Consider the following 461373-nt stretch of genomic DNA (forward strand, 5'->3'; position numbering starts at 1 on the left):
GGCATCTCCGAGCACCCCGACCCGTTCGTCGGCCGGCCGGCCCGCTCCCTCGTCCTGATCCCCAAGGCGCTCCAGCCGAACGCCGACCGGGTCGATGAGAACGTGTACAGCTTCGTCGGCGCCTGCCAGGGCGACCGCGGCGCGGAGGGGGAGTGGCGGCGGCCGGCCGGTGCGCGGAAGGCCGTCCTGGTGTCGCTCGGATCGTCGTTCACCAAGCAGCCCGGCTTCTACCGGGAGTGCCTCAAGGCGTTCGGCGACCTGCCCGGGTGGCACCTGGTGCTCTAGATCGGCAAGCACGTCGACCCTGCCGAGCTGGGCGACGTACCGGCGAACGTCGAGGTGCGGTCCTGGGTGCCGCAGCTCGCGGTCCTCAAGCAGGCCGACCTGTTCGTCACCCACGCGGGCGCCGGCGGCAGCCAGGAAGGGCTGGCCACGGCCACGCCGATGATCGCCGTACCGCAGGCCGTGGACCAGTTCGGCAACGCGGACATGCTCCAGGCCCTCGGCGTCGCCCGGCACCTCCCGGCCGAGGAGGCCACCGCCGAGGCCCTTCGCACCGCCGCCCTCGACCTCACCGGCGACCCGGAGGTCGCCCGCCGGCTGAAGGAGATCTGGGCCGGGATGGCCGAGGAGGGCGGCACCCGCAGGGCGGCCGACCTCATCGAGGCGGAGCTGCCGCAGCGCGGCTAGCGAGAACGGGAAAGGGGCACGGCCGGAATGCCGTGCCCCTTCCCCCGCCCTCACCGCGGCCGCGGGATCAGACCCGCACCCGCTCGCCCTCGTCCGCACCGTGGTCCGTGCCCGTACCCCGGCCCGAGCCCCGGTCCACGCCGCCCTTCGCCACCGGCGCGCCTGCCCCCGCCCCTGTAGGCGACTCGTCGTGGGTCAGGTCGGGCATCCGGTGCAGCCACTTCGGCAGGTACCAGTTGCGCTCGCCGAGCAGCGCCATCACCGCCGGGAGCAGCACGCCCCGGATGATCGTCGCGTCGATGAGCACCGCCGCCGCCAGACCCACCCCCATCTGCTTCATGGACTGCATGGACAGCGTCCCGAAGATCCCGAACACGGCGACCATGATGACCGCGGCGCTGGTGATGACACCGGCCGTGGTGACCACACCGTGCTGGATCGCGTCCCGCGTCGTGCGGCCCCGCAGACGGGCCTCGCGGATCCGGGAGACCACGAACACGTGGTAGTCCATCGACAGGCCGAACAGGATGACGAAGAGGAACAGCGGCAGCCAGGTGATGATCGCGCCGACCCCCTCGGCGCCCACCAGGGACGCGCCCCAGCCGTGCTGGAAGACGGCCACCAGGATGCCGTAGGCCGCGCCCACCGACAGCAGGTTGAGCACGATCGACGTGATCGCGATCGTCAGCGAGCGGAACGACAGCAGCATCAGCAGGAAGGCGAAGACCACCACGAAGACGAAGACCGGGACGACCGAGCCGACCAGCTGGTCGTTGAAGTCCTCGGAGCCCGCGACCTGCCCGGTGACCGGCGCCTCCAGACCGTCCACCGTGCCCAGCGTGGCGGGCCGTACCTCGTCGCGCAGTGTGCGCAGGCTCTCGGCCGCCCTGTCCTGGTCGGAGCCGCCCACCAGCGGCACGTACACGAAGGCGACGTTCTGCCCCTCGTGCACCCTCGTCTCGACCGGGCCGTTCGAGGCGCCCGAACTCACCGCCTGCTCACGGAAGTCGGCCAGCGCGGCCCGCACCTGCGGGGAGTTGATGTCGTCCGCCCTGACGACCACCTCGGCCGGCTCCGCGCCGCCCGGGAACGCCTCGTTGACCCGGTTGTACGTCTGCACGATGGGCAGCGAGTCCCCGAACTCCTGGTCCAGCGTGAGGTTCTGGGTTTTCATGCCGACCGCGGGAGCGGCCACCGCCAGCAGCGCGCCGGTCGCCACCGCGGCGGCGAGCAGCGGCTTGGCGAGGACGCGGCGCAGTACGGCCGTCCAGATCCGGCTGTCGTTGCCGCTGCCCGAGGTGCGCCGGCGCAGGAACGGCAGCCGGCCCTTCTCGACCCGCTCGCCCAGCAGCGACAGCAGCGCGGGCAGCACGGTCACGGAGCCCACCATGGCGACCGCCACGACCATCAGCGAGGCCAGGCCCATCGCCTCGAACTCGGCGAGCCCGGTGAACAGCATGCCCGCCATGGCCACACAGACCGTCACACCGGAGACGACGATCGCCCGGCCGCTGGTCGCGGCGGCGATCCGCAGCGCCGTCTGCGCGTCGTGGCCGGCGGCCCGCTCCTCGCGCTCGCGGCGCAGGTAGAAGAGGCAGTAGTCGACGCCCACGGCCAGGCCGACCAGCAGCATCACGGAGTTGGCGGTCTCGCTCATCGGCTGCAGATGACTGACCAGGCCCATCAGGCCCATCGTCGCCATGATCGCGGTGATCGCCAGTGCCACCGGCAGCAGCGCGGCCACCAGTGCGCCGAAGGCGATCAGCAGGATGCCGAGGGCCACCGGGACCGCCGAGTACTCGGCCTTCTTGAAGTCGTCGCCGAACGCGTCGTCGAACGTCTTCATCATGCTGGCGCCGCCGATCTCCTCGATCCGCAGCGCGTCGTGGTCCTTCTGAACCCCCTCCACGGCCTTCAGCACCGGCTCGACCCGCTCGGCGGCGGTGTCGGAGTCGCCGCGCATGTCGAACTGGACCAGCGCGCTGCGCCCGTCCTCCGAGATCGTGCCGCTCTCGTACGGCGTGGTCACCTCCGTGACCTGACCGGTCTTCTCGACCGCCGTGACGACCGCGGTGACCGCGGCGCGGAACTCGTCGTCCGTGGCCGACAGTCCGTCGTCCTTGGCCTGCACCAGTACGGTCTCACCGGCCGGCTCCTCGATGCCGGCGTCCTCGACGATCCGGGCGGCGGTCCGCGTCTCCCCCTTGAGCTGGTCGCTGTCGCCGACGTCGACCCGGCCGGCCGCCGAACCGAGGCCCATCGCCAGCACCACGAACAGCACCCAGATACCGACGGCCGCCCATCGGTGCCGGGCGCTCCAGCCGCCGGCACGGGCGGCGAAACCCCTTACCCGCGCATCTCCGTTGCTCATGACGGGCTCGCTCCCTCGTGCACGACAGCGACCTGTGCCGCCGCCTTCCACGTTCGAAGGTAGGGGCCGGACAAGACCGTCTCGTCGTGCTGACCGGTGAGGCTCCGGGCGCGGAACTCCTCCCCTCGGACTTCGTTCCCTCCCCACTGGGGAGGAGGGGACCCCTACATCTACCGGGGGTTCTCCCGGGGGCGTGATCAGGGTGCGGGGCGGCCGTCAGGACGCCCGCGCCGCCGTACTTCACGCGGACACGGCCGCCGTGCCCACCCTCACGGGGCACCACGGTCGTCCTATCGTGTGCGGATGGCGACGACATACGCGGCACTGCTGCGCGGCATCAACGTGGGCGGCAGCAAAAAGGTCCCCATGGCCGAACTCCGCGCCCTGATGGAGGGCCTCGGCCACGACGCCGTGCGCACCCATCTCCAGAGCGGCCAGGCCGTGTTCACCACCGGGAGCAGCCGACCGGAAGGCAGGGACGCGGGCGAGGAGGCGGGAGAGAACGCGATCGAGGACGCACTGGCCGCCGAACTCGCCGACGCCGTCGAGCGGCGCTTCGGCTTCGCCGTCGACGTGATCGTGCGCGACCACGCCTACCTGCGGGCGATCGTCGACGACTGCCCCTTCCCGGCCGCCGAGTCGGAGCCCCAGCAGCTCCACGTCACCTACTTCTCCACCGCCGTCGACGCCGGCCGTTTCGCGGACGTCGACCGGGCCGCCCATCTGCCCGAGGAGTTCCGCCTAGGCGACCGCGCCCTGTACCTGTACGCCCCGAACGGCCTGGGCCGCTCCAAGCTCGCCGAGCGCCTGGCCGGGCCCCGGACCACCCGGGGCCTCATCGCCACCACTCGCAACTGGAACACCGTCGTCAAGCTCATGGAGCTCACCCGTGACTGACCCGCACACCGCCGCCCACACCACCGCCGCCATCGAGGCCGAACTGAAACTGCTGGACCCCGAGGTGCGCCGCTCACCCCAACGCGTCGGGGAGCTGCTGCACCCGGAGTTCGTGGAGATCGGCGCGTCCGGACGGATCTGGGACCGCGACGCGATCATCGCCCTGCTCGCCGGCGAACGCGATGCGGGGGGCCTCACCGGCACCGTCTCCCGGATGAAGGCCGTACAGCTCGCGCCCGACACCGTCCATCTCACCTACGACACGGACCACAACGGCCGGCGCGCCCACCGCAGCTCCCTGTGGCGCCGCACCGGCCGGGACTGGCTGCTCTACTTCCATCAGGGGACGCCGTACGACTCGAACGCGGTGACCGGCGGCTGACGCCCACCACCACCCCGAGGACTCAGGCCCCCACAGCAGCCGGCATCGGCACCCGTGCCGCGTCGTACCGCTCCAGCAGCACCCGCGCGACCTCCGGCGCCGGGCCGAGAACGTCCGCCAGGACGTCCGCCTCCACCGCGCCCCGTGCGATGCGGTCCGGGAGGAACCCCGGGGCCAGCACGTACGGGGCCACGGCGACGCGCTCGCAGCCGAGGGCGAGCAGTTCGCGCACCGCGTCCTCGGTGCGGGGCAGGGATGCGGAGGCGAACGCAGGCCGCACGGCGCACCAACCGGTGTGCCGCCACTCCCGCGCGATTGCTGCGATCACTGCGATCGCCTCCGGGTCGGTGGACCCCGCCGAGGCCAGGACGACCCCGGTCGAGGACTTGTCGGCGGGCGTGAGGCCCGCCTCGTACAGCCGGCGCTCCAGCGCGGCGAGGAGCAGGGGCGACGGGCCCAGCACGTCCGCCTGGCGGATGCGCAGCCGCGGGTCCGCGTCCGCGAGGACCGCCGGGATGTCCGCCTTGGCGTGGAAGGCGCGGGTCAGCAGCAGCGGGAGGGCCACCACGTCGCGCACGCCCTCCGCCGCGAGGGAGTCCAGCACCCCCGGCACGGAGGGGACGGCGAAATCGAGGAAGCCGGTCTCCACGCGCAGCTCCGGCCGCAGCGACCGTACCCGCCGCACCAGGGCGTGCACGGTCGCCGCGTGCCGGGGGTCGCGGCTGCCGTGGGCGATGACGAGAAGAACCGGACGGTGCATGATCGGATCAGTCCTTCACCAGCAGGCCGCGGCTGCGCAGCACCCACCGCTCCAGCGGACTGAAGATCAGCAGGTCGATGGCGATACCGACGGTCAGGATCAGCAGGATCGCCTCGAACACCATGGCCATGTCGCTCGCGTTGCGCCCGTTCTCCAGCAGCTGCCCGAGACCGACGCCGAGGTCGGGGAACGACGCGATGATCTCCGCGGCCATCAGTGAGCGCCAGGAGAACGCCCAGCCCTGCTTCAGACCCGCCACATAGCCGGGCAGCGCGGCCGGCAGCACGATGTGCCAGGTGCCCTTCAACCCCGTCGCGCCCAGTGTGCGGCCGGCCCGCAGGAACAGCGGCGGCACCTGGCTGACGCCGGAGACCAGGCCGTTGGCGATCGAGGGGACCGCACCGAGCAGGATCACCGCGTACATCATCTGGTTGTTCAGGCCCAGCCAGATCACGGCCGGCGGCACCCACGCCACCGACGGCAGGGACTGCAGCCCGGACAGGATCGGGCCGATCGCCGCGCGCACGAACCTCACCCGCGCCACCAGCAGTCCCAGCGGCGTACCGATCAGCAGCGCGAAGAAGAAGCCGAGCAGACCGCGCGAGACGCTGGTCCAGATGTAGCCGAGCAGCTCGCCCTGGAGCCACGCGTCCTGGACGACGCTCCACACGGCACCCGGCGAGGGCAGCTTGGTCGGATCGTCGACGATCCTGAAGGAGACCAGCGCCTGCCACACGGCCAGTACCAGGGCGACGGCGAGGACGGGCGGCAGGATCTTCTGGACGAAGGTCTGGCGCCACGGCCTGCGGGCCTGCTGCCTCGTCTCCAGTGCGTCGAGCCCCGCCTCGAGACCGGCGAGGTCGTTCACGTCCTTCGTGCGCGCGTCCTTCGCGGTGGTGTCAGTGCTGGCCATGTCGGCGGATCTCCCCACGGAGTTCTTCGGTGATCTCGACGGACAGTTCCGCGACCGCGGCGTCCTCGATACGGCGCGGGTGCTCGATGTCCACCGTCCACTCGCGGGCGATCCGGCCCGGCCTCGACGACAGCAGCACCACCCGCTGCGCCAGCCGGACGGCCTCACGCACGTTGTGCGTGACGAACAGGACGGAGACCCGGGTCTCGCGCCAGATCCGGGTCAGCTCGTCGTGCAGCACGTCGCGGGTGATGGCGTCCAGCGCCGCGAACGGCTCGTCCATCAGCAGCAGCTTGCTCTCCTGGGCGAGCGCGCGGGCCAGCGCGACCCGCTGGCGCATACCGCCGGACAGCTCGTGCACCCGCTTGCCGTGGGCGCCCCCCAGCCGGACCAGCTCCAGCAGCTCCTCGGCCCGGCCGCGCCGCTCGGCCTTCGGCACGCCCCGCAGCTTCAGGGCGAGTTCGATGTTCTTGCCCGCCGTCAGCCACGGGAACAGCGCGTGCTCCTGGAACATCAGCGCCGGGCGGCCGTCCGTGCTGATCGCGCCGGCGCTGGGCGCGTCGAGGCCCGCGACCAGGTTGAGCAGCGTGGACTTGCCGCAGCCCGAGGCACCCAGCAGGGTGACGAACTCGCCGGGGGCGACGTCGAGCGTGATGTCGTCCAGTACGAGCTGCTGCCCGGCCGGGCCCGCGAACGACTTCGAGACATGCTCGATCCGGGCGGCATGGGTGGCCGCCTCGGTGCCGTCGGCGGCCTTGGCGAGGGTCGTGGCCATGGTCGTCACCTCCTGGGACGTTTCTTCGGGGTTCCGGGATCAGCCGACGCCGAGACCGGCGTCGTCGACGGCGGGCGCGCCCTCGGCCGCGAGGACCTTGTTGAGGGGTTCGAGGTCGTAGATGCCGTTCAGGTCGGGCCGCTCGAGCAGGCCCGCGTTCACGGCGTGCTCCGCCTGGGCGCCGAGGGTGGCGGCCAGCGGGTCGTCGGTGAACCGGATCGACTTCCACGCCGGGTCCAGTACGCCGGCGGGCAGCGCCTTGCCGGAGTCGGCCGCCAGCTGCTCGTTGGCGGCGGCCTTCGCCTCGCCCGGGTGTTCGTTGATCCACCGGTTGGTGGAGACCGACGCCTCGAGGACCGCCTCGACGGCCTTCGGGTGCTTCTCCAGGAACTCCTGGCGCGCGACGAGGTTCGTGATGACGAACTGCCCGTCCGGCCACAGGGAGGCCTCGTCCAGCAGGACCTTCCCGCCCTCGGCGACCAGCTTCGACGCGGTGGGCTCCGGTACCCACGCGCCGTCGACCGACCCGGCCGCGAAGGCGTCCGGGGTGACCTTGTTGTCGCTGCGGACGACCGTGACGTCGCCCTTGCCGCTCTGCGCGTCGACCGTCCAGCCCTGCTCGGCTGCCCAGTTGAGGAACGCCACGTCCTGCGTGTTGCCGAGCTGCGGTGTCGCGATCCGCTTGCCCTCGACGTCCTCCACGGACTTCACCCGGTCCGGGTTCACCACCAGCTTCACCCCGCCGGACGCCGAACCGCCGATGATTCGCAGGTTCCTGCCCTGCGACTTGGCCCAGCCGTTCACCGCCGGTGACGGCCCGATCCAGGCGACGTCGAGGGAGCCGGAGTTGAGCGCCTCGATCGCGGACGGCCCCGCGTTGAACACCGCGTACCGGGCCTCGGTCGCGCCGAGCTCCTTCTGGAAGAAGCCCTTCTGCTTGCCCACCAGCGCGGTCGCGTGGGTCAGATTGCCGAAGTGGCCGATCCTCACCGCGTCGAGGCCGTCGGTCTTCCGCGCCCCGGCCGCGATGCCGGCGCCGGCGCTCTCCTCGGCCTGGGAGCCGTAGCCGCATCCGGCCAGGGCGAGCAGGACCAGCACGGCCGTCACGGCGAACGCGCGGCGCGGTGCGGCGGGGGTGGCAGGCACGGGAGGTTTTCCTCTCGGGGGCCCGGCGGTCACGTACTCGGCTGGTCGTACTCAGCCGGTCGTGGCCGGGGGATCGGCGGGTTTTCGGCGGTGGCGGCGCGGGACCGGGACACGCGAACGGTGCGCGCGCCCCCGGTGCTCCGGGAGCGTCACGCACATCGCGCGACCCCGCCCTGCCCGCTTCCGGTACGCCCGCCGCCGATCCGGCCGCCTTCTTTGGCGAAGGTGGCGAAGACGTCGAGGGGACGCGCCGCCGGCAGTCCCGTCGACGTCGTCGGGAGCCCTGGCACAGGCGGTTTCGCCGTAGGGAGTTCCATGGTCAGAAGTCCCATCCGTCGTCCTCGGACGCGTCCTTGACCGGGTCCGGCGCGGCGAAGGACTCGCCGGCCATGCCCGCGGTGAGCGTGGTGCCGTCGTTCGGGTCGATCAGGATGAACGAACCGGTGCGCCGCGAGTCCGCGTACGAGTCGGCCGGCAACGGCTCGGCGGTACGGATCTTCACCCGGCCGATGTCGTTGGCGACGAGCGTGCCGGGGTGCGGGTGCAGCGACAGGTCGTCCAGCGTCAGCCGGGCCGGAATGTCCTTCACGATCGCCTTGACCGTCCGGGTGCCGTGCTTGAGCAGCACCCGGTGGCCGACCGTCAGCGGCTGGTCGGCGACATGGCAGACGGTGGCCTCGACGTCCTGCGTGACGGCCGGCGCGTCCTTGCTCGGGACGAGCAGGTCGCCGCGGGAGATGTCGATGTCGTCCGCCAGCAGCAGCGTCACCGACTGCGGCGTCCAGGCCGCCTCGACGGGCGTGCCCAGCAGGTCGATCCCGGTGATCGTCGTGGTCCGGCCGGACGGCAGCACGGTCACCTCGTCCCCCGTACGGAACGTGCCCGCTGCGATCTGACCGGCATATCCCCGGTAGTCGGGGTGCTCGGCGCTCTGCGGCCGGATCACGTACTGCACCGGCAGCCGGGCGTGGCAGTGCGCCAGGTCGTGGCTGACCGGCACCGTCTCCAGGTGCTCCAGCACCGTCGGGCCGCCGTACCAGTCCATGTGCGCGGACGGCTCCACGACGTTGTCGCCGACGAGCGCCGAGATCGGGATCGCGGTGACCTCCGGGACGCCCAGCTCCGTCGCGTACGCCGTGAACTCCTCGGCGATCCGCGCGAACACGGTCTCCTCGTAGTCCACCAGGTCCATCTTGTTGACGGCGAGCACGACGTGGGGCACGCGCAGCAGGGCGGCGATGGCCGCGTGCCGCCGGGTCTGCTCGACCACGCCGTTGCGGGCGTCGACGAGGATGACGGTCAGCTCCGCGGTGGAGGCGCCGGTGACCATGTTGCGGGTGTACTGCACATGGCCCGGAGTGTCGGCGAGGATGAACCGGCGCCGCGGCGTGGCGAAGTAGCGGTACGCCACGTCGATGGTGATGCCCTGTTCCCGCTCGGCCCGCAGCCCGTCGGTGAGCAGGGCGAGGTCGGGAGCCTCCTGGCCCCGGCTCGCCGACACCCGCTCCACGGCCTCCAGCTGGTCGGTGAGGACCGACTTGGAGTCGTGCAGCAGCCGGCCCACCAGGGTGGACTTGCCGTCGTCGACGGAACCGGCGGTGGCGAACCGCAGCAGGGTGGTCTCCGCGAGCGCCTCGCTCGTGATCGTGCTCATGTCTAGAAGTACCCCTCGCGCTTGCGGTCTTCCATCGCGGCCTCGGAGAGCTTGTCGTCGGCGCGGGTGGCCCCGCGCTCGGTCAGCCGGGAGGCGGCGATCTCGGTGATCACCTTCTCGATGGTGTCGGCCCCGGAGTCGACCGCGCCGGTGCAGGACATGTCGCCCACCGTCCGGTAGCGGACGAGCCGCTTCTCGACACTCTCGCCGTCCTTCGGGCCGCCCCACTCGCCGGCGGTCAGCCACATGCCGCCGCGCTGGAACACCTCGCGGTGGTGGGCGTAGTAGATCTCCGGAAGTTCGATGTCCTCGCGGGCGATGTACTGCCACACGTCCAGCTCGGTCCAGTTGGACAGCGGGAAGACCCGGACGTGCTCACCGGGCGCGTGCCTGCCGTTGTAGAGGTTCCACAGCTCGGGCCGCTGGCGGCGGGGGTTCCACTGGGAGAACTCGTCGCGCAGCGAGAACACCCGCTCCTTGGCGCGGGCCTTCTCCTCGTCCCGCCGGCCGCCGCCGAACACGGCGTCGAACTTCTCGGCGGCGATCTTCTCGGTGAGGGGCACCGTCTGCAGCGGGTTGCGGGTGCCGTCGGGGCGCTCGCGCAGCACACCGCGGTCGATGTAGTCCTGCACCGAGGCGACGTGCAGCCGCAGCCCGTGCCGGGCGACCGTGCGGTCGCGGTAGTCGAGGACCTCGGGGAAGTTGTGCCCGGTGTCGACGTGCAGCAGCGAGAAGGGGACCGGCGCCGGGGCGAAGGCCTTCAGCGCCAGGTGCAGCATCAGGATGGAGTCCTTGCCGCCGGAGAACAGGATCACCGGGTTCTCGAACTCGCCCGCGACCTCGCGGAAGATGTGCACCGCCTCCGACTCGAGGGCGTCGAGGTGGGAGAGGGCGTACGGTCCGGCCGTGTCGCCGGTGCCCTCGTCGCCGGTCGCGACCGTGGCCACGGTGGTCATGCCAGTCCCCTTTCGCTCAGCAGGGCGTGCACCGCCGCGGCGGATTCCTGGACGGTCTGGTGCTGCGACTCGATGCGCAGATCGGGAGAGACGGGAGCTTCGTACGGGTCGTCCACGCCGGTCAGTCCGGTGAGTTCACCCGCGGCCTGCTTGGCGTACAGCCCCTTCACGTCGCGTACGGAGCACACCTCGACCGGGGTCGCCACGTGCACCTCGACGTACGACGTGCCGTTCGCCCCGTGCCGCCCCCGGACCGCGTCCCGGCTGTCCGCGTAGGGCGCGATGACCGGGACGAGCGCGGTGACGCCGTTGCGGGCGAGCAGTTCGGCGACGAATCCGATGCGCTGCACGTTGGTGTGTCGGTCCTCGCGGCTGAAGCCGAGGCCCGCGGAGAGGAACTCGCGGATCTCGTCGCCGTCGAGCAGCTCGACCCGGCGGCCCTGCTCGCGCAGCCGGCCGGCCAGTTCGTGGGCGATGGTGGTCTTGCCGGCGCTCGGCAGACCCGTGAGCCAGACGGTGGCTCCGGTCGTCACGTCGGTCTCCTGGTTCGTAGAGGGCGTGGGGGGCGCCGAGGGCGCGGGGGGCCCGGTGAGGGGCCGCGGAGGCGCGGAGGGCTCGGTCATGTCAGCCGTGCAGTCCGCACTCGGTCTTGCCGCGGCCTGCCCAGCGGCCGGCGCGGGCGTCCTCGCCCTCCAGCACGCGACGGGTGCAGGGGGCGCAGCCCACCGACGCGTACCCGTCCGTCAGCAGCGGGTTGGTGAGCACGCCGTGCTCGGCGACGTAGGCGTCCACGTCGTCCTGGGTCCAGCGGGCGATGGGGGAGACCTTCACCTTCCGCCGCTTCTCGTCCCAGCCGACGACCGGGGTGTTCGCCCGGGTCGGGGACTCGTCGCGGCGCAGCCCGGTCGCCCAGGCCACGTAGCCCCGCAGGCCCTCCTCCAATGGCCGCACCTTGCGGAGAGCGCAGCACAGGTCGGGGTCGCGGTCGTGCAGCCTCGGCCCGTACTCGGCGTCCTGCTCGGCGACGGTCTGCCGCGGGGTGAGCGTGATGACGTTGACGTCCATCACGGCCTCCACGGCGTCCCGGGTGCCGATGGTCTCCTCGAAGTGGTAGCCGGTGTCGAGGAACACCACGTCCACACCGGGCAGGGCGCGGGAGGCGAGGTGGGCGACCACCGCGTCCTCCATCGACGAGGTCACGCAGAACCGCCCGCCGAAGGTCTCGGCGGCCCACGCGAGGATCTCCGACGCGGAGGCGTCCTCCAGGTCGCGGCCCGCCTGCTCGGCCAGCGCCTTCAACTCGTCGGTGGTGCGCTTTTCCTGAACCGACGTCATATTCGGTCCCCTCCCGTTTCAGGTCCGGTGTCCGGCCGGTCGAGCCCCTGGGCGAGCAGCCCGAGGAACTTCAGCCGGAAGGCCCGGTTGCACGCCCCGCACTCCCAGGCGCCGTGCCCCTCCTCGCCGGGGCGCAGGTCCTCGTCGCCGCAGTAGGGGCAGTAGAACGGCGCGGCCCGCTCGCTCACGACAGGGCCTCGGCGTCGGCGCGGGCCGCCCAGGCGGCGAACCGCTCGCCGTCCTCGCGCTCCGCCTGGAAGCGCTTCAGGACCCGCTCGATGTAGTCCGGCAGTTCGTCCGAGGAGACCTTCAGACCGCGCACCTTGCGGCCGAAGGCCGGCTCCAGGCCGAGCGCGCCGCCCAGGTGCACCTGGTAGCCGCTGACCTGCCGGCCCTCGGCGTCGGTGACCAGCTGTCCCTTGAGACCGATGTCCGCGGTCTGGATACGGGCGCAGGCGTTCGGGCAGCCGTTGATGTTGATGGTGAGCGGCTCGCCGAAGTCGGGCAGCCGGCGCTCCAGCTCGTCGATGAGCTCGCTGCCGCGCTCCTTGGTCTCCACGATGGCGAGCTTGCAGAACTCGATGCCCGTGCAGGCCATCGTGCCGCGCCGGAAGGGCGACGGCTTGACCCGCAGGTCCAGTGCCTCCAGGGCGTCGACGAGCGAGTCGACCCGGTCCTGCGGCACGTCCAGGACGATCATCTTCTGCTCGGCCGTGGTGGAGACCCGCCCCGAGCCGTGGTCCTCGGCCAGCGCGGCGACCTTGGTGAGCAGCGAGCCGTCCATCCGGCCCACCCGCGGCGCGAAGCCGACGTAGAACCGGCCGTCCTTCTGGCGGTGCACCCCGATGTGGTCGCGCCACCGCTGCGCGGGCATCTCGGGCGCCGGACCGTCCGACAGCCTGCGGCCCAGGTAGTCGTCCTCCAGGACCTGACGGAACTTCTCCGGCCCCCAGTCGGCGACCAGGAACTTCAGCCGCGCCCGGTTGCGCAGCCGCCGGTAGCCGTGGTCGCGGAAGATGGAGATGACGCCTTCCCACACGTCGGGCACGTCCGCCTCGGACACCCAGGCTCCCAGCCGCACCCCGAACTTGGGGTTGGTCGACAGACCGCCGCCGACCCACAGGTCGAAGCCGGGGCCGTGCTCGGGGTGGACGACGCCGACGAAGGACACGTCGTTGATCTCGTGGGCGACGTCCAGCAGCGGGGAGCCGGAGACGGCCGTCTTGAACTTGCGCGGGAGGTTGGAGAAGCGCGGGTCGCCGAGGTAGCGGCGGGCGATCTCGTCCAGCGCCGCCGAGCCGTCGATGATCTCGTCCTCGGCGACCCCGGCCACGGGGGAGCCGAGCATGCCGCGCGGGGTGTCGCCGCAGGCCTCCGTGGTGGACAGGCCCACCGCTTCGAGCCGTTCCCAGATCGCGGGCACGTCCTCGATGCGGATCCAGTGGTACTGGATGTTCTGCCGGTCGGTGATGTCGGCGGTGCCGCGGGCGTAGGTCTCGGCGATCTCGCCGATCACGCGCAGCTGCTCGGTGGTGAGCCGTCCGCCGGTGATGCGGACCCGCATCATGAAGTACTCGTCCTCGAGCTCCTCGGGCTCCAGCACACCGGTGCGGCCGCCGTCGATCCCGGGGCGGCGCTGCGTGTACAGGCCCCACCAACGCAGGCGGCCGCGAAGGTCGTTGGGGTCGATCGAGTCGAATCCCCGCTTCGAGTAGATCGTCTCCACACGTGTCCGGACGTTGAGACCGTCGTCGTCCTTCTTGAACTGCTCGTTGCCGTTGAGCGGCGTGAAGTGTCCCGCGGCCCACTGGCCCTCTCCGCGGTGACGGCTCACCTTGCGGCGGGGGGTCGCGGCGGCAGGGTTCTGCGGGCTGGCGGCCATGGTTGACACGTCCTTCGGGACAGACGGGGATGCGGCTTTGACCTGCGCATGACGGGTATGGGCGTACATGCGCGTCATTGCGCGGGAGTTCGTGAAACGAAGCGGAACGGGGCGGAACCGGACGGTGCCGAGCGGGGTCGGACCGGAGCGGAGGGGAACTGTCGGGTGCTGCTGAACGTGCTCTCAGCGCGCCGGACAGATGGCGCTGGACATGCGGCCGAGGTCGACGTGCCGCCGACTCACCAAGGCGATTCCCGTTCCAGGCATGACGGAAGCGTGGCACGGGAATCTGGACACAGTCCAGCTTCTTCCACTATGCGGACACCTTCGTCTCGCCATGAGAGACCAGGTGGTCTTGGTCGCAAGCGGCGCGGGCGGCCCCGTCCGCGCCGCTCGGGAGCGGCTCGGGGGAGACGGACGCCGTACGGCCCGTACGCGGGGCGTCTGCGGGGCGTGGTGCTCAGACCGGGTGGGCCCCCGGCCACGGGCCCGGGGTGGCGATCTCGGGCTCGTCCTCGACCTTGGTGTCGAACAGCCGGAAGCCCCGCCGACGGTAGTTGTCCATGGCGTACGCGCCGTCCTTGCTGCACGTGTGCAGCCAGACCCGCCCGGTCGGTTTCCGTCCCGGCCACCGCTCCGCCAGATCCCAGGCCCGCGCGACGCCGTACGACAGCAGGTGCCCGCCGACGCGCCGGCCCCGGAAGGCCGGGATCAGCCCGAAGTAGACGATCTCCACGACCCCGTCGTCCTGTGCCTCCAGCTCCACGTACCCCGCGGGCGTTCCCCGGTCGTACGCCACCCAGGTCTCCACGCCGGGCCGGTCCAGGTGCTCCAGCCACTGCGCGTACGTCCAGCCCAGCCGGTCGGTCCAGCGGATGTCACCGCCGACCGACGCGTACAGGAAGCGGCTGAACTCCGGGGACGGCACCTCGGAGCGGACGACCCGCACGTCCCCCTCCGGCGCGGCGGCCGGCAGGAGATCGGTGGGCGCGGTCTGCTCCAGGGACCAGGTGGTCACGGCGATGGTCGTCATGCCGGAAAGGGAACCATCCGGCGCGGACGTCTGTCGAATGCCCGGTTCACGCGTCAACGGGAGTGGCGGCAGGTCCTAGTCCAGCGAGCCGTCGACGGAGGTCAGGGGCAGGGCGAAGAGCATGCGGCCGGTCTGGGACCACACCTCGCCGGTCTCCTGCCAGTAGGACAGGGACGCCGACGGGCCGCTCCAGCAGCGGTGCGTCTCGTCCGCCCCGCACCGGGTGGGCCGGGCCCCCTCCGTGTCCTGCCGCCACAGCGTCCCGCGCTCGTCCGGCGTCCCGGTCATCCGGCCCAGGTACCAGCCCGACCCGTACGACAGCACACTGCGCACATGGGTCAGCTTCGTCTCGTAGGCCGAGACGGGGTCCGCCCTCAGCAGCGGGTCCGTGGCCAGCAGCCCCGCGCGGGCCCTGTCGTCGTCGAACGCGTAACGCCACAGGCGGGTCGGCCCGTCGTGGTCCTCGGCGACCGCCTCGTGCGCGACCAGGCTGTCCGGCACCGTGCTGCGGTCCAGGGAGATGCCGCCCGGCTGCGGGGCGTCCACGTCGGCCGTCCGGTACACGGCGACGGCGGGCAGGACGTACCGCGCCCCGGCCGCCGACCAGCCACCGGGCACCCGCCCGACCGTCGAACCGTCCGCGGTGGCCCGCTGGACGCGGTCCACGTCGTACACGTACAGCGCGCTGCCGTCCCCCCGCCCGGCGGTGACCAGCAGCTTGTCCTGATACCAGACCATGCCCGTCACGGGGGAGACCAGTCCGCGGTAGTCCTGTCCCCCGGCGACCGGGACGGCGAGCTGCGCCCAGGTGTAGCGGAGGTCGGCGGGGTCGTCGGCGTCGATGAACGCGACCCGGGCCAGTCCCTGCCCCGCGCCGGCGCCCGTCACGGCAGGGCCCTGTGCGGCGGTGCCGTCCGCCGTGGCGTCGCCCTGGCTCCAGGCGGAGAGCACCACCCGGCTGGGACCCCAGAGGCCGTCGTCGTCCGCGTCCCCGGAGGTGGTGACGGCGCCGGGACGCCAGCCCTCGACGTCGGCGCCGTCCCAGCAGTACGCGCGCGTGGCGGAGGGTTCGACGGGCAGTGCGCGCTTGTCGTCGTCCGTACAGGACCCCGCGCCGCGCAGGGAGCCGTCGGTGTCGTCGAGCACGGCCCGGACGCCGACGGGCCGGCCCATCTCGGAGGAGAGCCGGTCGAGCCATTCCGGCGGCACATGGTCCTCGGACAGCCGCAGCGGCGCGGTCTCCGCGGACGAGGTGAGCGGCTTCAGCGCCCCGGGGTCGTCGGCGTCGGTGGCCTGCGACGTGCTGATCAGGGTGGCCGTCGCGGTGAGCGCGAGCGCGGTCCCGGCCAGCGTCGCCCGCAGCGCCTTGCCCCGCCTGCGCCGGCGATGTCTGCCGCGATGCTTCATAACGTCCTCCCGAGGCGGGCCAACTGCGTCCGGCGATCCGACCGTCCGACCGTGGAGCAGGTGAGGGTGGCCCGAGGAGCGATGCTACGGCAGACGACCCCGCAGGGGTACGAAGACCCCGCAAATCCGTGGAACGCTCGGCCCGATGGGTGCAGATGTGCTGTGCTCGGACGTCGGGCCGATGACACCGATCGACACCGATGACGCAGACCTCCGCCTTCGGGCCTCCCCGCAGGCCTCCGCCTCCTGCCCTCCGGGTTCAGAGCCCGGTGGCCGGCCGGTGCTCGCGGCCGCCCAGTGCCGGGGCCGTCGAGTGCGGCAGCAGGTCACGTGGGTCGTCCGGGAGCAGGACGTCGACCTCGGCGCCCTGCGCGAACCGGTACGGCCGGTGCTCCAGCAGGCCGCCCAGGTAGCGCCGCACCCTGGATATCTCGGCGCGCACCGTCACCGTACGGGCCGGGTCCCCGAACACGTCCTCGGCCAGGCCCGCGGCGCTGCGACCGGACCGCTGCACGGCCAGCAGATACAGCAGTTCGGCATGGCGGGGGCTCAGCTTCCGGGACCAGGAGCCCGCACCGCCGGACACCTCCACCGACGCGTCGCGCGGCTCCCGGAGATCCAGCACGATCCGGCTCGCCGCGCGGGTGCCCGGCTCGGCCGCCGCCCGCACCAGCCAGCCCCCGGCCAGCGGCTCCAGCGAGCACCGGCCCAGCGTCGGCAGCCACCGCGACCCGGCCGACGCCGAAGCGGGCAGCGCCAGCCGTCTCAGGTACGGCATCCCGGTCACCGCGGCCGTCCACCCGTACCGGTCCACCACCAGGGCCCGTCCGTCGAGCCGGGCCAGCACCGGCGCCGCCACCGACCGCAGCCGCTCCAGCGACTCCAGATGGCGCTCCCGCAGCCGGGCCTCGGCGAGCTTGGCCACCGCGTCGACCCAGGCCAGCGTGGACGGATGCATCGTCTCCAGCGGCCCGCTCACATCCACCACGCCGATCAGCCGCCCGTCCCGCGGGTCGGTCAGGGGCGCCCCCGCACACGTCCAGTCCGCGTGCGACTCCACGAAGTGCTCGGAGGCGAACACCTGCACCGGCCGTCCGGTCACCGCCGGGGTGCCCACACCGTTGGTGCCGACGACGTCCTCGCGCCAGTCCGCGCCCACCGCGAAACCGAGGCGGTCCGCCTTGCGCAGGACGGCCGTGCCGCCCTCCCGCCACAGCACCCTGCCGTCGGCGTCGGCCACCACCATGATGTGGCGGGTGGCGTCCGTGAACGGCAGCAGTCCTTCCCGCAGCACCGGCAGTACATGCCGCAGCGTCGAACTCTCCCGCCGCCGCTGCACCTCCGCGCGGGACAGCAGCCCGGTCCGGAAGTCGTGGTCCGGGTCGACCCCGCTGCGCAGCACCCGCTCCCAGGACTCCTCGATCACCGGCCGGGGCGCCATGGGGGCGCGCTGCCCGGAGAGCGTTGCGGAGCGGACCTCACTCAGCATCCTGGCCGCGCGCACCGTGTCCAGGCCGGCCAGGTGCGTCACGTCCATCGGCGAGAGCGGCACTGATCCTCCCGGGGAAAGCCTCGGAGGGCAACGCTCGGCCGGCCGGCCGCGCCCCCGAGATCCGTTCTGGCTGTCGTCGGTCCCCATAGTGCCGTGTGCCCGCCGCGAGGTCGCTCGGTGCGGAAACGGACAGCAGCGCACCGCGGCACGTTGCAACCCCCTGCAACCCTGGTGGATCGCCCCGCACTGCTTGAAAATTGAGCGACGCCGTCCCGAGCGGCGTCCACGGCTCCAAGGGGCCTGTGCGGCGGGGGTGGTGCCGTGTCGGCGCAGCACCACCCCCGCGTCACACCCGGGTTGCCGTGCCGGAGCTGTCAGAACCGGCTCGTCCCGGCCGGGTTGTCCCGCTCGAGCCGCCGTCGGGACAGCCCTCCGCCGTCCCACCCGGGGCAGCCCTCCGCCGTCTCACACCTGAGGCCGGGCGCGTTCCACCATCGCCGCGAGGTCGAGGGTGTGCGGCAGCGTCCCGAAGGCCGCGCCCCCGTCACCGCCCAGCCGTGCCGCGCAGAACGCGTCGGCGACCTGCGGCGGCGCGTACCGCACCAGCAGCGAGCCCTGGAGCACCAGCGCGAGCCGCTCCACGAGCCGCCGCGCGCGCGCCTCGGCACCCTCCAGGTCGGCCAGCTCGGTCAGCAGGCCCTTGATCGCGCCGTCCAGCCGGTGATCGGCCCCGCGCGCCTGCCCGACCTCGCCGAGGTACGCGTCCAGCACCTGCGGATCCCGGCTCAGCGCGCGCAGCACGTCCAGCGCCTGGACGTTGCCCGCGCCCTCCCACACCGAGTTCAGCGGGGACTCGCGCACCAGCCGGGGCATCCCCGACTCCTCCACGTACCCGTTGCCGCCCAGGCACTCCGCCGCCTCCACCGCGAGGGGCGCACACCGCTTGGTCACCCAGTACTTGGCGGCCGGCACCGCGATCCGCAGCAGCGCCCGCTCCCGCTCGCTCCCGTCGTCGTAGGCCGCGGCGAGCCGCAGCGCCAGCGTGGTGGCCGCCTCCGACTCCAGGGCGAGATCGGCCAGTACGTTGCGCATCAGCGGTTTGTCGATCAGCTTGCCGCCGAACGCCTCCCGGTACGCGCAGTGGTGCACCGCCTGCGCCACTGCCTGCCGCATCAGTCCCGCCGAGCCCAGGACGCAGTCCAGCCGGGTCGCCGCCACCATGCCGATGATGGTGCGCACCCCGCGCCCCTCGTCCCCGACCCGCCGCGCCCAGGTCCCCGCGAACTCGACCTCCGAGGACGCGTTGGACCGGTTGCCCAGCTTGTCCTTGAGCCGCTGGATCAGGAACACGTTGCGCGAGCCGTCCTCGAGCACGCGCGGCACCAGGAAACAGGTGAGCCCTCCGGGCGCCTGCGCCAGTACCAGGAACGCGTCCGACATCGGAGCCGAGCAGAACCACTTGTGCCCGGTCAGTTCGTACGTCCCGTCCTCGGCCAGCGGCCGCGCGGACGTGGTGTTCGCCCGTACGTCGCTGCCGCCCTGCTTCTCCGTCATGCCCATCCCGAAGAGCACACCGGGCTTCTCGTGGGCGGGCCGCAGCGCCCGGTCGTACACCACCGACGTCAGCCGCGGCTCCCACTCGGCGGCGAGCGCCGGGTCCGCGCGCAGGGCGGGCACGGCCGCGTGCGTCATCGACAGCGGGCAGCCGTTCCCGGCCTCGACCTGCGACCACACCACGAACCCCGCCGCCCGCCGCACATGTCCGCCCGGCCGCGTCCACGCGTTCGTCAGGCCCGCCGAGACGCCCTTGCCGAGCAGCCGGTGCCAGGCGGGATGGAAATCGACCTCGTCGATCCGGTGCCCGTACCGGTCGTGGGTGCGCAGCCGGGGCGGATTCTCATTGGCCTGCACCCCCCACTCCTGCACCTGGGCGGAGCCGGAAGTGCGCCCGAGCGCCGACAGTTCGGACAGGCCCTCGTCCAGCAGCGACGGGTCCAGATGCCGTTCGACGGCCTCCGTCAGCGCCCGGTCGGCGGTGAACACGTCGTACTGCGTCAGCGGCGGCGCCTGGTTGGTCACGGTGTGCGTGGTACCTGCCATGAACACGAACCTACCCGCCACCACCCTCCGCATCACCCCGAGGGCGCCTCGCGATCACCGGGCGGCCACCGCGCGACCCTTCGGGTGAGGCCGACCAGGCACGACGGATACCTTTGGTTCGTGCAGCCAGCAAGCGAACCCCCCGACGCGCCGTCCGGTCGACTTCACCGGGCCCGAGCCCTGTACCGCAATGTCTCCAAACGCAAGACCGCCTGGCTGCTGCTCAAGGACACCGTCAACTCCTGCATGGAGTACCGGATCCTGGGCCTGGCCGCGGAGGCGGCCTTCTTCACCCTGCTGTCGGTGCCCCCGCTGCTGCTCAGCCTGATCGGCCTGCTCGGCTACGTCGACACCTGGATCGGCGCCGAGACCACCCAGAGCCTGCGCACCAACATCATCGAGGCCTCCCGCGCGGTGCTGTCCGACCAGGGCGTGAGCCAGATCGCCGAGCCGATCCTGAACGACGTGATGAAGGGCGGCCGGCCCGACGTCATCTCCCTCGGCTTCTTCTTCGCCGTGTGGTCGGGCTCCCGCGCGGTGGACGTCTTCATCGACACCATCACCGTCATGTACGGCCTCGACGGTATGCGCGGCATCGTCAAGACCCGGTTGCTGGCCTTCCTGCTGTTCATCGTGGCCCTGCTGGTCGGCTCGGTCGCGCTGCCCCTCATGGTGGCCGGCCCCGACGCCGTGGTCAGTGTCGTCCCCTGGTCGACGACGCTCGTGCAGATCCTCTACTGGCCCGTGGTCATCCTGCTGTCGGTGGCCTTCCTGACCACGCTCTACCACGTCTCCGTGCCCGTACGGTCCCCGTGGGTCGAGGACGTGCCCGGCGCGCTGGTCGCCCTCGCCATGTGGGTGTTCGGCAGTTTCCTGCTGCGGATCTACCTGACCAGCGTCATCGAGGGCCCCACCATCTACGGTTCCCTCGCCGCCCCCGTCGCCGTACTGCTGTGGATCGGCGTGTCCGCCTTCGCCGTGCTCGTCGGAGCCGCGGTCAACGCCGCGATCGACCGGGTCTGGCCGGCTGCCGCGACCGCCGCCGCCCGCGAGGCGAACGAACGGATCCGGCAGGCGCAGGTCGCCGAGTACGTCGCCCGCACCGCCGCGGTGGACGACGAGGCCGACCCCGACATGCCCTCCGAGTTCCCCGAACGCTGGTCCCGTTTCCTGCCCCCGGAGGACGTCACGGCTCGCCTGCGCACCCATGCGAAGAACAGCCACCACCGTCCCTCGCGGAACGGGGAGGGGGAGGGGGCGACGGATCCGGCCTCCCCGCCGCCCCCGCCGTCTCCGCCGCCCCCACTGCCTCCGCCGCCCCCGCCGTTTCCGCCGTCTCCGCCGGACGAGGACAAGTAGAGCGGGCGGGGGCGGGCCGAGGGATCCGGAAGGCGTCGCCCGATTCCCCGGCCCGTGTCTACGCTGAAGCCCATGGACGCTCTCACCGGCCTGCTGGAAGGCCCCCGCGCCCGTGGCGCGTTCATGATCCGGGCCTGTTTCGACCCGCCCTGGTCGGTCCGGATCGAGGACCGTGCCCCGCTGACCGTGATGCTCCTCGTCCGCGGCGAGGCCTGGCTGGTGCCGGACGGCGGCGACCGGCGGCTGCTACGCCCCGGCGACCTCGCCATCGCACGCGGCCCCGACCCGTACACCTGCGCCGACGACCCCGGCACCCCGCCGCAGGCGCTGATCCTGCCGGGCGGGGAGTGCCACTACCCCGACGGACGCCCCCTGAACGGTGCCATGGACCTCGGCGTCCGCACCTGGGGCGACAGCACCGACGGCGCCACGGCCATGCTCATCGGCACCTACCGGATGCGGGGCGAGACCGGCGGCCGCCTGCTCGACGCGCTGCCGCCCCTGCTCTTCCTCACCGCCGACGACTGGAACTGCCCGCTCACCCCGATCCTCGCGGCGGAGATCGTGCGGGACGAACCCGGTCAGGAGGTCGTCCTCGACCGGCTGCTCGACCTGCTGGTCATCGCCGCGCTGCGGACCTGGTTCGCCCGCCCCGAGGCGGCACCGCCCGCCTGGTACGAGGCGCTGGGCGACCCCGTCGTCGGCCCGGCGCTGCGCCTCCTCCAGGGCGACCCGGCCCACCCCTGGACGGTCGCCGCGCTCGCCGCGAAGGCAGGCGTCTCGCGCGCCGCGCTGGCCCGCCGCTTCACGGAACTGGTCGGCGAGCCCCCGATGACCTACCTCACCGGCTGGCGCCTCGCCCTCGCCGCGGACCGTCTCCGCGACACGGAGGACACCCTCGGCGCGATCGCCCGCCACGTCGGCTACGGCAGCGCCTTCGCCCTGTCGACGGCCTTCAAACGGGCGTACGGCGTCAGCCCGCAGGAGTGGCGGACACGGGCCGCGTAGCGTCTCTGATCAGCTGAGTGAACCTATGCGGACCGTAGGGTCCGGTGGGGGTTCTGCCCACCTGGGCGGGGAGGCGTGAGCGTGGAGATGGAATCCCGCGCCCAGTGCTGCCCCGCGTGGCCGGTGGCCGGTGGTGGGTGTGCTGGTCGTCGTCACGTCCTGGTGCCGGTGGGCTGCGCGGGGCAGCCGGGTCCGGTCCGTGGGAGCGTGTCCCTCCGGACGCTTGCCCGCCGGGCCTTGTGGTCTGGTGGGGGAGGGTGTCCGGCGTCGCCTGGGCGTCGGACGTGCTGTCTGATGCCGGGTGGGTCCGGTCTTGGACCGGTCCCGGCCGGTGCCGGTGGTCGGGGTGATGGCGGCTTTGGCTTCGAGGTTGTCGACCACGGAGCGGATGACCATGGCACCGCCGGTGCGGTCCACCACGGTCTTGGCCTGGTGGGTCAGGCCGCGTGCGGCGATACGCTTCCACGCGCCCGTGTCGCGGTCGCCCTGGTATCCGCAGGACGGGCAGAGCGCCCATTTCCAGCCGGGGGTGGTGGGCCGGTCCGGTGCCTTGCGGTGCCGCAACGGCACCAGGCACTGGGGGCAGTGCCTGGAAGTGTTCCTCGCGGGCACGGTGACGACGGCGATACCCGCTTCGGCGGCGAGGTGCCGCATCCGGTTGACGATCCGCCCGCGCACCTGCTGGGAGAGCCGCGTGTTCATCGTGCGGCCCATGTCATGGGCCTCCATCGAGCGGAGATCTTCGACATAGATCACGCTCGCTTCGGCGGCGATGGCCTGGTCGACGGTCCAGCGGGCGCCGGCCTGTGCGAGGGCGTCGTTGAGGTTCGACCGCCGGGCGGACACGCGCCGGATCTCCTCGGTGAGTGTCAGAGTCCTGGCCGCCAGCGGGTGGTCGGTGTCGTCGCCGATGAGCCGCTGGTAGTGGTCGGCCTTTGCACGCAGGTGCTCGGACAGGCGGCGCAGGCGGTGCTGTTTTGCGAGCACGCCGGCCGTACGGAACATGCCTCCGGAGCCGGGCGAGGTGATGGTCTTGTCGGCGTGGAGGCGGGCGGTGCCGGCGGACAGCAGGGTGTTCAGGCCCCAGTCCACACCGAGCGCGACCGTGTGCCCGCTACGCCGGGTCTTCGGGACGGCGTGCGTGTAGGCGAGATCGGCCCGTACCGTGCCCTGGTGGATGCGCAGGGTGGGCAGGTGCAGCACCGCGCCTTGGGGGATCGTCGGCGGCAGCGCAACGGGGCAGGCGATCCACGTCCAGTCCCGGTAGGACCGCGGATCGGGCCGGGTGGGGAGTTGCAGGCGCAGCAGTGCCCGGCCCGGATCACTCTCGTGCCGTTCGATGGTGGCTTGCTGTCCGTCGCAGGCGGACAGCAACAGCATTCGGGCGACCCGGGGCGCGGCCTCCAGCTGGAACACATCGGCCGGCATCCGCCCGTGCTTCCTGGCGAACGCGGCGATCTGCCGGGTGCGGGACTTGATGACGCTGGACGGCAGATGCCGCCCGCCGGGTACCGCTTCGCGGACCGCGTCCCACTCCTGGGCGGTCCGCCTGGCCGGATCGGCGGGCCAGGACGTGAGCACCCCGCAAGTGAGACCCGCGCGCCACTTCGCACAGCGGAGCGTGCGGCCGGCCTGTTCCTGGGCCATGCGCACGATCCGGTCGTTGACCTTCACACCCCCCGGAGCGGTCACGGTCCAGCCCAGGCGGCGCAGCGCCATCCAGGCGTTCGACGGAAGCTTCCGGCCCCCCACATCCTCACCGGAGGCGAGGATGTCCACGTCGGTGGTATTCCAGCGCTCGGCAATCAGCTCGCTTGTCATGCCGGACACGAGGTCCACGGCCCAGCCGACCCGCTCGGCCAGCAAGGAGGCGGACATGAGTTCACCGGTCTTCTCGTCAACCGCCGCGCGCAGCAGGCCACGAACGCACGCTGTGCGGGAGGTCTCGCCCTCGCCGACCGGCAGCTTCCGGCTCACCAGCCCTCCTTCACCCGTGATGCTGTCATCCGATCAACGACACACCCGCGCAAAGGTCACACATTCGAACCCCACACTCGCCTGCCATACCGACACCGGTACCGGACACACGACACCACCAGATGCCACCATCACTACGGATACCAAAGGAAACGCGTGAGCCTGGACTACGTGTACAGCGAACGGGCGTCACGGCTGCCGGACGCGGTCGTGTGGACCAACACCCCGACCGGTACCGGAGCGGGCCGGGTGCTCCCCGACGGCTGCATGGACCTGCTCTGGCACGACGGACGCCTGTTGGTCGCGGGCCCCGACACCCACGCCCACCTCACCGAGGGCAGCGCGTCGAGTCCCTGGGCGGGCATTCGTTTCCACCCCGGGACCGCTCCCGCCCTGCTGGGCGTCCCCGCGCACGAACTGCGCGACCGGCGGCTGGACCTGACGGACCTGTGGCCGGCGGCGGAGGTCCGCCGCCTGACCGCCCGGGTGAACGCGGCGGCCGACCCGGCCCGCGGCCTGGAGGACCTGGCCCTGAGACGGGCGGCCGAGACGGCCACCCCACCCGACCCGGTGCTCCGACACGTCGTGGCCGCCCTGGACGCGGGCCGCCCGGTCGCCGAGACCGCCGACGAACTCGGCCTGAGCGCACGCCAGCTGCACCGCCGCTCCCTCACCGCGTTCGGTTACGGCCCCAAGACCCTGGCCCGCATCCTCCGCCTCCACCGAGCCCTCTCCCTGGCCCGCAGGGGCACCCCGTTCGCGGAGACGGCCACCCGCACCGGTTACGCGGACCAGGCCCATCTGTCCCGAGAGGTAAGGGACTTGACGGGTCTGCCCCTGGGGGAGCTACTGGCCGCTCGCGGTTAGAGCAGGTCTGCTTGCCGCCGCACACGCGAAGAGGCCGCACATGACGGCCTTGGCATCGCGTGCTCATCCGTCGAGTCGGGGTACCAGGCCGCCTTCCAGGATCGCCGTGTAGGCGGCCTCGGCAGCGCGGCCGGGGGCGGCGTCGCGCGGGGCGTGGGCCAGGAAGGCCCGGGTCTCGCCGGTGTGGACGATGCGGCCGTCGTACAGCACGGTGACCTGGTCCGCCTCCTCGGCGAGGTCGGCGACGTCGTGGGTGGACATCAGCACCCTGACTGTCGGGGTGAGTTCGGTGAGGATGTCCCGGAAAACGCGGCGTTGACGCGGGTCCATGCCCGCGGTCGGCTCGTCCAGGAGCAGGAGGCGTGCCCCGTGGACGAGGGCGCAGGCGATGCCGACCCGGCGCAGCTGTCCGCCGGAGAGCCGGTTCGTTTTCGTATCGGCCTGACTGGACAGTTCGACCCTGGCGAGGGCCTGCGGCGCTTGCCCCCAGGCATCGCGTCGGTTCATGCCCTTGAGCCAGCCGACGTAGGCGACGTACTCGCGGGCTGTGAGTGAGCGCATGGGGATGATGTTCTGCGGCATCCAGGCCACGGCCTGCCGGTACTGCGTGCTGCCCGCGTCCAGCCCGTCGAAGGTCACCGTGCCCCTGCGGGGCCGTGTCACCGACGCTGCCAGCTTCAGCAGCGTCGACTTGCCTGCTCCGTTGGGGCCGAGCAGGACGGTCAAGCCGTCCGGCAGGCGGTAACTGAAGTCTTTCAGAACGGGGGGCCTGCGGCGGCCGTAGCCGTGGGTGCAGGAGACCAGCTCCAGGGTCATGACACTCTCCGTGCGGTGAGGAACTGGGCGGCAAGGCCGGCGAGGAACATCAGAGCGGCACCGGTCGTGGCGTACCAGGTGCCGGAGGCTTCGGGGATGACGGTCCAGGGGTACGGGTCCTGGGGACTCCGGAAGCCGACCATGGTGACGGCCGTGGCCCACAGGACGGGGAGCATGGCCGCAGGCCGGCCCCACAGGGCCCGGCCGCACAGCATCAGGCCGAGGAGGAAGGCCGTGTTGCGGCCGAGCTGTTCGGGATGCACGGTGCCGTACCAGTGGCCGACGGCCGATCCGGTGGCCTGCGCCACGGCCACGGTGCCGACGCTGAGGGCGAGGTCGAGGACAGGGATCCTGCGCGTTCCGGTCAGCTCGGCGGCCGGGAGCCGGGACTCCAGGCACACCGTCAGACCCGCCAGCAGCGGTATCGGCACGAACAGCATGAGGGGCAGCTTGCTCTCACCGGTCAGACTGAAGCTGGGCAGGACGATGTGCAGGTCCTGGACAGCCATGACCAGGCTGAGCAGCGCGAACACGGCGAGCGGGAGATGTGTGTGGGCTTGCCTCGCCTTGAACCACCAGATCATGCCTGCCCCGCACAGGCAGCCGCGAGGTTCTGTTCGTACCAGTCGTTCTGGGCGGTCCGACTCAGGGCGAGGACCTCACCGACCTGGCTCTGCAACCGCTTCTTCTTGCGGACGGTGAAGTCGCCCTCGGTCTCCAGGCGTCGTATATATGCGCCCTCCGTACCGGTCTTCGTCGCGGCCCAGTAGTAGACCTGCCTGGCGATCTTGGTGTCGGGTTCCGCGCAGGGGTAGCGGACGGCGGCGCGCGTGATGAGGTAGGTGATCCTTCCGCGGTCCGCACCCTCCGTCAGGGGGATCCGCCAGGTGCCGTCGGTGGAACGGCGGCCGTAACGGCCGTCGGCGATGCTGTCGACGACGATGCGGGGCGCGGCGATGATGTCTGCCGACTCCAGGGCCGCGAGAGCGGCCGTCACGTCACGTCTGACCGCCGGCAGTCTGCTCGCGGTGTCGGCGGGCATGCACACCTTCGGCGACTCGCCCTGGCAGCTCCAGGTCACGTTGCCGGCGGAGACGGGCGGGTTGTGGTTCCAGTCCTTCACCCAGGTGTAGGCGCTGCCCGTGGTCGCCGCCACCAGGACACAGGCCACGAGCGACCGCAGTGTCCAGTGCCCCCACGAGGTCCAGAGCAGCGTCAGTGCCAGCGCCACACCGCAGGCGGGCAGGAGATGGGGAATCAGCGTGGTGGGCACGATCTGCTCCCCGTACGTCATCATCTCCGGGTACTGGCCGAGGATGTGCCGGAGCCAGAAGCTGTCCGTGGAGGCGGAGAACCCGACCAGCAGGTAGACGCCGAGGGCGGTCAGCGGTGCGGAGATCAGCGGCCGCAGCAACTGCCCCACCGCGAACCCGACCACCGTGTAGGCCGCGCTCACGGCCAGGCCCATGGCGAGGGGTGCCAGACTCGCCGCGGTCGGCAGCGCGGCGTTGCGTACGAGTGCGACAGTGACGGGGAGCAGCAGCATCAGCCACACGGTGCCCAGTACAGGGGCGAGTGCCAGCGCGGCGACCCGGAAGCGGGAGCGCGCGGGAGCCAGTTCCCATACAGCTGCCTGCCGCAGTCGGCCGGCCTCCCATGCGCCGAGGCACGCCGCCGTCGCGTAGGTGAATGCGTAGATCGGCCGCAGGGCGCTGCTGACCAGTGCCGGCGCGTAGCCGTACGTGCTGTCGCCGATGACGACACGCGTGAAGATCACGTAGTACAGGACGGTGAGCGCGATGACGAACGGCAGAGCCCACAGGGCGCTGCTGCTGCGCAGGGAGGTGCGGAGTCTCAAGTGCGGACCTTGGAGTGAAGGGGGACGAGTGCAGAGTTCCCGGGGAGCTCTGCCCGACCGGTGGTGATCGCTGCTCAGCTGTCGGCCTTGGTGGTGTCCCCGTAGACCACCCCGACGTTGAGGCAGCAGTGGCCGCCTTGGGTGACCTGAGTGGTCTGGAACTTGTAGGAGCCCTCGGCAGGACCGGTCCACTCGCCGGCGCTCACTTTGCCATGTCCTTGATCATTTTCTGATGATCAAGTTAAGGGGATGCGTGACGGCGTGTCAATCAAGAGGTGAATGCCAGGTGGGGATCGCGTGAACACGCCGCGCTTCTTGCGTCTTCGTGGTCGCACCACGGCCTGCGCGCACCCGCGGGCGCTGCTGGGGCGGGGAGAGGGCGGCAGGGTCTCTGTCCTGTAGAGGTAGGGCTGCTCCTACAGGACAGGTACGCGTACCGACTGGAGTTCGGGGCGCTTCGCGAGGCGGTGGTCGCCGGAGGAACGGCCGCGGAGGCGGCGGCCGAGCCAGGGGCCGAGGAACGTGGCGGCCCAGCGCAGTTCGGCGGCCGTGGCCCGCAGGCGGGTGGGGGTCGGCAGGAGCGGCAGCGGGCGGGTCCAGGAGTCGTCGGTGCCGGGCAGGCCGATCGCCTGGGCGGCGGCTTCGGCGATCCGTGCGTGGCCGAGCGGACTCGCGTGCAGCCGGTCGGTGCTCCACAGGCGTGGGTCGGTGGAGACGTCGTGCGGCTCGATCTCGGCGACCGAGACCCCGTGGCGGGCGGCCGCCGCGCGGATCCGGTCGTTGATGTCGAACAGCCGGGACCGCAGGGGCCGGGCCGCGGGCGCGATCCGCCCGATGTCGGGGAAGGTCAGGGTCACCACGTGGGCCCCGGCCTCCGTGAGCGCGGCGAACATCGCCTCCAGGTGTCCCGCCACCTCCGCGGCGTCGAACCGGGGCCGCAGCAGGTCGTTCACCCCGGCGACGACGGTCGCGAGGTCCGGGCGCAGAGCCAGGGCCGGGCCGAGCTGCTCCGCGCGGACCTGGCCGGCGACCCGCCCCCGTACGGCCAGATTGGCGTACTCCAGACCGGGATCGGCGGCCGCGACGTGTTCGGCGAGGCGGTCGGCCCAGCCGCGGAGGCCGGTGACGTCGTCGCCGTCACCGACGCCTTCGGTCTGACTGTCGCCCAGGGCGACGTAGCGGGTGTAACGGGCGCGGCGGGCGGTGTCGGTGGTGGGCACGTTCCTGGAGTTCTCGGTGATCGCGGTGATCGGGGTGATCGCGGCGGGTTCGACGGTGTCGGCGGTTTCGTGCGGCATGGTCTCCCCGGGCGGTGCGGCTTGCCCGGCCTGCTCGGCGCGTTCAGCGTTCGGCACGGGCCCGCCTCCTCTCGCGCAGGACCGCCGCCGTGCGCAGGCACCACGCGCGGTGCTCACGCTCGAAGGACAGGCCGCGCAGGCAGGTCAGGTACGGGCCGATCCGCTCGCCCGTGCGCAGGTACTCCTCCTCGTCCAGCGCGCCGCGCATCGTGTCCAGCAGGGAGGTGAGGAGCCCGGCCCTGGCCTCGGCGGCGGACGCCCGCTCCTCGAGCTGTTCGATCAGCGGGGAGGTGTCGATGCGGTCGACGGCGTGGATCTTGACGAGCAGGTCGTCGCGGATGAACGACGGTTTCGACACGGCGGCGGCGAACGTCTCGAGCTCGGCGAAGCCGGCGTCGGTCACCTGGAACAGGCGTTTGTTGGGCCGGGTCTCCTGGATCACCTGACGGCCCGTGATCAGGCCGTCCTTCTCCAGCTTGGCCAGCTCGGCGTAGAGCTGCTGGGGGAGGGCGTGCCAGAAGTTCGCCACGCCGATGTCGAAGGCCTTCGCCAGCTGGTACCCGCTGTACTCGCCGTGGAGGAGTGCTGCCAGTACGGCATGTCGCAAGGCCATCGCGGCAGCCCTCCCCTTCGCGTCCCGGACACCCGGCCGGACCCCGGCCGGGCCCGCCCCCTGCTGGGTTCTTCCCCCGCATCCTACTCAAGAAACTGACTAGTCACATTATTGAGTAGGTATCGAGGTGGACCGCCCGGGTGGGAGCCGCGCGCCGTGGCCGCCGCCGGCGCCCAGGCCGGGATCATCCGTCCAGCGGCGCGAACAGATCGACCCCGTTGCCGTCCGGGTCGAGGACGGTGGCGTACCGCTGCCCCCACACCGCATCCCACGGCTCGAGCTCGCTCCGGCAGCCGCTCGCCACCAACTCCTCGTGGAGGGAGTCCACTTCGGCGGGACTGTCGCACCGCAGGGCGAGCGAGGCCCGCCCTCCGCCCGAAGGCGGCTCCCACGCGGTGTGGAACGACCGGACGACCTCCTCGGTGTCCATCAGCAACCGCAGCCCGCCCGGCAGTTCCGCCTCGGCGTGCCCCTGCTCCTCGGCCCCCGCGGGAAACGCGAACCCGAGCCGCCGATAGAAGGCGACCGAGGCGCCCATGTCGGAGACGACCAACCCGATGGCATCGAATCGTGCACTCATGGGACCACCGTAGGCGCGCCCCGTCTCCTGGGTCTTGAAGGAATCGGACACGGCCGCGCACGGGTCAGCCGCGTGGCGGTGCCGTGCTCGCGCGTTCGACCAGGCGGGTGGACAGCTCGGTGCGGGTGCTCTCCGGGTGGTGGCCGTCCATGATGCGGAGCAGGAGGAGCAGGGCCGTCGCCGCCATCTCGGACAGGGGCTGGCGGACCGTCGTCAGCGGTGGGGCGAGCCAGCGGGCCTCGGGGAGGTCGTCGAAGCCGATCACGCTCATGTCGTCCGGCACGCGCAGGCCCCGCTCGGTCAGGGCCTCGTACACCCCGAGCGCCATCCGGTCGGAGCAGACGAAGACGGCCGTGGGAGGCTCGGGCAGATCGAGGAGTTCGCGCATGCGGCGCAGGGCTGCGGCCTCGTCGAAACCGGCGTGACGGACGTACTCGGCGCGCTGCCGGACGCCCGCCGAGGCGAGGGCCGAGCGGTAACCGGCCACGCGCGCACCGCTGGACGTGGTGTGCCGGTGGCCCGCGACGACGGCGATCCGCTCGTGGCCGAGGGACAGCAGGTGCTCGGTCGCCGTCACCCCGCCCTGCCAGTTCGCCGCGCCCACCGACACGACGCCCGGCGGGGGCTCGAGTACCGGGTCGATCATCACGAACGGAATGCGGTGCTGCTCCAGCCAGGCGTACTGGTGCCCGCCCAGCTCGGCCAGATTGAACAGGACCCCCGACGACCCGCGGGTCACCAGCTTGTCCAGCCAGCCCCGCTCGGGACGCCCGGACCGGCCGCGGGTCAGCGCCGCCGACACCACGATCTCCAGCCCCGCGTCGTGTGCCGCCTCCTCCGCGCCGTGGAGGACCGCGCCGGACCCCGAACTCTCCAGCGAGTCCACCACGAGGTCCACCCTGCGAGGCGCCCTCGCCCCGTCGAACCGGGGCCGCCGCACATAGCCGAGCCGGTCCAGGGCCTCCGTGACGCGGCGGCGGGTGTCCGGGGCCACGTCCTCGCGCCCGTTGACCACCTTGGACGCGGTCGGCACCGACACCCCCGCCTCGCGGGCCACGACCGCCAGCGTCGGCCCGGCCGCCACGCTCGTCCGTCCCGCACTTCCCGTACGGACCATCGGGACCCCACCTCTCCGGCCCAGCCGAGGGCCACCGTATAGAAAGCGCTTCCTACTGTAGGTCCGGGGCACCCCGGCGGGAAGAAGCCGACGTGATGCGCGGCGCATGGGTGCGGTTCGTCTCCGACGGGGAGCCGGGGTGGGAACGCTGGGACGCCAGGCACCTGGTGCGGAGGTTCGGCAACGGCGCGCCGCACACCGCGTACGGCCCACGAGACCGCGAACTCGCCCTGTGGACCACTGACACCGTTGACGCCCCCCAAGACCCCCCGCCCGGCACTCCCTCGGAACTCCGCCCGGGCATCAGCAGGTTGCGCCGCGACGGCGCGCTCCGGCGGCGCTGAGGGGCAGAATTCCGACGCACGCGGTCATCCACCCCTGGTGGTGTCGCCGTTCTCGCTCCGGCCCACCTCGGCCCGTGGTTCTGCGAGGCTTGGTCTCCCGTGCGGAGTGTCGAAGAGGAGCAGGGAAGCATGCGTGAAGTGAGCCGGGCCGATGTGGTGCTCTCCGGATACGGTCCGGTCGGTCGGGCCTTCGTCGAGTACCTGGCGCGGCAGGGGGACGAGCTTGCTCGCCGGCACGGTGTACGGGTGAGCGTGGGTGCCGTACGGGCGAGTTCCGCGCAGTGCCGGCTCCGCGAGGGCGAGCCCGTGCCGCCCCGCTCGGCGTGGACTCCGCCGGTCCCGCTGGAGGAGACGCTCGACCGGACCGCTGCCCGCGTGTTCGTCCAAGCGGTCCCGTCCTCGCCCGAACTCCGGCTGCACGCCGCGGAGGAGGCTCTCGTTGCCCTGCGCAGAGGGGTTCATGTGGTCACGGCCACCAAGAGCCACCTGCTCAGCCACTGGCGGGACCTCGACGAAGCGGCCCGCGCGGCCGGCAGCATGATCAGGATCTCCGGGGCGACGGGTGCCGCTCTGCCGGCGGGGGACCTGGCCGGGACCTCGTTGCGCGGGTTGGGCTGCACGACGATCCGGGCCTGCCCGAACGGCACCGCCACGTTCGTCCTCGATCGCCTCGCCGAGGGCGACTCGCTGGGGGAAGCGATCCGGGAGGCTCAGCGTCGTGGGACCGCGGAGGCGGATCCTTCGTCCGACCTGTCCGGCGCGGATGCCGCCACGAAGGTGCGGCTGCTGGCAGCGCTGGCCTGGGGATGGGACCCGGCGTCCGTACGGGTGCGGGCGGAGCCGGTGGAGGAGGGGACTTCCCGGGCGGCGCTGGACGCGGTCTCCCGGGCGCGCCGCCTGCGGGCCGTGGCGAGCGCGTCCGTGGACGAGCCCCGCCTCGTCCGCGTCCGGCTGGAGGAGACGGAACCCGGTGACCCCCTGCACGCGCTCGTCGGGCCGGAGAAGGCCGTGGTGTTCGGCTGCCCCGACGCCGGCGACGTGCTCGTGAGCGGGGGACGCTCGAGTCCCCTGGGCGCCGCGCTCGCCCTGGTGAAGGACACCATCGAGGTCACGGCTCCCCGCACCGGGTTCCTCTGACACATGACATGCGGGTACGGCGTGGTCACGGGAAGGGCAGGGTCTGGGCGAGGACGGTGACCACGATCAGGACCACGGGGAAGCAGGCGAGGAACATCGCGAACGTATATCCCATGATGTCCCGGGCCTTGAGGCCCAGCACCGCCAGCGTCGGAAGCATCCAGAACGGCTGCAGCAGGTTCGCCGACGCCTCGCCGAGGTCGTAGACGACCACCATCCATCCCTGGTTGACGTGCAGTTGGTTCGCCGCCTCCATCACATAGGGAGCCTCGATGACCCACTTGCTGCCGCCGCTGGGGACGAAGACGCCCAGGACCGCCGAGTAGACCGCGATGAGAGGTGGGAAGAGCAGCTCGTTGGAGACGCTCACCATCCAGCCGGCGATCTGTTTGGACAGGCCGGTGAACGCGATCATGCCGAAGATGCCGCCGTAGAAGGGGAACTGCAGCAGCACCCCGGACGCCGCGGGGGTCCCCCGCCGAACCGCCTCGACCATGCGGATCGGGCGCCAGTGGAGGCAGAGCGCCAGCAGGATCAGGACGAGGTTGACCGTGTCGAGGTCGATCGCCGCGACCGGGTTCCCCTCGACGCTCGTGAAGTGGCGCACCAGGTACCACAGACCCAGGATCCCGACCAGGACGGTGAGCAGCGGGCTGCGCTCCAGCCAGTCGCCGGGACGCGACCCGGTGGAGCCGGAGGCCGCGTCCTCCTTCCCGTCCTTCTCCGCCAGAAGCGGACGCAGCTCGATCCCCATCTCCTGGGCGGTCTTGGCGCGGGCGGGCGAGGGGGCGAGGAACCAGGCCATGACGACCGCCACCACGAAGACGACGAAGGTCGCCAGCACGCTCTGCCAGGTGAAGATCGTTTCGGTGAGCGGGATGATCCCCTCGCCGTTCCGCCCTTCGGCGATGACCTCCTGCACGGCTTCCGGGCTGGAGGCCGGGCCGGCCACCTGCAGTGCCGCGGAACCCGACAGCCCCTGGGCCCACACCGTGCCGAGTCCGAGGAACGCCATGGCGCCGAGCGCCCGGTAGTCGACGCCGCGGACGACACGGGCGATCTCCTTCGCCAGGATGGCGGTGAAGATCAGGCTGAACGCCCAGTTGAGATAGGAGCTGAGCATCGCCACCGCGGCGGTGAACGCGATCGCCGCGCGCGGCGACTCGGGGATCTGCGCCATGCGGGCGATCAGCCGGGCAACCGGAGCGGACACCGCGACCGCGTACCCGCCGATGATGATCATCGCCATCTGCAGGGTGAACTGGATCAGCGACCAGAAGCCCTGACCCCACGCGTCCACGAGGGTGGTGGGGCTCTCCCCCGTCGCGAGCCCCAGAGCGAAGATCAGGAACGTGCCGACGAGGACGAACCCGAAGGCGTCCGGAAGCCACCGCTCGGTGAAGGCGGTGAACCGCAACGCAACCCGCGCCAGCCAGGTGTCACCCTCAAGCACCTCGGCGTCCCGCTCGGTGTGGACGTCCCCGACCATGGTTCGTCTCGCTTCCTCTTCGGACGGCTGTTCACCATGCGTACGAACAGCGTCGTCTGACGGTTGATCCGCGACTCGGGCAAAGAGCTTCGCGGGTGGGAAGAAGGAAAGGGAAGGGGGTGCCTCCGATTCGTTATGCCTCGATCGCGCAGCGGGAAGGAACACGGCGGAAAGGTGGGGGCGCAAGCCACTTCGCCCATCGGTTTTATGGGCCTGATCGACATGGCAGCCCAGGGGTGATGTCGTGTAGGCGCCTCCTCGTGCGGGCGGTGTCGGTGCGCCCACGAACGCGGTAGCCCTCACACGATGGGTGCGAGGGAGACGACACGGACCGCTCCGAAGCGAGGTGGGCCGTCTCGTGCACCTGCGCCCGAGACGGGAAGTCCGGTACGTCCGTGGCGCCGGACGCTCGGGGCGGCTCTGAAAGCCGGGCGGACCGCGTCGCACCGGTTCCGGAACGCGCCGTATCGGCGAGGGAGGGTGACGGTGTGGATGCCGACGGCGAGGGGCCGAGGGGAGGGGCCGAAGCCTGCCTCGGTTCGCGGGCGGGCAGGGCGCCTGCGTCCGCGACCGTAAAGGGACGGCCCTGCGCCCGACGCGCAAAGCCGACCCGGTTCCTCGGGCGGCCCGCGCCCCCGGGAAGGTGAACGCGGTCCTACCCGGCAGTAAACGATCAACGTTCGCGCAGGTCTTGACCGACTGCCGGTGCGGGCCTAGCCTCACATCGCCGCTCATCCCGCTGCGGGAGAGCACCGGGTCAGCCAGACCCGGGCGCCGAAGGAGCAACACCTCCCCGGAAACTCTCAGGCACCCCTACCGCTCGGGCAGGCACCTCTGAAAAGCAGGCGCTCCCGCGCCTCGCCCACGGTGCAAGCCGCGGACTTCCGCGGCGAAGCTCTCAGGCTCCATGACAGAGGGGGAGGCTCCACTCGGCAGCGCGGGCTCCTGCCCGTGCTCGACCTTCGAGGACCCCCCCGATGACTCTCCTGTTACCTCGCCTCCGGCCGCCGACCGCCCGCCGGTACCCCGGCTGAGCTCCGGCTTTCTCATCCCCGCCCTCGTCGGCCAACGGCCCCTTGCAGGCATGTTCGGAGTACCCGGCACCATCCCGGCCGGCCGCCACCACTGGCGCCGGCTCCGCGTGCCCGCTCGTTCCCCCCTGCGTGTGCGGCTGCTTCCCGAGACACGCCTGCCGAGACACGCCTGTCACGGCCCGCACGCACCAAAGATCCACGAGGTTCGCTCATGCACGAAAGCAATAAACTCGGCCCGACCATCGCTCCCGTACCCGAGACGGAGCCCGGACAGACGCCCTCCCCCGCGGGCGAGCAGCACCTTTCCCGGCAGTTGTCCAACCGGCACATCCAGCTGATCGCGATCGGCGGGGCCATCGGAACCGGTCTGTTCATGGGGTCGGGCAAGACGATCTCACTGGCCGGCCCCTCGGTGATCTTCGTTTACATGATCATCGGCGCGATGCTGTTCTTCGTGATGCGGGCGATGGGAGAGCTGCTGCTCTCCGACCTGCGCTACAAGTCCTTCGCCGACTTCGCCTCGGACCTTCTCGGACCGTGGGCCGGCTTCTTCACGGGATGGACCTACTGGTTCTGCTGGATCGTCACCGGTGTCGCCGACGTCATCGCGATCTCCGGGTATGTGTCGTACTGGTGGGGAGGGCTCGCGCTGTGGATCCCGGCGCTCGCGGCGGTCGTCCTGCTGATCGTCCTGAACCTGCCCACGGTGAAGGCGTTCGGTGAGACCGAGTTCTGGTTCTCACTGATCAAGATCGTCGCCATTGTGACGCTGATCGTCGTCGGGTTCGGCATGGTGCTGGGCGGCTTCCAGGCGCCCGGGGGCGCCACCGCGAGCTTCTCCAACCTCTGGAACGACGGCGGCTTCTTCCCCACCGGCCCCATGGGGTTCGTCGCGGGATTCCAGATCGCCACCTTCGCCTTCGTCGGCATCGAACTGGTCGGCACCACCGCGGCGGAAACCAAGGACCCGGAACGGAACCTGCCCAAGGCGATCAACTCGATCCCGGTACGCGTGATGCTGTTCTACGTGGTGGCCCTGATCGCGATCATCTCCGTCACGCCCTGGCGTCAGATCAGCGCGGACCGCAGCCCCTTCGTCGTGATGTTCACGCTGGCCGGCCTCGGCATCGCCGCATCCCTGATCAACTTCGTGGTGCTGACCTCTGCCGCCTCGTCCGCGAACTCGGGCATCTACTCCACCTCACGGATGGTCTACGGCCTGGCCCAAGAGGGTGACGCGCCGGCGCGGTTCGGCCGGCTCACCTCCAGGAAGGTGCCGGTCAACGCCCTGCTCCTGTCCGGCCTCTTCCTGCTTCCCGGTGTCGTCATGGTCACCATGGGCGACTCGATCATCGAGGCCTTCACGCTGGTGACCACCATCTCGGCGCTGCTGTTCATATTCGTCTGGTCGATCATCCTGATCTGCTACCTCGTGTACCGCAAGCGCCGTCCTCACCTGCACGAGGCGTCGACGTTCAAGATGCCCGGCGGCATCGTCATGTGCTACGTCGTCCTCGCCTTCTTCGCGTTCCTCATCTGGGCACTGACCCAGAAGGAGGACACCCTGCAGGCGCTGCTGGTGACCCCGGTGTGGTTCGTCATCCTCGGCATCGCATGGGCGGTTCACCGTCGCCGTCGCCGCCCCGATCAGGTCCGGCAGGAGGCATCCCCGGTCGGCTCCGTCGAGTAACGGCTGGAGGGAGAAGCCGTTTCTCGACCGATCTCGGAACGTGCAAGTCGAACAGAGTTCCTGATCGGGTGTTCTTCCGGCCGTACGCGCAGGAAGGCAGGGCCTCCTGGTAGCTCGGGGCGCGACCCCGTTCCGAGCGGTTCCCGGAGGCCCTGTCGTCGTTGTCGTACGCACCCGACCCCGTTGACTTCAACTCGCCTGCGCGGTCGGGTGATTGCCTCGCGCACGTGTACGGCGACAAGGGCTGTCGCGGCAGCCCGTGCAGGGACGGCCAACGGCGATCACGGGCGGACGCCCACGCTCCCGTCCTCGTCCACGCCTCCGCCCGGCACCGGGCGGGCGAGGTCGGGGTCGCCGAACTCGGTGCGCAGGGCCTGGAAGGCGGTCACCTTCTCCTCGCCGAAGCGGCGGACCTGGGCGGCGTACTCGTCGGGGGAGAGGAACGCCGCCGGCCTGGACTTGCTGTGGAACTTGTCCGCGTACATCACCAGCCGCTCCTCCCGCGTCGCCGCCGTGTAGTCCGCGGGAGGCAGGGGGAGGCCCTGGCGCACGATGTCGTGCCGGGTGATCCCGACTCCGGTGTGGTGGGAGCAGAACCGGCACAGGGCCTCGGGGAAGCCCTCCGCTTCGAGGATCTCCTGGCCGAGCAGTCCATGGCGGACGTAGCTCTTGTGGTCCAGCCGGCCGTCGTCCCCGTAGAGGCGGTAGACGCCGATGTCGTGGAGGAGACAGCCGGCGCGGACCAGGCCGGCGTCGAGGTGGGCGAGGTGCGGCGCGGAGAGGAACTGCTCGGCGATGCTCCAGACGATCTCGCAGTGGGTGTGGACGAGCGCGAACGCCTCGGCGGTGGGCGCGTGCTTCTCGTGCAGCGCGCGGATCTCTTCGGGCCCTGGAATCCTCATCCCGGAAGCCTGGTCATCACTGTTCCGTTCACTTGATCGGGCACTCCTTCACGTCGAGCGGCTTGATGTCGCCGGCCGTTCTGCTGCACAGGACCTCCGCCTCCGAGACACCGGCCGGGGTCCTGCGGACCCGCTTGATGAGGATGCTGTGGCCGTGCCGTTCGCCGTACAGGGGCGCGTCGGTGAAGTCGATCGTCCCGGTGGCCATCCTGTCGAGCTTGACGCTCCTGAGGTTGACCCAGGTCGCCGCGCGGCTCTGGGGCACGTCCTCGCGGCTGGCCGCCCAGTACAGCGCACGCGTGGCGTCGTGGGAGAGAGCCGTCTGACCGCTGGCGAAGTCGGGGCTGGTGTACGGGAGCCGGTCCTGCTCGATCCAGGTGAGGTGGCGGGCGGCGTCCTCGTAGAAGGCGGTGGAGGGCGCGGCGTCCTCCAGCTCGGCCAGGGCCGCGTGGTACAGCGTGATCTGCGGGGCCACGCCGTCGCTGCCGCCCGTACCGGAGAACCTGGCCTTGCTCAGGTCGTCGCCCGTGAGGATCGAGATCTCCTGGTCCGCGCAGCCCGGCTGGGTGCTCAGCTGGGTCATCAGCGGTCCGACGTCCTCGACCCGTCCGGCGAAGTAGATCACCGAGGGGACGTTCTCCCCCTGGCAGATGCGCTCCGCGTGCAGCCGCAGCTCGGGATCGCCGTTCACCACCCGGTACTCCTGGGTGGGCAGCATCCGGAACCTTTCCCGCTCCAGCATCTCCCCGCCGTAGGCGGCCTGCTCGCTGGTGTAACGGTCCTGCGAGCCCTTGAGGTCGCGGGCCAGCACCAGGGCGTACGTGGCCCTGCCGGGGGTGCGCAGCTGCCGGGCGACGTGACCGAGTGCCTCAGCCTGGTGCTCGTCGGGAACCGCGAGACTGAACCAGTTGGAGAACTCCTTCGGAAGGTAGCTCGCCGAGTTGGTGCCGGAGACGATGGGCACCTCCGCCGTGTGGAGCCGGTCCGTCACGTCGGGGCTGCTCTGCAGGTCACGGCCGAAGCCGACGACACCGACGAAGGTCGGGTCGCGCTCGGCGTACGCGGCGATCGCCTCGGCCGTCTCCCTCTGGTGTCCCATGTCCGCGCCGCCGTTGGCGAGCAGCACCCGCATCTTCACCGTGTGGTTCTCGTTGACGACGCGCTGGGCGAGGTACACGCCGGTCAGCTCCTCGACGCCCTTGACCGGTGAGGGGTTCACCTTGGAGGAACTCAGCGGTCCCGCGTACACCACCGTGACGTGGGTGCCGGAGTGGTTGCGCAGCACCCTGGCGTTCTCGTCATGGATCCGGTTCTCCAGTTCGCGCAGTCTTTCGCCCTGCTCGTCGGCCTCCTCGTCGCCCGTGTCCCGGAGGTACGCGCCGAACCGGACGTCCCCGGTGGCTATCCCGACGCACTCCGTGCCGGTGCCGGGCGCGGAATACCGTTCGGTGTCGCGGTTGGCGGTCAGCAGGCCCGCCGAGCAGTACGTCCGGTGCAGTTCGTAGGAGTGGACACCGCCCGCGGTGCAGACGAGGACGAGGGCGAGGGCGAGGCTGTACGCCGACCACACCACGCGGACCAGGGGCAGCCGGTGCCCGGCCCTGACACAGCGCCGGTCCGTCTCCCGCAGCTGCACCAACTCCTCGCGGGGCAGCGGAATCCTGAGCACCCAGGGCAGGGCGTTCGTCCTGCTCGGCGACTGGTCGGCCCGGAGGTTGCCGGCCCATTCGTCGTACCAGTTCCGCAGCCGCTGCTGGAGCCGCGAGGGCTGGTACCGGGACGGTGACGGGGAGACCTGCGGACTTCCGTCCGCGCCGCGGTCGAGCAGCGGCGCGTCGTCCGCCGCCACACCCGCCACGATCAGCAGCGGGTCGAGTTCACTGCGCCGGCTGCGGACGTCGCTGACCGCCTTGATCAGTTCGATGCCGCCGTTCTCCCGCCCCGTCCGGCGCAGGAACAGCACCGGCGGACGCGTCCGCTTGAACCCCCGCAGATCCCAGCTGCCGCGCCGGTGGTTGCTCCGCAGGTCCTCGAGGAGCGCCAGTACGTACAGCTGGAGGGGGAACGGGCCGCCCTCCCGCATGGCCTCGGCCACGTCGTAGGCGCGGGCCGCGATGGCCTTCCAGGAGTGGACGGGCCGCAGCAGCCGCACACTGGTCGACTGACGGCGGGCGGCGGACTGGAGGAACGTCGTGGTCAGGAACCACCGGCTCTCCCCGCGCAGCCACAGGAAGAGCGGGGCGCGGCCGGGGACGTGGTTCAGGACGGCGAGCAGGACCATCAGCCCGATGCCCGCCAGGACGGCGATGTACCACTCGGGGCGGGTGAGCAGCGCGGTGAAGGCGCCCAGGACGCCCATGGGGAGGAACTGCTGCACGTCGGTGAGCAGGATCTGCCGGCGCGGAGGTCTGCGGGGACGCCAGCGCTGCCGGGCCAGGATGCGCAGCAACTGGGCCCGGGCCCGCTCCCGCTGGGCGTTTCCCTCCGGAGTGCCGGCGGGAGCGGTCGGCCAGTGCTCGCGCATCTCCGGGTCGTCGGTGGCCTCCTGGAGGGCACGGACCAGGCTGAGGCGGGGGAAGGAGTAGGGCCGGTAGGCGGCGGACCGGTCGCCCCACTTCCTGGAGTCGCCGAGATCGCGCACCAGCTGTGCGGCCCGCGCCGTGGGACTGCTGTTCCCCGGCTGCGACCGAGGCTGCGGCTCGGTCGAGGCGACGGCCAGGCGCATGCCGTGCTGCCGCTGCCCTTCGCGCAGTTCGTCGACGAGTTCGGTGACCCGGTCGTCGTCGGCGGGATCCTCGGCATGCAGCACGATCACCGGCATCGGAGGATCGCTCGTCCGGAAGTCCTGGACCAGCGACTCCAGTTGGCGTTGGACGTCGATTCCCGCCTCGGTCGACATACCCGGGTGGCCGCCCGAACAGTCCTGAGGGAAAATCTGATCACGGCCGTGCACGGACACCCCCCGGTGGTCGTCAGACGCATGTGTCACAAGCGCTCGGTGAGGATAGCGCTTGCCCCCGACAACCGCTCCCGACGGGACGGCGATCCGTCGGCGGCGGTGACGGTGACGGCGGCGCCCGGGACGGGCGGGCGGTACGCGGTACGGCGGCCCTCCCTCTCCTCGCCCGGCGGTGTGCTGGTGGGCCCGGCAGATCGTGGAATCGACCGATACCTTCCACGCGAAGTGACCGGCAGTATCGGCCTCGACCTGCGACTACTTCAGGACGCCGGCCCAGGTGCCGTCGATCTGCCGGCGGCGGAAGAGCGTGTATGCGGTCTCCCACGGACGGGACCGCTCAGGTATGTCCCGCCACGGCGAGCCCGTGCGAGTACGCCACCATTCCGTCGAAGACCTGCCGCCGATCCCGTGACGGTCGCCCCATCGTCGGTATCGGCGGCAACAGCCTTTCCCACCGCACCCACTGTTCGCCCGTCAGGTCGCCACGAGCCATTCCAAGATCGTTTCAGATCTTGATCAGCACCTCGGCACGCGCCCTAGCCCCGCGTCGGGTTGCCGTCCAGCTTGCGCCGTTCCCAACGGTTGGGGTGGCGGATGACCACTCCCGCCATGCCGCCGGACCCGGTGAGCCGGATCAGCGGAGTTCCCGGGAGCCGGTCGGGAGTGGTCTTGTCCCTCAAGCCGCCGACGCCGGGATCCATGCCGCTGGTGTCCGCGGCCCAGCCGTCGGGGATGACGATCGTGACACCGGATGTCTCCCCGTACGCCTCCACCGCGACCTCCGTGAGGCGGCACTCGGCCCGGGTGAAGTCAAGCTTCACACCCCCCAAGCCTCCGTGAGCGATCACGTGCCCGGGAACCTCCCAGCGCCCGGGGCCTCGAGACGCGCCGTACATGCCGCCCTTGAGGACCAGCGGCGGCAGGCTCCCAGAGGAATCCAGCCTCGGCAAGTCGGCGGTCAGGACGGCCAACTCGGCGTACGTCTTGGACTTCAGCGCCTGCTCCAGGCGCGAATCCAGCTCGTCGAGATCGATCCGTCCCTCGGCTGCCGCATCGCGCAGCTGCTCCACCACTGCTTCCCGGTCGTCGTGAGAGGCGCGGAGCTCTCCTGAGGGAACAGGGCGCGGAGAGGGCTCCGGAGGCTGGGCAGTCATGGCCACAAGGATAAGCAGCCGGCGGACTGAGCGGACTGTGACCGCACATCTCGAACACTGCCCCAGGGGCCGAGGTGCGGTCGAGACGGGTGCGGGGGAATGGCGGCTGTTTGCCTGCGGCGGCGACGAGGCGCTGTACTGCGAGCACCGTATGTCGTTCTCCGAGTGGCTCTACCGGTATCTGGTCGGTGAGGACATGTTCGATCGGGGCAGTGGTGTCTTCCACCCTGGCGCGATCGTCTTCAAGAGCATGCCGAAGAGCGAAACGGACATCATGGCCAGCCGGGAAGGCCCTGACCGCGGCAGGTGAGGGGCCGGCGCTACGCCTATGCCTACGCCGTGCTGGTGTGCTCCGACGGTACGGGCAAGAACGCGGTCCAGGTTTCCGGGGTGACGGTGAGGTGGGGTGCGTCCGGGGTCTTGGAGTCGCGGATGTGGATGGCGGTGGGGTGGGCGGCTACTTCGAGGCATTGCCCGCCTTCGCTGCCGCTGTGAGTGGACTTGTGCCAGGTGTAGGCGACTTCGATGCAGTTGCCGCCTTCACTGCCGCTGTAGCTCGACTTGAACCATCGAAGTGCGGTGCTGCTCATTGCTCTCCCAGGAGACGGTCCAGTAGGTCCCTTGTGTCCTCGGGGGTGAGGGCCTGTGACCGCAGCATCGCACATTTCTGCGTCAGGATCGCCACCTCGTGCGGGTCAGCGATGAGTTGGCTGCCGCGCTGATTCTCGGTGTACGCGAGCCGCTGATGCTCTGGTGTCTCCAGCAGGACGAATGGGCCGTCGAGGGAGGCATGAGAGGTGCGCTCCAGTGGCAAGACCTGAAGCATGAGCCCAGGGAATTCAGAGCATTCACGCAGGTGACTCAGCTGCTCGGCCCAGACTGTTCTCCCGCCGAACGGGGCCTGAAGCACAGGCTTCCAGACCACGAAACACGTGATAGGCGGCTCCTTTTCCTGCAGGATTTGCTGACGCTTGATGCGTGCCGTGATCAACTGCGAGATCTGTTCCTCGTCATACACCGGTACGCGGCTACGGAAGACCGCTCGTGCGTACGCCTCCGTCTGAAGCAGGCCCGGCACCACCTGATTCTCGTAGGAGGAGATGGCGATGGCTTCCCGCTCCCTATCCAGGAATTCCTCCGCCCACAGCGGCACCAGGTCCACCTCCGGCATGTGAGCCAGCGCAGCCGTCAACGCGCCCTTGGTGTCCAGGAGGTCGTCCAGTTGGTCTGCGAGGTCCGGCTTCAGGGGGCGTCTGCCCTGTTCGATCGACGCGATCTGCTGCTCGCTGACGACGAAGTGTTCGCCCAGGGAGCGCTGTGTGTGGCCCGCCGCTTCGCGGAAGGTGGCGAGCAGGGCTCCCACCATCTTCATCGCGGACGCGTTCCTGCGTGACCGGGACCGTGGTCTTGCCGTGGTGCTCATAGGGTCGAACTCCCCACCCGCGCGTGTACGTTCACTGTCGCGCAGGCGTACATGCAGGACGTACGGGTGCGCGGACTGTTTCAGGATGGGTACGGAGCGTGACTCTCGTCCTGTGAATCAGGAAACTTCACCCTTGTCGCAAGCTTCCCTCCCGCTTGAGCGGTTCTTTCGGCGTGAGCGTCGGTCCGTGCCCGACGCGCGGGCGTTCGCGTGCCGGGTGCTTGCGGAGTGGGGCATGCGCGGGCGCGAGGACGATGTGCTGCTGTGCGTCGGCGAACTCGCCACCAACGCGCTGGTACACGGTGTGCCGCCGGGCCGTGGCTTTCTGCTGCGGATGGTGCCGTACGGCGAGGGCGCCGGTGACCGTGGTGTGCGGGTCGAGGTGCATGACAGCGGGGGCGGTGTGCCGGCCGTACCGGAGGCCGGGGACATGTCGGAGCCGGGGGAGAGCGGGCGCGGGCTGCTGCTCGTGAGTGAGCTGGCGGACAAATGGGGAGTGGGAGAGCGGGACCCCGGGAAAGCCGTCTGGTGCGAGTTCGCTACGCCGGGCGTCGTAGCGTCGCGGCGAGCGCCGAGATCGTCTTCGGACCCACCCGGCAGCAGCCACCGATCAGCCGAGCCCCGGACGCGCGCCACCCCGTGACCTGCTCGGCGGTGAACGTGGCGGGGCCCGTCCACGCGCGTGCCCCGGCGTCCCAGGTCTCGCCGCTGTTGGGGTAGACCACGACCGGTTTGCCGGTGACACGGGCCGCGAGGGCGACCGAGTGGTCTGCGTCCTCCGGGGCGCAGCAGTTCACGCCGACCGCGATGACCTCGTCCACCTCGGCGGCGAGCGCGAAGGCGTCGGACAGAGGCTGGTCCGCGCGGGTGCGGTCGCCCGTCGCCGAGTAGGACAGCCAGGCCGGGATGCCGAGGCCGGGCAGGATCCGCAGCAGGGCCTCGGCCTCGTCGGTGTCCGGGATCGTCTCCAGGGCGAGGGCGTCGGGCTCCGCGGCGGCCAGGGCCTCCATGCGGGGGCGGTGGAAGCGCTCCAGCTCGGCCACGGTCAGGCCGTACCGGCCCCGGTACTCGGAGCCGTCCGCGAGCATCGCACCGTACGGGCCGACGGACGCCGCCACCCACAGAGGGCGGGCCGCCCCGGCTCGCCGGGCTGCCGTGCGGGCCGACTCGACGCTCAGGGCGAGCAGGGCGGCGGCCCGGTCGTGGTCGATGCCGCGTCGCGCGAAGCCTTCGAAAGTGGCCTGGTAGCTGGCGGTGATCGCCACGTCCGCGCCCGCCTCGAAGTAGGCGAGGTGCGCCTCGGCGATCGCCCCGGGGTCCTCGGCGAGCAGCCGCGCCGACCACAGCTCGTCGCTCAGGTCGTGCCCGGCTGCCGCCAGCTGGTTGGACATGCCGCCGTCGAGGACGACCGTGCCCCCCGCGAGGGCGTCGGTGAGGGACGGGGTACCGCTCATACCGACGACGGTAGCCGAACCGTGGGCCGGGGCCTGCCGCTCGCCCACCTGCCTCGCAGCTCTCATGGCTCTCGCAGCGCGCCTGTGCGGGAGGGCTGGGATCCTGAAGGGAGACGGCCCGCGGTCGGGAAGGCGGTGGACGATGTGCCGGTGGCTCGCCTACTCGGGCACCCCCATCCTGCTCGGCAGCATCCTCTACCGGCCGAAGCACTCGCTGATCGATCAGAGCCTGCACTCCAAACTGGGCGTCGAGACGACCAACGGCGACGGGTTCGGGGTGGGGTGGTACGGGTCCCACACCGACACCCCGGCAATCGTCCGGGCGATCGGTCCGGCCTGGAGCAACCGCAATCTGCGGGAGATCGCCGACCATGTCCGCTCGCCCCTGTTCTTCGCCCATATCCGGGCGTCGACCGGCTCGTCGGTGCAGGAGACCAACTGCCACCCGTTCCGTCACGGCCGCTGGATCTGGATGCACAACGGCGCGATCGAGAGCTTCGACCGCACCCGGCGCGACCTCGCCCTGGCCGTCGATCCGGAGCTCTTCCTCTCCATCGAGGGGTCTACGGATTCCGAGCTGATGTTCTACCTGGCGCTCACCTTCGGCCTGGAGCGGGACCCGCCGGGCGCGGTCGCGCGGATGGCGGGCCTGGTGGAGCGGGTCGGGCGGGAGCACGGTGTGGAGTTCCCGCTGCAGATGACGGTCGCGGTGACCGACGGCCAACGGCTGTGGGCGTTCCGCTACTCGACCCGGAAGGCGTCCCGTTCGCTCTTCTACAGCACCCGTGTGGAGACGCTGCGCTCCCTCCATCCGGACGTGGCGTTCCTGCGTGAGGTCTCCGACGAGACCCGCCTCATCGTGTCGGAGCCGCTCGGGGAGCTGCCCGGCGCCTGGAACGAGGTCCCCGAGGGCAGATACGGCATCGTTCAGCCCGAAGGCGACGTGATGCACCGCTTCGTCCCTCGGGCTGCGTAGGGGCGGGCCCCGGTGGGGGTAACGAGCCTTGGTGGGAGCGGGCGGGACGACTTCGTCCCGCCCGGCCCGTTGACCTGTCCGTGACACACCTTTACCTTGTCGGCGTTCGCCATACCAGATGTCGTTCGCAATATCGAACCATTCCGTGATCGCGAGCACCCTCCCACCGTGAGAGGCAGACCGCATGAGCCGCGCCGCCGACGACCTGCCCGACCCGCCCCGCTCGTCACCACCCCCCGCCCGCAGGCTGTTACTGAAGGGCGCCCTCGCCGCAAGCGCCCTGGCCGCCACCGCCCCCGCGGTGGCCCACGCGGCCGCCCCCGCCGATTCCGCCGCCCCCGCCGACGGGCCGAAGGCGGCGGCCCTCTACACGAACCCGCTCGTCCGCAACCGCGCCGACCCGCACATCACCCGGCACACCGACGGCTTCTACTACTTCACCGCCACCGCGCCCGAGTACGACCGGATCATCCTGCGCCGCTCCCGCACCCTGAACGGGCTCGGAAGCGCCGCCGAGTCCGTGATCTGGCGGGCGCACCCCACCGGTGACATGGGCGCCCACATCTGGGCGCCGGAGATGCACCGGGTCGCCGGCAAGTGGTACGTCTACTTCGCCGCCGCGCCCGCCGAGGACGTGTGGGCCATCCGCATCTGGGTGCTGGAGAACGCCCACCCCGACCCCCTCCGGGGCACCTGGGTCGAGAAGGGGCGGATCAGGACCGCCTGGGAGACCTTCTCCCTGGACGCCACCACCTTCACCCACCGCGGCACCCGCTACCTCGCCTGGGCGCAGCACGAGCCCGGCATGGACAACAACACCGCCGTCTGGCTCTCCGAGATGGCCGACCCCTGGACCCTGACCGGGCCCCAAATACGGCTCTCCACACCGGAGTACGCCTGGGAGCGCATCGGCTTCAGGGTCAACGAGGGGCCGTACGTGATCCAGCGCCACGGCCGGGTCTTCATGACGTACTCGGCCAGCGCCACCGACGCCAACTACTGCATGGGTCTGCTGACCGCCCCCGCCGACAGCGACCTCATGGACACCGCGAGCTGGTCCAAGTCGCCCGTCCCCGTCTTCACCAGCAACGACACGACCCGGCAGTACGGTCCCGGGCACAGCTGCTTCACCGTCGCCGAGGACGGCCGCAGCGACGTCCTCGTCTACCACGCCCGGCAGTACAAGGAGATCAGCGGGGACCCGCTCAACGACCCGAACCGCCACACCCGCGTCCAGACCCTTGGCTGGAAACCGGACGGCACCCCGGACTTCGGCATTCCCGTGGCCGACGGAACCGGAACGACCAGTGGCACGGGGGCGTGACATGAGACGCCTGTACGCGGTTCTGCTCGCCTTCTGCCTCGCCCTCGCCGGCGCCCTCGTCACCGCCGGGCCCGCGCAGGCCGCACCGCAGACGATCGGCAACGGCGTCCGGTTCACCGATGTCACCGGGAATCCCGTGCACGCCCACGGCGGCGGGATCATCAAGGTCGGCGCGTACTACTACTGGTTCGGTGAGCACCGCAACGACGACAACACCTTCCGGTACGTCGACGCCTACCGTTCGGCCGACCTGAAGAACTGGGAGTTCCGCAACCACGTCCTCACCGAGGCCAGCGACCCGGAACTCGCCACCGCCAACATCGAGCGGCCCAAGGTCATGTACAACGCGGCCACCGGCACGTTCGTGATTTGACATCCTCCTCCTCTTAAAAGAGGGGGATTCCGACCCGGGTGGGTCGAGGTTCACGGGTGCTCGAGCGGCCGGTGGCCGCTGTCACCCCTCCGGCACCGGCTGCACGCCGGGGGCGAGGGATCCCGCCCTGTCCTGCCGCGACGTTGACCGCTGCGTTCTCATCCGCGTGGCAACTGAACCCGCAGGACGCGCAGACGAACTCGGCTTGGTTCTTGCGCGAGTTCTTCTCGATCCATCCGCAGGCGCTGCACCGCAGCGAGGTGTAGGGGGCGGGGACGTCCTCCACCCGCCCGGGAGCCTTCTCCCCGGTCCGGCGGCGCAGCAGGCCCCAGCCCTGGGCGAGGATCGCCCGGTTCAGTCCGGCCTTCTGCCTCACCCGTGTACCGGGGTGTTCGATGGTCCCCTTCGCCGAGCGGGTCATGGTCGTGATGTTCAGCTTCTCGAACCGGATCAGACGGTAGGTGCGGGCGAGCATGGTGGAGGTCTTCTCGCACCAGTCCTTGCGCCGGGCCGCCTCCCGGGCCTTGAGCCCGGCCACCTTCGCGTACTCGGCGGCCTTGGCCTCGCTGCCCCTGGGAGCGCGGGTCGCTCTGCGCTGGTGCTTGCGGACCCGGGCCCGCTCGCGGGTGGTGAGCTGCGGGCAGTTCAGCTTTTGTCCGTCGGAGAGGGCGGCGGTGATCGTCACGCCCCGGTCGATACCGACGATCGTGTCCGTGCCGGGCGCCTCGATGGGGTCGGGGATGATCGCGAAGGCGATGTGCCACTGCTGGTTGCGGAAGGTGACCCGAAAGGTCTTCGCCACCGGCAGTTCGGTGCGGGTGAGGCGGAAGCGGACCCAGCCGCAGCCGGGCACCTTCACCCGCGCCCACCGCCGATTCAGCCTCTGCACCACCACCGAGCGGCCCATGACCTGCCTGCCCTGGGAGTTCAGCTTCGGGGTGCCGTCCGGATGGGACTCCGGGACCCGGTCGGTGCCGATCACGCGGAAGCCCTCGTGCACATGCTTCCTGCGCCAGGTCGGCTCACCGAACCCGGAAGCGAACCGGGCGTTCTTAGCCTTGGCGAAGTCCTTCAGCGCCTGCTGCTGCACATCCGCGTTCCCGGCACGCAGCCAGTCGTTGTCCCGCCGGGCCTCGGTGAGCTGGCGGCACTGCTCGGCGAACCCGGGAGCGGACCTGCGCCCCGGTTTCCAGTACGCGTGCTGCTCAACGGCCAGGTTCCACACGTACCGGGCGTGCGCGCAGTGCCCGAGCATGACGCCCGCCTGCTCACCCGTCGGGTACATCCGGAAACGTGACATGCCGCCCAACCTAGCCCCGCCACTCGCTCGCCTCTTCGTATCCGGCCCTGCTCACCCGAACGAGCGACCGACTCCACCACCCGCAGCCGCGCATGCCACACCTACCTTGAAGTCAAACCCACCGCCACCACCCCCGGAACGCCGCATCGCCCTGGAGACGTTGCGGCCACCTCTGCCCCGCTCCGCGGGACCGGGCATTCACCCCGGCCCCGAAGGACCGGGCACCCTGCCCGACAAGAAAGGTGGATGCACAAGGAGAACGGCTCCGACTACAGCGAGGCCCGCGCCGCCGTCGCCGTCTCCGACACCGTGGACGGCGACTACGAGTGGCGGGGCAGCTTCCGCCCGCTGGGACAGCACATGTCCCGCGACCTCACCGTCTTCACCGACACCGACGGCACCGGCTACATGGTCTCGGCCGCCCGCGAGAACTACGACCTGCACCTCTACCGGCTGACCGCCGACCACACCGGCATCGCGAGCCTGGTGGCCAACCCGTGGCCCGGCGGCCACCGTGAGGCGCCGGTCCTGTTCAAGCGGGGCGGCGTGTACTTCATGCTGACCTCCGGCGCCACCGGCTGGAACCCCAACCAGCAGCAGTACGCCACCGCCACCAGCCTCGCCGGCCCTTGGTCGGCGATGCGTAATGTGGGGGATGCGACCGCGTTCGGATCGCAGACCGCATACGTTCTACCGGTGCAGGGATCCTCGGGCACCTCGTACCTGTACCTCGGGGACCGCTGGGGCGACTCCTTCGGCGGCAGGGTCAACGACTCCCGGTACGTGTGGCTGCCGTTGACCTTCCCGTCCTCCACCTCGATGTCCCTGTCCTGGTCGCCCGAGATCACCGTCGACACGGCTGCCGGAACGGTCACCGGGACCTCCGCCACGTACCAGACGCTCATCGCCCGGCACAGCGGGAAGTGCGCCGACGTGACGAGCCAGTCGCTGTGGCAGGGCGCCCAGATCAAGCAGTACGACTGTAACGGCGGCGGCAACCAGCGGTTCTGGTTCAAGCCGGTCGGCAACGGATACCACCAACTCGTCGTGCGCAACAGTTCGTTGTGCCTCCAGGAGAACGCGAGCACCGTCACGCAGGAGAATTGCTCCGCCTCCACTGCGGCCACCGCCCAGCAGTGGTCGCTCTCCACCACCGGCTCCTATGTGTCCCTCGTGTCCCGGGCGACCGGCGAATGCCTCGACGTGTCCGGCGGCGCGACCGCCAACTCGGCCGCCCTCGTCACGTACACCTGCAACGGGGGGAACAACCAGCAGTGGACACACGGGGCATGAGTACGCGTCGGAGAGGGCCGGCCGGGGCTTTCGTCGCAGGCGCGGTGGCCGCCGCGAAGATCGCCGCGGTGCGGGCGGCGGCCCCCGGACTCTTCGTCAACGCCCGCACCGACACCTACTGGGCCGCCGGTCCCGACACGGGCGACGGCACCAGGCGGGAGGACACCTTCCGTCGGCTCGACGCCTATCGACAGGCCGGTGCCCACGGCGTGTTCGTGCCCGGTCTCACCGATCCCCGCGAGATCGCCGGCCTGGTGCGCCGGCTCGACGTGCCGCTCAACGTCCTCTACTCGCCCACCGGCCCCTCCGTCCCGCAGCTCGCCGGTCTCGGCGTGCGCCGGATCAGCCTCGGATCCCTGCTGTACCGGCGGGCGCTGGGTGCCGCGGTGGAGGCCGCGACCGACGTCCGGGAAGGACGCGCGCCCACCGGCACCGCACCGGCCTACGCGGAGATCCAGGCGCTGAGCAGGGACTCCGTACGGGGCGTGGCCGACGCCACTGCATCCCCCGAAGGGCCCTGGTACGGTTGACGCTTTCGCGGGTATCAGAACCCTTGTACTCATCTCCGGCGAGAGACCGAGGGACCGAGGAACCATGGGCATGGACATCCCCGGCGACAAACGGCTGGCGGCAGCGGTCGTGACGGATGACGAGGGGCGCGTGCTTCTGGTGCGCCGCAGTGAGCACGAGAGATTCCTGCCCCGGGTGTGGGGCGTCCCGTGCGGCAAGCTCGAACCGGGTGAGAGCGCCCCGGACGGTGCGCTGCGCGAGCTCAAGGAAGAGACCGGCCTGCTCGGTGAGATCGTGCGCAAGGTCGGCGAATCGTCCTTCCTGAGCGAGTACGCCGGGCACGAGGTCAAGAACTGGCAGGAGAACTTCCTGGTCCGCCCGCTGTCCCGGGACGTCGTGCTGCCCAGTCCGGACCAGGACCACGCCTGGCTCCGCCCGTCCGAACTGACCGGCGTCGACATCGACGCCTACAACCTGGACATCGTCCGGCAGGCGCTCACGGCCTCCTGAGCAGGTCCGCCAGGAAGCCGAGAGACTCCAGATAGCCCGGTACGTTCATCGGCGCCTTCGGGACCGCGCCCGCGTGCGGGCCGCCCGGGGTGAACACATCGGTGTGCCGGCGCCTCGCACCGCCCGTCTCGAGGAACAGGGTCACCGTCGGCCCCTCCGTGTCGCACCAGGCCCGGTGCAGGGTGTGCGCCGGCAGGGCGTACGTGGTGCCCGCCGCGTACCGGCCCAGATGCGTCAGCCGCAGCCGCGCCGGACCCGCCGGTTCCAGCAGCCAGTCCGCCGATCCCTCGGCCAGCGACTCCTCGAAGCGGGCCGCCGCGAGGGAGCCGCCCCCAGCCCCGGCCCGCCCCGCGTCCCGCCCTTCGGGCACTTCCTCGTACAACTCCGTCCACAGCCGGCCCCGCACGACATGTGAGGCCAGCACCGAGCGATGGTTGTGGATGTCCTCCCGGCCCGTGCCGCCCGCACCCGCGTGCCACACGTGGGCGCGCAGCATGTGCTGTGGTCCGGCGTCGACCAGCAGCAGTTTGTCGAAGCCGAGGACGTGCCGGTACGACAGCAGGGCCGCCGCCCCGGGATCGCCCTCGCCGCAGGCGAGTTCGGCGACCAGCTCCCACAGGCGCTCCGGCGAACCGAGTTCGTCGACGACCGCGTAGGCCGCGGCCACCTGGTCCCGCTCGGGCAACGCACCGTCCAGGGATTCGGCCAGTAACCGCCGTGCCGCCAGGACCTGTCGACCACCCATGCACACTCCGCCCTTCCGGCTCCCACTCGGCGCGCGAACCCGTTTTACGGGTCAACGCGCGGGAGCCGCTTCGTCCGGTCGGTACGTCCACACCGCGTGTGCGCGCAGTGCCGACACACCTTGATACGTCATCCACATGGGGCACCGCAGCTCCGTGCTCTCGCCCCGCCCCCAGGTCCAGATGCCGTCCCGCTGCCCGGCCCGTACACAGGCGGCCGCGCCGTCCAGCAGCTCCCGCCAGGTCTCCTCCCGGCCGTCCCGCCGGGCCACCTCCAGCGAGCCCCCGCACAGCAGGGCGCGCACGACCCAGGACGCGGTGAAGAGCCGTACGTTCAGCACCTCGTGGCGCGCCGGGTCGTCGGGGCGGGGACGGCGGACCTCCTCCCGGCTGTTCTCCAGGTCCCGGCAGACGTGGTGCGGTGCGTCGGGGCAGGACAGCAGCCAGCGCACGCCGTCCTCACGGGCGGCCCGCACCTCCGGGCTCTCGCCCAGGACGCGTGCTGCACGGTCGAGCGCGAGCACCGCCTGCGCGGTGTGCACCGCTGACGGGCGTCCGTGCGGCGAGTCGAGCCGGTAGCCCCAGCAGCGCAGACGGTCCCGGTGCGGATCGCTCACCGCCCCCTCGACGAGCGCCTCCCGCAGTACCGGCAGGGCGTCGCACTCGGGCGCGGCGCGCAGCAGCCCGCGCAGCACCGTCGTCATCACGTGGGTCGACTCGCGTCCCGCGCGGTCGGCGTCCTGGGTGAAGGCCGCCGTGCAGAGGTCCACCTCGCGCGCCAGCCGGCCGCCCCGGGACGCCCCCGCGCGGGCCAGCGCGCCCAGCACCAGCGCGGTCACCTCGGGACGCGCCCGCGCGCCCTGCGACCGGGCCGACCAGCCGCCGCCGGGAAGCCGCAACCGCCAGAGCGTGTCGGCGAGTTCGCCCGTGGAGAGGCGCCCGTCGGTCGTTCCCAGATCCAGCATGGTCTGCAGCCCGTACGCCGTCCCGACCGAGGTGGGGCGGGACGGGGAGCTCTCGCCCAGCGAGTGCGACCAGCCGACGAGCCGCCCGCGCTCCGGATCGTCGACGACCGACACCTCGCCGACGAGCGTGTCGTAGGTGGCCGCGAAGAGCTGCGGAAGCGGGCCGGGGGCGTGGCCGCCGGCCGGGGGAACGGTTCCGGGCGTGGGCTGTGGCAGCGGTCGCGGCGCCGGTGCTGTCGCGCGGGCCCGCAGCAGGGCCGCCGTGAACCATGCGGAGAGCGCGGTGCCGAGGCCGCCCACCGAGGCGATCAGGTACTTCGCGGCCTCCCCGCCGACGGAGGCGGGCAACACCTCGAACAGGAACTGGAACACGGCGTATCCGGCCGCCGCGCAGCCGAGTCCGCCCAGCGGGCCCACGGACCGGATCGGCCGGGATGTCCCGTCGTCCGGGCCGGAAGGGGTGGGACCATCCGGGGGAGTGGGCCGCAACGGACCGCGGCCGAGCTGCTGTGGGGACAAGGCGTGCTTCATCCCCCTCCCGCTGGGCGGCATAGGACATCCGCGTGCGTTCCATTTTAGGGAAACGGCTCCGACTCAACGTCCGTACCGCTGTTTTCGCCGTCTCACACCCGGCACGACCGCCCGATGCGTGACGGCAGCCCGTGACGGCGGTGGTGACGGCAATGATGACGAGGCGCGTGACCGGGATGCCTGCCGCCTGCCTCGTGCCGGTGCGCGGCACCGCATCTTCGGCGCGGGGCACGGAAAACGCCCTGCGCCCCACGGCATCCATGAGGTGCGGCCCGCGGTGTCCGGACCGCGACCCGGGGCGACCGGAGGGGCGGGCGCGGTGAGCCGCCGCACCAGGGGCATGTGCCGATCACCCCCATGTCGTACGACGTTCACGCGGTGCCCCCATCCTCCACACGCGGCGTGATCGCGCCGCGGAAGGCAGCCGCCCCCACCGGTGGCATCCAGGAGGCACGCACATGGGACACGGGCACACACACGAGCACGGTCACGCGCACGGCCACCACCCCCACCACCACGGGGACGACCACCGGCACGAGGCGACGGCGCCACTGCCCGCCGCCTTCGACACCTCCGTGCCCGACGAGGCCCTCTCCCCGGAGCAGAAGTCGCGCCGCACCCTCCTGCGCCGGGCCGGGCTGCTCGGCGCGGGCCTCGCGGCCGGCAGCGTGCTGTCCACGGGCACCGCGGCCGCCGCACCCGCCCGGTCCGGCGGGAACAGCCGCGGCAGCGGCCGGGGCAAGGACAAGGGCTTCCTGTGGCTGGCCGGTGACCACCACATCCACACCCAGTACAGCAGTGACGGCAAGTACCGCGTCGTCGACCAGGTCCGCCAGGGCGCCAAGCACGGCATGGACTGGCTGGTCATCACCGACCACGGCAGCGAGACGCACGCCAGGATCGGCGTGGAGAAGGTGAACCCGGACATCAAGGAGGCCCGCGCCGCCCACAAGGACACCCTGGTCTTCCAGGGCCTGGAGTGGAACATCCCGGCCGCCGAGCACGGCACCGTCTTCGTCCACCCCGGACGCAACGAGGTCGCCGTCCTCAAGCAGTTCGAGAACGACTACGACGGCAGCGTGAAGGGCACCTCCGACTCCACCCCGGCCAACGAGGCGCTCGCCGTCGCGGGCCTGGAGTTCCTCGCCGAGCAGGTGAGACGGCGCAGGATCGACGACGCCCTGATGCTCGCCAACCACCCGGCGCGGCGCGGTGTCGACTCCCCGCACGAGATCCGCGCCTGGCGCGACGCCACCCCGAAGAGCCACCAGATCGCCGTCGGCTTCGAGGGCGCCCCCGGCCACCAGGCCGCCGGTCTGCCGGGGCCCCTCGGCATGGGGCGCGCCCGGGGCATCTACGACAACAGCCCCGGCGCCAACTCCTTCGCCGGCTACCCGCTGGAGAGCTACCGCACCTGGGGCGGCTTCGACTGGATGACCGCCACCGTCGGCGGCCTGTGGGACAGCCTCCTCGCCGAGGGCCGCCCCTGGTGGATCACCGCCAACTCCGACTCCCACCAGGTCTACGCCGACACCGGGGCGCGCGGCACCGGCGGCGACTTCGCCACCGACGGCCGCTACCCGGATCCCGTGTACCACGGGCAGATCGACGTCACCCAGGGCGACTACTGGCCCGGCCAGTACAGCCGCACCCACGTCGGCGCCGACGGCTTCTCCTACGCCGCCGTCATGGACGGCATCCGCGCCGGCCGCATCTGGGTCGACCACGGCCGGCTCGTCAGCGGCCTCGACGTCCGGGTCTCCGGCGGCGGCCGCTGGGCCACGCTCGGCGGCGCGCTGCACGTGCGCAAGGGCACCAGGGTCACCCTGACCGCCGACGTGACGCTCGCCGGCGGCACCAACTGGGCGGGCTTCATACCCCAGCTGGCCCGCGTGGACGTCATCCAGGGCGACGTCACCGGCCCCGTCGCCGACAAGGACACCTTCACCGCGCCCACCGCGAAGGTCACCCGCTCGTACGACATCGGCAGGACGGCCGGCACGGTCCGCGTCACGTACGACCTCGGCCGCGTCGACCGCCCGGTGTACGTCCGGCTGCGCGGCTCCGACGGCAACCGGACCGCCGTCGGCGCGAGGGGCGCCGAGGTCGACCCGGCGGGCCCCGCCATCGACGTCGTCGGCGACGCCGACCCCTGGCGCGACCTGTGGTTCTACTCCAACCCGGTATGGGTCCTGCCCGCGTGACGCCCCACGCCCCCGCCCATGCCCACGCCCTCACCGTCGACGCGGACATCCGGGACCTGCGGGGCGCCGACCGCCTCCTCCGGCGGCTGGCAGCCGAACTGGACCTGCCCGAGGGGACGTTCGGCTGTACGCACCTGGTGCGCGGAGACCGCCCGCGCGTCGCCGTCTCCCTGTCCCTGCCCTCGGATCCGTACCTGCGCACCACGTGGGAGCGGCTCGAGGCGGACGGGCACGGAGAGCTGTCGGCCGGCCTGCCCGACGCGTTCGGCCGGGCCGTGGTCTACCCGGGGGCGTCGGCGCTCACCGGCACGACGACGGTCGCGGAACTGATCGCGGGGTCCGCGATCAGCCGGGTGACCGTCCTCGGCGCACCGGGCCCGCCCGACCCCGGGACCCGGATGGTGACACGGGACCACGTCCGCCCGCAGTGGCAGCAGGGAGAGCTCCTCCTCGCCGCCACACCGGCGAGGGGCGGCGTCCTCGTCCCCTTCGAGTCCCCGGACCCCACGCCCTGTTGCGCGGACCACTGACCGCACCGCACCCCGGCCCGCACACCCGCGCCCCCGTGCGGCCCCGCACCGCCGGGCCGCACGGGGGCGTTCGGCCGCGGACCCGGCCGGAACACCATGCGCCCGAGTGGCGGACCCGTCTCGCACCCCAAGCCCTTCTGCGGATGCCGGACCTCACCCCGGCGGTGCCTTGCTCCGGGGCGGCAGAGGTCCTGCGGAGACGGGCGTGGACTCTCCGCCTGAGACGCTGCTCGCCCGCCCGCCCGCCTCAGCCGGAACCTTGCCGCGCGGAGAAGACGAACGAGAACTCCGCGGGCCCGGCCCACAGCGCGTACTGCGGGAGCGGGCCCGGACCGCAGGACTGCGAGCCGATGCCGTGCTGGGCATGGTCGAGGTTCACCCACACCGTGTCACCGGGGACCAGGTCGGTGAGGTGCCGGGCCGCGTCGAGCTGCTCGCTCGTCCAGGGACGGGCGGTGAACCAGAACTCGGGGTCGCCCTCGATCCGGAGCCCGCCGAGCTCCACCCGGCGTACGTCGGCCCGTGCCCCGTTCTCCTGCGGGCGGACATAGGGCGTCTGCAGGTCCGGCACGCCGGCCTCCCACCGGCCCAGCCGCGACGCCGCCGAGGTGTCCGGATACGCCTCGCCGGGACCGCCGCCGAACCAGCGGACGCTCCCGGTGAGCGAGGCGTCCAGCCCGAAGCGGATCCCGAGCCGGGGCAGCGGCACCGTCCAGTCGCCCTCCGGCACGACCGACACGGCCAGCCGCACGAGGGCGCCGTCGGAGGTCCAGCGGTACGTCACCCGCAGCCCCGGCTCACGTCCGGCCGGGGCCACTCGTGTCCGCACGACCAGCGCCTCGCCGTCGCCTCCCCCCGCGCCGCCACTGCCCGCCTCCACGGCGACCGTCCGGTGCCGCATGCGGTGCAGCCCCAGCTCCCGCCAGAGCAGCCCGTACCGGGTGTCCGGCTGCCAGGGCGCGCCGTCGTCGTTGTCGGTCGTCGCCCGCCACACGTCGAGGCGCAGCCCGTCCACCGCGACACCGGCGATCGTGCGCACCGCGCCGGTACGGGCGTCGAAGGAGGCGGGGCCCAGCGTGATCCGGTCACCGTTGGCGACGGGCCGTACGCCTGGCCCGGCCCCCACGGCGGGCACGGCCGTCCGGTGGGCCACCGTTCCCTGCCCCCAGGCCACTTCGTGGCCCGCGCCCGCCCAGGGCGTGTCGTCGGCGAGCAGGGCGCGTACCGTCCAGTGGACCTCCGCGCCCCCGCCGTCCGGCGCCTCGGGCAGCTTGACCTCCGCCGACTCCCCGGGGGCGAGCGGTGCCACGGCGAGCCGGTGGGCGCCGGCCGTCTGCCCGTCCACCTGGTGGGAGCACGTGAACTCCAGGGCGGACAGGTCGGCGAAGTCGTACCGGCTGGTCACCCGCACGGTGCCGTCCACCTCACCGGCCTCGATCCGGACCGGCTCGATCACCTTCTTGTACTCGATCAGCCCCGGCGACGGCGTACGGTCCGGGAACAGCAGCCCGTCGCACACGAAGTTGCCGTCGTGCAGTTCCTCGCCGAAGTCGCCGCCGTAGGCGTAGCCGAGCTCGGGATGCCGGACGCCGTGGTCGATCCACTCCCAGACGAAGCCGCCCTGGAGCCGGTCGTACCGCTCGAACAGGTCCTGGTAGTCGGCGAGTCCGCCGGGGCCGTTGCCCATGGCGTGTGCGTACTCGCAGAGGATGAGCGGGAGCCGGCGCCTTCGCCGGGAGCCGCCGTCGAGCCCGCGGGCGACCCGCTCCACCTCGGTGTGCGGCAGATACATCCGTGAATAGACGTCCGTGTCACGGCAGTCGTGGTCGCCTTCGTAGTGCACCGGACGGGCCGGGTCCCGGGAGTGGATCCAGTCGGCCATCGCGGTCAGACCGCGGCCGGTGCCCGCCTCGTTGCCGAGCGACCACATCACGACCGACGGGTGGTTCTTGTCCCGCTCGACCATGCGGGCGGCACGGTCGAGCAGGGCGGGGGTCCAGCGTTCGTCGTCGGTGGGGTTGTCGCGCCAGTCCTGCTCGACGAAGCCGTGGGTCTCCACGTCGCACTCGTCGACGACCCACAGTCCGTACTCGTCGCAGAGGTCGAGGAAGGCGGGGTGCGGCGGGTAGTGGGAGGTGCGGACGGCGTTGACGTTGTGCCGCTTCATCAGCAGCACGTCCTCGCGCATGGTGTCCACGTCGAGCGCGCGGCCCCGCTCGGGATGCCACTCGTGCCGGTTGACCCCCTTGAAGAGGACCGCCTTCCCGTTGACCTTGATCAGGCCGTCCTCCAGGGCGACGGTGCGGAACCCGACCCGCAGCGGGACGCGTTCACCGGCCGTGGCGAGCACCCCGTCGTAGAGGCGGGGGGTCTCCGCCGACCAGGGACCGACCGGCAGCGTCACCGGCTCCCCGGTCGCGACGTCGATGCCCAACTCCGGTACGGTCACCCGCCCGTCGGTGTCGGAGTCGACGCACAGGGTGCCCTCCCCGGTGACACGGTCGTAGGAGGCGTGCACGAAGAAGTCGCCGGCGCAGCCCGCCGGCCGGTGCAGCAGCGTCACGTCACGGAAGATGCCGGGCAGCCACCACTGGTCCTGGTCCTCCAGGTACGAACCGGCCGACCACTGGTGCACGCGGACCGCGAGAACGTTCCCGGCCGGCTTCAGCAACGCCCCGACCGCGAACTCGTGGGGCAGCCGCGATCCCTTGAACTCCCCGATGTCCGTGCCGTTCAGCCACACCCGGGCACAGGACTCGACCCCGTCGAAGCGCAGCACGGCGTCGTCGCCCTCGGCCGGGGCGGGCCAGTCCTCCGGAAGGTCGAAGACGTGCAGATGGTCGCCGGTCGGGTTCTCGGTGGGGACGTAAGGCGGATCGACGGGGAACGGGTAGAGGTGGTTCGTGTAGGCGGGGGCCCCGAAGGCGCCGTCGCCCTGGAGGACCCAGTGACCGGGGACGGTCACCTCCGCCCAGTCGCCGGCGTCGTAGCCGGGAACGGCGAACGCGTCGTCCTCGGCGTCCGCCGTCGCCGACAGGCGCAGCCGCCACCTGCCGTTCAGTGAAAGGGACACCGCGTCCGAGGACGCGTACCGGGCGCGTGGGGGAAGGGTCCCGCGGCCGGGGGAGACGTCCTCGACGTAGTCGGTCGCGGTGGTGCGCAAAGACATCGGTCTCCTAGGGGCTGTCCGGCGGATCAGGCCGGAGGGTGCTTACGGTGCCTGTCCAACGAAGGGGAGCGGGGGCCTGTGCGTGCAGCCGCACGGCGGAGGAGGGAGTCGAGGGGATGGGGGTCCCCCCTGCTCATGGGGGTGCCCCCGCTCGAGCGAAGCCGAGAGTGGGGGAGGAGCCGAGAGCTCGGGGGAGTCGGCGAGTGACGACAACGCGGCAGCTGTGCGTGCCGGCCCCCGCGTCTCCGGCCTGAGCCGCCGGACAGCCCTTGACTCAGCCCTTGATGCCGGTCTGTGCGATGCCCTGGACGAGCCAGCGCTGGAGGAACAGGAAGACGCAGACCAGGGGCAGGATGGAGATGGCCGTGGCCATGAAGATCAGATGGAAGTTGACGGTCTGGTTGGTCATGTAGGAGGAGAGGGCGACCTGGACGGTCCAGGCACTCGGGTCCTGACCGATGACGAGTGGCCACAGGAAGGAGTTCCAGCCGCTGATGAAGGTGATCGTCGCGATGGCGGCGAAGAAGTTCAGCGAGTTCGGAACGACGACCCGCCAGTACGCGCCCCAGTAACCGAGCCCGTCCACCCGTGCCGCCTCCTCCAGCTCTCGGGGGAACCCCAGGAAGTACTGCCGGAAAAGGAAGCAGGTGAAACCGCTGAAGAGGCCCGGGATGATCAGACCCCGGTAGCTGTCCACCCAGCCGAGGGACGACACGAGGACGAAACTGGGCACGAAGGTGACCGCCGTCGGCACCATCAGGGTCCCCAGAACGGCGTAGAAGACCTTGTTGGCGTGCTGGTACGGGATGCGGGCCAGCCCGTATCCGGCGAGTGAGCAGACCAGCAGGGTGCCGACGGTATGCAGGATCCCGACGACCGCCGAGTTCCAGAGCGACCGGGCGAAGTCGACCGTCGGGTCGTCGAACGGCTCGGTGATGTTGCCCCACTGGATGTCCGACGGGAAGAACGCCCACTCCTCGCCGGTGATCTCAGGATCGGTGGACAGGGCGTTGCGGACGATCAGGTAGAAGGGGACGAGGAAGAGGAGCGCGGCGAGGCAGGTCGCGGCGTACAGGCCCGCGGACCCGAGCACGCTGCCGCGCGAACTGCCCGGCCTGCCCGGCTTGCCCGCCCTGCCCGTGGATCGTCCCGGTCTCCGGGGCGACCCCTTTGCCCCTGGTTCCGCCGCCTTCGGTGCGGGTGTGTCGGCGGTCACCTGGCGTCCTCCCCCCGGCCGAAGCCCATGAACCGGCCCTGCAGCAGCGTCACCAGGCAGATCAGCAGCGTGAGGATCAGCGCGCCCGCGCTGCCCGCGCCGTAGTCCTGGTTGTCGCCCAGGGCCTTGTAGTACAGCTCGACCAGCGGCGGGCGCCCCCACGTGGTCTTGTTCAGCAGGTTGAAGAACTCGTCGAAGGCCTGGTACGCGGCCACGAGCAGCAGCAGGACCACGGCCGTCGACGTCGCGCGCAACTGCGGCAGGGTGATGTACCGGAACGTCTGCCAGCCGGGCCTGGCCCCGTCGATGGCTGCCGCCTCGTACAGCTCGTGCGGGATGTTCTGCAGCGCGGCCAGGAACAGGATCATGTAGAAACCGGCCTGGAGCCACAGCCGTACGGTCACGATGACCAGCCAGTACCAGGGCGGGTTCGGGTCGGCCAGCCACGCGGTGTCGTCCACGCCGAACACGCCGAGCACGGTGTTCGCCAGACCGAAGCGGACCCCGTTGAAGAGGGACATCTTCCAGATGAGCGAGGCGGCGACATAACTCACCGCCGTCGGCAGGAAGAAGACCGAGCGGAAGAAGGCCCGCATGAACCGCAGCCGGTTCACCGCCAGCGCGAGCGCCAGCGACAACGCCCAGGTGGTCGGGACGATGAGCGCCGCGAACACCGTGAAGGTGCCGAGGGATCCCATGAACTGGTCGTCCGTCAGCATGACCCGGTAGTTCTCGAAGCCGATGAACTCGCTGGGCGTGACGGTGAACCGGGCCTCGAAGAAGGACAGCCACGCGCTCCACAGGATCGGCACGTAGACGAAGATCAGCAGGCCGAGGAGGAAGGGCCCGGTGAACAGCCAGAAGTTGAAGGTGCCGCTGGTCCGCAGCGGCCGCCGCGGCCGGGGGGAGCCCTTGGCCGGGGCGGGGCGGGCGGCACCGCGCGCGGTGGTGGTCGACATCTCGTCGCTGCCCGTCCGCGGTCTATCCGAACAGCTTCTGCAGCTCGCGGTCGACCGTCGCGTCGGCCTTGTCGAGCGCGCTCTCCGGGTCACCGCCCTTGCGGACGCAGTCGGCGAGGACGTCCTCCAGGGCGGTGATCATGGCCTGTGTCCAGCCGATGTTGTCGAAGTGCCCGAACTCGTTGAACAGCCTGACGCCCTCGGCCGGCAGACCCGACGTGAGCTTGTCGGCGGACCGGGCGATCGAGGTGCGCGGCGGGATGTGGAAGCCGTAGGAGAGCGACCAGTCCTCCTGGTACTCCTTCTGGTCGATCCACAGCCATTTCACGTACTCCTTGGCCGCCTCGACGTTCTTGCCCTTCGCGTTGACGAACATCGACCAGCCGCCGTTGGTGACTGCCTGCTTGCCCGTGTCGGTGACCTTCGGGAAGGGGAAGATCCCGAGATCGTCACCGAGCGCCTGCTGCATCTGCGGCATCGCCCACATGCCGCACCACTGGATGGCGGTGAGCCCCTGGTTGAGCGCGGAGGGGTCCCAGAAGTCGGTCGGCGCGTCGAGCAGCAGATCACCGCTGGTGAAGAGCTTGCGCAGGGTGCGGAACCCCCCGACCACCCCGTCCGTGTGGTAGGCGATCTCGTTCTTCTCGTCGAGGGTGTCGGCGCCGGATGCCCAGATCATCGGGTTGACGATCGGGTGCAGGGTGTTTCCCAGGTAGATTCCCTTGACTTTGTCCGTGGTCAACTCTGCCGCGGTCGCGAGGAGTTCGTCGAGCGTGGTGGGGACGCCCACGCCGGCCTTCTCGAACATCGACTTGCGGTAGAAGAAGAACTGCGGGTCGTCGATCATCCGGACCCCGTAGATCTTCCCGTCGACGGTGTGCGACTGGATGTCGGCCGGGTTGAAGTCGTCCTGCACCGGCTCGACCAGGTCGGTCAGGTCCGCCACCTGGCCGCTCTTGACGAGCTGGATCTGCGGATGGAACTCGAAGACGTCCGGGGCCTTGTCGGTGAGCAGGGAAGCGAACAGTTTGCTCTCGAAGTTGGAGCCCGTGATCCACTGCGTGGTCACGTCGGCCTCCTCGTAGGCCTTGGCGTAGCGCCTGATGGCCTGTTCGGTGCCGGCCTCGCCGTAGGCGTGGAAGTACTGGACCAGACGCTTGCCCGACCCCGGCCCGCCGTCCCGGCCGGTGTTGCCGCCGCACGCGGCGAGCCCGCCGGCGGCAGCCAGACCCATGGCCGCCCGCAGTACGGAACGGCGGTCCCAGTGGTGAGTACTCCATGCCGACATGTCGACGTCCTTGTCTCGAGTACGGCTCGAAAGGCAGGTGGGGCGGGCGGAGCAGGTGGCCCGGACGGGTGCGGGGAAGTGCAGGCGGCGCTGGCGGTACGGGGCGGTGCACGCGGAGCAGCGGGATCTGCGGTGAACGGCGGACGGCTTCCGGCGGTGGTGCGGCGGTGGTGCGGCGGAGGGCGCGGAAACGCCTGCGGTGCCGGACGTTAACCTTCGGCTAAGGCTTCGGCAAGGGGTTGGACAAAGCCCGCACGAAGCGTTGCGCACCGTTCGGGATGACGAACAAGCCGACGGGGCGGGGACGTTGAGGCTCGGGACGCAGGTGGTGCGAGGGACGCTACGGTCTGCCGCTGCCGCTGCCGCTGCCGCTGCCGCTGCCGCTGCCGCTGCCGCGGGTCCGCGCGGGTGCGGTGGCGTGCGTGCCGTTGCCGCCCTTGCGTGCCGCCTGCAACGCGCCCTCCAGCGCGAACGTCGCCGCGCCCAGGCAGACCGGATCGGTGGGAATGGGGGAGAGCACGATCCGGGTGGCGGCCAGCGGACGGCGCAGCGCGTGCCGGGTGACGGCCTCGCGCACCGCGTCGAGCAGGGGCTCGCCGAACGCGGCCGCGACCCAGCTGCTGAGCACGACCACCTCCGGGTTGAACAGATTGATCAGGCCGGCGATCCCGGCACCGACGTAACGGGCGGTGTCCTCGAGGACCTTGACCGCCACCGGGTCGCCCGAGGCCACCCCTCGCGCCAGGGCGTCGACCGTGGCCGTCTGGTCGCCGGGACGCAGCAGCGGGCTGCGCGGGCTCACCTCCCGCAGGTTCAGCATGATCCCCGGCGCACCGGTGTACGTCTCGACGCAGCCGCGATTGCCGCAGTGGCACGGGCGCCCGTCCAGGACGAGCGTGGTGTGTCCCCACTCGCCGGCGCTGTTGCTGACCCCCCGGTGCACCCCGCCGCCCAGGACCAGTCCGGCGCCCACCCCGGTCCCGAGGTTGACCACCACCGCGTCGCCGTGCCCGCGCGCCGCCCCGAACCACAGCTCGGCGACCGCGCAGGCGCGCAACGGGTTGTCCAGGTACAGGGGGTGGGAGATCCGCTCGGCGAGGAGGTCCTGCAGCGGCACGTCGTGCCAGTCCCAGTTCGGCGCGTACTCGGAGACGCCCGTGGCGCGGTCCACCTGGCCCGGCACACTCACTCCGGCCCCGAGCACCCGCGCGGACTCGATGCCGGCCCGCTCCACCACCGAGCCGACCGCCGAGGCCACATGGTTCACGACCTGCTCGGGCCGGTTCTCGCCGGGGCGCATCTTCTCTTCGGCGCGGGCCAGCACGTTCAGCGCCAGGTCGAACAGCTCGACCCGGACGTAGGTCTCGGCGAGGTCGACGCCGATCAGGGCGCCGCCCGCCGCGTCGACGGCCACCAGACCGCGCGGCCGGCCGCCGGCCGAGTCCTCGAACCCGACCTCGGTGATCATGCCGAGGTCGAGCAGCTCGCCGACGAGGGTGGCGACCGTCGCGAGACTGAGCCCGGTGGCGGCCGCCAGCTCCTGCCGTGAGGTGGGGGACTCGGCGATGATCTGGCGCAGTACCTCGTAGCGGTTGGCGGTACGGATGTCCCGCGAGGTGCGCTTCACCGGAGGTGCCCCCATCCCTGCCGTGCCGGGCGGCGTCGGCACCGGCGCGCGGCAAGGCTATGGCCGGTGCCGGTGTTCGACAAGGGGTTCGGAAAGGGGCTGTACGAAGGGGACGGGGCCGGTCGGACGGTCAGTCGCCCAGGACGTCCCGCACGAACACGTTGCTGAACTTGCCCTCCGGGTCCAGCGACCGGGCCAGAGCCCGGAAGTCGCCCAGCCGCGGATAGCGGGCACGGAGCTCGGCCACCGGGGTGGTGAACACCTTCCCCCAGTGCGGCCGCGCCTCGAAGGGGGCCAGCGCCTCCTCCAGCCGCCGGACCACGGGCAGCACCGCGGGCGTGTCGGCGACCCAGGTGAAGTGGGCGGCCACGGTGTCCCGGTCGTAGGAAGGGCTCAGCCACTGGCTGTCGGCGGCCACGGTCCGCACCTCGCAGGTCTGCAGCACGGGGGCGACCGTCTCCCGGATCCCGTCGATCGCGTGCAGCATGTCGACGGCGAACCGGCGCGGCAGCAGATACTCCGACTGCAGCTCCGCCCCGCTGCTCGGTGTGAAATCCGCGCGGAAGTGCGGCAGCCGTTCGTGCCAGGGACCCGGCATCCCGAACTGCTCCGTGCAGTTGACCGCCGGCATGCCCGGGACGGGATGCAGCTTCTCGGTCGCGGGCGCCGCCCAGGGGAAGTCCGGCAGCGGCCGGTCCGTACGCCGCTTCACCCACACCTGCCGGAAGCCCGGCGCCGCCCAGTCGGTGAACAGGCTCACGCTGTACGCGGCCGACATCACCGTCTCGAAGGCGGCGAGGTCCAGCCCGGCCGGCGGCAGCTCGGTGAAGAGGTGCTGCTCGACGTCGAACGCCGGCTCCAGGTCCAGGGTGAGCGTCGTGACGACACCGAGCGCCCCGAGGGAGGTGACCGCACCGCCGAACCGGGCCTCGTCCTCGCGGCCGATCCGTATCGCCGAACCGTCCGCCGTGACCAGCTCCACCTCGCGTACCGCCGAGGAGAGCGGGCCGTTGCCGACCCCGGAGCCGTGCGTGCCGGTGGCGACCGAACCGGCCACCGAGATGTGCGGCAGCGACGCCATGTTCGGCAGCGCGAGCCCCCGCTCGTGCACCCGGCGGGCCAGCTCCGCGTACCGCACGCCGCCGCCCACCCGTACCGTCCGGGCCGTCGTGTCCACGTCGACCTGGGCGGGCAGGGCGTCGAGCGAGAGCAGGACGCCGGCCTCGCCCGACTCGGCGATCCTGTTGAAGGAGTGCCCGCTGCCCAGGGCCCGGACCCGGCTGCTCCCGGCGACCAGCGCGCGCAGCGCGTCCAGGGTGTGCGGACGGTGCAGCTCCTTGGCGGCGTACGTGATGTTGCCCGCCCAGTTGGTCACGGTCCCGGTCATCGGTCGTCCTTCCCCGAGGTGCGGGACCGGAGAGGCCCCCGCCGGAATTTATCGCGGGGCCCGGGGTACGCGTCGCCCGGTCGTCCTTCCGCGAGGGACGGCCCGGGACCCGCACGGCACCGAAGCCGCGGACGCCCGGAAGACGTACTGTTCTCGCAGGTCCGAGGGAGTGCCCCACGTCACGTGGGGGCCCCGGCACCACGGACCGAGGGGCGGGGGCATACCGTGAGGAGTCGTACGTCCGAGCCGGGAGTCGTACGTCCGAGCCGGAAGGAGACACGGGATGGGCAGCGGCAGCCGTACCGCGCTGGTCGAGGATCTGATGGAGCGGTTCCCGCATGTGCCGCGCGAGGCCGTTTTCAAGGAGGACCTGCTCCGGGGCGGGGTCGCCTTCGATCCGTCCGCCCTCAGCGACAACGAGAAGGGCGAGGTCAAGCCGAAGTCGTACTTCATCTTCTCCTTCGACCACGGCACCCTGCCCGAGCTGGGTGAGGCCGCGCTGCGGCGCCCGCCCGAGGAGATCATCCTCACCGGCGGCCCCTACGACCTTCGCCGCACCGTGGTCTCGGTGCGGGTGAACCCCGCCTCCCCCTACCGGGTCGCCGCGAACGAGGACGGCGTGCTCGGTCTCTACCTCGACGGGAAGCGGATCTCCGACGTCGGCGTGCCGCCCATGCCGGAGTACTACCGGCACACCCTCTCCAACGGGAAGTCGGTCATGGAGGTGGCCCCGACCATCCAGTGGGGCTACCTGATCTACCTGACCGTCTTCCGGGTCTGCCAGTACTTCGGCGCCAAGGAGGAGTGCCAGTACTGCGACATCAACCACAACTGGCGCCAGCACAAGGCGGCCGGCCGCCCCTACACCGGGGTCAAGGACGTCGAGGAGGTCCTCGAGGCCCTGGAGATCATCGACCGCTATGACACGGCGAAGGCGTCCACCGCCTACACGCTGACCGGCGGCGCGATCACCAAGACCGTCTCCGGCCGCGACGAGGCCGACTTCTACGGCCACTACGCCAAGGCCATCGAGGAGCGCTTCCCCGGCCGCTGGATCGGCAAGGTCGTCGCCCAGGCGCTGCCCCGGGACGACGTGCAGCGCTTCAAGGATCACGGCGTGCAGATCTACCACCCCAACTACGAGGTGTGGGACGAGTACCTGTTCAAGATGTACTGCCCCGGCAAGGAGCGGTACGTCGGCCGCGACGAGTGGCACAAGCGCATCCTGGACTCCGCGGAGATCTTCGGCGCCCGCAACGTCATCCCCAACTTCGTGGCGGGCGTGGAGATGGCCGAGCCGTTCGGCTTCAAGACGGTCGACGAGGCCATCGCCTCCACCACCGAGGGGCTGCGCTTCTTCATGTCGCACGGCATCACGCCCCGCTTCACCACCTGGTGCCCCGAGCCGACGACCCCGCTCGGCAAGGCCAACCCGCAGGGCGCGCCGCTGGAGTACCACATCCGGCTGCTCGAGGCCTACCGCGCGACGATGGACGACTTCGGCCTGTCCTCGCCCCCCGGCTACGGTGAGCCCGGACCGGGGCGCGCGGTGTTCTCCGTCAGCTCCTTCATGGACAGCCTCCCGGCGCAGGAGCCCGCCGAGGCGTGAGACCCGAGCGGGCCGCCGAGAGGGCCGCGAGGGCCTGAGACGGCTCAAGGGGAAGAAGCGGAGAAGCGGAGAAGCGGAGAAGCGGAGAAAACAAGGAAGGCCGGAACCGAGACGTTCCGGCCTTCCTTGCGTATTCTCCGGCGAGGGGCGCGCGCGAGGGGCGCGTACGCGGGCGCCGTGCTGCCCGAAGCGGAGACAGCGCTTGTCAGTTGTGTCGGGAACGTGAAAAGCTCGTCCATCACCCCGAGGGTCCCCCCAACTATGCCGCCAATGTGGCGAGTTGACCTCGTTCGTGGATGCAGGAGACTCATGCCCGACCTGCCGACCCCCCAGGACGCCACCGAGACAGCGCTGTTCTCGGAGTGCTGGGACGCGGTGCTCTCGTACGCCGATCTCTGCACGGCCGGCTCCACCGCCGCCGCGCAACTCGCGCGGGAAGCGTTCGCACAAGGCATACGAGAGGTGCGCGAAGCGGAGGCGAGCACCGTACGCGGCACCGGCCGCCGTTCGTCCCGGCTGCCCCGAATACCCCTGTTGCTGACGGCCGTTCGCGCCACCGCGACGGACTGGGAGGACGCCGGGCAGGGACACCGGCTCGATCCCGACCTGAGGCTGTGGCTCCACTCCGACCAGGCCGCCCGTTACACCGGCCCGCCGCTGAGCCGTCCGGTCGCCCTGCGCGGACTGCGCGATCTGCAGCAGGCCGACGCCGAACTGCTCTGGCTGGCCGAGGCGGAGAGCCTGCCGCTTCCCCTGGTGGCCCGCCGGCTCGGCCTCGACCCCGCCCTCGCGGCCGACGAACTCGCCCAGGTCCGACGCCTGTTCCGGGACCGCTGCCACCGCAACCACCTCGACTCCCCGATGGACGCCGAGTGCCGCAGCTACGCCCGGCTGCTGGACGCCGTCACCCGCTCGCCCGCCGCGGACACCCCCGACGACCTGTCCCGGCACCTCGCCACCTGCGTGCAGTGCGCGGAGGCCGCGGCCTGCCTCCGGCTGCAGGGCGGCGGGCTGCCCGTCGCGCTCACCGGCGGGGTCGTCGGCTGGGGCGGTCTCGCCTATCTGGAGCGCCGCCGCCGCGCGACCGAGGCGCGCCTCGGCCCCGGCCGTCCCGACGGCTCCGACGCGGGCGGAGCTCCCGCCGACGGACCGGACCGGACGCGGCTCGTCCGGAGCGGGCTGATGGTCGCCGCCGTCCTGGTGTCGGGGCTCGCGCTCGCGGTCTCCCTCCTGCAGTTCGGCGGCGCGGAGGCCGACAGCGCGACCCGCCCCGACGCCGACCGCCAGGCGGTGGCCGACCCGGACCTGTACCCGCCCGCGGGACCCGGCGCCCCACCCGCCCCGGCCTCGGGCACCGCTCCCTCCGACGGCGGGGAACCACCCGCCGACACCACCCCCGACGACCACACCCCGGACCGGGCCACCCCCGACGACGACAACGACGCCGGCTCCCACCCCGATCCCGACCCCGAACCCCAGGGCAGCACCTCCGCCACGGCCTCCCCGCCCCGGAGCACCGCGCCCGACAAGCCGGCCGTCTGCCACGCCGTCTACGACCAGGGCAACCAGTGGCCCGACGGCTTCCAGGCCACCGTGACCGTCACCACGACGGAGCCCCTCGACTCCTGGCGTGTCGCCTTCACCTTCCGGGACGGCCAGCGCGTGACCCAGATGTGGGACGCCGAAGCGAGCCAGAAGGGATCCCGCGTCACCGCCACCGCCGCCGACTACAACAGGACGGCCCCGGCCGGCGGAAAACTCGCCTTCGGCTTCCTCGCGTCCTGGACCGGCAAGAACTCCCCGCCCACCGACATCACCCTCAACGGCCGCCCCTGCGCGACCGGGTGACCCGGTCGGCGGCACGTCCGGGACGTGCCGGGACGTGCCGGGGCGGGCGGCTCCCTTCCCGCGGCGGTGGCGTGGGTGCGGGTGCGGGTGCGGAAAAAGAGTTGGCCGCCCGGGCGGCTCTCCCTCTAGGCTGTGGTCAGAAGTGAACAGGAGCCGTCGGCTGCTGTTGTCGGCGTGTGGGGAAAGGGAGGTGTGACCGATGACTGTCTCCGTGATGGGTGCTGCCCGCATCCGGACGTTCGTTCATCCCACCTCCGTGGCCCTCGGCTGACACCTCTTCCTCTGCCGCGCCTGTGACGCGCGGTGCCGGGGCCGCCCTTCGAAGGGTTTCCCTTGAATCTCACCTCTTCCCTGTCTGCTTCCTCGCGTCCTCTCGCCCCCTTCGGCTGGGACGAGGAGTGGGAGGCCGTGTTCTCCTCGTACGGCGCGCAGGGGCTGCTGCCCGGCCGCGTGGTACGGGTCGACCGCGGTCAGTGCGACGTCGTCACCGATGACGGGACCGTGCGGGCCGACACCGCGTTCGTCACTCCGCACGACCCCCTGCGGGTCGTGTGCACCGGGGACTGGGTCGCCGTCGACCCGGCCGGGGGCACGCCGAGGTATGTGCGGGCGTGCCTTCCACGGCGTACCGCCTTCGTGCGTTCGACTTCCTCCAAGCGGTCCGAGGGGCAGATCCTCGCCGCCAACGTCGACCACGCCGTCATCGCCGTCTCGCTCGCCGTCGAGCTGGACCTCGCCCGGATCGAGCGGTTCCTCGCGCTCGCCTGGGAGTCCGGGGCACAGCCGTTGGTGGTGCTCACCAAGGCCGACCTCGTACCGGACCCGGTGACGCTGGGACACCTGGTCCAGGACGTGGAGACCAGCGCGCCCGGCGTGCCGGTGCTCACCGTCAGCGCGCAGGACGGGTCCGGGCTCGACGTCCTCACCGCGGTCGCGGCCGGCGTGACGTCCGTACTGATCGGCCAGTCCGGCGCCGGCAAGTCCACCCTCGCCAACGCGCTCCTCGGCGAGGACGTGATGGACGTACGGGCCACCCGCGACGTCGACGGCAAGGGCCGCCACACCACCACCACCCGCAACCTGCTCGCCCTGCCCGGCGGGGGAGTCCTCATCGACACCCCGGGCCTGCGGGGCGTCGGCCTCTGGGACGCCGGCAGCGGCGTCGGCCAGGTGTTCTCCGAGATCGAGGAGTTCGCCGAAGGCTGCCGCTTCCACGACTGCGCCCACGAGAGCGAGCCGGGCTGCGCGGTCCTCGAGGCCGTCGAGACAGGCGCCCTTGCGGAACGCCGGCTGGAGAGCTACCGCAAGCTGCTCCGGGAGAACCGGCGCATCGTCGCCAAGACCGACGCACGCCTGCGTGCGGAGATCCGCAAGGACTGGAAGCGGAAGGGGGCGATGGGCAGGGCCGCCATGGAGGCGAAGCGGGGCGGCGGCAGGCAGTTCTAGCGTCCCCCGGCAGGTTCCGGCTCCGGCGGCGCACCTCCGTCCGCGGCCTGGCCGCCTGCCGCTCACCTTCATGTCCGATTTCCGCCAGCCGGGGCCCTCCGGCCGGCGGAGACTGGACGGTGTGATGGACGAGGACAGCAGGTACGAGGCGGTGCGCAGCCGGGACGGGCGGTTCGACGGGGCGTTCTTCTTCGCCGTGGGGACGACCGGGATCTACTGCCGTCCCAGCTGCCCCGCGGTCACGCCCAAGCGGCGCAATGTGCGGTTCTTCCCGACCGCCGCCGCCGCGCAGGGCGCCGGGTTCCGGGCCTGCCGGCGGTGCCGCCCGGACGCCGTTCCCGGCTCCGCCGAGTGGAACGTACGCGCCGACGTCGTGGGCCGGGCCATGCGGCTGATCGCCGACGGCGTCGTCGACCGCGAAGGCGTCGCCGGACTGGCCGCACGGCTCGGCTACAGCGCCCGCCAGGTACAGCGCCAGCTCACCGGCGAACTCGGCGCCGGGCCCGTCGCACTCGCACGGGCGCAGCGCGCGCACACCGCGCGCGTGCTCCTGCAGACCACCGGGCTCCCGGTCACCGAGATCGCCTTCGCCGCCGGGTTCGCCAGCGTGCGGCAGTTCAACGACACCGTCCGGGCCGTGTACGCCGCCACTCCCAGTGAGCTGCGGGCCACCGCGCCCCGCAGCGGCCGGGCCGGCCGCCGCACCGCCACCCCCACCGCCGGCCTCCCCCTGCGCCTCGCCCACCGCGGCCCGTACCAGCCCGGCCCGGTCTTCGACCTGCTGGAACGCGAGGCCGTCGAGGGCATCGAGGACGTCACCGGAACCCCGGGCGCCCGCACCTACCGGCGCACCCTGAAACTCCCGTACGGCACCGGCATCACCGCCGTCGACGAACACCCCGGCACCGCGCGCACCGGCTCCGGCGCCCACCCCGGCGGCTGGCTCGACGCCCGGATCCACCTCACCGACCTCCGCGACCTGACCACCGCCGTGCAGCGGCTGCGCCGCCTGTTCGACCTGGACGCGGACCCGTACGCCGTCGACGAACGGCTCGGCGCCGACGCGCGGCTCGCCCCGCTGGTCGCCGCCCGGCCGGGACTGCGCTCGCCGGGCACCGCCGACCCCGAAGAACTCGCGGTACGGGCCCTGGTGGGCCGCGACCGGGCCGCACGGCTGGTCCAGCGGTACGGCAAGACGCTCGACACCCCCTGCGGCGCCCTCACCCACCTCTTCCCCGAACCGGCCGCCCTCGCCGGCGCCGAACCCGAAGACACCCTGGGCGCGCTCACCGCCGCCCTCGCCGACGGCGCCGTACGGCTCGACCCCGGCGCCGACCGGGACGCGGCCGCGGACGCCCTGCGCGGCGTTCCGGGCCTGGAGGCCCGTACCATCGCCGGGATCCGCACCCGTGCCCTCGGCGACCCGGACGTGGCCCCGCCCGGCCCCGCCCTGCCCGACAGCTGGCGCCCCTGGCGCTCATACGCCCTGAACCACCTGCGCACGGCAGGGGAGTTGGAGTACTCATGAACACCATGACACCCGCCACGACACCCATCCCGACGGGCACGACGACGAGCACGACGACCAGCGGTGCGGATGCCGTGGACACCTACTGGACCAGTGTCGACAGCCCTCTCGGGGTGCTGCTGCTCACCGCCGGCCCGGACGGGGCGCTGACTTCGCTCTCCGTGCCCGGGCAGAAGGGCGGGCGCAGCGTGCGGGACGACTGGCGGCAGGACCCGGGACCGTTCCGCGCGGCCGAGGAGCAGCTCGCCGCGTACTTCGCCGGTGAGCTCAAGGACTTCCGGCTGCCGCTGCTCACCACCGGCACCCCCTTCCGGGAGAAGGTCTGGGCCGCGCTCGACGACGTCCCCTACGGGTCGACCGTGTCCTACGGCGAGATCGCCGCGCGGATCGGCGCCCCCAGGGCCGCGGTACGGGCCGTCGGCGGGGCGATCGGCGCGAACCCGCTGCTGATCGTGCGCCCCTGCCACCGGGTGATCGGCGCCGACGGGGCACTGACCGGATACGCGGGCGGTCTGGACCGCAAGATCCACCTGCTCACCCACGAGGGAGTGCTCCGCCCGTAGCCGAGGGCCGAGGGCGAGGGCCGGGAGTCGAGGGCCGGGAGTCGAGGGCCGGGGGCCGGGAGCCGAGGGCCGGTGGGCTTCAGCCCCAGATCACCGTGCCGAGCCACGCCGCCGTGATCAGCAGGCAGGCGAACAGCTCGGTCAGCACGCTCCAGCCGCCCGAACGCATCGCCGTACGCGTCGCCGTCACCGCCTCGCCGTGGCGGCCCAGGCGGATCCGCTCGCAGGCGTAGATTCCGGCCACGAAACCCGGGACCGCGCCCAGCACGGGCACCAGCACGAAGCCCAGGAACGACCCCGTGCCCGCGTACGCCAGCACCCGGCCGTCGATGCCGCCGGCCTCCAGCCGGCGGGGCGGCAGGGTCCAGCGGACCGCCTGGGAGAGGAACAGGACGACCGTCGCCCCGACGAGCACCCACCACGCCACGGGCCGCGGGTCCTTCAGCGCCCACCACATGATCGCGGCCCACACCAGCCACGACCCCGGCACCCCGGGCAGCAGTACTCCGCACAGACCGAAAAGGATCACCACTCCGGCCAGCAGGAGATCCCACGCTCCCATCTGTCCAGAGTGCCGGAGGACGACCGGAGGCGCAGATCAGGTGCGGGGGACGCGCACCGGTCCCTCGCGTCGACCCCTCGTGTCGAACAGATGTGCCTCCGGGTGCCCCGAGTGGCCGGTGTGCCGTGTGTCGTGCGGTGCCGGGAACGGATTTCCCGATGCTCCGTTTTCATCGGGCCCGCGCGGTGGACAATTCAAGGTATGAGCGAGCAGGGAGGCAGGTCCACCGGTCACGAGGACGCCTGGTGGGGGCAGTTGTACGACGGCGCCACCGAGGACACGGGCCCCGCACCCGCACCCGATTCCCTGGACGACCGCTTCGACTCGGCGGCGGACACGGTGAACGAGGCGGTCGGCGGCCCGGCGGACGTGAAGCCCTCCGCAGGGGACTCCTCCGGCGCCCCGCCACCCGCTCCGAGGCCGGTGCCCGGGAGCGGGACGTCCCCCGGGCGGCCGCCCGGCACACCGCAGCCCGGCGGCCGGACACCCCGCCCGCCGGAAGGGCCACCGCCGGCATGGCCCCCGCCGGGCCGTACGACCTCGGCGACCGGCTTTCCCCTACCTCCCGTCCCGCCCCTCCCGCCCGTCCCGCCCGGCCCCGCCCCCACGCTCACCGACGCTCCCGCCGACCCCCGTGCCCCGCGTCCCGTCCAGCCCGTGGAGCCGCCGCCCTCGTCGCGCGGCCACGTGGGCTCCCGGCCGCCCACCTACGACGCCGAGCCCACCACGCTGCCCGCCGCCGACCCCCACGAACTGGACGACCTGGTCCCGGACACCGTGCTCGACGGAGCCCGGTACGGGGCCTGCACCCTGCGGGCCGCCTCCGTACGCGGCGACTCCGCGCGGTACCGGGGCGAACTGCGGCGGGACGCCCTGCTGACCGCCCGGTTCGGCAGCGGGGACCGGGCCCTGGTGCTGGTGGCGGTCGCCACCGGAGTACGGGGCACCCCCGGCGCCCACCGCGCGGCCGCCGAGGCCTGCCGGTGGATCGGCAAGGCGGTGGGCCTCAGCCACGCCCGCCTCGCCGAGGACATCAGGGCCGGCCGGCGCGGCGACCTCAAGTCGGGGCTGCACCGCCTCACCGACCGCACCCTCGGCAGGCTCCGGGCGGGCGCCGCCGAGCAGGGCCTCGAACCCGAGACGTACGCGGCCACCCTGCGCTGCCTGCTGCTGCCCGCGGACCCCGAATGCCGGACCCGGGTCTTCTTCGGCGTCGGCGACGGCGGACTGTTCCGGCTGCGGGACGGGGCCTGGCAGGACATCGAACCGAAGGCCGCCGAGGCCAGGGGCGGGGCCGTCCTCGGCTTCGGCTCGCCGCCCTCCGAGACGCCCGAGGGCGACCGGCTCACCATGGACCTCGGCATACCGACACCCCCGAGCCCCTACGAGCCCGCCCCCGAACCTCCGCGTGACCCCTTCCGCTTCCGTACGTCCGTCGCCCGCCGGGGTGACACCCTCCTGCTGTGCAGTCCGGGCCTCGCCGACCCGCTGCGCGGCGAGGACGAACTCGGCGCCCACCTGGCCACCCGGTGGTCCCGTCCCGAACCGCCCGGCCTCGCCGCGTTCCTCGCCGACATCCAGGTACGGGTCAAGGGATACGCGGACGACCGCACGGCCGCCGCCGTCTGGGAGGCGTGAGCGCTCCGGGTGTGCCTCCATGGAACCCGAACGGAGATCCAGGGATTCACGGACACCGAAGGGGCACCTGGGAACCATGGCCAAACAGAACGTCGCGGAACAGTTCGTCGACATCCTGACCCGCGCGGGAGTCAAGCGCCTCTACGGCGTGGTCGGCGACAGCCTCAACCCCGTCGTCGACGCGGTGCGCCGCAACTCCGCCATCGACTGGGTCCACGTCCGGCACGAGGAGACCGCCGCCTTCGCCGCCGGCGCCGAGGCGCAGATCACCGGCAGGCTCGCCGCCTGCGCCGGCTCCTGCGGGCCCGGCAACCTCCACCTCATCAACGGGCTGTACGACGCCCACCGGTCCATGGCCCCGGTCCTCGCCCTCGCCTCGCACATCCCGTCCAGCGAGATCGGCCTCGGCTACTTCCAGGAGACCCACCCCGACCAGCTGTTCCGCGAGTGCAGCCACTACAGCGAGATGATCTCCAGCCCGCAGCAGATGCCCCGGCTGCTGGACAGCGCCATCCAGCACGCGGTCGGCCGTTCCGGTGTCAGCGTCGTCACCCTCCCCGGCGACATCGCCGACCGGGCCGCCCCCGAGAAGGCCGCCGAGACCGCCCTGGTCACCTCCCGGCCCACGGCCCGCCCCGGCGACGCCGAGATCGACCGCCTCGTCGACATGATCGACGAGGCCGAGAAGGTCACCCTGTTCTGCGGCGCCGGCACGAGGGGCGCGCACGCCGAGGTCATGGAGTTCGCACAGAAGATCAAGTCCCCGGTCGGGCACGCCCTGCGGGGCAAGGAGTGGATCCAGTACGACAACCCGTACGACGTCGGCATGAGCGGGATGCTCGGCTACGGCGCCGCCTACGAGGCCACCCACGAGTGCGACCTGCTGATCCTGCTCGGCACCGACTTCCCGTACAACGCCTTCCTCCCCGACGACGTGAAGATCGTCCAGGTCGACGTGCGGCCCGAGCACCTGGGCCGGCGCACGAAGCTGGACCTGGCGGTGTGGGGCGACGCGCGGGAGACGCTGCGCTGCCTGATCCCGCGGGTCCGGACCAAGGACAACCGGAAGTTCCTCGACCGGATGCTGAAGAAGCACGCGGACGCGCTGGAGGGGGTGGTGAAGGCGTACACCCGCAAGGTGGACAAGCACGTACCGATCCACCCCGAGTACGCGGCCGCCGTCCTGGACGAACTCGCGGACGAAGACGCGGTGTTCACCGTCGACACCGGGATGTGCAACGTCTGGGCCGCCCGCTACATCTCGCCCAACGGCCGCCGCCGGGTCATCGGTTCGTTCTCCCACGGCTCGATGGCGAACGCGCTGCCCATGGCGATCGGGGCCCAGTTCACCGACCGGGGCCGGCAGGTCGTGTCGATGTCCGGCGACGGCGGATTCTCCATGCTGATGGGGGACTTCCTCACCCTGGTCCAGTACGACCTGCCGGTGAAGGTGGTCCTGTTCAACAACTCCTCCCTCAGCATGGTCGAGTTGGAGATGCTGGTCGCCGGACTGCCGTCGCACGGCACCGCCCTGAAGAACCCCGACTTCGCCGCCGTCGCCCGCGCCTGCGGCGCCCACGGGGTGCGCGTGGAGAAACCGAAGGAGCTCGCCGGGGCGCTGAAGGCCGCGTTCAAGCACAAGGGGCCGGCCCTCGTCGACATCGTCACCGACCCCAACGCGCTGTCCATCCCGCCGAAGATCAGCAAGGAGATGGTGACCGGCTTCGCCCTGTCCGCCTCCAAGATGGTCCTGGACGGAGGGGTCGGCCGGATGGCGCAGATGGCACGGTCCAACCTGCGCAACATTCCGCGCCCGTGACGGCGGCGGCCGAGAGCGCGGGCGCTCAGCCCGCGCGGGGCGCCCAGCGGCGGTGGGAGGTGTCGTACTCGTAGCGGGGCAGCCCCTCGATACCGCTGGTGCGGAACGGACGGCCGGCGTCGTCGATCCGGACGGTTCCGGAGCGGCCGCCCGAGGACCAGTCCAGCTCCAGGTACCAGCGGCAGTCGCAGTCCGCGGTCGTGGCGGTCACCTCCAGCACCTCCGGGTCCTTCGCGGAGACCCGGTAGGGCATGCGGACCGCCGGGACCGGCGTACCGGCGTCGTTCCCGGCCACCGCGCGGGCGATCGGCCGGTCCTTGTCCAGGTCCACCGCGAAGTACCGCGGGGTGAGGGCACCGCCGCACCCCTGGTCCATGGCGTACGCGTTGCCCGGAGCGGGATCGGTACGGCCGGCCACCCGGACCCGCAGTGCCGTGAGGACGACGGCCGTGTCCGACGTTCCCTGCACGGACAGTTTCACGATCGTCTCGCCTCCGTGCACCGCCGCCTGCGTCGCCGCCCAGGCACCGGCGTCCTGGGGGACCGGGGGCGGCGGCACCTGGGCGGGCGGCTTGGCGACGACGTAGTCGTGACCGCAGCCGAAAGCCCAGGCCTGGGAGTCGACGGTCCAGGCGAGAGGCGTACCGGCGGGCGTGGCGGAGCCCTCGGACGAGCCCCCGGACGAACCTTTGGAGCCGCTCCCTCCGGCACTCCCGGAGGTGTCACCGGAAGCGGCCGGGCCGGACGGCTCGCGTCCGGTTCCGGGGCCGTCCGGTGTGCGTTCCGGGCGGCCGGACGAGGGGGAAGCGGAGGCGGGCGGCGACGAGGCGCGCAGGCCCGGTGCCGTGGGGTCCGCGGAGGCGGTCGGCACGGAGTCCGCGGTGGCCCGGTCGCGGCCGTCGGGGGAGGAACGGTGACCGTCGGGCAGCGCGGCCAGCGTGCCCACGGTGCCGAGTAACGCACACGCGACGGCCAGGACCCCCGCCACGCGTTTGCGCCGGTACCAGGGGCGAGGGAGGGGGCGGTCGGCCGGGGGATGGGGGCCGGCCGGGGGGTGTGGGCCGATGACGACGCCCGCGTCCAGGAGCGGCCGATCGGCGCCGATGGTGGCGCCGGCGGCGGACGGCGGGTCCGTGCCCTCCGCCGCGGTCTTCGTCCCCGCTTCGGACGCGGCCTTCGTCTCCGCCCCCGCGGCCGTGTCCGCGTCGCCCTCCGCTTCCTGCTCGGTCCCCGTCCCCGCCTCCGCCGTCTCTCCCGTTCGCGGCCGTTGCCGTGCCGTGACGGCCGCGAGCCAGTGGCGGTGGAGTTCCAGGCGTTCCGTGCCCGACGCCCCGCACAGGGCGGCGAAGCGTTCCACCGGGGCGAAGTCGAGGGGGACCGCCTCGCCCGCACAGTAGCGGTGCAGCGTGGAGGTGTTCATGTTCAGACGGCGGGCCAGCGAGCCGTAACTGCGGTCCGTGCGTTCCTTCAGTTCCCGCAGCCGAGCCGCGAACTCCGCCACGTCGTCCTGTGCCGACACCTTCACCCCGCACACACTCGTTGGGCCGAACGGGCCCGGGACGGCATCCCAGGCACCTCATATACCTGCACGTCAGATGGGCTGGGATGGTTCCATGCCCCGGGAACGGCCGCCGACGCTTGCGCCGGCCACCCGGGACGGCGGATGCTCCTGGTGTCGCCCCGACGGCCACCGGACGGACCGTCCGGGCCATCCCGGCAGCACCCGCATCCCACCACGCACTCCTCACGAGGGACACCCATGCCCCTGCGCACCCGGGCCGCCGCGCTCTCCGCCGTCTCTGTCATCACCCTCGCCGCCATCACCTCGCTCACCGGGCCGGCCGGAGCCGCGCCGGCCGGAGCCGCGCCGGCCACGGACGCCGTTCCGAAGGTGAAGACCGCCGCGCCCAAGTTCCTCGCGGCGTCCCAACTGCCGCCGCACCCGTCGTCCGAGTGGACGGCGGGACCCGTCACCGACGGCTTCCCGGTCGAACTCGCCTACTGTCTGGGCGAAGACGGCATCCCGGCCTACGACTACCGGCACCGGGTCTTCCACACCGAGCTGGACGCGGGCGCCGTACAGGCCACGGTCGTGACGGGCTCGGCCGCCAAGGGCAAGGCGCTGGCCGCCCTGATCAACAAGAAGATCCGTTCCTGCGCGGACCGCATCGAGCGGTCCGACCCGGAGATCGAGGCCGAGGGCCGGTACTACGGCTCGCTGCCGGTCGAGGAGGGCGCGCAGGTCCACGGACTGCACACCCAGGCCTCCTGGGGCGCCACCGACATCCACCTGCTGTCGGTGGGACGGGACGGGAGGACGGTCACCCTTGTGAGCTGGGGGCAGATGGGCGACTTCGGCGACGCCCCGGTGGCCGCTTTCAAGAAGACGACGACCAAGGCCGTCGACAAGCTGTACTGACGCCGGAAAACCCTGTCCGAAACGCCGCTGTCCGGAAGGAACCGCCCGGAAGGGCATGGTCCGCATCGGGCCCTACGACCACCGCGAATCCGGGGTCGTCCTCTCGCCACGGGGGTCGGGAGGACGACCCCGCACACGTGTGTGGCCGTTGAAGTTCGGCCAATAACCGGCCTTGACGATGCCGCATGACTGGCGCGTGGGTGACGGGGCATGGATTTCCACGAACGTGTTCGAGCCGCAGGGGGAATCGACACCGGAACGCGGGCGGGGGCCATGAGAAGGCAGGTACAAGGGGGTTGTCCCGGCACGGCGGGGACCGGCTCGGTGACGACCGTGGAAGGGACGGCCGACGGGGGCGGGGAACGAGTGTCGGAGGCACAGCTCAGGCGCCGGCTGGGGCGCGCGGACCTGCGGGCGGTGCCCGAGTCCCGCCACGACCTACGACGACTGCTCAGGCACTGGGGAAGGCCCGGGCAGTCGGAGACGGCCGAACTGCTCACCACCGAGCTCGTCACCAACGCGCTGATCCACACCGACCGGGCGGCGGTCCTCACCGCCACCGTCGGACCCCGGGGATTACGGGTCGAGGTACGGGACTTCGTGGACCACGAGCCCCGGCCGCGGGTACCGGACGCCGACGACGGTACGCACGGCCGGGGGCTGGTCCTGGTCGAGTCCCTCGCCGACGCGTGGGGGATCAGGGCGCACGGGGTGGGCAAGGCGGTCTGGTTCGAACTCGACGCGGACGCGGCCTGACACGGGCACCGGTACAGGCATCGGCACCGACATGGAAACCGGCGCCGGCGCACTGAACGGGGCGGGGCACGGCCCGCACAGGCCGTGCCCCGCCCCGTTCAGTCGTCCCGCCGACGTCAGCCGAACTGCTGCTCCAGGTCCTTGAGTTTGCGCTCCAGGGAGTCCAGGCGCGGCAGTGCCTGGGTGTCGTCCTCCGCGGTGAGGTCGACGGTCGTCGGATCGGAAGCACCGCGCACCGGCTGCAGAGAGGGGCGCGAGCGTACGGGCAGGACGGCCTCCGGCGCCGCTATGGCAGGCTCCGCGGGCACCACGTCGTCCGCCCGCTCCACCGTCGGGGCCGCCACGGGATGGCCGCCGCCCACGAGGGCGCGATGGCCCCGGCTGATGGCTTTCAGCCGCGCCCGCTCCACTCGCTCCTGGCCACGCCGGCGCCGGCGCGTCTCGTCCTTCTGGCGCTGGTCCTCGCGGACCTCCTCGACCGCCTCGTCGAGGCTGCGTACGCCCTCCAGCAGCATCAGCGACCAGGCACGGTACGTCTCCCGGGGAGCCCGCAGCCAGCGGACGATGCGGATCTGCGGCAACGGGCGCGGCACCAGGCCCTGTTCGCGCAGGGCGGCCCGGCGGGTCTGCTTCAGCGCACGGTCGAACAGCACGGCCGCCGACAGGGACATGCCCGCGAAGAAGTGCGGAGCACCCGCGTGCCCTATGCCCCGGGGAGCATGCACCCAGTTGAACCAGGCCGCGGCGAACGCGAACGTCCACACGAGTATGCGGGAGCCGAGCGCCGCGTCACCGTGACTGGCCTCGCGCACGGCGAGCACCGAGCAGAACATCGCCGCGCCGTCCAGACCGAAGGGCACGAGGTACTGCCAGCCGCCGGACAGTCCGAGGTTCTGCTCGCCGAAGCCGACCAGACCGTGGAAGGAGAGCGCGGCCGCCACCGCGGCACAGCAGAACAGCAGGATGTAGGAGACAGTGCCGTACAGCGCCTCCTTGCGCCTGCGGCGCTCCTCGCTGCGCTCCCACGAGTCGTCCGCGCTCGTGTCCTTGACCGAGGAGCGCTTGCCGCGCGCGAGCACCGCCACCGCCGCCAGCATGCCCAGGAGCAGCACGGCGCCCGGAAGCAGCCAATTCAGCGATATGTCGGTCAGTCTCATCCAGGGGTCCCTTGCATTGGGATAGGGCGTAACGCCCGCCATAGTGGCCCAATCCCGCCGTCCTTCAGGGGATTTCGGGGCAAGTGGCCGCCATTGGAGCGCGAGGGAGTACCCGGGGCGGCGTTCTGCTCGAACTGACGTGTGAGGGACAGGAGTTGGGTTCGAATGAGACTACTCGTACGGGTGGTTAGGTGAATACACCTCGCGACAGGTGAGGGAATTGTGAAGTCCCTGTGACCTTCGCGGGGCTCGGAGCCGGGCGGGCGCGGCGGACGGGCGCGGGCGCACCGCTGCCCGACGCGGCGTCAACTCGCCTTGGCCACCGGCATGTCGATGTCTTCGACGGGCATGCTGATGACCTTGCCGCCGGCCGCCCTGCCGCTCGCCTTCCCGACGCCGCAGGTGCGCGGGCAGTTGGCGCAGATGTCGTCGGGGCGCAGGGTGTAGAACATGCAGCAGCTGATCCGGTCCCGGGTGTGCGTGGCTTCGCCGCCCGGCCCGGTGACCGGACGGAAGCCCGCCGCGCCGACGTACGGCTTGGTCGCACCCGGCAGCAGCAACTCCAGCTCCCGCAGGGCCCGCTCCTCCTCGCCCAGCAGTTGGCCGATGTACCGCAGGCTCTCCACCACCTCGTCGGTCGCCATGCCCCACAGGGCGCGGCCGCGACGGCGCATCCTCGGGCCGAAGCCCGTCAGGACGGGTTCGAGGTGCTCGGCGACGGAGGCGCGCACCTCGGCCCGCAGGGCCTCCTCGTCCGGAACCGCGCGGGCGCCGGGCAGCGCGGCCGCCGGGTCGTCCGGAAGGCAGGCGAACGATTCGGGGCGCACGGCCATGCGGCCCACGGCGAGTCCGTCGGCCGAGCGGTCGAAGGAGACGTGGGTCACCGGGTAGCGGGGCACGCGGCGGTGCAGGAACCACGGCACGGTGATCAGCAGGCAGGCGGGCCAGGCGTAGCGGTGCAGGCCGAAGCTGGCGACCACGTCGGGGCGAGCCTGCTGTCCGTAGTCCCGCAGCACCTGGCTGTCGTCCCAGGACAGGAAGGCGTCCAGGGCGGAGCCGCCGTCCCCCTCGGCGAGAGCGTCGGCGGACACCCAGGCGCCGCCTCTGGGCGCCTCCTCGCCGGGGGCGAGTTCCGTGACGGCGAGTGCCGGGAAGGCCTCCGCCAGACGGGCGTACGCGTCCGCGACGGCCGAACCGGGCGCTGCCATGGGACCACCCCTTCACGTCTCGCCGAACCGGCCCGACGCCGGAGCGGTAAAGGTAAGCCTCACCTTACCTAAGATCGTTGAGATGTGAACCGCGGGGCCCGTGCCCGTAAGGTGCTTGACGAACGGCTGACAAGCCGCCGTAATGACCCCAAGTACTGAAACATCCGGAGGAGGGCCCCGTGAGGCAGGGCACGAAGGGCTTCGCAGGGACGGGTGACACCGGAACCGGACAGGGCGGCCCGGCCGCAGGCGCGGACGGGGGCGCGCGCACGGGCGCGGGCAGGGTCAGGGCGCCCGCCCGGTCCGGCACACGGGGCCGGGAGGGCGACGCCGTACCCGGTCGGGACGACGCCGTACGCGGCGAGCACACCCACAGCGAACCGGCCGCCGTCCTTCCCCGGCCACGGACGCCCGTCCAGCGGTCCTCCGTGCGCGGGCAGGTCCTCGCCGCACTGCGCACCGCGCTGGTGACGGGTGACCTGCGGCCCGGCGTGGTGTACTCCGCGCCGGTGCTGGCCGAGCGGTTCGGGGTCTCCGCGACCCCCGTCCGGGAAGCCATGCAGCAACTCGCCCTGGAGGGCGCGGTCGAGGTCGTGCCGAACCGGGGCTTCAGGGTCGTCGAGCGGGGCGACCGGGAGCTGGCCGAACTGGCCGAGGTCCGGGCGCTGATCGAGGTCCCGATGGTGCTGCGGCTGGCCCGTACGGTGCCCGCCGAACGCTGGGCCGAACTGCGCCCCCTCGCCGAAGCCACGATCCGCGCGGCCTCCTCCGGCTGCCGGGCCACGTACGCCGAGTCCGACCGTGCCTTCCACTGCGCGGTGCTCGCCCTCGCCGGCAACGAACAACTGGTCCGGATCGCCGAGGACCTCCACCGCCGTGCCCAGTGGCCCCTGGCCGGCGCCGCCCCCGGCCCTCTCGGCCGGGTGGGACTGGTGGCCGACGCCCACCAGCACACGGCCCTGCTGGACGCGCTGATCGCGGGCGACCAGGACACGGTGCGGTCACTGCTGGAGGAGCACTTCACCGGCGCGGTCTGAACGGCGGCCCGTCCCCCGCGTTCGGAACCCGGTACGGGGTCCGGAGCCGCGGGCGTTCCTACGCCGTCGCCGCTCCCGGGGCCGGCGGGGCCAGCTGGCGGGACAGCCAGGTGGGGACACCGCCGAGCAGGCGCAGCAGCCGGCGGGCCTCCTCGCGCAGGCGGGACGCCTCCGGCTCGGTCTCCGTGTCGGCGAGGGAGACCAGGGCCGGGGCCGTGCCGACCAGATAGCCCAACTCCTCCCGGATCCGCAGAGATTCGGCGAAGCCGTGCCGTGCCTCCGCCAACTCGCCCTCCCGCAGGGCGAGTCCGGCGAGATGACGCCATGTGCCGGAGAGCAGCAACGGGTCGGCGTGCGCGGTGGCGCCCGCGTGGGCGCGGCGGTACGCGGCACGCGCCGACTGCGGGGAGCGGGACAGGTTCTCCGCGATCAGCCCGCGCCGGAAGTCCAGCAGCGCCCGGGCCGGAGCCTCGGGAGGGATCAGCGCCGCCGCGCGCCCGAGCGCGGCCCGCGCCTCGTCGGCCCGGTCGCGCACCGCGAACAGGGTGGCGGCGTAGGCCAAGTACCCGCGTTCACAAGCGGCGGCGCCCCGTTCGTCGTCGGTGTCGGCCAGCGCCTCGGCCGTACGCAGCGCGTCCTCGGCCTCGGCCCAGCCCGTCTCCGTGTACAGGCACCGCTCCACCAGGAGCGACGACCGCTGCAGCGCGGCGGCCGCGGTGTCCGGGGTGAGCAGAGCGGCGGCGTCGGCCCAGCAGGCACGTGAGCGCAGCCGCCATACCGCGGTCTGGAGGGGATCGTCACCAGCGGTCGTTCCGTTACCAGACATGGCGGTGTGCGCCACGTTGCCCTCCCCGAGCACGCCATCGAGCTGTTGAGTGGTGGCCGCATCTCAGCACGAACAACGGGGTCGGGCCAAGAGGGTGGGTGAAGGATTTCACAAAGTCGTGGATCAACGGGCACGAACGGGGGAGCGCCCGACGGCGCATATGACACCCCATCGGCGCACCCTCGGCGCGCGCGCCCCGCCCCGCGCGACTTCCACCGCCCCCGCCCCGCGTCCGCCGGGCCGTCAGCTCATGCGGAGGGCCAGGAAGAAGTCCAGCTTGTCCTCCAGGCGGGACAGGTCACGGCCCGTCAGCTGCTCGATGCGGCCCACCCGGTACCGCAGCGTGTTGACGTGCAGGTGCAGCCGGGCGGCACAGCGGGTCCAGGAGCCGTCGCAGTCCAGGAAGGCCTCCAGGGTGGGGATCAGTTCGGCGCGGTGGCGCCGGTCGTAGTCCCGCAGCGGGTCCAGGAGACGGGCGGTGAAGGCCCGGCGTACGTCGTCGGGGACGAAGGGGAGCAGCAGGACGTGCGAGGCCAGCTCATGGTGGCCGGCCGCGCAGACCCGGCCCGGCCGCGCCGCGGCCACGCGCCGCGCGTGCCGCGCCTCCTCCAGGGCCCCGCGCAGCCCCTCCGCCGAGTGCACGGCCGCGCTGACCCCGAGGGTGAGCCGCCCGTCGCCGTCCAGACCGGCCGTCAGCGGCTCCCTTATGGACTCCAGCAGGGCGTCGGCGAGGAGTCCCCGCCCGTCGGCGCCGTCGTGCTCGCCCGCCACCGCGGGCAGCGGAACGAGCGCGACCGCCTCGTCCCCGGTGTGCGCCACCGCGATCCGGTCGGAGTGCTCGGGCCCCGTCGACGCCGGGTCGACCAGGATCTCCTCGAGCAGCGCCTGCGCCGCCGCGCCGCCCTCGGCCCCGCCGCCGTCCCAGTCGACCCGCGCGACGACCACCTGCCAGTGCGGCGCGGTCCCGAGGCCGGGTACCAGCACCGGCGCCGCCACGCGCAGCCGGGCCGCGACCTCGGCCGGCGCGGCGCCCGCCTGCACCAGCTCCAGCACCTCCTGCGCGAGCCGGCGCCGTACCGCGCGCGCCGCGTTCCGGCGCTCCCGCTCCACCACGATCAGCTGGGTGACCCCGTACAGCAGGTCCAGCCGCTCCTCGGCCCAGTCCCCGGCGTCCGCCTCGACCACCAGCAGCCAGTCCGACAGCACCGTCTCCCGGCCGTCCCGCGGCTCCGGGGAGGCCGGTGTGCCGTGCCCGTCGTGCGCGGGCTGTGCGGCCTGCGGGGCGGCCGCCGCCGTCGGGGCCGTGGACCTGTCGCCGTGCACCGGGAAGAGGCTGTACGTCGTCCGGTCGTCCAGCGTCACCCGGTGCGGCTCGGGACGGCCGCCGCGGGCGGCCGCCAGATGCTCCGCCGCGATCCGCACGCACACGTCGCCGGGCAGCCGCGGCCCCGTCTTCGACCCCGCGATCAGCCGCCCGGTGGGCGAGAGCACCCACGCCCGCAGGTCCAGGTCGGTGCCGAGCAGGTCGAGCACCACGTCCGGGCCGCCGCCCGCCGGGCCCGACGTCATCAGTCGTCGGTGCCGGTCCACCACGGCCGCGAGGTCCCCGGCCCGCTCGCCGGACACCTGCCGCACGACATGTTCGGTGACCGTCGCGAAGGCCACCGACTCGTGCACCGCGAACAGCGGCAGCCGGTACCGCGCGCAGGCCACGACCAGGTCGTCCGGGACGGTTCCCAGCTCCGCCTCGCCGGCCGCCAGGGCCACGACCCCCGCCTGTACCAGCCGCCGTACGAACGGTTCGGAGTCGGCGGCGTCCCGGCGCCAGGCCAGGCCGCTGAGCACGAGTTCCCCGCCGGAGAGGTAGCGGCTGGGGTCCCTCAGGTCGGTGGTCATCACCCCGTGCACGGTGCGGTCCAGCTCGTCCTCGCCGCAGAGCAGCGCGAGCCCCAGCGCGTCGGTCTCCAGCAGTGCGCGCAGCCGCATTCTCGTCGCCGCCGTTCCCTGTCTCGATGTGTACCGATGTCTACGATGGGCCGTGGAAGGGCCCGTGGAGGGCCTTCCACACAGTGCCCGGGCGGGTCTTCCGCGCGGCGCCCGGGTGAGTGGCCGATCCGGCGCGGTCGGCCGTCTCCCGGACTGTGTACTCCGTGTCTTCCGGGTCCGCTGTTTCCGGAGGAAGACGAGGAGGTTACCGAGGTCCTCTTTTCATATGAATCTACAAGATGCCCCCGTTGGCCAGCCAACTCCTTCAGGTCTTTCGTGACTGACCCGGGTGGAGCAGCGGGCGGTGTACTGAACCCACTCCGCGTGAATCTCCCATGAAGGAGCCGGGCCCGCCGCACACGGATTGGCTCGATCCGTACGATCCACGAGACGAAGAAGAGAGCCGGTCATGGACTTCCTTCACCCCGCCAGCTGGCAGGAGGCGCTCGCCGCGAAGGCCGAGCACCCCACCGCTGTGCCGATCGCGGGCGGCACCGACGTGATGGTCGAGATCAACTTCGACCACCGCAGGCCCGAGTACCTCATGGACCTCAACCGCATCGCCGACCTCACCGAGTGGGAGGTCGGAGAGGACACCGTACGGCTCGGCGCCTCCGTCCCGTACGCGAGGATCATGGAGCACCTGCGGGCCGAACTGCCGGGCCTCGCCCTCGCCTCCCACACCGTGGCCTCCCCGCAGATCCGCAACCGCGGCGGAGTCGGCGGCAATCTCGGCACCGCCTCCCCGGCCGGTGACGCCCACCCGGCGCTGCTCGCCGCCGGGGCCGAGGTCGAGGCCGAATCGGTGCGCGGGTCCCGCCGCATCCCGATCGACGCCTTCTACACGGGCGTGAAGCGCAACGCGCTGGCGCCCGACGAACTGATCCGCGCCGTCCACATCAAGAAGGCGGACGGACCGCAGCAGTTCTCGAAGGTCGGCACCCGCAACGCCATGGTCATCGCCGTGTGCGCGTTCGGTCTGGCCCTGCACCCCGGCACCCGCACGGTCCGCACCGGCATCGGCTCGGCGGCGCCCACCCCCGTACGGGCCACCACCGCCGAGGAGTTCCTGAACGCGGCGCTCGACGAGGGCGGACTCTGGGACAACGGGAAGATCGTCCCGCCGTCGGTGGCCCGGCAGTTCGCCGACCTGTGCTCCGCGGCCTGCAACCCGATCGACGACGTCCGCGGCACCGCGAGCTACCGCCGGCACGCGGTCGGCGTCATGGCCCGCCGCACGCTGACCTGGACCTGGGAGTCGTACCGCGGCACCCGCCGCACCACCGAGGGAGTCGCGTGATGCGTGTCCACTTCACGGTCAACGGACGGCCCCAGGAGGCCGACGACGTATGGGAGGGCGAGTCCCTGCTGTACGTGCTGCGCGAGCGGCTCGGCCTGCCCGGCTCCAAGAACGCCTGTGAGCAGGGCGAATGCGGCTCCTGCACGGTGCGCCTCGACGGTGTCCCGGTGTGCTCCTGCCTGGTCGCGGCCGGCCAGGCCGAGGGCCGGGAGATCGTCACGGTCGAAGGGCTGGCCGACTTCGCCCGGCAGCGCTCCCGCTCCGCCGGGGGCGGTGAGGGAGCGCCGGACGCCACCGGCACTCCGCTCGACGCGGCCCAGCGGTGGCAGGCCCACGGAGTCCAGGGATCCGACGGCGCCCACGGCACCGGCTCGCAGACCGGCGAGGGAACCGAACTCGCCCCGATCCAGCAGGCGTTCATCGACGCCGGCGCCGTCCAGTGCGGTTTCTGCACCCCGGGCCTGCTGGTCGCCGCCGACGAGATGCTGGAACACAACCCCAGCCCGAGCGACGCCGACATCCGCGAGGCGCTGTCGGGCAACCTGTGCCGCTGCACGGGCTACGAGAAGATCATGGACGCGGTCCGCCTCGCGGCCGCCCGCCAGTCCGAGGGGACCCGACCATGACCGAGCACAGCTCCGGGCCCTCCCGCACCCCCACCGGACCCGGCCCCGCCGGAACCCCCCTCGGCGCACCCTCCACCCTCACCCAGGGCGCCCCGGCCAGCGGCGGAATCGGGGAGTCCACCCTCCGCCCCGACGGCACCCTCAAGGTCACCGGCGAGTTCGCCTACTCCTCCGACCTGTGGCACGAGGACATGCTCTGGGGCCAGATCCTGCGCTCCACGGTCGCGCACGCCGAGATCGTCTCGATCGACACCTCCGAGGCCCTCGCCCTGCCGGGCGTGCACGCCGTCCTCACCTACGACGACCTGCCGACCGGGACGCGCCACTACGGCCTGGAGATCCAGGACACCCCCGTCCTCGCCCACGGCAAGGTCCGCCACCACGGCGAGCCGGTCGCCGTCGTCGCCGCCGACCACCCCGAGACCGCGCGCCGCGCCGCCGCGAAGATCAGGGTCGAGTACCGGGACCTGCCCGTCGTCACCGACGAGGCCTCCGCGCTCGCCCCCGACGCGCCCCTCGTCCACGAGGACCGCGACGACGTCCCCCAAGGGCCTCCGACAGGCTCCGGTCCAGGGGGGACCCCCATCAGCCGCCACGTCGCCCACCCCAACATCGTCCACCGCCAGCCGATCGTGCGCGGCGACGTGGCACGGGCCCGCGAGCGCGCCGACGTCGTCGTCGAGGGCGAGTACACCTTCGGCATGCAGGACCAGGCCTTCCTCGGCCCCGAGTCGGGGCTCGCCGTCCCCGAGGAGGACGGCGGCGTCCACCTCTACGTCGCCACCCAGTGGCTGCACTCCGACCGGCGTCAGATGGCGCCCGTGCTCGGCCTGCCCGAGGACAAGGTACGGATGACCCTGGCCGGCGTCGGCGGCGCGTTCGGCGGCCGCGAGGACCTGTCCATGCAGATCCACGCCTGCCTGCTCGCCCTGCGCACCGGCAGGCCCGTCAAGATCGTCTACAACCGCTTCGAGTCCTTCTTCGGCCACGTCCACCGCCACCCGGCCAAGCTGTACTACGAACACGGCGCCACCCGCGACGGCAAGCTGACCCACGTCACGTGCCGCATCGTGCTCGACGGCGGAGCGTACGCCTCCGCCTCCCCGGCCGTGGTCGGCAACGCCTCCTCCCTCGGTGTCGGGCCGTACGTCGTGGACGACGTGGAGATCGAGGCCCTCGCCCTCTACACCAACAACCCGCCCTGCGGGGCCATGCGCGGCTTCGGCGCGGTCCAGGCGTGCTTCGCCTACGAGGCCCAGATGGACAAGCTGGCAAAGCGCCTCGGTATGGACCCGGTGGAGTTCAGACGGCTCAACGCCATGGAACAGGGCACGGTCATGCCCACCGGGCAGGTCGTCGACTCCCCGGCACCGGTCGCCGAACTCCTGCGCCGCGTCAAGGCGATGCCGATGCCGCCCGAGCGGCAGTGGGAGAGCAGCGAGGGCGCCGACGTGCGCCAGCTGCCCGGCGGCCTGTCCAACACCACCCACGGTGAAGGCGTCGTGCGCGGCGTCGGCTACGCGGTCGGCATCAAGAACGTCGGCTTCTCCGAGGGCTTCGACGACTACTCCACCGCACGCGTCCGGATGGAGGTGGCCGGCGGCCGGCCCGTGGCCACCGTGCACACCGCGATGGCGGAGGTCGGGCAGGGCGGGGTCACCGTCCACGCCCAGATCGCCCGCACCGAGCTGGGCATCGGCCAGGTGACCATCCACCCCGCCGACACCCGGGTGGGCTCGGCCGGTTCGACCTCCGCCTCCCGGCAGACGTACGTCACCGGAGGAGCGGTCAGGAACGCCTGCCGACTGGTCCGGGAGCAGGTCCTGGAGCTGGGCCGGCGCAGGTTCGGCTCGTACCACCCGGCGTGGGCGACGGCCGAACTGCTGCTGGAGGGCGGCAAGGTCGTCACCGACGGCGGCGAGGTACTGGCCGATCTGGTGGACGTCCTCGGGGACGAGGCCGTCGAGGCGGAGGAGGAGTGGCGGCACCGGCCGACCGAACCCTTCGACCCGCACACCGGCCAGGGCAACGGCCATGTCCAGTACACCTTCGCCGCGCACCGGGCCGTCGTCGAGGTCGACACCGGACTCGGCCTGGTCAAGGTGATCGAACTCGCCTGCGCGCAGGACGTCGGCAAGGCACTCAACCCGCTGTCCGTCATCGGCCAGATCCAGGGGGGCACCGTCCAGGGCCTGGGCATGGCGGTCATGGAGGAGATCGTCGTCGACCCGAGGACGGCGAAGGTGCGGAACCCCTCCTTCACCGACTACCTCATCCCCACCATCCTCGACACGCCGGACATCCCCGTCGACATGCTCGAACTCGCCGACGACCACGCGCCGTACGGGCTGCGCGGCGTCGGGGAGGCCCCCACCCTGTCGTCCACCCCGGCGGTCCTCGCGGCCGTCCGGGACGCGACCGGGCTGGAGCTGAACCGCACACCGGTCCGCCCGGAACACCTCACCGGAACCGGGTGACGCACCGTCGCCGCAGGGCGCCCGCCCGGGACGGGCAGGACCCGACCGATGCCGAGGCCGATGCCGAGGCCCGTGGACCCTTGTCGAGGGAGACCGACAGATGCTGGACATCGCCGAGGAGCTGCACCGGTGGGCGGCGCAGGGCCGTGACTTCGCCGTCGCCACCGTCGTGGCGGTCGCCGGCAGCGGACCCCGCGCCCCCGGCGCGGCGCTGGCGGTGGACGCCGACGGCACGGTCATCGGTTCGGTGTCCGGCGGCTGCGTGGAGGGCGCGGTCTACGAGCTGTGCCGGCAGGCCCTCCAGGACGGCGAAACCCTGCTGGAACGCTTCGGCCACAGCGACGAGGACGCCTATGCCGCCGGTCTGACCTGCGGCGGCGTCATCGGCATCCTCGTCACACCGGTGCGGGCGGCAGATCCCGTACGCCCGGTGCTCGCGTCCGCGCTCGCCGCCGCCGCGCGAGGAGAGGCGGTGGCGGTGGCACGGACCGTGGGCGGACCGGCGGACCTGACGGGCCACGCGCTCGTGGTCCGCCCGGACGGCTCGTACGAGGGCGGTTTCGGCGTCCGTCCGGAGCTGGACCGCACGGTGGCGGCGGAGGCCGGCGCGCTGCTGGACGCGGGCCGCACGGGCACCCTGGAGATCGGCGCGGAGGGCTCCCGCTGCGGAGCGCCGCTCACGCTCCTGGTCGAGTCGTCCGTCCCGCCGCCCCGGATGATCGTCTTCGGCGCGATCGACTTCGCGTCGGCACTGGCCCGGGCCGGTGCCTTCCTCGGCTACCGCGTCACCGTGTGCGACGCGCGCCCCGTGTTCGCCACGCGGGCACGCTTCCCGGACGCCGACGAGATCGTCGTCGAATGGCCGCACACGTACCTCGAGCGCACCGACGTGGACGCCCGTACGGTCCTGTGCGTGCTGACCCACGACGCGAAGTTCGACGTACCGCTGCTGCGGCTCGCCCTGCGCCTCCCGGTCGCCTACGTCGGCGCCATGGGCTCCCGCCGCACCCACCTGGACCGCAACGCCCGCCTGCGCGAGGTCGGCGTCACCGACCGGGAACTGGCCCGCCTGCGCTCACCGATCGGTCTCGACCTCGGCGCCCGCACCCCGGAGGAGACGGCCGTGTCCATCGCCGCCGAGATCGTCGCCGCCCGCCGGGGCGGGACCGGGGTCCCCCTCACCGGGGCCCCCGCCCCGATCCATCGCGACCGTGAACCCGATCACGCCTCCGGGGCCACGGGCAGAATCGGTTCGAGGGTGTGACGGAAGTGTCATCGGTGTGGGCGCGGCAGCGCCGGTGCCCCTCCTGGCGCCCCCTCCGTCACGGTTGCCGCAACAGGGTGTTCACCGCCCGGCCGAAGACCCCGCGGGAGACGGCCCGCAGGGCCGGGTCGCAGAAGCCGGGCAGGAACCGGACCCGCAGGTCCTCGCGCCACAGCACGCGGGTCCGGCCGCCCGGCCCCGGACGGACCTCGATCTCCGCCCAGCCCCTGACCAGACGACCCCGCTTCTCCAGCCGGCACAGGCCGGGGGAGCCGTCGACCGGGGGCTGCCAGACGGTCACCTCCATCGGATCGTCGAAGGCGACCGGGCCGAGGCCCGAGCGGGCGACGAACACCGTGCCCTCACCGGTGGGCGGGGGAGTGGTCACGGTGACCCGGGTGAGCGGGACCGCCGCCCCGTGCCGGGGCCACTCCGTGAGCCGACGCCAGGCCTCGTCGAGCGGGAGGGGTGCCGTGCGCTGGAGATGGAAAGTGGCCACGGGGGGATCCTAGGGAATCAGGACAGGCCGACGGCCCCGCCGGGGGCGCGTCACCCGCATGGCCCAGTCGGCACGGGGGATCACCGGGGGGCCGGGACGGGCGCGGGCCGGCCGTGGGGGCGTATCGGGAAGAACTGGCGCATCTGGTGCTCCGTGCGCTCGGCCACCTCGCGCGTCTCCGCCAGGACATCCCCGAGTTCGCGCACGAGGCCCTCGTAGACCGGGAGACGAACGGGTCCGGACTGGTGCCCCGGGGCGTGCCCGGAGCCATGGGCGGATCTGTCGGGTCCAGCGGTGCGATCGGTGCGACCGGTGCCGGTGGGATGGGAAGTCACTGAGGAGGCCCTTCGTTGTGGGGTTTTCCTGGTGCTGGCCTACGACATGGAAAAGGGGCCGCTTCTCGTGCCCCGTAGAACTCAGCGTCCGGTGCCCGTCACGGTGTTACACGTCCCGAAGGAATGTCCTGGATGGTGGGTTGTGTTCGTGACGGTGTTCCGGCCCTTGCGGACAGAGGATGGCCGCAAGCCTCGCTAACGTGCGGGTATGACGAAGGCGAAGCGCAGCATCACCCCGGTGCGGTGTCCGGCCGCCGTGCTCGGCACCCGGGCCCTGAACCGTGCCACCCTCGCCCGGCAGTTGCTCCTGCGGCGCTCACCGCTGTCCGCGGAGGCGGCCGTCGGGCATCTGGTCGGGCTCCAGGCACAAGAACGTCAAGCCGCCGTACTACGCGCTCGCCGCCCGGCTCGACGGCTTCACACCCGAGGCGCTGTCCCGGCCGATGGCCGACCGCGCCGTGGCCCGCCTCGTCACCCTGCGCTCGACCATCCACACCCACACCGCCCAGGACTGTCTCACCCTGCGCCCTTTGGTGCAGCCCGCCCGTGACCGCGAACTCGGCTCCTTCCGCAAGGGGCTGACCGGAGTCGACCTGGACCGGCTGACCGTCCTCGCCCGGGACCTCGTCGAGTCCGCACCGCGCACCATGAAGCAACTGCGCGAGGCCCTGCTCGAGGAATGCCCCGACGCCGACCCGCAGGCCCTGTCCGTCGCCGCCCACTGCAGGCTGCCCCTCGTCCAGATCACCCCGCGCGGACTGTGGGGCCGCAGCGGCCAGGTGACGCTCACCACCGCCGAGCGGTGGCTGGGCCGCCCCGCCGAGCCCTCCCCGGGGCCAGACGCCGTCGTGCTGCGCTACCGGGATTCATTCGCAGTGCATCGGGCTTCAGCCCGGTGGTGAAGCGAATCTGAGGGTGGTGACGCGGAGCGTCGCCGCATCTGGTCCGACGGGGCCGGACACGGCGTGTGCACCACCGCGGCGCGGAGCGCCGTGATCGCCTGGTCCGGCGGAGCCGGGCAGGGCTCACACCGGCCGGTTCTGCTGCTCGACGTACTGTCTGATCACAGAGAGCGGGGCGCCGCCGCCGGTCCCGGCGAAGTAGGAGCCCGACCACAGCTTGCTGGCCCGCCAGTAGTGGCGCACCAGGTCGGGGAACTCCTGACGCAGGCGGCGTGAGGAGACGTCCTTGAGAGAGTTGACGAGCTTGGCGACGGCGACCTTGGGCGGGAAGTTCACCAGCAGGTGGACATGGCTGGTCTCGCCGTTGAACTCCACCAGCTCGCACTCGAAGTCCGCGCAGACCGACCGCATGATCTCCTCCATCCGCACCAGGTGATCGTCTGTGAACACGCCGTGCCGAAACTTCGTCACGAAGACCAAGTGCACATGCATCACAAATACACAGTGCCGACCAGTTCTGATCTCCTGCATCTCTGCCATAGCCCAAGTATGTACGGTGGCTCTCATGCAGCTTCGGTACAGCTTTCGCCTGTACCCGGATCACGCCCAACGCAGTGCGTTGTCACGGGCATTCGGGTGCGCCCGCGTCGTCTTCAACGACGCCCTGCGCGCCCGCGAGGACGCCAGAGCGGCGGGAGCCCCATCCCGAAAGCCGGGGAGCTGTCCACGCGCCTGATCACCCAGGCCAAGCAGACCGAGGCCCGCTCCTGGCTGAGAGAAGCCTCCGCGGTCGTGCTCCAGCAGTCCCTGCGCGATGCCGAGACGGCCTACAAGAACTTCTTCGCCTCCCTCAAGGGTGAGCGCAAGGGCCCCAGACTGGGAGCGCCGAGGTTCAAGTCCCGCAAGGACGCCCGGCAGTCGATCCGGTTCACCGCCAACGCCCGCTGGTCGGTCACCGACAGCGGACGACTGAGCCTGCCGAAGATCGGGACCGTCCAGGTGAAGTGGTCGCGCACCCTGCCCGCCCCTCCCACCTCCGTCACCGTGATCAAGGATGCGGCCGGACGGTACTTCGCATCCTTCGTCATCGACACCGACCCGGCCGCCGACGCCGCCCGGATGCCCGACAGCGACCAGACCGTCGGCATCGACCTGGGGCTGACACACTTCGCGATCCTCGACGACGGCACGAAGATCGATTCTCCGCGTTTCCTGCGCCGCGCGGAAAAGAAACTGAAGAAGGCCCAGCGGGAGCTGTCCCGCAAACGGAAGGGATCCAAGAACCAGGAGAAGGCCCGCCTGAAGGTCGCCCGCGCGCATGCCCAGGTCGCTGACGCGCGCCGTGAATTCCACCACCAGCTCTCCACGAAGCTGATTCGCGAGAACCAAGCAATCGGCGTGGAGAACCTGGCGGTGCACGGACTGGCACGCACCCAACTGGCCAAGAGCGTGCACGACGCGGGCTGGTCGCAGTTCGTGGCCATGCTCGTCTACAAGGCCGACCGGTACGAACGCACCCTGATCAAGATCGGCCGGTTCGTGCCGACCAGTCAGACCTGCTCGCACTGCGACCATGTGGATGGACCCAAGCCCCTCCACATCCGGGAATGGACCTGCCCCGCTTGCGGAGCCCTCCTCGACCGGGACATCAACTCCGCACGCAACGTGAAAAAGGCCGCCGGACTGGCGGTATCGGCCTGTGGAGCGCCGGTAAGACCAGAATCCGTTCTGGCGCAGCGCAACGAAGCAGGAAGCCACGGATTCCCTCCCAAAACCTGTGCCGCGTAGCGGCACAGCAACGAGAGAGAAGGCCAGAATCCTCGGGCTTCAGCCCGAGGAGCAAGTCAACTCGCCGCCTTCGGACCGGCCTCCGTGAAGGACATGCAGATCTGGGCCGGACTGACCAGGCTGCGCGAAGCCTTCGACCGCCTCCGGCCGCGCCTGATCACCTTCCACGACGCACGCGGAGTCGAGCTGTTCGACCTCCCCGACGCGCCCCGGCCCGACCCGGACACCCCGGCCCTGCCGCGGTTCCTGCCCGAGTTCGACAACCTGCTCCTCTCCCACGCCGACCGTACCCGCGTCGTGCCCCACGAGCTGCGGGGCAGCACCTGGCAGGGAAACATCCCCTACCGCGCCCTCCTCGTCGGCGGCTTCCTGGCGGGGGGCGTCAGCTGCTTGCCGGGGAGCGTGCACGAGGGCGGTTTGACTCGATCGTGTGATGGTCGGCTTCCGGGCTTGCGGCGTCGTGGGCCGTCCGGGTTAACGTGATCGTGCGATCTGGGATGCCGGGTACGGTGCCAGTGAGCGGGGCCCCTGCTGCACCGGAGTGATGGTTCAGGGCCTCCCCGTCGCCTCCGGCCGTCCTCATGGGGCCGGGTCGTACAGGGAACCGGCCTCCTGGGCCCGGACCACGCACAGGATGCGTGTCGCCGCCCCGGGGCTGAGTACGCCGGGGACCAGTGCGCCCAGGACCGTTCGGGGCGTGCGGCTGAGCAGACCCACTCCTGCTCAGTCCAGAGGAACGGTGTGGCGGCTGGACGAACACGCTCTCGTGGTCAAGCCGTTCGGTCCGCTCACCAGGGCCCGGCGGGACGAGATCACCGCCGAGGGGGAGCGGATGCTCCGGGTGATGCACCCGGACACGCCGTACGACATCCGCTTCGGAGCCGTACGCCGGTGACCGGAGGGCGGGGCGAAGGGCCGACGGAGGAACGCGGTCGACGGGGGCATGGATAGGGGGCGTTGCGGGCTGCTCGTGGAAGCTCGCAACGCCCCCTGGTATTCACCTGAGGGGTGCTCAGGAATTCAGGTGGCGGCGAGCACGGCGGTGGTCGCGGCGGTCCTCGTACGGCGGGTGGGCCCGTACATCGGTCTCCTCATCGGTTGCCGGTGGGGCGCGCGGGGTGGGGGTCCAGCACGAGGACCGGGCTACCGGTCCCCGTGTGCCCGGCGAGCGGCACACCCTTACGCTACGAGCCGGAGCGCGAGCCCCCAATGAGGGAAGCCCCTACGGGAGTTGGGCAGGGAAAACCCTCGGTCCCGGCCGACCGCCCCGTACCGTCCGGCACCGCGTTCACCGACGGCCCCGCGAGGGCCCCTACGCGTACCCCGACCCAGGCCACCGTGCCCCTGCCGCCCCGCACCCGCTGTACCGTCCTGCACCCGCCGTACCGCCCTCTCCCCGGGGTCACTTGGTGCGGCGGCCCGCGGCCAGGCGGACGATGTCCACCCGTGACCGGATGCCCAGTTTCCGGTACACCCGGGTGAGCGTCGCCTCGACCGTCTTGACGCTGATGAACAGCCGGGCGGCGATCTCCCGGTTGGTGGCCCCCTCCATCACCAGCGAGGCGACCTGCCGTTCCATCGAGGCGAGGCCGTCCAGCGCCGCCGAGGTGGCCGCGGACACCGTGTCCGGTTCCACCGGACCGGCGGCCACGGCCGCGTCCACCTGCCGCAGCCAGGGCAGCGCGCGGCAGCGCCGGAACAACCGGGCCGCCTCGTCGTAGGGGGCATGGCCCGGGGCCGTCCCCGGGCGCCGGGCGCGCAGCCGGGCCAGCGCGAACGCGGCCCGTGCCTCCTCCAGCCCGTAGCCCAGCCGGCCCAGCCGATCCTGTGCCGACGTCAACTGCTTCTGCGCGGCCTCGTGCTGCCCGCGGGCCGCCCGCACCAGGGCCTCCGCGCGGTCCAGTACGGCGAGGACGCCCGCGCGGTCCAGCCGCAGCGCGTGCACTCGGGTGAGGTTGATGAGTTCCTGCGCCTCGCCGGGCTCACCGATCCGCACCAGGGCCTCGGCGAGATCGCCGTGCCAGCGGCCCCGCGCCGGGTCGGTGATGCCCATGCCCTGCTCCAGCTCCCGCACCCGGCGCAGCGAACGGACCGCGCCCGCCGCGTCCCCGGCGACCGACTGGGCATAGCCGAAGGCGGCCAGGGCGCGCGAGAGGTACATCTGGTCGCCGTCCACCTCGGCGTGGTCGGCGGCCTCCCGTGCCAGTGCCAGCGCCCGCTCCACGTCCCCGCCGGAGGCCTCCGCGAGCGAGGTGAGCATCGCCGAGGCGCCCTCCCCGATCCCGGAGTCCCGGGCCAATCGCAGGCTCTCCCGTGCCAGGTCCAGGGCGCGGCCGCAGTGCCCGGAGCGCAGCTCCGTGTCGGCGAGGAAGCGCAGGAAGTGCACCTCGCTCTCGACCATGCCGCGCCGCCGTGCCTCCCGCAGCAGCCCGGTGATGCTCTTGCGGGCCTCGGGCAGCTGGTCGCTCATGAGCAGCCAGCGGAACCTGGCCATGCCCGCGCCGTTGTGGTGGCAGGCCACATAGGGGTCCTGGGGTTCCCTCAGGGCCCGTTTGATGGTGGCTGGGGCGTCCGGGTGGCCCATCAGGGTCTCGGTGGACGACTGGAAGGCCAGTGCCATCAGCTCGGTGCGCCGGTCCGCGCCCCGCGCCGCCAGGTCCGCCGCGTGCGCGGCCTCCCGCCGGGCCTTGCCGAAGTCGCCGTCGACCACCAGTTCCCGCCAGGCCAGCTGGTAGTGGACCAGGGCGAGCAGCCGCGGGTCGTCGCCCGCGTCGGCCAGCACCTGCGGGAAGACCGCGTCGACCTCGCCGAGCGCCTGCCCGGCCGCCTCGATGACCACCATCCACGCCCGCACCCGCTCCGCGGGCACCGTGGCCCGGGTCAGCACCTCGCGCGCGATGTCCCGGGCGAGATCCGCCTCCCCCGCGGTGATGGCGTCCTCGGCGGCCTGCAGCCGCCGCTCGTCCGGGCCCGGCGTACGGTCGGCCGGGGTGTGGCGGGCGGCCAGCAGCCCCAGCGAGGCGGCGACCGAGGGTGCCCCGCGGTCGCGGGCCAGCGCGGCGGCCTCGGCGAGCCGGGCCGCCACCTCCGGGTCGGTGCCGGTCGTGGCGAGGGCCAGATGCCGGGCCCGCTCGATGGGGTCGGAGGCCGCCGTGGACAGCGCGGCGTGCGCGGCCCGCCGCTCGTGCGCGGGGGCCTCCGCGTACAGCGCGGCCGAGATCAGCGGATGCGCGAACCGCAGCGCCGGCTCCTCCGGGTCCGTCGCCAGCAGCCCCAGCGCGGCCGCCTGGGCCGTCTCCTCCTCGGCGTGGTCCCGGCCGGCCGCGTGCAGCAGCGCCGGCGTCGGGCGGGCGCCGGCGCTGGCCACCAGCAGGGTGCGGCGCGCGTCGTCCGACAGCATCTCCAGCCGGCTGAGCACCAGGGCACGCAGCGAGGTCGGCACCGGCAGCGGCTCGCCGGGGCGCGGCCGGGCCGGGCTCTCGGCCAGGGCACGGCCCAGTTCGAGCGCGAAGAGCGGGTTGCCGTCGCTGGTGCGGTGGATGTCGCGGACCGTGGTGCGGGACAGACCCGGGTAACCGCGGTGGTCGAGCAGCGCGGACACCTGGGTACGGGAGAACGGGCCCAGCCGGACCACTCGCGTGTCCGGCGGGCAGGCCCGCAGATGACGGTCGTACTCCTGCCCCTCCGTGCCCTCGGTCCGCACCGCGCACAGCATCTGCACCGGAGCGTCGCCGAGGCGCCGGGCGGCGAAGCCCAGCAGTTCCGCGCTGGCCGAGTCCAGCCACTGAAGATCGTCGGCGACGACCAGGACGGGTCCCTCGGCGGCCAGTGCCCGCAGGGTGGACAGCACCGCCAGGCGCAGCGCGAGCCCGTCCCGTTGGAGCGTGGACTCGCCGCGGCCGGTGAGCGCCGACTCCAGGGCGGTGCGCTGCGCGGCGGGCAGCGCACCGCAGACCCTTTCGAGGACCAGGCCGAACAGATCCGCGAGCGCCAGGAACGGAAGGTGGGATTCGGACTCCGTGGCGGAGCAGCGCAACACCGTGGGCGCACCGCCCGCGTTTTCCGCCGCAAGTGCCCGCAGCACGGTCGATTTACCTATTCCGGCCGGCCCGTGCAGCAGCACGCTGCCCCCTCGGGCCAGTTGCTCGCGCGCTTCGGCGAACGGCTCCTCCCTGCCGATGACCAGGTCGGGACGGCACCTGGCAGGATCCTTGAAGTCCCGGCGCACGGTCACCGCTCCCTCCTGTGTCGTGTCCTGACCAATATTAGGCAACGGGTCAGTTGAATTCGGAGGGGCGGCGTCGTGAGGCATTTAACAGCGCACACGCGGATGAAATCCGAAGTCCCGGCACACCGGCCGAAAACCGCGGACCACCGGTAATGCCGACCCCACGAGAACACCGCAAACCTACGGCAACCACCCCGCCCCGCGTGCGGAGACCACCGCCTCCCACCGCGTCCGGGCGCCCGGCTCGCACATCGCCGAGCGCGGACACGCCTTCACGGTCCCGTCCGTCACCCCCAGCCGCTCGGCCGCCCTCACCTCGGTCGCCCCCGCCCGGGTCAGCTGTCACCTGGTCGCCTCTCCGCCGCGGCTCCCGAATGAGCCACACCCCCTTCCAGGGGTGGTGAGACCTGCGTCACGGATTAGACGATGGCACAGAGGCACCCGGCAAGGTCCGGGACCGAGGAGGACGGAGCACCCATGACGACGGCGACGGAAGGGAACACATGACGACGGCGACGGAGGAGTTCCGCAGGGCCCGGGACTTCCTGCTGGAACACCGCGACGACTACACCACGGCCTACCAGGGCTTCCGCTGGCCGCGCCCCGACCGCTTCAACTGGGCGCTCGACTGGTTCGACGTGATCGCGGACGGCAACGACCGCACCGCCCTGCACCTCGTGGAAGAGGACGGCGAGCAGACCAGGCTCTCCTTCGCCGAACTGGCCCGCCGCTCCGACCAGGCCGCCAACTGGCTCCGGCAGCAGGGCGTACGGGCCGAGGACCGGGTGCTCGTCATGCTCGGCAACCAGGCCGAACTCTGGGAGACCGCGCTCGCCGCGATGAAACTGCGTGCCGTGGTCATCCCCGCCACCCCGCTGCTCGGCCCCGCCGACCTGCGCGACCGCGTCGACCGGGGCCGCGTCCGGCACGTGATCACGCGCGCCGCCGACACCTCGAAGTTCGACGAGGTGCCCGGCGACTACACCCGCATCGCCGTCGGCGGGGGCGCCACCGAGGCCTGGCTGCCCTACGAGGACGCCTACGGCGCCGCCGAGCACTACGCACCCGACGGGCCCACCCTCGCCGACGACCCCCTGATGCTGTACTTCACCTCCGGCACCACCGCACAGCCCAAGCTCGTCGAGCACACCCACACCTCGTACCCCGTCGGGCACCTGGCGACCATGTACTGGATCGGGCTCACACCCGGCGACGTGCACCTGAACATCTCCTCGCCCGGCTGGGCCAAGCACGCCTGGTCCAACCTCTTCGCCCCGTGGAACGCCGAGGCGACCGTCTTCCTGCACAACTACGCGCGCTTCGACGCGGCCCGGCTGATGGCCGAGATGGACCGCGCCGGCGTCACCACCTTCTGCGCCCCGCCCACCGTGTGGCGCATGCTCATCCAGTCCGACCTGACCGGGCTGCGTACCCCGCCGCGCGAAGTGGTCGCCGCCGGCGAACCGCTCAACCCCGAGGTCATCGAACAGATCCGGCGCGCCTGGGGCGTCACCGTCCGCGACGGCTTCGGCCAGACCGAGACCGCCGTCCAGATCGCCAACAGCCCCGGCCAGCCCCTGCGGACCGGCTCCATGGGCCGCCCGGGGCCCGGCTACCGGGTCGAGCTCCTCGACCCCGTCTCCGGCGCACCCGGCGCCACCGAGGGCGAGATCGCACTCGACCTGTCGGACCGCCCGGTGGGCCTGATGACCGGCTACCACGGCGACCCCGACCGCACCGCTCAGGCCATGGCCGGCGGCTACTACCGCACCGGCGACATCGGCTCCCGCGACCCCGACGGCTACCTCACCTACGTGGGCCGCGCCGACGACGTGTTCAAGGCCTCCGACTACAAGATCTCCCCCTTCGAGCTGGAGAGCGCCCTGCTGGAGCACGAGGCGGTCGCCGAGGCGGCCGTCGTACCCGCCCCGGACGAGCTGCGCCTGGCCGTGCCCAAGGCGTACATCGTGCTCGCGGAGGGCCACCGGCCCGGCCCGGACACCGCGAGGGAGCTCTTCGAGTACTCCCGCAAGGTACTCGCCCCCTACAAGCGGGTCCGCCGGCTGGAGTTCGGCGAACTGCCCAAGACCGTCTCCGGCAAGATCCGCCGCATCGAACTGCGCGAGGCCACGGCGGCGGGCTCCGACGCCGAGTACCGCGAGGAGGACTTCCGGTGACCCCGTCGACCCCGACGCCGACGCCCGCGCCGTCCCCGTCGTACAGCCACGGGACGAGCACCACCCCGCTGCTCGGCGACACCATCGGGGCCGACCTCGACCGCGCGATCGCCGCGTACCCGGACCGCGAGGCCCTCGTCGACGTGCCCTCGGGCCGGCGCTGGACCTACGCCGAGTTCGGCGCCGCGGTCGACGAGGTGGCGCGCGGACTGCTGGCGAAGGGAATCACGACCGGTGACCGCGTCGGCATCTGGGCGGTCAACTGTCCGGAGTGGGTCCTGACGCAGTACGCCACCGCCCGCATCGGCGCGATCATGGTGAACATCAACCCGGCCTACCGCGCCCACGAGCTGGAATACGTCCTGCGGCAGGCCGGTGTCGCGGTGCTGGTCGCCTCGCTCTCCCACAAGGGCAGCGACTACCGGGCGCTGGTGGACCAGGTGCGCGGGCGCTGCCCCGGACTGCGGGAGGCCGTGTACATCGGCGACCCGTCCTGGGACGCGATGACCGAGGGCGCCGCCGGCGTGCCACGCGAGCGGCTCGACGCCGTCGCGGCCGGACTGAGCTGCGACGACCCGGTCAACATTCAGTACACCTCGGGCACCACCGGTTTCCCCAAGGGCGCCACCCTCTCCCACCACAGCATCCTCAACAACGGCTACTGGGTGGGCCGCACCATCGGCTACACCGAGCAGGACCGGGTCTGCCTGCCGGTGCCCTTCTACCACTGCTTCGGCATGGTCATGGGCAACCTGGGCGTCACTTCGCACGGCGCCTGCATCGTCGTCCCCGCACCCTCCTTCGACCCGGAACTCACCCTGGGCGCCGTCCAGCAGGAGCGCTGCACCTCGCTCTACGGCGTCCCCACCATGTTCATCGCCGAGCTGAACACCCCGGGCTTCGCCACCTACGACCTCGGCTCCCTGCGAACCGGGATCATGGCCGGATCGCCCTGCCCGGTCGAGGTCATGAAACGGGTGGTCGCCGAGATGCACATGGAGCAGGTCTCCATCTGCTACGGCATGACCGAGACGTCCCCCGTCTCCCTCCAGACCCGCATGGACGACGACCTGGAGCACCGCACCGGCACCGTCGGCCGGGTCCTGCCGCACATCGAGGTCAAGGTCGTCGATCCGGCCACCGGCGTGACCGCGCCCCGCGGCACCGCCGGTGAGCTGTGCACCCGTGGCTACAGCGTGATGCTCGGCTACTGGAACGAGCCGGAGCGCACCGCCGAGGCCGTCGACGCGGGCCGCTGGATGCACACCGGGGACCTCGCGGTGATGCGCGAGGACGGGTACATGGAGATCGTCGGCCGCATCAAGGACATGATCATCCGGGGCGGGGAGAACATCTACCCGCGCGAGATCGAGGAGTTCCTCCACACCCACCCGAAGATCGCCGACGCCCAGATCGTCGGCGTCCCGCACGAGCGGTACGGCGAGGAGGTCCTCGCCTGCGTCGTCCTGCGCGACGCCGGTGACCCGGTCACCCTGGAGGACCTGCGGGCCTTCTGCGCCGACCGGCTGGCCCACTACAAGATCCCGAGCCGGCTCCAGGTCCTGGACTCCTTCCCGATGACGGTCTCGGGGAAGGTGCGCAAGGTGGAACTGCGGGAGCGGTACGCCCCGCAGGCGGCGGAGGGAGCCGAGGGGGCGGTCGGCGCGGAGAGCTGAGGCGCGCGGGCGGGTGTCAGGCGACGGTCCGGCGGAACACCTGCCGGGAACCGCCTTCCGGACCGGGTTCGGCCGGTTCGGCGGGGAGGAAGCCGAGGCGCTCGTAGAAGACGCGTGCGCCACTGGCCGCCGCCCCGGGGTGGTCGGCCCCGAAGGTGACCACCTCGATCCGGCCGGGACCCCGTACCCACCGGCGCGTCGCATCCGCCATCAGCGCACGGCCGACGCCCTTTCCCCGCGCCCGGTCCGAGACGACGAGCCAGTGGACGTGGTGGGCCGGCGGCTCGGCTCCGAACAGCAGCCCGCCGAGGAGACCCGGGCCCGGGCCCGGCCCCGGACCCGTGGGGCCGGGGCCGACGGCGACGAGCGCCATGGATGCGCGGAGGTGCGCGCGCACCGCGTCGTGGAAACCGGGTACCCCGACCATGGGGCCGAACCACTGCTCGACCTGGGACGCCAGGTCGAGGAACCCGGGGAGGTCCTGCTCTGCCGCTGTTCTGATCATCATGCGAGCAGGGTGGCAGGTGTGTGCCCCGGCGGTCACGGCCGGCCGAGGCTTCGGGACATGCACACGCGCGGCCACCGGTCGAGCCCGTGCCCGCCCTCCTGGGCGCGGATCCGGCGCAGACCGGGCGTGAGTTCGGCCTCGGCCAGCGTGCGGAAGCCGAGGCGGGCGTAGTACGGGGCGTTCCACGGGACGTCGGCGAAGGTGGTCAGGGTCAGGGCGCTCAGGCCCTGCGCGCGGGCCTGCTCGGCGGCGTGGGCGATCAGGGACCGGCCCACGCCCCGGCGGGCGGCGCGCGGGTGCACCGAGACCTGCTCGAGGTGGAACGCGTCGTCCACCGGTTCGGCGATCAGATAAGCGGCGGGCCGGTCCCGTTCGTCGGCGGCGACCCAGCAGCGGCCCGCCCGCCGGTAGTGGTCGAGGGTGTCGAGGGCGGGCGGCTCGTCGTCGGCGATCTCCGGCATGCCCAGGGCCCGGAAGGGTGCGCCGGCGGCCCGTTCGATGTCCTGGAGGGCGGACAGCTCGTCGGGGGCGGCGGGCCGGATGTGCGTACGCATGCGCCGAGTATCGGACGGCGGGGGCGGGAGCGCCCCCGGGTTCCCGGACTTCTCAGGAGCGGGTGGCGTCCAGCGCCTCGGCCGGGGCGTTCACCGGCTGCGGGGTGCCGGTGAGGTCGAGCAGGAACAACGGGACACCCAGGCGGTCGGCACGCTCCCGGGCGTCCGGGGCGTACCCGGCGAGGGTGAAGTACAGGCACGGGGCGGACTCCGACATGGACATGAGCCACAGGCACTCCACGTCCCGCGACGTCACCGGACGCGCCGACGGGTCGATCTGGGCGAGGACACCCCGGCCGGCCAGCCCGATGCCGGACGGGGGACGCCGGTGGGCGCGGCGGATGTCGTCGTGACCGAGCAGGCGCAGATACAGCACGGTCGCCGTGACCGCGTCCCGCGCGGTGCGGATCGGCACGGAAGGGATGTCGGGGCGGCGTGAAGCGGGTCCGGCGGCCCTCGGCGACTCCGGTGCAGGGGTGCCGTCCGGTGCAGGTGCGGAGTACGAGTCGGGTGTGCCGTACGAGTCAGGTGTGGCGCCCGAGGCGGGCGAGGGGGATCCGTTCGGGGCGGGAGGGGTGTCCGGGCCGGTCACCGGGATTCGCAGCACCGTCCCGCACGGGCAGCCGGACTCCGGTCGCGGCCACTCGCCGGGCCGCCCGCAGCGTCCGCAGCGCACGGTGACCCACTCCTCCTGCCAGGCGCGGTGGACGACCGGTGTCGGCGCCGCGTCCGGATCCAGTGGCGGCACGACCGGCGCGCCGCACGCGCACGGGTACGACGGCGCCGTGTAGCGGTGCTCGCTCCGGCAGGCCGGACAGCGTACGGACACGCTCTCGGGCATGGCCCACCCCTTCCGTTCCCGGACGACGTCCCCAGCTCAGGTCGGCGCCCCCATCGTCCTCCCACGACCCCCGGCCTGTCCGGCAGTTGCCGTTCCCGGATCCACGCATCCGGCACGGGGGCCGCACGCGCACCGCTCCCTTGACGGCCTTTGCGGGACCCACTTACATTCATTCCAGATAGCAGAAAGAGTTTTCCGCAATGTGGAAATCAGAGCGAGAGTTGATGCGGCCGGGAGGGGGTTCACCGCAGGGCGCGACGGGAGTGCGTATCCGAACAGTCGAATCAGGAGTGCTCCATGGCTCGAATGACCGCTGCCCGCGCGGCAGTCGAGATCCTCAAGCGTGAGGGCGTCACCGACGCGTTCGGTGTCCCCGGCGCGGCGATCAACCCGTTCTACGCGGCACTCAAGGACTCCGGCGGCATCACCCACACCCTCGCCCGCCATGTCGAGGGCGCCTCGCACATGGCCGAGGGCTACACCCGCACCCGGCCGGGCAACATCGGCGTCTGCGTCGGCACCTCGGGCCCGGCCGGGACCGACATGATCACCGGCCTGTACTCCGCGACCGGCGACTCCGTCCCGATCCTGTGCATCACCGGCCAGGCCCCGACCGCGGTGATCCACAAGGAGGACTTCCAGGCCGTCGACATCGCCGCCATCGCGCGGCCGGTCACCAAGATGGCGGTGACCGTCCTCGAGGCCGCACAGGTTCCCGGCGTCTTCCAGCAGGCCTTCCACCTCATGCGCTCCGGCCGGCCGGGCCCCGTCCTGATCGACCTGCCGATCGACGTGCAGCAGACGGAGATCGCGTTCGACCCCGGCACGTACGAGCCGCTGCCGGTCCACAAACCCGCCGCGAGCCGCGCCCAGATCGAGAAGGCGCTCGGCATGCTGAACGCCGCCGAGCGCCCGCTGATCGTGGCGGGCGGCGGGGTCATCAACGCCGACGCTTCCGAACTTCTTGTGCAGTTCGCGGAGTTGACCGGCACACCGGTCGTGCCGACCCTGATGGGCTGGGGTGTTCTCCCCGACGACCACGAGCTGAACGCGGGAATGGTCGGCCTCCAGACCTCGCACCGCCACGGCAACGCGACCTTCCTGGAAGCCGACTTCGTCCTCGGCATCGGCAACCGCTGGGCCAACCGCCACACCGGCCGGCTCGACGTCTACACGGCCGGCCGGACCTTCGTCCACGTCGACATCGAACCCACCCAGATCGGGCGGATCTTCGCCCCCGACTACGGCATCGCCTCCGACGCGCGCGCCGCGCTGGAGCTGTTCGTCCGGGTCGCGAAGGAACACGGGGCCGAGGGCGGGCTGCCCGACCGTTCCGCCTGGGCGGCGGCGGCCCAGGAGAAGCGGGCCACCCTCCAGCGGCGTACGCACTTCGACGACATCCCGATCAAACCGCAGCGCGTCTACGAGGAGATGAACCGGGCCTTCGGCCCCGAGACCCGGTACGTCTCGGCCATCGGCCTCTCCCAGATCGCCGGCGCCCAGATGCTCCACGTCCACCGCCCGCGGCACTGGATCAACTGCGGCCAGGCCGGCCCCCTCGGCTGGACCGTCCCGGCGGCACTCGGCGTGGCCAGGGCCGACCCCGGAGCCCGGGTCGTCGCCCTGTCCGGCGACTACGACTTCCAGTTCATGCTCGAAGAGCTGGCCGTCGGAGCGCAGCACAAGATCCCGTACATCCACGTGCTGGTGAACAACTCCTACCTCGGCCTCATCCGGCAGGCGCAGCGGGCGTTCGACATCGACTTCCAGGTCAGCCTGGAGTTCGAGAACATCAACGCGCCCGAACTGGGCGTCTACGGCGTCGACCACGTCCGGGTCGCCGAAGGCCTCGGCTGCAAGGCGATCCGGGTGACCGACCCCGGTGAGCTGGGCGCGGCCCTGGAACGGGCGAAGGAACTCGCCGCGGAACACAGGGTGCCGGTCGTCGTCGAGGTCATCCTCGAGCGGGTCACCGACATCGCCATGTCGACCACCAACGACATAAGTAACGTCGTCGAGTTCGAGGAGACCGCCACGGAACCGTGGCACGCTCCGACGTCCATCAGGACACTGAAGGCTTGAAGGCCTGATGGCCTGATGGTCTATGGGCGGGCCGGTGAGTTCGGTGCGTCGGTGCGCGGGTCGGTGGTGCGGTGGCCGTGCACCACCGAGCGGATCTTCCGTGGCGACCGGGCAGCGTGAGCCAGGACTCTCCCTCGTTCGTGAGGAAGGGCATTCACATCCCGCCGCCGCAACCGCCCCCGCCTCCGCAGTAGTGGAAGCCGCCGGAGCCGCCGTAGGTCCCGGAGCTGCGGGAAGGCCGGAGCATGCTCTTGTTCTCGATCCTGACCCGGGCGGTGAGCCCCGCCCGGAGGGCGAAGCGCGGCACGAACACCCGCAGGCCCTGCTCACCGTGGAGCGCGACGGCGAGCAGGGCGTCGTCCGGGGTGAGGCCGCGCCGGACGGCGGGGAGCGGGTGCTGTGCCCGCAGGGCCCGTACCTGGCGGCGGGCGGCGCGGGTCGGCCTGAGCAGGGGATAGGTCAGCAGTCCGGCCTCCGCGAGGCCGACGCGCACCTCGGCCACCGCCCAGCGCACCTCCGGGTGCCGGACCAACTCGCCCAGGCCGGTGGGTTCGTCGAGGGCGCCGTGCACCGCGCTCTCCAGGATCAGGGCCCGGTACGTGGTGTCGACGGCCCCTGCGGGGCGCGCGCCGTCCGTGGCCGGCGGGTCCAGCGGGACTCCGACGGGAGGGAGCGGCGGTAGGGGCGGCAAGGGATGCTCCGCGTCACCGGCCTCTGTCGGCCGGGAGGCCCGCACGGTACCCGGCGGACCCGCTTCGAGGACGCCCCGCAGATGGAGGGCGACGACGGCGACGGTGACCGCGGCCCGCGGGCCGCCGCGGAGCAGCGCGATCTCGTGCGGCGTCCGCCGAGCGTCGGCGCCGTGGACGCAGTCGCCCATGGTTCCCCCTGGAGCGGGGCCCGCCGCCCCCGTGCCGGCGGGCCCCGCGTGAGGGGTTTCTGCCCGGCGGCGGGGGTGTCCGAAGCCTCCGGGGCGCGGTTCAGAGGTTGATTTGAGGGTGCCGTAGCGGGTCTACGGCCGCTGCCGTAGACCGGTGGCGGTCAGGCCTCGTGATGCTCCTCCGACAGGCCCGGCCAGTCCTCGGGGCCGCCTCCCTGCCACTCGATGAGGTCCGCCCCCTCCACGTCGGTGACGTAGAGATCGGCGAGCCGCAGGATCTCGCCCACGTCGTCGATGTGCGAGGCGACGCCCAGCGTCTCGTCGCCGGAGGTGACCCGGCGCGAGCCGTCCAATGCCGGGGAGTGCACCACGATGTGCGGATGCTCCGTGCGATCTGCCATGCCTCCAGGCTGCTGCCCGTCGGGCGGATCCGCACCCGGAGGTCCCGGCGTCCTCAGACCCGGGTGCCGGACAGGCGCTCCACCGCGCGCAGCAGCGCGGAGTGGTCCAGTCCGCCGTCGCCCTGCGCGCGCAGGCTCGCGACGAGTTGCGCGACCACGGCGCCGACGGGCAGGGCCGCCCCGACGGTGCGGGCGGCGTCGGTGACGATGCCCATGTCCTTGTGGTGCAGGTCGATCCGGAAACCGGGCTCGAAGTCCCGGCCGAGGAAGTTGTCCTTCTTGCGGGTCAGTACGGTCGAGCCCGCGAGGCCGCCGTTCAGGACGTCCAGTGCGGCCGCCAGGTCCACGCCGGACTTCTCGAGGAAGACCACGGCCTCGGCGCACGCCTGGATGTTGACGGCGACGATCAGCTGGTTGGCGGCCTTCACGGTCTGCCCGCAACCGTGCGGGCCGCACCGGACGATGGTCCTGCCGAGCACCTCGAACAGCGGTTTCGCGGCGTCGAAGTCGGCTTGTTCACCGCCGACCATGATGGACAGCACCGCCTCGACGGCCCCCGCCTCACCACCGGACACCGGGGCGTCGAGCATACGGATGCCCTTGTCCTTCGCGGCGGCGGCCAGGTCGACGGACGTCTGCGGGGTGATCGAGGACATGTCGATCAGCAGGGCGCCGGGCCGCGCGTTCTCGAGGATGCCGTCGGGCCCGTACGCGACGGCCTCGACCTGCGGGGAGGCGGGCACCATCGTGATGATCACGTCCGCGTCCCGGACCGCCCCGGCGAGGGAGGAGGCCGGGGTGCCGCCCGCGGCGGCCAGCCGGTCCAGCTTCTCCTGCTCCAGGGTGTGGCCGGTGACGTCGTAGCCCGCCCCGATCAGGTTCTCGGACATGGGGGAGCCCATGATGCCGAGACCGATCCAGGCGACCCTGGGAAGGGCGTCGGGGATGTCAGGGATGTCGGGGGTGTCGAGGGTGCCGCGGGTGTGGCTCATGGTGGGAGTGCCTCTCCGTACACGTCACACGTCTGCACAGCGGATGGTCAGCGGGCGGCGCGGGCCTCGCGGGGCAGCCAGTCGAAGGCTTCCGCGCTCGGCCGGTCGCCGGGCTTGTACTCCAGACCGACCCAGCCCGTATAGCCCGCTGTGCGCAGGCGGCCCAGGAGGTCCTCCAACGGGAGCGCTCCCGTGCCGGGGGCGCCGCGGCCGGGGCTGTCGGCGATCTGCACATGGCCGGTCATCGAGGCGTACCGCTCGATCACCGCCGGCAGGTCCTCACCGTTCACGGCCAGGTGGTACAGGTCCATCAGGAACCGGGCGTTGCCGAGCCCCGTGGCCGCGTTCACCCGGTCGACGACTTCCACCGCCGCCGGGGCCGACACCAGTGGGTACCGCGGCGACTCGGGCCGGTTCAGTGCCTCGATCAGCAGCATCGCGCCGATCCGGTCGGCGGCGCCGGCGGCGAGGACGAGGTTCTCCAGGGCGAGCGCGTCCTGCTCGGCCGGGTCCACGCCTTCGACGCGGTTGCCGTACAGCGCGTTGAGGGCCGTACAGCCGAGGGCCCCGGCGAAGTCCGCGGCCACGTCGACATGGGCGCGGAACCGCTCCGACTCCTCGCCCGGGAGCGACAGGGCGCCGCGGTCGGGGCCGGGGAGCCGTCCGGCGTAGAAATTCAGGCCGGTGAGCCGGACGCCGGCGTTCTCGATCGCCTTTCTCAGCCCGTCGAGCTCGGACCGCGCAGGCGTCGGCGAGTCGGCCCAGGGCCACCACAGCTCGACCGCGGTGAAGCCGGCCGCGGCGGCTGCCGCGGGGCGCTCCAGGAGCGGGAGTTCGGTGAAGAGGATCGACAGGTTGACGTCGAAGCGCCGGTCTGCGGCGGCACTCCACTCAGTACCTGGTGGCATCGGGGCCGCACTCCCTTCCGGTCACGTCAATCGCTCCTTGGATTCCGAATTATGGAAACTTTCTTCTGTCTGATGGAAGATTGCCCGTGGAGCTCGGAGGCTGTCAAGGGGAGCGGGCGGCAAGAGTGCGGGAAGGTCGAAGACCTGCCGGGCCCGGCCTGCGCGCCCCTGCCCGTCACCCCCGCCCGGCTCCAGGGGCTTGGGCCGGGGTGGTCCCGGCCGGTGCGGGGGAGTGATCGGAGCGGCCGGGTCGAGCGTGCGCGAGGGTGAGTGAAGTCCTGTGGCGCGGCTCTGGCCTGCGAGAACGCTCCCCGGCCCGTGCCGGCCCGCAGAAACGCCCCTCACCTGTTCTCGCCGCTTCGCAGCGCTCTCCCGGCGCGTGTGCCCTGGATGCGCCCTGTGGGGAGGTGAGCGAGGGGCACCTTGCAGCCGATGCGGCATCGACCCGACCCGACCCGGCCCGACCCGACTCGGCACAGGTCACAGTCGGCGTCCTGTGCGGTTCAACTGATCCAGGCCAGGGGCTTGATCGCAGGTCAGGGCCCTGCCGTCCGAGGAGGTCGACACAGTGGGCGAGACCTGTGCGAGCGCGTGGGACGAGGAATCCCCCGCTGGTCTGCTCCGGCGGGGGTTCTGCGTGCGGCGGCGCGGCAGGCCGAGCTCGCGCCGTGGCCGGTTGAATTCCGGATCGAGCCCCCTCGTGGCGTACGGCGTCACGTCGTCCGAGTGGGGGGGGTGGTGCGAGCAAGGCGGCCGGCCCTTCATGTCTTCGGCTGGTTTGCCGAGAAATGTGAGGGGTATCCCGGAATGGCCGTAGGTCGGTGCCGGTGATGTCGGGGGCAGCCTGCGGCGACAGTCCTTCAGGCACGCGGGAGAGCGCTTGTGAACGCCGTTGTCGTCGGCTCCGCTCCGTGGCCCGTACTGGTCCTGGCACGCGCCGCGACCGAGGGGGACCTGTCGGCGGCGCGCGCGCAGATGGGCTTCTCCCTGGCCTGGCACATCGTGGTGGCCTGCCTCGGCGTGGGCCTGCCCGCGCTCACCCTCCTCGCCGAGTGGCTGGGCATCCGCAGGAACGACGCGGCGCTGAAACTGCTGGCCCGGCGCTGGGCGCGGGCCATGGGCGTGCTGTTCGCGGTGGGCGCGGTGTCCGGCACGATCCTCAGCTTCGAGATGGGGCTGCTGTGGCCCGGCTTCATGGGACGCTTCGGTCAGGTCATCGGGCTGCCCTTCGCGCTGGAGGGCATCGCGTTCTTCATCGAGGCCATCTTCCTCGGCATCTATCTGTACGCCTGGGACCGGTTGCCGCCGCGCAGGCACCTGCTGACGGGTATCCCCATCGTGATCGCGGGCACCGCCTCCGCGTTCTTCGTCGTCTGCGCGAACGCCTGGATGAACCAGCCCCGCGGATTCACCCTGCGCGACGGTGAGGTCGTACACGTGGATCCCTGGGCGGCGATGCTGAACCCGGCGAGCCCGCCGCAGACCGTGCACATGATCCTCGCGGCGTTCATGGTGGCCTCGTTCCTGACCGCCGCCGTGTACGCCGTCGCCCTGCTGCGAGGCCGGCGCGACGCCTACCACAAGGCGGGCTTCGCCATCCCGTTCACCGTCGGGGCAGTGGTCGCGCCCTTCCAGATCGTCGTGGGCGACTGGGTCGCCCGATTCCTGGCCGACTACCAGCCGGTGAAGCTGGCGGCCATCGAGGGCGTGTACCGCACCGGCTCCCACATCCCGCTCACCCTCGGCGGTGTCGCCGGGCAGGACGGACTGAAGTACGGGCTGGAGATCCCCGACGGGCTCTCCCTGCTGATCGGATACCGGGCGGACACGGTGGTGAAAGGACTGGACCAGGTGCCCCGCAGTCAGTGGCCCCCCGTCACCGGTGTGCACTGGGCTTTCGACCTCATGGTCGCCGTCGGCTTCTTCCTGCTGGCCCTCGGCCTGTGGCTGTTCCTGGCGTGGTGGCGCACCCGGCGCTTCGGCGGCGAACTCCTCGACCGGCGCGGGAGCCGCCTGCTGCTGGCGCTCGTCGCACTCGCCGGTCCGGCTTCCGTGGTCGCGCTGGAGAGCGGCTGGAGCGTCACCGAGCTGGGCCGGCAGCCGTGGATCGTCTGGGGGGTGATGAGCGTACGGGACGCCGTCAACCCGGCGCCCGGCCTGATGGTGGGGCTGTGGCTGGTGCTGGTGGTGTACGCCGCCATGACCGTCGCCACGGTCTACGTGCTCCGCCGTCTGGCACGTGGTACGGCCATTCCGGCCGCGCCCCAGGAGGCGGATGTGCGGGAGTATCCCGTGGTCTGACCGGGACACCGTCCTCGGCTCGCCGGACCGGTCCGGCCCCCGGGGTTCGCCTCTCGACTCCTCCGCTGCCGTCCTCACGAACGACGTCTGTCATGGAGGTCCCGTGCTCGCCGACACCGCCCTCGCCGTCATGTGGATCGGGCTGACCTGTTACGCCTTGTTCGGAGGCGCCGACTTCGGCGCCGGTGTGTGGGACCTGCTCGCCGGCGGCGCGCGCCGGGGCGCCTCGCAACGGCGGCTGATCGAGCACAGCATCGGGCCGATCTGGGAGGCCAACCACGTCTGGCTCATCTTCGTCGTCGTGCTGCTCTGGGCCGGGTTCTCACCCGTCTTCGCCGCCGTGATGTCCACCCTCTACCTGCCGCTGACTTTCGCCGCGCTCGGCATCATCGCCCGCGGCGCCGCCTTCGCCTTCCGCAAGGCCAGCACCGAACTGTGGCAGCGTCGGCTCTTCGGCGCGTGCTTCGCCGTGTCCTCGCTGGTCACCCCGTTCTTCCTCGGCGCCGTCGCCGGTGGAGTCGCCTCCGGCCGGGTACCGGCCGGGCTCGCCCAGGGCGATGTGATCACCAGTTGGCTCAACCCCACCTCCGCGCTCGGCGGCGTCCTGGCGGTCCTGGCCTGCGCCCATCTCGCCGCCGTCTATCTGTGCGCGGACGCCGACCGCGAGGGCGACCCCGAGCTGGCGCGGGCCTTCGCCCGACGGGCCGTGGCGAGCGGACTGGCGAGCGGAGCCGTCGCCCTGGCCGGCATCGCCGTGCTGCACGCGGACGCCCCCCAGCTCTTCCACGGGCTCACCCACCGGGCGCTGCCGCTGGTCCTGCTCAGCGCGGTCAGCGGTGTCGTGGGCCTCGGCCTGCTCGCCCGGCGGCGCCATGTCGTGGCGCGCGGAGCGGCTGCGCCGGCCGTTGCCGCGATCCTCTGGGCGTGGGGCGCGGCCCAGTACCCCGCCATGCTGATCGGCAGCCTTACCGTGGACCGAGCCGCCTCCCAGCCCGCCGTGCTCTCCGCCTGCCTCATCGCCCTCGCCTGTGGCGCCGTCCTGCTGATCCCGTCCCTGTGGCTCCTCTACGGCACCTTCCAGCGGGCACACACCGCCGAAGCACCGAGCACACACGGCCGTACAGCACCCTGACGACCTCACGAGGCGGCCCACCTCACCCCTGACGGCAGAGGCTCAGTACATGCGGCGAGCGCGGTCCGACGGGAGCTCCGCTCCCAGGGCCGGCCTCCGGTGAGGGTCGGACATCACCGGGCGGCGTGGCATCGTGGCCGTATGACGACGGGAACGGACGTGGCCGTGTTCGTCGGACTTCAGGCGTCCGGGAAGTCCACCTTCTTCGACCGGCGCCTGTCCGGCCGGTACGCGTTGGTCAGCAAGGACCTGTTCCCGCGGGGCGCCCGCAACAAGCAGCGGCGGCAGATGCGGCTGGTGGACGAGCACCTGGCCGCCGGGCGGCCGGTGGCCGTGGACAACACCAACCCGTCACCGCGGGAGTGGACCCCGCTGGTGGAACTGGCCCACGCCCACGGTGCCACTGCGACGGCGTACTGGTTCCCACCGGACGTGACCGGCTCGCTGCGGCGCAACGCCGCCCGCGAGGGCCGTGCCCGCGTCCCGGACGCCGGCGTCCTGGCCACGCTGGGACAGCTCCGCAAGCCCTCGACGGAAGCCGGGTTCGACGCGGTGCACGAGGTGCGGTTCGACGGCCGCGGTGGCTTCGAGGTACGTGCCGAGCCGCTGCACGCCCCCCGGATCACCGGATGACCCGGCTGATCACGGAGTGGCAGGGCAGGCGGCCTGCGGGCCGGGGCATCTGCGGATACCGGTCCGACGAGTTCGCCCGCGGTCCGTCGCCTCCGGAGGAAAGGCCACCCGACGGGAAGGCGACCCGGGCGGCCCGTGGATCCTCTCAATGCGCGCCTGTCTTCGTGCCGGCCACATAGACGGTGTTGGCCGACGTACCGCCCTGCAGGGGGTTGGTGAACTCGACGACATGTGCCGCCGACTCCGCGAAGACCTCGGTGAGGGCGGAGAGGAACCGTTCGTCGGGGGGATCGTTCGACCACAGGGCGAATACGCCGCCGGGGCGGAGATGCCCGGCGAGAGAACGGAGCCCGGACGGCCGGTAGAGCGCAGCGTGGCGCGGGTGGAGCACATCGCGCGGCGAGTGGTCGACGTCCAACAGGATGGCGTGGAACCGGAGGTCCGGTTCCTTCGGGTCCAGTCCGCCGGTGCCGCCGGCCCTCGCGAAGAAATCGCCGTGGACCAGGCGGCACCGGGAATCCGAGGCGAGCCCGGCCCCGAGGGGGACCAGGCCCCGCCGGTGCCAGTCGATGACTTCCTCGAGCGCGTCGATCACCGTGAGCCTGCGGACCCGGGGGTCGTCCAGTGCTGCCCGGGCCGTGTATCCGAGCCCCAGTCCGCCGACGGCGACGTCCAGTCCGGTGTTCGGCAGCCCGGCCAGCCCCAGCTCCGCCAGCGCGATCTCGCCGGCGGTGAAGAGGCTGGACATCAAGAACTCGTCGCCGAGCTTGACCTCGTACACCTCCTCGCCCGAGACCGGATGACGGCGCCGTCGCAGACTGATCTCACCGATCGGCGTCTCCTGCCAGTCGAGCTCCTCGAAGCGCAGGCTCATCCGCCCGCCTTTCTCATGTCCGCTGGGCACAGGGGCGCCGCTGAGGTGGCGCCCGGCAGCCCGCGCCCGGGGTGGTACGGGGCGCGGCCCGGTCAGGCGTCGATGATGACGGGGATGATGAGGGGTTTGCGGCGGTAGGTGCGGAACGCCCAACCGGCCACGGCGCGGGCGATGAGCTGTTCGAGCTGGTGTGCGTCGCCGATGCCTTCCTCGGCGGCGGTGGCCAGCGTCTTCTCGATGACGGGGACGACGGGTTCGAACGTGGTCTCGTCGTGGACGAAGCCGCGGGCCAGGAAGTCGGGTGCCTCGGCCAGCGCGCCGGTGTCGGCGTCCACGATCGCCACGACCGTGACCACGCCTTCCTCGGCCAGGGTGAGGCGGTCCTTGAGGGATGCCTCGGTCGCGCCGCCGACCTCCATGCCGTCCACGTAGACGTTGCCCGCGGGCACCTTGCCGGTGATGGACGCGCGCCCGTCGACGAGGTCCACGACGACCCCGTCCTCGGCGACGACGACCCGCTCGGGGGCGACTCCGGTGCGGATGGCGAGGTCGGCGTTGGCCCGCAGATGGCGCCACTCGCCGTGGACGGGCATGACGTTGCGGGGCTTGACGATGTTGTAGCAGTAGACGAGTTCGCCGGCGCTGGCGTGCCCGGAGACGTGCACCTTGGCATTGCCCTTGTGGACGACGTGGGCGCCCCACCGGGTCAGTCCGTTGATCACCCGGTAGATGGCGTTCTCGTTGCCGGGGATCAGGGAACTGGCGAGCAGGACCGTGTCGCCCTCGCCGATGCGGATCTGATGGTCGCGGTTGGCCATCCGCGACAGCGCGGCCATCGGTTCGCCCTGCGATCCGGTGCACACCAGGGTGATCCGGTGGTCGGGAAGCTTCTCCAGTTCCCTCGTGCTCACGACCAGACCGGAGGGGACCTTCAGATAGCCCAGCTCGCGGGCGATGCCCATGTTGCGGACCATCGAGCGGCCCACGAACGCCACCTTGCGGCCGTGCTGGTGGGCGGCGTCCAGGACCTGCTGGATGCGGTGCACATGGCTGGCGAAGCTGGAGACGATGACCCGCCGGGGCGCGGTGCGCATCACCTGCTCGATCGCCGGATTCAGTTCCCGCTCGGAGGTGGTGAAGCCGGGCACTTCGGCGTTGGTCGAGTCGGTGAGGAACAGATCCACACCCTCCTCGCCCAGGCGGGCGAAGGCGCGCAGGTCGGTGATGCGGTCGTCGAGGGGGAACTGGTCCATCTTGAAGTCACCGGTGTGCAGCACCAGCCCGGCGCCGGTACGGATCGCCACGGCGAGGCTGTCCGGGATGGAGTGGTTGACCGCGACGAACTCGCAGTCGAAGGGGCCGAAGCCCCGCCGGTCGCCTTCCTTCACCCGTACCGTCCGCGGCCGGATGCCGTGCTCCTTGAGCTTGGCCTCCAGGAACGCCAGCGTCAGCTTCGACCCGACGACGGGAATGTCGGACCGCTCACGCAGCAGATAGGGCACGCCCCCGATGTGGTCCTCGTGTCCGTGGGTCAGGACGATGGCCGCGATGTCGCCCAGACGGTCCCTGATCGACGTGAAGTCGGGCAGGATCACGTCCACCCCGGGCTGCGTCTCCTCGGGGAACAGCACCCCGCAGTCCACGACGAGCAGCTTGCCGGCGTGCTCGAAGACGGTCATGTTGCGGCCGATTTCGCCCAGGCCGCCCAAGGCGGTGACCCTCAGCCCTCCTTCGGGCAGGGGCGGGGCGACTTTGAGTTCGGGGTGCGGATGGCTCATACCCTGACGTTAGCCGAGGCGTCCCCGGCGGGCCGTTCCGCGTCCGTGTTCTTCGGCGCCGCAGTCTCCGACCTCGGCGTACGGCTGCTGCTGGACGCCGTCGTCGCCCTCGCCCCACCGCCCGGTCCACGCAGGCCCGCCCGGCACGCGTCGTCCTCGCCGCCCTGCCGATCGCCGCCGCACCCGCCGTCCTGTCGGCCAGGTTCCCGCACCCGGCCATGGACATCACACCGGGCCGGCCGGAGCCGCCGCCATGACGGTTCGACGTACGGGGAGCCGGCACCCCTGCGCGCGGCCTGTCCGCTTGGCGGCCCAGGGGGCGCGGTGACGCCGGTGGTGGGACCCGGCTCCTGCCGGGATTCCGGCCTGGTTTCTGTCTGCGGGCCAGGCGATGAGGTGTCTGCGGGCAGATGCCCGGAGCCGACGGACCGGTGCGCGCTCTACGGGGCAGCCGGATGCAGGACGACCGGCTAGGGGGCCATGGCGTTGCGCGGGCGGCTCGGGCAGGTGCAGGGCGAAGGGATACCCCGGTCGGTTAGGGTCCCCTCGTGGCGGACGAAGCGGCTCCGTCCCAGGGAAATGGATTGGTCCGGGGCGCATCGCGGTGGTGAAGCAGTCGACTGATGCGTCCCTGTCGTGCCCTGATGTGCCCTCGCGGTGGGTGATCCGGGTGAAAGTGCAGGTCAAGGGCGCGTTCGGGGAGTGCAATGCGATTGAGAGTGGAGTTCACGACCGAGCCCTTCGATCTGGACGAGGCGCCCGCGCACGCGGTGGTGGCCCGGGAGGTCGTGGAAGGGGCCGCGCTGGACTCGGTGGACGTCGGGCCGTTCGGGAACACCGCGGAGGGCGGCGCCGACGTGGTCCTCGCCGCCGTGGACGCCCTGCTGCGCCGCAGCCTGGAGGCCGGTGCGACCCGGGTCTCGCTCCAGGTCAACGTGATCGCGGAGGCCGAGGGATGAGCGGCAGGGCGGACGAGTCGTTCATCGCCGCCGTCAAGCCGCTCGTCGACGCCATGGGCGGGCGGCTGCTCCCGCCCGACGAGGCCGGTCCCGACGACGTCGTCCTCGCCTGGGAGGGCGCCGACGCCGTCGCCGTGCGCCTGCCCCAGCTCGCCGACTCCCTCGACCACCTCCTCGCCGCGCTGGAGCGCCGGCACGGCAGACCCCTCGCCGACCTGGACCGCAGGGCCAAACAGGAGATCGTGCGGAACCTGGAGGCGCGCGGCGCCTTCGTCGTCCGGCACGGTGTCGAGACGGTGGCGGGCGCGCTCGGCGTCAGCCGCTTCACCGTCTACAACTACCTCAACCGGGAGAAGGGCTCCTGAGGTGAGGGGCCTCTGAGGGTTTCCTGAAGGGCTTCGGCCGGCTTTCGAGGGTGGCCCGGCCGCCGCGTTTTCAACAAACTGTTGACGTGATGGTCCGGGGCGGCGTTAGCTGTTCGCACGCCCGTTCCACAGGACGGCCGGTCCCGGCCGGGGGAGGCTTCCGTGACGTCCGCTTCCACGCCGCAGGGCCTGGCCCGCTTCAACGACCTGGAGGAGAGCGCGGCCCTCGCCGCCCTCCACGAGGTGTGCGCCTCCACGGCGTGGGCCCGGCGGCTGCTCGCCGGCCGCCCGTACCCGACCGCCGGTGACCTGTACGCCGCCGCCGACGCCGCCACGAGCACGCTGACCGCGGCGGACCTCGACGAGGCGATGGCCGGGCACCCGCCGATCGGCGGACCCCGGCTCGGTGACCCGGCCTCGGCGCGGGAGCAGAGCGGCATGGCCTCCGCGTCGGACCGCCTCAAGGCGGAGATGCTCGAGCTGAACCTCGCCTACCAGGAGAAGTTCGGTCATGTGTTCCTCATCTGTGCCACCGGCCGGACCGGCGAGCAGATGCGCGACGCGGCCAGGGAACGCCTGGACAACACGCCGGAGCGGGAACGCGAGACCGTCCGCACCGAGCTGGGGAGGATCAACCGCATCCGCCTGGCCCGGCTTGTCGAAGCGGACCGACAGCCCCGACCTCTCTAGGAGCAGTGCCCGCATGAGCACCGAGACCACCGCTTCCGTCTCCACGCACATCCTGGACACCAGCGTCGGCCGCCCCGCCCGGGGTGTCGCCGTCCGGCTCTCCGCCCGCTCGGGCCGGGAGGGGCACTGGCAGGCGCTCGGCGGCTCCGCGACCGACGAGGACGGGCGGTGCAAGGACCTCCCGGCGCTGCCGGAGGGCACCACCCACGTACGGCTCGACTTCGCCGTGGAGCCGTACTTCGAGCCACATCCCACCGACAGGCGAGCCGAGGCACGGCAGGACGCCCCCGCGCACCGGGACAGCGGCACCGGAGTGTTCTTCCCGGAGGTGGCGATCACGTTCGCCGTCGTAGCGGGCGAGCACTACCACGTACCGCTGCTGCTCAACCCGTTCGGCTACTCCGTATACCGAGGGAGCTAGCAGACATGCCCACGATTCTCGGCCCGAACCAGTACGGCAAAGCGGAGAACCGCGTCGTCAGGATCACGAGGAACGGCGCCACCCACCACATCAAGGACCTGAACGTCTCCGTCGCCCTGTCCGGCGACATGGAGGACGTCCATTACTCCGGCTCCAACGCCAACGTCCTGCCGACCGACACCACCAAGAACACCGTGTTCGCCTTCGCCAAGGAGCACGGCATCGAGTCCGCCGAGCAGTTCGGCATCCACCTCGCCCGGCACTTCGTCACCTCCCAGGAGCCCATCCACCGGGCCCGCATCCGCGTCGAGGAATACGCCTGGGACAGGATCGCCACCTCCGGCACCCACCAGCGGGAGCGCGGCGAGCACTCCTTCGTCCGCAGGGGCCGGGAGACCCGGCTCACGCAGGTCACCTACGACGGCGGGCGGTGGGAGATCGTCTCGGGCCTGAAGGACCTGGAGGTGCTGAACTCCACCGACTCCGAGTTCCACGGCTTCGTCAAGGACAGGTACACGACCCTGAAGGAGACCCGGGACCGCGTCCTCGCCACCTCGGTCGCCGCCCGCTGGCGGTTCAACTGGACCGACGACGGGCAGCCGATGCCCGACTGGGAGACGTCCTACGTGCGGACGAGACGGCACCTGCTCCAGGCCTTCGCCGAGACGTACTCCCTGTCCCTCCAGCAGACGATGTACCGGATGGGCGCGCAGATCATCGAGCACCGTGAGGAGATAGACGAGGTCCGCTTCTCCCTCCCCAACAGACACCACTTCCAGGTGGACCTGGAACCCTTCGGGCTCGACGACGACAGCGCGGACGGCACCGTGTACTTCGCGTCCGACCGCCCCTACGGCCTGATCGAAGCCACGATCCTGCGCGACGGCTGCGAGGCGCTCATACCGGCGGACCTCACCAACCTCTGAGAACGAAGAGAGCGAAGAGAACAAAGGGAACGTGCGGAGCGAGTGGAGCGTGCGGAGCGAGTGGAGAGACGAACCATGGAAGCAGTCCAGCGCATCGTCATCGAGAACTGCGCGATCGCGACCGTCGACGCGAAGGACACCGAGTACGCCTCCGGACACCTCGTCCTCGCCGGCCACCGCATCGAGTCACTCGGCGCGGGCGGGGCCCCCGAGGGCCTGGAGAACGTCGTCCGCCGCATCGACGCCACCGGTCACCTGGCCACGCCCGGTCTGGTCAACACCCACCACCACTTCTACCAGTGGCTCACCCGGGGACTGGCCACCGACCAGAACCTGTTCCACTGGCTCGTCGCGCTGTACCCGACCTGGGCGCGCCTCGACGAGCCGATGGTGCACGCCGCCGCCCGGGGCTCCCTCGCGATGATGGCCCGCGGCGGTGTCACCACCGCCGTGGACCACCACTACGTGTTCCCGCGCGGCTCCGGCGACCTGTCCGGCGCCGTCATCCGCGCCGCCCGCGACATGGGCGTCCGCTTCACCCTGGCCCGCGGTTCGATGGACCGCGGTGAGAAGGACGGCGGCCTGCCCCCGGACTTCGCCGTGGAGACGATCGAGGACGCCCTCGCCGCGACCGAGGAGACCGTCCGGCAGCACCACGACACCTCCTTCGACGCCATGACCCGGGTCGCCGTGGCACCCTGCTCCCCGTTCTCCGTCTCCACCGAACTGATGTGGCAGTCAGCGGAGTTGGCGCGCGGTCTCGGCGTGCGCCTGCACACGCACGGGTCGGAGACGGTGGAGGAGGAGAAGTTCTGCCACGAACTGTTCGGGAGGGGCCCGACCGACTACTTCGAGTCCACCGGCTGGCTCGGCGAGGACGTGTGGATGGCGCACTGCGTCCACATGGACGACTCCGACATCGCCGCCTTCGCCCGCACCGGGACGGGCGTCGCCCACTGCCCCTCCTCCAACGCCCGCCTCGCCGCCGGGATCGCCCGCGTTCCCGACCTGCTGGCCGCCGGGGTCCCGGTCGGCCTCGGCGTGGACGGCACCGCGTCCAACGAGTCCGGCGAACTGCACACCGAACTGCGCAACGCCCTGCTCGTCAACCGCCTCGGTCCGCACCGCGAGGCCGCCCTGACGGTGCGTCAGGCGCTGCGTCTGGGAACCCACGGAGGCGCCCGGGTCCTGGGCCGGGCGGCGGAGATCGGCTCGCTGGAGCCGGGCAAGCTCGCCGACCTGGTGCTGTGGCGGATGGACACCCTCGCCCACGCCTCCATCGCCGACCCGGTGGCCGCGCTGGTCCTCGGTGCGCCGGCGCCGGTCACGGCGTCGTTCGTCAACGGCCGCCAGATCGTGGAGGGCGGCCGGCTGCGCACGGCCGACGAGGACGAGATCGCCCGCACCACCCGGGCGCAGGCCCGGCGGCTGGCCGCGATCGCGGCACAGGACTGAGCGCGGGTCCTGAACGGGGCACCGGCCCGCCCGGGTTGTCCCGGGAGGGCCCGCCATGTCCTCAGGCCGCCCTGTGGGGTGGGACTGTCTCACGCCAGGGCTGCCCACCTCGTCGCACAGCCGGGGCAGCACGGCGGGGAAGACCCCGGGGCGGAAGTGGCCTCCGCGCCACAGGTGACGTACGGCCCCGCCCGGGGACGATGCCTACGGCATGGCGGGAAGCCGGACCGTGACGAGGAGACCGCCGGCGGGGCGGGGGACGAGGCCGAGGGTCCCGTCGTGGGCGCGGACGATGCTGTGCACGAGGGCGAGGCCGAGGCCCACGCCGGCGTGCCCGTCGGTGCGTACGCGCTGCGTTCCGCGCTGGAAGGGTTCGGTGAGGGTCGGCACCAGTTCCGGCGGGAGCGGATGACCCGTGTTCTCGACCCGCACCACGCTCGCGTCGCCCCGCGCTTCGGTGTGGACCGTCACGGTGCCGCCGGCGGGGAGGTTGTGGACGATGGCGTTCTGGACGAGGTTCGTCATCATCCGCAGCAGGAGCTCCGCGGAGCCGCCGGTCCGTGCCGCTCCGCCGGTGACGTCGAGCGTGATCCCGCGCTGTTCGGCGAGGGGGAGCAGGGTTTCGGCGGCCTCTTCGGCGACGAGGGAGAGGTCGACGCTCTCGCGGGTGAAGGTCCCGCGGTCGCTGCGGCTGAGCAGCAGGAGGGCTTCGGTGAGGTCGATCGCGCGCGTATGGACGGCCTGCAGGCGTGCGAGGAGCTCGTCCCGGTCCCGCGTGGGGTCCCTGCGGGCGAGGTCGAGCAGCGTCTGCGAGATGGCCAGCGGGGTGCGCAGTTCGTGGGAGGCGTTCGCGGCGAACCTCCGCTGTTCGGCGACGTGCGACTCGAGTTGTTCGAGCATGCTGTCGAACGCGTCGGAGAGTTCACGGAATTCGTCCTGGCGGCCTTCCATGCGGATCCGGTGGGACAGCGACGCGTTCCCGGCTGTCCGCGCCGCGTCCGTGATCCGTGTGAGCGGTGCGAGCATCCGGCCGGCGAGGATCCATCCCCCGACGAGGCCGAACACGAGCAGGAAGGCCATCGCCACGGCCGCGGCGGGGGCGAAGACGCGCACCAGGAGGTAGCGGTTGGGTGAGACCCCGAGAAGGCCCTTGGGATTGTCGGGTACGTAGCGCAGCAGGAACACCCACACCACGGCCAGCAGGAGAGCGCCGGCGACGGCGAGGAACCCGGCGTAGCTGAGGGTGAGTTTCAGGCGGACGCTGAGCCCTGGGCGCCTATGCATGCGTACGGCCGGGGCGGGTGGTGCCGGGGCCGGGGCCGGTGTCCATGCGGTAGCCGACACCCGGCACCGTGGCGATGATCCATGGTTCGCCGAGCCGTTTGCGCAATGCGGAGACGGTGATGCGGACCGCGTTGGTGAAGGGGTCGGCGTTCTGGTCCCAGGCCCGTTCCAACAACTCTTCGGTACTGAGGACCCCGCCTTCGGCGGCGACGAGGACTTCGAGCACGGCGAACTGTTTACGGGTGAGCGCGACGTAGCGTCCGTCGCGGAAGACCTCCCGGCGGAAGGGGTCGAGGCGCAGGCCCGCGATCTCGCGGACCGGGGGCCGGGCGTACGCGCGCCTGCGGTCGAGCGCCCGCAGCCGCATGACGAGCTCCCGCAGCTCGAACGGCTTGGTGAGGTAGTCGTCGGCACCGAGCTCGAACCCGGACGCCTTGTCGTCGATCCGGTCGGCTGCGGTGAGCATGAGGATCGGGATGCCGCTGCCGGAGGCGACGATGCGCCGGGCGACCTCGTCGCCGGAGGGGCCGGGGATGTCGCGGTCGAGGACCGCGAGGTCGTAGGAGTTGACGCCGAGCAGTTCCAGGGCGGAGTCGCCGTCGCCGGCGATGTCGGCGGCGATCGCTTCCAGCCGGAGACCGTCACGGACGGCTTCGGCCAGGTAGGGCTCGTCCTCCACGATCAGTACGCGCATGCCTGAAGCCTAAGCAACACGTATAGCGCCGACGTGTGCACAGACGTGTGCACACCGGACACGCGACTCAGCCTGCCGGTGCCGGCACCGGCGCGGGGCGCGGCTGGTCCGACGACGCTTCCGCAGTGGTGCGCCACCAGCGGCGCGACGCCAGCGCGGCCAGCACGGCGCCGGCGGCGTTGACCAGGACGTCGTCCACGGAGGACACCCGGTCCAGCCGCAGGACGTACTGTGCGGTTTCGACCAGGACCGAGCAGCCCGCCCCGAGCGCCAGGATCCGCGGCACGGACGCCGGCGCCGCGAACCGCATCGGGGCGAAGAACCCCAGCGCCGCGAAGACCAGCAGGTTGCCGACGATCCCGAGCGGCCCCATCGTGAGCAGGTCCCGCAGCGGTACCAGGCTCACCCGGCCGGGGACGGTGCCGGCCCCGGCGCCCGGCATCATGGTCATCCAGACGAACGGCACCGTCCCGTGGACCATGCCCACCTCGGCCAGCGACATCCGCCACGCCGAGGTGACGCCGGCGGCACGCCGACGGCGCGCCAGGGCCCACACCACCAGCGCGGCCAACGGCAGCGTGACCAACGTGATGAGCACCACACCGTTGAACGTGTCGAAGCAGCCGTGCCACCGCCCGGCCATGCACATCGGAGCGGACATCATGAGCGGTCGCCGCATGACGAACGCGGCGCTCGCCACGCCGAGGAACGCCAGGCTGAGGAGCACGATCCCGCGCGTGCGGCGGGGCGGTGCTGACAGGGATGCGTTGTGGTTCACGCCTTCATTGGAGACGGAGGGGCGTTGCGGTGGCGTATGCGATTTTCGATACGCCCGCGATACACGGAATCCCCGGCACCAAGGAACCGGCGCAAGCCGGCGGTGAGACGGTCCCGCCGCTGGTGATCGCGCCGGCCCGGCTACCGCAGGTGCGGCGGAGCGGGAACCGGTTCTCGGTGAACGTGATGCCGGCGATCAGCACCAGGGCCGGACGCACTTCATGGTCCTCACCGGGAGCTTCACCGACGAGGTGGTGTGCCGTTTCCTGGACCGGCTCACCGGCCACTTCGACCCCAAGGTCCACCCGGCCCTCACCCCGGCCGGAACGACGTGCGGCCGTACCGGGAGGGGAGCCCCCGGTACGGCCGGCAGCCGTCCGACGGTTTGCCTGTCGGTACGTCTCGTACGTCTCGTACGTCTCGTCCGTCGCTTCCGTGGTTCTACAGGCCGAACAGGCCCGGATCCTCGGCCAGCTCCCGGAAGATGTCCTGCGGGTTCGGCAGCAGCTTGCGCTGCTTGAGGTCCAGCGCACCGGCGACGCCTGTGATCTCGGCCGAGACCGTGCCGTCCGCCTTGGTGATGACCTGCTCCACGCGGAACGTCTTGCCGGTGTTCCAGGAGAAGGCACAGGTCACATCGACCTCTTCGCCGGCGAGCAGCTCGCGCTTGTAGCGGATGGTGGTCTCCAGGACGACCGGCCCCACGCCCCGCGCGGCGAGCGCGGACTGCGTGATCCCCGCCTTGTGGAACAGCTCCCAGCGCGCGTGCTCCGCGTAGTTGAGGTACACGGCCTGGTTGAGGTGACCCTGCACATCGGTCTCGTATCCGCGCACGGTCACCCGGACGGAAAACGGCTCGCTCACTCCTGCCTCACTGCCCCTTCATGCCTGCTCGGTTCGCTGCGTCGAGCACCGATCCTGGCACGTCCCCTCATGCGCGGCGCGGGGAGGCCAGCAGGTACCGGGCCCGCGTCCGCGGCTCCGTGTACTCCCCGGCCTGCCAGCCCGCCGCCTCCAGGGTGGCCGCGCAGGCCCGCAGCGCCCCGCCGTCCGCCTCGTACACGGCGACGGCCTCCGGCTGCGGCGTCTCCCGCACCCGGTAGCCGCCGGCCCCGGCACCCTCTCCGGCGGGACGATGCCCCGCGGCTTCCAGGGCGAGCGCGGCGGCCTGTACGAGATGGCCGCGCTCCCAGCCGCAGGGCCGGTCGGTGGCACCGTCCGGGTGCGACATGCGCCGCAACTCCAGCAGTCCCTGCCACGCACTCCGTACCTCACGCAACCGCGCGGCCCCGCCCTCGGCCGCCCCCTCCTCCCCACCGACCCGAGCGGCGAACACCCCGCCGGAGGTCCCGCTGCCGGAGGCCCTGCCACCGGAGGCCCCGCCCTCTGGCTCCGGGCCGCTCTTTCCCTCCGCGTCGTCCTCCCCCTCCCGTATCCGGTGCCCCGCCGGCGTCAGGAAGTGACCGTGCGGCGCACGGGGGTGCCGGAACGCGAGCCCTCGCTCGACCAGCCCCGCAAGCTGGGCCTCGGTCCCCTTGAGCCGCCCACTGACCGGATCGGCCGCCTGCACCACCCGCCGCAGCCCCGCGCCCAACGCTCTCGTCACCGCACCCACCCCCGGTCCCCGACCGTCCGTCCGGCCTTTCCGGCCCTTTCGAAGACTACGACCGAACACTGACACTCCCGGCGTCCGGAGCTTCGGCGCGATGCGTGCCGCTTCCTGAGCCGGTCGTAGAATTCCGCTGTGGAGAACTCAGAACGTACGTCGCGGCCCGGAGCGAAACCGCGGAGCGCGGGCGGCAAGCCCGCGCAAGGCCTGGAATCCGTGGAGAACGCCCTCTCCCTGCTGCTCCTGCTCCGCAAACAGGGGCGCGTGCGGCTGAGCGAGGCCGCCGACGAGCTGGGTGTGGCCAGGTCCACGGCTCATCGTCTGCTCTCCACCCTGCGCGGCCGCGGCTTCGCGGTGCAGGGCGCCGACAAGGTGTACCGGCCCGGCCCCACGCTCTACCGCCTGGGGATGTCCCAGCGCTCCGAGTACGACCTCGTGGAAACCGCCCGGCCGCACATGCTCTGGCTCAACGGGCAGCTCGGAGAGACGGTGCACCTGTCGGTCCGGGCCGGGGCCGAGACGCGCATCCTGCACAGCATCGAGGGAACGCACGCACTGCGCGTCGGCAGCCGCACGGGCGTGAGCCTGCCCGCGCACCTCTCCGCCGGCGGCAAGGCGCTCCTCGCCGACCTGGGCGTCTCCGAACTCGCCGACATCTACGGCACCCGGAGCACCGCGCAGGCGGACACCGACCCCGAGACACTGCACCGCACGCTCGAGACCGTCCGCAGGCGGGGCTACGCCGTCAATATCGGAGGTACCGAGCGCGGCATCTCCGCGGTGGGCGCCGCCGTGCGGGAGCCGGGCGGCCGCGCCGTGGCGGCGATGATCGTCTCGGCTCCTTCGCTGCGCTTCACCCGCGCCCGCCTCGGTGACGCGGCCGCTGTGCTCGGGGAGGCGGTGCGCCGCATGGAGGCGGCACTCTGAGCCGGCGGCCGCCGACCGGCGTCCGGCGGCCGGGGTCCTCGTACGCACCCGGCCGAAGCGGGGGAGCATGGTACGGCGGCAGGCCCGTAGTGCAAAAAGATTCCTCCCCTTGTACCGCAGAGCGGAACTACTGGACAGTTTCATTGCTCTCTGCGCAACGGGGCTGCTTCCATTCTGGACACCGATGGGTCATTCGCTTGTCGCCGGGAGGACACCGGGGTCTGCGGAGCCGCCCACCGTGTCGGTGCTCCGCATCGCGGCCCGCCCGGCTCCCCTCCCCCCACCTCTCCGCGACAGGACGTGGCCGCATGACCACTGATGTTCAAGCACCCGCTCCCGCCCGCGCTTCCGCCCGGCCCCCCGCCCCGGATCCGACGGACCGGCGCACCCGCGCCCTGACCCGTGCGGTCGTCGCCCTGTGTACGGCGGCGATCACGGTCGAGGGGTTCGACCTCATCGTCTACGGCGTGGCGATGCCGTCGATGCTCGCCGACTCGAATCTGGGCCTCGACAAGTCCCTCGCCGGAACTCTCGGCAGCCTCGTCTATCTGGGCATGCTCATCGGCGCCATCGTCTGCGGGCCCCTCGCCGACCGTCTCGGCAGGCGTCGTCTCGTGCTGGCGTCGGGAGTGATCTTCACCCTGTTCACCGTCGGCTGTGCCGTCGCCGCCACGCCCTGGCAGTTCGGTCTCTTCCGGCTGCTCGCCGGCATCGGCATGGGCGGTGTGATGCCGTCCTGCGTGGCCCTCGCGAAGGAGTACGCGCCGCGCGGCCGCTCCGCGCTGGTCGCGACCATCGTCCTCGCGGGCGTTCCGGTCGGCGGCGTGCTCGCCGCGCTCACCGCCGCCGCGTGGGGCGATTCCCTCGGCTGGCGCGGCCTGTTCGGTGTCGGCGCGGCGCTGTCGACGCTGGTGTTCGCCGGCGTGTACGCCCTGCTGCCGGACTCGCGGCCCGGAGCGGCCGACGCCCCCGACCCCCGAGCCACTCCCTCGACGGCGTCCGTCGGCAGTCCCGGGACCGGCGGAAGCCTCGCGTCCGGCGGACCGACGGCCGAGGCGAAGAACCCCTCACCGGCCCGCTCCGTGCTGTCGGACGGCCGCGCCCGCACCACCGTGCTGTTCGTCGTCGCCAACTTCGCGGTGCTCCTGGCCTGGTACGGCCTGAACACCTGGCTGACCCAGCTGATGCGCGAGATGGACTACCCGCTCGGCTCGGCGCTGCAGTTCACGCTCGTGCTCAACCTGGGTGCCGTGATCGGCTCGTTCGCCATCGCCGCCGTCGCCGACCGGATCGGCCCGCGCTTCGTCACCATCGGCAGCGCGGCGCTCTCCTCGGTCGCCGTCCTCGGCCTGTCGCTGGGCGGCAACACCGTCGTGGTCCTCTGCCTGACCGCGCTCGCCGGTGTCGGTGCCCATTCGTCCCTGACCGTGCTCAACGACTGGGTGGCGTCCAGCTACCCGGCCTCGATCCGGGCCACGGCACTCGGCTACGTCTCGGGCTTCGGGCGCGCCGGCGCGATCGTGGCGCCGCTGCTCGGCGGCTGGATCCTGACGGCCTCCCTCGGCCCGACCACGGTCTTCTACGTCTTCGCCGCAGCCGCCGCCCTGAGCGCCGCGGCCCTCCTCGCCATCCCCCACCGCCGGGCCTGACACCCCCGCCGCGAAGCGCGACGCCCCGTCTCCAGCAGGAGGCGGGGCGTCCTCGTCAGGTGGGAGGAGTCTCACTGCCGGCGACCTGCCCGGACCGTACGGGAAGCCGTGTACGGCCTGAGCATGGCCGACCGGCCGCGCCACTGACGGTATCCGCTCAGGAACCGGCCGATGCGGCCGCCGACTCCTCGTCCGCGCCGTACGGCTCTACGCTCATGCCCCACACCTCCCTGTGCCGCCCGTGCTCAACTCGCCGCCGGTGCGGGGCGTCACGCGTCACGGCCCGGACAGAGCCGTACAGCGGGCGTACGGTGACGTCGTGCACCCGACGGCACGGTGTGAGGCCGCACCGGTCTCACCGGCACCCACCTGACTCCGCGTGCCTGGGAGCACCGCGGCCGGCCCGGGCAGGTGATCGCGCGGGGCCGGCCTGCCGGTCACGCAGCCGGTGGAGCGGGGCGCGCTGCCCCGGTTGCGCGCCGCGACCTGCCCCGGTGTGCGGGGCGGCCAGTTCTTCGGACCGTCCGGATTCGGGGAAACGCGCGGCCGGGTCACCGAGGCCCGACTCAGCCGGGAGGCGGCCGATCCGGCTGTAAGCGGGCGGTTCTGGGCGGTGGCCGAGGAACTGAGCGGCGTCAGCTACCTGCGAGCCGTCGCCGACCGGAAAGGGCCGCGAAGGCAGTCGGTGTGGTGCGAGGCCGTCCTGGGGGCGAGATGGCGAGGGCCTCGCCGGGACCTCGCCTTCCCGCGTCCCCTGCAGGGGTGCCTAACCCATGAACTCGGGTCGCTGGTAGGGCGTCCACCAGCTGAGCAGGCCCCAGATCCCGAGGGCGAGGGCGCTCGCCGCGATCACGGCCGAGAGCCAGGGGCGGCGCAGCGCACGCAGGGTGAGCAGCCAGACGGCGAGCGGGACGAGCGCGCCGCCGGCGGCGATGAGCGGGAGGTCGACGTAGAGGACGCTCAGGTCCCGGTGCATGCCCTCGAACCCGCCGTCGACGCTGACCCGCGCCCGCGGCGCCCAGGCGAGCACCGCGACCACGGCGCCCGAGGCCGCCAGGAAGATGCCCGCACAGCCCTGTCTTTCGTCTCTCATACCTTGATCCGACGCGGTCGTTCCGTCGGCGGTTCCCGCGTGCCCTACTGCCGGTATCCGCTCAGGAAGCGCCCGATCCGGCCGATCGCCGTCTCCAGGACATCCGCGTGGGGGAGGGTCAGGATGCGGAAGTGGTCGGTGGTGGGCCAGTTGAAGCCGGTGCCCTGGACCACCTGGATCTTCTCCCGCAGGAGCAGGTCGAGGACGAACCTCTCGTCGTCGTGGATCTTGTGGACCGCCGGATCGATGCGCGGGAACGCGTACAGGGCGCCCTTGGGCTTGACGCAGCTCACGCCGGGGATGTCGTTGAGCATCCGCCAGGCCGTGTCCCGCTGTTCGTGCAGCCGGCCGCCGGGGGCGGTCAGCTCGCGGATGGACTGGCGGCCGCCGAGCGCGGCCTGGATGGCGTACTGGGCGGGCGCGTTGGCGCACAGGCGCATGGAGGCCAGCATGGTCAGGCCCTCCAGGTAGTTCTTCGCGTGCTGCTTGGGGCCCGTGACCACCAGCCAGCCGGAGCGGAAGCCCGCCACGCGGTACGTCTTCGACAGCCCGCAGAAGGTGAGGACGACCAGGTCGGGGGCGAGCGCGGCGGCCGAGTGGTGCACGGCGTCGTCGTAGAGGATCTGGTCGTAGATCTCGTCGGCGAGGACCATCAGGCCGTGCCGGCGGGCCAGATCGAGGATGCCCTCGACGATCTCCTTCGGATAGACCGCACCGGTCGGGTTGTTGGGGTTGATGATGACCACGGCCTTCGTACGGTCCGTGATCTTCGACGCCATGTCGTCCAGGTCCGGGTACCAGTCGGCCTGTTCGTCGCACAGGTAGTGGACCGCCTTGCCGCCCGCGAGGGTGGTCACCGCCGTCCAGAGGGGGAAGTCGGGGGCGGGGATGAGGACCTCGTCGCCGTCCTCCAGCAGCGCCGTGACGGCCATCGACACCAGTTCGGACACGCCGTTGCCGAGGAAGACGTCGTCGACGTCGACCTCCACGCCCAGGGTCTGGTAGCGCTGGGCCACCGCGCGGCGGGCGGAGAGGACGCCCCGCGAGTCGGTGTAGCCGTGCGCCTGCGGCAGCATCCTGATCATGTCCTGGAGGATCTCCTCCGGCGCCTCGAAGCCGAACAGGGCCGGATTCCCGGTGTTCAGGCGCAGCACGCTGTGCCCCGCCTCCTCCAGCGCGTTCGCGTGCTCGATGACCGGGCCGCGGATCTCGTAACAGACCTCGCTGAGCTTGCTCGACTGCCGGAACTCCATGGGCCGCTTCCCCTCACGCCGATCTCGTGTTGCTTGGTTTTACCAAGTGACCACTTGGAAAGTCCAACGACTTGTCTACACTGCGTCGCATGTCACCTCGCCGAAGCTACGACCAGTACTGTTCCGCCGCCCGCGCGCTCGACGCCGTCGGCGACCGCTGGACCCTGCTGATCGTCCGCGAGCTCCTCGCCGGCCCGCGACGCTACACCGACCTGCACGCGGACCTCCCCGGCGTCAGCACGGACGTACTGGCCTCACGGCTGAAGGACATGGAACGCGAAGGGCTGACCACCCGGCGCAGGCTGCCCCCGCCCGGCGCGGCCTACGTGTACGAACTCACCGGCCGGGGGCGCGCATTGCTGCCCGTGCTGCAAGCGCTCGGTGCGTGGGGGCAGGCGGCGCTGGGGGAGCGGCGGCCCACCGACGCGGTGCGGGCTCACTGGTTCGCGCTGCCCCTGCTGCGCGCCCTGGACGCCGTGGGTGCGGGTGCGAGGGAGGGCGCGGGAGGGGGTGGCCTGGTCGAAGTCAGGCTGGAGGAGGGGCTGTTCCACCTGCGCGTCGGCGCCGAGGACGGGCCGGTCTACGGGGACGGGCCCGCCCCCGGCGAACCCGACGCCACGCTGGTCCTCGACACCGGCACCTGTACGGCGATCAGCCGCGGGGAGTCGACCGTCGCCGGCGCGGTACGCGACGGGCGGATCGCGGTGAGCGGCGACGGCACGCTCGCCAAGGCGCTGAGCGAGGCGTGACGGGCTGAGGGAGGCGTGCCGGGTGGCACGGTCGCGAAGGGGAGGCGCGGCCGTGAACGGGAGGAGGCCCGCACAGGGCGGGCCTCCTGGGAGAGCGTCACGCGCCGGGCGTCCCTCGGACGTCCCGCCGGAGGTCACGCGCCCGGCGGCACCCGGGACGGCCGTCCCGTTCCCCGCGTCAACCGGTAGCCGGCGACCCCGGCCAGTGCGGCCAGCGCACCGCCCACCGCGGTCCACACCCAGCGGCTGGACCACCAGCCCGAGGTCCAGCCGTCCTCGGGCTCGAGGTCGGCCAGTACGGCGGTCGGCGAGTCGTTCCCGTCACCGTCGCCGTCCTGGTCGTCCGCGGCGTTCCGCAGCGCGATACCCGGTACCAGCGGCTCGGAGAGCGAGCCGTCGACCGCCGCCGCACCGCCCATCTCCTTGGAGCCGGCCCGGACTTCGATGTCCACCGACTGGCCCAGGTCGGCCGCCGTGAGGTTCACCGCCGTGAGCCGGACGTAGTACGTGCCCGGCAGCGGGTCGTTGGCCCACGGCTCCGACCAGGCGCGGACCGTGCGCAGCACGCACTTCAGCTCCACGGAGGCCGCGTCGGCCGCCGCGGTGCGGGTCTGGGCGCCGTACTGGCAGGCCTGCCGACGGCGCAGACCGTCGTACACGTCGATCCGCCAGGTCTCGGCGGCGTGCGTCTCGGGCAGCTTCACCGACGCCTCGACGGTGGGGCGTTGCCCCGTACCCGCCGGGAACGACCAGTACAGGTAGTCGCCGACGGACGCACGCGCCGTCGCGGTCTGCCCCTGCTCGAACTCCGTCGCGGTACGGAACGAGGTGCCCGCGCGGGTCGGTCCGGCGCCGTCCTCGGACGACGCGCCGGGGGAGGGAGTGGAGTCGGCCGCGGCGGGGGCCACGGCGGCCGCGGACAGCCCGAACGTCAGCAGGGCCGCGCCCAACAAGCGGGTGATGCGCATCAGCTGGTCCTCCAGACCGCGAACCGCCAGCGTGACAGCCAGCCCCAGACGAGACCGGCGAGGAAGCCGGCGAGAACCAGCGTGCCGAGCAGCCACCAGCCCCGGCCCAGGCCGAAGGAGGCCACGTCGCTCGACCCGTCCGGGCCCTCCACGACATCGATGGTCAGTTCCAGCGGCAGGCCGGGCGTGGTCTTCACACCGGAACCCGGCGAGAACGAGTTGGTCACCGCCAGGCACACCGTCTCGGCGGCCGGCTTGTCGCCGTCGTCGTCGTCCCGCTCGGGCTTCGGATAGCGCAGGCCGGTGGACAGGACGTCCGTACGGCCGGTGCCCGCGGCCTCGCCGCGGACGATCTCCCGGTTGTGCACCGTGACGGCCCGCAGCAGCACGCCGTAGTCCGGGTTCACCGCCCGGTCCGCCGCCACACTCACCGACGCACGCAGTTCCTGGCCCGGCAGCACGTCCACCCGGTACCAGCGCTGCTGCCCGAACTCCTCACGGTCCGTGTAGAGACCGGACTCCAGCGTCGGCGCCTTCGCGCACGACGCGGCACCCTCGGTCGCGACCGGCGTCACCACCGGCTCCGCCGCGCGGTCCACCAACTCATTGACCCGGTCGGTCAGCTCGTCCTGGTGCTGGACCGAGGTGTAAGTGCCGCCGGTCGCCTCCGCGATGCAGCTGAGCTGCCGGCTCAGCTTGGCGTTCGGCACCAGGCCCAGGGTGTCGATGGTCAGGCCGATGCCCTTGGCCGCGATCTCCCGGGCCACCTCGCACGGGTCGAGCGGGGCACAGGTGTCCTCGCCGTCGCTGATCAGTACGATCCGCTTGGAACCGTTGCCGTCCTTGAAGTCGCCGGCCGCCTTCAGCAGGGCGGGGCCGATCGGTGTCCAGCCGGTCGGGCTCAGCGTGGCCACCGCCGTCTTGGCCTCCGTGCGGTCCAGCGGGCCGACCGGATAGAGCTGCGCGGTGTCCTTGCAGCCCTCCTTCTTGTCGTCGCCGGGGTAGTCGGCCCCCAGGGTGCGGATCCCCAGCTCGACCTCCTCCGGCGTCGCGTCCAGCACCTCGTTGAACGCCTGCTTCGCCGCGGCCATCCGGGACTGCCCGTCGATGTCCCGGGTCCGCATCGAGCCGCTCACATCGAGGACGAGGTCGACCTGGGGCGCGTCCTGGCCCGTGGGTTCACCGGCGACCGCCGCGGACGGGAAGGCGAGCCCCGCCGTCAGAGCGGCGAGCAGGACGCCGACGCCTGCTGCCGGCCATTTTCTTCTGATCATCGCCGGATCCTATTGACCGGAATCACCGCACTCCCCAGCGGGGTTCCGGGGCCGGCCCCACTCGGGCTCGCCTTGAAGGGGATTGGGCAGTTCCGCCCATTCGTCCCCGGCCGCCCGCGGTGAAAGCCGCATCAGCGTCAGCGCCTTCGCGGGCAGCGGTTCGCCGCACAGTGCCGCCAGGTCCGGGGTGCGCGGCAGATCCCGTACGGCACTCTCCAGCGCGACCCGCAGCGCCGGGCCGGAACCCGTCGTACCGGCCAGCGCGCCCGCCACCAGCGAGCCGAACACCTTGCGCCGCAAAGTCCGTTCGTCGTCCGTCACCATGCGGGCGGGCAACTCGGGCGCGGGGATGCCGTGCTGGGCGAGCCGCGCCGGGCTGATCCGCAGGTCGGCCAGATCGCGGTAGACGAGCCGCACCGGCTCCCCGTCCGGCGACAGCACGACCAGGAGATTCTGACCGTGCGCCTCCAACGCCACGCCCAGTTCGAGCAGCCGCAGTCCCACCGTCAGGGCGAGCCGCGCGAACCGGGCCGTCCAGGCGGGGGAGCGGGGCAGCCCGGTCGCCGCCAGGGCCGCCACCGGCACCACCCGTTCCCCGGCCGCCGCGTACTCCTGCGGCGACTCGCGCACCACGGCCGCCAGATCGGCGGAACCGGCCGCCGCGGCGCCCAGGGTGCGGGTGATGTGCAACAGCCCGTCGGCCCGTGCCGCCATCGACTCCCCGAACTCCGACAGCACCGCGGATGCGGCGACCGAACCGAGCGAGATGTCCCGCACCGACGACGTCAGCCGTGCGCTCAACGCCGTCTTCACATGCGGCCCGGCGGGCAGTGCGAGCGTCCGCAGCGCCATCAGCGGACGCGCCGCCATCCGCCCCGCGGGCTCCCGCTTGAGCACATGCGCCGCCTGCCAGGGATGCACCGGGATCACCACCTGCTCCCCGTCCCGCAGCCACTCCGGCCAGGCCCCCGTCACCAGGCAGTCCCCGGCCGGTACCGGAATCAGCCCCAGCTCCACGACGGGCCGGTGCTCGGGCCCGTACGCCAGCTGGTCGGCCACCGAGAAACCGGGCCGGGAACGGCAGTTGGGGTGGAACGGGTGCCCGTCGACCACTCGTTGCTCCCACTCCCAGTCCCACCGGGGCCACTCACCCGCGTCTTCCCCGCCCTCTTCCGGCGCTCCCGCCCGGGACAGCGCCAACGAGGCCACGCTGTGGGCGAGTTCGGCGGCGAAGGAAGCCGAGTGCGGTACGGCGAGTTCTCCCGTCAACCGCGCCGGATCGCCGTACGCCACCCCGTCCAGCCGCACGACGGTGACGTACGCGGCGGTCGCATACGGGTCCGGGCGCGGGCCACGCAGCCGGCGGCCGTCCGTCAGCCGCAGCGTGAGCCCGTCACGGTCCGGCTCCCGGCGCGTGACCCACGGCAGCGGATCGTGCGCGAGACCGCGCCACAGCCGGCTCAGCACGGCCGCGCGGGCCCCCGGCAGCGCTGCCGCGTACCGGGGCACCAGCGCGGGCCGTACGACGGCCAGCTCGTCGGCGATTTCGGCCTCGACGGCGGAGGGACGGTGCACGGGCGGACTCCTCGGGTACGAAACGTGCTGCGGAACGAACTGCCGGTCCGTGGCGGACACGCGGACATACTGATCGTCTCCGTCCGGACAGACCGTAGGGAACAGTGGAACGCGTGGACCTCATGCCCCCGACCGCAGACGACGACGCGGCGCCCCGCGCCTCCGAGGGGGCCCGACCGGCCGCTCACGCCGACGCGTACGCGACCGCACCGCTGCTGAACTGCCTGCTGCGCGAGGTCGCACTCCCGGTGCCGGACGAGAACGCGGACGAGGACCGCAACCGGGACCGCGACCGGCACCACAGGGCGGAGGCCCCCCGCACCTATCGCCTGCCCGGCACCGGCCGCCTGCTACGCGTCCACGGCACCCGGCGCCCCACCGCACCCGAGGTACGCGCGGAGGACGGCACGTGGCGCCGCCTGGGCCACCCGGAACTGGTGGAACTCGTCGCCGAGGAGCTGCGTCGGCACACCGGTGTGCCCAACCGGGAACTGCCGGCCGAGATGACCGACAGCCGCGACGCGGTGGCCACGCTGCTCGCCGCACGGGCAGGCGCCACCCCACCTGCCGACCCCTACCTCCGCTCCGAGCAGTCCCTGCTCACCGGCCACACCCACCACCCCGCCCCCAAGGCGCGCGGCGCCGGCCCCACGGCGAGCTGGCTGCCGTACGCACCGGAGGCGTACGCCCACTTCCCGCTGACGCTGCTGGGACTGCGCGAGGACGCGGTGGTGGAGGAGGGCGACACCTCGTCCCTGGATCGGCTGGGCTCCGCCCCGCCCGGCTACCGCCTCCTGCCGGCCCATCCCTGGCAGGTGGAGCTGGCGGCCCGGAGCCTGGCCCCCGCGTTCGCCGACGGCCGCCTGATCAGGCTCGGCACGACCGGGTTCCCGGTATGGCCCACGGCCGCGATCCGCACCGTGTACACCCCCGCACACGACCTGTTCCTGAAGTTCAGCCTGGACGTGCGCATCACCAACGACATCCGCCGCCTGTGGCGCCACGACCTGCGGAAGCTTCGTAGAACGGACCAGGCCACCGGCGAAGCCTTCACCGCCTCGGCCACCCCCGACGCCCCCGCGGCCTGGCTCAGCGACCGCGGATACCGCACCGCGGACTTCGCCTTCGAGGAACTGGCCGTCCTGGTCCGCGACGGCCTGCACCGCCACCTGCTGCCCGGCACGACCCCGCACCTCGCCGCGGCCCTGACCGAGGACTACGAGGGCAACCCGCTCGCCTCCACCACCGCCCCCGCCGCCTGGTGGGAGGCCTACCTGGCCCAGGTCGTCCCCCCTGCCCTGGATGCCTTCGCCCGGCACGGAGTCGTCGTCGAGGCCCACCTGCAGAACACCCTGATCGCCGTCGACCCCGGCGGCATGCCCGTACAGGCCCTGTACCGGGACGCCGAAGGCGTGAAACTACTGCCGGAAGTGACCAGGGAGGCAGGCTGGGAACGCCTCGTCTACTGCCTGATCGTCAACCACCTGACGGAAATCGCAGCAGCCCTGACCGAACACCATCCAGGTTTCGATCCCTGGCCCGCGGTCCGCCGGGAACTCTCCCGCCACCCCCTCCCGGAAGCCCAAACCCTCCTCACCGCCCCCACCCTCCCCGCCAAGACCAACCTCCTCCTGCGCTGGACCGACGCCGACGGAGCGGCGGCCCGCTACCTGCCGGTGCGCAATCCGCTGGCGGAGACGTAGGCACGGGCGGCATGCCGGTTGCGCCGCCGGATGCGGGATTCGCTCAGGCTGGGCTTTCCCCGTCGTCCAGCGCCGAGTTCCTTCAATGGGGCCTGAGGCCATGCGCTGGGCCCCGCCCCCTTGCCGATCATGAGCTGGACGCACGGACATCGCGAGGTGGACGGAGGCACTTCACCCCCACGGCATGACACAGCAACCCACACGAGAACCTGCCTTGTGCCTACCCTCGTAGTGACGAAGTTGCTAGGAGGGGCAAGGCCGTGAAGCTTCCAGAGGTATCCCCCGATCCATATGTCGACCCGCTGCGTTTCGGCCAGCGGGTGCAGATCCTTCGCGAGCGCCGCGGAATGACGCAGGCCCAACTCGCCGGCCTTGTGGGCATCTCGCCCCACACCATGCGGAAGATCGAGAACGGACAGCAGAAGGCACCGGCTCTCGGCATGGTGATACGGATCGCTGAGGCTCTGAGGGTTCGCGACCTGGCGGATCTGACGGGACGGCCGGATGGGCACGTCGATCTGTTCGTCGGGCCCGGCCACCCCCGTCTGGCCGCTGTGAAAGCTGCGGTCGACGCCTTTCCGCTCACCTCCGACACGGAGCCGCCGCCGGTGGCGCACGTGGAATCAAGGTTGCACGCGGCCTGGCGGGAACGACATAAGTCGCCCAACCATCGTGAGACCGTCGGCAAGTTGCTGCCCGACCTCATCCGGGACACGCAGTCGCTCGTACGGCACGCGGACACGGCCGCCGACAGGCGCGCGGCGCAGTGCCTGCTGTCCCAGACGTACTCCCTGTCGCAGTTCTTCGTCGCCTACCAGCCCGACAGCGATCTGCTGTGGCGGGTTGCCGAGCGCGGGATGATCGCCGCCCAGGAGAGCGAGGACCCGCACGCGATCGGAGTCGCATCATGGCTGCTGGCACAGGCGCACCGTGACCGTGGCATCCGCCACTACGACGCCGCCGATGCCGTGAACCGCGAAGCCCTGGCTTACCTGCGGAGCCTGTTGCCGGACGCCGGTGCCGATGTCCGCGCCATTGCCGGTGCGCTGGAGTTCGAGCTGGGCTACACCGCTGCACGCCGACGGGAGACGGGTACGGCGTGGCGGCACTGGGACCGGGCCAATGTCATGGCGGCCCGGCTGCCCGCGGACTACTTCCACCCGGTGACCAGCTTCTCGCAGGCCATCATGAGCGCCCACGCGGTGACGGTGGCCGTGGAACTGCATCAGGGTGGGGAGGCGGTGCGGCAGTCGGCGAAGGCGGACAAGGCCGTCATCAAGTCGAGGCCCCGCCGGGCCCGGCACCGCATCGAGGAAGCGCGCGGCTACCGGCTCGACGGCCAGCCGGACGTGGCGGTCGCCTCTCTGGAGAAGGCCTTCGAAGCCGCCCCGGAGACGATCCGATACAACGGCTACGCCCGGTCGATCCTTCTCGAAGAGATCGAGTCGACCCAGGCGGCCCGCCGCCGTCGTGCCGCTGACCTGGCCATGAAGGTAGGCATTCTCGCTGCTTGAGAGTAGCGACCGGATTACGGTCGGCGGCGGGGTACAGGTGCTTCTACGTTCGTAAGCGTCAGTCCCCGACGAGGTGGTGAGACCTCGCCGGGGTGCCACCGCTGCGTAGGAGCGCCGACGTCATGAACGCTACAGCCCGCAGAAGGCCGCGGGTCAGGATGACCATTCACGTCTACCGGGTTGATCGGAACGGGACCGTCATCGACGACCGGGGCAGCGTGAACGTCACGGACCGCTGGGGACAGGTGCCCGTCCGCAGCGTGTTTCCGCCGTGTCGCTGCCACCGCTGCGCCGGGCGGGCGGGGACGAGATGAACACCACCTCGCCCGACACGGGGAGCGGCCCGCGGGGCAGCATGTCCATGCGCGCTGCTGCCACCTGGTTCATCGACCGGACCACTTTGCCCCGCCATGGCGACACGGTTCGCTTCGGGCAGGACTTCGCTCGCTGCGTGGCGGAGCTGATTCCGCAGGTCGAGTACCTCGCCGGGCAGCGAGACATCGACGACGTGCCCGCGCGGGCGGCGCTCGCCGGAGTCGGGGAGGCCCGCTGTCGCCTGGACGAACCCGAGGCTGCGGGCCTCACCGGCGAAGTGGAACGGGTAAAGCGGCTCGCACGATCGGTGTGTGCCCTGTACGGCCACTACGACACCCTCACCCAGGCTCACCTGTGCTTGGTCTGCCGGCTGCCCCTCGAGGACGGCGAGGACTCCAGGCCGTACGACCGGGCGGGCCCCAGCGGCGACGCCGGTCGTAACGGACGCGTCCACGCCACGTGCATGCATATGGCCCGTCGTACCGGCGGCTGACCGGCTGTCCTTGCCTCTGGCGCAGGGGTCCCCACGGCGACCGCAGGGCCAGGAGCGCACCCCATGAATGCCCGTCCCGTCGGACGACCGCAAGCCTCCGGCGGGACAGCGCGCAAGACGCCCGCCCCGGGCCCTCACCTTGGTCAGGTCGAGCTCTGGGGCGGGCCGACACCACACCGAAACATCACACCAGAAGTGGAATACGGAATGTCTGTAGTAGTCATGGAAGCCACTCCGGCGCGGACGCTGGTCGATCCGGCGTTCTTCGAGCGACTGAGTCTGAGGGGCGCCCAGAGTCATGGCTTGGACCAGGAACGGGCGGAGGCCGTCACGGACCAGGCCATCGCCTACCTCGCCACTTGTGCACAGAAGCCCGAGGACGCACCGCCCCTGTTCATGAGCAGGGCAGTTGATCCGGCTTGGCACGCTTTCCTCGAGTACACCCGCGAGTACGACACCTTCTTCGCCTCGCACGGCTGGCCGAAGGTGAACCACAACCCGTGCGACGGGTTCGGTGGAAAGATTTACCCGCCCGCGGCCGACGTACTCCCCCTCACGGTCGCGGCCATCGAGTCCGCGGGCTTCCGGGTCGCCCCCGAGCTGTGGGAGGAGGGAGCCGACTGCGGGGACACGTGCGGAGATGACGGCGGTGGCGGCAACCCGCTCCCCACGTGCGAGCACAGCAACTGACGTCAGCACGATCAGGTAGGTGGTGCCGGTCCGCCCGTACAGTGGGCGGGCCTGGCGCCACGGTGAGAGAGGCGCATCGATGGCACACCTGTCGGGCCGCAGCAGGCTCATGCTCTTCCCGTTCCTGCACGACTGGGAGACCGGGTCGCACTGCGTCCTCGGCTACACCACGGCGGACGGCGGGCTGACCGCCGTGCTCGGGGTGGTTCCCGTCGGAGGCAACGTGCACGAACCGGGTGACCTGTTCGCCATGGCCGCCCGTCACGGCTTCATCGGCGAGTGGAAGGGCGCACAAGAGCAGCGGTGCGGCTGCTGGCTCGCCTGCACCGGGGCGGGCTCCCTCACGGTGAGGAAGCCCGGCACCATCGACGTCCCGGCCGCCGCGTGGTCGCTCGACATGGCGCGCACCGTCGACCTCGACAGCGCCTACTACGGGCACGCGCGGGTGACCGCCGGGCGGCTCGCCCTGGAGGACACCGGCCTGGCGGCGCGGGCACGCGTTCTCCTGCCGCGCCGCCCGGTCGCCGCGTAGCCTCCGCTGTTCGGCCCTGTTCGGCCCTGTTCGGCCCTGCTTGTCGCTGGTGCCGTGGCCGCACAGGTTCACCGGGTTGCCGGTTGGGGATATTGCTCTGGGCTGCCCGGTGGTCTCGGCGAAATCGAAAATCGCTTGATCGAACCGGGAGGCCTGCTTAGCGTGCGCAGAATGGATACGAAGCCTGCCATCCGGCGTTATCAGGCGTCCGACGAAGCCGTGGTAGTGGATCTGTGGTCGCGTGCCTCGAAGCTGGCACATCCGTTCGTCGAAGGCGAGGGCGAAGGGGAACGGGCTCGCAAGCTTCGGGAGATCTACCTTCGTGAGGCCGAGAACTGGGTCGCGGAGGAGGCCGGAGACGTCATCGCCTTGCTGGGCCTGCTCGGGAACGAGATCGGCGGCTTGTTCGTCGACCCCCGGGCGCAGGGGCGGGGCGTGGGGCGAGTGCTGGTGGAGCATGCCGCGACGCTGCGCGGCGAGCTGAGGCTTGGAGTGTTCGAGGCCAACGCCAGGGCCCGAGGCTTCTACGGACTCATGGGCTTTGAGGAGCGGGAACACCAGCTGGACGAGGAGAGCGGTCACCCGGTGATCATCATGGTCCGTCCGGCACGCTGACCGTCTCACCCGGCGCTGTGCCGCACCGGTCAGGCAACCGTCAGCAGGCGGCGTCCGCCCCGGCGGATGCCCTTCTCGCTGCGGATGCGGGCGCGTTCACCGCGTTGGGCGGCCGGCACGTCGGGGTGGCGGGCGTGGGCGTTGCGCCGGCGCATGTACCGGTGGAGTTCGCGAGTCTGGACGGTGTGGTCTCCGTCCGCACCGAAGTCGGACCCGATGCCCACGACGCCGTCACCCGGGCCCGCCGGGGAAGTCGACCTCTTCGCCCGGAACGGTGTTATGGCCACCCTGGAGGGCTTGTCGGCTACGGCGTCAAGGATTCCGTGCTCTCCGGCGTCCGCACATCCGTTCCTGGATCACCGGGTGAACGCAACGCCGTCGCAGGTGTGTCGATGACAGGGATCGGTTCGCTGGGGGCGGGGTGTTGCGCGCGTATGATCGGCCGTTATCTCACCCGGTGGGAGCGATCCGATCCAGTAGGGGCGATCACCGGCTCAGCCGTGAGGGTGGGAGCCCGCCGGTGGCGGTGAGGTCTGCGAGGGAGGGCGCCTCGTCGAAGGCACCCGCTGCCGGACCCATGGGCGGCCCGCCCTACCTTTCCCGATCACCTCAGGAGTTCGCCGGTGTCACAGTTCTTCCTCCTCCTCACCGTCCTGCTGGCGTTGCTCCTTGTGGCCGGTGGTGCGTTCGCCCTCGTCACCGGACGGGTCAGCGCCTTCTGGGTCCGACGGCCCGTGCACCCGCAATGGTGGGGTGCCGGCTTGCTGGTCATGGGTCTTGCCGTGGGCATGGTGAGACTCACGAACCTGACCGTCTTCATGGTGTTGTTCCTGTGTGCTCTGACTCTTCAGGGAATCGCCCTCGGTATCGACGGAGTGCGCAAGTAGCCGGGTGGTGAAGGTCGTTGCCGATGAGGGGTGAGAAGGGAACGCAAGTAAAGGTGCCAGGCTGAGGAACACCATTAGCTGTTAGGGACGTTGACCACCACATGACTGAAGAACGCCCGGGACCACGTCCGTTGTCCGACGAAGCCCTTTCCCGTCTGCTCGGCACACAGCAGTTCGGCACCCTCGCCACCGTGAAGAGCAGCGGCCACCCGCATCTGACCACCATGGCCTACCGCTGGGACGCCGAGGCCCGCGTCGTGCGGTTCTCGACGACGGCCGACCGCGCCAAACCCAAGCACCTGCGGCGCGACCCGCGTGCGGCGCTGCATGTGCGGGGCGGCGACGTGTGGTCGTTCGCCGTCGCGGAGGGCGAGGCGGAGGTCTCCGAGGTCACGAAGGTCCCCGGCGACGCGGTGGGGCGGGAACTGCTCGCGCTGGTTTTGGAGGCAGCGAAGCCGGAGGACGAAGCCGCGTTCCTGGAGCAACTGGTCGCCGAACGCCGGGTGGTCGTCCGGCTGAAGGTGGACCGGCTGTACGGAACGGCGCTCGACATCGCCGGGTAGGCGGGCCGGGGAAACCGGTACCTATCCCGCTTCGTGCAAACGTTCGAGGCGTTTGAGGCGTTCAAGGTGTGCCGGGGGCAGCCGCCGCAGGGCCTGGTCGACCTGGTCGCGCAGGAGGGCCGGCCGCCCGTCGAGCTTCCACTCGCCCCCGGGACCGGTGCGGGCGACCCCGACCTTGGTGGTGATCAGCAGATCATCGGGGTAGGGGTGCAGGGCCTCGGCCAGGAGTTCCTCATGGGCTCCGCCACCGTACAGATGCGCGGTGTCGATGAGCGTGACGCCCAGCTCGACGGCCCGCCGGGCGCCCGCGAGCGCGCCCGCGCGGGCCGGCCCCGGGTCCGGGTCCGTCGACAGGCGCATGGCCCCGAACCCCAGCCGCCGTACGCCCGGATCCCCGCCGATACGGAACTCGGTCGATGTCATCGCAGTACGGTCTCCCCCTCGCCCAAGGGGAAACGCCGGCAGCGCGGTTGGCCGCGGGCGCCGGCCTTTCACGCCTCCGGCGCCCGGACGTCACTCTGCGGGCGTCGCCCCCAGCAGGCGCTCGGCGAGGGCCTCCGCCTCGCGGGTCTTCGGCGCGTTGAAGAACAGCACCCTGCCGACGACCGGGTCGCCGGTGTAGTAGCGCTCGTAGAGTGCCTGGCGGGCGGCGAACGGGCTGCAGGTCATGTCCCAGACCATCCGCATCACCTGGAGGCGTCGCTCGGCGCCGACCCCCGGGCCGTGGACGTACTTCTCCACGAGGTGACCGATCTCCTCGTGCCGCAGCTCGCCCTCGGTCATCACGATCGCACCGCTGCCGGCGACCAGCCGGAGCACCTCGACCGCCCTGGCGATCGCGTGCGGGAAGAAGAACGTCAGCGCCGCGATGCCGACCCGCGACTCCTCGTCCGGACAGCCGTGCCCGCGCCGCACCGATCCGGGGTCGCGACGCTCGCCGATCCGGCGGCTCAGATCGACCGCGGCCCCGTCGAGTACGCCCTCGGCGACGTTCAACAGGCCCATGACCTCGCCGAGTTCCTCCTGATAGCGCGGCGAGTCCGCCCGGCCCGTGGTCCGCGCGGCCACGGTGGCGAGCCCGGCCAGGAACTTCAGTTTGGCGGTGCTGCGCGCCGCGCCCTGGAGCGGGCCGTAGCCGACCGCGTTGCGCACCACGTTGTTGTACGCGTCCAGGTCGCCGGCGACGACGACCCGGTCCTCGGGGACGAAGACGTCGTCGAAGACGAGGATCGCGTCGCCCTCGTCGAACCGGCCGCTCAGCGGGGTGTCGAAGAGACCGTCCCCACGGTCGTACGCCTGCCGGCAGACGATCTTGAGGCCGGGCGCGTCGAGCGGAAGCGTGCAGACCAGGGCGTAGTCCTCCTGGCCGGGCCGGCGCGGCACGTAGGGGCCGACGAAGACCTCGTCGGCCACCGGGGCGAGGGTGGACAGCAGACGGGCGCCCCGGATCACGATGCCGTCCTCGCGACGCTCCACGATCCGCACCGCCTCCGGCGGGGCGTCCTGCGTCGAGCGGTCGCTCTGCGGGTCCACCAGCGTGTGGGTGACCGCGAGGTCCTCCTGGCGCAGCCGCGCGAGGTAGGCCCCCATCCGGGCCGCCTCCTCGTGCTTGCCGACGTGCTCGAGGCTGCTTCGGACGTCGAGCAGGTAGGCGTTCATGAAGTCGGGGAGCCGGCCCATCATGCCGTAGGTCAGCTCGGTCCTGAGCCGGTCGCAGCGCAGCCTGGCCAGTACGTCCTCGTGGCTCCGCGCCTCGAGCAGGGTGGTGCTGTGGGCCTCCCCGGTCGCGTCGTCCCACACCGTCAGGACCTCGGCGAACTCCGGGTCCAGCTGGGCGTCGTAGAGCCCGGCGAGCGTCGTGAGCACGCCCTGGAAGGCGGGGTGGGCGGTGACGTCGTCGACCCGCTCACCGTTGATGTACAGGCTGCGACCGTCTCTCAGACCCTCCAGGTACGCGGCACCCGAACGAAGTCCCATGTCGTCACTCCTTGTGCTGAGGCTTGGCGAGTGCGTCCGAGCGGGACGCGACGTGGTGGCCCGGCTCCCGGGCCACGGAGCAGCAGAGGAGCAGAGGAGCCGGGGAGCAGGGGAGCAGGGGGGACGGCCGCCGGACCGTCGCGGTGACGGTCCGGCCGGGGGAGCGGAGGCCGAGCGGAGGTCAGCGGCCGAGCAGGAAGTCGAGCTGGATCCGGTTGAAGGTCTCGGTCTGCTCGTACTGGGGCCAGTGGCCCGCGTTCTCGATCACCGCGAGCCGGCCCCGCGGGATCAGGTCCGCGATCCGGCGCCCCTCGTCCACCGGACCCGAGGGGTCCTTGGTGGTCCACACGACCAGCGCCTCCGCCTCGATGGCGCGCAGGTCGTCGTCGGTGAGCATGTTGCGCCGCCGGGTCTCCAGGTCCTGCAGCGCCATGTTCATCCGGCAGGCCGTCTTCCAGCCCGGCTGCTCGAAGATCGCCTGCCGGGTCCTGATCAGATCGTCGGTGACCATCGACGGGTCGGCCATCAGCCATTCCAGACGGGCCTTGACCCGCTCCCAGGAGGGGTCCTCGGCGGCCTGGGTCGACAGGGTCAGCAGCCGCTCCATCACCTGGGGGTTCGCCATCGTGCCCCCCATCGTGTTGAGCACGATCCGCTCGGTGCGCCCGGGGTGCAGCTGCGCGAACCGCGCGGTCACCCAGCCCCCCAGCGACTCCCCGCTGAAGTACGCGCTCTCGTGACCCAGCGCGTCCAGCACCCGGTGGACCTGGTCGAGGTAGTGCGGGATCTCCAGCGGGTGCTCGGGCTTGGTCGAGTAGCCGTGGCCGATGAAGTCGATCGCGTAGACGTTGAAGTGCTCCGCGTGCGCGGCCAGGTTCCGCACGTACGCCTCGGCGTGCCCGGTGATCCCGTGCAGCATCAGCAGCAGCGGCTTGTCCGGGCTGCCCGACTGCAGGAACCGGGTCCGGTACGGCCCCGTCTCCAGGTATCCCTGACGGAACTCGACCTGTGCCAGGTCCGACCACACGCTCGTGTACGTCATCATCTTCTCCTTGGAACTCGGATCTCGGCCAGGCCCGGATCGGATCGTGGGTGCAGGGCGGAGGCCGGGCTCAGGCTGCGGTCGGGCCGGCCGGGTGCTCGGCGAGGAAGCCGAGGACCAGCCGGGTGAACTCCGCGGCCCGCTCGTACGGCACCCACAAGCCGGTGCGCTTGAACAGGTGCAGCTGGGCGTCGGGGATCTGCTTGAGCAGGAAGAGGGCGTTGTCGAAGCCCTGCACCCGGTTCTCGGTGCCCCAGACGATCAGCGTCGGCACCTTGATCCGGCCCAGCTCCTGCCACAGCGGCTCGGCCGGCACGCCCGCCGATTCGGCGCCGGCCCGGCGCTCCTCGCCGCCGGCGACCGACTCCAGGTACCGCTCCTCGACGAGTTCGTCGGTGACCAGCCCCGGGTCGAACATCATCATCCGCAGGTAGGCGCGCATCTTCTCCCGCGACGGGCCCTCGCCCGCGTAGTAGGAGCGGATCGCCTTCTGGCCCTCGGACGGCATCGTGCTGAACAGGGGGACACCGCCGGCGCTGGAGACCAGGACCAGGCGGTCCACGCGGTCGGCGTGGTGCAGGGCCATCGCGAGCGCGACCGCGCCGCCGGTGGCCAGACCGACCACGCTCGCCCGCTCGACGCCCAGCTCGGAGAGCATCGCGGCGAACACGTCGGCGTAGGGCCGGTACTTGCCGCCGGACAGCTCGATGGCGTCGGAACGGCCGTAACCGGGCAGGTCGACGACCAGGACCCGGGCGTGTCGGGACAGCTCGGCGATGTTGGTGCCGAAGTTGCCCCAGCCCGACGCCCCGGGCGCCCCGCCGTGGACGCACAGCAGGACCTCCGGGCCGGTGCCCGCCTCGTGGTAGTGGATACGGGTGCCGCCGACCGTGACGAACCGGGAGGTGGACTCGCGGGTGAGCGGCTCGTGGGCGGGCTGCTCGCGGGTGCCGGCCGTCATCAGACCTTCACCGCCGCCGGCATCTCGCCGCCGAAGTAGTTCATGCCGTAGGCCTGGTACAGCGGGCCCGCGTAGTTCTGCACGTGGTGCAGGGCACTCTGGCAGTCCCGCCACATCCGCTGCATCGGGTTCTTCGCGTGCAGCTGGGAGCCGCCGCTGACCTTGAAGATCTCGTCGGCGGCCGCGGCCGCGCGGTGCGAGGCGGAGACCTGGTTGCGGCGGATCTCGGCACGCTCGGACAGGGTGAGCAGCCGTCCGGAGGAGACGATGTCGAACGCCCGGTCCATGTCGTGCAGGACGTGGCCGATGCTGGCGTCGATGTCGGCGGCCGCCGGAGCCAGCACGGAGAGCTGGAACGGGTCGCGGCTGGCCGAGCCGAACCGGCTGCTGCGCTCCCGGGTCCACTTGACGTACGCGGCCAGGGTGCCCTGGGCCAGCGCGATCGTCGCCGTGGTGACCGCGCCGGAGAAGACCACGTTGCGCGGCATCGAGTACAGCGGCGCGTCCCGGCCCGCGATCGACCCGGCGCTGCCGTCGGTGACCGGGTTGGTCCGGATCAGCCGGTGCTCCGGCACGAAGGCGTCCTTGACGACGATGTCCTTGCTGCCCGTGCCGCGCAGCCCGATGACGTCCCAGGACTCGTGCAGGATCTCGTAGTCGCTGCGCGGGATGACGAAGTGGATCGTCTCCCGGTCGGTGACGTCGCCCTCCTGGTCGGTGATCAGGCCGCCGATCATCACCCACCGGCAGTGGTCGGTGCCCGAGGAGAACGGCCAGCGGCCGTTGAAGACGTAGCCGCCCTCCACCGGCCGCGCCCGGCCCATCGGGGCGTACGGCGAGGCCACCCAGGTGTCGGGGTCCTCGCCCCAGATCTCGCGCTGCATCCGCGGATCGCCCTGGGCGAGCTCGTGCGGGTGCACACCCACCACACCGGTGATCCAGCCGGCCGCGCCGTTGCGCTGCCCGATCTCGTAGGCGGTGCGCAGGAACTCGGTCGGGTGGGACTCGAAGCCGCCGAAGTCGCGGGGCTGGAGCATCCGGATCACACCGGACTCGCGCAGCACGGCAGCGACCTCGTCGCTGACCCGGCCGAGCTCCTCGGACACGGGTCCGTCGCTCTCCAGCAGCTCGGCGTGTTCCATCACGCGGTCAAGCACGGCGTTCATGGCGCCTTCCTCTCTGGTGGGGCAGTCGGGTCAGTGGTGGTCGACGGAGTGGTGGCCCCAGAAGTGCGCGGTGTCGTACCGCGTGGGCGTCCACGTCTCGTCGTCGATCTTGATGCCGCCGGTGCCGAACTCGAGCCCCACGTCGGACGGGGTCAGCAGGTAGAAGCTGACCATCCGGTCGTTGCTGTGCCGGCCGAACGTCTTCAGCAGCCGGTGCGGCTCGTCCTCGATGTGCTCCATCGCCCGGCCGATCACGTCGAGGTCGGTGACCTCGAGCATGAAGTGCCCCACGCCCAGCGGGCGGCCCCCCGTCTGCGGGGTGAAGGCGAAGGAGTGGTGGCGGGGGTTGCAGTGCAGAAACGTTGCTGCAAGGTCCGGGGCGAGGTCGATGTGGTCGGAGAGCCGGAAGCCCAGGACGTCGAGGAAGAGCGACTCGTAGCGGGCACGGTCCGAGACCACCTGCAGGACGTGCCCCAGGCCCTCGGTCCCGGCGACGAACTCCGCGCCGATCGGGGAGGCGAACCGCGCCGAGGAGGTGCTCAGGCCCCAGAAGATCTCGTGGTCGTAGCAGTCGTCGGGATCACGGAACCGGATCAGGTCCGAGACCATCCGCTCCTTGGCCACCGCCTCGCCCGGCCGGGTCACCTCGTACCCGGCGGCGACCAGGCGCGCCTCCAGCCCGGCGAGCTCGGCGGGCCCCCTGGTCTCCCAGCCGACCGTGCTCACGCCGCCCCGTTCGCCGGGACGCACCTCGAGCCGGTAGCTCTTCTCGTCCACGCGGAACAGCAGGCGGTCGTCACCTCTGCGGTCGGCCATCAGCCCGAGCACCCGCTGGCCGAAGTCCTGCCAGTGGTCGAGGTCGGTGGCCGTGAACCGCAGGTAACCCAGGGCGGTGACTCGGGCGGTCATGTCTCTCCTCGCAGTCGTTCTCTGTGCGTGTGGGGGCTCAGCCCAGCACACGATCCTGGCCGAACCGGATCTGGATCAGGTCGGCGACCTCGGCGGCCCGCTCGCGCACCTGCGCACACCACCGGGCGACGGTCCTGCCGTCGGCACCGGCCGGGGGGAAGGACATCCGGACCGCCAGGCGCGGGGTGCCGGCCATCGGCACCGCGACGGTGATCGAGCGGACGTCGTAGGTGCCGTCCGGGTCGAGGTCGGGTTCGTAGTAGTCGAGGTGGTCCAGGTGCATGCTGAGCACCTGGCGCCGGCGTCGCGGTGTCGGCTCGCCGTGGATGTAGCGGGTGACGTCCTGCCAGATCTCCTGGTCCGGGGCGTGGCCGACCAGGCAGAGCGAGTAGCCCTGGGCGGCGACCCGCTCCGCGATCTCCCGGCAGCGCTCGCGCGACGCCTCGTCCTTGCGCGGCAGCCGGTCGAGCCAGCGGGCGAGGCCGGCCTCGTGGTCGGGGTCGAGGTGGACCGCGCCGATGGGCGGCAGGTGCGGCAGTCGCAGGCCGATCTCGAAATAGGTGCGGATCGCCGAGCCGCGCTCGGTGCCGATCACCACGTCGTGGTCGCCGACCAGCGCGAGCAGCGAGACGTCGGCCGACTCCTCCGCGGCCAGAGCGGCCAGCGGCTCCATCGCCGCCTCGCTCAGCCGGGCGGCCCGGATCAGGTCGTGGTCGGCCGGGGCCAGGAACGACGAGGACGCGAAGCCGCCGAAGCCGCCCTGGAAGAAGAGCAGCGGAGACGTCGGCCGCTGCACGTCCAGCGAGCGGACCTCGCCGAGCACGATGTAGTGGTCACCGGCGTCGACCAGCTGGTGGTAGGCGCAGTCGATCCAGGCGACCGAGTCCTCGAGGATCGGCGCGCCGGACGGCGAGGGCCGCCACGCGACGCCGGCGAACGACTCCGGACCGCGCCAGCTCGTGACGAGATCGGCCTGGTCGGCGGCGAGCACGTTGACGCAGAAGGTGCTCGCCTCCCGCAGCCGGGCGAAGGTGCGCGAGCCGCGGTCGGGCAGGAACGCGACGAGGGGCGGGTCCAGCGAGACGGAGGTGAAGGTGCCGACCACCATCCCGATCTGCTCGCCGCTGTCGAGGGTCGCGGTGATCAGGGCCACCCCGGTCGGGTAGTGCCCCAGGGCCTCGCGGAGCAGGTGCGGGTCGATCGCGGTCGGGGCCGTGCCCGTGGTCGGCTCAGACATGGCGGATCAGACGGTAGACCTGGCTGCGCAGCTCGGCGAAACGAGGCAGCGCCTTGGTGGTGACCTGCTCGCGCGGGCCGGGAAGGTCCACGGTGAGCAGTTGCCGGATTCCGGCCGGCTTCCCGCCCAGGGCGAGCACCCGGTCGGAGAGGTAGACGGCCTCGTCGATGTCGTGGGTGACCAGCAGCACCGTGATGCCGAGGTGCTCGCGGACCCGCAGCAGCAGGTCCTCCAGGTCCGCCCGGGTCTGGGCGTCCACCGAGGCGAACGGCTCGTCCATCACCACCACGGCCGGCCGGTAGGCCAGCGCCCGCGCGATCGCGACCCGCTGCTGCATCCCGCCGGAGAGCTGCCAGGGGTAGGAGCCGGTGAAGTCGGAGAGACCGACCTCGGCCAGGGCCTCCCGCGCGGCCGCTTCCCGCTCGGCCTTCGCCATACCCGCCGAGCGCAGCGGCAGTACGACGTTGTCGAGCACACTGAGCCAGGGCATCAGCGACCGGCTGTAGTCCTGGAAGACGATGGCCAGACCGCGCGGCGGTGCCTCGATCCGCTTGCCGTCGAACAGCACCTGGCCCTCGCTGGGGCGGCGGAGTCCGGTCAGGCACTCCAGGAGCGTGGTCTTGCCGACGCCCGAGGGGCCGACGACGCACATCAGCTCGCCGCGGCCGACCTCGAAGTCCAGGTCCTTCAGGACCTGGCGCTCGCCGTAGCTGTGGCCGAGCCCGCGGACCTGCATGATCGGGTCGGTGACGCCGGCGTCCGGCGCGCCGGCGTCCGGCGCGTCCGTGTCCGGGGTGGTCTGCGCCTTCATCGCTGATCCTCCTTCTGCTTGGTGTAACCGCGGTGCCAGGCCAGCACCCGGGCCTCCACGAGTCCGAAGGCCTTGTTCGCCGCGTAGCCGATCAGGCCCAGCACGATCAGGCCGGTCCACATCGCGACGATGTCGAACGTGCGCTGCGAGTCGAGGACGAAGTAGCCGAGCCCGCCCGGACTGCCGACCATCTCGGTGAGCACCATCGCCACCACCGACATCGACAGCGCCACCCGGGCGCCGGCGAAGACCTGGGGCAGGGCGGCGGGGACGACGACGTAGCGGATCCGGTGCCAGGTGCTGAGCCGGTAGCCGGCCGCGACCTGGTGCAGGACCGGGTCGACGGACCGGACGCCCTCCACGGTGTTGAGCAGGATCGGCCAGGTGGAGACGAAGGCGATGGTGATCACCTTCATGTCGTCGTCGGTGCCGAGCAGCAGCATCATGATCGGCAGCAGCGCCACGCTGGGCAGCGCCCGCATGAACTCCACCAGCGGCCGGGTCGCGTCCTCCAGCGCCGGGACGGAGCCGAGCACCAGGCCGAGGACCACGGCGGCGGCGAACCCGATCCCGAAGCCGGTGACCAGCCGGACCACGCTGGGCAGCGCGTCCTCGAGAAGGTGGTCGAAGAACCACAGGTCGACGAAACGGCCGGTGATCTCCGAGAGAGCGGGCCAGTAGAGCGAGGTGCTGCCGGCGCTGAGCCACCACCAGGCGGCGACCAGCAGAACCGGGAGCCAGATTTCCCGGGCGACGAGCGTGGCGGCCTTCAGTGCCCTGCTCATGCCGCACCTCCCTTACGGACCGAGGGGTGCCACCACAGCACGCGGCGCTGCAGCAGCACGAAGACCAGGTTGAGCAGCAGGCCGAGGGTCGCCGCGGTGAACGAGTACACGAACGCCCGCTCGGTGTCGTTGATCTGCATCGCCTGCAGCAGGACGTAGCCGAGACCGTCGGAGCCGCCGAGGAACTCCGAACTGATCGCCATCAGCAGGGAGAGCGTCGCGGCGATCCGCAGGCCGACGAAGACGAACGGGAACATCGACGGCGCGATCAGGTGCCGCAGCAGGTGCCACCGCGTCAGGTGGTACGCCCGCCCGACCCGGCGCAGCTGGGGCGAGATCTCCCCGACCGCGTAGGAGGTCTGGATGATGACCGGCCAGACCGCCGAGACCAGGATCAGGACCAGGCCCAGCTCGCGGGTCGCGCCGAAGAGCAGCAGGAACAGCGGCAGCAGCGCGATCGCGGGAACCGTCCGGCCGAAGTCGAGGAGCAGCTGGGTGCTGCGCCGGGCGTGCTCGTTGGCGCCGATCAGCAGACCTACCGGAAGGCCGACCAGCACGGCGAGGGCCAGCCCCAGCAGGGCCGTCTCGACCGAGGTGGCGATGTTCGACCAGTAGGCGCCGGTTCCGGCCAGGTCGATGGCGGTCCGGAAGCTCTCCAGCGGTGTCGGGAAGTCGCTGGAGGCCCCGGGCCCGAGGGCGAACAGGTGCCAGACGACGAGCGCCACGAGGACGGCCAGCAGCCGGTTGACCAGCCGCCGGACGCCGGTGGGCACGGCCCCGGACCTCGCGTCGGCCGCGGCCCGCTCGGTCTTCGTGCCGGTCACGCTCGGTTCGGTCTTCGCGCCGGTCACGGCCCGACCAGCTTCGCGGCGTCCGGGGCACCCTTCTCGAACAGGTCGTACTTGTTCATGTACTCGACGGAGAACTCGACGTCCGCGGCGGTCAGCGGCTTCTCGGCGTAGACCGGGAACGCGGCCTTCTCCAGGAGGCCGGCGTCCGCCTCGAGGACCTCGGCGGCGGTCCTCACCAGCAGCTCACGGTCGTCGTTGACCGCCGCGTTGCCCTCGCGCACCGCTTCGCCGAAGGCCTTGACGGTCCCCTTGTTCGCCTCGGCGAAGTCCCGGGTGGTGACCCAGACGTACGCCACCCCGCCGCCGCCGGAGTTGACCGGCCCGAGCGGGCGCAGATCGCCCTTGGCGCGCTCCACGGTGCCCACCGGCTCGGGCGTGGTGGTCGCGTCGACCTGGCCGGACTTCAGGGCGGCCAGGGGGTCCGGGGACTCGATGAACTTGATGGAGGCGCTGTCGCCGCCGGCCTCGTCGACGGAACCGCGCAGGTCGACCCAGGGAGCGCTCTTGATCTGCGGCACCCCCACGGTCTTGCCGGTCAGGTCGGCCAGCGACTTGATCGGGGAGTCCTTCTGGACCCACACGTTGGCGAAGCTGAACTCCTCCTGGCCCTTGGGGATGCCGCCGTCGGTCGCGCCGGCGACATAGACCAGGTCCACGCCCTGCCCCGCCGCGACGAGCGAGGTGGCGGTGTCCAGCAGAGCGAGGTCCACCTTGCCGCCGAGCAGCTGCGGAACCATCTCGGTGGACGTCTTCGCCGTGCTGATCGTGACGTCCAGGTCGTGCTTCTCGAACACGCCCTCCTCGTCCGCGGCGAAGGCCGGGACGCCGTTGAGCGAGGCGAAGACGGCGAGCTTGAGCGGCCCGTCGGCCGACGCGTCCGAGCCGTCGGAGGAGCAGGCGGTACACAGGGCCAGCGCCGCGACGGCGGTCGCGGCGAGAGCGCGAAAACGAGTGGAAGCCATGAGGGTCCAGTCCTTCTGTCGTGCCCGGCAGTGCGGCTCGTTCGGAAGTTGCGTCCGTGGCGGGCATGACGACAGTGGCAAAACAGGGCCCTCGAGTGGCCCGATCCCTCACCAATCGGAATTTCAACTCGGCTCCCACGGAAACCTCGACGTAACGCAGGACGTCGCGTACGTTCCGTATACACATACGTTCTGGCTGAAAATGGTTGGCCGACGGACAGCGTCGGACATGGGCGGGATGGAGCCGAGATGAGCGAGATCAACGGCAAGCGCGGCGTGCTGGCGCGGGCCTTCGACATCCTCGGCTGCTTCACCGGCGGCGAGCCCGAGCGTTCGGTCGCCGACATCTGCGCGGTGACCGACCTGCCGCCGGCGACCGTGCACCGCATGCTGGCCACCCTCTCCGAGCACGGCGCCATCGAGCGGACCGGCCGCGGCCGCTACCGGCTCGGCCCGCGCCTGTGGCGGCTCGGCCACGGCGTCCCGGACATCCGGCTGCTGCGCGACTGCGCCCGCCCGGCCCTGGTCGACCTGCACGCGAGCACCCGGCTGCCGGTCGCCCTGGTGACCCGCGAGGGCGACCGGCTGCACATCATCGACAAGATCGCCGGGCGCAACACGGTCCAGGTCTGGGAGCAGCTCGGATCACCGGCACTGGACGAGCACCCCGCGGGCCTGGTCCTCCTGGCCTGGGGACGCGACCCGGACCGCCGACCCACGTCGCGCCCGTTGCGCAGCGACGAGCAGTTCGCCTGGCGGCAGACGCTCGCCCAGGTCCGGCAGATCGGCTTCGCGCACTCTCCCACCGGCGCACAGCACACCTCCCCGCTGGTCTGGGCGGCCGCGCCCGTCTTCGCCGAGGACCAGACGGTGAGCACCTGCGTGATGATCGGCGGTCGCCGGGGCCAGCACCCGCCGGTGTCACTGGGCCGCCAGGCCCGGACCACCGCCCGGGACATCTCCGCCGGCCTGCGCGGCAGCCTGGAGGAGCCCGCGCTCGGCAGAACGCACGCCTGAAGGGGCGGGCTCCCGCACTGCCGGGGCCACCCGGGCGAGCGACCTCGTCGCCCGGGCGAGCAGCGGGGGACGTCGGCGACACGGCCGGAGGTCCCGGACCCCCCGTTCCCCGGCGCACCGTGGCGGTAAGCGCTGCCCGGCGCGCCGGAGGCCGCGGCGCCGCAGGCCGTCCCGTCGGTCGTGCGCCGCACCGGCGCATGCCCGGGAGAGCCCGCGAACACGCATCCGTCGGATCGCTCGGACCCGGCCGGCCTCACGGCCGTTCCCGCAACGAGCCGATCGACCACGGTCTGTACCGCCGCGGCCTCCGCGCGAGGGGGCAAGGGGGCAGGCCCCCGCCGGGCAGCCGGCTCCTCCTCCACGGCCGGCCACCGGCGACCGCGCCTACGGCCGCTCCTCCACGGCCGGTCACCGGCGACCGCGCCCACGGCCGCTCACCCACGACCGGCCGCCGGCGACGGCATACGGTTTCGACGCCCGGCATCGCCCCACCCCACGGGCGGCTCTCCCACGGGCCGGGGAAAACACCGACCGGCGGGCATGCTCCCGTGCGGGCCGCCCCGGCCGGTGGCCACGCGCCCCGTGACCCGTTTCGGCCGGCAGCCGCGCGTGCCCGTCGTGCCGCCGCCGCCAACTCGCTTTCCGCTGGGTGCGAGCCACGGACCGCTCGGCGTCCGCTGCTCCGAGACTGGTCACCGCGGGCCGTCGGGCGGCCCGCGGGGTCCGGCCGACACATCCCCGCCCACCCAGCGGTGCCCGGGCGGACGACGGGGACGTGTCGGACAGACCCCGGGACCACCACCGAGAGGACAGCCGTGAGCGTCGCCTCCCCCACGCCGCAGCAGGTCGGCGCGACCGCGCAGCTGGTCGACTTCGTCCGCCGGCGGGACCGCCGCGCCGAGCCCGCCACCCGGGCGGCCCTGCGCGGCCTGACGGTCGACACCGTCGGGGTCGCCGTCGCCGGGCTCAGCACTCCGGCGGCCGTGCTGGTACGCGACTGGGTCGAGGACCAGGCGCCGTCCGACGTCGTCGCGCGGGCCGGGACGGCGGCCGTGTGGGGCTCGACGAGCAGACTCGGACCCGCCGACGCCGCCCTGGTCAACGGCACCGCCGCGCATGCCCTGGACTGGGACGACGCCGCTCCCTCGATGGCCATGCACCCCGCCGCGGTCCTGCTGCCGACGCTCTTCGCGCTCGCCGCCCGCCGTCCGGTGACCGGCGCCGAGCTCGACGCCGCCTACAGCGTCGGCTCCGCCGTCTTCCGAGCGGTCTCCGAGGCGCTCCCGCACGCCGTCCACTACGGCCGGGGCTGGCACAACACCTCCACCACCGGACGGCTGGCCGCGACCGCGGCCGGCTGCCGCCTGCTCGACCTGGACGGGAACGTGACCGCTCACGCCCTGGGCATCGCCGCCTCCCAGGCGTCCGGGAGCCTGGCGAACTTCGGCACGATGACCAAACCGATGCACGCCGGCCTGGCTTCCCGGGACGCCGTGATGGCCGTGGGGCTCGCCCGCCGGGGCTTCACCGCCCACCCCGCCCAGCTGGAGGCGCGCGGCGGTTTCCTGGACCTCTTCGGCGACCACGATCCGCGGCGCACGGCGGTCCTGGGGGAGCGGCTGGAGCACTGGGTGACCGGCTGGGTGGACGACTACGCGATCAAGGCCTATCCCTCCTGCTTCGCCACCCAGCGCGCGATCGACGCGGGACTCTCCCTGCGTGAGGAGCTGGGGGCCGGCGTCGGCCGGATCTCGCGGATCGAGGTGACCCTCGAGCACGGCGGCACCCGCCCGCTGCGGGACACCGGGCCGGGCAACGGGCTCGAGGCCAAGTTCTCCCTGGAGTACACCCTCGCCGTCGCCCTGCTGACCGGGAACGTACTGCTCGGCGACTTCACCGACGAGGCCCTGAAACGTCCGGGGGTGGCCGAGCTGATGGCCCGGATCGAGCTCGCCGAGCGGCCGCCGGCCGAGGAGCCGGGCCACACCGTCGTCCGGCTGCACACCGAAGACGGCCGGCTCCTGGTCCGCGACGTCCACCACTCCCGCGGCGACTCGCACCGGCCGCTCTCGTCCGCCGAACTGGCCGCCAAATTCCACCAGTGCGTGGGACGGGGACCCGAGAAGGCGGACTGGTTCGACGCACTGCACGCCGTCCCGGACGCCGACCAGCCCCGGGACCTGCAGACACTTCTCGCCGGTCCGCCCGTCCACGGCTGACCCGGCCCGCCTCCCCGGCCGCGACCCGCATCGCGCCGCCGTACCCGACACCAGGAGAAACCGGACCATGACCGACACCTTCACCGAGGAAGCGACCAGCCGCTTCGTGGAACTGCCGAGCGGGCGCGTCCACTACCACGAGTACGGCGAGGGCCACCCGCTCGTCCTGCTGCACGGCTCCGGCCCCGGTGCGACCGGCTGGAACAACTTCGCGGCGAACATCCGCGAGCTGGGCGAGCGGTTCCGCTGCCTGGCCGTCGACATGCCCGGCTGGGGCAAGTCCGACCCGGTCGGCTACGACGACCGCGACCACGCCGCGACCGCGCTGGAGTTCCTCGACGCCCTGGGGATCGAGCAGGCGGCGTTCATCGGCAACTCGATGGGCGGCGCCACCTCGGTCATGTTCGCCGCGACCCACCGGGAACGGACCAGCCACCTCGTCACCATGGGCGCCGGAGTCGGCGGCGCCCACCTCTTCGTCCCCGGCGGCGGGCCGAGCGAGGGCGTGAAGGTGCTGCAGCGGACCTACCGCGAGCCCACCGAGGAGAACTTCCGCGACCTGGTCGACGTCATGACCTTCGCCCCGGCGCACGCCTCGCCGGAACTGGTCCGCCGGCGCCACCGGGCCGCGGTGGAGCGCCCGGACCACCTCGCCAACTTCGCCGACGGCATCGGCAGGCCGCGCCCGCACATGGCCACCCACGCCCAGATCGCCGGCATCACCGCACCGTCCCTGTTCGTCCACGGCCGCGACGACCGGGTCGTGCACTACGAGAGCTCGCTGAAGCTCGTCTCGCTGGTGCCCCGCTCCCGGATGGTGCTGCTGGCCGGCTGCGGCCACTGGGCCCAGCTCGAGCACGCCGACGAGTTCAACCGCACCGTCACCGACTTCCTCCTCCACAACTGAGGAAGAAGAGGAAGAAAGGGCTTCTGCCATGCACGAGGTACACGAGCGGATCCTGGCTCGCGCCGAGGAGATCGCCGCCGAGGCCGCACCCAGCGACGAGCTGGGCCGGCTGACCGACAAGGCCGCCGCGGTGCTGCGTTCCAGCGGCGTCATCCGGATGCTCCAGCCGGCCGAGTTCGGCGGCCACGAGGCCGGTCCGGTCGACTTCTTCCGCACCCTGCGTGACATCGGCGTCCACTCCTCCTCCGCGGGCTGGGTGGCCGGTGTGGTCGGCGTCCACGCGTTCGAGGTGGCCCAGATGGACATCGCCCTGCAGAAGGAGATCTGGGGCGAGGACCCGGACACCTGGATCGCCTCGCCGTACGCCCCCCTGGGGCGCGCGACCCCGGTCGAGGGCGGGTTCCGGTTCAGCGGACGCTGGCCCTTCTCCTCGGGCACCGACCACTGCCGGTGGATCATCCTCGGCGGCCTGATCGTGGACGAGGACGGCAAGCCGGTCCCGGGCGGACTGCGCCACTTCGTCCTCCCCCGCGAGGACTACGAGATCGTCCAGGACTCCTGGGACGTCGTCGGGCTGCGCGGCACCGGCAGCAAGGACATCGTGATCGAGGACAAGTTCATTCCGGAGCACCGGATCCTCGACCCGGCCCCGATGGAGGACGGCGGCCTGGCCCACCGGGTCGGCCGCGGTGACTCGCCGCTGTACCGGATGCCCTTCCACCCGATGTTCACCGCGGGCATCACCACCGCCACGGTCGCGATGGCGCAGGGCGCCCTGGCCGCGTTCATCGCCTCGATGCGGGGCAGGGTCACCGCACGCGGAGTGAAGACCGCCAACGATCCGCACCAGCTCGCCGTGCTCGGCCGGGCGATCTCCGACCTGGAGGCGGGCGAGGTCCAGCTCTTCGACGACATCGAGCGGATGTGGGAGCAGGCACAGCGCGACGAGCGGTTCTCGCCCGAGGAACGGCTGAGGGTCCGCCGCAACCAGGTCCGCATCGCCCGGCGCGCGGTGGACGCCGTCGACGAGCTGTTCCTGCACGCCGGCGGCTCGGCGCTGCGCAGCGACTCCACGCTGCAGCGCTGCTGGCGCGACATCCACGCCGCGATGAACCACGCCAGCAACAACGCCGACCCGATCTACCAGGCCTACGGCCTGAACACCTACGGACACCCGCTGCCGGCGTCGGTGCTCTTCTGAGGGCAGGGGCAGGGGCAGGGGCAGGGGCAGGGGCAGGGCAGGGGCAGGGGAAGGAGCAGGGGCGGGACCGGACGGACACCCGGGGCCGTAAGGGGCGCACGCGCGTCGACGGGCCGCTCGCACCGCGAGCGGCCGCGGGGTTCCCGCGTGCCTTACCCCGAACCGGTGACATGAGAGGGGGCAGGCCGCGGTCGCGCTCCGGGACCGGGGTGACCAGTGCTTGTGTGGTCGTCTCGGCACCCGATCGCACAAGGAGTACCGCCATGCCGTCACAGCCGCCGGACATCTCGTACACCGTGCCAGGAATGAGCACCCAGGACAGCCGGGGAATCATCGAGATGCTGCAGATGCGTCTGCACTCCCTCAACGACCTCCACCTGACCCTCAAGCACGTTCACTGGAACGTCGTCGGACCGCATTTCATCGCCGTGCACGAGATGATCGATCCCCAGGTCGACCAGGTCCGCTCCATGACCGACGACCTCGCCGAGCGGATCTCCACCCTCGGCGGAGAACCCGACGGCACCCCGGGGGCGCTGGTGAACCAGCGCACCTGGGACGACTACTCGATCGGCCGTGCCGAAGCCATCGAGCACCTCGGGGCTCTCGACCTCGTGTACACCTCCGTCATCAAGGACCACCGGGAGGCCATGCAGGCCACCGAGACGTCCGACCCGGTCACCCAGGACATGCTCATCGAGCAGCTGCGCGGCCTGGAACTCTTCCAGTGGTTCGTCCGCGCACACCTGGAATCCAGTGGCGGACGGCTCAGCACCCGCGGTGCCTCCACGGAGAGCGGAGCCGCGGAGCAGGCGGCGGACCAGGCACGCACCCAGCCCTGACCACGCCGGGCGGCCACCCGGGCCGGCCGCATTCTTTTCGGCGCCGGACCCGCCGAGGCCAAGCCGGTCCGCGGTGGAACCGGCGGGCGTCATCGTCCGCCCGGCGGGCGGATCCGTTCCGCACGACCGAGCCACGACCGCGACACGACCGGCTGCGGGTCAGCCGCCGCGGCCGACCCGCCGCGCCGAACGGGCCCGTACCGCCCACCGGACGACGACGGCGGTTCCGACGAGAAGACCCAGCACCCGGCGGCTCGTTCGGGTGCCGGTCCACGGGGAGCGGACGGCGCGACGTCCGGCTCCCCCCACCGCACGAGGCCGGCGGACGGGCTCCGCGACCGGTGGCGGGGCCGCCTCCCCGGTCCGGGACACCTCCTGCGCGATCCGCCGCCATACCCGCTGCGGGGGCGCGACCGGCAGGTCGGCCTCCTCCACGCCGCGCGCGGCGGCCACGACCCGGGCCATCAGGGTCAGCTCCTCCCGGCAGGTGCGGCACAGGGCGATGTGGCGCAGGGCGTCGGCGTCGTCGCTCGAAACGCCGTTGCCCAGCGCCAGTTCCACCAGGTGCGCGGGCTCGACGTGTGCCACGTACCCTCCTGATCTCGTGCGCGGTGTCCTGTCCGCGTCCTGTTCGCGTTCCGTCCGCGCGTACCGGCCCGGTCTCAGGCAGGGAGAGGCTCCGCTGTGACGACCAGGTTGGCCTGGTAACCGCCCGCCTCGGGGACGAACGGGGGCGCGCAGGTGACGAGGGTGAGAACCGGGGGACCGGTCCGCCGGAACGTCGAGGACGGAAGGCCGGCCTTCGGTACCGTCGCACGCGCGACGACGCGGTAGACCGCCGACCCGGCGCCGGTCCGCCGCACTTCGACCCGGGCCCCGGGCCGCACGTCGTAGAGTGCGGCGAACTCGCCCAGCGCACCGGTGTCGCCGTCCACGTGTCCGACGAGCACGGCCGACCCCCGAGGGCTTCCCGGCGCGGGACCGAAGCGGTACCAGCCGGCGACGGCGGGATCCCCCGGAACGGCCATCGCGCCCTGTTCGGTGACGCCCACCGGCCGGACCCGGGCGTCCAGGCCCACGTCGCCCACCAGGACGCGCTCCGGTGGCGCCTCCCGCCGTTCGCCGCGCGGGGCGGGAGGCGGCGACGGCTCGGTGGCGCCGGGGATTTCACTCGCGGCGGCCGCCCGTGCCGGGGCCGCCGGCCCGAAGTCGGGCGGCGGGGTCCCCTGGTCCGGGGGCCCGGCGCGCAGGGTGGCGACCGCCGCCAGAGCGGCGGTCGCCATGACGAGACCGGTCAGCCGTCGCGCGGTGTCACCCACGCCGGCCCGCGGCCCGGCGGGCCACCAGGACGCCCGCCAACGCCGCCGTCCCGGCCGCGGCCGCCCAGGCCACCCACTGGTCGGAGGAGTTCGAGGAGACCGCGGCGCCGCCGCCGCCCGCGTCGACGCCGTTCGGCACGGATTCCATGCCGCCGAGCGTCTGGGTCGCCGGCGCCAGGTTCTTGTCCGCGGCGCTGCCCCAGGCGTAGACGACGTTGCTGGTGCCCTCCTTCAGATTCAGGTCGGCCGGGCCGATCGCCACGGTGTCCGTGCCGGCGAGCACCACGTCGGCCGGGACGGTGCCGGCGTCGACCACGGTGGTGTCCTCCTCGGGGTTCTCCAGTCCCTTGAAGAGGGGCTGCCCGCCCGCTCGGACGTCCACGGCCGGGGCGGCGGCGACGTGACGCACGGTCAGGCGCGCCTTGCCCGCGTCGACCTTGGAGACGTCGTTGACGAAGGCCGTCAGCCGGGGCTTGCCGTCGGCGGAGAGGTGGGCGGCGATGGTGGCGTTCGCTCCCGCGGGCACCTCGATCTTCTTCTCGACGGCCGGGGTGCCGTCGGGGCCCTGGCCGGCTTCGAAGAGCTGGATGTCGTAGGTGCCGGCGTCGAGGGACCGCGGGGCGGTCACCGTGCCGGGCTCGAAGTCGCCGAGCAGTTCGTCACCGTTGGCGTAGACGTCGACGGTCAGGCCGGGAACGCCGTGGAAGACGGACACCATGGCGGTGTCGTCGCCGTCGGCGTCGGGGGCCGCCAGGGCGGGCGCGGCCACGCCGAGGGCGAGGGCGCAGGCTCCGGCCGAGGCGGCGAGGGTGCGGGAGGTCCGAGAGGTCCGGGAAGTCATGAGGATCATTCCTTCGGTGAGGATTCCGCCGGTCGCGGGGTCTCGTGTCCGTTTCGCGCGGGGACGCCGACGCGGATGCGCCCGGCACCGGTGTTCCGGTCCGCCTACGCGGCGGTGTCGTCGGCGCGGCCCTGCTCGATGCCCTGGCGCAGCCGGAGCAGACCACGACGTGCGTGGCTCTTCACGGTGCCCAGGGGCATGCCGGTCCGCTCGGCGATCTCGGCCTGGGTCAGGTCCTCGTAGAAGGCCATGCAGAGCACCTCGCGCTGGGCGCGCGGCAGCCGGGACAGGGCGTCGACCAGGAGCACCCGGTCCAGGACCTCGTCCGGCGCCGGCTCCTCGTGCGGCCGGGTGCCGGCGTCGTGTGCCACCGAGTCGACCAGCGTGAGGCGTTTCGTCCTGGCCGCCAGGGCGTCGACGATCTTCCGACGGGTGATGCCGACGAGCCAGGCGCCGAGGGGGCCCCGCTCCGGACGGAAGCCCTCCCGTCCGCGCCAGGCGCCGAGGAACACCTGCTGGGTCACGTCGTCCGCCTCATAGGCGTCGCCGAGCGAGCGGGTGGCCATCGTGTGGACGAGCGAGCCCCAGCGCCGGTAGACCGCCGCGAACGCGTTCTCGTCCGCGGCGCGCAGACCACGGGCCAGTTCGCTCTCGTACAGCGCTTCGTCCGCCGCCGCGGGGCGGACACCGGTGGACCGTGTCTTCGTGCTCATGGCCTTGTTCCTCCTGCGTGCGTCCTGTGCGGGGCGGAAGGCCGACTGTCACGCCCGCCGGTCGGCACGCGCGCCCTGACCGAGTGCCTGGCCTACAGTGTGGAGAGCCGAAACGACGCAAACAACATGCGTCGATTGTGCGTCGGAAGAGGGAAGTATGGGCCCGGACAGAGACGTCGAGGAGAGCGGGAGCGCGCCGCGTGGCGGCGGGCTGACCACCGGTGAGGTGGCGCGGCGTCTGGGGGTGGCACCCACGACCGTCCGGACGTGGGACCGCCGCTACGGTCTCGGCCCCACCGCGCACACCGGTGGCCGGCACCGCCGCTGGACCGACGCGGACGTGGCCCGGCTGGAGCGGATGTGCGCGCTGACGGCGACCGGACTGCCACCCGCCGAGGCCGCCCGGCTGGCGCTCGACGAGGTGATGCCCGACGCGCCCGCGCCCCGGGCGGGCACCGCTCCCCCTCCGGCGCCGGCCGCCCGCCGACGCAGCCGGGCCGGCTCCGGTCTGCAGCTGGGCGACGTGCGTCAGGAGTGCAGAGGGGTCGCGCGCGCGGCCCTGCGCCTGGACGCCGCCGCCCTCGACGAACTGCTGAGGACGGCGATGGAGGAACACGGCCTGGTCACCGCCTGGACCGAGGTGATCGTGCCGACGCTGCAGGCGGTCGGCCGCAAGTGGGAGAGCTCGGGCGAGCGATACGTCGAGGTCGAGCACTTCCTGTCCTGGCACGTCTCCGGCGCGCTGCGGCGCCACGCTCCGCCCGTGGCCGCCGCCCGGCCCGGCGCCACCACGGTGCTCGCCTGCGTGCCCGCGGAGAACCACACACTGCCGCTGGAGGTGCTCGCCGCCGCACTGGCCGAACGGGGTCTCCCGGTACGCATGTTCGGCGGCGCGCTGCCCGTCGAGTCGCTCGTGGCCGCCGTACGCAGGACCGGGCCGGCCGCGGTGGGGCTGTGGGCCCAGTCGCGGACCACCGCGAGCAGACCCCTGGCCCAGCACGTGGCCGCGATGGAATGGGGGGTGCGCGGCGCGCGCAGGAAGCCGGTCGTCCTCACGCTGGGACCCGGCTGGGCCGGGCAGACCGTGCAAGGACTGCCGCGTCCGTCGGGGCTCGCGGAGGCGGTCACGGCGGTGGAGTCGGTCGCGCTCAGGTGATCCGGCGGGCTCGGCGGGTACCGGGTCGTGGTGGCGCCTGGCCCCGCCGGACGCGACGTGCTCGGGTGGACACGGCACGCGGTGGATCCCGCCACCGCGCACGGCGCCCGCCGGCGACACGTTCCGCACGCGTGGCGGGCGAGGTGGGACGGGTGCGGCGGTGCGGGCCGAAGCGCGCCCCAGGACGAGTACCGGCCCTCGGCGCAGAGGGAATCGCAGAGGGAATCGAGCGGCGGAGGAAGAGGAACATGAACACTCGGCACCACGGGTTCCCGGACACCGTCGTCGTCGGAGCAGGTCTCGCCGGCCTGGCCTGCGCGCTGGACCTGTGCCGTGCCGGACGGCGGGTGGCCCTGCTGGAGGCGTCCGACGGCGTGGGCGGCCGGATGCGCACCGACCGGCGGGACGGATTCCGGCTCGACCGCGGATTCCAGGTGTTCAACACCTCCTACCCCCAGGTGAAGCGACGCCTCGACCTGCGGAGTCTGCGGCTGAGGCCCTTCACACCGGGCATCACCGCGCACACCTCGACGGGCCCCGTCCACCTCGCCGATCCGACCCGGCGGCCGAGGTCGGCGGGGACACTGCTGCCCGGACGGGCCCTGCCGGCCCGCGACCTGGCCGCGATGGCGGCGCTCACCGCGCGGGACGCCCTTCTGCCCGCCGGACTCCTCACCCGGCGTCCGGACGGCTCGACCGCCGCCGCACTGTCCCGCGCCGGGCTGTCGGCCGGGACGGTCACCGAGATTCTGCGGCCGTTCCTGTCCGGCGTGTTCCTGGAGGACCGGCTGGAGACCTCCGCCCGTTTCTTCCACCTGGTCTGGCGCAGCATGGTCCGGGGAACGCTCTGCCTGCCCGCCGACGGCATCGGCGCCGTCCCCGGCCGGCTGGCCGACGGCCTGCCCGACGGCGTCCTGCGGCTGGAGACACCGGTCACCGCGCTCACCGCGGCGGGGGTTCTCCTGGAGGACGGCCGCGAGCTGCCGGCCGGGTCCGTCGTGGTGGCGACGGACGCCGCCACCGCGGCCCGCCTGCTGCCCGGCCTGGCCGTGCCCGAAAGCCGGACCGTCACCACGTACTACCACGCCGCCGCGCACACCCCCCTGGCCGAGCCGACCCTGCTGGTGGACAGCACCGGGGCGGTGCTGAACACCTGCGTCCTCACCGAGGTGACGCCCACCTACGCCCCGCCCGGCACCGCGCTGATCTCCAGCTCCGTCCTGGGCCCCGACCGGCCCGGGGCCGACGAGGCGGTGCGCCGGCGCCTGTCCGAGCTCTACGGCACCGACACGAGCGGCTGGCAGCAGGTCGGCACGTACACCGTGGCCGGGGCGCTGCCCGCGATGGAGCCGCCCTGGCCGCTGAGCCGCACGACGCGCTTCGCCCCGGGCCGGTACGTCTGCGGGGACCACCGGGCGACCGGATCCGTGCAGGGCGCGCTGGCCTCGGGCACCCGGGCCGCCCGGGAGGCGCTGAACGACCTGGCGCTCGATTGACCCGGACCGGACCGGGCCCGGCGCATCCACCGGCGGCCGGCCCACGGAACCCACAGTGCGGCACGCAGCGCCGCCGACCTGCCCCTGCGACCGGGAGTGAGACGTGGACATCGACGGCGCGCGCGTGCTGGTGGCCGGAGCCACCGGCGTCCTCGGCGGTGCCCTCACCGCGGAACTGGCCGGCCGTGGAGCGCGCCCGGCGCTCGCGGGACGCGACCCGGCCCGCCTCGCCGAGGCCGCCCGGGCGTACCCGGGCGCTCCGGCCCTCCTCTTCGACGCGTACGACCCCGCCTCCTGTGCCCGCGCCGTGCACGGTGCGGCGGATGCCCTGGGCGGGCTGGACGCGGTCGTGACGGCCTTCGGATCGGTCGCCTTCGGCCGGGCCGCCGGGCTCGGTGACGAGATCGCGGAGCATCTGACGGCGGTCAACGTCCTCGCACCCGCCGCCTTCTTCCGTGCCGCGCTCGCCCTCATGGCCCCCGGGTCCCTGATCGCCGCCTTCACCGGCGCGGTCGCCGAGCGCCCGCAGGCGGGGATGGCCGACTACAGCGCCTCCAAAGCCGCGCTGAGCGCCTGGCTCTCCGCAGCGCGCCGCGAGGCGCGGACCGCCGGCATCCGGGTCCTGGACATCCGGCCCGGACACCTGGACACCGGCTTCGCCGACCGGCCCGTCGCCGGCACCGCCCCGCCCCTGCCCCCGGGCGGCGACCCCCGCCGGGTCGTCGCCGCCGTCGCCGACGCGATGGCGGCGGACGCCGAACTGCTGCGCACCGCCCCGGACGGCACCCCCGTCGTCGAACGGCGCGCCCGGTGAGCCGCCGCGGCGACGCCCCCGCCGCGGCGTCCGATGTCGTCATCGTCGGCGGAGGGGCGTCCGGACTCAGCCTCGCGCAGCACCTGACGGCGACCGCCTCCACCACCGTGACCCTGGTGGAACCACCGGACGGCCCGCGGCGCCCGCCCGAACGGACCTGGTGCTACTGGGACGGCGGCGCCGGCGACTTCGACGAAGCGGTCGCGGCCTCCTGGTCCCGGCTGCGGATCCACGGCGCCGACGGCGACCGGATCACCGTGGACCCGTCCCCGCTGCGCTACCGCATGCTCCGCTCCACGGCGTTCGAACGGCTGGCGTACGCCCGCCTGGACGGCTCGCCCGGCGCCCGCGTCCTGCGCGCGACGGCGGACACGGTGGGCGACACGGCCGACGGAGCGGAAGTCCGGTGCACGGCACCCGACGGACGGACGCTGACCCTCCGCGCCCGCCACGTGTTCGACTCCCGCCCCCTGCCCGCCCTGCCCCCCGCCCGGACCCAGCTCCTCCAGCACTTCCGCGGCTGGTTCGTGCGCACGGACACGGACCGGTTCGATCCCGAGGTCGCCGACCTGATGGACTTCCGGGTGCCGCAGCCGCGCCACGGGCTCGCCTTCGGCTACGTACTGCCGCTGGCGCCCGACAGGGCGCTCGTCGAGTACACCGAGTTCTCCCGGACCCCCCTGACCACGACGGCGTACGAGGCGGCCCTCGGCCACTACTGCCGGGAGATCCTGGAACTCGGTGCGTTCACCGTCGAATCGGCGGAACAGGGCGCCATCCCGATGACCGACGCACGCTTCCCCCGCCGCGCCGGGAGCGCCGTCTTCCGCATCGGGACGGCCGGCGGCGCCACCCGCCCGGCCACCGGCTACACCTTCGCCGCCGTGCAACGGCAGAGCCGGGCCATCGCCGCCGCCCTGCGCGACGGCCGGGCCCTCGTGCCCCGACCGCACGGGCGGCGGGCCCTGGCCATGGACGCCGTCCTGCTGCGGGCCCTGGACACCGGGCGGATCGACGGCCCCGGCTTCTTCACCGGCCTGTTCCGCCGCGTTCCGCCGGAACGGCTGCTGCGCTTCCTCGACGGCGACACCTCACCCCGGGAGGAGTGGGGCATCGGCCTGCGCACCCCCATCGGCCCCATGCTCCGGACCGCCGTCGAAGTCCCTTTCCTGCCCCGTCGTACCCACCCCGCCCCACGCATCGGAGAGAGCCGGCGATGACCCTGCTGCGCGACCGCGACCTGGCACGCGCCTTCGACCACGCGTCGTACACCTACGACCGCCTCACGGCCCTCAGCCCCGGCTACCGCACCGACCTCCTGCGCTCGGCGCGACGGCTGCGGCTGCCCCGGGGCGGGGCCGGGCTGCACCTCCTCGACCTCGGATGCGGGACGGGCGCCTCCACCCGGGCCCTCCTGCGGGCCGCGCCCCACGCCCGGATCACGGCCGTCGACGCCTCGTCGGGAATGCTCCGGCGGGCCCGGGCCAAACCGTGGCCGGTCCACGTGCGCTTCCGGCACCTGACCGCCGAGGAAGTGGCCACGGCCGGAAAGGGACCGTACGACGCGGTGTTCGCGGCCTACCTGCTGCGCAACGTCACCGACCCGGACGGCGTCCTGGCCGCCGTCCGGAGCCTGCTGCGACCGGGCGGACGCCTCGCCGTCCACGAGTACAGCCTCAGCGGTTCGGCGGCCCACCGCGCCCTGTGGACGGCCGTGTGCCGGGGGGTGATCGTCCCCGCGGGCACCCTCGGCGGCAACCGTGCCCTCTACCACCACCTGTGGCGCAGCGTCCTCGACTTCGACGAGGCCCCCGACTTCGCCGACCGGCTCGAGGACGCCGGGTTCACGGGCGTGCGGGCCGTCCCCGTCGCCGGATGGCAGACCGGGATCGTGCACACCTTCCTCGCCCGCAACGGCTCCGCCACGACAGCGGAGGGCGACCGATGAGCAGCGCGCACCGTGCCGCCCGGCGGGGCCGGGACCGCAAGGCCGAAGTCCTGATGCCCGCGCCCGGCCGGGAGCGGTTCGCCCGGGCGGACGCGCCGGGTGTCGCCGTGATCGGCGGGGGGATCGCGGGTCTCGCGGCGGCCACCCTCCTGGCCGAACGAGGCGCCCGTGTGACTCTCTACGAACGGGAGGAGTCGCTCGGCGGACGTCTCGCGGGATGGCGCACCCGCCTCGCCGACGGCAGCGAGGCGACCATGAGCCGCGGCTTCCACGCCTTCTTCCGCCAGTACTACAACCTGCGCGGCCTGCTGCGGCGTACCGACCCCGCGCTCGACCGTCTCAGCCCGCTGCCCGACTACCCGCTACGGCACAGCGGAGGACTGACCGACAGCTTCGCCCGCGTCCCGCGCACCCCACCGTTCAGCGCCCTCGGGTTCGTCGCCCTCAGCCCCACCTTCGGCTGGCGCGACCTCACCGCCATGGACCCCCGGGCCGCGCTGCCCCTCCTCGACGTCCGGGTGCCCGAGGTCTACGAGCGCTTCGACTCCCTGAGCGCCACCCGGTTCCTGGAACGCGTCCGCTTCCCCGAAGCCGCGCACCATCTGGCGTTCGAGGTGTTCTCGCGCAGCTTCTTCGCCGACCCGCGCGAACTGTCCGCCGCGGAACTTCTGCTGATGTTCCACATCTACTTCCTCGGCTCCTCCGAGGGCCTGCTCTTCGACGTGCCGAACGAGCCCTTCCCCCAGGCCCTGTGGGAGCCGCTCGGCGACTACCTGGAGCGTCTCGGGGCGGACGTGCGCACCGGCACGCCCGTGCACGGCGTCCACCCGTGCGACGACGGGGGAGTGGAGGTGCGGGCCGCCACCACCGCGGACCGCCACGAGGCGGTGGTGCTCGCCCTCGACCCCGGGGCCCTGCGCGGCGTCGTCGCGGCGTCGCCCGGTCTGGGCACCCCCGCCTGGCGCGAGGACATCGCCGCCCTGCGCACCGCCCCGCCCTTCACCGTCTCCCGGCTCTGGCTCGACCGGCCGGTCCGTGCCGACCGCGCCGGGTTCCTCGGCACCAGCGGCTACGACGGCCTCGACAACATCAGCGTCCTGGAACGCTACGAGGGCGAAGCCGCGCGGTGGGCCGCCCGCACCGGCGGCTCGGTCGTGGAACTGCACGCCTACGCCGCCGAAGCGGAGCCCGAGGCGGTGCGGAGCCGGCTGATCGACAGCCTGCACCGGGTCTACCCGGAGACCCGGACGGCGCGGATCGTGGACGCCCGTCACGAACGGCGCGCCGACTGCCCGCTCTTCCCGGTCGGCACCCACTCCCGGCGGCCCACCGTCCGCACTCCCGACCCCCGGGTGGCCCTGGCCGGTGACGCCATCCGCTGCGACCTGCCCGTGGCCCTGATGGAACGCGCCGCCACCACCGGCTTCCTGGCGGCCAACACCCTGCTCGGCGACCGGGGCGTCCGGGGGCAGGTGCTGTGGACGGTCCCCCGGTCGGGCCGCTCACCCGCGCTGCGGGCACTCGGCGCCCTCGCCGGCCGCTGAGGCCGGGCCTCGCGAGGAGAGCGCCCGGGACCGGGGCGCACGAGCGGCCGGTGGGGGCGGGCGGCACCGCCCGCCCCCACCGGCCGCTCAGCCCGGAAACCGTCCGGTGCTGCGCAGCGCCCAGCGCCGCTCCGCGTACGCCAGGTCGTCGCGCCACAACCGGCCGGCCGTCCGGCGCATCAACGGGCGCAGCGCGGGCGCGGCGGCCCGTGCCAGCGCGAAACCCCGCCGGTCCGAGGCCGCGACGACCGCCTCGATCACGGCGGTCCGCGGCCGCTCGTCGGCCTTTCCGGTCAGCGGCGTGGCATGGGTCTCGACCACGGACGTGGTCCCCTCGCCCTCCGTGACGCGCATGACGACCGTACGCGGCCCGGGAGCGGTGAACTCCGCCCGGACCGGCACCACCAGTGCGCCGGTCACCCGGAAGGAGACGTCGACGACGAAGGCGTCGTCCTCCTCGCCCCGCGGCGGCCGGGCCACCGTCAGATCGACGAAGGAGTAGGGGTGGAACCAGGAGCCGTGCCACGGGTCCAGCCGGTTGGCGACCACGTCCTGCGGCTCGCACGCCCCCACCGCCGTGAACACGGCGTCCACCCCGCTGCCCGCGGCCGGCCGCACCGGCACCGAGGGACGCTCCGTCGGCTCCTCGCCGCCGACCGTGTCCAGCCGGACCCACACCAGTACGCCGTCGTCATGGACGGGATACGGATCCCAGCCGGCGAACGGGCCGCCGTCCAGGGCCAGTCCGTGCCAGTGGCACACCAGCGTGCCGCACACCACCCGGCTGTCGCGCAGGGGAGCGCCGAGGTGCGGGCAGGCCCCCGGCCCGGCGTGCAGCTCGCCCGTGTCCGACCGCCACAGCACGACCTCGACCCCGCCCACCGTCCTGCCGTACGGCCGGTCGCCGGCCCGCACGTTCCGGGAGGCCCCGACGACGAACCAGTTCCCGGACGGACGGGCGGACGCCCGCTTGAGGACGTCGGCGATCAGCGCGGGCCGCGCCTCCCGCCAGGTCGGCGTCTGCGCCGCCCAGCCGGACCGGCGCCGTCGTCGCAACGGCGGTGTCCAGCCGGTCCGGTTCGCTCGGTCCCTCACCGCACGGGTCCTTTCTCCCGGAGTGCCGTGCGGGACGCACGGGGCGCCCGGTCCGCGGTGCGGGCGTGCCGCCGCGCCCGCAGAATGTGGACGGCTCCCGCGGCGGCCGTGGCCGCACGGCGCCCGCGCGAGACCACCGCCCGGCGGTGCAGCACCGTGTACCCCTGGTCCGCGATCGCGTCGAGGATGCCGCGGTAGAGGGTGAACGCGGTGCGGATGCAGGGACGCACCCGCGGGTCGAGCATGGCGATGCCCGGCTCCGCAGCCCGGTACACCTTCCTGGTCAGGGCCTCGGCGGCGACGAGCGCCTCGCGGATCCTCGAGTCGTGACGCCCGGTGCGGCGGCTCCACTCCAGCAGGGGCCGGTCCACGCCGTGGGCGGCGAGCAGGTCCGTCGGCAGGTAGACACGGCCCCGGTCCAGGTCCTCGCCGACGTCGCGCAGGAAGTTGGTGAGCTGGAAGGCGACGCCGAGGTCCGCCGCGTGCGGTGCCGCCTCCTCGCGCGAGGTGACCGTGCCGAGCACGGGCAGCATCTGCAGTCCGATCACGGCCGCCGAGCCGTGCATGTAGGTGCGCAGGTCGGCGTAGGTCGGATAGGCGGTGACGTGCAGGTCGCTGCGCATCGAGGCCAGGAAGTCGGCGAACAGCGTGTGCTCGATGTCGTACCGGGCGGAGGTGTCGGCCACGGCCCGGACCACGGGCTCGTCCCCGCCGCCCGTACGCAGCCCGTGGGCGAGGTCGCTCTCCAGGCGCCGTAGCAGCAGATCCCGTTCCTTCGGCGCCCGGGGCCGGTCGAGGTCGTCCACGATGTCGTCCGCCCAGCGGGCGAAGCCGTACAGCGCGTGCACGGCGGAGCGGCGTTCCACCGGGAGCAGCCGGGTGGCCAGGAAGTAGGTTCTGCCGTGGCGGGCGTTGAGCCGTCTGCAACGGGTGTAGGCGGCGCGCAGCGCAGGATCGGTGATCCCGGCGGCGTCCAGTTCACGACGGGTCATGGATGCCTTCCTCGGCCGGGGTCGCGGCGGCACGGGCGACGCGCGGCGCCGGACGGGTACGGACGGCGCGGACGGAATCGCCGCGGACGCCGCCGGTGACGCGCGCGGCGGCGAGCTTGCCGCTGATGAGCACCGTCGGCACGCCCACGCCGGGGGTGGTCCCGCAGCCGGCCAGCACGACGTTCTCGAGGCCGCGCACCAGATTGCGCGGGCGGAACGGGCCCGTCTGGGCGAACGTGTGGGAGACCGAGAAGGGGCTGCCCGCCGCATGCCCCTGCGCGGCCCAGTCCAGCGGCGTCACCAGCATTTCCTCCTGGACGCTGTCCGCGAACCCGTCCAGGCCCCGGCGCTCCAGCTCGGCGACCAGACTGTCGCGGTAGCGCGGACCGAGCTCCCGCCAGGCGGCGGCCGAGGGCCCGACGGCGGTGTTCGGACACGGGGCCAGCACGTAGTGGAGGTGCCTGCCCGGCGGGGCCAGGGCGGGATCGTGCGTCGTCGGCCGGGTGATCAGCAGGGACGGGTCGCTCATCAGCCGCCCCGAACGGGTCAGCTCGTGGAAGGTGCGCTCCCAGGCCGCGCCGAAGGAGAGGGTGTGGTGGGCGAGACCGGGCCAGGTCCGGTCGGTCCCCGCGTGCAGGACCACGGCGGACGGCGAATGGCGCAGCCGCACCGGGCGCCGCGGGGCACGCCCCAGCAGCCGGTGCGCCGCGGACAGCTCGCAGGTCAGCACCACCGCGTCGCAGGGGATCCGCTCGCCCGACGCCAGCCGTACGGCACGCACCCGGCCGGCCGAGCGCTCCAGCGCGGTCACCTCGGACGACCAGCGGAAGTCGGCGCCCGCGCCGGCCGCCGCGTCCGCCATGCCGCGGGGCAGCGCGTGCATGCCGCCCCGGGGGAACCAGACACCGGCCACGGTGTCCATGTAGGCGATCACCGCATAGGCCGCGAGGGCCCTGGCCGGGGCGACCCCGGCGTACAGCGCCTGGAACGAGAAGACCCGCCGCAGCCGGGGGTCGGAGAGGAAGCGGCCGATGCGGCGGTCCAGCCGTCCGAAGCCGCCCAGCCCCGCCAGACGGGCCAGGTCCGGGTGCAGGAGCTGGAAGGGCGAGTCGAAGTTCGTGTCGATGAACCGGCGCATCTGCGCCCGGTACAGCCGCTCCAGCCATTCCCGCAGCCCGCGGTAGCCCGCCGCCTCGGCCGGCCCGGCGAACCGCCGCACCTCCGCCTCCATGGCCGCGCCGTCGGTGTGGACGTCGAGCGACGTCCCGTCCGCGAAGGAAGCCCGGTAGGCCGGGTGCAGGGCCGTCAGTTCGACGTGCCGGGCGAGGCTGTCGCCGACGGCGGCGAAGGCCTCGTCGGCCAGATGCGGCATGGTCAGCACCGTGGGACCGGTGTCCACCTCGTAGCCGCCGAGGCGCACGCGGCCGGACCGGCCGCCCGGACCGGCGTCCCGCTCCACGACCGTCACCCGACGGCCCGCCCCCAGCAGATGCAGGGCACACGCGAGACCGGACAGCCCGGCGCCCACCACGACGACGTGATCCGTCGCCCCCGGCACGGTTCTCACGCGGCCTCCCCGGTCCGCTTCGGGGCAACGCCCGACGCCCGTTCGACCAGCGCGGCGAACTCCCGCCGTACGACGGGGTCCGCACCGGCCTTCGCGAAGTGCCGCAGGCTCGTCGCCGCCAGCTCCGTGATCCTGTCCTCCACGACCGTCCACGCACCGGTCCGCTTCAGTGCCGCCCTCATCCGTTCCACGGTCTCGTCCGACCGGGCGGAGGCGTGCGGGCCGAGCACGTCGGCCGCCTCCCGGTCCCCGGAGGCCTCCGCGAGCCGGAGGCCGACGGCGAGCAGGTAGGTCAGCTTGCGGGCCCGCAGGTCGTCACCGGCCGGTTTGCCCGTCAGGTCCGGGTCGCCGAAAGTGCCGAGGAGGTCGTCGCGGAGCTGGAAGGCCAGCCCCGCACACCGTCCGGCGGAGCGCAGCGCGTCCAGGGTCTGCGCGTCGGCGCCGGCCAGGGACGCACCCAGCGCCAGTGGGCGCTCGACCGTGTACAGGGCGCTCTTGAGCGTGGCGATGCCCAGCGCTTCGTCGACCCCGGACGACCCGGCGGCCTGCGCGTGGATGTCCAGGTACTGTCCCGCGACCATCTCGCCGCGCATCGCCCGCCACTCGCGGTACAGCTGCGGGCCGTACGGCGAGCCGAGCGCCGTCCCGGTCAGCAGATCGTCCGCCCAGACCAGGGCCAGGTCGCCGGCGAGTACCGCGGCGGACGTCGCGAACGCCTCGGGCGGGCCCGTCATCCGCGCGGCGCGGTGCATGCGGGCGAGGTCGACGTGCACCGCGGGCGCGCCCCGGCGCAGCGGCGAACCGTCCATGACGTCGTCGTGGATGAGGGCGCACGCCTGCACCAGCTCCAGCGCGACGCCCGTCCGCAGGAGCGCCGTCGCGTCGCCCGAGCCGCCCGCCGCCCGCCAGCCGCACCATGCGAACGCCGTACGCAGCCGCTTCCCGCCCCGCAGGACGAACGCGGTGACCCGGCCGGCGACGTCACGCGCGAACAGCGGGTCCACGGCACGGGCCCGGCACAGTGCCTCGTCGAGGACGTGCCCGAGTTCCGCCTCGACGGCGTGGACGGCGTCGAGGGCCGTGAGCGGACCGTCTGCGGGCCCGATCGGGTCGGCCACGGTGGGCCCGAGTCCCCACATACACAACCTCTTCTCACTCTCGGTCACCTGCACACCAGTGCTTCCGCCGAGTGCCCTTGTGCGGATGCGCTGATGCCTGCCCGTTACGGGGCCCCTCCCGGAGGACAGTCACTCCACCGGCCCAGCGGCGTGGGCGTCATGGCGGTATGTCCCCCCGGACACGCTCCTGACGGCGCGCCCGTGAGACGCCGGTGAGCCGGTCCGGACGGCGCCCCGGCCGGGCGGCGCAGGCCCGCGGCACCACGTCGCCGACGCTGATCCCGACGGTCACGTCGGTGGTCCTGACCCTTCTCGGCCGGCCGCGCCCGCGAGCCCGGCACGATCCGAACGGGAGGCTCCAGTGCCCCAACAGGCGACGTTCGCCCCGTCGCGACGCCCGGCACGCGCCCCCAAGCTCTCGGCTTCGCTCGAGCAGGGAGGTACCCCCTTCGCCGCACCGGCCGAAAGTCCAAGTACGTCCAGTACGAGGACTTCCGGCCGGCACGCCGAGAGCACGCACCGGACGCCGCTCCTTGACGGGCGAACGTCGCCTGCCGGGGCACTAGCGATGCGGGGAACCGGCCTGGTCGGCCCGGCCACCGGCGCCGAGCAGCCCCGTGGCCTCGAACGGTTCCCCGGCGGCGAGACGAGGCAGTTCACGTCGCGACAGCATCGTCACCACAGGAGGCATCGCGGCGCGCACGAGCTGGGCCGACCGCAGCCAGCGGGGCACGTAGACGGACGGACGGCGCCGTTCGATCGCGGTGACCAGCCGGCCCGCCACGTACTCGACGGGGTAGACCTTGCGCGCCGGCAGTGGCATGTGGCCCCGGAGCTCCCGCAGCACCGCGTACTCGTCGGCGTCGCGGATCATGTCGGTGTCCGTCCAGTTGATGTAGGCGATCCCGACGCCCACACGCCGGTGGGCCACCTCCGCCCGCAGTGAGTGGGCGAACGATTCGACCCCCGCCTTCGACGCGCAGTACGCGCTCATCATCGGGGCCGCACCGAGGGACGCGAGCGACGCGACCTGGAGGAAGTAACCCCGGGTCTCGAACAGGTCTCCGAGGAACGTCCGGGCCGTGACGGCACTGCCGATCAGGTTCACCTCAATGACCCGGCGCCAGACCGCGGGATCGGACTCGGCGAACGGCCCGCCCTCGGCCACTCCCGCGTTGGCGACCACGAGGGAAGGCGATCCGAGCCGCGCACGGATCTCCGCGCGGGCCCGGGCCATGCCCCGGTCGTCCGTGACGTCGACCTCCCAGCACTCGGACGCACCCGCCGGCAGGGAGTCCCTGACCCGGGCCAGCGTTCTCTCCTCACGCCCGAGCAGCGCCACCTTCGCACCCCGGCCGGCCAGATCCCGGGCCATCGCCGCCCCCAGACCGCGTGCCGCTCCGGTCACGACAGCCGTCCGTCCGTGCAGCGGGCTCCCGGTGACCGGCATGGAACGGTTCCTCTCCCGTGACTGCGTTCCCCTTCCCCTCACGGTAGGGGCGGACCCTGTCGTCGGCATGCGGGGCGCCGCCACGCCGACTGCTTCCCCGTCCTCGGGTCCGGTGACGGGCGGCCGGGGCCCTGGGCCACCGGGCCCGAGGCCGGGCCTCGGCGCGGCAGCAGGAGGGAGCGGACCAGGAGGGCGACGAGCAGTACGCTGCAGCCGAGTCGTCACGGGGCGCCGAGCGGCTCATCGTTTCCGGCCACGAGCGGCAGCTCGGTCGCGCGACGGCCTCCGAAGCCGCTGTGCGATGTCCGCCGTCACTTCTCGCAGGTGGACAGGGCCAGACCGAGGGCGAAGAACGTGGGAGCCCACTCTCCGACGAAGATGCCCAAGCGGTCGGCGCGTTCTTCGCCCTTCTTCTCCACACTCAGGGAAGCGCACCAGGTGATGACGGACATCCCGATGGAGAGGAAGCCGGCGGTGTAGGCGTGCTCGGCACGGATGCCGGATGCGTGCAGCTTCTTGACGATCATGAAGAACCTCTGCTTTCGGGAGGCGGGGACAGGCTCAGCCGTCCAGCCCATCCGGGCACGCCGGGTGACGCGCCCGGATGACGGCCATGCGGCCCAATTGATCCACCCGCTCTTGAACCCACCCCCTGACACCGCCGCCGCCACGACAGCGACCGCGGAGACGGCATGCGGGAGGACGCCATGGCCGGCTCCGGCACCCCGACGCTCCCGGCTCCCCGTCGGACTCCCTCCACCGGTCGGCGGAACCCGGGACGGCCCTGCTGAGGCTGGAGACGACGCCGTTCTCATCACCCGAGGCCATCGGAACCACTTCTCCCTCCTGCCGGTCCCGCCGGAGCAACACATCCGATGACCTGCTCCCTCCATACTTCACTGACCGTGACCGGTCACGGATTGACTCTCACCATGGCGGTTCCCAAGCTGGTACGAGGGGCCGCGAAAGGGGCCGTAGCCGTGAGCGGTGGGCAGAGCGAATTTCCTCAGTTGCTGACGGCAGCGGAGACGGCGGCGCCGGTGGAGGCCGTCGACGTGGTTGCGGAGTACCTGCGGCGGTGTTTCGGAGCCACGGAGGTCTCCTTCCTCATCGTGGACCTGACGGGGAAGTCGGTGGCGCGGCTGTCCACCTCCCATACCGCGGAGGGTGGGAGAGAAGCGGAGCGGATCCCCCTGCCCGGCAGCGTCTACGAGGAGGTGATCCGTACCCAGCGGCTGTACCGGGAGACGACCGGCCGGGGACAGCGGGTGATCGTGCCGGTCACCAACCGGGGGGACGCCATCGGGTTGCTCGAACTGCTCCTGCCGGCCGGCGCCGGCGACGACGTCCTCGACGCGGTCGGGGAAGTCGGCCACGTCCTGGCCTACGTCGTGATCGCCAACGGGCACTTCACCGACCTCTACATCTGGGGCAAACGCTCCAGGCCCCCCACCCTGGCAGCAGAAATCCAGTACCAGCTGCTGCCTTCCTCGCTGTCGTGCGAGGCCGCGCAGTTCACGCTGTGCGGGAGCCTGGAGCCCTCCGAAGACCTCAGCGGCGACACCTTCGACTACACACTGGACCACGACACCCTGCACTTGTCGGTGACCGACCCCATGGGCCACGACATCTCCGCCGCGCTGGCCGCCACGGTCCTGGTGGGTGCGCTGCGTGGCGCCCGCCGCGCAGGAGCCGGCCTGGCCGACCAGGCCCACCGGGCCGACCGGGCCCTGGCCGACTATGGACACGGCCACGCCACCGGCCAGCTGCTGCGTATCAACCTCCACACCGGGCGGGCCCAGCTCGTCAACGCCGGCCACCCCTGGCCGCTGCGCCTGCGTGAGGGGGCTGCGGAGGAGATCACCTGCGAAGTGGACCATCCCTTCGGGCTGGCCGCGCTCGCGTCCCACCCCTACCGGGTGCAGGACATCGATCTGCGACCCGGTGACCGTCTGCTCATGCTGACCGACGGCATGCTCGAACGGCAGGGGGAGCAGGTCGACCTGCTCGACCTGCTCGAGCGCACCAGGAACCTGCACCCGCGGGAGACCGCGCTGATGCTGACGTCCGCGGTCCGGGACGCCGCCCCCGGCGGCCGGCTCGAAGACGACGCCACCGTGATGTGCCTGGACTGGCACGGCCCCCAGGAGACCCAGCGGCACGTCAGCTCCGGCGCGGACGTCCGGCAGGCCTCACCGGCCGCACGAAGCGACAGCTGATGACCGCCGCGAGCGGCCCCCCGGCGCTCCGCGACCGCGAGCCGGTCGACGGAGGCCGACGGAGGAGGCCGCCCGCCTTCGGACGATCGCCGAGGCGGACGGACCGTGGAAGCGGTTCGGGACTCCGGAGGAGAGGACGAGGCCGGTACTCCGGCCGACGTGCGGCGTGACTGTGGAGAAACGCGCCGTCCGCAGGGCGTCGGCGGTTGCCCAGGCCCTCTGCGCGAAGTGGATCCCCCACCGGGTGGGCCTCATACCGTCGCGGCAGAGGTTTTCCCCGATCGGCGAAGCAGTGGCGGTGGCAGTGGCAGTGGGAGGCGGCGCCGAGGGGGGGGATTCCACGTGCTGGAGGCGGGAGAGCCCGTGGTGACGTCGGCACGGTGGCTCGGGCACTCCTCGCCGCGGCGGTCACGCTGGTTACTATGCTCACTTCATGCCGGAGACCGGAGGGGCGGTCGTGGACGGTAGGAGCGAAGAGTCGAACGGCCTGGGAGAATGCTGACCGAAGTCACCGCCACCCGCTACATCACACCTCTGAGGTCCGGCGGTTCCGTGCCCGGGGTGTTCGAGGCCGACGACCTCGGTACGTACGTCGTGAAGTTCACGGGGTCCGCGCAGGGGCGCAAGGCACTGGTCGCCGAGGTGATCGTCGGGGAACTGGCCCGTGCGCTGGGGCTGCGGTTCCCGGAGCTGGTCCTGGTGGACTTCGATCCCGCGATCGCCGACGGCGAGCCGCATCAGGAGGTGCGCGAGCTGCACGCCGCCAGTGCCGGGACCAACCTCGGCATGGACTATCTGCCGGGGGCGCGGGACTTCACGCCCGAGGTCGCCGAGGTCTTTCCCGTCGACCCGGTGGAGGCCGGGCGGATCGTCTGGCTGGACGCGCTCACGGTGAACGTGGACCGGACCGTCCACAGCTCCAATCTGATGGTCTGGCCGACGCTCGGCGTCGCGCCGCCCCGGCTGTGGCTCATCGACCACGGTGCCGCGCTCGTCTTCCACCACCGCTGGGACGCGTCCGACCCGGCCAAGGCGTACGACTTCCGCCACCACGCCCTCGGCGGTTACGGGCCCGACGTCCGCGCCGCCGACGCCGAACTTGCGCCGAAGGTGACCGAGGAACTGCTGAGGGCCATCATCGCCGAGGTGCCCGACGCCTGGCTCGCCGGGGAGCCGGACTTCGCGACGCCCGACGAGGCCCGCGAGGCGTACACGGGGTATCTGCATGCGCGGGCGCGGGCCTCGGCCCAGTGGCTGCCGACCGACTTCCCCGGCGCGGCGGAACTGGCCGCGGAGAACGCCCGCCGGGCGGCGCGGACCCGGCAGGGGCGCCCGGCCTGGCTCAAGAACGTTCCCGATCTGCACGGCAGGCCCGCGGCGGAGCAGGACTGGTCGGTACACCTGGGGTGAACCGGGGCCGCGGGCCCGTCCCAGCCCCAAACCCACCCCCGCCACGGCGGGGCTGGGACCGGGGGTGACGGCTGCCGGGTGTCAGCCCTTGAGCTGTTCGTAGGCCGGCAGGGTGAGGAAGTCGGCGTAGTCCTCGTCGAGGGCGACCGTCAGCAGCAGGTCGTGGGCCTGCTGCCAGTGGCCCGCCGCGAAGGCCTCCTCGCCCAGCTCGCCGCGGATGTTCGACAGTTCCTCGGCGGCGACCCGGCGGGCCAGCTCCGCGGTGACCAATTCGCCGTTGTCGAGGACGACGCCCGCGTTGATCCACTGCCAGATCTGGGACCGGGAGATCTCGGCGGTGGCCGCATCCTCCATCAGGTTGAAGATGGCCACCGCGCCGAGGCCGCGCAGCCACGCCTCGATGTAACGGATGCCCACCTGGACCGCGTTGACCAGGCCCGCGTACGTCGGAGTGGCCTCCAGGGAGTCGATCGCGAGCAGGTCGGCGGCGTGGACGTCGACGTCCTCGCGCAGCCGGTCCTTCTGGTGCGGCCTGTCGCCGAGCACCCGGTCGAAGGATTCCATGGCGATCGGGACCAGGTCCGGGTGGGCGACCCAGGAGCCGTCGAAACCGTCGTTCGCCTCACGGTCCTTGTCGGCGCGCACCTTCTCGAACGCGACCTTGTTGACCTCCGGATCCCGGCGGGACGGGATGAAGGCGGCCATGCCGCCGATCGCGTGCGCCCCCCGCTTGTGGCAGGTGCGCACCAGGAGCTCGGTGTACGCACGCATGAACGGAGCCGTCATCGTGACCGCGTTGCGGTCCGGCAGGACGAACTTCTCCCCGCCGTCACGGAAGTTCTTGACGATGGAGAACAGGTAGTCCCAGCGCCCGGCGTTCAGCCCCGAGGCATGGTCGCGCAGCTCGTAGAGGATCTCCTCCATCTCGTACGCGGCCGTGATCGTCTCGATGAGGACGGTGGCGCGCACGGTGCCCTGAGGGATGCCCGCATAGTCCTGGGCGAAGACGAACACGTCGTTCCACAGACGGGCCTCGAGGTGGGACTCCGTCTTCGGGAGGTAGAAGTACGGGCCCTTGCCGAGGTCCAGGAGACGCTGGGCGTTGTGGAAGAAGTACAGCCCGAAGTCGACCAGGGCGCCGGGCACCCGGGTGCCGTCGGCGTCGGCGAGATGGCGTTCGTTCAGGTGCCAGCCGCGTGGGCGCGTGACGACCGTCGCCAGTTCCCCGTCCGGGCGCAGGGCGTACGACTTGCCGGACACCGGGTCGGTGAAGTCGATGGTCCGGGTGTAGGCGTTGATCAGGTTGAGCTGGCCGAGGACCACGTTCTCCCACGTGGGCGCGGAGGCGTCCTCGAAGTCCGCGAGCCACACCTTCGCACCCGAGTTGAGGGCGTTGACGGTCATCTTGCGGTCGGTGGGGCCGGTGATCTCGACCCGGCGGTCGTTCAGGGCCTCGGGGGCCGGGGCCACCCTCCAGGAGTCGTCCGCGCGGACGGCGGCCGTCTCGGGAAGGAAGTCGAGCGTGGAGGTGCGGGCGATCTCGGCACGGCGCTCCGCGCGGCGGGCGAGGAGTTCGTCGCGCCGGGGCGTGAACCGCCGGTGCAGTTCGGCCACGAAGGCGAGGGCCGCCTCGGTGAGGACCTCCTCCTGCCGGGGCAGGGGCTCGGCGTCGACGATGGCCAGCGGGTGCGGCGCTGGTGCGGACATCAGCTCTCACTTCCTTCGGCGGGCACGGCACCGGGTGCCGGTCGGCCCGAGGGCGGCGGAGAGCGCCCGGGGGAGGGGCGGGTCCGAGGGGCGCTCCGGGCTGTGGATAGTAGTTTCCTTATCGTGGAAGTTCAATGGTTTGTTGATGTCGGGGCGCCTCGGGTCGGACCGATGGCGCCCGCTCATCCGAGGCGGTTCAGGTCCTCCTTCGTGTCGATGTCATAGGGCTCGGCCACGTCCCCGCACTCGACGAGGGCGACGGCGTCCGCGTGTTCCTTCAGGTAGGCGCGTGCTCCCTGGTCGCCGGTCGCGGCCGCGGCGACCCCGGCCCAGTGCGCGGCCCCGAACAGGACGGGGTGACCGCGTACGCCGGCGTAGGTGGCCGAGATGAGGGGGTCCCGCACCTCCTGCCCCTCGCGCGCGTTCCGCGTGTCCTGCGAGTACCCCGTCTCCCGTGCCGCGTACGCGGCGAGTAGCCGCGCGACCGCCTGCGGGCCGATTCCGGGCTGGTCGACCAGCAGGACCAGGGCGGCCCGCGCTTCCGTACCGGCCAGCGAGGCGAGCCCGGCCCGCAGGGACGAGCCCATTCCCTGCTCCCAGTCCGGGTTGTCGACGAGCACGCAGTCCGGCAGCTCGGCGCGCGCGCGGACGACGTCCGCCCGCGCGCCGAGCACCACGTGCACGCGCTCGCAGCCGCCCGCGCGCAAGGCCCGTACCGCGTGCTCCACCAGCGGCCGCCCCCGGTGGGTCAGCAGCGCCTTGGGCCGCCCGCCCAGCCGCCGTCCACCGCCCGCCGCGAGCAGCAGCCCCGTCACCTCTCCGGTGGCCCGGCCCGGGTCCGGGCCCGTCCGACGTGTCGTCATGCGTTCTGCATACCTCAATACCCCGTGGACCGCCGGGCGCCGGAGGAACCCGGCGGGTGGCGCCGGGGTGGCGCGACGGGTGACGTGGCGGACGGCGCGGTGGGCGGCGCGGAAGGGGCGGAAAGGGCGGGAACGGGCGGAGGCAGGGAGCGCGAAGGGGCGCATCCGGCCTGCGATGTCACGCTGTGGAGCAAGCCGATGACGCAGCGGGCTGGCGCGGAGGGGGTGGGGTGGCGTTTACTGGCGCGCACCGGCCGACGGGGCGGCGGGGCCGGTGGGGAGGCGCACCACCGCGTGCGAGGGGGAGGACTGTGTTGCGGAGCGTAGAGCAGCAGCGTGCGACCGGCAGTCGAGAAGAGGATCCACGGGTGACGGAGCTGCGCTCCGCCGTGGCCAGGCTGCGTCGCCAACTGGCCGCCCATCCGGCGGAGTTCCCCGATCGGGTCATCGCGGAGGACGAACTCGCCGCACTGGACGCCCACGCGGCCTGCGGCGATCCCGAGATTCCCCGGTTACGCCGTTCCCTGCTGCTGATCGCCGGCGCGATCGGCTCGGTGAGCGCACTGGGCCGGGGGCTGGGCGAAGTGCGGGACGCGGTGGATCTGTTCGGACCGTCACCCAGGGCTTGACGCACACCCGTTCGCGCGCTCCTCGAAAGGGGGGCGTGCGCGGGCGCTGTGGTCGCGATGGGTGACCGGGTCGAGTCGGGCCGGGGCGGACCGTCGGGCCGGGTCAGACCGTCGGGCCGCCGCCCGGGGTGGTGAGCACTTCGGAGAGTTCCGTCGCCACCTGCTGGAGCACCGGCACGATCCGCTCCGTCGCCGCCTCCGTGACCCGCCCCGCGGGACCGGAGATCGAGAGGGCGGCCGGGGTGGGGGCGTCGGGCACGGAGACGGCGAGGCACCGTACGCCGATCTCCTGCTCGTTGTCGTCGATGGCGTAGCCCTGGCGGCGCACCTCGTCGAGCGCGGCCAGGAAACCCTCCGGCGTGGTGATGGTCCTGTCCGTCGCCGCGGGCATTCCGGTGCGGGCGAGCAGGGCCCGTACGTCCTGTGGCGGGAAGCCGGCCAGCAGGGCCTTGCCCACGCCGGTGGAGTGCGGCAGGACCCGGCGGCCGACCTCGGTGAACATCCGCATGGAGTGCTTGGACGGCACCTGCGCGACGTACACGATCTCGTCCCCGTCGAGCAGCGCCATGTTGGCCGTCTCGCCGGTCTCCTCCACCAGGCGGGCCAGATACGGGCGCGCCCAGGTGCCCAGCAGCCGGGAGGAGGACTCACCGAGCCGGATCAGGCGCGGGCCGAGCGCGTACCGGCGGTTGGGTTGCTGGCGTACGTAACCGCACGCGACCAGGGTGCGCATCAGGCGGTGGATCGTCGGCAGGGGCAGCCCGCTGCTCGCCGACAATTCGCTGAGGCCGACCTCGCCGCCCGCGTCCGCCATGCGCTCGAGCAGGTCGAAGGCGCGCTCGAGGGACTGCACTCCGCCGCCCGGAGCGGACCGGACGGAGCCGTTGGTGCTGGCGCTGGACGTCGGCACGGCGCGTTCCTTTCGGACTGGCGGGAAGGAGGAAGCCTACCCGGCAGTCGGGTCGACTGACTGTCTGCGCATTCATGCATTCTGCTTCCCGGAATTCTAATTCCGCTTTATGGAATAGTCCAGGGGGTGGTCGCCGGCGCCCGTGCGGGCAGGGCGCCCCTTGACGGCATCGGGGCGGGAGTGAAGACTCCTTCAACAGAACGTTGAAATCGGGTGAGGGGGGTGCGGGTGTCCGACGCCGGACTGGTACTGCGCTCGACGCGCGTCATCACTCCCGAGGGGACGCGCGCCGCGTCGGTCGCCGTCACCGGCGGCACGATCACGGCCGTCCTGCCGTACGAGGCGCCGGTCCCCGGGACGGCACGTCTGACGGACCTCGGCGACGACGTCCTGCTGCCCGGCCTGGTCGACACCCACGTGCACGTCAACGAACCGGGCCGCAGCGAGTGGGAGGGCTTCTGGACCGCCACCCGCGCGGCGGCGGCCGGCGGCATCACCACGCTCGTCGACATGCCGCTCAACTCCCTCCCGCCGACCACGACAACCGCCCATCTGCGGACCAAGCAGCGGGCCGCCGCCGGCCGGACCCATGTCGACGTCGGCTTCTGGGGCGGCGCCCTGCCCGGCAACGTCGAGGACCTGCGGCCGCTGCACGAGGCCGGCGTCTTCGGTTTCAAGGCCTTCCTGTCACCGTCCGGCGTCGACGAGTTCCCGCACCTCGGACGGGACCGGCTCGCCCGGACCCTGGAGGAGATCGCCGCCTTCGACGGGCTGCTGATCGTGCACGCCGAGGACCCCGACCGCCTCGCCGCCGCCCCGCAGCACGGCGGCCCCAGGTACGCCGACTTCCTCGCCTCCCGCCCGCGCGACGCCGAGGACACCGCCATCGCCCTGCTCCTCGCGCAGGCGAAACGCCTCGACGCGCGCGTGCACATCCTGCACCTGTCCTCCGGCGACGCGCTGCCGCTGATCGCCGGGGCCAGGTCCGACGGAGTACGCGTCACCGTCGAGACCTGCCCCCACTACCTGACTCTCGCCGCCGAGGAGGTCCCGGACGGCGCCAGCGAGTTCAAGTGCTGCCCGCCCATCCGCGAAGCCGCCAACCAGGGCCCGCTCTGGCAGGCGCTGGCGGACGGCGTCATCGACTGCGTGGTCACCGACCACTCCCCGTCCACCGCCGACCTCAAGACAGCCGACTTCGCCACCGCCTGGGGCGGCATCTCCGGCCTCCAGCTCAGCCTGCCCGCCGTCTGGACCGAGGCCCGCGAACGGGGGCACGGCCTGGAGGACGTCGTGCGCTGGATGTCGGCGCGGACGGCGGAACTCATAGGCCTCGACCACCGCAAGGGCGCCATCGCGCCCGGCCGGGACGCCGACTTCGCCGTCCTGGCCCCCGACGACACCTTCACCGTCGACCCGGCGGGGCTCCAGCACCGCAACCGCGTGACGGCGTACGCCGGCAGGACCCTGCACGGCGTCGTGAAGTCCACCTGGCTGCGCGGCCGGCGCATCATGGCCGACGGCGAGTTCACCGCACCACAGGGCCGGCTGCTGACCCGCGTCCCCTGACGGGGCGGGGGAGGGAGAACGGCCGGCGTCCGGCACCCGCCGACCGCCGGCCGGGAACGCGCCCACCGCCCACCGCCCACCGCCCACCGCCCACCGCCCACCGCCCACCGCCCACCGCCCACCGACCAGCGAAAGGCAGGACCGGACCACCGTGACCGCGCAGCACGCACACCCGGCGTCCCGCTTCACCGGCGCCGCGCGTCCCTACGGCGGCGGCGACCCGTACGCGGACTACCGCACCGCCGACTTCCCCTTCACCCGGCTCACCGACCTCGCCGACCGCCGACTCGGCGCCGGTGTCGTCGCCGCCAACGACGAGTTCTTCGCCGAGCGCGAGAACCTGCTGCTGCCCGGTCGTGCCGTGTTCGACCCCGAGCACTTCGGCCACAAGGGCAAGGTCATGGACGGCTGGGAGACCCGGCGCCGCCGCGGCGCCGCCGCCGGGGACCCCTGGCCGGCGGCGGAGGACCACGACTGGGCGCTGATCCGCCTCGGCGCGCCCGGAGTCGTTCACGGCATCGTCGTCGACACCGCCCACTTCCGCGGCAACCATCCCCGGGACGTGTCGGTCGAGGGCGCCTCGGTGACCGGCTCCCCGGGGCCGGAGGAACTGCTGTCGGGCGAGGTCGCGTGGACGACGCTGCTCCCGCGCACCCCGGTGGGCGGCCACGCGGCCAACGGCTTCGCCGTACCGGCCGACCGGCGCTTCACCCACCTGCGCCTGTCCCAGTACCCCGACGGAGGCATCGCGCGCCTGCGCGTGTACGGCGAGGTCGTCCCGGACCCGGTGTGGCTGGAGGCGCTGGGCACCTTCGACGTCGTCGCCCTGGAGAACGGCGGCCGGGTCGAGGACGCGTCCGACCGCTTCTACTCACCGCCCGCGAACACCATCCGGCCCGGCCGCTCCCGCCGGATGGACGACGGCTGGGAGACCCGGCGCCGCCGTGACCAGGGGCACGACTGGATCAGCTACCGGCTCGCGGGCCAGGCGGAGATCCGCGCCCTCGCGATCGACACGGCCTGTCTGAAGGGCAACAGCGCGGGCTGGGCCTCGGTGTCGGTCCGGGACAGCGAGGCCGGCGCAGCCGACGGCCGAGGCGGGGACGGCGGGGACGGTGGCTGGCGGGAGATCCTGCCCCGGACCCGTCTCCAGCCCGACACCGACCACCGCTTCGTCCTCCCCGCCCCGGCGGTCGGCACACACGCGCGCGTGGACATCTTCCCGGACGGCGGCATCTCCCGGCTGCGCCTGTTCGGTTCACTGACCGACAGGGGGTCGGCCGCCCTGACCGCACGCCACCGGGAACTGGGCGGCTGACCCACCGGGGTCCCGCGCGGTGCACCGGCCGCACCGCACCGGTGCGCCGCGTGGGACCTCGGCGTCCTACAGCGCGATCACGCCGCGTGGCCCCTTCCGGCACACCGACGGCCAGGTCACGGCCCCGGGCGTCTCCATCCAGACCTACGACCTCGCGGGGCGCCCCGCGTACGGTTCGTACGAGCTTCCGGAGGACGCCTGACAACGAACGGCACGGGGCCAAGAAGCCGGAGGTCCGGTCGATGATCAGCCGGACTTCGTGTTCTCCGCCGCGGCGAACAGGGCGACGGCCAGCGCCAGTAGGGCGAGGCCGGCGTAGATCTCGAAGCCCTCCAGGAACCCCACCCGCTGCACCAGGCCCCAGTTCCAGTCGGTGAACTGGTGCACCAGGCCCGCGACCCCCTGGATCAGGGCGATCACTCCGAGAATCTCCAGCAGCTTCTTCATGCCGAAGACGATCGCCCCGCGCGCTCGGCGCGTACATCGGCCGCCGGGCGGTTCCCCGAAGACGAAAGTATCGGTCCCCTCCGCGCAGGTACGCCGAAAGTCTGCGGCCCCAGCACTTTGGCAGGCGATCCCGCCCGCCCTGCGGTGGGACGGGCGGGCCCTGCGTACATTCGTCGGCTGTGACGAGTGGTGACAAGGCGGCGTGGACCGCCCCGGTGTTCCTGGGACGCAGATGGTTCTTCCCGTCCGCTCTCATCCACGAGCTCGACCCCGATGCCGCCCGGTCCGGGCGCCGGCCCCGGCGCACCGCGCGCGACTGGGTCGTCGACTTCACCTGTTTCCTGCTGGCCGTCGGCGTGGGCCTGCTGGGCGCCGACACGGTCACCGCAAACCCCGCCGCCCCGCATTCGCTGGCCGCCCTCGACCAGCTGATCGGGGCGCTGTCCTGGGGCGCGGTCTGGCTGCGCCGCCGTTGGCCGCTCGGGCTGGCCGCGGTGATGGTCCCCGTCAGCTTCGTCTCGGAGACCTCCGGCGGCGTGGCCGTGATCGCCCTGTTCTCCCTCGCCGTGCACCGCCCCTTCCGGTACGTGGCCTGGGTGGGTGGCGCGCACGCGGTGCTCGTCCCGCTCTACTTCTGGTGGCGCCCCGACCCCGAACTGCCGTATCTCGCCTCGATCGTCCTCCTCACGGTGCTGCTGGTCGCGGTCGTCGGCTGGGGCATGTTCGTCCGGTCCAAGCGGCAGCTGATGCTGAGCCTGCGGGACCGGGCACGGCGGGCCGAGACGGAAGCGCGGCTGCGGGCCGAGCACGCGCAGCGGGGCGCACGGGAAGCCATCGCCCGGGAGATGCACGACGTGCTGGCACACCGGCTGACGCTGCTCAGCGTGCACGCGGGCGCACTGGAGTTCCGGCCCGACGCGCCCCGCGAGGAGATCGTGCGGGCGGCCGGAGTGATCAGGGAGAGCGCGCACGAGGCGCTCCAGGACCTGCGGGAGATCATCGGCGTGCTGCGGACCGGCGAGTCCGAGGACGCGGGCCGGCCGCAGCCGACGCTCGCGGCACTGGACACGCTGGTCGTCGAGTCCCGGCAGGCCGGGATGAAGGTCATCCTCGACCAGCGCGTCCCCGGCTCCGCGGCCGTCCCCGCCTCCGTCGGCCGCACCGCCTACCGGATCGTCCAGGAGGCCCTGACCAACGCCCGCAAGCACGCCCCCGGTACGGAGGTCGCCGTGTCGGTCGCCGGCGGCCCGGGGGAGGGCCTCACCGTGTCCGTGCGCAACCCTCCGCCCCAAGGAGACGTGCCCCCCGTCCCCGGCGCCGGGCAGGGCCTGATCGGCCTCACCGAACGGGCTACCCTGGCGGGCGGCACCCTGGAGCACGGCCGCGCGCCCGACGGCGGGTTCGAGGTCCGGGCCCGGCTGCCGTGGGGGTGAGCAAAAGCCGACATCGCGACCGTGCGGCGGAGCTGAGCCTCCGCGCACCCCGTCACCCCCGTCCGACCGTGATGACGTAAGGCCCATGACTGCGATCAGACTGCTCCTCGTCGACGACGATCCGCTGGTGCGGGCCGGCCTGTCCCTGATGCTGGGCGGCGCCGGCGACATCGAGATCGTCGGCGAGGCCGCCGACGGCAGCGAGGTGGGGGCGCTCGTGGACCGCACCCGCCCGGACGTCGTCCTCATGGACATCCGGATGCCGGCGGTGGACGGTCTCACCGCGACCGAGCTGCTGCGCCGGCGGGCGGACGCCCCGCAGGTCGTGGTGCTCACCACCTTCCACGCGGACGAGCAGGTGTTGCGGGCGCTGCGCGCGGGCGCGGCGGGCTTCGTCCTCAAGGACACCGCGCCGGCCGAGATCGTCGACGCGGTGCGCCGGGTCGCGGCCGGCGACCCCGTGCTGTCGCCCACGGTCACCCGGCAGCTGATGGCACACGCGGCGGGCACCACCGCCGACGCGCGGCGCGCGAGCGCACGCGCGCGCCTGGCCGCTCTCAACGACCGTGAACGCGAGGTCGCCGTGGCGGTCGGCCGGGGGCACGCCAATGCCGGGATCGCCACCGAGCTCTACATGAGCGTGGCCACCGTCAAAACCCATGTCTCCCGCATCCTGGCCAAGCTGGACCTCAACAACCGCGTGCAGATCGCACTGCTCGCCCACGACGCCGGACTCCTGGACGACACCGAGGAGCGTTAGCGTCACCGGTGCCCCGTCCGATCCGCAGCCCGAAGGAGTCCCGTTTTCCATGACCGCGTCCTCCGGACTCGACCTGACCACGGCCCAGCGGACCCTCGACAGCCAGCCCTTCAGCCGGCTGCTCGGCGCGCGCGTGACCGCTTTCGGGGACGGCGGCGCCACCCTGGAGATCGACGTGCGCGCGGAGCTCCACCAGCAGAACGGCTTCCTGCACGGCGGCGTCCTCTCCTACGCCGCCGACAACGCCCTCACCTTCGCGGGCGGCACCGCGCTCGGCCCGTACGTCCTCACCGGCGGCTTCTCCCTTCAGTACCTCCGTCCGGCCACCGGGCGCACCCTGCGCGCCCGTGCCGAGGTCGTGCACGCCGGCCGCCGCCAGGCCGTCGTCCGCTGCGAGCTGCACACCCTCGACGACGACGGCACCGCGACCCTGTGCGCGGTCGCCCAGGGCACGGTCCTGCCGGTCTCCGTGCCCTGAGCCCCTGTCGCCCGTCGCCCGGGCGCCCGCACCCGGGGGCGGCGCTCACCCGTAGGCCGAGACCGCCCTGCCCGCGATCTCCATCAGCCGTACCGGCCTGCGCTCCCGCCGGGACAGCTCGCACGCCTCCGCGACGCGCAGCGCCTGGAGGGCCTCGCGCCCGTCGCAGGGATTGGCCCGCTCGCCCCGCACCACCTCGACGAAGCCGTTCAGTTCCGCCTCGTACGCGGGCCCGAAGCGCTCCAGGAAGCCCGTCCACGGTTTGTCCGCGGCCGGGGGCCCGGTCGGCTCGGTGGACGCGATCGGCGTACGGTCGTCCAGGCCGACCACGATCTGGTCCCGTTCCCCGGCGAGCTCCATCCGCACGTCGTAGCCCGCGCCGTTCATCCGGGTCGCGGTGAGGACGGCGAGCGTGCCGTCGTCGAGGGTGAGGAGCGCCGCGCCGGTGTCCACGTCGTCCGCCTCGCGGAACATCGCCGGCCCCGCGTCGGACCCCGCGGCGTAGACGTCCACGATCTCCCGGCCGGTCACCCAGCGCACGACGTCGAAGTCATGGATCAGCGTGTCCCGGTACAGCCCGCCGGACTGGGGCAGGTACCCGGCCGGCGGCGGCTCGGGGTCGCTGCTCATGGCCCGGACGGTGTGCAGCCGGCCGAGCCGGCCCGAACGCACCGCCTCCCGCGCGCCGGTGTAGCCGGGGTCGAACCGGCGCTGGAAGCCCATCTGCAGGACCGTCCCGGCCGCCTCGACCTCCGAGACCGCCTGTAACGTGCCCGCGAGGTCGAGGGCGATGGGCTTCTCGCAGAAGACCGGCAGCCCCGAACGGGCCGCCCGGCCGATGAGTTCGGCGTGGGCGGACGTGGCCGTGGTGATCACCAGGGCGTCCACCCCCCAGGTGTAGATCTCGTCCACCCCGGGCGCCGCCGTCTCACCGAGCCGGTGGGCGAGAGCCTGTGCCCGAGCGGGATCGGCGTCCGTGAGGATCAAGGATCCGACGTCGCGATGCCTGCTGAGTGTGTGGGCGTGAATGGTGCCGATACGGCCCGTACCGATGACCCCGATGCGCATGGGAACAAACTGCGGCCCGCGCTCCTCCCTGTCAATCCGTATGTCCGGACAATCGAACTACACTACTTCCCGTCCACCACGCACGGGGCTACGCTCGGGCCGTGCCCAAACCAGGAGTGGACCCGACCGTGCAGCTGGAGCTGAGCGTGGACCGCGGCTCCCCCGTACCGCTGTACTTCCAGCTGTCCCAGCAGTTGGAGGCGGCCATCGAGCACGGCAGGCTGACCCCCGGGAGTCTGCTGGGCAACGAGATCGAGCTGGCCGGGCGCCTCGGGCTGTCCCGGCCGACCGTCCGCCAGGCCATCCAGTCCCTCGTCGACAAGGGTCTGCTCGTGCGGCGGCGCGGAGTCGGCACCCAGGTGGTGCACAGCCAGGTCAAGCGGCCCCTGGAGCTCAGCAGCCTCTACGACGACCTGGAGTCCGCCGGCCATCGCCCCACCACGAAAGTCCTGGTCAACGCGGTCGTCCCGGTATCCCCCGAGGTCGCCGCCACCCTCGGGGTGGACGAGGCGGGCGAGGTGCACCGCATCGAGCGGCTGCGGCTCGCGCACGGGGAGCCGATGGCGTACCTGTGCAACTACCTGCCCCTCGGGCTGCTCGACCTGGACACCCGGCAGCTGGAGGCCACCGGTCTGTACCGGCTGATGCGGGCGGCCGGGATCACCCTGCACAGCGCCCGCCAGACCATCGGCGCCCGCGCCGCCGAGGCCGCCGAGGCCGAGCGGCTCGGCGAGGAACGGGGCGCCCCGCTACTCACCATGCAGCGCGTGACCTTCGACGACACCGGCCGCACCGTGGAGTTCGGCACCCACACCTACCGGCCCGACCGCTACTCGTTCGAGTTCCAGCTGCTCGTACGGTCGTGACGCCCCGGGTCGCGGAGTTCCTGGGTTTCGGGGCCTGTGGTCCGGGGGCCCGAGGTTCTCGTGCCCCCGACCTCCTCGTGCCCCGGCCCTCTTCCCCGTGCTGAACTCCCGGTGAAGTCCAGGCGATTCGAGGGACTTGAAGTGATCTTCGTCGCGTTGTCCGGACAATGTGACCAGATCATGGAGGGAGGCGCCGAAAAGCGAAGGTCCTCCTCTCGGGCGGAGTCGTCGGACCGCGCCGGGGGAGTCGTAGGGAAAGCTGTTCGAGAGCGGTCGGGACGCCATCGGGAAGCGGCCGGAAGAGCCCTGGAGGCGGCGTGCTTCACGCGTTCCCTTCGCTCCCGAGTACGCCACCCGGGGTCACCGTGAGGCAGAATCGGCGACGATGAGCACCTACCGCGACCTCACACTGCCCAGGGCGCTGAGTTCCGCCCGGGCGGGCGCCGCCCCCATCGGCTCCCGCCGCGCTCCCGTGCTCCGCACGGTCGGCACCAGGGAACGCCGCTCGCACCTGACGGCACCGCGCGTGCCGACCGTCGGCATCGACATCGGCGGCACGAAAGTGATGGCGGGCGTCGTCGACGCCGACGGCAACATCCTGGAGCGGCTCCGCACGGAGACCCCGGACAAGTCCAAGAGCCCGAAAGTCGTCGAGGACACCATCGTCGAACTGGTGCTTGACCTGTCCGACCGGCACGACGTGCACGCGGTCGGCATCGGCGCGGCCGGCTGGGTCGACGCCGACCGCAACCGTGTGCTGTTCGCCCCCCACCTTTCCTGGCGCAACGAGCCGCTGCGCGACCGCCTCGCCGGCCGGCTCGCCGTTCCCGTCCTGGTCGACAACGACGCCAACTCCGCCGCCTGGGCCGAGTGGCGCTTCGGTGCGGGACGCGGCGAGGACCACCTCGTCATGATCACGCTGGGCACCGGCATCGGCGGCGCGATCCTCGAGGACGGCCAGGTCAAACGCGGCAAGTACGGCGTCGCCGGTGAGTTCGGCCACATGCAGGTCGTCCCCGGCGGCCACCGCTGCCCCTGCGGCAACCGCGGCTGCTGGGAGCAGTACAGCTCCGGCAACGCACTGGTCCGCGAGGCGCGCGAACTGGCCGCCGCCGACTCGCCGGTCGCCTACGGGATCATCGAGCACGTCAAAGGGAACATCGCCGAGATCAGCGGCCCGATGATCACCGAGCTGGCCCGTGAGGGCGATGCCATGTGCATCGAGCTCCTCCAGGACATCGGCCAGTGGCTCGGTGTCGGCATCGCCAACCTCGCCGCCGCCCTCGACCCCTCCTGCTTCGTCATCGGCGGCGGGGTCTCGGCCGCCGACGACCTGCTGATCGGCCCCGCGCGGGACGCGTTCAAGCGGCACCTCACCGGCCGCGGCTACCGCCCCGAGGCCCGCATCGTCCGCGCCCAGCTCGGTCCCGAGGCCGGCATGGTCGGCGCCGCCGACCTCGCCCGCCTGGTCGCCCGTCGCTTCCGCCGCGCCAAGCGCCGCCGGGTCGAGCGGTACGAGCGCTACGAGCGGTATGCGGAGGCGGGCCGAGCCACCCAGGAGACGCCGTGACGGGCGACGTTCTCCACCGGACCGGCCGTCCCGGCGGGCCCCGGCCGCCCGAGGGCCGCGGGCACATGATCCGCCGCAGGGCGCTCACCCTGCTGATCATCGTGCTGCTCATCGGTGTTCCGGCCGGGTACCTGATGATCTCCGCGAACCAGAGCCGGGCCAGCGGCAAGGACAAGGAGGCCAGGTACTCGGCGAACAGCCTGACCCAGGGCTGGCCGTCGAAGGTGCAGCGCCGCCTCTACCAGGTGCCGGTCCCGCACCCCGCCTGGTGGGTGGCCACCTACGAGACGAACAACTGGAAGACCAGCCGTCTGTACGTCGAGTTCGAGACCACCGACGCCGGCCTGAGCGCCTTTCTCACCAGCATGGGCGTGCAGCAGGACGACCTGAAGCGGGACGACATCACCATCAGTGAGCGCGACCGGGAAGTCACCGGCTGGAAGTTCGACCGCCCCGGCATCTGGTCCGGTCTCGTCAACGAACAGAAGAACCCCGCGCCCACCCACGATGTCGTCGTCAACGAGGGCAAGCCGGGCTTCCCCAGGGTGTACGTCGTCTCCCGGACGGTCCCCTGATCCGCACCCCCGCTCCCGGCCCGTGAACCGGGGGCGCCCGGGCCGCCCGGGGCTGCTCGAGGCCGCCCGGGTCCGGCCGCGGAACCGGTTGTCGGTGCCCGCCCGTAGAGTCGAAGGCGGATGGTCCGACGACACGGGCGGGCATGCACGGGGACGGGGACGGGGACGTGCGGGAGGTGACAGGGCGCATGAGCGAGGGGACCGTGACGGCCGAACGGCACACGGCCGGGACGGGCGCGGGGGAGACCGGCCCGGCGGGTGCGGCGATCGCGGACGCCACCGCGGAGATCCCCGTCGGTCTCGCCGCCGTCTTCCTGCCGTCGGCCCTGCCGCGCGACGGACGCGTCGCCTTCTACGACCCCGGGAGCGGCCCCGCCGAAGACGTGCCGGAGCACGCCCCGCGTACGCGCCTCACCGTCACCCGCCCGCACGGCGACGGGGTCCGGCGGCGGACGGTCACCGCGTTCTCCCTCCCCCTCGACGAGGCCCTGCCCCTGCTGGTCCGCGCCCGGCACGACCCCGCGGCGCACCCCGCCACCACCTGCTGGGGCGCCGCCGCCCTGCACGCCCTGCGGCTCACGGCGCGCGGCCGGCTGCTGCCCGGCCTGACGGCCACCGGCCATGACGCCTGGCGGGCAGGGCCTCTCGACCCGGACGACGTGGCACACCTGCGCGCGGTGGCCGCGGCCCTGCCCTTCGAGGGCCACGCCGTCCCGCTGCCCGGCCCCGGCCCGCTCCGGCTGCCGCAGCCGGAAGCCCTGGTCCGCGCCTTCCTGGACGCGGTCGCGGACACCCTGCCCCGTACCCCGGCCGCTCCGTACGCCTCGGGGCTGCCGTTCGCCGCCCGCAAGGCCCAGCGGTTGCCCGGCGCCCAGGACTGGGCCGCCGAGGTCGCCGCCGGCATGGACGCCGGCGTGCGCGTCTCGCTCCGCCTCGACCTCTCCGCGTACGACCTGTTCGACGGCGCCGCCGAGGGCGCGGGAGGCACCGGCGCGCGCGGTGCGGGCGCGGCGGTCGTCCAGGTGCACAGCCTCGCCGACCCCACCCTCGTCGCCGACGCGGCGGCCCTGTGGGCGGGGACGGCGGACCACGCGTTCGGCCCCCGCGCGCGCGTGGACGCCGCCCTCGCCGTCCGCCGGGCCGCCCGTGTCTGGCCCCCGCTGGACCGGCTCTCCGACCAGGACGCACCCGACGTCCTGGCCCTGTCCGAGGACGAGCTGAACGACCTGCTCGGCGTCGCCGCCACCCGCCTTGCCGCGGCCGGTGTCGCCGTGCACTGGCCCCGGGACCTGGCCCAGGACCTGACCGCGACGGCGGTGGTCCGGCCGGCTCCCGGATCGGCGACCGACGGGAGCGGCTTCTTCGAGAGCGAGGACCTGCTGCGCTTCGGCTGGCAGATCGCGCTCGGCGGCGACCCGCTCACCGAGGCCGAGATGGACGCCCTGGCCGAGGCCCACCGCCCCGTCGTCCGGCTGCGCGACCAGTGGGTACTGGTCGACCCGGCCCTCGTCCGCAAGGCCCGCAAACGGGAGCTGGGCCTGCTCGATCCCGTCGACGCGCTGTCCATCGCCCTCACCGGCACCGCGGAGGCCGACGGCGAGACCGTCGAGGCGGTCCCCGTCGGCGCCCTCGCCGTCCTCCGGGACCGCCTCACCACAGGTGTCCGGCCCGCCGACCCGCCCCCCGGGCTCGACGCCACCCTGCGCGACTACCAACTGCGGGGCCTGGCCTGGCTCGACCTCATGACCTCCCTCGGCCTCGGCGGCTGCCTCGCCGACGACATGGGCCTGGGCAAGACGATCACCCTCATCGCGCTGCACCTGAAACGGGACCGCGCCGAGCCGACCCTGGTCGTCTGCCCCGCCTCCCTGCTCGGCAACTGGCAGCGGGAGATCACCCGGTTCGCCCCCGGCGTCCCCGTGCGCCGCTTCCACGGCCCGGACCGGACCCTGGAGGACCTGACCGGCGGCTTCGTCCTCACCACCTACGGCACCATGCGCTCGGCCGCCCCGACGCTGGCCGCGCAGCGCTGGGGCATGGTCGTCGCCGACGAGGCGCAGCACGTCAAGAACCCGCACTCGGCCACGGCGAAGGCACTGCGCACCATCCCGACTCCCGCCCGCGTGGCCCTCACCGGCACCCCCGTCGAGAACAACCTCTCCGAGCTGTGGGCCCTCCTCGACTGGACGACCCCAGGACTCCTCGGCCCCCTCACGTCCTTCCGGGCCCGGCACGCCCGCGCGGTGGAGGCCGGCGAGGACGACGAGGCCGTCGAGCGGCTCTCCCGCCTGGTGCGGCCCTTCCTCCTGCGGCGCAAGAAGTCCGACCCGGGCATCGTCCCCGAACTGCCGCCCAAGACCGAGACGGACCACCCCGTCCCGCTCACCCGCGAACAGGCCGCGCTCTACGAGGCGGTGGTGCGCGAGTCGATGCTCGCCATCGAGACCGCCCAGGGCATGGGCCGCCGGGGCCTGGTGCTGAAGCTGCTGACCGCGCTGAAACAGATCTGCGACCACCCGGCGCTCTACCTCAAGGACGAACAGGCACGGGCCGCAGGCGGCGGCCGCCTCGCGGCCCGCTCTGGCAAACTCGCCCTGCTGGACGAACTGCTGGACACCCTCCTCACCGAGGACGGATCGGCCCTGGTCTTCACGCAGTACGTCGGCATGGCCCGGCTGATCACCGCCCATCTGACCGAGCGCGCGGTGCCGGTCGACTTCCTCCACGGCGGTACGCCGGTACCGGAGCGGGAGCGCATGGTGGACCGCTTCCAGAGCGGCGCGACCCCCGTCCTGGTCCTGTCCCTGAAGGCGGCGGGCACCGGCCTGAACCTCACCCGCGCGGGCCATGTCGTCCACTTCGACCGCTGGTGGAACCCGGCGGTCGAAGAACAGGCCACCGACCGTGCCTACCGCATCGGCCAGACCCAGCCGGTCCAGGTCCACCGCCTGATCACCGAGGGCACGATCGAGGACCGCATCGCCGAGATGCTCGAGGCCAAGCGGGCCCTCGCCGACGCGATCCTCGGCTCCGGCGAGTCGGCCCTCACGGAACTGACCGACCGCGAGCTGTCCGACCTGGTCTCCCTGCGGAGGACGTCATGACCGCCCGACCGTCCGACGAGGCCCGGGAGGCCCTGCGGGCGGCCCGCAGGCATGCGAGCGGAGATCCGGGGCCGGTCACGGGGGAGGACGGAAAACCCGCGGGCGCCCAGGAACAACGCCCCGGTGACGTGGCCCGCGACGCCCTGCGCAGGGCGGTACGGGCCCGGCGCGCGACGGACACGGGGAGTCCCGGTACCGCCGACGGAGAAGGGGACGGGGGCGGGCTCGGGGACCTGAAGGGCGACACGAACCCGGAGCCGGAGCGGGCGCCGGAGACGGGCCACGAAGGGCCGGCGACCGGTGACGCCGGTACCGGCACCGGCGTGCAGACGGAGCGGCGCGCGGGGGCGGCGGACGGCGCCGCCCCGTCGTCGGACGCCGACGGCGTCCGGAGCCGTCCGAACCTCCCGGCCCACCCGGACCCGGAGCCCCGGCCTGCTCCGCGTCCCGGGGACATCGCGCGAGAGGCCCTGCGCGTGGCCCGTCGGGAAGCCCTGCGTGCGCGAACGGAGACCGGCGACCGGACAACCGGCGACCGCTCCTCCACCGACCGCTCCTCCGCCGGCCCGGCGACCGGTGACCGGAGGAATGACGGCCGGGACACCACCCCCGGCCCGCACACCAGCCGTACCCCGTCCCCGCCGGGCACGGCTCCCCGGGTTCCCCGCGTCCCCCGCACCACCCGGGGCGACCGGGCCGCCGGTGTCCGGCCGGGCGAGGCACAGGCCGAAGGGACGGGAGCACCCGCGGTACGGGATCTGCTCACCGGCGCGGTCCCCTCACTCCTGCCCTCATCCCCGTCCGCGCCCTCCGACACGGCCGAACCGCCCCCGAGGCCCGACGGCCACCCCCACAAGCCGTCGGTCGCCCACCAACCCCCGGTCTCCCCGACCCTCCCGGCGCCCTTGGCACCTCAGGAACCCTCGCCCCCCGAGGCGTCCCCCGCCACTCCCCGGACGCCCCCTTCCATGGCCGCCCCCACCCGGGACGGGGAACTGCGCCGCACCTTCACCGCGTTCCCGCCCCGCACCCCGGACGGCACGACGGGGTTCGCCGAGACATGGTGGGGCGAGGCATGGGTCACCGCGCTGGAGGAGGGCGCGCTGGACGCCGCGCGGCTCGCGCGCGGACGCGGGTACGCGGAGCGGGGGCACGTCGACGCCATCACCGTCACCCCCGGTCTCGTCCTCGCCTACGTCCAGGGCAGCCGTCCCCGCCCGTACCGCGTGCAGGTACGGCTGCGCACCTTCGCGGACGCCGAGTGGGAGCGGTTCCTGGACGCGGCCGCCGACCGGCCCGGCCACATCGCGGCCCTGCTGGACAAGGAGATGCCCCAGTCCCTCGCCGACTGCGGGGCCCCGCTGCTGCCCCACCCCGGCGACCTCGACCCGCGGTGCAGCTGCCCCGATTCCGGCCACCCCTGCAAGCACGCCGCCGCCCTCTGCTACCAGACCGCCCGGCTGCTCGACGCCGACCCGTTCGTGCTGCTCCTGCTGCGCGGCCGGGGCGAGCGCGACGTGATCGACGCCCTGTCCCGGCTCAGCGCGGCCCGCACGGCCCGTGCCGCCCGGGACAGGGAACCGGAGCCCCTCCCCGGCATGCGGGCCGGTGAGGCCGTCGTGCCGCGCGCGCTCCCGCCGCTTCCGGCACCGCTGCCCCCGCCCCCGCACCCGGAGCAGCCCCCGGCGTACCCGGCGGCCCCGGGCGGCCCGGACCCGTTCGCGCTCGACCAGCTCGCCACCGACGCCGCCGCCCGCGCGCACGCCCTGCTCACCACCGGCCGCGACCCCGTCGCCCGCCTCACGCTGTGGCAGGACGCCGTGCGGCTCGCCGCCGCCCGCCCCGGCTCCGGACTCACCGCCGCCACCCGCGCGCTGTACTCCTCCCTCGCCCGCGCGGCCGGGCGCACCACTGCCGAGCTGGCCCGCGCGGTCGCCGCCTGGCGCCAGGGCGGCCCGGCCGGGCTCGAGGTCCTGGAGGAACCCTGGGACCCGCCGGCCGGCCGTTTCGACCGGGCCCGCCCCCTCCTGCTCGCCGCGGACCTGCCCGCCTTCCGCCCCTGGCACAACCACCTCACCCACCCCCGGGGGCACCTCCAGCTTCGCCTCGGCCGTGACCACCTCTGGTACGCGTACGAGTCCGAGCCCGGCCACGACGACTGGTGGCCCCGCGGCACCCCCGACCCGGACCCCGTCGGAGCCCTCACCGGCCTGGACAGCCCGGACACTCCGTGACGCGCCGGGTGCCCGGGGCGGGTTCGCAGGCGGCCGTCGGGCCTGCCGACCGCGGCCGGCAGGCCCGACGGCCGCCCACGCCGCCCACGCCGCCCACGCCGGTCACCACCGGCCGTCACCGTACGCCTTCGTGCTGTCACCCGAGCGGTACGCGCCAATGCCCCCGGGCGCGGCGGTGCGGCCGCTCCGTACCGCCCGTCGCCCCCGGTTGTTGCACCGGGACCGCCCGTGGAGTGCGACGACGCCACCGGCCGGCGGGTGTCACGATGTGCGCACAACTCCTTCACGGCAGGTGCGCTTTCGGTCGGTGGGCGGGCGGGAGGCCGCGCGCGGGGGAGACGGTCGCCGGGGCGCCTGCTTAGCCTCCCGGGTCATGAGATCGCCACTGAGACGCCTCGGTCCCGCCGCCGTTCCGGCCTTCGTCCTCGCCTTCGTCCTCGCCCTGTTCGGCATGGCCCCCCAGGCCGCCGCGGCCGACCCCGCGCCCGCCGAGCTGACGTTCACCACCGACACCGCCACCACCACGCCCGGCGGCACGGTCCAGTTGTCGATGACCCTCACCAACAACAGGACGTACGACATCTGGTTCGTGTACCAGACGATCGACCCCACGTGGCTCACCACCCAGCGCCCCGACCTGAAGTACGGCTTCACCGGCTGCGCCCTGGCCACCGCGGCCGGCAGCACCCCCTGCGCGGGGACCGGGCCCGCAGACCTCGGCGCCAACTACGGCACCACCGTCCCGCCCGGGCAGAGCCGGACCGTCACGCTGACCCTGCAGGTCGCACCCGACTCCGGCTGCAACGGCAACATCGGCTTCTACTCGTACTACTACGCCGAGTTCAGCGACACCCAGAACGCCGGCGGCGGTCCGGTGCACACGCCCGAGACCCGGGTGCTCTGCGCCTGACGGGTCTGACGGGCCTGACGGGTCCGGCAGGCTTCTGACGGTCTGCCGGTCCCGACGCCGTTGACCGAATCCGGTTCGGCGAGGCACCGGCCAAGAGGTCCGGACCTCCGGCGGTCGCACCGGTGGGCCCCCGGCCCGCCGGGGGCCCGCTCACGTCTCCGACCTGCTCCGGTGTTCCACGCGCCCCCTGCGGCCTCCCGTGTCCCGAGACGCCGCACCGGTCGCTTGTGGACCGCCGACGCCTTGATGGACGCCCGCACTTTTCCGTCAGGTTTCGCAACTCACCCATAAAAAACACACAAAGGCATCACGATGTGAGGCGACGGATGTGTCGACGACTGGCTTCTGAGGGGGACGCCGGCGTCGCGCGGGGGGTGCGTCGGCTCCGGCGGAGCGGTGTCCACCCCTGCCCGTGGGAGGGGACTGCACCGCATGAAGCGGATCACACGCACCGCCGTGCTCACGGTGGGCGCACTCATCGCCGCCCTCGGTCCGCCGAGCGCGGCCGCGCACGCCGCCGACGACTTACCCCGCGTCGACCTGCGCGTCCTGGTCGTCAGCGACGGAGGCCCGGCCGTGGACGCGATCGCGGCCGAACTCGAGGCCGCCGGCACGCCGTACACCGAAGTGGACCTCACCCGGTCCGACCGCCCCGCCCTCGACGCCGGCTTCCTCGCCGACACCGTGGACGGGCGGCCCCGCGCCAAGTACCAGGCGGTGGTCCTGCCCAACGACAACCCGTTCCCGGTGAACTCGCCCGAGATGACGGCGCTCGCCGCCTACGAGCGGACCTACGACATCCCGCAGGTCGACGCCTACACCTACGCGCGTCCGGAGGCTGGCCTGCGGTACCCGGTCGACGGCGGCTACGCCGGCAGCATCGACGGGGCGCGGGCCGAGGTGACCGCCGCGGGCCGGGAGGGCCCCTTCGGCTACCTGGACGGCCAAGTCCCCTTCGAGGACAACTCGCCGACCGTGGGCGAGAGTTACGCCTACCTTTCGACCCCCGCGGCCGGCGCGGACTTCACCCCGTACGTCGAGGCCGCGATCCCGGGCCGGACCGGGCAGGGCTCGCTGGTGGGGGAGTACCGGCACGACGGGCGGCGGGAACTCGTCGTCACGTTCGTCTACAACCAGTACCAGCAGCAGTTCAGACTGCTGGCCCGCGGCATCGTGGACTGGATGACCGGCGGCGTGCACCTGGGCGCCTCCAGGAACTACTTCGCCGTACACGTCGACGACGTCCTCGCCGCCGACGACCGCTGGGACACGGAGCTGAACTGCACCCCCGGCGACGTCGACTGCCCCGAGGGCGAGGGCACGCCCGACCCGATCCGCATGCTCCCCGCCGACGTCGACCACGCCACTTCCTGGCAGAGCGACCAGGATTTCACCCTCGACCTCGCCTACAACGGCGCCGGGAGCGTCGATCACCGCGAGGACAACGGCGGAACCGACGCCCTGGCGGACCGGCTGATCGCCGAGCGCGACCGGTTCCGCTGGATCAACCACACCTACACGCATGCCTTCCTCGGCTGCGAACAGGACACCACGGTGGTCCCCTGGCGGTGCGCCACCAACGCCGACGGCAGCACCAAGTGGGTCGGCCGCACCGCCGTCTCCGACGAGATCGCCACCAACCGCGTCTGGGGAAGGACCGCCGGACTGCCGCTGCACGACGACGAGCTGGTGACCGGCGAGCACTCCGGACTCAAGGTGCTGCCGCAGCAGCCCGACGACAACCCGAACCTGGCCTTCGCCCTCGCCGACAACGGCATCACCTGGCTCGCCTCGGACAACTCCCGTGACCCCGTGCAACGTCGGGTCGGCCCGGCCACGACCGTGTCCCGTTACCCGATGAACGTCTTCTACAACGCCGGGAGGGCAGCCGAGCAGGTCGACGAGTACAACTGGATCTACACCAGCCGCGCCCAGGGCGGAAGCGGCATCTGCGAGGACAACCCGGCCACCACGACGTGCCTGCCGGCTCCGCTGGACACCGCGACGGGGTACACCGAGCACATCGTCCCCCTCGAGACCCGGATCGCGCTCGGCCACGTCCTCGCCAACGATCCCAAGCCGCACTTCATCCACCAGTCCAACCTGGCCGAGGACCGCATCGCCTACCCGGTCCTGGACGGCGTACTCGACGGCTACGAGGCCCTGTTCGCCGACAACACCCCTGTGGTGAACCTGCGGATGAAGGACATCGGCGCCGAACTCCAGCGCCGCGCCGCCTGGGCCGACGCCCTGAGGGACGGCCGGGTCACCGCCCACCGCACCGGCGGCACGGTGACCGTCGAGGCGCCGGACGGCACGAACGTCACCGTCACCGTGCCCACCGGAACCACCCTCGCGGGCGACGCGTTCGGCGAGGCGTACGCGGGCCGGGCGTCCGGCTGGACGCCGAAGGAGGGCCGGTCCCTGGCCTTCACCCTGCCGGAGTCCGCCACGACCGACGACGGACGGGCCCCGGACACGACGGCCCCGGGGACAAGGGCGCCGGACACGAACGCCCCGGCCGGAACGGCCCCCGCCACCGAGCCGGCCCCGGACACCCGGGTCCCCGCCGGCGTGAGCGACCCCGTCCCGTACACCGTGCGGAGCTGAACGGCGCACGACCCGTGAGCCCGGTCCCCGACGCGTGAGCGGGGGCCGGGACCGGGACCCGCACGACCCTCCCCGCACCTCACACCCGGCCGTGGAGCCCACCGATGCACGTTCACCACGGCGCGCGACGCCCCAGCTCGACGCGCGTCACCCTGCTCACCGAAGGCACCTATCCGCACAGTCACGGCGGTGTGAGCGTCTGGTGCGACCAACTCGTCCGCGGCATGCCCGACATCGACTTCGACGTCCTCGCCGTCACCGGCACCGGCCGTGAACCCGTCGTGTGGGACCTGCCCGCGCACGTCTCCAACCTCCTGACCGTCCCGATGTGGGGAACCCCGCCCGAGGGCCGCCCGCCCGGGCGGCGTCCGCGCGAAGTCCTGGCCGGCGCCTACGAGCAGTTCCTGACGGCGCTGCTCGACCCGTGCGCGGAGAGCGGATTCGCCCCGGCCCTGTACACCATGGCGCGGGCCGCCGCCGGCGGAACACTCGGCCCGTTCCTGCGCGGCGACCGGGCGATCTCCGTGCTGACCGCCGTGTGGAACCGCCGGGGCCTGGTCGTGCGTGAGGCCCGCCCCACGCTGCACGACGCGGTCACCGCCACCGGACTGCTCGAGCACGCCCTGCGCCCGCTGGCCGCGCCCCTGCCGAAGGACGGGGTCGCCCACGCGGTCAGCGGGGGTGTCGCCGTCCTGCCCGGACTGGCCGCCCTGGAACGGCACGGTGTCCCCCTGCTCCTCACCGAGCACGGCGTCTACCTCCGCGAGCGTTACCTCGGCTACCGCACCGGCCCCTACCGCTGGCCGGTCAAGGCGCTCGTCCTGGGCTTCTTCCGGCTGCTGGCCGAGGAGAGCTACCGCAGGGCCGCCCTGATCACACCGGGCAACCGCTACAACCGGCTGTGGGAGGAGGAGGGCGGGGCCGACCCGGCGTCGATCCGCACGGTCTACAACGGGGTGGACCCGGACGCCTTCCCGCCGGCCGGACCCGAACCGGACGTGCCGACCCTCAGCTGGGCCGGCCGCGTCGACCCGATCAAGGACCTGGAAACCCTCGTCCGGGCCCTCGCCCTGGTCAGGGCGGAACGTCCCGACGTCCGGCTACGGCTGTTCGGCGGGACACCCCGGGGCGGGGAGGCCTACCGGGAACGGTGCGAGGCCCTCGCCGCCGGACTCGGCCACGGGGACGCCGTCACCTTCGAGGGCCGCGTCGACGACATCAAGGACGCGTACGCCGCCGGCAACGTCGTGATGCTCTCCAGCATCAGCGAGGGCTTCCCCTTCACCCTGATCGAAGCCATGTCCTGCGGGCGGGCGACGGTGTCCACCGATGTCGGCGGAGTCCGCGAGGCCGTGGGGGACACGGGTCTCGTCGTACCGCCGCGGGACCCGGCCGCGATGGCCGCCGCCGCGCTGGAACTGCTCGGCGATCCCGCGCGGCGCGCGGCCATGGGGGAGGCGGCCCGGCTCCGGGTGATCGAGCAGTTCACCCTGCGCCGGACCGTCGACACCTTCCGCGCCGTCTACCAGGAGCTGTCCGGCACCCGGCGGCCGCCGGCCGAGGAGGGCACACGGAACGGCACGGGGACGTACGCACCGCGTCCGGCCGGTCTCGCCGCACCGTCCCCGGACGAGCGCGCACGGGTTCCGTCACCCATGGCGACAAGGGGGGTGGCCATATGAGCGGCCCCATGGCACTGGAGCCGGGCGGAGCCGAACAGGACACCCTCGCCCTCCGGCCGGCCACCGCCGCCCTACGGCTGCCGCGGGCCCTCCCGGCCGACGACCCCACCCTCGTCGTGCGATTACCGCGGCCCGCCGTGGACCCGGAGGAGGTGGACCGGCTGGCCGCCGGCCTGGCCGACCGCATCGGCCCCGCCGTCCACCCCTACGAGGTGGCCGCGCTGCTGGAGGCGGAAGGACTGTCCGCGGACGCCGTCCGGCAGCGGTACGGCCATCCGAACCTGTTCTCCCTGGCTTCCGCGCTGTACGAGCGCGTTCCCAGGACGTTCCCCGAGCTCGCGGCCGCCCCCGACCCCTGGCGCCCCGACACCGTGCGCTGCCTGCTGCGCGGCGTGCTGTTCGCCCTGCCGGGCCTCGCCTACCTGCTCGCCGCACCGCTGGGGCAGGCGGCACGGTACGCGCCCGCCCTCATCGCGGCCGGTGTCGTCTCCTGGGCCTGGGGCCAGGCACTGGGGCACCGCGCCCACCTGCGCCTGGCGACGGGGCGCCACGAAGCGGGCCGCACCCTCCTGACCGGGGCCGCCCTCGGCGCGGCCCTGGCCACAGCGACCGCGGCCGCGGTGGCCGGCGGCGGACCGGTCACCCTGGCCGCCGCCGCACAGTCGCTGTACCTGGCCGCCGCCTCGGTGCTGCTGGTCCTCGCCCGGGAAAGGCTGCTGCTGGCAGCCCTGACACCGCTGATCGCCGGCGCCGTGCCGCTGCCGTGGTGGGAGCCCGGCCCCGTGCCGAGGCTCGGTCTGCCCCTGCTGGCGCTGACGGCCACCCTCGCCGCCGCCGGCTGGTCGCTGCGGGGCGCGCTCGGCACCCCGCCCGCCCCCGGCGCGCGCCGGCCACCGCTGCCGGTCTCCCTGCCCTACGGACTGTTCGGCCTCGCCGCGGCGTCACTGGTCCTGCTGGAGGGCCGACAGCATCCGTACGCCGTGATCGTGCTGACCGTGAGCATGGGGCCGGCCGAGTGGCTGCTCTACCGCTACCGCGGCTGGTCGGTCGCGGCACTGCGGGCGACCGCGACGCCCACCGCCTTCCTCCTGAGGTCGGCCGGCCTCCTCGGTCTCTGCCTGCTCGCCTATCTCCTGCCGTTGACGCCCGCGGCACTCCTCACCGGAGCCGACCCGGCCGTGCTGCTGCTCCTCGCCGCGACGCTGTGGACGGCCCTGCTGCTCCAGGCGTTCGGCGTCGCCTGGCCCTCCGCCCTGATCTGCCTGACCGCCGCGGGCTGCGCCGCCCTGGTCACCCTGCTGAACCTGCCACCGGGGCCGGCCGTCCTGCCGCTGTGCTGCGGCGCCGCGGCCCTGTGCCTGTCGGTGTGCGTACTGAGGCTGCTCGGCCGGCCGTCGGTGCACGCCTGACCGCCCCCGCGTACCACCCGCACCCCGGCGCCACCGGGCGGACGGGCACCGCCCCGCCCCACGGCCCGGCACCGCGCACCACTCGGCACCGCCGCACACCACCCGTTCAAGCAACCGGAAGGACACCCGAGTTGACCTCCGCACCGCTCGCCGCCGTCACCGGGGCCGAAGGCTTCATCGGCTCACACCTCACCGAAGCGCTCGTCGCCTCGGGGCACCGCGTCCGGGCCATGGCCCAGTACAACTCCTTCTCCTCCTACGGATGGCTGGAGACCCTCTCCCCGGACGTCCTGGACCACGTGGACGTCGTCCTCGGCGACGTCCGGGACCCCGGATCGGTCCGCGGCCTGCTCGACGGGGCCGACTGCGCCTACCACCTGGCCGCGCTCATCGCGATCCCGTACTCCTACCGGGCGCCGCACAGCTACGTGGACACCAACGTCACCGGTACCCTCAACGTGCTCGAAGCGGTACGCCAGTTGAACACGCCGAGACTGGTGCACACCTCCACGAGCGAGACCTACGGCACCGCGCGAACCGTGCCGATCACCGAGGACCACCCCATCAACACCCAGTCCCCGTACGCCGCTTCGAAGGCGGGCGGGGACCGGCTGGCCGACAGCTACCACGCGAGCTTCGACACCCCGGTGGTGACGCTGCGGCCGTTCAACACCTTCGGGCCGCGCCAGTCGATGCGCGCGGTGATCCCCACCGTCATCGGCCAGGTCGCGGCGGGGGAGCGCACCATCACCCTCGGCGACCTGCGTCCCACGCGGGACTTCACCTACGTCCAGGACACGGCGCAGGCCTTCCTCGCCGTCGGCACCGCACCCGCCGAGCAGGTCGTGGGCCGCACCTTCAACGCCGGTACCGGCGGGGAGATCTCGGTCGGCGACCTCGTCGCGCTGATCGGCGAGGTCATGGAGACCGCCCTCGACGTGCGGGAGGACGCCACCCGGCTGCGGCCCGCCAACTCCGAGGTGATGCGGCTGGTCGCCGACGCCACCCGGCTCGCCGCCGCCACCGGCTGGAAACCCGCCCACACGCTGGAGCAAGGACTCGCCCGGACCGTGGAGTTCTTCCGCGACCCGGCCAACCTGGCCCGCTACAAGGCCGGCATCTACAACATCTGACCCGCCCCCTCTGACCCGCACCACCCGATCCGCGTCCGGCACGTCCCCGGGGAACACGAAGGATCCGAAGGAGAAGCCCCATGCACGCAGTGATACTGGCAGGAGGCAAGGGCGTCCGGCTGCGGCCCTACACCACAGCCCTTCCCAAGCCGCTCGTCCCCATCGGCGACCAGCACGCCATCCTGGAGATCGTGCTGCGCCAGCTCGCCACGTCCGGCTTCACCCACTGCACCATCGCCATCGGCCACCTCGGCGAGATCATCCGCGCCTACGTCGGCGACGGCTCCCAGTGGGGCATGAACATCGACTACGCCACCGAGGAGAACCCCCTGGGCACCATGGGCCCCCTGCTCACGCTGCGTGAGCGGCTGCCCGAGACCTTCCTGGTGATGAACGGCGACGTCCTGACCGACCTCGACTACGCCGACGTCCTGAACCGGCACCGGGAGTCCGGTGCCCCGCTGACCATCGCGACCTACGCCCGCAAGGTCCACATCGACTTCGGCGTGCTGACCACACAGGACAGCAGGGTCGTCGCCTTCACCGAGAAACCCAGCATGGACTACCGCGTCTCCATGGGTGTCTACGGGCTCTCCCGCTCGACGCTCGAGGACTACACACCCGGCCTCCCGCTGGGCTTCGACGAACTCGTCCTGGACCTCCTCACCGCCCGGCGTCCGCCGCACGCCTACGAGTTCGACGGATACTGGCTGGACATCGGACGTCCGGACGACTACGACCGGGCCAACGCGGAGTTCACCACCCGCAAGTCCATGCTGCTCAAGGGAGCCTGAGCACCCATGCGCATTCTCGTCCTGGGCCGCACCGGTTACCTGGGCCGTCATGTCGTCGCACACCTGCGCGGCCTGCCGGACACCCACCTCCCCGAGGCCGGCCGCTCGTCCACGGGGGCCGGCGCGGGTCTGCGCGTCGACCTGGCCGCCGACTCCCCGGACCGGCTGGCCAAGACCCTGGCGGAGGCGGCGCCGGACGCCGTGATCAACTGCGCGGGCGCGACCGGCGGGGACGCGGTCACCCTGGCCGAGGTCAACGCCCGCGGCCCCGCCGCCCTGTGCGCCGCACTGCGGCAGGCCGCACCCCGGGCACGTCTGGTGCATCTGGGGTCGGCCGCCGAGTACGGCCCCGGGGAACCCGGCACCAAGGTGACGGAGACGGCGGCGACCCGCCCGCTCGGACCGTACGGCGCGACCAAACTCGCGGGCACGGCGGCGGTGACGGCCTCCGGCCTGGACGCGGTGGTGCTGCGCGTGGGCAATCCGGTGGGACCGGGTGCGCCGCCCACCGGCCTGCCCGGCCGGGTCGCCGCCCTGCTGCGCGAGGCCGGCGCGGCGACGGGGACGGGGACGGGGACAGGGACGATGCTGCGGCTCGGTGACCTGTCCGCGTACCGCGACTTCGTCGACGTACGCGACGTCGCGCGCGCGGCGGTGCTCGCCGTCACGGCGGCCGGGCCGCTCCCGGCCGTCCTCAACATCGGCGGCGGCGAGGCGGTCCGCGTGCGCGACCTGGTGCACACGCTGGCCTGCCGGGCCGGTTTCGGGGGGCGGATCGAGGAGGACACGGGGACCGTGGGAGGCTCGGCCCGCTCGGCGGCGGTGTCGTGGCAGTGCTCCGACATCACGGCGGCGGGCGAGGCACTCGGCTGGCGTCCCTCGTACACCCTCGAGGAGTCACTGGCCGCGCTGTGGGCGGACGGCGGCGCGGGCACCGGTGACACGGACGCCCCGGGTAGGGACGCCACCGGCACGGAAGGCGACCGCGCGCCGTGAGCCTGCTGATCCCCCTGTACGTCCACCCGGCCGAGGACCCGGGCGCCTGGCACCGGCTCATCACGGCCGCCGACCGTACCTACGCGGTCGTGCTCAACCCCGCGAACGGCCCCGGGACCGGCCCGGACCAGGCCTTCACGGCGGTCGCGGACGCGCTGCGGACGGCGGGCGCCCGGCTGCTCGGCTACGTCGACACCGACTACGGCGCGCGGGACCCGTCCGCGGTCGCCGCCGACGCGCGCCGGCACCGGGAGTGGTACGCGGTCGACGGCTGCTTCCTGGACCGGGTGACCGCAGGGCCGGACGGCCTGCCGGGCTGCCGCAGGCTGGTCCGGTCCCTGCGCCGGACCGGCGCGCGGACCGTCGTGCTCAACCCCGGCGTGGACCCGGCGCCCGGCTACGTCCGCCTCGCCGACCTGACCGTCACCTTCGAGGGCCACTGGTCCACCTACGTCGCCGCGTTCAGCCGCTCCGCCAGGGCGAAGTCGCCCCCGCCGGAACGGCTCTGCCACCTTGTCTACGGTGTGCCCGAAGCGCTCGTGCCCCTGGCCGTACGCACCGCGCAGGACCGGGGCGCGGGGATCTGCGGCCCCGTGACGGGTGAACTGCCCAATCCCTGGGCAGAGCTGACCCCTGCCCTGACCGTGACCGGAGACGAGGGACGGACATGAGCGGGAGGAATCCTTCGCCGTACGCGCCCGCAAGGCCCGCGCGGCCCGCGATGACGGTGCTGGCCGTGCTGGCCGCACTGGCCGCGCTGGCCACCACGGCCCTGACCGGATGCTCCGGCCCGGACGGCGCCGGGGACACGAACGCCCGGACCACACCGCCACCCCGTGCCTCACCGGCCACGCCCGGCCCCTCCCGCACCCCTGACCGGACACTCTGGCGCCCGCGCCCCGGGCTCGCCTGGCAGTGGCAGCTCGACGGCAGGGCGGACCCGTCGGCCGAGGTGCCCGTCTACGACATCGACGGCTTCGAGAACACCGCCGCGGACGTGGCCCGCCTCCACCGCGACGGCCGCAAGGTGATCTGCTACCTCAACGTCGGCGCCTGGGAGGACTTCCGGCCCGACCGGGACGCGTTCCCGCGCTCCGTCCTCGGCAGGCCCAACGGCTGGCAGGGCGAGCGCTGGCTGGACATCCGCCGGATCGCCGTCCTGAAGCCGATCATGGAGCGGCGGTTCGACATGTGCCGGGACAAGGGCTTCGACGCGGTGGAGCCGGACCTGGTGGAGGGCTACGACCACGACACCGGGTTCCCGCTCACCGCCGCCGACCAGATCCGCTACAACCGCATGATCGCGGACATCGCGCACGAACGCGGTCTGTCGGTGGGTCTCAAGAACGACCTGCCGCAGATCCCGCACCTCGTGGACGACTTCGACTTCGCCGTCAACGAGGAGTGCGCGCAGTACGGCGAGTGCGCCGAGCTCACTCCGTTCATCGAGGCGGGCAAAGCGGTCTTCCACGTGGAGTACGCGGAGCCGACCGGAGAGTTCTGTGCCGAGTCCCGCGAGCTGAGGCTGTCGTCCATGCGGAAGAAGCCGGAACTGGGGGTGTGGCGGGACCCGTGCTGACCCGAGCGTGAGAGGGGGGAACGCGCAGAGCGTGAGGGAGACACCACCGAACACCCTGCAATACCGCTGAGACGGGCCGGAGAAGGCCCCGGTCCTGATTCCGGGCCCCTCGCCCGGCACGACGTGGCACAGGGTGCAACGGCCCTCCAGGGGCGTCCAGTCGATCCACGACAGGTGCATCGTGCCAGGCCGGAGAGTCGGGGCCCGGAGGCGTCCGCGCAGTCGGTGAGACCTGTGCGAGAGCGTGGGGGACGACGGAGTCCCACCGGGGCACTTCGGATCCGGTGGTCGTCGCAACACCCCGGCCCAAGGGGCGGGACGGACTTCGGGATCCGCAGGGAGCGGAAGCCGCGGAGGCCCGGGAAGCTCCGGCTCGTGCGGCAGGAGTGCTTCCGGCTCGTGCGGACGGGACGCGACGGCCCGAGTGGCGAACGGCCGGATCGTTGGTGCTGTGGCCGGATCGCACAGCGGAAAGCCGCAGGTGTGGGCCCAGGCGCCACAGCGGCCGGCCGTGAGGCCGGTGAGCCCGGGCACGTGCCTTTCCGCCGGACCTGGTCGCGAGCCACACTCTGCTCCGCCGGAAGGTGTCGGAAGCAGCCATACCGGTCGGCTGTCGTGCGTCCTTAAGGTCGTCGCGTTGCGGGAAAGGCCATGGCGCACAGGTCGGACGATGTGCGCGCCTGGGCCGTTCGGGGCGTACGCGCCCCTTGACGGAGAGGGGCAGTATGGGGCTGGACAAGACGGTCGACAGCATGGACGAGGCGGTGGCGGACATCCCCGAGGGGGCGTCGCTGGCTGTCGGCGGGTTCGGGTTGTGCGGCATACCGAGTGCGTTGATCGCCGCGCTGCTGGAGCAGGGTGCGGGTGGTCTCGAGGTCGTCTCCAACAACTGCGGAGTGGACGACTGGGGGCTGGGGCTCCTGCTGCGGGCCGGCCGGATCGCGCGCATGACCAGTTCGTACGTGGGTGAGAACAAGGAGTTCGCCCGCCAGTACCTGAGCGGCGAACTGGAGGTGGAGCTGGTGCCGCAGGGGACACTGGCGGAACGGCTGCGCGCCGGCGGGGCGGGCATCCCGGCGTTCTACACGCCGGCCGGGGCCGGGACGCAGATCGGGGAGGGCGGGCTGCCCTGGCGGTACGCCCCGGACGGGCAGGTCGCGGTGGCGTCGCCGCCCAAGGAGAAGCGGACGTTCGACGGCCGTGAGTACCTGCTGGAGGAGGGCATCAGGACCGATTACGCCCTGGTGCGGGCCACCATCGGGGACCGTCACGGCAACCTGGTGTTCCGCTCCTCGGCCCGCAACTTCAACCCGCTGGCCGCGATGGCCGGTCGCGTCACCGTCGCTGAGGTCGAGCACCTGGTGGAGCCGGGTGAACTGGATCCGGACGAGGTGCACTTGCCGGGAGTGTTCGTACAGCGGGTGGCCCGGGTCTTTCCCGACGATCCGGCCGCCGAGCGGCGGATCGAACGACGGTGTGTGCGTACCGAGCAGGAAGGCGGTGCCTGACATGGCGCTCACGCGCGAGCAGATGGCGGCCCGGGCCGCCCGCGAACTGGTGGACGGCACGTACGTCAACCTCGGCATCGGCCTGCCCACTCTCATCCCGAACCACCTGCCGCCGGGCGTCGAGGTGGTGCTGCAGTCCGAGAACGGCATCCTCGGCGTCGGCCCGTACCCGCTCGAGGAAGAGATCGACCCGGACCTGATCAACGCGGGCAAGGAGACGGTGACGGTGCTGCCCGGGGCGTCCTTCTTCGACTCCGCGCTGTCCTTCGGCATGATCCGCGGCGGCCACATCGACACCGCCGTGCTGGGGGCCATGCAGGTGGCGTCCTCCGGGGATCTGGCGAACTGGATGATCCCGGGAAAGATGGTCAAGGGCATGGGCGGTGCCATGGACCTGGTCCACGGGGCCCGCCGGGTCATCGTGCTGATGGAGCACACCGCCAAGGACGGCAGCCCCAAGCTCGTCGCGAAGTGCGATCTGCCGCTGACCGGCACGGGTGTCGTGCAGCGCGTCATCACCGATCTCGCCGTCGTCGACATCACCCCCGACGGGTTCTCGCTGGCCGAACTCGCCCCCGGAGTCGGCGTCGACGACGTGCGCACCGCGACAGGCGCCGACCTGCTCGTGCCCGCACATCTGGAAGCGCCTGCCGGTGTCTGACTAACAGATCCATGCCGGCGGCACAATCCCCGCGCGTTCCTGTCGTGGCAAGCGGGCTGTGGGGATCCCTGCCATACCGTGGCTCCTCGGCCACGCCCTACGGTGCCGGACACCGGGCCACTCCGGCCGAATCAAGCCAGGAGAGCGCCCGGTGTCCCCCCACGACACCGAGGGAGCCGCCATGCAGTCGCCGTACTGGGGAACCACCGCCCCGCTGTCCCGTATCCCGTCCGTACCGCCCCCGGTCGCGTCGCCGTGCCCGCCGGGGCGTGGGTGGCGCGGATCGCTGTCCCGCCTGGTGGCGGTCGTGGTCTTCGTCCTCGCCGCCGCCCTGGTCGGTCCGGCGCCCACGGCCCACGCCGCGGTCGGCCTGACCAAGGTCACCGACTTCGGCGCCAACCCGGGCCAGTTGAACATGTACATCTACCGGCCCGCGTCCCTGCCCGACCGGCCGGCGGTGGTGTTCGCGCTGCACGGCTGCAGCCAGGACGCCCAGACGTACGCCGACAACTCCGGCCTGCCCGAACTCGCCGACCGGCACAAGTTCCTGGTGGTGTTCGCCGAGACCACTTTCACGAACAACATGGGCAAGTGCTTCAACTGGTTCCAGCCCGCCGACAACCGCAGAGGCCAGGGCGAAGCCGCGTCGATCCGGCAGATGGCCGCGCACACGGTCTCCGCCTACGGCGCGGACGCCCGGCGGACCTACGTCACCGGCCTGTCCGCCGGCGGCGCCATGACGTCGGCGATGCTCGCCACGTACCCGGACGTCTTCCAGGCCGGCGCGGTCGTGGCGGGCCTGCCCTACGGCTGCGCCAACGACCTCATAGCCGCCGGCACGTGCATGAGCCCCGGAACCGACCTGACCCCGGCCCAGTGGGCGCAGCGGGTTCGCGACGCCCATCCCTCGTGGTCCGGCCCCTGGCCCCGCATGGCCGTCTGGCACGGTGACAAGGACACCAAGGTCGTCCCCCGCAACGCCGACGAACTGCGCGACCAGTGGACCGCACTGCACGGCCTGTCCCAGAAGCCGACCCGCACGTCCGTGATCGGCCCGAACTCCACCCGGCACGAGGAGTACGCCGCCGCGGACGACTCGGTGGCCGTCGAGGTGAACCGCGTCCCGGACATCGGGCACGCCACGCCGGTCGATCCCGGCGGCGGGGCTCAGCAGTGCGGCAGCACCGGCACCGCCAACTTCCAGGCCTCCATCTGCTCCAGCCACTGGATCACCCGGTTCTTCGGCCTGTCGGAGCCCTTCGAGGACAACAGGCTGCCCGCCCCGACCGGTCTGGCCGTGAGCGAGGCCACCGACACCACCGTCCGCCTGAGCTGGGACCCCGTCGACGGCGCCGACGGCTACCTCGTCCACCGCGACGGTGCCCTGCTCACCACGGCAGACGCCACGTCCTACGCCGACACCGGCCTGACCGCGGGCTCCTCCCACACCTACGCGGTCGCCGCCCGTGACGCCGACGGCGAGCCGGGACGGCTCTCCGGCGCGATCACCGCGCGGACCACCGGTGGCGTGACCGCCTGCTGGACCGCCACCAACTACGCCCACGTCCAGGCAGGACGCGCCACCACCAGCGGCGGCCACACCTACGCCAAGGGCTCGGAAGAGAACATGGGTCTGTACAACATATTCGTCACCCACACCCTGAAGGAGTCACCCGCCGGCCACTTCACCCTCGCGGACGGAACCTGCCCCTGACGCGGGGCCGGTCATGGCCGTGGACGCCTCCCCGCAGCATCCACGGCCCTGTGCCCGTCATGGTGGCGGCCCACCTGAGAGAAGCCGCCGTCATGGCGGGCACACACATGTTCCCGTGCCGGATGTGCCGCCTAGCCTCCAGCCCGTCCATCCACCGCCGTCCACTGGAGGCTCTCCATGGCTTTGTCCATCGGCGTCAGTTCGAGCTGGAGGGGGCGCACCGCACTCGGTGCTCTCGCCCTGGCCACTGCCGTAGCCCTGCTTCCCTCATCGGCCTCGGCCCGGCCGGCCCCCGACCGCGCCGCCGGCCACTGCGCCCACCAGTCCCACCTCCGCGTCCCGGGTGCCGCTCATCAGCAGGCCGACTGTCTGAACGAGCTGACCACGGCGGGAACCGTGGCATCCGGCCACACCGACCCGGCCGACTGGGCCGGCCTCACCCCGAAGGACCTCACCGTCCCCGAGGGTGTGCCGGGTATCCAGATCGACGGATACTTCCCCGACTCCTCGACCACCAACACCAACCACGGTTGGAACCACGACTCGCAGTTCGTCATCCGGCTGCCCGACCGCTGGAACGGCGGGCTGATCGTGGCCGGCACCCCCGGCAACCGCGAGCAGTACGCCAACGACCGGGCCATCGCCGACTGGGTGCTCGCCCGCGGCTACGCCTACGCGGCCATCGACAAGGGCAACACCGGTATCAACTTCCACCGCGACGGCTCCCGGCCCGGTGACGCCGTCGCCGAATGGAACACCCGGCTCACCCAGCTGACCCGCGCCGCCCGCGCGGTGGTCGCCCAGCGGTACCACCGGCCGCCCGTGCGCACCCTGGCCACGGGGATGTCCAACGGCGGCTACCTCGTGCGGTGGCAGTTGGAGAACCACCCCGAGCTGTACGACGGCGGCGTCGACTGGGAAGGCGCCCTCTGGCACGCGAAGGGCCCCAACCTGTTCACCTTCCTGCCGCCCACCCTGCGCCACTACCCCGCCTACGCGGCGGGCGGCCCCGGCGCCGAACCGGCACGCGAGGAACTGCACCGCGCGGGCTTCCCGGCCGGATCGGAGTTCCTGTGGCCCTTCCACCACCAGGTCTACTGGGACCTGACCCAGCGCATCTACCGTGAGGAGTTCGACCCCTCCTTCGACGGTGCGACGGAAGCCGGCACACCGTACTGCGCCCCCAAGACCCCCGGCTGCGACGCCGACTACGACTACGCCACCCGTCCGGCCGAGGTCCACAAGGCCGTGCAACGCGTCGCGCTGACCGGCCGCATCGGCAAGCCGCTGATCACCGTCCACGGCACGCTGGACGTCCTGCTGCCCAGCAGGGAGAACTCCGACGCCTACTCCCGCATGATCCGTGAGTCGGGCCGCGGCCACCTGCACCGCTACTACCGCATCGAGGACGGCACGCACACCGATTCCCTCGTCGACAGCTTCCCCGACCGGCTCCGGCCCCTGCTGCCCTGCCACCGCTCGGCCTTCACCGCCCTGGAGAGCTGGCTCACCACCGGGCATCGTCCGCCCGCGAGCCACACCGTCGTCCGGCCCGAAGGCGCCACCCCGGCGAGCCTGCTCACCAGCTGCCGTCTCGACGGGTGACCCCATGGCGGCCGCGGCCCTGCGCCACGGCCGCCGCATGCCCTGCCCGACCGAACACCTCGGTCTGTGGTGGAACCCGCTACAGACCGAGGTCTCATTGTGTCTGTCGAATACATAGGTGTGACGTGACGGTGTCCCTACTGTTTCCGGCCATGACAAGCGAATTCCGTCCACTCACCGTCCGCTCGGCGTCCACGGGTGCCGGCGTGGACCTGACGTCCCGGACCGCCCTGGTCACCGGCGGCGGCAGCGGTATCGGCAAGGCGTGCGCCGTGGCGCTGGCGGCGGCGGGCGCCCTGGTGTACGTGGTCGACCGGGACGCCGAGGCGGCCAAGGCGGTCGCCGCCGAGATCGGCGGCGAGGCGCGCATCGCCGATCTGGCCGACCCGGCCGCGATCGACGCGCTGCCGGCCGAGGCCGACATCCTGGTCAACAACGCCGGCCTGCAGCACGTGGCGCCGGTGACGGAGTTCCCGCCGGAGCGGTTCGCCCTCATCCAGCAGGTCATGGTGACCGCCCCGTTCCTGCTGATGCGCCGCAGCCTGCCCCACATGTACGCGCAGGGCTGGGGACGGGTGATCAACATCTCCAGCGTCCACGGACTGCGGGCCAGCGCCTACAAGTCGGCCTACGTCGCCGCCAAACACGCGCTGGAGGGCCTGAGCAAGGTGGTCGCGCTCGAGGGCGCCCCCCACGGCGTGACCAGTAACTGCATCAACCCCGGCTACGTCCGCACCCCCCTGGTCGAGAACCAGATCCGCGACCAGGCCACCGCTCACGGGATCAGCCCCGAAGACGTCCTGACCGATGTGCTGCTCACCCGCTCACCCATCAAGCGCCTGCTGGAGGCGGAGGAGGTCGCCGCGGCCGCGCTGTGGCTGTGCGCCGACCACAGCAGCTACATCACCGGCACCTCACTCCCCCTCGACGGCGGCTGGGGAGCCAACTGACCAGCCGCCCCGGGCGCCGCCCCCGCGCCGCCCCCGTCCCCACGACCGCCCCCCACGCCTGTCCCCGCACCCGCACCCGAGAATCGGTGAACCCATGACCGAGACCACAACCGCCAAGCCGGGCGAGCCCCGCTCCGGCGGCATCGCCCGTATCGTCGGCGCGAGCCTGATCGGCACCACCGTCGAGTGGTACGACTTCTTCCTCTACGGTTCCGCCGCCGCGCTGGTGTTCAACACCCTCTTCTTCCCCAACAGCGACCCGCTGGTGGGCACGCTGCTCGCCTTCATGACCTACGCGATCGGGTTCCTGGCCCGGCCGATCGGCGGCATGGTCTTCGGACACTACGGCGACAAGATCGGCCGTAAGAAGCTGCTCGTGCTCAGCCTGCTGATGATGGGCGGCGCCACCTTCGCCATGGGCCTGCTGCCCACCTACGGCACCATCGGCGTCGGCGCCCCGATCCTGCTCACCGTGCTGCGCCTGATCCAGGGCTTCGCCCTGGGCGGCGAATGGGGCGGCGCCGTGCTGATCGTCTCCGAGCACGGGGGCGACAAGCACCGCGGCTTCTGGGCCTCCTGGCCGCAGTGCGGCGTCCCCGCCGGCAACCTGCTGGCCACCGCCGTCCTCGCGCTGCTGGCCTCCGTCCAGTCCGAAGCGGCATTCCTGTCCTGGGGCTGGCGCATCCCCTTCCTGCTCTCCGGCGTCCTGGTCGTGGTCGGACTGTGGATCCGCATCTCGGTGACCGAATCACCGGTCTTCCTCGCCGCCCAGGCCAAGGCCGAAGCGGAAGCCGCCAAGGGGGCCAAGGCCGAGGCGCCCGTCATCGAGGTCTTCCGCCGCAGCTGGCGTGAGGTGCTCGGGGCCATCGGCGTCCGGTTCGGCGAGAACATCTCCTACTACATCGTGACCTCCTTCCTGCTGGTCTATGTCACCACCCACCTGGAGCTGCCGAAGAGCACCGCGCTGAACGCCGTCCTGATCGCCTCCGCCGTCCACTTCGTCACCATCCCGCTGTGGGGAGCGCTGTCCGACCGCATCGGCCGCAGGCCCGTGACGCTGATCGGCGCCGTCGGCATGGCAGTCTGGGCTTTCTTCTTCTTCTCCCTGGTCGACACGGAGTCCTTCACCGTGATCACCCTGTCGGTCACCGCGGGCCTGCTGCTCCACGGCGCGATGTACGGTCCCCAGGCCGCCTTCATCTCCGAGATGTTCGACACCAAGGTCCGCTACTCCGGGGCCTCCGTGGGCTCACAGCTCGCCTCCATCGTCGCCGGCGCCCTCGCCCCCATCATCGCCGTCGAGCTCCTCAGGCGTTACGGATCGTCGACTCCCATCGCCGTGTACCTCTGTGCCGCCGCGGTGATCACCGCCATCACCGTCGTCGTCATCAAGGAGACCCGTGGCCGAGACCTGACCGTCTCGACCACGGATGCGCCGCCGGAGCAGCAGCAGGAGACACCGGTCGCCAGTACCAACCGGGTCTGAGGAACCACCGTGCCGCGGTCCGCCCGCTCAAGGAGGAAACGGGTGGACCGCGGCACGTCCACTTCGGGCGCAGCGCTCTTCGGACCAGTCATCACAGCCCATGCACGCACCAGCCGCGGCGCCGGAGGGAAGACTGCCGTCATGACCACCGAGAACGACGCCTTCACCGCGGCGACGGCAGCACTCCGGCAGTTGCTCGCCCTGCTCGCCGCGGACGCTCCGGCCGAGCAACTGGCCCGGCCCGCGGCGCAGGCACGCGCCGCCGGCGCCGGCCCGCACGACCAGGACGTCATCGACGAGGCCACCCGGACCGCGCTGGACATCCAGCGGACTCTGGCCCAGCGCCGGCGACGGGAGGCCGAGCTCGCCGCCCTGTTCGACACCGCGAGCGACCTGGCCGCGCTGCGCGACCTGGACTCCGTACTGCGCGCCATCGTGCACCGGGCGCGCACCCTGCTGGGCACCGACGTCGCCTACCTCACCCTGAACGACCCCGCCGCGGGCGACACGTTCATGCGGGTGACCGCCGGCTCGGTCTCCGCCAAGTTCCAGCAACTGCGCCTCGGCATGGGAGAAGGACTCGGCGGTCTGGTCGCGCAGACCGCCCGCCCCTACGCGAGCCCCGACTACCGCACCGACCACCGCTTCAAGCACACCGGAACCATTGACGAAGGAGTCGGCGAGGAGGGCCTGCGCGGCATCCTCGGCGTACCGCTGCGCGTCGGCCGACGTGTGATCGGCGTCCTGTTCGCCGCGGACCGCACTCCGCGCGACTTCGCCCCCGAGGCCATCGCCCTGCTCTCCTCCCTGGCCGACCACGCCGCCGTGGCCATCGACAGCGCACGCCTACTGGAAGAGACCCGCTCCGCTCTGGTCGAACTGAACGCCGCCAACGGAACGGCTCGCGCCCACAGCGACGCCCTGCACCGCGCGGCCGACGCCCACGACCGGCTCACCGACCTGGTCCTCAGAGGCGGCGCCGTCGACGACGTGGCCCGCGAGATCGCGGCCCTCCTCGGCGGAGGCCTGGCCATCCACGACGCGGACGGCACCGAACTCGCCCGCCTGAAAACCGGTCCCGTCACCCTGTCCGAGCAGGGAATCGAAGCTTCCCGCAGAGGCGGGCGGGCCGTGCCCGTCGACGGCAGCTGGGTGTGCGCCGTCCTGGCGGGCCCGGAACTCCTCGGCAGTCTCGTCCTCACCGGCCGGGCCGATCTCACGGACGCCGACCGGCACCTGTTCGAACGAGCCGGTCTGGTCACCGCCCTGCTGCTCCTCCTGCGCCGGTCGGTGGCCGAAGCGGAGGACCGCGTCCGGGGCGAACTCCTCGACGACCTGCTCACCGCCCAACAACCGGGCGGCCATCGCACCACGGGCAGCCTGACGCTGCGCGCCAGAAAGCTGGACATCCATCTCGCCCGGCCCCACACGGTCCTCGTCCTCACCTGTGACCCGGCCCTGCGCTCACGCCTGCTGACCGAGGCCGCGCGCCGCGCACGCCTCCTCGGCGGCCTGGCCGGCACCCGCAGCGGGCACACCGTCCTGCTCGCACCCACCTCGCATCCGGGCGCACTCGCCCAGGAACTCGCCCACGAACTGACCCGCGGCCTCGGCACCCCCATCACGGTCGGAGCCGCAGGCCCCGCCACGGGCCCGGAACACCTTCCCCACACCCACGACGAGGCACACCGCTGCCTCCAGGCACTCGAAGCACTCGGCCGCACCGGCGACGGCGCCGCCCTGACCGACCTCGGCTTCCTCGGGGTACTCCTCGGCGACCGGACGGACATCACCGGGTACGTGGACCGCGTCCTCGGCCCCGTTCTCGCCTACGACGCCCAGCGCGGCACGGAACTCGCCCGTACCCTCACCGCCTACTTCCACCACGGTGCCAGCCTCGCCCGGGCCAAGGACGCCCTCCACGTCCACGTCAACACCGTGGTCCAGCGTCTCGACCGCGTCGCGCAACTCCTCGGCCCCGACTGGAACACCCCCGGCAAAGCCCTCGAAATCCAAGTCGCCCTGCGGCTGTACCGCCTCGCCGAACAAGGCAGGGACGGCTCCGTCCCGTAATCGGCGGCAGCGCCGTGCGATGATCACCGGCGGGGGACGCGGTGGCGGAGCAGGGGAACCCGGCCCGGACGCTCCGGACGCCCCGCGCCCGCGTGATGTTCGTGGCCGAAAACCGGGCCGGTCCACGAGACTCACGGACAGGACGCGCCGGGGCCCGCAGAATATGACCCGCAGATACCCGCAGACAGTGACGGGCCGCGCGTGCGCAGGACACCGCGGCCGGGCGGGAACGGACACCGGGGCAGGGGGCCATGGAACGCTGGGATCGCTGTGATGTGAAGCCGGACGCCGCGGATCTTTGCGAGGTCAGCACAATGTGGGGAGCTTCGCAAGGCTGCCGGACCCCTTCATGTGAGAAATCGTGAGATGTGAGAACGTGGCCCGCGTGAGTGAAGTGACGACCCCGACCCTGCAGTACCGCTGTGACGGGCCAGAGGAAGCGCCCGTGCTGATCCTGGGCCCCTCGCTCGGCACGACGTGGCACATGTGGGACCGGCAGATCCCCGAACTGACGAAGCAGTGGCGTGTGTTCCGGTTCGATCTGCCCGGACACGGAGGCGCCCCCGCGTACCCCGGGGGGTCGGTCGGCGATCTCACCGGACGGCTGCTCGCCACCCTCGAAGGCCTCGGCGTGCAGCGCTTCGGCTACGCGGGCTGCGCGCTCGGCGGCGCGATCGGCCTCGAACTGGCCCTGCGCCACCCCGAACGTCTCGCCTCCCTCGCCCTGATCGCCGCCTCGCCCCGGTTCGGCACCGCCGACGAGTTCCGCCAGCGCGGGGTGGTCGTCCGCACGAACGGGCTCGACCCGATCGCCCGCACCGCGCCCGACCGCTGGTTCACCAGTGGTTTCGCGGCCGCGCAGCCCGCGATCACCGAGTGGGCCGTGCAGATGGTGCGCACCACCGACCCGGGCTGCTACATCGCCGCCTGCGAGGCCCTCGCCTCGTTCGACGTACGGGCCGACCTCGGCAGCGTCGGCGTGCCGACGCTGGTGCTGGTCGGCTCGGACGACCAGGTCACCGGCCCCGCCGAGGCCCGCACGCTGGTCGCCGGGGTGCCGGACGCCCGGCTGGCCGTCGTGCCCGGCGCCTCCCACCTCGTGCCGGTGGAGCAGCCCGCCGCCGTCACCGACCTTCTGGTCCGGCACTTCTCCACCGCCTGGCAGCCCGCCTTCGAGGCCGCCACCGGACACATCGCCCTGCCCGCCGTCCAGGTCCAGGCGGGGCAGGTGGTCGTACCGCAGCAGGCCGGGCCCGTCGCCGAGATCGCCGCCGCCGTCCCGCCACAACCCGGGGGCGGCGCACCCGACCCGTACGAGGCCGGGATCAAGGTCCGCCGTGAGGTGCTGGGCGACGCGCACGTCGACCAGGTGCTGGCGCAGGCCGACGACTTCTCGGGCGACTTCCAGGAGTACGTCACCCGCTCGGTCTGGGGCGGGGTCTGGGACCGGCCAGGACTGGACCGGCGCACCCGCAGCTGCGTCACCCTCACCGCCCTGGCCGCAGGCGGCCACCTGGAGGACCTCGCCGTCCACACCCGGGCCGCCCTGCGCAACGGTCTCACTCCCGAGGAGATCAAGGAGGTCCTGCTCCAGGCGGCCGTCTACTGCGGCGTCCCCGCGGCGAACAGCGCGTTCCGGGTGGCCCAGCAGGTGGTCCGCGAGGAGACCACACCCCAGGAGTGAGGCCCGGGAGCGAGGCCGCGGAGCGAGTCCCGAGGAGGCAGGATGGACGTATGAGGCTCACGAAGAAGTCGCATTCCTGCGTCCGACTGGAGAAGGACGGCCGCACCCTCGTCGTCGACCCCGGAGGGTTCAGCGAGGAGGACGCCGTGCTCGGCGCGGACGCCGTCCTCGTCACGCACGAACATCCGGACCACTTCGACGAGGGGCGGCTCAGGGCCGCGCTGGAGGCCGACCCGGCCGTCCGGATCTGGACCCTGAAGTCCGTGGCGGACCAGCTCTCGGCCGCCTTCCCGGGCCGGGTGCACACCGTCGGCCACGGCGACACGTTCACCGCCGCGGGCTTCGAGGTGCAGGTGCACGGCGAGCTGCACGCCGTGATCCACCCGGACATCCCGCGGGTCACCAACGTCGGCTACCTCGTCGACGACGGCGCCCTCTTCCACCCCGGCGACGCCCTCACCGTCCCCGACCACCCGGTCCGGACGCTGATGCTCCCCGTCATGGCCCCCTGGAACAAGATCTCGGAGGTCATCGACTACGTCCGCGAGGTCCGGCCGGAGCGCGCCTACGACATCCACGACGCCCTGCTCACCGATCTGGCCCGTCCGATCTACGACCGCCAGATCGGGGCCCTCGGCGGCGCCGAGCACCTGCGACTGGCCCCGGGGGCGACGGCCGAGCTGTGAGTCAGGCCTTCGGCCCCCGACGGCCGGGCATTGTCACAGGCGCCGGGTAGGTTGTGGACCATGCGCATCGCCACCTGGAACGTCAACTCGATCACCGCCCGCCTGCCGAGGCTCCTGGCCTGGCTGGAGAGCAGCGGCACGGACGTGCTGTGCCTCCAGGAGGCCAAGGTCGCCGAGGAGAACTTCCCGGTGGAGCAACTGCGTGAGCTGGGCTACGAGTCGGCGGTGCACGCCACCGGCCGGTGGAACGGCGTGGCGGTGCTCTCCCGCGTGGGCCTCGAGGACGTCGTCAAGGGACTGCCCGGCGGCCCGGGCTACGACGGTTCGCTGGAGCCCCGGGCCGTCTCCGCGACCTGCGGCCCGGTCCGCGTCTGGTCGGTGTACGTGCCCAACGGGCGTGAGGTGGACCACGCGCACTACGCGTACAAGCTCCAGTGGTTCGAGGCGCTGAAGGCCGCCGTGGCCGGCGACGCGGCGGGCGGCCGCCCGTTCGCGGTCCTCGGCGACTACAACGTGGCGCCGACCGACGACGACGTGTACGACATCGCGGCCTTCGAGGGCCTCACCCATGTCACCGAGCCCGAGCGCGCCGCCCTCGCCGCCCTGCGCGAGACCGGCCTGGCCGACGTGGTCCCGCGCCCGTTGAAGTACGACCACCCGTTCACGTACTGGGACTACCGCCAGCTCGGCTTCCCCAAGAACCGCGGCATGCGCATCGACCTGGTGTACGGCAACGAGCCGTTCGCCAAGGCCGTTTCCGACGCCTACGTCGACCGCGAGGAGCGCAAGGGCAAGGGCGCCTCGGACCACGCGCCGGTCGTGGTCGACCTGGACGTGTGATCACCGGCCACCGAAGATCGGTAACCGGCCACCCGGCGGCAGTTGTCCGCGTGCCCTGTAGTGCGGACGGCGGTACGAATGTCACGCTGGAGGGATGAACATCCCCTTCCTGGGCCACCGACGCCAGAAGCCCGGAGTCCGCGATGCCGAAGGCCTCGCGGAACTCCTCGCCGAGTGCGAGCTGCTGCGCTCCCAGGTGTCCCGGGCCGGTGTCCGACTGGACGACTCCCCGGCCTCGTTGGAAGCGCTGGACCAGATGGTCCCGGGAAGCTGGCGGGACGACGAGGACACCCTGACCCGGCTGGGCAACGACGCCGGGCTGTATCTGGGCACGGTCATCGTGCGCACCGTGCCGGGAGCCGTCTGGGAGATCCGGTCCGACGGGCAGCCCGTCGTACGGCTCGCCTCCGGGCGGGAGTTCGACGTCGTGGACTCCGGGCACGCCTGGGCCGTCGCCGGCGTGCCCGAATTGTCCCAGTTGTACGGCGAGGTCGCGGAGGCGTGAGACGCCGGACGGGCGCTCCGGTCCCGGCCGGTCCGCGCCCCGGCGCCCCCGGGCGCAGGCCGGGCTCCCGGGCCGCGCGCCCTGCGGGGCATCGGCCTCGCCGTGGGCAGGGGAGAGGCGGTCGTCCTCATCGGCGCGTCGGGGCCGGGCGGTCCGCCCCCGTGCCGGGCGGGCAGCCGGCCGGAGGCCGTCGGGGCCGGCACGGTCGACGAGGCCCTGGACGTCATGCGGCACCTGGCCGGAGCGGACCTGGCCGTGATCATCGTCACGTACGGGAGGGCTTCGCCCGCCCTGCCGTCGGCCGGTCGGCTCCACGGCCGGCGGCTTCCTGGCCAACGGCCGTATCGCCGAGGGCTGTACGCCCTACGGGTGCTTCACGGATCCGAGTGGGAACCGGGCCGAGGGCTTCGTCTTCAGGGTTCTCGAACAGTGAGCGGGGTGACGCGGGGACGTCCGCCCCGCCCGGCCTCGACTACGATGTTTTCTCCATCCCGGTGGGGAGGGGGACTTCGCGGTCGGAGCGGGGGACGCCGCCGTCGGGAGGGGCCCACCGCCCCGCGTCCGCGGGGGCGGCGGTTCACATCGGCCAGTCCCGTCCGGCGGCAGTCGGAGATCACTGTCCGCGCGGCGAAGGCGGCCCGTGCCACGGGCTGTTCGCCGGCGAGCAGAAGGTCAGCTGCGCGTCGGGCGGGTTGTGTCCGGTCGCCCGCCCGTGCGCTTCCCCGGACGGTTCAGGACTTCTGCTGCCTCTTGCGCGAGGTGGGCGCCGGAGCGGGCGCCGGGGCGGCGGGGGATTCGGCGGCGGGGGCCGGCAGAGGGGTCTGCGCGGCGCGTGTCACGTCCCCGACCACCTCGACGACATCAGGGCCGTAGGCCTGCGAGTTGACGACCTTCAGCAGCAGGACGAAGGAATGGGAACCGTGCTTGCGGGCCAGCCGCTCGTGATGGCGGGCGAGGTAGCGGGTGGCGGCCTGGTTGGTGATCGCGCGCTGGCCGCAGAACAGGAACACCGGCCGGGTGCCGTGCTGTTCACCGACGGTGAGCCGGGCGAGCAGGACGTACTCCGTGACACCCGGCTCCATCCGGTAGAGCTCGGTGCCGATCCGGAAGGCGCCCCGGTCCGGGCCCGGTTCGGGATCTATGTTGATGCGCACCCCCGGCAGCATCGCCGCCATGTGGGCCACCATCCGCCGGTTCGACGCGGGTCCCCCCACGCAGAACTCCGTGCGCTCGCCGAAACCCTGGTGGGCCGCGTCCTGCGTGACCACCTGGACATGCGCCCCGCAGTCCTTGATCAGCGCCGAGAGCTCGAGCAGCGAGAACACGTCGAAACGATGCACGGCCGGTTCCGCCGTGGCAGGATCGCGGTTGACGACGAGGAGCGACTCGGAGTTGTCCGGCAGTCCGAAGAAGGCCTGCTTGCGCCTGAGCTTGCGCTTCCACAGGTAGGTACGGGCGATCCAGCCCAGCGCGGCGAAGAGGCCGGAGGCGACCACACCCAGAACAATGTTGCGTACGTCGTCACTCATGGGCGCGCATGCTAGCGGGCTCGAGCAAACCCGTGTTCGAGACGTCCGGGGAAAGGACGTCCGGGAGCCCGCGACGGCACGCCCCCGCGAGGTTCCTGACGCGAACATGGCAATGAATTAGGCTGCGCGGACAGCCCTTCAACGGAGGTGCGGATGCGTCCTCGTGTCAGACGGAAACTGGCGGTTCTGGCGGTCACCGCCGTCGTGGTCTCGTCGGGGGCGGCAGCGCCGTCATCGGCCGTCACGCCGCAGGGCGCCATGCCGCAGGGCGGCGGGCCCGGCCCGACCCCTGCCAAGACCCCGGTGGCCGTCGGCCACGGCGGAGCGGTCTCCAGCGTCGACGCCGACGCCTCCGCCGCCGGCATCGAGGTCCTCGAAAACGGCGGCAACGCCGTCGACGCGGCCGTCGCCACCGCCGCCGCGCTCGGCGTCACCGAGCCCTACTCGGCCGGCATCGGCGGAGGCGGCTACTTCGTCCACTACGACGCCGGGTCCCGCACCGTGCGGACGCTCGACGGACGCGAGACCGCCCCGCTGACCGCCGACTCCGGCCTCTTCCTGGAGAACGGCGCCCCCCTCCCCTTCGCCGAAGCCGTCAGCAGCGGCCTCGCCGTCGGCACCCCGGGCACCCCGGCCACCTGGCAGCGGGCGCTCGACCAGTGGGGCAGCAAGTCCCTGCGGACGGTCCTGGCGCCCGCACAGCGGCTCGCCCGCGACGGATTCACCGTGGACAGCACCTTCCGCGCCCAGACCGCCGCCAACGAGACCCGCTTCCGCCACTTCCCCGACACCGCCGAACTGTTCCTGCCCGGCGGCGAGCTCCCGGTCGTCGGCACCACCTTCAAGAACCCCGACCTCGCCCGCACCTACGCGGAGCTGAGCGGGAAGGGCGTCGACGCGCTGTACCGGGGCGGCATCGGCCGGGACATCGTGAACACGGTCAACAAGCCGCCCGTGGACCCGGACTCCGGCTGGAACGCCCGCCCCGGCGAGCTGTCCACCCGGGACCTCGCGGCGTACCGGACCAAGCTCCAGGCGCCCACCAGGACGTCGTACCGCGGCCTCGACGTCTACGCCATGGCGCCCTCCTCCTCCGGCGGCACCACGGTCGGCGAGGCCCTCAACATCCTGGAGCGGACCGACCTGTCCCGCGCCGACGAGACCCGCTACCTGCACCGCCTCATCGAAGCGAGCCGCATCGCGTTCGCCGACCGGGGCCGCTGGGTCGGCGACCCCGCCTTCGAGGACGTACCGACGAAGGAACTGCTCTCCCAGCGGTACGCCGACTCCCGTGAGTGCCTCATCCAGGACGACGCCGTCCTCACCAGCCCGCTCGCCCCCGGTGACCCGCGCGCCCCCGCGGCCTGCGCGACCGGTGGTACCGCGGCCCCGACGACGTACGAGGGCGAGAGCACCACGCACCTCACCACCGCCGACCGGTGGGGCAACGTGGTCTCCTACACCCTCACCATCGAGCAGACCGGCGGCAGCGGCATCACCGTGCCGGGCCGCGGGTTCCTGCTCAACAACGAGCTGACGGACTTCTCCTTCGCCCCGGCGAACCCGGCCGTGCACGACCCGAACCTGCCGGGTCCCGGCAAGCGGCCCCGGTCCTCGATGGCCCCGACGATCGTGCTCGACCGCCACGACCGGCCGGTCGTGGCGCTCGGTTCGCCCGGCGGTTCGACCATCATCACCACCGTGCTGCAGACCCTCACCGGGTTCCTCGACCGCGGTCTGCCGCTGGTCGACGCGATCGCCGCGCCGCGCGCCAGCCAGCGCAACACGGCCCGCACGGACCTCGAACCCGGCCTGTACGACAGTGCGGTACGGCGGAAGCTGGAGGCCATCGGGCACTCCTTCCAGGCCAACCCGGAGATCGGCGCGACCACCGCCGTGCAGCGGTTGCCGGACGGCCGGTGGGTCGCCGCGGCGGAGAAGACCCGCCGGGGCGGCGGCTCGGCGATGGTGGTGCGTCCGGGGAAGTAGGCCGCGGGCCCGCCCGGCGGGAAGGCGCCCGTGCCCCTGGAGGGGAACGGGCGCCCGTACGCTCACCGTCCGGGCGGTTCGGGCGCCGGAGGCTCCTCGCGACCGGTGGCGGAGTCGGCGCCGGGGACGCCGGTGCCGATCGTCGAACCGCCGCCGGATCCGGTCCCGGCCGTCGAGCCGGTCCCGGTCCCTGCGCCGGCGTCGTTCCCCGCCGCTGCGCCGGCGCCCGCCCCGGTCCGGAACGTGAGGTTCCCGTCCGCCGCGTCCACCGTCACCCGGTCACCGCTGCGGACACTGCCGTCCAGCAGCAGCCGGGAGAGCTGGTTGTCGACCTCCCGCTGGATGGTGCGGCGCAGCGGCCGCGCCCCGTACTCGGGCTCATGCCCGCGCCGCGCCAGCCAGTCCACGGCCGCCCCGGTGAACTCGACCGTGACGCCCTGCCCCCGCAGCCCGCGCCGCGTCGACTCCAGCAGCAGACCGGTGATCCGCCGCAGTTCCTCGGCGGTCAGCTGACGGAACACCACCACCTCGTCGATCCGGTTGAGGAACTCGGGTCGGAAGTGCTCCCGCAGCGGCCGCAGGATCTGCTCCCGCCGCGCCTCCTCGTCCGCTTCCGCGCCACCCGTCGCGAAGCCCAGCGTCCCGCCGCGCCGGGTGATGGCGTCCGAACCGAGGTTGCTCGTCATCACGATCACGGTGTTGCTGAAGTCCACCGTCCGGCCCTGGGAGTCGGTCAGCCGGCCGTCGTCGAGGACCTGGAGCAGGATGTTGAAGACGTCCGGATGCGCCTTCTCCACCTCGTCGAGCAGGAGCAGCGAGTACGGATGCCTGCGCACCACCTCGGTCAGCTGCCCCGCCTCCTCGTGGCCGACGTACCCGGGCGGGGCGCCGATCAGCCGGCTGACGGTGTGCCGCTCCTGGTACTCGCTCATGTCGAGGCGGACCATGCGCTCCTCGCTGCCGAACAGGGCCTCGGCCAGCGCCCGCGCCAGCTCCGTCTTGCCGACGCCGGTCGGCCCGAGGAACAGGAAACTGCCGATCGGCCGGTCGGGACTGGCGAGCCCGGCCCGGGAGCGCAGCACCGCCTCCGCGACCACCCGCACCGCCTCGTCCTGGCCGACGACACGCTGGTGCAGATGCTCCTCGAGGCCCAGCAGCCGGTCCTTCTCCTCCTCGGTGAGACGGCTGACCGGGATGCCCGTCTGCCGGGACACCACCTCCGCGATCGCCTCGGTGTCCACCACCAGACTCTGGCCCTCTTCGACCCGGCCCTCGCCGCCGACCTCGGCGATACGTTCCTTCAGCTCGCCGATGCGGTCCCGCAGCTGGGTCGCCTGCTCGTACCTCTCGTCGGCGACCGCCTGGTCCTTGTCGCAGGTCAGCTGCTCCAGCTCCTGCTCCAGGGCGCGTACGTCCGTTCCCTTGGTCCGGGACCGCAGCCGCACCCGGGAGCCGGCCTGGTCGATCAGGTCGATCGCCTTGTCCGGCAGATGGCGGTCGCTGAGATAGCGGTCGGACAGCTCCACGGCCGCCACCAGCGCCTCGTCGGTGTAGCGGACCTGGTGGTGGGCCTCGTACCGGTCCCGCAGACCGCGCAGGATCTCGATCGCGTCGGCCGGCGTGGGCTCCGGCACCATGATCGGCTGGAAGCGGCGGGCCAGTGCCGCGTCCTTCTCGATCCGGCGGTACTCCTCCAGCGTGGTCGCGCCCACGATATGCAGCTCGCCGCGGGCCAGCGCCGGCTTGAGGATGTTGCCGGCGTCCATCGAACCGCCCTCGCCGCCGCCCCCGGCGCCCACGACGGTGTGCAGCTCGTCGATGAAGACGATCAGCCGGTCCGAGTGGGCGCGGATCTCGTCGACGATGGCGGTCATCCGCTCCTCGAAGTCGCCCCGGTAGCGGGTCCCGGCGACCACGGCCGTCAGGTCCAGCGCGACCACCCGCCGGGCCACCAGCACGTCGGGCACGTCCCCGTCGACGATCTGCTGCGCCAGTCCCTCCACCACGGCGGTCTTGCCGACGCCCGCGTCACCGATCAGCACCGGGTTGTTCTTGCCGCGCCGGGAGAGCACCTCGATGGTCTGCTCGATCTCCTCCTCCCGCCCGATCACCGGGTCGACGCGGCCCTCGCGGGCCAGCTCGGTGAGGTCACGGCCGTACTTGTCCAGCGTCGGCGTGCCCGTCGCGGTGCGGGGCCGCTCGGTGCGGGGCTGCGCGGGGTCCGGTGCGTCCGGCGGCATTCCGGTGGAGGCGAACCGGGCCGCGTCCAGGATGTGCCCGGCGGCCGAGTCGGGGTTGGCGGCCAGCGCGCTGAGCACGTGCTCCGGGCCGATGTATCCGGCACCGGTCGACCGGGCCATCTCGTGCGCGTCCAGCAGGGCCCGCTTCACGGCGGGGGTGAGGGAGAGCGACGTCGGCGGCGGGGTGTCGTTCGGCCCGTACTGGACGGGACCGGACCGTTCGTCGATCTCCGACGCCATCGAGTCGGGGTCCGCGCCCGCCCGGCTGAGCAGGCCGCGGGTCGGCTCGGTGGCCAGCGCGGCGCGCAGCAGGTGCTGGGTGTCCAGATCCCGGCTGCCGTGCTCGGCGGCGTACTGCGCGGCACCGCGCACCAGCTCCCTGGCCGGCTGGCTCAGGAGCCGGCCGATGTCGACATGCCGGGGGCGTGGCCCGCCGAAGAAACGTGCGAAGAACTCTTCGAAGGGGTCCGAGCCGTAGCCCTCCGGACCCGTGAACCCGCTGCTCATGGACATCCGTTCCGGCGCCCCCGCGGGGTCTCCCTGGGCCGGGCGGAACCGGGAGCCCGAAGGAGGCCCGGGGCGCGCTCACTGCTCGACGTACGGTCCGGACGCGGGTGCCCGGCCGTCTCCCGGTTACACACATGCGTGTCCCCGCGGTGCGGGTGTCGCCTGCGGCGCGATCGAGATCACCCTCGCACGATCACTCCGGGGCGGCACCTCGGAGCCGCGCGCACCCCCGCGCGGGGCGCGTTCAGCGGGCGGTGAGGATGCGCGGGCCCGCGGTGGTGACGGCCACGGTGTGTTCGGCGTGGGCGGCCCGGGAGCGGTCGTCGGTGCGCAGGGTCCAGCCGTCGGAGGCGGCGTGGAAGCCGTCGGTGCCGCCGCCCACGAGCATGGGCTCGATCGCGAGGACCATGCCGTGCCGCAGGGGCATGCCCCGGCCCGGCCGGCCCTCGTTCGGGACCGACGGGTCCTCGTGCATGCGGCGGCCGATCCCGTGACCGCCGAAGCCGTCCGGGATGCCGTACCCCGCCGTGCGGCACACCGTGCCGATCGCGTGGGCGATGTCCCCGATGCGGTTGCCGACCACCGCGGCCCCGATGCCCGCCGCCAGGGCCCGCTCGGCGGTCTCGACCAGCCGCACGTCGTCCGCGCGGGGCGTGCCCACGATGAAACTCACCGCCGAGTCGCCCGCCCAGCCGCCCAGCTCCGCGCCGAAGTCCACGGAGACCAGGTCGCCGTCGCGCAGCCGGTAGCCGTCCGGGACGCCGTGCACGATCGCGTCGTTGACGGACGTGCAGAGGACGGCGGGGAACGGGGTCGGAGCGAAGGAGGGCAGGTAACCCAGGAAGGGCGAGGTCGCGCCCGCCCCGCGCAGCACCTCCCGGGCCACCTCGTCCAGCTCCAGCAGGGACACGCCCACGCCGGCGGTCTTCCGTACGGCCTTCAGGGCGTCCGCGACGACCTGGCCGGTCCTGTACATCGCGTCGATCTCCGTGTCGGTCTTCAGCTTCACCATGCCAATTACTATACCGGTATTAGAATGCCGGTATGGTACGCACCCCTCTCACCCCCGAAGAGCGCGAACGCGGCGAGCGGCTCGGCCGGCTGCTGCGCGAAGCGCGCGGCGACCGCAGCATGGCGCAGGTCGCGGCGGACGCCGGCATCTCCCCGGAGACCCTCCGGAAGATCGAGACCGGACGGGTCCCCACTCCGGCGTTCTTCACCGTGGCCGCCCTCGCCGACGCGCTCGACCTGTCGATGGACGACCTGGTGGGCCGCTGCGCGCCGGTCGCGTCACCGGTCGTGCCACCGGTCGCCGCCTGAGCCGAAGGCCCCGGGCCGGGTGCCTTCCGGGTGCCGCCGCGCCCGGCGGGCGCGGCGGCGAGGCGCGCCCTGCTCGCCGAGGCCGCGTCGTGGCCGGCCGTCCGGTTCCCGCTGCTCGCGGACGGGATGCGGGGCTGGGCGCCGACTGGACGACGCCGCTGTGGGAGGCCGCCTCCCTGCCCGTGGACCGGCTCGTCGCCGCGGCCGACGCACTGACCGCGGCGGGGCAGGCCGGCGACGCCGAGCAGATCCTGCGCCAGGGCATGGTGCGGCCGCCGAGGAAACCGGCCGGGCGGTCCTCGCTCCGGCGGCCGAGGACCGCCACCGTGAGGTGCGCACGCTGCTCGGCGCCTGCGTCAGGACGCGCACCCCCGAGGAGGCGGCCCGCGGCGCGGCTCCCGGCCCCGAGCGGCCCGTCCCGCTGCTCCTCGGCGCCACCCGGGGCGTCTCGGAGGAGCAGTACCGGGACCTGCCGCACGCCCTGCTGCACGCCCTGCGCGTCGCGGGATCCACCGCCTGACCGGCACCCGCCGGACAGGCCCCGACGGCGGGTGCCGGAACTCACCCACCGGAGTGCGAAACATGATCGACTCCGCGGCTTCACGACGATGGTCTTGGCAAGGCCGTCCGAGAGGCTTACGTTCGTCCCTCTACGACCGTTTCTACGTGCGTAGAGGCGCTGACGTCGCGTCGAAGGAGCAGCTCATGGCCAACGTCGTACGTGCCGCCCTGGTCCAGGCCACCTGGACCGGCGAAACCGAGTCCATGCTAGCGAAACACGAGGAGCACGCCCGCGAGGCGGCCCGACGGGGCGCGAAGATCATCGGGTTCCAGGAGGTCTTCAACTCCCCCTACTTCTGCCAGGTCCAGGACGCCGAGCACTACCGCTGGGCCGAGCCCGTGCCCGACGGGCCGACCGTCACCCGGATGCGGGAACTGGCCCGCGAGACCGGCATGGTGATCGTCGTGCCGGTGTTCGAGGTCGAGCAGTCGGGGTTCTACTACAACACCGCCGCCGTGATCGACGCCGACGGCACCGTCCTCGGCAAGTACCGCAAGCACCACATCCCGCAGGTCAAGGGCTTCTGGGAGAAGTTCTACTTCAAGCCCGGCAACCTCGGCTGGCCCGTCTTCGACACCGCCGTCGGCAAGGTCGGCGTCTACATCTGCTACGACCGCCACTTCCCGGAGGGATGGCGCCAACTCGGACTCAACGGAGCCCAGTTGGTCTACAACCCGTCCGCCACGCACCGCGGCCTCTCGTCCCACCTGTGGCAGCTGGAACAGCCGGCCGCGGCCGTCGCGAACGAGTACTTCGTCGCCGCGATCAACCGCGTGGGCCAGGAGGAGTACGGGGACAACGACTTCTACGGCACCTCGTACTTCGTCGACCCCCGCGGACAGTTCGTCGGCGACGTCGCCAGCGACAGCAAGGAGGAACTCGTGGTCCGGGACCTCGACCTCGGCCTCATCGAGGAAGTGCGGCAGCAGTGGGCGTTCTACCGCGACCGCCGCCCCGACGCCTACGAAGGGCTGGTGCGGCCGTGACCGACGACCTCCTGGGCCGCCACCGCTCCGTGCTGCCCGACTGGCTCGCCCTCTACTACGAGGAACCCCTCGAGATCACCCACGGCGAGGGCCGCCACGTCTGGGACTCCGACGGCAACCGGTACCTCGACTTCTTCGGCGGCATCCTCACCACGATGACCGCCCACGCCCTGCCCGAGGTGACGAAGGCGGTCGCCGAGCAGGCCGGGCGGATCATCCACTCCTCCACCCTCTACCTCGACCGACAGATGGTGGAACTCGCCGAACGGGTAGCCCAGTTGAGCGGCATCCCGGACGCCCGGGTCTTCTTCACCACCTCCGGCACCGAGGCCAACGACACCGCCCTGCTGCTCGCCACCGCCTACCGGCGCAGCAACACGGTCCTGGCGATGCGCAACAGCTACCACGGCCGCTCCTTCGGCGCCGTCGGCATCACCGGCAACCGCGGCTGGTCCCCGACCTCGCTGTCCCCGCTGCAGACCCTGTACGTGCACGGCGGTGTGCGCACCCGCGGTCCGTACGCCCGGCTCGGCGACGACGAGTTCATCGCGGCCTGCGTCGACGACCTCAAGGACCTGCTCGGCCACACGCGTCCGCCCGCGGCCCTGATCGCCGAGCCGATCCAGGGCGTCGGCGGCTTCACCTCACCGCCCGACGGACTGTACGCGGCGTTCCGCGAAGTCCTGCACGCCCACGGAGTCCTGTGGATCTCCGACGAGGTGCAGACCGGCTGGGGCCGCACCGGCGACCACTTCTGGGGCTGGCAGGCGCACGGCCGAGGCGGACCGCCCGACATCGTGACCTTCGCCAAGGGCATCGGCAACGGCATGTCCATCGGCGGCGTCGTCGCCCGCGCCGAGATCATGAACTGCCTCGACTCCCACAGTATTTCGACGTTCGGCGGCACCCAGGTCACCATGGCCGCCGGCCTGGCCAACCTCACCTACCTCCTCGAACACGACCTGCAGGGAAACGCCCGGCGGGTCGGCGGCCTGCTCATCGAACGCCTGCGGGCCGTCGCCGCCCAGGTGCCCGCCGTACGGGAGGTCCGCGGGCGCGGACTGATGATCGGCGTCGAGCTGACCGAACCGGGCACCGACGAGGCCGATCCGCAGGCAGTTTCCGCCGTACTGGAAGCGGCCCGCCGGGGCGGGCTGCTCCTCGGCAAGGGCGGCGGCCACAACACCAGTGCCCTGCGCATCGCCCCGCCCCTGTCCCTCAACGTCACGGAGGCGGAGGAGGGCGCCGCCATCCTCGAACAGGCTCTGCGAAGCCTCCCGTAGCGGTCCGGCGCCCACCCCCGGTTGCCCGCGTCCCCCGTGCGGGGCGAAGCCCTCGAGGGGCGCGGGGCCGGGATCGATGTGCGGCCACCGCCGCGCGGGCGCGACCGGCCACCGACGACCCGCACCTTTCGACTACGACCCAGCGGAGCGTGCACGCATGAGCCGTACCGTCATCCGGGGTGGCCTCGTCGTCACCGCCTCCGACGAACTCCACGCCGACGTCCTGATAGAGGACGGCCGCATTGCCGCCCTCGCCGCCTCGGGCACCCCGGCCGCCGAGACGTTCACCGCCGGCCGGACCATCGACGCCACCGGAAAGTACGTCCTGCCGGGCGGCGTCGACGCCCACACCCACATGGAGCTGCCGTTCGGCGGCACCTTCGCCTCCGACACCTTCGAGACCGGCACCCGGGCCGCCGCCTGGGGCGGTACGACGACCGTCGTCGACTTCGCCGTACAGAGCGTCGGCCGCTCCCTGCGCGAGGGACTGGACACCTGGCACGCCAAGGCCGAGGGCAACTGCGCCGTCGACTACGGCTTCCACATGATCGTCTCCGACGTGAACCCGGGCACCCTCAAGGAGATGGACCGGCTGGTCGAGGAGGGCGTCACCTCCTTCAAGCAGTTCATGGCCTACCCCGGCGTCTTCTACAGCGACGACGGACAGATCCTGCGCGCCATGCAGCGGTCCGCCGAGAACGGCGGCCTGATCATGATGCACGCCGAGAACGGCATCGCGATCGACGTGCTCGTCGAACAGGCGCTGGCCCGCGGCGAGACCGACCCCCGCTACCACGGCGAGGTCCGCAAGGCCCTGCTGGAGGCCGAGGCCACCCACCGCGCCATCCGGCTCGCCCAGGTCGCCGGCGCCCCGCTGTACGTCGTGCACGTCTCCGCCACGGAGGCGGTCGCCGAACTGGCACGGGCCCGCGACGAGGGACTGAACGTCTTCGGCGAGACCTGCCCGCAGTACCTGTTCCTGTCCGCCGACAACCTCGCCGAACCAAACTTCGAGGGAGCCAAGTATGTGTGCAGCACGCCCCTGAGGCCGAAGGAGCACCAGGCCGCGCTGTGGCGGGGCCTGCGCACCAACGACCTCCAGGTGGTCTCCACCGACCACTGCCCGTTCTGCTTCACGGGACAGAAGGACCTCGGCCGCGGCGACTTCTCGAAGATCCCCAACGGTCTGCCGGGCATCGAGAACCGCATGGACCTGCTTCACCAGGCAGTCGTCGACGGACACCTCACCCGCCGCCGCTGGATCGAGATCGCCTGCGCCACCCCGGCCCGCATGTTCGGCCTGTACCCGAAGAAGGGCACCCTCGCGCCGGGCGCCGACGCCGACGTCGTGATCTACGACCCGCACGCCGAGCAGGTCATCTCCGCCGAGACCCACCACATGAACGTCGACTACTCGGCCTACGAGGGCAAGCGCGTCACCGGCCGCGTCGAGACCGTCCTCTCGCGCGGCGAACCCGTCATCACCGAGCGGGAGTACACCGGACGCGCGGGGCACGGCGTCTACACCCCGCGGTCCACCTGTCAGTACCTCACCTAGGAGTGGTGCGCATGGACTTCGGACTCGTACTGCAGACCGACCCGCCGGCCTCGCGGGTCGTCGACCTGATGAAACGCGCCGAACAGGCCGGCTTCACCCACGGCTGGACCTTCGACTCCGCCGTGCTCTGGCAGGAACCGTTCGTCATCCACAGCCAGATCCTGTCCCACACGACGACGCTGACCGTCGGCCCGATGGTCACCAACCCGGGCACCCGCGCCTGGGAGGTCACCGCCTCCACCTTCGCCACCCTCAACGACATGTTCGGCAACCGCACCGTCTGCGGCATCGGCCGGGGCGACTCCGCGATGCGGGTCGCCGGCCGCAAGCCCAACACCCTGGCCCGCATGAGCCAGGCCATGAAGGTCATCCGTACCCTCGCCGAGGGCGGGGAGGCCGACCTCGGCGGCGGCACCGTCGTCCGCTTCCCCTGGATCGGGAAGGACTCCCGGCTCCCCGTGTGGATGGCCGCGTACGGGCCGAAGGCGCTGCGGATGGCAGGGGAGGAGGCCGACGGCTTCATCCTCCAGCTCGCCGACCCCTACCTCACCGAGACCATGGTCAAGGCCGTCAAGGACGCCGCCGTCGCCGCCGGGCGCGACCCCGCCGAGGTGACCGTCTGCGTCGCCGCCCCGGCCTACGTCACCGAGGACGACTCACCGGAAGCACTCGCCCACGCGCGGGAGCAGTGCCGCTGGTTCGGCGGGATGGTCGGCAACCACGTCGCCGACCTGGTGGCCCGGTACGGCGCCGACAGCGGCGTCGTCCCGCACGAACTGACCGACTACATCGCCTCCCGCCAGGACTACGACTACGCCCACCACGGCCGCAGCGGCAACCCCGCCACCGCGTTCGTGCCCGACCGGATCGTCGACCGGTTCTGCCTGATCGGCACGGCGGAGCGGCACGTCGAGAAACTGAAGGCGCTCCGCGCGCTGGGCGTCGACCAGTTCGCCGTCTACGACATGCACGACGCCCCGGAAGCCGTGATCGACGTGTACGGGACGCACGTGATCCCGGCGCTCAACGGCTGACCCGCGCCCCGAAGGCCGGTGTCCCGGACGCCGAGACGCCCCCCTGCCCCGGTCCGTCGTACCCGCCGGACTCAGCCCTTGCCCGCCAGCAGGGCCGCCACCGCTTCCTTGGCGGCCTTGATGGCGCCCTTGTTGATCTCGTCCGTGGAGGGGGCCTTCTTCGACTCGAAGTCGCTGCCGTTGTACGTCACGACCACCAGCGCGTTGGAGGCGCGGACCACCACCACGCCCTCCCGGGTCTGCTGCTTGTCCTCGGTGCTGAGGTCCACGACCGAGTACGCGGCGTCACCGAGCCCGGGGACCGCGCCCCCGCCGCTCCTGTCCTTCAGCCGCCCCTGGTACGACTTCTCGGCCGCGTCGTCCGACTGCAGGACTTCGAAGGACACGTCGAGCCAGCGGTACTCGTAGCCGTCGAGGGCGTTCCACGAACAGGTCCGGCGCAGCTCGGAGTCGGTGGACTTGATCTCCTTACCGGCCGCCTTCGCCCCCGGCACAAGGGACTTGACGGTCTTCTCGGCGACACTGCCGCAGGGTGCGGGAGCGGCGGTGTACGTCTTCGGCGCGGCCGTCGTCGACGGGGCGGAGGCGGACTGCGACGCCGTCGTCTCCGGCGGCTTCTTCTCGGCGGCCTGCGGCTCGGGGGAGGACCCGGACGACAGTGCCCAGCCCGCCGCGGCGAGGACGACCACCGGCGACAGACGCGCGGTCAGGGCTATCGGCAGAGGAAAGGAACGCACGGCGCACTTCTCGTGGGGGTCGGTGCGGAAGGGGGCCCGCACTGCGGACGGGACGCCAGTCTCACACGCTTCCCCGTGGGGCGGAAGGGCGAACTCGCTCCGTAGGCGCGGGGTGACAGGGGAGTGTCACGAGGGGGTGGTGCTTTGCCGTACTTCCCCTGGGTTCAGGCGATTTGAGGTGTCGCGGTGGCGTCACGGCACCGGCCGACGGGTGGGCGCGGAACGGGCCGCCGGGCGGGTCAGGGCACGCGTGCGGTCCACTGAGGGGTCGTGAACTTGGTCCGCGCCAACTCCCGGGCGTGGGCCAGTTCTTCGCCGGTCACCTTGCCGGCGGAGACGCCGTAGCGGGTGCGGAAGGAGTCGATCATGTTCTCGATGACCGTCTCGCGGGGCAGGCCGGTCTGTCGGCGGAGCGGGTCGACGCGCTTCTTGGCGCTCTGGGTTCCCTTGTCGGACATCTTCTCCTTGCCGATGCGCAGCACGTCGAGCATTTTGTCGGCGTCGATGTCGTAGGCCATCGTGACGTGGTGCAGCACCGCGCCGGGGCCGCCGTCCGGGCCCACCATCCGTTTCTGGGCGGCGCCGGCGATCTTGCCCTGGTCGGTGGCGATGTCGTTCAGCGGCTGGTACCAGGCCCGGATCCCCATGTCGCCGAGAGCGCCGAGCACCCAGTCGTCGAGATAGGCGTAGCTGTCCTGGAAGGACAGGCCCTGCACCAGGGCCTCGGGCACGGACAGTGAGTACGTGATGGTATTGCCGGGTTCGACGAACATCGCGCCGCCGCCGGAGATGCGGCGCACCACCTCGATGCCGTGCCGCTCGGCTCCCTCGGGGTCGACCTCGTTGCGCAGCGACTGGAAACTGCCAATGATCACCGCGGGGCCGCCCCATTCCCACACCCGCAGCGTCGGCGGACGGCGTCCCGCGGCGACCTCCGCCGTCAGCACCTCGTCCAGCGCCATGTGCAGCGCCGGGGGCTGCGGGCCCTCGTGGATCAGCTGCCAGTCGTAGTCCGACCAGTCGGTGGCGCGGGCGACCGCACGGCGCACCGCGACGGCGACGCCCGCCGAGGTCAGCCCGTACATCACGGTCCCCTCGGGAAGCGCGGCGTCGATCCGCGCGGCGAGCCCGGCCGCGTCCAGGTCCGCCGGGGCGCCGTTCAGGGCGTGGTTCACGGCGTCCAGCGCCTCGTCCGGTTCGAGGAAGAAATCGCCCGCGACCCGCGTGTTCCGCAGGACGCCGTCCGTCACCTCGACGTCCACGACGACCAGCTTGCCGCCGGGAACCTTGTACTCACCGTGCACGATTTCCGCCTTTCGTCCCGTCGCACGGGGAACGCCGGAGGCGGTCGTGCTGTTCCCGCCGGGCTCGCGCACGGGCGAGGGCCGGTACGTGCGGGGCCGGAGCCGGGGTCACAGGCCGCAGCGGCCTGTGACCCCGGCAGGGCGTCACGGCTTGCGGGCGAGGCCGCCGTGCTCGGCGATGATCGGAGCGTCGGACGCGTCGGCGTCCGGGCGCCACCGGGTGACCGAGACCACGCCGGGCTCCAGCAGCTCCAGGCCGTCGAAGAACGAGGTGATCTCCTCGACGGTCCGCAGGTTGTACGGGACGGCACCGCTCTTGTTGTAGCCGTCCTGGGCCTGCTCGAACCCCGGGTCGAAGCCCCGGGAACCGTCGTTGATGGACAGGTAGCTGCCGGACGGCAGCGCGTCCATCAGCCGCTTCACGATGGAGCGCGCCTCGTCGTGGTCGGCGATGTGGCCCAGGATGTTGCTGAGGATGAGGGCGGTGGGGCGGGAGAAGTCCAGGGTCGCGGCGGCGGCGGCCAGGACGCGCTCCGGGTCCAGCACGTCGGAGTCGACATAGGCGGTCGCCCCCTCGGGAGTGGAGTAGAGCAGGGCGCGGGCGTGCGCCAGGATCATCGGGTCGTTGTCGACGTAGACGATCCTGCTCTCCGGCGCGATGCGCTGGGCGACCTCGTGGGTGTTGTCGGCGGTCGGCAGGCCCGTCCCGATGTCCAGGAACTGCCGGATGCCGGCCTCGGAGACCAGATACGTGATGTTGCGTCGCAGGAAGGCCCGGCTGCTGCGGGCGATGGTCACGATGCCGGGGAAGACGCCGGTGTACGCGTCGCCAGCTTCCTCGTCGACCGGGTAGTTGTCCTTGCCGCCCAGCCAGTAGTTCCAGATCCGGGCCGAATGCGGCACCGAGGTGTCGATCTTCTGGTGTGCGGCGGTTCCGGGCGTCGTCTCGGGGTCGCTCATGGGTACGGTCCGTCTCTCAGCCGAGGCAGGCGTATTCAGCCAGCGGGTGTGTTGCCCCACAACTTACGTCTCAACAGGGTTGTTGCGCACTCCAGTTCGTCACTCATGCGGGGCATGGACGGATTCCGGTTGACGCCGTCCGGCGCTCGTCACGTGGCGCTCGCCGCGCTTTCCGGCAGGGATGCCGCGGCGGCGTCCTCACCGGGCGTCTGCGGGTGTACGCAGTGCCACCGTCGCCGCCGTCGGCCTGCCCGTGATCGGACTGTGGAAGGACGGCGACACCGGCGTCCACCTCACCCCGACCGTGCGCCACGCCCTCGCCCTCATTGAGTGCGGAGTCGGTGTTGTCTCCCTTCGCGGACGCCTCGGCCTGAGGCTTCGACACGCTCGGTTCGGGATGCTCGCCCGGGTCGTCCAGGATCGGAGACGCGCTCACACGTCGGTCCCAGTGGTGCAGTGTCTGCGGCCGGAGACCGACGTCACGCCCCACGTAGCCTCTGTCCCATGCCAGCCTCCCGCCTGCATCGCGTCGCCGTCCTCGTGCTCGAGGGTGCGAAGCCGCTCGATGTCGGAATTCCCGCGCAGGTCTTCACGACCCGCGCGAGCATGCCGTACGAGGTGCGGGTGTGCGGGGCGGCACCCGGTCTCGTGACCGGCGGCGACGGCCTGTCGTACTCCGTCGCCCACGGCCTCGACGCGCTCGCGTGGGCCGACATCGTCTTCGTCCCCGGCTACCGGTTCCCGGACCGCGACGACCCGCCGCGGGCCGTCGTCGACGCGCTGATCGCCGCCCACGCCCGGGGCGCACGGCTCGCCGCCATCTCGACGGGCGCCTTCGCGCTCGCCGCCACGGGCCTGCTCGACGGCAGGCGCGCCACGACGCACTGGCACTACACGCGGGAACTCATGGTCAGGCATCCGCTCGTCCAGGTCGACGAGAACGTGCTGTTCGTCGACGAGGGCAGCGTGCTCACCTCGGCCGGCGCCGCCTCCGGCATCGACCTGTGCCTGCACATCCTGCGCGGCGACCTCGGGGTGGCCGCGTCCAACCACGCGGCCCGCCGCCTGGTCGCGGCCCCCTACCGCAGCGGCGGCCAGGCCCAGTACGTGCCGCGCAGCGTCCCCGAGCCGCTCGGCGAGCGCTTCGGCGCCACCCGTGAGTGGGCGCTGCACCGGCTCGGCGAGCCCCTCACCCTCGACGTGCTGGCGCGGCAGGCCGGGGTCTCGCCGCGCACGTTCTCCCGGCGCTTCGTCGAGGAGACCGGCTACACGCCGATGCAGTGGGTGATGCGCGCCCGCATCGACCTGGCCCGCGAACTGCTCGAGCGGTCGCAGCGCAGCGTCGAACAGATCGCCGCCGACGTCGGCCTCGGCACCGGCGCGAACCTGCGCCTGCACTTCCAGCGCGTCCTCGGCACCACACCGAGCGAGTACCGGCGGACCTTCACCCGGGGCGCATAGCACCGTGGCGGGATCCTTTTGAACGATGGCGATCTCGCCACTGTCGGCGGCGCGAACCGCGGGCGAGCCTGGTGGCGAAGGAAAGGGACATCACTCATGACTCGCATCGCCATCAACGGATTCGGCCGCATCGGACGCAATGTGCTGCGCGCACTGCTCGAACGCGACAGCGCCCTCGAGATCGTCGCCGTCAACGACCTGACGGAGCCCGCCACGCTCGCCCGGCTGCTCGCCTACGACAGCACGGCCGGCCGGCTCGGGCGTCCGGTGACCGTCGACGGGGACGCCCTCGTCGTCGACGGCCGTCGGATCACGGTGCTGGCCGAGCGCGAACCGGCGCAGCTGCCGTGGGCCGACCTCGGCGTCGACGTCGTCCTGGAAGCCACCGGCCGCTTCACCTCGGCCAAGGCCGCCCGCGCCCACCTCGACGCGGGCGCGAAGAAGGTGCTCGTCAGCGCGCCGTCGGACGGCGCCGACGTCACGCTCGCGTTCGGGGTCAACACCGACGCCTACGACCCGGCCGTGCACACGATCGTCTCGAACGCCTCCTGCACCACCAACGCGCTCGCGCCGCTGGCAGCGGTCCTCGACGAACTCGCCGGCATCGAGCACGGGTTCATGACGACGGTGCACGCCTACACGCAGGAGCAGAACCTGCAGGACGGTCCGCACCGCGACGCCCGTCGCGCCCGGGCCGCCGGCGTCAACATCGTGCCGACCACGACCGGCGCCGCCAAGGCGATCGGCCTGGTGCTGCCGAACCTCGACGGCAAGCTGTCGGGCGACTCGATCCGCGTACCGGTGCCGGTGGGTTCGATCGTCGAACTCAACACGGCCGTCGCCCGCGACGTGACGCGCGACGACGTGCTGGCGGCATACCGCGCCGCGGCGGAGGGGCCGCTCGCCGGTGTCCTCGAGTACTCGGACGACCCGCTCGTGTCGTCCGACATCACGGGCAATCCCGCCTCGTCGATCTTCGACTCCGCCCTCACCCGCGTCGACGGCCGCCACATCAAGGTGGTCGCTTGGTACGACAACGAGTGGGGCTTCTCGAACCGCGTGATCGACACGCTCGAGCTCCTCGCCCCCCGCTGACCGGACGCCGGGGCGGTACCCCACCTCCAGCGACCGCTCCGGCACTTCCCTCGAGCGCTCCGGTCGGCCGGACGAGCACGACCCCGCCGAGGACGCCGAGCTGCACTGCTGATTCACCGAGATCATCCCGTGGCGGCTTTTGGACTCACCTTGGCCGGCTCCCCCCACGTACCGTGGCTGCGCATGACCGACTCCGAGATCGAGATCACCGCAGAGCTGGTACACGGTCTTCTCAAGGACCAGCATCCGGACCTTGCAGGGCTGGATATCCGCGAGGCAGCGGGCGGCTGGGACAACCACATGTGGCGCCTCGGGGATGAGTTGGTCGTGCGCATGCCGCGCACGGAACGTGCCCCGGATCTCCAGCGCAAAGAGCGCCGGTGGCTGCCCGTCCTGGCCCCGCGCCTTCCGCTCCCGGTTCCGACTCCTGTGCGGATCGGCGAACCGTCCGCGCGCTTCCCGAGGCTCTGGAGCATTATGACGTGGGTTCCCGGCGAGCCACTCGACTCCGCCTCGATCAGCCGCGGCGAGCACGCGGCCGACACTCTGGCGGGCTTCCTCAGGGCGCTCCATGTGGAGGCGCCCGCCGAGGCACCGACCGGTTCGGACCGCGGCGCTCACCCCGAGAAGTGCACGGACGGCTTCGAAAAGTTCTTGCAGGCCATTGCCCCAGGCGGCATCGCCGCCGACGTCCGGGCCGTCCGGGACGTCTGGGAGGATGCCGTTGCGGCCCCCGAGTGGGAGGGCCCGCCGGTATGGCTGCACGGTGACCTCCACCCGGCGAATGTCGTCGTCTCGGACGGGACGCTCTCGGGCGTGATCGATTTCGGCGACATGTTCGCCGGCGATCCGGCGTGGGACCTCGCGGCCGCGTGGCTGCTCCTTCCCGCGGGCGCGGGCTCACGGTTCTTCGAGGTGTACGCGCATGCGGACGAGGCGACGATCCGGCGCGCCCGAGGGCTCGCTGCTCTGAAAAGCCTCTTCCTCATCCTCATGGGCCAGAACGGGGAGCGGGGCCTTCCTGGCGGCAAGCCGGCATGGGGACCCGCAGGCCGGGCGGCGCTCGACCGTGTTCTGACATCCAGCTTGGGCCGGCCCTCTCGCGCACAGGCCCCGCTCCCGGATGGGGGCCGTAAGCAACGCTGATCAGTCGACCGCCCCTGTCCGGGGTGGTGATGCCGAGGACAGGGAGTTCTTGTGGTGGGGGAATTGTCCACGTGGTGCAGCAAGTGGCTGGGTTCACCGCCCGCCCGGACGCTCTTCGAACGCGCCCACCTGTCCACGGTCATGGGACTGCGGCTGGCGGACGGCCGTGAAGTCGTCGTCAAGGCAAGGCCCTTCGAGCACCGGCTGGCCGGCTGCCTGGAGGTGCAACGCCGCATGTACCAAGCCGGCTTCCCCTGCCCGGAACCGCTGGCCGGGCCGGAGCCCGTGGACGGCCAGGGGCCGTTGAGGGGCCAGGTCTTCACGGCCGAGGCATTGGTCCCCGATGGCACCGTGCTGCCGCCGCGTCCGGACGCGCCCGAACTGTTCGCGGCGGCGCTGGCCCGCCTGATGAGGGCGGCGCCGTCGGTTGCGGACGTGCCGTCGTTGGCTCCCGCGCCGCCGTGGAACGGCTGGGACCATGACGATCCGCGGCCCTGGCCGTGGCCGGACGACATGGACGTGGACCTCAACGACCGCCCCGGCCCCGGCCGGCTGGACGAGACGGCCCGCCGTGTGCGCACTCGGCTGCGGCGCGCCGCTCTGCCCGAGGTGGTCGGGCACGGCGACTTCGAGTCCCAGAACATCCGCTGGAACGGCGACAAGCTGCACGTGGTGCACGACTGGGACAGTGCGGTCGCCCGCCCCGAGGCGGCACTTGCCGGGCTGGCAGCCGCGGTCTTCCCCGCGGGCGGACCCGAAGACCGGCCTGCGACCGTCGCCGAGACCGAGCGGTTCCTGGCCGGATACGCCTGGGCCCGCAGGCGGCACTGGACGCGTGAGGAGTACGAGGTGGCCTGGGCCGCGGGGCTGTGGGTACTGGCCTTCAACGCCAAGAAGGCATCGGTCGCCCAGCTGAACGGCTCCGCCGCCGCCCGGCTGGCCGAAGAAGCACCTGAGCGGCTGCGCCGCGCGGACGCCTGATCAACCGGCCTTGCACGGTCACTGTCGGGCGACCGTGCTGGTCGCAGCCCTCGGCGAGCGGCTGTGACCAAGGGGGTCGGCATGCTGAAGTCTCCCCGAATGCCCTGCCCCACGGCCCGGCCGAAGGCAGGGTCCGGATGTGCGTTGATCTTCCGGGCGGCGGCCCTGCGCAGCCGCAGACGGTGCGGGCGCCTCTCAAAGAAGGGCCGCCCCAGCAGGCATCCCCGTCACCACCTCAGCGGAGATCCACACCATGACTGCTCAGCAGCCTCTTACCTACGACGCGTTCGTCGAACACGCCACCGCTGATCCAGCCGTCATCCTCCTTCGGACCCGCGTCCTCACCCAGCCCTGAGTCCCGGGGTCAGGAGAAGGCACCAGGCGACAGCACAGCATGTACGAAATCAGCCGGCGGCAAGTAGCTGTGGGCTTCGACATAGTGAGCAACCAGCTCAGGAGCAGCGTAGGCGACGTCGTTCCCCACGACGCGTATCTCTGCACTGCCTCGTGGACTGTCGCCCCGCGGTCCGAGCAGTCTCGAGGCACACCAAGGGCAGAAGTGATAGCCGCGCGTCTGCTGGGCCCGATGCGTCTGAGTCATACGCTGCAGCGCGTCTGCCAACCCCGAAGGTGGCGCCCCTTTCGAGTAGGTCTTACTGCGGCTGAGCCAGCCCACGTTCAGCAGCGGGACACCTCGCCAGCAGCCTGGCGCTGCTGGATCCCCATTGTCCCTGTCGTACGTGTACGGAGTCAGGTCTGCGTAGTAAGTCATGAGGTTGTCTATCACCCAGAGTCGATCGAATGGCATGTGCCGGGACCCGACCACGCCACAACGCGCTTGAGAACCACGGAACTGCGGACAGAGCCGTTTTCAAGGAGCCCGAACAAGTGCCGGGTGGTCGGCGAAGCCGAACCGCGGCCGGACATTTTGGACGTCTCCATTCGCCGCAACCCCCAGTCGTATGTGACCTTGAAGAGGGTGGCGTCGCGGTAGGCGGCGAGGGCGCCGTTGCGGTCCGCAAGCCGCCCTGCCCGCCCCGGTGACGGGACGCCGTCGGCGCCGTACCCGAACAACCCGACCTCCATCCAGCGGCGAAACGCCCGCGATGTCGGCCAGCGGACCTCGCCGCTCCGCGCGTTCTTCGCCCGAGCTGCCGGCACCAGAACCCGCTCGTCGTTCCTGCCGAGGAACGACCGCATGATCACCGGGTTGACCATCATGTCCTCGTGCTGCACCGCCCACTCGTACAGCCGGATCAGCGCGGCCTGCCCGCGGTTCCACCGCGCCCCACCGCTCGGGGCCGCTCGCGCGCGTCCGCGACGCTGTCGCTCCCGTGTCCCGGGCGGGTGTCGTAGGACGCGCCGCACCGTCCCCCGCGGGCGGGTGCGACGATCGTCGTCGGAGAGGTTCCCATCGGGGGACGCCGTGCCCGCCGACAGCCCGGCCTCATCCCGTACGCCGATCGTGATGTCCGTCGAAGGAGAGCACGTGGAAGACCCGACGCAGCAGGAGGAACAGGCGAGCGCCGAGGTGCGGGAACGGGTCCGGGACAGTTTCGAGCGCCAGGGGCTGATGGCCCACCTCGGCGCGCGGGTCACCCGCATCGGACCCGGCCGCGTGCACATCGAGCTCCCGCACCGGCCCGAAGTGACCCAACAGCACGGCTACTTCCACGCCGGCGCCACCAGTGCCGTCGCGGACAGCGCCGGCGGCTATGCCGCCTTGACGCTGTTTCCCGAGCACACCGAAGTGCTCACCGTCGAGTACAAGATCAACCTCCTCGCCCCCGCCGTCGGCAGCCGCATCGAGGCGATCGGGACGGTCCTGAAGTCCGGCCGCACCCTGACCGTGTGCCGGCTGGAGGTGTTCGGCGTCCAGGACGACGGTGAACGGAAACTCGTCGCCAACGGGCAGCAGACACTGATCCGCGTGGACCGACCCGAGGCATGAGCCCGCAGGAGTGAGCCCGTAGGAGTGGGCCCGCAGGAGGGAGCCCGCAGGAGTAGTCCGCGAGGCTGTCGCAGGTCTCACACCGGTTGCCACAGGTGGGCGAGTGCCGTCGGGGTGAGGAGCCGGTCCGGCGGCCCCTGGCCGGCCGGACGGCCGTCGCGGAGCAGCAGGCAGGTGTCCGCCGAGCGCGCCGCGTTCAGGTCGTGGGTGGCGTGGACGAGGGTCACCCCGTCGGCGGCCAGCTCCGTCAGCAGTGCCGCCGTGCGCTCCCTGCCCTCGGGGTCGAGGCCGGTGGCCGGCTCGTCCAGCAGGAGCAGGTCCGACTCCTGGGCGAGGCCCTGTGCCATGAGCGTGCGCTGCCTCTGTCCGCCGGAGAGCTCGCCGAGTTGACGGGCGGCGAGCGCCGTGATGCCGAGGCGCTCCATGGCCTCGTCCACCACCGTCCGGTCGCGCCGCGTGAGCCGGCGCCATGGTCCCCGCTCGCCCCAGCGCCCCATCTCCACGGTCTGCCGGACCGTCAGGGGAAGCGTGTCGCCGACGGCCCCGCGCTGCGGGACGAACGCCGGCGGCCGGGCTCCCTCGTGCCGGACCTCGCCCGCGGTGGGGCGGATCACGCCGGCCAGAACCGCGAGCAGCGTGGACTTCCCGCTGCCGTTCGGGCCGATCAGCGCTGTCACGGCCGACGCCGGTATCTCGCCGTCGAGTTGATCGAGCACGGGGCGGCCGGGGTAGCCGGCGGAGAGCCCGGTGAAGCGGACGCGGGGCGGCATCCGGTTCCCGAGGGCAGCGGAGGGGGTTTTATTGAACATGATTGTCATTGTAGTGTGCTCGCATGGAATGGCTGACGGGCCCCTTCGAGGTGACCTTCGTGCAAAGGGCCCTGTGGGGCGGGATGTTGGTGTCGGCGATCTGTGCCCTGGCGGGCACCTGGGTGGTGCTGAGAGGCATGGCCTTCCTCGGTGACGCCATGTCGCACGGACTGCTGCCCGGCGTCGCGCTCGCCGCGCTTCTGGGGAGCAACCTGCTGGTGGGAGCGCTGCTGAGCGCAGCCGTGATGACGGCCGGGGTCACCGCCCTCGGGCGCACCCCGCGGCTGTCCCAGGACACCGGGATCGGCCTGCTCTTCGTCGGGATGCTGTCGCTCGGCGTCATCATCGTGTCCCGCTCGCAGTCCTTCGCGGTCGACCTGACCGGGTTCCTCTTCGGCGACGTCCTCGCCGTCCGGGAACAGGACCTGGTGCTGCTGGGCGCGGCCCTGCTGCCGGCACTGACCGTCTCGGTCCTCGGCCACCGCGCCTTCCTCGCCCTGGCGTTCGACCCGCGCAAGGCCCGCACCCTCGGTCTGCGTCCGCGCGTCGCCCACGCCGTCCTGCTGGGCCTGCTGGCCCTGGCCATCGTCGCCTCCTTCCACATCGTGGGGACGCTGCTGGTCCTGGGCCTGCTCATCGCCCCGCCGGCGGCCGCGCTGCCGTGGGCGCGCAGCGTGCGGGCGGTGATGGCGATCGCGGCGCTGCTCGGCACGGCCGCCACCTTCTTCGGCCTGCTGCTCTCCTGGCACCTGAGCACCGCCGCCGGCGCGACCGTCTCGGCCCTCGCGGTGGGCCTGTTCTTCCTCTCCCACCTGGCATCGGACGTCCGCCGCCGCCGCCACCGCCACCGCGGGCGCGGGGAGGCCGGCCGCGCCGTGGCGACCGCCTGACGGGATCCGGCCGAAGAGGCCCGGTCCGAGAACCCGATCCCGATGCATGACCTGATCCGGAAACCTGATGGAGGCGATCCCCTTGCCCGTCCGAGGAAACGTCACTGCCGGAGCGTGCGCGCTCCTGGCCCTCGCGCTGCTCGCCACGGGCTGCGCGGGCGGCCGGGACGACGCCGCCTCCGCCCCACCGGCGAACCCGTCGGCCGCCGCCACCCCGCACGGACACGTCGAAGGGGCGCAGGAGAAGGCCGAGCAGCAGTCCAGGCTGCTCCTCAACGACCCGAGGAGCGGAGACACCCGCGTCCTCGACCTGATCACCGGAGAGACCCACGAGGTCTCCCGGACGCCGGGCACCTCGGCCCTCACCACGGACGGCCGGTTCGGCTACCTCCACGGTGCGGACGGCACGCGCGTCCTCGACACCGGCGCCTGGACGGTGGACCACGGCGACCACGTGCACTACTACCGTGCGGCGATACGCGACGTGGGCCGCCTCTCCGACGGCTCCGGCGCTTCCGACGATCCCGACGGCACCGGTGCGCGCGTCCGCGGCGATGCCGCGGTGACCGTCGTGACCCACGGCGACGGACGGGCCGAGATCCACCGCCGGGCCGACCTGGAGGCAGGGGACCTCGGCGCTCCCCGCCCGCTGCCCGGGAGGCACACGGGCGCCGTCGTGCCGTACGCGGAGCACCTGCTGACCCTCACCGGCGGCGCGAAGGGCGCCCCGAAGGCCGCGGTGTACGACCGCGAGGGCGAGCGCGTCCCGGCGCCGGACGCCGTGTGCGAGGAACCGCGGGGCGACGCCGTCACCCGGCGGGGAGTCGTCCTCGGCTGCGCCGACGGCGTCCTGCTGATCCACGCGGACGACGGCACGTTCACCGCCGAGAAGATCCCCTACGGCACGCGCGTCCCCGAGCGGGAACGGGCCACGGACTTCCGTCACCGGGCCGGCGGCGACACGCTCACGGCGCCGGCCGGAGACCGGGCGGTATGGGTCCTGGACATCGCCGAACGCACCTGGACACGGGTGGAGACCGGCCCCGCCGTCACCGCCGGCACCGCGGGTGAGGGCTCCCCCCTCCTCGTCCTTCGCACCGACGGGACCCTGCACGGCTACGACATCGCCACCGGCGAGCGGGTGTCCCGGACGAAACCGCTGCTGAAGGACGTACCCGGCACCGGACCGGACGCGACGGCGCCCCGGCCCGTCATCGAGGTCGACCGCAGTCGCGCCTACCTCAACGACCCGGCGGGCAGGCGCGTGTACGAGATCGACCACAACGACGGCCTGCGCGTCGCGCGCACCTTCGACCTCGACATCGAGCCGGCCCTGATGGTGGAGACAGGCCGATGACGACGACACCGAAGCTCGCCGTGCTGCGGCTGCGCCGCCTGCTCCTGACCCTGATCGCCTTCGCCCTCGCCGGCACGGCCACCGCGTGCGCGACCGGCGACGACCGGCCCCGGGTCGTGGTGACGACGAACATCCTCGGCGACGTCACCCGGGAGATCGTCGGTGACGAGGCCGACGTCACGGTGCTGATGAAACCGAACGCCGATCCGCACTCCTTCGGCCTGTCGGCCGTACAGGCCGCCGAGTTGGAGCGGGCCGACCTCGTGATCGCCAACGGGCTGGGCCTGGAGGAGAACGTACTGCGGCACGTGGAGGCCGCCCGGGAGTCCGGGACCGCCACGCTCGAGGTCGGCAGGGCGGTGGACCCGCTCGTCTTCCGGGCGCCCGCCGACGGAGGCCCCGAGGCGGCGGCCGGACAGCCCGACCCGCACTTCTGGACCGACCCCGACCGGGTGCGCACGGCCGCCCGCCTCATCGCCGACCGGGTCGTCGAGCACGTGGAGGGCGTGGACGAGAAGGCGATCCGCGCCCGCACCGACCGCTACGACGGACGACTCGCCGACCTGACCACCTGGATGGAACGCTCCTTCGCCCGCATACCCGAGCAGCGACGCGCCCTGGTGACCAACCACCACGTCTTCGGCTACCTCGCCGAACGCTTCGGTTTCCGGACGGTCGGCGCGGTCGTCCCGAGCGGGACGACGCTGGCCTCACCCAGTTCCTCGGACCTGCGCTCGCTCACCGGGGCCATGCGCGAGGCCGGGGTACGGACCGTTTTCGCGGACTCCTCACGGCCCACCCGGCTGGCCGAGGTCCTGCGCACGGAACTGGGCGGCCGGGTGCGGGTCGTCGCGCTGTACTCCGAGTCCCTGACCGAGCAGGGCGAGGGCGCCGGCACCTACCTGCAGATGATGCGCGCCAACACCACCGCCATGACGGACGGCCTGACCGGCGACTGAACCCCGAGCGCAAGCCCCGTTTTCGAACACCACCTCCCGAAGCCGCACCCGCGCGGCAGAAAAGGAACACGCACAGTGAACACGTCGATACGCAGCAGAGTCCTCACAGGTACGGCCCTCGCCCTGGCGGTCTCCGCGGTCCTGACCGCCTGCGGAGGAGGCGGCGACACCTCCTCGTCCTCCTCGTCCGACACGAAGGGGCAGAAGGAGCAGGAGGAGCAGAAGGCGGCGAAGGGTACGCGGGACACCGGGGCCGCCGCGGTCGAGGAGCCGCTGGTCGCCACCTTCGACGGCGGCCTGTACATCCTGGACGGCAAGACCCTGAAGCTCGCCGAAACGATCGAGCTGCCCGGCTTCAACCGCGTCAACCCCGCCGGCGACGACGCCCACGTCTTCGTCTCCACCGACTCCGGCTTCCGGGTTCTCGACGCCGCGAGGCGGACCCTCACCGACATCACGTACGAAGGCGCCAAGCCGGGACACGTGGTACGGCACGCCGGCAGGACCGTCCTGTTCACCGACGGCACCGGCGAGGTCAACGTCCTCGACCCCGCCGCCCTCGCCGGCGGCGAGAAGCCCGAGGGCCGTACCTACACCTCCGCCGAACCCCACCACGGCGTCGCCATCGAGCTGAGCAACGGCGAACTCCTCAGCACCGTGGGCACCGAGGACGAGCGCACCGGCGCCCTCGTCCTCGACAGGAACGACAAGGAGATCGCGCGCAACGAGGACTGCCCCGGTGTCCACGGCGAGGCCGCCGCCCGGGGCGAGGCCGTCGCCGTCGGCTGCGAGGACGGCATCCTGATCTACAAGGACGGCGAGTTCACCAAGGTCGACGCCCCCGACGACTACGGCCGCATCGGGAACCAGGCCGGCAGCGATGCGTCCCCAATTCTCTTGGGCGACTACAAGACGGACCCGGACGCCGAGTTGGAGCGGCCCACGCGCGTGTCCCTGATCGACACCGGAACGGCGGAGCTGCGCCTGGTCGACCTCGGCACCAGCTACTCCTTCCGCTCGCTGGGCCGCGGACCCCACGGCGAGGCACTCGTCCTCGGCACGGACGGCGCTCTGCGCGTCATCGACCCGGAGACGGGCAGGACCGAGAAGAAGATCCCCGTCGTGGACAAGTGGCAGGAGCCGCTCATCTGGCAGCAGCCCAGGCCCACCCTCTTCGTCCGCGACCACACCGCGTACGTCTCCGAACCGGGCACGCGCGAACTGCACTCCGTGGACATCGAATCGGGGGAAAAGGTCACCTCCGTGACCCTGCCGAAGAGCACCGACGAACTCTCCGGCGTCGTCGCGGGCCACTGACACCCGCCGGCCCCGCCCGGCCCGGCGCAGCGCCGGGCCGGGCGGAGAGGGGGAGCCCCGTGCGGTCACCGCCGGGAGGGCACCGGCCGCTACATCCCCGAATCCAGAGTCCCGGGATCTTCCTCGACGGAACCGGCGGAACCGGCGGAACCGGCGGAACCGGCGGACGGGGCGGCCTGCTGCGGAGCCGTCAGGTACTCGTAGGTACCGGTGATGTGGAGCAGACGCTCCAACCGCGGGCCCATGTTGTCCAGGTGGAAACCGGTTCCGTCCTCGGAGGTGTGGCGGTGGATCTGCAGCAGGACGGCCAGGCCCGCGGAGTCGACCGTTCCCAGACCCTGGCAGTCCAGCCGGAGGTCCCGTACGTCCTCGCCCTCGCGCAGAGCGTGCAGGACCTGGTGGAGAACCTCGTCGCCGACCTCGTAGTCCAGGTCGCCGACGAGGGCCAGGCGCACGGTGTGCGGGGCGCCGCCGGCGAGAGGCCGGACGGGCGGTGAGAAGGGGAAGGCAGCCACAGATGATTCCCACGGGTCGAGGTCGGGAGTGCCAGGCCGCGAGGCCTGTCGTTCGGATCAGGGAGCGGGAGCGGACCGGGGCCGGACGAAGGGCCTCAGCGCGTCGCGCCCGTCGGCGATCAGGCCACGGGCCCGCGGGAAGTCGCGCAGTTGCTCCTCCAGCAGGTCCAGACCCGGCAGCACGGCGTGAGCCGGGACACCGCGTGCGGTGAGGACCTCGGCGGTCCAGGCGAGGAAGTCCGTGAAGACGTCCGCGTCGTCCACGTAGAGGGCGGCGGCCAGGAAGTCGACGATCTGGGCGAGGTCTTCGGCGGTGCGTTCCCGCTGTTCTTCGGTGTAGTCGCGCATGGCGGGAAGGCGCTGCTCCAGGTCCTGGAAGGTCCGGCGCACCAGGCCGCGGGCACAGCGGGCGATCAGGGTGTACTCCTGGTCGGCCAAGTGAGGAAGGTCGTCGAGGGCCTGGTGGGGCGGCCGCGGCAGGGGCAGCGGGCCGGCGGCCAGCCGGTCCGCCGCGCCGCGCGCGTCAAAGGCCCAGGCGTCGGCGCCGAGCAGGCGGGCGTAGCGGCCGTCGGCCCCGAAAGCGCGGCCGCCGACCATGACCGGCACGCCGGTGGCCTGGACGGCGGTGACGGCGGCGTGGGCCACGGGCAGCCGGGTGGACAGCGAGCCGGACAGGCAGACGACCGTCGACCCGGCGCGGTGGATCCGGCCGACCAGGTGAGCGGTGGGGACCTGCGCTCCGAGGTGGTCCACCTGCCAGCCCCGCAGCCGCAGTACCTCGGCCAGGAGCCGTGCGGGCAGGGCGTGCCACTCCTTGTCCACGCACGCGACCGTCACCCTGCCGCGCGCGGTCGTGGGGCGGTGGACGGGCAGAGTGGCGACGGCGCGGTCGTTGATGGCCGTGGCGGCGTGTTCGTCGGCCACGCTCATGCGGTTGGCCGCCCACTCGACGCCCACCTTGCGCTGGACGGCGCCGATGACGTCCAGCAGTACCGTCTCCGCGTCCAGCCCGCCCCGGAGGGCGTTGGTGACGAGGTCGACGGCCGAGTACTCGTCCGCGGCCCGGACCGCGGTCCAGAGTCTGTCCGCGTATTCCCGGGCCCGCTCGTCGCCGTGCGGGGAGGCGGGGCGGGTACGGACGGGGGGATGACCGGTGCCGTGTGCGCGGTCCGTGGCGGGAGCGGCCGTCATGCGGTGTACCTGCCTCGGGTGGTTCCGTCCACAGCGCTGAGGTGCGCACCGCGGGGCGCGGTGATGGCCAGCACGGCGATGTCGTCGTGGACTCCTTCGCCGATCCACTCGTCGGCGAGCATCTGGACCCGCTCGACGACCGCGGACGCGGGAAGGCCGGCACACTCGGCCAGGGCGCGCTTGAGGCGCTGCTCCCCGAACATGGCGTCGCCCATCGGCCCGCCCTTGGCCTCGGTGACGCCGTCGGTGTACAGCAGGCACGACTCACCCGGCGTCAGCCGTACCCGGGCGGTGCGGGAGCTGACCGTCGGCAGGACACCGACCAGGGAGCCGCCGGTGTCGGCTTCCTCCACGGTGCCGTCGCCGCGCACGATCAGCGGCGGGGGGTGCCCGGCGGAGGTCAGCCGCAGTACGACGTCGCGGTCCTCGCGGCTGGCGGAGACCAGCACCAGGGTGGCGAAGCGGGTGCTGTGGCTGTTGCGCATGGCGTTGTTCAGCAGCCGCAGCATTCTGCCGTGGTCGTCCGCCATCGGCAGCAGGGCGTGCAGCGTGTTACGGATCTTGCCGGTGAGTACCGCGGCCTCCAGTCCCTTGCCGGCCACGTCCCCCAGGACGGCGAAGGTGTCGGCGGAGTCCTCGCCCGGCGGGTGGACGTCGTAGAAGTCCCCGCCGATGCGGTCGGTGTCGACGCTGGGCCGGTAGCCGCCGGCGAACTCCACCCCTTCCACCTGCTGAAGAGCGGGCGGAAGGAGTGCGCGCATGAGAATGTCGGACACCGTGTTCTGCTCGGCGTAGAGACGCGCGGCGGACATCGCGGCACCCGCACGGGCGGCGAACAGTCCGGCGAAGGCCTCCTCCGACTCGCTGAAAGCGGCCTTCTGCGCCCGCCGGAACAGGATCAGCGCCCCGGCCGGCACGCCGTGGCCCGGAAGCGGGGTGATCACCAGCGAACCGACCTCGCCGAAGTGCTCGGGAACCAGCCAGTCGGGAGCGGTGGCGGGGTCGATCCACCGTGACGGCACCGGTGGAAAGCCCTGCAAGGCCTCCGCCAGTCCAGGTACCGCCTCCGGCTCGCTGGAGACGGTGGCCCGGGTGAGACGCCCCTGCCGGTCGCACATGACCATCGGCAGTTTCCGGGCCGTGGTGGGCGCGATGACCACCGCGGCGTCGGCCAGGTACTCGGCGGCCAGGCGCGCGGTGACCTCCATGCAGCGGTCCAGGTTCAGCGACGAGAGCAGGGCACTCGAGGCTTCGGAGAGGAACCGCGTGCGCTCGCGCTCCCCCTCCAGTTCCTTCAGTGCGGACCGGTAGGCGGTCTCGTCCACCAGCCACCACGCCGCCCCGCCGCCGGGAAGCGAGGACGGGCGCGCCGAGAAGAAGCGCTCGCCCACCGTGCCGGTCACCGTGGTGGCGCCAGGGGTGCGCTGCGCGGTGGTGAGCCACTCCGGGGACGGCAGAGGCCGCCCTGCGTGGGCGGCCGGAAAGAGGGCGGTGGCCGAATCGTTGAGTTCCACGACACGTCCTTCCGCGTCCACGATCACCACCGGGTAGGGGGCTGCGGCAGCGTTCGCCACACTGGTGGAACCGGAACGGAGGCCGTCCGGGGAATAAGTCATATGTCGGAGCCCTTGTGCTCGGGCTCTCACCTCAGATCACGCGAAGAAACACTTGTCAGTCGACAACTGTCCCGTAATCGGGGCGCGTCCGCAACCGCCCCTCGCGCCGTGGGCGCCCCCGGCCCGACGGCTGAGCTGCGTTCTTCGCCGGGTACCCCCGTGCGCGAAGCGGATGCGCGGGGCCGGCCCGGGCTCCCCGCCCCGTCGGCGCGGCCGCGCCGGACCGTCCGGCCCCCGACCGCTGACCGGACGGCAGGGCGGGCCCGTGCCGCACGCGGCGACGGCGGCCCGGCAGGCGGGGCCGCCGGGTTCAGAAGGGCAGTCGGCCACGGGTGCGGCGACCGGCGGAACCGCTGCGCCCCACGGCCCTCGAGCTGCTGCGGAACGGCTTGCTGAACAGGCGCCCCAGAGGGCCGGGCGCCTTTCCTCCCGCGCGGGAGCCGAAGCCCAGGGCCCGCTGGGTGCCGCGTTCGGGCCCGCGGGACAGACGGGGCACGAGGAACGCCAGTACGGCGAGAACGGCACAAAGGGCGATAACGCCGACGATGACCACGCATACCTCCAAGGGCTGTGACGTAGCTGTCGTTTGCCCTCGCCCACGGAGGATAAAAGCGGTCAAGGGCTCGCTCGGTGAGCGGGAGGCCCGCCCGGGGACCGTTTCCCGGGAGGTGCCGCCCGCCGTCGTCGCCTCGCTGCGTCGACCTCCGCCGGACGAGGCCGGGCAGGACGGACTGCCTCGCGTGCCGGCCGGAGAATGGATGACCCCCGACAACATGACACAGCACACCCTGCCCTCCCCGTCCGCCGACCGGTCCGCCGGTGAACGCGCGCTGCGGATGCGCCGCAGGCTGGAACGGCTGATCGGCATCGCCGCGACGGAGGGCAATGCCCTCCGTCGCCCTGCGCAACGGTGACGAGATCTTCCCCGCCATGCTGGAGAGCGTGCGGTCCGCCGAGTACACGGTGGACATGATGACGTTCGTCTACTGGAGGGGCGACATCGCCCGGCAGTTCGCCCAGGCCCTGGCGGAGCGGGCCCGCGCGGGAGTGCGGGTCCGGCTGCTGCTGGACGGCTTCGGCAGTCGCACGATAGAGAAGGGCCTGTTGAAGGACATGCGCGAAGCCGGCGTGCACGTGGCCTGGTTCCGGCAGCCGGTGGCGCTCTCGCCGCTCAAACAGAACCATCGCTGCCATCGCAAGGCGCTGCTCGTGGACGAGCAAGTGGCGTTCACCGGCGGAGTGGGCATCGCCGAGGAATGGTGCGGCGACGCCCGCAACGAGCGCGAGTGGCGCGACACGCACGTCGAGGTACGCGGTCCGGCGGTGGACGGCATCGCCGCGGCGTTCGCACAGAACTGGGCCGAGTGCTCCGGCGAACTCTTCGACCGTCACGACCGGTTCAGCGAACACCGGCCCCAGGGGGACGCGGTGGTGCAGGTGGTGCGCGGTTCGGCCAGCTTCGGCTGGCAGGACATGCAGACCCTCATGCAGGTGATGATCGAGTCGGCCGAGGAGCGGTTCCGGCTCACGACCGCCTACTTCTCACCGGACGCCTACTTCATCGAACTCCTGTGCCGGGCCTCGCGGCGCGGTGTGGAGGTGGAGATCCTGTTGCCCGGCCCGTACACCGACAAACGGGTCTGCCAGCTGGCCGGACAGCATTTCTACGAGGACCTGCTGGCCTGCGGCGTGAAGATCTACCAGTACCAGCCGACGATGCTGCACGCGAAGGTCATCACCGTGGACGGAACGGCCGCGCTCATCGGGTCGACCAACTTCAACCGGCGGTCCCTCGAACACGACGAGGAGGTCATGCTGGCCGTCCTCGACGAGGAGTTCACCGCGACCCTCGACACCCACTTCGACGAGGACGTGGCGGTCAGCGAACAGATCCGGGGAGGACGCTGGGGGAGACGGTCGCTGCTCCAGCGGGCGCGCGAGACGGCCGTCCTGCCCCTACGCCGTTTCCTGTGACGTCCGCGCGAGCGCGCCGGAGGACGACGGGGCACCGGGGAGGCCAGGTCTCAGTGGCCGCGGACGCCCGCTGCTCCCGGTGACCGGTGAGCGGGGCCGGCGGAGGATACTGTTGCCCCGTGCCCCGCGTCCCCGTTCCCCGGACGCCGAGCCACGGACGAGGGGGAAAGCGCCGGAGCGGGGCGGGAAGCACCGGACGGAACCCGGAGAGCGGGCGGGGTCCAACCGGTTCAGCCCGTGACACGGGGACGACCATCCCATCGGAGTGCCGGAGTGCCCCACGTGGTGAACGCGCAGACCGCACCCCGCTCGCCCCAGCCCGGGCGAGCGGCCGAAGCGGCGTGCGAGGTCGTAGAACTCCTCGAGGTGCTGTGGGACCGGGGGCGTGACGCGGCCCCGGTCGCCCCCGTCTCCACCTCGCAGTTGCGTGTGCTCTACAGCCTCGAACGGGAACAGGGGATCAACCTGCGCAGGCTGGGTGAGATCCTCGGATCCTCCCCGCCCTCCGTCAGCCGCCTCTGCGACCGGCTCGAGGCGCTCGGCTTCGTGGAGCGGACCCCGAGCCCCGTCAGCAGGCGGGAGCTGATGCTCAACCTGACCAGGCGCGGGGCGGCATATCTGCGTGAACTCCGGGTGCAGCGCGAGGAAGTGCTCCGATCGGTGATCGAGAGCATGCCCCCCGATTCCCGCGCGGCCCTGCGCGACGGGCTGGACGCCTTCCGCGACGCGGTGGAACGGAACGCGCTGATCCACAAGGCGCCCCGGACGGACAGAACCGCCTGAGGGCGCCCGGGACGCATCCCGAGGGCGGGCCCCGCTCCGTGGCGGGCAGGCCGACGGAACCGCCTCACGAACCGGGTCGCGATCCGTCCCCGGTACGCCCGTACCAGTCGAGGCAGACCACCAGGGCGTCATCGTCGACCGGGCTCTCTCCCCGGTACGCCGCGAGCTCACGCAGCACCGCGCCCGGCACCTGCGCCGGCGGCAGCAGCCGGGTGGCCATGAGGGCCCGGGCAAGTGCCCGTTCGCTGTACTTCTCCCCGGCCGAGGAAGTCGCTTCGTAGACGCCGTCACTGCCGATCAGGAAGCGGTCGCCGGGACGCACCTGAAAGTGCTCGGACGCGTACGGGGTGTCCTCGAACATGCCGAGGGGCAACTGGGCGTCGAAGGGCAGGGCGTCCACGTTCTTCCCGCGCAGCCGCCACATCCGCGGGGACCCCGCGTCCACGGCCTCGACCTCGCCGGTCACGAGGTCGAACCGCAGCAGCAGGACGGAGACGTGGGCGTCGCCGCGGTACTGCGCGTACACCGCCTGATCGGCGAGGCGCGCCTGGTCGGACAGGTCGAGACCGGCGCGCCGGGCGTTGCGCATCGCGTTGACGGCGAGGTTGGTGAGCAGAGCGGCCTCGATGCCCTCCCCCATGCCGTTGGTGACGGTCAGCGTGAGGTGGTCCGCGGACACCGACCAGTCGAAGTTGTCCCCGAAGATCGCGTACGCGGGTTCGAGATGCCCCCCGAGGGAGAACTCCGGACGGGAGCAGGCCCGGCCCGGCAGCAGGTGCCACTGCATCTCGGCCGCCAGGGTCAGGCGCGTGGCACGGCGCGCCAGGACGTACAGGTCCGTGTCGCGTTCGGCCACGAGGATCTCGTGGCCGAGAACCTCGCAGATGTGCTGCATCTCGGGAAGGAGAGCCTGCGCGTAGCGGCCCTCCGGCATCGTGACGGACAGCACGCCCGTCCGGTCGCCGCGAATGGTGACCGGGAGATGAACGTCCACCGTGTGCCCGGGAGGATCGGGAACCACGTACGGTTCCTGGGATCCGAAGGCGCGGCCCTGAGGGCTGTCGTGGATCATGACCGGTTCCGTCGTGAACGGAACCGGTTCGACGGCCTGCAGCGATCTCATCGCGTAATCGGCCATCCGCAGTTCGACGCGCGCCGCACCGTACTGTTCCGCGAGAGCCGCCGTGACGATGTCCAGCAGCGCGTGCGGGGGAGCCGCCCGCAGGGCGCGCTCGACGGCGGCGAGTCTGTTCACGTCATTCCGCTTCCCTGCGTACCGGACCCGGCCATGTGGCGACGGCTGTGGGCCGATGGGTTCGCTCCGCGGCGGACGCGCCGCCCCGTGGGCCGGCCCCAGGTTACCCCGACCGCAATATCGTGACGATTCCCGCCCGGACTCTCCACACCCTCCCGGGTCCCTTCCTCGGGGCCGCCGTCCTTCCTGCGCGGCGAGCCGCGCGGACCCCGGCGGCGAACGGGGCCGCCTCCTGCGGCCACTGAGGGCGCCGGGAACGAAGGGCCGAGCGGAGAAAGAGGCGAGAGGGAGGGCGGGAGCCCGTGACCAGGCCTTCCACGCCGCAGAGGGCCGCAGGTTCTTCCACCGACGGCGCCGGGGTCAGCCGCACATCGTCCGCGGCCGTGTTCTCCCCGGCGCGGGCAGGGAGGATGGGCAAGGTCGTCGGCACGCACACACCGAGGTGAGAGATGCAGTTCACCACCCGTCCCACCCTTCAGGGCACCTTCGGCATGGTGTCGTCCACGCACTGGCTGGCGTCCCAGTCGGCCATGGCCGTCCTGGAGGGCGGAGGCAACGCGTACGACGCGGCCGTGGCGGGCGCCTTCGTGCTGCACGTCGTCGAGCCGCACCTCAACGGACCGGCCGGCGAGGTGCCCATCCTGCTCGCGCCCGCCGGCGGCGAGGTGCGGGTGCTGTGCGGGCAGGGCGTCGCACCGGCCGGGGCGAGCGCCGCCCACTACCGGGCGCTCGGCCTGGACCTCGTCCCGGGCACCGGACCGCTCGCCGCCGCCGTGCCCGGCGCCTTCGACGCCTGGATGCTCCTGCTGCGCGACCACGGCACCCGCTCCCTCGCCGAGGTCCTCCAGTACGCCGTCGGATACGCCGAGCACGGGCACGCGCCCGTGGAGAACGTCGGCGGGACCGTCGAGACCGTACGGGAGCTGTTCGAGACGGAGTGGACCTCATCGGCGCAGGTGTACCTGCCCGGCGGCCGGGCGCCGCGCCCCGGCGAACTGTTCCGTAATCCGGCCCTCGCGGCCACGTGGCGGCGGCTGCTGGCCGAGGTCGCCGGCGCGGGCGGCCGGGAGGCGCAGATCGACGCCGCGCGGGAGGTGTGGCGCACCGGCTTCATCGCCGAGGCACTGGTCCGGCAGGCCGGGCGGCCCACCCTGGACACCAGCGGCGAGCACCGCGCCGGCACGCTGACCGCCGCCGACCTCGCCGGCTGGTCGGCGACGTACGAGACCCCGGCGACGTACGACTGGAACGGCTGGACCGTGTGCAAGGCGGGCCCCTGGAGCCAGGGCCCCGTCCTGCTCCAGCAGCTCGCCCTGCTCCCGCCGGAACTTCCCCCGTACGGCTCCGCCGACTACACGCACCTGCTGATCGAGGGCAGCAAGCTGGCCATGGCCGACCGGGAGGCCTGGTACGGGGACGCGGCCGAGGTGCCGCTCGACGACCTGCTGTCGGCGGAGTACAACGCCGAGCGGCGCACCCGGGTGGGACCCCGGGCCTCACACGTGCTGCGGCCGGGCAGTCCCGGCGGGCGCACCCCGCGGCTGAGCGCGCAGGCACGCGCGGCGGCCGCCGGCGCGGGCGGCCCGCGCGAGGCGGGGGGCCGGGGGAGGGACGCCGTGGTGCCGGGCGTCGGCGAGCCGACGGTCGCCAAGCCCCCCACGTCCCCCGTGCCGGGCGAGCCGGAGGTCTCCGGCGACGGGGCCACCCGGGGCGACACCTGCCACCTGGACATCGTCGACCGCTGGGGCAACATGGTCGCGGCCACCCCGAGCGGCGGCTGGCTCCAGTCCAACCCGGTCGTGCCCGAACTCGGCTTCCCCCTCGGCACCCGGCTCCAGATGACCTGGCTGGAGGACGGACTGCCCAACACGCTGACGCCGGGACGCCGCCCCCGGACCACCCTCACCCCGTCCCTCGCCCTGCGTGACGGAGTGCCGGTGATGGCGTTCGGCACGCCCGGCGGGGACCAGCAGGACCAGTGGCAGCTGCACTTCTTCCTCGCCGTCGCGCTGCGCGGCCCGGTACGCGGCGGGCTCGACCTGCAGGGCGCGATCGACGCCCCGAACTGGCACCACGACAGCTTCCCCGGCTCCTTCTACCCGCGGGGCACGCGCCCCGGCAGCGTCACCGTGGAGTCCCGGACGGACCCGGCGGTGGTGCGGGAGCTGCGGCGCCGGGGCCATGAGGTGACGGTCGGCGAGGCCTGGTCGGAGGGCAGGCTGTGCGCGGTCGCCCGGGACCCGGCCACGGGCGTGCTCTCGGCGGCGGCGAACCCGCGCGGCATGCAGGGCTACGCGGTGGGCCGCTGAGCCCATACCCGGTCGGACCGAGGACCCATATTCATGCGGATACCACCTGGAGTGCACCGAACGGGTGGGGTTTGTCAGTGGGGCATGTTCTCATGGGAGGCATGATCAAGGACAACGAAACCATCGAAGAGTTTCTCGCACAGCACGCCGCCGACGTGGAGGACGCCGTCCGCAAGGCCGCCGCGCAGGAGATCATGCCGCGCTGGCGCCGGCTCGCCGACCACGAGGTCGACCGCAAGTCCGGCCCGCACGACCTGGTGACCGACGCCGACCGGCAGGCCGAGCTGTACCTCACCGAGGCGCTGTCCGCCCTGCTGCCCGGCTCGGTCGTGGTGGGCGAGGAGGCGGTGCACGCCAACCCGGCGTCGTACGAGGGGATACGCGGCGAGGCGCCGGTGTGGATCATCGACCCGGTCGACGGCACCCGGCAGTTCGTGCACGGCGACACCGGATTCTGCACCCTGGTCGCCCTCGCGCTCGGCGGAGTCGTCCACGCCTCGTGGACGTTCGCCCCGGTCCACGAAGAACTCGCCACCGCCGTAAGGGGACAGGGCGCCTTCCTCGACGGCGTGCGGCTGCACGCCGGTTCCCCGGATCCCGGCAGCGATCTGCGCGTGGCCACCTCCCACCCGGACTTCACGACGGACGACCAGAAGCGCTCCCTCCTCGGCCTGTGGACGGACGGTGTGGCGCCCCGCTCCTGCGGCTCGGCCGGACTGGAGTACCTGGCCGTCGCCCGCGGTGAGTCGGACGCCACCGCCTTCTGCTGGGAAGCCGCTTGGGACCACGCGGCGGGCCTGCTCCTCGTCGAGGAGGCGGGCGGCACCCACCTGACCCGAGCCGGCGAGCCCTTCCGCATCACGGGCGGCAACGACCTCCCGTTCACCGCGGCCCGCGACGAGGCCACGGCCCGCCGGGTGACGGGACTGCTGTCAGCCGGAGTCTGACCTCCGGACCCGGAGTCCGACCTCCGGGTCCGACGCGCCCTCCGAGGCGGTGATGCGCCGGCCGGCGACCTCGAACCCGGTGACGGCGCCGACCGGCGGCCGGCTCTTCGGGCGGGCAGGCGGGTGAAGTCCCCGAAGCCACGGCCGGGCCCGCCGAAGTCCACGGCGAGACCGGTGCGCCCGGCTGCCCGGGGCGGTGCGACGACCGTGCCGGTGACGACCGCACCTTCCGGCAGGGGCCTGGTGCGGTACCGGGTGAAGTGCCGGTGCGGCCTCGCCGAGTCCCACGCCCGCGCGGACTCGGCCCCGGTGACGTTCCCGGCGTGCGCCGACACCCGGACGGTGCCCTCGGTGGGCACCCCGTGCACGGCCTCGTGGACGAACACACCGACCTGGCCGAAGCCCTTTCGAACCCGCGCGAGACCGGTTCGGGAGGCGGCGCCTCCGTCGCCGCCGTCCGGGGAACCGGCCACGTCCCGCAGCGGGTTCCCGGCCGGCGGCACCGGCGGCACCGGCGGCACCGGCGGCACCGGCGGCACCGGCGGCACCGGCGGCACCGGCGGCACCGGCAGCGACCGGCCGAGGACCGCCTGCCGCAGGACACGTCCCTGGTCGTCGAGTTCGTACCGGTACCGGGCGCCCGTACCGGAGAGGGGAAACCTCAGCCACCGAGTCACGCGGCGGAGGTCGCCCGGGGCCGGGAGGGTGTCGGTGTCCCGGCATATCCTGGGTTTCCCGATCGCCCCCGGTTGCCTCCGGGTGCCGTCGGCCGACGAAGGAGTTCCGAAGGTGGCGTCGATGCTCGATGTGGTCGTGGTGGGTGCGGGACCGAACGGGCTGACCGCCGCCGTGGAACTGGCCCGGCGCGGTTTCTCCGTCGCGTTGTTCGAGGCGAGGGGCACCGTCGGGGGCGGCGCCCGCACCGAGGAACTGACCCTGCCCGGCTTCCGGCACGACCCGTGCTCCGCGGCCCACCCGCTGGGCATCAACTCGCCCGCCTTCCGGGCCCTCCCGCTGGAGCGCCACGGCCTGGAGTGGCTGCACGCGGACCTGCCCATGGCCCACCCCTTCCTCGACGGCACGGCGGCCGTGCTGTCCCGGTCGGTCGGCGAGACGGCCGCCTCCTTCGGCCCGCGCGACGCCGGAGCGTACCGACGCCTGGTCCAACCCTTCCTGCCCCGGTGGGACACCCTGGCCCGCGACTTCATGTCCCTGCCGCTCACCGCGCTGCCCCGCGACCCGCTCGGCCTCGCCCGCTTCGGCCTCGTCGGACTCCAGCCCTCCACCTGGCTGATGCGCCGCTTCCACGACGAGCGGGCCAGGACCCTGTTCGCCGGACTCGTCGCCCATGTGATGGCGCCCCTCGGCGGCTTCGCCACCGGCGCCATCGGCCTGGTCTTCGCCCTCGCCGCGCACGCCCGCGGCTGGCCCGTCGCCCGCGGCGGCTCCCAGGCCCTCTCGGACGCCCTCGCGGCCTACCTGAAAGACCTCGGCGGCGCCGTCCACACCGACTATGAGGTCAAGCGCCTCGACGACCTGCCGCCGGCCCGCGCGTACGTCTTCGATACCTCGCCCACCGCCCTCGCCCGCATCGCCGGCTTCGGCAACCACTACGCGAACTACCGCTACGGCCCCGGCGTCTTCAAGATCGACTATGCGCTGGACGGTCCCGTGCCGTGGACCGCTCCGGAGGCGCGCAGGGCCTCCACCGTGCAGATTGGCGCGGACAGTGCCGAGATCGGCGCCGCCCTGCGCGCCGCGTCCCGGGAAGGCCGCGCCCCCGACCGGCCGTTCCTCATCACCGTGCAGCCCAGTGTCGTCGACCCCACCCGGGCGCCGGCGGGCAAGCAGGTCTTCTGGGCCTACGGCCACGTCCCGAACGGCTGGACCGGCGACCTGACCGACGCCGTGGAACGCCAACTGGAGCGCTTCGCCCCGGGGTTCCGCGACCGGGTCCTGGCCCGTGCCACCGCGGGTCCGCCCGAACTCGCCGCCCGCAACGCCAACTACGTCGGCGGCGACATCGGCTCCGGCGCCGCCGATGGCCTCCAGCTCCTGCTGCGCCCCAAGCTCTCCCTGTTCCCGTACTCCACCCCGCACCCGGCCGTGTTCCTCTGCTCGTCGGCCACCCCGCCCGGTCCCGGCGTCCACGGCATGTCCGGGCACAACGCGGCGAAGGCCGTCTGGAGGAGGCTGCGGCAGACATGACCACCATCACCCTCGTCCAGGGCGACATCACCCGTGAGCACGCCGACGCCATCGTCAACGCGGCCAACTCCTCCCTGCTCGGCGGAGGCGGCGTCGACGGCGCGATCCACCGCCGCGGTGGCCCCGAGATCCTGGAGGAGTGCCGCCGCCTACGTGCCTCGCACTATGGAAAAGGCCTGGCCACCGGCCGGGCCGTCGCGACCACGGCGGGCGCGCTGGACGCCCGCTGGGTGATCCACACCGTCGGCCCGCGGTTCAGCCACGAGGAGGACCGCTCGGAGTTGCTGGCCTCCTGCTACCGCGAATCCCTGCGCGTGGCCGACGAGCTGGGCGCACGCAAGGTCGCCTTCCCGGCCGTGTCCACCGGTATCTACGGCTGGCCCCTGGACGACGGGGCGCGCATCGCCGTCGAGACGGTGCGGAGGGCCGGCGCCGCCGTCGAGGAGGTGCGGTTCGTCCTCTTCGACGACCGGGCCTACGAGGCGTTCGCCGCGCAGCTCCGCTGACCCCCGGCCGCCGCCGAGGCATGTGCCCGGCCCGGGGCGCCGCCACGCGCACGGTCGTGCGCGCCGGGCGCGGCGCCGGCACGACCCTCGGTGCGCACCGGCCCGGACCGACGGCGGCGCAGGCCGGCCGGACGCCGCACACGGAACCGGTCGACGCGGTGCCTCCATGACCCGATCCGCCGAACGATCCGCCGACCCGCCGGGGCTCCGCTTTCACGGCCGATACGCTGCGCGAGTTGCCGTATGCGCGTGGTCACCCACACCATGGAGATCTCGTCCGGAGGCCGACCGGTCCGGCCTCGTCGCCGGGGACGGAAGGGGTGCCCCACATGACCAGGTACTTCGAGAGCGGCACCGGTGAACTCGTCCCCGACGCGCTGTCCGGATTCGCCCGCGCACACGCGGACCTCGTGGAGTACGACCCCGCGGACGGATACATCACCGCCCGGCGCACCGCACCGACACGGACCGTGGGTCTCCTCTCCGGCGGCGGTTCGGGACACGAACCCCTGCACGCCGGATACGTCGGTACGGGCATGCTCGATGCCGCCTGCCCCGGGAGGCTCTTCGCCTCTCCGCACAACCGGCAGATCTTCCGGGCCTCCCGCGCGGTGGCGGGGCCGAACGGCGTGCTGCACATCGTGAAGAACTACACGGGGGACCGGATCAACTTCGGTATCGCGGCCGAGCGGCTCGCCGACGCGGGGATCGCCTGCGGGCGGGTCCTCGTCGACGACGACCTCGCCTCCGACTCCGAGGAGATCGCCGCCGGACGCCGCGGCACGGGCGCCACGGTCCTGGTGGAGAAGGTCCTGGGCGGTGCCGCGGACACCGGGATGGGACTCGACGGACTGGTGGAGCTCGGCACCACCGTGGCGAACCGGTGCCGGACGCTCGCCGTCGCGTCCGCCGCCCACCATGTTCCGGTCACCGGCGAACACGCCTTCGAGCTGCCGTCCGGTGAACTGGAGTACGGCGTCGGTATCCACGGCGAACGCGCCGACCGCACTCGGAGCCAGAAACAAGTGGGCGTACTGGTGGAGGACATGGCGGGCGCGTTGCTGGACGCACTGCGCCCCGGACCCGACGATCCTCTGGTCGCCCTGGTCAACGGACTGGGCTCGGTCACGTCGCTCGAGCTGTACGGCATCTTCGGGGAGCTGGGCCGCTTCCTCGACACCCGGCGGGTGCGGCTCGCCCGGCACCTCGTCGGCGACTACGTCACGGCACTCGACATGCGGGGCTTCTCCCTGACCCTCATGGTCGCCGACCCTACGGTGCTGGACTTCTACGACGCTCCGGTCCGCACCCCGGCGTGGCGATGGTGAGGGGCCGACCAGCCGACAGGAGCAGGAGGACGGCACCATGACGACCGCCGTTTTCGACAGCACGCGGACCCGTGACTGGACGCGTCGCTTCGCCGCATCCGTGTACGACACCGAGGCCGAGCTGACCGAGCTCGACCAGCAGGTGGGAGACGGTGACTTCGGGACCAATCTCGCCGCCGGAGTCCGGGCCGCCGTGCTCCGGCTCGATCGGACGGGGGGTCCGGCGGGCTCCGCGGAGACGCTGGGGGCCGTGGCCACCGCCTTCCTCGACGAGATCGGCGGGACCAGCGGCCCTCTGTTCGGTCTGCTGTTCCAGGCGTTGAGCAGGGCCGCCGCCGATTCCGACGTCGGCTTGACGACGGGCGCGCTCGCCGAAGGCACCGCCGAGGGCCTGGCCGCCATCCGCCGTGTGGGTGATGCCGCGCCCGGGGACAAGACACTGGTCGACGCGCTGGCCCCTGCCGCCGCCGCGCTGCGGGCGGCACAGGGCACGCCTGCCGCGGCGGCGCTGGCCGCGGCAGCGGACGGCGCATGGCAGGGGGTGAGGGACACCGCGTGCCTGACGGCGCGCAGGGGCCGGGCGAGCTACCTGGGTGAACGGGCGACAGGTATCCCCGATCCCGGAGCGGTGGGCGTCGCCCTGTTCTTCGCCTCCGCCGCCGAGACCGTGCACACCCTGGCACCCCACCTGTCCACCGGCTGATCCTTCCCCCGCCCGGGGAGACGGGCCGGACGTCGTCGTCTGCTTCTCTCCCCGGTCGGGGAGGCCGCCTCCCGAACCGGGGGCGCCGGAATCCAGGGGGCACTGGGGCCCGGTGTACCGGGCCCCAGTGCCCCCTACACACCGATCCTGCTTCGGGCCCATGCCAGCAGTTCACCGTCGGCGAGGTGCGCGACCCACAGGTCGGCCTTCTCCGCCTCTCGACCCGGCGGGCGCGGTCCGATGCCGAGGACGCGCAGGCCCGCCCGGCGGGCCGACTCCATGCCGGTCAAGGAGTCCTCCACGGCCAGGGCCTCCTCGGGCGGCACACCGCAGAGACGGGCGGCCACCCTGTAGACGTCGGGCTGCGGCTTCGGCCGTACGCCCTCCTCGGCGACCACGACGTGGCCGAAGCAGCCGAGGAGCCCGGCCCGGTCGAGGCATGACTCCACCACCTCGCGGGGGCAGTTGCTCGCCACGGCGAGAGGAAGGTGGCGGGCGGCCCTCCGGACCAGCGAGGCAGCGCCCGGCATGGTGACGGGGTCCCGGTCGACCAGCGCGGTGAAGGTGTCGAGGAGCGTCCCGGTCAGGTCCTCCACGAGGTCCGGTTTCCCGGTCTCCTCGGCCATGAGCGCGCCGCACTCGGTGTAGTGCATGCCCTTCGCCCGGTCGGCGAACCCGGCCGGCGGTTTGAGGCCGAACGCCCGGAAGGTGATGTTCCGGGCTTCCTGCCAGTGCTGTTCCGTGTCCATCAGAGTTCCGTCGCAGTCGAAGACGATGGCGGCGGGTGACCAGGAAAGGATGCGATGAGCTGTCATGCAGGTGCCGTTCTCGAAGGCCGCGTCGACCGGTTCGATGCCGGGGCGCAGGCGTGTCTGGATGGAAGTGATCCACTCGCGGACATGAGTGGGGCGGGGATGCCGTACGGCTGCCGCAGTCGTGCGGGCGTGGCTGAGGGCGTCGTGACGGACGCGAGGCGTTGTTCCGGGCGAATCCCGAAAACATCGTGGCCGTTACGTTAATTTCGCTTCTGTGATTTCCGCAATCACCAATTCGGGTGCATGGGAACGTCGCGCCCGAAGGTCTTCGGTCTTCCGGGTGAGGGGCGGAGAAAGGGGCCGGCGTGCTGGAAATGCGGTCGGCGTCCCTGGTGGGAGCTGCTTCCGGGGTGTTGCGGAGCCGGCCGGGGCAGAGGTTCTCAGGCTCGGCCGAAACGATTCTTCCCAACGGGGCGACGCAGAGCGCGTTGAGGTCCGTACCCACGCATGGCCCAAGAATAATAAGATCTTCGCGCGCTGCGCATGTGCCTCAATGGGGGGTGCCCGGATTTTCCTGTCGTAGCGTTGGCGCGTTTGATCGAAGGTGGAACTGCAGTGCAGGACAGGGCGCGTGCGACCCGCAAAGTGCTGTTGGAGTCGGCAGCACATCTATTCGTCGAGCGAGGATATTCGGGAACGAGTGTCAATGACATAAGCGATCACTCGGGAAGAACCAGTGGGGCGATCTATTTCCATTACTCCAGCAAGGAGAAGCTGGCACTGGCCGTGGTCCGCGAGCAGTTCGCCACCTGGCCGCAGCTCGCCGTCGCCTATGCCAGGCCGGGCGTCCCTCCGCTGGAGAAGCTGGTCGGCCTCAGCTTCCGTGTCGCGGAGTCCCTCAGTGAGGACGTCGTGGCGCGTGCCGGTGCACGGCTGTGGGCGGAACGCCGCACCATCGAGGCCGACGTACCCACGCCGTTCGACGCCTGGTCGGTGGCCGCCACCCGGCTTCTCGCCCAGGCCCGCACCAGAGGCGAACTCGCCGAAGGAGTCGAGCCGTCGGCCGCAGCCGTGACACTCGTGTGCGCGTTCTTCGGGCTCTGCACCCTGACGGACGAGATGCCGGGCGGGCGGAACTGGCAAGAGCGGCTGGACCAGTGGTGGATGCTGGTCCTGCGGTTCCTGCAGGCGAATCCTGACCCGGCCGCTCTGCTCGCCCGCGCGCGGGTGCGGATTGCCGCGCGCCAGGAGGGCCCGGCCTTGTCCCGGACCTGACGGAGCACCTGCCCGGGACGGCGGGCCGGGCGAGCGCCGGGCAGCCGGGGCCGAGGGTCGGCCAGTGCACTCCGGGGACGAGGTGAGGGAGGCCGCGCGCCGCGAGTTCGGCCTCCTCGCCGCGGCGAGGACGCCGAACGCCGTGCAGCCGGGGCCGCGGGGACCGGAGCGCAGCCGGACGACGCACGGGGCCAAGGATTCCGTACAGCTGCGACGGTCCGAGGAGGAACTCCGTGGCGTCACCGCCGCAGGCGCGGTGACGTGAGAGCGGTGACCGGCCCGCCGATCCCTTGTGCCGGAGAGGGGCGGTGGCGCGGGGGAGGCGCGTTCGAGGGGGTGGCGCAAGGAGTGATGCGCAGGCCGGAACCCTGGCCGGCCTCCCGTTCGGCCGCGCCGTGGAGCACCGCCCCCGCGGCGTGCGGCAGCCCGTGGGCTCAGTCGGTGAGGCCCAGCGCCCCGGCCGCCTGGATCGCCAGCCAGACCTCGGTGAGCGCGCCGGTCGAGGACAGGTCGCGGCCGGAGAGGGCGCCGAAGCGTCGCAGCCGGTAGGCGAGTGTGTTGGGGTGGATGTGCAGCGCCGTGGCGGCGGTCTCGGTGCGGCGGTCGCGTTCCATCCAGGTGCGGGCGGAGACCAGCAGCTGGGAGTCGTGCTCCGCGTCGTAGCGCAGCACCTCGCCGAGCACGTGGTCGACCAGCGCGGTCAGGACCGCGGGGTCGTCCGACAGCCAGCGCCCCGTCGCGTCGGCGCCGTAGCGGACCAGCGGGCGGCCCGACTCGCCCGCCTTGGAGACCGCCCACAGGGCCTCGCGCTGGGCGACCTTCAGAGCCGCGCCCGGCCGGAAGGGGCGGCTCATCCCGGCCGTCACGGCCGGCAGCGCGCCGATGGTGTCGGCCAGTTCCGGCGCCCCGAGGACGTACCGGTCCTCGCCCCAGGTCAGCAGCAGATGGGAGTGGTCCTCGAGGCAGGCCAGCAGCGCCTCGTCGGGGGTGTGCCGGACCACGATCAGGACGGTGTCGCCCTCGATGGAGTGCCGGGCCAGCCTGCGGCGGGCGGCTTCCGGGTCGAGCACCTCCTGGAGCAGCTCGGCCAGCGTCTCGGCTCCCTCGCGGCGCAGCGTCTCGCGTTCGCTGCGCACCATCGCCACCCGCAGTGCCGCCACCGTCGCGATGTGCTGGACCACCGCGAGGCCGGCGGGCTGGGCGCCCTGCCGCTCGTACGCCACCAGGAAGCCCGCCGGGCCGCCGGGCGCCGGCACCGGCAGGACGAAACCGCCGGGGACGGTCGGCGCGGCGTCCACCGAGGCGGGCAGCACCCCCGGACCGGGCGTCGGCACCCCGGGCAGCAGCGGGCGGCCCTGCGGGGTGCAGAGATACACGTCATACCCGGACAGGCGTTCGAGGCGGCGCAGGAGGGTCGGGGTGTCGAGGTCCTCGGCGACCATCCAGCGCAGCGAGCCGAAGACCTGCAACTGCGCGCCCAGCCGGTGCCGGGCGTCCTCCTGCACCGCGGCGGCGACCTCCTGGGAGACCGCGATGAACGGAACGGCGAGCGGCACCTCCAGCACCGGGAAGCCCCGCTCCTCGGCCGCCAGGAAGAACGCCTCGTGCAGCACGGGCATGTGCAGCTGCGCCGAGAGGGCCAGCGCGGAGACGCCGGCGTCGTCCAGCCGCTCCAGATAGCGGCGCTGCCCGGCCGCCGTGCGAGGGATCCCGAGCCCCGTCGTCATGAGGATCTCGGCCCCCAGAAGCCATGGGGTCGGATCGTCCAACTCGCTTACGTGCGCCCACGATACGGAGCGGCCGAGGCCGCTGATGCCCGCCTTCACGGACAGCTGGAGGGCGGGGAAGGAGAGGAGATCCTCGACGGTGAGTTTGTCGGCAGGCACATGAAACAGGCTATCTCTTCGTGACCGGCACAATTGTCGATGGTCGGCGAGTGACCCACACTGTGGGCCCGTCCCCGGTATGAACAGCAGGTGAGAGCCCCATGGCGACCTCGGTCACCGAAATCGAGACTCATGGTGTCGAGCAGATCCCGGACGAGGACCGCACGGCCCGTCCGCTCGACCTGTTCCGGCTCGCCTTCGGCGGCGCCAACACCTTCGCGACCTGTGTGCTGGGCGCCTTCCCGATCCTGTTCGGCCTCTCCTTCTGGCAGGGGCTCGCGGCGACCGTGCTCGGACTGGTCGCGGGCGCCCTGCTGCTCGCGCCGATGGCGCTCTTCGGCCCTGCCAACGGCACCAGCAACTCCGTCTCCTCCTCCGCCCACCTGGGAGTGCACGGCAGGGTCGTCGGCTCCTTCCTCTCGCTGCTCACCGCGATCGCCTTCTTCTCGATCTCGGTGTGGTCCTCGGGCGACGCCCTCGTCGGCGGCGCGCACCGGCTGGTGGGACTCCCCGAGTCCACCCTGTCGTACAGCGTGGCGTACGCGATCTTCGCCGCCCTCGTGCTGGTGGTCTGCATCTACGGCTTCCGCTTCATGCTGCTGGTCAACAAGATCGCCGTGGTGGCGGCATCGGCCCTGTTCGTGCTGGGCGCCTTCGCCTTCGCCGGCGACTTCGACCCCGGCTACGCGGGCAGCTTCGCCTCGAGTGCCGACCCGCTGTTCTGGCCGTCCTTCATCGGCTCCGCGCTGATCGTGCTCTCCAACCCGGTCTCCTTCGGCGCGTTCCTCGGCGACTGGTCCCGCTACATCCCCACCGCGACGCCCCGCCGCCGGGTCATGGGCGCGGCGTTCCTGGCCCAGGCCGCCACCCTGCTGCCGTTCGTCTTCGGTCTCGCCACCGCGTCGATCATCGCGACCCAGGCCACGAAGTACGTCGACCCGGCCGCGCCCAACTACGTCGGCGGCCTGCTCGCGATCTCCCCCGGCTGGTACTTCCTGCCGCTCTGCCTCATCGCGCTGATCGGCGGCCTGTCCACCGGCACGACCGCCCTGTACGGGACCGGACTGGACTTCTGCAGCGTCTTCACCCGCTTCAGCCGCGTCCAGGCGACGGTCCTCATCGGCGCCCTGTCCATCGTCTTCATCTTCATCGGCCGCTTCGCGCTGAACCTGACCCAGTCGATCTCCACCTTCGCCACCCTGATCATCACCTGCACGGCACCGTGGATGGTCGTGATGATCCTCGGCTACGTCACCCGACGGGGCTGGTACGACGCCGAGGCGCTCCAGGTCTTCAACCAGCGCCGCACCGGAGGCCGCTACTGGTTCGCCCACGGCTGGAACTGGCGCGGCCTGGCCACCTGGCTGGTCTCCGCCGTCGTGGCCCTGCTGTTCACCAACCTGCCCGGCCAGTTCGTCGGACCGCTCGGCAACCTGGCCGACGGCATGGACATCTCGCTGCCGGTCGGCCTCGTCCTCGCGGCGGTGCTCTACCTCGTCCTGCTCGCGCTGTTCCCCGAGCCGCGCGGGGTGTACGGACCGGCGGGACCCCGCTTCGTCCGGGCCTCCGAGGCCGAGGTCCTGCCGATCAGCGGCGGCCCGCAGGAGGCCGCCCCCGCGGAGCCGGCCAGGGTCGGCTGACCGTTCGACGACCTCGCGACGATCCGTCCGAGTGGCTGAGAGCTCGCGCCGTGCACCACGGGGCGGGCCCGCGCAACAGCGGGCCCGCCCCGTCGGCCTTCCTCGCGGTCTGCTCTCCGCGCGCCCGCCGTGCACGGACGAACGACGGGAATCGAGCCATCGAACCCTCAGGATCGAACAGACTTCGACAGGGTCATTGCTCCGATTGTGTTCGAGTCCTAGGGTGTGCCTGGCTCAGAACTCGCCCGCGTCACCTCCTTCATCACTCGTTGTGATCCGTCCCGACAGCAACGCGTCCTCCGTCACGGTGTGCTGAGGGCCGCCCCCGACGTGCCTCCGGTCCGTGCTCCTGTCCGTGCATCCGTGCGCGTGCGGCGGTGCGCTGTCGAACCGAGGAAGGCCACGGTCATGCCGCACTCCCACGTGTCTCCCCCCGAGCGGTCCGCCCACCCCGCCGCACGGCCGCCCGTCAGCCGCCGCCGGCTGCTGGAGGGGGGAGCCGCCCTCCTCGGCGCGTTCGCCCTGTCCACGGCGCCCGCCGACGCGCACGCCGCCGGCCGGAGAACCGCGGCCGACGCGCCGGACGGCAGCCCCGCCGCGGACAACGGGCCGGAGTGGAACGGAAACATCGCCGTCTTCCGGCTCGGCACCGAGCCTCCGCACACCACGCTCATGCCGTACGCGGACCTCGAACAGGCCCTCGCCGCCGACCGCACCCGCTCGCCGTACCGGCTGAGCCTCGACGGCACCTGGAAGTTCGCCCACGCCGACCGTCCCGAGGACCGCGACCCCGACTTCCACCGCCCCGACCTCGACGACAGCTCCTGGGGCGGCATCCCCGTTCCCTCCTGCTGGCAGCTGCACGGCTACGACGCGCCGATCTACGTCAACATCACCTACCCCTGGTGGGGTGCCAACGGCCTCGGCGAGGAGGCGCGGCCACCGGCCGCCCCGACCCGCTTCAACCCCGTCGGCCAGTACCGGCGCACCTTCACCGTGCCCCGCGACTGGACGGGGACGGGACGGCGCACCTTCCTGCACTTCGAGGGGGTCAAGTCCGCCCACTACGTGTGGATCAACGGCACGCTCGTGGGCTACCACGAGGACTCCTACACCTCCGCCGAGTACGACATCACCGAGCACCTGAAGCCCGGCACCAACCGGATCGCCGTCGAGGTCTACCGCTATTCGGACGGCGACTGGCTGGAGGACCAGGACATGATCCGGCTGAGCGGCATCTTCCGCTCGGTGCACCTCTACTCCACTCCCGCCGTCCACCTGCGCGACTTCCGTCTGGACACCCCGCTGGCCGACGCCCACACGACCGCCGCGCTGAAGGTCACCGCCCAGGTGCGGGACTGCTCGGGCGGGAAGGGAGCGGGCCGGTACACCGTCGAGACCCAGCTCTACGACGCCCGGGGCCACGCCGTCTGGCCCCGGCCCCTGGAGTCGGCCGCCGACACCCGTTCCGTACCCGCAGGGCAGGACGTCACCGTGGAGGCGTCCAGGGCCGTGCCCGACCCGCGGCTCTGGTCGGCCGAACACCCGTACCTCTACACGGCGGTGCTCCGGCTGCGGGACCCCTCCGGAAGGGTGACCGAGACCCTCTCGCACCGGGTCGGCCTGAGGGAGTTCGCCCTCACGGACGGCCTGATGAGGATCAACGGCAAGCCGGTCTCGTTCCGGGGCGCCAACCGCCACGAGATGCACCCCGACCGCGGCATGTCCCTCACCCGCGCGGACATGGTCGAGGACATCGGGATCATCAAGCGGCTCAACATGAACACCGTCCGCACCTCCCACTACCCCAACAACCCGCTCTGGCTCGAACTCGCCGACGAGTACGGCCTGTACCTCGTGGGCGAGACCAACCTCGAGACCCACGGCATCCGCGGCGAGTACCCCGGCAGCCACCCCGACTGGACCGAGGCGTGCGTGGCCCGGGCGCAGAACATGGTGCACCGCGACAAGAACCATCCCTCGGTCGTCATCTGGTCGCTCGGCAACGAGGCCGGCGGCGGCACCACCTTCAACGCCATGCACGACTGGATCCGCTCCTACGACGCCACCCGCGTCATCCAGTACGAGGGCGACGACCGTCCCGGCATCAGCGACATCCGCTCGAAGATGTACGAGAGCCCCGCCCGTGTCGAGGAGAGAGCCGAGGACACCGGCGACACCCGGCCGTACGTGATGATCGAGTACTCGCACGGCATGGGGAACTCCAATGGCAACTTCAAGAAGTACTGGGACGTCGTCCGCCGGCACGACGTGCTCCAGGGCGGCTGGATCTGGGACTTCGCCGACCAGGCGCTGCGCCACCCCGCCCCGGCGCGCATCCGGCTCACCGAGTCGGGTCCCGCCCGTCTGCGCGGCGAGATCGTCAACCCCAGCGGCACGTTCTCCCGCGCCCGCGGCATCTCCGGCGGCACCGTCTTCCCCCGCGACGAACGCCTCGACCTCACCGGCTCGTTGACCCTGGAGGCATGGATCGTTCCCAAGGTGACGGGATATCACCAGCCGATCATCGTCAAGGGGGACACCCAGTACGCGCTCAAACAGAGCGGCGGCAACCTGGAGTTCTTCGTCCACGGCGGCGGCCAGTGGATCACGGCCACCTGGGGCCTCCCGGCCGACTGGACCGGGCGCGAGCACCACATCGCCGGAATCTACGACGCGGAAGCGGGCACGCTCACGCTGTACGCCGACGGCGTGGTGCGGGCCACCCGGACCACCTCCCGAGGTCCCGACGCCAACACCGCGCCGCTCTCCCTCGCCACCGATGTCGACAACCCCACCCGTGAGTTCAGCGGCACCATCCGGCGCGCCCGGGTGTACGCGCGTGCTCTCGGCGCCCCCGAACTGGCCTCGAAGGACCGGCGCCCAGGTGACGAAGGGGTGCGGTTCTGGTTCGACGCGGCCGACGCCGAGCACGCCGAACTGCGGCCCCGGGGAAAGGACTTCTTCGCCTACGGCGGCGACTGGGGCGACAACCCCAACGACGGCGCCTTCTCCGGTGACGGCATCGTCACCGCGGACCGCCGCCACACCGGAAAGGCCGCCGAGGTCAAGCGGATCCACCAGGCCGTCCACGTCACGCCCGCGTCCGGCTCCAGCGGTGTGCCCACCTCGGGGCGCGTCACCCTCACCAACGAGTACCTGTTCACCAACCTCCGTGAATTAAAAGGCAGCTGGTCCCTCATGGCCGACGGGAAGGCCGTACAGCGAGGCAGGCTCACCCGCAGCCAGTCGAACGTGCCGCCCTCGTCCGCCAAGGACATCACCCTGCCCCTGCGGCTGCCGCGGAACCCGGCACCCGGCACCGAGTACTTCGTGCGGCTGTCCTTCACCACCCGGGAACGCACCGCATGGGCCGACGCCGGATTCGAGGTGGCCGCCCAGCAGCTCCCCGTCGACGCGGGCAGCCCGGCCGTGACCCCCGTACCGCTGGAGAGCGTCCCGGCACTGCGCCACGACGACGGCGACAAGGCCGTCACGGTCCGGGGCAAGGGCTTCTCCGTCACCGTCGACAAACGCAGCGGCGTCATCACCTCCTACGAGGCCGGTGGACTACGCCTGATCGACTCCGGCCCCGTGCCGAACTTCTGGCGGGCGCCCACCGACAACGACCGGGGCAACGGCCAGCACACCCGCAACCAGACCTGGCGCGACGCCGGTACCCGGCGTGAGGTGACGGACGTGCGGGTGCGGGCCCTGCGGGACCGGGCCGTCGAGATCCTGGTCACCGGGACCCTGCCCACCGCGACCGGGTCCACGTACACGACCGCCTACACCGTCTTCGGCAACGGTGAGATCAAGGTCGGCAACACCCTGCACCCGGGCGCCCCGAACCTGCCGTACATCCCGGAGGTCGGCACCCTGCTGTTCCTGCCCCGGAGCCTGGACCGCCTGGACTACTACGGCCGCGGCCCGGAGGAGAACCACTGGGACCGTGCCGACGGCACCGACGTCGGGCTGTACTCCGGCACCGTCGCCGGCCAGTGGACGCCCTATCTGCGCCCGCAGGAGAACGGCAACAGGACCGAGGTGCGCTGGGTGGCGCTGACCGGCCGTGACGGACGCGGCCTGCTCGCCGGCGGCGAACCGCTGCTCGAGGTCAACGCCTCGCACTTCACCCCGGAGGACCTGTCGGCCGGGGTGCGGCACGACTACCAGCTCACCCCGCGCGACGCCGTCGTGCTGCGGCTGAACCACCGGCAGATGGGTGTCGGCGGAGACGACAGCTGGGGCGCCCACACCCACGACGAGTACAAGCTCTTGGCGAACCGCGACTACGCGTACACCTACCGGCTGCGCCCGCTGACCGACGTGGACGAGGCGACGGCGCTGTCCCGGCGGCCGACAGCGGAGGAGTTCACCGACTAGAGGGGGCGTGGGGCCGGCCCCGGCAGCTTCCACGGGGCCGGCGCGGTCACTCGGCCGCGCCGGGCCCCGGGCCGGCGCGGCCGTCGTACGCGACGAACCTGCGACCGTGCCGTGCCTACGGTCGTACGGGTCGGCTCGGCGAACCGGGGCGGTGCAGGCCGGCCGAGGATCATGTCGGATTTCCGCGAGACCGGGCCCGCCCTCTCCCCGATGCTGGACCCATGCAGAAGGGGATGCACACCGACACCGAACGCTGCGTGCGTGCCGTCCGGTCCAAGGACGCGCGGTTCGACGGCTGGTTCTTCACCGCCGTCCTCACCACCGGCATCTACTGCCGGCCCAGCTGCCCGGTGGTACCGCCCAAGCCCGAGAACATGGTCTTCCATCCGAGCGCGGCGGCCTGTCAGCAGGCCGGGTTCCGGGCCTGCAAGCGGTGCCGCCCCGACACCAGCCCCGGCTCACCGGAGTGGAACCAGCGGGCCGACGCCGTGGCCCGCGCCATGCGGCTGATCGCCGACGGGACCGTGGACCGGGAGGGGGTGCCCGGCCTCGCCGCCCGGCTCGGCTACAGCACCCGGCAGGTGGAACGCCAGCTGCTCGCCGAGCTGGGCGCTGGGCCCCTCGCCCTCGCACGGGCCCAGCGCGCGCAGACCGCGCGGCTGCTCATCGAGACGACCACCCTGCCGATGACGGAGATCGCCTTCGCCGCCGGCTTCTCCTCCGTCCGCACCTTCAACGACACCGTGCGCGAGGTCTTCGCCCTGGCCCCGAGCGACCTGCGCGCCCGCGCGCCGAAACGGACCCCCGGCCCCGCCGGGACCACCGGCACTCCCGCCGCGCTGTCGCTGCGCCTGCCGTTCCGGGCCCCGCTCACTCCCGACAACCTCTTCGGCCACCTCGCCGCCACCGCCGTACCCGGCGTGGAGGAGTGGCGGGACGGTGCCTACCGGCGCACCCTGCGGCTGCCGCACGGGCACGGCTTCGTGGCCCTGGCCCCGCGGCCCGACCACATCGCCTGCCGCCTCACCCTCACCGACCCGCGGGACCTCACCGTCGCCATCAGCCGCTGCCGCCGCCTGCTCGACCTGGACGCCGACCCGGTGGCCGTCGACGACCGGCTGCGCACCGACCCGGTGCTCGCGCCCCTGGTGGACAAGGCGCCCGGACGCCGGGTCCCGCGTACGGTCGACGAGGCGGAGTTCGCCGTCCGGGCCGTGCTCGGGCAGCAGGTCTCCACCGCGGCCGCCCGCACCCACGCGGCCCGCCTGGCCACCGCGTACGGCGAACCGGTGGACGACCCGGACCCGGAGGGCGGACTCACCCACCTCTTTCCGTCGCCCGGGGCGCTCGCGGACCTGGACCCCGAGACCCTGGCCCTGCCCCGCGCCCGCCGAGTCACCCTCACCACCCTGGTGCGCGCACTCGTGGACGGCGGCCTGCGCCTGGGCGTGGAGAGCGACTGGCCCGAGGCCCGCGCGAAGCTCCTCGCCCTCCCGGGCTTCGGCCCCTGGACCGCCGACGTCATCGCCATGCGCGCCCTCGGCGACCCCGACGCCTTCCTCCCCACCGACCTCGGCATCCGCCGGGCCGCCCGGGAACTCGGCCTGCCCTCCACCCCCGCCGCGCTCACCGCACGCGCGGCGGCCTGGCGGCCCTGGCGGGCGTACGCGGTGCAGTACCTGTGGGCGACGGACAGCCACCCGATCAACGTCCTGCCGGCATGAGGACGTGCGAGCACCGACGAAGCGGAGCAAGCAGATGAACCAGGTGAAACCGATGAAGCGGCACACCGTGATCGACAGTCCGTACGGCCCGCTGACGCTCGTCGCCGACGACGACGGTGTCCTGTGCGGCCTCTACATGACCGACCAGCGTCACCGCCCGCCGGAGGAGACCTTCGGCGACCGCGTCGATCCGGGCCGCGCCGCCGCTCCCGCCGCGAGGGCCTTCGCCGACGCCGGGGAACAACTGGAGGCCTACTTCGCGGGCGGACTGAAGGAGTTCACTCTGGAACTGCGTCCGCAGGGCACCCCGTTCCAGTGCCGCGTCTGGGATCTGCTGACGGACATCCCCTACGGCGAGACCCGCACGTACGGCGAACTCGCCGGGGCCCTCGGCAATCCGAAGGCGTCCAGGGCCGTCGGACTGGCCAACGGCCGCAACCCGATCGGCATCGTGATCCCCTGCCACCGGGTCATCGGCGCGAGCGGCGGCCTCACCGGATACGGGGGAGGCCTGGACCGCAAGCAGCGACTGCTGGACTTCGAGCGGGGCCGGCCGGCCCTGTTCCGGCAGCCGCCGCCCTCCGGCTCCGTCAGGGGCCCTCGTACCGGTGCGACACGGGCGAGGGGGACTGCCCGGGGGTGAAGCCGCCCGTCGCGGGCCGCACCGCACGGAACTGTTCGTCGTTCCCGAGCACCATCTCGGGATCGAACATGACGACCACCGCGGCCAGGACGAGGACCGCCACCGGGCTGGCGAGCATGGCCAGGAGGAAGGACATCAGGCCGACCGAGGACTGCGAGGACGTGCCGGCGTGCTCGAGGTGCACGCTCACGGCGGCCATGCCCGTGTAGTGCATGCCGGTCACCGCGACACCCATCACGAGGCTCGCCCCCAGGCTCGCCCAGAGCCCTCGGACGGAGACCGCCGCCCACAGCGCCGCCGTGGCCGCGACCACGGCGATCAGGACGGACAGCGCCACGGTCGCCGTGTCGTAGCGGATGGTGCCGCCGGCGTCCATGGCGGCCATGCCGATGTAGTGCATGGCCGCGACGCCCAGTCCCGTGATGAGACCGGCCGTGCCCAGGACGGCCGGGCGGGCGCCGCGGTAGCCGACCAGGAACACACCGATGGCGACGACGGCGATCGCGACGGCCAGACTCAGCAGGGTCAGCCGGGTGTCGTAGTCGACGACCGCGCCGTTGACGCTGAAGCCGATCATCGCGACGAAGTGCATCGTCCAGATGCCGCAGCCGAGGGACACGGCTCCCAGGCTGAGCCAGCCGATCCTCCGGCTCTGCTGCGCCCCGCGGCGCATGGACCGCACGGTGCAGCGCAGGCCCAGCGCCGACCCCAGGCACGCCATCAGGTAGGAGATGACGGGAGTCACCGCTCCGTAGTGGAAATCGGTCAGTGTGGCGGTCACGATCACATGCCTTTCGCGGACCGTGTTCGCCGCAGGAGGGCGAACACATGCGGCAGAGGAGGGAGGCATCGAAATCGAGCCACGTGGCTGAATTATTCACACATCAACCGGTGGTGCCTACATTTATGCGTTGTGTGATCCGTCACGGAGGGCGGTGACATGCTTTCGCACCGTGTTCATCGGGGTGTCGTCCTGCCTTCCGGGCATCGTTGAATCATGATCAGTTCGCCCGACGCCCCTCCTCCAGCTCTGCGGTGCCCGAGCCGTCGGCGAGGACGTCCAGCGCGGTCAGCACGCGGCGCCCGAGGGAGCCAGGGAGATGTCCGGCCAGATCCGCGCGCGGCACGAGCCGCCAGGACAGCAGTTCCTCCTCCTGCAGGCGGATCGCCGCGAGATCATCCGCGCCGAGCACTCCGCCGTCGTACAGGTACGCCACCACCGGCGGCCGTCCGGCCCCGCGCACCCAGTCCACGACCAGCAGCCGTCCGAGCTCACGGTCCAGCCCGATCTCCTCGGCCGTCTCGCGCCGTGCCCCCTGGCGGGGGGTCTCCCCGTCGTCCGACTCGATCGTGCCGCCGGGCAGCGCCCACCCCTCACGGTAGTTCGGCTCGACGAGCAGCACGCGGCCCTCGCCGTCCCGGAAGAGGGCGGCGGCACCGGCGAGGACACGGGGGAGCGAGGCGATATAGGTGGCGTAATCCTGAACGTCCTGGGTGGTGGTCATGCGGGAAGGGTAGTGGCGGCGTACGGCCGCACCGCGGCCGAGAAGCCCGGCAGGCCAGGGCGCACGGCAGCACACGCCGGTCCCGCGGCCGGCACCGGACGGCGCACGCGCCGGGGGCACGGAGGCCCCGCCGGAGCCCGGCTCCCACCCGGTGCGACCGGCCCCGCCCGCGCCCGACCTCCCTCCCGGCCTCCGCACGCCCGACGCCGTTTCATGGGCTGGGCAGGGGCATGACGGTCCGGGGAACCGAGGGCTAGGGTCGGCGGGGGCGCGACTGACCCGGCATACGTACGGGCCCGGAGAGCAAGGGATGGCGGAAGTGGCGGACGCTGCGGTGAGCGGTACTCGATCAGCACGGTCAGCACAGTCGGAGACGCCGGCGCGACGGGTGCTCGTCGCCGCGGACAAGTTCAAGGGATCGCTGACGGCCGTGGAGGTCGCCGAGCGGGTGACCGCCGGGCTGCGGCGGGCGGTGCCCGGTCTCGAGGTCGAGGCGCTTCCCGTGGCCGACGGCGGCGACGGCACGGTGGCCGCGGCGGTCGCGGCCGGGTTCGACCGGCGGGAGGTACGGGTCACCGGCCCTCTCGGCGACGGGGTCACCGCGGCGTTCGCGCTGCGCGGCGACACCGCCGTGGTGGAGATGGCGGAGGCCAGCGGCCTCCAGCGGCTGCCGGGCGGCGTACTTGCGCCGCTGACGGCGTCCACGTACGGATCCGGCGAGCTGCTGACCGCCGCGCTGGACGCGGGCGCGCGGACCCTCGTGTTCGGGGTCGGCGGCAGTGCCACCACGGACGGCGGCGCCGGCATGCTGGCCGCGCTGGGTGCCCGCTTCCTGAAGGCCGACGGCGAGCCGGTGGCGCCGGGCGGCGCCGGTCTCGCCGAGCTGGCCTCGGCGGATCTGTCGGGCCTGGACCCGCGCCTCGGCGAGGTCGAGTTCGTGCTCGCCAGCGATGTCGACAACCCGCTGACCGGCCCGAAGGGCGCCCCCGCGGTCTACGGCCCGCAGAAGGGCGCTTCCCCGGAGGACGTGCGGCGGCTGGACGCGGCACTCGCGCACTTCGTGAAGGTGCTGGAGGAGCCGTCCGGGGCCGGGGCCACCGGGTTCGCCGCCTCGCCCGGTGCGGGCGCGGCCGGCGGCATCGGATACGGCGCACTGCTCCTCGGGGCCCGGTTCCGGCCCGGTATCGAGGTCATGCTGGACGTCCTCGGCTTCGCACCCGCGCTGGAGCGGGCCGGCCTCGTGGTCACCGGTGAGGGCTCGCTGGACGAGCAGACCCTGCACGGCAAGGCCCCGGCGGGGGTGGCCGCCGCGGCCCGCGCCGCCGGCAAGGAGGTCGTCGCGGTGTGCGGGCGGCTCGCACTGCCTCCGGAGACGCTGGGGCGGGCGGGGATCCGGCGGGCGTACGCGCTGACCGACCTCGAGCCGGACGTGGCGACGTGCATCGCGGAGGCGGGCCCGCTCCTGGAACGCACCGCGGAGCGGATCGCGCGGGACTTCCTGAGCTGAGGCGGCCCGGCCGCCCGTACCGGTGGCTCCGCCCCGGGCCCCCGGCCCGTCCGGCCCGGTCGGTGAGAAGGACCGGCCGAGGGCTGCTCTTCCGGCTCACCGGGCCGGGTGGTGGGCGGGCACGGGCCGGGACGCAGGGGCGGAGCCCCCGGCGGGGCCCGCACCCACCACCGGATGCCCGCAAAGCAAAGGGCCCCGGACCCTGCAGGGTCCGGGGCCCGAAGCGACAGGGGGTTACGGCTGCGCCGCCCGTGCCTCGCGACGGTTGCCGCGGAAGTTGTTCACCCGGCGAGCCGTGGCGAACAGCGGGATCACCGCGCCCATCACCAGCTGCAGCGCGCAGCCGGTCTGCAGGAGCAGCTGGCCGCTCGGGGCGTCGAAGGCCCAGGCCGCCAGCAGGCCCATGGCCAGCACGATCCAGGAGAGCATCGCCACCGCGAGGGGTCCCCGCGGCTTCGGGTACTCGACCCGGCTCACCATCAGCCAGGCCGTGCCCAGGATCGCCAGAACCGTCGCCACGAACGGCAGCTCCAGCAGCACGATCGAGACGATGGTCAGCGCCCCGAACGGCGACGGCATGCCCTGGAAGGTGCCGTCCTTGACGGTGACGCAGGAGAACCGCGCAAGTCTCAGCACCACCGCCAGCAGCACCACGATCGCCCCGACCGCGGCCACCCTCTGGTGCGCGTCGTCCGCGACCATGCCGTACACGAGGACGAAGTACGCCGGGGCCAGACCGAAGCTGATCAGGTCCGAGAGGTTGTCGAGCTCCGCGCCCATGGGGGAGGAGCGCAGCTTGCGGGCCACCAGGCCGTCGAAGAGGTCGAAGACCGCCGCGCACAGCATGAGGATCACGGCGGTGGCCGCGCTGTGGCGGGCCATCCCGGTCTCCTGGCTGCCCGTGAGGTGCGGGATCAGGATGCCGGTGGTGGTGAAGTACACCGCCATGAAGCCACAGGTGGCGTTGCCGAGGGTGAGGGTGTCCGCTATCGACAGGCGGAGTGAGAGGGGCATCTCCTCCTCGTCGTCCGCCTCGTCGGCGTCGGGCACCCAGCCGATCTGCGCCTTCTCCGGATCAATCACGGTCAATGCGAGTCACCCCAGCCACGGTCTTCTGGCCCACCTCGACGTCGATCTCCACACCCGCGGGCAGGTAGAGGTCGACACGCGAGCCGAACCGGATGAGACCGATCCGCTCGCCCTGCTCGACCTTGGTGCCCTCGGGCAGGTAGGGGACGATGCGGCGGGCCACCGCCCCGGCGATCTGGATCATCTCGATGTCGCCGAGCTCGGTGTCGAAGTGCCAGACGACGCGCTCGTTGTTCTCGCTCTCCTTGTTGAAGGCGGGAACGAATCCACCGGGGATGTGCTCGACCGACGTCACCGTGCCGGCCAGCGGGGCGCGGTTGACGTGAACGTTGAGCGGGCTCATGAAGATCGCGACGCGGGTCCGGCCGTCCTTCCACGGCATGATGCTCTGCACCACACCGTCGGCGGGCGAGATGACCCGGCCCCGGGTGATCTCGCGCTCGGGGTCGCGGAAGAACCACAGCATCCCCGCCGCGAGAGCGGTGGCGGGGACGGCTACGGCCTTGGCGGCACCCGAGCGGCGGGCGCGGACCAGGCTGACGGCTGCGGTGGCGACGGTCGGCAGGAGCCACGGCGATGCTCCGCGCGCGAGGCGCACGCCGGCGAGGCTGTCGCGAGATGCAGAGGTTTTGCTGTGGGGCATGGATGACCTTCGTAGCGGATAGTGCCGCGCATGGACAGGGGACGGCGGCTTTCCGGCGATCGTAGCGGCTCCGGCCGACAACTGGGTAAGCCCGGCAGTCGAGTCGGTGGCCGGAGGGTGCTGACGGGGTGTGATCCTCTATTCCCAGAAAACACCCCGTATCCGGACATTCATCCCTGGAATCGATACTCTTCGAGCAGTCTGCGGCCGATGATCATTTTCTGGATCTCCGCGGTGCCCTCGCCGATCAGCAGCATGGGCGCCTCGCGGTAGAGGCGCTCGATCTCGTACTCCTTGGAGAAGCCGTAGCCGCCGTGGATCCGGAAGGCGTCCTCGACGACCTCCTTGCAGTACTCGGATGCGAGGTACTTGGCCATCCCCGCCTCCAGGTCGTTTCGTTCCCCGGAGTCCTTTTTGCGTGCAGCGTTCACCATCATCGCATGCGCGGCCTCCACCTTGGTAGCCATCTCCGCGAGCTTGAACTGAATGGCCTGGTGCTGGGCGATCTGCTTGCCGAACGTGTGCCGCTGCTGGGCGTACCGGACCCCGAGCTCGAAGGCGCGCTGGGCGACACCGCAGCCCCGCGCCGCCACATTGACGCGGCCGACCTCGACGCCGTCCATCATTTGGTAAAAACCGCGGCCGGTGACCCCGCCGAGCACGCGGTCCGCCGGAATGCGCAGTCCGTCCATGAGGAGCTCGGTGGTGTCGACGCCCTTGTAGCCCATCTTGTCGATCTTGCCCGGGATGGTCAGCCCGGGCCGCACCTCGCCGAATCCGGGCTCCTTCTCCACCAGGAAGGTCGTCATCGACTTGTGCGGCGCCGTACCCTCCGGGTGTCCTTCGTCACTCCGGACCAGAACGGCCACCAGGGACGACGTACCGCCGTTCGTCAGCCACATCTTCTGGCCGTTCAGGACGTACGCGTCGCCGTCCTTCACCGCCTTCGACGAGATCGCCGACACGTCGGAACCCAGCGCCGGCTCCGACATGGAGAACGCGCCCCGGATGTCGCCGGCCGCCATGCGCGGCAGGAAGTGGTCCTTCTGCTCCTGCGTGCCGTGCTGCTTGAGCATGTACGCCACGATGAAGTGCGTGTTGATGATGCCGGACACCGACATCCAGCCGCGCGCGATCTCCTCCACGCACAGGGCGTACGTGAGCAGCGACTCGCCCAGACCCCCGTACTCCTCGGGGATCATCAGACCGAACAGGCCGAGTTCCTTCAGGCCGTCGACGATCTGCTGCGGGTACTCGTCGCGGTGCTCCAGCCCGGTCGCGACCGGGATGATCTCCTTGTCCACGAAGTCCCGGACGGTGGAGAGGATCTCCCGCTGGACGTCCGTGAGGCCGTGGGTCTGGGCGAGACGGCTCATCTTCTACTTCTCCTGCTTCGACATGTCCAGCGGCTCCGGGCGGCCGGGCTGCTCGCCGCCGCGCTCCTTGATGTACGTCTCGGTCGGCACCATCACCTTGCGGCGGAACACGCACACCAGGGTGCCGTCCTGCTTGTAGCCCCTGGTCTCGACGTGGACGATGCCGCGGTCGTTCTTCGACTTCGACGGCCGCTTGTCGAGCACGGTCGTCTCGCCGTAGACCGTGTCGCCGTGGAAGGTCGGCGCCACGTGCCGCAGCGACTCGATCTCCAGGTTGGCGATCGCCTTCCCGGAGACGTCCGGCACCGACATGCCGAGCAGCAGCGAGTAGATGTAGTTGCCCACGACGACGTTCTTACCGAAGTCCGTCGTCTTCTCCGCATAGTTGGTGTCCATGTGGAGGGGGTGGTGGTTCATGGTGAGGAGACAGAAGAGGTGGTCGTCGTACTCCGTGACCGTCTTCCCGGGCCAGTGCTTGTAGACCGCGCCGACCTCGAACTCCTCGTAGGTGCGTCCGAACTGCATCGCGCTCAGGGCCTTTCTAGTCGGTGGGCATCTCGAACGTGCTGGTGCGCCGCATACCGGCGGCCCGGCCCTTGCCGGAGACGACCAGGGCCATCTTGCGGCTGGCCTCGTCGATCATCTCGTCGCCGAGCATCGCGGAGCCCTTCTTGCCGCCCGCCTCGGACGTGTAGTAGTCGTACGCGTCCAGGATCAGCTCGGCGTGGTCGTAGTCCTCCTGGGAGGGCGAGAAGATCTCGTTGGACGCCTCGACCTGGCCCGGGTGGAGCACCCACTTGCCGTCGAAACCGAGGGCGGCGGCGCGCCGGGCGACCTCGCGGTAGCCGTCGACGTTGCGGATCTGCAGGTAGGGGCCGTCGATCGCCTGGAGGTTGTTGGCGCGGGCGGCCATCAGGATCTTCATCAGGATGTAGTGGTAGGCGTCCGCCGGGTAGCCGGGCGGCTGCTCGCCCACGACCAGCGACTTCATGTTGATCGACGCCATGAAGTCGGCCGGGCCGAAGATGATCGTCTCGACGCGCGGGGAGGCCTGCGCGATCTCGTTGACGTTGTTCAGCCCCTGGGCGTTCTCGATCTGCGCCTCGATGCCGATGCGGCCGACCTCGAAGCCCATGGTCTTCTCGATCTGGGTGAGCAGCAGGTCGAGCGCGACGACCTGCTGGGCGTCCTGGACCTTCGGCAGCATGATGCAGTCGAGGTTCAGGCCGGCGCCCTCGACGACGGTCACGACGTCACGGTACGTCCACTCGGTCGTCCAGTCGTTGACCCGGACCACGCGCGTCTTGCCGGTCCAGTCGCCCTCGTTGAGGAACTTGACGATGGTGTGCCGTGCCTCGGGCTTGGCGAGCGGCGCGCAGGCGTCCTCCAGGTCGAGGAAGACCTGGTCGGCCGGGAGGCCCTGGGCCTTCTCCAGGAAGCGCGGGTTCGAGCCGGGCACCGCCAGGCAGGAGCGCCGGGGGCGAAGGCGGTTGACCTGGGGAGCGGGGCTGGTCATACGGGGACCTCCAGGGGGTCGAGCTTGTTCGCGTTGCGGATCTCGTCGACGATACGGCCGATGATCCCGGTGATGTCGAAGTCCTTCGGGGTGAAGACCGCGGCCACTCCCGCGGCCCTGAGCTGCTCGGCGTCGGCGTTCGGGATGATCCCGCCGGCGATCACCGGGATGTCGGCCGCGCCGGCCTCGCGCAGCCGCTCCAGCACGTCCGGCACCAGCTGGGCGTGGGAACCGGAGAGGATGGACAGGCCCACCGCGTGGACGTCCTCCGCGAGGGCGGCGTCCACGATCTGCTCCGGCGTGAGCCGGATGCCCTGGTAGACCACCTCGAACCCGGCGTCCCGGGCCCGCACGGCGATCTGTTCGGCGCCGTTGGAGTGCCCATCCAGGCCCGGCTTGCCGACCAGGAAGCGCAGCTTGCCGACGCCGAGGTCACGCGCCGTCACCTCCACCTTGCGGCGGACGCCGGCGAGTGCCGATCCCTCCTCGGCGGGGACGGCGACCGGCGCCGAGGACACCCCGGTCGGGGCGCGGTACTCGCCGAACACCTCGCGCAGGGCGCCGGCCCACTCGCCGGTCGTGGCCCCCGCGCGGGCGCACTCCAGGGTGGCCTCCATCAGGTTTCCGTCGCCCTTCGCGGCCTCCTTCAGCGCCTCCAGCGCCTTGCAGGGACGCGGGTGGTTGAACGGCGGCTGGTAGCGCGTGTCGCGCCAGCGGCCCAGCGCCTCCACCACCCGTGCCTCGACGGCCAGGTCGACGGTCTGGATCGCGGTGTCGAGATCGGCGGTCAGCGGGTTCGGCTCGGTGCCCTCGAAGGCGTTGACACCGATGATCTTCTCCTCGCCCGACTCGATCCGGGCCCGGCGCGCGGCGTGCGAGGAGACCAGCTGGGACTTGAGGTAGCCGGACTCGACGGCGGCCATCGCGCCGCCCATCTCCTCGATCCGCCCCATCTCGGCCAGCGACGCCTCGACCAGCTCCTCCACCTTGGCCTCGACCACCTTGGAGCCCTCGAAGAGGTCCCCGTACTCCAGCAGGTCGCTCTCGTAGGCGAGCACCTGCTGGATGCGCAGCGACCACTGCTGGTCCCAGGGGCGGGGCAGGCCCAGGGCCTCGTTCCAGGCCGGCAGCTGGACGGCACGCGCGCGTGCGTCCTTGGAGAGGGTCACGGCCAGCATCTCCAGCACGATCCGCTGGACGTTGTTCTCCGGCTGCGCCTCGGTCAGGCCGAGGGAGTTGACCTGGACGCCGTAGCGGAAGCGGCGGTGCTTGGGGTTCTCGATGCCGTACCGCTCGCGTGTGACGCGGTCCCAGATGCGGCCGAAGGCGCGCATCTTGCACATCTCCTCGACGAAGCGGACGCCCGCGTTCACGAAGAACGAGATACGGCCGACGACGTCGCCCATGCGCTCCGGCGGCACCTGCCCGGAGTCGCGCACGGCGTCGAGCACCGAGATCGCCGTGGACATCGCGTACGCGATCTCCTGGACCGGCGTGGCGCCCGCCTCCTGCAGGTGGTAGCTGCAGATGTTGATCGGGTTCCACTTCGGCAGGTGGGAGACCGTGTAGGCGATCATGTCCGTCGTCAGGCGCAGGCTCGGCCCCGGCGGGAACACGTGGGTGCCGCGGGACAGGTACTCCTTGACGATGTCGTTCTGGGTCGTCCCCTGGAGCTTGGTGAGGTCCGCGCCCTGCTCCTCGGCGACCACCTGGTAGAGCGCCAGCAGCCACATGGCGGTGGCGTTGATCGTCATCGAGGTGTTCATCTGCTCCAGGGGGATGTCCTGGAGCAGCCTGCGCATGTCGCCGATGTGCGAGACCGGTACCCCGACCCGGCCGACCTCACCGCGGGCGAGGACGTGGTCGGGGTCGTAGCCGGTCTGCGTCGGCAGGTCGAACGCCACCGACAGACCGGTCTGGCCCTTGGCGAGGTTGCGCCGGTACAGCTCGTTCGACGCCTCGGCCGTGGAGTGACCGGCGTAGGTCCGCATGAGCCACGGACGGTCCTTCTGACGTTCTGTCATTCAACGGCCCTCAGATGTTCCGGAAGCGGTTGATGGCGTCCACGTGCTGTGCGCGCTTCTCGTGGTCGCGGACCCCCAGGCCCTCCTCGGGCGCCAGGCACAGCACGCCGACCTTGCCCTGGTGGAGGTTGCGGTGCACGTCGTGGGCGGCCTGGCCGGTGTCCTCGAGGGAGTAGACCCGTGACAGCGTGGGGTGGATCTTGCCCTTGGCGACGAGGCGGTTGGCCTCCCAGGCCTCGCGGTAGTTGGCGAAGTGGGAGCCGACGATCTTCTTCAGGGACATCCACAGGTACCGGTTGTCGTACTCGTGGTGGTAGCCCGAGGTCGAGGCGCAGGTGACGATGGTGCCGCCCTTGCGGGTGACGAACACGGAAGCCCCGAAGGTCTCGCGGCCGGGGTGCTCGAAGACGATGTCGACGTCCTCGCCGCCGGTGAGTTCGCGGATGCGCTTGCCGAAACGCTTCCACTCGCGCGGGTCCTGGGTGTGCTCGTCCTTCCAGAACCTGTAGCCCTCGGCGGTGCGGTCGATGATCGCCTCGGCGCCCATCGCCCGGCAGATGTCGGCCTTCTGCTCGCTGGAGACGACGCAGATCGGGTTGGCGCCGCCGGCCAGCGCGAACTGGGTGGCGTAGGAGCCGAGTCCGCCGCTGGCGCCCCAGATGAGCACGTTGTCGCCCTGCTTCATGCCGGCGCCGTTGCGGGAGACCAGCTGCCGGTAGGCGGTGGAGTTGACCAGCCCGGGGGCGGCGGCCTCCTCCCAGCTCAGGTGGTCCGGCTTCGGCATCAGCTGGTTGGACTTCACCAGGGCGATCTCCGCCAGGCCGCCGAAGTTGGTCTCGAAGCCCCAGATCCGCTGCTCCGGGTCGAGCATCGTGTCGTTGTGGCCGTCGCTGGACTCCAGCTCGACGGAGAGGCAGTGGGCGACGACCTCGTCGCCGGGGTGCCAGGCGTTGACGCCGGGGCCGGTGCGCAGCACGACGCCCGCGAGGTCCGAGCCGATGATGTGGTACGGCAGGTCGTGGCGCTTGGTCAGCTCGCTGAGCCTGCCGTAGCGCTCCAGGAAGCCGAAGGTCGACATCGGCTCGAAGATCGACGTCCACACCGAGTTGTAGTTGACCGAGGAGGCCATCACGGCCACCAGGGCCTCACCCGGCCCGAGTTCGGGCACGGGCACGTCGTCGAGGTGGATCGACTTGCGGGGGTCCTTGTCACGGGTGGCGAGCCCGGAGAACATCTCCGTCTCGTCCTTGTGCACGGTGATCGCGCGGTACGACTCGGGCAGCGGGAGGGCGGCGAAGTCCTCCGACGTGGAGTCGGGCGACTGGATCGCGGCCAGGATGTCCTTGACGGTCACGGTGTTGCCTCCGGCGATGAGCAGCGCCCTGAGGGAGGGACGCTGAGGGTTGCGTCGGTGCTGCTGAGGGTTCGAGGGGATGCCGTCGGTTCGGCGGTGGTGCTTCGGCAGCGCTGGGTGGCGCGGGAGGGTGCCTGTGACGCAGGCGTCCGGGCGGGCAGGCCTTCCGGCTTGCTGGGACAGCCGGCGCACGAAGGGTCGCTGCGCGCCGGCCGCCCGGACTCCTTCAACGTATGGCACGCCGTGACAGCACGCAAGGCACTGGGTGCCATGAATCGATCTCAGATGAAATCTTTACGTAACAAATGAGCGATGATCGATCGAATGGCTCCCGAAGAGGGCGTGAAAAGGGGTCCTGACATGGCAAAACGGCCACCCCATGGGGTGGCCGTCGTGGCCGTCGTCACAGCGGTGAGGCCCGTGCTCAGCGCCTCCTCAGCGCTTCTTCACTGCTTTCCCGGCGCTCCTGCGGCGTTCCCGCGGTGCTCCTCAGTGGTCCTTCAGAGCCCGCTCGATGGTCCGCATCACCTCGTCCAGCGGGGCGTCGGTGCGGGCGACCGTCACCAGCACCTCGCCCTGGGCGGACACCGAGGCGGCCGGCGGTCTCGGCGGCGCCGTGCGGCGGCCCGCCATGATCCCGTTCCCGAAGGTCTTGCGGACGATCGAGAAGGCGTGGTCGAGCTCCGCCTCCACATCGCCCCGGCCGTCCGCCCTGAGCCAGCGCCGCAGCACGTGGTTGTGCGCGGTGACCACGGCGGACGCGGCGACCTCCGCCAGCAGCGGGTCGTCGCCCGCGTCCTCGTCGTGCGCGTGCTCGTCGAAGTGGCCGAGCAGGTAACGGGTGAAGAGACGCTCGTAGCGGGCCACCGACGCGATCTCCGCCTCACGCAGGGTGGGCACCTCGCGGGTCAGCCGGTAGCGGGCGACCGAGATCTCCGGCCGCGCCGCGTACATCCGCATGACCTCCTTGATGCCGCGGCACACCGTGTCGAGCGGATGCTCGTGCGCCGGCGCCGCGTTGAGCACCGCCTCGGCGCGCACCAGCGTGTCGTCGTGATCGGGGAAGATCGCCTCTTCCTTGGACCGGAAGTGCCGGAAGAAGGTGCGGCGGGCGACCCCGGCCGCGGCCGCGATCTCGTCGACGGTGGTGGCCTCGTACCCCTTGGTCGCGAACAGCTCCATCGCGGCGGCCGCCAGTTCCCGGCGCATCTTCAGCCGCTGGGCGGCGGCACGACTGCCTGCGGCGCGTTCCGGCGGCTCGGCCGTGGCGGGTGTACGGGAGGACTTGGCGGGCTGGGACATGCCCCGAACGTACTGCATCCGCGCAGTTCGCCGCGCCGGACCGGGAACTCCCCCGCCCTCGGAGGGCGGGGGAGTGCTGCGGCCGGCGGGCGGCGGGAACCGGCCGGGTTCCAGCAGCCCGCCCCACTGGCCGTCGCCGCGGTACCAGTCGCCCAGACGATGCGGCGGCTCAGCGCTTGGCATATTCGCGGAAGCCACGGCCGGTCTTGCGGCCGAGGCAGCCCGCGGCCACCAGGTGCTCCAGCAGCGGCGCCGGGGCGAGCCCCGGGTCGCGGAACTCGCGGTGCAGGACCTTCTCGATCGCGAGCGAGACGTCCAGCCCGACGACGTCCAGCAGCTCGAACGGACCCATCGGGTAGCCGCCGCCCAGCTTCATCGCGGCGTCGATGTCGTCGATGTCGGCGTAGTGCTCCTGCACCATCTTGACCGCGTTGTTGAGGTACGGGAACAGCAGCGCGTTGACGATGAAACCGGCCCGGTCACCGCAGTCCACGGGGTGCTTGCGGATCGCCCGGCAGACCTCGCGCACCGTCGCGTGGACGTCGTCCCCGGTCAGCACCGTACGGACCACCTCGACCAGCTTCATGGCCGGCGCCGGGTTGAAGAAGTGCATGCCGATCACGTCCTGCGGGCGCGAGGTGGCGCGGGCGCAGGCGATCACGGGCAGCGAGGACGTGGTGGTGGCGAGCACCGCGCCCGGCTTGCAGACCTTGTCCAGCGTCCCGAACAGCTGCCGTTTGACCTCCAGGTCCTCGGCGACCGCCTCGACCGCCAGGTCCACGTCGGCGAAGTCGTCGTAGGAGCCCGTCGGCCGGACCCGCTCCAGGGCCTGGGCGGCGGCCTCGGCGGTCATCCGCCCCTTGTCGACGGAGCGCGCCAGGGACGTGCCGATCCTGGCCTTGGCGCCCTGTGCCTTCTGCTCGGTGCGGGCGGCGAGGACCACGTGGTAGCCGGCCTTGGCGAACACCTCGGCGATGCCCGAGGCCATGGTGCCCGAGCCCGCCACGCCCACCGAACGGACCGGTCGGCCCTCGGCGAGCCGGCCGTTCTCCGACGGGGTCGACGCGTCCCGCACGACGGCGGCGCTGCCCGATTCCTCGTACGTGTAGAAGCCGCGCCCCGCCTTGCGGCCCGTCAGCCCCGCCTCGCTCAGCTGCTTCAGGATCGGGGCCGGCGCGTGCAGCCGGTCGTGGGACTCCACGTACATGGCCTCCAGGACCGTCCGCGCGGTGTCGACGCCGATCAGGTCGAGCAGCGCCAGCGGGCCCATCGGCAGACCGCAGCCCAGCCGCATCGCGGCGTCGATGTCCTCGCGGGAGGCGTAGTTCGACTCGTACATCGAGGCGGCCTGGTTGAGGTAGCCGAACAGCAGCCCGTCGGCGACGAATCCGGGCCGGTCGCCGACCGCGACCGGTTCCTTGCCGAGGTCCAGGGCCAGCCCGGTGACCGCGGTGACGGCCGCCGGCGAGGTCAGCACCGAGGAGACGATCTCCACCAGCTTCATCGCCGGGGCGGGGTTGAAGAAGTGCAGGCCCAGCACGCGCTCGGGGCGGGCCGATTCGGCGGCGAGACGGGTGACCGACAGGGCGTTGGTACCCGTCGCCAGGATCGTCTCCGGACGCACCACGGCGTCGAGTTCACGGAAGATCTGCTGCTTGACCTCGTACGACTCCGGCGCCACCTCGATCACCAGGTCGGCGCCGGCCGCCGCCGCGAGATCGGTGGAGGTGGTCACACGGGCCAGCAGCTCCGTGCGCTGCTCCCCGGTGAGCCGGCCGCGCTGCACGGCACGGGCGGTCGAGGACTCCAGGACGGCGACGCACCGCGTGGCCTGGGCCGCGCTGATGTCGATGCCGACGACCTCGCGGCCGGCCTTGGCCAGGACCTCGGCGATGCCGGTGCCCATCGTGCCGAGGCCGACCACGGCGACGGTTCGGAGCGGAGGCGCGGGGGTGTCGGACTGGGGGGACAGGGGAGTGGCCATCGAGGGACTCCAGGAATGAGGGTGACGACGGAGAGCACGCCCGGGTGCGCCGAGGGGCGCACCGGGTGCATGCGTACGGAATGCGGGTGATGCCGGGCTGCGAGCGCACACGCCCGGTGCCGTCATGACGGGCACACGCCCGGGAACGGCGGTTCCGACCGGCCCTGTCCCGAGGCCGAGCCGTACTGCGGTACACGCGTACGAGTACCGAACCGACTGCACTCACCGTGGCTGCGTCACCAAACCACCGTGAGGAGAAACGAACAGCGAGAACGCGAGTGGGTGACTCGCTCGATTGAGCTTAACTCGCGGGTAACGAGCGCGCCAGCCCCCGGTGTTTGTGATGTACGTCCCGGCAGTCGAGTGGGCCGTCTAACCTCGGGGCATGGACGAAGAGTTGCGATCGCTCACGGAGCGCTTACGGGCCGAGGCGGCCGGATCGGCAGCCGTCGACCGGCTTCTGGCGACCGAGGACCCCGACGCCCTGGCCACCGTGCTCACCGAACCGGGGCAGCCGCTGTGGGCCAGGGAGCTGGCGGCCTTCCGGCTCGGGCTCGCGGGGGACCGACGGGCCTTCGAGTCCCTCGTGCTCCTCCTCAACCACCGGGACCCCCCGCGCTGCGCCGGCGCCGCCTACGCCCTGGCCCGCCTCGGCGACCCGCGCACCGCCCGTGCCGCCGCCGCCCTCGCCACCAACGAACTCCGCGTCGCCTACGCCCTGCACCCCGTACGCCTGCTCGTCGAACTGCGCGCCCCGGAGGCCGTGCCCGCCCTGATCACCACGCTGCGGCGGCGGCTGAGCCCGCACGACCCGTACCGCGGGGTCGCCCTCGCCTGCGTGGAGGGACTGGGCGAACTCGGCGACGCCCGCGCCGAACCCGTCCTGAACGAGGCACTGGCCCATCCCGCCCTGGCCGAGGCGGCGGTCCGGGCCCTGGCGCGGATCCCCGGGCAGCGGCGGGCGTCCGGGCCGCGGATCCCGGGGCAGCGGTAGCCGCGGGCTCCGCGGCGGTGGCCGGGACACTCAGCCGCGGAGATCCTTCACGTACCGCACCTCGGGCACCACCGCCCCACCCACCTCGAAGGCCTCCTCGGCGCCGTCCGCGGCGAAGCCGGCCCGCTCGTAGAAGCGGCGGGCGCGGGTGTTGTCCTTGAGGACCCACAGGTACATGCGCGGGTGTCCGGCGGCGGCGCAGTGCCGGACCGCCGACGCGAGGAGGGCCCTGCCCACGCCCCGGCCGATGTACCGGGGGCGGAGGTACAGGGCGTACAACTCGGCATCCTCGGTGCGTGTCTCGCCGTCCCGGTACGGGCCGAGGGACACCCAGCCGAGGAGCTTGCCGCCGTCGCCGTCGACGACCAGGTTCATCACGCGCCGGTCGCCGGCCAGCAGACGCGCGCGCTGCCGGTTGGCGTCCGCCGCGATGTCGAGGCCGTCGAGATACGGCTGGGGGACGAAGCCCTTGTAGGCGTACTGCCAGCCGCGTATGCGGATTTCGGCGACCTCGGCGCAGTCGTCCGCCGTCATCGGGCGCGGCACGAACCCCGCCGGGGGCGAGGTGAATACATCGGCGGGGGCGGGGGCGGGGATCCGGGTCGGCTCAGTCATCGCTCCATGGTGGACCAGGGGTCCGACAACGCCCTGCCCCGCCCCTGACTTCCCGTCCCCGGCTCCCCGCCTCGACGACTCGCCGCCTCCTCAGCCGCGGAAACCGAGCAGGCCGTGCAGGGTCGAGCCGCGGGACATGGGGGACGCGGCCTTCGACGTCCGCGGACTCGGGTCGGGCAGCGCCTCGCACACCGCGTCGGCCCCGCCTCGGCCGCGCGGTACGGTGCCGTCGGTCAGATACGCCGTCAGGTGCTCGTCCAGGCAGGCGTTGCCGCTCAGCGTGATGCCGTGATTGCCGCCGTCCTGCTCCACCACCAGGCTGGAGCCGGCCAGCAGTTGGTGGACCGCCGCGCCTCCCTGGTAGGGGGTGGCCGCGTCGTCGGTGGCCTGGAAGAGCAACGCCGGCGGCAGCTTCCCGTTGACGATGTTCACGGGCCGCAGCGACTCAGTCGGCCAGAACGCGCACGCCGCGTTGTACCAGGCGTTGTTCCACGTCATGAACGGCGCCTGCTCGTACACCTCCCAGTTGTCCTTGCGCCACTGCCGCCAGTCCCGCGGCCAGGACGCGTCCCGGCACTCGACCGCCGTGTAGACGCTGTAGCCGTTGGCGCCGGCGGCGTCGATCGCGCCGAAGTTCTCGTACGTCCTGACCAGCGGGCCCGAGTCGCCCTTGTTCACGTACGCCGCGAACGCCTCCGCCAGATAGGGCCAGTAGCCGTTGTAGTAGCCGCCCGGCAGGAAGGTGTCCTCCAGTTCGGCCGCACCCACCTTGTCACCGGCCGGCTTCTTCGCCAGGGCCGCGCGCATCGCGTACCACTCGGCCTCGATCTTCTCCGGATCGGTGCCGAGCCGGTACGTGCCGTCGTGCTCGGCGATCCAGGCCATCAGGGCGCGGTGGCGGTCGTTGAAGGCGCGGTCCTGGTTCAGGTTGGTCTCGTACCAGACCCCGGTGGGGTCGACGATCGAGTCGAGGACCAGGCGCCGTACCCGCTCCGGGAACAGTTTGGCGTACACGGCGCCCAGATACGTGCCGTAGGAGTAGCCGAAGTAATTGATCCTCTCCGCGCCCAGCGCCTGCCGGATCACGTCCATGTCGCGTACCGCGCTGGTCGTGTTCACGTGCGGCAGGAGATCCGCGTGCTTCTTGCCGCAGGCGTCGGCGAACGACTTCACGCGCGCGAGGTTGGCCTGCTCCACCGCGCGGGTGCTCGGCACCGTGTTCGGCCGCACCGGGTCGAAGAAGTCCGGCTCGCAGTTCAGCGCGGGCCTGCTCTCGCCCACCCCCCGCGGATCGAAGCCGATCACGTCGTACTGGGCGGCCACCTTCTTCGGCAGCGAGGCCGCGACGAACCCGGCGAGCGCCAGCCCGCTGCCGCCGGGGCCGCCCGGGTTGACCAGCAGAGGGCCCTGGTACTTCTTCGCGGTGTGCGGAACGCGGGACAGCGCGAGGGTGATCTTCCGCCCCTCGGGGCGGGCATGGTCGAGCGGTACCTCGACGGACGCGCACTGCAGCGTCGGATGGTCCTTGGTGCCGCACTCCTTCCACACGGGCTTCGCCGCGCGGAACGTGTCGGCGCCGCTCGGTGCGGCCGCCTCGGCGGGCAGGGCCGTCAGGCTCCCGGCCATGACGGCGGCGGCACTGCACAGCACTGCTGCGCGTTTCCTCATGGGTCCTCCCAGGACGGAGGTCGGTGAACCGCGGGCTCACGGTCCACGCGGCATCGTCCCGGAATGAGCCGCTGGATGAACGCGTTCCGCCGACTCTTGACCCGATCGGGTCGCCGGATGCCCTCGAATGCTTCTAAAGACAGAGAGAGTTGGGTCGGGCCCGACGTGGAGGAGTCGGAGTGTCGGGAGGCGGAGGCGGAGGGCTCGGAGGCAGGGGGTCCGTGGTTCGGAGAGCCGGTCACCGGGTGTCCGGCGGGCCGGAGGCGGTGGGACATCTCCGCGCGGGCGGGGCCGATGCCGTACTCCCTGGCCAGGTCGTGGATCTGACGGGTGATCCTGCGCTGGTACCACTTCGGGGCTTAGGCGCCCTCCCCGTACAGCCGCTCGTACCGGTTCACGAGGTACGGATGGTGCTGCCCGAGCCAGGACGTGAACCACTCGCGGGCCCCCGGCCGCAGGTGCAGCACGAGCGGCGTGACGGAGGTGGCTCCCGCCGTGGCGATCGCCCGCACGGTGGCCCGTAGTTGTTCCGGCCGGTCGCCCAGGAAGCGGAACCGGCTCAACCGCGGGGGAGGGCTCCCTGCGTGGGTGCCCACATCACCGTCGCTGCGGACGGGGAGGCGACCCTGTACCGGGGACCTGGTCCGTCACTCTGCAGCCGACACCGGTACGGCCCCGTCCGTCCGTTGCCGCCCGTGGCGGATGGGCGTGGCCTTTCTGCTGTCCGGGGGCAGTCGGTGAGAGCGCAGACGCCGGCCTCGAGCCCCGTCCTGCTGGTGGCACGCAAGCCTCCAGCGGGACGCTTGTGTGTGTCCTGCCGCACCGCGGGCCTGCGGGCCTGTGGTGGTGTGGCGGGCGTTCATGAATGCGGGAGGCGGCTGGTGGTGTGATCCCGCAGGAGTAGCCACGGCCTGGTGGTGGAGTCGTCCGCGGTGCGGGCTGCGCCGCCCTCGAGGAGCGTGGTGTAGGCGGCGGACCCTGCCCGGTTGGTGGCCGTCGGGCAGTCGGAGTCGGTCGGGTTCGAGAGGGATCTGGTCATGTTCCTCCAGACCCTGTCTGCGTGCGGCGCGGTGGGCACTGCGTCTCCCTGAGGAATAGGATCATAAGCTGAATTGTGTGCATCCATGCGTGCACCTCCGATGGGGAATCACGGACCACTCGAAGGGCATGCGGGACGCTCCGGGCGACCGGCTGGGGATCGAGCGGGCGTGGATCTCGTGGAAGGTGATTCCGGCGAACTCCGGCGTGTCGAAGGTGCGGGTGGCCACCGCGTCCGCGCCGAACAGCGCGGCGTCGGCCCGGCTGTGTGCGGAGTCCGGGGTGAGGTTCTCCCGGCGTATGACGCCTCCTCGGTGGTACTGGACCAAGCACGGGCTCACACGATAGAACAAGCGTTCCCTTGATCGCGCGAACGACTGGTTTGAGCACACTCCCGATCACTTCCGGACTCCCGATTTGGGGGGCCGGGCGAGGGGGTGGTTGGCTTGCCCCGACCCACCGAGAACCCATGTCCTGGAGGAAGTCGATGGCGCAGGTCGAGGCCACTACGGAGCGGATCGTCGTGGCGGACGCGGAGACGGTGTTCGATGCCCTCGCCGACTACAGCGGCACGCGCGGGAGGCTGCTGCCCGAGCAGTACAGCGAGTACGAGGTCCGCGAGGGCGGTGACGGTGAGGGCAGCCTCGTCCACTGGAAGCTCCAAGCCACCAGCAAGCGCGTCCGTGACTGCCTCCTGGAGGTCACCGAGCCGAGCGACGGCGAACTGGTCGAGAAGGACCGCAACTCGTCCATGGTCACCACCTGGCGCGTCACCCCGGCCGGGGAGGGCAGGTCCCGGGTCGTCGTGACCACCACCTGGACCGGCGCCGGGGGCATCGGCGGCTTCTTCGAGAGGACCTTCGCCCCCAAGGGCCTCGCGCGCATCCACGACGCGCTGCTCGCCAACCTCGCCACCGAGGTCGAGAAGTAGCCGCCGAGGTGAAGGGGCGGGCCCGGCCGCATCAAGGGCCGGTCCGCCTCAAGAGGCCGGTGGCAGCGGGACGTCGGCCGCAAGCCGGCCGCCGGTCGGCTTCTCGCTGCGGCCGGTGCGGCCGGGTCCGGGCCGGCTCCCCTCACCGGTTCGAGCAGGTCGCCGAACGGGACCGTGCCGAACGGGACCTCCAGCTGGGGCACGAGGACCGAGGTACAGGAACGGGACCGGGGGCGGGAACGAGGTCGCGAACGGGCGTTTGCACGGGTGGCGCGCTCCGGTGCGAACGACGGCGGTCAATTCCCGTATTGCCACACATCGCAACCAGCCGTGCCCGTACGGTGGTACGGCGGTACAGATCTTGGGAGCCGTGGGGAGAGAGGGCCTGGGCCATGGACCGTGGCACCGAGCGGGACGCACCGGCCGGCCATGGAGCCGAGGACGGTGAGGCGGCCGAAGGCCTCGATGCCGGCCGGATCCCGCTGGCCGTCGTCGTCGTGGACCGCGACGGGCTGGTCTCGCACTGGAGTACAGGCGCACGACGCCTGTTCGGGCCGTCCAAGGACGACGCCCTCGGCCGCCCGGCCGTCGATCTGCTGCCGGTCTCCGGTGCCCTCCCCGGGGACGAGGAGGAGAGAGAAGCCGGGCGACACGGTGCGTACGCGTCGTACGCCGACTACGACGGTCCCGGCCCCGGTTTCGAATCCTCCTTCGGCCGGGGCCTTTTTTATCCGGCCGCGGGCCGCGCCCGCCTCGCCGCCCCTGCCTCCGCTCCCGCCCACGAGCCCGAAGCCGGCTCCGGGTCCGGGACGGGGCGTGTCGACGTGCTGTGGTGGGCCTACCCGCTGGTCGGTTCCGGTGGCGAGAGGCTGCTGGTGCTCGCCGCCGACGCGGACGCGCTGCACGGCGACGAGACGGAGGCGTTCGAGCGGATCGCCCCCGGATTCGCCCTGCACACCGACTTCCCCGGCTCCGCGGACCTGGCCCGCCGGCTCCCCGAGATCCTGCCCAGCATGAGCGTCGGGGAGAGTGCCCGCATCGCCGCCCAGATCCTCGAAATGGGCTATCCCGTCCTGGAGTTCAGCCAGAACGAGCGGGTGCCCGTCACCCCCGACTGGGGTGTGCCCCGCCGCGCCGAACGCAAGGCGCGTCGCGAACGGGCCGCACGGGCCCGCGCGGCCGGCGAACCCGTGCCCGAGGACCAGCGCGACGAAGCCGAGGACCTCGAGTACGCCGCCGTCCGCGAACGCCTGGAGTTCCTCAACGAGGTCAGCTCCCGGATCGGCACCTCCCTCGATCTGTCCCGCACCATCGTCGAGGTCAGCAAGGCCGTCGTCCCCCGCTTCACCGACGTCGCCGGCACCTATCTGCGCGAACAGGTCGTCGCCGGTGAGGGTTTCGACGAGGGCGTGCCCGACACCACCACCCTGTGGCACCGGGTCGCCCTCGAGCACACCGACGAACCCGGCCGCTGGGACGACGTCGTGCCCGTCGGCGAAGCCATGCCCTTCCCGGCCCACACCCCGTTCTTCCAGTGCATGACCACCGGCGAGCCCGTCCTCGTGCCGCGCATCAGCGAGCAGATGGGGCATGCCGTCGCCTCGCAGTTCGAGAAGCGCGACATCCGCCCGCTGATCACCGGCCGCTCGATGCTCGTCGTGCCGCTGAAGGCGCGTCAGGTCGTCCTCGGCTTCATGATTCTGCTGCGCCACCCGGAGCGGCAGGTCTTCAACGACATGGACCGCGTCACCGGCGCCGAACTCGCCGCCCGCGCGGGCCTGGTGCTCGACAACGCGCGCATGTACACCTACCAGGAGAACGTCGCCGAGACGCTCCAGGACAGCATGCTCCCGCAGATCCCGCCGCGCATGGCGGGCTGTGACATAGCCACCCGCTATCTGCCGGGCACGCTGCTCGGCCGGGTCGGCGGCGACTGGTTCGACTCGGTGAAGCTGCCCGGCGCCCGCACCGCCTTCGTCGTCGGTGACGTCATGGGCCACGGCCTGAACTCCGCCGCGATGATGGGCCAGCTGCGCACCGCCGTGCAGACCATGGCGGGACTCGACCTGCCGCCCGCGCAGTTGCTGCGCAACCTCGACGACCTTGCCCAGCGGCTGGGCGACACCCACCTGGCGACCTGTCTGTACACCGTCTACGACCCCATCGCGAGCGAGCTCCACCTCGCCAACGCCGGACACATCCCGCCCGTCCTGGTCCGTGCGGCGGACGGCCGCAGCGAACTGCTGGACCTGCCCACCGGCGCCCCGATCGGCGTCGGAGGTGTGCCGTTCGAGTCCGTGCGCGTGCGCGTGGAGCCCGGTGACCGGCTGGTGATGTGCACCGACGGACTGGTCGAGGTGCGCGGCGAGGACATCGGTGTCGGCCTTGCCGCCCTGTGCGCATCCGCCGCCCACCCGGCCGCGTCCATGGACGACGCCTGCGACACCATCATCCGCGCCCTCGCTGTGACATTTTCGGAAGCGGGTCGCGGCGGCCGCAAGGACGACGTGGCCCTGCTGATGGCACGCCTGAACGGCATCGAGCCCGACCACGTCGCCGAGTGGCGGCTCGTCCCCGACCCGTCGGAGGTCCCCCGGGCCCGCGCCATGGTCCGCGAACAGCTCTACGAGTGGGGCCTGGAGAAGCACGTCGTCAACGTCGAGCTGATGGTCGGCGAACTCGTCACCAACGCGGTACGGCACGCCCACGCCCGGCCCGTCGCGCTGCGCCTGGTCCGCGGCGACACCCTGCTGTGCGAGGTGGAGGACGACGACCACGAACTGCCCACCCTCCTCAACGCCGGGCCGACGGACGAGTCCGGGCGCGGGCTGCGGGTGGTCAGCAGGCTCGCGCGGGAGTGGGGCACCAGCCGGACCAACTCCGGCAAGAGCGTCTGGTTCGAACTGACGCTGCCGCGCCGCTGATCCGGCACGCCTCCCGTCTCTCACCTCCCGTTCGGCGCGAGGGGACGACCGGTCGACGCGAGGGGACGACCGGTCGACGCGAACGAGGGTTCACGCGACGCGAACAGGGGCTCACCCGAGGCGAACGAGGCGTGAAGGAATGCGCCGTGCCCTTGTCGGTGCGCCCCGGCGCGCGATACACCGTACCGACCCGTCACGCGGGCGGATTCGCTTCACACCCTGGGGAGTCGGGCATGAGCGTGACCAGTCGGTACCGGGAGGCGTGGGAGGGTTTCTGGCGCGAGGCGCCGGGTGGGCAGGGAAGCGTGTTCTGGGATGCGGAACCCGCCCTGACCGTCGCCCGCCACCTGGTCCTGTTCGCACCGCATCTGTTCGATCCCGGCCTGCCGATGGTCGACCTGGGCTGCGGCAACGGCACCCAGACCCGCTTCCTCGCCGACCGCTTCCCGCACGTCGTCGGGGCCGACCTGTCCGCCGCCGCCCTGGACCACGCCCGGCGTGCCGATCCGGCCGGCCGGGCCTCCTACCGGCAGCTGAACGCCGCAGAGAAGGGCGAGGCGCAGGACCTGCACGCGGAACTCGGCGACGTCAACGTCTACGTGCGGGGCGTGCTGCACCAGTGCGAGGCCGGGGAACGGCAGCCCCTGGCGGACGGCATCGCCACCCTGGTCGGCGACCGCGGCCGTGCTTTCCTCGTCGAACCCGCCGAGGCCGCGGGGGCGTTGCTGCAGAGCCTCACGGCCTTGCCCGCCGGCCCGCCGCCCAAGGTGGCGGCGGTCTTCCGGCACGGCATAGCCCCCGGGAGGATGGCCGACGACGAGGTACCGGAGTTCCTGGCCGCGGCCGGGCTGACCCTCCTGGCGAGCGGCACCGCGCCCCTCACCACGACGGAGTACGCGCCCGACGGCTCCCGCATCGCATTGCCCTCCGGCTGGTACGCGACGGGACGGGCCGGGTGACCGGACCGTCGTCCGGATCAGGCCGGGCCCGCGGGCCGAGGCGTGCGGGAGGGGCAGGCGGGAGGCGGTTCCGTGCACCCTGTACCGTCATTGGTCTGGGCCGGTGAGAGTTCTCCACAGGCCTGGCAGAGTTTTGGCAGCACGACGTAGCGTGAGGCGCATGAAGATCCTCATCAGCGCCGACATGGAGGGCGCCACCGGCGTCACCTGGCCGGCCGACGTGCTGCCGGGCACCCCGCAGTGGGAGCGCTGCCGGTCCATGTTCACCTCCGACGTCGACGCCGCCGTGCGGGGCTTCTTCGACGGCGGCGCCGACGAGGTGCTGATCAACGAGGCGCACTGGACCATGCGCAATCTCCTGCTGGAGCGGCTCGACGAGCGGGCCGAGATGATCACCGGGCGGCACAAGACGCTGTCCATGGTCGAGGGCGTGCAGCACGGCGACGTGGACGGCATCGCGTTCATCGGCTACCACGCCGGCGCCGGCATGGAGGGCGTCCTCGCCCACACCTTCCTCGCCAACTCCATCACCGGGGTGTGGCTGAACGGCGAACGGGCGAGCGAGGGCCTGCTCAACGCCGCCGTCGTCGCCGAGTACGGAGTGCCGGTCGTCCTGGTCACCGGCGACGACGTGGCCTGCGAGGACGCGCTCGGCTACGCGCCCGGGGCGCTGAAGGTCGCGGTCAAGGACCATGTGTCGCGGTACGCGGCGGTGTGCCGGACACCCGCCCGGACGGCCTCCGACATCCGTGCGGCGGCCAAGGACGCCGCCGCGCTCGCGGTGCGCCACGAGCCGGTGGCCGCGGGCCCCTTCACCGTCGCGGTCGAGTTCGACGCCGAACATCTGGCCATGGCCGCCACCGTCGTGCCGGGCGTGGCCCGGACCGGCGAGCGGAAAGTGGCATACACCAGCGGGACCATGTACGACGGGATCCGCACCTTCAAGGCGGTCACCACGATCGCCTCGGCTGCGGTGGAGGAGCAGTATGGCTGACGAACACGCTCTGGACGAGGTCGTGACGTTCACGTCCGACCTCATCAGGATCGACACCACGAACCGGGGCGGCGGTGACTGCCGGGAGCGGCCCGCCGCCGAGTACGCGGCGGAGCGGCTGGCCGGAGCGGGCCTGGAACCGGTGCTGCTCGAGCGCACCCCCGGCCGGACCAACGTCGTCGCGCGCCTCGCGGGCACCGACCCGACGGCCGACGCGCTCCTCGTCCACGGCCACCTCGACGTCGTACCGGCCGAGGCGGCCGACTGGAGCGTGCACCCCTTCTCCGGCGAGGTGCGCGACGGGGTGGTCTGGGGACGCGGCGCCGTCGACATGAAGAACATGGACGCGATGATCCTCGCCGTGGTGCGGGCCTGGGCCCGCCAGGGCGTGCGGCCCCGGCGCGACATTGTGATCGCCTTCACCGCCGACGAGGAGGCCAGCGCCGAGGACGGATCCGGGTTCCTCGCCGACCGGCACCCGGAGCTCTTCGAGGGCTGCACCGAGGGCATCAGCGAATCGGGCGCCTACACCGTCCACGACGGCTCCGGCCGGCAGCTCTACCCGATCGCCGCGGGAGAACGCGGCACGGCCTGGCTGAAGCTCACCGCCCGCGGGCGGGCCGGCCACGGCTCCAAGGTCAACCGGGACAACGCGGTGACCCGCCTCGCCGCCGCCGTCGCCCGCATCGGCGAGCACGAGTGGCCGGTGCGGCTCACCCCGACCGTCCGCGCGGCGCTCAGCGAACTCGCCGCCCTGTACGGCCTCGACCCCGACCTGTCCGACGTGGACACACTGCTCACCAAGCTGGGCCCGGCCGCGAAGCTCGTCGAGCACACCCTCCGCAACAGCAGCAACCCGACGATGCTGGACGCCGGCTACAAGGTCAACGTGATACCGGGCCGGGCCGAGGCCTACATCGACGGACGGATCCTGCCCGGCGGCGAGGACGACTTCCGCTCCACCCTGGACCGGCTCACCGGGCCCGACGTGGACTGGGAGTTCCAGCACCGGGAGCCGGCCCTGCAGTCGCCGGTGGACTCGACGACGTTCGCCCGGATGCGGGCCGCGGTGCAGGAGTTCGCACCCGAGGGCCACCCCGTGCCGTACTGCATGTCCGGCGGCACGGACGCCAAGCAGTTCTCCCGCCTCGGCATCACCGGCTACGGCTTCGCCCCGCTGAAGCTGCCGGAGGGCCTCGACTACCAGGCCCTCTTCCACGGAGTCGACGAGCGCGTCCCCGTCGAGGCGCTCCACTTCGGCGTCCGCGTCCTCGACCGGTTCCTGCGGACGGCCTGAGCCCATGGGGGAGACGGTGCGAACCCTGCCGTACGGCGAGTGGCCCTCGCCCATCGACGCGGCCACGGCCGCGGCGCACGACGGAAGCCCCGAGTACGTGGGGTTCGTCGGGGACGAGGTGTGGTGGACCGAGCCCCGGCCCGCCGAGGGCGGCCGCCGCACCCTGGTGCGGCGGCACTCCGACGGTACCGAGGAGTCCGTCCTGCCCGCGCCCTGGAACGTGCGCAGCCGGGTCCACGAGTACGGCGGACGGCCCTGGGCCGGCTTCGTGCGGGACGACGACCCGCTCGTGGTGTTCGTGGACTTCGCCGACCAGCGCCTCCACCGGTACGAACCGGGCGGCGAGCCGCGGCCGCTGACCCCCGTCTCCCCGGTGGGGCAGGGGCTGCGCTGGGCCGAGCCGACCCTGCTGCCGGACCGCGGCGAGGTGTGGTGCGTCCTGGAGGAGTTCACCGGCGACGGCCCCAGTGACGTGCGCCGCGTCCTGGCCGCCGTACCGCTGGACGGCTCGGCCGCCGACGACCGCGGTGCCGTGCGCGAACTGACCGACGACCGGCACCGGTTCGTCACCGGGCCGCGCCTCTCGCCCGACGGGCGGCGCGCCGTCTGGCTGGCCTGGGACCATCCCCGCATGCCCTGGGACGGTACCGAGCTCCGCCTCGCCGACGTCGCTCCCGACGGCACCCTGCACGACGCCCGCACCGTGGCCGGCGGCCCGGGCGAGTCGGTCGCCCAGGCCGACTGGACGCACGACGGCCGACTGCTCCACACGAGCGACCGCACCGGCTGGTGGAACCTCTACCTCGACGGCGAACCCGTCTGCCCGCGCGAGGAGGAGTTCGGCGGGCCGCTGTGGAAGCCGGGGTCGCGCTGGTTCACCCCGCTGGACAGCGGCCTGATCGCCGTCGTGCACGGCCGGGGCGCCGCCACGCTCGGCATCCTCGACCCGGAGCGGGGCGAGGTCGTCGACGTGGCCGGGCCCTGGACCGAGTTCACGCCCACGCTCGCGTCCCACGGCGAGCGCGTCGTGGCCGTCGGAGCGAGCCCGCGCAGCGCCCACGAGGTCGTCGAGCTGGACACCCGAACCGGCAGGGCCCGGGTGATCGGCACCCCGCACAAGGACGCCGTGGATCCCGCCCACTACCCGCAGCCACAGGTCCGCACCTTCAGCGGGCCGGACGGCCGCGAGATCCACGCCCAGGTGTACCCGCCGCGCAACCCCGGCTGCGCCGGGCCCGACGGCGAGCTGCCGCCGTACGTGATCTGGGCGCACGGCGGGCCCACCGGCCGGGCGCCGCTCGTGCTCGACCTCGAGATCGCCTACTTCACCTCGCGCGGCATCGGCGTCGCCGAGGTCAACTACGGCGGCTCCACCGGCTACGGGCGCGCCTACCGGGACCGGCTGCGCGAGCAGTGGGGCGTGGTCGACGTCGAGGACTGCGCCGCCGTCGCGCTCGCCCTCGCCGACGAGGGCACCGCCGCCCGCGACCGGCTCGCCGTCCGCGGCGGCAGCGCCGGCGGCTGGACCACGGCCGTCTCCCTCACCACGACCGACATCTACGCCTGCGGCACCATCATCTACCCGGTGCTCGACCTGACCGGCTGGGGCCCGGGAGAGACCCACGACTTCGAGTCCCGGTACCTCGAGAGCCTCATCGGCCCGCGCGCCGAAGTCCCCGAGCGGTACGCCGAACGCTCGCCCGCCGCACACGCCGACCGGCTCACCGCGCCGTTCCTGCTCCTCCAGGGCCTGGACGACCGGATCTGCCCTCCCGTGCAGTGCGAGCGGTTCCTCGCCCGCCTGGAGGGCAGGGGCGTGCCGCACGCGTATCTCACCTTCGAGGGAGAGGGGCACGGCTTCCGGCGCGCCGAGACCATGGTGCGCGCACTGGAGGCCGAACTGTCCCTGTACACGCAGGTCTTCGGACTGTCGGTACCGGGCGTGCCGGTCCTGGAGCTGACCCGACGAGCCGGGTCGCACCGATGAACCGAACCGCGTGGCCGAGCCGGGCCGAGCCGTTGTGGCGGCCGCCCCGGCTCGGTCCCGGCGCCCGGGTGGCCGTCGTCGCGCCCAGCGGGCCCGTGCCGGAGGAGCGGCTGCAGGCCGGTCTCGACGTGCTGCGCGGCTGGGACCTCGACCCGGTGGCCGCCCTCCACGTCCTGGACCGCCACGGCGAGTTCGACTACCTGGCCGGCACCGACGCGGACCGGGCCGCCGACCTGCAGGCCGCCTGGTGCGACCCCGCCGTGGACGCGGTGATCTGCGCCCGGGGCGGCTACGGCGTGCAGCGCATGGTCGACCTGCTCGACTGGCCGGCGATGCGGGCCGCCGGACCGAAGGTCCTCGTCGGGTTCAGCGACATCACCGCCCTGCACGAGGCGTTCGCGACCCGGCTCGGTCTGGTCACCCTGCACGGGCCGATGGCGGCGGGCGTCGACTTCCTCAAGAACACCCGCGCACAGGAGCACCTCAAGGCCACCCTGTTCGCCCCCGAGACCGTCCGCACCCTCGCCTCCGACGGGACCGCGCTGGTCCCCGGCCGGGCGCGCGGCGTCACGCTCGGCGGCTGCCTCGCCCTGCTCGCCGCCGACCTCGGCACCCCGCACACCAGGCCCTCCGCGCGCGGCGGGCTGCTGTGCCTGGAGGACGTGGGGGAGGAGCCGTACCGGCTCGACCGGTACCTCACCCAGCTGTCGCGGGCCGGCTGGTTCGACGGGGTGTCGGGACTGCTGCTCGGCTCCTGGGCGCAGTGCGGCCCCTACGAGAAGGTGCGGGCGCTGCTCGCCGACCGGCTCGGCGCTCTCGGCGTGCCCGTGGCCGAGCAGTTCGGGTTCGGGCACTGCGACGGGGCGCTCACCGTGCCGTTCGGCGTCACGGCCGAACTCGACGCGGACGCGGGCACCCTGACGCTCGACGAACCGGCGCTGAGCTGAGCCCGTCCCGTACCCAAGACCCGACGTAGGGTGGCAGGGTGCCGCACCCCGCTTCCCGCTACCTCGCCGAAGGCCCCCGTGTGGGCGTACGCCACTTCACCCACGCGGACAGCGCCGAGTTCACTGCCCGTGCCCGGGAGAGCAAGGACCTGCACCACCCCTGGCTGTTCCCGCCGGACAGCGCCTCGGCGTACTCCGCGTACGCGCAGCTGCTGATCGAGGACCCCACCAGGGCCGGCTTCCTGGTCTGCGAGAAGGCGGACGCCGACGCGGGCCCGGACGACGGAGGCCGTGACGGCTCCATCGCCGGGTTCATCAACATCAACAACATCGTGCACGGCGCGTTCCAGTGCGGCGTCCTGGGGTACGGCGCGTTCGCGCACGCGGCGGGGCGCGGGCTGATGAGCGAAGGGCTGGACCTCGTCGTGCGGCACGCGTTCGGACCGATGCGGCTGCACCGGCTGGAGATCAACGTGCAGCCCGCCAACGCCGCCTCCATCGCCCTGGCCCGTGGCCGCGGCTTCCGCCTGGAGGGGTTCTCGCCGGACATGCTCTTCATCGACGGAGCCTGGCGCGACCACGAACGCTGGGCCCTCACCCGCGAGATGCGGGGGCCGCGCTGATCGCGTCGGCGCGTACGGCGCCCCGCGTCCGGAAGGCCGCCGGCGTCACCCCGTCCCGGTCCGTGCCTCCCCGGCCCGAGCGGGAGAGGCACGCACCGGGACGGAACGGGTACGGACGGAGCCGTGGCCGGACGGGTCAGACGGCGAGACGGTCCGCGTACTCGTAGACGGCACCGTCCGGGTGCCGCGCGATGAGGTTGCGGCCCACCGGCGTGGGGAGCGGGCCCGCGATGATGTCCGCGCCCATTTCGGCCAGCACCCGGCCGGTCTCCTCGACGTCCTTCACCGCGATGGTCGCCGCCACCTTGCGCAGTACGTCCAGTTCGGCCGCGGGGCCGCTCATCAACAGGAAGCAGCCGACGGCGGCCACGTGGACACCGGCCCGCTCGAAGCGCAGGGCCCTGCCTCCCGCCAGCCGCTCGTAGAAGGGGATCGCGGTCTCGATGTCGTCGACGCAGACGCGCAGTGTGGCACCCAGAATCTCCATGGCGACGAGCCTAGTTGGGGAACGGAGTTACGTGCGAGGAGCGTTGGGTACCCGGGCGTCATGCAGCGTTTGGAGCACATGCAGCATCTGGACAAGCACCTGGTCGACGAGTTGGCGCAGGTGGCCCGCGAGAGCGTACGCGACGAGCTGCGTGAACAGGCGCGGGGGCAGCGCCGCAAGGCCGCCCTGTACGGCGCGTCCGGCGCCGTCGCCCTGTACGCGGGCGCGGCCGTCGCACTGGCCGTGGGGCTCGCCCTCGCCCTCGTCCTGCCGGGCTGGGCCGCCGCGCTGATCACGGCCGTGATCCTGGGCGCCCTGGCCTACGCCCTGCGGAACGCGGCCCGCCCCTCGCCCGTCCCCGGGCCCGGGGCCCCCGGGCAGGCGTCCGTCCCCGGGCAGCAGGGCGCCGAGCGCGGGCGCACCGGTGGCGTCGCTCCGCCGGTGCCGTCGACGCCGCCCGCCACGGGCGCCGTACCGCCGCGGCCGGACACTCCGGCCCCCGGTGCGCCGGGCCCTGATGCGCCGGGCCCTCGGGGCTGACCGGCCGCGAGGCGGACCCCGAACGAGACGGTGAGGGCACGGGCCGCGGCCCGCCTCCTCACCGTGCCGCTGGGCGTCACCGGGCCACCGGGTCACCGGGCCTGCGACCGCGGCAGCACCTTCGCACGGTGGAAGTCGAGGAAGCCGCGCAGATCCGGGCCGATCCGATGGACGTGGACGAGGTCGAAGCCCGCGTCCGCGCACCGGATCGGCCCGGCGACCACACGAAGGGGCTCTGCCCCTGCTCGTCGTTCCACGGAGGGCAGTGGTCCGAGATCCACAGTCCCTGAACCCGGCCTGTTCGGCCATCCGCGCCTGCTCCACCGGTTCGGCGGGACGGTACTGCTCACGTGGCGGGACCGTACTGCTCACATGAGGGAAACAGCCGTACCCGGGCAGAGGAGTGCCTTCGGGACAGGGGCGATTCGGGTCCTGCTCCGGGCACCCGGGAGCCGGGGCGGACACCGGCGACAGGACCGGGGCGGAAGCCCGCGGACGTTTGGCGACCCCGGCCAGGGGGACGCGGAAGTCTCCCGAGGTACGTGACGACAGCCCCGGAGGCGAACCGTGAGTCGACCCCGCATAGTGATCATCGGTGCCGGCTTCGCCGGGTACCGCACGGCCCGCACCCTGTACCGGCTGGCCCGGGGCCGGGCCGACATCACCCTGCTGAACCCGACCGACTACTTCCTGTACCTGCCGCTGCTGCCCCAGGTCGCCGCCGGCATCCTGGAGCCGCGCCGGGTCACCGTCTCCCTCTCCGGGACGCTGCGGCAGGTACGGCTGGTGCTGGGCGAGGCCGACCGCATCGACCTCGACGCCCGGACCGTGCACTACACCGGCCCCGAGGGCGACGGCGGCAGCCTCTCCTACGACCGGCTGGTGCTGGCCGCCGGCAGCGTCAACAAGCTGCTGCCCATCCCGGGTGTCGCCGAGCACGCGCACGGCTTCCGAGGGCTGCCCGAGGCGCTGTACCTGCGCGACCACGTGACCCGGCAGGTGGAGCTCGCGGCGGCCACCGACGACCCCGCGACCTGCGCCGCCCGGTGCACCTTCGTGGTGGTCGGCGCCGGTTACACCGGAACCGAAGTCGCCGCGCACGGAAAGCTGTTCAGCGACGCGCAGGTCCACAAGCACCCCATGCGGACGGGCATGCGGCCCCGCTGGCTGCTGCTGGACATCGCCGACCGGGTCCTGCCCGAGCTCGACGAGCGCCTCTCCCGCACCGCCGACCGGGTACTGCGCGACCGGGGCGTGGACGTGCGGATGGGGACCTCCGTGAAGGAGGCCACGCGCGAGGGAGTGCTGCTGACCGACGGGGAGTTCGTCGACACGCGGACGCTGGTGTGGTGCGTGGGTGTGCGGCCCGATCCGCTCGCCGAGTCGCTGGGGCTGCCCATGGAGCGCGGGCGGCTGCTGGTGGACCCGCAGCTGCGGGTGCCGGGGCGGCCTGAGGTGTTCGCCTGCGGTGACGCGGCGGCGGTACCTGATCTGGAGGAGCCCGGGCAGTACACCCCGATGACCGCGCAGCACGCCTGGCGGCAGGGCAAGGTCTGCGCCCACAACGTCGCCGCCTCCCTCGGCGACGGCGAGCCCCGCTCCTACCGTCACCGCGACCTCGGGTTCGTGGTGGACCTGGGCGGTGTCAAGGCGGCGGCCAACCCGCTCGGCGTCCACCTGTCCGGTCCGGCGGCGGGCGCGGTCACCCGCGGTTACCACCTCGCGGCGATGCCCGGCAACCGGGTGCGGGTCGCCGCCGACTGGCTGCTGGACGCCGTACTGCCGCGGCAGGCGGTGCAGTTGGGGCTCGTACGGTCCTGGTCGGTGCCGCTGGACACCGCGTCCCCGGAAGTGGCCAGGGTGTCCCCCGGCCCGGGACGGAAGAGGTCCGGCGAGGAGGCCGCCGAGCCGGCCCCCGGGCCCGCCGGGAACCGGCCCGGCGGTGAACCGGGGAGGAGGCGGTCCGGCCCCCGGCCGCCCGCCGGCCCGCACCTCGCCCCGGGCCCCGTCAAGCGCACCGACAGCTCCGACAACCCCGCCGGCCCGGGCAACCCGGCCGATCCCGACAACCCCGTCGATTCCGTCGAAGGAGACTCATGAACATCGGTGAACTCGTCGAGCTCGGGCAGCAGTTGCGTGTGGACAGTGTCCGCGCCGCGGCCGCCGCCGGCTCCGGGCACCCCACGTCCTCGATGTCCGCGGCCGACCTGATGGCCGTCCTGCTGGCGCGTCACTTCCGCTACGACTTCGACCGCCCGGAGCACCCGGGCAACGACCGTTTCGTCCTCTCCAAGGGGCATGCCTCCCCCCTCATGTACGCCGCGTTCAAGGCGGTCGGCGCCATCGACGACGAGGAACTCCTCACCTTCCGCAAGCTCGGCAGCCGCCTCGAAGGCCATCCCACCCCCCGGCGGCTGCCCTGGGTCGAGACGGCCACCGGGTCGCTCGGCCAGGGACTGCCGGTCGGCGTCGGCATCGCGCTGGCCGGGAAGCGGCTCGACCGCTCCGGCTACCGGGTGTGGGTGATGTGCGGGGACAGCGAACTGGCCGAGGGCTCGGTGTGGGAGGCCGCCGAGCACGCCGCGTACGAGAACCTCGACAACCTGACCGTCCTCGTGGACGTGAACCGGCTCGGCCAGCGCGGCCCCACCCGGCACGGCCACGACCTCGACGCGTACGCCCGCCGCTTCGAGGCCTTCGGCTGGCACGCCATGGAGGTGGACGGGCACGACGTCGACGCCGTCGACCGGGCGTACGGGGAGGCGTCCTCCACCAAGGGGCAGCCGACCGTGATCCTCGCCCGCACCCTCAAGGGCAAGGGCGTCGAGGCGGTGCAGGACCGCGAGGGGATGCACGGCAAGCCGCTGCCGGATGCCGACGAGGCGATCGCCGAACTCGGCGGCCCCCGCGACCTGCGCGTGAGGGTGCCGGAACCGCCCGCCGCCCGCGTGCTGCACGCCGTGCGCACCGGGCAGGCCGAACCGCCCCGGTGGGACAAGGGCGAGAAGGTGGCGACACGGAACGCCTTCGGTGAGGCGCTGGCCGCCCTCGGCACCGTGCGCGGCGACGTCGTGGTCCTGGACGGGGAGGTCGGCGACTCCACACGCGCGGAGTTCTTCGCCAAGGAGCATCCCGAACGCTACGTCGAGTGCTACATCGCCGAGCAGCAGATGGTGGCCGCGGCGGTGGGGACGGCGACGCGCGGCTGGGTGCCCTACGCCGCCACCTTCGCCGCCTTCCTGACCCGCGCCCACGACTTCATCCGCATGGCGTCGATCAGCGGTGCCGGCGTCAACCTCGTCGGCTCGCACGCCGGGGTCGCCATCGGCGAGGACGGGCCCAGCCAGATGGGCCTCGAGGACCTGGCGATGATGCGGGCGGTGCACGGCTCGACGGTGCTCTACCCCTGTGACGCCAACCAGACCGCGCGTCTGGTCGCCGCGATGGCGGACCTCGACGGCGTCCGGTACCTGCGCACCTCGCGCGGCGAGAGCCCCGTGATCTACGGCCCCGGCGAGGAGTTCCCCGTCGGCGGCAGCAAGGTCCTGCGTTCCTCGGAACGGGACCGCATGACGCTGCTGGCGGCGGGCGTCACGGTGCCCGAGGCCCTGGCCGCCGCGGACGCGCTGGCGGGGGAGGGCATCGCGGTACGGGTGATCGACCTGTACTCGGTCAAGCCCGTCGACCGGGACACCCTGCGCCGGGCCGCCGAGGAGACCGGCTGCCTGGTGACCGTGGAGGACCACCATCCGGAGGGCGGCCTCGGGGACGCGGTCCTCGACGCGTTCACCGACGGACGGCCCGTGCCGCGCCTGGTGCGGCTCGCCGTACGGGGCATGCCGGGTTCGGCCTCCCCCGAGGAGCAGCTGCACGCCGCCGGCATCGACGCCGAGTCGATCGCGGCGGCCGGGCGGCTGCTGGTGGGGCAGGCGATCGTGCCGTGAGCGGCGAGGACGCCGTGCGGACCGTGCGGGCCGGGCGCCGCACCGTGCGGATCCACCGGCCGGGGAAGGTGCTCTTCCCCGGCGGCGGGGGCGCCGGGGAGTACACCAAGGGCGACCTCGTCGACTATCACCGGGCCGCCGCCCCCTTCATGCTGCCGCACCTGCGGGGCCGCCCGCTGATGCTGGAGCGGCACCCGGACGGCATCGACGGGCCCACGTTCATGCAGAAGAACACCCCGGGGAGCTACCCGGAGTGGATCACCCGGGCCGAGGTCGCCAAGGAGGGCGGCACGGTGTGCCACACCGTGTGCGACGACACGGCGACCCTGCTGTACCTCGTCGACCAGGCGAGCATCACCCTGCACCGCTGGCTCTCCCGCGCCGCCCCGGCCGACAGGACCGACCGTCCGGACCGGCTGGTCTTCGACCTCGACCCCTCGGGGGACGACTTCGAGACGGTCCGGGAGGCGGCCCGCCTGCTGGGGGAGCTGCTGGACGAGCTGAACCTGCCCTCGGCACTGATGACCACGGGCTCCCGAGGGCTCCATGTGATCGTGCCGCTCACCGGTGACCACGACGTCGACGAGGTATGCGCCTTCGCCCGCGAGGTCGCCGACACCCTCGCCGACGCCCACCCCGACCGGCTCACCACCGCCGCGCGCAAGAAGGACCGCGGCGACCGGCTCTACCTGGACGTGCAGCGCAACGCCTATGCGCAGACCGCGGTCGCACCCTGCACCGTCCGTGCCCTGCCCGGCGCCCCCGTCGCGACCCCCCTCTCCTGGGACCGGCTGGACGACCCGGAGCTGCACGCCCGCCGCTGGACCGTCGCCGACGCCCTCGATCAGCTGCGTACCGACCCCTGGGCCGGGCTGCCGCGCCGGGGCCGCGCCCTGGGCCCGGCCCGCCGGCGGCTGGCCGCGCTGCGGGGCTGACCGTCTTCGGCCGGCCGGCCGGGCAGGCAGGCAGGGAGCCGGCCGTGGCAATCGGGTGAGCCCCACGAGGTTTGGCGAACGGACTTACGGCCACACGGAGGAGGAGGTGCCCATGGCGAACGCAAGAAACACCGAAGATTCCAAGGGTTCACAGGAAGCACAGGATTCCCGCGAATCCCGCAAGTCCACGGAAAACACCAGAGCGAACAAGCGGCCGGGCCCGATGGAGGTGCTGCGCCAGGCGCGCGGACAGCTCGCGGAGCTCACCGGTATGGAAGCCGAGTCCGTGTCGTCCTTCACGCAGACGGAGGAGGGCTGGGCGCTGGAGGTCGAGGTCCTCGAACTCGAGCGCGTCCCCGACACGATGAGCCTGATGGCGAGCTACCAGGTGGAGCTCGATCCCGACGGCCAGCTCACCGGTTACCGGCGTGTTCGCCGCTACGAGCGAGGACGGGCCGACGGACGCAGGTCCGGCGGCCAGTAGGAGGCCCGCCCGGCCCCGCTCCCCCCACTCACAGAAATGGAGGAACAGACGGTATGACAGTCGTACCGGCACAACAGTCCGGCGGTGGAGGCGGCAGCAGTGGCCTCTACGACGTGCTTGAGCTCGTCCTGGACAGGGGGCTCGTCATCGACGCATTCGTGCGTGTCTCCCTGGTCGGCATCGAGATCCTCAAGATCGACGTGCGCGTCGTCGTCGCCAGCGTCGACACCTATCTGCGCTTCGCCGAGGCGTGCAACCGGCTCGACCTGGAGTCCGGGCCGCGCAAGGACCCGGGCCTGCCCGACCTGGTCGGTGAGATGACCGAGTCCGGCGCCCGCGGCAAGTCCAAGGGCGCGCTGTCCGGCGCGGCCGAGACCATCTCCGACGCCTTCCAGCAGGCACGCGGCGAAAGCTCCGAGCGGGAGTCCCGTCCGCGGGCCCGCAAGAGCACCTCGGCACGCCGGAAGGAGGAGCAGGAGTGAGCACGTACGTCTACGGCATCATCGCGAGTACGCACCCCGCCGTTCCCGAGCACCTGAGCGGCGTGGGGGAGGGCCCGCTGCGCGTCCTGAAGGCGGGCGACCTGGCGGCCGTCGTCAGTGACGCCCCCGAAGGGCTGCGTCCCAAGCGCAGGGAACTGCTCGCCCACCAGAACGTGCTCGGCGAGGTGGGTGCGGAGGGCTGTGTGCTGCCGATGCGGTTCGGCAGCGTCGCCCCCGACGACGACGCCGTCACCGACGTCCTCACCGAACGCGCCGAGCACTACAAGGAGCGCCTGCGGGCTCTGGACGGCCGGGTCGAGTACAACGTCAAGGCCAATCATGTCGAGGAAGCCGTACTGCACCACGTGATGGCCGTGAATCCGGAGGTCCGTGCCCTCGCGGAGGCCAACCGGAAGTCCAATGGCGGAAGTTACGACGACAAGATCCGCCTCGGTGAGATGGTCGCCGGCGCTGTCAGGGGGCAGGAGGCCGAGGACGGCGCCGCCGTGCAGCGCGCCCTGGAACCGGTGGCCGACGCCGTGAGCGTGGGCCCCGAGTCCACGGGCTGGCTCGCCAACGTCTCCTTCCTGGTGGAGCGCGACGCCGCCGCGAACTTCATGGCCGCCGTGGACCGGGTTCGCGAGGACATGCCGCACCTGGAGGTGCGGCTCAACGGTCCGCTGCCGCCGTACAGCTTCGTGGAACCCGGCCCGGCCGAACCGGCGGGTACCACGGCCGGCGGGGCGGACGCCGGAGCGGGGTGACGGCATGGGCCTGATCTCGGAGGTACTGCTGCTGCCGTTCGCCCCCGTGCGCGGCAGCGGCTGGGCCATCCAACAGGTGCTTCGCGAGGCGGAACGCATCTACTACGACCCCGCCACGATCCGTACCGAACTGGCACGGCTCGAGGAGCAGTTGGAGGCCGGAGAGATCACCGAGGAGGAGTTCGACCAGCAGGAGGACGTACTCCTCGACCGGTTGGAGACCGCGATGCACACCGGCGCCACAGGGGACGGGACGACACCACAATGAACCGAACGGCACTTGGCCTCGCGATAGGGGCTGGATACTTTCTCGGACGGACGAAGAAACTGAAGGCGGCGGTCGCCGTCGGCGGCCTGGTGGCCGGCAAGAAACTGAACCTCGGCCCGCGGATGATCACGGACCTGGTGTCCAAGCAGCTGCAGAACAACCCGCAGTTCAAGGAGTTGGGGGACCAGCTGCGCGGGGATCTGCGCGGCGCGGGCAAGGCGGCGTCCGGGGCTCTCGTGGAACGGCAGCTCAACTCCCTCGCCGGCAAGCTGCACGGCCGTACCGCCGAGATGCGCGACCAGCTGACCGGTGTGGCCGGCCGGCCGGACCGCGAGGACGACGGGTACGACGAGGACGCCGAGGACGAGTACGACGAGAAGGCCGGGGACGACGAACCGGACGGCGAGGAGCCGGAACCGCCCCCCGAGCGGCCGTCGAAGAGGGCCCCCTCCAAGGAGGCGGCCAAGAAGGCCCTGGCGAAGAAGACTCCTGCCAAGAAGGCCCCCGCCAAGAAGGCGCCGACCGGGAAGGCCGCTCCGGCGAAGAAGGCAGCGGCCAAGAAGACGGCCGGCAAGAAGACCACGGCCGCGCGGACGGCCTCGTCCCGGGGCACCCGCTCCCGCACGGCGAAGGGAGGCGGTGAGTGATGGCCGGGACACTCGGCTCGGCCGCTTCCGCCGCCCGCGAGGGGACGTCGAAGAACCCGCTCGCCGACGTGGCCCACAGCGAGGCCGCCGACCGCCTCAAGGCGGAACTGCAGGACTACCTCGCGGTCCAGGCCACCCGCATGCTGACCGGTGTCGGCCGCAAGCTCGGCGAGACGACCGGCAAACTCACCGACATCGCCGAGGGCAACAGCCCCGGGTTCGCCAAGCTGGCACTGGACGGCGGCCGCAAACTCGCCGAGGGCAAGAGCCCTCTGCGCACCGCCGTCGAACTGGGCGCCTCCCGCGTCAAGGACAACGTGATGGGTGCCTTCAAGGGCCTGTTGGGCGGCAAGGGCAAGGGCAAGCGCTCGGCGGGGAAGAAGCCCACCGTCATCATCGAGCACATCGATGTCGGCGTCCCGCTGCGCACCGCCTACGACCAGTGGACCCAGTACCAGGACTTCAGCACCTTCGCGAAGGGTGTCAAGAGCGCCGGCAAGGGCGACGACACCACCTCGGACTGGCAGCTGAAGGTCTTCTGGTCCAACCGCAGCTGGAAGGCGAAGACCACCGAGCAGGTCCCCGACTACCGCATCGTCTGGTCCTCCGAGGGGGCCAAGGGCACCACGAAGGGCGTCGTCTCCTTCCACCAACTCGCCGACAACCTCACCCGGGTCCTCCTGGTCATCGAGTACTACCCCGCCGGCCTGTTCGAGAAGACCGGCAACATCTGGCGCGCCCAGGGCCGCCGGGCCCGGCTCGACCTGAAGAACTTCGCCCGCTTCATCACGTTCAAGGGCGAGGCCGAGGACGGCTGGCGCGGCGAGATCCAGGACGGGGAAGTCGTCCGCAGCCACGAGGACGCCGTCGCCGAGGAAGAGGAGGAGGCCTCGCGCGACGAGGACGAGACGGCCGGCGAGGAGGCCGGCGAGGGCGAGGAAGCCCGCGAAGGCGAAGAGGAGGAGCCGGAGGCCGAGTACGAGGACGAGGCGGACGAAGCCGCGGAGGACGAGGAACCGGCGGAGGACGCCTACGAGGACGAGGACGCCTACGAGGACGAGCAGGAGGGCGAAGGCGAGGAGGAGTACGAGCCCGAGTACGCCGAGGGCGGGAGCCGACGATGACCACACCCGGCCGCTTCCCTGAGCCGTACGGCCAGGGGGGCGGCGCCAACCTCGCCGACATCCTCGAGAGGGTGCTCGACAAGGGCATCGTCATCGCGGGCGACATCCGCATCAACCTGCTCGACATCGAACTGCTCACCATCAAACTGCGGCTCGTCGTCGCCTCCGTCGACAAGGCGAAGGAGATGGGGATCGACTGGTGGGAGACGGACCCGGCACTGTCCTCCCGCGCCCGCCGCTCCGAACTGGCCAAGGAGAACGCCGAGTTGCGCGAGCGTCTGGCCGAACTGGAGACCGGCCGTCAGGAGGAGACCGGCCGTTCGCTGGAGACCGGCCGCCGGCAGAGGGCCGACCGTCAGCGGGAGGCCGACCGTCCACCCGAGGAGGCCCCGTGACCGGACTGCGGTACGTCTACGCCGTCTGCCGGCCCTTCGGCGCTCCGCTCCAGGCGCAGTTGGCCGGTGTGGCGGGGGATCCGCCCCGGGTGCTGACCCACCACGGCCTGGTGGCCGTCGTCAGTCATGTGCCGGAGGCGGACTTCGCCGAGGAGCCCTTCCGCGCGCATCTGGAGGACCTCGACTGGCTGACCACGGTCGCCCGCGCCCACCAGGGCGTCATCGACGCCCTCACCACCGTCACGACGCCGCTGCCGCTGCGGCTCGGCACCGTGTTCCGCGACGACAGCGGCGTACGGACGATGATGGAGGCGCGCGAGGAGAGCTTCCTGCGGACGCTGGACCGGTTGGACGGCCGGGTCGAATGGGGCGTGAAGGTCTTCGTCGAGGCGGAGCAGACGCCGGACCCCGCCGCCGCACCGCCCCCGCGCAAGCCCGCCTCGGGCCGGGACTACCTGCGCCAACGGCGCAGGGAGACGAAGTCGCACGACGACCTGTGGCAGCGGGCCGAGGCTTTCTCGACCCACCTGCACGAGACGCTTTCCGGCTATGCCGAGGATTCCCGGCTGCACGCGCCGCAGAATCCCACGCTCTCCGGCGCCTCGGGGCGCAATGTGCTGAATGCGGCCTATCTCGTGCCGCGGGCGGAGTCCGAGAAATTCGTGGAGACGGTGGAACGGACGAGGGATGGGGCGCCCGGAATACGTGTAGAACTCACCGGCCCCTGGGCGGCCTATTCGTTCGCCGGGGACGAATCGGTGACGGGGGAGGAGGGGGCATGACCGTCGTCGAACGCCGGGAGATAGCCCTGGTGGATCTGCTCGACCGGCTCCTGGCCGGCGGCGTCGTCATCACCGGCGACCTCACGTTGCGCATCGCGGACGTCGACCTGGTCCGTATCGACCTCAACGCGCTCATCAGCTCGGTGAACGCGAACGTTCCGTCGCCCTTCGAGGAGTTGCGTTGACGGCCGCCCCGGACGACCACCACGCCGACGAGCCGCACGCCGACGAGCCGCACGGTGGCCGGCGTGACCGGAGCGGTCGGCGCAACCGGCTCGACCTGGAGCCGGACACGGTCGAACGCGACCTGGTCAAACTGGTGCTCACCGTCGTGGAACTGCTGCGCCAGCTCATGGAGCGCCAGGCGTTGCGCCGGTTCGACGAGGGAGACCTGACGGAGGAGCAGGAGGAGCGCATCGGGCTCACCCTGATGCTGCTCGGGGACCGGATGGCGGAACTGCGGGACCGCTACGGACTGCGGCCCGAGGACCTGAATCTGGACCTCGGGCCGCTCGGACCGCTGCTGCCGCGGGACTGAATCCCCAAGGGCCCGGCCCCGGCAGTTCCCCGGGGCCGGGCCCTTGGCGCGACGTCGTGCGTCACGCGCCGACCGTCACCTCACCACCTGTACCAGCGGCCCCTGCCTCCGCCCGCAGTTGTGCTGCGCATGAGGAATCCCAGCAGCCATACGACGAGAACCGCCAAGGCGATCCACCAGAGCACCTTCACCGCGAAACCGGCGCCGAAAAGGACCAGGGCCAGAAGCAGAACGAGCAGAATGGGAACCATAATGTCGACCTCCTGCTCTTCTGATTGCCCCGAATTCGCGTTTCAGGCTTCCTTGCGGCACAGAATTTCTCCGTGCAGCACACTGAACCAGCCGTCGTCCCGCGCGCCCCATTCCCGCCACGCCTGTGCTGCCGCCCGCAGCTGCCCGCCGGTGGCGTGGCCCTGCTCGACGGCCCGCCCGGCATAGGCCGACGCCACCGTGCGGTCCGCCCACAGACCGCTCCACCAGGCCCGCTCCTCCTCGGTCGAGAAGGTCCAGGTGCCCGAGCCGGCGGTGACGTCCGTGAGTCCCGCGGCCAGCGCCCAGGACTTCAGCCGCCGCCCGGCATCCGGTTCGCCGCCGTTGGCCCGCGCCACCCGCCGGTACAGCTCCAGCCAGTCGTCCATGCCCCGGGACGAGGGATGCCAGGTCATCGCCGCGTAGTCGGCGTCCCGGACGGCGATGTACCCGCCCGGCCTGGTCACCCGTCCCATCTCGCGCAGTGCCCGCACCGGATCCCCCACGTGCTGGAGCACCTGATGGGCATGGACCACACAGAACGTGTCGTCCGGGAAGTCCAGCGCGTGCACGTCGCCCACCGTGAAGGAGGTGTTCGCCAGACCTCGCCCGGCCGCCGTGGCACGGGCCTGCTCCAGGACGCCCGGCGCCCGGTCGAGACCGGTGACGTGCCCGTCGGGGACGAGCGACGCCAGGTCCGCGGTGATGGTGCCGGGCCCGCATCCGATGTCCAGGATCCGCATGTCGGGCCGCAGCACTCCGAGGAGGTACGCGGCCGAGTTGGCCGCGGTCCGCCAGGTGTGCGACCGCAGCACCGACTCGTGATGCCCGTGGGTGTAGACAGCGGTTTCTCGCGGTGCCGGCATGGTGAACCCGTCCCCTCGTCGTCGCGTACGCCTCTTCCGAACGACCGTCACCGTACGCGCCCCGGCCGCATGGTGAGACCCCCGTTTCACACTGTGGACTAAGGGGGTATGGGGAGACATCGTCGAGCCCGAGCGGTAAAACGGTTTGCCACCTGCGCCGACGCCCCGGACAATGGCCTCCCATGGGTCACCTCGAAGCCGCGTATCTGGAGTACTTCCTTCCCGACGGGAGGGCACTCCTGGGCGACGTGTCCTTCCGGGTGGGAGAAGGGGCCGTCATGGCCCTGGTCGGACCCAACGGGGCGGGCAAGACGACCCTCCTGCGCCTCCTCGCCGGCGAGCTGAAGCCGCACGGCGGATCGGTCACGGTCAGCGGCGGTCTCGGCGTCATGCGCCAGTTCGTGGGCTCCGTACGGGACGAGACGACCGTGCGCGACCTCCTCGTCTCCGTCGCCACTCCCAGAATCCGTGAAGCGGCCCGTGCCGTCGACAAGGCCGAGCACGCCCTCCTCACCGTCGACGACGAGGCCGCCCAGCTGGGGTACGCGCAGGCTCTCGCCGACTGGGCGGAGGCACGCGGCTACGAGGCCGAGACGATGTGGGACATGTGCACGACGGCCGCGCTCGGCGTCCCGTACGACCAGGCGCAGTGGCGCCAGGTGCGCACCCTCTCCGGCGGTGAGCAGAAACGCCTGGTCCTCGAGGCGCTCCTGCGCGGCACCGACGAGGTCCTGCTCCTCGACGAGCCCGACAACTACCTCGACGTGCCCGGCAAGCGCTGGCTGGAGGAGCGGCTCGAACAGACCCGCAAGACCGTGCTGTTCGTGTCCCACGACCGGGAACTGCTCGCCGGTGCGGCCCAGCGCATCGTCTCCCTCGAGCCGAGCCCCACCGGAGCCGACGCCTGGGTGCACGGCGGCGGCTTCGCCACGTACCACGAGGCCCGCCGCGAACGCTTCGCCCGCTTCGAGGAGCTGCGCCGACGGTGGGACGAGAAGCACGCCCAGCTGAAGAAGCTCGTGCTGAACCTCCGTCAGGCCGCCTCCGTCAGCCACGACATGGCATCCCGGTACCAGGCGGCGCAGACCCGGCTGCGCAAGTTCGAGGAGGCCGGCCCGCCGCCGGAGCCGCCGCGCGAGCAGGACATCCGGATGCGGCTCAAGGGCGGCCGGACCGGAGTCCGCGCGGTCACCTGCGAGCAGCTCGAACTCACCGGCCTGATGAAACCCTTCGACCTGGAGGTCTTCTACGGCGAACGGGTCGCCGTACTCGGCTCCAACGGCTCCGGCAAGTCGCACTTCCTGCGCCTGCTGGCCGGGGACGACGTGAGCCACACCGGCGGCTGGCGGCTCGGCGCCCGGGTCGTCCCCGGACACTTCGCACAGACGCACGCGCACCCCGAACTGGAGGGCCGCACCCTTCTGGACATCCTGTGGAAGGAGCACGCCCAGGACCGGGGCGCCGCCATGTCCCGGCTGCGCCGCTACGAACTGACCGGCCAGGCCGAGCAGACCTTCGAACGGCTCTCCGGCGGCCAGCAGGCCAGGTTCCAGATCCTGCTGCTCGAGCTCCAGGGGGTCACCGCACTGCTGCTCGACGAGCCGACGGACAACCTGGACCTGGAGTCGGCGGAGGCGCTCCAGGAAGGCCTGGAGGCCTTCGAGGGCACGGTGCTGGCCGTCACGCACGACCGCTGGTTCGCCCGCTCCTTCGACCGCTACCTGGTCTTCGGCGGCGACGGCAGGGTCCGGGAGACCCCCGAACCGGTGTGGGACGAGCGCCGGGTGGCACGGGCCCGGTAGCCGCAGGGGGCCCGGTGGGCGGAACGGGCCCGGTGCCCGGGATGTTCGTAGAGTGGACGCAGGGACGCGGGGACCCGTGGCCTTCCCGGCGGGTACCCGGACCGCAGGACGCACACGACGAGCGGGGCACACGATGACCGGAGTCGAGCCGAACCGCCTGGACGACCAGCAGCTCATGAAGGAGCTGGAAACCATCCACCGCACGCGCCACGACACCCTGCTGCACGCCTCCAACGACGCGCTGCGGGCCCACAACGAGCGCATGGCCCAGCTGGAGGGCGAGTACCTGCGCCGCAACCCCCGCCGCCCGGTGGCGGCGGGCCGCACTCGCGAAGGGGCCCGGGAGCGGAGTGGCACGGACGCGGCGACCCCCATGCCCCCGGGCACCTGACGGACGGCCCGGTCCCGGGGGCCGACGGCCGCCGGACCGGGCCTGCGGCGACCGTCGTCCCGGACGTGCGACGGCCGAGCCGACGGCCGTCTCCGTCTCAGGCCTCCTTCGACTCCGCGGCGAAGACGTCGAGGTACGTCTCGCAGAACGCCTCGAGGTCGTCCGGCTTGCGGCTGGTGACCAGCTTGCCGGGGCCGTGGTCGCAGACCTTCACCTGCTCGTCGACCCAGGTGGCGCCGGCGTTGCGGAGGTCGGTCCGGAGGCTGGGCCAGCTGGTCAGCTCCCGGCCGCGGACCACATCCGCCTCGACGAGGACCCAGGGCGCGTGGCAGATCGCGGCGACCGGCCGGCCCTGCTGGAAGAAGTCCCGCACGAACGCGACGGCCGCCTCGTCCGTGCGCAGGAAGTCCGGGTTCGCGACCCCGCCCGGCAGCACCAGCCCGCCGAAGGCGTCGGCAGCCGTGTCGCCGACCACCTCCTGCACGGGGAAGGTGTCCGCCTTGTCGAGATGGTCGAACGCCTGGATCTTGCCGGACTGCGTCGACACGAGCACGGGCTCGTGACCGGCGCCCACGGCCGCCTGCCACGGCTCGGTCAGTTCGACCTGCTCGACGCCTTCGGGCGCGACAAGGAACGCGATACGCATGAGGGGTTCTGTCCTTCCTTTCGTGCGCGTCGTTCGCGCGCTCATGTGGTGGTGCACGGGAACCGGGCGGCTCCTACGCGTTCTCCGTCTCCCGGGTCCGCGTCAGTGCCTCGGCCAGTTCCTGCACGTTGTCGTAGTGGGCCCGCCGGGGCAGGCGTTCCAGCGCCTCGACGAGTGTGTCGGGAGCGTGCCGCAGGCTCAGAGTGCGCATCAGCTCGCGCGGACCCGCGGGGAACGCCCCGCGGGTCAGGATCCTGGCCAGCTCCAGGCGCACCGACTCCAGCGACGTCGGCGTGCGCCCCGGTGTCACCGGACCGCGCGCCACCTCCGGGTCGTCCTCGGCGGACGGCTCCGGGTCGTTCCACTCCTCGGTCCGGGTGGGGTGCCCCGACCTCAGCAGGCCCTGCAGTTCGTGCTTCATCTCGTCGTCGCGGTGGACACTCAGCCGGTTGCTGCCTCGCTGCATGTTTCCCTCCAGGTGGTTCGGGGTTCGCACCGCGTACCCGGAGGGCGGAGACCGACACGGGGTTCGCCGGCCGGATTGTCACCCCCTTCGGTACCGGGGCCGCGCAGCGCCGGTTTGCCCCGGGAACGGCGGGAGACCCGGATGCCTCACCCGTACGTGCCTCTGCCCGCCTCCTGGGAAGGGACCGCCATGGCGGTGCTCGCACTGCTCATCCCGCCGCTCATGCTCGGCGTCCTGCTCATGCTGGGCCGTTACGAGGACCTTCTGCTGCCCGGAGTGCGTGAGCAGGTTCCCGACGGTGTCCCCGCACCGCAGGACGCGGGCCCCGGGCCGGCGCCCCGGCCGCCGCGCACAGCGGCCTGACGGATCCGGGCGGGTTTCCCGGCAGCCCCTGATCCACCGGACGGGCGCCCTCGTGCACCGGCTTCACCCGCTCGGGCGTGCCCGTCCCGCGAATGGTGTCCGGCCGCGCGCGACGCGGCGGCCGCAGGGCTCTGATGGATGCGGGGGCTCGACCCCGTGCCCCGACGACGTGGGATCACCCCCGCGGCCGTCGAACGGGACGCCGTGCCCCGGCCGTCGCCCGAAGGAGCCCGCACCATGCGCCGCACCGCCCGTGCCCTGTCCCTCGCCGCCGCCGTCGGCACCGTCCTCGGCGTGCTCGCGCCGACCGCGTCCGCGGATCCGTCCGCCGAGGTCAGTCCGGGCAGCGCGGCCCCGGACGGCACCGTCACCGTCTCGGTCCTCTGCGACCCGGCCGACGGGCCGCCGCCGAAGACCATCGAGGCGACCTCGGAGGCCTTCGGCGAGGGTGCCGTCGAGCTGAAGCAGGTGACCGGCGGCGACGCGGAGGAGTCCGGTCCCACCTACCGGGGCACCGCGGACCTTCAGGACGTGAGGGCCGCCGGGGGCCTCGACGACGCGAGGGGCACGGCGGGAACCGGAGGCGACGAGGCCCTGGACGAGATCTTGGAGGGGGCCTCGGACGAGACCTTCGACGACGACGAGACGGCCGACGAGGAGGCCGACGCCGACACCGACGGCGCCGACGGCGCCGAGGACACCGGTGACCTCGACGAAGCCGAGGACGCCGGGAGCCCTGCTGACGGGGCGCTCGACGCGTTCGGCGCCCTCGACGCCGTCGACACGGCGGGCGGTGGGTCCGCCCGGACCGTCAAGGGCACGTGTCCCGCCGCGCCCGGCGAGAAGGGCAAGCCGTGGAGTGCCCCCTTCACCGTCGGCGCCCGTCATCCGGGAGGTTCCGGCGCCCCGTCCCCCTCCCACAAGCCGTCCCCCTCGCACAAACCCTCCCCCTCGCACAAGCCGTCTCCTTCCCACAAGCCGTTCCCCCCTTCTGCGTCGTCCTCCTCGTCCTGCCCCGGACCCGAGCGCGCCCACTGCGGCAGGTCCGAGGTTCCGCGGGGCGTCCATGCGGGGGCAGGCGGCGGGTTCACCGACTCCGTGTCCGCCCTGGTGGCGGGCGGGCTGCTGATCGCGGCCGCGTTCGGCGCCGCCGTCCACCGGCTGTACCGCGACAGGAGCACGCGTACGGACGGCTGATGCCCGGAGCGGCCCGGTCCGCCGACCGGCCCGTCCCCCCGGCCCTCGCCACCCGGTCCTTGTCGGCGGCGGCGCCTGCCGGGAGTGGCCGGTGGAACCGTGGGTACTGACACCGGACACGGAGTGGAGGCGCGAATGCGGCGGACGGACCCCGAACCCCACAGCCCCGCAGGCTGTGATCCCGCAGGCGGTGCCCCCGCGGGCCATGATCCCGTCGGCCACGGTCCGGTCCGCTTCGGCCCGGTGCTGCCCGAGGACGGGTTGCCCGTGCTGCCCGAACTGGCCGCCGTCCTCGCCGCCGCCGCGTCCCGCGCGGAGACGGAACCGGTCGGTGGCGGCCCCGCCCTGCTGGACGCCGCGTGCGGCTACGGCGACCGGCGCGGCCTGCCCGCAGTCCCGGACCGGGTGGCCGTCGGCCCCGGCGCGCCCGCGCTGCTCGTGGCGCTCACCGCGGCCATCGGCGGGGACGTGCTGGTGCCCCGGCCCTGCGCCGCCTGGTGGGCGCCCTGCGCCCGGTTGCTCGGCCGCCCGGCGTTCCCGGTGCCGGTACCCGCCGAGAGCGGCGGTGTCCCCGATCCGTACGCCCTGCTGGAGACCGTACGGCGGCTGCGCGCCGAGGGCGGCGACCCGCGCCTGCTGGTGCTCTCCGTCGCCGACGACCCCACCGGCACCGTCGCTCCGCCCGAACTGCTGCACGAGACCATCGAGGCCGCCGTCGGCGAGGGGCTGCACCTGGTCAGCGACGAGACCTGGCGCGACACCCTGCACATCCCGCGCGACACCGTGCTGCTCAGCCCCGCCGAGATGCTGCCCGAACAGGTCACCGTGGTCACCGACCTGGCGGGCGCCCTGCTCCCGCCGGGCTGGCCCGCCGCGGTCGCCCGCTTCCCGGCGGGCGCGGCGGGCGGCCCGCTCCACGCGCGCGTGCTCGACGTCCTGACCGCGCTCGACGCGCGGGTCGCCACCCCGGTCGCCGTAGCCGCCGCCTACGCGCTGTCCGAGCCGGAACCGGTCACCGCGCGGGTGGCGGCCTCCGTACGCCTGCACGCGCGCGTGGCCGCGGCCGCGCGCGCCGCGGTCGTCGCCGCGGGCGCCCTGGCCCGGCCCCCGCAGGCCGGGCGGCACCTGTACGTCGACCTCGCGCCGCTGGCTCCGGCACTCGCCGCGCACGGTGTCGGCGACGCGCAGGAGCTGGAGGACTTCCTCACCGGACGGCTCGGCATGCCCGCGGCGGGCGGTCATCGTTTCGGCGACGACCTCGAAGCGCCCCGCGTGCGGTTGTCCACCGCGCCCCTGCTCGGCGACACCGCCGAGCAGCGCGCGGAAGGCCTCGGATCCTCCGCGCCATGGGAACTTCCGCACGTGCGACGCGCGTTGACCCACCTGAAAACGGTCTTCGACGATCTCCGCGACGATGCCCAGCGAGGGGAGTCCCATCGATGACGCAGCAGTCCGAGTCGACCACGAGTACGACCACGACCACCCCGCACACGGACCGCCCGGACCCCGCCGGCCCGGCCGCCCCCTCCTCCCCCTCTCCGTACCCCCCGCTCGCCGAACCCCGCCCGCTCGCCGAACGACGGGTGTGGCCGCGCACCTTCCACGACCGGCTGACCTCCCCGCTGCCCGGCCTGAAGGGTCTCGCCCGCTTCGCCCGCGAGGGTCCCACCAGACCCGGCCCGCAGGGCCTCGCCGACATACCGGAACTGCCCTACGCCCCCGGCCCGCTGCCCCGCGTCGGCGCCCGCACGGTCGCCGTCACCTGGGCGGGGCACGCCAGCTGGGTGGTGCGGATCGGCGGGCTCACCGTGCTCACCGACCCCGTCTGGTCCCGCCGCATCCTCGGCACCCCGGCCCGTCTCACCCCCGTCGGCGTCGCCTGGGAGGCCCTGCCCCGCGTCGACGCGGTCGTCATCAGCCACAACCACTACGACCACCTCGACGCCCCCACACTGCACCTGCTCCCGCGCGAGACCCCGGTGTTCGTGCCGGCCGGGCTCGCCGGCTGGTTCCACCGCCGCCGGTTCACCCGCGTCACCGAACTGGACTGGTGGGAGGCCGCCGAGCTGAGGGGCGTCCGCTTCGACTTCGTCCCCGCCCACCACTGGTCCAAGCGCACCCTGACCGACACCTGCCGCTCACTGTGGGGCGGCTGGGTGCTCACCGACTCCGACGGACAACGCGTCTACTTCGGCGGCGACACCGGCTACGGACACTGGTTCTCCCGGATCGGCCGCCGCTACCCCGGTATCGACCTCGCCCTGCTGCCCATCGGCGCCTACGAGCCGCGCTGGTGGCTCAGGGACGTCCACTGCGACCCGGAGGAGGCGGTCCGCGCCGCCCGGGACCTCGGCGCGCGCCGGATGGCGCCCATGCACTGGGCGACGTTCGTCCTCTCCGCCGAACCGGTGCTGGAACCCCTCACCCGCGTCCGTGCCGCCTGGGAGCAGGCGGACCTGCCCCGCGAGCACCTCTGGGACCTGCCGGTAGGCGGCTCCCGCGTCCTGGACTGACCGCCGCGACGCACCGGCCGGCCCGCCGGCCGAGGGACGGCCGGCGGCTCACTGCTCCGCGGGCCCCCGCAGGTGGCGCCAGACGCTCGGGGCCACACTGATCAGGACGGTCAGGACGATCGCCGCGAGCACCCCCTGCCAGGGCTCGTCGAACAGCGAGCCGCCGAGGACGCCGATCAGCTGGTACGTCGCCGCCCAGGCCAGACAGGCCGGCAGATTGCCGCGGACGAAGCGGCGGACCGGCCATTCGGCGATCAGGCAGGCCAGCATCACCGGAAGGCGCCCCGCCGGCACCAGCCGGGACAGCACCAGCACCGTCACGTCGTGATCGGCGAGTTTCTCCTGTGCCTGCGTCAGCCGGTCCTCCGGCGCCCGCGCCCGGATCGCCTCCAGCCAGCGCGAGCCGTTCCGCGACCGCATCCCGCGCCGGCCCAGCCAGTACAGCGCCACATCCCCGAGGAACGCGGCCAGCGACGCCGTCGCGAACACCAGCAGCATCGAGATCGGCGCCGCCCGGTGGAAGGCGACCACCGCCGCCGAACTGACCAGCGCCCCGGTCGGCACCACCGGTACCAGCGCCCCGATCAGCACCAGCAGGAACAGTGAGGGGTAACCGATCGCCTGCTGGGTGGTGTCCGGAACCACCGTCGCCGGCACGGCCGCCGACGAGGCCACGGCGGACAGGGCGGACAGGGGCACACCGGCCGCCTGTATCAGGGCGGCGGGCAGGATCACCGTGGGACCCCCAGGCGTACACTCTCCCCGTGCCCCAGCCGGTGCACCGGTACCCCGGGCGCCCGCTCGGCCGCCCGCCGCACGAACTCGTCGCCCGGCGAGTGGAATTCGTGCGGACGCACGGCGTCCATGCCGATCGGCCAGTACGTGCCGTAGTGCACCGGCACCGCGTTGCGCGCCCCCAGCCGGGCCAGCGCCTCGGCCGCGCGCGCCGCGTCCAGATGCCCCTCCCCGAGATACGGACCCCAGCCGCCCACCGGCAGCAGCGCCACGTCGACCGGGCCGACCACCTCGGCCATCGCGTCGAACAGTCCGGTGTCACCGGCGAAGTACGTCCGCGCCTCGCCCTCCAGGACGTAGCCGAGGGCGGGGGAGCGGTGCCGTCCGAGCGGCAGCCGCCGCCCGTCGTGCCGGGCGGGCACCACCCGGACCACCAGACCGCCGGCCGTCAGCACATCGCCGGGCGTCACCTCGCTCACCCTGAGATGCGAGAGCCGGCGCAGCGCCGGCACCGCACGGCGTGCGCCCCGGGGCACGAGCAGGTGCGTGTCCGGGGCGAGCAGGGCCAGCGACGGCACATGCAGATGGTCGGCATGCAGATGGGAGACCAGCGCCACGTCCGCGTTCCGGGCGCCCGGCGGGGGCAGGACGCCGCGGCGGCGCCGCAGATGCGCGAGCCGGCGGGCGAACAGGGGATCGGTGATCACGCGCGTGTGCGCATCCTCGACCGTGCAAGTGGCGTGACCCCACCAGGTGATCTCCACCGGCACCGCTTCGCCTCCTTCTGCGACTGCCCGAAGCCTACGCGCAGGAGTAGGGTCGGCGACGAAGTCCGGAGGTGAGGGGGCGCCATGGGGCCGGTGCGGGTGATCGCGATCGCGAGTCTGACGCCGCTGGAGGAACTGGACGCCGATCCCTTCCTCGTGGACTCCCGCAGCCAGCACGCCATGTGCGCCCGCTGGGCCGTCGAACGCGGGTACGTGGTGACCCGGGAACTGCTGGTGCGCGGCCTCCGCCCCGACCACTGCGTGCTGTGGGACGGCGTACGGCCCGGCTCCGACCTGTTCGTGGCACCCAGCCGCCGGGTACTGGAGAGCGCCCTGTCCTCCGTCGAGGAGTTCACCGCCGAGTGCGCGCGGCGCGGGGTGCGCGTGGAGACCGTCGGCCGTGCCGAACCGCTGTACGACGCCGCGATGAAGGCCCGGGTGCACCGCCGCCTGTCCATGCCGACCGCGGGCTACGACGGCCGCTGAGGCCCGCCCGGCTCCGGGGCACCGCCCGTTTCCGATCACCCGTTTCCGGTCGCACGGTTTCGCCCGTCGGTTTCCGGGGGACGAAACGGCCCGTCCGGGCGTTGTGTCAGGGTGTGGGCACGGGCAGGGTCCGGTGCGCAGGCCGCCCTGGCGGCAACGGGCCGGGACGTGAGGTGGAGTGGGCGTGAGTGGCGTGCGGTGGCGACGGATCGCCAGTCAGATCGGGCGGAGCGTCACGGTGTGGGCGGTCGCCACCCTCACCATGCTGGTGCTCGCCGGCATCCTCCCCGACTTCCAACTGCGCTCCGCCGACGGCGACAGCGCCACCGACATCGCGGTCACCGCCGCGTTCGGCGCCGGTGCCTTCGGCCTGCTGTCGGCGCTGGTGTGGCCGCTGCTGGTGCGCCTGCTGCTGCTGGTACCGGCGCTCGTCCTCGGCCTGCTGGTGTTCTTCCTCAACGGTGCGCTCCTGCTGGTGGCGCTGCGGATCACCCCGGTCGAGCGCGGCACCGCCGCCTGGGAGACCGCGATCGTGGTCGCCGCCGTGATGTCTGCCGTCGCCTCCGCCACCGGAGCCGCCCTCGCCGTGCGCGACGACGCCGCCTACCGCCGCCGCCTCTACCGCCTCGCCGACCGCCGCCGGCGCTCCACACCGCCCGTCCCGGCCACCCCCGGCACCGTCTTCCTGCAACTGGACGGCGTCGGCCACGACGTCCTGCTGCACGCGGTCGACCAGGGCCTGATGCCGACCGTCGCCCGCTGGCTCGGCACCCACGACGCCGTCCTGCCCTCCTCCCACCGGCTCACCCCCTGGCGCACCGACTGGTCCAGCCAGACCGGCGCCAGCCAGCTCGGCATCCTGCACGGCAACAACCACGACGTCCCCGCCTTCCGCTGGTACGAGAAGGACCGCCGGGAGGTGATGGTCTGCAACCGCCCCAGCAGCGCGGTGGAACTCCAGCAGCGCGCCGCCCGGTACGCCGGACACCCCGGCCTGCTCGCCGACGACGGCGCCAGCCGCGGCAACCTGTTCAGCGGCGGCGCCGACGAACAGGCCCTGGTGCTGTCCATAGCCGCCCGCCGCCGCAGCCGCGAGAACCGCTCCCGCTCCGGCTACTTCGCCTACTTCTCCGATCCGGCCAACGCCGTGCGCACCGCCCTGTCCTTCGCCGCCGAGGTGGCCCGCGAGATCGGCCAGTCCACCCGCGCCCGGTGGACCGAACAGCTCCCGCGCGTGTCCCGCGGCGGGCTCTACCCCTTCATACGGGCCTTCGCGACCGTCGTCGAACGGGACGTGGTCGTCTCCGCCGTCATGGGCGACCTGCTCGCCGGCCGCACCTCCGTCTACGCCGACCTGGTCGCCTACGACGAGGTGGCCCACCACTCCGGACCCACGAGCCGGGACGCCGAGAAGGTCCTGCAACGCCTCGACCGCTCCCTCGCCCTGATCGAGCACGTCGCCGCACACGCCCCGCGCCCGTACCGGATCGTGGTCCTCTCCGACCACGGCCAGAGTCCCGGCGAGACCTTCCGCTCCCGCTACGGCCTCCCCCTCGGCGACCTGGTGCGGGCCGGCTGCGGACTGCCCGTGCCGCGCCGCGCCGAGCGCACCCGCAGCGGCGCCGAGGCCCGCGCGGCGGTCCGGGCGGCGCTGCACCGCCCGGTCGAGGAGGGCAGCGAGCAGCACCGCCCCACGCGGGCCTCCGAACCCGTCGTCCTGGCCTCCGGCAACCTCGGACTGGTCTCCTTCCCGGACGTGCCGCACCGGATGACCAAGGAGGAGATCGACGCCCGCCACCCCGCCCTGCTGCCGACCCTCGCCAACCACCCCGGCATCGGCTTCCTGCTCGTCCGCAGCGAACGGCGCGGCGGCGTCGTGCTCGGCGCGCACGGCGCGGAGGTCCCCCTGGACGAACTCGACGACCGTCCCGGACCGCTCGCCGCGTTCGGACCGGGCGCCGCCGACGCCGTACGCCGCACCCACTCCTTCCCGCACACCGCCGACATCATGGTCAACTCCTCCCACGACCCCGTCGACGGCGAGGTGCTCGCCTTCGAGGAGCAGATCGGCTCCCACGGGGGCCTCGGCGGCGCCCAGTCCCGTCCCTTCCTGCTGTCCCCGGTCGCGCTGTCCGCGCCGGTCGCCGCCGGGGAGGAGCTCGCCGGCGCCGAGCAGGTGCACCACGTACTGCGCCGCTGGCTGGAGGAGTCGGACGAAGCACACCTGCCGGCCGATCCGCGCCGGGAACGGGCCGCCTGAGCCCGGCCCGCGGGGGACGCCACCCCCACCCATGATCGGACGACCGGAAAATATTCACGTGACGACCGCAGCCACCGCTTGAGAACCTCGACGGCGAACGACCACATCCGCGAAAGCGGCGCCGGCTCAGGCGCAAAGAGGAGGAGCCCCCGCGTGCAGGCAGCCGTCACCATCACCCCCGCCCGCGTCCCGGAGCTGCTGCTCGGCCTCGCGACCGTACGGCCGGTGTTCCTCTGGGGTGCGCCGGGCATCGGCAAGTCCTCCCTGGTGAGGGAGTTCGCCGAGTCCCTGGGGCTGGAGTGCGTGAGCCTGCTGGGCACCCAGCTCGCCCCCGAGGACCTCATCGGCGTACCGCAGATCCGCAACGGCCGCTCGGTGTTCTGCCCGCCCGAGGCGATCGCCCGCGACGAGCCGTACTGCCTGTTCCTGGACGAGCTGAACGCGGCCACACCCGATGTGCAGAAGGCGTTCTACTCCCTGATCCTGGACCGCCGCATCGGCGCCTACGAACTGCCCAGGGGCTCCCTCGTCATCGGCGCCGGCAACCGCGCCACCGACAACGCGCTCGCCCGCCCCATCGCCTCCGCGCTCGTCAACCGCCTCACCCACGTGCACCTGGAGGCCTCCGCCGGGGACTGGCTGGTGTGGGCCGGGAACAACGACATCCACCCGTGGGTCGTGGACCACCTCACCGACCGGCCCGACCACCTGTGGTCCAAGCCGCCGAAGACCGAGGAGCCGTTCTCCACGCCCCGCTCCTGGCACATGCTCTCCGACGCGCTGCACTCCTTCGGCCCCGACCTCGACGAGGACACCCTGAAGGTCCTCGCCCACGGCACGCTCACTCCCGCGCACGCCACCGCCTTCTGCGGCTACGTCAGGATCGTGCGCAGCCGCTTCGGCATCGAGGCCGTCCTCAAGGGCGACGCCCGCTGGCCGCACCGCACCGAGGACCGCGACCTGCTGTACTACCTCGCCGACTCGTTCCGCGGCCGGCTCGTCAAGGAACTGCCCGCGGACAAGGCGCACATGTCGGCCACCGGCCGGCAGACCGCGTACCGGGCCAAGGCGCTGCTGGTGCAGCTCGCCGAGATCTCCGTCGAGGTCGCCCAGACCGTCATCGCCTCCGACGCCGACGGCAACCCGGTCCTGCCGCCCTGGTTCCTGGTCGAGGCGGCCCGTGACATGCCCCGCCTGGTGGAGGCACGCCGATGACCCGCCCCGGGCAGCAGGGCGGCACGGGCAGGCGGGGGAGCAAGGGAGGCAAAGGCGGCAAGGGGACCAAGGGGGAGCGGAAGCGGGAGGCCGCGGCCGCCGCCTTCGCCGAGGGGATGCGGATGCTGACGGCCGACCCGGCACTCGCCGCGGTCGAGTTCACCGTCTGCCGCGACGAGGACTGCGACCTCGCCCCCCGCCACGGCCTGCTGCGGACCGACTCCGACGCCGTGCTGCACGCCCACCCGGACCGCCTCGCCGACCCCGGCGAGTGGGCCCGGGCCCTCGCGCACGCCGTCCTCCACCTCGGCTTCGGCCACGTCCCCGCCGCCAAGGGCCCACGGGAACAGCCCGACCGCCACGACCTCGCCGCACGCTGCGTCGTCGTCGAGCGCTTCCTGCTCGGGCACACCATCGGCACGGCCCCCGAGGACCTGCCGGCCTCCTACCCCGACGGCGACGAGGAACAGCTCGCCGCCCGGTGGCGCAGGGACGGCCTGCCCGCCGCCTACGAACGCTGCGGCACCGCCGGCGGCGAGCCGGACCTGCTCCTCGTGCCCTGGGACGGCTGGTGGGGACAGCCGCCGGACCGGCAGCTCGCCTTCGCCACCGCCCTGACCCGCGCCGTGTCCACCGCGATGGACCTGGCGGGCGGACGCAGCCCCGGCCCGGACGGCGAACCGGCCGTGCTGCGCCCCTGGGCCAGGGCGCTGAGCTGGTTCGTCTCCTCCTACCCCCTGCTCGGTGGCATCGCGGCCGGCATCACCCTCGTCGCCGACGCCGAACTCGCCCGCGCCCACGACATCTCCGTCGCCGCCGTCGACGCCGAGGCCGGCGAGATCTACGTCAACCCGCTGCGGCGGCTGGAGGACGAGGAATGGCGCTTCGTTCTGGCCCACGAGATGCTCCACGCCGCCCTGCGCCACGGCGACCGCCGCGGCGGACGCGACCCGTACCTGTTCAACGTCGCCTGCGACTACGTCGTCAACGGGTGGCTGGGGGAGATGGGCATCGGCACCATGCCCGAGGGCCTGCTCCACGACCCCCGGCTCGCCGGGCTGTCCGCCGAGGAGGTCTACGACCGCATCGTCGACGACCAGCGGCGCATGCGGCGCCTGGCCACCCTGCGCGGCAAGGGCCTCGGCGACATCCTCGACGGCAGCCTCGGACCGCTCGACCTGTCCTGCCACGGCGTCGACCTGGACGAGTTCTACCGCCGAGGCCTCGCCCAGGGCCTGGACCTGCACCAGCGCCAGGACCGCGGCCTCCTGCCCGGCGGACTGGTCGAGGAGATCCGCGCGCTCAGCCATCCACCGCTGCCCTGGGACGCGCGGCTCGCCCGCTGGTTCGACGAGTACGTGCCCCGCCCCGAACCCGTACGGACCTACGCCCGTCCCGCGCGCCGCCAGGCGTCCACCCCCGGCATCCCGCGTGCCGGCAGGTACTTCCCGCCCGAGGATGTCTCCCGCTGCACCTTCGGCGTCGTCCTGGACACCTCCGGCTCGATGAGCCGGGTCCTGCTCGGCAAGGCGCTCGGCGCCATCGCCTCCTACGCCGAGGCCCGCGACGTACCGGCGGCCCGCGTGGTGTTCTGCGACGCGGCGCCGCACGACGCCGGCTATCTGCCCGTCACCGAGATCGCCATGGGGGCACCGCCCAGGCCGTTCGGGCTCTGGGGGAGGGTTCGGGTCCGGGGGCGCGGCGGCACGGTGCTCCAGCCCGGCATCGACCTGCTCCAGCGCGCGGACGACTTCCCGAGGACCGCACCGGTCCTCGTCATCACCGACGGCTGGTGCGACGTGCTGCGGGTACGGAGGGAACACGCCTACCTGATCCCGCGCGGCGCGCGGCTGCCGTTCACTTCGAAGGGACCCGTCTTCCACGTCAGTTGACACGGAGTGTGATCAGATGGGGGGATGGGAACCCAGTGACACGGGAACCCGGACCGAGCACGGACCGGACACCGCGTCCGGACATTTGGAAGGAACAGTCATGGCAGCCACACGCTCCGCGCACACCGTTTGGGAAGGCAATCTCATCAAGGGCAGCGGGGTCGTCACGTTCGACTCCTCCGGCAGCATCGGCGAGCAGCCGGTCACCTGGGCGTCGCGTGCGGAGGAGGCGAACGGCAAAACCAGCCCCGAGGAGCTGATCGCCGCCGCGCACTCCAGCTGCTACTCGATGGCCTTCTCCAACATCCTCGACAAGGCCGGCAACCCGCCGACCCGCCTGGTGACCTCCGCCGACGTCACCTTCGTGCCCGGCCAGGGCATCACCGGCATCCACCTCACGGTCGAGGGCACCGTCCCCGGCCTGGACGAGGCGGCCTTCCTCGCCGCCGCCGAGGACGCCAAGGTCAACTGCCCGGTCAGCCAGGCGCTGAAGGGCACCGAGATCACCCTGACGGCGAAGCTCTCCTGACCCCGCTCGCCGCACCCGCAGGACAACCGCAGGCCGCTCCGCAGGGGCGGCCTGTGACGCGTCCGCACCCGCCTCCGGAACACCGGGCCCGGAGGTCCCGGCCTCCGGGCCCCCGAACACCTTCCAGGGCCCCGAACGCAGGGAGACGACCCGTATGACGTCACGGCCCGCCGTGTCCGCGCACCGGGGAGGCTCCGAACGCACCGCGCCCGCGACCCGTGAGGCCTACGAGGACGCCCTGCGGTCCGGCGCGGAGTACGTCGAGTTCGACGTGCGGCGCACGGCCGACGGAGTCTTCGTCGTCCACCACGACGCCCGCGCGGGACGCACCGGTCCGCCGCTGGCCGCACTCACCCACGCCGGGCTCTGCGAGCACGCCGGGTACGCCGTCCCCGTCGTGGACGACGTCATGGAGCTGATCGCCGGAAAACTCGTCGGGCATCTGGACCTGAAGGAGACCGGTCACGAGCGGGAGCTGATCGGCCGCGCGATCGCCCTGCTCGGCCGGGACGGCTTCGTCGCCACCAGCCTGGAGGACCGTTCCGTCGCCGCGATCACCGAGGCCTTCCCCGGCGTACGCACCGCGCTCTCCCTCGGCCGCAACGGCACCGGGATCCCGCGGACCCGGCTGGCGCGCACCCGGCTGAGTGAACTGCTGCCCATGCGGCGGGTTCGCGCCTGCGGCGCCCGCGGGATCGCGGCGCACCAGCGCCTCGCGCGGGGCGGGGTGCTCCGCGAGGCGGCCCGCAACGGACTGTTCACCATGGTGTGGACGGTCAACGACGACGCCCCGATGCGCGCCTTCCTCGCCGACCGGCGCGTGGACGTACTGATCACCGACCGCCCCCGGCGCGCCGTGCAACTGCGTGCAGCGAGCGCTTGAGGGGTGATTGACAAACTACCCAGGCAAACTATTGACAACGGCGCACTCAAGTTTTGTGCTGGAAATCCAGAAGGCCGGAGAGGTGTGCCCTGACGGAAGGGGACAGCGATGGGACGTGCGGTCGGAATCGACCTGGGAACCACGAACTCGGTGGTGGCCGTGCTGGAGGGTGGTGAGTCCACGGTCGTCACCAACGCGGAGGGCGCCAGGACCACGCCTTCCGTCGTGGCCTTCGCGAAGAACGGCGAGGTGCTGGTCGGCGAGGTGGCCAAGCGGCAGGCGGTGACGAACATCGACCGCACCGCCCGCTCGGTCAAGCGCCACATGGGCGACGGGCAGTGGCACTTCCCGGAGCAGGGCTCCGTGGACGGCACCCGCTACCGGGCGCAGGAGCTGTCCGCCCGGGTGCTGCAGAAGCTGAAGCGGGACGCCGAGGCCTACCTCGGCGAGGACGTCACCGACGCCGTGATCACCGTACCGGCGTACTTCGACGACGCCCAGCGGCAGGCCACCAAGGAGGCCGGGGAGATCGCCGGACTGAAGGTCCTGCGGATCATCAACGAGCCCACGGCGGCGGCCCTCGCCTACGGCCTGGACAAGGAGAGCGAGCAGACCGTCCTCGTCTTCGACCTGGGCGGCGGAACCTTCGACGTGTCGCTCCTGGAGATGGGCGAGGGGGTCATCGAGGTGAAGGCCACCAACGGTGACACCCATCTCGGCGGCGACGACTGGGACCAGCGCCTCCTCGACCATTTCGCCCAGCGCTTCAAGAGCCAGTACGGCATCGACCTGACGCGGGACAAGATGGCCGTGCAACGGCTGCGGGAGGCCGCCGAGAAGGCGAAGATCGAGCTGTCCTCCTCCTCCGAGACCACCGTCAACCTGCCCTACATCACGGCCTCCGCCGACGGCCCGCTGCACCTGGACGAGAAGCTCACCCGGGCCCAGTTCCAGGAACTCACCGCCGACCTGCTGGAGCGCTGCAAGACGCCCTTCCACCAGGCCGTGAAGGACGCCGGGGTGAAACTCTCCGCGATCGACCACGTCATCCTCGTCGGTGGTTCCACCCGCATGCCCGCCGTCACCGACCTGGTCCGCGAGCTCACCGGCAAGGACCCGCACAAGGGCGTCAACCCGGACGAGGTCGTCGCCGTCGGAGCGGCCCTCCAGGCGGGCGTCATCCGCGGCGACGTGAAGGACGTGCTGCTCCTCGACGTCACCCCGCTGTCCCTCGGCATCGAGACCAAGGGCGGCATCATGACCAAGCTGATCGAACGCAACACGACCATCCCCACCCGGCGCTCGGAGACCTTCACCACCGCCGTCGACAACCAGCCCTCGGTCGGTATCCAGGTCTACCAGGGCGAACGCGAGATCGCGGCGTACAACAAGAAGCTCGGCGTCTTCGACCTGACCGGTCTGCCCCCGGCCCCGCGCGGCGTCCCGCAGATCGAGGTGGCCTTCGACATCGACGCCAACGGCATCATGCACGTCTCCGCCAAGGACCTCGCCACCGGCAGGGAGCAGAAGATGACCGTCACCGGCGGCTCGGCGCTGCCCAAGGACGACATCGACCGCATGATGCGCGAGGCCGAGCAGTACGCCGACGAGGACCGCAAGCGCAGGGATGCCGCCGAGACCCGTAACCAGGCCGAGCAACTCGTCTACCAGACCGAGAAGTTCATCCGGGACAACGAGGACCGGATCCCCGCCGGCACCAGGTCAGAGGTGGAGGCCGCCGTCGCCGACCTGAAGCCCCTGCTGGAGCAGTCCGCCGACACCGCCGCCCTGCGCGCCGGCGTCGAGAAACTCGCCGCCGTCAGCCAGCGGATGGGCCAGGCGATGTACGCCCAGGCCGGTCAGGAGTCCACCGGCGACACCGGGCAGCACACCTCACCGCAGGAGGAGGAAGGTGTCGTCGACGCGGAGATCGTCGACGACGAAAGCGACGGAAACGACGGCCGTGCCGGGAGCCGCGGGCAGGACGGGCGCGGCGGCGCTCAGTAGCCGTCCCGGAACTCCCGCAGCATCTTCTGCGTGTGCTCGGAGGAGGCGGCCCGCGCCGTCATGTGGTCCAGCACCTCCAGGTGCACCGAGACCTCCTTGCGGGAGTCCAGGTACAGGGCGCCGGTCAGGTACTCGGTGAACACCATGTCGGGCAGTTCCGGCTCGGCGAACCGGAACAGCGAGAAGGGCGCGTACGTCCCCGGGTGCGGGCCGTCGGCGAACTCGGCCACCTGGAGTGTGATCCGGTCCCGCTCGGACCACTCCAGCAACTTGTCGAACTGCTCGCGCATCACCCGGCCGTCCCGGGCCACCGGGCGCCGCAGGACCGTCTCCTCCACGATCACCCACAGGTGGGGCGGGTCCCGGCGCTCCAGGAGCCGCTGCCGCTCCAGCCGCAGCGACACATGTCGCTCGACGGCCTCCGGCCCCTGGCTCCCGATCGTCCCGGCCTCCAGGACGGCACGCGCGTAGCCCTCCGTCTGCAGCAGCCCCGGCACGAAGTGCGGCTCGTAGGACCGGATGACCCGGGCAGCGCCCTCGAGGCTCACGTACAGGCTGAACCACTCGGGCAGCACGTCGTGGAACCGCTGCCACCAGCCCGGACGGTTCGCGTCCTCCGCGAGCCCGATGAAGGTGGCCGCCTCGCCCTGGGACACCCCGTACGCCGTCAGCAGGATCTGGATGTACGGGATCTTCAGCGCGACCTCGGCCGTCTCCATCCGCCGGACGGTAGCGGGAGCCACCCGCAGGACCCGGGCGGCCTCCTCCCGGGTGAGACCCGCCGTCTCCCTCAGTTCCTGCAGCCGCCTGCCGAGCACCACTTGGCCCACCGTGGGTGCGGCCCGCCGTTCACTCACGCCACGTCTCCCCAACGCCCCCACAACACACGATCAGTCTGCCATGCCCGCCCGACCTTCTCACGAGTGACGGCCGGGCGCTCCTGTTCCCGGGCGCCCGGGGCATGACGTCCCGGGTAATCGACCGCGACCCGCTGCGGGCGGGATCGTGGACGCACCGGGTTCCGGGCCGGCGCACTCCGGTCCGGGACCCGGTCCGGATCCGTCCCGTGATCCGGCTGCGCGCAAGGTGTGCGATATCCGGCATCCTGCAGGGCGTACGCGGCCACCGCGACCCAGCCCGCAGTGGTGACCCGGGGCCCGCCACCGACCCGGTGAGACCTCGGCTCCGACCTCGACCTCGGCCCCGACCCCGACCCCGACCCCGATCCTGACGGAGGGTGATTCGTCATGTCCGCGACCCAGCCCGCCTCGCTTGCCCGGACCTCCGGCCCGCAGTCCGTGCTGCGCCGGCTCCTGGTCCTCGACGCCGCCGTGACCGGCGTCAACGCGCTCGCCTACCTCTCCCTCTCCGGCCCGCTCGGCCGCTTCCTCGGCGTCGGCCCGGGTCTGCTGGCCTGGCTCGGCGCCTTCCTCGCGGTGTACGCGGCCGCCGTGGGTCTGCTGGCCTCGCGCAGACATCCGCCGGCGTTCGGGGTCCGGGCCGTCGTCGAGGTCAACCTGGCCTGGGCGGTGATGAGCTGCGCCGCCCTCGTGCTGTGGCTCGAGCCGAGCACGGCGGGCGCGGTGTGGGCGGTCCTCCAGGCGCTCGTCGTGGCCGGCTTCGCCCTGCTCCAGCACAGGTCCCTGAAGTTGTCTCAACTCAACCAGGACTGAAGGTACTTGGCTGTCGCTGGATCGGCCGGCAGGAGCGTCTCCACGGCCAGTTCGGCGACGGTCACGTCCATCGGTGTGTTGAAGGTGGAGATCGACGACACGAACGACAGGATCCGGCCCTCGTGCTCGATCCTCATCGGCAGCGCGAAGTACGCCACGGAGGCGGACTGTTCCGATCCGCCCGTATCCCCCGCTCCCTCGCCCGGCCCGGCCTCCGGCACCGGGAACGCCGCGACCTCCTCGTACAGCGCGCGCAGCGGTGCGGAGCGGCGGAGCGCGATCTGCCGCTCCATCTGCTCCAGCAGGTGGCCGCGCCACTCCCGCAGATTCCGGATCCGGGGCGCGAGGCCCTGCGGGTGCAGCGTGAGCCGCACCGCGTTCAGCGGCGGCACCAGCAGCGACTCCGGCACGCCGCCGAACAGCATCATGACCCCGCGGTTGGCGGCCACGACGTCGTACATCGCGTCCACGACCAGTGCCGGATACGGCTCGTATCCGGCGATCAGCCGCTCGATGCCCTCGCGCAGCGCGTCCAGCGCCGGATCGTCCAGCGGGGTCTCGGGGAACCGGGGCGCGTAACCGGCCGCCAGCAGCAGCGCGTTGCGCTCCCGCACCGGGACGTCCAGGTGCTCGGCCAGCCGCAGCACCATCTGCTCGCTGGGCCGGGAGCGGCCGGTCTCGATGAAGCTGATGTGCCGGGCGGACGAGTCCGCGCGCAGCGCGAGCTCCAGCTGACTGACCCGCCGCTGCTCCCGCCAGGCCCGCAGCAGCGGACCCACGCCTCCGGCAGTGGCGGGAGCGGTACCGGGCGGGAGAGTGCTCATGCCAGGACGGTAGCCGAGAGGGCGCCGCGAGCGGGAGCCCGCACCTCCCTGGCCTCCTTCCGCCTGCCTGCTCCCTCCTGCCCCCTTCTGGCTTCTTGCGCAGGGCCCGGCGGCACGTCCTGTGGCACGCTGGGCGGAGGAGAACCCCGACCGCCAGGGGGACAGAGGAGGAGCGCAGCCCATGCCCGCCGAACCCGCCGAACCGCTGTCGCCGCAGGAGATCGAGGACCGGCTGGCCGGCCTGCCGGGCTGGTCGCTCGACGACGGCCGGCTCACCCGTTCCTACCGGCTCGGTTCCCACTTCGCGGCGACCGCGATGGTCGTGCACGTCGCCCAGGTGCAGGAGGAACTCGACCACCACTCCGACCTCACCCTCGGCTACAACACGGTCTCCGTCGCCGTCCACACGCACAGCGCGGGAGGCGCCGTCACCGCGAAGGACGTCGAACTGGCCCATAAAATAGAGGACTTGGCACCCGGTCACGGTGCACACTGAGGTGTGTGCTCGACTACGACGAGGAAGCGGGGCGGTACGACGCCTCACGCGGCGGTGAGCCCCGGGCCGCGGCCGCCGCGCAGGCGGTGCTGGACCTGATCCCCCTGTGGGCGCGCGACCTGCTGGACATCGCCTGTGGCACCGGCATCGTGACCCGGCGTTTCGCCTCGGCCCGCGCGGACCTGCGGGTGACCGGCGTCGACCTCGCCGCGTCGATGACCCGGATCGCGGCGGCCCGTCTGCCCGGCGCCGTGGTGCGCGCCGACAGCCGGAAACTACCGTTCGGCCACGCCCGGTTCGACGCCGTCGTCAGCGTGTGGCTGCTGCACCTCCAGTCCGGCCCCGAGGACGTGCGGGCCCTCGTCGAAGAGTGCGCCAGGGTCCTGCGACCCGGCGGGGTCTACGTCACCACCGTCGACAAGGCCGCCTCGCACAACGTGGGCAGCGACATCGACGCCGTCCTCTCCGCCCGCCCGCGCAGCCCGGCGCGCGACCTCGCCGCCGACGTGGCGGCCTGCGCCGCCGACCACGGCCTGGTTCCGGCCGGACAGGCCGTGTTCCGGGGCCACGGCCAGGGCCGCAGCCCCCGCCGCACCGTCGCCGACCTGCGCCGCGGCTGGTTCGTCACGGTGCCCCCCGGCTCCCCCCTCGCCGACGCCTTCGCCGCCCGCCTCGCCGCCCTCCCCGGCCAGGACAGCCCCCGCCCCGACCCGGTCTTCCACCTCCGCGCCTTCCGGAAGCCACCGGCACCCGGGAAGGGGGGAAAGACGGCAACCACAGACGGCTCGGCGTGTCCCGGACTCGGGTGAACTCCGTTACGGAGTACGGCAACCAGGCCGTGACCGGTGGCGACTGAGGGGCGGAATCCCCTCGTCCTCCCTGGAGGTTCGTCCCGTGAAGCACCCGTACAGGCACTCGTACAGGCACACGCAGAGACACCCGCACAGGCCACGCGGACTCCGGTTCGCCCTGCCCGCGGTCCTCACCGCCGTGGCCCTCGCCGGGGCAGGGCTCACCGGGCTCGGCGCGGGCACCGCCGAAGCCGCCACGGCGCGTCAGGTCGAGGCACTCGACCGGGGCGTGGTCAGCGTGTACAACGGCAGCGGCAACCTGGTCAGCTGGCGCTGGCTCGGCACCGACCCGGACAACGTCTCCTTCAACGTCTACCGGGCCGGTACGAAGGTCAACTCCACCCCCGTCACCGGCTCCACCACGTTCTTCCACTCCGGCGCCCCGTCCCAGGCCGACTACACCGTCCGCGCCGTCGTGAACGGCGTCGAGCAGGGCGACTCCGTGCACGCCGTCCAGTTCCGCGCCGGCTACAAGGACGTGCCGATCTCCCCGCCGGCCGGCGGCACCACCCCGGACGGCGTCTCCTACACCTACGAGGCCAACGACGCCTCCGTCGGCGACCTCGACGGCGACGGCGCCCTCGAGTTCGTCCTCAAATGGCAGCCCACCAACGCCAAGGACAACTCCCAGTCCGGCTACACCGGCAACACGATCGTCGACGGCATCCGGCTCGACGGAACCCGGCTGTGGCGCATCGACCTGGGCCGCAACATCCGCTCCGGCGCCCACTACACCCAGTTCCAGGTGTACGACTACGACGGCGACGGCAGGGCCGAGGTCGCCATGAAGACCGCCGACGGCACCCGGGACGGCACCGGCGCCGTCATCGGCAGCTCCTCCGCCGACCACCGCAACTCCAGCGGCTACATCCTGTCCGGCCCCGAGTACCTGACCATGTTCAACGGGCAGACGGGCAGGGCCATGGGCACCGTCGACTACGTCCCGGCCCGCGGCACCGTCTCCTCCTGGGGCGACTCCTACGGCAACCGCGTCGACCGCTTCCTCGCCGGCACCGCCTACCTCGACGGCGCCCGGCCCTCCCTGATCATGGCCCGCGGCTACTACACCCGTTCCGTCGTCGCCGCCTGGGACTGGCGAGGCGGCGCCTTCACCCGGCGCTGGACCTTCGACACCAACTCCTCCACCAACAGCGGCAAGGGCTACGACGGCCAGGGCTCCCACAGCCTGTCCGTCGGCGACGTCGACAACGACGGCAAGGACGAGATCGTCTACGGAGCGATGGCCGTCGACGACAACGGAAACGGCCTGTGGACCACGAAGACCGGCCACGGCGACGCCCAGCACCTCGGCGACCTCGACGCGTCGACCGCCGGCCTGGAGTACTACAAGGTCTCCGAGTCGACCTCCCAGCCAGCGGCCCTCTACATCAACCCGGCCAACGGATCGGTCCGCTGGAAGCTCTCCGCCTGCTGCGACAACGGGCGCGGAGTCGCCGGCGACATCTGGTCGGGCAACTCCGGCCCCGAGATGTGGTCCTCCTCCGACGGCAGCATCCGCGACGAGGGCGGCGGCACCAAGGGCCGCAAACCGTCCTCCGCCAACTTCCTGTCCTGGTGGGACGGCGACCCGGTGCGCGAACTCCTGGACGGCACCCGCATCGACAAGTACGGCACCTCCTCCGACACCCGCCTGCTGACCGGATCCGGAGTCGCCTCCAACAACGGCACCAAGGCCACACCCGTGCTGTCCGGCGACATCCTCGGCGACTGGCGCGAAGAGGTCGTCTGGCGCACCGGCGACAACACCGCGCTGCGCGTCTACTCCACCCCGCACGACACCAACATCAAGATCACGACACTGCTCCACGACACCCTGTACCGCACCTCGCTGGCCTGGCAGAACACCGCCTACAACCAGCCGCCGCACACCGGCTTCTTCCTCGGCGACGGCATGCCGACCCCGCCGCGTCCGGCGGTCTACACGCCCTGAGCACACGGACCCCGAACAGAACCGCGGGGCACGTACGGCCGGACCGGCCGTACGTGCCCCGCGGGCTCACCGCTCCTCAACCGGTCACGCCACCGTGCAGGCCCGCCCGTCGAGGGCGAAGGCCGCCGGTTCCGTGTTCGTCGCCGAACGGCTCGCCGTGAAGCCGAACCCGACCGACGAGCCCGCCGCGACGGTGCCGTTCCAGTCGGCGTTGCGTACCGTCACCGCCGGACCCGACTGTGCGTGAACCCCGTTCCAGAGCTGCGACACCCGCTGCCCGTCCGCGAACGACCAGGCCAGCGACCAGCCTTTCCAGGCGTCCGGCCCGGTGTTGGTCACCTGGACCTGGGCCTGGAAACCGTCGGACCACTGGTTGGTGATCTCATAGGTCACCTTGCAGGCTCCCGTCGGCTCAGGATCCGGGTCGGGGTCGGTACCTCCGCCGCCGTCGTCCCCGCCCCCGGTGTCCGAGGTGTCGCCGTAGACGATCCCGCGGCCGTTGGTCGCCACGTACACCCTGCCGTACACCCGGGGGTCACCGGTGATCGCGGCGCCGGTCCAACCCCACTGGTGGGCGTCGTCGTTGATCCGGGTCCAGCTCCGCCCCTGGTCCGTCGAGCGGAAGATGCCGCGTACGCCGTCGATCTTCGCGCTGGTGAAGACGGTCTGGTACGAGGCGCCGGGGGCCGCCTTGCCGAAGCCGACGGTGTCCGCCTCGTCGACGCCCTGCAGCTCGGTGAAGCTCTGGCCGCCATTGGTGGAGTGCCACAGCCCGTACGTCCCGCCGCTCTCCCCGCCGGCCAGCCAGATGTCGCCCTTGGCGCCCGGCAGCGCCTTGAAGCGCACACTGTCACCGCTCGGCAGACCGGTCGCGGGGGAGGCCGTGAAGGTGGCGCCGCCGTCCGTGCTGACGTAGAACTTTCCGGACCTGAAGCCGTAGAACGTCTTCGGGTCCACCCGGTCGGACTCGACGACCGCCCCCTCGGGGATGCCGCTCGATGCCGACCACGAGGTGCCGAAGCCGGTCGTGTGGTGCACCCCGGCGCCCCGCGGGCTCCACACGAAACGGCTGCCGTCGGCACCCGCGGCGACCGTGCCGCCGCCGCTGACCCCCGAAGGGTCCGTGCCCGCGAACCAGTGGGCGCCGTTGTCGGTCGAGAACGCGATGTGCGGGCCGGAATCCAGGTCGCCCGCCCGGACCACCGTGTTCGGGTGGGACTCGGCGAAGTCCAGACTCGTGGTGGCGGTGAAGTTCGGCTGGGTGAACATCATCGACGGAACCTTCGTCAGGTCCGTGTGCCGGAAGCCGCCGATGTCGAGAAGCCCGCTGAGCAGCGGGGCGCCCGACGGGGGAGAGACGAGGTCGTTGACCGCCGTCTCCTCCAGGCCGCGCACCATCGGCGTGATGGTGAACGTGGTGTCGCGGTCCCAGTTCGTCAGGTTCTCCGTGCCGTAGACGGTTGCGCCCGTCCCGTACATCATGCGGTCCGGGTCGAACGGGTCGATCTCCAGCGCCTCGGTCATCCACCCCAGTTTGGGCGTCTGCTCGGGCGGCGACGGGTTGGCGCCCCAGGTCAGCCATGGCACGGACGAGACGTCCATGGTGTAGCGGTTGGCCCGGTTCGGGTACGAGGAGTAGTCCCACGCCTGTGTCCACGTCGCCCCGCTGTCCGTGGAGCGGAAGATCTGGGTGTCCGGCCACCAGGAGCTGTACGCCGTCGCCATGAGCGTGCCCGGGTTCTGCCGGTCCACGGTCAGTCCGCTGAATCCGTAGTACGTGTCGGCCTCGGCGACCGGGCTGATGTCGGTCCAGGTGCCGGTCGCGGTCGTGTACCGCCACAGCCGGCCCTTGCCGCCGTCGTACGGCCCGCCCTTGTCGCTGTACGCGAGGTACAGGTGACCATTCTCGGTGTCCAGGACGCCCTTGTGCGCCAGCTGCCCGGTCGGCTGCCCGGCCACCCGCTGCCAGGTGGCGCCCGCGTCCGTCGACCGGTACACCGTGTTCTCCGTGTCGGCGACGCCCACGTAGATCGTCCGGGTCGCGCTGCCGGGCGTGCCCGTCGACTCGTCGAAGGTGACCCAGACGATGCCCTGGTTGTCACTGGCGTACCCGGAGGTGTCACCCGGATCCTGCACGTAGGTGCCCGGGTTCGGGAAGGCCGTCACCTTCGACCAGCTCGCGCCCGAGTCGGTCGAGCGCCACAGGCCCTTCCCGCTGGGCGCCCCCAGGTACAGCACGCTGTTGCGGTGCGGGTCGACGGCCAGGCGTTCGCCCATGCCCCGCCCCGGCATGTTGCCGCCCAGCTTGAACGGCAGGTCGGCCTTCCGCCAGCTGGCGCCCCGGTCCGCGGAACGCAGCACCGCGCCGTTGTTCGGGTCCCAGTCGTTGGTGTACGTGCCGGCCGCCGCGTACACCCGGTCCGGGTCGACCGGGTCGGAGGCGAGGCTCACCACGCCGGTGTGCCCCCAGTCGTCCCAGCCGACCGAGTCCAGCAGCGGCGTCCAGCTCTTCGTCTGCTCCTGCCACCGGTAGGCGCCGCCGATGTCCGTGCGGGCGTACGCCAGGTTCCGCTCGCTGCGGTTGAAGACGATGCCGGGGACGAAGCCGCCGCCGTCGATCCGGGCGTTCTTCCAGGTGTACGTGTCGGCGGCGAGCGCGGACCGGGCCGGCGCGTCGGCCGCGGCGGCGGGCCGGTCGGGGGGAGCGGCGGCGAGGGCGGGCGGGCCGCCCGTGAGCAGACCGGCCGCCAGTGCGAGCACGGCCGTGAGGACGCGGGTTCTTCGCACGGTGAAGTCCTTCCGCGGGGTGGGGGGCGGGGGGGAGAGACGAGCGGGGAGGGGGAGCGGGGAGGGGGCGTGCGAGGGCCGGGCGGGCCCCCCGTGCGCGAGGGGACCCGCCCGGCCGCCGTGGCCCCGGCGTCAGGTGCCGGGGCCGGCACGCGGAGCGCCGGCGGGGGCTACTCGAGGAGCTCCGCGTACGAGCCCATGGCCAGGGCGATGTCGGCCTGGGCCCAGAACCGGTGGTACGTGAAGGTGGGCGCGGCGCCGCCCGCCAGATAGGACTCGATCTTCGACCAGGCCGGGTCGTCCTCGTAGAAGGAACGGATCGAGTCGAACGTCGACGACGAGTTGATCGTGTCGCCGTTGGGCATGGTGCCGGTCCAGCCGCTCGGGACCTGAACGGGGTCGTCGAAGCGGTTGTAGTCGGCGCGGGTCTCCGGGACGGCGATGCCGAGGGCGTCCTGGTGGTTGTCCCACATGCCGTCGAGGAGTGCCTTCGCCGTCCTTGCGGCCTCGGTGTCGCCCGAGCGGTCCGCGTAGTACGTCAGCGTCTTGGCGTAAGCCGCGGCCACACCGACGTCGTTGGTGTAGTCGGCGACGGTGACGTGCAGTGAGCTGTTGGCGCCGGGGGAGGACGGGTTCCAGGTGTCGGGCTTGCCCGACCACTGCAACGTCGACGGGACCCGGAAGGTGCCGTCCGGGTTGATCGTCGTCTTCGACAGCGCCCAGTCGACCCACTTGTCCAGGACGACCTTGGCGTCGGCGTCACCCGTCTGCTGGTAGTACTCGGCGACCCGCTCCATGGACCACGCCTGGAAGCCGAACCACTGGTTGGACGGCGGGTCGTGGTACACCGGCTTCTCGTCGTAGTACATGCCGTGGAACGTCGGCGTTCCGGCCGGCGGGCTCGTGTAGCGGCCCGCCCAGCTGTTGGTGGCGCCGCCCGCGATGGCGCCCTCGTCGGACTGCAGCCAGCGGTAGAACTCCAGCTGCCGGTCCAGGGACTTGTCCCAGTCCTGCGCACCCGTCGCCGACTTCGGCTTCAGGGCGGCGTAGGAGCTGAGGGCGTAGGCGGCGAGGGGGTTCTGGTAGCCGCCGTGCGCGTGGCTGGAGCCGATGCGCCAGGCCCAGCCCGCCGAGGTGTCGGTCGCCCCGCCCCAGGCGTAGTACCAGGACATCAGATAGTGCGAAGCGTCCTTGCCGGTACCCGCCGGGCAGGAGGAGGGGCTGGTGCAGTTCCCGACCTTCTTGAAGTACTTGTCGTACATGGAGTAGCGCAGGTAGTCGCCCATCTTGGCGGCCTTGGCGACGGTCGCGGAGATGTCACCGCCGTTGCCCTGCTCCTTCGCCCACAGGTCCGCCCAGTAGGCGGCCTGCACCGCGCGCGCGTCGGCGTCCGGGGCGTTGGTGAACTTCCACTGCTTCGCGTAGGAGGCGTCCTGGGTGAACAGGTCCAGATACCCGTTCTTCCCGCCGTACTTGAAGGCGTCACAGGTGGGCTGCGGCACCGTCTCCCACACCGACTCCTGCGAACCGCGCTGGAAGGTGTTGATGTACGACGGCCCGGTCGCCGTCGGGCCCGCCTCGCACCGGCCGGGCTCGTTGCCGTAGCCGTAGGTGTTGTCCACGTCCTGGAGCCAGTGCATACCGTAGACGTCGTCCGTGCCGTACGTGGACCTCAGCTCGGCGGCGATCGGATCCGGGCCGACGGAGACGCCGGTGTCCAGCGGCGCCGGGTACTGCGCGGGGGTGTCGAGTTCGGGCGCGTACGTCGCCGGCTTCGAGGCGTTGTAGAAGGAGTTGGTCGGCTGGTCCGCGTGGGTCGGGATCATGTACCGCTCCATGATGTCCCAGGCCCCGTTGAACTTCGACCAGTCACCGGTCACCTTGCCGTACATGGCCTGCAGCCACAGCAGATAGCTGTACGCCTCCGAGGTGGTCTCGTGGCCGTGGTCCGGCGCCTCGACGATCAGCGTCTCCACCGAGTGGTACGGGATGCCCTCGGGCGAGAAGTAGCCGTTCGCCGGGTCGGTGATCTTCCCGTACAGCTCCAGGAAGCGCGCGTCGTACGTCTTCGTCGCGCCCAGCTGCGTCACCGTGACCGCGGCCTTCGCGTGGCCCGGGGCCGACGACTCGAAGACCGCGGAGCCCGTGCCCGAGGAGTCGGCGCCGATCGTGACCCTCTGCACGGTGTTCCAGTTCGAGGGCGTGAAGGTGAGCGAGGCGCCCGCGGTGACCGACAGCCCGGAGTTGCCGCTCGCGCGGGCCGTCGTGACGGTCGTGTTGGAACTCGGCCGCGTCGACAGCTTCACCTCGTACGTGCCCGACTCGCCTTGGCGCACTCCCAGTTGGGACGGTGTCGCCACCACGGTCGGGCCCGAGGCGACGGTGATGCCGACCGGGGTCGAGTTCGCGGAGGCGCCCAGGCTGTCGTACGCCTTCGCCGTCAGTGAATGACTGCCCACGGTCAATCCAGCGGCGGAGAGCGTGAAGGGCGCGCTCGTGTCCGTGCCCAGCAGCGCGGTGTCGTCGTAGAACTCCACCTTGGTGATCGTCGCGTTGTCGGCCGCCGCGGTCGCCGCGAGCGGAACCGTTTGGCCCTGCGTGTAGACCGCGCCGGCCGCCGGGCTGGTCAGCACGGTGATCGGCGGCTGATGGGCCCCCGTGCAGGCGGTGCCGTTGACGGCGAACGACGCGGGCGCGGAGTTGCTGCCGCTGTAGGAGAACTGCGCGCCGGTGGTGACGGCGCCGCCGGCCGCGATCCGCGCGTTGTGCGCGGCGTTCCTCACGGTCACGGTCTTCCCGGACTGGCTCCAGCTGCCGTTCCAGCCGTTCACGAGCTGCTGGTTGCCCGCGTAGCCGTAGGTGAGGGTCCAGCCGTCGATGGCTTCCGCGGCGCGGTTGGTGAGGGTCAGATCCGCGGTGAAGCCGGAACCCCAGTCATTGGTGCGGTAGTCCACGCTGCACTGAACGGCCGCCGCCTGAGCGGGAGTCGAAGCCGACGAGAGCATCGTCAGCGGAAGCGCGAGAGCGGCCGCCGCGGCGGTCCACAGTCGCCGGACGCCGCGGCGTCCTCTGGGTGGGGGGCGCATGGTGCTGGTTCCTCCTGCGACTCGGAGAGGTCAAGGCTTGAACCAGTGGGAGCGCTCCCATAGTGGGGACGGCACCCAAAGCGGTCAAGCCTTGTGGAGAGTCGAAAAGATTCGACGGCCCGAGTCGAGTGAAAGTCAGTAACTCCCCTGTTCTTTGCCGTCACTTGGCGCTAGCTTCATGAGCACCAGTGGGAGCGGTTCCATCAGTCGACGCGTCCGTCACGACGCGTCCGAACTGCAAGGAGTCGCTCATGCGGCACCCCCCGCGTTCAGTACTTTTAGAGCCCCGAACACCATGGGCGCCCGGCTCGCGGCGTCCGGCACGCACGCTCGCCGTGTTGCCCAAAGGTCCTGGCAGCTCCGCTACGAGGACCTTCCGGCGCCTTGCGATCGCACGCACCGGACGCCGCGAGCCGATCGGACTCCCCTTGTGTTCGGGGCTCTTGGCCCCGCCCCGGCCGTGTGCGGTGGAGCACTCCGCCACGGCCTTCCCGAGGGACGCCGGCACCGGATCCGCGGTGTCCCGGCTCGACGGCACCACCCGTACCCCCGACGCGGGGACAGCGCACTCCCGTGGGACCCCTCATGGCCGGTCCGGCCCCCGAACCTCCCGGACCGCGGACCGGACCCCGTCCTGATCCCCTGCCCCGAGGCACCCCCACGCCGTACGGCACCGGGTCGCGCGAGCCGCGCGCGCCCCGACGGACAGCCCTCTTCGGACACCCCCAACGGATAGGAAACCCGCACTCATGAGTCGCACGAGAACCGCGCTCCTCGCCGCCATGGCGCTGGTCGCCGGCGCCGCCGGCACGGCGTACGCCGTCGCCCCCGACGGCGTCGGTGCCGCCGCAGTCCCCTGCACCGTCAGCTACCAGGTGCAGAACCAGTGGGACACCGGCTTCACCGCCGCCGTGACCGTCACCAACCTCGGTGCCGCCAAGTCGTCGTGGGCGGTGAAGTGGTCCTACGCCGGCAACCAGCGGGTCACCAGCGGCTGGAACGCCAAGGTCACCCAGTCCGGCAGCAACGTCACCGCCGCCAACGAGTCCTACAACGGCACACTGGCGACCGGTGGTTCGGCCAGCTTCGGCTTCCAGGGCACCTACAGCGGCAGCAACGCGATTCCCGCCACCTTCACCCTCGACGGTGTCACGTGCAACGTCGACGGCGGCGGCGGCCCGACCGACCCCACGGACCCGCCCGGCCCCGGCAACCGCGTCAACAATCCGTACAGTGGCGCCAAGGTGTACGTGAACCCCGAGTGGTCCGCGAAGGCGGCCGCCGAACCGGGCGGCAACCGCATCGCCAGTCAGCCCACCGGCGTCTGGCTGGACCGCATCGCCGCCATCAACGGCGTCAACGGCGGCATGGGCCTGCGCGACCACCTCGACGCGGCCCTCGCGCAGAAGGGCTCCGGCGAACTCGTCGTCCAGCTGGTCATCTACAACCTGCCCGGCCGGGACTGCTCCGCCCTCGCCTCCAACGGCGAACTCGGCCCGACGGAGATCGGCCGCTACAAGACGGAGTACATCGACCCGATCGCCGCGATCCTCGCCGACGCGAAGTACGCCCCGCTGCGGATCGTCACCACCGTCGAGATCGACTCCCTGCCCAACCTCGTCACCAACACCGGCAGCCGTGCCACCGCGACGCCCGAGTGCGACGTGATGAAGGCCAACGGCAACTACGTCAAGGGCGTCGGCTACGCCCTGAACAAGCTCGGCGACGTGGGGAACGTGTACAACTACGTCGACGCCGGCCACCACGGCTGGATCGGCTGGGACGACAACTTCGGCGCCTCCGCCGACGTGTTCCACGACGCGGCCACCGCCGAGGGCGCGACCCCGGCCGACGTGCACGGATTCATCACCAACACCGCCAACTACAGCACGCTGAAGGAGAACAACTTCACCATCAACGACTCCGTGGCCGGCAAGTCGGTCCGCGAGTCCAAGTGGGTCGACTGGAACCGGTACGTCGACGAACTGGGCTTCGCCCAGGCCTTCCGCAACGAACTCGTCTCGACCGGCTTCGACACGAACATCGGCATGCTCATCGACACCTCCCGCAACGGCTGGGGCGGCACCGCCCGGCCCGCCGGACCGGGAGCGACGACCAGCGTCGACACCTACATCGACGGCGGACGCTACGACCGCCGCATCCACATCGGCAACTGGTGCAACCAGTCCGGCGCCGGACTCGGCGAACGCCCGAAGGCGGCACCGGAGACCGGCATCGACGCCTACGTGTGGATGAAGCCCCCGGGCGAGTCCGACGGGGCCAGCAAGGCCATCCCGAACGACGAGGGCAAGGGCTTCGACCGGATGTGCGACCCGGCCTACACGGGAACCCCGCGCAACGGCCACAACCTCACCGGCGCCCTGCCGGACGCCCCGGTCTCCGGCCACTGGTTCTCGGCCCAGTTCCAGCAGCTCATGCGCAACGCGTACCCGCCGCTGTCGTGACCGGCGGCCCGGCCTCCGGCTGAACCCGATCCACCGATGGACCCCGATCCGCCGGGGGCCGGGCCACGCGCCCGCTCCCCGGCGGATCCCTCACGCCGTACGGGCGATTCCGGGAAACCGTGTTGCCGGAGCGGCAACGATACTGGCCTCTCCCCGGTGCGTCGGCGCACCCTGTCCGCATCCGAGCGGAGAGGCTGACCCCCATGGCGCACCACGACCACCTTCACCACGACCCCCGGCACGACGACCGGCACGGCCACCACCACGGCCACGGCACCACGGACACCGGGATCGACTGGGCGGAGATGGCCTCCCTGCTCGAATCGAGGGCCGAACTGTTCACGCCCCTGTACGAACGGGCCCTCGGCTGGCTCGCGAAGGAGGTAACGGAGCCGGGACTGATCGTGGACGCGGGCAGCGGGCCGGGTGTCATCGCGTGTCTGTTCGCCGAGGTCTTCGAAGGCGCCCGCATCGTGGCCGCCGACGGCTCCGCCCCGCTGCTCGAACGGGCGGCGGAGCGCGCCGCCCGGTACGGCGTCGGCGACCGCTTCGGCACCCTCGCCGGTGAACTTCCCGACGTGCTCGACGAACTGGAGTACCCGGCCGACCTGTTGTGGGCCAGCCGCAGCGTCCACCACCTGGGCGACCAGCGGGCCGCACTCGCCGCCTACGCCGCCCGGGTCGCGCCCGGCGGCACGCTGGCCGTCATGGAGGGGGGCCTGCCCACCCGGTACCTGCCGCGCGACATCGGCATCGGCCGGCCGGGACTCCAGGCCCGCATCGATGCCGTGGAGGCCGACTGGTTCACCCGCATGCGCACCGAACTGACGGGCTCCGTCGCGCACACCGAGGACTGGCCCGCCCTGCTGACCGCGGCCGGACTGCACCACAGCCGCTCCCGCACCTTCCTCCTCGACCTCCCCGCCCCGGCAGGCGACCGCGTCCGTGCCCACGTCGTCGCGACCCTCACCCGCACCCGCGACAGGCTCGCCGGGCAACTGGACGCCGACGACCGCGCCACCCTCGACCGCCTCCTCGACCCGGCGGACGAGGCGAGCGTGCACCACCGCCCCGACGTCTTCTGCCTGGCGGCCCACACGGTGCACACGGCCGTCCGCCCGGTCTAGCCCGCCCGGTCCAGCCCGCCCGCTCGGGCCCGTCCGGGCCCTTGGGACCAGGGCCCCAAGGTCCTGTCCGGTGGCGCGAGCTTGACTTGGAGAGCTCTCCAAGTGGTGGACTCCTCGGCACTCGACGACATCCAGGGGGTATCCATGACCGACTCACCGGTCACGCTCATCACCGGCGGCGGCAGCGGTATCGGCGCCGCCGTGGCCCGGCGGCTGCTGGACGCGGGGCAGCGGGTGGCCGTCACGGGCCGCGGCGAGGAGCGGCTGCGCGGCTTCGCGAAGGAGCTCGGGGAACCGGAAGGGCTGGTGACGGTCCCCGGGAACGCGGCCGAGTACGACGACGTACGGTCCGCGGTCGACACCGTGCTGACGGCATTCGGCCGACTGGACACGGTCGTCGCCAACGCCGGTCTCGCCACCCACGATTCGGTCGCCGAGGGCGACCCCGCCGGGTGGACCGAGATGGTGCTGACCAACGTGCTCGGCCCCGCCCTGCTGATCAGGGCCTCCATCGACGCCCTGAAGGAGACCCGCGGACGGATCGTCCTGGTCGGCAGCGTCGCCGGGTTCGTGCCGACGCCGGGCAACCTCTACGGTGCGACCAAGTGGGCGGTGACCGGGCTCGCCGAGAACGCCCGGCGGGAGGTGACCGAGTGGGGCGTGGGTGTCACCCTCGTCGCGCCCGGCCGTGTCGAGACCCCGTTCTGGGACTCGTACGGCAGTCTCCCGCCCGGTCATCTGCTCACCGCCGACCAGATCGCGGAGTCGATCGTGTGGGCGATGCGACAGCCGGCCGGGGTGGACGTCAACACCGTGGTCGTCCGTCCCGTCGGCCAGCCCAACTGACGAAGCCCCGGCCGGGCGGCCGGAGGGACAGACGGACGGCGGCCTCCCCCCGGGGGAGGCCGCCGTCCGTGGTCCGGAGGTGCGGGCGGGTCCGTCCGGAGGTCAGTTCACCGTCGCCGGGTCCGGGCCCAGACGGCGGTCCTCGTCGAGGGCGCTGATCGCCGCGAGGTCCTCCGCGTCCAGACTGAAGCCGAACACGTCGATGTTCTCCTCGATCCGCGACGGCGTCACCGACTTGGGGATGACGACGTTGCCGAGCTGGAGGTGCCAGCGCAGCACGACCTGCGCCGGAGTACGCCCGTGCTTTTGGGCGATGGCCACGATCGCCGGGACCTCCAGCAGGCCCTTGCCCTGGCCGAGCGGCGACCAGGCCTCCGTGGCGATGCCCCGCTCCGCGTGGTACTCCCGAGCGGCGGACTGCTGGAGATGCGGGTGCAGCTCGATCTGGTTGACGGCCGGTACGACCGACGTCTCGCCGAGCAGGCGCTCCAGGTGCTCGGGCAGGAAGTTGGACACGCCGATGGCGCGGATCCGGCCCTCGGCGTACAGCTTCTCGAACGCCCGGTACGTGTCGACATAACGGTCGCGGTCCGGTGTCGGCCAGTGGATGAGGTACAGGTCCACGTAGTCCAGGCCGAGCTTGGACAGGGAGGTGTCGAAACCGCGCAGGGCGGCGTCGTAGCCCTGGTCGTCGTTCCAGAGTTTGGTGGTGACGAAGAGATCCTCGCGGGGAACGCCCGAGGCGGCGACGGCCCGGCCGGTTCCCTCCTCGTTGCCGTACGCCGCCGCGGTGTCGATGCTGCGGTAGCCCGCCTCCAGCGCCGCCGCGACGGCTGTCTCGGCCTCGGCGTCCGGTACCTGCCAGACGCCGAAACCCAGTTGGGGCATCGCGACGCCGTTGTTCAGGGTGATCGGGGGGACCATGCTCACGAGCTCTCGATCCTTCGGTCGGGGTCCGGTGGAACTCCCATGGTCAACGATCACCGCCCGTGATGCATTCCTGACGGCACAATTCACGCGCCGTGAGCGCACTTCCGGGGCCCGGAACGCCGCCGTGTGGCGGACCTCACGCGCGGTACAGCGCCTCGACCTCCTTCTCGTACGCCTTCTCGATCGCCCTGCGCTTCAGCTTCAGCGACGGTGTGAGCAGTCCGTTCTCCTCGGTGAACGGCTGCGCCAGAATCCGGAAGGTCCGGATCGACTCCGCCTTCGAGACCAGGGTGTTGGCCGTCACCACCGCCCGCCGCACCTCCGCCTCCAGCGCCGCGTCCCGCACCAGCTCGGCCGGTGACAGACTCGGTTCGCCGCGCATCGACAGCCAGTGCTCGACCGCCTCCGGGTCCAGGGTGACCAGGGCGGCGACGTACGGGCGGTCGTTGCCGACGACGACGCACTGGTTCACCAGCGGATGGTCCCGCACCCGCTCCTCCAGCACTCCCGGTGAGACGCTCTTGCCGCCCGAGGTCACCAGGATCTCCTTCTTGCGCCCGGTGAGGGTGAGATAGCCGTCCTCGTCCAGGGAGCCCAGGTCGCCGGTGGCCAGCCAGCCGTCGTGCAGGGTCTCGTCGGTGGCCCGGGGATTGTTGAGATAACCCTGGAAGACGGTGCCGCCGTTGAGCCAGATCTCGCCGTCGTCCCCGAGGCGCACGCCCACCCCCGGAATGGGCCGGCCGACCGTGCCGTACCGGGTCCGCTCGGGCGGGTTGGCGGTGGCGGCCGCCGTCGACTCCGTCAGTCCGTACCCCTCGTAGACGTGCACGCCCGCGCCCGCGAAGAACAGCCCGAGCCGGCGGTCCATCGCCGAACCGCCCGACATGGCGTGCCGGATCCTCCCGCCCATCGCGTCGCGGATCTTCGCGTAGACCAGCTTGTCGAACAGCCGATGCCGTATCCGCAGGGACGCCGAGGGCCCGGGCCCGATGCCCCAGGCCTTCGCCTCGACGGCGTCCGCGTATCCGACGGCCACCTCGACGGCCCGCTCGAACGGTCCCGAGCGGCCCTCCCGCTCCGCCTTGCGCCGCGCCGCGTCGAACACCTTCTCGAAGATGTACGGCACGGCCAGGATGAACGTGGGCCGGAACGCGGCCAGATCGGGCATCAGGACCGCCGCGTCGAGCCGCGGCTGGTGCCCGAACCTCACCTTGCCGCGGATGCCGGCCACCTCCACCATCCGTCCGAAGACGTGCGCCAGCGGCAGGAACAGCAGCGTCGCCGGCTGGTCGCCCTTCCGGGAGTGGAACACCGGCTCCCAGCGGTCCATGACGGTGTCGGCCTCGTACATGAAGTTGCCGTGCGAGAGGACACAGCCCTTGGGGCGGCCGGTGGTGCCGGAGGTGTAGATGACGGTCGCCACCGTGTCGGGGGTGACCGCCCTGCGGTGCCGGTGCACCACGTCGTCGGCCAGGTGCGCGCCCGCGTCGTACAGCTCCTGCACCGCGCCGGAGTCGAGCTGCCACAGCCGGCGCATCCGCGGCAGCCGGTCGATGACGGTGGCGATCGTCATCGCGTGGTCCTCGTGCTCCACCACCGCCGCCGTCACCTCGGCGTCGTGCAGCATCCAGCGGCACTGCTCGACGGACGACGTGGGGTAGACCGGCACGACCTGCGCGCCGATCGTCCACAGCGCGAAGTCGAACAGCGTCCACTCGTAGCGGGTACGGGACATGATCGCGACCCGGTCGCCGAACCGGACGCCGTCGGCCAGCAGGCCCTTGGCCAGCGCCAGCACCTCGTCACGGAACTCGGCGCTCGTCACGTCCTGCCACGCGCCGGCCGCGTCCTTGCGGCCCAGCGCGACCCGCCGCGGGTCCTCCTCGGCGTACTGGAAGACCACGTCGGCCAGACCGCCCACCAGGGGCGGCAGCGCCGGCGCAGGGCTGGTGAACTCGCGCAATCCCCGCTCCCCGCTCCTCGGCCGTCGAATGGCGAACCCGCGTTCCCCCTGCACAGCGCGGTGAAAGCTACCCCAACCGGTCGGAGGACGGGAGGGGCCGGGAAACCGGTCGGTACGGTGGTGCGGGCCGGCCGGCGAAGGAAAATGCGCTCACATGGGGAAGGGCCGGACAGAAACCTGACTTTTGAGTAAGGTTCGGCGCCGTAATCTCCACCGAATCTCTCCATCGGAGGGGGCGGGGTGCGCCGGCGGGCGCGGGGCGGGAGTTCCGAAGGCGCACGATGTGCATGGCGCACATGGTGCGCAGGGCGCGCCCGGTGGGGCCTGTGCGTCGGAGCGGTCCCCGGCTGACGGACCCCGGCTGACGGATCCTGGCCGGCGCCCTCCGGTCAGCGGGCCCGACCGCCGGTGCGGTGCAGGCGGTCGCCGCCCGAGAGGATCGCCGCCGCCAGCGCGTGCGCCGCGCCCTGCGCGGAGGGGCGCCGCCGGCCGTGCGCCACCACGAAGTCCACCTGGCCCGGCTCCGGCAGCTCCGCCCGGGCCGGCATCCGCACCAGCCCCGGCGGGATCATCCCGCGCGCGTGCACCATCACGCCGAGCCCGGCGCGGGCCGCCGCGACCAGGCCGTTGAGACTGCCGCTGGTGCAGACGATCCGCCACTCACGGCCCTGCCGCTCCAGCGCCCGCAGCGCGAGCTCGCGGGTGATGCCCGGCGGTGGGTACACGATCAGCGGCACCGGACGGCCGGGATCGAGACGCAGCCCCTGTGCGCCGATCCACACCAGCTCGTCGTGCCACACCAGCTCACCCCGCGGGTCCTTCGGCCGCCGCTTCGCGAGCACCAGGTCCAGCTCCCCGGCGGCCAGCTTCTCGTGCAGCGTGCCCGACAGCTCGACCGTCAGCTCCAGGTCGACCTCGGGGTGCTCGTACCGGAACCGCTCCAGGATCTCCGGCAACCGGGTCAGGACGAAGTCCTCCGACGCCCCGAACCGCAGCCGGCCGCGCAGCCGGGTGCCGGTGAAGAACTGCGCCGCCTGCTCGTGCACGTCCAGGATCCGCCGCGCGAAGCCCAGCATCGCCTCGCCGTCCTCGGTGAGTTCCACCGAGTGCGTGTCGCGGGTGAACAACTGCCGCCCGGTGGCGTCCTCCAGCCGCCGCACATGCTGGCTGACCGTCGACTGCCGCAGCCCGAGACGGCGCGCCGCCTGCGTGAAGGACAGCGTCTGCGCCACGGACAGGAAGGTCCGCAGCTGCGTCGGGTCGTACATCTCCTCCGCCATCCCGGCAGACTAGCGCGGCTATCGCGATACGTGATGACAGTGAGAGCGGTATGCGGGATTCCCGATCACGGAGGGAGGGAGCAGGATGGAGAGGGGCTCCTCGTGCCCGTACGGGGGCGCCCCGGCGGAACCCAGTGGACCCCGAGTGAGTGGAGCAAGTGAAGCACCGTGAAACGCCCGCACTGGCCGAGCCGGATGCCGGTCGACCCGTACATCCTGCTCCTGCTCGGGACGGTGGGCCTGGCCGCGCTGCTCCCGGCGCGCGGCACCGGCGCCGACCTCGCCTCCGGCGCCTCCACCGCAGCCATCGCCTTCCTCTTCTTCCTCTACGGAGCCCGCCTCTCCACCCGTGAGGCACTGGACGGGCTGAGGCACTGGCGGCTCCACGGCACCGTCCTGGCCTGCACCTTCGTCGTCTTCCCGCTGCTCGGCCTGGCCGCCCGCGGCTTCGTCCCGGCCGGAATTCTGAGCGACCCCCTCTATCAGGGCCTGCTCTTCCTCACCCTCGTCCCGTCCACCATCCAGTCGTCGATCGCCTTCACCTCCCTCGCCCGCGGCAACGTGCCCGCCGCGATCTGCGCCGGCTCCTTCTCCTCACTGGCCGGCATCGTGGCGACCCCGCTGCTGGCGGCGGCGCTGCTCGGCGGGGGCGGAGGCGGCGACGGGAGCCTGGGCGCCGGCGGGTTCTCGGCCGACTCGGTGACGAAGATCGTGCTGCAACTGCTGGTGCCGTTCGTCGCCGGCCAGGTGCTGCGCCGCTGGGTGGGGGAGTTCGTCCTCCGCCACCGGAAGGTGCTGGGGCTGGTCGACCGGGGCTCGATCCTGCTCGTCGTCTACACCGCGTTCAGCCAGGGCATGGTCGAGGGCATCTGGCACCAGGTGAGCCCGGCCCGGCTCGGCGGACTGCTCGCCGTGGAGGCCGTACTCCTCGCCGCGATGCTGCTGCTGACCTGGTACGGGGCCAAGGCGCTGAAGTTCGGCCGGGCGGACCGGATCACGATCCAGTTCGCCGGTTCGAAGAAGTCCCTGGCCGCCGGACTGCCCATGGCGAGCGTGCTGTTCGGCGCGCAGGCCTCGCTGGCCGTGCTGCCGCTGATGCTGTTCCACCAGATGCAGCTCATGGTGTGCGCGGTGATCGCCAAACGCCGCTCGCGCGACGCCGTCGGCCCGCCCGAGGCGGTCGCCCCGGCGGTGGCCGAGGAGGTCACCGTCCCGGCCCCAGCCGGACGGTCACGAACCGGGGCCGGTACAGGGACACGTTCCGGCTGAGCGTCACGGCGGCGCCGGCGCCGGACGTCTCGAGCAGGTTCACGTCGTAGCTGAGCACCAGCCGTCCGTCGCCGCTCAGCTCCGGGTGCGTCTGCGGGTTGTACGCGCCGGTCCCGCCGTGCGGCAGCGCGGGGCTGAACTCCTTCGCCGGGCCGCGCCACGGTCCGGTGGGGGAGCAGGACCAGTACGCCGCCACCGTCGTCAGTCCCTTCACCCCCGTGGCCATCGTGAACAGGACGTACGTCCCGCCCTCCCGCACCACCGAGAAGGCGCTGCCCACACCGGTGCGCCGTCCGTCCCCGAGCACCGGGCGCGGGCGGGCGCGGGTCTGCCACGCCGTGCCGTCCCAGTACTCCCAGGCAGCCGGGTCGGCGAGCCCGCCCTCCGGGACCCGTGCCACGTACGCCCGCGAGGCCTCGCGGGAGACGGCCCGGCCGTCGTCGCCGCCGAAGACGTACGTCCAGCCGTCCTCCTCGACCAGGGTCGTGCCGAACAGCACCCGCCGGGACGGATCGGGCACCTCCCGCTGGTCGAGCACCGTCTCCACCGACTCCAGGCGCAGATCGGGCAGGGAGAGCGTGGCGACCTCGGTGGCGGTGGGCACCCCGTAGATCCACGGGGACTGCCCCGCCGTACGCACCCACAGCAGTACGCGGACGACCTGCTCCGTGGAACCGGGGGAGCGGGGTTCGACCCGGGCGCCGACCGGCCAGCGCCACTGGTCCGGGGCGGGATCGGGGAAGAGCGGGGCGGGGAGCGTGGACTCCAGCCGGCCGTCGCGCATCAGGACGGCCGAGTTGCGCACCATCGGCGCGGTCGTGTCCCGCCAGGCGTACGACTCGCCGACCGGGTTGGGCGGGCCGTGCACGCGGCCCAGGAACGTGTCGGAGAACAGCCACAGCAAGCGGCCGTCGGGCAGCCGCACCGAGTGCGTGCCGTCGCCCCCCGTCCAGTCGTCGGTACGGGCGCCGTCGTCGCCGTAGCGGGCGAACTCGGAGGTGAGGGCGTCGTCCTCGGCCCAGGACGCGACGGTGTGCGGAGTGCAGGCACCGCCGCCGCCGTCCTGCCGCCCGTCGTCGCGGCCCGGGAGTCCGAGGACCAGCAGGGTTCCCAGGAGCAGGGTCAGGGCCAGGAGCAGGCCGATCCAGGAACCTGCTCCCCGTCGTGGCCGCGGTGGTGTCCGTGGCGGTGGCGGTGACTGGGTCGGGGTCTCCGTGCGTGTTCCTGAGCGTGCGGGCGCTGCGTCGTCGGGCACGCTCAGGGACGTTAGTGGCGGGAGTGGCGCGGGTCCATGGCGCCTGACGCCCTGACGCCCTGACACATGGACCACGGCGCGGTGGCCGTGGGTTCGAGGCGGGGCCCCCGCGGCGCAGGGGGCGCTCCCCGCCGGCAGGGACCCCGCCGCCGTGCCGCGGGGGACCGGTCAGCCCTGGGGGGCCGCCGCCCGCAGGGCTATGCGGTCCTCACCCGCGTACACGTTCATGGAGGTGCCCCGCAGGAAGCCGACCAGCGTCAGACCCGTCTCCGCCGCCAGGTCCACGGCCAGCGAGGACGGCGCCGAGACGGCCGCGAGCAGGGGGATGCCCGCCATGACCGCCTTCTGCGCCAGCTCGAAGGAGGCACGGCCGGAGACCATCAGGACGGTCCGGGACAGCGGCAGGTTCCCGCCCTGCAGGGCACGGCCGACCAGCTTGTCGACCGCGTTGTGCCGGCCCACGTCCTCCCGGACGTCCAGCAGTTCCCCCTCCTCGTCGAACAGGGCCGCCGCGTGCAGGCCCCCCGTCCGGTCGAAGACCCGCTGGGAGGCGCGCAGCCGGTCGGGCAGGCCCGCCAGCAGCTCCGGGGTGACGAGCAGCGGCGGACTGTCGGCGATGGGGTGGCGGGTCGTGGTGCGCACCGCGTCCAGACTCGCCTTGCCGCACAGGCCGCAGGACGAGGTCGTGTACACGTTCCGCTCGAGCGTGATGTCCGGGATCCGCACGCCGGGGGCGGTCTGCACGTCGACCACGTTGTACGTGTTCACCCCGTCCGCGGTCGCGCCCGCGCAGTACACGACGTTCCGCAGATCGGAGGCCGCCGCCAGGACCCCCTCGCTCACCAGGAAGCCGACGGCCAGCGCGAAGTCGTCACCCGGGGTGCGCATCGTGATCGCCAGCGGCTTCCCGTTCAGCCGGATCTCCAGGGGCTCCTCGGTGACGAGCGTGTCCGGGCGGCTGGACACCACCCCGTCCCGGATGCGGACCACCTTGCGTCGTTCTGTGACTCGTCCCATGTCCCCAGTCCCTGGTCGGTTCCTGGCGTCAGTCCCGGTTCTGCACGTGCTGATAGCCGAAGCGGCCCTTGATGCACAGGTTGCCGTGGGTCACCGGATTGTCGTGCGGTGAGCTGACCTTAACGATCTCATTGTCCTGCACGTGCAGCGTGAGGTTGCAGCCCACTCCGCAGTACGCGCACACCGTCGTCGTCCGCGTCTGCGCCGACTCGTTCCAGGTACCCGCCGCCCGCATGTCGAACTCCGACTTGAACGACAGGGCGCCCGTCGGGCACACCTCGACGCAGTTCCCGCAGTACACGCACGCCGACTCGGTCAGCGGACCGTCGTGCTCGACCGCGATCCGGGCGTCGAAGCCGCGGCCCGCGACCGAGATCGCGAAGGAGTTCTGCCACTGGTCGCCGCAGGCGTCCACGCACTTGTAGCAGAGGATGCACTTGCCGTAGTCGCGCACGTACAGGTCGTTGTCGACCCTGGGTTCCTCGTCGACCCGGGCCGCGTCCGGGCCGAAGCGGTCCGGCTTCGCCTCGTACTCCTTGATCCACTCGGCGGCCCGCGGGGTCGTCGACAGGTCGACGGAGGAGGCGAGCAGTTCCAGGACCACCTTGCGGGCGTGCCGGGCCCGCTCGGTGCCGGTGCGCACCTCCATGCCCGGCTCCGCCTTGCGCGAGCAGGCCGGGACCAGGGTGCGAGCGCCCTCGACCTCCACCACGCACACGCGGCACGCGTTCTTCGGCGTCAGGGTGTCGCCCTCGCACAGGGTCGGCACGTCCTTCCCGGCCGCCCGGCAGGCGTCCAGGATCGTCGCCCCCTCGGGCGCCCGGACGGGCTCGCCGTCGAGGGTGAACTCCAGCAGACGGCGGGGAATCCCCAGCGGTGTCACGGTCATTCGTAGGCCCCCAGACGGTCGATGGCGGATTCCACGGCGTTCCACGCGGTCTGGCCCAGACCGCAGATCGAGGCGTCCCGCATCGCGCTGCCCACCTCGCGCAGCAGGGCGATGTCACCGGCGGCCCCGGCCCCGGTGCGCTCCACGATCCGGGTGAGCGCCTCCTCCTGGCGCACGGTCCCCACCCGGCACGGCACGCACTGCCCGCACGACTCGTCGCGGAAGAACTGGGCGATGCGCAGCAGCAGCCGGGGCAGCGGGACGGTGTCGTCGAAGGCCATGACGACCCCCGAGCCGAGTGTCGTGCCCGCCTGGCGGGTGCCTTCGAAGGTGAGCGGGATACCGAGTTCGTCGGCGCGGACGAAACCGCCGGCCGCCCCGCCGAGCAGCACCGCCCGCAGCCCGTCCCCTACGTCGGCCAGCTCCAGCAGCTCACCCAGCGTCGCACCGAACGGCACCTCGTAGACGCCGGGCCGCCCGACGCTGCCGGAGACGCAGAACAGCTTGGGTCCGGTGGACCGTTCGGTACCGATCGCCGCGTACGCCGGGGCGCCCATCGTCAGGACGGGCAGGACGTTGACGAGGGTCTCGACGTTGTTCTCCACCGTCGGCTTGCCGAACAGGCCCTTCTCCACCGGGAAGGGCGGCTTGGAGCGGGGCTCGCCCCGGTACCCCTCGATGGAGCTGAACAGCGCGGTCTCCTCGCCGCAGATGTAGGCACCCGCGCCGCGCCGGATCTCGATGTCGAAGGCGAAACCCTGGCCGAGGATGTCGTCGCCGAGCAGACCGCGCGCCCGCGCCCGGTCGATCGCATACCGCATACGGTGCAGTGCCCGCGGGTACTCGCCGCGCAGATAGAGGTATCCCTTGTGGGCGCCGGTCGCGTACGCGGCGATCGTCATCGCCTCCACCAGCGCGTACGGGTCACCCTCCATGATCACCCGGTCCTTGAAGGTACCGGGCTCGGACTCGTCGGCGTTGCAGACGAGATGGTGCGGCCGGTCCGGCTGGGACGCCGTGGCCTGCCACTTGCGGCCGGTGGGGAAGGCGGCGCCGCCCCGCCCGACCAGACCCGAGTCGGTGACCTCCCGGATCACCCCGGCCGGGCCCAGCGCGAAGGCCCGGCGCAGGGCCGCGTAACCGCCGTGGGCGCGGTAGTCGTCCAGCGATTCCGGGTCGGCCACCCCGATCCGGCGCAGCAGCGTCAGCGTGGGGTCCCCCGCCTGGGGCACGGCCATCACCGCGGGCGGTTCGTCGGGGGCCGCGTCGGGCGCGGTCGCCGCGAGCACCGCGGACTCCACCGTCGCCGGCGCGGAGACCGCCGTACGCACCGGGTCCCCGGCCCTGACCGCCAGCGCCGCCGGAGCGCGTTCGCACAGGCCCAGACAGGGGCTGCGCTCCACGCTCACCCCGCTGACGCCGCCGGTGCCGCCGGTCCCGGGCGTGGTCCCGAGCCGTGATTCGATCCCGGCGCACAGGGCGCCGGCCCCGGCCGCCGCGCACGCGAGGTCGGTGCACACGTGCAGCACCGTCGCGGGGCGCGGGCGGACCGAGAACATCGCGTAGAACGTGGCGACCCCGTACGCCTCCGACGGCGGCACCGTCAGCCGCCGGCACAGGTAGTCCAGGGCGCCCTCGCTGATCCAGCCCACCCGGTCGTTGACCGCGTGCAGCCCCGGCAGCAGCAGGTCGCGGCGGCCCCGGGCCTCCCGCCCGCCCCGGGCCCACCTCAGATCGGCGTCGGTACGGTCGGCGCCCTCCCACGAGGACTCGGGAGGGCCGAGCAGCGCGTCGACCGCCGCCCGCTCCTCGTCCGTCGGTTTGCTGTCACCGAAGCGCAGGTCCACTTACGTCACCTCACTTGGTTCGCATGGTTCGGGTGGCTCACACGGCTGCGCGGCCCGGAGCCGGAAGTTTCTCGATCCGGATGGCCGACGCCTTGAATTCCGCCGTCCCCGCGATCGGGCAGTTCGCCTCGATCGTCAGCTTGTTGGTGTCCACCTCGTCGGGAAAGTGGAACGTCATGAACGCCAGGCCCGGCCGCAGCGCGGTGTCCACCCACACCGGCGCCAGAACCGATCCGCGCCGCGAGGTCACCCGCACCTCCTCGCCGACCACCACCCCGTAGTGCTCCGCATCCTCGGGGCACAGCTCGACGGACTCGCCGCGCCGCAGTGGGGACGAGTAACCGCTGCTCTGGACGCCGGTGTTGTAGGAGTCGAGCCGTCGTCCCGTGGTGAGGCGGATCGGGTACTCCTCGTCGGTGAGGTCGACCGGCGGATCGTGCTGCACGATCCCGAACGGCGCGGGCCTGCCCCGCCGCTGTGCATCCGCTTCCCACAACCTGCCGTGCAGATAAGGCGGTTCGAGGGAATCGGTGCTCGGGCACGGCCACTGGATGCCCTGGTGCTCCTCCAGCCGCCCGTAGGTCATGCCGTGGTGGTCGGGGGAGAGCGACCGGAGCTCGTTCCAGACGGCCTCGGCGTCCGCGTACTTCCAGTCGTGGCCGAGGCGGGCGGCGAGATCGCACAGGATGTCGATGTCCTCGCGCGCCTCGCCGGGCGGGGCGACCGCCCGGCGGACACGCTGCACCCGGCGTTCGCTGTTGGTGGTGGTGCCGTCGGTCTCCGCCCACCCGGCGGTCGCCGGCAGCACCACGTCCGCGAGTTCGGCGGTCTTCGTCAGGAAGATGTCCTGCACCACCAGGAAGTCCAGCCCGCTCAGCCGCCGAACCGCCTGGGCGCTGTCCGCCTCGGACTGCGCCGGGTTCTCTCCGATGCAGTAGACGGCCCGCAGCGAACCGTCCTCCATGGCCTCGAACATCTCCGTCAGGGTCATTCCGTGCCGCGGCTGGAGGGCGGTGCCCCAGGCGGACTCGAACTTCAGCCGGATCGCCGGATCGAGGATGTCCTGGAACCCGGGCAGCCGGTTGGGGATCGCCCCCATGTCGCCGCCGCCCTGCACGTTGTTCTGGCCGCGCAGCGGCTGCATCCCGGCACCGTAGCGGCCGACATGACCGGTGAGCAGGGACAGGTTGATCAGGGCGCGGACGTTGTCGGTGCCGTTGTGGTGCTCGGTGATGCCGAGGGTCCAGCACAACTGGGCGCGCTCGGCCCGGGCATAGGCGTGCGCCAACTCCCGTATGGCGGCCGCCGGGACACCCGTCACCTTCTCGGCGAGGGACAACGTCCACGGTTCGACGAGTTCCCGGTACTCCTCGAAGCCGGTCGTCGCCCGCCGGACGAACGCCTCGTTGACCAGACCGGCGTGGATGATCTCGCGGCCGATCGCGTGCGCCATCGGGATGTCCGTGCCGACGTTCAGCCCGAGCCAGCTCTCCGCCCACTCGGCGGTCGACGTCCGCCGCGGGTCGACCGCGTACATCCGGGCGCCGTTGTGGATCCCCTTCAGCACGTGCTGGAAGAAGATGGGGTGTGCGAAGCGGGCGTTGGAACCCCACATCACGATGAGGTCCGTGTGCTCGATCTCCTCGTACGACGACGTCCCTCCGCCGGACCCGAAGGCGGCCGACAGCCCGGCCACGGACGGGGCGTGACAGGTACGGTTGCAGGAATCGACGTTGTGGGTGCCCATGACGACACGGGCGAACTTCTGGGCCACGTAGTTCATCTCGTTCGTCGCGCGGGCGCAGGAGAACATCCCGAACGCGCCGCGCGCGGCGCCGAGTCCCCGGGCGGCCCGGTCCAGGGCCTCCTCCCAGGTCGCCCGCCGGAACGGCTCGTCCCGCGCATCACGGACCAGCGGATGGGTGAGCCGGGTGTAGGTTTTCGGGTTCCGGTCGCGTTTCCTGGTGCTCTTCATGCGGCGCTCCTCAGCGCGAGCAGGTCCGAGAGGGCGTGCACGGTGCGCAGGGTGGGCACCTCCACGCCGGTGATCTCCGCCAACTCGACGACGGCGGCGAGCAGTACGTCGAGTTCGAGCGGTTTGCCGCGCTCCAGATCCTGGAGCGTGGACGTGCGGTGGTCGCCGACGCGCTCGGCACCGGCCAGCCGGCGCTCCACGGACACGCCGACCTCGCAGCCCAGGGCACGGGCGACCGCGAGCGTCTCGTGCATCATGATCTCGATGACCCTGCGGGTGCCGCCGTGCAGACACATCTGCCGCATGGTCGCGCGGGCGAGGGCGCTGATCGGGTTGAAGGAGATGTTGCCGAGCAGCTTGACCCAGATGTCGCCGCGCAGTTCGGGCTCCACCGGGCACTTCAGCCCGCCGTCCACCATCGCCCCGCTGAACGCGAGACAGCGTGCGGAGACACTGCGGTCGGGCTCCCCGATCGAGAACCGGGTGCCCTCCAGATGCCGCACCACGCCCGGCCCTTCGAGCTCGGTCGCCGCGTAGACCACACAGCCGATCGCCCGCTGGGGCGCGAGCACCGCACCGACCGCGCCGCCGGGGTCCACGCTCTCGAGACGGTGGCCGTCGTGGGGGCCGCCGTGCCGGTGGAAGTACCACCAGGGGATGCCGTTCTGGGCGGCCACGACCGCCGTGGTGCCGTGCAACAGGGGTGCGATCAGCGGCCCGCACGCCGCGTACGCGTTGGCCTTGAGGCCGAGGAAGACGTAGTCGACCGGGCCGACCTCGGCCGGGTCGTCGGTCGCGTGGGGGCGGGCGGTGAAGTCGCCGCGTGGGCTGAGCACCCGCACACCGTGCTGCCTCATGGCCGCCAGATGCGGTCCACGGGCGACGAGGTGCACATCGGCACCCGCGCGATGGAGCGCGGCGCCGACGTAGGCGCCGATGGCCCCGGCGCCGAGAACTGCCACTTTCACTGGGGAACGCTCCGTTCGGTCGAGGGAGTACCGCGGAGGTGGCTGCCGACGGATCGAATCCCGCATCATGTCGACGAAATATTGTCTACAGTATGGAAGGGGGCGCAGCAAGGGTTCGCGTACGGTCTGCTGCGCGCGGCCCACCGCTCGGCCCCGCTTTCCTGCTCGCGCCGAAGAAACCGGTCGGTACGACCGTTCGTCGCAGACCGCATACCGTTCACCGCATACGGTCGACCCGCGGGGTTTTCAACTCCCGCATGATCTCCCTACCGTCCGGGTTTCATGAGTCCTCCCGTCGCACCCCCGGGCTGGAGCCGCTGGCTCGTACCGCCCGCAGCTCTCGCAGTCCACCTCTCCATCGGCCAGGCCTACGCATGGAGTGTGTTCAAGCCGCCGCTCGAGTCCGCGCTCGGCCTCAGCGGCACCCAGAGCGCACTGCCGTTCCAGCTCGGCATCGTCATGCTCGGCCTGTCCGCCGCCTTCGGCGGCACCCTCGTGGAACGCAGGGGGCCGCGCTGGGCGATGACCGTCGCCCTGATCTGCTTCTCCTCCGGTTTCCTGCTCTCCGCCCTCGGCGCGGCCACCGAGCAGTACTGGCTGATCGTCTTCGGCTACGGCTTCGTCGGCGGCATCGGCCTGGGCATCGGCTACATCTCGCCCGTTTCGACCCTGATCAAGTGGTTCCCGGACCGGCCCGGCATGGCCACCGGCATCGCGATCATGGGTTTCGGCGGCGGCGCGCTGATCGCCTCGCCGTGGTCGGCGCAGATGCTCGAGTCCTTCGGCGGCGACAACACCGGCATCGCGCTCGCCTTCCTCGTGCACGGGCTGACGTACGCCGTGTTCATGCTGCTCGGCGTCCTGCTGGTGCGGGTGCCGCGCCCCGCCCCGTCGACGGCCGGTGCTCCCGCCGCGGCCCTCACCGGACCGCAGGTCTCGGCCCGCGACGCCCTGCGCACCCCGCAGTTCTGGCTGCTGTGGCTGGTGCTCTGCACGAACGTCACCGCCGGCATCGGGATCCTCGAGAAGGCCGCCCCGATGATCGCCGACTTCTTCGCGGACACCTCCGCGCCGGTGTCGGTGACCGCGGCGGCCGGCTTCGTCGCCCTGCTGTCGGCGGCGAACATGGCGGGCCGCATCGGCTGGTCCTCCACCTCCGACCTGATCGGCCGCAAGAACATCTACCGTCTCTACCTGGGCGTCGGCGCGCTGATGTACGCCCTGATCGCGATGTTCGGCGATTCCTCCAAGCCGCTGTTCGTCCTGTGCGCGCTGGTGATCCTCTCCTTCTACGGAGGCGGTTTCGCCACCGTCCCGGCCTACCTGAAGGACCTCTTCGGCACCTATCAGGTCGGCGCCATCCACGGGCGGCTGCTCACCGCGTGGTCCACGGCCGGTGTGCTCGGCCCGCTCATCGTGAACTGGGTCGCCGACCGGCAGGAGGAGGCGGGACGGCACGGCTCCGCGCTGTACGGACTGTCCTTCATGATCATGATCGGGCTGCTGGTGGCCGGCTTCGTCGCCAACGAACTGGTCCGTCCCGTGCACCCCCGGCACCACGTGTCCCGCCCCCACGAGACGAAGGAGGCCGCCGATGAGCGGCAGGAGCAGCACGAGTCCGCCTGAGGCACCCGCGGCGGGCCCCGACCGCCGCGGGCTGATCGCCTTCGCCTGGCTGTGGGTGGGCGTCCCCCTCGCCTACGGCCTGTACGAACTCGTACGGAAGGCGACCCAGCTGTTCACCGGATGACGGCCGGCCCCGGGCGCGGACGTCCGGGCGCACCGCAGGGCGAGTCCCGGCGTCCGCGGGCCTGACCGAAGCCGACAAGCCCGGCCCCTGAATCCTGTCGTATCACCTGTCGGCGTACCCGTGGGTCACTGATCAGACTGGTGAATCCCGCAACCGCAACACGAGGGGGATTCACCCATGATCGGCTCGCGCATCGCCGCCGTCGGCCACTACCAGCCCGCCCGGGTGCTCACCAACGAGGACCTGGCGGGCCTGGTCGACACCAGCGACGAGTGGATCATGAGCCGGGTCGGCATCCGCACCCGCCACATCGCGGGCCCGGAGGAGCCCGTCGACGAACTGGCCGCGCACGCCGCGGCCAAGGCGCTGGCGTCGGCCGGCCGCACCCCCGGCGACATCGACCTGGTGCTGGTCGCCACCTCCACCGCGATCGACCGCTCGCCCAACATGGCGGCCCGGGTCGCCGCACGCCTCGGCATCCCCGGCCCCGCCGCGCTGGACGTCAACGTGGTGTGCGCCGGATTCACCCACGCGCTCGCCACCGCCGACCACGCGGTACGGGCCGGATCCGCGCGCCGCGCGCTGGTGATCGGCGCCGACAAGATGTCCGAGGTCGCCGACTGGACCGACCGCACCACCTGCGTACTCGTCGGCGACGGGGCGGGCGCCGCGGTCGTCGAGGCGACCGAGGCCCCCGAGGAGCCCGGCATCGGGCCCGTGCTGTGGGGCTCGGTGCCGGAGATGGGCCACGCGGTGCGGATCGAGGGGACGCCGCCGCGGTTCGCGCAGGAGGGCCAGAGCGTCTACCGCTGGGCCACCACGCGGCTGCCGTCCCTCGCCCGCCAGGCCTGCGAGAAGGCGGGGTACGCGCCGGAGGACCTCGCCGCGGTCGTGCTGCACCAGGCCAACCTGCGGATCATCGAACCCCTCGCGCTCAAGATCGGCGCGGTCAACGCGGTCGTCGCCCGGGACGTCACCGAGTCGGGCAACACCTCGGCCGCGAGCATCCCGCTCGCTTTCGCCAAGCTCGTCGAGCGGGGCGAGGTGTCGTCCGGCGATCCGGTCCTGCTGTTCGGCTTCGGCGGAAACCTCTCGTACGCGGGGCAGGTCGTCCGCTGCCCCTGACAGCCCCCCGGGCGAAGTCCCTCGTACGGGTGTGACGCGGTCGACTCTCCCTCTCCCTGGCATCTGTGCGCCGTAGACTGTAGACGAAAGACAATCACTACAGGCGGTGCCGTACGTCCGGCCGTGCGGCCGGACGGGGGCTGCCGAGGAGGGGGACCGCGATGCTGTCGACCGGACTGCCCCAGGGGGCGGTGCCCAAGCTCGAACGCCCGGGCCCGCTGCGCGACCGCGTCTACGAGGCACTGCTCGAACTCATCACCACCCGCGCCCTCAGTCCCGGCCAGCATCTGGTCGAGAGCGAACTCGCCGGCCACCTCGGCGTCTCCCGGCAGCCCGTGCGCGAGGCGCTCCAGCGGCTGAACACCGAGGGGTGGGTCGATCTGCGCCCCGCCCAGGGCGCGTTCGTGCACGAGCCGACGGAGGCGGAGGCCGACCAGCTCCTCACCGTCCGCACGCTGCTGGAGGCCGAGGCCGCCCGGCTTGCCGCGCTCAACGCCGACAGCGCGGGCATCGAGGCCCTGGACGAGATCGTGGCACTGGGTCTGCGGGCCGTCGCCTCCGACGACGTGGACGAGGCCGTCGCCCTCAACGCCCGCTTCCACGCCAAGATCATGGAACTGGCCGGCAACGCCGTCCTCGCCGAACTCGCCGCCCAGGTCGGCCGCCGTGTGCGCTGGTACCACACCCCCGTCGCCCGGCAGCGTGGCGGGAAGTCCTGGGCCGAGCACCGCGACCTCATCACCGCGATCGTGAACCGCGACGAGCGGCTGGCCGAGCGGCTCATGCGCGAACACACCGAACACACCCGGCGCTCGTACCTCGAACAGGCGAAGTCCTGACGCCGGGTACCCGGGGAAGCGGCTCCGCACCGACCTCTTTGTCCTGTGAGTGGAAAAAGTAGGGGGCAATTCCTGCGCGACTTCTTCCCACCTCCGGCAGCCGCTGCTACGTTCCCTTCGAAAGCACGCCACACACGTGGCCGGAAACCGGCGCGCAGAGGCCGATCGAGGCGGGGAGGGGTTCGTGAGACGCATGACGGCACGGCCCGCGAACGCCCATCAGGCCCGACTGCTCAGGCTGTTGCGCGACGGCGGACCCAACTCCCGTGCCCAGTTGGGCGACCAGGTCGACCTCTCCCGGTCGAAACTGGCCGTGGAGGTGGACCGGCTGCTGGAGACGGAACTCGTCGTGGCCGACGGACTCGCCGCCTCGCGCGGCGGCCGGCGCTCCCACAACATCCGCCTCAACCCGCACCTGCGGCTCCTCGGCGTCGACATCGGCGCGACCTCGGTCGACGTCGCCGTCACCAACGCCGAACTGGAGATCCTCGGGCACATCAACCAGCCCATGGACGTACGTGACGGACCGGTCGCGGTCTTCGAGCAGGTGCTGTCCATGGCGGCGAAGTTGAGGGCTTCGGGACTTGCGGAGGGGTTCGACGGCGCCGGCATCGGCGTCCCGGGCCCGGTCCGGTTCCCCGAGGGCATACCGGTGGCACCGCCGATCATGCCCGGCTGGGACGGCTTCCCCGTGCGGGAGGCACTCAGCCAGGACCTCGGCTGCCCGGTCATGGTCGACAACGACGTGAACCTGATGGCGATGGGGGAGCAGCACGCGGGCGTCGCCCGCACCGTCCCCGATTTCCTCTGCGTCAAGATCGGTACCGGCATCGGCTGCGGCATCGTCGTCGGCGGTGAGGTCTACCGCGGTACGACGGGCAGCGCCGGCGACATCGGCCACATCCAGGCCGTACCCGACGGCCGCCCGTGCGCCTGCGGCAACCGGGGCTGCCTGGAGGCCCACTTCAGCGGCGCGGCCCTGGCCCGGGACGCCCTGGAGGCCGCCCAGCAGCAGCTCTCCGCCGAACTGGCGAGCCGTCTGGAGACGAACGGCACGCTGAGTGCCGTCGACGTCGCCGCCGCGGCCGCCGCAGGAGACGCCGCCGCGATCGACCTGATCCGCGAGGGCGGCAGCCGCACCGGCCAGGTCATCGCCGGCCTGGTCAGCTTCTTCAACCCCGGCCTGGTGGTGATCGGCGGCGGGGTGACCGGCCTCGGCCACACCCTGCTCGCCGCCATCCGCACCCAGGTCTACCGTCAGTCGCTGCCTCTGGCGACCGGCAACCTGCCCATCGTCCTGGGGGAGTTGGGTCCCACCGCCGGAGTCATCGGCGCGGCCCGGCTCATCAGCGACCACCTGTTCTCACCCGCGTAAGCAGCCCACCGCTCCACCGCACGCAGCAAGTCCGGTTCCACCGCACAGAACAGCTCTGCCCTCCACCGTGCAGAGCGTCCACCGTTTCCACCGACGGAACAGCGCACCGGCACCACGCACCCCCACCCCGCCACACGTACGGCCCGGCACCACCCGAACCACCCGCGCCACCCGCTCCGCCCGTGTCCCCGCACCGTCCCTCCCACACAGCGCCGCACCGTCCCGGCACCCCGGCCTGCCCGAAAACACCTTCCCCGCAAGGGGACCGCCCTGACACCGCCCTGACACCGCCCTGACACCGGCCCGCACGCCCGCCGAGGGGAATCCGCATGGCACCCGAACCACCGCTGCTCAGTATGTCCGGCATCACCAAGTCCTTCCCCGGCGTCCGGGCCCTGGACGGCGTCGACCTCGACGTCCAGGCCGGCGAGGTGCACTGCCTGCTCGGCCAGAACGGCGCCGGCAAGTCCACCCTGATCAAGGTGCTGGCCGGCGCCCACCAGCCCGACACGGGCACCATCCGCTGGCGCGGCGAAGCCGTCACCCTGCGCTCGCCGATCGCCGCCATGCGCCTCGGGATCGCCACCATCTACCAGGAACTCGACCTGGTGGAACACATGACGGTCGCCGAGAACGTCCACCTCGGCCACGAACCGACCACCGCCGGGTTCGTCGTCCGTCCCAGGACGGCCAGGGAGTCGACGGCCGAGCTGCTGACCCGGCTCGGGCACCCGGAGATCGAACCGGGCCGTGCAGTAGGGGAGTTGTCCGCCGCCCAACAGCAGATCGTCTCGATGGCGCGGGCGCTCTCGCACGACGTGCGCCTCATCGTGATGGACGAGCCGTCGGCCGCGCTCGACCCGGACGAGGTCGACAACCTCTTCCGCATCGTCGACGGCCTCACCGCCGACGGGGTCGCCGTCGTCTACATCTCGCACCGCCTCGAGGAGATCCGGCGCATCGGCGACCGGGTGACCGTGCTCAAGGACGGCCGCGCCGTCGCGGGCGGGCTGCCCGCCAGGTCCACCCCCACCCGCGAGGTGGTCGCCCTGATGACGGGCCGCGACGTCGAGTACGTCTTCCCCCCGCGACCGGCCTCCCCGCCCACCGGAGAGCCGGTGCTGACCGTCGAAAACCTCTCCCGCAAGGGCGAGTTCGCCCCCCTCGACCTCGCACTGCGCCCGGGGGAGATCGTCGGGCTCGCGGGGCTCGTCGGCTCCGGGCGCTCCGAGATCCTGGAGACGGTCTACGGCGCCCGCAAACCGGACTCCGGCCGGGTCCTGGTCGACGGACGCCCGCTGCGGCCGGGCAGCGTGCGCGCCGCCGTCCGCGCCGGGATCGGACTCGCCCCCGAGGAACGCAAGGCGCAGGCCCTGCTCATGCTGGAGTCCGTCACCCGCAACGTGTCGCTCTCCGCCATGTCCCGCTTCTCGCGCGCCGGCTGGATCGACCGCGGCGCCGAACTGGGCGCGGCCCGCGCGGCCACCCGCGAACTGTCGCTGAGGCCGGACAACCCGGACGTGCCCGTGCGCACCCTGTCCGGCGGCAATCAGCAGAAAGCAGTGCTCGCCCGCTGGCTGCTGCGCGGCTGCCGGGTGCTGCTGCTGGACGAACCCACCCGCGGCGTCGACGTCGGCGCCCGCGCCGAACTGTACGCAGTCATACGGAGGCTGGCCGACGAAGGCCTCGCCGTCCTGCTCGTCTCCAGCGAGGTGCCCGAAGTGCTCGGCCTCGCCGACCGCGTCCTGGTGCTCCGGGAGGGCGACGTCGTCCACACGGCGCCCGCCCCGGAACTCGACGAACACCGTGTACTCGACCTCGTCATGGAAGGAAGTCCGGCGTCATGACGCAGCCCGTCTCCCCGCCGCGGGACAGCACCGACAAGGTGCCGGCAGCCGGCCCCGCGCCCGCCTGGCGCACCGTGCTGTTCCGCGCCGACGTCCGCACCCTGTCGCTGCTCGGCGTCCTCGCCGCACTCGTCCTCATCGGCGGCATCACCAAGCCGGACGAGTTCCTGGACACCCGCAACCTCCAGCTCGTCCTCACCCAGGCCTCCGTCATCGGCGTCGTCACCGTCGGCATGACCTTCGTCATCACCTCCGGCGGCATCGACCTGTCGGTCGGCGCGATCGTCGCCCTGGCCTCGGTGTGGGCGACCACGGTGGCCACCCAGGAGTTCGGGTTCGCCGGCATCCTGTTCACCGCCGTCCTCGTCGGCGTCGGCTGCGGTCTGGTCAACGGGGTGCTGATCGCGTACGGCGGGATGGTCCCGTTCATCGCGACGCTCGCCATGCTCGCCTCGGCCCGCGGTCTCGCCCTGCAGATCACCGACGGGCGGACCCAGGTCGTCACCATCGACAGCGTTCTCGACCTCGGCGAACGCGACGCCTACGTCCTCGGCATCCCGCCGCTGGTCCTGGTGTTCGCGGCGGTCACCGTCATCGGCTGGCTGGTCCTCAACCGGACCACCTTCGGGCGCCGCACCGTCGCCGTGGGCGGCAACGCGGAGGCGGCCCGGCTCGCCGGCATCGACGTCCGCCGCCAACGCCTGTACCTGTACCTGCTGTCGGGGCTGTGCTGCGGCATCGCCGCCTTCCTGCTGATCATCCTGTCCGGCTCCGGCCAGAACACCAACGGCAACCTCTACGAGCTCGACGCCATCGCCGCCGCGATCATCGGCGGCACCCTGCTCACCGGAGGCCGCGGCACCATCGTCGGCTCCGTGCTGGGCGTCCTGATCTTCACCACGATCACGAACATCTTCGCCCTGAACAACCTGCAGAGCGACGTCCAGCAGATCGCCAAGGGCGCGATCATCGTCGCCGCCGTGCTGGTCCAGCGCCGTACCGCGAGCACGACCTGACGAAAGGGTTCACCGCCATGCCAGAGCCGACACCTCTCACGAGCCGCAGAGGGCTGCTCTTCGGAGCCGCCGCCGTGTCCGCCGGAGTCCTCGTCACCGGCTGTACCAGCAACGAGCCGAGCGACGCCGAGCCGACCGCCAACGACCAGTCGGCCGCCGACGCCAAGCCCGGCAAGCCGGTCACCATCGGCTTCGCGGGACCGCAGGCCGACCACGGCTGGCTCAACGCCATCAACGACAACGCCGAGAAGCGCGCCAAGACGTACTCGGACGTCACCATGGAGATCACCGAGGGCTCCAACGACACCGCCCAGCAGATCGGCCAGATCGAGACCCTCATCAACAAGAAGGTCGACGTCCTGGTCGTGCTCCCCGCGGACGGCAAGGCGCTCACCCAGGTCGGGTTGAAGGCGATGCGCGCCGGCATTCCCGTCGTCAACCTCGACCGCGTCTTCAACTCACCGCAGGCGTACCGCTGCTGGATCGGCGGCGACAACTACGGCATGGGGCTGAACGCCGGGCACTACATCGGTGAGAAGCTCAAGGACACCCCGAACGCCCGGGTCATCGAGCTGGCCGGCCTGGACAACCTGGAGCTCACCAAGCAGCGCACCCAGGGCTTCGACGACGCGCTGAAGAACTACCCCAACATCAAGAAGGTGGCCCGCCAGGCCGCCGACTTCACCGTCGAGTCCGGCCAGGCCAAGATGGCCCAACTCCTGCAGGCCCAGTCGAAGTTCGACGCCCTGTGGAACCACGACGACGACCAGGGCGTGGGCGCGCTGCGCGCCATCGAACAGGCCGGGCGAGACGACTTCCTCATGGTCGGCGGCGCGGGCGCGCTCTCCGCCTTCCAGGCCATCAAGGCGGACAACGGCGTCCTCAAGGCGACCGTGCTCTACCCGCCGTCGATGGCCGCCTCCGCGATCGACCTCGCCCGCGCCCTCGGACAGGGCAAGGGCGTCGGCGGTCTCGCCGAGTTCGAGATCCCCACCTCGCTGACCTGCTACTCGGCCGTCGTCGACAAGGAGAACGTCGACCAGTACATGTCCACCGGCTTCAAGTGAGGAGCCCCGCCCCACGGGCCTGACCAGCCCACCGGGCGGGGCCACCCCCGCCCGCCACGACGACGAGGAGGACATCCGTATGGCACAGCCGCAGCAGTCAGACGGGGCGGACGGCACGGAGACGGGGAAACCGCCCCTGCGCGTCGGCATGGTCGGCTACGCCTTCATGGGCGCCGCCCACTCCCAGGGCTGGCGCACCGCGGGCCGCGTGTTCGACCTGCCGATGAGCCCCGAACTGGCCGTCGTCTGCGGCCGGGACGCCACCGCGGTGCGCGCGGCGGCCGACCGCCACGGCTGGGCGGACACCGAGACCGACTGGCGCGCCCTGGTCGAACGGGACGACGTCGACCTCGTCGACATCTGCACCCCCGGTGACAGCCATGCCGAGATCGCGGTGGCCGCGCTCGCCGCGGGCAAGCACGTGCTGTGCGAGAAACCCCTCGCCAACACCGTGGCCGAGGCCGAGACGATGGCCGATGCCGCCGAACAGGCAGGGCGGCAAGGCAGGTTGGCGATGGTCGGCTTCAACTACCGCCGGGTCCCCGCGACCGCGCTGGCCCGGCGGATGGTGACCGAGGGCCGCATCGGCACCCTCCGGCACGTCCGGGTGACGTACCTCCAGGACTGGCTGGTGGACCCCGCGTTCCCGCTGACCTGGCGGCTGCGCCGGGAACAGGCCGGCTCCGGCTCGCTCGGCGACCTCGGCGCGCACATCGTCGACCTCGCCCAGCACCTGGCGGGTGAGCGGCTGGCGGGCGTCTCCGCGCTCACCGAGACGTTCGTCCGGCAGCGGCCGCTGCCCGCCGCGCCCACCAGCGGACTGGCCGCGGTCGACGCCGCCGGCACCGGCGAGGTCACCGTGGACGACGCCGCCCTGTTCACCGGCCGCTTCGCCTCCGGCGCCCTCGCCTCCTTCGAGGCCACCCGGTACGCCACCGGCCGCAAGAACGCGCTGCGCATCGAACTCAACGGCGAACGCGGGTCGCTGGCCTTCGACCTGGAACGGCTCAACGAACTCTCCTACCACGACGGCACCGAGCCCGGGGCGCACGCGGGCTTCCGCCGCATCCTGGTCACCGAACCCGACCACCCCTACCTGGACGCCTGGTGGCCGCCCGGCCACGGCCTCGGCTACGAGCACACCTTCGTGCACCAGGCCCGAGACCTGGTCCACGCGGTCGCCGAGGGCCGCACGCCCGAACCCTCCTTCGCCGACGGGCTGCAGGTGCAGCGCGTCCTGGCGGCGGTGGAGGAGAGCGCCCAGAAGAACTCCGTCTACACGCCGATCGCAGCCTGAGGAAAGGCAGACCCGTATGCCCCGCGACTTCACGCTGTTCACCGGCCAGTGGGCGGACCTCCCCCTGGAGGAGGTCTGCCGGCTCGCCCGCGACTTCGGCTACGACGGCCTCGAACTCGCCTGCTGGGGAGACCACTTCGAGGTCGACAAGGCACTCGCCGACCCGTCCTACGTGGACTCCCGGCGTCAGCTCCTCGACAAGTACGGCCTCAAGGTCTGGGCGGTCTCCAACCACCTGGTCGGCCAGGCGGTGTGCGACGCCATCATCGACGAACGCCACCAGGCCATCCTGCCCGCCAGGATCTGGGGCGACGGCGAGGCCGAGGGTGTACGGCAGCGGGCCGCCGCCGAGATCAAGGACACCGCGCGCGCCGCGGCCCTCCTCGGCGTCGACACCGTCATCGGATTCACCGGCTCGGCGATCTGGCACCTGGTCGCCATGTTCCCGCCCGTGCCCGAGTCGATGATCGACCGCGGCTACGAGGACTTCGCGACGCGCTGGAACCCGATCCTGGACGTCTTCGACGCCGAGGGCGTGCGGTTCGCGCACGAGGTCCACCCCAGCGAGATCGCCTACGACTACTGGACCACCGTCCGCGCGTTGGACGCGGTCGGCCGCCGGCCGGCCTTCGGGCTCAACTTCGACCCCTCCCACTTCGTCTGGCAGGACCTCGACCCGGTCGGCTTCCTGTGGGACTTCCGCGACCGGATCTACCACGTCGACTGCAAGGAGGCCCGCAAGCGCCTCGACGGCCGCAACGGCCGCCTCGGCTCCCACCTGCCCTGGGGCGACCCCCGGCGCGGCTGGGACTTCGTCTCCGCCGGCCACGGGGACGTCCCCTGGGAGGACGTCTTCCGCATGCTGCGCTCCATCGACTACCGGGGCCCCGTCTCCGTCGAATGGGAGGACGCCGGCATGGACCGGCTCCAGGGCGCCCCGGAGGCGCTGACCCGGCTGAAGGCGTACGACTTCGACCCGCCGTCGGCCTCCTTCGACGCGGCGTTCAACAGCTGAACCGCACGCCCGACGGCAGGTCGGGGACGGGGGCCGGAACGTCCGCCGGTCCCCGGTCCGACCTGCCCGAATCATGCTTTGTCCTGCGTTGGGGAAAAGTTCAACCAGTCCCGGCCCAAGGGGTGTTCGTTCAGGATGAACGCGGTTACCGTCCCTGAAGTGTTCAGGACACCCACACCGCCGGGATGACGGTGCACCCCGGCGCCCGCACCGCACGTCTTCGCACCCGTTCCGTACGGCCCCATCCCGTTCCCGGAGGGACTTCGTGCACAGAAGCAGACCCACATCCACCCACACCACGAGGCGTCCCAGACTTCGCACCGCCCTCGCCCTGCTCACCGGCCTGATGCTGGCCGCGGGGACCCCGGCGACCGTCGCCGGCGCCCACCCCGGGCACCCGGAACACGATGAACCGGCAGCCGCCGAAGGGCAGTTCCAGCAGGTACCGCTCGCCAAGGGCGAGCCCGAGACGGGTGAGCCGATGTCGCTCACCGTGCTCCCGGACCGCAGCGTCCTGCACACCTCGCGCGACGGCACGCTGCGCCTCACCGACCAGGCGGGTGTCACCAAGGTCGCCGGCAAGATCCCCGTCTACAGCCATGACGAGGAGGGCCTGCAGGGCGTCGGCATCGACCCGGACTTCAAGAAAAACCGGGCGGTCTACCTCTACTACGCCCCGCCGCTCGACACCCCCGCGGGCGACGCCCCGGAGACCGGCACCGCCGCGGACTTCGCGAAGTTCGACGGCGTCAACCGCCTCTCCCGCTTCGTCCTCAACCCCAACGGCACGCTGGACATGGCCAGCGAGAAGAAGGTCCTGGACGTCGCGGCCTCCCGCGGCACCTGCTGCCACGTCGGCGGCGACATCGACTTCGACGCCGAGGGCAACCTCTACCTGTCCACCGGCGACGACACCAACCCCTTCGCCTCCGACGGCTTCACGCCGATCGACGAGCGGCCGAACCGCAACCCGGCCTTCGACGCCCGCCGCAGCTCCGGCAACACCAACGACCTGCGCGGCAAGCTCCTCCGCATCAAGGTCGCCGAGGACGGCTCGTACACCGTCCCGGAGGGCAACCTCTTCGCCCCCGGCACCGAGAAGACCCGTCCCGAGATCTACGCGATGGGCTTCCGCAACCCGTTCCGCATGAGCGTCGACGACAAGACCGGCACCGTCTACGTCGGCGAATACGGCCCCGACGCCGGCGCCGCCGACCCGAAGCGGGGCCCGGCGGGACAGGTCGAGTTCGCCAAGGTCACCGAGGCCGCCAACTTCGGCTGGCCGTTCTGCACCGGCGACAACGACGCCTACGTCGACTACGACTTCGCCACCAAGACCTCCGGTGAGAAGTTCGACTGCGCCGCCCCCAGGAACACCTCGCCGCACAACACCGGTCTCACCGACCTGCCGCCCGCCCAGCCCGCCTGGATCCCGTACGACGGCGGCTCCGTGCCCGAGTTCGGCAGCGGCTCCGAGTCCCCGATGGCCGGCCCGGTCTACCGCTACGACCCCGAGCTCGACTCCAGCGTGAAGTTCCCCGAGGCGTACGACGGCGACTTCTTCGCGGGCGAGTTCGGCCGCCGCTGGATCAAGCGGATCGAGCAGAACGCGGACGGCTCCGTCGCGAAGATCAACGACTTCCCGTGGACCGGCACCCAGATCATGGACATGGAGTTCGGCCCCGACGGGGCGCTCTACGTCCTGGACTACGGCGTCTCCTGGTTCCAGGGCGACGACAACTCCGCGCTGTACCGGATCGAGAACGCCGAGGACGGCTTCTCCCCGATCGCCGAGGTGAGCGCCGACAAGACGTCCGGCGCGGCCGGCCTCAAGGTCGCCTTCACCGCCTCCGCCAAGGACGCCGACTCCCCGGACCTCACCTACAGCTGGGACTTCGGCGACGGCACCAAGGGCGAGGGCCTCAAGCCCACCCACAAGTACAAGAAGGTCGGCACCTACACCGCGACCTTCACCGCGAAGGACCCCGAGGGCAACACCGGTAGCGCCAGCACCCGGATCGTGGTCGGCAACACCGAGCCCAAGGTGAAGATCGAGGTCCCGGGCAACGGCAGCCTGGCCGCCTTCGGCGAGCCCGTTCCCTTCAAGGTGACCGTCACCGACCCCGAGGAGAAGGTCGACTGCTCCAAGGTCAAGGTCGTCTACAGCCTCGGCCACGACTCCCACGCCCACGAGCTGACCAGCGAGACGGGCTGTGAGGGCACCCTCAAGCCGCCCGCCGGAGACGGCGGCCACGACCCCAACGCCAACATCTACGGTGTCGTAGGCGCCGGTTACACCGACGGCGGGGCCAACGGCCAGGAAGCCCTGACCGGTACCGCCCGGACCGTGCTCCAGCCGCTGCACCGCCAGGCCGAGCACTTCACCACCCAGTCGGGCGTGAAGACCTTCGACAAGACCGCCGCCAACGGCGGCAAGACCGTCGGCGACATCAACGACGGCGACTGGATCTCCTTCAGTCCCTACCGGTTCGACGGGCAGAAGAAGCTGACCGTGCGGGCCTCCTCCGGCGGCGCCGGCGGCTTCGTCGAACTGCGCACCGGCTCGCCCGACGGCAAGCTGCACGGCTCGGCGTACATCCCGCCGACCGGCGGCTGGGAGACGTTCCAGAACGTCGACGTACCGCTGCGGTCGCTGCCGAAGAGCACCACGGAGATCTACCTGGTCTTCAGGGGCGGCGACGGAGCACTGTACGACGTGGACGACTTCGAGTTCTCCACCCAGCCGTTCAAGAACGGCAAGAAGGTCCTGGTCTTCTCCAAGACCGCCGGCTTCCGGCACGACTCCATCCCGGCCGGCGTGGCCGCCCTCAAGGAACTCGGCGCCCCGGCCGGCATCACGGTCGACGCGACCGAGGAGGCCGGGCAGTTCACCACGGCCAACCTCGCCAAGTACGACGCGGTGGCCTTCCTGTCCACCACCGGTGACGTGCTCAACGCCACCCAGCAGAAGGCGTTCGAGAACTACGTCGGCAACGGCGGCGGCTACCTGGGCATCCACGCCGCCGCCGACACCGAGTACGACTGGGAGTTCTACGGCGGCCTCGTCGGCGCCCACTTCGACTCGCACCCGGCCATCCAGAAGGCCACCGTGCGCGTCGAGGACCACGACCACCCGTCCACCGCGCACCTGGACGACGCGTGGGAGCGCACCGACGAGTGGTACAACTACCGCACCAACCCGCGCGAGCAGGCCAAGGTCCTCGCCACCCTCGACGAGACGACGTACCAGGGCGGCACGATGAAGGGCGACCACCCGATCGCCTGGTGCCAGAGCTACGGCGGCGGCCGCTCCTTCTACACCGGCGGCGGCCACACCAAGGAGTCCTACGCCGAGGAGGCCTTCCGCGCCCATCTGCTCGGCGGCCTGCAGTACGCCACCGGCCAGGTTAAGGCGGACTGCAAGCCCGGCAAGGACTACCGGAGGATCTTCAACGGCCAGACCCTGGACGGCTGGAAGCAGGCCGGCCCCGGCACGTTCAACGTCAAGGACGGCACCCTGGAGTCCGAGGGCGGCATGGGTCTGCTCTGGTACCAGGCCAAGGAGCTGAAGTCGTACTCCCTCAAGCTCGACTGGAAGATGCGGGGCGACGACAACTCCGGGATCTTCGTGGGCTTCCCGGCCTCCGACGACCCCTGGTCCGCGGTGAACAAGGGCTACGAGATCCAGATCGACGCCACGGACGCGCCCGACCGCACCACGGGCTCCGTCTACTCGTTCAAGTCGGCGAACATCAAGGCCCGTGACCAGGTCCTGCGTCCGCCCGGCCAGTGGAACTCCTACGAGATCAAGGTCCAGGGCGAACGCCTCCAGGTGTTCCTCAACGGAGTCAAGATCAACGACTTCACCAACAAGGACCCCGAGCGGAGCCTGACCGACGGACACATCGGCCTTCAGAACCACGGGGCCGACGACCAGGTCTCCTTCCGCAACATCCAGCTGAAGGAACTGCCCTCCTAAGGGCGACCGGAACGGCGGCGGGCGGAGGACGCCGGACCTCCGCCCGCCGTCCCGCCGGGCCCCGCGCCCGGCACCCCGCTCGTCGGCTTCCGGCGTTCCCACCCGGTTCGCGTACGACAAGGAGGCTGCCCATGTCCGCCGAACCGTCCCTCCCCACCCCCTCCCCGGCCCCTCGCTACGGCGTCTGGCTCATCGGGGCGCGCGGATCCGTCGCCACGACCGCGATCACGGGCTGCGCCGCCGTCGCCGCCGGACTCCATCCGCCGACCGGCATGGTCACCGAGACCCCCGACTTCACCTCGTGCGGCCTGCCGCCGCTGTCGTCCCTCGTCTTCGGCGGCCATGACACCGTCGACTGCCCGCTGCCCAAACGTGCCGAACACCTCGCCGCCGGCGGCGTCCTGCCGCACGGTCTGCCCTCCGCCGTACACGCCGAACTCGTCGCCGCTGACCGGGAGATCAGGCCCGGCGGCCCCCCGACCGGTGACACGGACGGCGGCTCGGGCCGCCACGACGACGAACTGATCGACGTGTTCGCGGCCGACATGCGCGACTTCGTGCGCCGCCGGGGACTCGCGGGCGCCGTCGTGGTGAACGTCGCCTCCACCGAGCCCGCCCCCGCCGACGGCTCCCTGCCGCCGAGCTCCCTCTACGCGGCGGCCGCCCTGCGCGCCGGCTGCCCCTACGTCAACTTCACCCCCTCCGCGGGCCTGCACCACCCGGCGCTGGCCGAGCAGGCGGCGACGGCCCCCGTCCCCCACGCGGGCCGCGACGGCAAGACCGGGCAGACCCTGCTGCGCTCCGTACTCGGCCCGATGTTCCTGCAACGCGCCCTCGCCGTGCGCGCCTGGTCCGGCACCAACCTCCTGGGCGGCGGCGACGGCGCCGCCCTCGCCGACCCCGCGACCGCCGCCGCCAAGAACGCCGGCAAGGAACGCGTCCTCGCCGACACCCTCGGCACCGCCCCCGAGGGCGAGGTCCACATCGACGACGTGCCCGCGCTCGGCGACTGGAAGACGGCCTGGGACCACATCGCCTTCGACGGCTTCCTCGGCGCCCGCATGATCCTGCAGACCACCTGGCAGGGCTGCGACTCGGCGCTCGCCGCGCCGCTCGTCCTCGACCTGGCCCGGCTGGTCGCCCGCGCCCGGGAGAGGGGCCTGTCCGGTCCGCTGGGCGAACTGGGCTTCTACTTCAAGGACCCGGTGGGGGACGGCCCGTCCTCGCTGGCCGAGCAGTACGCGGAGCTCAGGCGCTTCGCCGGGCGGCTGCGGGACGACGCCCCCGACCGCGGGGCGCAGCGGTGAGCCGCACGGCCGTCCCGGCGCAGGACACACCCGCTCCGGCCGGGTCGACGGCGGCAGACGACCCGGCCCCCGAGGACGCTTCCACACCCTTCCCCGGTGCCGCACCCCGCACCTTTCGCTCCCGCTCCGGCCGCGCGGGCGCCTGGGCCGAACTGCTGCGCCTGCCCGCGCTGTTCACCGTCCCCGGCGACGTCCTGGCCGGCACGGCGGCGGCCGGCGCACGCCCCGGACCCCGCACCCTGCTCGCCATCGGGTCCTCCCTGTGCCTGTACGAGGCCGGCATGGCCCTGAACGACTGGGCGGACCGCACCGAGGACGCCGCGGAACGCCCGCACCGCCCGATTCCGTCCGGCCGTATCCGCCCGGCCGCCGCCCTCACCGCCGCCGGTGCCCTCACCGGCGCCGGACTGGCGCTCGCCGCCGGTGCGGGACGCCCCGCCCTCGCGGTCGCCGCGCCCCTGGCGGCGACCGTCTGGGCCTACGACCTCGCGCTGAAGCACACACCCGCCGGTCCCGCGGCCATGGCCGCCGCCCGCGGACTGGACCTGCTCCTGGGCGCGGCCGCCACCGGCGGCGGCACCCGGACGGCCCTGCCCTCCGCCGCGCTGCTCGGCACGCACACCCTCGCGGTCACGGCCGTCTCCCGCCGGGAGACCACCGGCGGTTCGGTCCTGGCCCCGCTGGCGGCCCTCGCGACGACGGCGGCGCTGACGCGGCTGGTCACCCACCGCCGCACCCGACTCCCGGCAGGCCGGCGGGCAGCAGCCGCCCCCGGCCTGCCGGGCCCCGGCCCGGCCGAGCACCCGCTCCAGGTCACGGGGGCCCTCGCCGCCGCCCTGGGCGCCGCCTACGCCGCCACGGCCGGCCGGCCCTACTTCCACGCCGCACTCAACCCCTCGCCCCCGCTCACCCAGCGCGCCGTCGGCGGCGGCATCCGGGCCACGATCCCGCTCCAGGCCGCGCTCGCCGCCCGCTCCGGCTCGGCCGTCACCTCCCTGCTCGTCGCGGCCCTGGCCCCGGCCGGCCGGATGTTCGCGAGGAGGTCCGGCATGAGGAAGGTGAGCATCACATGAGCCGGGACCCGGACGGCGTCCCTCCGTCGCCCCTCCGCTTCGGCTACGGCACCAACGGCCTCGCCGACCTCCGTCTCGACGACGCCCTCGCCCTGCTCGCCGACCTCGGCTACGACGGGGTGGGGCTGACCCTCGACCACATGCATCTCGACCCGCTCGCCCCGGACCTCGCGGCGCGCACCCGCCGGGTCGCGCACCGGCTGGACGCGCTCGGGCTCGGCGTCACCGTGGAGACCGGCGCCCGCTATGTGCTCGACCCCCGCCGCAAGCACGGCCCGTCGCTGCTGGACCCCGACCCGGACGACCGCGCCCGCCGCGTCGACCTCCTCCTGCGGGCGGTCCGCGTCGCCGCCGACCTCGGCGCGCACGCCGTGCACTGTTTCAGCGGCATCGTCCCCGACGGCACGGACGAGGACACCGCCTGGAAACGCCTCGCCGAGACCTTCACCCCCGTCCTGGACGCCGCCGCCACCGAGGGCGTGCCCCTCGCCGTCGAACCGGAACCCGGTCACCTCCTCGCCACCCTCGCCGACTTCCACCGTCTGCGCCGCACCCTCGGGGACCCCAGACTCCTCGGCCTCACCCTGGACATCGGCCACTGCCAGTGCCTCGAACCCCTCCCTCCCGCGGACTGCGTACGGGACGCCGCGCCCTGGCTGCGCCACGTCCAGATCGAGGACATGCGCCGCGGTGTCCACGAGCACCTGCCCCTCGGGGACGGCGAGATCGACTTCCCGCCCGTCCTCGCGGCCCTCGCCGCCACCGGTTACCAGGGCCTGACCGTCGTCGAACTGCCCCGCCACTCCCATGCGGGCCCCCGCTTCGCCGCCCATTCCCTTCCGCTCCTCCACGCCGCGGCTCGCACCGCGGCGACCGCCACCGGCGCCGGCACGACTTCCGTCCCCGCGCCCTCGCCCGGCGATCCCTCCGCCACCCCAGAAGGGAGCAGCACCCCGTGAGCCACCCCCATGCCACCCCGGAGACCCCGGAGGAGGCCACCCCCAGCGGCCCTGGGGCGGCCCCCCACCCCCCGGGAAACCCGGCAGCCGACGGCACCACCCCCGCCGCCCCTGCCGCCGCCCCGATCAATCCCGCCGTCACCCCGCCCGCCGAACTGCACCGCCTCCTCTCCGCCGGTCTCGGGGCCGCCGCCCGCGCCTGGCTGGACCAGGCCCTCGACGAGGCCGCCGCCCACCCCGGCACCCACGGACCCATCTCCGTATGGGAGCTGCGCCTGGCCGAGGCCGGCCGCCGCTGCGGCGGAGCCCACGCCGACGCCGTCCGCGTCCTGATCCTGCACACGGCCCGCGCCGACACCGAGGCGCTGACCCGGGTCTACGACCAGGGCACCGCCGACGAACGCCGGGCGGTCCTGCACGCCCTGCCCCACCTCGTGCCCGGCCCCGACGCCCGCCCGCTCGTCGAGGACGCCCTGCGCACCAACGACACCCGGCTCGTCGCCGCCGCCGTCGGCCCGTACTGCGCCCGGCACCTCGACGCTCACGCCTGGCGGCACGCCGTACTGAAGTGCCTGTTCACCGGCGTCGCCCTGGACCGGGTGGCGGACCTGGCCCGACGGGCCCGCGGTGACGGCGAACTCGCCCGCATGCTCGGCGACTACGCCGACGAGCGCACCGCCGCCGGCCGCCCCGTCCCGGAGGACCTGCACCGCGTACGGGCCCTGGCCCTGGCCCCCGCCGGGTCAGCCTCCGCCTCCTCCACCCCGAGTCACACCACGGACGACCCCCACGGCAAGGAGTCCTGATGCGCCTCTTCGACCCCCACATCCACATGACGTCGCGGACCACCGACGACTACGAGGCCATGTACGGGGCGGGCGTCCGCGCCGTCGTCGAGCCCGCCTTCTGGCTCGGCCAGCCCCGCACCTCGCCCGCCTCCTTCGTCGACTACTTCGACTCCCTCCTCGGCTGGGAACCCTTCCGCGCCGCCCAGTACGGCATCGCCCACCACTGCACCATCGCCCTCAATCCCAAGGAGGCGAACGACCCGCGCTGCACGCCCGTCCTCGACCTGCTGCCCCGGTATCTCGTCAAGGACAACGTCGTGGCCGTCGGCGAGATCGGCTACGACTCCATGACGTCCGCGGAGGACACCGCGCTCGCCGTCCAGCTCCAGCTCGCCGCCGACCACGGCCTGCCCGCCCTGGTGCACACACCGCACCGCGACAAGCTCACCGGACTGCGCCGCACCCTCGACGTCGTACGGGAGTCCGCGCTGCCCACGGAGCACGTCCTGATCGACCATCTCAACGAGACCACCGTCAAGGAGGCCAAGGACAGCGGCTGCTGGCTCGGCTTCTCCGTCTATCCCGACACCAAGATGGACGAGGAACGGATGGTCGCGATCCTGCGCTCCCACGGCCCCGAGCGGGTCCTGGTGAACTCCGCCGCCGACTGGGGCAAGAGCGACCCGCTCAAGACCCGCAAGGTCGCCGACCTGATGCTCGCCGAAGGCTTCACCGAGGACGACGTCGACCGGGTCCTGTGGCGCAACCCCGTCGCCTTCTACGGACTCAGCGGCCGGCTCACCCTCGACGTCACCGCCCCCGAGGCCACCCACGAGGGCAACTCCATCCAGCGCGGCGTACCGAGGGACGAGCCCCCGCGGACGGCCGGCGTCACGGCCGCGGAGGCGTGAGCCATGCGCTTCCGCCACCCCGACGGGTCCACCGTCCATCTCGCCTACTGCACCAACGTGCACCCCGCCGAGACCCTCGACGGTGTCCTCGCCCAGCTGCGGGACCACTGCGAGCCCGTCCGCCGTCGGCTCGGCCGCGACCGGCTCGGCATCGGCCTGTGGCTCGCCAAGGGCGCCGCCCACGCCCTCGTCACCGACCCGTCCGCCCTGCGCGGCCTGCGCTGCGAACTCGACCGGCGCGGCCTCGAGGTCGTCACCCTCAACGGCTTCCCCTACGAGGGATTCGGCGCCGAGAAGGTCAAGTACCGCGTCTACACACCGGACTGGGCCGACCCCGAACGCCTGGAGTACACCACCTCGCTGGCCCGCCTCCTCGCCGGACTGCTCCCCGACGACGTTCCCGACGGCAGCATCTCCACCCTGCCGCTGGCCTGGCGCACCGCGCACGACACGGAGCGCGCCGAAGCCTCCCGCACCGCCCTGCGCGCCCTCGCCGAACGCCTCGACGCACTCCAGGAGCTGACCGGGCGCTCCATCCGCATCGCCCTGGAACCGGAACCCGGCTGCGTCGTCGAAACCACCCACGACGCCATCGGACCGCTCACCGCGATCGGCCACGACCGCATCGGCATCTGCGTCGACACCTGCCACCTCGCCACGTCCTTCGAGGATCCGCACACGGCCCTGGACGACCTCGTCCGGGCCGGCATCCCCGTGGTCAAGTCCCAGCTCTCCGCCGCCCTGCACGCCGAGCAGCCCCATCTGCCCGAGGTCCGCGAGGCCCTGCGCGCCTTCGCCGAGCCCCGCTTCCTGCACCAGACCCGCACGTCCACCGCCGCCGGACTGCGCGGCACCGACGACCTCGACGAGGCCCTGGCCGGCGACACCCTGCCCGACGGGGCGCCCTGGCGCGCCCACTTCCACGTCCCGCTGCACGCGGCTCCCACCGCGCCCCTCACCTCCACGCTGCCCGTGCTGAAGACCGTCCTGACCCGGCTCGTCGGCGGCCCGCAGCCCCTCACCCGCCACCTGGAGGTCGAGACCTACACCTGGCAGGCCCTCCCATCCGAGCTGCGGCCCAAGGGCCGCGCCCAGCTCGCCGACGGCATCGCCGCCGAACTCACCCTCGCCCGCGACCTGCTGACGGACCTAGGCCTGAAGGAACTCCCATGACCCCGGACCCCACAGCAGACCGCACAGCAGACCGCACCGCAGAACCGGTCAAAGACCCCACGGCCGCCGGTCCCACCCCCCTCCTGGTCCTCGACGTCGTGGGCCTCACCCCCCGCCTCCTCGACCACATGCCCCACCTCAAGAAGCTCGGCCAGTCCGGTTCCCGCGCCCCGCTCGGCACCGTGCTGCCCGCCGTCACCTGCGCCGCCCAGTCCACCTTCCTCACCGGCACCCTCCCCTCCGAACACGGCATCGTCGGCAACGGCTGGTACTTCCGCGAGCTCGGCGACGTCCTGCTGTGGCGCCAGCACAACGGTCTCGTCTCCGGGGACAAACTCTGGGACGCCGCCCGCCGCGCGCACCCCGGCTACACCGTCGCCAACATCTGCTGGTGGTACGCCATGGGCGCCGACACCGACATCACCGTCACCCCCCGCCCGGTCTACTACGCCGACGGCCGCAAGGAGCCGGACTGCTACACCCGCCCGCCCGCCCTGCACGACGAACTCACCGAGAAATTCGGCACGTTCCCCCTGTTCCACTTCTGGGGGCCCGGCGCCGACCTCGTCTCCAGCCAGTGGATCATCGACGCCACCCGCCACATCATGCGCACCCGGCACCCCGACCTGACGCTGTGCTACCTCCCCCACCTCGACTACGACCTGCAGCGCTTCGGCCCCGACGACCCGCGCTCCCTGCGGGCCGCCGCGGACCTGGACGCCGCCCTGGCCCCGCTGCTCGACGACGCACGCGCCGAGGGCCGTACCGTCGTCGCCCTGTCCGAGTACGGCATCACCCGGGTGAACCGGACCGTGGACATCAACCGCGCCCTGCGCCGCGCGGGCCTGCTGGAGGTGCACACGCAGGACGGCATGGAGTACCTCGACCCGATGGCCTCGCGCGCCTTCGCGGTCGCCGACCACCAGATCGCCCACGTCTACGTGCGCCGCCCCGAGGACCTCGACGCCACCCGGGCCGCCCTCGAAGGCCTGCCCGGCATCGACCAGCTCCTGGACGACGAGGGCAAGAAGGCCCATCACCTCGACCATCCGCGCGCCGGCGAACTGGTCGCCGTCGCCGAACCCGACGCCTGGTTCACGTACTACTACTGGCTCGACGACGACCGCGCACCCGACTTCGCGCAGCTCGTCGAGATCCACCGCAAACCCGGCTACGACCCGGTCGAGCTCTTCATGGACCCCCTCGACCCGTACGTCAAGGTGAAGGCGGCCACCGCGCTGGCGCGCAAGAAACTCGGCCTGCGCTACCGGATGGCGGTCGTGCCCCTCGACCCGTCGCCCATTCGGGGCAGCCACGGCCGCCTCCCGGCGAGCGACGACGACGGTCCGCTCCTCATCTGCTCCACCCCCCGTGCCGTCGGAGACCGCGTCGCGGCCACCGATGTCAAGCAACTCCTGCTCCAGCTCGCCGGACTCGGCTGACGCGCCATCACGTACGACCCTCCGAGATCCAGCTACTGGGAGTGAAACACGAGGCACTGACAACGGCCGGTCCCGGCGGGACCGGAACCGGCCACGACCGAGAAGGCAGGCCACTTGTGACCCCGTACTCCGACCCCTCCCGCACCGAGGCCACCGCCGCCTCGGCCACCGGCGCCCCGGACGAGGGACTGCGCCGCTCCCTGGGCGTGGACCGGCGCCGTTTCCTCAGCACCTGCACCGCCGTGGCGGCCGGGGCCGTCGCGCTCCCCGTCTTCGGGGCCGCCCCCGCCCTGGCCCACGACCGCGGCAGAGACCACGGCCACGAGCACGACCACGACCACGGCCACGGCGGGCAGGTGCTCGTCCCGTCGCACAAGCGCGGCATCATCCTCTACACCGTCCGTGACGCCACCGGCCGCGACCCCCTGTCCACCGATCTGCCCTCCGGCTTCCGCGAGGTGTTCAAGCAGCTGGCCCGCCACGGCTACCGCCAGGTGGAGTTCGCCGGCTACAACCAGCACGCGAACGCACCCGGCGGCGCCGGCCTCGAATCCGTCGCGGGAGCCAGGCTGCTGCGCTCCTGGCTCGACGACTACGGCCTGCGGGCCCAGGGCAACCACGGCTTCATCCCGTCCTCCTGGCCGTTGACCAAGGCGGACCTGGACACCTTCAAGAAGCACCTCGAGATCGCCAACATCCTCGGCCTGGACCACATGGGCACCGGCGGCGACCCCACCGGCAGTTCCCACCGCGCCGACTGGGACGTGGCCGCCGACAAGTGGAACGCCCTCGGCGCGATCGCCCGCCGCGAGGGCGTCAAGCTCTACACTCACAACCACGACGGCGCCTACGGCTTCCTGCTCGACGGCGGCCCTCTGGACGAGCAGGGCCGGCCGACCCGCAGTTCGGGCATCCGGAAGCTGGAGTACTTCCTCAAGGTCACCGACCCCAAGGCCGTCTGGCTGGAGATGGACATCTTCTGGGCGCACGTCGCCCAGTACAAGTTCCACACGTACACCGCCCACGACGGCTCCACGCGCAGGAACGTCTTCGACCCGGCCGGCCTGGTCGCCCGCAACAACAAGCGCTACCCGCTGTTCCACGCCAAGGACGGCGTCGTCAGCACCACCAACGGCATGGGCTACGAGATGGTGCCCTTCGGAACCGGCGTCATCGACTACACGACGTTCTTCTCCCGGGTCGGGCAGCGGAACTACCACAACCCGATGGTCGAGGACGACAACGCCCCGAGCGCCACCGACCCCGGGCAGTCACTGCGCGAGGCCAAGATCGGCTACGACAACCTGGCGGCCCTGCGCAAGCGGCGCCGCTGACCGGGAACACGGACCGGGCGGCCCCTCCCGCAGTACTGCGGGAGGGGCCGCCCGGTCCGTGGGGACGAAGCTCTCGTGCCGGTGTCGTGGGGCAGGGACGGTATGCGGCTTCGGCGGTCCGTGGGGTCAGGCCGTCTCGTCACCGAGCGGCTGCGGGTTCGGGCTGATCCGCCGGGGCTTGGGCCGCCCCGGGGGGTGCAGGAACACCGCGACGCAACCGGCGAACAGGGAGATCGAACCGGCCAGGACGAACGCGCCCGCGTAGTCCCAGGTCGCCACCACGACGGCGCCCATGCCGGATCCGAGCAGACCGGAGACGAGCTTCGAGGAGTACACCAGGCCGTAGTTGGTGGCGTTGTTGTTCTCACCGAAGTAGTCGGCGGTCATCGCGGCGAACATCGGGAAGATGGCACCGCCGCCGAACCCGGAGATCGACGAGAACAGCAGGAACAGCGGCAGGTTCCCGATGTTCCCGGAGAACAGGATGCCGTACTGGGACAACCCGAGGACGATGCAGACGAAGATCAGGCACTGCTTGCGGCCGTACCGGTCGGAGAGCCAGCCGATGACCCCGCGGCCGGTGCCGTTGACGATCGCCTTCAGGGACATGGCGGTCGCCACGATGCCGCCCGCGAAGCCCGCGTCGTCACCGAAGGGCACCTGGAAGGCGATGCCGAAGATGTTCACCCCGGACGTGCACAGCAGGCAGAACCACATCAGGCCCACCCTGCCGGTGCGCCACGCCTCCATGGGGGTGTACTGGTGCACGGCCGGCGGGTTCTTCTCCATCGCGCGCCGGGTGCGCGCGTCGGTCGGCTTCTTCAGCGGATCGATGTCGGCCGGCCACCAGTTCTTCGGCGGGTCCTTGAAGAAGTAGCCGGCTCCCGCCACCACACCGGCCAGGAACACACCCACCGCGACCAGCACCCAGCGGAAGTTGGTGAGGTCCATGTAGCCGGTGAAGATGAAGACGAACGGCACCGAACCGTAGGCGAAACCGCCGTTCACGAAGCCGGTCTTGCCGCCCTTGCGCTCCGGATACCACTTGGCGACCATGTTCACGCAGGTCGCGTACACCATGCCGGCACCCATACCGCTGAACATGCCGAAGCCGAGATACGCGACGATCACATGCGGCGCGAAGGCCAGCGAGAGATAGCCCAGCAGGGTTCCCACCGCGCCGCACATCATCGCCCAGCGGGCCGGCAGTCTGCCGCTCTCCCGCAGCTTGCCCGCCGGGAAGGCCACCGCCGCCTGGAAGAACACCCACACGCCCAGCATCCAGAAGATGTGCGCGCTGCTCCACGAATGGGCCGTGTGCAGCGTGTCCTCGGCGGAAGCGAACGCGTACTCCGCCGAGGAGATGCCCATCATGCCGATCCACGGCAGGATGACCATCCACTTGCGCTTGCGGCCCATGATGTCGATGTCGGTCTCACCGAGGCGGTAGACGCGTCCGTTCGCGTCGGCCACCTCCCGGTGGGGAACCGAAGTCCGCAGATCGGTCGTTGTCATGTCGTGTTGCACCCCTTGCGTCGAAAGTTCTGGCCAGCGCCCCCTGTCCAATGCCTTTCGTGCGCGTTCGGGTCCCGGGGCCGGCCGACGCGCACCGTCGGCCGGCCCCCCGGTCCGCTCACCTCATGAACCGCCCCCCAACAACCCCGCCGCCCGCGCCCAGCGGTACTTCGCCCCGAGCACCGCCACCGGCCGCTCGGTCGTGTACGGGTACGCCACGATGCCCCGTTCGAAGAGGTACTGGCACGCCTCCTCGACCTCCACGTCGCCCGCCAGCGACGCCACCACCGGCTTCTCGACGCCCCGTTCGCGGAACTCCGCCACCACCCGCGCGGTGAGTTCCGCGAACACCATGGGAGGCGTGACGATGGTGTGCCAGTAGCCGAGGACGAGCGCGTGGATGCGCGGGTCCTCGAGCCCCAGCCGGATCGTCGCCTCGTACGTCGACGGCGGCTCGCCCCCGGTGATGTCCACCGGGTTGCCGGCCGCTCCGAAGGGCGGGATGAACTCGCGGAACGCCGCGTCCAGATCCGGCGGGATCTCCATCAGCGACAGCCCGTTGTCCGTCACCGCGTCCGACAGCAGCACCCCGCTGCCCCCCGCACCCGTGATGATCACGACGTTGTCGCCCTTGGGGGCGGGCAGCACCGGCAACGCGCGCGCGTACTCGAGCATGTCGCTGAGACCCGGCGCGCGGATCACACCGGCCTGCCGCAGGATGTCGTCGTACACGGCGTCGTCGCCCGCCAGCGCGCCGGTGTGCGAACCCGCGGCCTTCGCGCCCGCCGCCGTACGGCCCGCCTTCAGCACCACGACCGGCTTCTTCGGCACCGTCTCGCGCGCGGCCCGCACGAACGCCCGCCCGTCCTTGAGATCCTCCAGGTGCATGGCGATGCAGTCGGTGCGCGGGTCCTGTCCGAACCAGGTCAGCAGGTCGTCCTCGTCCAGGTCCGACTTGTTGCCCAGCCCGACGATCGCCGACACACCCGTCCGCGTGGTGCGCGCGAACCCCAGGATGGCCATCCCGATGCCGCCCGACTGCGAGGTCAGCGCGACCCCGCCCTTGACGTCGTACGGCGTGCAGAACGTGGCGCACAGGTCCTGCCACGTCGAGTAGTAGCCGTAGATGTTGGGGCCGAGCAGCCGGACGCCGTGCCGCTCGGCGATCGCCACGATCTCGTCCTGGAGCTCCTGCTCACCGGTCTCCGCGAACCCGGAGGGAATGAGGACGGCGTTCGGGATCCCCTTGCGCCCCACCTCCTCCAGCGCCGCGGCCACGAACCTGGCGGGAATCGCGAAGACCGCCACATCCACCTCACCGGGGACGTCCGTGACACTCTTGTACGCCTTGCGGCCCAGAATGTCATCGGACTTGGGGTTCACCGGATGGATCTCCCCGGCGAAACCGCCGTCCACCAGGTTGCGCATCACCGAGTTGCCGATCTTGCCCGCCTCGGCGGAGGCGCCGATCACGGCGACCGAACGCGGCTGCATCAGCCGCCGCATGGAGGCGAGGATCTCCTCACGCGAGTACTGGCGGCGCTCCTTCGGCATCTCGGTCGCCAGGATCACCCGGATGTCGGCGGCGACCGCTCCGACCGGTGTGGCGATCACCGGGTTGAGGTCCACCTCGGCGATCTCCGGGAAGTCCGCGACGAGTTCCGACACCCGGCGGATCTGCTCGGCGACCGCCCACCGGTCCACACCGGCCTGTCCGCGCACCCCGCGCAGGATCTCCGCCGCCCGGATCGAGTCCAGCATCGACAGCGCCTCGTCGGCGTCCACCGGCGCGAGCCGGAAGGTGACGTCCTTGAGCACCTCGACGAGCACCCCGCCGAGCCCGAACGCGACCACCTTCCCGAACGTCGGGTCCGTGACCGCCCCGACGATGACCTCCTGCCCCTGCGGCAGCAGCTCCTGCACCTGCACGCCGTCGATCCGGGCGGCCGGATCGTACGCGCGGGCGTTCTCCACGATCCGGCAGAACGCCGCCCGCACATCGGCCGCGCCCTCCACACCGACGATCACACCGCCGGCATCGGTCTTGTGCAGGATGTCCGGTGAGACGATCTTCATCACGACGGGCCCGCCGAACCGCGCCGCGTACGCCACGGCCTCGTCGACGTCCGTCGCCAGCTCCTCACCCGGTACGGCGATCCCGTACGCGTCCGCCAGCACCTTGCCCTCGGGCGCGGTGAGCGCGGTGCGCCCGTCGGCGCGCACCGCATCGAGCAGCGCGCGCACCCTCAGCGTGCGGTCCTCGGCCATCACGTCAGATCACCCCGTTCGACTTGAGCAGGCGCAGTTCCTCGTCGCCCAGACCGAGTTCGCCGACGAACACCTCTTCGTTGTGCTCGCCGAGCAGCGGGGAGGCGACCACGTCGACGGGGGAGTCGGAGAGCTTCAGCGGGCTGCCGACGGTGACGAACTCGCCGCGTTCGGGGTGCGGGACGGTGACGACCATCCCGTTCGCCGCCAGCGAGGCGTCCTCGATGATCTCCTTGGTGGACAGGATCGGCCCGCACGGGATGTTGTGCGCGTTCAGCCGCTCCAGCACCTCCCACTTGGGCAGCGTCGAGGACCACTCCTCGATCAGCTGGAACATCTTGCCGAGCTTGGGCAGCCGGGCCTGCGGCGTCGCCCAGTCGGGGTCCTCGGCCAGCTCCGGCCGGCCGATCAGCTCGCTGACGGGCTTCCAGCCGACGGGCTGCACGATCACGTACACGTAGTCGTTCGGGCCGCCCGGCGCGCACTTGACCGCCCAGCCGGGCTGCCCGCCGCCGGACGCGTTCCCGGACCGGGGAACCTCGTCGCCGAAGTCCTCGTTGGGATATTCGGCGAGCGGGCCGTGGGCCAGGCGCTGCTGGTCGCGCAGCTTCACCCGGCAGAGGTTGAGCACCGCGTGCTGCATGGCCACGTTCACCCGCTGCCCGCGCCCGGTGGTCTCCCGCTGGAACAGCGCGGCGAGGATGCCCGCCACCACGTGGATGCCCGTGCCCGAGTCCCCGATCTGGGCGCCCGTCGCCAGTGGCGGCCCGTCCTCGAAACCGGTGGTCGACATCGACCCGCCCATGGCCTGCGCGACGACCTCGTACGCCTTGAAGGCGGTGTACGGACCGTCGCCGAACCCCTTGATGGAGGCGTAGACGATCCGCGGATTGATCTCCTTGATGCGGTCCCAGGTGAACCCCATCCGGTCGACGGCGCCCGGCCCGAAGTTCTCGACCATGACGTCCGAGCGCCGGATCAGCTCGGTGAGGATCTCCTTGCCGCGCTCGGTCTTGGTGTTGAGGGTGATGCTCCGCTTGTTGCAGTTGAGCATCGTGAAGTAGAGGGAGTCGACGTCGGGGAGGTCGCGCAGCTGCTTGCGCGTGATGTCCCCGGTCGGGGCCTCCAGCTTGACGACGTCCGCGCCGAGCCAGGCCAGCAGCTGGGTCGCGGAGGGTCCGGACTGGACGTGCGTCATGTCCAGGACGCGGATGCCCTCGAGGGCCTTGGCGGTGCGTGCGCCCGTGGCGGTGGGCGTGCTCGTGGCGGTCTCGGTGGTCACCGGGGTCACCTCACTTGTACATCGTCTGGTTCATGGTTCCGGGGGCGTACGCGTCCGGGTCGACCCAGACGTTGATCAGGGACGGCTTGCCCGACTCGCGGGCCCGGCGCAGTGCGGGGCCGATGTCGGCGGGGTCGCGGACCTCCTCGCCGTGACCGCCCAGCATCTGCGCGAACTTGTCGTACGGGACGTCGCCGAGGGTGTTGCCGACCCGCTCGCGCTCCTTGCCGTACTTGGCGGCCTGGCCGTAACGGATCTGGTTCATCGAGGAGTTGTTGCCGACGATGCCGACGAACGGCAGGTCGTAGCGGACGAGGGTCTCGAAGTCCCAGCCGGTCAGCGAGAAGGCGCCGTCGCCGAAGAGGGCGACGACCTCCTTGTCGGGCCGCGCCTGCTTGGCCGCGAGCACGAAGGGGACCCCGACGCCGAGTGTGCCGAGCGGGCCCGGGTCCATCCAGTGGCCGGGCGACTTGGGCTGCACGACCTGCCCGGAGAAGGTGACGATGTCGCCGCCGTCGCCGATGTAGATCGAGTCCTCGGTGAGGAAGTCGTTGATCTCGCTGACCAGCCGGTACGGGTGGATGGGCGAGGCGTCCGACTTCAACTGCGGCAGCCGCTTCTCCAGGGCGACCTGCTCGGCGGCCCGCAGCTCGTCCAGCCACTCCTTGCGCCTGGACGCGCCTCCGTCGATGCGTCCGGACGCCGCCTCGGTCACCGACTTCAGCACCAGCCCCGCGTCGCCGACGATGCCGAGGTCGATGTCGCGGTTCTTGCCGACGGTGCGGTAGTCGAGGTCGATCTGCACGACCGTGGCGGTGGGGGAGAGCCGCTTGCCGTAGCCCATGCGGAAGTCGAAGGGCGTGCCGACGATCACGATGACGTCGGCGTTGGTGAAGGCGTACCGGCGGGACAGCTGGAAGTGGTGCGGGTCCCCGGGCGGCAGGGTGCCGCGTCCCGCGCCGTTCATGTACGCGGGGATGTTGAGGGTGCGGACGAGCTCGACGGCCGCCTCGGTGCCCCGGGTGGTCCACACCTGGCTGCCGAGCAGGATCGCCGGCTTCTCGGCGTGCGCCAGCAGATCGGCGAGCTTCTCGACGGCCTCCGGGTCGCCGGGCGAGCGCGTCGAGGCGCGGTAGGCGCCCTCCCGCGGCACGCGCGCGGCGGACGCCGGCACCTTGGCGTCCAGGACGTCGCGCGGGATCTCCAGGAAGGAGGGGCCGGGGGCGCCGTGGTAGCACTCGCGGTAGGCCATCGACACCATGTCCGCGGCCCGCGCCGTGTGCGGCACGGTCGCCGCGAACTTGGTGATGGGGCTCATCATGTCGACGTGCGGCAGGTCCTGCAGGGACCCCATCTTGTGCTGGGACAGGGCTCCCTGACCGCCGATCAGCAACATGGGGGACTCGGCCCGGAAGGCGTTGGCCACCCCGGTGACGGCGTCGGTGGTGCCCGGGCCCGCGGTGACGACCGCGCAGCCCGGCTTGCCGGTGATGCGTGCGTAGCCGTCGGCCGCGTGCGCGGCGACCTGTTCGTGACGTACGTCGACGACCTCGATGCCCTCGTCGACGCAGCCGTCGTAGATGTCGATGATGTGGCCGCCGCACAGCGTGTAGATGCGGTCGACGCCCTCGGCCTTGAGGGCCTTGGCGACGAGATGACCGCCGGAGATCAGGTCCTGTGTGTCGTCGGGCATGGCGAAGTCCTGTCCCTTCATAGGGGGTGCGAACGCTCTCGTGCATCGCTCTCGCAGTACATTGCATACAGTCGACGAATACTGTATGAAGCTTGTTATCCCGCATCCCATGGGAGGTGTCCAGGGGGTGCGCGACACTTTTCCACCGCCGGACTCCGGGCCACCTCCGCTCCCGTCCCGCGACCTTCCGGCAGTCTTCCGTCGTCTTCGCAGACAGGAGCCGAGATGGACCTGTACGAACATCAGGCGCGCGAACTCTTCGAGGAACACGGCATCGTGGTACCGGCCGCCGAGGTCACCGACTCGCCCAAACAGGCACGCGGGATCGCCCGTCGGCTCGGTGGACGGGTCGTCGTCAAGGCACAGGTCAAGACCGGCGGGCGCGGCAAGGCGGGCGGAGTGAAGCTCGCCGCCGACCCCGCCGCCGCCGAGCTGACGGCACGCCAGATCCTCGGCATGGACATCAAGGGCCACACCGTCGGCAAGGTCATGCTCGCCCGGCCCGTCGACATCCAGGACGAGTTCTACGTCTCCTACGTCCTCGACCGCGCGGCCGGCCGCTTCCTCGCGATCGCCTCCGCGGAAGGCGGCATGGACATCGAGGAGGTCGCCGCCACCCGCCCCGAGGCCGTCGCCCGCATCCCCGTCGACCCCGCCGAGGGCGTCACCTCGGCGACCGCGGCCCGTATCGCCGACGCGGCCGGCCTGCCGCCGCAGTCCGTCGACGTCCTGGTCCGCCTGTGGGAGGTCCTCGTCCGCGAGGACGCCCTGCTGGTCGAGGTCAACCCGCTCGTCCGCACCGGCGACGGACGGATCATGGCCCTCGACGGCAAGGTCACCCTCGACGACAACGCCCGCTTCCGACAGGCTCGTTGGGGCAGCGAGGACACCGCCCACGAGGACCCGTTGGAGGCGGTCGCGGCGGCGAAGGGCCTCAACTACGTCAAGCTGGACGGCGAGGTCGGCATCATCGGCAACGGCGCCGGCCTGGTCATGTCGACCCTCGACGTCGTCGCCGGCTGCGGGGCCCGGCCCGCCAACTTCCTCGACATCGGCGGCGGGGCGTCGGCGCAGGTCATGGCGGACGGCCTCTCGGTCATCCTCTCCGACCCGGCCGTGAAGTCCGTCTTCGTCAACGTCTTCGGCGGCATCACCGCCTGCGACGCGGTGGCCGACGGCATCGTCCAGGCCCTCGGCGCCGTCCGGCTGACCAAGCCGCTCGTCGTACGCCTCGACGGCAACAACGCGGCCCGGGGCCGCGCCGTCCTCGACGCGCACGCGCACCCGCTCGTCGAGCAGGTCACCACCATGGACGGCGCCGCGCACCGCGCGGCCGAACTCGCCACCACAGCCTGAGGAGACCGGACATGGCGATCCACCTCACCAAGGAGAGCAAGGTCCTCGTCCAGGGCATGACCGGCGGCGAGGGCATGAAACACACCCGGCGCATGCTCGCGGCCGGCACCGACGTCGTCGGCGGAGTCAACCCGCGCAAGGCCGGCCAAACCGTCGACTTCGACGTCCCCCAGTGCCTGAACGGCCTGGGAGGTACCCCCACCGCCGTCCCCGTCTTCGGATCGGTCGCCGACGGCATACGGGCGACCGGGGCCGACGTCACGGTCGTCTTCGTACCACCGGCCTTCGCCAGGTCGGCCGTCGTCGAAGCGGCCGACGCCGGAATCGGCCTGGCCGTCGTCATCACCGAGGGCATCCCCGTCCACGACTCCGTCGCCTTCACCACCTACGCACGGCGGAAGGGCACCCGGGTCATCGGCCCCAACTGCCCCGGCCTGATCACCCCCGGACAGTCCAACGCCGGCATCATCCCGGCCGACATCACCAAGCCGGGCCCCGTCGGCCTGGTCTCCAAGTCCGGCACCCTCACCTACCAGCTCATGTACGAGCTGCGCGACATCGGCTTCTCGACCTGCGTCGGCATCGGCGGCGACCCCGTCGTCGGCACCACCCACATCGACTGCCTCGCCGCCTTCCAGGACGACCCCGACACCGATCTCGTCGTCCTCATCGGCGAGATCGGCGGCGACGCCGAGGAACGCGCGGCGGCCTACATCCGCGAGCACGTCACCAAGCCGGTCGTCGCCTACATCGCGGGCTTCACCGCACCCGAGGGCCGTACCATGGGACACGCAGGCGCGATCGTCTCCGGCTCCTCGGGCACGGCGCGGGCCAAGAAGGAAGCGCTCGAAGCCGTCGGTGTCCGGGTGGGCGGCACCCCCACGGAGACGGCACGGCACGTGCTCGCCGTCCTGGAAGCGGGGCGGTGACCCCGGCCCGTCCCTTCGACCGCCACCACCCCAGCCAAGGGCGGGCCCAAGGGCCCCCTTCTCTCGACTGTGCACCGAGAGCGGAGCGAACCACATGGCATCCACCCCGACCACCCCGACAGCCTCATCCGCTGCGACGGCCCCACCCACCCTCACCCTCAAGGCCGGCACCTCCTGGGCCGACGCCTGGCAGCGCTGCCTCGCCGTCGCTCCCGAAGCCTTCCAGGACGACCGGGTCCTCAACCTCTGGAACGCCGCCTGGCAGGCCGACGGCCGGGCGCTGCCCGCCGCCAGCCCCGTCGACGGCAGCCCCGTGGCGGGCCCGCCACGTCTGGACCTGGGCACCGCCCGGCACGCCGTACGCGCCGCGCTCGACCAGCACCGCGCCTGGCGGCACGTCCCGCTGCCGGAACGCCGGGCCCGCGTCGGCGCCACCCTCGACGCCCTCACCGAGCACCGCGAACTGCTCGCCCTCCTCCTCGTCTGGGAGATCGGCAAACCCTGGCGGCTCGCCCAGGCGGACGTCGACCGGGCCATCGACGGCGTGCGCTGGTACGTCGACGGCATCGACGCCATGGTCGCCGGCCGCGCCCCGCTGGACGGGCCGGTGTCCAACATCGCGAGCTGGAACTACCCGATGAGCGTGCTCGTCCACGCCCTGCTGGTCCAGGCACTGGCGGGCAACGCGGTCATCGCCAAGACACCGACCGACGGCGGCGTCGCCTGCCTGACCCTGGCCTCGGCGCTCGCCGCCCGCGAGGGGATCCCCGTGACCCTCGTCAGCGGCGGCGGGGGCGAGCTGTCGGAAGCGCTGCTGCGGGCGCCCGAGATCGGCTGCGTCTCCTTCGTCGGCGGCCGCTACACCGGCGCCGCCGTGGCCACGGCCGTCGCCGACCTCGGCAAGCGGCACATCCTCGAACAGGAGGGACTCAACACCTGGGGCATCTGGAACCACTCGGACTGGGACGCGTTCGCGGCGGTCGTACCCAAGCTCTTCGACTACGGCAAGCAGCGCTGCACGGCGTACCCGCGCTTCGTCGTCCAGCGGCAGCTGTTCGACGACTTCCTGGCCGCGTACCTGCCCGCGGTGCGCACGCTCAGGGTCGGCCACCCGCTCGCGGTGGAGCACCCCGACGACCCCTTCCCGCGCCTGGACTTCGGCCCGGTGATCAACGCGGCCAAGGCGAAGGAACTGCGCGACCAGGTCGCCGAGGCCGTCGAACGCGGCGCCGTGCCCCTGCATCGCGGCAGGCCCGAGAACGCCCGCTTCCTGCCCGGCCAGGACACCTCGGCGTACGTCCAGCCCGTCACGCTCCTCGCCCCGCCCCGCTCGTCCCCGCTGCACCACGCGGAGCCGTTCGGACCGGTCGACACGATCGTCCTCGTCGACACGGAGGCGGAACTGCTCGCCGCCATGAACGCCTCCAACGGCGCGCTGGTGGCCACCCTGTCCACGGACGACCGGGCCACCTACGACCGGCTCGCCCCGCAGATCCGCGCCTTCAAGGTCGGCCACGGCACACCACGCTCCCGGGGCGACCGCGACGAGCTGTTCGGCGGGTTCGGCGCGTCCTGGCGCGGCGCGTTCGTCGGCGGCGAGCTTCTGGTGCGGGCCGTGACCCAGGGTCCTGCCGGTGAGCGGCTGCCGGGCAACTTCCCGGAGTACCAGCTCATGCCGTGAGGGCGTCGGACCCCCGGTAGCCGTTCCGCCACCCGGCCTCGGACCTCCGTCCAGGGGCACGGAAACGCAGGTGAAAGGCACTGCGAAACCTTGGTATGGTTGTCCACGTCGCCGCAGGGGATCACTCCTGACACGGCGGCAAGACACCTGGTCCGGGTGGCGGAATGGCAGACGCGCTAGCTTGAGGTGCTAGTGCCCTTTATCGGGCGTGGGGGTTCAAGTCCCCCCTCGGACACTCGCTGTGGCGATGTGAAAGCAAGGGTCTCAACCCAACGGTTGAGGCCCTTTCTTCGTGTTGGCGAAGTCCCCGTGAAGACGACACCGCGGCCCTCTTCCCCCCGCACAAGGGGAAGAGGGCCACGGTGGGACGCGGCCGGCTCAGGGGGCCACGGCGGCGGACTCGTCCCGGCTCTCCTGACCGACGCCGGCAGGGGCCTCGCCCTCGTCGAGGTCGATGTCCTTGGTCTCCTTGCCGATGAGCAGCGAGACCAGGGTCAGCAGCGCCATCGAGGAGAGGTAGACGCCGACCAGCCACGGTGAGCCGTCGGCGGCTTCCCACAGCGCCACCGCTATGAACGGGGCGACGGCCGCGCCGAGGATCGAGCTGACGTTGTACGAGATGCCGGAGCCGGTGTAGCGCACGCTCGTCGGGAAGAGCTCCGGCAGGAGCGCGCCCATCGGGCCGAAGGTCATGCCCATCAGCGTGAAGCCGAGCACCAGCCACAGCACCACGCCGAGCGTGCCCATGCCGATCAGCGGGACCCACACCAGCCCGAAGACCAGGATCGCGGCGGTGACCCAGATCAGGGTGGAGCGGCGGCCGTACTTGTCGGCGAGCGGGCCGGAAATCAGGGTGAACGCGGCGAAGAACAGCACCCCGAAGATCATCATCAGGACGAAGGTGGTGTAGCTGTACCCCAGGCCCGGCACGGCGGCGTCCTTGGCGGTACGGCCGTAGCTGAGCGAGAACGTGGTCATCAGGTAGAAGAGCACGTACGTCGCCAGCATGAAGAAGGTGCCGAGGACCAGCTGCTTCCAGTGGCTGCGGAAGACGGTGGCCAGCGGCAGCTTCCGCACCAGCCCGGCCTCACGGGTCTGGGAGAAGACCGGCGCCTCGACCAGGCGCATCCGCACCCACAGGCCGATCACGACCATCACGGCCGAGAACAGGAACGGAATGCGCCAGCCCCAGGTCAGGAAGGCCTCGGAGGGCTGCGAGGGGTCGGCGCCCGCGCTGGACGGCAGGAGCGCGCCGATGATCAGGAAGAGGCCGTTGCCGATGATGAAGCCGAGGGGCGCGCCCAACTGCGGGAACGTGCCGTAGAGGGCGCGCTTGTTCTTCGGGGCGTTCTCCGTGGCGACCAGCGCGGCGCCGCTCCACTCGCCGCCGAGCGCGAAGCCCTGGGCGAGCCGCATCAGCACCAGCAGCGCGGTGGCGATCCAGCCCGCCTGCTCGTACGTGGGCAGCATGCCGATGAGGAAGGTGGCGATGCCCATGGTGAGAAGCGACGCCACCAGCGTGCCCTTGCGGCCGAGCCGGTCACCGAGGTGTCCGAAGACGACGGCGCCGATCGGGCGCGCGACCATCGCGGCGCCGAACACCGCGAACGACGAGAGCAGCGCCGTGGTCGGGTCGCTGTTCGGGAAGAAGAGCGAGGGGAAGACCAGGACCGCGGCGGTCGCGTAGATGTAGAAGTCGTAGAACTCGATCGTCGTGCCGATGAGGCTCGCGACGAGGACGCGGGACCGCGAGTTGGCGGGTGCCTGGGCCGGGCTGGTGGCTGGTGCGGGCATGTCTCGGTCTTTCGCACGAGGGCGGAGAACAGGCGCCGGCGGTATGCCGCCGACGGCCCGCCCGGCAACGGGTCTTCCCTGGGGAAAATCCGTATGTACGGTACAGGCAACTTAAGGTTCCCAAACATCTCACTTGTCAGTCGGCGTGTATCAAGATGTGGGACGAACTCTGGGTGCCGGGCGCCCTGAGCGTGAGCGGGCGGACCACGGGAGCCGGTCCCCTTTCCCCACGTCAAGGGCCTGGACGGTGGGCGGGAGCGGCTCCGCGCGGGCGATTGCGGCCGGCCCCGTGGGTGCTTCCGGGCCCGAGCGAGCGAGCCGGGGCGGACGGAGGCGGCCCGGGACGGACGGAAGCGGCCCGGGGCGGACGGAAGCGGCCCGGGGCGGACCCGGAGCAGCCGGCGGACGAACGGCGAACGGCGAACGGCCTGCGGCACGGGATCCGGGGGAAATCCCCGGGCCCGTGCCGCAGGCCGTCGTCAGGTCGCCGGACCGGACCGCCGCCGGGTCGCGGCGGTACCGGAAGGGCTGACTCAGTCGTCGCGCGCTTCGGCCTCCACCGGCTTCGGGATCATGAAGGACGTCGCGAAGGCGGCGGCCAGGATGATCACTCCGGCGATCATGCCGGCGGTGTAGTCGGCGGGCGACGTGGGGTCGTCCGGCAGGGCCGCCGTCTTGACCGCGTACAGCAGCGCGAAGCTGAGGCCGGCGCCGAGGTTGAACGCCCCCGCGTTCAGACCGGGCAGGAATCCCGGGTTCTCCTTGGGGGACAGGACGATGCCGAGCCCGTTGAGCACGATGTTCGCCACGCCCGCGTAGGCGACGCCGACCAGGATCGAGGTCAGCAGCAGCATGGCGCGGGACTGGGAGTCGAGCGTGAGGATCATCAGGACCACGCCCGCCACGGCCCCGATCAGCCCCAGCCGCAGGATGCGGCCGTACCCGTGCGTGGCGGCGAGCCGGCCGGCGAGGGGCCCCATGGCCAGGCCGGCCAGGGCGTACGGCGTGAGGGTCCACCACGCGGACTGTTCGGCGCTCATGCCGAGTCCGGCGTTCCCGTCCTGGGCGAGTGCCGGGATCAGCCCGTTCATGACGGCGAACACGCCCGTCATGGTCAGCAGGGTGGTCAGCAGGGTCGCCCAGGTCGAGCGCTGCTTCAGGTGCCGGGTGGCGACCAGCGGGTGCGTACTGCGGTCCTCGGTCCGCCAGAACAGGGCGAAGGCGACCGCGCCGACGACGATGAGGACGGCGACGAGGAGCCAGTTGGCGTCGGCGAGCTTGCCGGCCTCGTTCAGCGCGGTGAGCAGCGCGCCGACGGATACGACGAGGAGCGCGACACCCGGCCAGTCCATCCGGTCCGCGGCGGGCGCCTTGGTCTCGGGGGTCAGGGTGGCGACCAGAACGGCGGCGAGGACCGCTACGACGCCCATGGTCCAGAAGACCGAGCGGAAGCCGTAGTTGTCGGCGAGGTAGCCCCCGGCGAGGGCGTCGACACCGGCGATGCCGCCGTTCACGGCGGTGATCACTCCCAGCAGGGTGCCGTACCTCTTCGGCTCGGTCACCTCCTGCCGCAGCATGATCAGGCAGAGGGGGACGACCGGGCCGGACACACCCTGGATGATGCGGCCGACGAACAGCACGGGCACGCTCGGCGCCAGGGCGGCGACGACGCAGCCGACGGCCATGAGGGCCAGCATGCCGGCCAGGACCTTGCGTCGGCCGATGACGTCGCCCAGCCTCGGCAGGAAGAGCGAGAACAGGGCCGCCGAGGTGAAGAACGCGGTCTGGGTGAGGCCGATCTCGGCCGAGCTGGCGCCGAAGCTCTCCTCGATGTTCTTCAGCGCGGGGCTGAGCATGCTCGCGTTGAGCTGGAAGGCGAAACAGGCGGCGAGGAGCGCGGCCATCAGCACGCCCACCCGGGTCGTGCGCCGGCCCGATGCCTCCTCGGGCCGGCTCGTGGTGGTGGGTGTGCTCATGCCTCGACGTCGCCGATCCGCTCGAGGGCGTCCACCACGAGGTCCCAGAAGCGCTCGCGGTCGAGCTCGACCGCGACCTGGGTGTTGCAGTCGGCAGGCGCCGGGGCACGGAAGTCCGTCACGGTCATGCCCAGGGTCAGGCCGCCGCTGAGTTCGACGTCCACGGGAGCCTTGCGCACCGTCATGACGCTCGGGTCGATCACGTACGCGACCGCGCACGGGTCGTGCACGGGCGGGTGCTCGAAGCCCTGCGCCTCCTTGTAGGTGGCGCCGAAGAAGTCCAGGAGTTCGCCGACGAACTTGGCGGGCTTGGTGCCGACCGCGGCGATCTTCTCGGCGACCTCGGGCGTCGCCAGGGCCTGGTGCGTCAGGTCGAGACCGACCATCGTGACCGGCCAGCTCTCGTTGAAGACGATGTGGGCGGCCTCGGGGTCGATGATGATGTTGAACTCGGCGACCGCGCTCCAGTTGCCCTCGTGGTAGCCGCCGCCCATCAGGACGACCTCGCGGACCCGCTCGACGATGCGGGGCTCCTTGCGCGCGGCGAGGGCGATGTTCGTCAGGCCCGCCGTCGGGACGATGGTGATCTCGCCGGGCTCGTGCGACATCACCGTGTCGATGATGAGGTCGACGGCGTGCCGGCGGTCCAGCTCGAGGGTCGGCTCGGGCAGCACGGGGCCGTCCAGACCGGTCTCGCCGTGGATGTCCGGCGCCGTTTCGATGGCCCGTACCAGCGGCCGCGGGCAGCCGGCGGCGAAGGGCACACCGGTGATCCCGGCGATGCGCGCCACGGACAGGGCGTTGCGGGTGACCTTCTCCAGCGTCTGGTTGCCGACCACGGTCGTGACGGCGACCAGGTCGATGTCGGGGTTGCCGTGCGCCAGCAGCATCGCGATGGCGTCGTCGTGCCCGGGGTCGCAGTCGAGGATGATTTTCCTGGTCATCGGGAGAGCCCCTTTGCTCTAGCGGGTCTGTGAGGAGGTGGATCTCCCCAGGGGCGGCCGCGGACGGGCCACTGCGGAGGGTGCGTCGGCTCACGTGTCCGGCGCCGAAGGCGGCAGCGGTCTCCGCCGCGTTGTCGGGGCATCGACACGCACGGAATCGCCGTCGCCGGCCGAAGGCGTGGGCATTGCTGCCCACCTCTTGGCCATAGAGTGGGAAAACGTTCTCCGAGAATCTCATCCAAGCATCCACTGTTGTCAATGTCGGACATCTCATACTTCGATGTAGATAGGCAGGGACTCGGTGGTTGCGTGGTGGTAACGTTTGCCGAAATTGTTTCCGGGAGGCCGTTTCCGGCCCGGTGGGCCCCACCGGGCCCAGCGCAGCCGAACCGAACGAAGGGGGCCGTACGGTGACCGACGTCACCTTGAGAGAGGTGGCCCGCGCATCGGGCTGCTCCGTCGCCACGGTGTCCCGCGTCCTGGCCGGAACCCGTCCGGTCGGGGCCGAGACGGCCCGCCGGGTACGGGAGGCGGCCGAGAAGCTCGGCTATCGGCCCAACCAGGTCGCCCGCGCCCTGCGCAGCCGCTCCACCGGCACCGTCGGCCTCGTCCTGCCGCAGATCACCAATCCCTTCTTCCCCTCCCTCGTGCGGGAGGTGGAGCACGCCCTGCACGCCGAGGGGCGTGCCGTGCTGCTCGCCGACTGCGACGACGACCCGGAGGTCGAGGCCGCCCGGGTCGCCGACCTCCTGGACCGGCAGGTCGACGCCCTGCTGATCATCGCCGTCGACGAGAGGCAGAGCCGGGACGCGGTGGCGAAGGCCGCGGCCCACGTGCCGCTGGTGCTGCTGGACCGCGGCTGCGGCCCCGGCATCGCCGACCTGGTCACGACCGACAACGCCACCGGCATGGCGCTCGTCCTCGACCATCTGGTCTCCACCGGCCGCCGCCGCATCTGCTTCGTGGGGGCCGCCGGAACCGGCTCGGCGGCGGTCGAGCGGCTCGCGGCATACGAGGCCGAGACCAAGGCCCTGGGCCTGCACGGCTTGGGACCGGTCGAACTCGGCGATTTCTCGCTGGAGTGGGGGCGGGCCGCGGTGGACCGGATCCTGCCGTCCCGGCCGGACGCCGTCGTCTGCGCCAACGACCTCATCGCGATCGGCGCGCTGCAACGGCTGCGGCAACTCGGCGTGGACGTCCCGGGCGACATCGCCGTCACCGGCTTCGACGACATCCCCATGGCGGACCTCGCCGACCCGGCCCTGACCACCGTCCGCCAACCCGTGCGCGCACTGGCCGCCGAAGCCGTGCACCTGCTCGGCCATCGGCTGGCCGGACAGAACGACGGGCCACGCCGGCTGGTCCGTCTCGCCCCCGAACTCGTCGTACGCGCCTCCAGCGCCTCCAGCGCCTCCAGCGCACCCCGCGCGTCCTCGGCCGAGGACACCCGCAGTACCCGCACCCCAGAGGTAGAACAGTGATCGCAGTCGTCGGAAGCCTGAACCTGGATCTCGTCACACCGGTTCCCGGGCATCCGGTCCCCGGTGAGACCGTCCTCGGCGGTGACATCGCCCAGCACCCCGGTGGCAAGGGCGCCAACCAGGCCGTCGCCGCCGCCCGGCTCGGCGGGGACGTCGCCTTCGTCGGCCGGGTCGGCGCGGACGACGCGGCCGACGTGATGCTCGACGCCGTCCGGGCGGAGGGCGTGGACGCCACGCACATCACCCGCACCCCCGGAGTGCCCACCGGCCGCGCCCTGATCGCCGTCGACCCGGCGGGCGAGAACACCATCATCGTCAGCCCCGGAGCCAACGCCCGCCTGGGCGCCGCCGACTGCGAGGCAGCGGCGGACCTGCTGCGGAGGGCGGCCGTGACGGTCCTCCAGCAGGAGGTGCCGGACGAGGCCAACCACGCCGCCGCGCGGCTGGCCGGGGGCATCGTGCTCCACAACCCGGCCCCCGCCGTCGCCGGCGCCGTCCCTCCGTCCCACGTCGACGTGCTGGTCCCCAACCGCACGGAACTGGCGGCCCTCACCGGCACGCCCGTGCCGGAGACGATCGACGACGTCGTCGCGTCGGCACGCAAGCTGACCGGGGCCGGCGCGGTGATCGTCACGCTCGGCGGCGACGGGGTACTCCTCCTCGAAGGCGCCTCGCACCTGCACATTCCGGCGTTCCGTGTCCGGCCCGTGGACACCACCGCCGCCGGTGACTCCTTCTGCGGCGCGCTCGCCGTCGCCCTCGCCGAGGGCCGCACCCTCGAACAGGCGGCCCGTTGGGCCTGCGCCGCCGCCGCGATCAGCACCACACGAGCGGGCGCCCAGCCCTCGCTCGCCCGCCGCGACGAGGTGGAGGCCTTCCTCGCCGGGAACGGCTGAAACGCCGTTCCGGCGGGAGGCGCCGGGTCCTGCCGTGGCTGAGGGGACGGGGCGCGCGGCGGCGAGCCGACGAGCCGGCGCCTGAGCCTCCGGCGCCTCGCCCGGGGTCTCGGCGCGGTTCACGGCGGACCGCCGAAGTCGCGGCCTTCCCGCCACGCCGCCGGTCCCGGCCCACGCCGAAGATCTCAACTTGAGAAAGAATCCGGACAAGATCGTCTTGATGTGCCCTACACCTGTTGAATAGCGGTCTCCTGAAGCCGTATACGCGGCAATCATGCCCCCTCACCGGGAGATCTGATGGTCCTCCGCTCTCTCTTCCGCACCGCACGGTCTGCCGACGACGCCAAGCCGGCATCGTCACCGGCCCCGCCGACGGGCACAGGCACCCGGACGTTCCTTGCCGACCCCTCCCTGACCAAGATCTCCGGGGAATGGCTGTTCGACCAGGCGCACAGCACCATCGGGTTCGCCGCCCGGCACGCCATGGTCACCCGGGTCCGAGGGAGCTTCACCGACTTCGACGGCTGGCTTCTCCTGGACGGTGAACGACCAGAACGCTCCGGAGCCGGAGTAGTCGTTCGGACGGCCACCGTCGACACCCGTGTCGCGCAGCGCGACCGTCACCTCTGCAGCGCCGACTTCCTCGACGTCGAGCGCTACCCGACCATCAACTTCCGCAGCACCTGCATCGAACAGGTCGGTGAGGACCGCTTCCGGATGACGGGCGCCCTCACCGTCAAGGGCCGCACGCATCCGATCACCATCGACCTCCTCTACACGGGCTTGGTGGTCGACGCCTTCGGCGTCGAGCGGATCGGCTTCGACGGCACAGCCCTCGTCAACCGCAGCCAGTGGGACCTCACCTGGAACGCGAAGCTGGAGACCGGTGGCCTGATGGTCAGCGAGAAGATCGAGCTCGAGTTCGACATCTCGGCGGTCCGTGTGCCCTGACCGCGCCCGGCTCGAGCATGGTTGAGGTCAAGAGGTGATCGACCACTGACCTCTTGGAGCAGATCACCGAGGCGAGTCGCGAGGCCGTCACTGCGGCGGACGGACCTCGGGGTGGACCAGGAGCCGCTCCCGCCAGAGGCGAGCAGCGACAATCCCCACAGCTGGATCGTGGATCCCCCTTCTCGTCTCCGCCCGCCTCGCGTGAGACGCTCGCTCCCCTTGCGACCAGCAAGAAGCCCACCGGATCCGATCCGTCTCCCGGACCGGAGCGCCGCTGCTCGGCCCGCAGTGCGCACTGCGGGCCGCCGGCCGTTTCAGCCCTGGATCCGCTTGTCGTGTCCCGCCCACTCTCCATCACGGAGGACGAACTTCTGGATCTTGCCGGTCGACGTCTTCGGCAGCTCCGGCACGAGGACGACCTCTCGTGGCGCCTTGTAGTGCGCGATCGTGCTCCGCACGTGCGCGATGAGTTCCTCCGGACTCGGTGTCCGGCCCGCCTTGGGGATGACGAAGGCCTTCGGACGCTCGCCCCACTTCTCGTCGGGAACGCCGACCACGGCCACTTCGAGAACGGCGGGATGGCTCATCAGGGCCTGCTCGACCTCGACCGTCGAGATGTTCTCCCCGCCCGAGATCACGATGTCCTTCTTGCGGTCCCGCAGTTCGACGTACCCGTCGGGGTGCATCACACCGAGGTCACCGGAGTGGAACCAGCCACCCGCGAAGGCCTTCGCCGTGCCTTCCGCGTCCTTGAAGTAGCCCTTCATCACGTTGTTCCCGCGCATGACGATCTCGCCCAGGGTGACGCCGTCGGCGGGAACGTCCTTCATCTCGGAGTCGACCACCCGGACCCGCTCGGCCTGGATCATGCCGACGCCCTGACGGGCGATGAGGCGCGCCCTCTTCGACGGCTCGAGGTCCGCCCACTCGGCCTGCTCCTCGCAGACCGCGTAGGGGCCGTAGACCTCGGTCAGGCCGTAGACGTGGGTGACGGCGAAGCCCTTCTCCTCCATCTGGCCGATCGTGGTCGGGCTCGGCGGCGCGCCGGCCGTCGTCACCTGGACCGGCGACTCGAGGCGACCGGCCGTCGTCGCGTTGAGGATCGAGGTGATCACGGTCGGAGCGGCGTTGAGATGGGTCACCCCGGCATTCCGGATGCGGTCCCAGACCACCTCCGGCCGGACTTCACGCAGGCACACGTGACGAGCGCCGACGGCCGTGATCGCCCAGGGAGTGCACCACCCGTTGCAGTGGAACATCGGCAGGGTCCACAGGTACACGGAGTCCTTCGTGAACCCGGAGTGGAGTGCTTCGCCCAGTGCGTTGAGGTACGCCCCACGGTGCGTGTACATGACGCCCTTCGGGCGGCCGGTGGTGCCGGATGTGTAGTTGATCGAGATGACGGAGTTCTCGTCCTCCACCGTCCACGTCAGAGGATCACCGTCCGCGGCTCGCGCGCGCAGGGCCTCGTAGGACATCGACCGCCGGCCCTGCGGTGTGCTCCCGTCGCCGACCCACACCACCTGTTCTACGTCCGTGTCACCGGCGAGGGCCCCGAGGACGAGGTCCTCGAACCCTCGGTCGGCGATGAGGACCCTGGAGCCCGAGTGCTCCAGGATGTACCGGATCTCCTCCGCGGACAGGCGGGTGTTCACGGCCACGAGCACGCATCGCGCCAGGGGAACCGCGAAGTGGGCGACCAGCATGGGCGAGTTGTTCGGGAGCAGGCAGGCGACCCGGTCACCGGGTTCCAGCCCCAGGGATCGCAGACCGAGGGCCACGCCCATGGCCTCCTCGCCGAGCTCCGCATAGGTGAGGCTGCGGTCGTCATCCAGGACCGCGGCCTTGTTCGCCCACACCTCGGACGATCTCTCCAGGAACGACAGAGGAGTGAGCGGCGTCACGAACGTCTCGGGCATGGCGGTCCACTCTCCGAAGACTTTTTGGGGCAATTGATTTGAGACGATCATCCAATGTCAGGGATCCGGTCGTGGTCAAGAACAAGCAATGGACCTGATCCGACTGGAGTCCTCCGGTCATCACGCGGTGAAGCCGTACAAGACGGCCCTGGTCAAGGATGGCACCCCGGCCACCTCCTTCGCCGTGGGCGACGTGCGTACGGAGTTCGGCCGGCTGCGTGCATGCCCCGCCGCGCGCAACGGGTTGCGGTGACGGGCTTTGCGCGCCGGCCCGGAAATCGTTTTGAACGCGTTCGGAGAGCGCTCTATAGTCGTGCAGCCCGCGACTGATGGTGAGCATGACAGCTGTTGGTTTCCGCGTGGAACCTGCGCGAGTCAAAGGGCGGCGAACCGCCCCCGCGCAGGACCGGACGACCGAAACAGGGGACCCCACCGCATGAACACGCATTCCGGCCGGCGCGCCAGAACCGCCGCCGCGGCCACGGGACTGGCAGCCGTGTTGCTCGCCGCCACCCCGGGCATCGCCACGGCGGCCAGGGAGAACCTTCCGCCGCTTCAGCCGAGCATCGACACCCTCACTGCCAACTGGAGCAAAGCTTGCTCCGCCGAACCCGTCCACGTCCCCACCGCGCCCGAACTCCGGGCCGTCGTCGAGGACACGACGGAGGACAACCAGGAGGGGGAGACCAACGGGGCCGGGGCCGAGTTCGAGGCCTGGTGGACCGACGCTGACGGAACCCCGCAGCGCCGCAGCCACACCTCCGGCATCGTGCACTCTCCGACCACCCAGTTGTGGCGGACCCCCTCCGACCTCCCGGCCGACACCGTCGTCTCCTGGCACGTCCGGGCCGTCGACCGCGAGGGCGCGACCTCCGCCTGGAGCGACGAGGCCCCCGGCATCACCTGCCGGTTCGTCATCGACACGGTCAACCCCGAGCCGGCGACGATCGTCTCGGAGCAGTACCCGGACGACGACAGCGGCTGGCACGACGGCGTCGGCGTCTACGGCAGCTTCACGTTCGACTCCCCGTCCGAGGACGTCGTCGAGTACGTCTACTCCGTCCTCGGCTCCGCCCCCAAGCGGGTCCGGCCCGAGGAACCGGGCGGACCGGTCACCGTCCGGTGGATGCCGGAGGACAGCGGGCCCTACCACGTGCAGGTCCGCGCCGTCGACCGGGCCGGGCGGTCCAGCTCCCAGACGACTTACTGGACGCGCGTCGCCACCGGCCGCGCCCCCGTCGCCCGCTGGAAGCTCGCCGATCCGGCCGGAGCCGACAACGCCGCCGCCGAGGCCGGCCCCGTGGCCCGCGCCGAGGACGGCGTCGTCTTCGGCGCCCCCGCACCCTCCCGCACCGACCTCACCTCCACCGTCACCCTCAACGGCCGGGGCAACAGCTACCTCACCCCGGACGCCCCCGCGACGGACACCGCCAGGACCTTCGCCCTCTCCGCCTGGGTCCGCCCCGCCGCCACCGACTCCCCGATGACGGTGGCCAGCCAGGACGCCGCCGACGGCACCTCAGCCTTCACCCTCGGCCTGCGCCCGACCGCGGACTCCCCGGCCACCTGGGCCTTCCGCTACGGTGCCACCACCCTCACCGGCGGCAGCGCCTCCGCCGGCGGCTGGGCCCACCTGACCGGCCTGTACGACACCGAGGACGACACCCTGCGCCTCTACGTCAACGGCAAGGAGGTCGCCTCCGAGACCGGCGTCGCCCAGGTGGCCGCCCCCGGCGCCTTCCAGATCGGCCGCGCCCGCGGCGACGGCGGTGCGCGCTGGCAGGGGGAGATCGGCGACGTCCGTGTCTGGGACCGGGTCGTGCCCCGCAAGGAGATCGAGAGGCTGGGTTCCCGCCCCGCCGAACTGGCCGCCGCCTGGGACATCGAGCGCACCGACGACGGTGTGATCCCCGACCGGGACGGCGACAAGCCGCTCACCCTGCACGGCGGCGCCGGCTTCTACACCCCCGACTACGACGCCTGCTTCGAAGACCCCGAGTGCGTCGAGTTCCCGGCGGACGCCCTCGACGGCAACGACCACCTGGCCCTGGACGGCACGGACGACTACGCCGCCACCGATGGCCCCGTCGTCGACACCGCCGACAGCTACAGCGTCGGCCTGCGGGTCCGCTTCGCCGACACCACCCCCGACCGGCCGACGACCCTCCTGTCCCAGGGCGACGCCGACAGCGACGCCTTCAAGGTCCGCTACGACCCGGCCGCGTCCGAGTGGCAGTTGGTCGTCACCCGCGGCAGCGAACCGGGCGCCGCGGAGACCGTTGTCGCCGGGCCCGGCGCTCCCACGTCCCACACCGACGAAGTGGTCGTCGTGTACGACGACTCCGAGGGCCACATCACCTTGTACGTCAGGGGCGAGGCCGTGGCCACCACGGAGTTCAACGCCTCCTGGAGCGCCCCCGGCCCGCTTCAGATCGGCCGCGGCCACACCGCCGACGGCGGCTGGGGCGAGTACTTCCACGGCGGGGCGGACACCGTCCGCGTCTTCAACGGAGCCCTCACCGCGTCCCAGGTGAGATCGTTCGCCTACCTCTACTGAGGTCCGCGGGAGCATCCTCCACCTGTTCCCGACCCCGCTCCTCTCCTATGTCCCCCAGGCCCCGGACCACTTGGTAGTTCGACCGGATGCCCAGTGGGCCGGGACCCATGCGGTGCCCGGTTTCCGGGGCGTGGTGGCGGAAGACAGCGCAGCGGAGGCCGGTCCCGGGGCCGGCACGGAGGTCCGAGCCCGCCGGCAGCATGGCGGCCCTTCGGCACCCACACGCGGAGGGGCCGCCACCGGCGCCGCCCCGCCCGCGACAACGGCCTGGAGGCCAGGCTCAGCGACCGGGAACCGCGCGACGAGTGCGCGGGCCGGTGGCCGCGGGGCTTCGCCAAGCTGGACTGAGCCGCACCGGGACCTGGACAGGGCGGTACGGGAGCCGGCGGAGTGGCTCGGCCACCGGGACGGCGCGGGAGCTCGTCGAGGCCGTCGGCCTGCTGAGGGACGACGCCGGTGCCGGGGACGATCCGGACGACCCGTACACCATGGTCAGAACCGGGTACGACGCCATCGTCGAGGAGCTCGGCACCGGATGGAACTCCGCCGCCGACTGCGAAACGGCCATCGAACTCGCCAGCCTCGCCCCCGACGACGCACGGTGGGCACTCACCTGCCTGGGGACCCTCCAGGTCTTCGACCGGGACGGCACGCGCCTGCGCGTCGAACCGGTACTCCACTCGGCTGACCCGGACGACGTGACGCTGCGCCCGGATGAGTACCCCGACTACGGCCCCGCCGAGTTCCTCGACCAGCGCGGGGGCCGAGCACCAGGGACCCGCGGCTCAGGTCGGCCCATCGGTATGCGGTGAGTGCCGCGTTTTCCCCCGGCTGGGCTCATGGCGTCACACTCGGGACATGCCCGAAATGACAGCTATAGGGGGTGTCGTTACGTTCATCGCAGGTCGGTCGCCCGGCCGACGTCCGTGAGACAGAGAGAACTGACATGCCCACGCGTACATTTGCTGTGGCCGCTGCCGGCTTAGGCGCGGCAGTCCTCGCAGCCACCGGTATCACCTACGCCTCGACCTCCGGATCCACCCTGACGTCTCCATCTGTTCACCACGAGGCCGCACCTGTCCAGCGGGCTGCCCAACCCGTCCAACAAGCCGCCCAGCCTGCCCAACAAGCAGCCCCTGCCGCGGCTTCCTCGGGCGGCGACAGCGCACGCGGAGAGAAGAAGGACGAGGGCCGCGACCACGAGGGCGGCGGACGCGGCTACGGCCACAAGGAAGAAGGAAGGATTTACTTCAACGAACGTGAGTACTCCGCCGCCGCTGGGGGCTGCGTCACCGCGGCCAGCGGACTGGGCTCCAGCAGCTTCAACGTTTTCAATGACAGCCGGAAGACTGTCCAGGTCTTCCGCGGCTTCACCTGTGACAACGGCGCTCCGGTCGCCACCGTGGGTCCCCACGGCGCCACCAATGGCGTGGTGACCCGTACCGTCCAGGGGAGCCTGTTCGGTGACGGTGGTGTCGTGGGCAGCTTCCGGGTGATCGGCGACTACGACGAGTGGTGACAGCGCCGCCCGGAGCTCTGAGGGGCTCTCCGCTTTCCTGGACATCGGAGCCGTGTGCGCAGGTTCGAATCCTGCCGGGGGCACCCCTTCTGAGGTGCCTAAAGACCCCGTGCCCAGCGGAAACGCTGAGTGCGGGGTCTTGTCGCATGTGCAGGCGAGTGCGGCCCCGTGCAGCGCCATGACAGTGATCACGTAATGGCGACACAATGAACCTTTCCCAGTAAGTAAGCACGACTCTGCGTGATCGCCTAGTCTCGATCTTTTGTGACGGGCCGCCGACGGAGTCGGCGGCCCGTTTCGTTACCGCTGGTCGAGGTCGGGCAGGCCGTGGGCCCGAGGGTCGTCTCGGGTGGACGCCGGGTTCCACTGCTCCGGGCTGGAGCGTTCTCTCGCAGGGGCGGGTGAATCTGCTGGTCAGCCGGGGTTCGGTAGGAGTGCGAGACGTTCGAGGGCGGTGGTGATCTCGCTGGTCCAGGGCCAGCGGCGGGCGAGGCGGAGGATGCGGCGTCGGCCGGTGGTGACGAGTTGGCCGGCTGCGGAGAACAGGCGGAACCGTATGCGGCGCGGTTCCCAGAGGCGGGCCTTGCCGGTCAGGGCGAGCATGGGCATCCTCCCCCAGACTCCGTCCGGGGTGCCCCCAGCCGGCAGGTCGAGCGCGAGCTGGACGATCTCCATCCAGACCTTGTTCCGCGCGGTGTCGTGCAGGGGCAGGTTGCGCAGACCGGTCGCGCGGGCGGCCCGGATCCGGTCCTCGGCCCGGGCCCGCAGCCGGTGACGGAGCTCGAGTTCGGCGATGGGGCGGCCGGCGGTGTTGGTGACGAACAGGTGATCCGCATGCCGTCCGCGTCGGTGATCCTCAACTGGGCCCCGGGAGGGGGCCGTTCCCTGCGGACGATCAGCCGCATCCCTTTCGGCCAGCCGTCGAGCAGGTCGCCGGTGAGTTCGGCGACCCAGGCCCCTTCGCGGACCTCGTCGCCGGTCTCGACGGCCGGGGTCCATGCCGACGCGGGGATCTTCAGGACGTGCTGGTGGATGGTTTCGGTGATCACCATGCCGACGGAGTAGGACAGCCGGCGCCCGCTCCGGGCGAGCCAGGAGACGAACTCGTGGGTGCCGCCCGCGGAGTCGCAGCGGATGAGGGTCTGCCGTCCGCGCCGGTACTTCTTGGGCAGTTGGGCCAGGGCGAGACGGGTGGTGGTGATGTGGTCGGCGGCGGTGTTCGAGCCCGCGTTCCCGGGGCGGAGCAGAGCGGCGACGGGTTCGCCGGTCCCGCCCGGCCCGTGGTCGACGAACCCCATCAGGGGGTGGTGGTCGTAGGTCTTCTTCCAGGTCGGGGCGGCATCCTGCTTGTCGGAGTGGGATACGACCAGGACTCCGTCCAGGTCCACGATCACCTGCCCACCGGTGTCCGGCGCCCGACTGCCGGCCAACGTCCAGGCGCGTTGGCGCACTCCAGATCGCGCGGTGCGGATGGCGGTCAGTGCCTTCTCGCCCGCGGTGGCGAGGGTGTCGACCAGGCGGGAGACCGTCGGGTCGGAGGCGACCGGCCCGAACACGGCCGGCTCGGCCCGCAGGCGGGCGATGTCGGCGAGGCAGTTCCCGCCCAGCGCGACCGTCAGCACGGCGTCCAGGAGGATCTTGCCCGGGTCGTGGACGGCCCGCGGCTTCCGCCAGGGGGCAAGCGCTGCGGAGATGGCCTGGTCAAGGCCGGTCTTGCGGACGGTTTCGAGCAGCAGGACCGAACCGGCCTGCGAGAGCACGGCTTGGCCGTCACTCCGGACAAGGACATGGGGGTAGGAGCCGGTAGGCTTCTTCACCTGGAAAGTGCCCCTGGATTCAGCGGGAACAAGGACCTCGACAATCCTCATTCTCGCTGGGCAGGGGCACTTTTTGCTGAGCTGACCACCTGTCGGACAGCCCGCCTCATGAAAGCGCGAGGCTAGTGTTTCCCCGGTGGAGAAAAAGGGCGGATGGCGGAACTCGTACACGTCGGGGCGATGACGAGTTTCCGTGGCGCATGGGCGACTGCCACGGGTTCAGGAGTAACGACTGTGTGGAGGTCGCGCATGCTCTTTGAGTCGCGCCCATGCACGGCAGTGGGGAGCGGGACGGTCCTCGGCTCACGCGGTCAGGTCAACCTGGGGTGGTTTCATCCGGTATGCGGAGGCCTGGCCCGCTGTCACTGTCGTACGCCTGTATGGAGTGCGGCATCCCATTGTGATCATGCGGGCTGTATGTCCTATAGTCCCGTCCTTCACCGCCTCTTTTCATGTCACAGGCAACCACTAGGATCTGCCCGAGGGCCTGACCATGGGGAACGGTGGCCCTTGAAGGACACGAGGAGCGGGGAACAGGCATGCGGGAAGGCCGGTGGGCCACGGTCACCGAGTCCGAGTTCGAGCACGAACGCCGCGGCCTGGAGGCGATCCGCCAGAAGCTGCCGGACGCCGATCCATGGCGGGCCTGGTCGAACTTCACCTTCACCGCCAACACCGGCCACGTCCGCGAGGTCGACCTGCTGGTCGTCGCCCCCGGCGGTGTCTGCATGATCGAGCTCAAGGACTGGCACGGCTCGGTCACCTCCGAGAACGGCACCTGGGTCCAGACCACCCCCGGCGGCCACCGCCGCACCCACGGCAACCCGCTGCACCTGGTCAACCGCAAGGCCAAGGAGCTGGCCGGCCTGCTCGCCCAGACCGGCGGCAAGCGGGTCTGGGTCGCCGAGGCCGTCTGCTTCACCGACAACAGCCTGCGCGTACGGCTGCCCGCCCACGACCAGAACGGCGTGTACACCGTCGACGAGCTGGTCGAGATGCTCGAGCGGCCCCCGCCCGACGAGCGCCGCCGCATCACCGCGATCGGCTCGCGCGAGATCGCGGGAGCCCTGAAGAAGATCGGCATCCGCAAGAGCGACGCCCAGTACAAGGTCGGCCCCTACGAGCTGGAGCGGAAGTCCTTCGACTCCGGGCCCACCTGGGCCGACTACCTCGCCCGCCACAGCGACCTGCCCGAGGCCGCCCGCGTGCGGATCTACCTCAGCGAGCGCGGCTCCGAGGCCTCCCTGCGCCAGTCCGTCGAGAACGCCGCCCGGCGCGAGGCCGCCGTCCTCGGCCGTTTCAAGCACCCCGGCGCCGTCCAGCTCAAGCAGTACTTCCCCTCCGGCCACGCCGCCGGACCCGCGCTGATCTTCGACTACCACCCGAACACCCTGAAGCTGGACGAGTACCTGGTCCAGTACGGCGAGAAGCTGGACATTCTCGGCCGGATGGCGCTGGTGCGCCAGCTCGCCGAGACCATCCGCTCCGCGCACGCCAGCCGTATCCACCACCGGGCGCTCGCCGCCCGCTCCGTGCTCGTCGTCCCCCGCCCGCGCGGCGGGAAGGGCCGGGCCGTCGGGGAGGAGGCCGCCTGGCTCACCCCGCAGCTGCAGGTCTCCGACTGGCAGATCGCCACCCAGCGCAGCGGCGACTCCTCCCAGGGCCAGGGCATGACCCGGTTCGCCCCGACCGCCCTGTCCGTCCTGCACCTGTCCGACGACGCCGATGCCTACCTCGCGCCGGAACTCACCGCTCTCAGCCCCGACCCGGTCTACCTCGACGTGTACGGGCTCGGCGTCCTCACCTACCTGCTGGTCACCGGCAAGGCCCCCGCCGCCAGCCAGGCCGAACTGCTGGCCCGCCTGGAGGCGGGGGAGGGCCTGCGCCCCAGCTCCCTGGTCGATGGCCTCTCCGAGGACGTGGACGAGCTGGTGCAGGCCGCCACCGCCTACCGGCCCGGACAGCGCCTCTCCAGCGTCGACGAGTTCCTGGAACTGCTGGAGATCGTCGAGGACTCCCTCACCGCCCCCGCCGCGGCCCTCGACGGGCACGCCGAGGAGGAGACCGGGGCGACCGCGGACAAGGACCCGCTGGAGGTCGTCGCCGGCGACGTGCTCGCCGACCGCTGGGAGGTCCGTCGCCGCCTCGGCACCGGCTCCACCAGCCGCGCCTTCCTCGTTCGCGACCTGGAGGCGGAGACCCGCAGGACACGCCCGCTGGCCGTGCTGAAGGTCGCCCTGTCCGACAGCCGCGGCGAGATCCTCGTCCGCGAGGCCGAGGCCATGCACCGCCTGCGCCCCCACTCCGGCATCATCCGCCTCGTCGAGCCCGAGCCGCTGCACATCGGCGGCCGCACCGTCCTGGCGCTGGAGTACGTCGGCGACGAGCGCGACGACGGCGGCCAGGGCGCCGAGGGCACGGCCCGCCCGCGCCGCCGCGAGGAGACCGTCGCCCGCCAGCTCCGCGAACACGGCCGCCTCCCGGTCGACCAGTTGGAGGCGTACGGCGACTACCTCTTCGGCGCCGTCGACTTCCTGGAGGGCGAGGGCGTCTGGCACCGCGACATCAAGCCCGACAACATCGCCGTCCGCGTCCGCCCCAACCGCACCCGCGAGCTGGTCCTCATCGACTTCTCGCTGGCCGGCTACCCGGCGAAGAGCACCGACGCGGGCACCGACGGCTACCTCGACCCCTTCGTCGAGGTCATCACGCGCGGCTCCTACGACTCGCACGCCGAGCGGTACGCCGTCGCCGTCACCCTGCACCAGATGGCCTCCGGCGAGCTGCCGAAGTGGGGCGACGGCAGCGTCCTGCCCCGCATGACCGACCCGAAGGAGTGGCCGCACCCGACGATCGCGGCCGAGGCCTTCGACCCGGCCGTGCGGGACGGGCTCGTCGCCTTCTTCCAGAAGGCCCTGCACCGCGACGCGGGCAAGCGGTTCCCCGAGCTCAAGCCGATGCGGGACGCCTGGCGCAAGGTCTTCCTCGACGCCTCGCAGACCGTCCCCTCCAGCCACCGCACCCGCCCCGCGGCCCCCGCCGAGGGGACCGCACCCGCCGAGGGCGCGGCCGCGGGCATCGCGGACGCCGAGCCGGAGACCGCCGAGCAGCAGCGCGACCGGCTCGCCGCCGAGGTCACCCGCGACACCCCGCTCACCGTCTCCGGCCTCACGCCCGCCGCCCAGTCCTTCCTCTACGGCCTGGGCCTCACGACGGTCGGCGAACTCCTCGACCACAGCCGCCGCAAGCTCGTCAACGCCCCCGGCCTCGGCGCCAAGACCCGCAACGAGGTCCAGCAGCGGCAGCGGGAATGGGGCGAGCGGCTGCGCGAGGCCCCCGTCTCGCCGCTCACGGCGAAGGGTCGGGCGGAGGCGAAGGAGGAGCTGGAGCAGCTCACCGCCGCCGAGTCGGCCCTCGTCGGGCAGCTCGCGACGGGCGAGTCGGCGGGCGCCCTGTCCGCCCGCACCCTGCGCTCGGTCAGCCTCGACACCCTCGCCACCGTCTTCGTGCCGGCCGTCAACAACAACGGTTCCAACCGCAACAAGGCGGAGATGGTGCGGCTGCTGCTGCGCCTGCCCGACGAGCAGGGCGTCCTGCCCGGCATCGGCGTCTGGCCGAAGCAGAAGGACGTCGCCGACGCGCTCGGCCTCAGCCACGGCCGCATCCCGCAGATGCTCAAGGACGAGCGCAAGCGCTGGAAGGCGGAGCCCGCCGTCCAGGCGCTGCGGGACGAGATCATCGACCTGCTGGTGAGCATGGGCCGCGTCGCCTCCGCCGTGGAGATCGCCGACGCCCTCGCCGTCCGGCGCGGCACGCACCTCGCCGGACGCGAGCAGCGGCGCGCGATGGCCCTGGCGGCGGTGCGGGCCGTCGTCGAGGTCGAGCAACTGGTGCCGCAGGAGGCCGAGTTCCAGCACCAGCCGAACCGCAAGGCGACCGACGAGTCGCTGGGCGCCGGTCTCCTCGCCCTCGACGTGCGCGAGAGCGACGGCCCGGACACCCCGACCGCGCCCGGCCTGCTCGACTACGCGACCCGTCTCGGCAAGACGGCCGACCGGCTCGCCCGGCTGGACACCCTGCCGACGGCCGCGACCGTCCTGGCCGAACTGGGCGCGCTGACGGTCCCGCCCGGCGCCGTCGACTGGGACGAGCGGCGCATGGTGGAACTGGCCGCCGCCGCGTCCGTGAACGCCGCCGCCACCCCGCGCCTGGAGATCTACCCGCGCGACCTGTCGCTCGTCCGGGCGCTGCGCCTCACCCAGGCCGGGCTCGTCCGCTGGATCCCGGGCGTTCCGGAGGGGCGGCAGCCCGGTCTGACCGGCGAGGACGTGCACGAGCGGGTCCGCGTCCGCTTCCCCGAGCTGGTCGTCCCGGACGGGCGCGGCGGCACGACCCACGACCTGCCGACGGGTGGTCCGCTCACCAAGGCGCTGCGTGACGCGGGCTTCGAGCTGTCGCTGAGCATGCGCGAGGACACGGGCACGCTGCGCTACCTGCCGACGCGGGTGGACGAGGCGTCCAGCTACCTCACGACGGGCGCGTGGCGGCAGTCGACGCGTACGGGAGCGGTGACGCGGTATGCGGACGACCCGCAGCTCGCGGGCGCGGTGCGCGCGGAGGAACGGCTGCTCGCCTCGGCCCGCCGGGACGGGTACCGGGTGCTGACCGTGCGGCAGCAGCTCGTGCGGGACGCGGTGCGGGAACTGGGCGCCGAACGGCTGGGCGCACAGGCCCTGTCGGTGACCGAGCTGTTCCTGGAAGCCTTGCACGGGCAGGTCACGCCGGGCACCAAGCCGACCTGGGAGACCCTGCTCAAGGCGGACGCCGCCGAGCCGGGGTCGAAGGGCGCGGTGCGGTTCGCGGAGTACGCGCGCACGGCGTGGGGCTCGGTCGAGCCCCGGATCGTGGAGCTGCTGGGCAACGGTGGCAGCAGTGCGGGTCCGGTCCTGCTGACGGAGGCCGGGGTGTTCGCCCGGTACGACGCGATGGGCGTCCTGGACCGGCTGGCATCGGCGGCTCGGCGGGGCGGGCGGGGGCTGTGGCTCCTGGTCCCGCAGAGTGACCCCTCGCGTGAGCCGAGGCTCGGGCAGGTGGCCGTGCCGTACCAGGCCGGCCTGGGGGAGTGGATCCAGCTTCCGGACACGTGGGTGGGCAACGCCCACCGCGGGTCCGGCGAGATTGTGGCAAGTGGTGTCGAGGGAGACGCGAAGTGATCGACCGCAAGGCTCTGTTGGACGACCTGAAGCAGCAGGTCAAGGCGGTCGAGGCCGACCTCGGCAAGCAGGTGAAGGCGCTCGAGGAGGTCGGCGCGCGGCTGCGTGCCGAGTACGACCAGGCGCGCAAGCTCGGGCGTACGGCGGCGACGTGGAACTCGTGGCTGGACGAGCGGGTCACGCAGGTCGCCGTGGCGTGGGTGCTGGGCACGGTCTTCGTGCGGTTCTGCGAGGACAACCGGCTGATCCCCGAGCCTTACCTGACCGGTCCGGACGGTGACCGGCGCGAGCTGGCGGAGTCGCGGTACGACGCGTACGTGGAGTCGGACGACAACCCGACCTACCGCGGCTGGCTGGAGAAGGCATTCGAAGAGCTGGGCCAGGGCCAGGCCGGCCGCCTGCTCTTCGACAAGCGGCACAACCCGCTGTACCAGGTCCCGCTCTCGCACGACGGTGCGCGCGAGCTGGTCGAGTTCTGGCGCCAGCGGGACGAGGCGGGCGTCCTCGTCCACGACTTCACCGACCCGCTGAACGAGGACGGCACGGAGGGCTGGGATACGCGGTTCCTGGGCGACCTGTACCAGGACCTGAGCGAGGCCGCGCGCAAGACGTATGCGTTGCTCCAGACGCCGGAGTTCGTGGAGGAGTTCATCCTCGACCGGACGATGAACCCGGCGGTGCGGGAGTTCGGGTACGAGGAACTGAAGATGATCGACCCTACGTGTGGGTCGGGGCACTTTGTGTTGGGGGCGTTTCGGCGACTGGTGCGACTGTGGGGGGAGGGGCAGCCGGGGCGGGACGTGCATGAGCGGGTGCGGGCTGCGCTGGACTCGGTGCACGGGGTGGACATCAACCCGTTCGCGGTGGCTATTGCTCGCTTCCGCCTGCTGGTTGCGGCGATGGCAGCGAGTGGCGTGCGGACGATGGTGGAGGCAGCAAGATACGAGTGGCCGGTCCACCTGGCGGTCGGCGATTCCCTCATTAAGGCTAGGCAGTTGGAATTGACGCTGGGTGGGGACGAGGACGCGGTAGACGACCCGCTAGCTTCGTTCGCGTATGCGACGGAGGACGTGCACGAGCACCCGGGCATTCTCCGACAAGGCCGCTATCACGTAGTAGTGGGAAACCCGCCCTACGTTACGGTCAAGGACAAGAACCTCAGTGCGCTATATCGGGAATTGTATGATGCCTGTGCACTGCAATATGCGCTATCCGTGCCATTTGCCCAAAGGTTCTTTGAGTTGGCTCGGCGTGGAGATCGTGATGGTAACGGTTATGGCATGGTCGGCCAGATCACAGCGAACTCGTTCATGAAGCGAGAGTTCGGGACGAAGCTGATCGAGAAGTACTTCCGTGACCAGGTTGAGCTGACTGAAGTGATTGACACTTCAGGCGCGTACATTCCCGGTCATGGCACTCCCACTGTCATTCTTGTAGGCAAGCGTCGTGAAGGTCGTGCGCGCTCCAGTACTATTCGCACAGTACGGAGCGTGCAAGGTGAACCTGGGGCCCCTGAAAGTGCCGAAAAGGGCAAGGTGTGGACTGCGATCGTAGAGCAGATTGATAAGCCAGGTTCTATTAATCAATGGGTTTCGGTTGATGACCTGGAACGCGTTCGCTATTTTGGTAGGCAGCCCTGGATTTTGGCTTCCGGTGGCCTTGAAATGGTTGAGCAGTTGGGGGCAGTGCAAGCGAGTAAGGTCTCTGACGTGAGTCGGACTATCGGTCGTTATGCTCACACTGGAAGTGACTCTGCCTATTTCTCTCCGGTGGGGACTTGGGAGCGCCAAGGTGTCAGTAGTAGCCACGTTGTGGCGCTAGTGGAGGGGGAGTCGATCCGGGATTGGGGGATTCTGCCTGAACTCGAATCTATCTTCCCTTACTCTGCGGAATTGACGGCTGAGCTGTCAAGGGATATCGAGCCGCTTCTCTGGCGTTACCGCCCAGTCTTGCGTGAGCGGCGAGAGCCGGGCGGTACCCATGAAGAAATTGGTCTAACTTGGTACGAATGGAGCCGTTGGCATCCCGAAAGGTACTCGGTTCCCTGGGGGATCGCGTTCCCGTTCGTTGCGACGCATAATCACTTCGCGCTCGATCGGGGGGGTAATGTATTCAAGCAAACTGCTCCCGTGATTAAGCTCCGTGAAGGAGCAAGTGAGCGGGATTACCTTCAGATGCTAGCCCTTTTGAACAGTTCTACCGCTTGCTGCTGGCTCCAGCAGGTCTCCCATAACAAGGGTGAGGGTGGCGGAGCGCGCGTTGACGCTGGATATGCGGCTATGGGAAGTGAGGCGTGGAAAAATTCCTTCGAATTCACTGCGACAAAGTTGCGGGAATTTCCGTTGCCGGTTCAGTATCCTGCTGTGCTTGGTGAGGCGATTGACAGGCTTGCGCGCCAGGTAAAAGTCACAAGCCCTGCAGGTGTTGCTGCAGAGGTCGCACCGACGCCTAGCTTGCTTAGGGAAGCCAAGACCCGCTGGGAGTCCACTCGCGCCCGCATGATGGCCCTCCAAGAGGAGTTGGATTGGCAGGTTTACTCCCTTTACCACCTTCACCTTGAAGACCTCCGCGTCTCCGAGGATCCCGATGACCCCAACATCCCCGAACTACGCCTCGGTGAGCGCGCCTTCGAGATCGTTTTGGCCCGCCGCGTAGCCGCAGGCGAGGTCAGTGATGAGTGGTTCAGGCGGCATGGCTCCACGCCCATCACAGAAATTCCCGCCCACTGGGCCGCCCCCTACCAGGAGATCGTCCAGAAGCGCATCGACGCCATCGAGTCGAACCGCGCCATCGGCATGGTCGAGCGCCCCGAGCACAAGCGCCGCTGGGCTACCGAGGGCTGGGACGCGCTCCAGGAGAAAGCCCTGCGCTCCTGGCTGCTCGGTCGGATGGAGAACCGCGACCACTGGTTCGACGAGGACGGCCAGCCCGCCATCCTCACGCTAGCCCGTCTCACCGATGCCCTCTCCCGCGACGAGGACTTCGTCTCCGTCGCCAAGCTCTACGCGCCCCGCAAGGAACTGTCGAAGGTCGTCGCCGAGCTGATCACCGACGAGCATGTGCCGTTTCTCTCTGCCCTGCGTTACAAGCCATCCGGCCTGAAGAAGCGCGCCGACTGGGAAGAGGTGTGGGACCTCCAGCGCAAGGAGGACGCTGCACCCGACGAGCCCACCAAGCGGAAGATCCGGGACTCCATCGCCGTGCCGCCGAAGTACACATCGGCTGACTTCCTCCGCCCGTCCTACTGGAAGGCTCGCGGCAAGCTCGACGTGCCCAAGGAGCGGTTCATCTCCTATGGGCAGAATAACGCCGCCACCCCCGAGCTGTACGGCTGGGCCGGCTGGGATCACAAGGAGCAGGCGCAGGCGCTGGCGACGTACTTCACCAACACCGCGCTGTCCACCGAGGAGATCACACCGTTCCTCGCCGGCCTGCTGGAACTCCAGCCGTGGCTGTCCCAGTGGCACGACGAGTTCGACATGCTCTACAGCGGCTCCCCGGCGGACTTCTTCGCCGGTTACCGCCAGCAGAAGCAGGGCGAGCACGGACTCACTGACGACGACCTCCGTGGCTGGCGTCCTCCGGCCGCGACCCGAGGCCGTCGCGCAGCAGTGAAGCAGTAGTCAGGAGCAGATCAACGTCCGTCGGTTCAGGGGCCACCCGGTGCATGAGCGGGTGGCCCTGTTGCCGCACGCGCAGCTCCGCCCACACGGTTTTGCCCGGGGCGACCTGGCGAGGGGTGACGCCCCAGTCGTCCGCGAGGGCGGCGACGAGAAGCAGGCCCCGGCCAGACTCGGAAAGCGAGTCGGCCGCCGGAGGGCTGGCGGGAGGCTGTTTCTCGGCGCGTGTGTCGGTCACCTCGATGCGGACGATGTCCTTAGCCAGGGTGAGGTGGAGGTGGAAGTCCCGGCCGGGGAGGTGGCCGTGGCGTACGGCGTTGGCGCTGAGTTCGGCCGTGATGAGCGTGAGCGTCTCGTTGACCGGGCTCGTGTAGGGGTGGCCCGAGTCGTTCAGGCGGTGCGAGACGAGTCGGCGGGCGAGGCGGGCACCGCGCGGAGTTGAGGTGAAGCGCATGGTGAACTCGCGTTCGGGTGCGGGGTACTGCGGCACATGCCCGTTCGGGGGAGTTGCTGACTTCATAGAGTCAACGGTGTCGGACTCTGCGTAGCGTTGACCAGGAGTGATGTGCTGACGGGTACGGGCTGTACACGCAATCGGTGCGCTTGTACGTGGTCTTGGGCGTGACCGGCTCCCGGACCCCGAAGTTGGCCGACCGGGCGGTTGTGCGAGAGGAGCTGTGGCGTGGACGACGAGGTTCAGCAGCCGGAGGAGTACGAGGTCGGGACGGGCATGCTGTGCGTGTTCGGACGGCAGTTGAAGCTGTTCCGGGAGCGGGCGGGCCTGGACCGCGCGAGGCTTGGGTCGCTGACCGGGTACTCGGCCTCGACGATCGCGTCGTTCGAGCAGGCAAGACGTATTCCGCCGCCCAAGTTCATCGACAGAGCCGATGAAGTGCTGGAGGCGTGTGGGGTGTTGAGTGCCAGCAAGGAGGAGGTGGCTCGGGCTCAGTATCCGGCGTTCTTCCGCGATGCGGCCAAGCTGGAGGCCGAGGCGGTTGAGCTTCATGCGTACGACACTCAGCTCGTCAATGGCCTCTTGCAGACGGAGGAATACGCGCGAGCGGTGTTTGCCATGTGGCAGCCACTGCTGGACGAAGCGGTCATCGAGCAGAGAGTTGCTGCACGACTGGCACGGCAGGAGATCTTCTCCCGACGCCCGGCGTCACATCTGAGCTTCGTGATCGAGGAGGCTGTCCTGCTACGGAAGCTCGGTGGAGAGGCCATCGGGCGAGGCCAGTTGGAGCACTTCATGCTGATGGCGGAGAAGCGCAACGTGGTGATCCAGGTGATGCCGTTGTCCCGCCAGGAACATGCGGGGCTGGCTGGAGCGTTCACCTTGATGGAGGCCAAGGATGGGCGCAGGATCGCGTACACGGAGGTACAAGGCGACAGCCGCGTGCACACAGAGCGTCACAAGGTGCGAGGGCTTGAGCGTATCTACGGGATCCTGCGCGCGCAGGCCCACACTCCGACAGAATCGCTGGCGTTGATCGAGAAGCTGCTGGGAGAGAGATGAGCGGGGAAACTGCGGGGCTGGACACCGACGCCCTGACATGGTTCAAGAGCAGTTACAGCGCTGGCGACGGAGGCCAGTGCGTTGAGGTCGCGGCTGGGATAGGCACTTTCTACGTCCGCGACTCGAAGGACACAACCCGCGCCGCACTCGCCGTAGAACCCACGGCGTGGGCCGCGTTCGTCCAGTTCGCGGCGCTCTGACAGAGGTGGCACTGATGGCAGGGCCTTCGGTGGGAATGTGCTTGCCGAGGGCCCTGCGCATGTCCGCCTCCGCAGCGCCTTCAGCAGCCTTCGCGCCCTGCTCGCCGAGTGCCGCTCCGGCGCAGGCTGCCACGGCGATCAACGTTCGCCCAGAGACGGTCGGTTCGCGCCGGCGGTCGCCTTCCCGGGTGACGATCGACATCGTGAAGGGAGCCAGCCCGTACGTCACCGTCACTCACATAACGAGGTCTCAACGGAGCTGACACGTGCTGGCCCTTGGAGCGCGGAGCTACTGTAAGTTCTTGCCATGAAACAGGGTAAAGGGATCGAGAACCCCGAGTCGCGCTTCTCCGCGGTGCTGCTGGCGGCAGCAAAGCTTCCGGGTGTGCGTATCAACAGGGAGGCGTACCTCCGAAGTGCGCTGGCTCGCCACTGCTCCGAGGACGACATCCGAAGAGCGATAGAAGAGACCCCCGCTGCGGCGGGCATCCCTGTCGAGGTTCTCGACAAGGCGGCCAACGACTCCATCCGCTTCGAAACCGGCAAGGTCAGCGCTCTCTCCGCCGCTGCCGGGATACCCGGCATCTTCGCCCTTCCCGCCACTGTGCCCGCCGACGTGGCCCAGTACTTCGGCCACATGGTGCGTATCGCGCAGAAACTCGCGTACCTCTACAGCTGGCCCGATCTGTTCTCCGACGAGGGCGATGACGTCGATGACGCGACCATGGGGGTGCTCACGCTGTTCTTCGGCGTGATGTTCGGCACCCAGTCGGCGAACGCCGCCGTGGGGAAGGTCGCCGGGATGATGTCGAAGCAGGTCGCCAAGAAGCTGCCCCAGAAGGCACTCACCAAGGGTGTCGTCTACCCGATAGTGAAGAAGGTCGCGGCTTACCTCGGCGTCCAGATGACGAAGCAGTCCTTTGCGAAGAGCGTCTCGAAGGCCATCCCTGTCGTCGGGGCCGTCGTCTCTGGCGGGCTCACTTTTGCGACCTACCTTCCGATGGCCAAGAGGCTCAAGACGCACCTCTCCAGCCTGCCACTGGCGGAACCGTCGTACCGAGTGGTGGAGGGGGAAGTCGTGGACGGCGAAGTCGTGGAAGAGCACGAGACTTTCGTTGCAGCACACGCTGAACAACACGGCGCGGACACCACTGCCGTCGAGTTGGAGGAACCTCGCTCTTGACGCTGCGAGCGCCCTCCTGAACGCCGAAGGCGTGGCTTGAGGCGGCGGGCGTTCTCGTCGTCACCGCCGGGGACGGTGATCTGTCGGCATGAGGGCTCGCTAGTCACCCCGCCTCGCTGATCACCGCGACCCGCGAAAACCCGTCGGAGTACCGGACCCCCGCGGCGGGGCCAGGGGGGCGATCTCCCGGTCGAAGAAATCGTGGAATGCCTCACCACGCTCATACAGCGCATCGAACCCGGCGTTCGTTTCCTGGATCAGTGAGCCGTCCGTGTACCGCTTGGCTCCGTCAGCATTTCCGTCCTCGTCGTAAACGACCTCGTACATGACCGCATCGCCGAGAATCACTACTTCTGGAACCGGGCGGGTCCGCTCGATGTTCGAAATATCGCGAGCGTCGAGAACCTTGATGTCGTCGCCCAGGTCCACACGCACGCGCAGGACGAACAACTCCCACTGCACATACGGCGTGACAGGGAATTCCACCACCCGGAGGCGGCGATGCGTGACGCCCAGTTCCGACGCCCGCCGAATTTCCCGGGCGTAGTCTTCGCGCCTCTCGTCGGCCAGGGACAGGGCCCTCTCCCAGTCGCCGCCGGCGAAGGCCTCCCAGCTCGGGAAGCCGCGCTCCTTGAAGTGCTGGCCGCGCTCGAGCTTGTTGAGGAAGCCGATCCCGCTGGAGTAGATCCGGCCGAGGTCCGCGTGGTACGTGGGGCGGTCCAGGCGTTCGGAGACGCCGCCCGCGAAGGAGTCAAACACTGGGGATGTCCGGCTTCGCCGCGATGAGCATGTTCCTGGGGATGACCACGAGGCGTTCGTCCGACCCGATCGAGACCCCGTCGGGCAGGTTCCTGCCGAGTGACTGGGTGAGGTCCCGGCCGATGACGGCGATGTCGCCGTTGGCGAGTTCCCAGATGTCCGGGCAGTCAGGCGTTCCGGTGGTGTTTCCCAGTTCCTGGGGTGTTTTTCCCAGGCGTTGCTTGAAACTCGTGTCCGGATCCGCTTCCCATGGCCTGGCCATTTCCGCTGCCCCCTCGATCGGTCGGGATCCCTCACTGTAGCGTGCGACTCGCCTGCCCGACCATGTGTCAGGCCCGGTCCATGGGGGTATTGGCGAGGATTGATTCCTCCTTGTTCTCTGTCGCTCAGGGGTGGAATGATATTGATCGCAATGAAGATCACGCCAACGCCTGACGGGTGACATTTTCCATCTGTGCTGTCGGAAAATCGGGTGAACGGAGGGGCGGCTGTGGACGCAGAAGTGGCCTTGCTCGCACAGAGCGCGGGGACCACCTTGGTCGCGTTGATGGCGACCGATGCCTGGCACCATGTGCGTGACGGGATCACACAGCTCTGGCGCCGGACGCAACCCGAGCGCGCCGAGACCGTCGCCGCCGAGTTGGAGGCCGGTCGCGAGGACGTGCTGGCCGCCGCAGCCGCGGACGACCAGGAGACCCTGGACGAACTGCGGCTTCAGTGGCAGGGGATGGTACGGCGGCTGCTCGTCGCCCGGCCCGTCGCCGTCGAGGAACTGCGCGCCTTGCTGGACCGACTCGACCCCGGTGGCTCGGCCGCCCGGCAGATCACCCAGCACGCCACCGCGTCCGGTCAGGCCCGGGTCTACCAGGCGGGACGTGACCAGCACATCGCAGAGCGATGACGGGCGGGACGGACGGCCACGCCGAGGACCAGGGACGCGTCTACCAGGCGCGGGGCGACCAGCAAATCAGCGAGCACCACCACTACGGCGGTGGCGGGCCGGAGCGCGGTGGACCGGACTCGGTGCGACGCCCGGCGGTCGGTCGGTCCCCCGTCGCGCTGCGCGACCGCAGTGAGGTGATGGAACGACTGCGGGCGAGCCTTGAGGAGGAGCGCGGCGGCCAGGTCTACGTGCTGTACGGCATGGGCGGCTCGGGCAAGACGGCGGTCGCCTGTGCCCTCTTCCAGGAGGCCACCGGAGAACAGGGCCGGGTGGGCCTGTGGGTCAACGCTTCCGACCGTGCGAGCCTGCGCGCCGGCATGCTCGCCGTCGCCGCCGACCGGGGGGCGGGCGACGGCGAACTGCTCGCCGCACGCAACGGCCTCAGACCTGCCGCCGATCTCGCTTGGACGTATCTCGACCGTTCCGCCGAACCCTGGTTACTGGTCCTGGACAACACCGACGAGCCGGAGATCCTGCGGGACGGCGACTGGCTGCGCACCAGCCCGCGCGGCACCGTCCTGGTGACCACACGGCGCGCGGCGGCCCGGTGGTGGCCGGGCGCCGAACTGCAGTACATCGGCGTACTGCCACGGGAGGACGCCGCGCTCGTGCTGCGCGATCTCGCTCCGCACAGCGGTACGGCGGAGCAGGCGGCGCGGGTCGCGGACCGGCTCGGGCGGCTGCCCCTCGCCCTCACCCTGGCGGGCGGCTTCCTCTCCCGCCAGGTCATCGACCCCTGGACGATGGACGCTTACGGGGACCAGCTCGACGGAGACGAACGGGTCCAGCTGATCGACCGGGGAGCCGACGCGCTGTCCGAAGCGGACCCCCGGCGCCTGGTCGGCCTGACCTGGCAGCTGACCCTCGACGCGTTCGAGGCGCGCGGACTGCCCGAAGCGACGGCCCTGCTCAGACTGCTGGCCCGGTTCGCCGCCGAGCCGCTGCCGCTGACTCTGCTCAACCACGCCGGCATCGGCGCCGTGCTGCCTCGTGCCCGAACCGAGACAGCCCTCAGAGCCCTCCTCGACCAATCACTGTCAGAACAGGTCGACGCCGCCGGCGCGCGCTGCGTACAGAGCCACGGCGTCCTGCTCGACAGCGTCTCGGCGGCGACCCCCACGGACCTGGTGCCCGCTCTCGACACGACAGCCGTCCGGCTGCTCGACGCTGCCGTGCCCGGCGTACCCGACGCGGGGCCGCACGATCCGCGACTGCGCCTGCTGGTACCTCACGCGCTGGCCCTGCTGAGGCACATCGGAGGGCCCTCCGCCGCCGACGCCCTGGCCGTCGCGACGCGTCTGTCGGTCGCCCTGCACCGGACCGGTGACTACCTCTCCGCCCAGGAGACCGCCCGCACCGCGGCGGACCTCGCCCAGCGGCACCTCGGCGCGGACCACCGTACGGTCCTCGCCGCCCGCTCCAGGGCGGGGCGGGCGCTGTTCCGGCTGGGCAGATACGCCGAAGCCGAAGCGGCGCTCCGCGCGGTCCGGGACGCCCAGGAGCGACTGTTCGGCGCCGACGACCCCGACACCACGGACAGCGGCTACGGGCTCCAGCTCGTGCTGGCGAACCTCGGCAGACGTGAGGAATCCGTCGCGCTGCTCCGCGACACCGTCGCCGGGCGGCGCTCGGCGCTGGGCCCCGCGCATCCGCTGACCCTGCGGGCCCGTGCCGGCCTGCTGGAGACGCTGCCCGCCGCCGACGTGGTCACCGAGGAAGGCGGCGCACTGCTCACGCTGCCGTCGGAATGCGATCGGCTCCTCGGCCCCGACCACACCGTGACACTCGGCGCCCGGCACAACCACGCGTGGGCGCTGTACCTCCTGGGCCGCTTCGACGAGGCCGACCGTGAGATCCGGCGGGTCGCCGAGACGTATGTGCGGCGCTTCGGGCCCGAGTACCCGCTCGTGCTCGCCGCCCGGCAACTCCTCTCCCGGACCCGGGCCGCGCTCGGACACGTGGAGGAGGGGATCGCGCTGATGGCCGACGTCGTCGAGCGGCGGGAACGCGGCCTGGGCCCCGAACACCCCTTCACGGTCGCGAGCCGGCACCTGCTGGACGCCTACCGGTCGGGGCGATGGCGGCCGTAGTGCTGACGACGGAACGGGAGCGGCCCGCACGGACGGTGCGCGAGGACATACGGCACGGGGCCGATGGGGGGTACCGATGTAGGGTGCTGTGCGCAGGCCGTACGGGTGACGTTCAGTGCGAGGGGGACGAAGAATGCAGACGACGCGAACCCGTCCAGCCTGACCCGGCCGACGCCGTGAGCGCCGTTCCCGTCCGGTCATCGCGTGACCGGTTCCGTCCTCGCCACCGGCCAGGACAGCCGGTCCGCCGCACCGGTCATCCGTACCCCTGATCCCCGCCCCACCGCTCGGACCGGCCTCGGGCCCCGGCGGCGGACCCCGCACGACACCAAGTACGAGCAGCAGCACCGACCACCGTCAGGGAGAGCGAGACCCGCAATGGCCCAGCCGCCCCTCCTCCGCGATGTCATCGACATCAAGGAGTCCATCTCCACCTCGGACTTCGTGCTGTCCCTCGCCGAGGCGACGACGCCCGAGGGCGCCCAGCACGCGCTCAAGGACTACGTCGTCACCGAGCGGCTGCTGGAGAACTTCGACGAGGCGCTGGCGCTCATCAAGTCCTCGCTCGACGGGCACCGCTCCAAGGCGGCCTATCTCCACGGCTCGTTCGGTTCCGGTAAGTCGCACTTCATGGCCGTGCTGTACGCGCTGCTCAGCGGCGACCCGGCGGCCCGCTCCCGCACCGAGTTCGACCCGGTGCTGACCAAGCACGAGTGGCTGACCACGGACGGTAAGAAGTTCCTGCTCGTGCCGTACCACATGCTCGGCGCGAAGGCCCTGGAACAGCGGGTGCTCGGCGGGTACGTGCACCACGTCAAGAAGCTGCATCCGGAGGCGCCGACCCCGCAGGTGTACCGGACCGACTCCCTCTTCGCCGACATCCGCGCGCTGCGCGCCAGCACGGGCGACGAGGCGGTCATCCGCGGCCTGGGCGGCAGCGACGCGGACGACGGGGAGGAGGACGAGTGGGGCGAGGGCTTCGCCTGGACTCCGCAGCTCCTGGACACCGCGCTCGCCGCCGAGGAGAACCACGAGGCGGGCGTCCCGCTCAACCTCACCAACCCCTCCACCCCGGCCGAACTGCGCGCCAAGCTCGTCAACGACGCCGGCACCAACCTCCTCCCCGGCTTCACCAGGAACGCCGCCGAGGACGAGCACGGCTTCATCTCCCTGGACGCCGGTCTGTCCGTCATCGCCGAGCACGCCAAGTCGCTCGGCTACGACGGCCTGATCCTGTTCATGGACGAGCTGATCCTGTGGCTGGCCACCCTCATCCACGACCAGAAGTTCGTGGCACGCGAGGCCAGCAAGATCACGAACTTCGTGGAGGGCGGCGACGCCCGCCGCGCCATCCCCGTCGTGTCGTTCATCGCCCGCCAGCGCGACCTGCGCGAGCTGGTCGGCGAGGAGGTGTCCGGCGCGGCCGAGTCGTCCATCCAGGACACCCTGAACCTGGCCTCCGGCCGCTTCGACAAGATCACCCTGGAGGACCGCAACCTCCCGCAGATCGCCCACGCCCGCCTCCTCAAGCCCAAGGACACCGAGGCGGCCCAGCAGGTCGACGCCGCCTTCGAGCAGACCAAGCGGGTGGGCCCGCAGGTCTGGGACACCCTGCTCGGCTCGGAGAAGGGCACCACCGGCGCGGACGCGGAGTCGTTCCGGCTGACGTACCCGTTCTCGCCGGCGTTCATGGACACCCTCGTCCACATCTCGTCCGCGCTGCAGCGCTCCCGCACCGGTCTGAAGCTGATGGGCGAACTCCTCGCCGACCACCGCGACGAGATCCGCCTCGGCCAGCTCGTCCCCGTCGGCGACCTCTACCCGGTGATCGCGAAGGGCGGCGACAAGCCGTTCACCGACAGCCTGAAGGTTGTCTTCGAGGCCGCCGACAAGCTCTACAAGACCAAGCTGCGGCCCTACCTGCTCAGCTCGTACGACATCACCGAGGACGACGTCGAGCAGTACCGCAACCGGCCCGAGTCCCTCACCGACCCGAAGCGGCTCAACGGCTGCCGGATGTTCGCCGGCGACAACCGGCTCGTGTGCACCCTGCTGCTGTCCGCGCTCGCGCCCAGCGTGCCCGCGCTGTCCGAACTGACCATCCGGCGGCTCGGGGCGCTCAACCACGGGTCGGTCCTCGCTCCCATCCCAGGGGCCGAGGTCGGCATCATCAAGAACAAGGTCGCCGAGTGGGCGGCCAGGTTCCCCGAGATCAAGGAGACCGGCACCGACGCCAACCCCGGCGTCCGCCTCGAACTCTCCGGCGTCGACGTGGACTCCGTCATCGCCAACGCCCAGGTCAACGACAACCCCGGCAACCGGGTCGCGCTCGCCCGCCGCCTGCTGTCCGAGGAACTAGGCGTCGAGCACGGCCAGTTGAGCGACCAGCTCAATTTCACCTGGCGCGGCACCGCCCGCACCGCCGAGATCGTCTTCGGGAACGTCGCCGACGAGGACGAGCTGCCCGACCACGACCTGATGCCGCAGGAGGAGGGCCGCTGGCGGATCGCCATAGACCTCCCCTTCGACGAGGGCGAGTGGGGCCCGGTCGAGGACGTCAACCGCATCCAGCGGCTGCGCGAGCGCCAGCAGGGTGAGCGGTCCCGCACTGTCGCCTGGCTGCCCGCGCACCTGTCCGCGCAGCGCTTCCAGGACTTCCGGCGCCTCGTCGTCATCGACAAGGCCCTCGCCGACGAGCACCGCTTCGACACCCAGTACGCCGGCCACCTCAACGCCGACAACCGCAGCCGCGCCAAGGGCCTCCTCGAAACCCAGCGTGAGGCGCTGCTCAAGCAGGTCAAGGGCGCCTTCAAGCAGGCGTACGGACTCGCCCAGAAGCAGGCCGCCGACGTCGTGCCCGACTTCGACGACCACCTCGTCGCGCTGCCCGACGTCGACGGGCTCACCCTGTCCTTCGGGCAGAGCCTGCGCGACGGCATCCGGCACGTCGCGGGGAAGCTGCTCGTCCACCAGTACCAGGCCCACCCCGACCTCGACCCCGACGCCACCGGCATCGCCGTCAGGCCCGCCGACACCAAAAAGGTGTTCACACACGTCCGGGCCGCCGCCGAGGCGCGCGACGGGCGGGTGGAGGTCCCGGCCGCCGACCGCAAGCTCATGCAGCGCATCGCCGGACCGCTGCGCCTCGGGCAGCAGAAGGAGGCGTACTTCGAGCTGTCCCGCTACTGGCCCGACCACTTCCGGCAGCTCGCCCGCTCCCAGGGCGTCACCGGGGACCTGTCCCTGATCACGCTCACCGACTGGACCGACCAGCCCGACCCGCGTGGCCTGCCCGACTTCCTCGCCCGGCTCATCGTCGCCGCCTTCGCCGAGATGGACGACCGGGTGTGGGTGCGCGGCGGAACCGTCCTCGACCCCGCGCCCGAACTGTCCGTGATCAAGGACCACGACGCGCTGCGCAGCCAGCCGCTGCCCGCCGAGACCGACTGGGACACCGCACGGCAGCGCTTCGAAACGATCTTCGGGGCGAAGCCGCCCGCGTTGCGGCGCGGCCGGATGGTCAACCAGTTCGCCCGCCAGATCATCGAGGCCGCCCACGCCTACCGGGACCACGCGGCCGACCTGGTGCACCAGTTGGAGGCCCACGCCTCCTTCCTCGGCCTCGACCAGACCGCCGAAACCGGACGGCTGGCCCTCGCCCGCCGTTCCCTGGAACTGCTGGACGCGCTCAAGGCAGAGGCCGGCAAGGGCGCGGCCGGGGCGAAGAAGACCGTGGAGGCCCTCGCCTCGTTCGACTTGGGCGAGACCAGCGCAGACCGGTACGGCACCTCCATCAAGAAGGCCCGCGCGGTCGCGGAGGCCGTCGCCTCCGCGCCCTGGAGCACCCTGGAGCTCGCCGCCGGACTCGGCCCCGAGGGTGAAGCGCTGCTCGACTCGCTGCGCAACGTGGCCCGCGACGACCAGCGCACCACCGATCTGCGCGACACGCTCGCCCGCACCCAGCGCGAGGTCGTGGCCCTGATCAAGCGCACCCAGGCCGCCGCCACCCCACCGCCCGCACCCGTCACGCCACAGGACCGGGCCGACGACCTGCCTCTGAACACCCCGTCCAGCGACCCCCGGCTCTCCTACACCCAGCCTCAGGAGACGCCCTCTCCGGCGAGCGGCGGCGGTACGGCGCGGAAGTCCGGACGCCGCAGTACGACGGTGTCCCAAGCTGCCGCCGACCTCGGGGCGGAGCTGGCCGACCTGGCCGCCCGCCACCCCGACGCGACCATCGAGATCTCCTGGCAGGTCATCGAATGACGGACACCGCCACCGCCGCACCGGGTGCGGTGCGGCTGAACACCGCGACCGTCACCCAGTACCTGTCCTCCCAAACGCATCTGGCGGCCTCCCTGACGGGGGAGGAGGGGCGGCGCCGGGTCGTGCTGCTGCGGTCCGCACCCCAGTGGGACGGCCCCGCCGAACCCGTCTGGGGCGAGGGCCGCACGGCCGGCGTCGCGGTCGCGCCGTCGCCGCTCGCCGTCCACGAACTCGTCCTCGACCACCTGGCGGGCCGCCGTCCCGGCCCCGCCCTCCTGGTCGTCCTCACCGACCGGGAGCAGCACGAACTCGACCCGGCGATCCTCGCCCGCGTCCACAAGCTGCGCATCGACACGGTCGACAGCTGGGACGTCGTCCGCGAGGCGTTCGGCGCCCGGCAGATAGACCCCCGGCTCAAGGACGTCAACTGGGCCGCCGAGGCACTCCTCGACGCCACCCCGCCGACCCAGGGCGGCTGGCCGCCCGTCCCCGGCGGCTGGCTGTCCCGCCAGTACGCCCTCACTGCGCTCGCCCAGCGCCGCCTGCGTCTGGGCCGCTACGACACCGAGGACGGCACGCGCCGCCCCGGCGACGACCGGCTCGACGCCCAGGCCCTGCTGCACTGGTCGACCCGGCCCGGCGCCCCCGAACGGCTCCTCGCCCTGCGCGGCCCCGAACGCTCCGGACTGGCCGCCTTCGTCGGCGAGGAGGACCAGGCGGGCCTCGCCGGCCGCGCCCTGCTCGCCCTCGTCGACGCCGAACGCGGCGCGGACGCCGCCGCCTTCGGCCTGGTGTGCGCGGCCCTGTGGCAGCACGCCGAGCCCGCCCCTGAGACCTACCGGGCCCGGGGCCGCGCCGAACGCTACTTCGGCGACCAGCCCCCGGCGACCGGCGACCAGCTCGACATCCTGGTGACCGTCTTCGGGCGGGCCGCCGAGGAGTACGTGGCCACGCTGCTGGCGGCCGGACACCGCACCGGAGGTACCGACGCCGACCAGGCCCGCGAGGCACGCCGCACCACCGGCATCGTGCTCGACCGGGCGTCCGCGCTGGCCCGCCAGTTCGGCGCGGAGGAGGCCGTAGCGGCGAGCCCCGTCCTGCGCGGCGGACTCGAGGCCCGGTTCACCGCCGTCGGCCAAGCCCTCGCGGCGGGCGACACGGCCGCGGTGACGGACACCGTCCGCCGCCTGGAGGACCACCGGCTCGCCGCCGAGTCGGAAGAGTCCGCCCGTGTCGAACGCGCCCGCATGGGTCAGCGACTCGCCCGCTGGTTGGCCACCGACCCGCCCGCCGACGCCCACACCGTCGCCGATGCCATACAGCGGCACATGGCCGAGACCGGCTGGGCGGACCTCGCCCTGGAGCACATCGAGGCCGGCGGCGACCCGGACCCCGTCCTCAAGGCCGCCTACGACACCCTCGGCACGCGCGTCAGGGACCGACGGCGACAGATCGACGCGTCCTTCGCACGCTCCCTGGCCGCCTGGACGCAGGCCGGCACCCAGCCCGGCTCCATGCTCACCGTCGAGACCTTCCTCGACCGCGTGGTCGGCCCGGCCGTGCGGCGCGGGGAGGAACGGCGGGTGCTGCTGCTCGTGCTCGACGGCATGAGCGCGGCCATCGCGAACGAACTCGGGGAGGAACTGCGTCGCTCCTGGGCCGAGTTCGATCCGCTGCCCGAGGGCAATGCCCCGTACCGCCGGGCGATGGCCGCCGCCCTGCCCACGGTGACGGCCGTGTCCCGCACCTCACTCTTCGCGGGCACGCTGATGAAGGGCACCCAGGCCGACGAGAAGCGGCTCTTCCCCGCGCTGAAGCTGTGGGGCGGGGCCCGGGCCGCCGTGTTCCACAAGGACGACCTGCGCACCGAGACCGCGGGCGACACCTTCGGCCCGGCGCTCACGGAGGCGCTGGCCGACGGTAGGACCCACGTCGCCGTCGTCCTCAACGCCATCGACGACCGGCTCGCCAAGGAGCAGAAGCTCGGCGACGGCGCCTGGCGGATCGACGACGTGCCCGGCCTGCGCGACCTGCTGCGGGTGGCGGCCACCCAGGGCAGGGCGGTTGTCGTCACCAGCGACCACGGCCACGTCGTCGACCGGCACGGCACGAAGGTCGACACCGCCGCCGACCCCGCGTCCGCCCGTCACCGTCTGCCCGGCGACGGCCCACTCGCCGAACGGGAGATCGCCCTGTCCGGGCCGCGCGTGGTCTGGCCCGAACCCGGGGCATCCGTCATCGCCCTGTGGGACGCCGACTCCCGCTACACCGCCCTCAAGGCCGGCTACCACGGAGGTGCCTCCCTCGCCGAGGTCACCATCCCGGTGCTGGCCTTCCTGCCGTTCGGCGCGGAGCCGCCCAAGGGATGGCGGGAACTGGGCGACCAGCGGCCGGTCTGGTGGGCTCCGGAGGAGGCCGACAAGGCACCGCTGCCGGACGAGCACGCCGCTCGGCCGGTGACCGCAACGGCTTCCGCTCCCAAGAAGCCGACGGGCAAGGCCAGGAAGAACCAGGCGGAAGTCGCCCGGACGCACAACACGCTCTTCGACGTGGCGCTGACGGCCGGGGGAGACGACGCCCTCCTCACCCCGACCGTCGTCTCCCGCACCGAGACGCTGGTGACCACGCTGCTCGACTCGGAGACGTATCAGGCGCAGCTCGGCGGCCTGGCCCGCAAGCCGCAGCAGGAGCAGGTCCACAAGGCGCTCGCCGCACTGCTGGACGCGGGCGGCACCCTGCCCGTGACCGCGCTCGCCCAGCGCGCCGGCATGCCCGTCACCCGGGGCGACGGCTTCGCCGCCGTCCTGCGGCAACTCCTCAACTACGACGGCGTACAGGTCCTGGAGACCCTGCCGGACGGCCGCACGCTGCGGCTCCACGAGGCGCTGCTGCGCGAGCAGTTCGCCCTCGGAGCGGGCTGAGGACACGGCTCCGGGTGCCTCCAGAGCTCGTCTCGGAGACACCCGGAGTGCGGTCCGTCGTCAGACGGTGTTCTCGCCCGCGTAGGAGGTGAACGCGGCCCACTGCTCCCGGGGGAAGGCCAGCATCGCTTCCGCCTGCGCCTTCGAGTCCCGGACATGAACGGTGCCGGGCGCGATGGCGACCTCTACGCAGTCGCCGCCGCTGGTACCGCTGTAGCTGCTCTTGAACCACGAGAGGTCGTTGGGCTGGCCGGCATGCTGATCGGTGCTCATAGCTCCCCTGCAATGCGCTCGATGAGACGAGAGGACTCCTCAGTGTTGAGGGCCTGCGTCCGCAGCATCCCATGGCGCATCCAGAACTCACTCACCTCGTGCCGGTCAGACCTGACACTGACGATGTCCTGCACTTCCAGGTAGACGTACTGCCCGCGGTCGGTCGACTCCAACAGCACCATTGCACCGTTGAGCCCGCTGTGAGCACCGCGACCCGTCGGCATGATCTGCAGTGCGACATTGCGCATGGTCGAACACTTCAGCAGGTGCCTCAGTTGCCCGCGCATCACCTCCGGGCTGCCCACCACGCGACGGATCGCGGATTCCTCCACGATGAAGACAAAGACCATGGGTGGGCTCTTACGAGTCAGTAGTGCCTGACGGGCCAACCGAGCCGCCACACGTTGCTCGATCGTCTCTTCGTCCAACGGCGGGAAGTGTGCTCCGAGCAAGGCTTGCGCGTATTCCTCCGTCTGCAACAGCCCCGGAATCAGCATCGGATCGTAGGAGAAGCGGCTGACCGCCTCCGACTCCAGCAAGGCGAAGTCCTGGAAGAAAAGGGGCAACTTGGCCCGGTCCGCGTCCTCCTGGAGCACCCGCAACGCCCCGCCCGCCCCCAACACCCGTTCCGCCGCATCCGTGAACGCGGCCTTGGCCGGGCGCCGCCCCTGCTCGACCGAGCCAACCTGCTCCAACGAGTAGTCGATGGCCTCCGCGAGGGCCTGCTGGGTGAGCCCCGCCTGTTCGCGGAAGAGGCGGACCAGCTTGCCGTAGGCGCTCCACACCGCGGGATGTTCCTTGCCCGGTGCGCGCCGGCCCGTCGTCCGGCACTCGCGTTCGCCCTCCTTGCCCATCGCGCCCCCTGACTGCCGCAGTATCCCGTACCGTCCCCAACGACCCCGGCCGCCGTACAGTCCCGGCTCTGGACCCGTACAGATGCCGTACCGACCCGTACAACGGCCGTACCGCGTCGCCGGGTACGGCCGCCCGACCTGCCCGGATCGCCTGCGCGACGAGACGGTCACCGTATGAAGTCGATCGACGCAGTGACCGAGGTGCCCGCGCAGGTCCCGCAGTTCACCGCCCGTCTCAGCTCCACCGGACGCGGGGCGCGCCTCGCCCGCCGTCTCGCCGTGCAGCAACTCGCGGCCTGGGGAGTCCCGTACGACAGCGAGGCGTCCCACACCGTCGCCGTCGTCACGGCGGAACTGGCCGCCAACGCCGTCACCCACGGCCGGCTGCCGGGGCGGGACTTCAGGTTCTCCCTGTTGCGGCTCCCGGGGCACGTCCGTGTCGAGGTGACCGACGCGCGTCCCGAACGGCTGCCGCCGACAGCCCCCGCCGCCGGGGCCCGCTCACTCGAAACGGACTCGGGACGAGGGCTGCTCCTGGTGTCGGCATACGCCGAACGCTGGGGCTGCGAGGCGTGGGACGCCTGCACGAAGACGGTGTGGGCCGAGATCGCTTGCCGGTGAACACGCAGGGGCGGCCTGCGGAAAGCAGGCCGCCCCTGAAGGCGCTACACGCCGCGCTTCACGTGGTTGAGCACGTTCATCCCCGCGCTGAGGACGGCGATGAACGCGCCGCCGCTGCTCGTGAGAGTCGCCAACGGGCTGACATCAAACGCCATCGTCGTGACGGCAGTGCCGAGAGAGACCACGCCGGAGATGAGGGTGACGATGGTGATGTCACGCGCCGGGTGGTGGCACGCCTGATGGGTCGAGCTGGTCGACACCGTTCCTCCATTGACTTGTTGACTCGCTTGCGGGAAAAGGGCATGGGTCACCGAGGTGAGAGCCCCTCCCCGCGACGCGCAGACGAGCTCTACGGAGCCCGCAACCAGCCGGTTGCTGATCGAACTGCGCGCAATAAGTGAGTCAAAGAGTCCTCCGGGAAGGCGGATGTCGACCTGCCGAGCCCATCTTGCCGTCCAACGCCCCCGTCGCATAACTCACTTGAGGGGGATGGCTGAATGTCGTCGGTGCATTGTCCCGACTGTGACGTCAGTTTGAACGATGCCTCAGCCGCAGGGTGCTTGTAGGGCAGTTCCCGGCGCCGCACGGCAGCATTCAAGGCAAGGCTTCGGCACAGTCCGGCCCTGCTCTTTTTGGTCATGTGAGGCCGGGGAAAGCGAGGGGATCACTTCTTGGGCTTCTGGAGCTTGGCGGCAGGGATGCGTTTCTTGCCCATCTCGATGATCAGGCCGGCGGCCTTGAACGTGAGGTTGAGGGCGACAGTCTCGGGAACCTGCTGGCCGGGGCCGAGGTGTCCGGTGATGTAGTTGCCCATCCGGACATCCGGGTCCAGACGCTTGAGGACCATGTAGGCGATGGACTCGGCCTCGACCTCGTTGCGCGCATGGATCTTCAAGGCCTCCTCGTCCGAGAAGGGCCGCGAGTACCGGTCGGGCCAAGTTTCCCCGGGGTCTGCACCGAGGTGCCCGCAGAACAGGTGGCCGAGCTCGTGGGCGAGCGTGGCGTATCGGTCCAGCAGCGGCAGGTTCCGGTTGACCTCGATCTCGAACAACGTCGGGTACGTCTCCGGCGGGTCTCCACGCCTGCTGCCGGGACGCTTGACGGAACCACCGGACCTGCTGCGGTACGTGCGTCCGCAGGAGGAGGCTCCGTGGTCGACCAAGGTGAGCCGGATGCCCAGGGGCGCGAGGTTCACTTCGGTGTGATGCCAGACCTCGAGGACTTCCTTCTCTCCGGCTCGAGAGGACACCGACACCGGGGCGGTGATCCCCTTGGGCAGAGTCAGGGCTCCGGGCAGGGCTTCGGTGTCCCCGACGTCGTACACGAGCATGTAGGGCCCACGGGGCTGGAAAATCAACAGTGGCTTGGCGCCGGGCTTGAGCACCCGCCGGTACTTCAACTCCCACTCCGAGGAGGACAGGACGTAGCGTGCCCCCGGCTTCTGGATGTGGACCACCATCGCGTTGAACGGCGCGTACCGCTTGAACCGGCCGACGAACTCGAGCATCTGCAGATAGTCCGAGGAGGAGCGGTAGCGCTGGGCGCCGCGGACGAGGTCGTCGATCGATTCCTTGGCCATGTCTGCCTGGGAGACCTGGTCCTCCTCATACCAGGGCAGATCGAGCCCGTGCTGCACGCTCACCGGTTCCTCGTGCTCGAGGGGAATCTCACGTAGCCGCTTCCAGTCCGTGAGGTGTTTCCCGGCCCAGTCGGGCTCGACCATGTGCGCGAACGACAGCAGCCCGGTCACGTGGGCGTCCAACTCGGCCAGGTCCTTGAAGTCCTGGTGACGGCGATGCTGCTCGATACCGAACGACGCAGCCCCTCGCACGTGCTTGGTGATACGGCGCTTGTACTCGCGTGTCAGGCGAGGAGTGGGACCGTCGACGAGGATTCCCAGCACGCTGCGGCGTGCACCAGGACGGGCCACATAGGTCTTCTTCGCGTTGAGCTTCATGCCCAGTGGTTCCAGGGCCTCCTTCACGCCGGCCACGAGACGGTCGACGTCATCGTGGTGAACGAACCCACGGCTGGAGAAGTACATGTCATCGCTGTAGCGGGTGTAGCGCAGCCCTAAGGACTCAGCCTGGTAGGTGACGACCTCGTCGACGCCGCGCATGACGATGTTCGACAGGTACCCGCTCGTAGGAGCGCCCTGGGGCAGAAATCCCTCGCGGGTGTGCTGATAGACCAGGCTGGGCCGGCGAACGGAGAAGTGCTGCCCGGTGGCCTCCAGATACACACTGCGACGCCCGGTGCCACGGTTCGACCAGGTCTGGTTCGGCTCAGGCGGCGACACGGTGACCAGCCGGGCCGTGATGTACGTGTCCATGGTGTGGCCGACGCGACGCAGGCCGATCTTCCGGCGGCCGTTGTCGCCCTTCACGAGACCGACCTGGTACTCGCGCTCTGTCGGACGCCTCCAGGCGTCCTTCAGAGCGGCGTGGACGTGCCGTTCCCGGATACTCCCGAAAAAGTCGGCGATATCCAGGCGGATCACGGTGTGGGCTCGCAGATGGACGGCGGCACAGTCCACGACCGAGCGTCCACGTCGGTAGGCGAACGCTGCCGGGTGTGGCTGAAACCCGGCTGGAAGAGTCTCCAGACGGGCCAGGACTTCCTGCTGTATCTCGGACAACCGCGGGACCGGGGCGTGCAACGTCCTCAGCCCACCGCGGCGCTTGGGGATCTGGTGCTCGGTGTACGGGTGGATCGAGCCGCTGACCACCGCTTCGAGGAACTGCTCCGGGGTAAGGTCCGCAAAGTCGTCTGCCGTCGTCACCGAACCGCCTTGTCCCTGCTGGTGAGATGCAGCCGACGAGCCTCACCTTGAGTGGTTGTGGCTTCGCCACGACCACGGAGCGGGCGGTCCGCTGTATCCCTCCGCCACCCTGTGCAAGCACAGGGACCAGTCCCCGGCACACGGTGTGATCAGCACCGAGATGCCCTAGACCGGGGGCCCATCGCAAGGGATGGGTTCCTGAGACCCGCCGACTGCGTTGAGCCGGATCGTATTCTCCCTGCGAGTCGAACTCACAGGCAGGTCACCTGATGGCACATCGAACCACGGTGCCCCCACCGCCTGGCAGCACGACGACGGCTGTACGGCAACGCGCCCGGACTCACATGGTCACGAACCGGGCACCATGGCCCTTCGCCGAGGTACTGGTGCACAGGGAGATGGAACACTGGTCCCCGTGAGCACCACCGGATCCAAGCGCCCCGCCCAGGTCAGCGCGGCCCGCCGCCGTACCGTCATCGACGCCCTGCGCCGTGGGGCCGTGCCCGAGAGCGGGCTCGACCTGCTCGCCACCGGGCTCGACCGGTTCGAGGCGGCCCTCGACGCGGAACTGGACGCCGTCGCGTCCGGCGGGTCCGTGTTCAAGGCCGTGCGCGGTGAGTACGGGTCCGGCAAGACCTTCTTCACCCGCTGGCTGGGAGAGCGGGCCAAGCGCCGCAACTTCGCCGTGGCCGAGATCCAGGTCTCCGAGAACGAGACGCCGCTGCACAAGCTGGAGACGGTCTACCGGCGGCTCACCGAGCGCCTCACCACCTCCAGCTTCCCGCCCAGCGCCCTGCGGCCGGTGGTCGACGCCTGGTTCTACGCCCTGGAGGAGGACGCCCTCGCCGCCGGCGCGACCGAGGACGAGCTGCCCGGCGAGGTGGAGAAGCTGCTCACCGCGCGGCTCGCCGAGGTGTCCCGGCACGCCCCGTCCTTCGCCACCGCCCTGCGCGGCTACCGGGCTGCCCTCGCCGACGGCGACGAGGCGACCGCCGCGGCCGTGCTGGCATGGCTCGGCGGTCAGCCGCACGTGGCCGCCGCCGCCCGTCGGTCCGCCGGGGTGCGTGGCGACCTCGACCACTTCGGGGCGCTCGGCTTCCTGCAGGGCCTGCTCACCGTGCTGCGCGACTCCGGCCACACCGGGCTCTTCGTCGTCCTCGACGAGGTGGAGACGCTCCAGCGGGTCCGCTCCGACGCCCGCGACAAGGCGCTCAACGCGCTGCGGCAGCTCATCGACGAGGTGCACTCCGGCCGCTTCCCCGGCCTGTACCTCGTCATCACCGGCACACCCGCCTTCTATGACGGCCAGCAGGGCGTCCAGCGCCTGGCCCCGCTCGCCCAGCGGCTCGCCACCGACTTCACCACCGACCCGCGCTTCGACAACCCCCGCGCGGTGCAGATTCGACTGCCCGGCTTCACCCAGGAGTCCCTGGTCGGCCTCGGCGCCACCATCCGGGACCTGTACGCGGACGCCGCCACGGCACCCGAGCGCGTGCGGACGGTCGTCGACGACGCCTACGTCGCCGACCTCGCGCGGGCCGTCGGCGGAGCCCTGGGCGGGAAGGTAGGCGTGGCGCCCCGACTGTTCCTGAAGAAGCTCGTCGGGGACGTGCTCGACCGTGTGGACCAGTTCGACGACTTCGATCCTCGGCAGCACTACAAGCTGACCGTCGCGAGCAGCGAACTCACCGACGTGGAGCGGAACCTGGCCGCCACGGTCACCGGCGGATCCGCGTCGGCCGACGACATCGACCTGGAACTGTGATGGCGGACGTCGACAGCCCGGCCGAGGCGGAGCCGACCGGGGAAGGAGCCGACGTACTCGACCGGCTTGACCCCGTCATCCTGCACCACATCGTCAACACCCTCGGCTGGCCCGACCTGCGCCCCCTCCAACGGGCGGCGATCACGCCGCTCATGGACGGCGAGGACGCCGTCCTGCTGGCCCCGACGGCCGGCGGCAAGACAGAGGCGGCCTGCTTCCCCCTGCTGTCGGCCATGGCCGAGCAGAAGTGGACCGGCACCTCGGTGCTGTACCTGTGTCCGCTGAAGGCACTCCTCAATAACCTCGTCGTCCGCGTCGACGCGTACGCCCAGTGGCTGGGACGGCGGGCGGCGCTCTGGCACGGCGACACCAAGGAGTCGCAGCGGCAGCGCATCCGCACCGAATCGCCGGACATCCTGCTCACCACGCCCGAGTCGCTCGAGGCGATGCTGATCGGCGTCAAGACTGATCACGCCCGCCTGCTGGGGAGCGTACGGGCCGTCGTGGTCGACGAGGTGCACGCCTTCGCGGGCGACGACCGGGGCTGGCACCTGCTCGCCGTGCTCGAGCGGCTGGAACGGGTCACCGGCCGGCCCATCCAGCGGATCGGTCTCTCCGCAACCGTCGGCAACCCCGCCCACCTGCTGCACTGGCTGCAGGGCGCGGGCGCGGGGACCCGTACCGGGCAGTTCGTGGCCCCAGGGGTTCGGTTCCCGGCGTCCGACGGGGCGGGCGACGGCGACCCGACCGCCGCGGAGCAGACCTCCAGGCCGGCGGGTGACGTGGAACTGGACTACGTGGGGTCCCTGGAGAATGCCGCGAAACTCATCGCGGCGCTGCACCAAGGAGAGAAACGGCTCGTCTTCTGCGACTCGCGGGCGCAGGTCGAACAGCTGGGCGCGGCTCTGCGGGCCCGCGAGGTGACCGTGTTTCTCTCCCACGCCTCCCTCTCCGTCGACGAACGCAACCGTTCCGAGCAAGCCTTCGCCGAGGCCCGCGACTGCGTCATCGTCTCCACGTCCACCCTCGAACTCGGCATCGACGTCGGCGACCTGGACCGCGTCATCCAGATCGACTCACCCGCCTCCGTCGCCTCGTTCCTGCAGCGCATCGGCCGCACCGGCCGGCGTGCGGGCACGGTACGCAACTGCCTGTTCCTCACCACCCGCAAGGACTCGCTGCTGCAGGCGGCGGGCTTGCTGCTGTTGTGGTCGCGGGGGTGGGTGGAACCCGTCCTCCCGCCGCCCGAGCCGCGGCACCTCGTGGCCCAGCAGCTCCTCGCCGTCACCCTGCAACAGCACAAGCTGGGTGATCAGTTGTGGGACCGGCAATGGAACGGCCTCGCCCCCTTCGACCGGTCGGCGGCACCCATCCTGCGCCACCTCACCGAGGAGGGATTCCTCGACACCGACGGCGGCCTCCTGTTCGTCGGCCCGGAAGCGGAACGCCGCTTCGGCAAGCGGCACTTCATCGAACTCACCGCGTCCTTCACCGCACCGCCGCAGTTCACTGTTCTGTCCGGGCGCACGGAGATCGGCCGCACCGACCCGAGCATCCTCACCGAGGAACGGCCCGGCCCTCGCCGGCTGCTGCTCGGCGGACGCAGCTGGCAGGTCACGTACATCGACTGGCTGCGCAAACGCGTCTTCGTCGAACCCGCCGACGGCGGCGGCGTCGCCAAGTGGATGAACGGCGGCATCACCGGACTGTCCTACGCCCTGACGCGCGCCATGCGCGAGGTCCTGCTGGAGGCGGACCCTCCGGTGTCCCTCACCCGGCGCGCCGAGGCATGCCTGGCCGAACAGCGTGAGACCGACGCACCCGACACCGTGTATCCGGGCGGCACACTGATCACGCGCGTCGGCAGCGACGTCCGCTGGTGGACCTGGGCCGGCTACCGCGCCAACGCCACCCTCGCCGCCACCCTCCAGTCGGTCACCGACCCGCTGCAACGCCCCACCGACAGCTGGCTGCGCCTGCGCGAGGACCTCACCCCCGCCGACTGGCGTGCGGCCCGCGAGAACGTCGGTGAGAACCTCGTCCTGCCCGACGTCGACCCCCGCGCCGTACGCGGTCTGAAGTTCTCCGCCGCCCTCCCGGAACGCCTCGCCGTCGCCACGGTCGCGGCCCGCCTGGCCGACTTCGAGAGTGCCCGTGCGGTGCTGTCGGAACCCGTACGGCTCGTCGGGTCAAGCGGTTCCGCCTGAGAACGGAGAGACAGGTGTCCCGCAGAGCGTGAAGCAGACCTACGACACCACTCGGAGTCACCGGGAACGCACCATGCCGTCGGGCGAGTTGATGCCTCTTGGGCTTGAGCCGGCCGGGACCGACCTCCGTCGACCGGCGTACGGGCGCCGTTGACAGCTTCGGAGAAAGGGGCAAGCCGGCTGGTCGGAGTCCACCCCCGAACCTCCGAAGCAAGCTCGCCTTCTGAGCAGGCTGCCCTTACTCCTTTACCTGGTCGGTGCCTCCACGCGTGCGGTGACGCCGAGGTCACGGCGCATCTCATCCCGTAGATCGGTCAGCCGGTCCCAGAGGTCGTCCACCCGTCGGCTCAGTTCTTCGACGCTCTCCTCCTGCCTCGGCTGCCCCGCGTCCAGACGCTTGACCAGCCCGTAGATCTTCCGCAGCGAACCGTTGGCGGCCCCCAGGACGGGCAGTACGGCATCGGACACGATCATGTGGCACTCTGCATGCTGGACGACGTAGGTGCTCCAACGCTCCTCCAGTTCCGCCCTCCGCACCTCGTCCAGGGTGCCGACCCGGCGCAGGTCATGCATGCATCCCGCCAGGGCATCCCGGGCTGCTCGCGCCGTGGCGTTCAACCGCGTGTACGCGGCGCGCCGTTCCTCGAGCAATCGGCTGTCCCAGTGACGGACCTGGTCCTCCTGGCGATGCCGCTCGGTCCGCTCGTGTTCACGGGTCCAGCCACGTTCCGCACTTCGCTGCGTAAGGAACACCGAGGCCAGGGAAACCCCGCCCCCGATCACCGCAGCCGCAAGCGCCACCAACGCCGTACTCATCACTCATCCCCCTTGCTCACCGATCTCACGACATTCTTCCGGGTATCCCCCACCACCACACCGGGATTGCTGTCATCCGGCGGGCATCCGACCGCCCTGGCGGCACCAGTGGTGGGGCCGTCGCCGGCATGAGGAAGGGACGTCAAGCGCTCTGAAAACACACTTGCCCGCGCCGCATCCGGATCGCAGGTTTCCGCCGTGCCGGGCACTTCCCGCATTGTGCAGCGCGCGGGAAGTGCCCGGCACGGGTGAAGTTCTCACCGTGGGGCTGCTGACCGGTCAGTGAGCGACTGCTCCGCTCGCGTGAGTCGTCAGCCGTGACCGGCCTGTTCCCCGACTCGACGGACGGCTGTCACCCGGCGGCGTCCTCCACGGTGACCAGCCCCGACGGCCCTTCCTCGGCCGCGTTCCTGGCGATGAGCGCGTCGATGTCCTTGTCGAAGGCGGCCCGGATGTCGGCCCCCAACCGCAGCCAGCCGAAGAACCGGGCCGCTTCCCTGGCGAGTTCCTCGCGGCGCAGGCCGGGAGACTCGGAAAGCACGCCCAGCAGGGCCACCTGACGCTCGGCCGGCGGAACATGCGAGACCTTCTTGCGGTCGAAGTCCGCACTGGGCGTACGGGCCGTCGCCACCTCACGACCGGGCAGGTCCCACGCCGTTCCCGTCCGCACCGCGGACTTTTTACCCGCCAGCCGCTTCAGCGCCTTACGGACGCTGGCCTGCACGATCTGGCCCGCACGATCGAGGTCCCAAGCCTCCCTCATCCTGCCGATCAGTACGTCCTCTTCAATGGGGCCCTCGACCGAAATGATGTGACGGGCCACCTCCGCGACGAGATTGACCGCCTCGGCCTCACGCAGATCGATGCTGCCGAGGCCCGTCCGCCTGCCCAGGGCACGTCGCAACTCGTACAGCTCCTCGAGACGCGTGGCGCGGTAGGGCGTGCTCCAGTGCGAGCGGTCCGACTCCTCGACGGGAACGATCTCGACCTCCGCCGTCACCGGCTCGGACACGACCGCCGGTTCCGGTTCCGCGGCGGGCGCGTAGGGATCGACCGCGCACGCCGCCTCGACGGCTTCACGCAACCGCCGCTTCGCGTCCTTGCGGTTGCGGTACCAGTCGGTTCCCCAGATGCGGTGGAGGTTCCAGCCCAGGCCGCGCAGGATCTCCTCCCGCAGCCGGTCACGGTCGCGTGCGGTACGCGAGGAGTGGTACATCGCGCCGTCGCACTCGATCCCGAGCGCGTACGACCCGGGAGCTCCCGGATGCCGGACCGCCATGTCGATGCGGAAACCGGCGACACCCACCTGCGGCTGTACGTCGTAGCCCCAGTCACGCAAGGTGGCGAGCACGTCCTCCTCGAAGGGGCTCTCCGGCGCCGCGTCCGCGTCGGGCGCGGCCGTGGCCAGGATCGCCGGGCCCTGCTCCGCGTACTGCAGATAACGCTTGAGGTGCTGGACGCTCTTGTTCGCGCTGTCCGGCAGGTCCCCGCCGTGGAAGGACGCCACGACCTCCACCCGGTGCCGCGCCCGGGTCACGGCCACGTTCAGCCGCCGCCAGCCGCCCTCGCGGTTGATCGGACCGAACTGGGCGCGCAGCTTGCCCTGCGCGTCGGGGCCGTAGCCGATCGACAGGATGATCACGTCGCGTTCGTCGCCCTGCACCGTCTCCAGGTTCTTCACGAAGAAACCGCCCAGACGGTCCTCGGTGAAGTACTCGTCGAGGTCGGGCCGCTCCTTGCGCGCCTTGGCGACCGCGTCCTCCACGGCCTCCGCCTGCGCCTTGGAGAGCGTGACGATGCCCAAGGTCAGGTGGGGACGCGTGGAGAAGTGGTGGACGACCCGTTCGGCCACCAGTTCGGCCTCGCGGACGTTGTCGCGCCGGTTGCTGCGGTCGTAGACGCCGTCGGCCTTGTAGAAGGCGACTCCCACGTTGTGGCCGTCGGTGACCGCGCCCGGGAACACCACCATGGAGTTGTCGTAGAACTCGTGGTTGCTGAAGGCGATCAGGTTCTCGTGGCGGCTCCGGTAGTGCCAACGCAGCGAAAGCTCGCGCAGCACGCCGCTTGCCTTGCAGGCGTCCAGGATGGACTCGAAGGAGTCGGGCTCCTCCTCGTCCCACTCGTCGTCATCGTCGGAGTCGCCGCCGGCGCTGAAGAACGAGGTGGGCGGGAGCTGCCGAGGGTCCCCCGCCACGATCAGGGCGTCACCGCGGTAGATGGCGTTCACGGCGTCCTGCGGAAGGACCTGGGATGCCTCGTCGAAGATCACCACGTCGAAGCGGAAGTCCGACGGAAGGTATTGGCTGACCGTCAGCGGACTCATCATGAAGCACGGCTTGAGCCGCTGCACGACGTCCCGCGTCTCGTCCAGAAGTCGTCGCACCGGCTTGTGCCGCCGCTGGAGCTTCGCCTGACGGCTCAGGATCGCGGCCTGGCCCGTCGTCGCCCTACGGGGACGCCGTGGGTTGCAGGCGGCGATCACCGTCGCGTGAGCGGCCTGCACCAAGCCGCGGTCCAGCCGGCGATAGCGCTCCACCAACTGGTCCCGGTCGGTGGCCCGCACCACTGAGAGGCGGCCGTCGGTAGCCAGCTGGTGTTCCACCCAGGCGCGCAGCACCGTGCGTTCCACAGCCACGCGGAACAGCGACGCCGGCACATCGCGGTCGGCCAGCTGAGTCGGCAGCTCCTCCAGCCCGTAGTCGCTCAGCACCTCGCGGGCTTCGGCGGAACGGAGCCAGGCGTCCGGGCCGTACGGATCGTCGGCCATACGGTCGAGCAGGGCGCCTGCAGAAGGGAACCCGGACTCCAGCTCGGCGCGGATCTCCACTGCTCGCGCCGCTGCGAAGTGGCTGCTGAGTACCTCCCTCCGCTCCAGCCAGTCGCGGTTGCGGCGCTCCACCGACGCATCGGGCGCCGTGTAGCACAGCAGGTGCGCGGCCTCGGACGTCAGGGGAGCGGCCGATCCGGTGCCGGACGCGGTGCGTCTGGCGTTGAGGGCCCAGTCCAAGGCGCCGTGGACGGTCTCCCGTGACGTGCGGCTTCCGTCGTACAGCTCGCCGAGCAGGCCGCGGTGCTCCGCCTCGGAGTTCAGGAAGTCCTCCTCGGCGGTGCGCGCCGCCACCACAGCCGCCACAGAGGAGCGGGCGCCGCCCAGGGTCAGCCAGTCGGTGCCGCCTCCCGAGGGATCGGTGGCACGAGCCACCGAGTGGATCAACGAAGCCGCCTCGTCGAGAGGGTCGAGGTGCGCGCGCAACCAGGACAGGGCCTCGGGGAGGGAACGGTCCCGCAGACCAGAGGCGGCAGGATCCAGGGCAGGAGCATTCGTGAAGGTCTCCCAGTCGGTGCACTCCGCCCGCAGCCGGGCCGCTGCCTCGAGTACTCCCCGAACGGTGGGCCGGCCGGCGCAGAGAGCGTGGACAACACCGCTTCGCCGGACCGGGTCCGCCAGGACCGGACCGGCCAGCCGATGGGCGTCGGACGCGGCGGCCAGCGCGGTGGCCAGTGCGGCGGTGCGGGGTCGGCCGTCCGGCGCGTACCCGCCCAGCAGTGCGACGGATTCGTGAGCCGAGGTCGATTCGGTTCCGGCCTCGCTGCCCGTGGCCGTCAGCCGGAGGGCACGGCGCAGCAGCTCTTCCGCCACCGTTGCGTCGCCGTCGGTGAGCGGTCGGTCGTCGAGACGTGTGTCCAGGCCCGCGTACCAGGTGCACAGCAGGTCCTGGTCATGGGCCTCCTGGGACTCGAACGACGCCGTTTTTCGTTGTGCCGTGTGCGCTGCGGCAACCGCCGCGCGTGCCGAGGAGAGAGTGTGGCCCGCTGCGTCGGCGAACTCCCGGCGGCCGACGGACTGGACGGTGTCGATGAGCTGTACGGCGTCCCCGAGTGCTGGCACATGGGCGCGCAGCCACGCGGCGGCCGCCTTTGGTCCGGCACTGTCCAGGGCGGTGCCGTGCCGGCCCAGTCGCGGCTCTCGCAATGCGGAGGCCCAGGTGCTCAGGTCGCTCTCCAACCGCTCACCCCACTGGGTGAGGGCGGGCTCGGGAGTGGTCCCGTGGGCGAGCTGCGCGGTCAGACGACGACGGCGGACAGGGTCGGCCACCACGGTCGGAGCAAGCCGGTGGGCTTCCTCCGCCTGACGCAGCGCGCCCTCCAGGGCGTCGAGATCAGGCAGGTCGTCACTGGTGTGAGCACCGAGCAGTTCCCCGTGTTCCGTCACCACGGCCCGTACGGCTTGGTGCGTCTGTTGCCAGGCAGCCGCCCGGGCTATGTGCTCCAGCAGGTCGCTGTGCCAGGACCCGCCGGTGCTGACCCCGCCGACGAGTTTGCGGTCGGCCCGGACCTGGGAGGACAGGCCCGCTGCGAAGCGCCGTCCGTTCTCCGAGAGCCTGCGCACGGCCTCGGTCAGTCCCGCAGTGTGGGGCGTGTCGGGACCGAACACGTCCTGCGCCGCCTGCCGGGCCTTGTCGAGGGCGTCCATGAGGTGGTGCAGTTCGTGCACAACCTGACGTGCTCGTGACAACACCGCCGGATCGAACCAGGCATCGGGAGCCCGGTGCGTGAGGGTGGCGAGCGCGACGAGATCCGTCACGGACCGCACCTCGGAGGTGGTGTCCGGCAGCTCGCAGCCCAGCAGGGTTGCCGCATCCACCGCGTACTTCGCGGTGCCGTCCAGCATGTCGGCGAGGGCACCCCAGTGAGAGGCGAGCGAGTCGGCCTCGTCCCTGCCGAGGACGGTGAGATCGGCGCCGGGCGGCTCGAGTGCGCCGAGCGCGAGCTCTGCTGTCTCCGGCTGCTGGGGCAGATGCGCCGGCATGTCCGCCCAGCCCGGCCCCGCGTGCTCCCGGGCGGTCGCGCGGGCGGCGACCGTACGGTCACGACGGGCTTCGAACTCTCCCAGCGCCGTAGCCACGAGGCTGAGGGCCGCCTTCTGTGCGGCGGCGAAGCCCTCCGGAGAGAACCACGCCTCCAGTGGACGATGCAGGGAACCGGACAGATCCGCCAGGTCACACAGGTCCATCGCTTCAGGCAGGGAGCCAGGCTCGTCGACGCCCAGAGCCCGGGCGAGTTCGCGGGCCGAGGCCGTTGCGCTCCCCAGCAGGTCGGCCGTCTTCCGGAGGTCCTGGCCGAGATCCTTCGCCTGCCGCTCGGTCAGTCCCGTCAGATCGAGGCCCCGCGGTTCGAGGGAGGCCAGCGCCTGCTCCGCCGCCGGCGGCTCGGTGCGCAGACGCGGAGACACCTCCTGCCAGCGGTCACCCACCAGATCCTGAGCGGTCTGCTGGGCGCGCCCCACGCGACGCAACGCGTCGAGGAAGGACTCGACCGGATCGGTCACGGCGTGCGCGATGTCCGCCTCGGTGAGCCACCACTCAGGCACGGAAAGCCGTTCGTCCAGCAGACCGAGCAGTCGAACGAGCCGCTCGACCTGGTCCGACGTCGTGAACTCCGCGCCGTCCGTGTTGAGTGCCTCGTAACCCGCCACGGCGGACAGAAGTCCGTGCAGGGCCGTGCGTGCCTCCTCCAGCGCGGGGCCGGGGTGGGGCAGATCCGTGCGCAGTCCACGCCACGGAAATCCCGGATCGGCCACCGCCTCCCAGGAATCACCGACGGCGTCGGCGGCCTGGAGCACCTTCTCCAGATCGGCCGCGGAGAGGGAGGAAGCGTCGAATCGCCGGGGGGCGCCGTCACCGGCTCCGGACACGTAGGCGACGGGAGCGTCGTCGAGGCGGCCCACCTGACCGATGACGTCGTGCAGCGAGCGGCCCAGCGGCTGACGCGCCTCGTTCACCGCGGTGGCGTAGTCCGACAGTGCCTCACGGTCGGCGCGCGCCTGCACCCTCTCCTGGTCGGGGAGTTCGGTCGCCTGCGGCTGTTCGGAGAGTGCGCGGCCCAGTTCCTGAGCGACGGCCTTGCGGCTGGTGTTGCGGCTGTGCAGGGGGAAGGCGTAGGAGTCCAGGCCCACCGACGTCAGGCGCTGCAGTACGACGTCCAGCGCCGCCGCCTTCTCACTGACGAACAGCACGCTGCGGCCGGCGTGCATCAGCCCGGCGATGATGTTGGTGATGGTCTGGCTCTTGCCCGTCCCCGGAGGACCGTCGAGTACGAAGGAGCGGCCGGCCACAGCGGCGGCGACGGCCTGCCGCTGCGAGGTGTCCGCGTCCAGAACCAGGGGGGTGTCCTCGGGAGGGGCCAGTTCGTCGATCCGCTCCGACGGCACTTCCTCGAAGTCGAAACGGTCGGAGGCGAGGGCGTCACCGGGACCCACCGCCACCGCGCGCACCAGGTCGCTGTCGAGGAGCCGGTCCTCGTTCTCGAGCAGGTCCCGGTACATGGCCTCCTTGTGCGAGGCGAAGAGCGCCATGACGGCGCGTTCCTCCACCTCCCACAGGGACTTGCCGGCCACGGCCTTGCGCACGGCTTCGAACACCGCGGTCACGTCGGTGCAGTCGGTCTCCGCGACAGGCGTCCAGTCGATGCCGAACTGCTCTAGTTTGATGGGCAGTGCCGGATTGAGCTGCGGGTCCTCGTCGTTGTTCGCCTGGAGAAGCACCCGCCCGGTGGGCGTCCGTACAAGTTCCACGGGAAGGAGGATCAGCGGTGCCTGGCTGCTGGTGGTGGCTCCGTCCTCACGCCAGTGGAGGATGCCGACACCCAGGTGAAGGGTCCACAGACCGTAGTCGTTGAACACCTGTGTCGCCTTGGAACGGAGGGCTCGCAGCGCCCGCTGCAGGGCAGGGGCCGTGGTCTTCTGTGTGACGACGTCGTATTTTCCCGGAGGAGGGAGCGACGTCTCCTCCCCCTCCGCGCCCTCCGCAGGCACCTCGTCCGGCAGCGCGGCGAACTGCAGAGCGCGGTTCTCCAGCAGGCTTACGAGCACCGCCGGTGCGGGAGCCGACACCTCGAGCGTCGAGGCGCGGGTATGCCTGAAGTTCAGCAGCCGGTTGCGTCCACTGAGGTCCACGAGTGACGTGCGCCAGCCCGCCAGGATCGTTTTGAGGCGTTCCAGATCGCTGCCGCCCCCGAATGCACCCGGATTCGTCGTCACAGTCGTGTCCCTGCTCTCACGTTGCGCTGCTCAGGCCCGGGAGGGAAAGCGCGGACTTCTTCCAGGGACACGGCGATGCGGGCAGGCCCGACGTTCTCCGACTGATCCCTCTCTGTGCGACATGCTCGCCTTGTCGCACTCGCCCCCCCCCACAGACGGACGGATTCTATGGTGACCATGTGAAATTTAGAAGTGGACCTTGTGTTCGCTGCGCTCCAAGTGTTCCATCACCGCCTGATGCGCCCGCCATCCGTCCGGAAACTTCGGTGGGACGTCCAGGTAGACCAGACTGCTGCGCGGATGCCGGTCCAGCAGGTGCGCGGGCCACCACCACGCAGGCGAAGCGGTGCCGGGAGAGCAGGACGCACAGGCGGCCGGTCTCCAGGTGGAAGGCGGAAGCGTCCTGGCGGCCGGAAAGCGGGTGCCAGACGAGGGTGACGTCGAACTTGCGGCCCTGGATGCGGTTGGCCGTTTCCACGGTGACCGCCGTCAACCCGCGTGCCGCCAGCCGGGCCCGTGCCGCCAGCCGGGCCCGTACCGCGTCCGCCTGCACCGTCCGCGCCGCGCCGATCGCGATGCGGGACTCGGCGAGCGACTCGCCGTTGACCAGGGCGCCCCGCTCCAGGAAGCGGGCGGCAGTTGCCGCGAGGGCTTCGGCGACCTCCGGGTCGTCGTCCAGGGTGTGCCGGGCGGGCAGCTCCAGCAGGCCCCAGCTCGACTCTGCGGCGCGGGACAGGACAGTGTCCTGCGGGGTCGTGCGGTGTGCCGCGCTGCGGTAGGTCAGGACATGGTCGGCGGCCTTCGTGCCCGAGGTGAAGGGATAGAAGGGGTAGAACGCCTTCTCGACCAGTGGCACCGCCATCTCCGGCAGGCCCCAGGAGACGGGCAGTTGGTGACGTTTCAGGTCCTTGTTGTGCGCGAGGGTGACGTCGACGGCATTGCGCAGCGGGACCCAGGTCAGGCCGTGCCAGCGGTCGCGAACGGGTCCAACTAACCCGGATCGCCCACGAAGAGCACCTGTGAGTCTTCCGGGCCGAACAACGGGGCCGTCGCGAGCAGCGCGTCCGACCGCATCTGGTGCGCCTCGTCGACGATGGCCCAGCGCCACGGGGCGCACTTCTCGGGCTTCACGTACGACCACTTCTTCGCCGTGGACACCACGACCGGCAGATTGCGCAGGTCCGTTGTCTCCTTGCTGCCGGTGACGTTGGCGTGCCGACGGACGTACGCGATGCCCTCGCCGTTGGGCACGAGGGGTTGTGGCGCGCGCAGAGGGCGCCGATGCTCCTCTTTGTCCGCGCCGCGGCCCACGGTGTACGTCTCCGGCTCTGCCGCACGACCCTGCTCCAGGTACGGCAGCAACAGTGCGGCGAGACGTTCGACGAAACCGAATCGCTCGGCACGGTCACGAGGCTGGCGTACCGTCAACGACATCGGATGGGCCGGATCGATGCCTGCGAGGGCGGCCGGCGGTGCGCAGGCCTTCCCGGCGAGCCGCAGCGGCACCAGCACGAAGGGACGGTCGTCCAGGTGGTCGTGGCGTACCGTCTCGGCCATTGAGTTCCAAGCCGCTCCAATCTTTTCCAAGATCGTGCGCTCTGCTCGGTCGAGAGCAGTGCGCTCCCCGTGCTCCCGATAGCTGCGGAGGGCGTCGTTCGAGGGGTGGGGTCAGTGCTGTGTGGCGACCATGCTTTCGATCTCCTTGAACACGAGGTCGGGGCGGTCCTTCGGGACGTCGTGGGAGCTGCCCTCGGCGGTGACGAGCGTTCGGTGGGGCCCGTCCTGGACGAACGAGGCGGCGGCGTCCCGCCAGCGCTGGGCGTCCTCGGGGGATCCGTCGAACGGGGTCTTCTCCGAGACGATGACCGTTGCCGGTACCGCGTCCGGCCACGTGACCTTGTGGTAGGCCTTGTTCGTCGGGACGAAGCTCTCCGCGGTGGAGATGAGCTGGCGGTTCTGCGGCTTGTCCGGGTCCTTCTTCGCCGCGTCGACCTGGGGCCGGCTGAGGGCTACGAGGCGGGCGATCCCCTCGTCCGTGAAGAGCGGGGGCAGGTTGGCGTCGACGAGGACCGCACCGGAGAGCATCTTCGGGTTGTCCTTGGCGAAGCAGGTCGCGATCTGGCCGGCCTGGGAGTGGG

377 protein-coding genes, 2 tRNA genes, 17 pseudogenes and 2 riboswitches (2 of these 398 cut by a window edge) are annotated in these 461373 nt (G+C 71.9%); of the genes and pseudogenes, 226 read left to right on the forward strand and 170 right to left on the reverse strand.

The window, feature by feature from the left end; all coding sequences use genetic code 11:
* Positions 1-690, forward strand: a pseudogene (locus OHB56_RS33955) (macrolide family glycosyltransferase) (its annotated part extends 105 nt beyond the left edge of the window); the annotation flags it as partial.
* A gap of 67 nt (positions 691-757) precedes the next feature.
* Here the strand turns inward: OHB56_RS33955 and OHB56_RS33960 are convergent.
* Positions 758-3061, reverse strand: a complete 2304-nt coding sequence (locus OHB56_RS33960) for an MMPL family transporter (protein ID WP_406357514.1) — start codon at positions 3059-3061, stop codon at positions 758-760.
* 303 nt (positions 3062-3364) lie between these two features.
* Here OHB56_RS33960 and OHB56_RS33965 point away from each other — a divergent pair, with 303 nt between their 5' ends.
* Positions 3365-3958, forward strand: coding sequence for a DUF1697 domain-containing protein (locus OHB56_RS33965; protein WP_406357515.1), 594 nt, complete (start codon positions 3365-3367; stop codon positions 3956-3958).
* A complete protein-coding gene (locus tag OHB56_RS33970; protein WP_406357517.1) occupies positions 3951-4340 on the forward strand; it encodes a DUF4440 domain-containing protein in 390 nt (129 codons plus the stop codon). The genes OHB56_RS33965 and OHB56_RS33970 overlap by 8 nt, the downstream gene beginning before the upstream one ends.
* Positions 4341-4362: 22 nt before the next feature.
* On the opposite strand, the gene OHB56_RS33975 is transcribed toward OHB56_RS33970, so the two are convergent.
* The 15 genes from OHB56_RS33975 to OHB56_RS34045 all read right to left on the reverse strand — a co-directional run bounded on the left by OHB56_RS33975 (position 4363) and on the right by OHB56_RS34045 (position 19793).
* A complete protein-coding gene (locus OHB56_RS33975; RefSeq protein WP_326755545.1) occupies positions 4363-5100 on the reverse strand; it encodes a sirohydrochlorin chelatase in 738 nt (245 codons plus the stop codon).
* 7 nt (positions 5101-5107) lie between these two features.
* Positions 5108-6013 carry an ABC transporter permease gene (locus OHB56_RS33980; RefSeq protein ID WP_326755546.1) on the reverse strand — a complete coding sequence of 302 codons (906 nt, stop codon included), beginning with the start codon at positions 6011-6013 and terminating at the stop codon, positions 5108-5110.
* Positions 6000-6788: an ABC transporter ATP-binding protein gene (locus OHB56_RS33985; protein WP_055593076.1), complete on the reverse strand. Its 789-nt coding sequence runs from the start codon at positions 6786-6788 to the stop codon at positions 6000-6002. The genes OHB56_RS33980 and OHB56_RS33985 overlap by 14 nt, the downstream gene beginning before the upstream one ends.
* Positions 6789-6827: 39 nt before the next feature.
* Positions 6828-7934 carry an aliphatic sulfonate ABC transporter substrate-binding protein gene (locus OHB56_RS33990; protein ID WP_406357519.1) on the reverse strand — a complete coding sequence of 369 codons (1107 nt, stop codon included), beginning with the start codon at positions 7932-7934 and terminating at the stop codon, positions 6828-6830.
* 319 nt (positions 7935-8253) lie between these two features.
* Positions 8254-9588, reverse strand: a complete 1335-nt coding sequence (locus OHB56_RS33995) for a GTP-binding protein (protein ID WP_326755548.1) — start codon at positions 9586-9588, stop codon at positions 8254-8256.
* A gap of 2 nt (positions 9589-9590) precedes the next feature.
* The gene (cysD, locus tag OHB56_RS34000; protein WP_406357522.1) at positions 9591-10544 is read right to left on the reverse strand and encodes a sulfate adenylyltransferase subunit CysD; all 954 of its coding nucleotides are present in this window, start codon (positions 10542-10544) and stop codon (positions 9591-9593) included.
* On the reverse strand, positions 10541-11077 hold the full coding sequence (cysC, locus tag OHB56_RS34005; protein WP_326755550.1) for an adenylyl-sulfate kinase: 537 nt from the start codon (positions 11075-11077) through the stop codon (positions 10541-10543). The genes cysD and cysC overlap by 4 nt, the downstream gene beginning before the upstream one ends.
* Before the next feature lie 91 nt (positions 11078-11168).
* Entirely contained in the window at positions 11169-11879 is a 711-nt protein-coding gene (locus OHB56_RS34010) for a phosphoadenylyl-sulfate reductase (protein WP_326755551.1), read from the reverse strand.
* On the reverse strand, positions 11876-12067 hold the full coding sequence (locus OHB56_RS34015; protein ID WP_326755552.1) for a hypothetical protein: 192 nt from the start codon (positions 12065-12067) through the stop codon (positions 11876-11878). Before OHB56_RS34015 ends, OHB56_RS34010 begins: the two co-directional genes overlap by 4 nt.
* Positions 12064-13761, reverse strand: a complete 1698-nt coding sequence (locus tag OHB56_RS34020) for a nitrite/sulfite reductase (RefSeq protein ID WP_326755553.1) — start codon at positions 13759-13761, stop codon at positions 12064-12066. Before OHB56_RS34020 ends, OHB56_RS34015 begins: the two co-directional genes overlap by 4 nt.
* 183 nt (positions 13762-13944) lie before the next feature.
* A complete protein-coding gene (locus OHB56_RS34025; RefSeq protein ID WP_406357525.1) occupies positions 13945-14100 on the reverse strand; it encodes a putative leader peptide in 156 nt (51 codons plus the stop codon).
* A gap of 121 nt (positions 14101-14221) precedes the next feature.
* Positions 14222-14794, reverse strand: a complete 573-nt coding sequence (locus OHB56_RS34030; protein WP_406357527.1) for a GNAT family N-acetyltransferase — start codon at positions 14792-14794, stop codon at positions 14222-14224.
* A gap of 75 nt (positions 14795-14869) precedes the next feature.
* The gene (locus tag OHB56_RS34035; RefSeq protein ID WP_406357529.1) at positions 14870-16201 is read right to left on the reverse strand and encodes a hypothetical protein; all 1332 of its coding nucleotides are present in this window, start codon (positions 16199-16201) and stop codon (positions 14870-14872) included.
* A gap of 259 nt (positions 16202-16460) precedes the next feature.
* Positions 16461-17738 carry a GAF domain-containing protein gene (locus OHB56_RS34040; protein WP_406357531.1) on the reverse strand — a complete coding sequence of 426 codons (1278 nt, stop codon included), beginning with the start codon at positions 17736-17738 and terminating at the stop codon, positions 16461-16463.
* Positions 17739-18158: 420 nt separating this feature from the next.
* The gene (locus OHB56_RS34045; protein WP_326755557.1) at positions 18159-19793 is read right to left on the reverse strand and encodes an acyl-CoA dehydrogenase family protein; all 1635 of its coding nucleotides are present in this window, start codon (positions 19791-19793) and stop codon (positions 18159-18161) included.
* Positions 19794-19913: 120 nt separating this feature from the next.
* Between OHB56_RS34045 and OHB56_RS34050 the strand changes: the two genes are divergently transcribed.
* A complete protein-coding gene (locus OHB56_RS34050) occupies positions 19914-21152 on the forward strand; it encodes a YihY/virulence factor BrkB family protein (protein ID WP_406357533.1) in 1239 nt (412 codons plus the stop codon).
* A gap of 72 nt (positions 21153-21224) precedes the next feature.
* Positions 21225-22160: an AraC family transcriptional regulator gene (locus OHB56_RS34055; protein WP_406357534.1), complete on the forward strand. Its 936-nt coding sequence runs from the start codon at positions 21225-21227 to the stop codon at positions 22158-22160.
* 9 nt (positions 22161-22169) lie between these two features.
* Here the strand turns inward: OHB56_RS34055 and OHB56_RS34060 are convergent, their stop codons facing one another.
* Positions 22170-24137, reverse strand: coding sequence for a zinc ribbon domain-containing protein (locus OHB56_RS34060; protein ID WP_406357536.1), 1968 nt, complete (start codon positions 24135-24137; stop codon positions 22170-22172).
* A 171-nt stretch (positions 24138-24308) separates the two neighbouring features.
* On the opposite strand from OHB56_RS34060, the gene OHB56_RS34065 reads away from it, so the two are divergent.
* Positions 24309-25004 carry a helix-turn-helix transcriptional regulator gene (locus OHB56_RS34065; protein WP_326757208.1) on the forward strand — a complete coding sequence of 232 codons (696 nt, stop codon included), beginning with the start codon at positions 24309-24311 and terminating at the stop codon, positions 25002-25004.
* Between the two features lie 63 nt (positions 25005-25067).
* Here OHB56_RS34065 and OHB56_RS34070 read toward each other — a convergent pair whose 3' ends face one another.
* From OHB56_RS34070 to OHB56_RS34105, 8 genes are all read right to left on the reverse strand, one after another.
* Positions 25068-25820, reverse strand: a complete 753-nt coding sequence (locus tag OHB56_RS34070) for an ATP-binding cassette domain-containing protein (protein ID WP_406357538.1) — start codon at positions 25818-25820, stop codon at positions 25068-25070.
* Positions 25817-26404, reverse strand: a complete 588-nt coding sequence (locus tag OHB56_RS34075) for a hypothetical protein (protein WP_359729075.1) — start codon at positions 26402-26404, stop codon at positions 25817-25819. The genes OHB56_RS34070 and OHB56_RS34075 overlap by 4 nt, the downstream gene beginning before the upstream one ends.
* A complete protein-coding gene (locus OHB56_RS34080; RefSeq protein ID WP_326755564.1) occupies positions 26401-27678 on the reverse strand; it encodes a hypothetical protein in 1278 nt (425 codons plus the stop codon). Before OHB56_RS34080 ends, OHB56_RS34075 begins: the two co-directional genes overlap by 4 nt.
* Before the next feature lie 74 nt (positions 27679-27752).
* The gene (locus OHB56_RS34085) at positions 27753-27884 is read right to left on the reverse strand and encodes a hypothetical protein (RefSeq protein ID WP_326755565.1); all 132 of its coding nucleotides are present in this window, start codon (positions 27882-27884) and stop codon (positions 27753-27755) included.
* A 210-nt stretch (positions 27885-28094) separates the two neighbouring features.
* On the reverse strand, positions 28095-29033 hold the full coding sequence (locus OHB56_RS34090) for an SGNH/GDSL hydrolase family protein (RefSeq protein WP_406357541.1): 939 nt from the start codon (positions 29031-29033) through the stop codon (positions 28095-28097).
* The gene (locus tag OHB56_RS34095; RefSeq protein ID WP_406357543.1) at positions 29020-29589 is read right to left on the reverse strand and encodes a PadR family transcriptional regulator; all 570 of its coding nucleotides are present in this window, start codon (positions 29587-29589) and stop codon (positions 29020-29022) included. Before OHB56_RS34095 ends, OHB56_RS34090 begins: the two co-directional genes overlap by 14 nt.
* A gap of 184 nt (positions 29590-29773) precedes the next feature.
* The gene (locus tag OHB56_RS34100) at positions 29774-30169 is read right to left on the reverse strand and encodes a VOC family protein (protein WP_406357545.1); all 396 of its coding nucleotides are present in this window, start codon (positions 30167-30169) and stop codon (positions 29774-29776) included.
* Between the two features lie 64 nt (positions 30170-30233).
* Entirely contained in the window at positions 30234-31286 is a 1053-nt protein-coding gene (locus OHB56_RS34105) for a LacI family DNA-binding transcriptional regulator (RefSeq protein ID WP_406357547.1), read from the reverse strand.
* 95 nt (positions 31287-31381) lie between these two features.
* On the opposite strand from OHB56_RS34105, the gene OHB56_RS34110 reads away from it, so the two are divergent.
* Positions 31382-31630 carry a hypothetical protein gene (locus OHB56_RS34110; RefSeq protein ID WP_406357549.1) on the forward strand — a complete coding sequence of 83 codons (249 nt, stop codon included), beginning with the start codon at positions 31382-31384 and terminating at the stop codon, positions 31628-31630.
* A gap of 129 nt (positions 31631-31759) precedes the next feature.
* On the forward strand, positions 31760-32767 hold the full coding sequence (locus OHB56_RS34115) for a homoserine dehydrogenase (protein WP_406357551.1): 1008 nt from the start codon (positions 31760-31762) through the stop codon (positions 32765-32767).
* 25 nt (positions 32768-32792) lie between these two features.
* On the opposite strand, the gene OHB56_RS34120 is transcribed toward OHB56_RS34115, so the two are convergent.
* Positions 32793-34256: a TIGR00366 family protein gene (locus tag OHB56_RS34120; RefSeq protein WP_326755571.1), complete on the reverse strand. Its 1464-nt coding sequence runs from the start codon at positions 34254-34256 to the stop codon at positions 32793-32795.
* A 732-nt stretch (positions 34257-34988) separates the two neighbouring features.
* A riboswitch (glycine riboswitch) is annotated at positions 34989-35085 on the forward strand.
* Positions 35086-35177, forward strand: a riboswitch (glycine riboswitch).
* Between the two features lie 324 nt (positions 35178-35501).
* On the opposite strand from OHB56_RS34120, the gene cycA reads away from it, so the two are divergent.
* Positions 35502-36980, forward strand: coding sequence for a D-serine/D-alanine/glycine transporter (cycA, locus tag OHB56_RS34125; protein ID WP_406357553.1), 1479 nt, complete (start codon positions 35502-35504; stop codon positions 36978-36980).
* Between the two features lie 281 nt (positions 36981-37261).
* On the opposite strand, the gene OHB56_RS34130 is transcribed toward cycA, so the two are convergent.
* The 4 genes from OHB56_RS34130 to OHB56_RS34145 all read right to left on the reverse strand — a co-directional run bounded on the left by OHB56_RS34130 (position 37262) and on the right by OHB56_RS34145 (position 41995).
* Positions 37262-37882, reverse strand: coding sequence for an HD domain-containing protein (locus tag OHB56_RS34130; protein WP_406357554.1), 621 nt, complete (start codon positions 37880-37882; stop codon positions 37262-37264).
* 28 nt (positions 37883-37910) lie between these two features.
* Positions 37911-40781 carry an ABC transporter substrate-binding protein gene (locus OHB56_RS34135; RefSeq protein ID WP_406357556.1) on the reverse strand — a complete coding sequence of 957 codons (2871 nt, stop codon included), beginning with the start codon at positions 40779-40781 and terminating at the stop codon, positions 37911-37913.
* 315 nt (positions 40782-41096) lie between these two features.
* Positions 41097-41246 (reverse strand): transposase, encoded by a 150-nt coding sequence (locus OHB56_RS34140; RefSeq protein ID WP_406359269.1) that lies wholly within the window; start codon positions 41244-41246, stop codon positions 41097-41099.
* 131 nt (positions 41247-41377) lie between these two features.
* Complete coding sequence (locus tag OHB56_RS34145; protein ID WP_406357558.1) at positions 41378-41995, reverse strand: DUF1707 domain-containing protein; 618 nt, start codon at positions 41993-41995, stop codon at positions 41378-41380.
* Between the two features lie 37 nt (positions 41996-42032).
* On the opposite strand from OHB56_RS34145, the gene OHB56_RS34150 reads away from it, so the two are divergent.
* Positions 42033-42305, forward strand: coding sequence for a hypothetical protein (locus OHB56_RS34150; RefSeq protein ID WP_406357560.1), 273 nt, complete (start codon positions 42033-42035; stop codon positions 42303-42305).
* 22 nt (positions 42306-42327) lie between these two features.
* Here OHB56_RS34150 and OHB56_RS34155 read toward each other — a convergent pair whose 3' ends face one another.
* Both OHB56_RS34155 and OHB56_RS34160 read right to left on the reverse strand, forming a co-directional pair.
* Entirely contained in the window at positions 42328-42585 is a 258-nt protein-coding gene (locus OHB56_RS34155) for a DUF397 domain-containing protein (RefSeq protein WP_406357562.1), read from the reverse strand.
* Positions 42582-43367, reverse strand: coding sequence for a helix-turn-helix domain-containing protein (locus tag OHB56_RS34160; RefSeq protein ID WP_406357564.1), 786 nt, complete (start codon positions 43365-43367; stop codon positions 42582-42584). The genes OHB56_RS34155 and OHB56_RS34160 overlap by 4 nt, the downstream gene beginning before the upstream one ends.
* Positions 43368-43605: 238 nt before the next feature.
* On the opposite strand from OHB56_RS34160, the gene OHB56_RS34165 reads away from it, so the two are divergent.
* Positions 43606-44061: an ATP-binding protein gene (locus OHB56_RS34165; protein ID WP_406357565.1), complete on the forward strand. Its 456-nt coding sequence runs from the start codon at positions 43606-43608 to the stop codon at positions 44059-44061.
* On the opposite strand, the gene mmuM is transcribed toward OHB56_RS34165, so the two are convergent.
* On the reverse strand, positions 43958-44872 hold the full coding sequence (gene mmuM / locus OHB56_RS34170) for a homocysteine S-methyltransferase (RefSeq protein ID WP_406357567.1): 915 nt from the start codon (positions 44870-44872) through the stop codon (positions 43958-43960). The two genes, OHB56_RS34165 and mmuM, sit on opposite strands and share 104 nt — an antisense overlap.
* Before the next feature lie 142 nt (positions 44873-45014).
* Here mmuM and OHB56_RS34175 point away from each other — a divergent pair, with 142 nt between their 5' ends.
* The 3 genes and pseudogenes from OHB56_RS34175 to OHB56_RS34185 form a co-directional block, all read left to right on the forward strand.
* Positions 45015-45848, forward strand: coding sequence for a class II glutamine amidotransferase (locus tag OHB56_RS34175; protein WP_406357569.1), 834 nt, complete (start codon positions 45015-45017; stop codon positions 45846-45848).
* Positions 45849-46032: 184 nt separating this feature from the next.
* The gene (locus tag OHB56_RS34180; protein ID WP_406357571.1) at positions 46033-47172 is read left to right on the forward strand and encodes a family 43 glycosylhydrolase; all 1140 of its coding nucleotides are present in this window, start codon (positions 46033-46035) and stop codon (positions 47170-47172) included.
* A gap of 1 nt (position 47173) precedes the next feature.
* Positions 47174-47542, forward strand: a pseudogene (locus tag OHB56_RS34185) (beta-xylosidase); the annotation flags it as partial.
* Between the two features lie 16 nt (positions 47543-47558).
* Here the strand turns inward: OHB56_RS34185 and OHB56_RS34190 are convergent.
* The gene (locus tag OHB56_RS34190; protein WP_406357573.1) at positions 47559-48845 is read right to left on the reverse strand and encodes an RNA-guided endonuclease InsQ/TnpB family protein; all 1287 of its coding nucleotides are present in this window, start codon (positions 48843-48845) and stop codon (positions 47559-47561) included.
* A 240-nt stretch (positions 48846-49085) separates the two neighbouring features.
* On the opposite strand from OHB56_RS34190, the pseudogene OHB56_RS34195 reads away from it, so the two are divergent.
* From OHB56_RS34195 to OHB56_RS34205, 3 genes and pseudogenes are all read left to right on the forward strand, one after another.
* Positions 49086-50138 (forward strand): annotated as a pseudogene (locus tag OHB56_RS34195) (RICIN domain-containing protein); the annotation flags it as partial.
* 41 nt (positions 50139-50179) lie between these two features.
* Positions 50180-50668 (forward strand): annotated as a pseudogene (locus tag OHB56_RS34200) (isocitrate lyase/phosphoenolpyruvate mutase family protein); the annotation flags it as partial.
* Positions 50669-50738: 70 nt separating this feature from the next.
* Positions 50739-51158: an NUDIX hydrolase gene (locus tag OHB56_RS34205; RefSeq protein WP_406357575.1), complete on the forward strand. Its 420-nt coding sequence runs from the start codon at positions 50739-50741 to the stop codon at positions 51156-51158.
* Here the strand turns inward: OHB56_RS34205 and OHB56_RS34210 are convergent.
* Both OHB56_RS34210 and OHB56_RS34215 read right to left on the reverse strand, forming a co-directional pair.
* Positions 51145-51903, reverse strand: coding sequence for a hypothetical protein (locus OHB56_RS34210; RefSeq protein WP_406357577.1), 759 nt, complete (start codon positions 51901-51903; stop codon positions 51145-51147). The genes OHB56_RS34205 and OHB56_RS34210 overlap by 14 nt on opposite strands.
* A 51-nt stretch (positions 51904-51954) precedes the next feature.
* Entirely contained in the window at positions 51955-53397 is a 1443-nt protein-coding gene (locus tag OHB56_RS34215; RefSeq protein WP_406357579.1) for a hypothetical protein, read from the reverse strand.
* A gap of 458 nt (positions 53398-53855) precedes the next feature.
* On the opposite strand from OHB56_RS34215, the gene OHB56_RS34220 reads away from it, so the two are divergent.
* Together OHB56_RS34220 and OHB56_RS34225 are read left to right on the forward strand one after the other, a co-directional pair.
* Complete coding sequence (locus OHB56_RS34220) at positions 53856-55601, forward strand: PHP domain-containing protein (RefSeq protein ID WP_406357581.1); 1746 nt, start codon at positions 53856-53858, stop codon at positions 55599-55601.
* A complete protein-coding gene (locus OHB56_RS34225) occupies positions 55598-56131 on the forward strand; it encodes a hypothetical protein (protein WP_406357583.1) in 534 nt (177 codons plus the stop codon). The genes OHB56_RS34220 and OHB56_RS34225 overlap by 4 nt, the downstream gene beginning before the upstream one ends.
* A 247-nt stretch (positions 56132-56378) precedes the next feature.
* Here OHB56_RS34225 and OHB56_RS34230 read toward each other — a convergent pair whose 3' ends face one another.
* From OHB56_RS34230 to OHB56_RS34255, 6 genes are all read right to left on the reverse strand, one after another.
* Entirely contained in the window at positions 56379-59300 is a 2922-nt protein-coding gene (locus tag OHB56_RS34230) for a glycoside hydrolase family 2 TIM barrel-domain containing protein (RefSeq protein ID WP_406357585.1), read from the reverse strand.
* Positions 59301-59574: 274 nt separating this feature from the next.
* Positions 59575-60393 carry a carbohydrate ABC transporter permease gene (locus OHB56_RS34235; RefSeq protein ID WP_326755588.1) on the reverse strand — a complete coding sequence of 273 codons (819 nt, stop codon included), beginning with the start codon at positions 60391-60393 and terminating at the stop codon, positions 59575-59577.
* A 119-nt stretch (positions 60394-60512) separates the two neighbouring features.
* Positions 60513-61475, reverse strand: a complete 963-nt coding sequence (locus OHB56_RS34240; RefSeq protein WP_406357588.1) for a carbohydrate ABC transporter permease — start codon at positions 61473-61475, stop codon at positions 60513-60515.
* 22 nt (positions 61476-61497) lie between these two features.
* On the reverse strand, positions 61498-62763 hold the full coding sequence (locus OHB56_RS34245; protein ID WP_406357590.1) for an ABC transporter substrate-binding protein: 1266 nt from the start codon (positions 62761-62763) through the stop codon (positions 61498-61500).
* A gap of 340 nt (positions 62764-63103) precedes the next feature.
* Entirely contained in the window at positions 63104-64405 is a 1302-nt protein-coding gene (locus OHB56_RS34250) for an ROK family transcriptional regulator (RefSeq protein ID WP_406357592.1), read from the reverse strand.
* 115 nt (positions 64406-64520) lie between these two features.
* Positions 64521-65777: an FAD-binding protein gene (locus OHB56_RS34255; protein ID WP_406357593.1), complete on the reverse strand. Its 1257-nt coding sequence runs from the start codon at positions 65775-65777 to the stop codon at positions 64521-64523.
* 283 nt (positions 65778-66060) lie between these two features.
* Between OHB56_RS34255 and OHB56_RS34260 the strand changes: the two genes are divergently transcribed.
* From OHB56_RS34260 to OHB56_RS34280, 5 genes are all read left to right on the forward strand, one after another.
* Positions 66061-67386: a radical SAM protein gene (locus tag OHB56_RS34260; protein WP_406357594.1), complete on the forward strand. Its 1326-nt coding sequence runs from the start codon at positions 66061-66063 to the stop codon at positions 67384-67386.
* A gap of 309 nt (positions 67387-67695) precedes the next feature.
* Positions 67696-69234 (forward strand): cellulose binding domain-containing protein, encoded by a 1539-nt coding sequence (locus OHB56_RS34265; RefSeq protein ID WP_406357596.1) that lies wholly within the window; start codon positions 67696-67698, stop codon positions 69232-69234.
* A gap of 333 nt (positions 69235-69567) precedes the next feature.
* Positions 69568-70680: a ribosome small subunit-dependent GTPase A gene (gene rsgA, locus OHB56_RS34270; RefSeq protein WP_406357598.1), complete on the forward strand. Its 1113-nt coding sequence runs from the start codon at positions 69568-69570 to the stop codon at positions 70678-70680.
* Positions 70681-70804: 124 nt separating this feature from the next.
* Positions 70805-72208 carry a bifunctional transcriptional activator/DNA repair enzyme AdaA gene (locus OHB56_RS34275; RefSeq protein WP_406359270.1) on the forward strand — a complete coding sequence of 468 codons (1404 nt, stop codon included), beginning with the start codon at positions 70805-70807 and terminating at the stop codon, positions 72206-72208.
* The gene (locus OHB56_RS34280; RefSeq protein WP_406357600.1) at positions 72205-72771 is read left to right on the forward strand and encodes a methylated-DNA--[protein]-cysteine S-methyltransferase; all 567 of its coding nucleotides are present in this window, start codon (positions 72205-72207) and stop codon (positions 72769-72771) included. The genes OHB56_RS34275 and OHB56_RS34280 overlap by 4 nt, the downstream gene beginning before the upstream one ends.
* A gap of 79 nt (positions 72772-72850) precedes the next feature.
* On the opposite strand, the gene OHB56_RS34285 is transcribed toward OHB56_RS34280, so the two are convergent.
* Entirely contained in the window at positions 72851-73333 is a 483-nt protein-coding gene (locus OHB56_RS34285) for a DUF456 domain-containing protein (RefSeq protein WP_326755596.1), read from the reverse strand.
* Between the two features lie 201 nt (positions 73334-73534).
* Between OHB56_RS34285 and OHB56_RS34290 the strand changes: the two genes are divergently transcribed.
* A complete protein-coding gene (locus OHB56_RS34290) occupies positions 73535-74971 on the forward strand; it encodes a protein phosphatase 2C domain-containing protein (RefSeq protein ID WP_406357602.1) in 1437 nt (478 codons plus the stop codon).
* 76 nt (positions 74972-75047) lie between these two features.
* The gene (locus OHB56_RS34295; RefSeq protein WP_406357604.1) at positions 75048-76790 is read left to right on the forward strand and encodes a pyruvate dehydrogenase; all 1743 of its coding nucleotides are present in this window, start codon (positions 75048-75050) and stop codon (positions 76788-76790) included.
* 25 nt (positions 76791-76815) lie between these two features.
* On the opposite strand, the gene OHB56_RS34300 is transcribed toward OHB56_RS34295, so the two are convergent.
* On the reverse strand, positions 76816-78315 hold the full coding sequence (locus tag OHB56_RS34300) for a helix-turn-helix domain-containing protein (RefSeq protein ID WP_406357606.1): 1500 nt from the start codon (positions 78313-78315) through the stop codon (positions 76816-76818).
* Positions 78316-78549: 234 nt separating this feature from the next.
* On the opposite strand from OHB56_RS34300, the gene OHB56_RS34305 reads away from it, so the two are divergent.
* Together OHB56_RS34305 and OHB56_RS34310 are read left to right on the forward strand one after the other, a co-directional pair.
* The gene (locus OHB56_RS34305; protein WP_406357608.1) at positions 78550-79209 is read left to right on the forward strand and encodes a hypothetical protein; all 660 of its coding nucleotides are present in this window, start codon (positions 78550-78552) and stop codon (positions 79207-79209) included.
* A gap of 324 nt (positions 79210-79533) precedes the next feature.
* Positions 79534-79965, forward strand: a complete 432-nt coding sequence (locus tag OHB56_RS34310) for an ATP-binding protein (RefSeq protein WP_406357609.1) — start codon at positions 79534-79536, stop codon at positions 79963-79965.
* Between the two features lie 116 nt (positions 79966-80081).
* On the opposite strand, the gene OHB56_RS34315 is transcribed toward OHB56_RS34310, so the two are convergent.
* A complete protein-coding gene (locus OHB56_RS34315; protein WP_326755602.1) occupies positions 80082-81122 on the reverse strand; it encodes a DUF2637 domain-containing protein in 1041 nt (346 codons plus the stop codon).
* A gap of 305 nt (positions 81123-81427) precedes the next feature.
* Positions 81428-82330, reverse strand: a complete 903-nt coding sequence (locus tag OHB56_RS34320) for a (2Fe-2S)-binding protein (protein ID WP_406357611.1) — start codon at positions 82328-82330, stop codon at positions 81428-81430.
* 179 nt (positions 82331-82509) lie between these two features.
* Between OHB56_RS34320 and OHB56_RS34325 the strand changes: the two genes are divergently transcribed.
* Positions 82510-83367 carry a GntR family transcriptional regulator gene (locus OHB56_RS34325; protein WP_406357612.1) on the forward strand — a complete coding sequence of 286 codons (858 nt, stop codon included), beginning with the start codon at positions 82510-82512 and terminating at the stop codon, positions 83365-83367.
* Positions 83368-83425: 58 nt separating this feature from the next.
* On the opposite strand, the gene OHB56_RS34330 is transcribed toward OHB56_RS34325, so the two are convergent.
* Complete coding sequence (locus tag OHB56_RS34330) at positions 83426-84193, reverse strand: hypothetical protein (protein WP_406359271.1); 768 nt, start codon at positions 84191-84193, stop codon at positions 83426-83428.
* Positions 84194-84436: 243 nt separating this feature from the next.
* The gene (locus OHB56_RS34335; RefSeq protein ID WP_406357614.1) at positions 84437-86179 is read right to left on the reverse strand and encodes a PucR family transcriptional regulator; all 1743 of its coding nucleotides are present in this window, start codon (positions 86177-86179) and stop codon (positions 84437-84439) included.
* Positions 86180-86588: 409 nt separating this feature from the next.
* Between OHB56_RS34335 and OHB56_RS34340 the strand changes: the two genes are divergently transcribed.
* The 4 genes from OHB56_RS34340 to OHB56_RS34355 all read left to right on the forward strand — a co-directional run bounded on the left by OHB56_RS34340 (position 86589) and on the right by OHB56_RS34355 (position 91846).
* A complete protein-coding gene (locus tag OHB56_RS34340; protein ID WP_406357616.1) occupies positions 86589-87479 on the forward strand; it encodes an FAD binding domain-containing protein in 891 nt (296 codons plus the stop codon).
* Complete coding sequence (locus OHB56_RS34345; protein ID WP_406357618.1) at positions 87479-88105, forward strand: (2Fe-2S)-binding protein; 627 nt, start codon at positions 87479-87481, stop codon at positions 88103-88105. The genes OHB56_RS34340 and OHB56_RS34345 overlap by 1 nt, the downstream gene beginning before the upstream one ends.
* The gene (locus tag OHB56_RS34350; RefSeq protein ID WP_406357619.1) at positions 88102-90582 is read left to right on the forward strand and encodes a xanthine dehydrogenase family protein molybdopterin-binding subunit; all 2481 of its coding nucleotides are present in this window, start codon (positions 88102-88104) and stop codon (positions 90580-90582) included. Before OHB56_RS34345 ends, OHB56_RS34350 begins: the two co-directional genes overlap by 4 nt.
* Positions 90583-90682: 100 nt before the next feature.
* Positions 90683-91846, forward strand: a complete 1164-nt coding sequence (locus OHB56_RS34355) for an XdhC/CoxI family protein (protein WP_326755609.1) — start codon at positions 90683-90685, stop codon at positions 91844-91846.
* Between the two features lie 58 nt (positions 91847-91904).
* Here the strand turns inward: OHB56_RS34355 and OHB56_RS34360 are convergent, their stop codons facing one another.
* Together OHB56_RS34360 and OHB56_RS34365 are read right to left on the reverse strand one after the other, a co-directional pair.
* Positions 91905-92345: an SRPBCC family protein gene (locus OHB56_RS34360; protein WP_326755610.1), complete on the reverse strand. Its 441-nt coding sequence runs from the start codon at positions 92343-92345 to the stop codon at positions 91905-91907.
* An 80-nt stretch (positions 92346-92425) separates the two neighbouring features.
* Positions 92426-92551, reverse strand: coding sequence for a hypothetical protein (locus OHB56_RS34365; RefSeq protein ID WP_326755611.1), 126 nt, complete (start codon positions 92549-92551; stop codon positions 92426-92428).
* Between the two features lie 337 nt (positions 92552-92888).
* Between OHB56_RS34365 and OHB56_RS34370 the strand changes: the two are divergent.
* Positions 92889-93552 (forward strand): annotated as a pseudogene (locus OHB56_RS34370) (DNA glycosylase AlkZ-like family protein); the annotation flags it as partial.
* Positions 93553-93705: 153 nt separating this feature from the next.
* Here OHB56_RS34370 and tnpA read toward each other — a convergent pair.
* Positions 93706-94122 (reverse strand): IS200/IS605 family transposase, encoded by a 417-nt coding sequence (gene tnpA / locus OHB56_RS34375; protein WP_406357622.1) that lies wholly within the window; start codon positions 94120-94122, stop codon positions 93706-93708.
* A gap of 25 nt (positions 94123-94147) precedes the next feature.
* Here tnpA and OHB56_RS34380 point away from each other — a divergent pair.
* The 3 genes and pseudogenes from OHB56_RS34380 to OHB56_RS34390 all read left to right on the forward strand — a co-directional run bounded on the left by OHB56_RS34380 (position 94148) and on the right by OHB56_RS34390 (position 96265).
* Positions 94148-95370 (forward strand): annotated as a pseudogene (locus OHB56_RS34380) (RNA-guided endonuclease InsQ/TnpB family protein).
* 57 nt (positions 95371-95427) lie between these two features.
* Positions 95428-95748: pseudogene (locus OHB56_RS34385) on the forward strand (DNA glycosylase AlkZ-like family protein); the annotation flags it as partial.
* A gap of 319 nt (positions 95749-96067) precedes the next feature.
* Positions 96068-96265, forward strand: coding sequence for a hypothetical protein (locus OHB56_RS34390; protein ID WP_406357623.1), 198 nt, complete (start codon positions 96068-96070; stop codon positions 96263-96265).
* A gap of 507 nt (positions 96266-96772) precedes the next feature.
* On the opposite strand, the gene OHB56_RS34395 is transcribed toward OHB56_RS34390, so the two are convergent.
* Positions 96773-99604 carry an AAA family ATPase gene (locus OHB56_RS34395; RefSeq protein ID WP_406357624.1) on the reverse strand — a complete coding sequence of 944 codons (2832 nt, stop codon included), beginning with the start codon at positions 99602-99604 and terminating at the stop codon, positions 96773-96775.
* A 497-nt stretch (positions 99605-100101) separates the two neighbouring features.
* On the opposite strand from OHB56_RS34395, the gene OHB56_RS34400 reads away from it, so the two are divergent.
* Positions 100102-101775 (forward strand): AMP-binding protein, encoded by a 1674-nt coding sequence (locus OHB56_RS34400; protein WP_406357625.1) that lies wholly within the window; start codon positions 100102-100104, stop codon positions 101773-101775.
* Positions 101772-103451, forward strand: coding sequence for an AMP-binding protein (locus tag OHB56_RS34405; RefSeq protein ID WP_406357627.1), 1680 nt, complete (start codon positions 101772-101774; stop codon positions 103449-103451). Before OHB56_RS34400 ends, OHB56_RS34405 begins: the two co-directional genes overlap by 4 nt.
* A 16-nt stretch (positions 103452-103467) precedes the next feature.
* On the opposite strand, the gene OHB56_RS34410 is transcribed toward OHB56_RS34405, so the two are convergent.
* Genes OHB56_RS34410 through OHB56_RS34420 form a run of 3 tightly spaced genes read right to left on the reverse strand, consistent with a single transcriptional unit; the run spans position 103468 to position 105354 of the window.
* Complete coding sequence (locus OHB56_RS34410; RefSeq protein WP_326755623.1) at positions 103468-103959, reverse strand: GNAT family N-acetyltransferase; 492 nt, start codon at positions 103957-103959, stop codon at positions 103468-103470.
* A 32-nt stretch (positions 103960-103991) separates the two neighbouring features.
* Positions 103992-104513 carry a GNAT family N-acetyltransferase gene (locus OHB56_RS34415; RefSeq protein ID WP_326755624.1) on the reverse strand — a complete coding sequence of 174 codons (522 nt, stop codon included), beginning with the start codon at positions 104511-104513 and terminating at the stop codon, positions 103992-103994.
* A 52-nt stretch (positions 104514-104565) separates the two neighbouring features.
* Complete coding sequence (locus OHB56_RS34420) at positions 104566-105354, reverse strand: hypothetical protein (RefSeq protein ID WP_326755625.1); 789 nt, start codon at positions 105352-105354, stop codon at positions 104566-104568.
* A 297-nt stretch (positions 105355-105651) separates the two neighbouring features.
* Between OHB56_RS34420 and gcl the strand changes: the two genes are divergently transcribed.
* A complete protein-coding gene (gene gcl / locus OHB56_RS34425; RefSeq protein ID WP_406357630.1) occupies positions 105652-107436 on the forward strand; it encodes a glyoxylate carboligase in 1785 nt (594 codons plus the stop codon).
* 154 nt (positions 107437-107590) lie between these two features.
* Here the strand turns inward: gcl and OHB56_RS34430 are convergent, their stop codons facing one another.
* From OHB56_RS34430 to OHB56_RS34445, 4 genes are all read right to left on the reverse strand, one after another.
* On the reverse strand, positions 107591-108316 hold the full coding sequence (locus OHB56_RS34430; RefSeq protein WP_406357631.1) for a TIGR04222 domain-containing membrane protein: 726 nt from the start codon (positions 108314-108316) through the stop codon (positions 107591-107593).
* 161 nt (positions 108317-108477) lie between these two features.
* The gene (locus OHB56_RS34435; protein WP_055597401.1) at positions 108478-108717 is read right to left on the reverse strand and encodes a hypothetical protein; all 240 of its coding nucleotides are present in this window, start codon (positions 108715-108717) and stop codon (positions 108478-108480) included.
* Between the two features lie 53 nt (positions 108718-108770).
* Positions 108771-109709: a 2-hydroxy-3-oxopropionate reductase gene (locus OHB56_RS34440; protein WP_406357633.1), complete on the reverse strand. Its 939-nt coding sequence runs from the start codon at positions 109707-109709 to the stop codon at positions 108771-108773.
* A 47-nt stretch (positions 109710-109756) separates the two neighbouring features.
* On the reverse strand, positions 109757-110617 hold the full coding sequence (locus tag OHB56_RS34445) for a TIM barrel protein (protein ID WP_406357635.1): 861 nt from the start codon (positions 110615-110617) through the stop codon (positions 109757-109759).
* Between the two features lie 882 nt (positions 110618-111499).
* On the opposite strand from OHB56_RS34445, the gene OHB56_RS34450 reads away from it, so the two are divergent.
* From OHB56_RS34450 to OHB56_RS34460, 3 genes are all read left to right on the forward strand, one after another.
* A complete protein-coding gene (locus OHB56_RS34450; protein ID WP_406357637.1) occupies positions 111500-112918 on the forward strand; it encodes a cytochrome ubiquinol oxidase subunit I in 1419 nt (472 codons plus the stop codon).
* A gap of 103 nt (positions 112919-113021) precedes the next feature.
* Positions 113022-114050, forward strand: a complete 1029-nt coding sequence (locus tag OHB56_RS34455; RefSeq protein WP_406357639.1) for a cytochrome d ubiquinol oxidase subunit II — start codon at positions 113022-113024, stop codon at positions 114048-114050.
* 141 nt (positions 114051-114191) lie between these two features.
* The gene (locus OHB56_RS34460) at positions 114192-114683 is read left to right on the forward strand and encodes an AAA family ATPase (protein WP_326755632.1); all 492 of its coding nucleotides are present in this window, start codon (positions 114192-114194) and stop codon (positions 114681-114683) included.
* A 145-nt stretch (positions 114684-114828) separates the two neighbouring features.
* Here the strand turns inward: OHB56_RS34460 and OHB56_RS34465 are convergent, their stop codons facing one another.
* Together OHB56_RS34465 and OHB56_RS34470 are read right to left on the reverse strand one after the other, a co-directional pair.
* The gene (locus OHB56_RS34465; RefSeq protein ID WP_406357643.1) at positions 114829-115557 is read right to left on the reverse strand and encodes a spermidine synthase; all 729 of its coding nucleotides are present in this window, start codon (positions 115555-115557) and stop codon (positions 114829-114831) included.
* A 92-nt stretch (positions 115558-115649) separates the two neighbouring features.
* Positions 115650-117335, reverse strand: coding sequence for a ribonuclease J (locus tag OHB56_RS34470; protein ID WP_326755634.1), 1686 nt, complete (start codon positions 117333-117335; stop codon positions 115650-115652).
* A 707-nt stretch (positions 117336-118042) separates the two neighbouring features.
* On the opposite strand from OHB56_RS34470, the gene OHB56_RS34475 reads away from it, so the two are divergent.
* The 6 genes from OHB56_RS34475 to OHB56_RS34500 all read left to right on the forward strand — a co-directional run bounded on the left by OHB56_RS34475 (position 118043) and on the right by OHB56_RS34500 (position 122151).
* Positions 118043-118294 carry a hypothetical protein gene (locus OHB56_RS34475; protein ID WP_326755635.1) on the forward strand — a complete coding sequence of 84 codons (252 nt, stop codon included), beginning with the start codon at positions 118043-118045 and terminating at the stop codon, positions 118292-118294.
* The gene (locus OHB56_RS34480; RefSeq protein WP_406357646.1) at positions 118291-118659 is read left to right on the forward strand and encodes a helix-turn-helix domain-containing protein; all 369 of its coding nucleotides are present in this window, start codon (positions 118291-118293) and stop codon (positions 118657-118659) included. Before OHB56_RS34475 ends, OHB56_RS34480 begins: the two co-directional genes overlap by 4 nt.
* Positions 118660-118821: 162 nt before the next feature.
* Positions 118822-119349, forward strand: a complete 528-nt coding sequence (uraD, locus tag OHB56_RS34485; RefSeq protein ID WP_326755637.1) for a 2-oxo-4-hydroxy-4-carboxy-5-ureidoimidazoline decarboxylase — start codon at positions 118822-118824, stop codon at positions 119347-119349.
* A gap of 13 nt (positions 119350-119362) precedes the next feature.
* Entirely contained in the window at positions 119363-119770 is a 408-nt protein-coding gene (gene uraH, locus OHB56_RS34490) for a hydroxyisourate hydrolase (RefSeq protein WP_326755638.1), read from the forward strand.
* A gap of 5 nt (positions 119771-119775) precedes the next feature.
* Positions 119776-120696, forward strand: coding sequence for a factor-independent urate hydroxylase (gene pucL, locus OHB56_RS34495; protein WP_326755639.1), 921 nt, complete (start codon positions 119776-119778; stop codon positions 120694-120696).
* 75 nt (positions 120697-120771) lie between these two features.
* Positions 120772-122151 carry an 8-oxoguanine deaminase gene (locus OHB56_RS34500; RefSeq protein WP_326755640.1) on the forward strand — a complete coding sequence of 460 codons (1380 nt, stop codon included), beginning with the start codon at positions 120772-120774 and terminating at the stop codon, positions 122149-122151.
* Positions 122152-122355: 204 nt separating this feature from the next.
* Here the strand turns inward: OHB56_RS34500 and OHB56_RS34505 are convergent, their stop codons facing one another.
* The 3 genes from OHB56_RS34505 to OHB56_RS34515 all read right to left on the reverse strand — a co-directional run bounded on the left by OHB56_RS34505 (position 122356) and on the right by OHB56_RS34515 (position 124907).
* Positions 122356-123435, reverse strand: a complete 1080-nt coding sequence (locus OHB56_RS34505) for a sensor histidine kinase (protein WP_406357648.1) — start codon at positions 123433-123435, stop codon at positions 122356-122358.
* Entirely contained in the window at positions 123428-124129 is a 702-nt protein-coding gene (locus tag OHB56_RS34510; protein ID WP_406357649.1) for a response regulator transcription factor, read from the reverse strand. Before OHB56_RS34510 ends, OHB56_RS34505 begins: the two co-directional genes overlap by 8 nt.
* A 67-nt stretch (positions 124130-124196) precedes the next feature.
* Positions 124197-124907, reverse strand: a complete 711-nt coding sequence (locus tag OHB56_RS34515) for a VanZ family protein (RefSeq protein ID WP_406357651.1) — start codon at positions 124905-124907, stop codon at positions 124197-124199.
* Between the two features lie 143 nt (positions 124908-125050).
* On the opposite strand from OHB56_RS34515, the pseudogene OHB56_RS34520 reads away from it, so the two are divergent.
* Positions 125051-125211, forward strand: a pseudogene (locus OHB56_RS34520) (IS630 family transposase); the annotation flags it as partial.
* 136 nt (positions 125212-125347) lie between these two features.
* On the opposite strand, the gene OHB56_RS34525 reads toward OHB56_RS34520, so the two are convergent.
* Positions 125348-125770, reverse strand: coding sequence for an acyl-CoA thioesterase (locus tag OHB56_RS34525; protein WP_326755644.1), 423 nt, complete (start codon positions 125768-125770; stop codon positions 125348-125350).
* A 67-nt stretch (positions 125771-125837) separates the two neighbouring features.
* Entirely contained in the window at positions 125838-126512 is a 675-nt protein-coding gene (locus tag OHB56_RS34530) for a hypothetical protein (protein ID WP_406357653.1), read from the reverse strand.
* A 138-nt stretch (positions 126513-126650) separates the two neighbouring features.
* Between OHB56_RS34530 and OHB56_RS34535 the strand changes: the two genes are divergently transcribed.
* Together OHB56_RS34535 and OHB56_RS34540 are read left to right on the forward strand one after the other, a co-directional pair.
* A complete protein-coding gene (locus OHB56_RS34535; protein WP_326755646.1) occupies positions 126651-127442 on the forward strand; it encodes an IclR family transcriptional regulator in 792 nt (263 codons plus the stop codon).
* A 308-nt stretch (positions 127443-127750) separates the two neighbouring features.
* Entirely contained in the window at positions 127751-129091 is a 1341-nt protein-coding gene (locus OHB56_RS34540; protein ID WP_406357655.1) for an MFS transporter, read from the forward strand.
* Between the two features lie 766 nt (positions 129092-129857).
* Here the strand turns inward: OHB56_RS34540 and OHB56_RS34545 are convergent.
* Together OHB56_RS34545 and OHB56_RS34550 are read right to left on the reverse strand one after the other, a co-directional pair.
* On the reverse strand, positions 129858-130184 hold the full coding sequence (locus OHB56_RS34545) for a hypothetical protein (protein ID WP_406357657.1): 327 nt from the start codon (positions 130182-130184) through the stop codon (positions 129858-129860).
* Positions 130185-130228: 44 nt separating this feature from the next.
* Positions 130229-131437, reverse strand: coding sequence for a pyridoxal phosphate-dependent aminotransferase (locus OHB56_RS34550; RefSeq protein WP_326755649.1), 1209 nt, complete (start codon positions 131435-131437; stop codon positions 130229-130231).
* Between the two features lie 89 nt (positions 131438-131526).
* On the opposite strand from OHB56_RS34550, the gene OHB56_RS34555 reads away from it, so the two are divergent.
* Positions 131527-132186, forward strand: a complete 660-nt coding sequence (locus OHB56_RS34555; protein WP_406357659.1) for a winged helix-turn-helix transcriptional regulator — start codon at positions 131527-131529, stop codon at positions 132184-132186.
* A gap of 134 nt (positions 132187-132320) precedes the next feature.
* On the opposite strand, the gene OHB56_RS34560 is transcribed toward OHB56_RS34555, so the two are convergent.
* Genes OHB56_RS34560 through OHB56_RS34570 form a run of 3 tightly spaced genes read right to left on the reverse strand, consistent with a single transcriptional unit; the run spans position 132321 to position 136003 of the window.
* Positions 132321-133154, reverse strand: a complete 834-nt coding sequence (locus tag OHB56_RS34560; RefSeq protein WP_326755651.1) for a hypothetical protein — start codon at positions 133152-133154, stop codon at positions 132321-132323.
* The gene (locus tag OHB56_RS34565) at positions 133154-134428 is read right to left on the reverse strand and encodes a VWA domain-containing protein (RefSeq protein ID WP_326755652.1); all 1275 of its coding nucleotides are present in this window, start codon (positions 134426-134428) and stop codon (positions 133154-133156) included. The genes OHB56_RS34560 and OHB56_RS34565 overlap by 1 nt, the downstream gene beginning before the upstream one ends.
* 9 nt (positions 134429-134437) lie before the next feature.
* Complete coding sequence (locus tag OHB56_RS34570; RefSeq protein WP_406357662.1) at positions 134438-136003, reverse strand: IucA/IucC family protein; 1566 nt, start codon at positions 136001-136003, stop codon at positions 134438-134440.
* A 122-nt stretch (positions 136004-136125) separates the two neighbouring features.
* On the opposite strand from OHB56_RS34570, the gene OHB56_RS34575 reads away from it, so the two are divergent.
* From OHB56_RS34575 to OHB56_RS34600, 6 genes are all read left to right on the forward strand, one after another.
* Positions 136126-137706 carry an IucA/IucC family protein gene (locus tag OHB56_RS34575; protein ID WP_406357663.1) on the forward strand — a complete coding sequence of 527 codons (1581 nt, stop codon included), beginning with the start codon at positions 136126-136128 and terminating at the stop codon, positions 137704-137706.
* A 260-nt stretch (positions 137707-137966) separates the two neighbouring features.
* On the forward strand, positions 137967-139220 hold the full coding sequence (locus tag OHB56_RS34580) for a helix-turn-helix domain-containing protein (protein WP_406357665.1): 1254 nt from the start codon (positions 137967-137969) through the stop codon (positions 139218-139220).
* Positions 139221-139491: 271 nt separating this feature from the next.
* Positions 139492-140028 carry a DUF6415 family natural product biosynthesis protein gene (locus tag OHB56_RS34585; protein ID WP_326755656.1) on the forward strand — a complete coding sequence of 179 codons (537 nt, stop codon included), beginning with the start codon at positions 139492-139494 and terminating at the stop codon, positions 140026-140028.
* 207 nt (positions 140029-140235) lie between these two features.
* Positions 140236-140718 carry a hypothetical protein gene (locus OHB56_RS34590; RefSeq protein WP_406357667.1) on the forward strand — a complete coding sequence of 161 codons (483 nt, stop codon included), beginning with the start codon at positions 140236-140238 and terminating at the stop codon, positions 140716-140718.
* A gap of 79 nt (positions 140719-140797) precedes the next feature.
* Positions 140798-141250, forward strand: coding sequence for a hypothetical protein (locus OHB56_RS34595; RefSeq protein ID WP_326755658.1), 453 nt, complete (start codon positions 140798-140800; stop codon positions 141248-141250).
* Positions 141251-141421: 171 nt separating this feature from the next.
* Entirely contained in the window at positions 141422-141865 is a 444-nt protein-coding gene (locus OHB56_RS34600) for a GNAT family N-acetyltransferase (RefSeq protein WP_406357669.1), read from the forward strand.
* Positions 141866-141894: 29 nt separating this feature from the next.
* Here the strand turns inward: OHB56_RS34600 and OHB56_RS34605 are convergent.
* Positions 141895-142056: pseudogene (locus OHB56_RS34605) on the reverse strand (IS630 family transposase); the annotation flags it as partial.
* Positions 142057-142488: 432 nt separating this feature from the next.
* Between OHB56_RS34605 and OHB56_RS34610 the strand changes: the two are divergent.
* Both OHB56_RS34610 and OHB56_RS34615 read left to right on the forward strand, forming a co-directional pair.
* Entirely contained in the window at positions 142489-142752 is a 264-nt protein-coding gene (locus OHB56_RS34610; RefSeq protein ID WP_406357671.1) for a hypothetical protein, read from the forward strand.
* A 101-nt stretch (positions 142753-142853) separates the two neighbouring features.
* Entirely contained in the window at positions 142854-143315 is a 462-nt protein-coding gene (locus tag OHB56_RS34615; RefSeq protein ID WP_406357673.1) for a pyridoxamine 5'-phosphate oxidase family protein, read from the forward strand.
* Positions 143316-143366: 51 nt separating this feature from the next.
* On the opposite strand, the pseudogene OHB56_RS34620 reads toward OHB56_RS34615, so the two are convergent.
* The 11 genes and pseudogenes from OHB56_RS34620 to OHB56_RS34670 all read right to left on the reverse strand — a co-directional run.
* A pseudogene (locus OHB56_RS34620) lies at positions 143367-143738 on the reverse strand (aldo/keto reductase); the annotation flags it as partial.
* 90 nt (positions 143739-143828) lie between these two features.
* Positions 143829-145292: a 4-hydroxyphenylacetate 3-hydroxylase family protein gene (locus OHB56_RS34625; RefSeq protein WP_406357674.1), complete on the reverse strand. Its 1464-nt coding sequence runs from the start codon at positions 145290-145292 to the stop codon at positions 143829-143831.
* Between the two features lie 181 nt (positions 145293-145473).
* On the reverse strand, positions 145474-146334 hold the full coding sequence (locus tag OHB56_RS34630) for an alpha/beta fold hydrolase (RefSeq protein ID WP_406357676.1): 861 nt from the start codon (positions 146332-146334) through the stop codon (positions 145474-145476).
* A gap of 70 nt (positions 146335-146404) precedes the next feature.
* A complete protein-coding gene (locus OHB56_RS34635) occupies positions 146405-147295 on the reverse strand; it encodes an alpha/beta hydrolase (RefSeq protein ID WP_326755664.1) in 891 nt (296 codons plus the stop codon).
* A complete protein-coding gene (locus OHB56_RS34640) occupies positions 147295-148461 on the reverse strand; it encodes a hydroxylase (RefSeq protein ID WP_406357677.1) in 1167 nt (388 codons plus the stop codon). Before OHB56_RS34640 ends, OHB56_RS34635 begins: the two co-directional genes overlap by 1 nt.
* Positions 148462-148491: 30 nt before the next feature.
* A complete protein-coding gene (locus OHB56_RS34645) occupies positions 148492-149370 on the reverse strand; it encodes a VOC family protein (RefSeq protein WP_406357679.1) in 879 nt (292 codons plus the stop codon).
* Between the two features lie 37 nt (positions 149371-149407).
* Entirely contained in the window at positions 149408-150607 is a 1200-nt protein-coding gene (locus tag OHB56_RS34650; protein ID WP_326755666.1) for a flavin reductase family protein, read from the reverse strand.
* On the reverse strand, positions 150600-151418 hold the full coding sequence (locus tag OHB56_RS34655; protein ID WP_406357681.1) for an ABC transporter ATP-binding protein: 819 nt from the start codon (positions 151416-151418) through the stop codon (positions 150600-150602). Before OHB56_RS34655 ends, OHB56_RS34650 begins: the two co-directional genes overlap by 8 nt.
* Complete coding sequence (locus tag OHB56_RS34660) at positions 151415-152203, reverse strand: ABC transporter permease (protein WP_326755668.1); 789 nt, start codon at positions 152201-152203, stop codon at positions 151415-151417. The genes OHB56_RS34655 and OHB56_RS34660 overlap by 4 nt, the downstream gene beginning before the upstream one ends.
* On the reverse strand, positions 152200-153054 hold the full coding sequence (locus OHB56_RS34665) for an ABC transporter permease (RefSeq protein ID WP_406357683.1): 855 nt from the start codon (positions 153052-153054) through the stop codon (positions 152200-152202). Before OHB56_RS34665 ends, OHB56_RS34660 begins: the two co-directional genes overlap by 4 nt.
* The gene (locus OHB56_RS34670; protein ID WP_326755670.1) at positions 153051-154016 is read right to left on the reverse strand and encodes an ABC transporter substrate-binding protein; all 966 of its coding nucleotides are present in this window, start codon (positions 154014-154016) and stop codon (positions 153051-153053) included. Before OHB56_RS34670 ends, OHB56_RS34665 begins: the two co-directional genes overlap by 4 nt.
* A gap of 249 nt (positions 154017-154265) precedes the next feature.
* On the opposite strand from OHB56_RS34670, the gene OHB56_RS34675 reads away from it, so the two are divergent.
* From OHB56_RS34675 to OHB56_RS34695, 5 genes are all read left to right on the forward strand, one after another.
* Positions 154266-155033, forward strand: coding sequence for an IclR family transcriptional regulator (locus OHB56_RS34675; RefSeq protein ID WP_406357684.1), 768 nt, complete (start codon positions 154266-154268; stop codon positions 155031-155033).
* A gap of 815 nt (positions 155034-155848) precedes the next feature.
* Positions 155849-157252, forward strand: coding sequence for an MmgE/PrpD family protein (locus tag OHB56_RS34680; RefSeq protein ID WP_406357685.1), 1404 nt, complete (start codon positions 155849-155851; stop codon positions 157250-157252).
* Between the two features lie 67 nt (positions 157253-157319).
* Entirely contained in the window at positions 157320-158159 is an 840-nt protein-coding gene (locus tag OHB56_RS34685) for an alpha/beta fold hydrolase (RefSeq protein ID WP_406357687.1), read from the forward strand.
* A gap of 28 nt (positions 158160-158187) precedes the next feature.
* Positions 158188-159360 carry a hydroxylase gene (locus OHB56_RS34690; RefSeq protein WP_326755674.1) on the forward strand — a complete coding sequence of 391 codons (1173 nt, stop codon included), beginning with the start codon at positions 158188-158190 and terminating at the stop codon, positions 159358-159360.
* A 263-nt stretch (positions 159361-159623) separates the two neighbouring features.
* Positions 159624-160202, forward strand: coding sequence for a DNA starvation/stationary phase protection protein (locus OHB56_RS34695; RefSeq protein WP_326755675.1), 579 nt, complete (start codon positions 159624-159626; stop codon positions 160200-160202).
* A gap of 159 nt (positions 160203-160361) precedes the next feature.
* Here OHB56_RS34695 and OHB56_RS34700 read toward each other — a convergent pair whose 3' ends face one another.
* From OHB56_RS34700 to OHB56_RS34715, 4 genes are all read right to left on the reverse strand, one after another.
* A complete protein-coding gene (locus OHB56_RS34700) occupies positions 160362-160790 on the reverse strand; it encodes a hypothetical protein (RefSeq protein ID WP_406357690.1) in 429 nt (142 codons plus the stop codon).
* Positions 160791-160864: 74 nt separating this feature from the next.
* A complete protein-coding gene (locus OHB56_RS34705; RefSeq protein ID WP_406357691.1) occupies positions 160865-161485 on the reverse strand; it encodes a class F sortase in 621 nt (206 codons plus the stop codon).
* A 28-nt stretch (positions 161486-161513) separates the two neighbouring features.
* Positions 161514-162362: a DUF4397 domain-containing protein gene (locus OHB56_RS34710; RefSeq protein WP_406357693.1), complete on the reverse strand. Its 849-nt coding sequence runs from the start codon at positions 162360-162362 to the stop codon at positions 161514-161516.
* Between the two features lie 104 nt (positions 162363-162466).
* Positions 162467-163075 carry a sigma-70 family RNA polymerase sigma factor gene (locus OHB56_RS34715; protein ID WP_326755679.1) on the reverse strand — a complete coding sequence of 203 codons (609 nt, stop codon included), beginning with the start codon at positions 163073-163075 and terminating at the stop codon, positions 162467-162469.
* A 157-nt stretch (positions 163076-163232) separates the two neighbouring features.
* Here OHB56_RS34715 and OHB56_RS34720 point away from each other — a divergent pair, with 157 nt between their 5' ends.
* The 6 genes from OHB56_RS34720 to OHB56_RS34745 all read left to right on the forward strand — a co-directional run bounded on the left by OHB56_RS34720 (position 163233) and on the right by OHB56_RS34745 (position 170033).
* Positions 163233-164231: a MerR family transcriptional regulator gene (locus OHB56_RS34720; RefSeq protein ID WP_406357695.1), complete on the forward strand. Its 999-nt coding sequence runs from the start codon at positions 163233-163235 to the stop codon at positions 164229-164231.
* 248 nt (positions 164232-164479) lie between these two features.
* Entirely contained in the window at positions 164480-165727 is a 1248-nt protein-coding gene (locus tag OHB56_RS34725) for an NAD(P)/FAD-dependent oxidoreductase (RefSeq protein ID WP_406357696.1), read from the forward strand.
* A 103-nt stretch (positions 165728-165830) separates the two neighbouring features.
* Positions 165831-166541, forward strand: a complete 711-nt coding sequence (locus OHB56_RS34730) for an SDR family NAD(P)-dependent oxidoreductase (RefSeq protein ID WP_326755682.1) — start codon at positions 165831-165833, stop codon at positions 166539-166541.
* Positions 166538-167761, forward strand: a complete 1224-nt coding sequence (locus OHB56_RS34735) for a lycopene cyclase family protein (RefSeq protein ID WP_406357698.1) — start codon at positions 166538-166540, stop codon at positions 167759-167761. The genes OHB56_RS34730 and OHB56_RS34735 overlap by 4 nt, the downstream gene beginning before the upstream one ends.
* Positions 167758-168489: a methyltransferase domain-containing protein gene (locus tag OHB56_RS34740; RefSeq protein WP_406357700.1), complete on the forward strand. Its 732-nt coding sequence runs from the start codon at positions 167758-167760 to the stop codon at positions 168487-168489. Before OHB56_RS34735 ends, OHB56_RS34740 begins: the two co-directional genes overlap by 4 nt.
* The gene (locus tag OHB56_RS34745; protein WP_406357702.1) at positions 168486-170033 is read left to right on the forward strand and encodes an FAD-dependent oxidoreductase; all 1548 of its coding nucleotides are present in this window, start codon (positions 168486-168488) and stop codon (positions 170031-170033) included. The genes OHB56_RS34740 and OHB56_RS34745 overlap by 4 nt, the downstream gene beginning before the upstream one ends.
* A gap of 87 nt (positions 170034-170120) precedes the next feature.
* On the opposite strand, the gene OHB56_RS34750 is transcribed toward OHB56_RS34745, so the two are convergent.
* From OHB56_RS34750 to OHB56_RS34775, 6 genes are all read right to left on the reverse strand, one after another.
* Positions 170121-171128, reverse strand: a complete 1008-nt coding sequence (locus tag OHB56_RS34750; RefSeq protein WP_406357704.1) for a DUF5914 domain-containing protein — start codon at positions 171126-171128, stop codon at positions 170121-170123.
* Positions 171125-172120 carry a phytoene/squalene synthase family protein gene (locus OHB56_RS34755; protein WP_406357706.1) on the reverse strand — a complete coding sequence of 332 codons (996 nt, stop codon included), beginning with the start codon at positions 172118-172120 and terminating at the stop codon, positions 171125-171127. Before OHB56_RS34755 ends, OHB56_RS34750 begins: the two co-directional genes overlap by 4 nt.
* Positions 172107-173687: a phytoene desaturase gene (locus tag OHB56_RS34760; RefSeq protein WP_406357708.1), complete on the reverse strand. Its 1581-nt coding sequence runs from the start codon at positions 173685-173687 to the stop codon at positions 172107-172109. The genes OHB56_RS34755 and OHB56_RS34760 overlap by 14 nt, the downstream gene beginning before the upstream one ends.
* Positions 173684-174826, reverse strand: coding sequence for a polyprenyl synthetase family protein (locus OHB56_RS34765; RefSeq protein ID WP_406357709.1), 1143 nt, complete (start codon positions 174824-174826; stop codon positions 173684-173686). Before OHB56_RS34765 ends, OHB56_RS34760 begins: the two co-directional genes overlap by 4 nt.
* 541 nt (positions 174827-175367) lie before the next feature.
* Complete coding sequence (locus tag OHB56_RS34770) at positions 175368-176255, reverse strand: SDR family oxidoreductase (RefSeq protein ID WP_326755690.1); 888 nt, start codon at positions 176253-176255, stop codon at positions 175368-175370.
* Between the two features lie 311 nt (positions 176256-176566).
* Complete coding sequence (locus OHB56_RS34775; RefSeq protein WP_406357711.1) at positions 176567-176782, reverse strand: hypothetical protein; 216 nt, start codon at positions 176780-176782, stop codon at positions 176567-176569.
* 453 nt (positions 176783-177235) lie between these two features.
* Between OHB56_RS34775 and OHB56_RS34780 the strand changes: the two genes are divergently transcribed.
* Positions 177236-178474 carry a PP2C family protein-serine/threonine phosphatase gene (locus tag OHB56_RS34780; protein WP_406357713.1) on the forward strand — a complete coding sequence of 413 codons (1239 nt, stop codon included), beginning with the start codon at positions 177236-177238 and terminating at the stop codon, positions 178472-178474.
* A 495-nt stretch (positions 178475-178969) separates the two neighbouring features.
* Positions 178970-179884 (forward strand): HipA family kinase, encoded by a 915-nt coding sequence (locus OHB56_RS34785; protein WP_406357715.1) that lies wholly within the window; start codon positions 178970-178972, stop codon positions 179882-179884.
* Positions 179885-179965: 81 nt separating this feature from the next.
* On the opposite strand, the gene aceB is transcribed toward OHB56_RS34785, so the two are convergent.
* Complete coding sequence (gene aceB / locus OHB56_RS34790) at positions 179966-181591, reverse strand: malate synthase A (protein ID WP_406357716.1); 1626 nt, start codon at positions 181589-181591, stop codon at positions 179966-179968.
* A 182-nt stretch (positions 181592-181773) separates the two neighbouring features.
* Entirely contained in the window at positions 181774-182454 is a 681-nt protein-coding gene (locus tag OHB56_RS34795) for an NTP transferase domain-containing protein (protein WP_406357718.1), read from the reverse strand.
* Positions 182455-182765: 311 nt separating this feature from the next.
* Between OHB56_RS34795 and OHB56_RS34800 the strand changes: the two genes are divergently transcribed.
* Entirely contained in the window at positions 182766-183083 is a 318-nt protein-coding gene (locus OHB56_RS34800) for a DUF5955 family protein (RefSeq protein ID WP_406357720.1), read from the forward strand.
* Positions 183084-183186: 103 nt separating this feature from the next.
* Here OHB56_RS34800 and OHB56_RS34805 read toward each other — a convergent pair whose 3' ends face one another.
* A complete protein-coding gene (locus tag OHB56_RS34805) occupies positions 183187-183993 on the reverse strand; it encodes an IclR family transcriptional regulator (protein WP_326755696.1) in 807 nt (268 codons plus the stop codon).
* 228 nt (positions 183994-184221) lie between these two features.
* Here OHB56_RS34805 and allB point away from each other — a divergent pair, with 228 nt between their 5' ends.
* The 3 genes from allB (at position 184222) to OHB56_RS34820 (ending at position 187082) form a co-directional block, all read left to right on the forward strand.
* Positions 184222-185562: an allantoinase AllB gene (allB, locus tag OHB56_RS34810; RefSeq protein WP_406357722.1), complete on the forward strand. Its 1341-nt coding sequence runs from the start codon at positions 184222-184224 to the stop codon at positions 185560-185562.
* 151 nt (positions 185563-185713) lie between these two features.
* Positions 185714-186880 (forward strand): allantoicase, encoded by a 1167-nt coding sequence (gene alc / locus OHB56_RS34815; protein WP_406357724.1) that lies wholly within the window; start codon positions 185714-185716, stop codon positions 186878-186880.
* A 19-nt stretch (positions 186881-186899) separates the two neighbouring features.
* Positions 186900-187082, forward strand: coding sequence for a hypothetical protein (locus OHB56_RS34820; protein ID WP_406357725.1), 183 nt, complete (start codon positions 186900-186902; stop codon positions 187080-187082).
* A gap of 44 nt (positions 187083-187126) precedes the next feature.
* Here the strand turns inward: OHB56_RS34820 and OHB56_RS34825 are convergent, their stop codons facing one another.
* Positions 187127-187327: a hypothetical protein gene (locus OHB56_RS34825; RefSeq protein WP_406357727.1), complete on the reverse strand. Its 201-nt coding sequence runs from the start codon at positions 187325-187327 to the stop codon at positions 187127-187129.
* A gap of 179 nt (positions 187328-187506) precedes the next feature.
* Between OHB56_RS34825 and OHB56_RS34830 the strand changes: the two genes are divergently transcribed.
* The 3 genes from OHB56_RS34830 to OHB56_RS34840 all read left to right on the forward strand — a co-directional run bounded on the left by OHB56_RS34830 (position 187507) and on the right by OHB56_RS34840 (position 189998).
* Entirely contained in the window at positions 187507-188760 is a 1254-nt protein-coding gene (locus OHB56_RS34830; protein WP_406357729.1) for a histidine kinase, read from the forward strand.
* Positions 188761-188845: 85 nt separating this feature from the next.
* On the forward strand, positions 188846-189520 hold the full coding sequence (locus OHB56_RS34835) for a response regulator transcription factor (RefSeq protein ID WP_350848562.1): 675 nt from the start codon (positions 188846-188848) through the stop codon (positions 189518-189520).
* A 49-nt stretch (positions 189521-189569) separates the two neighbouring features.
* Positions 189570-189998: a PaaI family thioesterase gene (locus OHB56_RS34840; protein WP_406357731.1), complete on the forward strand. Its 429-nt coding sequence runs from the start codon at positions 189570-189572 to the stop codon at positions 189996-189998.
* Positions 189999-190043: 45 nt separating this feature from the next.
* Here OHB56_RS34840 and OHB56_RS34845 read toward each other — a convergent pair whose 3' ends face one another.
* Entirely contained in the window at positions 190044-191066 is a 1023-nt protein-coding gene (locus OHB56_RS34845) for a Gfo/Idh/MocA family oxidoreductase (RefSeq protein WP_406357733.1), read from the reverse strand.
* Between the two features lie 128 nt (positions 191067-191194).
* Between OHB56_RS34845 and OHB56_RS34850 the strand changes: the two genes are divergently transcribed.
* From OHB56_RS34850 to OHB56_RS34975, 26 genes and pseudogenes are all read left to right on the forward strand, one after another.
* Positions 191195-191932, forward strand: a complete 738-nt coding sequence (locus OHB56_RS34850) for a GntR family transcriptional regulator (protein ID WP_406359272.1) — start codon at positions 191195-191197, stop codon at positions 191930-191932.
* Between the two features lie 385 nt (positions 191933-192317).
* Positions 192318-193502 carry an ROK family glucokinase gene (locus OHB56_RS34855; RefSeq protein ID WP_326755703.1) on the forward strand — a complete coding sequence of 395 codons (1185 nt, stop codon included), beginning with the start codon at positions 192318-192320 and terminating at the stop codon, positions 193500-193502.
* A 65-nt stretch (positions 193503-193567) separates the two neighbouring features.
* Positions 193568-194077, forward strand: a complete 510-nt coding sequence (locus tag OHB56_RS34860) for a sugar kinase (protein WP_406359273.1) — start codon at positions 193568-193570, stop codon at positions 194075-194077.
* Positions 194078-194265: 188 nt separating this feature from the next.
* On the forward strand, positions 194266-197181 hold the full coding sequence (locus OHB56_RS34865; protein ID WP_406357735.1) for a DEAD/DEAH box helicase: 2916 nt from the start codon (positions 194266-194268) through the stop codon (positions 197179-197181).
* The gene (locus OHB56_RS34870) at positions 197178-199415 is read left to right on the forward strand and encodes an SWIM zinc finger family protein (protein ID WP_406357737.1); all 2238 of its coding nucleotides are present in this window, start codon (positions 197178-197180) and stop codon (positions 199413-199415) included. The genes OHB56_RS34865 and OHB56_RS34870 overlap by 4 nt, the downstream gene beginning before the upstream one ends.
* 373 nt (positions 199416-199788) lie before the next feature.
* Complete coding sequence (locus OHB56_RS34875) at positions 199789-200325, forward strand: hypothetical protein (protein ID WP_326755707.1); 537 nt, start codon at positions 199789-199791, stop codon at positions 200323-200325.
* A gap of 432 nt (positions 200326-200757) precedes the next feature.
* The gene (locus tag OHB56_RS34880; protein WP_406357739.1) at positions 200758-202935 is read left to right on the forward strand and encodes a hypothetical protein; all 2178 of its coding nucleotides are present in this window, start codon (positions 200758-200760) and stop codon (positions 202933-202935) included.
* Positions 202936-203039: 104 nt separating this feature from the next.
* Complete coding sequence (pelF, locus tag OHB56_RS34885) at positions 203040-204617, forward strand: GT4 family glycosyltransferase PelF (protein WP_406357741.1); 1578 nt, start codon at positions 203040-203042, stop codon at positions 204615-204617.
* Positions 204614-206026 carry a hypothetical protein gene (locus tag OHB56_RS34890; protein WP_406357743.1) on the forward strand — a complete coding sequence of 471 codons (1413 nt, stop codon included), beginning with the start codon at positions 204614-204616 and terminating at the stop codon, positions 206024-206026. The genes pelF and OHB56_RS34890 overlap by 4 nt, the downstream gene beginning before the upstream one ends.
* 131 nt (positions 206027-206157) lie before the next feature.
* Positions 206158-207159 carry a GDP-mannose 4,6-dehydratase gene (locus OHB56_RS34895; RefSeq protein WP_326755711.1) on the forward strand — a complete coding sequence of 334 codons (1002 nt, stop codon included), beginning with the start codon at positions 206158-206160 and terminating at the stop codon, positions 207157-207159.
* Between the two features lie 80 nt (positions 207160-207239).
* Complete coding sequence (locus OHB56_RS34900) at positions 207240-207953, forward strand: sugar phosphate nucleotidyltransferase (RefSeq protein ID WP_326755712.1); 714 nt, start codon at positions 207240-207242, stop codon at positions 207951-207953.
* Between the two features lie 6 nt (positions 207954-207959).
* A complete protein-coding gene (locus tag OHB56_RS34905) occupies positions 207960-208949 on the forward strand; it encodes an NAD-dependent epimerase/dehydratase family protein (protein WP_406357746.1) in 990 nt (329 codons plus the stop codon).
* Positions 208946-209620, forward strand: a complete 675-nt coding sequence (locus OHB56_RS34910) for a spherulation-specific family 4 protein (protein ID WP_406357748.1) — start codon at positions 208946-208948, stop codon at positions 209618-209620. The genes OHB56_RS34905 and OHB56_RS34910 overlap by 4 nt, the downstream gene beginning before the upstream one ends.
* A complete protein-coding gene (locus OHB56_RS34915; protein ID WP_406357750.1) occupies positions 209617-210528 on the forward strand; it encodes an endo alpha-1,4 polygalactosaminidase in 912 nt (303 codons plus the stop codon). Before OHB56_RS34910 ends, OHB56_RS34915 begins: the two co-directional genes overlap by 4 nt.
* Positions 210529-210559: 31 nt before the next feature.
* Positions 210560-210670: pseudogene (locus tag OHB56_RS34920) on the forward strand (3-oxoadipate enol-lactone hydrolase); the annotation flags it as partial.
* Positions 210671-211253: 583 nt separating this feature from the next.
* Positions 211254-212036, forward strand: coding sequence for a CoA transferase subunit A (locus OHB56_RS34925; RefSeq protein WP_326755715.1), 783 nt, complete (start codon positions 211254-211256; stop codon positions 212034-212036).
* A 1-nt stretch (position 212037) separates the two neighbouring features.
* Positions 212038-212697 carry a CoA transferase subunit B gene (locus OHB56_RS34930; RefSeq protein WP_326755716.1) on the forward strand — a complete coding sequence of 220 codons (660 nt, stop codon included), beginning with the start codon at positions 212038-212040 and terminating at the stop codon, positions 212695-212697.
* A 415-nt stretch (positions 212698-213112) separates the two neighbouring features.
* On the forward strand, positions 213113-214411 hold the full coding sequence (locus OHB56_RS34935; RefSeq protein ID WP_406359274.1) for a PHB depolymerase family esterase: 1299 nt from the start codon (positions 213113-213115) through the stop codon (positions 214409-214411).
* A gap of 177 nt (positions 214412-214588) precedes the next feature.
* Positions 214589-216016 carry a 3-hydroxybutyrate oligomer hydrolase family protein gene (locus OHB56_RS34940; protein ID WP_406357752.1) on the forward strand — a complete coding sequence of 476 codons (1428 nt, stop codon included), beginning with the start codon at positions 214589-214591 and terminating at the stop codon, positions 216014-216016.
* Between the two features lie 152 nt (positions 216017-216168).
* On the forward strand, positions 216169-216966 hold the full coding sequence (locus tag OHB56_RS34945) for a 3-hydroxybutyrate dehydrogenase (protein ID WP_406357754.1): 798 nt from the start codon (positions 216169-216171) through the stop codon (positions 216964-216966).
* A gap of 94 nt (positions 216967-217060) precedes the next feature.
* A complete protein-coding gene (locus OHB56_RS34950) occupies positions 217061-218452 on the forward strand; it encodes an MFS transporter (protein WP_406357756.1) in 1392 nt (463 codons plus the stop codon).
* Between the two features lie 141 nt (positions 218453-218593).
* The gene (locus OHB56_RS34955) at positions 218594-220525 is read left to right on the forward strand and encodes a GAF domain-containing protein (RefSeq protein ID WP_406357758.1); all 1932 of its coding nucleotides are present in this window, start codon (positions 218594-218596) and stop codon (positions 220523-220525) included.
* 385 nt (positions 220526-220910) lie between these two features.
* A complete protein-coding gene (locus tag OHB56_RS34960) occupies positions 220911-222209 on the forward strand; it encodes an alpha/beta fold hydrolase (protein ID WP_406357760.1) in 1299 nt (432 codons plus the stop codon).
* Positions 222210-222259: 50 nt separating this feature from the next.
* Positions 222260-222895, forward strand: coding sequence for an MBL fold metallo-hydrolase (locus tag OHB56_RS34965; RefSeq protein WP_406357762.1), 636 nt, complete (start codon positions 222260-222262; stop codon positions 222893-222895).
* 60 nt (positions 222896-222955) lie between these two features.
* Positions 222956-223735, forward strand: coding sequence for an exodeoxyribonuclease III (locus tag OHB56_RS34970; protein ID WP_326755723.1), 780 nt, complete (start codon positions 222956-222958; stop codon positions 223733-223735).
* A gap of 94 nt (positions 223736-223829) precedes the next feature.
* Positions 223830-224240, forward strand: coding sequence for a DUF6278 family protein (locus tag OHB56_RS34975; RefSeq protein ID WP_326755724.1), 411 nt, complete (start codon positions 223830-223832; stop codon positions 224238-224240).
* 731 nt (positions 224241-224971) lie between these two features.
* On the opposite strand, the gene OHB56_RS34980 is transcribed toward OHB56_RS34975, so the two are convergent.
* Positions 224972-225769 (reverse strand): hypothetical protein, encoded by a 798-nt coding sequence (locus tag OHB56_RS34980; protein WP_326755725.1) that lies wholly within the window; start codon positions 225767-225769, stop codon positions 224972-224974.
* A 153-nt stretch (positions 225770-225922) separates the two neighbouring features.
* On the opposite strand from OHB56_RS34980, the gene ggt reads away from it, so the two are divergent.
* Complete coding sequence (gene ggt, locus OHB56_RS34985) at positions 225923-227758, forward strand: gamma-glutamyltransferase (protein WP_406357764.1); 1836 nt, start codon at positions 225923-225925, stop codon at positions 227756-227758.
* Between the two features lie 62 nt (positions 227759-227820).
* On the opposite strand, the gene OHB56_RS34990 is transcribed toward ggt, so the two are convergent.
* Positions 227821-230505 (reverse strand): ATP-dependent Clp protease ATP-binding subunit, encoded by a 2685-nt coding sequence (locus tag OHB56_RS34990; RefSeq protein WP_406357766.1) that lies wholly within the window; start codon positions 230503-230505, stop codon positions 227821-227823.
* Positions 230506-230749: 244 nt separating this feature from the next.
* Positions 230750-231517, reverse strand: coding sequence for a type I methionyl aminopeptidase (map, locus tag OHB56_RS34995; RefSeq protein WP_406357768.1), 768 nt, complete (start codon positions 231515-231517; stop codon positions 230750-230752).
* 32 nt (positions 231518-231549) lie between these two features.
* Between map and OHB56_RS35000 the strand changes: the two genes are divergently transcribed.
* From OHB56_RS35000 to OHB56_RS35025, 6 genes are all read left to right on the forward strand, one after another.
* On the forward strand, positions 231550-231825 hold the full coding sequence (locus tag OHB56_RS35000) for a helix-turn-helix transcriptional regulator (protein WP_326755729.1): 276 nt from the start codon (positions 231550-231552) through the stop codon (positions 231823-231825).
* Positions 231826-232156: 331 nt separating this feature from the next.
* Entirely contained in the window at positions 232157-232345 is a 189-nt protein-coding gene (locus OHB56_RS35005) for a hypothetical protein (protein ID WP_406357769.1), read from the forward strand.
* Between the two features lie 185 nt (positions 232346-232530).
* On the forward strand, positions 232531-233373 hold the full coding sequence (locus OHB56_RS35010) for a nitrilase-related carbon-nitrogen hydrolase (RefSeq protein WP_326755730.1): 843 nt from the start codon (positions 232531-232533) through the stop codon (positions 233371-233373).
* A complete protein-coding gene (locus tag OHB56_RS35015) occupies positions 233370-234656 on the forward strand; it encodes an aspartate aminotransferase family protein (RefSeq protein ID WP_326755731.1) in 1287 nt (428 codons plus the stop codon). The genes OHB56_RS35010 and OHB56_RS35015 overlap by 4 nt, the downstream gene beginning before the upstream one ends.
* Before the next feature lie 157 nt (positions 234657-234813).
* Positions 234814-236214 (forward strand): dihydropyrimidinase, encoded by a 1401-nt coding sequence (hydA, locus tag OHB56_RS35020; RefSeq protein ID WP_326755732.1) that lies wholly within the window; start codon positions 234814-234816, stop codon positions 236212-236214.
* A gap of 11 nt (positions 236215-236225) precedes the next feature.
* A complete protein-coding gene (locus tag OHB56_RS35025; protein ID WP_406357772.1) occupies positions 236226-237248 on the forward strand; it encodes a TIGR03842 family LLM class F420-dependent oxidoreductase in 1023 nt (340 codons plus the stop codon).
* A gap of 71 nt (positions 237249-237319) precedes the next feature.
* On the opposite strand, the gene OHB56_RS35030 is transcribed toward OHB56_RS35025, so the two are convergent.
* The 3 genes from OHB56_RS35030 to OHB56_RS35040 all read right to left on the reverse strand — a co-directional run bounded on the left by OHB56_RS35030 (position 237320) and on the right by OHB56_RS35040 (position 240249).
* Positions 237320-237985, reverse strand: a complete 666-nt coding sequence (locus tag OHB56_RS35030; RefSeq protein WP_326755734.1) for a hypothetical protein — start codon at positions 237983-237985, stop codon at positions 237320-237322.
* Between the two features lie 239 nt (positions 237986-238224).
* A complete protein-coding gene (locus OHB56_RS35035; RefSeq protein ID WP_406357774.1) occupies positions 238225-239289 on the reverse strand; it encodes a biotin/lipoate A/B protein ligase family protein in 1065 nt (354 codons plus the stop codon).
* Positions 239290-239433: 144 nt separating this feature from the next.
* Positions 239434-240249: an SAM-dependent methyltransferase gene (locus tag OHB56_RS35040; RefSeq protein ID WP_326755736.1), complete on the reverse strand. Its 816-nt coding sequence runs from the start codon at positions 240247-240249 to the stop codon at positions 239434-239436.
* Between the two features lie 217 nt (positions 240250-240466).
* Between OHB56_RS35040 and OHB56_RS35045 the strand changes: the two are divergent.
* The 5 genes and pseudogenes from OHB56_RS35045 to OHB56_RS35065 form a co-directional block, all read left to right on the forward strand.
* Positions 240467-240601: pseudogene (locus OHB56_RS35045) on the forward strand (N-acetylmannosamine-6-phosphate 2-epimerase); the annotation flags it as partial.
* Between the two features lie 152 nt (positions 240602-240753).
* Positions 240754-241710, forward strand: coding sequence for a helix-turn-helix domain-containing protein (locus tag OHB56_RS35050; protein ID WP_326755737.1), 957 nt, complete (start codon positions 240754-240756; stop codon positions 241708-241710).
* Between the two features lie 96 nt (positions 241711-241806).
* Entirely contained in the window at positions 241807-242805 is a 999-nt protein-coding gene (gap, locus tag OHB56_RS35055; protein ID WP_326755738.1) for a type I glyceraldehyde-3-phosphate dehydrogenase, read from the forward strand.
* Positions 242806-242988: 183 nt separating this feature from the next.
* Positions 242989-243951, forward strand: a complete 963-nt coding sequence (locus OHB56_RS35060) for an aminoglycoside phosphotransferase family protein (protein ID WP_406357777.1) — start codon at positions 242989-242991, stop codon at positions 243949-243951.
* A gap of 54 nt (positions 243952-244005) precedes the next feature.
* Entirely contained in the window at positions 244006-244932 is a 927-nt protein-coding gene (locus OHB56_RS35065; protein WP_406357779.1) for a phosphotransferase, read from the forward strand.
* A gap of 783 nt (positions 244933-245715) precedes the next feature.
* Here OHB56_RS35065 and OHB56_RS35070 read toward each other — a convergent pair.
* On the reverse strand, positions 245716-246168 hold the full coding sequence (locus tag OHB56_RS35070; protein WP_406357781.1) for a hypothetical protein: 453 nt from the start codon (positions 246166-246168) through the stop codon (positions 245716-245718).
* A gap of 232 nt (positions 246169-246400) precedes the next feature.
* Between OHB56_RS35070 and OHB56_RS35075 the strand changes: the two genes are divergently transcribed.
* A complete protein-coding gene (locus OHB56_RS35075; RefSeq protein ID WP_406357783.1) occupies positions 246401-246883 on the forward strand; it encodes a PaaI family thioesterase in 483 nt (160 codons plus the stop codon).
* A 77-nt stretch (positions 246884-246960) separates the two neighbouring features.
* Here OHB56_RS35075 and aztA read toward each other — a convergent pair whose 3' ends face one another.
* Entirely contained in the window at positions 246961-247701 is a 741-nt protein-coding gene (gene aztA / locus OHB56_RS35080; protein ID WP_406357785.1) for a zinc ABC transporter ATP-binding protein AztA, read from the reverse strand.
* Positions 247702-247715: 14 nt separating this feature from the next.
* Here aztA and aztB point away from each other — a divergent pair, with 14 nt between their 5' ends.
* The 4 genes from aztB (at position 247716) to aztD (ending at position 252215) form a co-directional block, all read left to right on the forward strand.
* Complete coding sequence (gene aztB / locus OHB56_RS35085; protein ID WP_406357787.1) at positions 247716-248582, forward strand: zinc ABC transporter permease AztB; 867 nt, start codon at positions 247716-247718, stop codon at positions 248580-248582.
* An 82-nt stretch (positions 248583-248664) separates the two neighbouring features.
* The gene (locus OHB56_RS35090; RefSeq protein ID WP_406357789.1) at positions 248665-249939 is read left to right on the forward strand and encodes a hypothetical protein; all 1275 of its coding nucleotides are present in this window, start codon (positions 248665-248667) and stop codon (positions 249937-249939) included.
* Entirely contained in the window at positions 249936-250898 is a 963-nt protein-coding gene (gene aztC / locus OHB56_RS35095) for a zinc ABC transporter substrate-binding protein AztC (RefSeq protein WP_326755747.1), read from the forward strand. The genes OHB56_RS35090 and aztC overlap by 4 nt, the downstream gene beginning before the upstream one ends.
* 75 nt (positions 250899-250973) lie before the next feature.
* Positions 250974-252215 carry a zinc metallochaperone AztD gene (aztD, locus tag OHB56_RS35100; RefSeq protein ID WP_406357791.1) on the forward strand — a complete coding sequence of 414 codons (1242 nt, stop codon included), beginning with the start codon at positions 250974-250976 and terminating at the stop codon, positions 252213-252215.
* An 89-nt stretch (positions 252216-252304) separates the two neighbouring features.
* Here the strand turns inward: aztD and OHB56_RS35105 are convergent, their stop codons facing one another.
* The 4 genes from OHB56_RS35105 to OHB56_RS35120 form a co-directional block, all read right to left on the reverse strand.
* Positions 252305-252730 (reverse strand): STAS domain-containing protein, encoded by a 426-nt coding sequence (locus OHB56_RS35105; protein WP_406357793.1) that lies wholly within the window; start codon positions 252728-252730, stop codon positions 252305-252307.
* 57 nt (positions 252731-252787) lie between these two features.
* Positions 252788-253921, reverse strand: a complete 1134-nt coding sequence (locus tag OHB56_RS35110; RefSeq protein WP_406357795.1) for a B12-binding domain-containing protein — start codon at positions 253919-253921, stop codon at positions 252788-252790.
* Entirely contained in the window at positions 253918-255537 is a 1620-nt protein-coding gene (locus OHB56_RS35115; RefSeq protein ID WP_326755751.1) for a PP2C family protein-serine/threonine phosphatase, read from the reverse strand. The genes OHB56_RS35110 and OHB56_RS35115 overlap by 4 nt, the downstream gene beginning before the upstream one ends.
* Positions 255538-255847: 310 nt before the next feature.
* A complete protein-coding gene (locus OHB56_RS35120; protein WP_326755752.1) occupies positions 255848-256090 on the reverse strand; it encodes a DUF6411 family protein in 243 nt (80 codons plus the stop codon).
* Between the two features lie 220 nt (positions 256091-256310).
* Between OHB56_RS35120 and OHB56_RS35125 the strand changes: the two are divergent.
* Positions 256311-257511, forward strand: a pseudogene (locus tag OHB56_RS35125) (phospholipase D-like domain-containing protein).
* 285 nt (positions 257512-257796) lie between these two features.
* Positions 257797-258294 (forward strand): MarR family winged helix-turn-helix transcriptional regulator, encoded by a 498-nt coding sequence (locus tag OHB56_RS35130; RefSeq protein WP_406359275.1) that lies wholly within the window; start codon positions 257797-257799, stop codon positions 258292-258294.
* A 64-nt stretch (positions 258295-258358) separates the two neighbouring features.
* On the opposite strand, the gene OHB56_RS35135 is transcribed toward OHB56_RS35130, so the two are convergent.
* Complete coding sequence (locus OHB56_RS35135) at positions 258359-259549, reverse strand: PP2C family protein-serine/threonine phosphatase (protein ID WP_406357798.1); 1191 nt, start codon at positions 259547-259549, stop codon at positions 258359-258361.
* 449 nt (positions 259550-259998) lie between these two features.
* On the opposite strand from OHB56_RS35135, the gene OHB56_RS35140 reads away from it, so the two are divergent.
* The 6 genes from OHB56_RS35140 (at position 259999) to dhaL (ending at position 267550) form a co-directional block, all read left to right on the forward strand.
* The gene (locus OHB56_RS35140; protein WP_406357800.1) at positions 259999-261858 is read left to right on the forward strand and encodes a gamma-glutamyltransferase family protein; all 1860 of its coding nucleotides are present in this window, start codon (positions 259999-260001) and stop codon (positions 261856-261858) included.
* Between the two features lie 101 nt (positions 261859-261959).
* Positions 261960-262805: an inositol monophosphatase family protein gene (locus OHB56_RS35145; protein WP_326755755.1), complete on the forward strand. Its 846-nt coding sequence runs from the start codon at positions 261960-261962 to the stop codon at positions 262803-262805.
* Positions 262806-263603: 798 nt separating this feature from the next.
* On the forward strand, positions 263604-265013 hold the full coding sequence (locus OHB56_RS35150) for a phytoene desaturase family protein (RefSeq protein WP_406357801.1): 1410 nt from the start codon (positions 263604-263606) through the stop codon (positions 265011-265013).
* On the forward strand, positions 265010-265519 hold the full coding sequence (locus OHB56_RS35155; RefSeq protein WP_326755757.1) for an O-acetyl-ADP-ribose deacetylase: 510 nt from the start codon (positions 265010-265012) through the stop codon (positions 265517-265519). The genes OHB56_RS35150 and OHB56_RS35155 overlap by 4 nt, the downstream gene beginning before the upstream one ends.
* Before the next feature lie 329 nt (positions 265520-265848).
* Positions 265849-266847: a dihydroxyacetone kinase subunit DhaK gene (locus OHB56_RS35160; RefSeq protein ID WP_326755758.1), complete on the forward strand. Its 999-nt coding sequence runs from the start codon at positions 265849-265851 to the stop codon at positions 266845-266847.
* A gap of 37 nt (positions 266848-266884) precedes the next feature.
* Positions 266885-267550: a dihydroxyacetone kinase subunit DhaL gene (dhaL, locus tag OHB56_RS35165; RefSeq protein WP_406357804.1), complete on the forward strand. Its 666-nt coding sequence runs from the start codon at positions 266885-266887 to the stop codon at positions 267548-267550.
* Between the two features lie 134 nt (positions 267551-267684).
* Here dhaL and OHB56_RS35170 read toward each other — a convergent pair whose 3' ends face one another.
* Positions 267685-268365 (reverse strand): HAD family hydrolase, encoded by a 681-nt coding sequence (locus OHB56_RS35170; RefSeq protein WP_406357806.1) that lies wholly within the window; start codon positions 268363-268365, stop codon positions 267685-267687.
* A gap of 555 nt (positions 268366-268920) precedes the next feature.
* Between OHB56_RS35170 and OHB56_RS35175 the strand changes: the two genes are divergently transcribed.
* Together OHB56_RS35175 and OHB56_RS35180 are read left to right on the forward strand one after the other, a co-directional pair.
* The gene (locus OHB56_RS35175; protein ID WP_406357808.1) at positions 268921-269580 is read left to right on the forward strand and encodes a ScbR family autoregulator-binding transcription factor; all 660 of its coding nucleotides are present in this window, start codon (positions 268921-268923) and stop codon (positions 269578-269580) included.
* A gap of 64 nt (positions 269581-269644) precedes the next feature.
* Complete coding sequence (locus tag OHB56_RS35180) at positions 269645-269845, forward strand: hypothetical protein (RefSeq protein ID WP_406357809.1); 201 nt, start codon at positions 269645-269647, stop codon at positions 269843-269845.
* Between the two features lie 169 nt (positions 269846-270014).
* Here OHB56_RS35180 and OHB56_RS35185 read toward each other — a convergent pair whose 3' ends face one another.
* Positions 270015-271466: a PucR family transcriptional regulator gene (locus OHB56_RS35185; protein ID WP_406357811.1), complete on the reverse strand. Its 1452-nt coding sequence runs from the start codon at positions 271464-271466 to the stop codon at positions 270015-270017.
* A gap of 101 nt (positions 271467-271567) precedes the next feature.
* On the opposite strand from OHB56_RS35185, the gene OHB56_RS35190 reads away from it, so the two are divergent.
* From OHB56_RS35190 to OHB56_RS35205, 4 genes are all read left to right on the forward strand, one after another.
* Positions 271568-273106, forward strand: a complete 1539-nt coding sequence (locus tag OHB56_RS35190; RefSeq protein WP_326755763.1) for a cytosine permease — start codon at positions 271568-271570, stop codon at positions 273104-273106.
* A 408-nt stretch (positions 273107-273514) separates the two neighbouring features.
* Entirely contained in the window at positions 273515-277492 is a 3978-nt protein-coding gene (locus OHB56_RS35195; protein WP_406357813.1) for a glycoside hydrolase family 2 TIM barrel-domain containing protein, read from the forward strand.
* A gap of 221 nt (positions 277493-277713) precedes the next feature.
* Positions 277714-279216 carry an AlkA N-terminal domain-containing protein gene (locus OHB56_RS35200; RefSeq protein ID WP_406357815.1) on the forward strand — a complete coding sequence of 501 codons (1503 nt, stop codon included), beginning with the start codon at positions 277714-277716 and terminating at the stop codon, positions 279214-279216.
* Between the two features lie 52 nt (positions 279217-279268).
* Positions 279269-279859: a methylated-DNA--[protein]-cysteine S-methyltransferase gene (locus OHB56_RS35205; RefSeq protein ID WP_406359276.1), complete on the forward strand. Its 591-nt coding sequence runs from the start codon at positions 279269-279271 to the stop codon at positions 279857-279859.
* On the opposite strand, the gene OHB56_RS35210 is transcribed toward OHB56_RS35205, so the two are convergent.
* Both OHB56_RS35210 and OHB56_RS35215 read right to left on the reverse strand, forming a co-directional pair.
* On the reverse strand, positions 279807-280640 hold the full coding sequence (locus OHB56_RS35210; RefSeq protein ID WP_406357817.1) for an MHYT domain-containing protein: 834 nt from the start codon (positions 280638-280640) through the stop codon (positions 279807-279809). The genes OHB56_RS35205 and OHB56_RS35210 overlap by 53 nt on opposite strands.
* A gap of 220 nt (positions 280641-280860) precedes the next feature.
* Positions 280861-281364 (reverse strand): NUDIX hydrolase, encoded by a 504-nt coding sequence (locus tag OHB56_RS35215; protein WP_055594390.1) that lies wholly within the window; start codon positions 281362-281364, stop codon positions 280861-280863.
* A gap of 388 nt (positions 281365-281752) precedes the next feature.
* Here OHB56_RS35215 and OHB56_RS35220 point away from each other — a divergent pair, with 388 nt between their 5' ends.
* The gene (locus OHB56_RS35220) at positions 281753-282871 is read left to right on the forward strand and encodes a glycerate kinase (RefSeq protein WP_326755768.1); all 1119 of its coding nucleotides are present in this window, start codon (positions 281753-281755) and stop codon (positions 282869-282871) included.
* Between the two features lie 234 nt (positions 282872-283105).
* Here OHB56_RS35220 and pssA read toward each other — a convergent pair whose 3' ends face one another.
* The 9 genes from pssA to OHB56_RS35265 all read right to left on the reverse strand — a co-directional run bounded on the left by pssA (position 283106) and on the right by OHB56_RS35265 (position 294159).
* Positions 283106-283921 (reverse strand): CDP-diacylglycerol--serine O-phosphatidyltransferase, encoded by an 816-nt coding sequence (gene pssA, locus OHB56_RS35225; RefSeq protein ID WP_326757221.1) that lies wholly within the window; start codon positions 283919-283921, stop codon positions 283106-283108.
* A 25-nt stretch (positions 283922-283946) separates the two neighbouring features.
* Positions 283947-284603 (reverse strand): phosphatidylserine decarboxylase, encoded by a 657-nt coding sequence (locus OHB56_RS35230; RefSeq protein ID WP_326755769.1) that lies wholly within the window; start codon positions 284601-284603, stop codon positions 283947-283949.
* Between the two features lie 170 nt (positions 284604-284773).
* Positions 284774-285979 (reverse strand): acyl-CoA dehydrogenase family protein, encoded by a 1206-nt coding sequence (locus OHB56_RS35235; protein WP_326755770.1) that lies wholly within the window; start codon positions 285977-285979, stop codon positions 284774-284776.
* Between the two features lie 3 nt (positions 285980-285982).
* Positions 285983-286504, reverse strand: coding sequence for a MaoC family dehydratase (locus OHB56_RS35240; protein ID WP_326755771.1), 522 nt, complete (start codon positions 286502-286504; stop codon positions 285983-285985).
* Positions 286505-286520: 16 nt separating this feature from the next.
* Positions 286521-287495 carry an HpcH/HpaI aldolase/citrate lyase family protein gene (locus OHB56_RS35245; RefSeq protein ID WP_406357820.1) on the reverse strand — a complete coding sequence of 325 codons (975 nt, stop codon included), beginning with the start codon at positions 287493-287495 and terminating at the stop codon, positions 286521-286523.
* On the reverse strand, positions 287492-289519 hold the full coding sequence (locus OHB56_RS35250) for a protein meaA (protein WP_406357822.1): 2028 nt from the start codon (positions 289517-289519) through the stop codon (positions 287492-287494). The genes OHB56_RS35245 and OHB56_RS35250 overlap by 4 nt, the downstream gene beginning before the upstream one ends.
* A 10-nt stretch (positions 289520-289529) precedes the next feature.
* On the reverse strand, positions 289530-290873 hold the full coding sequence (ccrA, locus tag OHB56_RS35255) for a crotonyl-CoA carboxylase/reductase (protein WP_326755773.1): 1344 nt from the start codon (positions 290871-290873) through the stop codon (positions 289530-289532).
* Positions 290874-291362: 489 nt separating this feature from the next.
* Positions 291363-292175, reverse strand: a complete 813-nt coding sequence (locus tag OHB56_RS35260; RefSeq protein WP_326755774.1) for a TetR family transcriptional regulator — start codon at positions 292173-292175, stop codon at positions 291363-291365.
* A gap of 169 nt (positions 292176-292344) precedes the next feature.
* Positions 292345-294159: a 3-hydroxyacyl-CoA dehydrogenase family protein gene (locus tag OHB56_RS35265; protein WP_406357825.1), complete on the reverse strand. Its 1815-nt coding sequence runs from the start codon at positions 294157-294159 to the stop codon at positions 292345-292347.
* 385 nt (positions 294160-294544) lie between these two features.
* On the opposite strand from OHB56_RS35265, the gene OHB56_RS35270 reads away from it, so the two are divergent.
* The gene (locus OHB56_RS35270) at positions 294545-295153 is read left to right on the forward strand and encodes an adenylosuccinate lyase (RefSeq protein WP_326755776.1); all 609 of its coding nucleotides are present in this window, start codon (positions 294545-294547) and stop codon (positions 295151-295153) included.
* A 30-nt stretch (positions 295154-295183) separates the two neighbouring features.
* On the opposite strand, the gene OHB56_RS35275 is transcribed toward OHB56_RS35270, so the two are convergent.
* From OHB56_RS35275 to OHB56_RS35285, 3 genes and pseudogenes are all read right to left on the reverse strand, one after another.
* Positions 295184-295687, reverse strand: coding sequence for a GNAT family N-acetyltransferase (locus OHB56_RS35275; protein ID WP_406359277.1), 504 nt, complete (start codon positions 295685-295687; stop codon positions 295184-295186).
* Between the two features lie 171 nt (positions 295688-295858).
* Positions 295859-297436, reverse strand: coding sequence for an alpha/beta hydrolase (locus OHB56_RS35280; RefSeq protein ID WP_326755777.1), 1578 nt, complete (start codon positions 297434-297436; stop codon positions 295859-295861).
* Between the two features lie 281 nt (positions 297437-297717).
* Positions 297718-298776, reverse strand: a pseudogene (locus OHB56_RS35285) (hypothetical protein); the annotation flags it as partial.
* Between the two features lie 185 nt (positions 298777-298961).
* Between OHB56_RS35285 and OHB56_RS35290 the strand changes: the two are divergent.
* The 8 genes from OHB56_RS35290 to OHB56_RS35325 all read left to right on the forward strand — a co-directional run bounded on the left by OHB56_RS35290 (position 298962) and on the right by OHB56_RS35325 (position 309136).
* On the forward strand, positions 298962-299405 hold the full coding sequence (locus tag OHB56_RS35290) for an SRPBCC family protein (RefSeq protein WP_326757223.1): 444 nt from the start codon (positions 298962-298964) through the stop codon (positions 299403-299405).
* A gap of 392 nt (positions 299406-299797) precedes the next feature.
* A complete protein-coding gene (locus OHB56_RS35295) occupies positions 299798-302329 on the forward strand; it encodes a SpoIIE family protein phosphatase (RefSeq protein ID WP_406357827.1) in 2532 nt (843 codons plus the stop codon).
* Between the two features lie 233 nt (positions 302330-302562).
* Positions 302563-303288 carry a class I SAM-dependent methyltransferase gene (locus OHB56_RS35300; protein WP_406357829.1) on the forward strand — a complete coding sequence of 242 codons (726 nt, stop codon included), beginning with the start codon at positions 302563-302565 and terminating at the stop codon, positions 303286-303288.
* Positions 303289-303448: 160 nt separating this feature from the next.
* On the forward strand, positions 303449-304282 hold the full coding sequence (locus OHB56_RS35305) for a M55 family metallopeptidase (protein ID WP_406357831.1): 834 nt from the start codon (positions 303449-303451) through the stop codon (positions 304280-304282).
* Complete coding sequence (locus OHB56_RS35310) at positions 304275-305579, forward strand: M20/M25/M40 family metallo-hydrolase (protein ID WP_326755782.1); 1305 nt, start codon at positions 304275-304277, stop codon at positions 305577-305579. The genes OHB56_RS35305 and OHB56_RS35310 overlap by 8 nt, the downstream gene beginning before the upstream one ends.
* A gap of 4 nt (positions 305580-305583) precedes the next feature.
* Complete coding sequence (locus OHB56_RS35315) at positions 305584-307566, forward strand: prolyl oligopeptidase family serine peptidase (RefSeq protein WP_406357833.1); 1983 nt, start codon at positions 305584-305586, stop codon at positions 307564-307566.
* Positions 307563-308513, forward strand: a complete 951-nt coding sequence (locus OHB56_RS35320; protein ID WP_406357835.1) for an LD-carboxypeptidase — start codon at positions 307563-307565, stop codon at positions 308511-308513. The genes OHB56_RS35315 and OHB56_RS35320 overlap by 4 nt, the downstream gene beginning before the upstream one ends.
* 38 nt (positions 308514-308551) lie before the next feature.
* A complete protein-coding gene (locus tag OHB56_RS35325; RefSeq protein ID WP_326755785.1) occupies positions 308552-309136 on the forward strand; it encodes a GNAT family protein in 585 nt (194 codons plus the stop codon).
* A gap of 136 nt (positions 309137-309272) precedes the next feature.
* On the opposite strand, the gene OHB56_RS35330 is transcribed toward OHB56_RS35325, so the two are convergent.
* Positions 309273-309623, reverse strand: a complete 351-nt coding sequence (locus tag OHB56_RS35330; RefSeq protein ID WP_055628490.1) for a VOC family protein — start codon at positions 309621-309623, stop codon at positions 309273-309275.
* 60 nt (positions 309624-309683) lie between these two features.
* Between OHB56_RS35330 and OHB56_RS35335 the strand changes: the two genes are divergently transcribed.
* Positions 309684-310163, forward strand: coding sequence for a phage holin family protein (locus OHB56_RS35335; protein WP_406357837.1), 480 nt, complete (start codon positions 309684-309686; stop codon positions 310161-310163).
* Between the two features lie 92 nt (positions 310164-310255).
* Here OHB56_RS35335 and OHB56_RS35340 read toward each other — a convergent pair whose 3' ends face one another.
* Both OHB56_RS35340 and OHB56_RS35345 read right to left on the reverse strand, forming a co-directional pair.
* Positions 310256-310420, reverse strand: a complete 165-nt coding sequence (locus OHB56_RS35340) for a hypothetical protein (RefSeq protein ID WP_406359329.1) — start codon at positions 310418-310420, stop codon at positions 310256-310258.
* Positions 310381-310562, reverse strand: a pseudogene (locus OHB56_RS35345) (hypothetical protein); the annotation flags it as partial. The gene OHB56_RS35340 and the pseudogene OHB56_RS35345, both read right to left, overlap by 40 nt.
* Before the next feature lie 186 nt (positions 310563-310748).
* Here OHB56_RS35345 and OHB56_RS35350 point away from each other — a divergent pair.
* The 13 genes from OHB56_RS35350 to OHB56_RS35410 all read left to right on the forward strand — a co-directional run bounded on the left by OHB56_RS35350 (position 310749) and on the right by OHB56_RS35410 (position 320526).
* Positions 310749-312263: an FAD-dependent oxidoreductase gene (locus tag OHB56_RS35350; RefSeq protein ID WP_406359278.1), complete on the forward strand. Its 1515-nt coding sequence runs from the start codon at positions 310749-310751 to the stop codon at positions 312261-312263.
* Positions 312260-314107, forward strand: a complete 1848-nt coding sequence (locus OHB56_RS35355) for a transketolase (RefSeq protein WP_406357839.1) — start codon at positions 312260-312262, stop codon at positions 314105-314107. The genes OHB56_RS35350 and OHB56_RS35355 overlap by 4 nt, the downstream gene beginning before the upstream one ends.
* Positions 314104-315042 (forward strand): non-homologous end-joining DNA ligase, encoded by a 939-nt coding sequence (gene ligD, locus OHB56_RS35360; RefSeq protein ID WP_406357840.1) that lies wholly within the window; start codon positions 314104-314106, stop codon positions 315040-315042. The genes OHB56_RS35355 and ligD overlap by 4 nt, the downstream gene beginning before the upstream one ends.
* A 112-nt stretch (positions 315043-315154) precedes the next feature.
* A complete protein-coding gene (locus tag OHB56_RS35365; protein WP_326755792.1) occupies positions 315155-315526 on the forward strand; it encodes a gas vesicle protein in 372 nt (123 codons plus the stop codon).
* A gap of 53 nt (positions 315527-315579) precedes the next feature.
* Positions 315580-316008: a gas vesicle structural protein GvpA gene (locus OHB56_RS35370; RefSeq protein WP_055597252.1), complete on the forward strand. Its 429-nt coding sequence runs from the start codon at positions 315580-315582 to the stop codon at positions 316006-316008.
* Complete coding sequence (locus OHB56_RS35375) at positions 316005-316772, forward strand: GvpL/GvpF family gas vesicle protein (protein ID WP_326755793.1); 768 nt, start codon at positions 316005-316007, stop codon at positions 316770-316772. Before OHB56_RS35370 ends, OHB56_RS35375 begins: the two co-directional genes overlap by 4 nt.
* 4 nt (positions 316773-316776) lie before the next feature.
* On the forward strand, positions 316777-317040 hold the full coding sequence (locus OHB56_RS35380) for a gas vesicle protein GvpG (protein ID WP_055597254.1): 264 nt from the start codon (positions 316777-316779) through the stop codon (positions 317038-317040).
* The gene (locus tag OHB56_RS35385; RefSeq protein ID WP_406357843.1) at positions 317037-317687 is read left to right on the forward strand and encodes a DNA primase; all 651 of its coding nucleotides are present in this window, start codon (positions 317037-317039) and stop codon (positions 317685-317687) included. The genes OHB56_RS35380 and OHB56_RS35385 overlap by 4 nt, the downstream gene beginning before the upstream one ends.
* Complete coding sequence (locus tag OHB56_RS35390; protein ID WP_406357845.1) at positions 317687-318811, forward strand: SRPBCC family protein; 1125 nt, start codon at positions 317687-317689, stop codon at positions 318809-318811. Before OHB56_RS35385 ends, OHB56_RS35390 begins: the two co-directional genes overlap by 1 nt.
* Entirely contained in the window at positions 318808-319206 is a 399-nt protein-coding gene (locus OHB56_RS35395) for a gas vesicle protein (RefSeq protein ID WP_326755796.1), read from the forward strand. The genes OHB56_RS35390 and OHB56_RS35395 overlap by 4 nt, the downstream gene beginning before the upstream one ends.
* A complete protein-coding gene (locus OHB56_RS35400) occupies positions 319203-319988 on the forward strand; it encodes a GvpL/GvpF family gas vesicle protein (protein WP_406357846.1) in 786 nt (261 codons plus the stop codon). Before OHB56_RS35395 ends, OHB56_RS35400 begins: the two co-directional genes overlap by 4 nt.
* Positions 319985-320173: a gas vesicle protein gene (locus tag OHB56_RS35405; protein ID WP_055597259.1), complete on the forward strand. Its 189-nt coding sequence runs from the start codon at positions 319985-319987 to the stop codon at positions 320171-320173. The genes OHB56_RS35400 and OHB56_RS35405 overlap by 4 nt, the downstream gene beginning before the upstream one ends.
* Before the next feature lie 95 nt (positions 320174-320268).
* Entirely contained in the window at positions 320269-320526 is a 258-nt protein-coding gene (locus OHB56_RS35410; RefSeq protein ID WP_055597266.1) for a gas vesicle protein K, read from the forward strand.
* An 80-nt stretch (positions 320527-320606) separates the two neighbouring features.
* Here the strand turns inward: OHB56_RS35410 and OHB56_RS35415 are convergent, their stop codons facing one another.
* Positions 320607-320777, reverse strand: coding sequence for a hypothetical protein (locus OHB56_RS35415; RefSeq protein ID WP_055597260.1), 171 nt, complete (start codon positions 320775-320777; stop codon positions 320607-320609).
* Between the two features lie 42 nt (positions 320778-320819).
* The gene (locus tag OHB56_RS35420; RefSeq protein ID WP_406357849.1) at positions 320820-321641 is read right to left on the reverse strand and encodes a methyltransferase domain-containing protein; all 822 of its coding nucleotides are present in this window, start codon (positions 321639-321641) and stop codon (positions 320820-320822) included.
* 182 nt (positions 321642-321823) lie between these two features.
* Here OHB56_RS35420 and OHB56_RS35425 point away from each other — a divergent pair, with 182 nt between their 5' ends.
* On the forward strand, positions 321824-323443 hold the full coding sequence (locus OHB56_RS35425; protein WP_406357851.1) for an ABC-F family ATP-binding cassette domain-containing protein: 1620 nt from the start codon (positions 321824-321826) through the stop codon (positions 323441-323443).
* A 41-nt stretch (positions 323444-323484) separates the two neighbouring features.
* Positions 323485-323834, forward strand: a pseudogene (locus OHB56_RS35430) (DUF6158 family protein).
* Positions 323835-323931: 97 nt separating this feature from the next.
* On the opposite strand, the gene OHB56_RS35435 reads toward OHB56_RS35430, so the two are convergent.
* Together OHB56_RS35435 and OHB56_RS35440 are read right to left on the reverse strand one after the other, a co-directional pair.
* A complete protein-coding gene (locus OHB56_RS35435; RefSeq protein WP_406357852.1) occupies positions 323932-324480 on the reverse strand; it encodes a type 1 glutamine amidotransferase domain-containing protein in 549 nt (182 codons plus the stop codon).
* A 73-nt stretch (positions 324481-324553) separates the two neighbouring features.
* The gene (locus OHB56_RS35440) at positions 324554-324946 is read right to left on the reverse strand and encodes a DUF2795 domain-containing protein (RefSeq protein WP_326755801.1); all 393 of its coding nucleotides are present in this window, start codon (positions 324944-324946) and stop codon (positions 324554-324556) included.
* Between the two features lie 141 nt (positions 324947-325087).
* On the opposite strand from OHB56_RS35440, the gene OHB56_RS35445 reads away from it, so the two are divergent.
* The 4 genes from OHB56_RS35445 (at position 325088) to OHB56_RS35460 (ending at position 329019) form a co-directional block, all read left to right on the forward strand.
* A complete protein-coding gene (locus OHB56_RS35445; RefSeq protein ID WP_326755802.1) occupies positions 325088-325309 on the forward strand; it encodes a hypothetical protein in 222 nt (73 codons plus the stop codon).
* Between the two features lie 237 nt (positions 325310-325546).
* Entirely contained in the window at positions 325547-326506 is a 960-nt protein-coding gene (locus OHB56_RS35450; protein WP_406357855.1) for a hypothetical protein, read from the forward strand.
* A 135-nt stretch (positions 326507-326641) separates the two neighbouring features.
* A complete protein-coding gene (locus OHB56_RS35455; RefSeq protein ID WP_406357857.1) occupies positions 326642-327949 on the forward strand; it encodes an aminotransferase class I/II-fold pyridoxal phosphate-dependent enzyme in 1308 nt (435 codons plus the stop codon).
* A complete protein-coding gene (locus OHB56_RS35460) occupies positions 327946-329019 on the forward strand; it encodes an MBL fold metallo-hydrolase (RefSeq protein ID WP_406357859.1) in 1074 nt (357 codons plus the stop codon). The genes OHB56_RS35455 and OHB56_RS35460 overlap by 4 nt, the downstream gene beginning before the upstream one ends.
* Positions 329020-329067: 48 nt before the next feature.
* Here OHB56_RS35460 and OHB56_RS35465 read toward each other — a convergent pair whose 3' ends face one another.
* Positions 329068-329694, reverse strand: coding sequence for a DedA family protein (locus OHB56_RS35465; protein WP_406359279.1), 627 nt, complete (start codon positions 329692-329694; stop codon positions 329068-329070).
* 56 nt (positions 329695-329750) lie between these two features.
* Positions 329751-330524 carry an MBL fold metallo-hydrolase gene (locus OHB56_RS35470; RefSeq protein WP_326755806.1) on the reverse strand — a complete coding sequence of 258 codons (774 nt, stop codon included), beginning with the start codon at positions 330522-330524 and terminating at the stop codon, positions 329751-329753.
* 81 nt (positions 330525-330605) lie between these two features.
* Here OHB56_RS35470 and OHB56_RS35475 point away from each other — a divergent pair, with 81 nt between their 5' ends.
* From OHB56_RS35475 to dnaK, 7 genes are all read left to right on the forward strand, one after another.
* On the forward strand, positions 330606-331007 hold the full coding sequence (locus OHB56_RS35475; RefSeq protein WP_326755807.1) for a hypothetical protein: 402 nt from the start codon (positions 330606-330608) through the stop codon (positions 331005-331007).
* Positions 331008-331191: 184 nt separating this feature from the next.
* Complete coding sequence (locus OHB56_RS35480; RefSeq protein WP_406357862.1) at positions 331192-333267, forward strand: phage holin family protein; 2076 nt, start codon at positions 331192-331194, stop codon at positions 333265-333267.
* 153 nt (positions 333268-333420) lie between these two features.
* On the forward strand, positions 333421-334482 hold the full coding sequence (locus OHB56_RS35485; protein ID WP_326755809.1) for a MoxR family ATPase: 1062 nt from the start codon (positions 333421-333423) through the stop codon (positions 334480-334482).
* 116 nt (positions 334483-334598) lie between these two features.
* The gene (locus OHB56_RS35490; protein WP_406359280.1) at positions 334599-336374 is read left to right on the forward strand and encodes a DUF2201 family putative metallopeptidase; all 1776 of its coding nucleotides are present in this window, start codon (positions 334599-334601) and stop codon (positions 336372-336374) included.
* A 100-nt stretch (positions 336375-336474) separates the two neighbouring features.
* Positions 336475-336903: an OsmC family peroxiredoxin gene (locus tag OHB56_RS35495; protein WP_326755810.1), complete on the forward strand. Its 429-nt coding sequence runs from the start codon at positions 336475-336477 to the stop codon at positions 336901-336903.
* Between the two features lie 154 nt (positions 336904-337057).
* Complete coding sequence (locus tag OHB56_RS35500; protein WP_055629296.1) at positions 337058-337786, forward strand: glycerophosphodiester phosphodiesterase family protein; 729 nt, start codon at positions 337058-337060, stop codon at positions 337784-337786.
* A gap of 108 nt (positions 337787-337894) precedes the next feature.
* Positions 337895-339793, forward strand: coding sequence for a molecular chaperone DnaK (gene dnaK / locus OHB56_RS35505; RefSeq protein ID WP_406357864.1), 1899 nt, complete (start codon positions 337895-337897; stop codon positions 339791-339793).
* On the opposite strand, the gene OHB56_RS35510 is transcribed toward dnaK, so the two are convergent.
* Positions 339787-340650, reverse strand: a complete 864-nt coding sequence (locus OHB56_RS35510) for a helix-turn-helix transcriptional regulator (RefSeq protein ID WP_326755813.1) — start codon at positions 340648-340650, stop codon at positions 339787-339789. The genes dnaK and OHB56_RS35510 overlap by 7 nt on opposite strands.
* Before the next feature lie 390 nt (positions 340651-341040).
* Between OHB56_RS35510 and OHB56_RS35515 the strand changes: the two genes are divergently transcribed.
* Complete coding sequence (locus tag OHB56_RS35515) at positions 341041-341466, forward strand: hypothetical protein (RefSeq protein WP_406357867.1); 426 nt, start codon at positions 341041-341043, stop codon at positions 341464-341466.
* Here OHB56_RS35515 and OHB56_RS35520 read toward each other — a convergent pair.
* Positions 341448-342290: a helix-turn-helix domain-containing protein gene (locus OHB56_RS35520; RefSeq protein WP_406357869.1), complete on the reverse strand. Its 843-nt coding sequence runs from the start codon at positions 342288-342290 to the stop codon at positions 341448-341450. The genes OHB56_RS35515 and OHB56_RS35520 overlap by 19 nt on opposite strands.
* Positions 342291-342471: 181 nt before the next feature.
* On the opposite strand from OHB56_RS35520, the gene OHB56_RS35525 reads away from it, so the two are divergent.
* The 3 genes from OHB56_RS35525 (at position 342472) to OHB56_RS35535 (ending at position 345588) form a co-directional block, all read left to right on the forward strand.
* Positions 342472-342786: a 4a-hydroxytetrahydrobiopterin dehydratase gene (locus tag OHB56_RS35525; RefSeq protein ID WP_326755816.1), complete on the forward strand. Its 315-nt coding sequence runs from the start codon at positions 342472-342474 to the stop codon at positions 342784-342786.
* 5 nt (positions 342787-342791) lie between these two features.
* Positions 342792-343595 carry a class I SAM-dependent methyltransferase gene (locus OHB56_RS35530; RefSeq protein WP_406357871.1) on the forward strand — a complete coding sequence of 268 codons (804 nt, stop codon included), beginning with the start codon at positions 342792-342794 and terminating at the stop codon, positions 343593-343595.
* Between the two features lie 85 nt (positions 343596-343680).
* A complete protein-coding gene (locus OHB56_RS35535; RefSeq protein WP_406357873.1) occupies positions 343681-345588 on the forward strand; it encodes a rhamnogalacturonan lyase in 1908 nt (635 codons plus the stop codon).
* A gap of 84 nt (positions 345589-345672) precedes the next feature.
* On the opposite strand, the gene OHB56_RS35540 is transcribed toward OHB56_RS35535, so the two are convergent.
* Together OHB56_RS35540 and OHB56_RS35545 are read right to left on the reverse strand one after the other, a co-directional pair.
* Positions 345673-348375, reverse strand: coding sequence for a cellulose binding domain-containing protein (locus tag OHB56_RS35540; protein WP_406357875.1), 2703 nt, complete (start codon positions 348373-348375; stop codon positions 345673-345675).
* Positions 348376-348545: 170 nt separating this feature from the next.
* Positions 348546-351461 carry a glycoside hydrolase family 48 protein gene (locus OHB56_RS35545; protein WP_406357877.1) on the reverse strand — a complete coding sequence of 972 codons (2916 nt, stop codon included), beginning with the start codon at positions 351459-351461 and terminating at the stop codon, positions 348546-348548.
* A 749-nt stretch (positions 351462-352210) separates the two neighbouring features.
* Between OHB56_RS35545 and OHB56_RS35550 the strand changes: the two genes are divergently transcribed.
* The 3 genes from OHB56_RS35550 (at position 352211) to OHB56_RS35560 (ending at position 355899) form a co-directional block, all read left to right on the forward strand.
* On the forward strand, positions 352211-353926 hold the full coding sequence (locus OHB56_RS35550) for a glycoside hydrolase family 6 protein (RefSeq protein WP_326755820.1): 1716 nt from the start codon (positions 352211-352213) through the stop codon (positions 353924-353926).
* Positions 353927-354129: 203 nt separating this feature from the next.
* Complete coding sequence (locus OHB56_RS35555; protein WP_406357879.1) at positions 354130-355053, forward strand: class I SAM-dependent methyltransferase; 924 nt, start codon at positions 354130-354132, stop codon at positions 355051-355053.
* Positions 355054-355197: 144 nt separating this feature from the next.
* The gene (locus OHB56_RS35560; RefSeq protein WP_406357881.1) at positions 355198-355899 is read left to right on the forward strand and encodes an SDR family oxidoreductase; all 702 of its coding nucleotides are present in this window, start codon (positions 355198-355200) and stop codon (positions 355897-355899) included.
* A gap of 102 nt (positions 355900-356001) precedes the next feature.
* Here OHB56_RS35560 and OHB56_RS35565 read toward each other — a convergent pair whose 3' ends face one another.
* The 3 genes from OHB56_RS35565 to OHB56_RS35575 all read right to left on the reverse strand — a co-directional run bounded on the left by OHB56_RS35565 (position 356002) and on the right by OHB56_RS35575 (position 360060).
* On the reverse strand, positions 356002-356823 hold the full coding sequence (locus OHB56_RS35565; RefSeq protein WP_406359281.1) for an aldo/keto reductase: 822 nt from the start codon (positions 356821-356823) through the stop codon (positions 356002-356004).
* A 142-nt stretch (positions 356824-356965) separates the two neighbouring features.
* A complete protein-coding gene (locus tag OHB56_RS35570) occupies positions 356966-358792 on the reverse strand; it encodes an AMP-dependent synthetase/ligase (RefSeq protein WP_406357883.1) in 1827 nt (608 codons plus the stop codon).
* 389 nt (positions 358793-359181) lie between these two features.
* Entirely contained in the window at positions 359182-360060 is an 879-nt protein-coding gene (locus tag OHB56_RS35575) for a LysR family transcriptional regulator (RefSeq protein ID WP_406359282.1), read from the reverse strand.
* Positions 360061-360267: 207 nt separating this feature from the next.
* Here OHB56_RS35575 and OHB56_RS35580 point away from each other — a divergent pair, with 207 nt between their 5' ends.
* A complete protein-coding gene (locus tag OHB56_RS35580) occupies positions 360268-361341 on the forward strand; it encodes a bile acid:sodium symporter family protein (RefSeq protein ID WP_326757229.1) in 1074 nt (357 codons plus the stop codon).
* Here OHB56_RS35580 and OHB56_RS35585 read toward each other — a convergent pair.
* The 6 genes from OHB56_RS35585 to OHB56_RS35610 form a co-directional block, all read right to left on the reverse strand.
* Complete coding sequence (locus OHB56_RS35585) at positions 361277-362485, reverse strand: DUF4185 domain-containing protein (protein ID WP_406359283.1); 1209 nt, start codon at positions 362483-362485, stop codon at positions 361277-361279. The two genes, OHB56_RS35580 and OHB56_RS35585, sit on opposite strands and share 65 nt — an antisense overlap.
* A gap of 279 nt (positions 362486-362764) precedes the next feature.
* Positions 362765-363613: a formate dehydrogenase accessory sulfurtransferase FdhD gene (fdhD, locus tag OHB56_RS35590; protein ID WP_326755823.1), complete on the reverse strand. Its 849-nt coding sequence runs from the start codon at positions 363611-363613 to the stop codon at positions 362765-362767.
* Between the two features lie 28 nt (positions 363614-363641).
* Positions 363642-364502 (reverse strand): 2Fe-2S iron-sulfur cluster-binding protein, encoded by an 861-nt coding sequence (locus OHB56_RS35595; protein ID WP_055591689.1) that lies wholly within the window; start codon positions 364500-364502, stop codon positions 363642-363644.
* Positions 364499-366349: an NAD(P)H-dependent oxidoreductase subunit E gene (locus OHB56_RS35600; protein ID WP_406357886.1), complete on the reverse strand. Its 1851-nt coding sequence runs from the start codon at positions 366347-366349 to the stop codon at positions 364499-364501. Before OHB56_RS35600 ends, OHB56_RS35595 begins: the two co-directional genes overlap by 4 nt.
* A 37-nt stretch (positions 366350-366386) precedes the next feature.
* A complete protein-coding gene (locus OHB56_RS35605; protein WP_326755825.1) occupies positions 366387-368324 on the reverse strand; it encodes a molybdopterin-dependent oxidoreductase in 1938 nt (645 codons plus the stop codon).
* A complete protein-coding gene (locus tag OHB56_RS35610; RefSeq protein WP_326755826.1) occupies positions 368321-369292 on the reverse strand; it encodes a 2-dehydropantoate 2-reductase in 972 nt (323 codons plus the stop codon). The genes OHB56_RS35605 and OHB56_RS35610 overlap by 4 nt, the downstream gene beginning before the upstream one ends.
* Before the next feature lie 282 nt (positions 369293-369574).
* Here OHB56_RS35610 and OHB56_RS35615 point away from each other — a divergent pair, with 282 nt between their 5' ends.
* From OHB56_RS35615 to OHB56_RS35705, 19 genes are all read left to right on the forward strand, one after another.
* Positions 369575-370918 carry an OFA family MFS transporter gene (locus OHB56_RS35615; protein WP_406357889.1) on the forward strand — a complete coding sequence of 448 codons (1344 nt, stop codon included), beginning with the start codon at positions 369575-369577 and terminating at the stop codon, positions 370916-370918.
* Entirely contained in the window at positions 370887-371042 is a 156-nt protein-coding gene (locus OHB56_RS35620; RefSeq protein ID WP_406357891.1) for a hypothetical protein, read from the forward strand. Before OHB56_RS35615 ends, OHB56_RS35620 begins: the two co-directional genes overlap by 32 nt.
* A 177-nt stretch (positions 371043-371219) precedes the next feature.
* Positions 371220-372167, forward strand: coding sequence for a beta-ketoacyl-ACP synthase III (locus OHB56_RS35625; RefSeq protein WP_055630081.1), 948 nt, complete (start codon positions 371220-371222; stop codon positions 372165-372167).
* Between the two features lie 161 nt (positions 372168-372328).
* A complete protein-coding gene (locus OHB56_RS35630; RefSeq protein WP_055591683.1) occupies positions 372329-373006 on the forward strand; it encodes a GntR family transcriptional regulator in 678 nt (225 codons plus the stop codon).
* Between the two features lie 193 nt (positions 373007-373199).
* Positions 373200-374381 (forward strand): ROK family protein, encoded by a 1182-nt coding sequence (locus OHB56_RS35635; RefSeq protein ID WP_326757231.1) that lies wholly within the window; start codon positions 373200-373202, stop codon positions 374379-374381.
* A 329-nt stretch (positions 374382-374710) separates the two neighbouring features.
* The gene (locus OHB56_RS35640; RefSeq protein ID WP_388279012.1) at positions 374711-376228 is read left to right on the forward strand and encodes a sugar ABC transporter ATP-binding protein; all 1518 of its coding nucleotides are present in this window, start codon (positions 374711-374713) and stop codon (positions 376226-376228) included.
* Positions 376225-377244: an ABC transporter permease gene (locus OHB56_RS35645; protein WP_055630083.1), complete on the forward strand. Its 1020-nt coding sequence runs from the start codon at positions 376225-376227 to the stop codon at positions 377242-377244. The genes OHB56_RS35640 and OHB56_RS35645 overlap by 4 nt, the downstream gene beginning before the upstream one ends.
* Before the next feature lie 17 nt (positions 377245-377261).
* Positions 377262-378311 carry a substrate-binding domain-containing protein gene (locus OHB56_RS35650; protein WP_406357894.1) on the forward strand — a complete coding sequence of 350 codons (1050 nt, stop codon included), beginning with the start codon at positions 377262-377264 and terminating at the stop codon, positions 378309-378311.
* A gap of 79 nt (positions 378312-378390) precedes the next feature.
* Positions 378391-379608 carry a Gfo/Idh/MocA family protein gene (locus OHB56_RS35655; protein ID WP_206188749.1) on the forward strand — a complete coding sequence of 406 codons (1218 nt, stop codon included), beginning with the start codon at positions 378391-378393 and terminating at the stop codon, positions 379606-379608.
* Between the two features lie 16 nt (positions 379609-379624).
* The gene (locus OHB56_RS35660) at positions 379625-380623 is read left to right on the forward strand and encodes a sugar phosphate isomerase/epimerase family protein (RefSeq protein WP_326755832.1); all 999 of its coding nucleotides are present in this window, start codon (positions 379625-379627) and stop codon (positions 380621-380623) included.
* A 265-nt stretch (positions 380624-380888) separates the two neighbouring features.
* Positions 380889-384602: a ThuA domain-containing protein gene (locus OHB56_RS35665; RefSeq protein ID WP_406357897.1), complete on the forward strand. Its 3714-nt coding sequence runs from the start codon at positions 380889-380891 to the stop codon at positions 384600-384602.
* A 131-nt stretch (positions 384603-384733) separates the two neighbouring features.
* Positions 384734-385909: an inositol-3-phosphate synthase gene (locus tag OHB56_RS35670; protein WP_406357898.1), complete on the forward strand. Its 1176-nt coding sequence runs from the start codon at positions 384734-384736 to the stop codon at positions 385907-385909.
* A complete protein-coding gene (locus OHB56_RS35675) occupies positions 385906-386982 on the forward strand; it encodes an SCO3242 family prenyltransferase (RefSeq protein ID WP_406357900.1) in 1077 nt (358 codons plus the stop codon). The genes OHB56_RS35670 and OHB56_RS35675 overlap by 4 nt, the downstream gene beginning before the upstream one ends.
* Positions 386979-387941, forward strand: a complete 963-nt coding sequence (locus OHB56_RS35680) for a sugar phosphate isomerase/epimerase family protein (RefSeq protein WP_406357902.1) — start codon at positions 386979-386981, stop codon at positions 387939-387941. The genes OHB56_RS35675 and OHB56_RS35680 overlap by 4 nt, the downstream gene beginning before the upstream one ends.
* Positions 387938-388747: an EboA domain-containing protein gene (locus tag OHB56_RS35685; protein WP_406357904.1), complete on the forward strand. Its 810-nt coding sequence runs from the start codon at positions 387938-387940 to the stop codon at positions 388745-388747. Before OHB56_RS35680 ends, OHB56_RS35685 begins: the two co-directional genes overlap by 4 nt.
* On the forward strand, positions 388747-389640 hold the full coding sequence (locus OHB56_RS35690; protein ID WP_406357906.1) for a TatD family hydrolase: 894 nt from the start codon (positions 388747-388749) through the stop codon (positions 389638-389640). Before OHB56_RS35685 ends, OHB56_RS35690 begins: the two co-directional genes overlap by 1 nt.
* 3 nt (positions 389641-389643) lie before the next feature.
* Positions 389644-390813 carry a metabolite traffic protein EboE gene (eboE, locus tag OHB56_RS35695; protein ID WP_406357908.1) on the forward strand — a complete coding sequence of 390 codons (1170 nt, stop codon included), beginning with the start codon at positions 389644-389646 and terminating at the stop codon, positions 390811-390813.
* A complete protein-coding gene (locus OHB56_RS35700) occupies positions 390810-392255 on the forward strand; it encodes a nucleotide pyrophosphatase/phosphodiesterase family protein (protein WP_406357910.1) in 1446 nt (481 codons plus the stop codon). The genes eboE and OHB56_RS35700 overlap by 4 nt, the downstream gene beginning before the upstream one ends.
* Positions 392256-392371: 116 nt before the next feature.
* The gene (locus OHB56_RS35705) at positions 392372-393589 is read left to right on the forward strand and encodes a sugar phosphate isomerase/epimerase family protein (protein WP_406357912.1); all 1218 of its coding nucleotides are present in this window, start codon (positions 392372-392374) and stop codon (positions 393587-393589) included.
* Positions 393590-393715: 126 nt separating this feature from the next.
* On the opposite strand, the gene OHB56_RS35710 is transcribed toward OHB56_RS35705, so the two are convergent.
* The 4 genes from OHB56_RS35710 to OHB56_RS35725 all read right to left on the reverse strand — a co-directional run bounded on the left by OHB56_RS35710 (position 393716) and on the right by OHB56_RS35725 (position 400347).
* A complete protein-coding gene (locus OHB56_RS35710; protein ID WP_406357914.1) occupies positions 393716-395104 on the reverse strand; it encodes an OFA family MFS transporter in 1389 nt (462 codons plus the stop codon).
* 123 nt (positions 395105-395227) lie between these two features.
* Positions 395228-397372 (reverse strand): acetate--CoA ligase family protein, encoded by a 2145-nt coding sequence (locus tag OHB56_RS35715; RefSeq protein ID WP_406357916.1) that lies wholly within the window; start codon positions 397370-397372, stop codon positions 395228-395230.
* 4 nt (positions 397373-397376) lie between these two features.
* Complete coding sequence (gene frc / locus OHB56_RS35720) at positions 397377-398654, reverse strand: formyl-CoA transferase (protein WP_326755842.1); 1278 nt, start codon at positions 398652-398654, stop codon at positions 397377-397379.
* A gap of 10 nt (positions 398655-398664) precedes the next feature.
* Positions 398665-400347 carry a thiamine pyrophosphate-binding protein gene (locus OHB56_RS35725; protein WP_326755843.1) on the reverse strand — a complete coding sequence of 561 codons (1683 nt, stop codon included), beginning with the start codon at positions 400345-400347 and terminating at the stop codon, positions 398665-398667.
* A gap of 225 nt (positions 400348-400572) precedes the next feature.
* Here OHB56_RS35725 and sucC point away from each other — a divergent pair, with 225 nt between their 5' ends.
* From sucC to OHB56_RS35745, 4 genes are all read left to right on the forward strand, one after another.
* A complete protein-coding gene (gene sucC, locus OHB56_RS35730) occupies positions 400573-401703 on the forward strand; it encodes an ADP-forming succinate--CoA ligase subunit beta (protein ID WP_406357918.1) in 1131 nt (376 codons plus the stop codon).
* A gap of 11 nt (positions 401704-401714) precedes the next feature.
* The gene (gene sucD / locus OHB56_RS35735; protein WP_406357920.1) at positions 401715-402632 is read left to right on the forward strand and encodes a succinate--CoA ligase subunit alpha; all 918 of its coding nucleotides are present in this window, start codon (positions 401715-401717) and stop codon (positions 402630-402632) included.
* A 94-nt stretch (positions 402633-402726) separates the two neighbouring features.
* On the forward strand, positions 402727-404313 hold the full coding sequence (locus OHB56_RS35740) for an aldehyde dehydrogenase family protein (protein WP_406357922.1): 1587 nt from the start codon (positions 402727-402729) through the stop codon (positions 404311-404313).
* A 150-nt stretch (positions 404314-404463) separates the two neighbouring features.
* Positions 404464-404548: transfer RNA gene (locus OHB56_RS35745), tRNA-Leu, on the forward strand.
* A gap of 143 nt (positions 404549-404691) precedes the next feature.
* Here OHB56_RS35745 and OHB56_RS35750 read toward each other — a convergent pair.
* The 3 genes from OHB56_RS35750 to OHB56_RS35760 all read right to left on the reverse strand — a co-directional run bounded on the left by OHB56_RS35750 (position 404692) and on the right by OHB56_RS35760 (position 409027).
* A complete protein-coding gene (locus tag OHB56_RS35750) occupies positions 404692-406107 on the reverse strand; it encodes an MFS transporter (protein ID WP_406357924.1) in 1416 nt (471 codons plus the stop codon).
* 533 nt (positions 406108-406640) lie between these two features.
* Positions 406641-408083 (reverse strand): MFS transporter, encoded by a 1443-nt coding sequence (locus OHB56_RS35755; RefSeq protein WP_406357926.1) that lies wholly within the window; start codon positions 408081-408083, stop codon positions 406641-406643.
* Positions 408080-409027: a nucleoside hydrolase gene (locus OHB56_RS35760; protein WP_055594216.1), complete on the reverse strand. Its 948-nt coding sequence runs from the start codon at positions 409025-409027 to the stop codon at positions 408080-408082. The genes OHB56_RS35755 and OHB56_RS35760 overlap by 4 nt, the downstream gene beginning before the upstream one ends.
* 410 nt (positions 409028-409437) lie before the next feature.
* Between OHB56_RS35760 and OHB56_RS35765 the strand changes: the two genes are divergently transcribed.
* The 3 genes from OHB56_RS35765 to OHB56_RS35775 all read left to right on the forward strand — a co-directional run bounded on the left by OHB56_RS35765 (position 409438) and on the right by OHB56_RS35775 (position 412355).
* A complete protein-coding gene (locus OHB56_RS35765) occupies positions 409438-410508 on the forward strand; it encodes a LacI family DNA-binding transcriptional regulator (RefSeq protein WP_406357928.1) in 1071 nt (356 codons plus the stop codon).
* Positions 410505-411404, forward strand: a complete 900-nt coding sequence (gene rbsK / locus OHB56_RS35770; RefSeq protein WP_406357930.1) for a ribokinase — start codon at positions 410505-410507, stop codon at positions 411402-411404. The genes OHB56_RS35765 and rbsK overlap by 4 nt, the downstream gene beginning before the upstream one ends.
* A 297-nt stretch (positions 411405-411701) precedes the next feature.
* The gene (locus tag OHB56_RS35775; RefSeq protein ID WP_406357932.1) at positions 411702-412355 is read left to right on the forward strand and encodes a YceI family protein; all 654 of its coding nucleotides are present in this window, start codon (positions 411702-411704) and stop codon (positions 412353-412355) included.
* Positions 412356-412669: 314 nt separating this feature from the next.
* On the opposite strand, the gene OHB56_RS35780 is transcribed toward OHB56_RS35775, so the two are convergent.
* Entirely contained in the window at positions 412670-414274 is a 1605-nt protein-coding gene (locus OHB56_RS35780) for an acyl--CoA ligase family protein (RefSeq protein ID WP_406357934.1), read from the reverse strand.
* A gap of 88 nt (positions 414275-414362) precedes the next feature.
* Between OHB56_RS35780 and OHB56_RS35785 the strand changes: the two genes are divergently transcribed.
* The 5 genes from OHB56_RS35785 to OHB56_RS35805 all read left to right on the forward strand — a co-directional run bounded on the left by OHB56_RS35785 (position 414363) and on the right by OHB56_RS35805 (position 418433).
* Positions 414363-414527, forward strand: coding sequence for a hypothetical protein (locus tag OHB56_RS35785; protein ID WP_406357936.1), 165 nt, complete (start codon positions 414363-414365; stop codon positions 414525-414527).
* A 183-nt stretch (positions 414528-414710) separates the two neighbouring features.
* Complete coding sequence (locus OHB56_RS35790) at positions 414711-416831, forward strand: LamG domain-containing protein (protein WP_406357938.1); 2121 nt, start codon at positions 414711-414713, stop codon at positions 416829-416831.
* Between the two features lie 317 nt (positions 416832-417148).
* Positions 417149-417643 (forward strand): hypothetical protein, encoded by a 495-nt coding sequence (locus OHB56_RS35795; RefSeq protein ID WP_386399454.1) that lies wholly within the window; start codon positions 417149-417151, stop codon positions 417641-417643.
* 134 nt (positions 417644-417777) lie between these two features.
* The gene (locus OHB56_RS35800; protein WP_406357940.1) at positions 417778-418350 is read left to right on the forward strand and encodes a hypothetical protein; all 573 of its coding nucleotides are present in this window, start codon (positions 417778-417780) and stop codon (positions 418348-418350) included.
* A 4-nt stretch (positions 418351-418354) separates the two neighbouring features.
* Positions 418355-418433: transfer RNA gene (locus OHB56_RS35805), tRNA-OTHER, on the forward strand.
* 331 nt (positions 418434-418764) lie between these two features.
* On the opposite strand, the pseudogene OHB56_RS35810 reads toward OHB56_RS35805, so the two are convergent.
* A pseudogene (locus OHB56_RS35810) lies at positions 418765-420167 on the reverse strand (IS1380 family transposase).
* Between the two features lie 539 nt (positions 420168-420706).
* Here OHB56_RS35810 and pglW point away from each other — a divergent pair.
* Positions 420707-425380, forward strand: coding sequence for a BREX system serine/threonine kinase PglW (gene pglW / locus OHB56_RS35815; RefSeq protein ID WP_406357942.1), 4674 nt, complete (start codon positions 420707-420709; stop codon positions 425378-425380).
* Positions 425377-429003 (forward strand): BREX-2 system adenine-specific DNA-methyltransferase PglX, encoded by a 3627-nt coding sequence (gene pglX / locus OHB56_RS35820; RefSeq protein WP_406357944.1) that lies wholly within the window; start codon positions 425377-425379, stop codon positions 429001-429003. The genes pglW and pglX overlap by 4 nt, the downstream gene beginning before the upstream one ends.
* On the opposite strand, the gene OHB56_RS35825 is transcribed toward pglX, so the two are convergent.
* The gene (locus OHB56_RS35825; protein WP_406357946.1) at positions 428930-429520 is read right to left on the reverse strand and encodes an ATP-binding protein; all 591 of its coding nucleotides are present in this window, start codon (positions 429518-429520) and stop codon (positions 428930-428932) included. The two genes, pglX and OHB56_RS35825, sit on opposite strands and share 74 nt — an antisense overlap.
* 162 nt (positions 429521-429682) lie before the next feature.
* Between OHB56_RS35825 and OHB56_RS35830 the strand changes: the two genes are divergently transcribed.
* The 3 genes from OHB56_RS35830 (at position 429683) to OHB56_RS35840 (ending at position 431899) form a co-directional block, all read left to right on the forward strand.
* Positions 429683-430516, forward strand: a complete 834-nt coding sequence (locus tag OHB56_RS35830) for a helix-turn-helix domain-containing protein (protein WP_406357948.1) — start codon at positions 429683-429685, stop codon at positions 430514-430516.
* Positions 430513-430716, forward strand: coding sequence for a DUF397 domain-containing protein (locus tag OHB56_RS35835; protein ID WP_406357949.1), 204 nt, complete (start codon positions 430513-430515; stop codon positions 430714-430716). Before OHB56_RS35830 ends, OHB56_RS35835 begins: the two co-directional genes overlap by 4 nt.
* Positions 430717-431023: 307 nt before the next feature.
* Entirely contained in the window at positions 431024-431899 is an 876-nt protein-coding gene (locus OHB56_RS35840; RefSeq protein WP_406357951.1) for a hypothetical protein, read from the forward strand.
* 120 nt (positions 431900-432019) lie between these two features.
* On the opposite strand, the gene OHB56_RS35845 is transcribed toward OHB56_RS35840, so the two are convergent.
* Both OHB56_RS35845 and OHB56_RS35850 read right to left on the reverse strand, forming a co-directional pair.
* The gene (locus OHB56_RS35845; protein ID WP_406357953.1) at positions 432020-432658 is read right to left on the reverse strand and encodes a DUF6879 family protein; all 639 of its coding nucleotides are present in this window, start codon (positions 432656-432658) and stop codon (positions 432020-432022) included.
* Positions 432651-432920, reverse strand: a complete 270-nt coding sequence (locus OHB56_RS35850) for a hypothetical protein (RefSeq protein ID WP_351697649.1) — start codon at positions 432918-432920, stop codon at positions 432651-432653. The genes OHB56_RS35845 and OHB56_RS35850 overlap by 8 nt, the downstream gene beginning before the upstream one ends.
* A gap of 228 nt (positions 432921-433148) precedes the next feature.
* On the opposite strand from OHB56_RS35850, the gene OHB56_RS35855 reads away from it, so the two are divergent.
* The 4 genes from OHB56_RS35855 to pglZ all read left to right on the forward strand — a co-directional run bounded on the left by OHB56_RS35855 (position 433149) and on the right by pglZ (position 442878).
* On the forward strand, positions 433149-433559 hold the full coding sequence (locus tag OHB56_RS35855; protein WP_406357955.1) for a hypothetical protein: 411 nt from the start codon (positions 433149-433151) through the stop codon (positions 433557-433559).
* Positions 433556-435691 carry a tetratricopeptide repeat protein gene (locus OHB56_RS35860; protein WP_406357957.1) on the forward strand — a complete coding sequence of 712 codons (2136 nt, stop codon included), beginning with the start codon at positions 433556-433558 and terminating at the stop codon, positions 435689-435691. Before OHB56_RS35855 ends, OHB56_RS35860 begins: the two co-directional genes overlap by 4 nt.
* A gap of 378 nt (positions 435692-436069) precedes the next feature.
* Positions 436070-439957, forward strand: coding sequence for a phage resistance protein (locus tag OHB56_RS35865; RefSeq protein ID WP_406357959.1), 3888 nt, complete (start codon positions 436070-436072; stop codon positions 439955-439957).
* The gene (gene pglZ / locus OHB56_RS35870) at positions 439954-442878 is read left to right on the forward strand and encodes a BREX-2 system phosphatase PglZ (RefSeq protein WP_406357961.1); all 2925 of its coding nucleotides are present in this window, start codon (positions 439954-439956) and stop codon (positions 442876-442878) included. Before OHB56_RS35865 ends, pglZ begins: the two co-directional genes overlap by 4 nt.
* A 60-nt stretch (positions 442879-442938) precedes the next feature.
* Here the strand turns inward: pglZ and OHB56_RS35875 are convergent, their stop codons facing one another.
* On the reverse strand, positions 442939-443151 hold the full coding sequence (locus OHB56_RS35875; protein WP_406357963.1) for a DUF397 domain-containing protein: 213 nt from the start codon (positions 443149-443151) through the stop codon (positions 442939-442941).
* On the reverse strand, positions 443148-444005 hold the full coding sequence (locus tag OHB56_RS35880; RefSeq protein ID WP_406357965.1) for a helix-turn-helix domain-containing protein: 858 nt from the start codon (positions 444003-444005) through the stop codon (positions 443148-443150). The genes OHB56_RS35875 and OHB56_RS35880 overlap by 4 nt, the downstream gene beginning before the upstream one ends.
* A gap of 174 nt (positions 444006-444179) precedes the next feature.
* Between OHB56_RS35880 and OHB56_RS35885 the strand changes: the two genes are divergently transcribed.
* Positions 444180-444626, forward strand: a complete 447-nt coding sequence (locus OHB56_RS35885) for an ATP-binding protein (RefSeq protein ID WP_406357966.1) — start codon at positions 444180-444182, stop codon at positions 444624-444626.
* Between the two features lie 44 nt (positions 444627-444670).
* Here the strand turns inward: OHB56_RS35885 and OHB56_RS35890 are convergent, their stop codons facing one another.
* Together OHB56_RS35890 and OHB56_RS35895 are read right to left on the reverse strand one after the other, a co-directional pair.
* Positions 444671-444886 carry a hypothetical protein gene (locus OHB56_RS35890; RefSeq protein WP_406357968.1) on the reverse strand — a complete coding sequence of 72 codons (216 nt, stop codon included), beginning with the start codon at positions 444884-444886 and terminating at the stop codon, positions 444671-444673.
* A 404-nt stretch (positions 444887-445290) separates the two neighbouring features.
* Positions 445291-447408, reverse strand: coding sequence for an RNA-directed DNA polymerase (locus OHB56_RS35895; protein WP_406357970.1), 2118 nt, complete (start codon positions 447406-447408; stop codon positions 445291-445293).
* 415 nt (positions 447409-447823) lie between these two features.
* On the opposite strand from OHB56_RS35895, the gene brxD reads away from it, so the two are divergent.
* Together brxD and OHB56_RS35905 are read left to right on the forward strand one after the other, a co-directional pair.
* Positions 447824-449173 (forward strand): BREX system ATP-binding protein BrxD, encoded by a 1350-nt coding sequence (brxD, locus tag OHB56_RS35900; protein ID WP_406357972.1) that lies wholly within the window; start codon positions 447824-447826, stop codon positions 449171-449173.
* Positions 449173-451380 (forward strand): DEAD/DEAH box helicase, encoded by a 2208-nt coding sequence (locus OHB56_RS35905; RefSeq protein WP_406357974.1) that lies wholly within the window; start codon positions 449173-449175, stop codon positions 451378-451380. Before brxD ends, OHB56_RS35905 begins: the two co-directional genes overlap by 1 nt.
* A 246-nt stretch (positions 451381-451626) precedes the next feature.
* Here the strand turns inward: OHB56_RS35905 and OHB56_RS35910 are convergent, their stop codons facing one another.
* From OHB56_RS35910 to OHB56_RS35930, 5 genes are all read right to left on the reverse strand, one after another.
* Entirely contained in the window at positions 451627-452196 is a 570-nt protein-coding gene (locus tag OHB56_RS35910) for a hypothetical protein (RefSeq protein ID WP_406357976.1), read from the reverse strand.
* Positions 452197-452548: 352 nt separating this feature from the next.
* Complete coding sequence (locus OHB56_RS35915; protein WP_406357978.1) at positions 452549-459235, reverse strand: DUF3320 domain-containing protein; 6687 nt, start codon at positions 459233-459235, stop codon at positions 452549-452551.
* 166 nt (positions 459236-459401) lie between these two features.
* Positions 459402-460091, reverse strand: a complete 690-nt coding sequence (locus OHB56_RS35920) for a hypothetical protein (protein WP_406357980.1) — start codon at positions 460089-460091, stop codon at positions 459402-459404.
* A 134-nt stretch (positions 460092-460225) separates the two neighbouring features.
* Positions 460226-460792, reverse strand: a complete 567-nt coding sequence (locus tag OHB56_RS35925) for a hypothetical protein (protein ID WP_406357982.1) — start codon at positions 460790-460792, stop codon at positions 460226-460228.
* Between the two features lie 111 nt (positions 460793-460903).
* Positions 460904-461373, reverse strand: partial view of an alpha/beta fold hydrolase gene (locus OHB56_RS35930; RefSeq protein ID WP_406357984.1) — the 3' portion only. The gene runs 466 nt beyond the window's last position; the window shows 470 of its 936 coding nt (coding positions 467-936); its start codon lies beyond the right edge, outside the window; it ends in the stop codon at positions 460904-460906.

Origin of the sequence: Streptomyces sp. NBC_01635, from assembly GCF_045209715.1 — a bacterium.
Taxonomy (GTDB): domain Bacteria; phylum Actinomycetota; class Actinomycetes; order Streptomycetales; family Streptomycetaceae; genus Streptomyces; species Streptomyces hirsutus.

Coding starts and splice junctions, on each gene's coding strand:
- OHB56_RS35625 (WP_055630081.1), top strand. CDS start 371,220: ATGATCGGCTCGCGCATCGCCGCCGTCGGCCACTACCAGCCCGCCCGG.
- OHB56_RS34670 (WP_326755670.1), bottom strand. CDS start 154,016: ATGGCTTCCACTCGTTTTCGCGCTCTCGCCGCGACCGCCGTCGCGGCG.
- OHB56_RS34145 (WP_406357558.1), bottom strand. CDS start 41,995: ATGACTGCCCAGCCTCCGGAGCCCTCTCCGCGCCCTGTTCCCTCAGGA.
- OHB56_RS34590 (WP_406357667.1), top strand. CDS start 140,236: ATGTCTGTAGTAGTCATGGAAGCCACTCCGGCGCGGACGCTGGTCGAT.
- OHB56_RS35155 (WP_326755757.1), top strand. CDS start 265,010: ATGACCACCATCACCCTCGTCCAGGGCGACATCACCCGTGAGCACGCC.
- OHB56_RS34965 (WP_406357762.1), top strand. CDS start 222,260: ATGAGGCTCACGAAGAAGTCGCATTCCTGCGTCCGACTGGAGAAGGAC.
- OHB56_RS35010 (WP_326755730.1), top strand. CDS start 232,531: ATGGCCAACGTCGTACGTGCCGCCCTGGTCCAGGCCACCTGGACCGGC.
- OHB56_RS35425 (WP_406357851.1), top strand. CDS start 321,824: ATGGGTCACCTCGAAGCCGCGTATCTGGAGTACTTCCTTCCCGACGGG.
- OHB56_RS34480 (WP_406357646.1), top strand. CDS start 118,291: ATGAGCGGCAGGGCGGACGAGTCGTTCATCGCCGCCGTCAAGCCGCTC.
- OHB56_RS34560 (WP_326755651.1), bottom strand. CDS start 133,154: ATGCGCATCACCCGCTTGTTGGGCGCGGCCCTGCTGACGTTCGGGCTG.
- OHB56_RS34175 (WP_406357569.1), top strand. CDS start 45,015: ATGTGCCGGTGGCTCGCCTACTCGGGCACCCCCATCCTGCTCGGCAGC.
- OHB56_RS35230 (WP_326755769.1), bottom strand. CDS start 284,603: ATGCCCCACAGCAAAACCTCTGCATCTCGCGACAGCCTCGCCGGCGTG.
- OHB56_RS34440 (WP_406357633.1), bottom strand. CDS start 109,709: ATGAGCCACACCCGCGGCACCCTCGACACCCCCGACATCCCTGACATC.
- OHB56_RS35310 (WP_326755782.1), top strand. CDS start 304,275: ATGGCTGACGAACACGCTCTGGACGAGGTCGTGACGTTCACGTCCGAC.
- aceB (WP_406357716.1), bottom strand. CDS start 181,591: ATGTCCGCACCAGCGCCGCACCCGCTGGCCATCGTCGACGCCGAGCCC.
- OHB56_RS35650 (WP_406357894.1), top strand. CDS start 377,262: ATGCCAGAGCCGACACCTCTCACGAGCCGCAGAGGGCTGCTCTTCGGA.
- OHB56_RS35450 (WP_406357855.1), top strand. CDS start 325,547: ATGCGCCGCACCGCCCGTGCCCTGTCCCTCGCCGCCGCCGTCGGCACC.
- OHB56_RS35545 (WP_406357877.1), bottom strand. CDS start 351,461: ATGCGCCCCCCACCCAGAGGACGCCGCGGCGTCCGGCGACTGTGGACC.
- OHB56_RS34575 (WP_406357663.1), top strand. CDS start 136,126: ATGCCCCCGACCGCAGACGACGACGCGGCGCCCCGCGCCTCCGAGGGG.
- OHB56_RS34600 (WP_406357669.1), top strand. CDS start 141,422: ATGGATACGAAGCCTGCCATCCGGCGTTATCAGGCGTCCGACGAAGCC.
- OHB56_RS35385 (WP_406357843.1), top strand. CDS start 317,037: ATGAACCGAACGGCACTTGGCCTCGCGATAGGGGCTGGATACTTTCTC.
- OHB56_RS34255 (WP_406357593.1), bottom strand. CDS start 65,777: ATGACCGGGACCGTGACCAACTGGGCGGGCAACATCACGTACGCCGCC.
- OHB56_RS34475 (WP_326755635.1), top strand. CDS start 118,043: ATGCGATTGAGAGTGGAGTTCACGACCGAGCCCTTCGATCTGGACGAG.
- OHB56_RS35140 (WP_406357800.1), top strand. CDS start 259,999: ATGCAGTTCACCACCCGTCCCACCCTTCAGGGCACCTTCGGCATGGTG.
- OHB56_RS34035 (WP_406357529.1), bottom strand. CDS start 16,201: ATGAAGCATCGCGGCAGACATCGCCGGCGCAGGCGGGGCAAGGCGCTG.
- OHB56_RS34635 (WP_326755664.1), bottom strand. CDS start 147,295: ATGACGGCCGGCACCCGCGAGCAGCCCGCCCACGAGCCGCTCACCCGC.
- OHB56_RS35860 (WP_406357957.1), top strand. CDS start 433,556: ATGACGGGCGGGACGGACGGCCACGCCGAGGACCAGGGACGCGTCTAC.
- OHB56_RS35565 (WP_406359281.1), bottom strand. CDS start 356,823: ATGGTCCCCCCGATCACCCTGAACAACGGCGTCGCGATGCCCCAACTG.
- OHB56_RS35320 (WP_406357835.1), top strand. CDS start 307,563: ATGAACCGAACCGCGTGGCCGAGCCGGGCCGAGCCGTTGTGGCGGCCG.
- OHB56_RS34685 (WP_406357687.1), top strand. CDS start 157,320: ATGACCGACACCTTCACCGAGGAAGCGACCAGCCGCTTCGTGGAACTG.
- OHB56_RS34445 (WP_406357635.1), bottom strand. CDS start 110,617: ATGCCACCAGGTACTGAGTGGAGTGCCGCCGCAGACCGGCGCTTCGAC.
- OHB56_RS34565 (WP_326755652.1), bottom strand. CDS start 134,428: ATGATCAGAAGAAAATGGCCGGCAGCAGGCGTCGGCGTCCTGCTCGCC.
- OHB56_RS35475 (WP_326755807.1), top strand. CDS start 330,606: ATGGGGCCGGTGCGGGTGATCGCGATCGCGAGTCTGACGCCGCTGGAG.
- OHB56_RS34465 (WP_406357643.1), bottom strand. CDS start 115,557: ATGAGCCTGCGCTTCGAGGAGCTCGACTGGCAGGAGACGCCGATCGGT.
- OHB56_RS35415 (WP_055597260.1), bottom strand. CDS start 320,777: ATGGTTCCCATTCTGCTCGTTCTGCTTCTGGCCCTGGTCCTTTTCGGC.
- OHB56_RS34275 (WP_406359270.1), top strand. CDS start 70,805: ATGGACGAGGACAGCAGGTACGAGGCGGTGCGCAGCCGGGACGGGCGG.
- OHB56_RS34435 (WP_055597401.1), bottom strand. CDS start 108,717: ATGGCAGATCGCACGGAGCATCCGCACATCGTGGTGCACTCCCCGGCA.
- OHB56_RS34410 (WP_326755623.1), bottom strand. CDS start 103,959: ATGATGATCAGAACAGCGGCAGAGCAGGACCTCCCCGGGTTCCTCGAC.
- OHB56_RS35250 (WP_406357822.1), bottom strand. CDS start 289,519: ATGACAGAACGTCAGAAGGACCGTCCGTGGCTCATGCGGACCTACGCC.
- OHB56_RS34335 (WP_406357614.1), bottom strand. CDS start 86,179: ATGCGGCTGCGCGCACTGCTGGAGACCGACGCGCTGGGGCTCGCGCTG.
- OHB56_RS34725 (WP_406357696.1), top strand. CDS start 164,480: ATGAACACTCGGCACCACGGGTTCCCGGACACCGTCGTCGTCGGAGCA.
- OHB56_RS35905 (WP_406357974.1), top strand. CDS start 449,173: ATGGCGGACGTCGACAGCCCGGCCGAGGCGGAGCCGACCGGGGAAGGA.
- OHB56_RS34770 (WP_326755690.1), bottom strand. CDS start 176,255: ATGCCGGTCACCGGGAGCCCGCTGCACGGACGGACGGCTGTCGTGACC.
- pucL (WP_326755639.1), top strand. CDS start 119,776: ATGCCCACGATTCTCGGCCCGAACCAGTACGGCAAAGCGGAGAACCGC.
- OHB56_RS34930 (WP_326755716.1), top strand. CDS start 212,038: ATGGCGCTCACGCGCGAGCAGATGGCGGCCCGGGCCGCCCGCGAACTG.
- OHB56_RS34765 (WP_406357709.1), bottom strand. CDS start 174,826: ATGTGGGGACTCGGGCCCACCGTGGCCGACCCGATCGGGCCCGCAGAC.
- OHB56_RS34940 (WP_406357752.1), top strand. CDS start 214,589: ATGGCTTTGTCCATCGGCGTCAGTTCGAGCTGGAGGGGGCGCACCGCA.
- pglW (WP_406357942.1), top strand. CDS start 420,707: ATGCGGGAAGGCCGGTGGGCCACGGTCACCGAGTCCGAGTTCGAGCAC.
- OHB56_RS35365 (WP_326755792.1), top strand. CDS start 315,155: ATGGCGAACGCAAGAAACACCGAAGATTCCAAGGGTTCACAGGAAGCA.
- OHB56_RS34935 (WP_406359274.1), top strand. CDS start 213,113: ATGTACATCTACCGGCCCGCGTCCCTGCCCGACCGGCCGGCGGTGGTG.
- OHB56_RS35305 (WP_406357831.1), top strand. CDS start 303,449: ATGAAGATCCTCATCAGCGCCGACATGGAGGGCGCCACCGGCGTCACC.
- OHB56_RS34900 (WP_326755712.1), top strand. CDS start 207,240: ATGCACGCAGTGATACTGGCAGGAGGCAAGGGCGTCCGGCTGCGGCCC.
- OHB56_RS34980 (WP_326755725.1), bottom strand. CDS start 225,769: ATGAGTGACGACGTACGCAACATTGTTCTGGGTGTGGTCGCCTCCGGC.
- OHB56_RS34240 (WP_406357588.1), bottom strand. CDS start 61,475: ATGTCGACCACCACCGCGCGCGGTGCCGCCCGCCCCGCCCCGGCCAAG.
- OHB56_RS34010 (WP_326755551.1), bottom strand. CDS start 11,879: ATGACGTCGGTTCAGGAAAAGCGCACCACCGACGAGTTGAAGGCGCTG.
- OHB56_RS34470 (WP_326755634.1), bottom strand. CDS start 117,335: ATGAGCCATCCGCACCCCGAACTCAAAGTCGCCCCGCCCCTGCCCGAA.
- OHB56_RS34860 (WP_406359273.1), top strand. CDS start 193,568: ATGATCCGCCGCAGGGCGCTCACCCTGCTGATCATCGTGCTGCTCATC.
- gcl (WP_406357630.1), top strand. CDS start 105,652: ATGGCTCGAATGACCGCTGCCCGCGCGGCAGTCGAGATCCTCAAGCGT.
- ggt (WP_406357764.1), top strand. CDS start 225,923: ATGCGTCCTCGTGTCAGACGGAAACTGGCGGTTCTGGCGGTCACCGCC.
- OHB56_RS34130 (WP_406357554.1), bottom strand. CDS start 37,882: ATGAGGATTCCAGGGCCCGAAGAGATCCGCGCGCTGCACGAGAAGCAC.
- OHB56_RS35405 (WP_055597259.1), top strand. CDS start 319,985: ATGACCGTCGTCGAACGCCGGGAGATAGCCCTGGTGGATCTGCTCGAC.
- OHB56_RS34500 (WP_326755640.1), top strand. CDS start 120,772: ATGGAAGCAGTCCAGCGCATCGTCATCGAGAACTGCGCGATCGCGACC.
- OHB56_RS34845 (WP_406357733.1), bottom strand. CDS start 191,066: ATGCGCATCGGGGTCATCGGTACGGGCCGTATCGGCACCATTCACGCC.
- aztA (WP_406357785.1), bottom strand. CDS start 247,701: ATGACAATCATGTTCAATAAAACCCCCTCCGCTGCCCTCGGGAACCGG.
- OHB56_RS35190 (WP_326755763.1), top strand. CDS start 271,568: ATGGCGACCTCGGTCACCGAAATCGAGACTCATGGTGTCGAGCAGATC.
- OHB56_RS35060 (WP_406357777.1), top strand. CDS start 242,989: ATGACCGACTCCGAGATCGAGATCACCGCAGAGCTGGTACACGGTCTT.
- OHB56_RS35370 (WP_055597252.1), top strand. CDS start 315,580: ATGACAGTCGTACCGGCACAACAGTCCGGCGGTGGAGGCGGCAGCAGT.
- OHB56_RS34155 (WP_406357562.1), bottom strand. CDS start 42,585: ATGAGCAGCACCGCACTTCGATGGTTCAAGTCGAGCTACAGCGGCAGT.
- OHB56_RS35525 (WP_326755816.1), top strand. CDS start 342,472: ATGCCCGCCGAACCCGCCGAACCGCTGTCGCCGCAGGAGATCGAGGAC.
- OHB56_RS35725 (WP_326755843.1), bottom strand. CDS start 400,347: ATGCCCGACGACACACAGGACCTGATCTCCGGCGGTCATCTCGTCGCC.
- OHB56_RS34955 (WP_406357758.1), top strand. CDS start 218,594: ATGACCACCGAGAACGACGCCTTCACCGCGGCGACGGCAGCACTCCGG.
- OHB56_RS34095 (WP_406357543.1), bottom strand. CDS start 29,589: ATGGCCTTGCGACATGCCGTACTGGCAGCACTCCTCCACGGCGAGTAC.
- OHB56_RS33975 (WP_326755545.1), bottom strand. CDS start 5,100: ATGCACCGTCCGGTTCTTCTCGTCATCGCCCACGGCAGCCGCGACCCC.
- OHB56_RS35840 (WP_406357951.1), top strand. CDS start 431,024: ATGAAACAGGGTAAAGGGATCGAGAACCCCGAGTCGCGCTTCTCCGCG.
- OHB56_RS34045 (WP_326755557.1), bottom strand. CDS start 19,793: ATGGCAGGTACCACGCACACCGTGACCAACCAGGCGCCGCCGCTGACG.
- OHB56_RS35275 (WP_406359277.1), bottom strand. CDS start 295,687: ATGACGGCGGACGACTGCGCCGAGGTCGCCGAAATCCGCATACGCGGC.
- OHB56_RS35850 (WP_351697649.1), bottom strand. CDS start 432,920: ATGGCCAGGCCATGGGAAGCGGATCCGGACACGAGTTTCAAGCAACGC.
- OHB56_RS35445 (WP_326755802.1), top strand. CDS start 325,088: ATGCCTCACCCGTACGTGCCTCTGCCCGCCTCCTGGGAAGGGACCGCC.
- OHB56_RS34655 (WP_406357681.1), bottom strand. CDS start 151,418: ATGAAGGCGCAGACCACCCCGGACACGGACGCGCCGGACGCCGGCGCG.
- OHB56_RS34595 (WP_326755658.1), top strand. CDS start 140,798: ATGGCACACCTGTCGGGCCGCAGCAGGCTCATGCTCTTCCCGTTCCTG.
- pglZ (WP_406357961.1), top strand. CDS start 439,954: ATGACGGACACCGCCACCGCCGCACCGGGTGCGGTGCGGCTGAACACC.
- OHB56_RS35655 (WP_206188749.1), top strand. CDS start 378,391: ATGGCACAGCCGCAGCAGTCAGACGGGGCGGACGGCACGGAGACGGGG.
- OHB56_RS34460 (WP_326755632.1), top strand. CDS start 114,192: ATGACGACGGGAACGGACGTGGCCGTGTTCGTCGGACTTCAGGCGTCC.
- OHB56_RS34510 (WP_406357649.1), bottom strand. CDS start 124,129: ATGCGCGTACTGATCGTGGAGGACGAGCCCTACCTGGCCGAAGCCGTC.
- OHB56_RS34340 (WP_406357616.1), top strand. CDS start 86,589: ATGGACTTCCTTCACCCCGCCAGCTGGCAGGAGGCGCTCGCCGCGAAG.
- OHB56_RS34625 (WP_406357674.1), bottom strand. CDS start 145,292: ATGGGACTTCGTTCGGGTGCCGCGTACCTGGAGGGTCTGAGAGACGGT.
- OHB56_RS34250 (WP_406357592.1), bottom strand. CDS start 64,405: ATGGGGGCACCTCCGGTGAAGCGCACCTCGCGGGACATCCGTACCGCC.
- OHB56_RS35300 (WP_406357829.1), top strand. CDS start 302,563: ATGAGCGTGACCAGTCGGTACCGGGAGGCGTGGGAGGGTTTCTGGCGC.
- OHB56_RS34305 (WP_406357608.1), top strand. CDS start 78,550: ATGCCCCTGCGCACCCGGGCCGCCGCGCTCTCCGCCGTCTCTGTCATC.
- OHB56_RS35160 (WP_326755758.1), top strand. CDS start 265,849: ATGACCAGGTACTTCGAGAGCGGCACCGGTGAACTCGTCCCCGACGCG.
- OHB56_RS35195 (WP_406357813.1), top strand. CDS start 273,515: ATGCCGCACTCCCACGTGTCTCCCCCCGAGCGGTCCGCCCACCCCGCC.
- OHB56_RS35205 (WP_406359276.1), top strand. CDS start 279,269: ATGAAGCGGCACACCGTGATCGACAGTCCGTACGGCCCGCTGACGCTC.
- fdhD (WP_326755823.1), bottom strand. CDS start 363,613: ATGGGACGAGTCACAGAACGACGCAAGGTGGTCCGCATCCGGGACGGG.
- hydA (WP_326755732.1), top strand. CDS start 234,814: ATGAGCCGTACCGTCATCCGGGGTGGCCTCGTCGTCACCGCCTCCGAC.
- OHB56_RS35460 (WP_406357859.1), top strand. CDS start 327,946: ATGACGCAGCAGTCCGAGTCGACCACGAGTACGACCACGACCACCCCG.
- OHB56_RS35710 (WP_406357914.1), bottom strand. CDS start 395,104: ATGACAACGACCGATCTGCGGACTTCGGTTCCCCACCGGGAGGTGGCC.
- OHB56_RS35000 (WP_326755729.1), top strand. CDS start 231,550: ATGGTACGCACCCCTCTCACCCCCGAAGAGCGCGAACGCGGCGAGCGG.
- OHB56_RS35755 (WP_406357926.1), bottom strand. CDS start 408,083: ATGAGCACACCCACCACCACGAGCCGGCCCGAGGAGGCATCGGGCCGG.
- OHB56_RS35200 (WP_406357815.1), top strand. CDS start 277,714: ATGCAGAAGGGGATGCACACCGACACCGAACGCTGCGTGCGTGCCGTC.
- OHB56_RS34070 (WP_406357538.1), bottom strand. CDS start 25,820: ATGACCCTGGAGCTGGTCTCCTGCACCCACGGCTACGGCCGCCGCAGG.
- OHB56_RS35740 (WP_406357922.1), top strand. CDS start 402,727: ATGGCATCCACCCCGACCACCCCGACAGCCTCATCCGCTGCGACGGCC.
- OHB56_RS34320 (WP_406357611.1), bottom strand. CDS start 82,330: ATGGCAGCGCCCGGTTCGGCCGTCGCGGACGCGTACGCCCGTCTGGCG.
- OHB56_RS34870 (WP_406357737.1), top strand. CDS start 197,178: ATGACCGCCCGACCGTCCGACGAGGCCCGGGAGGCCCTGCGGGCGGCC.
- OHB56_RS34030 (WP_406357527.1), bottom strand. CDS start 14,794: ATGACGACCATCGCCGTGACCACCTGGTCCCTGGAGCAGACCGCGCCC.
- OHB56_RS35750 (WP_406357924.1), bottom strand. CDS start 406,107: ATGCCCGCACCAGCCACCAGCCCGGCCCAGGCACCCGCCAACTCGCGG.
- OHB56_RS34265 (WP_406357596.1), top strand. CDS start 67,696: ATGCCCGACCTGCCGACCCCCCAGGACGCCACCGAGACAGCGCTGTTC.
- OHB56_RS34925 (WP_326755715.1), top strand. CDS start 211,254: ATGGGGCTGGACAAGACGGTCGACAGCATGGACGAGGCGGTGGCGGAC.
- sucC (WP_406357918.1), top strand. CDS start 400,573: ATGGACCTGTACGAACATCAGGCGCGCGAACTCTTCGAGGAACACGGC.
- sucD (WP_406357920.1), top strand. CDS start 401,715: ATGGCGATCCACCTCACCAAGGAGAGCAAGGTCCTCGTCCAGGGCATG.
- OHB56_RS34970 (WP_326755723.1), top strand. CDS start 222,956: ATGCGCATCGCCACCTGGAACGTCAACTCGATCACCGCCCGCCTGCCG.
- OHB56_RS35615 (WP_406357889.1), top strand. CDS start 369,575: ATGAGTCCTCCCGTCGCACCCCCGGGCTGGAGCCGCTGGCTCGTACCG.
- OHB56_RS35910 (WP_406357976.1), bottom strand. CDS start 452,196: ATGAGTACGGCGTTGGTGGCGCTTGCGGCTGCGGTGATCGGGGGCGGG.
- OHB56_RS34915 (WP_406357750.1), top strand. CDS start 209,617: ATGAGCGGGAGGAATCCTTCGCCGTACGCGCCCGCAAGGCCCGCGCGG.
- OHB56_RS34720 (WP_406357695.1), top strand. CDS start 163,233: ATGGGCCCGGACAGAGACGTCGAGGAGAGCGGGAGCGCGCCGCGTGGC.
- OHB56_RS34795 (WP_406357718.1), bottom strand. CDS start 182,454: ATGACGACACGTCGGACGGGCCCGGACCCGGGCCGGGCCACCGGAGAG.
- OHB56_RS34105 (WP_406357547.1), bottom strand. CDS start 31,286: ATGGTCCGTACGGGAAGTGCGGGACGGACGAGCGTGGCGGCCGGGCCG.
- OHB56_RS35240 (WP_326755771.1), bottom strand. CDS start 286,504: ATGCAGTTCGGACGCACCTACGAGGAGTTCGAGGTCGGCGCGGTCTAC.
- OHB56_RS35885 (WP_406357966.1), top strand. CDS start 444,180: ATGAAGTCGATCGACGCAGTGACCGAGGTGCCCGCGCAGGTCCCGCAG.
- tnpA (WP_406357622.1), bottom strand. CDS start 94,122: ATGGCAGAGATGCAGGAGATCAGAACTGGTCGGCACTGTGTATTTGTG.
- OHB56_RS35265 (WP_406357825.1), bottom strand. CDS start 294,159: ATGGCCACTCCCCTGTCCCCCCAGTCCGACACCCCCGCGCCTCCGCTC.
- aztB (WP_406357787.1), top strand. CDS start 247,716: ATGGAATGGCTGACGGGCCCCTTCGAGGTGACCTTCGTGCAAAGGGCC.
- OHB56_RS33960 (WP_406357514.1), bottom strand. CDS start 3,061: ATGAGCAACGGAGATGCGCGGGTAAGGGGTTTCGCCGCCCGTGCCGGC.
- pelF (WP_406357741.1), top strand. CDS start 203,040: ATGCACGTTCACCACGGCGCGCGACGCCCCAGCTCGACGCGCGTCACC.
- OHB56_RS34835 (WP_350848562.1), top strand. CDS start 188,846: ATGACTGCGATCAGACTGCTCCTCGTCGACGACGATCCGCTGGTGCGG.
- OHB56_RS35440 (WP_326755801.1), bottom strand. CDS start 324,946: ATGCAGCGAGGCAGCAACCGGCTGAGTGTCCACCGCGACGACGAGATG.
- OHB56_RS34280 (WP_406357600.1), top strand. CDS start 72,205: ATGAACACCATGACACCCGCCACGACACCCATCCCGACGGGCACGACG.
- OHB56_RS34100 (WP_406357545.1), bottom strand. CDS start 30,169: ATGAGTGCACGATTCGATGCCATCGGGTTGGTCGTCTCCGACATGGGC.
- OHB56_RS35715 (WP_406357916.1), bottom strand. CDS start 397,372: ATGGCCGAGGACCGCACGCTGAGGGTGCGCGCGCTGCTCGATGCGGTG.
- OHB56_RS35235 (WP_326755770.1), bottom strand. CDS start 285,979: ATGAGCCGTCTCGCCCAGACCCACGGCCTCACGGACGTCCAGCGGGAG.
- OHB56_RS35390 (WP_406357845.1), top strand. CDS start 317,687: ATGGCCGGGACACTCGGCTCGGCCGCTTCCGCCGCCCGCGAGGGGACG.
- OHB56_RS35395 (WP_326755796.1), top strand. CDS start 318,808: ATGACCACACCCGGCCGCTTCCCTGAGCCGTACGGCCAGGGGGGCGGC.
- OHB56_RS35560 (WP_406357881.1), top strand. CDS start 355,198: ATGACCGACTCACCGGTCACGCTCATCACCGGCGGCGGCAGCGGTATC.
- OHB56_RS34210 (WP_406357577.1), bottom strand. CDS start 51,903: ATGGGTGGTCGACAGGTCCTGGCGGCACGGCGGTTACTGGCCGAATCC.
- OHB56_RS35550 (WP_326755820.1), top strand. CDS start 352,211: ATGAGTCGCACGAGAACCGCGCTCCTCGCCGCCATGGCGCTGGTCGCC.
- OHB56_RS35680 (WP_406357902.1), top strand. CDS start 386,979: ATGAGCCGGGACCCGGACGGCGTCCCTCCGTCGCCCCTCCGCTTCGGC.
- OHB56_RS34350 (WP_406357619.1), top strand. CDS start 88,102: ATGACCGAGCACAGCTCCGGGCCCTCCCGCACCCCCACCGGACCCGGC.
- OHB56_RS35515 (WP_406357867.1), top strand. CDS start 341,041: ATGTCCGCGACCCAGCCCGCCTCGCTTGCCCGGACCTCCGGCCCGCAG.
- OHB56_RS34400 (WP_406357625.1), top strand. CDS start 100,102: ATGACGACGGCGACGGAGGAGTTCCGCAGGGCCCGGGACTTCCTGCTG.
- aztC (WP_326755747.1), top strand. CDS start 249,936: ATGACGACGACACCGAAGCTCGCCGTGCTGCGGCTGCGCCGCCTGCTC.
- OHB56_RS35640 (WP_388279012.1), top strand. CDS start 374,711: ATGGCACCCGAACCACCGCTGCTCAGTATGTCCGGCATCACCAAGTCC.
- OHB56_RS34825 (WP_406357727.1), bottom strand. CDS start 187,327: ATGAAGAAGCTGCTGGAGATTCTCGGAGTGATCGCCCTGATCCAGGGG.
- OHB56_RS34745 (WP_406357702.1), top strand. CDS start 168,486: ATGAGCAGCGCGCACCGTGCCGCCCGGCGGGGCCGGGACCGCAAGGCC.
- OHB56_RS35880 (WP_406357965.1), bottom strand. CDS start 444,005: ATGGGCAAGGAGGGCGAACGCGAGTGCCGGACGACGGGCCGGCGCGCA.
- OHB56_RS34545 (WP_406357657.1), bottom strand. CDS start 130,184: ATGAGAGACGAAAGACAGGGCTGTGCGGGCATCTTCCTGGCGGCCTCG.
- OHB56_RS35215 (WP_055594390.1), bottom strand. CDS start 281,364: ATGACCACCACCCAGGACGTTCAGGATTACGCCACCTATATCGCCTCG.
- OHB56_RS34215 (WP_406357579.1), bottom strand. CDS start 53,397: ATGAAGCACGCCTTGTCCCCACAGCAGCTCGGCCGCGGTCCGTTGCGG.
- OHB56_RS34420 (WP_326755625.1), bottom strand. CDS start 105,354: ATGCCCGAGAGCGTGTCCGTACGCTGTCCGGCCTGCCGGAGCGAGCAC.
- dnaK (WP_406357864.1), top strand. CDS start 337,895: ATGGGACGTGCGGTCGGAATCGACCTGGGAACCACGAACTCGGTGGTG.
- OHB56_RS35620 (WP_406357891.1), top strand. CDS start 370,887: ATGAGCGGCAGGAGCAGCACGAGTCCGCCTGAGGCACCCGCGGCGGGC.
- OHB56_RS34190 (WP_406357573.1), bottom strand. CDS start 48,845: ATGTCACGTTTCCGGATGTACCCGACGGGTGAGCAGGCGGGCGTCATG.
- OHB56_RS34120 (WP_326755571.1), bottom strand. CDS start 34,256: ATGGTCGGGGACGTCCACACCGAGCGGGACGCCGAGGTGCTTGAGGGT.
- OHB56_RS34740 (WP_406357700.1), top strand. CDS start 167,758: ATGACCCTGCTGCGCGACCGCGACCTGGCACGCGCCTTCGACCACGCG.
- OHB56_RS34040 (WP_406357531.1), bottom strand. CDS start 17,738: ATGGACGTGACGCACCTGGCCGGCCTGGACACGGTGCGCGCGGCCAGG.
- uraH (WP_326755638.1), top strand. CDS start 119,363: ATGAGCACCGAGACCACCGCTTCCGTCTCCACGCACATCCTGGACACC.
- OHB56_RS34775 (WP_406357711.1), bottom strand. CDS start 176,782: ATGATCGTCAAGAAGCTGCACGCATCCGGCATCCGTGCCGAGCACGCC.
- OHB56_RS34135 (WP_406357556.1), bottom strand. CDS start 40,781: ATGTCGACCGAGGCGGGAATCGACGTCCAACGCCAACTGGAGTCGCTG.
- OHB56_RS35145 (WP_326755755.1), top strand. CDS start 261,960: ATGATCAAGGACAACGAAACCATCGAAGAGTTTCTCGCACAGCACGCC.
- OHB56_RS34890 (WP_406357743.1), top strand. CDS start 204,614: ATGAGCGGCCCCATGGCACTGGAGCCGGGCGGAGCCGAACAGGACACC.
- OHB56_RS35835 (WP_406357949.1), top strand. CDS start 430,513: ATGAGCGGGGAAACTGCGGGGCTGGACACCGACGCCCTGACATGGTTC.
- OHB56_RS34645 (WP_406357679.1), bottom strand. CDS start 149,370: ATGACCGCCCGAGTCACCGCCCTGGGTTACCTGCGGTTCACGGCCACC.
- OHB56_RS34880 (WP_406357739.1), top strand. CDS start 200,758: ATGAAGCGGATCACACGCACCGCCGTGCTCACGGTGGGCGCACTCATC.
- OHB56_RS35355 (WP_406357839.1), top strand. CDS start 312,260: ATGAACATCGGTGAACTCGTCGAGCTCGGGCAGCAGTTGCGTGTGGAC.
- OHB56_RS34415 (WP_326755624.1), bottom strand. CDS start 104,513: ATGCGTACGCACATCCGGCCCGCCGCCCCCGACGAGCTGTCCGCCCTC.
- OHB56_RS35170 (WP_406357806.1), bottom strand. CDS start 268,365: ATGACAGCTCATCGCATCCTTTCCTGGTCACCCGCCGCCATCGTCTTC.
- OHB56_RS34505 (WP_406357648.1), bottom strand. CDS start 123,435: ATGCATAGGCGCCCAGGGCTCAGCGTCCGCCTGAAACTCACCCTCAGC.
- OHB56_RS34020 (WP_326755553.1), bottom strand. CDS start 13,761: ATGGCCGCCAGCCCGCAGAACCCTGCCGCCGCGACCCCCCGCCGCAAG.
- OHB56_RS35595 (WP_055591689.1), bottom strand. CDS start 364,502: ATGACCGTGACACCGCTGGGGATTCCCCGCCGTCTGCTGGAGTTCACC.
- OHB56_RS35575 (WP_406359282.1), bottom strand. CDS start 360,060: ATGTACGACCCGACGCAGCTGCGGACCTTCCTGTCCGTGGCGCAGACG.
- OHB56_RS34205 (WP_406357575.1), top strand. CDS start 50,739: ATGGACATCCCCGGCGACAAACGGCTGGCGGCAGCGGTCGTGACGGAT.
- OHB56_RS34630 (WP_406357676.1), bottom strand. CDS start 146,334: ATGACGTACACGAGCGTGTGGTCGGACCTGGCACAGGTCGAGTTCCGT.
- OHB56_RS35775 (WP_406357932.1), top strand. CDS start 411,702: ATGGTCCTCCGCTCTCTCTTCCGCACCGCACGGTCTGCCGACGACGCC.
- OHB56_RS34220 (WP_406357581.1), top strand. CDS start 53,856: ATGGGACACGGGCACACACACGAGCACGGTCACGCGCACGGCCACCAC.
- OHB56_RS34695 (WP_326755675.1), top strand. CDS start 159,624: ATGCCGTCACAGCCGCCGGACATCTCGTACACCGTGCCAGGAATGAGC.
- eboE (WP_406357908.1), top strand. CDS start 389,644: ATGCGCTTCCGCCACCCCGACGGGTCCACCGTCCATCTCGCCTACTGC.
- OHB56_RS34540 (WP_406357655.1), top strand. CDS start 127,751: ATGACCACTGATGTTCAAGCACCCGCTCCCGCCCGCGCTTCCGCCCGG.
- OHB56_RS34840 (WP_406357731.1), top strand. CDS start 189,570: ATGACCGCGTCCTCCGGACTCGACCTGACCACGGCCCAGCGGACCCTC.
- OHB56_RS34290 (WP_406357602.1), top strand. CDS start 73,535: ATGAGCGAGCAGGGAGGCAGGTCCACCGGTCACGAGGACGCCTGGTGG.
- OHB56_RS34865 (WP_406357735.1), top strand. CDS start 194,266: ATGAGCGAGGGGACCGTGACGGCCGAACGGCACACGGCCGGGACGGGC.
- gap (WP_326755738.1), top strand. CDS start 241,807: ATGACTCGCATCGCCATCAACGGATTCGGCCGCATCGGACGCAATGTG.
- cycA (WP_406357553.1), top strand. CDS start 35,502: ATGCACGAAAGCAATAAACTCGGCCCGACCATCGCTCCCGTACCCGAG.
- OHB56_RS33980 (WP_326755546.1), bottom strand. CDS start 6,013: ATGGCCAGCACTGACACCACCGCGAAGGACGCGCGCACGAAGGACGTG.
- OHB56_RS34660 (WP_326755668.1), bottom strand. CDS start 152,203: ATGAGCAGGGCACTGAAGGCCGCCACGCTCGTCGCCCGGGAAATCTGG.
- OHB56_RS34990 (WP_406357766.1), bottom strand. CDS start 230,505: ATGAGCAGCGGGTTCACGGGTCCGGAGGGCTACGGCTCGGACCCCTTC.
- OHB56_RS34975 (WP_326755724.1), top strand. CDS start 223,830: ATGAACATCCCCTTCCTGGGCCACCGACGCCAGAAGCCCGGAGTCCGC.
- OHB56_RS35670 (WP_406357898.1), top strand. CDS start 384,734: ATGTCCGCCGAACCGTCCCTCCCCACCCCCTCCCCGGCCCCTCGCTAC.
- OHB56_RS35040 (WP_326755736.1), bottom strand. CDS start 240,249: ATGAGCGACCCCGAGACGACGCCCGGAACCGCCGCACACCAGAAGATC.
- OHB56_RS34855 (WP_326755703.1), top strand. CDS start 192,318: ATGAGCACCTACCGCGACCTCACACTGCCCAGGGCGCTGAGTTCCGCC.
- OHB56_RS34110 (WP_406357549.1), top strand. CDS start 31,382: ATGCGCGGCGCATGGGTGCGGTTCGTCTCCGACGGGGAGCCGGGGTGG.
- OHB56_RS34785 (WP_406357715.1), top strand. CDS start 178,970: ATGCTGACCGAAGTCACCGCCACCCGCTACATCACACCTCTGAGGTCC.
- OHB56_RS34025 (WP_406357525.1), bottom strand. CDS start 14,100: ATGGCGAGACGAAGGTGTCCGCATAGTGGAAGAAGCTGGACTGTGTCC.
- OHB56_RS35495 (WP_326755810.1), top strand. CDS start 336,475: ATGGCAGCCACACGCTCCGCGCACACCGTTTGGGAAGGCAATCTCATC.
- OHB56_RS35700 (WP_406357910.1), top strand. CDS start 390,810: ATGACCCCGGACCCCACAGCAGACCGCACAGCAGACCGCACCGCAGAA.
- OHB56_RS34330 (WP_406359271.1), bottom strand. CDS start 84,193: ATGTCTGGTAACGGAACGACCGCTGGTGACGATCCCCTCCAGACCGCG.
- OHB56_RS34715 (WP_326755679.1), bottom strand. CDS start 163,075: ATGAGCACGAAGACACGGTCCACCGGTGTCCGCCCCGCGGCGGCGGAC.
- OHB56_RS34260 (WP_406357594.1), top strand. CDS start 66,061: ATGGGCAGCGGCAGCCGTACCGCGCTGGTCGAGGATCTGATGGAGCGG.
- OHB56_RS35435 (WP_406357852.1), bottom strand. CDS start 324,480: ATGCGTATCGCGTTCCTTGTCGCGCCCGAAGGCGTCGAGCAGGTCGAA.
- OHB56_RS35790 (WP_406357938.1), top strand. CDS start 414,711: ATGAACACGCATTCCGGCCGGCGCGCCAGAACCGCCGCCGCGGCCACG.
- OHB56_RS35645 (WP_055630083.1), top strand. CDS start 376,225: ATGACGCAGCCCGTCTCCCCGCCGCGGGACAGCACCGACAAGGTGCCG.
- OHB56_RS33985 (WP_055593076.1), bottom strand. CDS start 6,788: ATGGCCACGACCCTCGCCAAGGCCGCCGACGGCACCGAGGCGGCCACC.
- OHB56_RS34875 (WP_326755707.1), top strand. CDS start 199,789: ATGAGATCGCCACTGAGACGCCTCGGTCCCGCCGCCGTTCCGGCCTTC.
- OHB56_RS35825 (WP_406357946.1), bottom strand. CDS start 429,520: ATGAAGTCAGCAACTCCCCCGAACGGGCATGTGCCGCAGTACCCCGCA.
- OHB56_RS34355 (WP_326755609.1), top strand. CDS start 90,683: ATGCTGGACATCGCCGAGGAGCTGCACCGGTGGGCGGCGCAGGGCCGT.
- OHB56_RS35330 (WP_055628490.1), bottom strand. CDS start 309,623: ATGGAGATTCTGGGTGCCACACTGCGCGTCTGCGTCGACGACATCGAG.
- OHB56_RS35800 (WP_406357940.1), top strand. CDS start 417,778: ATGCCCACGCGTACATTTGCTGTGGCCGCTGCCGGCTTAGGCGCGGCA.
- OHB56_RS35660 (WP_326755832.1), top strand. CDS start 379,625: ATGCCCCGCGACTTCACGCTGTTCACCGGCCAGTGGGCGGACCTCCCC.
- OHB56_RS35335 (WP_406357837.1), top strand. CDS start 309,684: ATGCAGCGTTTGGAGCACATGCAGCATCTGGACAAGCACCTGGTCGAC.
- OHB56_RS35110 (WP_406357795.1), bottom strand. CDS start 253,921: ATGACGGCCGCTCCCGCCACGGACCGCGCACACGGCACCGGTCATCCC.
- OHB56_RS35760 (WP_055594216.1), bottom strand. CDS start 409,027: ATGACCAGGAAAATCATCCTCGACTGCGACCCCGGGCACGACGACGCC.
- OHB56_RS35295 (WP_406357827.1), top strand. CDS start 299,798: ATGGACCGTGGCACCGAGCGGGACGCACCGGCCGGCCATGGAGCCGAG.
- OHB56_RS35455 (WP_406357857.1), top strand. CDS start 326,642: ATGCGGCGGACGGACCCCGAACCCCACAGCCCCGCAGGCTGTGATCCC.
- OHB56_RS34555 (WP_406357659.1), top strand. CDS start 131,527: ATGTCACCTCGCCGAAGCTACGACCAGTACTGTTCCGCCGCCCGCGCG.
- OHB56_RS34315 (WP_326755602.1), bottom strand. CDS start 81,122: ATGAGACTGACCGACATATCGCTGAATTGGCTGCTTCCGGGCGCCGTG.
- OHB56_RS35280 (WP_326755777.1), bottom strand. CDS start 297,436: ATGAGGAAACGCGCAGCAGTGCTGTGCAGTGCCGCCGCCGTCATGGCC.
- OHB56_RS35260 (WP_326755774.1), bottom strand. CDS start 292,175: ATGTCCCAGCCCGCCAAGTCCTCCCGTACACCCGCCACGGCCGAGCCG.
- OHB56_RS35420 (WP_406357849.1), bottom strand. CDS start 321,641: ATGCCGGCACCGCGAGAAACCGCTGTCTACACCCACGGGCATCACGAG.
- OHB56_RS34075 (WP_359729075.1), bottom strand. CDS start 26,404: ATGATCTGGTGGTTCAAGGCGAGGCAAGCCCACACACATCTCCCGCTC.
- OHB56_RS35115 (WP_326755751.1), bottom strand. CDS start 255,537: ATGACTTATTCCCCGGACGGCCTCCGTTCCGGTTCCACCAGTGTGGCG.
- OHB56_RS34705 (WP_406357691.1), bottom strand. CDS start 161,485: ATGGCGACCGCCGCTCTGGCGGCGGTCGCCACCCTGCGCGCCGGGCCC.
- OHB56_RS34295 (WP_406357604.1), top strand. CDS start 75,048: ATGGCCAAACAGAACGTCGCGGAACAGTTCGTCGACATCCTGACCCGC.
- OHB56_RS34615 (WP_406357673.1), top strand. CDS start 142,854: ATGACTGAAGAACGCCCGGGACCACGTCCGTTGTCCGACGAAGCCCTT.
- OHB56_RS34550 (WP_326755649.1), bottom strand. CDS start 131,437: ATGGAGTTCCGGCAGTCGAGCAAGCTCAGCGAGGTCTGTTACGAGATC.
- map (WP_406357768.1), bottom strand. CDS start 231,517: ATGGTGAAGCTGAAGACCGACACGGAGATCGACGCGATGTACAGGACC.
- OHB56_RS34755 (WP_406357706.1), bottom strand. CDS start 172,120: ATGACCCGTCGTGAACTGGACGCCGCCGGGATCACCGATCCTGCGCTG.
- OHB56_RS35780 (WP_406357934.1), bottom strand. CDS start 414,274: ATGCCCGAGACGTTCGTGACGCCGCTCACTCCTCTGTCGTTCCTGGAG.
- OHB56_RS35520 (WP_406357869.1), bottom strand. CDS start 342,290: ATGAGCACTCTCCCGCCCGGTACCGCTCCCGCCACTGCCGGAGGCGTG.
- OHB56_RS34345 (WP_406357618.1), top strand. CDS start 87,479: ATGCGTGTCCACTTCACGGTCAACGGACGGCCCCAGGAGGCCGACGAC.
- OHB56_RS35290 (WP_326757223.1), top strand. CDS start 298,962: ATGGCGCAGGTCGAGGCCACTACGGAGCGGATCGTCGTGGCGGACGCG.
- OHB56_RS35075 (WP_406357783.1), top strand. CDS start 246,401: ATGTCCGTCGAAGGAGAGCACGTGGAAGACCCGACGCAGCAGGAGGAA.
- OHB56_RS35025 (WP_406357772.1), top strand. CDS start 236,226: ATGGACTTCGGACTCGTACTGCAGACCGACCCGCCGGCCTCGCGGGTC.
- dhaL (WP_406357804.1), top strand. CDS start 266,885: ATGACGACCGCCGTTTTCGACAGCACGCGGACCCGTGACTGGACGCGT.
- OHB56_RS33965 (WP_406357515.1), top strand. CDS start 3,365: ATGGCGACGACATACGCGGCACTGCTGCGCGGCATCAACGTGGGCGGC.
- OHB56_RS35150 (WP_406357801.1), top strand. CDS start 263,604: ATGCTCGATGTGGTCGTGGTGGGTGCGGGACCGAACGGGCTGACCGCC.
- OHB56_RS35315 (WP_406357833.1), top strand. CDS start 305,584: ATGGGGGAGACGGTGCGAACCCTGCCGTACGGCGAGTGGCCCTCGCCC.
- OHB56_RS34675 (WP_406357684.1), top strand. CDS start 154,266: ATGAGCGAGATCAACGGCAAGCGCGGCGTGCTGGCGCGGGCCTTCGAC.
- OHB56_RS34710 (WP_406357693.1), bottom strand. CDS start 162,362: ATGACTTCCCGGACCTCTCGGACCTCCCGCACCCTCGCCGCCTCGGCC.
- OHB56_RS35925 (WP_406357982.1), bottom strand. CDS start 460,792: ATGGCCGAGACGGTACGCCACGACCACCTGGACGACCGTCCCTTCGTG.
- OHB56_RS35555 (WP_406357879.1), top strand. CDS start 354,130: ATGGCGCACCACGACCACCTTCACCACGACCCCCGGCACGACGACCGG.
- OHB56_RS35380 (WP_055597254.1), top strand. CDS start 316,777: ATGGGCCTGATCTCGGAGGTACTGCTGCTGCCGTTCGCCCCCGTGCGC.
- OHB56_RS35630 (WP_055591683.1), top strand. CDS start 372,329: ATGCTGTCGACCGGACTGCCCCAGGGGGCGGTGCCCAAGCTCGAACGC.
- OHB56_RS34245 (WP_406357590.1), bottom strand. CDS start 62,763: ATGTCGGCATGGAGTACTCACCACTGGGACCGCCGTTCCGTACTGCGG.
- OHB56_RS34160 (WP_406357564.1), bottom strand. CDS start 43,367: ATGAAGATGGTGGGAGCCCTGCTCGCCACCTTCCGCGAAGCGGCGGGC.
- OHB56_RS34950 (WP_406357756.1), top strand. CDS start 217,061: ATGACCGAGACCACAACCGCCAAGCCGGGCGAGCCCCGCTCCGGCGGC.
- OHB56_RS35785 (WP_406357936.1), top strand. CDS start 414,363: ATGGACCTGATCCGACTGGAGTCCTCCGGTCATCACGCGGTGAAGCCG.
- OHB56_RS35490 (WP_406359280.1), top strand. CDS start 334,599: ATGCGGATGCTGACGGCCGACCCGGCACTCGCCGCGGTCGAGTTCACC.
- OHB56_RS35580 (WP_326757229.1), top strand. CDS start 360,268: ATGCCGGTCGACCCGTACATCCTGCTCCTGCTCGGGACGGTGGGCCTG.
- OHB56_RS34055 (WP_406357534.1), top strand. CDS start 21,225: ATGGACGCTCTCACCGGCCTGCTGGAAGGCCCCCGCGCCCGTGGCGCG.
- OHB56_RS34650 (WP_326755666.1), bottom strand. CDS start 150,607: ATGTCTGAGCCGACCACGGGCACGGCCCCGACCGCGATCGACCCGCAC.
- OHB56_RS35690 (WP_406357906.1), top strand. CDS start 388,747: ATGCGCCTCTTCGACCCCCACATCCACATGACGTCGCGGACCACCGAC.
- OHB56_RS35875 (WP_406357963.1), bottom strand. CDS start 443,151: ATGAGCACCGATCAGCATGCCGGCCAGCCCAACGACCTCTCGTGGTTC.
- OHB56_RS34285 (WP_326755596.1), bottom strand. CDS start 73,333: ATGGGAGCGTGGGATCTCCTGCTGGCCGGAGTGGTGATCCTTTTCGGT.
- OHB56_RS35050 (WP_326755737.1), top strand. CDS start 240,754: ATGCCAGCCTCCCGCCTGCATCGCGTCGCCGTCCTCGTGCTCGAGGGT.
- OHB56_RS35270 (WP_326755776.1), top strand. CDS start 294,545: ATGGACGAAGAGTTGCGATCGCTCACGGAGCGCTTACGGGCCGAGGCG.
- OHB56_RS34115 (WP_406357551.1), top strand. CDS start 31,760: ATGCGTGAAGTGAGCCGGGCCGATGTGGTGCTCTCCGGATACGGTCCG.
- OHB56_RS34230 (WP_406357585.1), bottom strand. CDS start 59,300: ATGTCTTTGCGCACCACCGCGACCGACTACGTCGAGGACGTCTCCCCC.
- OHB56_RS33995 (WP_326755548.1), bottom strand. CDS start 9,588: ATGAGCACGATCACGAGCGAGGCGCTCGCGGAGACCACCCTGCTGCGG.
- OHB56_RS34905 (WP_406357746.1), top strand. CDS start 207,960: ATGCGCATTCTCGTCCTGGGCCGCACCGGTTACCTGGGCCGTCATGTC.
- OHB56_RS34640 (WP_406357677.1), bottom strand. CDS start 148,461: ATGAACGCCGTGCTTGACCGCGTGATGGAACACGCCGAGCTGCTGGAG.
- OHB56_RS35865 (WP_406357959.1), top strand. CDS start 436,070: ATGGCCCAGCCGCCCCTCCTCCGCGATGTCATCGACATCAAGGAGTCC.
- OHB56_RS35635 (WP_326757231.1), top strand. CDS start 373,200: ATGACGGCACGGCCCGCGAACGCCCATCAGGCCCGACTGCTCAGGCTG.
- OHB56_RS34945 (WP_406357754.1), top strand. CDS start 216,169: ATGACAAGCGAATTCCGTCCACTCACCGTCCGCTCGGCGTCCACGGGT.
- OHB56_RS35245 (WP_406357820.1), bottom strand. CDS start 287,495: ATGACCAGCCCCGCTCCCCAGGTCAACCGCCTTCGCCCCCGGCGCTCC.
- OHB56_RS35605 (WP_326755825.1), bottom strand. CDS start 368,324: ATGAAGAGCACCAGGAAACGCGACCGGAACCCGAAAACCTACACCCGG.
- OHB56_RS34690 (WP_326755674.1), top strand. CDS start 158,188: ATGCACGAGGTACACGAGCGGATCCTGGCTCGCGCCGAGGAGATCGCC.
- cysD (WP_406357522.1), bottom strand. CDS start 10,544: ATGACCACCGTGGCCACGGTCGCGACCGGCGACGAGGGCACCGGCGAC.
- OHB56_RS35500 (WP_055629296.1), top strand. CDS start 337,058: ATGACGTCACGGCCCGCCGTGTCCGCGCACCGGGGAGGCTCCGAACGC.
- mmuM (WP_406357567.1), bottom strand. CDS start 44,872: ATGAGCGGTACCCCGTCCCTCACCGACGCCCTCGCGGGGGGCACGGTC.
- OHB56_RS34180 (WP_406357571.1), top strand. CDS start 46,033: ATGAGCCGCGCCGCCGACGACCTGCCCGACCCGCCCCGCTCGTCACCA.
- OHB56_RS34430 (WP_406357631.1), bottom strand. CDS start 108,316: ATGGGCGACTGCGTCCACGGCGCCGACGCTCGGCGGACGCCGCACGAG.